The 461373-nt window shown below is 40.9% G+C and carries 472 protein-coding genes, 1 other RNA gene, 1 pseudogene, 2 riboswitches and 2 other annotated features (2 of these 478 cut by a window edge); of the genes and pseudogenes, 257 read left to right on the top strand and 217 right to left on the bottom strand.

Features of this window, described 5'->3' with window-relative positions; all coding sequences use genetic code 11:
• From buk to P6709_RS03165, 11 genes are all read left to right on the top strand, one after another.
• Positions 1–1082, top strand: the 3' portion of a protein-coding gene (gene buk, locus P6709_RS03215; RefSeq protein WP_278239438.1) for a butyrate kinase. Its footprint begins 22 nt before the window's first position; 1082 of the gene's 1104 nt are visible here — the last part of the coding sequence; its start codon lies off the left edge, out of view; it ends in the stop codon at positions 1080–1082.
• Between the two features lie 15 nt (positions 1083–1097).
• Positions 1098–2522 carry a dihydrolipoyl dehydrogenase gene (gene lpdA, locus P6709_RS03210; RefSeq protein WP_278239437.1) on the top strand — a complete coding sequence of 475 codons (1425 nt, stop codon included), beginning with the start codon at positions 1098–1100 and terminating at the stop codon, positions 2520–2522.
• Positions 2523–2554: 32 nt separating this feature from the next.
• Positions 2555–3553 (top strand): thiamine pyrophosphate-dependent dehydrogenase E1 component subunit alpha, encoded by a 999-nt coding sequence (locus P6709_RS03205; RefSeq protein ID WP_278239436.1) that lies wholly within the window; start codon positions 2555–2557, stop codon positions 3551–3553.
• 15 nt (positions 3554–3568) lie between these two features.
• Positions 3569–4552: an alpha-ketoacid dehydrogenase subunit beta gene (locus tag P6709_RS03200; RefSeq protein WP_278239435.1), complete on the top strand. Its 984-nt coding sequence runs from the start codon at positions 3569–3571 to the stop codon at positions 4550–4552.
• A gap of 24 nt (positions 4553–4576) precedes the next feature.
• Positions 4577–5890, top strand: a complete 1314-nt coding sequence (locus tag P6709_RS03195; RefSeq protein ID WP_278239434.1) for a dihydrolipoamide acetyltransferase family protein — start codon at positions 4577–4579, stop codon at positions 5888–5890.
• Between the two features lie 203 nt (positions 5891–6093).
• Entirely contained in the window at positions 6094–7860 is a 1767-nt protein-coding gene (locus P6709_RS03190; RefSeq protein ID WP_278239433.1) for a methylmalonyl-CoA mutase family protein, read from the top strand.
• The gene (scpA, locus tag P6709_RS03185) at positions 7844–10003 is read left to right on the top strand and encodes a methylmalonyl-CoA mutase (protein ID WP_278239432.1); all 2160 of its coding nucleotides are present in this window, start codon (positions 7844–7846) and stop codon (positions 10001–10003) included. The genes P6709_RS03190 and scpA overlap by 17 nt, the downstream gene beginning before the upstream one ends.
• On the top strand, positions 9996–11033 hold the full coding sequence (meaB, locus tag P6709_RS03180) for a methylmalonyl Co-A mutase-associated GTPase MeaB (protein WP_278239431.1): 1038 nt from the start codon (positions 9996–9998) through the stop codon (positions 11031–11033). The genes scpA and meaB overlap by 8 nt, the downstream gene beginning before the upstream one ends.
• Before the next feature lie 193 nt (positions 11034–11226).
• Entirely contained in the window at positions 11227–11664 is a 438-nt protein-coding gene (locus tag P6709_RS03175) for a BrxA/BrxB family bacilliredoxin (RefSeq protein ID WP_278239430.1), read from the top strand.
• A gap of 106 nt (positions 11665–11770) precedes the next feature.
• Positions 11771–12493, top strand: coding sequence for an amino acid ABC transporter ATP-binding protein (locus tag P6709_RS03170; RefSeq protein WP_278239429.1), 723 nt, complete (start codon positions 11771–11773; stop codon positions 12491–12493).
• 59 nt (positions 12494–12552) lie between these two features.
• Complete coding sequence (locus P6709_RS03165; protein ID WP_278239428.1) at positions 12553–13530, top strand: aromatic acid exporter family protein; 978 nt, start codon at positions 12553–12555, stop codon at positions 13528–13530.
• A gap of 194 nt (positions 13531–13724) precedes the next feature.
• Here the strand turns inward: P6709_RS03165 and P6709_RS03160 are convergent, their stop codons facing one another.
• The gene (locus P6709_RS03160; protein ID WP_278239427.1) at positions 13725–14414 is read right to left on the bottom strand and encodes a GntR family transcriptional regulator; all 690 of its coding nucleotides are present in this window, start codon (positions 14412–14414) and stop codon (positions 13725–13727) included.
• Between the two features lie 177 nt (positions 14415–14591).
• Here P6709_RS03160 and P6709_RS03155 point away from each other — a divergent pair, with 177 nt between their 5' ends.
• Both P6709_RS03155 and P6709_RS03150 read left to right on the top strand, forming a co-directional pair.
• Positions 14592–16241 (top strand): SLC13 family permease, encoded by a 1650-nt coding sequence (locus tag P6709_RS03155; RefSeq protein WP_278239426.1) that lies wholly within the window; start codon positions 14592–14594, stop codon positions 16239–16241.
• A gap of 14 nt (positions 16242–16255) precedes the next feature.
• Positions 16256–17344, top strand: a complete 1089-nt coding sequence (locus P6709_RS03150; RefSeq protein WP_278239425.1) for a tartrate dehydrogenase — start codon at positions 16256–16258, stop codon at positions 17342–17344.
• Positions 17345–17626: 282 nt separating this feature from the next.
• Here P6709_RS03150 and prli42 read toward each other — a convergent pair whose 3' ends face one another.
• Positions 17627–17722, bottom strand: a complete 96-nt coding sequence (gene prli42, locus P6709_RS03145) for a stressosome-associated protein Prli42 (protein WP_278239424.1) — start codon at positions 17720–17722, stop codon at positions 17627–17629.
• A gap of 132 nt (positions 17723–17854) precedes the next feature.
• Here prli42 and mce point away from each other — a divergent pair, with 132 nt between their 5' ends.
• The 7 genes from mce to P6709_RS03110 all read left to right on the top strand — a co-directional run bounded on the left by mce (position 17855) and on the right by P6709_RS03110 (position 25069).
• Positions 17855–18280, top strand: a complete 426-nt coding sequence (gene mce / locus P6709_RS03140) for a methylmalonyl-CoA epimerase (protein ID WP_278239423.1) — start codon at positions 17855–17857, stop codon at positions 18278–18280.
• Positions 18273–19823, top strand: coding sequence for an acyl-CoA carboxylase subunit beta (locus P6709_RS03135; RefSeq protein ID WP_278239422.1), 1551 nt, complete (start codon positions 18273–18275; stop codon positions 19821–19823). The genes mce and P6709_RS03135 overlap by 8 nt, the downstream gene beginning before the upstream one ends.
• 72 nt (positions 19824–19895) lie before the next feature.
• Complete coding sequence (locus P6709_RS03130; RefSeq protein ID WP_278239421.1) at positions 19896–21017, top strand: M20/M25/M40 family metallo-hydrolase; 1122 nt, start codon at positions 19896–19898, stop codon at positions 21015–21017.
• An 81-nt stretch (positions 21018–21098) separates the two neighbouring features.
• Entirely contained in the window at positions 21099–21587 is a 489-nt protein-coding gene (locus tag P6709_RS03125) for a chemotaxis protein CheW (protein WP_278239420.1), read from the top strand.
• Positions 21588–21896: 309 nt separating this feature from the next.
• On the top strand, positions 21897–23135 hold the full coding sequence (locus P6709_RS03120) for a DNA polymerase IV (RefSeq protein WP_278239419.1): 1239 nt from the start codon (positions 21897–21899) through the stop codon (positions 23133–23135).
• Positions 23136–23236: 101 nt separating this feature from the next.
• On the top strand, positions 23237–24646 hold the full coding sequence (gndA, locus tag P6709_RS03115; protein ID WP_278239418.1) for an NADP-dependent phosphogluconate dehydrogenase: 1410 nt from the start codon (positions 23237–23239) through the stop codon (positions 24644–24646).
• 60 nt (positions 24647–24706) lie between these two features.
• On the top strand, positions 24707–25069 hold the full coding sequence (locus P6709_RS03110) for a DoxX family protein (RefSeq protein WP_278239417.1): 363 nt from the start codon (positions 24707–24709) through the stop codon (positions 25067–25069).
• 183 nt (positions 25070–25252) lie between these two features.
• Here the strand turns inward: P6709_RS03110 and zwf are convergent, their stop codons facing one another.
• Positions 25253–26716, bottom strand: a complete 1464-nt coding sequence (gene zwf, locus P6709_RS03105) for a glucose-6-phosphate dehydrogenase (RefSeq protein ID WP_442905297.1) — start codon at positions 26714–26716, stop codon at positions 25253–25255.
• 274 nt (positions 26717–26990) lie between these two features.
• On the opposite strand from zwf, the gene rnz reads away from it, so the two are divergent.
• Positions 26991–27920 (top strand): ribonuclease Z, encoded by a 930-nt coding sequence (rnz, locus tag P6709_RS03100; RefSeq protein ID WP_278239415.1) that lies wholly within the window; start codon positions 26991–26993, stop codon positions 27918–27920.
• A 31-nt stretch (positions 27921–27951) separates the two neighbouring features.
• On the opposite strand, the gene namA is transcribed toward rnz, so the two are convergent.
• The 3 genes from namA to proC (P6709_RS03085) form a co-directional block, all read right to left on the bottom strand.
• On the bottom strand, positions 27952–28974 hold the full coding sequence (gene namA / locus P6709_RS03095) for an NADPH dehydrogenase NamA (protein WP_278239414.1): 1023 nt from the start codon (positions 28972–28974) through the stop codon (positions 27952–27954).
• A gap of 68 nt (positions 28975–29042) precedes the next feature.
• Positions 29043–30188 carry a glycosyltransferase gene (locus P6709_RS03090; RefSeq protein ID WP_278239413.1) on the bottom strand — a complete coding sequence of 382 codons (1146 nt, stop codon included), beginning with the start codon at positions 30186–30188 and terminating at the stop codon, positions 29043–29045.
• A 63-nt stretch (positions 30189–30251) separates the two neighbouring features.
• Positions 30252–31073, bottom strand: a complete 822-nt coding sequence (proC, locus tag P6709_RS03085) for a pyrroline-5-carboxylate reductase (protein ID WP_278239412.1) — start codon at positions 31071–31073, stop codon at positions 30252–30254.
• Positions 31074–31603: 530 nt separating this feature from the next.
• Between proC (P6709_RS03085) and P6709_RS03080 the strand changes: the two genes are divergently transcribed.
• Positions 31604–32587 (top strand): MBL fold metallo-hydrolase, encoded by a 984-nt coding sequence (locus P6709_RS03080; RefSeq protein WP_278239411.1) that lies wholly within the window; start codon positions 31604–31606, stop codon positions 32585–32587.
• Positions 32588–33382 carry an SDR family NAD(P)-dependent oxidoreductase gene (locus tag P6709_RS03075; RefSeq protein ID WP_278239410.1) on the top strand — a complete coding sequence of 265 codons (795 nt, stop codon included), beginning with the start codon at positions 32588–32590 and terminating at the stop codon, positions 33380–33382.
• 9 nt (positions 33383–33391) lie between these two features.
• Here the strand turns inward: P6709_RS03075 and P6709_RS03070 are convergent, their stop codons facing one another.
• Positions 33392–33604, bottom strand: a complete 213-nt coding sequence (locus P6709_RS03070; RefSeq protein WP_278239409.1) for a CDGSH iron-sulfur domain-containing protein — start codon at positions 33602–33604, stop codon at positions 33392–33394.
• A 123-nt stretch (positions 33605–33727) separates the two neighbouring features.
• Between P6709_RS03070 and P6709_RS03065 the strand changes: the two genes are divergently transcribed.
• Positions 33728–34060 (top strand): iron-sulfur cluster biosynthesis family protein, encoded by a 333-nt coding sequence (locus P6709_RS03065; protein WP_278239408.1) that lies wholly within the window; start codon positions 33728–33730, stop codon positions 34058–34060.
• A 424-nt stretch (positions 34061–34484) separates the two neighbouring features.
• Here the strand turns inward: P6709_RS03065 and P6709_RS03060 are convergent, their stop codons facing one another.
• Both P6709_RS03060 and P6709_RS03055 read right to left on the bottom strand, forming a co-directional pair.
• Positions 34485–35411 carry an alpha/beta hydrolase gene (locus tag P6709_RS03060; RefSeq protein WP_278239407.1) on the bottom strand — a complete coding sequence of 309 codons (927 nt, stop codon included), beginning with the start codon at positions 35409–35411 and terminating at the stop codon, positions 34485–34487.
• Between the two features lie 55 nt (positions 35412–35466).
• Positions 35467–36369: a hydroxymethylglutaryl-CoA lyase gene (locus P6709_RS03055; RefSeq protein WP_278239406.1), complete on the bottom strand. Its 903-nt coding sequence runs from the start codon at positions 36367–36369 to the stop codon at positions 35467–35469.
• Positions 36370–36495: 126 nt separating this feature from the next.
• On the opposite strand from P6709_RS03055, the gene P6709_RS03050 reads away from it, so the two are divergent.
• Genes P6709_RS03050 through P6709_RS03035 form a run of 4 tightly spaced genes read left to right on the top strand, consistent with a single transcriptional unit; the run spans position 36496 to position 39356 of the window.
• Positions 36496–37701, top strand: coding sequence for an acetyl-CoA C-acetyltransferase (locus P6709_RS03050; RefSeq protein WP_278239405.1), 1206 nt, complete (start codon positions 36496–36498; stop codon positions 37699–37701).
• The gene (locus tag P6709_RS03045; RefSeq protein WP_278239404.1) at positions 37698–38390 is read left to right on the top strand and encodes a CoA transferase subunit A; all 693 of its coding nucleotides are present in this window, start codon (positions 37698–37700) and stop codon (positions 38388–38390) included. The genes P6709_RS03050 and P6709_RS03045 overlap by 4 nt, the downstream gene beginning before the upstream one ends.
• A 29-nt stretch (positions 38391–38419) precedes the next feature.
• Positions 38420–39082 (top strand): 3-oxoacid CoA-transferase subunit B, encoded by a 663-nt coding sequence (locus P6709_RS03040; protein ID WP_278239403.1) that lies wholly within the window; start codon positions 38420–38422, stop codon positions 39080–39082.
• 31 nt (positions 39083–39113) lie between these two features.
• Positions 39114–39356 carry a YqkE family protein gene (locus P6709_RS03035; protein WP_278239402.1) on the top strand — a complete coding sequence of 81 codons (243 nt, stop codon included), beginning with the start codon at positions 39114–39116 and terminating at the stop codon, positions 39354–39356.
• A 106-nt stretch (positions 39357–39462) separates the two neighbouring features.
• On the opposite strand, the gene P6709_RS03030 is transcribed toward P6709_RS03035, so the two are convergent.
• Entirely contained in the window at positions 39463–40389 is a 927-nt protein-coding gene (locus tag P6709_RS03030; protein WP_278239401.1) for an aldo/keto reductase, read from the bottom strand.
• A gap of 193 nt (positions 40390–40582) precedes the next feature.
• On the opposite strand from P6709_RS03030, the gene P6709_RS03025 reads away from it, so the two are divergent.
• The 15 genes from P6709_RS03025 (at position 40583) to P6709_RS02955 (ending at position 53904) form a co-directional block, all read left to right on the top strand.
• Entirely contained in the window at positions 40583–41146 is a 564-nt protein-coding gene (locus tag P6709_RS03025) for an NUDIX hydrolase (protein ID WP_278239400.1), read from the top strand.
• A gap of 80 nt (positions 41147–41226) precedes the next feature.
• Positions 41227–41865: a stage II sporulation protein M gene (gene spoIIM, locus P6709_RS03020; protein ID WP_278239399.1), complete on the top strand. Its 639-nt coding sequence runs from the start codon at positions 41227–41229 to the stop codon at positions 41863–41865.
• A 112-nt stretch (positions 41866–41977) separates the two neighbouring features.
• Positions 41978–42448, top strand: a complete 471-nt coding sequence (fur, locus tag P6709_RS03015) for a ferric iron uptake transcriptional regulator (RefSeq protein WP_278239398.1) — start codon at positions 41978–41980, stop codon at positions 42446–42448.
• A gap of 122 nt (positions 42449–42570) precedes the next feature.
• Positions 42571–43458 carry a site-specific tyrosine recombinase XerD gene (gene xerD / locus P6709_RS03010; protein ID WP_278239397.1) on the top strand — a complete coding sequence of 296 codons (888 nt, stop codon included), beginning with the start codon at positions 42571–42573 and terminating at the stop codon, positions 43456–43458.
• Between the two features lie 102 nt (positions 43459–43560).
• Complete coding sequence (gene deoB / locus P6709_RS03005; RefSeq protein ID WP_278239396.1) at positions 43561–44745, top strand: phosphopentomutase; 1185 nt, start codon at positions 43561–43563, stop codon at positions 44743–44745.
• 28 nt (positions 44746–44773) lie between these two features.
• Positions 44774–46087, top strand: a complete 1314-nt coding sequence (locus tag P6709_RS03000; protein ID WP_278239395.1) for a pyrimidine-nucleoside phosphorylase — start codon at positions 44774–44776, stop codon at positions 46085–46087.
• Positions 46088–46548: 461 nt separating this feature from the next.
• Entirely contained in the window at positions 46549–47709 is a 1161-nt protein-coding gene (locus P6709_RS02995; RefSeq protein WP_278239394.1) for a D-alanyl-D-alanine carboxypeptidase family protein, read from the top strand.
• A gap of 108 nt (positions 47710–47817) precedes the next feature.
• On the top strand, positions 47818–48168 hold the full coding sequence (gene spoIIAA / locus P6709_RS02990) for an anti-sigma F factor antagonist (RefSeq protein WP_278239393.1): 351 nt from the start codon (positions 47818–47820) through the stop codon (positions 48166–48168).
• Entirely contained in the window at positions 48168–48608 is a 441-nt protein-coding gene (gene spoIIAB, locus P6709_RS02985; RefSeq protein WP_278239392.1) for an anti-sigma F factor, read from the top strand. Before spoIIAA ends, spoIIAB begins: the two co-directional genes overlap by 1 nt.
• Positions 48609–48616: 8 nt before the next feature.
• Entirely contained in the window at positions 48617–49366 is a 750-nt protein-coding gene (gene sigF, locus P6709_RS02980; RefSeq protein WP_278239391.1) for an RNA polymerase sporulation sigma factor SigF, read from the top strand.
• 25 nt (positions 49367–49391) lie between these two features.
• Positions 49392–50009, top strand: coding sequence for a stage V sporulation protein AA (locus P6709_RS02975; RefSeq protein ID WP_278239390.1), 618 nt, complete (start codon positions 49392–49394; stop codon positions 50007–50009).
• Positions 49999–50430, top strand: coding sequence for a stage V sporulation protein AB (locus P6709_RS02970; protein WP_278239389.1), 432 nt, complete (start codon positions 49999–50001; stop codon positions 50428–50430). The genes P6709_RS02975 and P6709_RS02970 overlap by 11 nt, the downstream gene beginning before the upstream one ends.
• Before the next feature lie 2 nt (positions 50431–50432).
• Complete coding sequence (locus P6709_RS02965) at positions 50433–51896, top strand: spore germination protein (protein ID WP_278239388.1); 1464 nt, start codon at positions 50433–50435, stop codon at positions 51894–51896.
• A gap of 81 nt (positions 51897–51977) precedes the next feature.
• A complete protein-coding gene (gene lysA / locus P6709_RS02960) occupies positions 51978–53291 on the top strand; it encodes a diaminopimelate decarboxylase (protein WP_278239387.1) in 1314 nt (437 codons plus the stop codon).
• A gap of 259 nt (positions 53292–53550) precedes the next feature.
• On the top strand, positions 53551–53904 hold the full coding sequence (locus P6709_RS02955; protein WP_278239386.1) for a GNAT family N-acetyltransferase: 354 nt from the start codon (positions 53551–53553) through the stop codon (positions 53902–53904).
• Between the two features lie 257 nt (positions 53905–54161).
• Here P6709_RS02955 and P6709_RS02950 read toward each other — a convergent pair whose 3' ends face one another.
• The 6 genes from P6709_RS02950 to P6709_RS02925 all read right to left on the bottom strand — a co-directional run bounded on the left by P6709_RS02950 (position 54162) and on the right by P6709_RS02925 (position 58603).
• Positions 54162–54701, bottom strand: a complete 540-nt coding sequence (locus P6709_RS02950; protein ID WP_278239385.1) for a DUF309 domain-containing protein — start codon at positions 54699–54701, stop codon at positions 54162–54164.
• Between the two features lie 57 nt (positions 54702–54758).
• Positions 54759–55289: a spore maturation protein gene (locus tag P6709_RS02945; RefSeq protein ID WP_278239384.1), complete on the bottom strand. Its 531-nt coding sequence runs from the start codon at positions 55287–55289 to the stop codon at positions 54759–54761.
• Positions 55289–55888: a nucleoside recognition domain-containing protein gene (locus P6709_RS02940; RefSeq protein ID WP_278239383.1), complete on the bottom strand. Its 600-nt coding sequence runs from the start codon at positions 55886–55888 to the stop codon at positions 55289–55291. Before P6709_RS02940 ends, P6709_RS02945 begins: the two co-directional genes overlap by 1 nt.
• Positions 55889–55894: 6 nt before the next feature.
• Positions 55895–56983 carry a D-alanyl-D-alanine carboxypeptidase family protein gene (locus tag P6709_RS02935; RefSeq protein ID WP_442905287.1) on the bottom strand — a complete coding sequence of 363 codons (1089 nt, stop codon included), beginning with the start codon at positions 56981–56983 and terminating at the stop codon, positions 55895–55897.
• A 260-nt stretch (positions 56984–57243) separates the two neighbouring features.
• Positions 57244–57852, bottom strand: a complete 609-nt coding sequence (gene scpB, locus P6709_RS02930) for an SMC-Scp complex subunit ScpB (protein ID WP_278239382.1) — start codon at positions 57850–57852, stop codon at positions 57244–57246.
• Positions 57839–58603, bottom strand: a complete 765-nt coding sequence (locus P6709_RS02925; RefSeq protein ID WP_278239792.1) for a segregation/condensation protein A — start codon at positions 58601–58603, stop codon at positions 57839–57841. The genes scpB and P6709_RS02925 overlap by 14 nt, the downstream gene beginning before the upstream one ends.
• 171 nt (positions 58604–58774) lie before the next feature.
• Here P6709_RS02925 and P6709_RS02920 point away from each other — a divergent pair, with 171 nt between their 5' ends.
• The 8 genes from P6709_RS02920 to P6709_RS02885 all read left to right on the top strand — a co-directional run bounded on the left by P6709_RS02920 (position 58775) and on the right by P6709_RS02885 (position 67799).
• The gene (locus P6709_RS02920) at positions 58775–59503 is read left to right on the top strand and encodes a pseudouridine synthase (protein WP_278239381.1); all 729 of its coding nucleotides are present in this window, start codon (positions 58775–58777) and stop codon (positions 59501–59503) included.
• A 194-nt stretch (positions 59504–59697) separates the two neighbouring features.
• A complete protein-coding gene (gene resA / locus P6709_RS02915; RefSeq protein WP_278239380.1) occupies positions 59698–60231 on the top strand; it encodes a thiol-disulfide oxidoreductase ResA in 534 nt (177 codons plus the stop codon).
• Between the two features lie 17 nt (positions 60232–60248).
• The gene (resB, locus tag P6709_RS02910) at positions 60249–61925 is read left to right on the top strand and encodes a cytochrome c biogenesis protein ResB (RefSeq protein WP_278239379.1); all 1677 of its coding nucleotides are present in this window, start codon (positions 60249–60251) and stop codon (positions 61923–61925) included.
• Positions 61909–63096: a c-type cytochrome biogenesis protein CcsB gene (gene ccsB / locus P6709_RS02905; RefSeq protein WP_278239378.1), complete on the top strand. Its 1188-nt coding sequence runs from the start codon at positions 61909–61911 to the stop codon at positions 63094–63096. The genes resB and ccsB overlap by 17 nt, the downstream gene beginning before the upstream one ends.
• A gap of 69 nt (positions 63097–63165) precedes the next feature.
• The gene (locus P6709_RS02900) at positions 63166–63882 is read left to right on the top strand and encodes a response regulator transcription factor (protein ID WP_278239377.1); all 717 of its coding nucleotides are present in this window, start codon (positions 63166–63168) and stop codon (positions 63880–63882) included.
• Entirely contained in the window at positions 63879–65657 is a 1779-nt protein-coding gene (locus P6709_RS02895; RefSeq protein WP_278239376.1) for an ATP-binding protein, read from the top strand. Before P6709_RS02900 ends, P6709_RS02895 begins: the two co-directional genes overlap by 4 nt.
• A 266-nt stretch (positions 65658–65923) precedes the next feature.
• Positions 65924–66487 carry an RNA polymerase sigma factor SigX gene (sigX, locus tag P6709_RS02890; RefSeq protein ID WP_278239375.1) on the top strand — a complete coding sequence of 188 codons (564 nt, stop codon included), beginning with the start codon at positions 65924–65926 and terminating at the stop codon, positions 66485–66487.
• Complete coding sequence (locus P6709_RS02885) at positions 66465–67799, top strand: hypothetical protein (RefSeq protein ID WP_278239374.1); 1335 nt, start codon at positions 66465–66467, stop codon at positions 67797–67799. The genes sigX and P6709_RS02885 overlap by 23 nt, the downstream gene beginning before the upstream one ends.
• 40 nt (positions 67800–67839) lie before the next feature.
• Here the strand turns inward: P6709_RS02885 and P6709_RS02880 are convergent, their stop codons facing one another.
• On the bottom strand, positions 67840–68088 hold the full coding sequence (locus tag P6709_RS02880) for a ferredoxin (RefSeq protein ID WP_041058062.1): 249 nt from the start codon (positions 68086–68088) through the stop codon (positions 67840–67842).
• Between the two features lie 220 nt (positions 68089–68308).
• Here P6709_RS02880 and P6709_RS02875 point away from each other — a divergent pair, with 220 nt between their 5' ends.
• The 8 genes from P6709_RS02875 to P6709_RS02840 all read left to right on the top strand — a co-directional run bounded on the left by P6709_RS02875 (position 68309) and on the right by P6709_RS02840 (position 76189).
• Positions 68309–69430, top strand: coding sequence for a helix-turn-helix domain-containing protein (locus P6709_RS02875; RefSeq protein ID WP_278239373.1), 1122 nt, complete (start codon positions 68309–68311; stop codon positions 69428–69430).
• Positions 69367–70839 (top strand): RecQ family ATP-dependent DNA helicase, encoded by a 1473-nt coding sequence (locus tag P6709_RS02870; protein ID WP_278239372.1) that lies wholly within the window; start codon positions 69367–69369, stop codon positions 70837–70839. Before P6709_RS02875 ends, P6709_RS02870 begins: the two co-directional genes overlap by 64 nt.
• Complete coding sequence (locus tag P6709_RS02865) at positions 70814–71431, top strand: CPBP family intramembrane glutamic endopeptidase (protein ID WP_278239371.1); 618 nt, start codon at positions 70814–70816, stop codon at positions 71429–71431. The genes P6709_RS02870 and P6709_RS02865 overlap by 26 nt, the downstream gene beginning before the upstream one ends.
• Positions 71409–72143, top strand: coding sequence for a LysM peptidoglycan-binding domain-containing protein (locus P6709_RS02860; RefSeq protein WP_278239370.1), 735 nt, complete (start codon positions 71409–71411; stop codon positions 72141–72143). Before P6709_RS02865 ends, P6709_RS02860 begins: the two co-directional genes overlap by 23 nt.
• 85 nt (positions 72144–72228) lie before the next feature.
• Entirely contained in the window at positions 72229–72861 is a 633-nt protein-coding gene (locus tag P6709_RS02855; protein WP_278239369.1) for a CBS domain-containing protein, read from the top strand.
• Between the two features lie 481 nt (positions 72862–73342).
• The gene (locus tag P6709_RS02850) at positions 73343–74110 is read left to right on the top strand and encodes a metallophosphoesterase (RefSeq protein ID WP_278239791.1); all 768 of its coding nucleotides are present in this window, start codon (positions 73343–73345) and stop codon (positions 74108–74110) included.
• 79 nt (positions 74111–74189) lie between these two features.
• Positions 74190–75098, top strand: coding sequence for a MerR family transcriptional regulator (locus P6709_RS02845; RefSeq protein ID WP_278239368.1), 909 nt, complete (start codon positions 74190–74192; stop codon positions 75096–75098).
• Positions 75099–75226: 128 nt separating this feature from the next.
• Positions 75227–76189, top strand: coding sequence for a YpdA family putative bacillithiol disulfide reductase (locus P6709_RS02840; RefSeq protein ID WP_278239367.1), 963 nt, complete (start codon positions 75227–75229; stop codon positions 76187–76189).
• A gap of 232 nt (positions 76190–76421) precedes the next feature.
• Here the strand turns inward: P6709_RS02840 and P6709_RS02835 are convergent, their stop codons facing one another.
• Positions 76422–77393 carry an asparaginase gene (locus P6709_RS02835; RefSeq protein WP_278239366.1) on the bottom strand — a complete coding sequence of 324 codons (972 nt, stop codon included), beginning with the start codon at positions 77391–77393 and terminating at the stop codon, positions 76422–76424.
• A gap of 87 nt (positions 77394–77480) precedes the next feature.
• On the opposite strand from P6709_RS02835, the gene prsW reads away from it, so the two are divergent.
• The 36 genes from prsW to P6709_RS02655 all read left to right on the top strand — a co-directional run bounded on the left by prsW (position 77481) and on the right by P6709_RS02655 (position 110312).
• On the top strand, positions 77481–78152 hold the full coding sequence (gene prsW, locus P6709_RS02830) for a glutamic-type intramembrane protease PrsW (protein ID WP_278239365.1): 672 nt from the start codon (positions 77481–77483) through the stop codon (positions 78150–78152).
• A 110-nt stretch (positions 78153–78262) separates the two neighbouring features.
• Positions 78263–79042, top strand: a complete 780-nt coding sequence (sleB, locus tag P6709_RS02825; RefSeq protein WP_278239364.1) for a spore cortex-lytic enzyme — start codon at positions 78263–78265, stop codon at positions 79040–79042.
• 18 nt (positions 79043–79060) lie between these two features.
• Complete coding sequence (gene ypeB, locus P6709_RS02820; RefSeq protein ID WP_278239363.1) at positions 79061–80386, top strand: germination protein YpeB; 1326 nt, start codon at positions 79061–79063, stop codon at positions 80384–80386.
• A gap of 95 nt (positions 80387–80481) precedes the next feature.
• A complete protein-coding gene (locus P6709_RS02815) occupies positions 80482–81129 on the top strand; it encodes a flagellar brake protein (RefSeq protein ID WP_278239362.1) in 648 nt (215 codons plus the stop codon).
• A 371-nt stretch (positions 81130–81500) separates the two neighbouring features.
• Entirely contained in the window at positions 81501–82190 is a 690-nt protein-coding gene (gene cmk, locus P6709_RS02810; RefSeq protein WP_278239361.1) for a (d)CMP kinase, read from the top strand.
• A complete protein-coding gene (locus P6709_RS02805) occupies positions 82187–82768 on the top strand; it encodes a lysophospholipid acyltransferase family protein (RefSeq protein ID WP_278239360.1) in 582 nt (193 codons plus the stop codon). Before cmk ends, P6709_RS02805 begins: the two co-directional genes overlap by 4 nt.
• Before the next feature lie 125 nt (positions 82769–82893).
• A complete protein-coding gene (rpsA, locus tag P6709_RS02800; RefSeq protein WP_278239359.1) occupies positions 82894–84045 on the top strand; it encodes a 30S ribosomal protein S1 in 1152 nt (383 codons plus the stop codon).
• A gap of 14 nt (positions 84046–84059) precedes the next feature.
• A complete protein-coding gene (fni, locus tag P6709_RS02795) occupies positions 84060–85103 on the top strand; it encodes a type 2 isopentenyl-diphosphate Delta-isomerase (RefSeq protein WP_278239358.1) in 1044 nt (347 codons plus the stop codon).
• Between the two features lie 408 nt (positions 85104–85511).
• Positions 85512–86822, top strand: a complete 1311-nt coding sequence (gene der / locus P6709_RS02790; RefSeq protein WP_278239357.1) for a ribosome biogenesis GTPase Der — start codon at positions 85512–85514, stop codon at positions 86820–86822.
• Between the two features lie 31 nt (positions 86823–86853).
• On the top strand, positions 86854–87912 hold the full coding sequence (locus tag P6709_RS02785; RefSeq protein WP_278239356.1) for an NAD(P)H-dependent glycerol-3-phosphate dehydrogenase: 1059 nt from the start codon (positions 86854–86856) through the stop codon (positions 87910–87912).
• 139 nt (positions 87913–88051) lie between these two features.
• Positions 88052–88249, top strand: a complete 198-nt coding sequence (locus tag P6709_RS02780) for a DUF2768 domain-containing protein (protein ID WP_278239355.1) — start codon at positions 88052–88054, stop codon at positions 88247–88249.
• 24 nt (positions 88250–88273) lie between these two features.
• Positions 88274–88984 carry a hypothetical protein gene (locus P6709_RS02775; protein ID WP_278239354.1) on the top strand — a complete coding sequence of 237 codons (711 nt, stop codon included), beginning with the start codon at positions 88274–88276 and terminating at the stop codon, positions 88982–88984.
• A gap of 124 nt (positions 88985–89108) precedes the next feature.
• The gene (spoIVA, locus tag P6709_RS02770; RefSeq protein WP_278239353.1) at positions 89109–90587 is read left to right on the top strand and encodes a stage IV sporulation protein A; all 1479 of its coding nucleotides are present in this window, start codon (positions 89109–89111) and stop codon (positions 90585–90587) included.
• Between the two features lie 359 nt (positions 90588–90946).
• Entirely contained in the window at positions 90947–91219 is a 273-nt protein-coding gene (locus tag P6709_RS02765) for an HU family DNA-binding protein (RefSeq protein ID WP_278239352.1), read from the top strand.
• 419 nt (positions 91220–91638) lie between these two features.
• Positions 91639–92256, top strand: coding sequence for a GTP cyclohydrolase I FolE (gene folE, locus P6709_RS02760; RefSeq protein WP_442905286.1), 618 nt, complete (start codon positions 91639–91641; stop codon positions 92254–92256).
• Between the two features lie 30 nt (positions 92257–92286).
• Complete coding sequence (gene mtrB / locus P6709_RS02755; RefSeq protein WP_278239351.1) at positions 92287–92511, top strand: trp RNA-binding attenuation protein MtrB; 225 nt, start codon at positions 92287–92289, stop codon at positions 92509–92511.
• Between the two features lie 266 nt (positions 92512–92777).
• Positions 92778–93578: a heptaprenyl diphosphate synthase component 1 gene (locus tag P6709_RS02750; RefSeq protein ID WP_278239350.1), complete on the top strand. Its 801-nt coding sequence runs from the start codon at positions 92778–92780 to the stop codon at positions 93576–93578.
• On the top strand, positions 93578–94279 hold the full coding sequence (locus tag P6709_RS02745) for a demethylmenaquinone methyltransferase (RefSeq protein ID WP_278239349.1): 702 nt from the start codon (positions 93578–93580) through the stop codon (positions 94277–94279). The genes P6709_RS02750 and P6709_RS02745 overlap by 1 nt, the downstream gene beginning before the upstream one ends.
• A 33-nt stretch (positions 94280–94312) precedes the next feature.
• Positions 94313–95275, top strand: coding sequence for a heptaprenyl diphosphate synthase component II (hepT, locus tag P6709_RS02740; RefSeq protein WP_278239348.1), 963 nt, complete (start codon positions 94313–94315; stop codon positions 95273–95275).
• A gap of 92 nt (positions 95276–95367) precedes the next feature.
• A complete protein-coding gene (gene ndk, locus P6709_RS02735; RefSeq protein ID WP_278239347.1) occupies positions 95368–95814 on the top strand; it encodes a nucleoside-diphosphate kinase in 447 nt (148 codons plus the stop codon).
• Between the two features lie 148 nt (positions 95815–95962).
• Positions 95963–96739 carry a CheR family methyltransferase gene (locus tag P6709_RS02730; protein ID WP_278239346.1) on the top strand — a complete coding sequence of 259 codons (777 nt, stop codon included), beginning with the start codon at positions 95963–95965 and terminating at the stop codon, positions 96737–96739.
• A gap of 274 nt (positions 96740–97013) precedes the next feature.
• Positions 97014–98186, top strand: a complete 1173-nt coding sequence (aroC, locus tag P6709_RS02725) for a chorismate synthase (protein ID WP_278239345.1) — start codon at positions 97014–97016, stop codon at positions 98184–98186.
• A complete protein-coding gene (gene aroB / locus P6709_RS02720; RefSeq protein ID WP_278239344.1) occupies positions 98187–99284 on the top strand; it encodes a 3-dehydroquinate synthase in 1098 nt (365 codons plus the stop codon).
• Positions 99281–99655 (top strand): chorismate mutase, encoded by a 375-nt coding sequence (aroH, locus tag P6709_RS02715; protein WP_278239343.1) that lies wholly within the window; start codon positions 99281–99283, stop codon positions 99653–99655. The genes aroB and aroH overlap by 4 nt, the downstream gene beginning before the upstream one ends.
• A 52-nt stretch (positions 99656–99707) precedes the next feature.
• Positions 99708–100793, top strand: a complete 1086-nt coding sequence (hisC, locus tag P6709_RS02710; RefSeq protein ID WP_278239342.1) for a histidinol-phosphate transaminase — start codon at positions 99708–99710, stop codon at positions 100791–100793.
• A gap of 90 nt (positions 100794–100883) precedes the next feature.
• A complete protein-coding gene (locus P6709_RS02705) occupies positions 100884–101987 on the top strand; it encodes a prephenate dehydrogenase (protein ID WP_278239341.1) in 1104 nt (367 codons plus the stop codon).
• 16 nt (positions 101988–102003) lie between these two features.
• Entirely contained in the window at positions 102004–103293 is a 1290-nt protein-coding gene (gene aroA / locus P6709_RS02700) for a 3-phosphoshikimate 1-carboxyvinyltransferase (protein ID WP_278239340.1), read from the top strand.
• A gap of 167 nt (positions 103294–103460) precedes the next feature.
• Positions 103461–104723 carry a tetratricopeptide repeat protein gene (locus P6709_RS02695; protein ID WP_278239339.1) on the top strand — a complete coding sequence of 421 codons (1263 nt, stop codon included), beginning with the start codon at positions 103461–103463 and terminating at the stop codon, positions 104721–104723.
• Between the two features lie 43 nt (positions 104724–104766).
• Positions 104767–105312 carry a ReoY family proteolytic degradation factor gene (locus P6709_RS02690; protein WP_278239338.1) on the top strand — a complete coding sequence of 182 codons (546 nt, stop codon included), beginning with the start codon at positions 104767–104769 and terminating at the stop codon, positions 105310–105312.
• Positions 105313–105561: 249 nt separating this feature from the next.
• Entirely contained in the window at positions 105562–106020 is a 459-nt protein-coding gene (locus P6709_RS02685; RefSeq protein ID WP_278239337.1) for a YpiF family protein, read from the top strand.
• 150 nt (positions 106021–106170) lie between these two features.
• Entirely contained in the window at positions 106171–106680 is a 510-nt protein-coding gene (locus P6709_RS02680; RefSeq protein ID WP_278239336.1) for a ubiquinol-cytochrome c reductase iron-sulfur subunit, read from the top strand.
• Between the two features lie 17 nt (positions 106681–106697).
• The gene (gene qcrB / locus P6709_RS02675) at positions 106698–107372 is read left to right on the top strand and encodes a menaquinol-cytochrome c reductase cytochrome b subunit (RefSeq protein WP_041057998.1); all 675 of its coding nucleotides are present in this window, start codon (positions 106698–106700) and stop codon (positions 107370–107372) included.
• A 45-nt stretch (positions 107373–107417) separates the two neighbouring features.
• Positions 107418–108185 (top strand): menaquinol-cytochrome c reductase cytochrome b/c subunit, encoded by a 768-nt coding sequence (locus tag P6709_RS02670; RefSeq protein WP_278239335.1) that lies wholly within the window; start codon positions 107418–107420, stop codon positions 108183–108185.
• Between the two features lie 63 nt (positions 108186–108248).
• On the top strand, positions 108249–108857 hold the full coding sequence (locus tag P6709_RS02665) for a DUF1405 domain-containing protein (protein ID WP_278239334.1): 609 nt from the start codon (positions 108249–108251) through the stop codon (positions 108855–108857).
• A gap of 40 nt (positions 108858–108897) precedes the next feature.
• Positions 108898–109578: a sporulation protein YpjB gene (locus P6709_RS02660; RefSeq protein ID WP_278239333.1), complete on the top strand. Its 681-nt coding sequence runs from the start codon at positions 108898–108900 to the stop codon at positions 109576–109578.
• Between the two features lie 56 nt (positions 109579–109634).
• Positions 109635–110312, top strand: a complete 678-nt coding sequence (locus P6709_RS02655; protein WP_278239332.1) for a zinc metallopeptidase — start codon at positions 109635–109637, stop codon at positions 110310–110312.
• A 228-nt stretch (positions 110313–110540) separates the two neighbouring features.
• Here P6709_RS02655 and P6709_RS02650 read toward each other — a convergent pair whose 3' ends face one another.
• Positions 110541–111410, bottom strand: a complete 870-nt coding sequence (locus P6709_RS02650) for a YitT family protein (protein WP_278239331.1) — start codon at positions 111408–111410, stop codon at positions 110541–110543.
• A gap of 81 nt (positions 111411–111491) precedes the next feature.
• On the opposite strand from P6709_RS02650, the gene P6709_RS02645 reads away from it, so the two are divergent.
• From P6709_RS02645 to P6709_RS02560, 18 genes are all read left to right on the top strand, one after another.
• A complete protein-coding gene (locus P6709_RS02645; protein ID WP_278239330.1) occupies positions 111492–111833 on the top strand; it encodes a nucleotide pyrophosphohydrolase in 342 nt (113 codons plus the stop codon).
• The gene (dapB, locus tag P6709_RS02640) at positions 111833–112642 is read left to right on the top strand and encodes a 4-hydroxy-tetrahydrodipicolinate reductase (RefSeq protein WP_278239329.1); all 810 of its coding nucleotides are present in this window, start codon (positions 111833–111835) and stop codon (positions 112640–112642) included. Before P6709_RS02645 ends, dapB begins: the two co-directional genes overlap by 1 nt.
• 21 nt (positions 112643–112663) lie before the next feature.
• Positions 112664–113038 (top strand): methylglyoxal synthase, encoded by a 375-nt coding sequence (gene mgsA / locus P6709_RS02635; protein ID WP_278239328.1) that lies wholly within the window; start codon positions 112664–112666, stop codon positions 113036–113038.
• A 17-nt stretch (positions 113039–113055) separates the two neighbouring features.
• A complete protein-coding gene (bshB1, locus tag P6709_RS02630) occupies positions 113056–113754 on the top strand; it encodes a bacillithiol biosynthesis deacetylase BshB1 (protein WP_278239789.1) in 699 nt (232 codons plus the stop codon).
• On the top strand, positions 113755–114894 hold the full coding sequence (bshA, locus tag P6709_RS02625; RefSeq protein WP_278239327.1) for an N-acetyl-alpha-D-glucosaminyl L-malate synthase BshA: 1140 nt from the start codon (positions 113755–113757) through the stop codon (positions 114892–114894).
• Positions 114891–116084, top strand: a complete 1194-nt coding sequence (locus P6709_RS02620; protein ID WP_278239326.1) for a CCA tRNA nucleotidyltransferase — start codon at positions 114891–114893, stop codon at positions 116082–116084. The genes bshA and P6709_RS02620 overlap by 4 nt, the downstream gene beginning before the upstream one ends.
• Complete coding sequence (locus tag P6709_RS02615; RefSeq protein ID WP_278239325.1) at positions 116069–117067, top strand: biotin--[acetyl-CoA-carboxylase] ligase; 999 nt, start codon at positions 116069–116071, stop codon at positions 117065–117067. The genes P6709_RS02620 and P6709_RS02615 overlap by 16 nt, the downstream gene beginning before the upstream one ends.
• A gap of 219 nt (positions 117068–117286) precedes the next feature.
• On the top strand, positions 117287–118126 hold the full coding sequence (gene panB, locus P6709_RS02610; RefSeq protein WP_278239324.1) for a 3-methyl-2-oxobutanoate hydroxymethyltransferase: 840 nt from the start codon (positions 117287–117289) through the stop codon (positions 118124–118126).
• Positions 118123–118971, top strand: a complete 849-nt coding sequence (gene panC / locus P6709_RS02605) for a pantoate--beta-alanine ligase (RefSeq protein ID WP_278239323.1) — start codon at positions 118123–118125, stop codon at positions 118969–118971. The genes panB and panC overlap by 4 nt, the downstream gene beginning before the upstream one ends.
• 2 nt (positions 118972–118973) lie before the next feature.
• The gene (panD, locus tag P6709_RS02600) at positions 118974–119360 is read left to right on the top strand and encodes an aspartate 1-decarboxylase (RefSeq protein ID WP_278239322.1); all 387 of its coding nucleotides are present in this window, start codon (positions 118974–118976) and stop codon (positions 119358–119360) included.
• 35 nt (positions 119361–119395) lie between these two features.
• Positions 119396–122179 (top strand): ATP-dependent DNA helicase DinG, encoded by a 2784-nt coding sequence (dinG, locus tag P6709_RS02595; RefSeq protein WP_278239321.1) that lies wholly within the window; start codon positions 119396–119398, stop codon positions 122177–122179.
• Between the two features lie 69 nt (positions 122180–122248).
• Entirely contained in the window at positions 122249–122419 is a 171-nt protein-coding gene (locus P6709_RS02590) for a YpmA family protein (RefSeq protein ID WP_278239320.1), read from the top strand.
• 12 nt (positions 122420–122431) lie between these two features.
• A complete protein-coding gene (locus tag P6709_RS02585; protein ID WP_278239319.1) occupies positions 122432–122911 on the top strand; it encodes a cell wall elongation regulator TseB-like domain-containing protein in 480 nt (159 codons plus the stop codon).
• Between the two features lie 14 nt (positions 122912–122925).
• Entirely contained in the window at positions 122926–124125 is a 1200-nt protein-coding gene (locus P6709_RS02580) for a pyridoxal phosphate-dependent aminotransferase (protein ID WP_278239318.1), read from the top strand.
• An 87-nt stretch (positions 124126–124212) separates the two neighbouring features.
• Positions 124213–125505 (top strand): asparagine--tRNA ligase, encoded by a 1293-nt coding sequence (gene asnS, locus P6709_RS02575; protein WP_278239317.1) that lies wholly within the window; start codon positions 124213–124215, stop codon positions 125503–125505.
• Between the two features lie 69 nt (positions 125506–125574).
• Positions 125575–126273: a DnaD domain-containing protein gene (locus P6709_RS02570; protein WP_278239316.1), complete on the top strand. Its 699-nt coding sequence runs from the start codon at positions 125575–125577 to the stop codon at positions 126271–126273.
• 15 nt (positions 126274–126288) lie between these two features.
• Complete coding sequence (nth, locus tag P6709_RS02565; protein ID WP_278239315.1) at positions 126289–126951, top strand: endonuclease III; 663 nt, start codon at positions 126289–126291, stop codon at positions 126949–126951.
• Positions 126941–127456, top strand: coding sequence for a YpoC family protein (locus tag P6709_RS02560; RefSeq protein WP_278239314.1), 516 nt, complete (start codon positions 126941–126943; stop codon positions 127454–127456). The genes nth and P6709_RS02560 overlap by 11 nt, the downstream gene beginning before the upstream one ends.
• 68 nt (positions 127457–127524) lie before the next feature.
• Here the strand turns inward: P6709_RS02560 and P6709_RS02555 are convergent, their stop codons facing one another.
• Both P6709_RS02555 and recU read right to left on the bottom strand, forming a co-directional pair.
• Complete coding sequence (locus P6709_RS02555) at positions 127525–130236, bottom strand: PBP1A family penicillin-binding protein (protein ID WP_278239313.1); 2712 nt, start codon at positions 130234–130236, stop codon at positions 127525–127527.
• Between the two features lie 17 nt (positions 130237–130253).
• On the bottom strand, positions 130254–130889 hold the full coding sequence (gene recU / locus P6709_RS02550) for a Holliday junction resolvase RecU (protein WP_278239312.1): 636 nt from the start codon (positions 130887–130889) through the stop codon (positions 130254–130256).
• Between the two features lie 206 nt (positions 130890–131095).
• Between recU and P6709_RS02545 the strand changes: the two genes are divergently transcribed.
• The 12 genes from P6709_RS02545 (at position 131096) to P6709_RS02490 (ending at position 143755) form a co-directional block, all read left to right on the top strand.
• Positions 131096–131470: a DUF1798 family protein gene (locus tag P6709_RS02545; protein ID WP_278239311.1), complete on the top strand. Its 375-nt coding sequence runs from the start codon at positions 131096–131098 to the stop codon at positions 131468–131470.
• A 37-nt stretch (positions 131471–131507) separates the two neighbouring features.
• Positions 131508–131930: a YppG family protein gene (locus P6709_RS02540; RefSeq protein ID WP_278239310.1), complete on the top strand. Its 423-nt coding sequence runs from the start codon at positions 131508–131510 to the stop codon at positions 131928–131930.
• A gap of 114 nt (positions 131931–132044) precedes the next feature.
• The gene (locus tag P6709_RS02535; RefSeq protein WP_278239309.1) at positions 132045–134342 is read left to right on the top strand and encodes a DEAD/DEAH box helicase; all 2298 of its coding nucleotides are present in this window, start codon (positions 132045–132047) and stop codon (positions 134340–134342) included.
• A complete protein-coding gene (locus P6709_RS02530) occupies positions 134326–135576 on the top strand; it encodes a ribonuclease H-like domain-containing protein (protein WP_278239308.1) in 1251 nt (416 codons plus the stop codon). The genes P6709_RS02535 and P6709_RS02530 overlap by 17 nt, the downstream gene beginning before the upstream one ends.
• A gap of 442 nt (positions 135577–136018) precedes the next feature.
• Positions 136019–136234 carry a CotD family spore coat protein gene (locus P6709_RS02525; RefSeq protein ID WP_278239307.1) on the top strand — a complete coding sequence of 72 codons (216 nt, stop codon included), beginning with the start codon at positions 136019–136021 and terminating at the stop codon, positions 136232–136234.
• Positions 136235–136324: 90 nt separating this feature from the next.
• Complete coding sequence (locus P6709_RS02520; protein WP_336618978.1) at positions 136325–136891, top strand: DUF1273 domain-containing protein; 567 nt, start codon at positions 136325–136327, stop codon at positions 136889–136891.
• 61 nt (positions 136892–136952) lie between these two features.
• Positions 136953–137270: a cell division regulator GpsB gene (gene gpsB, locus P6709_RS02515; RefSeq protein ID WP_278239305.1), complete on the top strand. Its 318-nt coding sequence runs from the start codon at positions 136953–136955 to the stop codon at positions 137268–137270.
• Positions 137271–137363: 93 nt separating this feature from the next.
• Positions 137364–137751: RNase P RNA component class B (gene rnpB, locus P6709_RS02510), an RNA gene on the top strand.
• Positions 137752–137928: 177 nt separating this feature from the next.
• Positions 137929–139071 carry a THUMP domain-containing class I SAM-dependent RNA methyltransferase gene (locus P6709_RS02505; RefSeq protein WP_278239304.1) on the top strand — a complete coding sequence of 381 codons (1143 nt, stop codon included), beginning with the start codon at positions 137929–137931 and terminating at the stop codon, positions 139069–139071.
• Between the two features lie 92 nt (positions 139072–139163).
• Entirely contained in the window at positions 139164–141092 is a 1929-nt protein-coding gene (locus tag P6709_RS02500; RefSeq protein WP_278239303.1) for an ATP-dependent DNA helicase, read from the top strand.
• A gap of 366 nt (positions 141093–141458) precedes the next feature.
• Positions 141459–142964, top strand: coding sequence for a carboxypeptidase M32 (locus P6709_RS02495; RefSeq protein ID WP_278239302.1), 1506 nt, complete (start codon positions 141459–141461; stop codon positions 142962–142964).
• A 17-nt stretch (positions 142965–142981) separates the two neighbouring features.
• Positions 142982–143755, top strand: a complete 774-nt coding sequence (locus tag P6709_RS02490) for an SDR family NAD(P)-dependent oxidoreductase (RefSeq protein WP_278239301.1) — start codon at positions 142982–142984, stop codon at positions 143753–143755.
• A gap of 86 nt (positions 143756–143841) precedes the next feature.
• Here the strand turns inward: P6709_RS02490 and P6709_RS02485 are convergent, their stop codons facing one another.
• Positions 143842–144297, bottom strand: a complete 456-nt coding sequence (locus P6709_RS02485) for a chemotaxis protein CheX (protein WP_278239300.1) — start codon at positions 144295–144297, stop codon at positions 143842–143844.
• 220 nt (positions 144298–144517) lie between these two features.
• Between P6709_RS02485 and P6709_RS02480 the strand changes: the two genes are divergently transcribed.
• The 4 genes from P6709_RS02480 to P6709_RS02465 all read left to right on the top strand — a co-directional run bounded on the left by P6709_RS02480 (position 144518) and on the right by P6709_RS02465 (position 150310).
• Entirely contained in the window at positions 144518–148108 is a 3591-nt protein-coding gene (locus tag P6709_RS02480) for a dynamin family protein (protein WP_278239299.1), read from the top strand.
• Positions 148109–148286: 178 nt separating this feature from the next.
• Positions 148287–149135: a sulfurtransferase gene (locus P6709_RS02475; protein ID WP_278239298.1), complete on the top strand. Its 849-nt coding sequence runs from the start codon at positions 148287–148289 to the stop codon at positions 149133–149135.
• Positions 149136–149153: 18 nt separating this feature from the next.
• On the top strand, positions 149154–150047 hold the full coding sequence (locus P6709_RS02470; protein ID WP_278239297.1) for a 5'-3' exonuclease: 894 nt from the start codon (positions 149154–149156) through the stop codon (positions 150045–150047).
• Positions 150044–150310 carry a DUF6123 family protein gene (locus P6709_RS02465; protein WP_278239296.1) on the top strand — a complete coding sequence of 89 codons (267 nt, stop codon included), beginning with the start codon at positions 150044–150046 and terminating at the stop codon, positions 150308–150310. Before P6709_RS02470 ends, P6709_RS02465 begins: the two co-directional genes overlap by 4 nt.
• Before the next feature lie 37 nt (positions 150311–150347).
• Here the strand turns inward: P6709_RS02465 and P6709_RS02460 are convergent, their stop codons facing one another.
• Positions 150348–150737 (bottom strand): reverse transcriptase-like protein, encoded by a 390-nt coding sequence (locus P6709_RS02460; RefSeq protein ID WP_278239295.1) that lies wholly within the window; start codon positions 150735–150737, stop codon positions 150348–150350.
• A 100-nt stretch (positions 150738–150837) separates the two neighbouring features.
• Here P6709_RS02460 and P6709_RS02455 point away from each other — a divergent pair, with 100 nt between their 5' ends.
• Both P6709_RS02455 and P6709_RS02450 read left to right on the top strand, forming a co-directional pair.
• Positions 150838–151491, top strand: a complete 654-nt coding sequence (locus tag P6709_RS02455; protein WP_278239294.1) for a reverse transcriptase-like protein — start codon at positions 150838–150840, stop codon at positions 151489–151491.
• A 23-nt stretch (positions 151492–151514) separates the two neighbouring features.
• Positions 151515–151691: a zinc-finger domain-containing protein gene (locus tag P6709_RS02450; RefSeq protein WP_278239293.1), complete on the top strand. Its 177-nt coding sequence runs from the start codon at positions 151515–151517 to the stop codon at positions 151689–151691.
• A 117-nt stretch (positions 151692–151808) separates the two neighbouring features.
• Here the strand turns inward: P6709_RS02450 and cspD are convergent, their stop codons facing one another.
• Positions 151809–152009, bottom strand: coding sequence for a cold-shock protein CspD (cspD, locus tag P6709_RS02445; RefSeq protein WP_278239292.1), 201 nt, complete (start codon positions 152007–152009; stop codon positions 151809–151811).
• Positions 152010–152292: 283 nt separating this feature from the next.
• Between cspD and P6709_RS02440 the strand changes: the two genes are divergently transcribed.
• The 16 genes from P6709_RS02440 (at position 152293) to P6709_RS02365 (ending at position 166970) form a co-directional block, all read left to right on the top strand.
• On the top strand, positions 152293–153228 hold the full coding sequence (locus P6709_RS02440) for a metal ABC transporter solute-binding protein, Zn/Mn family (RefSeq protein WP_278239291.1): 936 nt from the start codon (positions 152293–152295) through the stop codon (positions 153226–153228).
• A 1-nt stretch (position 153229) separates the two neighbouring features.
• Positions 153230–153976: a metal ABC transporter ATP-binding protein gene (locus tag P6709_RS02435; RefSeq protein ID WP_278239290.1), complete on the top strand. Its 747-nt coding sequence runs from the start codon at positions 153230–153232 to the stop codon at positions 153974–153976.
• Entirely contained in the window at positions 153960–154862 is a 903-nt protein-coding gene (locus tag P6709_RS02430; protein ID WP_278239289.1) for a metal ABC transporter permease, read from the top strand. The genes P6709_RS02435 and P6709_RS02430 overlap by 17 nt, the downstream gene beginning before the upstream one ends.
• Complete coding sequence (locus tag P6709_RS02425; protein ID WP_278239288.1) at positions 154859–155731, top strand: metal ABC transporter permease; 873 nt, start codon at positions 154859–154861, stop codon at positions 155729–155731. The genes P6709_RS02430 and P6709_RS02425 overlap by 4 nt, the downstream gene beginning before the upstream one ends.
• Before the next feature lie 89 nt (positions 155732–155820).
• Positions 155821–156240: a transcriptional regulator MntR gene (gene mntR, locus P6709_RS02420; protein ID WP_278239287.1), complete on the top strand. Its 420-nt coding sequence runs from the start codon at positions 155821–155823 to the stop codon at positions 156238–156240.
• A gap of 56 nt (positions 156241–156296) precedes the next feature.
• Positions 156297–156971 (top strand): class I SAM-dependent methyltransferase, encoded by a 675-nt coding sequence (locus tag P6709_RS02415; protein WP_278239286.1) that lies wholly within the window; start codon positions 156297–156299, stop codon positions 156969–156971.
• A gap of 148 nt (positions 156972–157119) precedes the next feature.
• Positions 157120–158805, top strand: coding sequence for a formate--tetrahydrofolate ligase (locus tag P6709_RS02410; RefSeq protein ID WP_278239285.1), 1686 nt, complete (start codon positions 157120–157122; stop codon positions 158803–158805).
• Between the two features lie 71 nt (positions 158806–158876).
• Complete coding sequence (locus P6709_RS02405; RefSeq protein WP_278239284.1) at positions 158877–159389, top strand: hypothetical protein; 513 nt, start codon at positions 158877–158879, stop codon at positions 159387–159389.
• A complete protein-coding gene (locus tag P6709_RS02400) occupies positions 159386–160063 on the top strand; it encodes an HD domain-containing protein (protein ID WP_278239283.1) in 678 nt (225 codons plus the stop codon). Before P6709_RS02405 ends, P6709_RS02400 begins: the two co-directional genes overlap by 4 nt.
• Positions 160035–161903 (top strand): ABC-F family ATP-binding cassette domain-containing protein, encoded by a 1869-nt coding sequence (locus tag P6709_RS02395; RefSeq protein WP_278239282.1) that lies wholly within the window; start codon positions 160035–160037, stop codon positions 161901–161903. The genes P6709_RS02400 and P6709_RS02395 overlap by 29 nt, the downstream gene beginning before the upstream one ends.
• Before the next feature lie 70 nt (positions 161904–161973).
• Entirely contained in the window at positions 161974–163107 is a 1134-nt protein-coding gene (locus P6709_RS02390; protein WP_278239281.1) for a conserved virulence factor C family protein, read from the top strand.
• A gap of 13 nt (positions 163108–163120) precedes the next feature.
• Entirely contained in the window at positions 163121–163555 is a 435-nt protein-coding gene (locus P6709_RS02385) for a BrxA/BrxB family bacilliredoxin (RefSeq protein ID WP_278239280.1), read from the top strand.
• A 103-nt stretch (positions 163556–163658) separates the two neighbouring features.
• Entirely contained in the window at positions 163659–164462 is an 804-nt protein-coding gene (locus P6709_RS02380) for a class I SAM-dependent methyltransferase (RefSeq protein WP_278239279.1), read from the top strand.
• Between the two features lie 309 nt (positions 164463–164771).
• Positions 164772–165365 (top strand): YpjP family protein, encoded by a 594-nt coding sequence (locus P6709_RS02375; RefSeq protein ID WP_278239278.1) that lies wholly within the window; start codon positions 164772–164774, stop codon positions 165363–165365.
• 148 nt (positions 165366–165513) lie between these two features.
• Positions 165514–166455 (top strand): thymidylate synthase, encoded by a 942-nt coding sequence (locus tag P6709_RS02370; RefSeq protein WP_278239277.1) that lies wholly within the window; start codon positions 165514–165516, stop codon positions 166453–166455.
• Positions 166456–166469: 14 nt separating this feature from the next.
• Positions 166470–166970 carry a dihydrofolate reductase gene (locus P6709_RS02365; protein WP_278239276.1) on the top strand — a complete coding sequence of 167 codons (501 nt, stop codon included), beginning with the start codon at positions 166470–166472 and terminating at the stop codon, positions 166968–166970.
• 17 nt (positions 166971–166987) lie between these two features.
• On the opposite strand, the gene trhA is transcribed toward P6709_RS02365, so the two are convergent.
• Entirely contained in the window at positions 166988–167623 is a 636-nt protein-coding gene (gene trhA / locus P6709_RS02360; protein WP_278239275.1) for a PAQR family membrane homeostasis protein TrhA, read from the bottom strand.
• A 281-nt stretch (positions 167624–167904) separates the two neighbouring features.
• Here trhA and P6709_RS02355 point away from each other — a divergent pair, with 281 nt between their 5' ends.
• The 13 genes from P6709_RS02355 to P6709_RS02295 all read left to right on the top strand — a co-directional run bounded on the left by P6709_RS02355 (position 167905) and on the right by P6709_RS02295 (position 178184).
• Positions 167905–168747, top strand: coding sequence for a DegV family protein (locus P6709_RS02355; protein WP_278239274.1), 843 nt, complete (start codon positions 167905–167907; stop codon positions 168745–168747).
• A gap of 156 nt (positions 168748–168903) precedes the next feature.
• Positions 168904–169701 carry an SGNH/GDSL hydrolase family protein gene (locus P6709_RS02350; RefSeq protein ID WP_278239273.1) on the top strand — a complete coding sequence of 266 codons (798 nt, stop codon included), beginning with the start codon at positions 168904–168906 and terminating at the stop codon, positions 169699–169701.
• Positions 169702–169714: 13 nt separating this feature from the next.
• The gene (locus tag P6709_RS02345; protein WP_278239272.1) at positions 169715–170293 is read left to right on the top strand and encodes a YpmS family protein; all 579 of its coding nucleotides are present in this window, start codon (positions 169715–169717) and stop codon (positions 170291–170293) included.
• A gap of 14 nt (positions 170294–170307) precedes the next feature.
• Positions 170308–170856 (top strand): peptide-methionine (S)-S-oxide reductase MsrA, encoded by a 549-nt coding sequence (gene msrA, locus P6709_RS02340; RefSeq protein ID WP_278239271.1) that lies wholly within the window; start codon positions 170308–170310, stop codon positions 170854–170856.
• The gene (gene msrB, locus P6709_RS02335; RefSeq protein WP_278239270.1) at positions 170849–171274 is read left to right on the top strand and encodes a peptide-methionine (R)-S-oxide reductase MsrB; all 426 of its coding nucleotides are present in this window, start codon (positions 170849–170851) and stop codon (positions 171272–171274) included. The genes msrA (P6709_RS02340) and msrB overlap by 8 nt, the downstream gene beginning before the upstream one ends.
• Before the next feature lie 83 nt (positions 171275–171357).
• Positions 171358–171861, top strand: a complete 504-nt coding sequence (locus P6709_RS02330; RefSeq protein ID WP_278239269.1) for a PTS sugar transporter subunit IIA — start codon at positions 171358–171360, stop codon at positions 171859–171861.
• A 309-nt stretch (positions 171862–172170) separates the two neighbouring features.
• Positions 172171–172404 (top strand): YozE family protein, encoded by a 234-nt coding sequence (locus P6709_RS02325; RefSeq protein WP_278239268.1) that lies wholly within the window; start codon positions 172171–172173, stop codon positions 172402–172404.
• A 52-nt stretch (positions 172405–172456) separates the two neighbouring features.
• Positions 172457–173227 carry a sporulation protein gene (locus P6709_RS02320; protein WP_278239267.1) on the top strand — a complete coding sequence of 257 codons (771 nt, stop codon included), beginning with the start codon at positions 172457–172459 and terminating at the stop codon, positions 173225–173227.
• A 69-nt stretch (positions 173228–173296) separates the two neighbouring features.
• Positions 173297–174001: a purine-nucleoside phosphorylase gene (deoD, locus tag P6709_RS02315; RefSeq protein WP_278239266.1), complete on the top strand. Its 705-nt coding sequence runs from the start codon at positions 173297–173299 to the stop codon at positions 173999–174001.
• A gap of 169 nt (positions 174002–174170) precedes the next feature.
• Entirely contained in the window at positions 174171–175712 is a 1542-nt protein-coding gene (locus P6709_RS02310) for a S41 family peptidase (RefSeq protein WP_278239265.1), read from the top strand.
• 102 nt (positions 175713–175814) lie between these two features.
• Positions 175815–176735, top strand: a complete 921-nt coding sequence (locus P6709_RS02305) for a CobW family GTP-binding protein (RefSeq protein ID WP_278239264.1) — start codon at positions 175815–175817, stop codon at positions 176733–176735.
• A 16-nt stretch (positions 176736–176751) separates the two neighbouring features.
• Positions 176752–177021 carry a hypothetical protein gene (locus tag P6709_RS02300; RefSeq protein WP_278239263.1) on the top strand — a complete coding sequence of 90 codons (270 nt, stop codon included), beginning with the start codon at positions 176752–176754 and terminating at the stop codon, positions 177019–177021.
• Between the two features lie 311 nt (positions 177022–177332).
• Positions 177333–178184: a CAP domain-containing protein gene (locus tag P6709_RS02295; protein WP_278239262.1), complete on the top strand. Its 852-nt coding sequence runs from the start codon at positions 177333–177335 to the stop codon at positions 178182–178184.
• 53 nt (positions 178185–178237) lie between these two features.
• On the opposite strand, the gene P6709_RS02290 is transcribed toward P6709_RS02295, so the two are convergent.
• Positions 178238–178864, bottom strand: coding sequence for a glycerol-3-phosphate acyltransferase (locus P6709_RS02290; protein ID WP_278239261.1), 627 nt, complete (start codon positions 178862–178864; stop codon positions 178238–178240).
• Between the two features lie 116 nt (positions 178865–178980).
• Between P6709_RS02290 and P6709_RS02285 the strand changes: the two genes are divergently transcribed.
• The 3 genes from P6709_RS02285 to P6709_RS02275 are packed head-to-tail and all read left to right on the top strand — an operon-like array spanning position 178981 to position 182667.
• Positions 178981–180489 carry a spore germination protein gene (locus P6709_RS02285; protein WP_278239260.1) on the top strand — a complete coding sequence of 503 codons (1509 nt, stop codon included), beginning with the start codon at positions 178981–178983 and terminating at the stop codon, positions 180487–180489.
• Positions 180473–181567, top strand: a complete 1095-nt coding sequence (locus P6709_RS02280) for a GerAB/ArcD/ProY family transporter (RefSeq protein WP_278239259.1) — start codon at positions 180473–180475, stop codon at positions 181565–181567. Before P6709_RS02285 ends, P6709_RS02280 begins: the two co-directional genes overlap by 17 nt.
• Positions 181564–182667, top strand: coding sequence for a Ger(x)C family spore germination protein (locus P6709_RS02275; RefSeq protein ID WP_278239258.1), 1104 nt, complete (start codon positions 181564–181566; stop codon positions 182665–182667). The genes P6709_RS02280 and P6709_RS02275 overlap by 4 nt, the downstream gene beginning before the upstream one ends.
• 48 nt (positions 182668–182715) lie before the next feature.
• On the opposite strand, the gene P6709_RS02270 is transcribed toward P6709_RS02275, so the two are convergent.
• Positions 182716–184071 (bottom strand): MATE family efflux transporter, encoded by a 1356-nt coding sequence (locus P6709_RS02270; RefSeq protein ID WP_278239257.1) that lies wholly within the window; start codon positions 184069–184071, stop codon positions 182716–182718.
• 111 nt (positions 184072–184182) lie between these two features.
• Here P6709_RS02270 and P6709_RS02265 point away from each other — a divergent pair, with 111 nt between their 5' ends.
• From P6709_RS02265 to P6709_RS02240, 6 genes are all read left to right on the top strand, one after another.
• Positions 184183–184950: a carotenoid biosynthesis protein gene (locus P6709_RS02265; RefSeq protein ID WP_278239256.1), complete on the top strand. Its 768-nt coding sequence runs from the start codon at positions 184183–184185 to the stop codon at positions 184948–184950.
• Positions 184943–185677, top strand: a complete 735-nt coding sequence (locus P6709_RS02260; RefSeq protein WP_278239255.1) for a lysophospholipid acyltransferase family protein — start codon at positions 184943–184945, stop codon at positions 185675–185677. The genes P6709_RS02265 and P6709_RS02260 overlap by 8 nt, the downstream gene beginning before the upstream one ends.
• Entirely contained in the window at positions 185674–186774 is a 1101-nt protein-coding gene (locus P6709_RS02255; RefSeq protein WP_278239254.1) for a glycosyltransferase, read from the top strand. Before P6709_RS02260 ends, P6709_RS02255 begins: the two co-directional genes overlap by 4 nt.
• A complete protein-coding gene (locus tag P6709_RS02250; RefSeq protein ID WP_278239253.1) occupies positions 186771–188282 on the top strand; it encodes a phytoene desaturase family protein in 1512 nt (503 codons plus the stop codon). Before P6709_RS02255 ends, P6709_RS02250 begins: the two co-directional genes overlap by 4 nt.
• 51 nt (positions 188283–188333) lie before the next feature.
• Complete coding sequence (locus tag P6709_RS02245; RefSeq protein WP_278239252.1) at positions 188334–189413, top strand: undecaprenyldiphospho-muramoylpentapeptide beta-N-acetylglucosaminyltransferase; 1080 nt, start codon at positions 188334–188336, stop codon at positions 189411–189413.
• Positions 189414–189601: 188 nt separating this feature from the next.
• Positions 189602–190261 (top strand): SDR family oxidoreductase, encoded by a 660-nt coding sequence (locus tag P6709_RS02240; protein WP_278239251.1) that lies wholly within the window; start codon positions 189602–189604, stop codon positions 190259–190261.
• Positions 190262–190299: 38 nt separating this feature from the next.
• On the opposite strand, the gene P6709_RS02235 is transcribed toward P6709_RS02240, so the two are convergent.
• Together P6709_RS02235 and P6709_RS02230 are read right to left on the bottom strand one after the other, a co-directional pair.
• A complete protein-coding gene (locus P6709_RS02235) occupies positions 190300–190857 on the bottom strand; it encodes a GNAT family N-acetyltransferase (protein ID WP_278239250.1) in 558 nt (185 codons plus the stop codon).
• Between the two features lie 300 nt (positions 190858–191157).
• Positions 191158–192285 (bottom strand): amidohydrolase, encoded by a 1128-nt coding sequence (locus P6709_RS02230; RefSeq protein ID WP_278239249.1) that lies wholly within the window; start codon positions 192283–192285, stop codon positions 191158–191160.
• Positions 192286–192448: 163 nt separating this feature from the next.
• Between P6709_RS02230 and P6709_RS02225 the strand changes: the two genes are divergently transcribed.
• Complete coding sequence (locus tag P6709_RS02225; RefSeq protein WP_278239248.1) at positions 192449–193012, top strand: YitT family protein; 564 nt, start codon at positions 192449–192451, stop codon at positions 193010–193012.
• A gap of 232 nt (positions 193013–193244) precedes the next feature.
• On the opposite strand, the gene P6709_RS02220 is transcribed toward P6709_RS02225, so the two are convergent.
• A complete protein-coding gene (locus P6709_RS02220; RefSeq protein WP_278239247.1) occupies positions 193245–193949 on the bottom strand; it encodes a DUF459 domain-containing protein in 705 nt (234 codons plus the stop codon).
• A gap of 50 nt (positions 193950–193999) precedes the next feature.
• Positions 194000–194191, bottom strand: coding sequence for a hypothetical protein (locus P6709_RS02215; protein WP_278239246.1), 192 nt, complete (start codon positions 194189–194191; stop codon positions 194000–194002).
• A gap of 296 nt (positions 194192–194487) precedes the next feature.
• Between P6709_RS02215 and P6709_RS02210 the strand changes: the two genes are divergently transcribed.
• Together P6709_RS02210 and P6709_RS02205 are read left to right on the top strand one after the other, a co-directional pair.
• Positions 194488–194838 (top strand): YolD-like family protein, encoded by a 351-nt coding sequence (locus P6709_RS02210; protein ID WP_278239245.1) that lies wholly within the window; start codon positions 194488–194490, stop codon positions 194836–194838.
• Positions 194839–194853: 15 nt separating this feature from the next.
• Complete coding sequence (locus P6709_RS02205; RefSeq protein ID WP_278239244.1) at positions 194854–196128, top strand: Y-family DNA polymerase; 1275 nt, start codon at positions 194854–194856, stop codon at positions 196126–196128.
• A gap of 75 nt (positions 196129–196203) precedes the next feature.
• Here P6709_RS02205 and P6709_RS02200 read toward each other — a convergent pair whose 3' ends face one another.
• Positions 196204–197205, bottom strand: coding sequence for a LacI family DNA-binding transcriptional regulator (locus P6709_RS02200; protein ID WP_278239243.1), 1002 nt, complete (start codon positions 197203–197205; stop codon positions 196204–196206).
• Positions 197206–197592: 387 nt separating this feature from the next.
• Here P6709_RS02200 and P6709_RS02195 point away from each other — a divergent pair, with 387 nt between their 5' ends.
• The 5 genes from P6709_RS02195 to P6709_RS02175 all read left to right on the top strand — a co-directional run bounded on the left by P6709_RS02195 (position 197593) and on the right by P6709_RS02175 (position 201699).
• Positions 197593–197871, top strand: coding sequence for a holin (locus P6709_RS02195; protein ID WP_278239242.1), 279 nt, complete (start codon positions 197593–197595; stop codon positions 197869–197871).
• A gap of 446 nt (positions 197872–198317) precedes the next feature.
• Positions 198318–199337: a phosphotransferase enzyme family protein gene (locus tag P6709_RS02190; protein ID WP_278239241.1), complete on the top strand. Its 1020-nt coding sequence runs from the start codon at positions 198318–198320 to the stop codon at positions 199335–199337.
• Between the two features lie 88 nt (positions 199338–199425).
• Positions 199426–199758, top strand: coding sequence for a hypothetical protein (locus P6709_RS02185; RefSeq protein WP_278239240.1), 333 nt, complete (start codon positions 199426–199428; stop codon positions 199756–199758).
• 64 nt (positions 199759–199822) lie between these two features.
• The gene (locus P6709_RS02180) at positions 199823–200914 is read left to right on the top strand and encodes a Gfo/Idh/MocA family protein (RefSeq protein ID WP_278239239.1); all 1092 of its coding nucleotides are present in this window, start codon (positions 199823–199825) and stop codon (positions 200912–200914) included.
• A 38-nt stretch (positions 200915–200952) separates the two neighbouring features.
• A complete protein-coding gene (locus tag P6709_RS02175; protein WP_278239238.1) occupies positions 200953–201699 on the top strand; it encodes a hypothetical protein in 747 nt (248 codons plus the stop codon).
• Between the two features lie 217 nt (positions 201700–201916).
• Here P6709_RS02175 and P6709_RS02170 read toward each other — a convergent pair whose 3' ends face one another.
• A complete protein-coding gene (locus P6709_RS02170; RefSeq protein ID WP_278239237.1) occupies positions 201917–202408 on the bottom strand; it encodes a ferritin in 492 nt (163 codons plus the stop codon).
• Between the two features lie 263 nt (positions 202409–202671).
• Entirely contained in the window at positions 202672–203475 is an 804-nt protein-coding gene (locus tag P6709_RS02165) for a cupin domain-containing protein (RefSeq protein WP_442905285.1), read from the bottom strand.
• A 209-nt stretch (positions 203476–203684) separates the two neighbouring features.
• Here P6709_RS02165 and P6709_RS02160 point away from each other — a divergent pair, with 209 nt between their 5' ends.
• From P6709_RS02160 to P6709_RS02070, 20 genes and pseudogenes are all read left to right on the top strand, one after another.
• Complete coding sequence (locus P6709_RS02160) at positions 203685–204101, top strand: RusA family crossover junction endodeoxyribonuclease (protein ID WP_278239236.1); 417 nt, start codon at positions 203685–203687, stop codon at positions 204099–204101.
• A 355-nt stretch (positions 204102–204456) separates the two neighbouring features.
• Positions 204457–204651 (top strand): XtrA/YqaO family protein, encoded by a 195-nt coding sequence (locus P6709_RS02155; protein ID WP_278239235.1) that lies wholly within the window; start codon positions 204457–204459, stop codon positions 204649–204651.
• A complete protein-coding gene (locus P6709_RS02150; RefSeq protein WP_278239234.1) occupies positions 204651–205163 on the top strand; it encodes a DUF1643 domain-containing protein in 513 nt (170 codons plus the stop codon). Before P6709_RS02155 ends, P6709_RS02150 begins: the two co-directional genes overlap by 1 nt.
• 118 nt (positions 205164–205281) lie before the next feature.
• Complete coding sequence (locus P6709_RS02145) at positions 205282–205587, top strand: MrcB family domain-containing protein (protein WP_278239787.1); 306 nt, start codon at positions 205282–205284, stop codon at positions 205585–205587.
• Positions 205588–205751: 164 nt separating this feature from the next.
• Positions 205752–206297: an HNH endonuclease gene (locus P6709_RS02140; protein ID WP_278239233.1), complete on the top strand. Its 546-nt coding sequence runs from the start codon at positions 205752–205754 to the stop codon at positions 206295–206297.
• A gap of 84 nt (positions 206298–206381) precedes the next feature.
• Positions 206382–206975 (top strand): hypothetical protein, encoded by a 594-nt coding sequence (locus P6709_RS02135; protein WP_278239232.1) that lies wholly within the window; start codon positions 206382–206384, stop codon positions 206973–206975.
• A 25-nt stretch (positions 206976–207000) separates the two neighbouring features.
• The gene (locus P6709_RS02130; RefSeq protein ID WP_278239231.1) at positions 207001–208137 is read left to right on the top strand and encodes a PIN-like domain-containing protein; all 1137 of its coding nucleotides are present in this window, start codon (positions 207001–207003) and stop codon (positions 208135–208137) included.
• Between the two features lie 91 nt (positions 208138–208228).
• Entirely contained in the window at positions 208229–208714 is a 486-nt protein-coding gene (locus P6709_RS02125) for a sigma-70 family RNA polymerase sigma factor (RefSeq protein WP_278239230.1), read from the top strand.
• Between the two features lie 57 nt (positions 208715–208771).
• Positions 208772–208975, top strand: coding sequence for a hypothetical protein (locus P6709_RS02120; RefSeq protein WP_278239229.1), 204 nt, complete (start codon positions 208772–208774; stop codon positions 208973–208975).
• 121 nt (positions 208976–209096) lie between these two features.
• Complete coding sequence (locus P6709_RS20465) at positions 209097–209420, top strand: ParB N-terminal domain-containing protein (protein ID WP_336618977.1); 324 nt, start codon at positions 209097–209099, stop codon at positions 209418–209420.
• A 246-nt stretch (positions 209421–209666) separates the two neighbouring features.
• Positions 209667–210377, top strand: coding sequence for a DNA-methyltransferase (locus P6709_RS20460; protein WP_336618976.1), 711 nt, complete (start codon positions 209667–209669; stop codon positions 210375–210377).
• 134 nt (positions 210378–210511) lie between these two features.
• Complete coding sequence (locus tag P6709_RS02110) at positions 210512–210736, top strand: hypothetical protein (RefSeq protein ID WP_278239228.1); 225 nt, start codon at positions 210512–210514, stop codon at positions 210734–210736.
• Between the two features lie 46 nt (positions 210737–210782).
• The gene (terS, locus tag P6709_RS02105) at positions 210783–211688 is read left to right on the top strand and encodes a phage terminase small subunit (RefSeq protein WP_278239227.1); all 906 of its coding nucleotides are present in this window, start codon (positions 210783–210785) and stop codon (positions 211686–211688) included.
• Positions 211678–213095 (top strand): annotated as a pseudogene (locus P6709_RS02100) (phage terminase large subunit). Before terS ends, P6709_RS02100 begins: the two are co-directional and overlap by 11 nt.
• Before the next feature lie 14 nt (positions 213096–213109).
• Positions 213110–214627, top strand: a complete 1518-nt coding sequence (locus P6709_RS02095) for a phage portal protein (RefSeq protein WP_278239226.1) — start codon at positions 213110–213112, stop codon at positions 214625–214627.
• Positions 214624–215664 carry a phage minor capsid protein gene (locus tag P6709_RS02090; RefSeq protein ID WP_278239225.1) on the top strand — a complete coding sequence of 347 codons (1041 nt, stop codon included), beginning with the start codon at positions 214624–214626 and terminating at the stop codon, positions 215662–215664. Before P6709_RS02095 ends, P6709_RS02090 begins: the two co-directional genes overlap by 4 nt.
• Before the next feature lie 129 nt (positions 215665–215793).
• On the top strand, positions 215794–216564 hold the full coding sequence (locus P6709_RS02085; RefSeq protein WP_278239224.1) for an endonuclease/exonuclease/phosphatase family protein: 771 nt from the start codon (positions 215794–215796) through the stop codon (positions 216562–216564).
• Positions 216565–216938: 374 nt separating this feature from the next.
• Positions 216939–217661 (top strand): scaffolding protein, encoded by a 723-nt coding sequence (locus P6709_RS02080; RefSeq protein WP_278239223.1) that lies wholly within the window; start codon positions 216939–216941, stop codon positions 217659–217661.
• 26 nt (positions 217662–217687) lie between these two features.
• Complete coding sequence (locus tag P6709_RS02075; RefSeq protein WP_278239222.1) at positions 217688–218059, top strand: head decoration protein; 372 nt, start codon at positions 217688–217690, stop codon at positions 218057–218059.
• A 34-nt stretch (positions 218060–218093) separates the two neighbouring features.
• Complete coding sequence (locus P6709_RS02070) at positions 218094–218474, top strand: hypothetical protein (RefSeq protein ID WP_278239221.1); 381 nt, start codon at positions 218094–218096, stop codon at positions 218472–218474.
• 579 nt (positions 218475–219053) lie between these two features.
• Here the strand turns inward: P6709_RS02070 and P6709_RS02065 are convergent.
• Genes P6709_RS02065 through P6709_RS02055 form a run of 3 tightly spaced genes read right to left on the bottom strand, consistent with a single transcriptional unit; the run spans position 219054 to position 221843 of the window.
• Positions 219054–220088, bottom strand: a complete 1035-nt coding sequence (locus P6709_RS02065; protein WP_278239220.1) for a hypothetical protein — start codon at positions 220086–220088, stop codon at positions 219054–219056.
• Entirely contained in the window at positions 220075–220614 is a 540-nt protein-coding gene (locus P6709_RS02060) for a hypothetical protein (protein WP_278239219.1), read from the bottom strand. Before P6709_RS02060 ends, P6709_RS02065 begins: the two co-directional genes overlap by 14 nt.
• Positions 220615–220637: 23 nt before the next feature.
• Positions 220638–221843 carry a hypothetical protein gene (locus P6709_RS02055; RefSeq protein WP_278239218.1) on the bottom strand — a complete coding sequence of 402 codons (1206 nt, stop codon included), beginning with the start codon at positions 221841–221843 and terminating at the stop codon, positions 220638–220640.
• Between the two features lie 374 nt (positions 221844–222217).
• A riboswitch (FMN riboswitch) is annotated at positions 222218–222357 on the top strand.
• A 106-nt stretch (positions 222358–222463) separates the two neighbouring features.
• Here P6709_RS02055 and ribD point away from each other — a divergent pair.
• The 6 genes from ribD (at position 222464) to P6709_RS02025 (ending at position 229191) form a co-directional block, all read left to right on the top strand.
• On the top strand, positions 222464–223549 hold the full coding sequence (gene ribD, locus P6709_RS02050) for a bifunctional diaminohydroxyphosphoribosylaminopyrimidine deaminase/5-amino-6-(5-phosphoribosylamino)uracil reductase RibD (RefSeq protein WP_278239217.1): 1086 nt from the start codon (positions 222464–222466) through the stop codon (positions 223547–223549).
• A 16-nt stretch (positions 223550–223565) separates the two neighbouring features.
• Positions 223566–224216, top strand: coding sequence for a riboflavin synthase (ribE, locus tag P6709_RS02045; RefSeq protein WP_278239216.1), 651 nt, complete (start codon positions 223566–223568; stop codon positions 224214–224216).
• 13 nt (positions 224217–224229) lie between these two features.
• Positions 224230–225423, top strand: a complete 1194-nt coding sequence (locus P6709_RS02040) for a bifunctional 3,4-dihydroxy-2-butanone-4-phosphate synthase/GTP cyclohydrolase II (RefSeq protein ID WP_278239215.1) — start codon at positions 224230–224232, stop codon at positions 225421–225423.
• A 12-nt stretch (positions 225424–225435) separates the two neighbouring features.
• Entirely contained in the window at positions 225436–225906 is a 471-nt protein-coding gene (gene ribH, locus P6709_RS02035) for a 6,7-dimethyl-8-ribityllumazine synthase (protein WP_278239214.1), read from the top strand.
• A gap of 441 nt (positions 225907–226347) precedes the next feature.
• A complete protein-coding gene (locus P6709_RS02030) occupies positions 226348–227565 on the top strand; it encodes an IS110 family transposase (protein WP_278239213.1) in 1218 nt (405 codons plus the stop codon).
• Positions 227566–227901: 336 nt separating this feature from the next.
• Positions 227902–229191, top strand: a complete 1290-nt coding sequence (locus tag P6709_RS02025; RefSeq protein WP_278239212.1) for an NCS2 family permease — start codon at positions 227902–227904, stop codon at positions 229189–229191.
• Between the two features lie 88 nt (positions 229192–229279).
• Here the strand turns inward: P6709_RS02025 and P6709_RS02020 are convergent, their stop codons facing one another.
• Positions 229280–229555, bottom strand: a complete 276-nt coding sequence (locus tag P6709_RS02020; RefSeq protein ID WP_278239211.1) for a hypothetical protein — start codon at positions 229553–229555, stop codon at positions 229280–229282.
• A gap of 110 nt (positions 229556–229665) precedes the next feature.
• Between P6709_RS02020 and dapF the strand changes: the two genes are divergently transcribed.
• The 12 genes from dapF to P6709_RS01960 all read left to right on the top strand — a co-directional run bounded on the left by dapF (position 229666) and on the right by P6709_RS01960 (position 241020).
• A complete protein-coding gene (dapF, locus tag P6709_RS02015) occupies positions 229666–230658 on the top strand; it encodes a diaminopimelate epimerase (RefSeq protein ID WP_278239210.1) in 993 nt (330 codons plus the stop codon).
• 23 nt (positions 230659–230681) lie between these two features.
• Positions 230682–231410, top strand: a complete 729-nt coding sequence (locus tag P6709_RS02010; protein ID WP_278239209.1) for a YwaF family protein — start codon at positions 230682–230684, stop codon at positions 231408–231410.
• Between the two features lie 63 nt (positions 231411–231473).
• Positions 231474–231717 (top strand) — a binding site (T-box leader).
• A 38-nt stretch (positions 231718–231755) separates the two neighbouring features.
• Positions 231756–231970: a binding site (T-box leader), on the top strand.
• 54 nt (positions 231971–232024) lie between these two features.
• Entirely contained in the window at positions 232025–233428 is a 1404-nt protein-coding gene (gene trpE / locus P6709_RS02005; protein WP_442905284.1) for an anthranilate synthase component I, read from the top strand.
• Positions 233425–233994 carry an anthranilate synthase component II gene (locus P6709_RS02000; RefSeq protein ID WP_278239208.1) on the top strand — a complete coding sequence of 190 codons (570 nt, stop codon included), beginning with the start codon at positions 233425–233427 and terminating at the stop codon, positions 233992–233994. Before trpE ends, P6709_RS02000 begins: the two co-directional genes overlap by 4 nt.
• Before the next feature lie 45 nt (positions 233995–234039).
• Positions 234040–235062, top strand: coding sequence for an anthranilate phosphoribosyltransferase (gene trpD / locus P6709_RS01995; RefSeq protein WP_278239207.1), 1023 nt, complete (start codon positions 234040–234042; stop codon positions 235060–235062).
• Positions 235059–235859 carry an indole-3-glycerol phosphate synthase TrpC gene (gene trpC, locus P6709_RS01990; RefSeq protein WP_278239206.1) on the top strand — a complete coding sequence of 267 codons (801 nt, stop codon included), beginning with the start codon at positions 235059–235061 and terminating at the stop codon, positions 235857–235859. Before trpD ends, trpC begins: the two co-directional genes overlap by 4 nt.
• On the top strand, positions 235856–236467 hold the full coding sequence (locus P6709_RS01985) for a phosphoribosylanthranilate isomerase (protein ID WP_278239205.1): 612 nt from the start codon (positions 235856–235858) through the stop codon (positions 236465–236467). The genes trpC and P6709_RS01985 overlap by 4 nt, the downstream gene beginning before the upstream one ends.
• The gene (gene trpB / locus P6709_RS01980; RefSeq protein WP_278239204.1) at positions 236464–237669 is read left to right on the top strand and encodes a tryptophan synthase subunit beta; all 1206 of its coding nucleotides are present in this window, start codon (positions 236464–236466) and stop codon (positions 237667–237669) included. The genes P6709_RS01985 and trpB overlap by 4 nt, the downstream gene beginning before the upstream one ends.
• Positions 237662–238453: a tryptophan synthase subunit alpha gene (gene trpA, locus P6709_RS01975; RefSeq protein ID WP_278239203.1), complete on the top strand. Its 792-nt coding sequence runs from the start codon at positions 237662–237664 to the stop codon at positions 238451–238453. Before trpB ends, trpA begins: the two co-directional genes overlap by 8 nt.
• A gap of 172 nt (positions 238454–238625) precedes the next feature.
• The gene (locus P6709_RS01970; protein WP_278239202.1) at positions 238626–238922 is read left to right on the top strand and encodes a 4a-hydroxytetrahydrobiopterin dehydratase; all 297 of its coding nucleotides are present in this window, start codon (positions 238626–238628) and stop codon (positions 238920–238922) included.
• Between the two features lie 14 nt (positions 238923–238936).
• Positions 238937–239620 (top strand): response regulator transcription factor, encoded by a 684-nt coding sequence (locus P6709_RS01965; protein WP_278239201.1) that lies wholly within the window; start codon positions 238937–238939, stop codon positions 239618–239620.
• The gene (locus P6709_RS01960; protein WP_278239200.1) at positions 239617–241020 is read left to right on the top strand and encodes a sensor histidine kinase; all 1404 of its coding nucleotides are present in this window, start codon (positions 239617–239619) and stop codon (positions 241018–241020) included. Before P6709_RS01965 ends, P6709_RS01960 begins: the two co-directional genes overlap by 4 nt.
• Here P6709_RS01960 and P6709_RS01955 read toward each other — a convergent pair.
• Positions 241017–241421 carry an Hsp20/alpha crystallin family protein gene (locus P6709_RS01955; RefSeq protein ID WP_278239199.1) on the bottom strand — a complete coding sequence of 135 codons (405 nt, stop codon included), beginning with the start codon at positions 241419–241421 and terminating at the stop codon, positions 241017–241019. The two genes, P6709_RS01960 and P6709_RS01955, sit on opposite strands and share 4 nt — an antisense overlap.
• 298 nt (positions 241422–241719) lie before the next feature.
• On the opposite strand from P6709_RS01955, the gene P6709_RS01950 reads away from it, so the two are divergent.
• Together P6709_RS01950 and odhB are read left to right on the top strand one after the other, a co-directional pair.
• Entirely contained in the window at positions 241720–244536 is a 2817-nt protein-coding gene (locus tag P6709_RS01950) for a 2-oxoglutarate dehydrogenase E1 component (RefSeq protein ID WP_278239198.1), read from the top strand.
• A 27-nt stretch (positions 244537–244563) separates the two neighbouring features.
• Positions 244564–245868, top strand: a complete 1305-nt coding sequence (gene odhB, locus P6709_RS01945) for a 2-oxoglutarate dehydrogenase complex dihydrolipoyllysine-residue succinyltransferase (protein WP_278239197.1) — start codon at positions 244564–244566, stop codon at positions 245866–245868.
• A gap of 116 nt (positions 245869–245984) precedes the next feature.
• Here odhB and P6709_RS01940 read toward each other — a convergent pair whose 3' ends face one another.
• Positions 245985–246119 carry a sporulation histidine kinase inhibitor Sda gene (locus P6709_RS01940; protein WP_156969499.1) on the bottom strand — a complete coding sequence of 45 codons (135 nt, stop codon included), beginning with the start codon at positions 246117–246119 and terminating at the stop codon, positions 245985–245987.
• Positions 246120–246332: 213 nt separating this feature from the next.
• On the opposite strand from P6709_RS01940, the gene P6709_RS01935 reads away from it, so the two are divergent.
• From P6709_RS01935 to P6709_RS01920, 4 genes are all read left to right on the top strand, one after another.
• Entirely contained in the window at positions 246333–246950 is a 618-nt protein-coding gene (locus tag P6709_RS01935) for a DedA family protein (RefSeq protein WP_278239196.1), read from the top strand.
• Between the two features lie 4 nt (positions 246951–246954).
• Positions 246955–247995 (top strand): C45 family autoproteolytic acyltransferase/hydolase, encoded by a 1041-nt coding sequence (locus P6709_RS01930; protein ID WP_278239195.1) that lies wholly within the window; start codon positions 246955–246957, stop codon positions 247993–247995.
• Positions 247996–248061: 66 nt separating this feature from the next.
• Positions 248062–248265, top strand: coding sequence for a DUF6501 family protein (locus P6709_RS01925; protein WP_278239194.1), 204 nt, complete (start codon positions 248062–248064; stop codon positions 248263–248265).
• A 142-nt stretch (positions 248266–248407) separates the two neighbouring features.
• Positions 248408–248869 carry a Rok-like winged helix domain-containing protein gene (locus tag P6709_RS01920; RefSeq protein WP_278239193.1) on the top strand — a complete coding sequence of 154 codons (462 nt, stop codon included), beginning with the start codon at positions 248408–248410 and terminating at the stop codon, positions 248867–248869.
• 52 nt (positions 248870–248921) lie between these two features.
• Here the strand turns inward: P6709_RS01920 and P6709_RS01915 are convergent, their stop codons facing one another.
• The gene (locus tag P6709_RS01915; protein ID WP_278239192.1) at positions 248922–249719 is read right to left on the bottom strand and encodes an ion transporter; all 798 of its coding nucleotides are present in this window, start codon (positions 249717–249719) and stop codon (positions 248922–248924) included.
• A gap of 199 nt (positions 249720–249918) precedes the next feature.
• On the opposite strand from P6709_RS01915, the gene P6709_RS01910 reads away from it, so the two are divergent.
• Together P6709_RS01910 and P6709_RS01905 are read left to right on the top strand one after the other, a co-directional pair.
• Positions 249919–250782 carry an AAA family ATPase gene (locus tag P6709_RS01910; RefSeq protein ID WP_442905296.1) on the top strand — a complete coding sequence of 288 codons (864 nt, stop codon included), beginning with the start codon at positions 249919–249921 and terminating at the stop codon, positions 250780–250782.
• Between the two features lie 11 nt (positions 250783–250793).
• A complete protein-coding gene (locus tag P6709_RS01905; protein ID WP_278239190.1) occupies positions 250794–252704 on the top strand; it encodes a vWA domain-containing protein in 1911 nt (636 codons plus the stop codon).
• A gap of 286 nt (positions 252705–252990) precedes the next feature.
• Here P6709_RS01905 and P6709_RS01900 read toward each other — a convergent pair whose 3' ends face one another.
• The gene (locus P6709_RS01900; RefSeq protein WP_278239189.1) at positions 252991–254178 is read right to left on the bottom strand and encodes a toxic anion resistance protein; all 1188 of its coding nucleotides are present in this window, start codon (positions 254176–254178) and stop codon (positions 252991–252993) included.
• Positions 254178–254819 (bottom strand): 5-bromo-4-chloroindolyl phosphate hydrolysis family protein, encoded by a 642-nt coding sequence (locus tag P6709_RS01895; RefSeq protein WP_278239188.1) that lies wholly within the window; start codon positions 254817–254819, stop codon positions 254178–254180. Before P6709_RS01895 ends, P6709_RS01900 begins: the two co-directional genes overlap by 1 nt.
• Positions 254820–255104: 285 nt before the next feature.
• Here P6709_RS01895 and P6709_RS01890 point away from each other — a divergent pair, with 285 nt between their 5' ends.
• Positions 255105–255419 (top strand): ArsR/SmtB family transcription factor, encoded by a 315-nt coding sequence (locus P6709_RS01890; protein WP_278239187.1) that lies wholly within the window; start codon positions 255105–255107, stop codon positions 255417–255419.
• 159 nt (positions 255420–255578) lie between these two features.
• Positions 255579–255926 carry a DUF1033 family protein gene (locus tag P6709_RS01885; protein ID WP_278239186.1) on the top strand — a complete coding sequence of 116 codons (348 nt, stop codon included), beginning with the start codon at positions 255579–255581 and terminating at the stop codon, positions 255924–255926.
• A gap of 36 nt (positions 255927–255962) precedes the next feature.
• Here the strand turns inward: P6709_RS01885 and P6709_RS01880 are convergent, their stop codons facing one another.
• A complete protein-coding gene (locus P6709_RS01880; RefSeq protein ID WP_278239185.1) occupies positions 255963–257084 on the bottom strand; it encodes an AI-2E family transporter in 1122 nt (373 codons plus the stop codon).
• Positions 257085–257217: 133 nt separating this feature from the next.
• On the opposite strand from P6709_RS01880, the gene P6709_RS01875 reads away from it, so the two are divergent.
• The 3 genes from P6709_RS01875 (at position 257218) to P6709_RS01865 (ending at position 258238) form a co-directional block, all read left to right on the top strand.
• Positions 257218–257502 carry a YkvA family protein gene (locus tag P6709_RS01875; RefSeq protein WP_278239184.1) on the top strand — a complete coding sequence of 95 codons (285 nt, stop codon included), beginning with the start codon at positions 257218–257220 and terminating at the stop codon, positions 257500–257502.
• 215 nt (positions 257503–257717) lie between these two features.
• Positions 257718–257918 (top strand): cold-shock protein, encoded by a 201-nt coding sequence (locus P6709_RS01870; RefSeq protein ID WP_039809180.1) that lies wholly within the window; start codon positions 257718–257720, stop codon positions 257916–257918.
• A 149-nt stretch (positions 257919–258067) separates the two neighbouring features.
• Positions 258068–258238 (top strand): hypothetical protein, encoded by a 171-nt coding sequence (locus P6709_RS01865; protein ID WP_278239183.1) that lies wholly within the window; start codon positions 258068–258070, stop codon positions 258236–258238.
• A 61-nt stretch (positions 258239–258299) separates the two neighbouring features.
• Here P6709_RS01865 and P6709_RS01860 read toward each other — a convergent pair whose 3' ends face one another.
• Positions 258300–258605 carry a DUF3817 domain-containing protein gene (locus P6709_RS01860; protein WP_278239182.1) on the bottom strand — a complete coding sequence of 102 codons (306 nt, stop codon included), beginning with the start codon at positions 258603–258605 and terminating at the stop codon, positions 258300–258302.
• Positions 258606–258800: 195 nt separating this feature from the next.
• On the opposite strand from P6709_RS01860, the gene P6709_RS01855 reads away from it, so the two are divergent.
• Positions 258801–259259: a YkvA family protein gene (locus P6709_RS01855; RefSeq protein WP_278239181.1), complete on the top strand. Its 459-nt coding sequence runs from the start codon at positions 258801–258803 to the stop codon at positions 259257–259259.
• A 49-nt stretch (positions 259260–259308) separates the two neighbouring features.
• On the opposite strand, the gene P6709_RS01850 is transcribed toward P6709_RS01855, so the two are convergent.
• On the bottom strand, positions 259309–260910 hold the full coding sequence (locus P6709_RS01850; RefSeq protein WP_278239180.1) for an ABC-F family ATP-binding cassette domain-containing protein: 1602 nt from the start codon (positions 260908–260910) through the stop codon (positions 259309–259311).
• A gap of 196 nt (positions 260911–261106) precedes the next feature.
• On the opposite strand from P6709_RS01850, the gene P6709_RS01845 reads away from it, so the two are divergent.
• Positions 261107–261712 (top strand): alpha/beta hydrolase, encoded by a 606-nt coding sequence (locus P6709_RS01845; RefSeq protein ID WP_278239179.1) that lies wholly within the window; start codon positions 261107–261109, stop codon positions 261710–261712.
• Positions 261713–261844: 132 nt separating this feature from the next.
• On the opposite strand, the gene pepF is transcribed toward P6709_RS01845, so the two are convergent.
• Positions 261845–263668 carry an oligoendopeptidase F gene (gene pepF, locus P6709_RS01840; RefSeq protein ID WP_278239178.1) on the bottom strand — a complete coding sequence of 608 codons (1824 nt, stop codon included), beginning with the start codon at positions 263666–263668 and terminating at the stop codon, positions 261845–261847.
• A gap of 187 nt (positions 263669–263855) precedes the next feature.
• On the opposite strand from pepF, the gene P6709_RS01835 reads away from it, so the two are divergent.
• The gene (locus P6709_RS01835; protein WP_278239177.1) at positions 263856–264233 is read left to right on the top strand and encodes a PadR family transcriptional regulator; all 378 of its coding nucleotides are present in this window, start codon (positions 263856–263858) and stop codon (positions 264231–264233) included.
• Between the two features lie 43 nt (positions 264234–264276).
• On the opposite strand, the gene P6709_RS01830 is transcribed toward P6709_RS01835, so the two are convergent.
• Complete coding sequence (locus P6709_RS01830) at positions 264277–265461, bottom strand: LL-diaminopimelate aminotransferase (RefSeq protein ID WP_278239176.1); 1185 nt, start codon at positions 265459–265461, stop codon at positions 264277–264279.
• A 113-nt stretch (positions 265462–265574) separates the two neighbouring features.
• On the opposite strand from P6709_RS01830, the gene P6709_RS01825 reads away from it, so the two are divergent.
• The 7 genes from P6709_RS01825 to ssuD all read left to right on the top strand — a co-directional run bounded on the left by P6709_RS01825 (position 265575) and on the right by ssuD (position 271597).
• Entirely contained in the window at positions 265575–266852 is a 1278-nt protein-coding gene (locus P6709_RS01825) for a DUF4139 domain-containing protein (RefSeq protein ID WP_278239175.1), read from the top strand.
• 85 nt (positions 266853–266937) lie between these two features.
• On the top strand, positions 266938–267804 hold the full coding sequence (locus tag P6709_RS01820) for a CvfB family protein (protein WP_278239174.1): 867 nt from the start codon (positions 266938–266940) through the stop codon (positions 267802–267804).
• An 86-nt stretch (positions 267805–267890) separates the two neighbouring features.
• Positions 267891–268319: a hypothetical protein gene (locus tag P6709_RS01815; protein WP_278239173.1), complete on the top strand. Its 429-nt coding sequence runs from the start codon at positions 267891–267893 to the stop codon at positions 268317–268319.
• 13 nt (positions 268320–268332) lie between these two features.
• A complete protein-coding gene (locus P6709_RS01810) occupies positions 268333–268527 on the top strand; it encodes a hypothetical protein (RefSeq protein WP_278239172.1) in 195 nt (64 codons plus the stop codon).
• Between the two features lie 271 nt (positions 268528–268798).
• Positions 268799–269275, top strand: a complete 477-nt coding sequence (locus P6709_RS01805) for a cell wall hydrolase (RefSeq protein WP_278239171.1) — start codon at positions 268799–268801, stop codon at positions 269273–269275.
• 24 nt (positions 269276–269299) lie between these two features.
• Positions 269300–269737 carry a spore coat protein GerQ gene (gene gerQ, locus P6709_RS01800; RefSeq protein WP_442905283.1) on the top strand — a complete coding sequence of 146 codons (438 nt, stop codon included), beginning with the start codon at positions 269300–269302 and terminating at the stop codon, positions 269735–269737.
• Between the two features lie 804 nt (positions 269738–270541).
• Complete coding sequence (ssuD, locus tag P6709_RS01795; protein ID WP_278239170.1) at positions 270542–271597, top strand: FMNH2-dependent alkanesulfonate monooxygenase; 1056 nt, start codon at positions 270542–270544, stop codon at positions 271595–271597.
• 49 nt (positions 271598–271646) lie between these two features.
• Here ssuD and P6709_RS01790 read toward each other — a convergent pair whose 3' ends face one another.
• The 7 genes from P6709_RS01790 to P6709_RS01760 all read right to left on the bottom strand — a co-directional run bounded on the left by P6709_RS01790 (position 271647) and on the right by P6709_RS01760 (position 277782).
• Positions 271647–272744, bottom strand: coding sequence for a metallophosphoesterase (locus P6709_RS01790; protein WP_278239169.1), 1098 nt, complete (start codon positions 272742–272744; stop codon positions 271647–271649).
• Between the two features lie 31 nt (positions 272745–272775).
• Positions 272776–273387: a DUF6241 domain-containing protein gene (locus P6709_RS01785; RefSeq protein ID WP_278239168.1), complete on the bottom strand. Its 612-nt coding sequence runs from the start codon at positions 273385–273387 to the stop codon at positions 272776–272778.
• Positions 273388–273892: 505 nt separating this feature from the next.
• On the bottom strand, positions 273893–274855 hold the full coding sequence (locus P6709_RS01780; RefSeq protein WP_278239167.1) for a hypothetical protein: 963 nt from the start codon (positions 274853–274855) through the stop codon (positions 273893–273895).
• An 89-nt stretch (positions 274856–274944) separates the two neighbouring features.
• Positions 274945–275208 carry a DUF2524 family protein gene (locus tag P6709_RS01775; RefSeq protein WP_278239166.1) on the bottom strand — a complete coding sequence of 88 codons (264 nt, stop codon included), beginning with the start codon at positions 275206–275208 and terminating at the stop codon, positions 274945–274947.
• Positions 275209–275259: 51 nt separating this feature from the next.
• Positions 275260–276546, bottom strand: a complete 1287-nt coding sequence (locus tag P6709_RS01770) for a DUF4153 domain-containing protein (RefSeq protein ID WP_336618984.1) — start codon at positions 276544–276546, stop codon at positions 275260–275262.
• 263 nt (positions 276547–276809) lie between these two features.
• The gene (locus P6709_RS01765; RefSeq protein WP_278239164.1) at positions 276810–277454 is read right to left on the bottom strand and encodes an HAAS signaling domain-containing protein; all 645 of its coding nucleotides are present in this window, start codon (positions 277452–277454) and stop codon (positions 276810–276812) included.
• The gene (locus P6709_RS01760) at positions 277435–277782 is read right to left on the bottom strand and encodes a PadR family transcriptional regulator (RefSeq protein ID WP_278239163.1); all 348 of its coding nucleotides are present in this window, start codon (positions 277780–277782) and stop codon (positions 277435–277437) included. The genes P6709_RS01765 and P6709_RS01760 overlap by 20 nt, the downstream gene beginning before the upstream one ends.
• A gap of 141 nt (positions 277783–277923) precedes the next feature.
• Between P6709_RS01760 and P6709_RS01755 the strand changes: the two genes are divergently transcribed.
• Positions 277924–278049: a small acid-soluble spore protein P gene (locus P6709_RS01755; RefSeq protein WP_278239162.1), complete on the top strand. Its 126-nt coding sequence runs from the start codon at positions 277924–277926 to the stop codon at positions 278047–278049.
• Between the two features lie 38 nt (positions 278050–278087).
• Here P6709_RS01755 and speD read toward each other — a convergent pair whose 3' ends face one another.
• From speD to P6709_RS01730, 5 genes are all read right to left on the bottom strand, one after another.
• Complete coding sequence (gene speD / locus P6709_RS01750; protein ID WP_278239161.1) at positions 278088–278909, bottom strand: adenosylmethionine decarboxylase; 822 nt, start codon at positions 278907–278909, stop codon at positions 278088–278090.
• A gap of 584 nt (positions 278910–279493) precedes the next feature.
• Entirely contained in the window at positions 279494–281119 is a 1626-nt protein-coding gene (locus P6709_RS01745) for a thiamine pyrophosphate-binding protein (RefSeq protein WP_278239160.1), read from the bottom strand.
• Complete coding sequence (locus P6709_RS01740; RefSeq protein ID WP_278239159.1) at positions 281116–283926, bottom strand: sensor domain-containing phosphodiesterase; 2811 nt, start codon at positions 283924–283926, stop codon at positions 281116–281118. The genes P6709_RS01745 and P6709_RS01740 overlap by 4 nt, the downstream gene beginning before the upstream one ends.
• Positions 283927–284189: 263 nt before the next feature.
• Entirely contained in the window at positions 284190–284819 is a 630-nt protein-coding gene (locus P6709_RS01735; RefSeq protein WP_278239158.1) for a metal-dependent hydrolase, read from the bottom strand.
• Positions 284820–284916: 97 nt separating this feature from the next.
• Complete coding sequence (locus P6709_RS01730) at positions 284917–285324, bottom strand: sporulation protein (protein WP_278239157.1); 408 nt, start codon at positions 285322–285324, stop codon at positions 284917–284919.
• Positions 285325–285650: 326 nt separating this feature from the next.
• On the opposite strand from P6709_RS01730, the gene P6709_RS01725 reads away from it, so the two are divergent.
• On the top strand, positions 285651–285806 hold the full coding sequence (locus P6709_RS01725) for a lmo0937 family membrane protein (protein WP_278239156.1): 156 nt from the start codon (positions 285651–285653) through the stop codon (positions 285804–285806).
• A gap of 42 nt (positions 285807–285848) precedes the next feature.
• Here P6709_RS01725 and P6709_RS01720 read toward each other — a convergent pair whose 3' ends face one another.
• Positions 285849–286781 carry an LCP family protein gene (locus P6709_RS01720; protein ID WP_278239155.1) on the bottom strand — a complete coding sequence of 311 codons (933 nt, stop codon included), beginning with the start codon at positions 286779–286781 and terminating at the stop codon, positions 285849–285851.
• Positions 286782–286973: 192 nt separating this feature from the next.
• Between P6709_RS01720 and msrA (P6709_RS01715) the strand changes: the two genes are divergently transcribed.
• Positions 286974–287501: a peptide-methionine (S)-S-oxide reductase MsrA gene (msrA, locus tag P6709_RS01715; protein WP_278239154.1), complete on the top strand. Its 528-nt coding sequence runs from the start codon at positions 286974–286976 to the stop codon at positions 287499–287501.
• A gap of 39 nt (positions 287502–287540) precedes the next feature.
• Here msrA (P6709_RS01715) and P6709_RS01710 read toward each other — a convergent pair whose 3' ends face one another.
• From P6709_RS01710 to P6709_RS01685, 6 genes are all read right to left on the bottom strand, one after another.
• Entirely contained in the window at positions 287541–287714 is a 174-nt protein-coding gene (locus tag P6709_RS01710; RefSeq protein ID WP_278239153.1) for a hypothetical protein, read from the bottom strand.
• 32 nt (positions 287715–287746) lie between these two features.
• Complete coding sequence (queE, locus tag P6709_RS01705; protein WP_278239152.1) at positions 287747–288487, bottom strand: 7-carboxy-7-deazaguanine synthase QueE; 741 nt, start codon at positions 288485–288487, stop codon at positions 287747–287749.
• A gap of 1 nt (position 288488) precedes the next feature.
• Positions 288489–288923 (bottom strand): 6-pyruvoyl trahydropterin synthase family protein, encoded by a 435-nt coding sequence (locus tag P6709_RS01700; RefSeq protein ID WP_278239151.1) that lies wholly within the window; start codon positions 288921–288923, stop codon positions 288489–288491.
• Positions 288920–289585 carry a 7-cyano-7-deazaguanine synthase QueC gene (gene queC, locus P6709_RS01695; RefSeq protein WP_278239150.1) on the bottom strand — a complete coding sequence of 222 codons (666 nt, stop codon included), beginning with the start codon at positions 289583–289585 and terminating at the stop codon, positions 288920–288922. The genes P6709_RS01700 and queC overlap by 4 nt, the downstream gene beginning before the upstream one ends.
• A gap of 71 nt (positions 289586–289656) precedes the next feature.
• Positions 289657–289701, bottom strand: a riboswitch (PreQ1 riboswitch).
• 111 nt (positions 289702–289812) lie between these two features.
• On the bottom strand, positions 289813–290013 hold the full coding sequence (locus P6709_RS01690; RefSeq protein ID WP_278239149.1) for a cold-inducible protein YdjO-related protein: 201 nt from the start codon (positions 290011–290013) through the stop codon (positions 289813–289815).
• 245 nt (positions 290014–290258) lie between these two features.
• A complete protein-coding gene (locus P6709_RS01685) occupies positions 290259–290552 on the bottom strand; it encodes a hypothetical protein (RefSeq protein ID WP_278239148.1) in 294 nt (97 codons plus the stop codon).
• Between the two features lie 149 nt (positions 290553–290701).
• Between P6709_RS01685 and P6709_RS01680 the strand changes: the two genes are divergently transcribed.
• Positions 290702–290908: a hypothetical protein gene (locus P6709_RS01680; protein WP_278239147.1), complete on the top strand. Its 207-nt coding sequence runs from the start codon at positions 290702–290704 to the stop codon at positions 290906–290908.
• A gap of 83 nt (positions 290909–290991) precedes the next feature.
• Positions 290992–291150, top strand: coding sequence for a hypothetical protein (locus P6709_RS01675; protein WP_278239146.1), 159 nt, complete (start codon positions 290992–290994; stop codon positions 291148–291150).
• 81 nt (positions 291151–291231) lie between these two features.
• On the opposite strand, the gene P6709_RS01670 is transcribed toward P6709_RS01675, so the two are convergent.
• The 5 genes from P6709_RS01670 to P6709_RS01650 form a co-directional block, all read right to left on the bottom strand.
• A complete protein-coding gene (locus P6709_RS01670) occupies positions 291232–292101 on the bottom strand; it encodes an SDR family oxidoreductase (protein ID WP_278239145.1) in 870 nt (289 codons plus the stop codon).
• Between the two features lie 168 nt (positions 292102–292269).
• The gene (gene thrB / locus P6709_RS01665; RefSeq protein ID WP_278239144.1) at positions 292270–293187 is read right to left on the bottom strand and encodes a homoserine kinase; all 918 of its coding nucleotides are present in this window, start codon (positions 293185–293187) and stop codon (positions 292270–292272) included.
• Positions 293184–294245, bottom strand: coding sequence for a threonine synthase (thrC, locus tag P6709_RS01660; RefSeq protein ID WP_278239143.1), 1062 nt, complete (start codon positions 294243–294245; stop codon positions 293184–293186). Before thrC ends, thrB begins: the two co-directional genes overlap by 4 nt.
• Positions 294242–295543, bottom strand: a complete 1302-nt coding sequence (locus P6709_RS01655; protein WP_278239142.1) for a homoserine dehydrogenase — start codon at positions 295541–295543, stop codon at positions 294242–294244. The genes thrC and P6709_RS01655 overlap by 4 nt, the downstream gene beginning before the upstream one ends.
• Positions 295544–295726: 183 nt before the next feature.
• On the bottom strand, positions 295727–296251 hold the full coding sequence (locus P6709_RS01650; RefSeq protein ID WP_278239141.1) for a C39 family peptidase: 525 nt from the start codon (positions 296249–296251) through the stop codon (positions 295727–295729).
• Between the two features lie 92 nt (positions 296252–296343).
• Between P6709_RS01650 and P6709_RS01645 the strand changes: the two genes are divergently transcribed.
• The 3 genes from P6709_RS01645 (at position 296344) to P6709_RS01635 (ending at position 298891) form a co-directional block, all read left to right on the top strand.
• Complete coding sequence (locus P6709_RS01645; protein ID WP_278239140.1) at positions 296344–296667, top strand: hypothetical protein; 324 nt, start codon at positions 296344–296346, stop codon at positions 296665–296667.
• A 360-nt stretch (positions 296668–297027) separates the two neighbouring features.
• Positions 297028–297408, top strand: coding sequence for a DUF1499 domain-containing protein (locus tag P6709_RS01640; RefSeq protein WP_278239139.1), 381 nt, complete (start codon positions 297028–297030; stop codon positions 297406–297408).
• Position 297409: 1 nt separating this feature from the next.
• Positions 297410–298891, top strand: coding sequence for a dihydrolipoyl dehydrogenase family protein (locus tag P6709_RS01635; protein ID WP_278239138.1), 1482 nt, complete (start codon positions 297410–297412; stop codon positions 298889–298891).
• A gap of 80 nt (positions 298892–298971) precedes the next feature.
• Here the strand turns inward: P6709_RS01635 and P6709_RS01630 are convergent, their stop codons facing one another.
• The 4 genes from P6709_RS01630 to P6709_RS01615 form a co-directional block, all read right to left on the bottom strand.
• A complete protein-coding gene (locus P6709_RS01630; RefSeq protein ID WP_278239137.1) occupies positions 298972–300234 on the bottom strand; it encodes a glutamate-5-semialdehyde dehydrogenase in 1263 nt (420 codons plus the stop codon).
• Between the two features lie 40 nt (positions 300235–300274).
• Positions 300275–301402, bottom strand: a complete 1128-nt coding sequence (gene proB, locus P6709_RS01625; RefSeq protein ID WP_278239136.1) for a glutamate 5-kinase — start codon at positions 301400–301402, stop codon at positions 300275–300277.
• Positions 301403–301464: 62 nt separating this feature from the next.
• On the bottom strand, positions 301465–302307 hold the full coding sequence (gene proC / locus P6709_RS01620) for a pyrroline-5-carboxylate reductase (protein WP_278239135.1): 843 nt from the start codon (positions 302305–302307) through the stop codon (positions 301465–301467).
• Between the two features lie 479 nt (positions 302308–302786).
• Entirely contained in the window at positions 302787–303668 is an 882-nt protein-coding gene (locus P6709_RS01615; RefSeq protein ID WP_278239134.1) for a gamma-glutamylcyclotransferase, read from the bottom strand.
• Positions 303669–303783: 115 nt separating this feature from the next.
• Here P6709_RS01615 and P6709_RS01610 point away from each other — a divergent pair, with 115 nt between their 5' ends.
• Positions 303784–304017 (top strand): hypothetical protein, encoded by a 234-nt coding sequence (locus tag P6709_RS01610; RefSeq protein ID WP_278239133.1) that lies wholly within the window; start codon positions 303784–303786, stop codon positions 304015–304017.
• Between the two features lie 91 nt (positions 304018–304108).
• Positions 304109–305146 (top strand): SGNH/GDSL hydrolase family protein, encoded by a 1038-nt coding sequence (locus P6709_RS01605; RefSeq protein WP_278239132.1) that lies wholly within the window; start codon positions 304109–304111, stop codon positions 305144–305146.
• 45 nt (positions 305147–305191) lie between these two features.
• Here the strand turns inward: P6709_RS01605 and P6709_RS01600 are convergent, their stop codons facing one another.
• The 8 genes from P6709_RS01600 to P6709_RS01565 all read right to left on the bottom strand — a co-directional run bounded on the left by P6709_RS01600 (position 305192) and on the right by P6709_RS01565 (position 316072).
• Positions 305192–306619, bottom strand: a complete 1428-nt coding sequence (locus P6709_RS01600; RefSeq protein WP_278239784.1) for an alanine/glycine:cation symporter family protein — start codon at positions 306617–306619, stop codon at positions 305192–305194.
• A 98-nt stretch (positions 306620–306717) separates the two neighbouring features.
• A complete protein-coding gene (gene parC / locus P6709_RS01595; protein ID WP_278239131.1) occupies positions 306718–309147 on the bottom strand; it encodes a DNA topoisomerase IV subunit A in 2430 nt (809 codons plus the stop codon).
• 6 nt (positions 309148–309153) lie between these two features.
• Positions 309154–311121, bottom strand: a complete 1968-nt coding sequence (gene parE, locus P6709_RS01590) for a DNA topoisomerase IV subunit B (RefSeq protein ID WP_278239130.1) — start codon at positions 311119–311121, stop codon at positions 309154–309156.
• 566 nt (positions 311122–311687) lie between these two features.
• Entirely contained in the window at positions 311688–312095 is a 408-nt protein-coding gene (locus P6709_RS01585; protein WP_278239783.1) for a CoA-binding protein, read from the bottom strand.
• A gap of 25 nt (positions 312096–312120) precedes the next feature.
• Entirely contained in the window at positions 312121–313035 is a 915-nt protein-coding gene (locus tag P6709_RS01580) for an ABC transporter substrate-binding protein (RefSeq protein ID WP_278239129.1), read from the bottom strand.
• A gap of 37 nt (positions 313036–313072) precedes the next feature.
• Positions 313073–313723, bottom strand: coding sequence for an ABC transporter permease (locus P6709_RS01575; RefSeq protein WP_442905282.1), 651 nt, complete (start codon positions 313721–313723; stop codon positions 313073–313075).
• 1 nt (position 313724) lies between these two features.
• Entirely contained in the window at positions 313725–314693 is a 969-nt protein-coding gene (locus P6709_RS01570; protein ID WP_278239128.1) for an ABC transporter ATP-binding protein, read from the bottom strand.
• Between the two features lie 83 nt (positions 314694–314776).
• Positions 314777–316072 (bottom strand): purine/pyrimidine permease, encoded by a 1296-nt coding sequence (locus P6709_RS01565; protein WP_278239127.1) that lies wholly within the window; start codon positions 316070–316072, stop codon positions 314777–314779.
• A gap of 139 nt (positions 316073–316211) precedes the next feature.
• Here P6709_RS01565 and plsY point away from each other — a divergent pair, with 139 nt between their 5' ends.
• On the top strand, positions 316212–316805 hold the full coding sequence (plsY, locus tag P6709_RS01560; RefSeq protein ID WP_278239126.1) for a glycerol-3-phosphate 1-O-acyltransferase PlsY: 594 nt from the start codon (positions 316212–316214) through the stop codon (positions 316803–316805).
• 87 nt (positions 316806–316892) lie between these two features.
• On the opposite strand, the gene P6709_RS01555 is transcribed toward plsY, so the two are convergent.
• On the bottom strand, positions 316893–317144 hold the full coding sequence (locus P6709_RS01555) for a hypothetical protein (RefSeq protein ID WP_278239125.1): 252 nt from the start codon (positions 317142–317144) through the stop codon (positions 316893–316895).
• Positions 317145–317235: 91 nt separating this feature from the next.
• On the opposite strand from P6709_RS01555, the gene P6709_RS01550 reads away from it, so the two are divergent.
• The gene (locus P6709_RS01550; RefSeq protein WP_278239124.1) at positions 317236–317529 is read left to right on the top strand and encodes a HesB/YadR/YfhF family protein; all 294 of its coding nucleotides are present in this window, start codon (positions 317236–317238) and stop codon (positions 317527–317529) included.
• Positions 317530–317557: 28 nt separating this feature from the next.
• On the opposite strand, the gene P6709_RS01545 is transcribed toward P6709_RS01550, so the two are convergent.
• The 13 genes from P6709_RS01545 to P6709_RS01485 all read right to left on the bottom strand — a co-directional run bounded on the left by P6709_RS01545 (position 317558) and on the right by P6709_RS01485 (position 333530).
• On the bottom strand, positions 317558–317869 hold the full coding sequence (locus P6709_RS01545; protein WP_278239123.1) for a hypothetical protein: 312 nt from the start codon (positions 317867–317869) through the stop codon (positions 317558–317560).
• Positions 317870–317880: 11 nt separating this feature from the next.
• A complete protein-coding gene (locus P6709_RS01540) occupies positions 317881–318321 on the bottom strand; it encodes an acyl-CoA thioesterase (protein ID WP_278239122.1) in 441 nt (146 codons plus the stop codon).
• 105 nt (positions 318322–318426) lie between these two features.
• Positions 318427–318561, bottom strand: coding sequence for an FbpB family small basic protein (locus tag P6709_RS01535; protein WP_278239121.1), 135 nt, complete (start codon positions 318559–318561; stop codon positions 318427–318429).
• A gap of 451 nt (positions 318562–319012) precedes the next feature.
• Positions 319013–321724, bottom strand: coding sequence for an aconitate hydratase AcnA (gene acnA / locus P6709_RS01530; RefSeq protein WP_278239120.1), 2712 nt, complete (start codon positions 321722–321724; stop codon positions 319013–319015).
• A 224-nt stretch (positions 321725–321948) separates the two neighbouring features.
• On the bottom strand, positions 321949–323412 hold the full coding sequence (locus P6709_RS01525; protein WP_278239119.1) for an amidase: 1464 nt from the start codon (positions 323410–323412) through the stop codon (positions 321949–321951).
• A gap of 24 nt (positions 323413–323436) precedes the next feature.
• Positions 323437–324126 carry a thermonuclease family protein gene (locus P6709_RS01520; protein ID WP_278239118.1) on the bottom strand — a complete coding sequence of 230 codons (690 nt, stop codon included), beginning with the start codon at positions 324124–324126 and terminating at the stop codon, positions 323437–323439.
• 19 nt (positions 324127–324145) lie between these two features.
• Positions 324146–324793 (bottom strand): lytic transglycosylase domain-containing protein, encoded by a 648-nt coding sequence (locus P6709_RS01515; RefSeq protein ID WP_278239117.1) that lies wholly within the window; start codon positions 324791–324793, stop codon positions 324146–324148.
• A 118-nt stretch (positions 324794–324911) separates the two neighbouring features.
• On the bottom strand, positions 324912–326438 hold the full coding sequence (locus tag P6709_RS01510; RefSeq protein WP_278239116.1) for a glycine betaine uptake BCCT transporter: 1527 nt from the start codon (positions 326436–326438) through the stop codon (positions 324912–324914).
• 169 nt (positions 326439–326607) lie between these two features.
• Positions 326608–327033: a hypothetical protein gene (locus P6709_RS01505; RefSeq protein ID WP_278239115.1), complete on the bottom strand. Its 426-nt coding sequence runs from the start codon at positions 327031–327033 to the stop codon at positions 326608–326610.
• Between the two features lie 15 nt (positions 327034–327048).
• Complete coding sequence (locus P6709_RS01500; RefSeq protein WP_278239114.1) at positions 327049–328488, bottom strand: phospholipase D family protein; 1440 nt, start codon at positions 328486–328488, stop codon at positions 327049–327051.
• 78 nt (positions 328489–328566) lie between these two features.
• Positions 328567–329157, bottom strand: coding sequence for an SCO family protein (locus tag P6709_RS01495; RefSeq protein WP_442905281.1), 591 nt, complete (start codon positions 329155–329157; stop codon positions 328567–328569).
• Positions 329158–329259: 102 nt separating this feature from the next.
• Entirely contained in the window at positions 329260–332391 is a 3132-nt protein-coding gene (locus P6709_RS01490) for an SbcC/MukB-like Walker B domain-containing protein (RefSeq protein WP_278239112.1), read from the bottom strand.
• On the bottom strand, positions 332388–333530 hold the full coding sequence (locus P6709_RS01485; RefSeq protein WP_278239111.1) for an exonuclease SbcCD subunit D: 1143 nt from the start codon (positions 333528–333530) through the stop codon (positions 332388–332390). Before P6709_RS01485 ends, P6709_RS01490 begins: the two co-directional genes overlap by 4 nt.
• Positions 333531–333760: 230 nt before the next feature.
• Here P6709_RS01485 and P6709_RS01480 point away from each other — a divergent pair, with 230 nt between their 5' ends.
• Together P6709_RS01480 and P6709_RS01475 are read left to right on the top strand one after the other, a co-directional pair.
• On the top strand, positions 333761–333910 hold the full coding sequence (locus tag P6709_RS01480) for a hypothetical protein (protein ID WP_278239110.1): 150 nt from the start codon (positions 333761–333763) through the stop codon (positions 333908–333910).
• Between the two features lie 154 nt (positions 333911–334064).
• A complete protein-coding gene (locus P6709_RS01475; protein WP_278239109.1) occupies positions 334065–334493 on the top strand; it encodes a DUF2621 domain-containing protein in 429 nt (142 codons plus the stop codon).
• Positions 334494–334544: 51 nt separating this feature from the next.
• On the opposite strand, the gene P6709_RS01470 is transcribed toward P6709_RS01475, so the two are convergent.
• The 3 genes from P6709_RS01470 to P6709_RS01460 all read right to left on the bottom strand — a co-directional run bounded on the left by P6709_RS01470 (position 334545) and on the right by P6709_RS01460 (position 336319).
• Complete coding sequence (locus P6709_RS01470) at positions 334545–335027, bottom strand: CcdC family protein (RefSeq protein WP_278239108.1); 483 nt, start codon at positions 335025–335027, stop codon at positions 334545–334547.
• 136 nt (positions 335028–335163) lie between these two features.
• A complete protein-coding gene (locus P6709_RS01465) occupies positions 335164–335529 on the bottom strand; it encodes a response regulator (RefSeq protein WP_278239107.1) in 366 nt (121 codons plus the stop codon).
• 82 nt (positions 335530–335611) lie between these two features.
• A complete protein-coding gene (locus P6709_RS01460; RefSeq protein WP_278239106.1) occupies positions 335612–336319 on the bottom strand; it encodes a cytochrome c biogenesis CcdA family protein in 708 nt (235 codons plus the stop codon).
• Between the two features lie 320 nt (positions 336320–336639).
• Here P6709_RS01460 and P6709_RS01455 point away from each other — a divergent pair, with 320 nt between their 5' ends.
• Positions 336640–336834, top strand: a complete 195-nt coding sequence (locus tag P6709_RS01455; RefSeq protein WP_278239105.1) for an aspartyl-phosphate phosphatase Spo0E family protein — start codon at positions 336640–336642, stop codon at positions 336832–336834.
• A 129-nt stretch (positions 336835–336963) separates the two neighbouring features.
• Here the strand turns inward: P6709_RS01455 and P6709_RS01450 are convergent, their stop codons facing one another.
• The 5 genes from P6709_RS01450 to yneA all read right to left on the bottom strand — a co-directional run bounded on the left by P6709_RS01450 (position 336964) and on the right by yneA (position 340959).
• Positions 336964–337185 (bottom strand): YneF family protein, encoded by a 222-nt coding sequence (locus tag P6709_RS01450; protein ID WP_041057670.1) that lies wholly within the window; start codon positions 337183–337185, stop codon positions 336964–336966.
• Positions 337186–337355: 170 nt separating this feature from the next.
• Positions 337356–339362 carry a transketolase gene (gene tkt, locus P6709_RS01445; RefSeq protein WP_278239104.1) on the bottom strand — a complete coding sequence of 669 codons (2007 nt, stop codon included), beginning with the start codon at positions 339360–339362 and terminating at the stop codon, positions 337356–337358.
• Positions 339363–339637: 275 nt separating this feature from the next.
• Positions 339638–339871 carry a DUF896 domain-containing protein gene (locus P6709_RS01440; RefSeq protein WP_278239103.1) on the bottom strand — a complete coding sequence of 78 codons (234 nt, stop codon included), beginning with the start codon at positions 339869–339871 and terminating at the stop codon, positions 339638–339640.
• A 77-nt stretch (positions 339872–339948) separates the two neighbouring features.
• Positions 339949–340602 carry a YneB family resolvase-like protein gene (locus P6709_RS01435; RefSeq protein ID WP_278239102.1) on the bottom strand — a complete coding sequence of 218 codons (654 nt, stop codon included), beginning with the start codon at positions 340600–340602 and terminating at the stop codon, positions 339949–339951.
• A 30-nt stretch (positions 340603–340632) separates the two neighbouring features.
• On the bottom strand, positions 340633–340959 hold the full coding sequence (yneA, locus tag P6709_RS01430; protein WP_278239101.1) for a cell division suppressor protein YneA: 327 nt from the start codon (positions 340957–340959) through the stop codon (positions 340633–340635).
• A gap of 162 nt (positions 340960–341121) precedes the next feature.
• On the opposite strand from yneA, the gene lexA reads away from it, so the two are divergent.
• From lexA to P6709_RS01415, 3 genes are all read left to right on the top strand, one after another.
• Positions 341122–341742 carry a transcriptional repressor LexA gene (gene lexA / locus P6709_RS01425; RefSeq protein ID WP_278239100.1) on the top strand — a complete coding sequence of 207 codons (621 nt, stop codon included), beginning with the start codon at positions 341122–341124 and terminating at the stop codon, positions 341740–341742.
• A gap of 110 nt (positions 341743–341852) precedes the next feature.
• Complete coding sequence (locus P6709_RS01420) at positions 341853–342473, top strand: 3'-5' exonuclease (protein WP_278239099.1); 621 nt, start codon at positions 341853–341855, stop codon at positions 342471–342473.
• A gap of 80 nt (positions 342474–342553) precedes the next feature.
• Complete coding sequence (locus tag P6709_RS01415) at positions 342554–342676, top strand: hypothetical protein (RefSeq protein ID WP_278239098.1); 123 nt, start codon at positions 342554–342556, stop codon at positions 342674–342676.
• A 154-nt stretch (positions 342677–342830) separates the two neighbouring features.
• Here P6709_RS01415 and glnA read toward each other — a convergent pair whose 3' ends face one another.
• From glnA to hflX, 4 genes are all read right to left on the bottom strand, one after another.
• Positions 342831–344165 carry a type I glutamate--ammonia ligase gene (gene glnA, locus P6709_RS01410; RefSeq protein ID WP_278239097.1) on the bottom strand — a complete coding sequence of 445 codons (1335 nt, stop codon included), beginning with the start codon at positions 344163–344165 and terminating at the stop codon, positions 342831–342833.
• Between the two features lie 36 nt (positions 344166–344201).
• Positions 344202–344597 (bottom strand): MerR family transcriptional regulator, encoded by a 396-nt coding sequence (locus P6709_RS01405; RefSeq protein ID WP_278239096.1) that lies wholly within the window; start codon positions 344595–344597, stop codon positions 344202–344204.
• 580 nt (positions 344598–345177) lie between these two features.
• Complete coding sequence (locus P6709_RS01400) at positions 345178–346437, bottom strand: methionine gamma-lyase family protein (protein WP_442905295.1); 1260 nt, start codon at positions 346435–346437, stop codon at positions 345178–345180.
• A gap of 51 nt (positions 346438–346488) precedes the next feature.
• Entirely contained in the window at positions 346489–347757 is a 1269-nt protein-coding gene (gene hflX / locus P6709_RS01395; protein ID WP_278239094.1) for a GTPase HflX, read from the bottom strand.
• Between the two features lie 220 nt (positions 347758–347977).
• Here hflX and P6709_RS01390 point away from each other — a divergent pair, with 220 nt between their 5' ends.
• Positions 347978–348592 carry a trimeric intracellular cation channel family protein gene (locus tag P6709_RS01390; protein ID WP_278239093.1) on the top strand — a complete coding sequence of 205 codons (615 nt, stop codon included), beginning with the start codon at positions 347978–347980 and terminating at the stop codon, positions 348590–348592.
• Positions 348593–348665: 73 nt separating this feature from the next.
• Here the strand turns inward: P6709_RS01390 and P6709_RS01385 are convergent, their stop codons facing one another.
• The 107 genes from P6709_RS01385 to sucC form a co-directional block, all read right to left on the bottom strand.
• On the bottom strand, positions 348666–349595 hold the full coding sequence (locus P6709_RS01385; protein ID WP_278239092.1) for an AAA family ATPase: 930 nt from the start codon (positions 349593–349595) through the stop codon (positions 348666–348668).
• A gap of 92 nt (positions 349596–349687) precedes the next feature.
• Positions 349688–349924, bottom strand: a complete 237-nt coding sequence (hfq, locus tag P6709_RS01380; protein WP_278239091.1) for an RNA chaperone Hfq — start codon at positions 349922–349924, stop codon at positions 349688–349690.
• A 49-nt stretch (positions 349925–349973) separates the two neighbouring features.
• Complete coding sequence (miaA, locus tag P6709_RS01375; protein WP_278239090.1) at positions 349974–350900, bottom strand: tRNA (adenosine(37)-N6)-dimethylallyltransferase MiaA; 927 nt, start codon at positions 350898–350900, stop codon at positions 349974–349976.
• 61 nt (positions 350901–350961) lie between these two features.
• Complete coding sequence (locus P6709_RS01370) at positions 350962–351882, bottom strand: alpha/beta fold hydrolase (RefSeq protein WP_278239089.1); 921 nt, start codon at positions 351880–351882, stop codon at positions 350962–350964.
• A gap of 16 nt (positions 351883–351898) precedes the next feature.
• On the bottom strand, positions 351899–353578 hold the full coding sequence (locus P6709_RS01365; protein WP_278239088.1) for a glycerol-3-phosphate dehydrogenase/oxidase: 1680 nt from the start codon (positions 353576–353578) through the stop codon (positions 351899–351901).
• A gap of 163 nt (positions 353579–353741) precedes the next feature.
• Positions 353742–355232, bottom strand: coding sequence for a glycerol kinase GlpK (glpK, locus tag P6709_RS01360; RefSeq protein WP_278239087.1), 1491 nt, complete (start codon positions 355230–355232; stop codon positions 353742–353744).
• Positions 355192–356070: an MIP/aquaporin family protein gene (locus tag P6709_RS01355; RefSeq protein WP_278239086.1), complete on the bottom strand. Its 879-nt coding sequence runs from the start codon at positions 356068–356070 to the stop codon at positions 355192–355194. The genes glpK and P6709_RS01355 overlap by 41 nt, the downstream gene beginning before the upstream one ends.
• Before the next feature lie 168 nt (positions 356071–356238).
• Positions 356239–356796, bottom strand: coding sequence for a glycerol-3-phosphate responsive antiterminator (locus P6709_RS01350; protein WP_278239085.1), 558 nt, complete (start codon positions 356794–356796; stop codon positions 356239–356241).
• 121 nt (positions 356797–356917) lie between these two features.
• The gene (locus P6709_RS01345) at positions 356918–357136 is read right to left on the bottom strand and encodes a hypothetical protein (protein ID WP_278239084.1); all 219 of its coding nucleotides are present in this window, start codon (positions 357134–357136) and stop codon (positions 356918–356920) included.
• 193 nt (positions 357137–357329) lie between these two features.
• A complete protein-coding gene (gene mutL / locus P6709_RS01340) occupies positions 357330–359195 on the bottom strand; it encodes a DNA mismatch repair endonuclease MutL (RefSeq protein ID WP_278239083.1) in 1866 nt (621 codons plus the stop codon).
• Positions 359196–359222: 27 nt separating this feature from the next.
• The gene (mutS, locus tag P6709_RS01335; protein WP_278239082.1) at positions 359223–361805 is read right to left on the bottom strand and encodes a DNA mismatch repair protein MutS; all 2583 of its coding nucleotides are present in this window, start codon (positions 361803–361805) and stop codon (positions 359223–359225) included.
• A gap of 102 nt (positions 361806–361907) precedes the next feature.
• Entirely contained in the window at positions 361908–362183 is a 276-nt protein-coding gene (locus P6709_RS01330; RefSeq protein WP_278239081.1) for a hypothetical protein, read from the bottom strand.
• 331 nt (positions 362184–362514) lie between these two features.
• Complete coding sequence (cotE, locus tag P6709_RS01325; protein WP_278239080.1) at positions 362515–363057, bottom strand: outer spore coat protein CotE; 543 nt, start codon at positions 363055–363057, stop codon at positions 362515–362517.
• 71 nt (positions 363058–363128) lie between these two features.
• Positions 363129–364394 (bottom strand): MFS transporter, encoded by a 1266-nt coding sequence (locus P6709_RS01320; protein WP_278239079.1) that lies wholly within the window; start codon positions 364392–364394, stop codon positions 363129–363131.
• A 290-nt stretch (positions 364395–364684) separates the two neighbouring features.
• Positions 364685–365035, bottom strand: coding sequence for a hypothetical protein (locus P6709_RS01315; RefSeq protein WP_278239078.1), 351 nt, complete (start codon positions 365033–365035; stop codon positions 364685–364687).
• A gap of 154 nt (positions 365036–365189) precedes the next feature.
• The gene (gene adh, locus P6709_RS01310; RefSeq protein ID WP_278239077.1) at positions 365190–366710 is read right to left on the bottom strand and encodes an aldehyde dehydrogenase; all 1521 of its coding nucleotides are present in this window, start codon (positions 366708–366710) and stop codon (positions 365190–365192) included.
• Positions 366711–366970: 260 nt separating this feature from the next.
• The gene (locus tag P6709_RS01305; protein ID WP_278239076.1) at positions 366971–367402 is read right to left on the bottom strand and encodes a RicAFT regulatory complex protein RicA family protein; all 432 of its coding nucleotides are present in this window, start codon (positions 367400–367402) and stop codon (positions 366971–366973) included.
• Positions 367402–368946, bottom strand: a complete 1545-nt coding sequence (gene miaB / locus P6709_RS01300) for a tRNA (N6-isopentenyl adenosine(37)-C2)-methylthiotransferase MiaB (protein ID WP_278239075.1) — start codon at positions 368944–368946, stop codon at positions 367402–367404. The genes P6709_RS01305 and miaB overlap by 1 nt, the downstream gene beginning before the upstream one ends.
• A 395-nt stretch (positions 368947–369341) precedes the next feature.
• Positions 369342–369602 carry a stage V sporulation protein S gene (locus P6709_RS01295; protein ID WP_278239074.1) on the bottom strand — a complete coding sequence of 87 codons (261 nt, stop codon included), beginning with the start codon at positions 369600–369602 and terminating at the stop codon, positions 369342–369344.
• Between the two features lie 111 nt (positions 369603–369713).
• Complete coding sequence (locus P6709_RS01290) at positions 369714–370508, bottom strand: TIGR00282 family metallophosphoesterase (RefSeq protein WP_278239073.1); 795 nt, start codon at positions 370506–370508, stop codon at positions 369714–369716.
• Between the two features lie 96 nt (positions 370509–370604).
• Positions 370605–372164 (bottom strand): ribonuclease Y, encoded by a 1560-nt coding sequence (gene rny / locus P6709_RS01285; RefSeq protein WP_278239072.1) that lies wholly within the window; start codon positions 372162–372164, stop codon positions 370605–370607.
• A 240-nt stretch (positions 372165–372404) separates the two neighbouring features.
• On the bottom strand, positions 372405–373454 hold the full coding sequence (gene recA / locus P6709_RS01280; RefSeq protein ID WP_278239071.1) for a recombinase RecA: 1050 nt from the start codon (positions 373452–373454) through the stop codon (positions 372405–372407).
• 331 nt (positions 373455–373785) lie between these two features.
• Positions 373786–375042, bottom strand: coding sequence for a competence/damage-inducible protein A (locus P6709_RS01275; RefSeq protein ID WP_278239070.1), 1257 nt, complete (start codon positions 375040–375042; stop codon positions 373786–373788).
• Between the two features lie 14 nt (positions 375043–375056).
• On the bottom strand, positions 375057–375635 hold the full coding sequence (pgsA, locus tag P6709_RS01270) for a CDP-diacylglycerol--glycerol-3-phosphate 3-phosphatidyltransferase (protein ID WP_278239069.1): 579 nt from the start codon (positions 375633–375635) through the stop codon (positions 375057–375059).
• 104 nt (positions 375636–375739) lie between these two features.
• Positions 375740–376630, bottom strand: a complete 891-nt coding sequence (locus P6709_RS01265) for a helix-turn-helix domain-containing protein (protein ID WP_278239068.1) — start codon at positions 376628–376630, stop codon at positions 375740–375742.
• 19 nt (positions 376631–376649) lie between these two features.
• Positions 376650–377441 (bottom strand): YmfK family protein, encoded by a 792-nt coding sequence (locus P6709_RS01260; RefSeq protein WP_278239067.1) that lies wholly within the window; start codon positions 377439–377441, stop codon positions 376650–376652.
• Positions 377442–377767: 326 nt separating this feature from the next.
• Positions 377768–378025 (bottom strand): DUF3243 domain-containing protein, encoded by a 258-nt coding sequence (locus P6709_RS01255; protein WP_278239066.1) that lies wholly within the window; start codon positions 378023–378025, stop codon positions 377768–377770.
• A 107-nt stretch (positions 378026–378132) separates the two neighbouring features.
• Positions 378133–378849: an elongation factor P 5-aminopentanone reductase gene (gene ymfI, locus P6709_RS01250; RefSeq protein WP_278239065.1), complete on the bottom strand. Its 717-nt coding sequence runs from the start codon at positions 378847–378849 to the stop codon at positions 378133–378135.
• Positions 378842–380146: an EF-P 5-aminopentanol modification-associated protein YfmH gene (gene yfmH / locus P6709_RS01245; RefSeq protein ID WP_278239064.1), complete on the bottom strand. Its 1305-nt coding sequence runs from the start codon at positions 380144–380146 to the stop codon at positions 378842–378844. Before yfmH ends, ymfI begins: the two co-directional genes overlap by 8 nt.
• Positions 380147–381421 carry an EF-P 5-aminopentanol modification-associated protein YfmF gene (yfmF, locus tag P6709_RS01240; RefSeq protein ID WP_278239063.1) on the bottom strand — a complete coding sequence of 425 codons (1275 nt, stop codon included), beginning with the start codon at positions 381419–381421 and terminating at the stop codon, positions 380147–380149.
• A gap of 285 nt (positions 381422–381706) precedes the next feature.
• Positions 381707–382663: an ABC transporter permease gene (locus P6709_RS01235; protein WP_278239062.1), complete on the bottom strand. Its 957-nt coding sequence runs from the start codon at positions 382661–382663 to the stop codon at positions 381707–381709.
• Positions 382663–383706 (bottom strand): ABC transporter permease, encoded by a 1044-nt coding sequence (locus tag P6709_RS01230; protein ID WP_278239061.1) that lies wholly within the window; start codon positions 383704–383706, stop codon positions 382663–382665. The genes P6709_RS01235 and P6709_RS01230 overlap by 1 nt, the downstream gene beginning before the upstream one ends.
• Positions 383699–385234: an ABC transporter ATP-binding protein gene (locus tag P6709_RS01225; RefSeq protein WP_278239060.1), complete on the bottom strand. Its 1536-nt coding sequence runs from the start codon at positions 385232–385234 to the stop codon at positions 383699–383701. Before P6709_RS01225 ends, P6709_RS01230 begins: the two co-directional genes overlap by 8 nt.
• Positions 385235–385445: 211 nt before the next feature.
• On the bottom strand, positions 385446–386531 hold the full coding sequence (locus tag P6709_RS01220) for a BMP family lipoprotein (RefSeq protein WP_278239059.1): 1086 nt from the start codon (positions 386529–386531) through the stop codon (positions 385446–385448).
• Positions 386532–386584: 53 nt separating this feature from the next.
• Complete coding sequence (locus tag P6709_RS01215) at positions 386585–387310, bottom strand: GntR family transcriptional regulator (RefSeq protein WP_278239058.1); 726 nt, start codon at positions 387308–387310, stop codon at positions 386585–386587.
• A 698-nt stretch (positions 387311–388008) separates the two neighbouring features.
• Positions 388009–390384, bottom strand: a complete 2376-nt coding sequence (locus P6709_RS01210) for a DNA translocase FtsK (RefSeq protein WP_278239057.1) — start codon at positions 390382–390384, stop codon at positions 388009–388011.
• A 97-nt stretch (positions 390385–390481) separates the two neighbouring features.
• Positions 390482–392149, bottom strand: coding sequence for a ribonuclease J (locus P6709_RS01205; protein WP_278239056.1), 1668 nt, complete (start codon positions 392147–392149; stop codon positions 390482–390484).
• A 178-nt stretch (positions 392150–392327) separates the two neighbouring features.
• Positions 392328–393221 carry a 4-hydroxy-tetrahydrodipicolinate synthase gene (dapA, locus tag P6709_RS01200; RefSeq protein WP_278239055.1) on the bottom strand — a complete coding sequence of 298 codons (894 nt, stop codon included), beginning with the start codon at positions 393219–393221 and terminating at the stop codon, positions 392328–392330.
• Positions 393222–393226: 5 nt separating this feature from the next.
• The gene (locus tag P6709_RS01195; RefSeq protein ID WP_278239054.1) at positions 393227–394447 is read right to left on the bottom strand and encodes an aspartate kinase; all 1221 of its coding nucleotides are present in this window, start codon (positions 394445–394447) and stop codon (positions 393227–393229) included.
• A 42-nt stretch (positions 394448–394489) separates the two neighbouring features.
• Entirely contained in the window at positions 394490–395473 is a 984-nt protein-coding gene (gene asd / locus P6709_RS01190) for an aspartate-semialdehyde dehydrogenase (RefSeq protein ID WP_442905294.1), read from the bottom strand.
• A gap of 169 nt (positions 395474–395642) precedes the next feature.
• Positions 395643–396236, bottom strand: coding sequence for a dipicolinate synthase subunit B (locus tag P6709_RS01185; RefSeq protein ID WP_278239052.1), 594 nt, complete (start codon positions 396234–396236; stop codon positions 395643–395645).
• A gap of 24 nt (positions 396237–396260) precedes the next feature.
• Positions 396261–397142 (bottom strand): dipicolinate synthase subunit DpsA, encoded by an 882-nt coding sequence (gene dpsA, locus P6709_RS01180; RefSeq protein ID WP_278239051.1) that lies wholly within the window; start codon positions 397140–397142, stop codon positions 396261–396263.
• Positions 397143–397156: 14 nt separating this feature from the next.
• The gene (locus P6709_RS01175; RefSeq protein WP_278239050.1) at positions 397157–397453 is read right to left on the bottom strand and encodes a YlmC/YmxH family sporulation protein; all 297 of its coding nucleotides are present in this window, start codon (positions 397451–397453) and stop codon (positions 397157–397159) included.
• A 93-nt stretch (positions 397454–397546) separates the two neighbouring features.
• Positions 397547–398788 (bottom strand): M16 family metallopeptidase, encoded by a 1242-nt coding sequence (locus P6709_RS01170; protein WP_278239049.1) that lies wholly within the window; start codon positions 398786–398788, stop codon positions 397547–397549.
• 186 nt (positions 398789–398974) lie between these two features.
• Positions 398975–401101: a polyribonucleotide nucleotidyltransferase gene (gene pnp, locus P6709_RS01165; protein ID WP_278239048.1), complete on the bottom strand. Its 2127-nt coding sequence runs from the start codon at positions 401099–401101 to the stop codon at positions 398975–398977.
• A gap of 199 nt (positions 401102–401300) precedes the next feature.
• On the bottom strand, positions 401301–401570 hold the full coding sequence (gene rpsO, locus P6709_RS01160) for a 30S ribosomal protein S15 (RefSeq protein ID WP_278239047.1): 270 nt from the start codon (positions 401568–401570) through the stop codon (positions 401301–401303).
• 133 nt (positions 401571–401703) lie between these two features.
• A complete protein-coding gene (ribF, locus tag P6709_RS01155) occupies positions 401704–402648 on the bottom strand; it encodes a bifunctional riboflavin kinase/FAD synthetase (RefSeq protein WP_278239046.1) in 945 nt (314 codons plus the stop codon).
• 14 nt (positions 402649–402662) lie between these two features.
• A complete protein-coding gene (gene truB, locus P6709_RS01150) occupies positions 402663–403580 on the bottom strand; it encodes a tRNA pseudouridine(55) synthase TruB (protein WP_278239045.1) in 918 nt (305 codons plus the stop codon).
• 113 nt (positions 403581–403693) lie between these two features.
• On the bottom strand, positions 403694–404041 hold the full coding sequence (rbfA, locus tag P6709_RS01145; RefSeq protein WP_278239044.1) for a 30S ribosome-binding factor RbfA: 348 nt from the start codon (positions 404039–404041) through the stop codon (positions 403694–403696).
• 37 nt (positions 404042–404078) lie between these two features.
• Positions 404079–404357, bottom strand: coding sequence for a DUF503 domain-containing protein (locus P6709_RS01140; RefSeq protein ID WP_278239043.1), 279 nt, complete (start codon positions 404355–404357; stop codon positions 404079–404081).
• Positions 404357–406555 (bottom strand): translation initiation factor IF-2, encoded by a 2199-nt coding sequence (gene infB, locus P6709_RS01135; RefSeq protein WP_278239042.1) that lies wholly within the window; start codon positions 406553–406555, stop codon positions 404357–404359. The genes P6709_RS01140 and infB overlap by 1 nt, the downstream gene beginning before the upstream one ends.
• 13 nt (positions 406556–406568) lie before the next feature.
• Positions 406569–406877 (bottom strand): YlxQ family RNA-binding protein, encoded by a 309-nt coding sequence (locus tag P6709_RS01130; RefSeq protein WP_278239041.1) that lies wholly within the window; start codon positions 406875–406877, stop codon positions 406569–406571.
• Positions 406874–407152: an RNase P modulator RnpM gene (rnpM, locus tag P6709_RS01125; protein ID WP_278239040.1), complete on the bottom strand. Its 279-nt coding sequence runs from the start codon at positions 407150–407152 to the stop codon at positions 406874–406876. Before rnpM ends, P6709_RS01130 begins: the two co-directional genes overlap by 4 nt.
• A gap of 15 nt (positions 407153–407167) precedes the next feature.
• Entirely contained in the window at positions 407168–408292 is a 1125-nt protein-coding gene (gene nusA / locus P6709_RS01120) for a transcription termination factor NusA (RefSeq protein WP_278239039.1), read from the bottom strand.
• 41 nt (positions 408293–408333) lie between these two features.
• The gene (gene rimP / locus P6709_RS01115; RefSeq protein ID WP_278239038.1) at positions 408334–408804 is read right to left on the bottom strand and encodes a ribosome maturation factor RimP; all 471 of its coding nucleotides are present in this window, start codon (positions 408802–408804) and stop codon (positions 408334–408336) included.
• A gap of 136 nt (positions 408805–408940) precedes the next feature.
• On the bottom strand, positions 408941–413257 hold the full coding sequence (locus tag P6709_RS01110) for a PolC-type DNA polymerase III (protein WP_278239037.1): 4317 nt from the start codon (positions 413255–413257) through the stop codon (positions 408941–408943).
• A gap of 64 nt (positions 413258–413321) precedes the next feature.
• The gene (locus tag P6709_RS01105; protein WP_278239036.1) at positions 413322–415037 is read right to left on the bottom strand and encodes a proline--tRNA ligase; all 1716 of its coding nucleotides are present in this window, start codon (positions 415035–415037) and stop codon (positions 413322–413324) included.
• A gap of 19 nt (positions 415038–415056) precedes the next feature.
• Positions 415057–416325 (bottom strand): RIP metalloprotease RseP, encoded by a 1269-nt coding sequence (gene rseP / locus P6709_RS01100; protein WP_278239035.1) that lies wholly within the window; start codon positions 416323–416325, stop codon positions 415057–415059.
• Between the two features lie 82 nt (positions 416326–416407).
• On the bottom strand, positions 416408–417550 hold the full coding sequence (locus P6709_RS01095) for a 1-deoxy-D-xylulose-5-phosphate reductoisomerase (RefSeq protein ID WP_278239034.1): 1143 nt from the start codon (positions 417548–417550) through the stop codon (positions 416408–416410).
• 15 nt (positions 417551–417565) lie between these two features.
• On the bottom strand, positions 417566–418354 hold the full coding sequence (locus P6709_RS01090; protein ID WP_278239033.1) for a phosphatidate cytidylyltransferase: 789 nt from the start codon (positions 418352–418354) through the stop codon (positions 417566–417568).
• Positions 418355–419146, bottom strand: coding sequence for an isoprenyl transferase (locus P6709_RS01085; RefSeq protein ID WP_278239032.1), 792 nt, complete (start codon positions 419144–419146; stop codon positions 418355–418357). It lies immediately after the preceding gene.
• 219 nt (positions 419147–419365) lie between these two features.
• Positions 419366–419923, bottom strand: a complete 558-nt coding sequence (gene frr, locus P6709_RS01080) for a ribosome recycling factor (RefSeq protein ID WP_278239031.1) — start codon at positions 419921–419923, stop codon at positions 419366–419368.
• Positions 419923–420648 carry a UMP kinase gene (gene pyrH, locus P6709_RS01075; protein WP_278239030.1) on the bottom strand — a complete coding sequence of 242 codons (726 nt, stop codon included), beginning with the start codon at positions 420646–420648 and terminating at the stop codon, positions 419923–419925. Before pyrH ends, frr begins: the two co-directional genes overlap by 1 nt.
• An 85-nt stretch (positions 420649–420733) precedes the next feature.
• Positions 420734–421615 (bottom strand): translation elongation factor Ts, encoded by an 882-nt coding sequence (tsf, locus tag P6709_RS01070; RefSeq protein WP_278239029.1) that lies wholly within the window; start codon positions 421613–421615, stop codon positions 420734–420736.
• Positions 421616–421706: 91 nt separating this feature from the next.
• Positions 421707–422423: a 30S ribosomal protein S2 gene (gene rpsB / locus P6709_RS01065; protein ID WP_041057537.1), complete on the bottom strand. Its 717-nt coding sequence runs from the start codon at positions 422421–422423 to the stop codon at positions 421707–421709.
• 152 nt (positions 422424–422575) lie between these two features.
• Complete coding sequence (locus tag P6709_RS01060; RefSeq protein ID WP_278239028.1) at positions 422576–423094, bottom strand: DUF6115 domain-containing protein; 519 nt, start codon at positions 423092–423094, stop codon at positions 422576–422578.
• Between the two features lie 284 nt (positions 423095–423378).
• Positions 423379–424152 carry a FliA/WhiG family RNA polymerase sigma factor gene (locus P6709_RS01055; protein ID WP_278239027.1) on the bottom strand — a complete coding sequence of 258 codons (774 nt, stop codon included), beginning with the start codon at positions 424150–424152 and terminating at the stop codon, positions 423379–423381.
• Positions 424153–424288: 136 nt separating this feature from the next.
• On the bottom strand, positions 424289–424780 hold the full coding sequence (locus P6709_RS01050) for a chemotaxis protein CheD (RefSeq protein ID WP_278239026.1): 492 nt from the start codon (positions 424778–424780) through the stop codon (positions 424289–424291).
• A complete protein-coding gene (locus P6709_RS01045; protein WP_278239025.1) occupies positions 424773–425414 on the bottom strand; it encodes a chemotaxis protein CheC in 642 nt (213 codons plus the stop codon). Before P6709_RS01045 ends, P6709_RS01050 begins: the two co-directional genes overlap by 8 nt.
• Entirely contained in the window at positions 425411–425857 is a 447-nt protein-coding gene (locus P6709_RS01040) for a chemotaxis protein CheW (protein WP_278239024.1), read from the bottom strand. Before P6709_RS01040 ends, P6709_RS01045 begins: the two co-directional genes overlap by 4 nt.
• 40 nt (positions 425858–425897) lie before the next feature.
• Positions 425898–427931 (bottom strand): chemotaxis protein CheA, encoded by a 2034-nt coding sequence (locus tag P6709_RS01035; protein WP_278239023.1) that lies wholly within the window; start codon positions 427929–427931, stop codon positions 425898–425900.
• Positions 427932–427938: 7 nt separating this feature from the next.
• On the bottom strand, positions 427939–429072 hold the full coding sequence (locus P6709_RS01030; protein WP_278239022.1) for a protein-glutamate methylesterase/protein-glutamine glutaminase: 1134 nt from the start codon (positions 429070–429072) through the stop codon (positions 427939–427941).
• Between the two features lies 1 nt (position 429073).
• Positions 429074–429928 carry a MinD/ParA family protein gene (locus P6709_RS01025; RefSeq protein ID WP_278239021.1) on the bottom strand — a complete coding sequence of 285 codons (855 nt, stop codon included), beginning with the start codon at positions 429926–429928 and terminating at the stop codon, positions 429074–429076.
• Positions 429928–431016, bottom strand: a complete 1089-nt coding sequence (locus P6709_RS01020; protein ID WP_278239020.1) for a flagellar biosynthesis protein FlhF — start codon at positions 431014–431016, stop codon at positions 429928–429930. Before P6709_RS01020 ends, P6709_RS01025 begins: the two co-directional genes overlap by 1 nt.
• A complete protein-coding gene (flhA, locus tag P6709_RS01015; protein WP_278239019.1) occupies positions 431013–433046 on the bottom strand; it encodes a flagellar biosynthesis protein FlhA in 2034 nt (677 codons plus the stop codon). The genes P6709_RS01020 and flhA overlap by 4 nt, the downstream gene beginning before the upstream one ends.
• Positions 433047–433068: 22 nt before the next feature.
• Positions 433069–434151 carry a flagellar biosynthesis protein FlhB gene (gene flhB, locus P6709_RS01010; protein WP_278239018.1) on the bottom strand — a complete coding sequence of 361 codons (1083 nt, stop codon included), beginning with the start codon at positions 434149–434151 and terminating at the stop codon, positions 433069–433071.
• Positions 434152–434934 carry a flagellar biosynthetic protein FliR gene (fliR, locus tag P6709_RS01005; protein WP_278239017.1) on the bottom strand — a complete coding sequence of 261 codons (783 nt, stop codon included), beginning with the start codon at positions 434932–434934 and terminating at the stop codon, positions 434152–434154.
• Positions 434935–435204 (bottom strand): flagellar biosynthesis protein FliQ, encoded by a 270-nt coding sequence (gene fliQ / locus P6709_RS01000; RefSeq protein WP_278239016.1) that lies wholly within the window; start codon positions 435202–435204, stop codon positions 434935–434937.
• Positions 435205–435221: 17 nt separating this feature from the next.
• On the bottom strand, positions 435222–435887 hold the full coding sequence (gene fliP / locus P6709_RS00995) for a flagellar type III secretion system pore protein FliP (protein ID WP_278239015.1): 666 nt from the start codon (positions 435885–435887) through the stop codon (positions 435222–435224).
• On the bottom strand, positions 435880–436530 hold the full coding sequence (locus tag P6709_RS00990; protein WP_278239014.1) for a flagellar biosynthetic protein FliO: 651 nt from the start codon (positions 436528–436530) through the stop codon (positions 435880–435882). The genes fliP and P6709_RS00990 overlap by 8 nt, the downstream gene beginning before the upstream one ends.
• Positions 436531–436535: 5 nt before the next feature.
• Positions 436536–436898: a response regulator gene (locus tag P6709_RS00985; RefSeq protein ID WP_278239013.1), complete on the bottom strand. Its 363-nt coding sequence runs from the start codon at positions 436896–436898 to the stop codon at positions 436536–436538.
• 18 nt (positions 436899–436916) lie between these two features.
• Positions 436917–438110, bottom strand: coding sequence for a flagellar motor switch phosphatase FliY (gene fliY, locus P6709_RS00980; RefSeq protein ID WP_278239012.1), 1194 nt, complete (start codon positions 438108–438110; stop codon positions 436917–436919).
• Positions 438100–439098: a flagellar motor switch protein FliM gene (gene fliM / locus P6709_RS00975; RefSeq protein ID WP_278239011.1), complete on the bottom strand. Its 999-nt coding sequence runs from the start codon at positions 439096–439098 to the stop codon at positions 438100–438102. Before fliM ends, fliY begins: the two co-directional genes overlap by 11 nt.
• A 31-nt stretch (positions 439099–439129) precedes the next feature.
• Entirely contained in the window at positions 439130–439567 is a 438-nt protein-coding gene (gene fliL / locus P6709_RS00970) for a flagellar basal body-associated protein FliL (protein ID WP_278239010.1), read from the bottom strand.
• Positions 439554–439781 carry a flagellar FlbD family protein gene (locus tag P6709_RS00965; protein ID WP_278239009.1) on the bottom strand — a complete coding sequence of 76 codons (228 nt, stop codon included), beginning with the start codon at positions 439779–439781 and terminating at the stop codon, positions 439554–439556. The genes fliL and P6709_RS00965 overlap by 14 nt, the downstream gene beginning before the upstream one ends.
• Positions 439782–439833: 52 nt before the next feature.
• On the bottom strand, positions 439834–441054 hold the full coding sequence (locus P6709_RS00960; protein WP_278239008.1) for a flagellar hook protein FlgE: 1221 nt from the start codon (positions 441052–441054) through the stop codon (positions 439834–439836).
• Between the two features lie 70 nt (positions 441055–441124).
• The gene (locus P6709_RS00955; protein ID WP_278239007.1) at positions 441125–441505 is read right to left on the bottom strand and encodes a TIGR02530 family flagellar biosynthesis protein; all 381 of its coding nucleotides are present in this window, start codon (positions 441503–441505) and stop codon (positions 441125–441127) included.
• Positions 441506–441518: 13 nt separating this feature from the next.
• Positions 441519–442151 carry a flagellar hook assembly protein FlgD gene (gene flgD / locus P6709_RS00950; protein WP_278239006.1) on the bottom strand — a complete coding sequence of 211 codons (633 nt, stop codon included), beginning with the start codon at positions 442149–442151 and terminating at the stop codon, positions 441519–441521.
• Between the two features lie 4 nt (positions 442152–442155).
• A complete protein-coding gene (locus P6709_RS00945; RefSeq protein WP_278239005.1) occupies positions 442156–443418 on the bottom strand; it encodes a flagellar hook-length control protein FliK in 1263 nt (420 codons plus the stop codon).
• A 32-nt stretch (positions 443419–443450) separates the two neighbouring features.
• Positions 443451–444050 carry a MotE family protein gene (locus tag P6709_RS00940; protein WP_278239004.1) on the bottom strand — a complete coding sequence of 200 codons (600 nt, stop codon included), beginning with the start codon at positions 444048–444050 and terminating at the stop codon, positions 443451–443453.
• A 5-nt stretch (positions 444051–444055) separates the two neighbouring features.
• Positions 444056–444502 carry a flagellar export protein FliJ gene (gene fliJ, locus P6709_RS00935; protein ID WP_278239003.1) on the bottom strand — a complete coding sequence of 149 codons (447 nt, stop codon included), beginning with the start codon at positions 444500–444502 and terminating at the stop codon, positions 444056–444058.
• A 3-nt stretch (positions 444503–444505) separates the two neighbouring features.
• Complete coding sequence (fliI, locus tag P6709_RS00930; protein WP_278239002.1) at positions 444506–445834, bottom strand: flagellar protein export ATPase FliI; 1329 nt, start codon at positions 445832–445834, stop codon at positions 444506–444508.
• Positions 445831–446598 carry a flagellar assembly protein FliH gene (gene fliH, locus P6709_RS00925; protein WP_278239781.1) on the bottom strand — a complete coding sequence of 256 codons (768 nt, stop codon included), beginning with the start codon at positions 446596–446598 and terminating at the stop codon, positions 445831–445833. The genes fliI and fliH overlap by 4 nt, the downstream gene beginning before the upstream one ends.
• A gap of 1 nt (position 446599) precedes the next feature.
• Positions 446600–447613 carry a flagellar motor switch protein FliG gene (gene fliG, locus P6709_RS00920; RefSeq protein ID WP_278239001.1) on the bottom strand — a complete coding sequence of 338 codons (1014 nt, stop codon included), beginning with the start codon at positions 447611–447613 and terminating at the stop codon, positions 446600–446602.
• A gap of 13 nt (positions 447614–447626) precedes the next feature.
• The gene (fliF, locus tag P6709_RS00915; RefSeq protein WP_278239000.1) at positions 447627–449231 is read right to left on the bottom strand and encodes a flagellar basal-body MS-ring/collar protein FliF; all 1605 of its coding nucleotides are present in this window, start codon (positions 449229–449231) and stop codon (positions 447627–447629) included.
• Positions 449232–449284: 53 nt separating this feature from the next.
• The gene (fliE, locus tag P6709_RS00910; RefSeq protein WP_278239780.1) at positions 449285–449569 is read right to left on the bottom strand and encodes a flagellar hook-basal body complex protein FliE; all 285 of its coding nucleotides are present in this window, start codon (positions 449567–449569) and stop codon (positions 449285–449287) included.
• A 45-nt stretch (positions 449570–449614) separates the two neighbouring features.
• On the bottom strand, positions 449615–450064 hold the full coding sequence (flgC, locus tag P6709_RS00905; protein ID WP_278238999.1) for a flagellar basal body rod protein FlgC: 450 nt from the start codon (positions 450062–450064) through the stop codon (positions 449615–449617).
• A 3-nt stretch (positions 450065–450067) separates the two neighbouring features.
• Positions 450068–450460: a flagellar basal body rod protein FlgB gene (gene flgB / locus P6709_RS00900; RefSeq protein WP_278238998.1), complete on the bottom strand. Its 393-nt coding sequence runs from the start codon at positions 450458–450460 to the stop codon at positions 450068–450070.
• A 723-nt stretch (positions 450461–451183) separates the two neighbouring features.
• Positions 451184–451963 carry a GTP-sensing pleiotropic transcriptional regulator CodY gene (codY, locus tag P6709_RS00895; protein WP_278238997.1) on the bottom strand — a complete coding sequence of 260 codons (780 nt, stop codon included), beginning with the start codon at positions 451961–451963 and terminating at the stop codon, positions 451184–451186.
• Between the two features lie 75 nt (positions 451964–452038).
• Complete coding sequence (hslU, locus tag P6709_RS00890; protein ID WP_278238996.1) at positions 452039–453454, bottom strand: HslU--HslV peptidase ATPase subunit; 1416 nt, start codon at positions 453452–453454, stop codon at positions 452039–452041.
• 12 nt (positions 453455–453466) lie between these two features.
• Complete coding sequence (gene hslV / locus P6709_RS00885) at positions 453467–454009, bottom strand: ATP-dependent protease subunit HslV (protein WP_278238995.1); 543 nt, start codon at positions 454007–454009, stop codon at positions 453467–453469.
• A 34-nt stretch (positions 454010–454043) separates the two neighbouring features.
• Positions 454044–454943 (bottom strand): tyrosine recombinase XerC, encoded by a 900-nt coding sequence (xerC, locus tag P6709_RS00880; protein WP_278238994.1) that lies wholly within the window; start codon positions 454941–454943, stop codon positions 454044–454046.
• A 61-nt stretch (positions 454944–455004) separates the two neighbouring features.
• Positions 455005–456315, bottom strand: coding sequence for an FADH(2)-oxidizing methylenetetrahydrofolate--tRNA-(uracil(54)-C(5))-methyltransferase TrmFO (gene trmFO / locus P6709_RS00875; protein WP_278238993.1), 1311 nt, complete (start codon positions 456313–456315; stop codon positions 455005–455007).
• A gap of 95 nt (positions 456316–456410) precedes the next feature.
• On the bottom strand, positions 456411–458492 hold the full coding sequence (gene topA / locus P6709_RS00870) for a type I DNA topoisomerase (RefSeq protein WP_278238992.1): 2082 nt from the start codon (positions 458490–458492) through the stop codon (positions 456411–456413).
• Positions 458493–458749: 257 nt separating this feature from the next.
• The gene (gene dprA, locus P6709_RS00865) at positions 458750–459619 is read right to left on the bottom strand and encodes a DNA-processing protein DprA (RefSeq protein WP_278238991.1); all 870 of its coding nucleotides are present in this window, start codon (positions 459617–459619) and stop codon (positions 458750–458752) included.
• Between the two features lie 116 nt (positions 459620–459735).
• A complete protein-coding gene (gene sucD, locus P6709_RS00860; RefSeq protein ID WP_278238990.1) occupies positions 459736–460638 on the bottom strand; it encodes a succinate--CoA ligase subunit alpha in 903 nt (300 codons plus the stop codon).
• An 18-nt stretch (positions 460639–460656) separates the two neighbouring features.
• Positions 460657–461373, bottom strand: partial view of an ADP-forming succinate--CoA ligase subunit beta gene (gene sucC / locus P6709_RS00855; RefSeq protein WP_278238989.1) — the 3' portion only. Its footprint extends 444 nt past the window's final position; 717 of the gene's 1161 nt are visible here — the last part of the coding sequence; the start codon falls outside the window, past its right edge; it ends in the stop codon at positions 460657–460659.

Here is a 461373-nt window from a genome sequence, read left to right as displayed (position 1 = left end):
TTTTAGTCATTAACCCTGGCTCTACTTCTACAAAAATAGGGGTATTTGATGGAGAAACCGCTGTGCTTGAAAAAACAATTCGACATGAAACTGTTCAAATCGAAGCATACTCAAAAATTATCGATCAATATGAATTCAGAAAGATGACGATATTAGAAGCGCTGGATGAGGAAGGCATCAACATTTCGAAATTAAATGCAGTATGTGGAAGAGGCGGTCTGCTTCGCCCGATTGAAGGGGGCACATACGCAGTTAACGATGAAATGCTGAAGGATCTGCGAGCAGGATATTCAGGACAGCATGCTTCAAATTTAGGCGGAATTATTGCCTACGAAATTGCTTCAGGCCTTAATGTTCCAGCTTATATTGTGGATCCTGTAGTCGTGGATGAGCTTGAAGATATTGCCCGTGTTTCAGGATTTTCACTGATCGAGAGAAAGAGTATTTTTCATGCACTGAATCAAAAAGCGGTGGCACGTCGTGTAGCAAAAGAGCTTGGCAGGAAATATGAGCAATCAACATTTCTTGTGACACATATGGGTGGCGGAATCACAGTAGGCGTTCATAAAAACGGGCGTGTGATTGATGTAAATAACGGACTGCACGGGGATGGGCCTTTCAGTCCTGAGAGAGCAGGAACAGTTCCGGCTGGCGACCTGGTTGAGCTGTGCTTCTCAGGAGACTACTATCGTGAAGAAATAATGAAAAAGCTGGTAGGTCAAGGTGGACTAGTAGGCTATCTTGGTACGAACGATGCTGTTCAAGTTGAAAAAATGATCAGCAAAGGCAATGAAGAAGCCAAAAAAGTTTATCATGCGATGGCCTATCAGGTAGCAAAAGAAATTGGCGGAGCAGGTGCAGTCGTTGCAGGAAAAGTGGATGCCATTATTCTTACAGGCGGGCTGGCTTACGGCAAAGACTTTGTAAATGCGATAAGGGAAAAAATTGACTGGATTGCGGATGTAATTGTTCAGCCTGGTGAAAATGAACTTCAGGCTCTTGCTGAAGGTGCGTTAAGAGTTCTTAGAGAAGAGGAAGAAGCAAAAGAATATCCAAATGCTTTGCGGAAGGTACGTAATTAATTAGGAGGTTCATATATGTCCAGAGAATATGATCTTGTCATTTTAGGCGGTGGAACCGGTGGATACGTTGCAGCAATCCGCGCTTCCCAGCTGGGTCTGACTACTGCAATCGTTGAAAAAGGGAAAATAGGCGGCACCTGTCTCCATAGAGGCTGTATTCCAAGTAAAGCTTTGCTTAGAAGCGCAGAAGTATTTGCAACTGCAAAGCATGCAGATCAGTTTGGAGTACTGACAGGGGAGGTGTCACTGGATTTTAATAAAGTTCAGGAACGTAAACAGGGAATCGTAGACCAGCTTCATAAGGGTGTACAGCATCTGATGAAACAAGGGAAAATTGATGTTTATGATGGGTTTGGCCGCATTTTAGGCCCTTCCATTTTTTCTCCTATGCCGGGTACCGTTTCAGTTGAAATGACGGACGGAACGGAAAACGAAATGCTTATCCCAAAAAATGTCATCATCGCTACGGGGTCAAGACCCAAATCACTTCCCGGTCTTGAGCTTGACGGCAATCAGATCCTGAGCTCTGATCAGACTCTCGAGCTTGAACAGCTGCCTTCGTCCATCATAATTGTCGGCGGCGGAGTTATTGGCATAGAGTGGGCTTCTATGATGAATGATTTCGGGGTAGAGGTAACCGTACTGGAATATGCTGACCGCATCATTCCTACAGAAGATCGGGACGTCTCATCTGAAATGCTGAAGCTTTTAAAGAAAAAAGGCATCAAAATTATAACAGGTGCTAAGGTCGATGCTGAAAGTGCATTGACGAAATCTGGCGAAGTATCGATTCAGGCAGAAGTGAATGGAAAAGTTGAATCCTATACAGCGGAAAAAATGCTGGTCTCGGTTGGCCGGCAGGCAAATGTTGAAGGAATCGGCTTGGAAAATACGGATATTCAGCTTGAAAATGGCTTTATAGCTGTAAATAAAGCGCTTCAAACCAAAGAGTCCCATATTTATGGCATTGGTGACGTAATCGGCGGTCTTCAGCTTGCTCATGTTGCTTCTCATGAAGGAATTCATGCAGTGGAGCATATCGCGAATATGGAGGTTTCACCAATTGATTATTCACTGGTGTCTAAATGTATTTATTCAAGCCCTGAGGCTGCAAGTGTCGGTCTGACTGAACAGGAAGCAAAAGATCAGGGATTTGATGTGAAAATCGGAAAATTTCCTTTTAAAGCGATTGGAAAAGCACTGGTATTCGGTGAATCAGACGGATTTGTTAAGATGATTGCAGACTCTAAAACCAACGATTTGCTCGGCGTACATATGATTGGTCCTCACGTAACAGATATGATATCAGAGGCAGGACTTGCCCGTGTGCTCGATGCAACACCGTGGGAAGTGGGGCAGACTATCCACCCTCATCCTACGCTGAGCGAAGCTATAGGTGAAGCAGCGCTGGCAGTTGATGGAAAAGCAATCCATTCTTAAACAGCTAAGGATATAAAGGGAGGTTTTAAACGATGAGTAAAAATCGACATGAAGAGCTGGGTCTTTCAAATGAAGAGGTAATAAAGATATATGAAACCATGCTGATGGCCAGAAGAATAGATGAGCGGATGTGGCTTTTAAACCGTTCGGGTAAAATTCCATTTGTTATTTCGTGCCAGGGTCAGGAAGCTGCACAGGTTGGCGCTTCTTTTGCCTTGGATACGGAAAAGGATTATGCCCTGCCTTACTATCGTGATATGGGGGTAGTTCTGCACTTTGGCATGACAGCCCGTGAGTTGATGCTCTCTGGTTTTGCAAAAGCAGAGGATCCAAACTCAGGCGGACGACAAATGCCGGGACATTTTGGCCAAAAGAAAAACCGGATCGTAACAGGTTCCTCTCCTGTCACAACGCAAGTGCCTCATGCAGTCGGCCTTGCTTTAGCCGGGAAGATGGAAAAGAAAGATCTGGTAACCTTTGTAACCTTCGGTGAGGGCTCTTCCAACCAGGGGGATTTTCATGAGGGAGCAAACTTTGCAGGGGTACATAAACTGCCGGTTATTTTTATGTGCGAAAACAATAAATACGCGATCTCTGTTCCAATAGAAAAGCAGCTGGCATGTGAAAATGTATCTGACCGGGCGATTGGCTATGGCATGCCGGGTGTTACTGTAGATGGCAATGACCCGCTTGAAGTGTACCGAGTGGTAAAAGAAGCAGCAGAACGAGCGCGCCGCGGAGAAGGTCCTACACTTGTTGAAACGGTATCCTATCGTTTAACCGCTCATTCCTCTGATGATGATGACAGAGCATACCGTTCACCTGATGAAGTAGCAAAAGCTAAATCACTGGATCCTATCATCACATTTGGCGCGTATTTAAAAGAAGCCGGAGTAATGGATGATCAAAAGGAAAAAGAGATTAATGACCGGATCATGAAAGAAGTGAATGAAGCAACAGACTATGCAGAAAAGGCACCGTATGCAGAACCTGAGTCAGCTTTGAAATACGTGTATGCGGAAGAAAACTAAGGGAGGAACAAACCGATGCCGGTAATGTCTTATATTGACGCTGTTACATTAGCAATGAAAGAGGAAATGGAACGCGATGAGCGAGTGTTTGTTCTTGGAGAGGACGTTGGAAAAAAAGGCGGCGTATTCAAGGCAACACATGGTCTTTATGATCAATTTGGGGAAGACAGGGTGATCGATACGCCTCTTGCTGAATCAGCTATAGCTGGTGTTGGAATCGGTGCTGCTATGTATGGAATGAGGCCGATAGCAGAAATGCAGTTCGCAGACTTCATTATGCCGGCTATTAACCAGATCATTTCAGAAGCAGCAAAAATCAGATACCGCTCTAATAATGACTGGAGCTGTCCAATGGTAATTCGTGCACCTTATGGGGGAGGCGTTCACGGCGCGCTGTACCACTCACAGTCTGTCGAAGCTATTTTTGCCAACCAGCCGGGTCTGAAAATTGTTATGCCATCCACACCCTACGATGTAAAAGGGCTGTTAAAAGCGGCGATCCGGGATGAGGATCCTGTGCTGTTTTTCGAACATAAGCGTGCTTACCGCCTGATTAAAGGAGAAGTTCCTGAAGAGGATTATACGCTTGAAATTGGAAAAGCAGATGTAAAAAGAAAGGGAGAAGACATCACTGTTATTACGTACGGGTTATGTGTTCACTTTGCCCTTCAGGCAGCTGAACGATTGGCTCAGGACGGCTATGATGCTCATATTCTTGATCTTAGAACCGTGTATCCTCTGGATAAGGAAGCGATTATTGAAGCAGCTTCTAAAACAGGAAAAGTACTGCTCTTAACCGAGGATACAAAAGAAGGCAGTATCATGGGTGAGGTTGCGGCTATTATTGCTGAAAACTGTTTGTTTGACCTTGATGCTCCGATTATGAGACTTTCCGGTCCTGATGTTCCGGCTATGCCTTATGCACCTACAATGGAAAAATATTTTATGGTGAATCCTGACAAAGTTGAAAAAGCAATGAAGGAATTAGCAGAATATTAATGAAGAATTAAGGAGGGCGTACGCGTGGCAGTTGAAAAAATGACGATGCCTCAGCTTGGAGAATCGGTTACAGAGGGCACAATTGAAAAATGGCTGGTTTCTCCGGGGGATCATGTAAATAAATACGATCCAATTGCAGAGGTTAATACTGATAAAGTAAATGCTGAAGTACCTTCATCTTATACAGGAATAATGAAAGAGCTTCTTGCAGAGGAAGGTCAGACACTTGAAGTAGGGGAAGAAATCTGCACAATTGATGTAGAGGGAGAAGAGGGTTCAGAAAAACCGGCTGCAGACGAAGAAGAAGCGGCTAAAGAAACATCTTCACCTGATTCAGGGAATTCAAAACCAACTCAATCAAAGAATTCCTCTTCATCTGTTCGTTACTCTCCTGCTGTTTTGCGTTTATCTCAAGAGCATAATATAGATCTAACCCAAGTAACGGGTTCAGGCAAAGAAGGCCGAATAACGCGAAAAGACCTGCAAAAGCTGATTGACAGCGGAGACATTCCTCAGCCGAACGGAGCTCAAGACAGTGAGAAAAAAGAAAATAAACCTGCCCAAACGGTAGAAAAATCTCCTGAGCCTGCTGCAGCGCCAAAGAAAAACGCTCAGCCAGCGATTGCTTCTTCCGCTGGGGACATTGAAATCCCTGTAACTGGAGTACGCAAAGCGATTGCAGCCAATATGCTCAAAAGCAAGCATGAAGCTCCTCACGCCTGGACCATGATGGAAGTGGATGTTACTAACTTAGTTGCATACCGGGATGCAATGAAAGCTGAATTTAAAAGTAAAGAAGGATTTAATTTAACGTATTTCGCCTTCTTTGTGAAAGCTATTGCACAAGCTTTAAAGGAATTCCCGCAAATGAACAGTATGTGGGCAGGAGACAAAATTATTCAGAAGAAGGACATCAATATATCAATTGCCGTGGCAACAGACGATGCCCTATTCGTTCCTGTGATTAAGCATGCTGATGAGAAAACGATAAAAGGGATCGGCAGAGAGATTAATGAACTCGCTCAAAAAGTCCGCGCAGGCAAATTAAAATCGGAAGAAATGCAAGGCGGTACTTTTACCGTAAATAATACAGGTTCCTTTGGGTCTGTTCAGTCTATGGGCATCATCAATCACCCGCAGGCAGCTATTTTACAAGTAGAATCTATTGTAAAAAGACCAGTGGTAATGGACCATGGTATGATTGGAGTACGCGATATGGTAAATCTGTGCTTATCTCTCGATCACCGTGTGCTGGATGGACTGGTTTGCGGACGATTCCTGCAAAGGGTAAAAGAAATACTCGAAACTATTTCTAAAGACAATACGTCAGTATACTAAAAACATGATGAACACTTAAGTGTTCTAAAAGCCGGCTATCATATTAGATGCCGGTTTTTTCTATTATTTTGATACGCAGTGCAGAGTTGCGCCTATCGATAATTATTCTTTCAAACCGCGCCGCTTTATACTAGAATGAGTATATACCAATCTGAAAACGATTACATATATATAAAGGAGGGAAGCTGCTGGGCAGCGCTACGATGCGAGAACATGTGCAGTTTGAAAAATATTCCGTTTCACAATGGCAGCAACTCGTGGAATCAACGTTAAAGGGACGCTCGCTTAAGGATTTGCAGACAGAAACATATGAAGGCTTGACCCTTGAACCCCTTTACACTGAACGTCCGGAAAGTAATGGGTTTCATCCTTCACGCGGCTGGAAATTAAACAGCACATGGTATACCGCCCAACAAGTCTGGGCTAAAACACCGGAAGAAGCCTATAAAGCCGTTCAAAACGAGCTGAGGAATGGTTCTGAAGTGATCGCTTTAAAAGAAGATGAGGAAGGGGAATGGTCCACAAAACAACTTAAGGAGTTATTTTCTCTTCAGGAAAAACCTCATCTTTTTATTCTGGATAGCGCGCTTAGAAAAAAATGGCTGCCTTCGTTAATAGCATTAAAAGATTCATGTCCTGTAAAAGGAGTATTCGGCAATGATTTTATTTCCGGTGAAGCTCAATTGGGACGTCTGGTAAATGAGCAGTTTTTAACTCAGTGGGTTGACGAGATTAACGAGCTTTCCCATGCCCAGCCTTCTTTGAAATCGATCGTGGTTTCAACTGTACCTTATCACCATTCCGGCGCCTCAGCTGTTCAGGAATTGGCTGCAGCCCTGTCTGAATCATCCTGGATTATTAATCATTTGGCTCAGGAAGGCTGGAAAGTGGAAGACATTGTTGGAAAAATGCATATACAATTTGCAGCGGGATCTACATTTTTTCTGGAAATAGCTAAAATTAGAGCGTTTCGTGCCCTTTGGAGCCATTTTGCAGAGTGCTATCAGGTTGGCGATCTGCCCGTTTCGGTTGGAAGTCAAAGCTCTCCTTTAACTAAGACTATTCAGGATCCCCAGGTCAATATTCTGCGGGCAGGCAATGAAGCATTCGCTGCTGCACTTGGCGGAGTAAATTACCAGCACGTTGAACCCTATGACTCGTTAAATGGCATTCCCTCATCACTGGCAGTAAGAGTTGCCAGAAATATTCAGCTGCTCCTGAAGGAAGAAACATTTTTAACTGGGATCACTGACCCTGGCGGCGGCTCCTATTACATTGAAAGCATGACCAAACAGCTGGCTGAAAAAGCCTGGACGTTTTTTCTTGAAATTGAGGAATTAGGCGGTGTGCAGGATGCCTTAAGTGAAGGCTTTATTCAAAACAAAATCAACGAAGTGTGGGAACAAAGAGTGACGGATACAGCAGTCAGAAAAGCCACAATCGTTGGAACAAACAGATACGCTCCTGTAAACAAATTAAGTACAGAGCCGCAAAATAAAACAGAGCAAGGAGGAGAAGCAATCAAACCCCTCCAAAAACATAGATTAAGTGAGCAGTGGGAGACACTGTTATTCAGTCTGCAGAGCGAAACATTAGCAGAGAGCATAAGGCCCGTCGAGATCGTCTGCTTAGGTGAAGTGAAAGAGCATAAAGAAAGAATGGATTTTGTTACAGGCATTCTTAATACAGTTGGCTTGCCCTATCAAATGACAACCGATTTAAAGGGGTCTCCTGTTCAGATTATCTGCGGTACAGACGAAGCCTACACACTCGAAGTTGACCGGCTTCTGTCTGAAAAAAAATTAAATCAATCCATTTATATTGCCGGAAAATTGCTGCCTGAACAAATAGACAAGTGGAAAAATTCAGGACTAACAGACTCGATATGTGAGGGCAAAAACATCATTTCATTTTTAAAGAAGGTTGTAAAACAGCTTAAAGAGGTGAGTTCAGATGAAACCAATCTTTAGCCAGCATCCATTCCAGTGGGAATCTTTAAAAGAAACTTCTATTCCTAAAGGGACTCCAGTAGAAACGAATGAAGAAATCCCTTTAAAAAATGTCTATAATCAAAATGACTTAGCATCCTTGCAACATCTTAATGATTTACCCGGACTTGCCCCATTTACCCGCGGCCCCTATCCGAGTATGTACGTAAACCGGCCATGGACTGTAAGGCAATATGCAGGCTTTTCAACTGCAGAAGAAAGCAACAGCTTTTACAGAAGAAACCTTGAGATGGGTCAAAAAGGCCTTTCTGTCGCTTTTGATCTCGCTACGCACAGAGGCTATGACTCTGATCACTCACGGGTGGCAGGGGACGTGGGAAAAGCAGGGGTGGCGATTGACTCTGTAGAAGACATGAAGATTTTATTTGATGGGATCCCGCTCGATAAGATGTCTGTGTCTATGACGATGAATGGCGCAGTATTGCCCATTCTTGCTTTTTATATTGTAGCTGCCGAAGAACAGGGAGTTTCACCTGAAAAGCTCTCAGGTACCATTCAAAATGACATATTAAAAGAATATATGGTAAGAAATACATATATCTATCCCCCTGAAGTATCCATGAAGATTATAGCTGATATATTTTCATTTACCGCTTCCCGCATGCCAAGATTCAACTCGATTTCCATTTCAGGCTATCATATGCAGGAAGCAGGTGCACCAGCTGATTTAGAGCTTGCTTACACACTTGCTGATGGACTGGAGTATGTTAAAACCGGATTAAAAGCCGGCATCAGCATAGATGAGTTTGCACCCCGTCTTTCTTTTTTCTGGGGAATAGGAATGAATTATTTTATGGAAGTAGCAAAAATGAGAGCAGCCAGAAGAATGTGGGCAGTGCTGATGAAAGAATTTCAACCGCAGAATAAGAAATCACTGGCGCTGAGAACCCATTCCCAAACCTCCGGCTGGTCGCTGACTGAACAGGACCCTTATAACAATGTAATGCGAACGCTTATAGAAGCCCATGCAGCTGTTATGGGGCATACTCAATCACTTCATACCAATGCACTTGATGAAGCGATTGCACTGCCAACTGATTTTTCAGCGAGAATTGCTAGGAATACACAGCTATTTTTACAGGAAGAAGCAGGATTGACTCCTGTTATAGATCCATGGGGCGGTTCCTATTATGTTGAAAAGCTGACAGATCAGCTAATGGAAAAGGCATGGAAGCATATTGATGAGATAGAAGAACTAGGAGGCATGACAAAGGCAATTGAAACCGGTCTGCCCAAAATGAAAATCGAAGAGGCGGCAGCTAAGCGGCAGGCAAAAATCGATTCAGGCAAAGAGTCTATTATCGGTGTGAACAAATACCGTCTAAAACAGGAAGATCAAATTGACATTTTATCAATCGATAATGAATCTGTTCGAAATAACCAGATTAAGCGCCTGAATGAATTAAAAAGTACAAGGAACAACCAGGAAGTACAAAATAGATTAGATCATTTAGCAAAAGCGGCTGAAAGCGGCAAGGAAAATCTTTTGGAAATCGCGGTTCATGCAGCAAGAGCGAGAGCCACCCTTGGAGAAATTTCAAAAGCGGTTGAACATGTAAAAGGTCGGCATCGTGCAGTCATTCGTTCAATTAGCGGAGTATACAGCCAGACGTATTCTGAAGGAGGGAATAACATTCAGCACGTAAAGGACATGGCAGATGAATTTCTGGAAGCAGAAGGAAGACGCCCACGGATCTTAATCGCAAAAATGGGACAGGACGGACATGACAGGGGAGCAAAAGTAATTGCTACTGCTTTTGCAGATCTTGGATTTGATGTGGATATTGGGCCGCTGTTTCAAACGCCTGAAGAAACGGCCGCCCAGGCGGTGGAAAATGATGTCCATGTTATAGGAGTCAGTTCACTTGCGGCAGGTCATAAAACATTATTGCCGCAACTAATGAAAGCGCTTAAAAAATGGGGTAAAGAAGATATTATTGTCGTCCTCGGCGGTGTCATTCCTTCTCAGGACTATCCATTTCTGCTGCAAAATGGAGCAACAGCTATTTTTGGGCCGGGAACGGTTATACCTGTTGCGGCAGAAAAAGTGATAGAAGAAATTTACAAGCGTCTTGGCTATGAGGAAGTGGAACAACATGAGTGATGCACAGGATCAGGAGACGACGTCAGGAAAGAAAAAACGTGTGTTCAGAAAAAAAAAGTCATCCCGGATGCAGGTGGATGATCTTATAGAAAAGCTCCGTAGTAGAGATCGAAAAGCGCTGGCACAGAGCATCACATTGGTTGAAAGCCGTTCGCCTGATCATCGCAGTCAGGCTGCAGAACTCATTCAGCGGGTTCTGCCATTTACTGGTGAAAGTATCCGGATTGGCATTACGGGTGTACCCGGCGCAGGAAAAAGCACATGGATTGAAGCGCTGGGAAAAAAACTCATTAATAAAGACTTTGCGATTGCCATACTTGCCGTTGATCCGAGCTCCACTTTATCAGGCGGAAGCATCCTGGGAGATAAAACGAGAATGGAACAGCTTGCTCATGAACCGGATGTATTCATTAGACCGTCTCCAGCAGCAGGTACACTCGGCGGCGTTCATAGAATGACTCGTGAAACGATTCTATTATGTGAAGCAGCAGGGTATGATGTGATTATTATAGAAACAGTAGGGGTCGGTCAAAGTGAAAGTACAGTCAGGGGAATGGTGGACTTTTTTATGCTGCTTGCTTTGACCGGAGGCGGAGACGAACTGCAGGGCATGAAAAAAGGGATTTTGGAACTGGTCGATGCCATTGTCATCAATAAAGCAGATGGTGATAATGTAATAAAAGCCGAGCAGGCAAAAGGGGACTACCGTCAACTCCTTCATTTTCTGCAGCCAGCGACTGAAGGTTGGAAAACGCCGTCTTTTACATCTTCAGCGATCACTGGAGCAGGAATTGATGATATATGGAAGGCCATTGTGCAATTTAAAAAAGAAACGCAGGAAAACGGAATGTTTGAAAGACGGAGGTCTTCACAGGCAATTGAGTGGATGAACCAAATGATGGTCGACAGGCTAATGAATGAGTTTATGGAAAAAGAGGGAAGAAAAGAGCAGCTTGAACAGTTAAAACAGCAGGTGCGTTCAAAAAGAATCTCTCCTGCAGATGCAATAGAGCAGCTTTTTTCCAAATAAAAAAGGGATGACCTCTAAAAGAAGCCATCCAATCATCTAGGGAGTTTTGGGGTTAAAGCTAGATTCTTTTTAAGTTTACCCAGGTTTTTGACTCACAAACCTTTTTTAAATGAAAAATTCAATTAGTTGCTTCAGTCTTAAATTTCTACTATTATAAATAGGCAGATACCTTTTTAAAAGGAGAGAACGTATTATGAGCATGGATTTTAATATTTTTATGAATGACGTTGTACGTCAGGCGCGGGAAGAAATTGAATCGGCAGGGTACACGCAGCTGACAACTCCTGAAGAAGTGGAAGCAGCTATCGAAGAAAAAGGAACAACACTTGTGATGGTAAATTCAGTTTGTGGCTGTGCCGGGGGTATTGCAAGACCGGCAGCTGCACATTCTATTCATTATGATAAACGTCCAGACAGACTCGTTACCGTTTTTGCAGGACAGGATAAAGAAGCAACTGCAAAGGCACGGAGTTATTTTGAAGGATACCCGCCATCTTCACCATCATTTGCACTCTTAAAAGATGGAAAAATCTTATCAATGGTAGAGCGTCACGAAATTGAAGGACATGATCCTATGTCCGTTATTACACATCTTCAGGGATTATTTGAAGTACACTGTGAGGAAATTTAAATAAGCGTAAAAAACGTATGCAAACGCATACGTTTTTTATATTGAATTATATAATCACATTTAAAAACTAGCAGCTATACATGTTTGACCGGAAAGGAATACGTATATGATTAAAGTAGAGGGATTAAATAAACAGTTTGGCGATCACCATGTATTATCGAGTATACATACTGCTGTAAACGCAGGAGAGGCTGCAGTTGTGATTGGCCCTTCAGGCTCAGGTAAATCAACGCTCCTAAGGTGTATGAATCTGCTTGAAACGCCTTCTTCCGGATCCATCCTAATTAACGGAAACGATATAACCGCCAAAGGGTTTAATCCACTGAAACTCAGAGCAGAGGCAGGCATGGTTTTTCAGCACTTTCACTTATTTCCTCATATGACTGCACTGGAAAATGTTGCGTATGGACCAAGAAAGGTGAAAAAAATAAAAAAACCGGAAGCTGAGCGAAAAGCGCTGGAGCTATTAAAAAAAGTAGGATTAAGTGAAAAAGCAAAAGAGTATCCAAACCGGCTGTCAGGCGGCCAGAAGCAGCGTGTTGCCATAGCCAGAGCCCTTGCAATGGAGCCTTCCCTGCTGCTTTTTGATGAACCTACATCTGCCCTTGATCCTGAAATGGTAAAGGAAGTTCTGGATGTAATTAAAGCACTCTCCGTCACGGGTATAACCATGGTGATCGTGACACATGAGATGGGATTTGCGAAAGAAGTAGGGGACAGGATACTTTTTATGGATGAAGGGAAATTGATTGAAGAAGGAAAACCTGCTGACTTTTTTTCTGCTCCATCAAGTGACAGGGCAAGAACTTTCCTGCAAAAAGTACTTTAATGTCCTTCTTGCAAGGAAGCTAAATTACGGCGATAGGGCTGAATGAAGGGAGGAAGGAAATGCTTAAAATCGGTTACCGCACATTAAAGACCGCAATTGGAACAGCTATTGCCATCATGATTGCACAGTTTTTAGATTTGAATAATTTTGCTTCAGCCGGTATTATAGCCATCCTGTGTATTCAAAGCACAAAAAGAAAATCAGTAGATGCTTCATGGAGCCGGTTTGCCGCCTGCATGCTGGCAATGGTTTTTTCAGCTGTTTTTTTTGAAGCACTAGGCTACCACCCCATCGTGATTGGTCTAATGCTGCTGCTTTTCATACCGGTTACAGTGTCGCTGAATATAAAAGAGGGAATCGTAACAAGCAGTGTAATCATCCTGCATATTTTTATGGACGGCCGGGTGACACTTGCTTCTCTCCTAAATGAGTTTCTCTTAATCATTATAGGGATTGGCATTGCCTTGATTATGAATTTATATATGCCAAGTGTTGATGCGAAGCTGGTAAAATTTCAGCAGAAAATAGAAGCCAACTTTCACACAATATTTTTGCAAATGGCGGCCTATTTAAAAGATGAAAATTCGGAATGGAGCGGGAGGGAGATTACCTCTACAGACCAGATGATTAAAGAAGCAAAAACACTGGCTTTCCAGGATGTAGAAAATCATTTTTTACGAAATGAAAATCATTATTATCTTTATTTCTCAATGAGACAAAAGCAATTTGAACTGATTGAGAGAATGCTCCCGCTCATCTCTTCGCTCTCCTCCTCGGTGGAACAGCGTGAAATGATTGGGGATTTTGTAGAGGACTTGAGTGAACATATTCACCCGGGGAATACAGCGATTTTATATTTGAAGAAATTATATGATATGAAAATTCGCTTTGAGGATATGGAGATGCCTAAAAATCGTGAGGAGTTTGAAACGAGAGCTGCTCTGTATCAATTTATTCGTGAAATGGAAGAATATTTGCAATTAAAGCAGTCTTTTAGAGGAATCCCGTCTAAAAAGATGAATAAACAGTTTGTATGAGTTACTCACACAAACTGTTTTTATTTTGAGCTTTGAAAGAAGATAAATTTTGACTTTTTCACTGTGATTCAGGCGGAATTTTCAATATGAAGCGTGCTGAGACTTTCGATGGCTTTGTCGTGTAATCTTCCGATCAACCGTCCCATCCTTCTTTATTCACCACCCTGCGTTTGATGCTTTTTTATACTTTTTCGTTAGATCCCATCGTCGTTTTTAATTTGCTCTTTAAACATAGTCATTAAGAAGTGTTTATCCCGGGCTATGTGATTCTTCATCATCAGAGAAGCCTGCTCCGAATCCCTGTCTATCAAAACTTCAGCTATATTAATATGCTGATCGGCAATTTCTTTTCTCCGTTGAAAATGATTCATATTCATTCTCCTGTAGACAAAGGTCAGCGTTCTTAAATCATCAAGCTGTTTTACAAGCCTTTTATTTTGACTTGAGCGAATAATTAAATCGTGGAACAAACTATTCAGTTCAATTAATCGATTCATGTCTTCCTCACGGCTTGAAGCGACATACTGCAGAGAAATGACGGCTGTATCGAGAATTTCTTTCAGCTCTTTTTTTTCAGCTTTTTCTGCACAAAGAGAGACAGCAAGTGATTCCAGAACTTCTCTGCATTGATAGATTTGTTCCACATCTTCGATACTCGGGGAGTAAACAAAGAGCATGGATTGTTCATTCTGAGTAATCAGACCTTCCTGTTCAAGTATCCGTATCGCTTCTCTTACGGGACTTCTGCTCACAGAGAATTCCCTTGCCAATTGTGCTTCAAAAAGACGTTGATTTGGATTATATTCTCCTTTAATAATCCGTTCTTTTAAGAGAGAATAGACTTGTTCATGGATCGTTTTATATTTTTTAATTGGATTATCCATTGTAACTCCACCTTTATACATGCTGTAAAGGAAAACAATGAGAATATTGTCGGGATTTTAAAATTATTATTGACGTACTTGTTTTGACTTTGTATTCTTTAACATATACCTGTCGACAGTCGACAGTATTTATTTCATTATATATGTAAGCGCTTTAAAAATAAAGGGGGTAATCTTTTGTCCTATCAGACTTTATCAGATTCACTTTGGCGTGCACACAGAAAAACGAAGAATCTATTATTTTTTTCATTAAGCGGAGAGGGAAATGTAAATGAAGATCCTTCAGAATCAAAAATAAAAAATGGGAACAAACAGCCTTCACAAAATGAACCCAGTTATACAACTCCTCAGCGGACAGGGTTAATTTTGGGGCCGCTTTTATTTTTACTCACCGTCCTGTTTTTTCAACCTGAAACGCTCTCCCATGGAGGAGTAATGGTGCTTGCCACCACATTATGGGTAGCGACGTGGTGGATTACAGAAGCCATCCCCATACCGGCAGCTTCATTACTTCCTATTGTTCTTCTGCCAGTGACGGGGGCTCTTGAAGGTTCTGCTGTTACAGCAAGCTATGGAGATCCGATCGTATTTTTATTTCTGGGCGGCTTTATGATTGCTTTAGCAATGGAAAGATGGGATCTGCATAAGAGAATTGCTTTAAATATTATCTCAGTAGTAGGCACATCCACCTCCAATATTATCCTTGGATTCATGATTGCAACAGGTTTCTTGTCCATGTGGGTTTCAAACACAGCTGCAGTCATGATGATGGTGCCTATTGCAACTGCGATTACCTATCAGGTCTCGCAAAGCTTAAAAAATTCTGATAGGGATTATTCAGGTGAAGAGGAGAAATTCTCAAAAGCACTGCTGTTCGCTGTCGGATACGCAGGGACAATTGGGGGGCTCGGCACCCTTATCGGAACACCGCCCAATCTTCTGCTTGCGGGCATCGTAAGTGAACTGTATGATATCCAGATATCTTTTGCCATGTGGCTGTTATTTGCTGCTCCGGTCGTGATCATTCTGCTGTTCTGTTCATGGCTATACTTAACGAGAGTGGCGCACCCGATAAAACTGAAGCAATTGCCGGGAGGAAAAGAGCTGATCCAATCGGAAAAAAAGAAACTTGGCCACACATCGTACGAGGAAAAAATGGTAGCAGCCGTTTTTGTTTTTGCTGCTTTTATGTGGATTACCCGTTCATTTCTATGGGAAAATGAAAACTTTTTTGTTATTCCTGGCATCAACGATACCATGATCGCTATAACAGCGGGGATTCTCCTGTTTTTAATTCCTGCAAAATCAGGGAGCGGAAAGCTGCTTGACTGGTCTGTAGCGAAAGACATACCATGGGGAATTTTACTTTTGTTTGGAGGCGGCTTGGCAATTGCAGCAGGTTTCAGGGAAACAGGGCTGGCAAGCTGGATTGGTGAACAGCTGACTGTTCTTGAAGGTGTAAGCTTTATTTTGATGATTGTTATTACTGCAGCGCTGGTTCTTTTCCTTACTGAAATCACATCAAATACAGCAACAGCGACGATGATACTTCCTGTTTTAGCATCATTGGCGGTCGCAATTAATGTGCATCCTTACGCGTTAATGGTGCCAGCAGCAATGGCTGCAAATTGTGCGTTTATGCTTCCGGTCGGGACACCTCCTAATGCCATTATTTTTGCTACAGGGAAGCTCAAAATCATTGAAATGGTTAAAAATGGATTTTGGGTCAATATAGCGTGTGTCATTTTTATTACAACTGCGGTGTATTTTTATCTGCCAATTATCTTTGATATCGATCTTACAGTATTTCCGGACAGCTTTAGATAAACGGGGGGATTCAAATGTCTACTATAACCATCGCTTGCCTGCCTGGAGATGGAATCGGGCTTGAAGTAATGGCTTCTGCAAAAGAAGTTATACAAACATGGGCCCAAACTCAGAATGAGTGTAAGATTGAAATGCAGGATTTTTATTGGGGATCTGATCATTATGTTAAAACCGGCAGGATGATGCCTGAAGATGCGATCAGCAAGCTGAAAGCCTTTGATGCGGTATTTTTAGGAGCAGTAGGAAATCCGGCGCTTGTACCCGACCATATATCATTATGGGGAATGTTAATTAAAATTAGACGTGAATTAGAGCTTTCACTGAACATCCGGCCTGCACGGGTGATCGACGGAATTCAATCTCCTTTACGATCTCCTGGAAACTTTGATTTTGTTGTCGTGCGGGAAAACAGCGAGGGAGAATACAGTGAATCCGGTGGAGTGATCCATAATGGCAAGGATGAAATTGCCGTACAGAATGCAATCTTTACAAGAAAGGCAACTGAACGGACCATCCGCTATGCTTTTGAACTTGCCAAAAAAAGAAATTCAAAGGTGACGAGCGCCACCAAATCAAATGGCATTGTTCATTCCATGCCCTTCTGGGATCGGGTGTTTCAGGAGATTGCAGCTGATTATCCCGATGTTGAAACAGAATCTGTGCATATAGATGCCCTGGCTGCATTTTTAGTTACAAAACCCCAAACCTTTGATGTCATTGTCGCTTCTAATTTGTTTGGAGATATTTTGACAGATATCGGAGGAGCAGTGATGGGGAGCATCGGCATTGCACCTTCGGCTAATTTAAATACTGAAGGCAGATTTCCATCAATGTTTGAACCGGTTCATGGTTCAGCTCCTGATATAGCAGGACAGGAAAAAGCGAACCCAATTGGGCAAGTATGGACAGCAGCCATGATGCTTGATCATTTGGGCTATCCAAAAGGGGCGGAATCAATCATTCAGGCAATTAATGAAGTGACACGACAGGAAATTAAAACTGCTGACGTCGGGGGCTCCTATTCAACAAAAGAAGTGACTCAGGCAATCTGTCATCATCTTCAATCTTTTCACTTGAAAAATAGAGAGGGAAAAACAAGATAAAAAAGAGAGCCTGGGACAAAAGTGTCTCAAGCTCTACGTCCGGTTCACTTCGCTTCAGGAGGACGCTTTCCGCAGGGACGGCGCTGAGCCCTCCTCAAGGCTTTGCCTTGAGGGGTCTCAGCTTGCCGTCATGTCCTGCAGGAGTCGCCACCTTCCGCTCCGCTCACCTAATACTCTTAATAATTAAATCCTCATTTTTAAAACTTTTTTGAGTTTCGTGCCTGCATCTCTTTAAACCAGTTTACTGCATTTTATCCTTAACAAGTGGTTAACAATTGAGTCTTATAATACCATTGATAATCCTATCGCCAGAGTGGATGCCAGCATGGCAAAGATCATTAAATAAACAACAATTTTTCTAAATGTACGATTACGCAAGAAGCTCTCCCCTTATTTGTAGGCATTGTACTTCTATTCTATCTTCACTTCAGAAAAACTGCAAGCAGGTAGTCAATAGATAAAGATATCGGTACAATAAGTGGAGAGCAGAAAAACGCAGGAGGGAAAGACATGAAAAAAGTAGATCATCTCGGGATTGCTGTGCAGTCAATTAAAGAATCGCTTCCTTTTTACACCGAAATGTTAGCGCTTACTTTTATAAGGGAAGAAATAATCACAAATCAGGGAGTAAAAGTGGCATTTATTGATGCAGGCAACGTCAAGCTAGAACTTCTTGAGCCGCTGACGGGGGAGTCGCCTATTGCAAAATTTTTATCGAAAAAAGGAGAGGGCATTCATCATATCGCTTTTGAAGTGGAGGGAATTGAAAATAGAATAGATGAGCTTAAGGAAAAAGGGCTGACCTTTATCTCAGATAAGCCCAAAAAGGGAGCTGGAGGAGCTGATGTAGCTTTTCTGCATCCAAAGCAAGCGCATGGCGTTCTTTTTGAAGTATGCGAGCACACAAGAGAAAAGGGAGAGTCGAATCATGAGTGATATGTTTGAAAAAATAAATGAGCTTTACGACAGAAGAAGAGAGATTGAATTAGGAGGAGGAGATGAACGGATTGCCCGCCAGCATGACAAAGGAAAATTGACAGCGAGAGAGCGAATTGACCTTCTAGTGGATGAAGGAACGTTCATGGAACTGAATCCGTTCATTGAGCACCGGTCAGCTGATTTCGGCATGGCAGGAATTAAAGGCCACGGAGATGGTGTTGTCACCGGTTATGGAAAAGTAAACGGACGACCGATTTATTTGTTTTCACAGGATTTCACCGTGTTTGGCGGGGCGCTTGGTGAAATGCATGCTGAAAAAATTGCAAATGTGATGGATCTTGCTGCAAAAAATGGTGCACCTTTTATTGGGTTAAATGATTCCGGCGGTGCCCGTATTCAGGAGGGCGTCGTTTCTTTGGACGGCTACGGCCATATCTTTTACCGGAACGCAGTTTATTCAGGCGTGGTGCCGCAAATTTCTGTAATTATGGGACCTTGTGCGGGCGGTGCCGTTTATTCACCGGCAATCACTGATTTTGTTTTTATGGTCGACAAAACGAGCCAAATGTTTATTACAGGTCCTAAAGTAATTGAAACTGTAACGGGTGAAAAGATTTCCTCTGAAGACCTTGGAGGTTCCAAAATACATAATACGATCAGCGGAAATGCTCATTTCAGAGCTCAAACTGAAAAAGAAACACTCGAACAGGTAAGAAAACTGCTAAGCTATCTTCCACAATCAAATGAAGAAAAGCCGCCGAGAGAGGCTGCTGCATCCACGTCAGATGACAGACCGGATCTTGCTGATTCTATTCCATTCGATCCGGTCCGTCCTTATGATGTACGGACGGTCATTGAACAAGTAGCAGATGAAGATTCATTTATGGAAATTCAAAAAGAGTTTGCACGAAACATTGTGATTGGGCTTGCGCGTATTAAAGGGGAAGTAGTCGGCCTCGTCTGTAATCAGCCAAAGGTAATGGCAGGCGGGCTGGATATAGACTCGAGCGACAAAGCATCAAGATTTATCCGATTTTGCGATTCCTTTAATATTCCCATTATCACCTTTGAAGATGTAACCGGCTTTTTCCCTGGCATCAAGCAGGAGCATGGCGGCATCATCAGGCACGGCGCTAAAATCCTTTACGCCTACTCAGAAGCAACCGTGCCAAAATTGACTGTGATTCTGCGAAAAGCTTACGGAGGAGCTTACGTTGCGTTAAACAGTAAATCAATTGGAGCGGATTTGGTTTTTGCCTGGCCCAATGCTGAAATCGCCGTAATGGGTCCGCAGGGCGCAGCAAATATTATATTCGCAAAAGAAATAGCACAAAGTGAAAATCCTGAGGAGACAAGAGCGAAGAAAATTGAAGAATACAGGGAAAAATTCGCAAATCCATTTGTCGCGGCAGCCAGGGGGATGGTTGATGATGTAATTGATCCCCGTGAAACGAGAATCAAATTAATTCAATCGCTTGAAATGCTCAGAAATAAAAAGGAAGATCGCCCTAAAAAGAAGCACGGAAATATTCCTCTTTGAGAGCAAGGCTTTGTGAAACACCGCATTTCACGGTATACTAGGCACCGTGAATACATAATTGGAGGGAATAGTATGATTAATGAGAAAAGATTGCTGGATGAATTTTTAGAGCTTGTTCAAGTGGATTCAGAAACAAAGTATGAAGCGGAAATTGCAGAGGTTTTAAAAAAGAAATTCAGTGACCTAGGAGTACATGTGGCGGAAGACAGCAGCATGAGTGAAACCGGCCACGGAGCTAATAATTTGATTTGCACACTGGAAGGAACGAAACAAGGAGCAGATCCGATCTATTTTACTTCCCATATGGATACTGTGACTCCAGGAAAAGGAATTAAGCCGGTTGTAAAAGACGGATATGTTCATTCTGACGGAACCACGATTCTGGGTGCTGACGATAAAGCCGGCATCGCAGCAATGATTGAGCTGGTTCATCAGCTTAAAGAAAACCAGGTTTCCCACGGCACGATCCAATTTATTATTACAGCAGGAGAGGAATCGGGCCTTGTGGGAGCTAAAGCCCTTGATCCTTCTTATGTAAAAGCGAAATACGGATTTGCTGTAGACAGTGACGGAGATGTTGGAGGCATCATTGTGGCAGCCCCAACGCAAGCGAAAGTAAGAGCTGTGATTCACGGTAAAACAGCGCATGCGGGAGTTGCCCCTGAAAAAGGAGTATCTGCTATTACGATTGCCTCTAAAGCAATTGCCTCCATGCCGCTTGGACGCATTGATGAAGAAACAACAGCGAATATTGGACGCTTTGAGGGAGGCAGTGCAACAAATATCGTTTGCGACAGAGTTGATATTTTGGCAGAAGCACGGTCTTTAGTTCCAGAGAAAATGGAAGCTCAGGCAGATAAAATGAAAGAGGCGTTTGAAAACGCAGCAAGTGAAATGGGCGGCAAGGCAGAAGTTGAAATCGAAATCATGTATCCAGGCTTTAAATTTGAAGAACAGGACGAAGTGGTTCAAATTGCTTTAGCAGCAGTCGAGGCAATTGGCAGAACCTCATCTTTATTGACCAGCGGAGGCGGCAGTGATGCCAATGTAATCGCCGGTATGGGTGTGCCGACAGTAAACTTAGCTGTCGGATATGAAGAGATTCACACGAAAAATGAAAAAATGCCGATTAAAGAGTTGAATAAATTAACTGAACTCCTGGTTTCAATTGTAAAAGAAGTTTCAAATCGCTAATTTGCAAAAAAAGTAATCCTTCTCTTCACAAGAATATGGTACATTAGACTTATCTATTTTAAGGTGAAGGGAAGTTTACACATGAATGACAGTCAAAAATATGTAGTATTTGCAAGTGGCAATGAAGAATATGCGATTAAAATTGAATCCATACTTTCCATTGAGAAAGACGAAAATCGCACCCCTCTTCCGCATCTGCCATCGTATATGATCGGAATTACAAGTGTGCGGGGGGATCTCCTTCCGGTTCTAGACTTTGAAAAAATTCTGGGCCAGCCTGAAGGAAATGAATCACCTCAAGCAAAAATTCTTGTATTAAAAACGGATAATCTGCTGCTGGCATTACGAGTGAAAGAAGCGAGCGAGATTCTCGATCTGCCTGCTGCTTCTATAAAAGAATTGGGTCTTATCGCCTATTCCGAAGCTAACTATTTTACAGGAATCGCACAAGCCGGGGATCGTCTAATCACGGTTGTGGATCCGGGGGCTATGGCTCACAGTTTGGAAGGCATTAAAGAAATATTCGATTATATGGTTGAGTATAAAGACCAAATGAGCACACGCCAATAAATGTAATTGGATTGCGGTAGATCCCTGAGTGAGCATGGAACCGGTTAAAGAGCCAGAGACGTTTTTTTGTCTCAGGCTCTTTTTATTCATGATAACGATTCATTATGGATCCTATTTTATACCTATATATTGTTCTGCTTTGATAAATTAAGATCCATTTCTGCAGCTTTATTAAAGAATGGCGAGAACGCCCCAACTTAACGCGACCGGTCTTGGGTAGGAAGGGTTGCTAAGTGTATTTTATATCCGGTTCTTCTTCATTTAAGATTAAAAAAGATTGTTGTACAATAAGGTGAAGGGGGTGCCGGTATGAAAAAAAGGGGAAAAATCATTTTGCATGTTGATATGAACAGTTTTTATGCATCTGTTGAAGCAGCGCATGATCCTTCTTTAAAAGGAAAACCCCTTGCCATTGCAGGCAACCCGGAAGAAAGAAAAGGAATTGTAGTGACATGCAGCTATGAAGCAAGGTCGTATGGCGTGAAAACGACAATGCCGCTCTGGGAAGCAAAAAAGCTTTGCCCTTCTTTAATTGTAATGAGACCTAACTTTGATCGTTACAGAGAAGCTTCTAAGGCGATGTTTGCCATCCTTCGTTCTTACACAGAACTCGTGGAGCCTGTATCTATCGATGAAGGGTATATGGATATGTCTGAACTGATTGATCACGACCCGATCGAGATCATACAAACCATTCAGGATCGAATACTGCGGGAACTGGATCTGCCATGCAGCATTGGTGTTGCGCCAAGTAAGTTTTTAGCTAAGATGGCTTCTGATATGAAAAAACCGCTCGGTATTACTGTCCTCCGAAAAAGAGATGTGCCCCTCATTATGTGGCCAATGGACGTCCGTGCCATGCATGGAATTGGTGAAAAAACAGCCCAAAAGCTATACGGCATCGGAGTGAAGACCATTGGAGATCTTGCGAATGGAGAAGAACTTCAGCTGAAAGCGCTGCTTGGTATAAACGGTAAAAGATTAAAAGACAGGGCAAATGGATTGGATGAAAGAAAAGTAGATCCGGAAAGCGTATATGATTTTAAAAGCGTAGGCAATTCTACGACACTGCCAACGGATGTATCAAATCAATCTGAACTGATTTCGGTCTTATTTAAACTTTCCCAAAAGGTGAGTCAGCGGCTTAAAGCGAAAGGAATGCTCTGCTACAGTCTGTCTGTTATGATCCGCTTTAAAGATCGCAAAACCATTACCCGAAGCTGCACGCTGAATAGTCCGATCGATCATGAGGATGATCTGCTTGCTGCTGTTAAATCCCTGTTTTTGTCTCACTGGGATGGAACATCGATCAGGCTGCTTGGTGTAACAGGTCAGGAACTTGTGGAGAGAAGACAGGCTGTCAAGCAGCTGGATCTGTTTTCATATGAAGAAGATGCAAGGCATGAACCTGTAGATAAAGTATTGGAAGAAATTAAAAAAAGGTATGGCACTGGTAAATTAAGCCGGGGGATTATACTTAAAAAAAATAATTACTTTCCTGCTGCAGAAACGAGCTTCAGTAAAGATTTTTTAAAGGATCATGAATAAAGGCATTTTTTTCGCCTTTAGCTGAAATAGTGTTACAATAGTGATTGATTATTTGGATGCTTGTAAAAGCAATACATCTTGCAATAGAAAGGACGTTAAACATGTCAAAACAACAAATTGGTGTAGTGGGTCTTGCAGTTATGGGGAAAAACCTTGCCTGGAATATTGAAAGCAGAGGATTTTCAGTAGCTGTGTATAACCGTTCATCCTCCAAAGTGGATGATATGATTTCAGAATCTCAAGGAAAACAGATATACGGTACATACAGCCTTGAGGATTTTGTTGAATCACTTGAGTCACCAAGAAAAATTTTATTGATGGTAAAAGCGGGTGCTGCTACGGACGCTACAATCAACAGCTTGCTGCCTTTGCTTGATAAAGGTGATATTTTAATAGATGGAGGAAACACGTTCTATAAAGATACGATCCGCCGCAACCAGGAATTAAGCGAACATGGTGTTCATTTTATTGGAACTGGCGTTTCCGGTGGAGAAGAGGGTGCGTTGACCGGTCCTTCTATTATGCCTGGAGGTCAAAAAGAGGCATACGATTTAGTGGCTCCTATTTTTGAACAGATTTCAGCTAAAGTAAATGGTGAAGCCTGCAGCACATATATAGGACCAGACGGCGCGGGTCATTACGTGAAAATGGTTCATAACGGCATAGAATACGCTGATATGCAGCTGATTGCTGAATCTTATTTCCTTATGAAAAATGTTCTGGGTCTTTCCGCGGAAGATCTGCACGAAGTTTTTGCAGATTGGAATAAAGGAGAACTGGACAGTTATTTAATCGAGATTACTGCCGACATTTTCAGGAAAAAGGATGAAGAAACCGGAAAGCCAATGGTCGATGTAATTTTGGATAAAGCAGGTCAGAAAGGAACAGGCAAATGGACAAGCCAAAGCGCTCTTGACCTTGGAACGCCGCTGCCTATTATTACTGAATCTGTTTTTGCCCGTTTTATTTCAGCCATAAAAGAAGAGAGGGTTCATGCAAGCAAAGTGCTTAGCGGCCCTGCAGCAGTTGCTCCGCAAAAAGATAAAAAAGAAGTAATTGAAGCCATCCGCCGTGCGCTTTATATGTCTAAAATTGCTTCCTATGCCCAAGGCTTCGCTCAAATGAAAGCCGCATCAGAGGAGTACAACTGGGATCTTAAATTTGGAGATATTGCCATGATTTTCAGAGGGGGCTGCATTATTCGTGCTCAATTCCTTCAAAAAATCAAAGAGGCCTATGACCGTGAACCGGGATTAACGAACTTAATGCTGGATGAATATTTTAAAGAGATTGTTGAATCTTATCAGTCTGCTTTGCGTGAAGTTATTTCCCTTGCCGTTCAAAACGGAGTTCCTGTCCCAGGATTCTCTACGGCATTGGCATACTATGACAGCTACCGCACTGAAACTCTGCCTGCGAACCTGATTCAGGCTCAGCGTGACTACTTTGGTGCCCACACGTATCAGCGTGTAGATAAAGAAGGTACTTTCCACACAGAGTGGATGGAATAATAAGCTCAGGATCAGACCTCTTCCACAGGAAAGAGGTCTTTTTCCCAAGGAGATGATGATATGACATTTTTGTCAAGAGTGTACGGTGCCTTTATGGGTTTTGCGGGAATTATGCATTTTAAAAAACCAAAGATGTTTATGAGAATCGTTCCGCCCTTTCTGCCATTTAAAAAAATGCTTGTAATCGTTTCAGGCATTGCAGAAGTTTTGATCGGCTTTTTACTCGTTATAAACAAAGGGTCTAGGATAGCTGGCAAAATGCTGACCTGGCTTTTATTGGCTGTATGGCCGGCCAACGTCTATATGGCTATTCAAAACAAACCATTGAAAAAGGGACAAAAGCCCATGCCTGTGCTGCTTTGGTTAAGAGTACTGCTTCAGTGGCCAATGATTCAATGGGCAAGAAAAATAGGTAATAAATAGTATTTTTATAGTATGTGATTTAAAAATGAGCCTGAGACATATATATGTCTCAGGCTCACTTTTTTTCTGCGCTCGGGCGGGAAGCATACTGCAGCGAAGGCGCTGAGACTTTCCAGGAACTAGCCTGTAAAGTCTCAAGCAACCGTTTCAGTTGTGTCCCAACTTCTTTTTTTCACTCCAAAGCTATTTGTTGTCGAGTTCTCCAACAGACCACCATTCGTATCCATCATCTTCCAGCAATTTAAAGCTTTTATCCGGTCCCATTGAACCAGGTGCGTAATTAGGGAATGATTCTTCTTTTGTAGACTCCCAATGATCTGAAATCTTGTCTACAAAACTCCACGATCTCCGCACTTCATCCCAGTGAGTGAAGTTTGTGGCATCTCCCATAATACAGTCATAAAGAAGCTTTTCATAAGCTTCAGGTGTATTGATGCCGTCCACGCTGCTGGCTGAATAACTAAGCTTAACAGGCTTAGTATTCACGCCCTCACTTGTTTTCTTAGCATTTAAATGCAGCGTTACGCCTTCATCAGGCTGAATGTGAATTACCAGCAGATTAGGGTCGAGCGAGTGTTCCTTATTGTAGTATAGGTTCATTGGAATATCCTTAAATTGAACGACGATTTTCGTGGATTTAACTGCCATTCTTTTTCCTGTGCGAATAAAAAATGGAACGCCTGCCCATCTGAAATTGTCAATTAATACTTTGCCTGCAACAAAGGTTTCTGTATTGGATGATGAATCCACGTTTTCTCCATCACGGTACCCATCTACCGGTTCATGATCTACTTTGCCTCTGCCGTACTGCCCCCGTACAAAATAATCATCAACTTCTTTGCCTTCTACCGGACGCATTGCACGAAGCACACGGACTTTTTCACTTCTGATCTCATCGGTGCTCAGGCTGATTGGCGGCTCCATGGCAAGGAGGGCAACCATTTGAAGCATATGATTTTGCACCATATCCCTTAAAGCACCGCTGGTCTCGTAATATCTGCCCCGCTCTTCCACGCCGAGTGTTTCGGATGAAGTAATCTGGATATTTGATATAAACCGGTTATTCCATAACGGCTCAAAAATAGCATTTGCAAAACGGATGACTTCAATATTTTGCACCATTTCCTTGCCAAGATAGTGGTCAATCCGGTAAATCTGCTCTTCAGAAAATGACTGACGGATTTGTTTATTCAAAGCTGATGCTGACGGCAGGTCATGACCAAATGGCTTTTCGATGACCAGGCGGCAGAATCCGTTCGTATCTGTCAGCCCATCCTGCTTCAGATGATCTGTTATGGTGCCAAAAAATTCCGGTGCCATAGCAAGATAAAAAATCCGGTTTCCGTCCAGTGCAAAGGTCTCATCAAGCTGATCTGCGAGCGTTTTTAATTGTATGTAAGAGTCGGAGTCAGAAACATCATGAGATTGATAAAAACTGTGCTCAATAAACGTTTCGATATGCTCTTTTGAGTGGGAAGAGGCTTCAAGCGATTCCCGCACATGCTCTTTAAAGCGGTCATGCGACCATTCTCTTCTGCCGACGCCAAGCAATGCGAACCTGTTTGACAAGCTTCCTTTTAAATACAGCTGATAAAGAGATGGAAACAGTTTTCGTTTGGCAAGGTCGCCTGTTGCACCAAAAATCATAATTAATGTAGGTTGTGTTTTTTCTTGTGTCACGTTCAGGACCTCACTTTTATAGTTATCATACTTAATTCAGCTAATCAAACTGCAAAAATTACAATATCTAAATTGTATAGATGGAGGCTTGGATATGCAACCGTTTTGCAATGAGCGTGATCAATTAATCGTCATTTACCAATAAATAACTAAATAAATTATAATTTTATTATGTAAACTTATAAACGCTTCACAGAAAAATCAAACTTATGGTATGATATTGCTCGAACGGAGGTGCAGCATGCAATTATTATTTTTAGGAACTGGAGCAGGGGTTCCTGCGAAGCATCGAAATGTGTCTGCCATTGCATTAAAACGGTTAAATAAAAAAGGAGCCATATGGCTTTTTGATTGCGGAGAAGCGACCCAGCATCAAATTTTACATACAGTGATAAAACCAAGGCGGATTGAAAAAATTTTTATTACACATCTGCATGGTGATCACCTTTTCGGTTTGCCCGGATTTCTGTCCAGCCGGTCCTTTCAGGGTGGAGAAGACCCGCTGACAGTTTACGGTCCTAAAGGAATCAAGTCATTTATTGAAACATCTCTGCAAGTCAGTTCAACTCATTTGAAGTACCAGATAGATATTGTTGAAGTGCATGATGGCATGATTATTGAGGATGATGAGACTCAAATAGAAGTGGGGGAACTTGATCATGCAATTCAATCATTCGGCTACCGCATTTCAGAAAAAGACCGTCCCGGGGAATTGCAGGCTGATCGATTGATCGATCTTGGCATACACCCAGGTCCGATTTATAAAAAACTGAAAGAAAAACAGGTTGTCGAATGGAACGGAATGAAACTCAATGGATCCGATTTTCTTGGTGAGGATAAAAAGGGGCTTATTGTAACCATTCTTGGGGACACCCGATTGTGCAGACGTTCGATAGAGCTGGCAAAAGATGCGAATCTTTTAGTGCACGAAGCAACGTTTGAACGCTCAAGTGAGAAGATGGCCCAAGATTATTATCATTCAACAACGGCACAAGCAGCCTTAGTTGCACAAGAAGCTGGTGCTGATGAATTGTGGATTACCCACATCAGTTCCCGCTATGCTGAAGAGGACTGTGAAAGACTGGCAGAAGAGGCAAAAGCCATTTTTCCAAACAGCCATCTTGCTCATGATTTTAGTGAAACCTCCATCATTACACGTAAAAACACCTGAAGCCGCATTAAAGGCAGCTCCAGGTGTTTTATTAGTTATTCCAGCCTCGTTCATATTGTACCGGCGAATTGATTTCAGTTTTTAACTCTTTTGCGGCAGTTCTCGGCCAATAGGGGTCACGGAGCAGTTCACGTGCAAGAAAAATAAGGTCGGCTCTCTCGTTTTGAAGAATTTCTTCTGCTTGAATTCCGCTTGTAATCAGGCCGACAGCCCCAACGGGAATCCCGGCACCATGACGAATGGTTTCTGCCATTTTTACCTGGTAACCAGGGTACACCTGAATTCTCGCGGGTACCACAGCACCTGAACTGACATCGATTAAATCCACACCCTGTTCTTTCATCCACTCTGCATAGGGAATATAGTCTTCAGCAGATAAACCCCGTTCATCCCAGTCACTGGCTGATACACGGACAAGTAATGGACCAGTCCACACCTCTTTAACTGCATGAATAATCTCTTTTAAAAAGCGATATTGATTTTCCTTAGATCCACCATACTGATCCTTTCTATGGTTGGATAACGGTGATAAAAATTCATTAATCAAATAGCCATGTGCAGCATGAATTTCGATGATGTCAAATCCAGCTTCAGCCGCTCTTCTTGCGCCTTGCTTAAAAGCTTCCACCGTCTCCTGAATATCCTCAATCGACATTTCAACAGGCGTTTTCATTTGATCATTAAAAGGAAGGCTGCTTGGTGCGATACTGTCGCCGTCAGCCATGGATTTTCTCCCGGCGTGAGCAATTTGAATCGCGGTTTTTGAACCAAGCTCCTTGATAAGAGAAACTAGCTCCTTCAGACCCTCAACATGATCATCGCTCCATATGCCAAGATCTTCATTGGAGATTCTTCCCTGTGGGGTAACTGCTGAAGCTTCGAGCATAATCAGTCCGACCTGCCCTGCTGCCCGGCTGCTGTAATGTATTTTATGCCAGTTTTCAACTTTTCCATCCTGATTATGGCTCGAATACATACACATCGGCGCCATGACGATTCGATTTTTTAATGTTACATCTTTGATTGTATAAGGTGAAAATAGAGCGGTTGTCATTTTTCTGCCTCCTGCACTGTTTAGAGTTCCTAAATAGTATACCAATCAGGAATAGCAGAACCAAAAGATTAGCTTTTTTTCAGCTGTTTTTTGATTTCCTTAAGCGGATAAGTAGTGCCTCTCCATTTAATACCGCCTCTAATCATGGTAAGAAAAACTGCTCTGCTTATCGCATAGATAAACAGGAGAACGGAAAGTGGAAACAACGCCACTGTCCAGGGTGAGAATAAAGTGAGTTTTTTTATAATCGCCAGGCTTATCGCTGCCAGTAAAAGGATCGTTAAAATGCTCATCATTCGAACAGGAAGCGCACTGTGAAATAAAGTGATGAACGGAAGAAATTGTGATACAAACACACCTGTGACTGCCGCAGCAGCAAGCAGGTAGCTGTAATGAAGACCAGCAAAAGTATTTTTCTCCAATCCGCGGATCGCTTCTTTAAGGGAAGGGTACCATTCAACATGGAGGAGGGACAGACCCGTCACCAGCCGCTGTTTGAGCCCATGTTTTTTTACAAGCATCCCCAGCTGTAAATCATCATCCGGGCGCATCCGGATTTTCTGATGGCCGTCTATTTCCTGATACGCTTTCCGGCTAAGCATATTAAAGGCCCCGATTCCCATACCTGTTTTTTTATGATCCTGATTTGCAGACCATGGACGCTTAAAATAGGAAAAACCAAATAGGAAAAAAGAAATAAATCCTTGTAATACAAAAGTTTTTGCCACCAAGTTTGGTGAAATAGTTAAATGATGAAGTGCATTCCTTGAAAAAAATGCAACTGCTTTCGCAAGCAGATCCGGCTCATATCGGACATCAGCATCGGTAAAAACCAGCAGATTCCCTGCAGACTTTCTGGCTCCTGTGTGAAGAGCGTGATTTTTGCCAAGCCAGCCTTCAGGTAGCTTTTTAATATGCACAACATGAATCCTTGAATCATGCCGTGCAAGCTTTTCCATTATTTTTCCGGTTCCATCTGTTGAACGGTCATTCACCAGAATCCATTCCACAGGCTGATACGTTTGTTCTAACTGGGAGCGGATGCTTTTTTCAATTGTATGTTCTTCATTTCTTGCGGCTATAATGAAGCTCACCATTCCTGCTGAAACCGTTGGTGATTCATTTGAGAGGTCCTGCAGCTGAGAAAGCCCCTTAAATGTATCAATCGCAACAAAAAGCCAGAAAAGCGTAATAAGACTTAGTAAGATAAACATCGCGATTTCTTCCTTTTTAATTAATGGTACCGGAATAAAAGACCGGCTTGCAAATGTAAGTGCTTAATCAGCCTGTTCGAATAAAGTGCGCAGCCTTCCTGAATGTTCTGTGGCTTCTTTGATACAGGCTTTAAATGCTTCTTTTACATGATGTTTTTCAAGCTCCCTGATTCCAGCTTCTGTAGTTCCACCTTCACTGGTTATAGCTTTTCTGAGATGTGAAGGGGACTGATTTGTCATTGTCAGCATTTTAGAAGCCCCTTGAAGTGTCTGAAGAATAAACGGTTTAGCTTCTTCCTGCGTAAGTCCCAATTCAACTGCAGCCTGTTCCATTGCTTCGACTACATAATAAATGTAAGCAGGCCCGCTTCCGGATAAGCCCGTCACAAGATCAAGCCTGCTTTCTTCCACGATGGTAACGGTGCCGACAGCAGAAAAAACAGACATAGCCAGCCCCTGCTGTCTTGGAGATACATGAGTATTAAAAGCCAGACCGGTGGCTGATTGTTGAATGGAAGCGGAAGTGTTAGGCATAGCTCTTGCAATTGGAACGGAATAGGTAAGCCGTTCTGAAATAAACTCAATCGATAATCCTGCAAGAACCGAAATAATCAGCTGATCCTGGGTGACGTAAGAGCGAATACTTTCTAGAGCTGCTTTGGCATCTTTCGGTTTCATTGCCAGTATGATGACTTCTGCGCCTTTCATTATTTCACCCAGATCATAGCTGATATTAACCCGGTACAAATCTTTTATTTTTTGAAGACGTGCAAAGTCAGAGCGGTTTGTTACCCAAAGATTAATATCTTTTAAATTTGGTGCTTGAATCATCCCCTGAATCAGTGATTCTGCCATTGAACCAGCTCCTAGAAAAACAACTTTCATGTTCATTCCTCCCTGTATTTTACTTTCCAATCTACAATTTAAGGCAGCTCCAAATGATTTGTTACCCCCATTTAAAGCAATGTACGTTAGTACAAAAAAGTAATAAAGCTAATAATTTTTTTAGATAAGTAATTATCACGCTTTTCGAAATACAAAAAAGCCCATTCATCCCCTATGAAAGGACGAAAGAGCTGCTTCCGTGGTACCACCTTAGTTTGCCGGATCTAAAAAATCCGGCACTCTCCAATTCCCGTAACGAGGGAGAACGGACAGGTTTTCCTGTCACTCAAAGGCAGGTTCGATAATGTGATAAACGTCGAAGTTTTTCAGCCTGTGAACTTCGGTCTCTTTCGTTTCAGCACGATCTACTAGTCCTTGTCATTGCATTGGCAGATGAATTGATTATATGTGATTATGCGCACCTTCGATCTCTCTGTCAAGCATTTTTACGAAGAAGATGACTTTTTATAAAATAAGGGATAAACTAGAGAGGAAGTGAATGACTATTCATTAATTTAGGGAGGCACCAGATGACCATTTTTAACCATGAGATTGCTCAGTTAACCATCCCTACTCCGTTTGCTGTAGGAGATGTTCATGTATATGTAGTAAAAGGGGAGTGCATAACTTTAGTGGATACAGGACCCAAGACAAAGGCGGCCTGGGAAGAAGTCCAAAGACAGCTCTCGGGAATTGGTCTTGTGGCTGATGATATTGAGCAGATTGTCCTGACGCATCATCACCCCGATCACGCGGGTTTAATTGAGAAGTTTCCGCAGGCAGAGATTATTGGATCCAAGCAGGGAGAGCGGTTTTTAGTTCGTGATGAAAACTTTCTTACCCTTCATGATTCTTTTTACAATGATTTTTTCCGGTCGATGGGGCTCCCCGACTCCTATTTAGTACTGATTGAAAAAATGAAGGAACCGCTGCTCACACTGGGAAACAGAGGACTGGATAGCGCAGTATCAGAAGGGGACGTGCTGAAGGGTTTACCTGATTGGACCATTATTGAGACACCTGGTCATTCTCAGGGGCACATCTCTTTATATAGAGAAAATGATGGATTGTTAATCGGAGGGGATGTATTGCTTGCTAAAGTCTCATCCAACCCCTTAATCGAACCTCCGTTTGCTCCTTTTGAAAAAAGGCCATTCCCTCAGCTGCAATATAATGAATCGCTAAAACGACTTCAAATGATGAAACTTTCTGCCGTGCTTCCGGGTCATGGTCCACTGGTGACAGATGCTGCTTCGCTGATTTCTCACAGACTGAAAAAACAGCATGAACGCGCTATGTATGTGAAAGGGCTCCTGCTGCTTAAAGAGCTGACAGCATTTGAAATCTGCAGCCAATTGTTTCCTTCAGTTTACCGCATGCAACTGGGGTTAACACTCTCTGAAACGATGGGGCAAATTGATTACTTAATGGCAATTGGGGAAATAGAAACAGTAGATCGCCGGGGGGATGCGTTTCTTTACCGGGCGTTGACGAAAATTAAGGAGCCAGTCTAAATGAACAGCAAATTGGAAGGTAAAAAGATCGTAATCACGGGTGCATCGAGCGGACTTGGAGGTGAAATTGCCAAAAAATGCGCTGAGCAGGGAGCCATCCTTTTTTTGGTGGGAAGAAATAAAGAAAGGCTCGAAGAGATTGTACAGGAAACATCTTTGCTCGGAGCCCCTGAAGTTCAGGCTTTCGAATTAGATCTGAAGGAAACAGAAAACATACAAAATCTTGTTGAAGCAATGGATCAGCAAGCTGGAGAAATCGATGTATTAATCAATAACGCAGGGTTTGGCCTTTTTGAGAAGCTTGAGCAAACCGCAAATGAAACCGTACGGGACATGTTTAATGTCAACGTTCTTTCCTTAATTGTACTGACTAAATCCATTCTTCCATTAATGAAGCGGGGGGGCGAGGGGCATATTATTAATATCGCTTCTCAGGCAGGTAAACTTGCCACACCTAAATCAAGCATTTATTCTGCCACCAAGTTTGCTGTAATCGGTTTTTCAAACAGCCTCCGAATGGAATTGGCAGATGAGAATATAAAAGTAACCGTCATAAATCCCGGGCCAATCAATACTTCCTTTTTTGATCAGGCAGATTCGTCAGGTACATATGCCCAAAGTGTCAAGCGCTGGATGCTTGACCCTGAAAAAGTTGCAGCTAAAACCGTCAGCTGTATTTATACAAATAAGAGGGAAATTAATATGCCGGTATGGATGAATGTCTTGTCTGTCATCCATACCTTATTTCCTTCTATAGTGGAAACAGTCGGCAAAAAAGGTTTTCATTCTAAGTAAAGATGCAAACTACTCGTCGAGAATTTTTTCAGCACGAACACAGGATTCAAACTTCCCTTTGTGAGACGCATCGCAAAACGGCATATTACGGGATAAACCACATCTGCAAAGCGAAAACACTTTTTTTGTTTGATACAGATTTCCTTCTGCATCGATGAGTTCAACATCTCCGGTCACTTTTAATGATCCATTATCCATCACTTTTATTTGGGCTTTTTCCATTCATCAAACCTCCCTATTATTTATGCGTTTTCATTTAAATCATGAAGCAAAATAGCTTGAAAAGCAAGTTGCTCTTAAAGTGGCCGCACAGGTGATATACTAAAAAAACAGGAGGGATCAACGATGAAAATTGAAATAACAGAAAGAGCTGCTGAAAAGATTCGTGAAAAGATGATAAATAAAAATGGTTTTGTAAAATTAAAATATGATACGGAAGGAACCGGATGTGTGATGAATGGGGTGCCGGTGCTTTGGTATGTGGATGAGCCGGAAGAAGGGGATGTTTCGATTGAAACGAATTTCTTTCCAATCCTTGTGGAAAAACCCAAGATGGTTTTTTACGATAAAGAATTAAAGATTGACTATTCGGAAGGCTCAAAAATGTTCCAGCTCAAGAGTCCCGGGCAGACCATTAACGGGCGAATGGGCTTTAAAAATCAATCATCCTTAACTTGAAAGCTTGTTTAAAGCTTGAAATAAAAAACGTAAATGAAGAGCTTGGGACAAAAGTGTCTCAAGCTCTTTGACCGGTTCGGCTGCGCTTCAGGCGGACGCTTTCCGCAGGGACGGCGCTGAGCCTTTTCAGGGCCTTGCCCTGTAAAGTCTCAGCTTGTCGTCATATCCTGCAGGAGTCGCCACCTTCCGCTCCGCTCACCTATTACTAGTAAAAAATATATCCTCTTTTTTAAAACTTTTTTGGGTTTTGTCCCAAGCTCTTTTTTCCGGTTCGCTGCATGTAAGCTGACACTTCTTGCAGAGACATAAGCTTGACCCTCCCAAAAACCCGGCTAATACTCATTCTCCCCATCCACCCCTCAAGAGAAGCTGTTTCCCTATCTCCTTAAACACGTTCAATTTTTATACTATCTCAGAGATATTCCTACAAACCATTTTCGGTCAGAAAATCATCTATGCACCTGCTGTATTCTTCTTCATTAGCTACATAGGACTGAGCGTGGTCCCCATTTTCAGCAATAAAAAGCTTTTTAGGACCTCTTTTCATTTCATACAGCTGTTCTGTCATATGAGAGGGAATAAATCCATCATTTTTACTGTGAATAAACAGGACCGGTTTTTTTATGTTGGCAGCGGCATCTTTAGGAGAAACAGATTGGATGCTGTAGCCGTCTCTGAGTCTGATGAAAAAAGCGGCCAGCGAAATAGCAAGCCTGGGTGAGCCAATCACTTCTCTATCTTTTTGAATCATATAAGCCAGCTGTTCTCTGAAATCGGAGAATGGGCAGTCCGCAATATAAAAATCGGCACGGTCTTCTACAGATCCTGCATAAAGCAGCGCGGTAGCTGCTCCCATGGACTCGCCATGAATGCCGAAAATAACATCTTCCCCTTCCCGTTGGATTAATGTATCTACGACGGCTTTTAAATCAAGCTTTTCATAAAATCCGAAGCTTGTCGTTCTTCCCCCGGACTCTCCATGCCGCCTGTGATCAAAAATGACAGCATTAAATCCTTTTGACAAAAAAAGGTTCATGTATTTAATAGAATTAACTTTATTTTCAGTTACGCCATGGCAAAAAATAACATATCTTTTTGAAGGGTGAGGATGGACGACAATGGTTTTAATTTGATAGCCGTGAGGAGATTGAATCCAAATTTCTTCTTTAGGGAGAGAATCATATTCCTTTAGAATAAGGCGCTTAGCAGAGACCTCCCGCTCAAAAATGACAGTATCTTCTTTTATCGCCATATACATAATGCGGTTTGATAAATAGAAGCCAAGCCCTGCAGTTAATGCTCCGGCTGCTCCGGCAACTGCACTGCCAATCAATAGTGCCCTCTTTTTCATCCGATCACCTCAAACGCTGTATTTTCATAAATGCTGAGAAGGCCGCCTTACATATTCAACTTCCTTTTTCAATCGTACTGCTAATATAATACCCGCTCTGAAAGGGCCTTGATACATAAGGCTTTATGATTGAGATCGCTTCTACAAGGATGTCGGGATTAATGCCGGTTTGAATCCCCATGTTCTGCAGCATGTAGACTACGTCTTCTGTAGCTACGTTGCCGCTTGCTCCCGGTGCAAATGGACAGCCTCCCAGGCCCCCGGTTGAACTGTCAAAACGATCAACCCCTGCAAGCAGTGCTGCATAGATATTGGCCAGTGCCATTTTTTTTGTGTCGTGAAAATGAGCAGTCAATAGAATTTCAGGAAGCCCGCTTTTCAACAGGGAAAAAAGTTCAAAGGCTTCTTTCGGTGTTGCCCTTCCGATTGTATCAGCTACACTTAGCTCATCTACTCCCGCTTCAGCGAATTTACGGCACAAATCCAGTGTGCTCGCTGGTTCAATTTGTCCTTCATATGGACAGTAGAAAGAGGTGGAGATACAAGCTCTGACAAAGATTCCTTTCGTTTTCAAGTTTTTTATTTGAGGGATAAGGTCTTCCATCGCCTCTTTTGTCGATTTATTTATATTCTTCTGATTGAAGGTAGAACTGACTCCGAGAAAAACGGCAATTGATTTTGCTCCGGAAGACAGTGCAGCCTCAATTCCTTTTTTATTTGGTGCGAGAACAATGGTCCCTTTTTGATTTCCCGTTTTATTCATTATTTCCTTTGAATCCATCATTTGAGGAACCCACTTAGGTGATACAAAAGAAGTTACCTCCATTTCTTTAAAACCTGCAGACCATAAATGCCGGATAAATGCCAACTTCGTGTCCGTCGGCACAAATTGCGCTTCATTTTGCAGACCATCACGTGGGCCCACTTCAATTAAAGTAACAGACTCAGGCAGCTTCATTTTATGTCCCCCTTGGTTAATCGGTACTAAATTTATCGTAACAGAAAGTTTTATAGCGAAAAAGAAGGAATTAAAGCGTTTTCATAGAAACCTTTATAAGGAGATTCTATTTAAGGAGGGTGCTGCATGTCAAGAGAAGCAGTGATTGTAAGTGCAACAAGAACCGCAATAGGAACCTTTAACGGAGCGCTTAAAGATGTGAGTGCTGTAACACTTGGAGCAATTGTGATAAAAGAAGCAATATCAAGAGCGGGAATTCAGCCTGAACAAGTAAACGAAGTGATCATGGGCAATGTTTTGCAGGCCGGACTGGGCCAAAATCCTGCACGACAGGCAGCGATTGAGGGGGGACTGCCGGACCATGTTTCTGCCATGACCATCAACAAAGTATGCGGATCCGGTTTGAAATCAGTGCATCTGGCTGCTCAAGCTATTTTTTCGGGGGATGCGGATATTATTGTGGCAGGTGGCATGGAAAATATGAGCAGAGCCCCCTACTTGATTGAGAATGGAAGAGAAGGCTTTAAAATGGGAGATCAAACAATCAAAGACAGCATGATTAAAGACGGCCTTTGGTGTGCTTTTAATGATTATCATATGGGTCAAACAGCTGAAAATTTATGCGACCGTTACTCAGTAAGCAGAGACGAACAAGATGAATTTGCTGCAGCAAGCCAGCAGAAAGCAGCAGATGCGATTCAGAGCGGAAGGTTTGAAGATGAGATTACAGCTGTCAGTATTCCTCAGAAAAAAGGAGATCCGATTCTTTTTAACGTGGATGAGTATCCCCGTAAAGGAACGACAAAAGAATCACTTGGCAAGCTTCGTCCGGCATTTAAAAAAGATGGAACTGTAACAGCTGGCAATTCATCGGGTATCAATGACGGGGCAGCAGCTGTTGTGGTAATGGCAAAAGAAACAGCAGAAAGGCTCGGACTCGCTCCGCTTGTAAGCATTGTAGCGAATGCAAGTTCTGGAGTAGATCCTGCAGTTATGGGTCTTGGTCCGGTTGAAGCAGTAAACAAAGCTCTTCAAAAAGCTTCACTTTCATTGCAGGATATTGAACTGATCGAAGCAAATGAAGCGTTTGCCGCTCAGTCATTGGCGGTCGATCGGGAACTTTCATTTAATAAAGAAATTTTAAATGTAAATGGCGGTGCCATCGCTCTCGGACATCCAATCGGAGCAAGCGGCGCAAGGGTTTTAGTTACATTGATTCACGAAATGATCAAACGTGATGCGAAATCAGGTCTTGCTGCTTTATGCATAGGCGGGGGACAGGGAGTGGCGACTGTTGTATCGAGACCCCAGTCAAAGGAGGAATTTCATTGAAAACGATCTATGAAACTGCAAACGAAGCAGCACTGCACGTAAAAGACGGGGACACCATCATGGTTGGGGGATTTGGTTTGTGCGGAATCCCTGAAAATTTAATTCTCGCTTTGCGCGACAGCGGAGTGAAGGATTTGACAGTAATTTCAAATAACTGTGGGGTGGATGACTGGGGTTTAGGACTCCTGCTTCACAACAAGCAAATCAAAAAAATGATCGGCTCCTATGTAGGTGAAAATAAAGAATTTGAACGTCAGGTTCTTTCAGGGGAGCTTGAGGTTGAACTGGTTCCACAGGGAACGCTTGCTGAAAAAATCCGGGCAGGCGGCGCTGGAATTCCAGCTTTTTATACACCAGCTGGCGTCGGAACACCTGTTGCAGAAGGGAAAGAAACAAGAATATTTAATGGGAAAGAGTATGTGCTTGAAGAGGCGCTAGCGGCGGATGTGAGCTTTGTCAGGGCATGGAAAGGTGATCGCATGGGTAATTTAATTTACCGGAAAACCGCGAGAAACTTCAATCCAATGATGGCTGCTGCAGGGAAAATCACAGTAGCTGAAGTAGAGGAGCTTTTGGATAAAGGAGTATTTGATCCAAATGAAGTACATACCCCAAGTATTTATATCCAATATCTATTCCAGGGAAATCAGGAAAAGAGAATAGAAAGAAGAACGATTACTAACAAATGAAATGAATACAATACGAGGGGGCAGCATGTATGGATAAAGCAAAAATCCGGGAGACGATAGCAAAAAGAGCTCAAAAGGAGATTAATGACGGGGACTATGTGAATTTAGGAATCGGGATGCCTACGCTGGTCGCAAATCATTTATCTCCCCAAAAAGAAGTTGTACTGCAATCGGAAAACGGGCTGCTCGGCATCGGTCGTTATCCTACGGAAGAAGAGGTGGATGCCGATCTTATCAATGCTGGAAAAGAAACAGTGACAGCGGTTAGCGGAGCATCTTATTTTGACAGTGCCGAATCCTTTGGAATGATCCGGGGAGGGCATGTAGATATTGCCATATTAGGGGGAATGGAAGTATCAGAAAAAGGAGATCTGGCAAACTGGATGATTCCGGGCAAAATGATTAAAGGAATGGGCGGTGCTATGGATCTTGTGCACGGCGCCAGAAAAATAATTGTCATAATGGATCATGTTAACCGTGAAGGACAGTCGAAAATTTTAAGAACCTGTTCTCTTCCTTTAACAGGGAAGAATGTGGTGGATCGAATTATTACTGAGCGCGCGGTTATAGATGTTACAGACAATGGATTACGATTGACTGAAGTTGCTAAGGGTTATACGATTGAAGAAGTTGTGCAAACCACTGAGCCTGAACTGGATGTTTCAGGTGAAATTAAATTAGATGCATTTTAACTTAAACAGCTCAAAGTAAAGGGGGAGCGGAATGAAGCGAAAAGGGAAAGCAAGTGAGCGTGAAGACCGTACTCCAACACTGAAAGACTCCTTAAACGTGGAAATGCTCTCAAAGCTGAAAGAGACAAAGAAAAATCTGGTCAATCTTGAAGCAGAGAGAGAACAGGAAAAAAAGAGGGAACAAGAAAAAGCACGTCTTCTCAGGGAACAAAGCAAGTCATTTGAAGAATTACTCGAAGAAAGTCCACAAAATTGGCAGGATTACAAAAAGTAGAAAAAGAGGCTCAGCGCCGTCCCTGCGGAAAGCGTCCGTCTAAAACGTAGCGAACCGGAAAATGAGCTTGAGACACTTTTGTCCCAAGCTCATTTTTTATTTCTTTTTACAAACGATGTTCCGTATAGCCCTTATTGTTTGTTATTTCTTTGAGCAGTTCATATTCAGCTTCTGTAAGCGGATCTGCAGCTATGGCTTCAATATTGGATCTGACCTGATCTGGAGAACTGGCACCTGCAATGATAGATGCCACTAGAGGATTAGCAGCATTAAATTTTAATGCGACTTCGTTCATTGACCGGCTGTCTCTAAATTTTTGATGCAGCGTGTCAAGAGTGTACTCCAATGCTTCATATGTATAATGAAGATATCCATCCTCTTTTATTTTTTCACTGGCTTTTGACAGCATTTTTTCACTCAGCAACCCCTTTGCCAGAGGTCCTCTTGTAATGGCTGACACAGAATGCTCATTTAAAATCGGAAAAGCCTGTTCTTCAGGACGGCGGTCAAGCAAACTGTATTGCATCATATTTGAAACCATTCCTGATTTTTCAGCATATTCTTTTATTACATTCGGCCGAATAGAGGAAATGCCGTATTCTTTTATATAGCCTTGAGATTTTAACTGTTCAAATGCTTCAATGGTTTCATCTATTGGATCTTCCAATGTACCGCCATGCAGCTGGTATAGGTCGATATAGTCCACCTCAAGCCTCTTTAAACTGTTTTTCACCTGTTCGGTTATATATTTTTTGGAAGGATCCCATGTCCAGTCATCGCTTCCTTCCTCCCAGCGATTTCCAACTTTTGAGGCAATCACAACCTCGTCTCTAACGTTTTTTAACGCTTTCCCTACCAGTTTTTCATTTACCCCGAAATCATAGAGATCAGCGGTGTCAAAGTATGTAATCCCGCCGTCAAGGGCTGCTTCTATGATAGACTGGGCTTTATAATCATCCTGGCCAATCGACATGCAGCCAAGCCCTAAAATGGAACTTTCAAGCTGTGATGAACCGATTTTTCTTTTCTCCACTTTAACCAACTCCTCATTTTGTCTTACTATAGTATATACTCCTTCTCATACGTCTCTAAACAAGATTGAAACAGCCGAATAAGGGTAATTAAGCAAAAGCAAACTGTTATTGAGTTGATACTGCTTATGCTGTACATTACCAGGTCTAAATGGTTTCATTAAAAAGGATAGTTCATTTACTAGGAGGGAAATAATGAAAAAATTTGAAGAAAAAACGATCGAAAAACAAGTGATGTACGAAGGGAAAATTATAAATCTGCAAGTAGAAAAAGTTGAATTGCCTAATGGCAAGGAGTCTTCGAGAGAAATTATAAAACATCCTGGTGCAGTCTGTGTGATTGCCGTTACGGATGAAGGAAAGCTGGTAATGGTCGAACAGTACAGAAAAGCACTTGAACGCTCTATATTAGAAATTCCCGCAGGCAAGCTTGAGCAGGGTGAGGAGCCGATCATTACTGCAGCTAGAGAGCTTGAAGAAGAAACAGGCTATGGCAGTGAGCAGCTGGTTCACTTGATTTCTTTTTATACTTCACCAGGATTTGCAGATGAACTAGTTCATGTATTTGTTGCGAAAAATCTTTATAAAATTGAGAATGCAAGAGGTGCAGATGAAGATGAATTTGTGGAACTCGAGGAAATTACACTCGAAGAGGCAGAGCGCTATGTGAATGAGCAAAGAATTTTTGATGCAAAAACAGCCTATGCCGTTCAATATCTTCGATTACAGCAGACGCTTGAGGAGGCAAAGCGAGTTTAAAATATGTACGAAAATGTTATTCATGTTCCGTGAGACCCCATCATACAATGAGGAGAATTTATCCTTTTGGGGGGCATAACATGAAAAAATCCATTGCACGTTCCATACTGAACCATATCCAGCAGCATGCATCCCTTTATATTTTTGTCATGGCACTTTTAGGAGGAGGCGTCGTTACAGGCGCACTGCTCGTCAACCGGCTGCCTGAAGAACAGCTTCAAAGTCTGCTTCTCCCATTTCTTTCTTTTGAATCTGATGGCAAACTTGAGGCACTTTCTTTGTTAAGTGAGCAGGTTCGAGGATATATGTTAATCGATATCGCTTTAATAACGATTATTTGGTGTACGGGTTTTATGCTCATTGGCATCCCGGCAGCATGGCTAATCGTATTTTTAAAAGGAATGATGTTTGGATTCACTACAGGGTTGTTTATATCAGAGTTCGGGTGGGAAGGGCTGTGGATTTCTGTCGGCGTGGTGCTGCCTCATAATCTGCTGCTGATCCCGGTATATGTGATCATTTGTGTTCATGCAATTAAAATCACTCTCCACTTATGGAGGCGTGTTTTGACCAGACAGTCGTTCTCACCTGCTTTCCGCACAGCAAGCTTAAACTATACGGTTTTGTTTGGCTGCCTGCTTGTGTTTGTTTGCATTGGAGGCCTGATAGAAGCCTTTGTGCCGCCGTATTGGATGAAATGGTTTCATCCTGTAAGTTAAATGAAATTATTATTATATGATAATGTTTACAATTACTTTATTGGAATGATTATTGTTTGCAATCATCCCTCCTTTTGATATAATGTTGTTGACAGGCGAGGGAGGGCAAAAAATGGAAAGCAGAATTGACCGAATCAAAAAACAACTGCATTCAGCCAGCTACAAATTGACTCCTCAGCGTGAAGCCACTGTAAGAGTACTTCTTGAAAATGAGGCTGATCACTTAAGTGCTGAAGATGTTTACCTCCTCGTAAAGGAAAAAGCACCTGAAATAGGCCTTGCTACCGTTTATCGTACACTTGAATTGCTGACTGAACTCAAAGTAGTCGATAAAATAAATTTTGGAGACGGCGTATCACGTTACGATCTTAGAAAAGAAGGGGCAACTCACTTTCATCACCACCTTATTTGTATAGAATGCGGTTCTGTTGATGAAATTCAGGAAGACTTGCTTGAGGATGTAGAAGACATAGTTGAAAGAGACTGGAAGTTTAAAATAAAAGATCACCGCCTTACCTTTCATGGGATTTGTTACAGGTGTCAGGAATTGTCGGACGATGACAGCTCATCGAATAAAAGCTAAAACCATGCAGAATAGCATGGTTTTTTGCATGTGAATTTTTCTTTTACTTTCATTTAAAACAGATGACTTTAAAATGAAAGCGTACTACAATAGATTCATAGGAATGAACAGGGGTGGCAGGGATGAAGGATCAGCTTCTTGACTTTATACAGTTTATGATCGTAGAAAAGGGCCTGTCTGAAAATACAGTCCAGTCGTATGAGAGAGATTTAAAAAACTACCTGAATTACATTGAAAAAGTGGAACAAATCGAGTCAATATGTGATGTGAAAAGAACACATATACTTCAATTTTTTTCTCATCTAAAGTCTCAAGGGAAGTCTGCCAAAACGATTGCCAGGCATACTTCTTCTATTCGTTCCTTTCATCATTTTCTCATAAGAAATAGAAGATGTGATGGGGATCCAACTGAACATCTCGACACACCTAAATCAGAAAAAACGCTGCCAAAAGTTCTGAACATTGAAGAAGTGGAACAGCTTTTGCAGGCTGCGGATTTATCAAAAGCCAGCGGGTACCGGGATCGTGCCATGATGGAGGTCTTATACGCCACTGGAATGCGCGTAAGTGAACTGACAGGATTACAGCTTGATGATGTCAATCTTGATATGGGATTTATTCGCTGTATAGGAAAAGGCAATAAAGAACGAATCATTCCCGTGGGCAAAACAGCCACAGAAATACTCGAAGTGTATATAAGACAATCCAGAGGCAAGTTTGTCCGTACTTCAACGACCGCTTTATTTCTTAACCAAAAAGGGAATTCTTTAACGAGACAGGGGTTCTGGAAAATTTTAAAGGCTCTTGCAATGAAAGCGAATATTCAAAAAGAATTAACTCCGCATACGTTAAGGCACTCGTTTGCAACTCATTTAATTGAAAATGGTGCGGATCTCAGAGCAGTACAGGAAATGCTTGGCCACGCGGATATTTCCACCACGCAAATCTACACCCACGTTTCCACTAAAAGAATAAGGGAGGTCTACGCTAAGTTTCACCCGAGAGCTTAAATCTCGGTGTAATTTAAGTTGTCAGACTTCAGACCATTCTCTTGTTTAAAATGATCAATTAAAGGTAGAATAAGGACGTATAAATGAGGAGGATAAGGAATAATGACAAATAATAGATATAAAAGAATCCATTTAGTTGTAATGGATTCAGTCGGAATCGGAGAAGCACCTGATGCTAAGGAATATCATGATGAAGGCTCAAACACCTTGGGTCATATCGCTGAACATATGAATGGATTACAAATGCCGAATATGGCAAAGCTCGGTCTTTCAAACATCGAAGAAATTCAAGGGATTGAAAAAGCGGCAGCTCCAAAAGCCTTTTATACAAAAATGGCAGAAGCCTCTGTCGGAAAAGATACCATGACTGGCCATTGGGAGCTTATGGGGCTGAATATTAAAACACCATTTAAAGTCTATCCTGAAGGGTTCCCGGATGAATTGATTGCACTGCTTGAAGAAAAAACAGGCAGAAAAGTAATTGGAAATAAGCCGGCAAGCGGTACTGCCATTTTGGATGAGCTGGGAGAAGAACATATGCGTAGCGGAGCACTCATTGTGTATACATCTGCAGATCCAGTTCTTCAAATTGCTGCTCACGAAGACATCATTCCCATTGATGAACTCTACCGCATTTGTGAAATAGCAAGAGAGCTTACGCTGGATGAGAAATATTTAGTTGGACGTATTATCGCGCGTCCTTTTATAGGGGAACCTGGACAATTTAAAAGGACCTCCAACCGTCATGATTATGCTCTCAAGCCATTTGAGCGAACCGTAATGAATGAATTAAAAGATGAGAATCTTGACGTGATTGCTATTGGTAAAATATCCGATATTTTCAACGGTGAAGGGGTAACAGAATCTATCAGAACCACTGATAATATGGATGGAATGGATAAGTTTATTGACACGTTTGATAAAGAATTTACCGGCCTCAGCTTTTTAAATCTTGTAGACTTTGATGCACTTTATGGTCATAGACGGGATCCTGCAGGGTATGGAAAAGCACTTGAAGACTTTGATGCGCGGCTGCCAGAGGTTTTTGAAAAAATGACAGAGGACGATCTTCTTATTTTAACTGCAGACCATGGGAACGATCCTGTTCATGAAGGCACAGACCATACACGTGAATTTGTTCCTTTGCTTGTCTACACGACAAGAAAAGAACACGGAAAAAATCTTGAGCTCCTTGATACCTTTGCAGATGTGGGAGCCACTATTGCTGACAATTTCAATGTGAAAAAACCTGTCTATGGAAAAAGCTTTTTAACGGACCTAAACTAAAACAAGCGATGAAAAGAGGTACAGGAAAATGAGAATGGTAGATCTAATTGAAAAAAAGAGGGACGGCAAGCCGTTAAGCACGGAAGAAATTCAGTTTGTAGTAAATGGCTACACGACAGGAGAAATCCCTGATTATCAGGTAAGTGCGCTGCTAATGGCAATTTACTTCCAGGGTATGACTGAACAGGAACGTGCAGATTTAACCCTGTCAATGGTCGAATCCGGTGACCAGATTGATCTATCCGCTATTGAGGGAATAAAAGTAGACAAGCACTCCACAGGCGGTGTAGGCGACACAACTACTTTGATACTTGGTCCTCTTGTGGCAGCTGCAGATGTTCCTGTAGCGAAGATGAGCGGCAGAGGTCTTGGTCATACGGGAGGAACAATCGATAAACTTGAGGCAGTTCCCGGATTCAACGTGGAATTAACAAGTGAAGAGTTTACGAAGCTTGTCAATGAAATCAAGGTCGCTGTAATGGGACAAAGCGGTAATCTAACTCCTGCCGATAAAAAACTGTATTCGTTGCGGGATGTGACCGCAACTGTCAACAGCATTCCGCTCATTGCTTCTTCCATTATGAGTAAAAAAATTGCGGCAGGAGCAGATGCAATCGTTTTAGATGTAAAAACAGGAGCAGGGGCATTTATGAAGGATGAAGAACAGGCTCGTGAGCTTGCTCAAGCGATGGTCCGCATCGGAAATAATGTAGGGCGTAAAACGATGGCCGTCATTTCAGATATGAGCCAGCCTCTTGGTCTTGCTATCGGAAATGCATTGGAAATTAAAGAAGCAATAGATACATTAAAAGGGGAAGGACCTGAGGATCTGACTGAGCTTTGTTTAGTGCTCGGCAGTTATATGGTCTACCTGGCAGAAAAAGCATCGTCTTTGCAGGAAGCGCGTGAAAAGTTAGAAGAAGCGATTGCGAACGGCAAAGCACTGGAACGCTTCAAGGAATTTTTAGCAGGTCAAGGCGGGGATGCAAGTGTTGTAGACGATCCTTCAAAATTGCCGCAGGCTGAACATAAAATCGAGCTTTCTTCAAAAGAGAGCGGAACAGTGTATGAAATCGTAGCAGACGACGTGGGTACTGCAGCCATGTGGCTTGGAGCAGGTAGAGCCACGAAGGATTCACAGATTGACCTGGCTGTAGGCTTAATGCTCAATAAAAAGGTCGGGGATGATGTTCAAGCTGGTGAAACGCTGGTGACCATTTATGCGAATGATCTTTCACAGCTGGAAAAAGTGAAAGAAAAGCTTTTGGAAAGTATAAAGGTATCCAAAGATAAAGTGGATGCTCCCACTTTAATTGTTGGTCAAATTACTGGAGAAGAATAAGAAGCAAGATTAAATTAAAATTAGATAAAACATATTTTGATCATTCGACTTTTCAAGTAAAGTAAAAATATAAGGTAAAACATAGTTATTAGTATAAGGTGAGCGGAGCAGAAAGCGACGACTCCTTGCAGGATATGACGGCAAGCTGAGACTTTCAGGGCAACGCTCTGAAAAAGGCTTAAGCACCTGTCCCTGAAGGAAGCGTTCGCCTGAAGCGCAGTGAACCGATTGCAGAGCTTGAGACACTTTGTCTCAGGCTTTTTTTGTGCAGTTAAGACTAGGGCACACTTTTGCACAACAAAAAAACTAAATGCAGAAGGAATAATTCCAGCTCTTACTCCCCCACATGCACTCAACGAATAAAGATCTAAATGTTTTTTACATTAAGTTACATCCATTGCGTATAAAAACGGCTCACAAGGAAAAAATAAACAAAAAGAATTTGAAAGGTGTGAGCCATCGTGAAAAACCTGATTCAAACAACCTTAAGCATATTGTTAGTGTTTTCAATCTTTCCGTCTATGAGCACACAGGCGAACGAAGAAACAAAATTACCTTTGGACGAAGTGAAATCAGCGATTTTAATTGACCAGCATACAGGCATGATCGTACTGGATAAAAACAGCAACGAATCACTTTCTCCTGCGTCCATGACAAAAATTGCAACGATGCTGTTAATCATGGAAGCCATTGACGAGAAAAAAATAACGTGGGAAGACAAAGTTAAAACAAGCGAGCATGCAGCTTCCATGGGTGGATCTCAAATTTTCCTGAAGGCTGGAGAAGAAATGACCGTAAGAGATATGGTAAAGGGAATAGCAGTGGCATCAGCTAATGATGCTTCCGTAGCCATGGCTGAACATCTGGCAGGTTCTGAGAAAGATTTTGTCCGGTTAATGAATGACAAGGTTAAAGAGCTTGGCTTAAAAAATACGGTTTTTCACAATCCAACCGGATTGCCGGCTGATGGCCACGTCAGTTCAGCTTATGATATGGCTCAACTTGCAAAAGAGCTGCTTAAACATGAAGAAATTATCGAATTTACCGGTACCTATGAAGATTACTTGAGAAAAGACAGCGAAGATCCATTTTGGCTGGTGAATACAAATAAACTGGTGCGTTTTTATGAAGGGGCAGATGGCTTAAAAACAGGTTTTACTAAAGAAGCGATGTACTGTTTAACAGCTACAGCACAAAAGAAAGACATGCGTTTTATAGCGGTTGTTTTTGGTGCACCAACCTCAAAAGCGCGAAATGAGGTTGTGAGCTCGATGCTGGACTTTGGTTTTTCTCAGTACAAAAGCAAAACTCTCTCTAAACAAGGAGACAAAGTCGTGAAAATACGAGTGGAGAAAGGTTCTCCATTTATGATGTCGGGTGTATTGAGCGAACCGTTAAAATGGCTGTCTCCACTCCAGGGTTCAGAACAGCAGGTGAAAAAAAATATAAAGATTGAAAGTGAATTAACTGCTCCAGTTAAAAAAGGAGAGAAAATTGGGGAAATGTCCTTAATTGTGGATGGAAAAGAGCTCTCTTCAGTACCGATAGTGGCAGAAAGCGACAGTGTGAAAGCTTCATGGGGAGAATTGCTTGTCAGATCCATGAATGAAATGGCCAGATAAGGAAAAGCAGTCGAATAAACACTAGTTTCTTCTTTTATTGTCATCATGCAGGAATAAAGAAAAACGATCATGAATACTCCCTTTGTATGAAAAAAAGGAGGGAGTCAGATGGCTTTTACTGTTCAGGCTGAGATAAAAAAGAATGTGCTTTTGCTTCGTATGCAGGGAGAGCTTGATCATCACGCAACTGAAAAAATCAGAGAAGAATTGCTGAATCTAATGGAAGAGCACGACATAACTCATCTTGTACTGAACCTTGAAGAGCTGGAGTTTATGGATAGTTCTGGACTCGGTCTTATGCTCGGAAGATATAAGCATCTTCAAAAAAAGAACGGAAGCATGATTATCTGTGCTATATCAGAACCGGTTAAGCGGCTTTTTGAAATGTCGGGATTATTTCGCATCATGATTATTGAGTCCTCTGAAGATCAGGCATTAATGAGATTGGGGGTGGCGTAATGAATAATGAAGCGGTGTTTAAATTCCGGTCTATTAGTGAAAATGAAGCGTTTGCGCGCATGGTGGTCGCCTCTTTTATTGCACCATATGATCCAACTATAGGGGAATTAACAGATTTAAAAACGGTTGTGTCTGAAGCCGTGACGAATGCCATTATTCACGGCTATGACGGGAAAAATGATCAGTGGGTGTATATGACACTGTTGATGGAAGAGAATGTCTTAACCATAGAAGTAAGGGATGAAGGCATTGGAATGAGTGATATAGAAGAAGCCATGCAGCCTCTTTACACGACAAAGCCTGAAATGGAACGGTCCGGTATGGGATTTACGATTATGGAGCATTTTATGGATGCGGTTGAAGTGACGTCTGTTTCCACACAAGGAACGACGATTCGAATGAGCAAACATTTAGCCTCTGTCCAGGCTGAGTGTCATTAGGTGCTCATATGAGTGCGAAAACGACGACGAGCCATGAAACGGTCAGGGAATGGATCCGGTTAAGCCAGGCGGGTGATCAGGAAGCAAGAAGCCGTATGGTCGAAACAAATGTCCGGTTAGTCTGGTCGGTGGTCCAGCGCTTTTTAAACCGTGGGCATGACCCTGATGACTTGTTTCAGATAGGATCAATTGGGTTGCTGAAGGCAGTGGATAAATTTGACCTTAGCTACAGCGTAAAGTTTTCGACCTATGCAGTTCCGATGATTATCGGGGAGATACAACGGTTTTTACGAGATGACGGGGCGATTAAAGTCAGCCGGTCTGTAAAAGAGCTGGCGATCAAAGTGAGGCGGGCCAGAGAAAAACTGAGCAGTCAGTACGGCAGACTTCCCACGTTGTCAGAGATTGCAGAGGAGCTTGAAGTAACAGTAGATGATATCGTGTTGTCGCAGGAAGCATCCAAATCCCCTGCTTCTATCCATGAAACGGTTTATGAAAATGAGGGGGACCCGATAACGCTTCTCGATCAGATGGCCTCTAAAGATGAAGAGCAGTGGTTTCAGCAGCTCGCGTTAAAAGAAGCGCTGCTGACGCTTGAAAAACGTGACAGAGTGATTATTTTCCTTCGGTATTACAAAGACTATACCCAGTCAGAAGTAGCCGATAAGCTTGGAATTTCGCAAGTGCAGGTATCAAGAATCGAAAAAAGGGTTTTGCAGTCCATCAGAGAATGGATGGATGACGTAAAAGAAGCATGAGTACAAGAGAAAGGAGGAAGAGAGCATGACTCAAACTGTGTATATAAGGCTGAGGCGAAAAATTAACATTCAAAAAGGAAAACCGATTTTTGTTAAAGATGTAGCAGACATTCAGGCACCTCATATTAAAATGGATCGTTTTTTAAAATTGAAAGTAGTGGAAACAGATGTGAGTTCATCTGAAACTTACGTACTGATCGATCAGTTGGATATGATTGAGCTGATCCGAAAACATATGCCGAGTGCAGAAATTGAACTTCTCGGCGCATCTGCAACGCTTGTAGAATTAAGGAATGTTGAAAAAAAGGGTTCTCTTCCTCTTTTTCTTTTTGTTTGGAGTCTATTATTTGTTGGAGCAGGACTGACGATTATGTACTTTCATGAAGACGTCAGCATGAAGGAAACACAGATCACGATGGTCCAGATGATGACCGGCCAAAGACTCGAGCACCCTTTTTGGTTCCAGATACCTTATTCGTTCGGTCTTGGCATCGGGATGATTTTATTTTTTAATCATATTTTCCAGAAAAAATTTAATGAAGAACCAAGTCCTCTTGATGTCGAAGTGTATAACTATGAGCAATCACTGGAAGATTATATTGTAGACCAGGAAAGAAAGAAAGCAGCGCAATATGACCATTAATCTTTTGGTTATTTTTGTCGGCCTTGCTTCTGGGCTCGCTGTAGGCGGTGGATTTGTCGCTTTTTTAAGTGTTCTTGGAATTGTTCCGCGGCTTATCCAATTGACAAAAAATAAAAATAACTTAAGGTCCCTCGAATGGGCAGTCATATTAGGCGCGCTGACAGGACTTGCAGGCAGCTTGTATGAAGTGAAAACTCTTTACGGGTTTATATTTGTCCCATACGTAGGTTTGCTGGCAGGGGCTTTTATTGGAATGCTGGCAGCGGCTCTAACAGAAGTGCTCGATGTTATTCCTTTAGTAACAAGAAGGCTTGGCATGACAGCAAAGCTGCAGTCCATCATGTTTGCGATTGTGTTAGGAAAGGTTTCAGGTTCATTATTTTACTGGCTGTTTTTTATTCCATATCATAAAGGAGATTAGCTATGCAGTCCCTACCTTTAAAAGCAGGACAATTAGATGAAATATTAACTTCACGAGCCGGATTAGGTGAGAGCTTCGACTTTATGGTAAGAAAGTTTGTCGTTTCAGGCACTCCTGTTCATCTTTATGCGGTCAATGGACTATGTGATACATTATTTATCATGCAGCTTCTTGAGGAAGTTGTGGAAATTGACGTTCCGAAAAATGAGCGCTCCCATATTTCTTCGCTTGTACATAATCGTTTAATTCATCAATCAGTTGAAACTGTTGATACCGTGGACGATTTAATCCGCCAGGTTTTTTCAGGTCTGATTGCAATTAAGGTTGAAGGGGACAGGCATGCCTATGTTGTGGATGTACGGAGTTATCCGGGCAGACAGCCAGAAGAGCCTGATACAGAAAAAGTCGTCAGGGGATCCCGTGATGGATTTGTTGAAAATATCATTGTGAATACAGCACTGACGAGAAGACGCATACGTGATGAGAGAATACGCTTTGATATGATGGAAGTTGGACAAAGGTCCAAAGCGGATGTGGCGGTAGGATACATTAAGGACTTGGCGAATCAGGACTTAGTCGATGCAATAAAAAAAGAACTGAAAGCCATCGATGTAGACGGACTGACCATGACAGATAAATCACTGGAAGAATATATCGTTAAACAGGGATTCAACCCATATCCACTAGTCAGGTTTACTGAAAGGGCCGATATTGCATCCACTCATCTGCTTGAGGGGCATGTTTGTATTTATGTCGATACATCACCAAGCGTCATGATAACGCCGACTACTTATTTTCACCATGTGCAGCATGCGGAAGAATTCCGCCAGTCCCCAGCTGTAGGTACATTTATAAGATGGATTCGTCTCATGGGAATTATATCGTCCCTGATCCTTTTGCCTTTGTGGTATTTGCTTGCAATTGACCCTGATCTCAGACCGGAATCGCTGGCCTTTCTTGGCATGAAAGAAGATACGAATGTACCGCTGATTCTTCAGCTTCTAATAGCGGATATAGGAATTGAATTTTTACGAATAGCTGCTATTCATACTCCTACACCGCTGTCAACGGCCATGGGTTTAATTGCTGCCGTTCTGATCGGGCAAATTGCAATTGATGTGGGATTGTTTGTACCAGAGGTCATTTTATACGTAGCGATTGCCGCTATTGGTACATTCGCTACCCCGAGCTATGAGCTGAGTGTCGCAAATAAGATGGTAAGGGTTTCTCTGCTGCTTCTTGTCTGGATCTTTCACATAGACGGTCTGGTTATTGGGCTGACAATTTATATTTTATATTTAATGAATACTAAATCTTTTTCTACACCTTATCTCTGGCCTCTTGCCCCATTCAGACCCAAGGCCATGCTTAGAATAATCATGAGGCTTCCAATGACCAGCGCCATGCTGAGACCTATGATTGTCAAAACGAAAGACCGTGTAAGACAAAAGCCTACAGGAGAATGAAATTGATTTATAATGCATGGTTATGGTACAGTTCAACTAATTAGTAAAGGATATTTTGTCCAGAAAGAAAGGAACTGTATTATGCATTATTACGGCACATCCAGCACAAATGAAAAAGACCATTTAACAATTGGAGGGGTAGACGCCATCGAACTTGCTAAGGAGTATGGCACCCCTCTTTATGTGTATGATATTGCGCTTATTCGTGAGCGCGCTAGAGGATTCAAACAAACCTTTGACGATTTAGGGGTAACATCTCAGGTGGCTTATGCAAGCAAGGCTTTTTCATCTATTGCAATGATTCAAATTATTGAAGAAGAAGGTCTAAGTTTAGATGTAGTTTCAGGAGGAGAGCTTTTCACAGCCATCCAGGCAGGCTTTAATCCGGACCAAATTCATTTTCATGGCAATAATAAAAGTAAAGATGAAATAGAAATGGCCATTGAGTACGGTGTTGGTTGTTTTGTTGTGGATAATTTTCTTGAACTGGAAATGCTAGCTGAAGTTTGCCGATCCAAGAAAACTCAAGCTTCCATTCTGCTAAGAGTAACTCCAGGTATCGAAGCGCATACCCATGATTATATTTTGACAGGGCAGGAGGATTCGAAATTTGGATTTGATCTTCAAAATGGTCAGGCAGAAGAAGCGTTAAAGCAGGCTTTGGAAAAAAGTGAACTAAAGGTTCTCGGGCTGCACTGCCATATTGGATCGCAGATTTTTGAAACAACAGGATTTAAAAAAGCTGCGCAGAAGATGATTGAAAAACTTGCTTCCTGGAAAGACAAATACAATTATGCATCTCAGGTGCTGAATTTGGGCGGCGGGTTTGGAATCCGTTATACGAAAGAAGATACTCCGATCGCTCCATCTGATTATGTTCAGGATATAATAACTGAAGTAAAAGGATTGATGAAAAGTGCGTCTCTTTCCATGCCTGAGATTTGGATTGAGCCTGGCCGTTCTCTCGTAGGTGATGCAGGTACAACACTATACACAGTAGGTTCATCCAAAGTTGTACCGGACATCAGAAAATATCTGGCGGTTGATGGCGGTATGAGTGATAACATAAGACCTGCATTATACGATGCAAGGTACGAAGCTGTAATTGCAAACCGTCCTGAAGCCGACTTTGAAGAAACCGTAGCTGTTGCAGGGAAATGCTGTGAATCAGGAGATATGCTGATCTGGGATCTTCCGATTGCCAAGGCACAGCCCGGTGATGTTTTAGCTGTTTTCTGCACAGGAGCATATGGATACGCGATGGCAAATAATTACAACAGAATCCCTAGACCGGCAGTAGTGTTTGTAGAGAATGGAAAGGCTTCACTCGTTATAAAAAGAGAATCTTACGCTGATTTAGTCCGGCAGGATCTGCCACTCTATGCACATAAATAAGCGTCTACTATTAATCTATGGACGCTTATGATGTAAGGGAGTGATGAAGTTGAAATCAAAAAATGGCTTGCTGTTTGGATTATTAGTAGCGGGTGGAATTGTTTGGGGGATTATTTATTGGGCGTTTATCGTTTAGAGGATTCGTGTCTATAGTTGAATTACCTCTCTTTTTTTAGTATGATTAAGTACGGTTGCAGAGGAAGTGCGGATCCCTGCTTGTAATGAATGAACACTATCACGACCACAATGAGGGGTAACTATGCTAATCAGATACAAAAAATCCTTTGAAAAGATTGCCATGGGCTTAATGTCCTTTATGCCAACGGAAAAGGATATTAAACAATTGCAGTTATCGATGAAAATGTATGAAGAAGATAAGGCGAATCGGCTTTTTTTATGGAAAGAAGAAGATATAATAGGCTTAGTCGGCATAAAAGCGGATGAGGAAAAAATTCTTGTTCAGCATATATCAGTCAGTCCTTCCCACCGAAATGAAGGGATTGGCAAAAAGATGATTTCAACACTGCGTGAAATGCACCCGGACAAGCGATTTGAGAGTACTGACTACACAGAGCGGTTTCTATCAAAGTGTATGGGTGAAGAAACTGAATAGATGGCCATAGCAATAGAAGTGACTGTTTAAACACAAAACGGGGCTGGAACAAAACTCATATAAGCTTAAATAATGAGTAAGAATATATCTATAGTATGAGGTCAGCGGAGTTGAAGGGTTGCTTGAGACTTAACAGGGTAAAGTCCTTAAAGGGATCAAGCCTCCGTTCTTGAGGAAAACGTACGATTGAAGAGCAGCGAACCGGGCAAAGAGCTTAAGACACTTTTTTCCCCTCAGGCTCATAAAAGGTCAGCATCTTATTCAGATGCTGACCTTTTTTTTCGTTTTATTAGTTCCCTTTCTCTTAAAAGGATTACATCCTGCCGATCTCTAAGTCTGTGTCGATCGGTTATCATTTGATTGCTTAGATCACTTTCTTTCCCCCACTGAAATCCTTTTTCACTACTTCTGAGCAGACACATTTGATTTAATTTTTGATCTGTTATAGGCAGCTGCAAGCTTGTATAGGGAGTGTGAGCTTGAATAGCAGCTTTTAGTTCCTGCAATTGCTCCATAAAAAAGCGGCTGTCGACTCCAAACGTCTTGAGGTCTTCACTATGAAGCCTGAATTTCTCAAGTGCTTTATTAATCATTCTCCCGGCTCCAGAAAAATTACTTCTTCTCTGATGGTATAGGGCAACAGCCAGCTGAATCCAGCCAACCCAAATCGAATCTCTTTCCATAGGTGTATTTTCTTTCCAATACTCTTCAAGTATTTCATGGCATTCAAAATAGTCCCGATCACCATGGAAATGCACCAGATAGTCAATATAGGATTGAGGATATTGATGAATCATCCTTACACCTCCAATCTTCCTACCATAGTAGCACATAAGATCAAGAATCAAAAAGATTTAAGCAAAATACCAAATAGTGATCAGGATCGCTACAGTCATCCCCGCGAGATCTGCGAGTAAACCGATGGTAAGCGCTCGTCCCATCTTTTTAATGCCCACCGCGCCAAAATATACGGTTAATACATAAAGAGTTGTATCTGTGCTTCCCTGAATGATAGCTGCCGCTCTTGAAATAAAATGTTCCGTCCCGTATGTAGCGGTTAAGTCTGCAACCATGCCAAGAGATGCTGATCCTGAAATGGGTCTTATAAACAAAAGAGGCAGTAAATCAGGCGGAATCGAAAGCCAGATCAAAACGGGTGAAAGCGCCTGATTCATCGCATCCAGAAAGCCCGAAGCCCTTAATATATTAATCGCTACAAGCATCCCTAGTAAAAATGGAAGAAGTGAAACGGATAACCGGATGCCTTCTTTGCCTCCTTCAGTGAAGGCTCCGTAAGCATCTGTTTTTTTTATAAGAGCATAAAGAAGGATTACACCTACCAAAACCGGGAGAAAAAAGGTGGATATTGCTGCTATGGTATTCATTATCTCCTCCTACGGCTGCGTTTCACTGTGAAAATATAAAATAACCGGTCTAATGTTATCGCAATGACACAGGAAAAGCAGGTTGCTAAAAAAGCGGGTACAACGATGTCCATTGGATCAGGTGCTCCATGCGTCATTCGCAAAGAAATAACAGTGGTGGGGAATAAAGTAAGAGCAGCGGTATTCAGACATAAAAATGTAATCATTGATCTTGTTGGCACTGCAGGATCAGGGTTATTTGCCTGCAGAGCGGTCATGGCTTTTAACCCGAAAGGTGTAGCTGCATTGCCAAGACCAAAAAAATTAGCTGTCATATTTGACATAATGAATCCGAGTGCAGGATCTTTAGGAGAAAGTTCAGGGAACAGTTTTAATAGAATGGGTCTTGAAAAGGCAGTCAGCTTATCCAATAGTCCGGACTGTTTAGCAATTTCCATCATGCCCAGCCAGAAAGTAAAGACCGCAATAAACCCAATCACCAGCTGAACAGCTTGAGTTGAAGCATCAAACATGGCTGTATTGACTTTTGATGTAGTGCCATTCACTACACTATAAATAAGACCGACCACAATCATTCCTATCCAAATTAAATTAACCATCTGTGATCACTGCCAAAAAATCACCTTCTCGAGAAATTTGTCCCAATTTGAAAAAAAGGAGGCACGTGTTTCCCTTATCAGCTCCTGTTCATGAATTACCTCATCTTTCAGTTTTACAGTTACAACCGGGGGAGACGTTCTGCTGTATGGAATTTTCCCTTCGATTGTTACGAGCGGTTTTTCTTTTTCTGTCAAAGGATATTCAAAGGGTTCTACAAGTGAATAAAATTCATTTTTATTTTGACCGGGAAAAGGGGGGAGGGTGTCAGGGTGAAGAATGGCCGTTTTTTTATAGTTCGCAAATCCGTATTCAAACAGATTCATGTGATCATTCCAATCATTTGATGCCCGGATCGTGACGACAATCAGCGTCATGCCATCTCTTTTTGCTGTGGTTACAAGGGTACGTCCAGCTTGTTTAGTAAAACCGGTTTTCCCTCCTGTGGCGTGCGGATACATTCCTGTAATAAGCCGATGTTTATTATTCCAGACAGGTGAAGGATCAAGGGATTCAGCTTTATGGCTTTTCGTTCCAAAGATTTCGGCAAATAAGTCATCTTTCATTGCTTCCTTTGTCAGCAAAGCCATATCGTAGGATGAGGAATAGTGTTCGTTGTCAAGATCTAATCCGTGCGGGTTTGTAAAATGAGAGTTCTTCATCCCGATTTTTTTTGCTTCTTCATTCATCAGCTTTGAAAAGTCTTCAACACTTCCGCTGATATGTTCTGCAATTGCGACTGCCGAATCATTCCCTGAGCGAAGCAGCAGTCCATAGACAAGGTCAGAAAGAGAGACCTTTTGCCCTGCTTTTAGATACAGGCTTGATCCTTCCGTAACCGAAGCTTCGGGACTGATTTTTACTAAGGATGACGGGTCGCCATGCTTTATAGCTAAATGTGCAGTCATGATTTTAGTTATGCTTGCGATCTTTTGCTCCCTGTGTGCATTTTTCTCAAATAGAACACGTCCGCTTTCTGCTTCTATCAGGATGGCCTGATCCGCTGAAGCAGAAGGTGCGGGTGCAGCCTTAGCACTGAATGCGATGGACGGATAACAAAAAACAAAAATCAGGAGTAATTTGCCAATAAGCTTCACTTTTTTCACCATCCAACATTAATGTATAGAATAGCGTATGTGGAAACTTGTCCTTCATGACAAAAAAGAGACTGCGGCAAGATCAACTGAAAGATAAGGTGATTTTTCATACATCCAGGAATAAGAAACTTCAAGCTGTTTAAATAGAACGCACACTCGATAAACTGAATAAAAAAAGAATGTTTTCAGAACAATGAATCAAGATTCATTCATTCCGAAAAACATTCTTTTATGAAGTGTCTTACAGTATACCGATTTACTTATTCTTTATCCTCTAATGCCTCTTCTCCTAAGCTGTTTTGCAGAGACCTGAAAAATAAATCAGTTTCTTCATCACCATCTGCTCCATCTAAATCCTCTGTCAGTGGAGGGAGCTGTGACAGATCATTTAAGCCGAAATAATCTAAAAATTCATGTGTAGTACCATAAAGAATCGCTCGTCCCGCACCCTCAGCACGGCCGGCATCTTTAATCAGCCCTTTTGAAACGAGTGTCTGCAGAGGTCTGTCCGTTTTTACCCCCCTGATTTCCTCAATGCTCATTCTGGTAATAGGCTGTCTGTAAGCTACAATGGCTAGTGTTTCAAGAGCTGCTTGTGACAGTGTGGAGGTTGCCGGACTTTCAACGAGTTTTTTTATGTAGGGTGTCATCTCTCTTTTGGTAGCCAATTGATAAGTGCCCGCTAATTCTACAAGATGAATGCCCCGGTTATGTTGCTCAGAATAAGACTCTTTTAATGTATTGATCTCGATTTCCGCTTCCTGCATGGAAATATCCAGGACAGCGGACAATTGGGAGATGCTTAACCCTTCATCGCCGGCAGCGAAAAGAAGACTTTCAATGACAGCGTCAAATTTACGGTTGTGCAACTAAGTTCACTCCTTCAAATGCTTCCACTAAAATATCTGAAAAATTACCTTCCTGTTTAATCGTAATTTCATTCCGTTTCATAAGCTCCAGCACCGCTAAAAAAGAAACAACCATATGCGGTTTCTCGGTGACAGGAAACATTTCATGAAACAATGAGGGTGCTCTGCGGCTTCTTAAATCTGATAAAATTTCTTCCATTCTTTTTTCAATCGAAACCTCCTGTCTGGAGATTCTCGCTGACATGGGCTTCTTTAATTTTTTTCTTCTTAATAATTTATTAAAGGCACCCAGCAAATCATGAAGATCAATCTGCATATCCTCAAGCGAATCTTGTTTTTGTGCTTCAAATTGAGAAAGATCAACCGGAGCTTTCGTGTAAAAGCTTCCGCGTTCCTGTTCTTTTTCCTTTAATTCAGCGGCTGCTTGCTTGTATTTTCTGTATTCAATTAATCTTTCCACTAGTTCATCACGTGGATCCTCTTCTTCAAAGGCTTCTTCATCTTGTTCCCATGATTCCTCATGTTTAGGAAGAAGCATCCTGCTTTTAATAGCCAGCAGTGTGGAAGCCATCACAAGATATTCACTCGCAAGATTTAATTCAAGCACCTTCATGGCACGAATATAGAGCATGTATTGTTCAGAAATGTCCGCCATCGGGATATCATAAATATCAATTTCAAGCCCTTGAATAAGATGAAGCAATAAGTCCAGCGGACCTTCAAAAGCATCTACTTTTACGCTGTATTCCATTTTAACCACCATTTCCTTTAATCTTCTTCACTTTAGTATAAAACATCCCAGAGGAGGTTCCAATAGGAGAAAACCGTCAATTACCCTGTTTAAATAGACAGAGAGTTTGCTTTTAAGACGTTATGTGCCATAATGCACTAAGGACGACAACAAGTAAAATGAGGTGCACGAATGGAACGTTTACAAAAAGTAATTGCTCACGCGGGAATCGCGTCACGCAGAAAAGCAGAAGACATGATTTCATCTGGAAAAGTTAAAGTTAACGGCAAAGTCATTACTGAACTTGGCACAAGGGTTACTCCTTCAGATGTGATAGAAGTTGAAGGAATAAAAATTGAACGTGAAAATAAAGTTTATTTTCTCTTATATAAACCAACAGGTGTCATTTCGGCTGTAAGTGATGATAAGAATCGGAAAGTAGTTACAGATTTTCTTCCTTATGTAGATGAGCGCATTTATCCTGTTGGAAGACTTGACTATGACACATCGGGTCTTTTGCTTCTGACGAATGATGGAGAGTTTGCTAATTTGCTGACTCACCCAAAGTACGAAGTGCATAAAACGTATATTGCACGAGTAAAAGGTCTTGTGTCAAGAGAATCCCTTCGAAAGCTTGAAAAGGGTGTAAAGCTTGAAGATGGAATGACAGCACCTGCTAAGGCCAAGGTGGTTTCAGCAGACAAAGCTAAAAACAAGACCATTGTGGAACTAACCATCCATGAAGGGAGAAATCGTCAGGTGAGAAGAATGTTTGACGCAATCGGCCACCCGGTTCAAAAGCTGAAACGGGAACGTTATGCTTTTCTCCATCTAGGCGGATTAAGCACGGGGGATTCCAGAGAATTAACTCCGCACGAAGTTAAACAGCTGCGGGCTCTGGCAGAAAGCGGCACTAAATAATGACCGGCTGAAACTGCAATCCTTCATTAGGATTGTGGTTTTATCTTGTATTTAGGGTCAATACTGACTATATAAGACTAGTTTTCACAGTTCATTCAAATACTGATCCCTTAAGCTCCTTAAACAAGTGCTATAATGGCAAGGAATCTATCCGAGCTTTTAAAATGAACTAAGCTGTATCAGGAGGTCTAACATTGAGCAAACGCAAAAAAAAACGCCTGCTTATCAGGGTGTCCATTTTGTCAGTATTAATCGCAGCAGTTGTTTATACCCTGTACTCTACTTTAACAGATGATGAAAGAATGCTGGTAAAGGCAGGAGACGCCGCGCCGGACTTTGAACTGACAGATCTTAACGGGGAAACTCATCGTCTCTCTGATTATAAAGGTCAGGGAGTATTTCTGAATTTTTGGGGCACGTGGTGTAAACCGTGTGAAAAAGAGATGCCATATATGGAAAATCAGTATCAGGAGTATAAAGATGAAGGCGTTCAGATTCTTGCCGTTAATGTGGGTGAATCAGAATTTCAGGTTGCCAATTTTGCAAATGAGTATAACTTATCTTTTCCTGTAGTCCGCGATGCCCAAAAAGATGTCATGTACGCCTATTCAATCGGACCGCTGCCGACAACCCTGCTAGTGAACCCGGAGGGCGAGGTAGTGAAGGTAATCAAGGGTGAAATGACAGAAGAAATGGTAGCTGATTACATGGAAATGATTAAGCCATAAGGTAAGGGGTCTTACGCATGAATGAAATAACCTGCAAGTGCGGTCACGTGAATCCGGAAGGAACAGAGCTATGCTTATCATGTGGGCGCGCTTTATCAGAAAGTGCAGAAAACAGAAAAACAGCAGATGTAATGCGATATGAAGGCATGGCAAGAAGGTCTCAGACGTACAACCTTTCTATAATAGATAAAATATGGAATTTTTTCTCCTCAGTTAAGGTAGGAGTATGGCTGATTGTCATTACATTAATTGCATCTTCGCTGGGAACGATTTTCCCTCAAGCATTGTTTATTCCGAATGGAACAGAAAATGTTTACTACGAGGAACGATATGGAATAGCCGGAAAAATCTATTACGTGCTCGGTTTCCACGATTTGTACAGTTCGTGGTGGTATCTTCTATTGATAGGGGCTATTGGTACATCTATTATTATCGCAAGTCTTGACCGAGTTATTCCTCTTTATAAAGCATTGAAGCATCAGCGTATTAACCGTCATGAATCGTTTATGAAAAGACAGAGGGTTTTTTCCAGCTACTCAATAGAGTCGCCTGAAAAATCGATCGCACAAATAAAAGAACGGCTTTTAAAAAAGCGCTATCGCATTCGTGAAGAAGAAGGTCACCTGCTGGCTGAAAAAGGAAGATTTGCACGATGGGGTCCTTATATTAATCACATTGGTCTGATCATCTTTTTAATCGGCGGAATGCTGCGTTTTGTTCCCGGGATGTATGTGGATGAAAATATGTGGATCCGCGAAGGTGAAACGATGGCTATTCCCGGAACAGGACAGGAATACTTTCTGAAAAGCGATGGGTTTACAGTCGAGACATACCAGCAGGGAGAAGATTCCGAAGTATTTAATAATACGATAGAGCGTGAAGGTGCGATTGCAAAAAACTATCAGACCGATGCTCATCTATTTAAAAGAGAAGAAGGCAGTATTGCCGGACAGCAGGGAGAACTGGTTGAAATTCAGCAGGGGGCAATTCAAGTTAATCAGCCTTTTAAATTTGATCAGTTTGCTCTTTATCAAGTTGACTTCCGGCAGGACGAGTACTCTTCCATGAGTTTTAATCTGACAGAGAAAGCTTCAGAGGAATCGGTCGGATCCTTTACGATACAATTTGACAACCCGGAAAAAGTGTATGAACTGGATAATGGCTACAGTGTTGAGCTTACTGAGTATTATCCTGACTTCTCCGGATTTGAAGATGGTGAACCACAGTCTGTTTCACCGATTCCAAATAACCCTGCATTTTTGGTCAGATTGTTTTCACCTGAAAATCCCGATGGTGAAGTAGCTTTTATCGGCATCCAGCGTAACCTGGAACCACTTGGTGAAAATGATTATGCTTTGGAATTTGCGGGAGTTGAGACAAGAGATGTCTCCGGCTTAACCGTTCGGAAAGACTTGACGCTTTGGATCTTAGGTCTTGGCGGAGCAGTCTTTATGATTGGGGTTGTGCAGGGGGCTTATTGGAATCATAGAAGATTGTGGCTGAAAAAGACGGCGGATGGAAGACTTTTGGCTGCTGGCCACACTAACAAAAACTGGTTTGGGTTCCGGAAAGATCTCGAGTATGCATTCGAAACGACCGGTTTGGATAAGCCGAAAGACCACCAGGAAGAGAACCTGAATAAAAAGGAATCCGCTGACGCAAAGGAGGAAAATAACCGTGACTCAACTAGTTAGTATTAGCAGTACCTTGCTTTACGCAGCGTTCGTGCTGTATTTAATCGCTACTGTTTTTTTCGCAGGCTCGATTAAATCAAAAAAGCATACCAATCAGACAGGGAAAAATAAATGGGCAACCATTGCCATTATCATAACGATTGCCGGATTCGTTTCACAGCTCGGCTATTTTATTACAAGATGGATTGCAGCCGGACATGCCCCGTTAAGTAATTTATTTGAATTTATCACCTTTTTTGGCATGATGCTTGTTGCAGCCTTCATCATCATTTATTTCATTTACCGCACGCATGTTTTAGGGGTTTTCGCACTGCCAATTGCGCTTCTCGTTATAGCGTATTCAAGCATGTTTCCCCGGGATGTATCTCCTTTAATTCCGGCACTGCAGAGTGACTGGCTGGCTATACATGTTTCTACAGTTGCTGCGGGTGAAGCGATTCTTGCAGTAAGCTTTGTTGCAGGGTTAATCTATCTATTAAAAGATGTGGATTTAACCAAGAGAGGGAAACAGAGATTTTGGCTGGAGGCCGTTTTATTTACTTTAGTGATCGTTGTTGGATTTATTGTGTCAACGACTGCAGGATCCATTGCAGGTTATGAAACAGAATTCTCCTATGTAAATCCTGAAGAGCAAACAGAAACCGCACAGTTTGCATTGCCTGCTCTTGTTGTTCCGCATCAGGCGGAGCTGCTGACAGAGGGACAGTTTGCCACCTCATTGGAAATGCCGTCTATTGTCAATGCAAGCAGACTGAATACAGTGTTATGGTCCATTCTTACAGGTACAGCACTTTACTTAATACTGCGGTTGGTAACAAGAAAAAGTATTTCCGCTTTGCTTCAGCCGCTCGTTAAACGTGTAAACTTAAATCTAATGGACGAAATAGGCTACCGTTCAATTCTTATTGGATTTCCCGTATTTACTTTAGGCGGTCTTGTTTTCGCTATGATTTGGGCACAAATCGCCTGGACGCGATTCTGGGGCTGGGACCCTAAAGAGGTATGGGCCTTAATTACCTGGCTTTTTTATGCCGCATTCCTTCATCTGAGATTATCAAAAGGCTGGGAAGGAAACCGTTCTGCTTGGCTTGCTGTTATAGGTTTTGCTATTATTATGTTTAATCTGGTTGCAGTTAATTTAATCATTGCCGGTTTGCATTCCTACGCGTAAAACATATGCCCTCACTTGATGTGAGGGCTCTATTTAAATAACCGGACAACGTCATAAGGAGGCAACAAAATGAGTGAAATGGGCCATATTCTAGTTGTGGATGATGAAGAGAGAATCAGACGTCTTTTAAAAATGTATCTTGAGCGCGAAGGCTATTCAATCGTTGAAGCAGAGGACGGGGACCAGGCACTTTCTCTTGCCCTTGAAGAAAACTTTGATTGCATTTTACTTGATTTAATGATGCCGGGCAAAGACGGCATCCAGGTATGCAGCGAACTAAGAGAAGTGAAAGCGACACCGGTGATTATGCTGACAGCCAAGGGAGAAGAGGGAAACCGTGTACAGGGTTTTGAGGTTGGAACAGACGACTATATTGTTAAACCATTCAGCCCAAGGGAAGTAGTGCTCAGAGTGAAAGCATTGCTGCGCAGATCTTCTACTACAAACTATCTTCAAACGGATACAAAAGCGAAAGACATGATTGCCTACCCGCACCTCGTCATCGATAATGATGCGCATCGCGTCACGGCTGATGGACATGAAGTAACACTTACGCCTAAAGAGTATGAGTTGTTGCTGTTTCTTGCGAAGAGTCCCGACAAAGTATACGACAGAGAGCAATTATTAAAAGAAGTATGGCACTACGAATTTTTTGGCGATCTTAGAACAGTGGATACCCATGTTAAGCGTTTGCGTGAAAAATTAAACAGGGTGTCTGAACAGGCCGGAAAAATGATCGTTACTGTGTGGGGAGTAGGATATAAATTCGAGGTACTTGATGAATGAGAATATGGAGAAGTGTAGTTGGCAAGCTTTGGATGACAATTCTATTGCTTGTCTGCTTTGTCCTGTTCATTTTAACCATATTACTGCTGGAATTCTTTCAAAATTACCATGTGGAAGAAGTTGAGCAGTCTTTACAGTTTGAAGCCCAGAAAATATCCAGGATTTTAGAAGATCACAGTGATATGGATCTCAGCCTTCAAATTATTTCTGAGATTGTAGATGAGCCTGTTTATGCGCTGGTCACAATCGATAATGTCGGTACATTTGCTTCAGGGGGAAATACGGAATATCAGCAGGATGTTAGAAATCTCATTGAAGAAAACAGGGTTTTTACTGCTGTAACTGAGCAGCAGAAATCTGTTCAGCAGGAGCTTTCATTGCAGTCGGATACTTCCTCAAACCGGTATGACAATGTCATCATCACAGGTGTACCATTTACATTTACAGATGGAAGCACTGGTGCTGTTTACGTTTATCAATCGCTGGAAGCCATTCAGCAGACCACTGAGCAAACGACCAGAATCATTGTTCTTGCTGCAGGTATTGCTATTATTCTTACAACAATCTTTGCTTTTTTTCTTTCCACCAGAATCACCGCTCCCCTAAGAAGAATGAGAGAAGGAGCTTTTGAAGTAGCGAGAGGCAAGTTTGATACGAAGGTTCCCATTCTTACTCAGGATGAAATTGGAGAGCTCGCCACCGCTTTTAATCAAATGGGCAGACAGCTTAAGCACCATCTGGATGCATTGAGTCAGGAAAAAGAGCAGCTGTCGAGTATTTTAAGTTCTATGGCAGATGGAGTCATTACATTTAACAGGGATGGCACTATTTTAATTTCCAACCCGCCAGCGGACCGTTTTCTGCAATATTGGTATCAGGAGCAGGAATCAGGCAGAAATGAAGCGCTTCCTCCACAGCTCCAGGAACTTCTTGAGCGCGTGATGGAAACGGATGAAGAACAGGTGGGGGAAGTGTCCATTTTAGGAAGAACATTTGTGACGATTCTCAGTCCTCTCTACAGCGGGAATGCAGTTCGCGGTGCGGTAGCGGTTATACGGGATATGACAGAGGAAAGAGGACTTGAGAAACTGCGTAAAGATTTTATTGCCAATGTATCTCACGAACTCCGGACGCCAATTTCAATGCTCCAGGGTTACAGCGAAGCGATCGTGGACGATATTCCACAGTCAGATGAAGAGAAGAAGGAAATCGCCAGAATCATTTATGATGAATCTCTAAGAATGGGACGCCTCGTAAATGAACTTCTTGATCTTGCCAGGATCGAAGCAGGTCATATTACCCTGCGCTACGAAACACTTCCCGTACTTCCTTTTATGGAGCGAATTATAAATAAATTTAATGTAGGTTCAAAAGAAAAAGATATTAAGCTGACGATTGATTCTGAACTTTCCAAGGAAGAGGAATGGAGTTTTGATCCGGACCGAATGGAACAAGTACTAACCAATCTATTAGACAATGCTCTTCGTCATACTCATGACGGAGGACTCATTCAGCTTGCTTTAACCACAGATTCCCGCAGTTTAGTCATTGAAGTAAGCGACTCTGGGATCGGAATTCCGGAAGAGGATCTGCCTTATATTTTTGAACGCTTTTATAAAGCGGATAAGGCAAGGACGCGTGGACGTGCTGGTACAGGCCTTGGGCTGGCCATTGTAAAAAACCTGATTGAAGCACATAATGGATCAATCGAAGTAGAAAGCAACCTGAATCAGGGAACAACGTTCAGGTTTCGTTTACCTTACAAGCAGCTGTAAAAAAGATTAAGATTCACAGCAAGATAGCTAAGAGAAAAATCCTTTGCGTGGAAACAAAATGCAGAGGATTTTTTTTAGGTCACTTCTTCTTTCAGAGAACTCTTCAGGCAATATCAGGTCGGTATCTAGGGTGACTTGAAAACCATTTAACATATTTTAGAGCTTTCAATCACTGTCTGGCAGTCTATCCCAATTTATCTGTTTAATCGTTTGCACTTATAGTACACTAGATGTGAAACTTTTTACTTGTTTATACGACTAATGAATTGAACGGGGAGGAGACTGATATGGACTCCGTTTTTAAACGATTATATACGGATTATCAGCAGGATGTTTTTCAATTCTTAATCTATCTAGTGAAAAATAGAGATATAGCAGAAGATCTTATGCAGGAGGTCTTTATTCGCGTAATGAAATCCTACGAAGGCTTTCAGGGGAAGAGTTCTGAAAAAACCTGGCTGTTTTCCATTGCAAAAAACGTAGCCATTGATCATTTCAGAAAGCAGTCGACCATAAAAAAAAGAATCATGAGCAGCTTTGACTGGTCTAAAAAAGAGCAAGCTGCTGATTCCCTCTTACCATCTGAGATAGCTGAATTAAATGAAAGTATGAGAGAGTTGTATGCATGTCTTGATCAATGCACGACCGACCAGAGGATGGTGGTCATTATGCGGTACATTCAAGAGTTGAGTATAGCTGAAACGGCACAGATTTTAGGATGGACAGAAGGAAAAGTGAAGACTACACAGCATCGTGCTATTAAAAGCCTGAGAGATAAAATGTCAAAAAGAGAGGGGGAAGAAGGCAGTGAGCGGTTCAAAGTGGAATGACAAGGAAATTGAAAAGATGTTGAATAAAATGCCTGTTATTAAAAACAGGCAATCTGGCCAAGTAATGTATGAAAAAATTAAAGGAAATGAACGTAAGAAGGATAAAAAGCGGGCAGGCTGGATTCCTGTTGCAGCCAGTTTAGCTGCTTTACTGCTTCTACTTCTTTTAATCCCTCCGTTCTTTGCCACTAATGAGCAGTTTAATCTTTCTTCTGGCAATGAAGGGGCTGATTCTGCCGCTGATGGGTCCGCTGAGGAGCAGACAGAAAATTTTTCAGCGAACTCGATTGAAGAAGAACAAAAGGACTTCAGTCTTGATGAAAGAGCTGCAGAAGAACACGCCAGCTCTCCGGATCAGGACCGGGAAGAAGAATTTGCTGACGATGGTGCCACTGGGAGCGAAAATACTGAATCTGATTCTCACGTTAAGCCAGAGAGTGAGGAAGAGCAGTCAGATGAAAATCAAGATGCAGCGGTTCAAACTCCTGCTGACGAAGATCCTTCTCAAAAAACTTCATTATTTACTGCGGAAGCGGCCGGGCACACTTATTTAAAAACAGCTTTGGTAACTGAGGAAGGGTACGTCATTCCTTTCACCTTTCTCCTGCCGGATAAAGAAAATGAGGACAATGCTGTTAACTTGTATAACAGATGGGCAAATGAAATTGATGAAGAAGGAATGGGGTTTATTAACTACCATCCTGTAGCAAATCATTTATCAGTAACAGAGCAAAACGGCATCAATGGTGTGATTGATCAGAACAATGAATACACACAGGACTCTTTTTCTCCTGACTTAATGGAACTGGTGTTGAAGCAAACGTTTGGAAGCGGTAATTACACTGGATTTACTTTTGTTAATGAAGAAGGTGACAAGGTCAATTTAGATGAGGAAATGGAACTCGAAATTTCTTTGAGCAATGATAATAAAGGCTATTATTTATTCAGAAATGAGCGCAGTTCCCAAGTTTATTTTGCTCAGTCTGAAAAATCTTTTGCGACTATTGAAGATGCTTTTACAGAAATGCAGCAGGTTACTCCTAATGAAGATTATCTGACAGCTCTGCCTGAAGAACTGTCAATCCAAACGGTTCAGGAGAACGAGCTATTAACCGTAACACCAAGTGAACAGATTAATGCGTATTCTGTTGAAGAAAAGAAACGGTTTATTGAAGCAGTCCTTCTGACGGCTGAATCATTTGGCATACAAGAGGTAATGTTTGAAAATATAGAAGACTTTAATGAGCTTGGGTTTGATCTTGAAAAACCACTCACAGTTCCAGCTGGCCCCAATATGTATATGATGAAATAAAAAATGCGAAAACCATGGGTTTTCGCATTTTTTCTATGATCTATTCGAACTTAAGTGCATCTCCATTAAATGGCTCATCAGCAACTTTAATCGAATCAGTAGGACAGCCTTCAAAAGCGTCCAGCATGTCGTCAAACAAAACATCCGGCACTTCCACTGTACCCTCATTGTCATCGAGTGTGACAAAAGCGATCCCTTCGTCATCATAATCATAAATATCTGGAGCGGCAGCCCCACATGCGCCGCAAGCTATGCATGTATCTTTGTCAACAATTGTATATTTCGCCAATTAAATTCCCTCCTAATTCAGTAAATCCTCTGAAAACAAGAAAAAAGTATCATGTATCATTCTAAACATGTCATTGAAGTTTTTCAATAGAAAGATGTTTATTCTTAGCTCTGATTCACCATTATACTTAAATTTTACCCGATTCGACAAAAAGAAAACGGACAATGATCGACAAAAACATGGTAAAATGAAGCAATGACTTCTTGAAAGGAGAGCTTCTATGACATATCTGGATGCGATCTTATTAGTCTGTTTTCGATTGTTTAATGGAGATCGAAGCCGTTCTGCAATCTTTCATTTAGTATCCGGAAAAAAAACCTCTCAAACCATTCAAGACGGTCATTTGTATGGAGCCCAGGATTTTTTTCAAATCTTCCCGGACATAACCAGAGAAACGTTTGATCTAAGCTGTGCCCGGCTGGCACACAGTAATTACTTACTACAGCTGGATGAACAAAGATGGAATGTGTCAAAAGAAGGGGAAAACGCGCTCAAAGACTATTTTAATTCTCATCATTTTCCAAATCATTTAAAAGGCTGGCTGTACCATGATCGTGCAGCGGTTTTTTGGAAGAGACTGCTGCTGCTAACGCAGTCGCTGTCTAATTATGCTTACAGAGAAAATCGCTTTTACCCTGTTCAGCGCGATCCGGAAGTTCAGCATTGGGTCAAATCGGTGTTTTTAAAATGGGGAAATGATAGAAATAATTATACTAATAGATTATTTTTAGAACTTACTGACCTATGTTCGGAAGAAAAGTTTCCTGACCACCCTGATTTTATCATTCAGCAAATGACCGGTTATCAGCTTATTGGAATGACTGCGAACCAGTTAGCCGGCTATTTCTCCATCGATATTTGGGAAGTACATATTCGATTTTTAAACAGTCTTCATTTTATTTTCAATGAAATTCAGAATCAGAATAAGTATCCCATTCTCTACTCGATGCAGGAAGATCTTACACAAAAGGAATTTGTCCTGACCGTTTCCTCTGAAAAAACGCTGATTTACATTAATCAAGCGTACTCTGTTGAACAAATTGCTCGTATTCGTAATTTAAAGAAGAGCACGATTGAGGATCATATTATCGAAATTACCCTGATGATTCATTCTTTTTCAATAGACCGTTATGTGCATCATAGTATGCAGGAGGAAATCTGGCAGGCTGCTGCTCAATTAAATAATAAAAGGATAAAAGAAATAAAAGAAATGGTGCCCGATGCAAGCTTTTTCCAAATCAGGCTGGTTCTCGTATCAAAAGGAAGGATGGAAAGCAAATGGAAGATACCTTATTTAAACACTTTGGGTTCAGGTCTTTCAGAGATGGTCAAAAAGAAATAGTCGAGAGCATTATGGCAGGAAAGGATACAGTAGCTATGCTGCCTACAGGCTCAGGTAAATCTTTGTGCTATCAGTTTCCGTCTTATCTTACTCAATCACAGGTCCTTATCGTATCCCCTTTACTTTCCCTTATGCAGGATCAGGTTGAACAAATAAAATTCAGAGGGGAAAAGAAAGTAATAGCACTTAATTCCTTTTTAGCTTTTAAAGAAAGAAAACGGGCACTTAAAAATCTCCGTTACTACAGGTTTATTTTTATTTCACCCGAAATGCTGAATCTCCCGGAAATGAAAGAAGCGTTATCATCCTGCAGGATTAATCTGTTCGTAGTGGATGAAGCGCATTGCATTTCACAATGGGGACCTGATTTCAGGCCTGATTACCTTACTCTTGGAAAAATAAAAGAAGATTTAGGAAATCCGGTGACACTTGCATTAACTGCAACCGCTACAGTCAAAATCCGGGCGGACATCTGTCAAATTTTAAATATGGACAATCCTAATGAATGGATTTATTCAGTCAACCGTCCCAATATTGCTTTGAGGGTCGATCAGCTTTCCACTTTTAAAGAAAAAGTTCTGAAATTAAAGGGCTATATAGAATCGCTTGCATCACCAGGCATTGTCTACTTTTCAAGTAAAAAATTGGCTGATGAACTTGCAAGCGAGATGAATCAAACAACTTCCAAAAAAATTTCAAGCTATCATGCAGGGCTTGAGCAGGACCAGCGAATTCTTATTCAGCAGCAGTTTATTACAGACCAGCTTGACTGGATTTTTGCTACAAGTGCTTTTGGAATGGGTGTTAACAAAGAGAATATCCGGACTGTTATCCATTTTCATCTGCCCTCGAGCATGGAAGCATTTGTTCAGGAAATTGGCAGAGCCGGCCGTGACGGTAATAAAAGTTTGTCAATCCTGTTATACTTATCTAAGGATGAACAAATTACGACAAATTTACTGGAACTTGAAAGACCATCCATACGTCAAATAAGTGAGTTTGAAAAAATGTATAATACATCCTCTGATCTCAAGAAGATTGAAGAACAAATAGGATTATCAGAAGTTCAAAACAGAGTTTTACATTATTACGCTAAAAAAGACAGTTTGAAAAAAAATTGGGTTAACCATGTTGATCAACAGATTTCAACTCGAATTTTAGAAAAGAAAAGTAAAATGATTCAAATGACTGAATATGTGACTGCAGATGTCTGCAGGAGACAGAAAATTACTCAGTGTTTTGATGAAGATCAGCCGGTGCCCCAGCTGCTTTGCTGTGATCATTGCGGTTTTGCTCTTGATCCATTTAAAGACAATCAGGAATCTTTAAATACACATTTGACCTGGCAGGAGCGGCTGTCAACAATCTTTAAGGAGAGTGAAAATGTCCGGTCAACAAAAAACACTTGATCGTATTTCGCATAAGCAGCTGCTGGCTTCTGTTGTTGGAACTCAGCTTTTCTTTTTAACAGCTGCTTTTTTACTCGGAAGCTTCTTATTTAAAAATGATCCCATTTTGATTGGGATAGCAGACCTTTCACCTTCTATCATCCTGATTGGTCTTACAGCAGGGCTGCTTATCGTTTTAGCAGACATCTGGCTGATGAAAACCCTTCCCGGTCATTACTATGATGATGGCGGAATCAATGAGAAATTGTTTTCAAATGCAAGTACTGCTCAGCTTTTTTGGCTGGCAGTGATAGTGGCGCTGTCAGAGGAACTGTTGTTTAGAGGAATTATTCAAACAAACACAAATTGGTTTTTTGCCAGCTTACTTTTTGCCATTGTTCATTTTCGCTATTTAAATCATTGGTATCTTACCCTGAATATTGTGATTCTCAGTTTGATCATTGGGGGAATATATGAGTGGACGAATAATATTTGGTCAACCATCTGTCTTCATTTTATTGTTAATTTATTTTTAGGACTGTATATTCAGCAATCTGCAAAACATAAAAAAAGAAAAGAAGGGGAATTACATGAAACGAGATCCTTATCGTGATCAGGCAAATAAAACACGACAGGAAATTAGTGCAGTGGATCAACATAATCACTCGGAAATAGATGGCGGAGCTGAGACCTCAAGGCTGTCGCTGCACGGGAAGAAAAGAGAAGAGAAAGCTGCACAAAAAAAACCTTTTCCACTCATAAGGGTGCTGGTTGGCTTGTTCGTACTTCTTCCCGTTACCGTTGCCATCCTATCTTTAACATTTAATAGTTCGGAAAGTGGAGTTACAAACGCAACAATGGACCGGGATAACACAGTTCAAGTTGAGCGTGCACAGGGCACGCAGGAAAATCAGAATGCTCAGGCTGAAGACCCATCTCCATCATCTGTAACTGCGGCTGAGGAGGATGAAGAAGAGGAAGCAGCCGAAGAAACTCAGCCAAGTGCGGAAACCTCTCAGGCAGGCAATGAGAGCGAAAGCAGTGAAGCGCAGGAAGAGGATACAAGCGAAACGACAGAAACAGTTCAAGAGCCTAAGGATGAAACTGTAGAAGAACCTGTGGAAGAACAAGCGGAGCCTGCTGCTGAACCTGAAGAGGAAACAACCTCTTCTGCTACTCACACAGTTCAGTCAAGCGAAACGTTATACCGTATTTCCGTTAACTATTTTGGAAGCGGTGACTGGGTTGAAAAAATCAAAGAACTTAATGGTCTCAGCAGCAATGAAATTTCAGAAGGACAGGTTTTGAAAATTCCCGCTCAATAATTTATTGGTCGAGTTTATGATAAAAAGAAGGACTTAATTAGAATTAAAGCGAAGAAAGTACTATAAATTAAAAGAGGTGAAGTCAATGTTTGTTAAAAGTGCAATGGTACCTGAAAGTAAATGCTTTACAGTTCAATCAGCTGACACAATTGAAAAAGTAATCACACTTCTAGAAGAGCACGGGATTGACGGGGTTCCGGTTTTAAATGGATCTCAATACGAGGGAATAGCCACTAGGTATCATATTTATAAAGCTTTTTTTGAATCCGGAAGATCCCGGCAGGAATTTAACACTTCTTTTACTGCACTGGATGTGGCAACGCATCAGGATACATATTTAAAAGGGGACGAAATCTTTGAGACCACTCTATTTGAATTAAATGACTTTCCTTTATTATCTGTGGTAGACGAAGCAGGTGACTTTAAAGGCATTGTCACGCGATATGATGTTTTCAACCAGTTTCAGAGTGCTTTTGGAATGCATAGAAAAGGGATCAGGATTGCGTTTACTTCCGTTGAAACAGAGGGAAGAATCTCACGTCTGGCAGATATTATCCAGCAATTCCACGAATCCGTCATTTCTCTTGTAACGTTTGATGAAACGGATAAGCTGGTGAGAAGAATTGTATTAAAAATCGAAAAAAAGGATAATATAGATCGTTTTCTTAAAAAATTAGAGAAATCCGGCTTCAGAATTTTAGATATTAAAGAAGACTAAGGAACGTGAATTTGACTTGTAAATGCATGTTTTTATAGATCACGGAAGCTTGGTATTTTGATCGTGTAAGCCACTAAAAAGTCTTAATTCCCTGTCTTTGGAGGAAAGCGTATCCCTTTAAGCGCAGCGAAACGATCTGAGAGGCTGGGACAAAACTCAAAAAATTTTAAAAAAGAAGATATATTTATTAATAGTGATAGGTGAGCGGAGCGGAAGGTGGCGCTCCAGCAGGACATGACGGTTGCTTGAGACCCCGAAAAGCAAAGCCTGAGGAGGGCTCAGCGCCGTCCCTGCGGAACGCGTCCGCCTGAAGCGCAGTGAACCGGTCGTAGAGCTTGAGACACTTTTGTCTCAAGCTCCTATTATGTTTAGCTTTAGAAAGTTGATCACCAAGACAAAATGTTAGCAGCTGTTATCCAGGCCTCCTCATCTTAACGAGATGCAGGCTTTTTTAGAATGGAGGAATTTATTAGTGAAATATATGGCAGTGACCCTTTTGTCCTTCCTGCTAATGGCTGGCTGGATGGTGAAAAGAGCATTTGAAAATAATGTTAACTATACAAAAATTGAATTAGATCACTACAAGTCAGAAAGAGAATTTTCATTTTTTTTTATTTCCGATATTCATCGGAGAATCCTTGACCTTAATTGGATCAAGACAATACCATCAGCCGACGCAGTCATCATAGGCGGAGATTTAATTGAGAAAGGCGTTCCTTTTTCAAGAGTGGAGAAAAATATTCAACTACTATCAAAGCTCGGACCGGTTTATTTTGTTTACGGAAATAATGATGAAGAGGTTGATTTGAAAAAGCTGAATCAGTTATTGCGTGCAAATAATGTTACAATCCTTGAAAATAAAGCAATTAAGCTGCAAATTGAAAACGATCATGGCCTATGGATTGCGGGTGTTGGTGATATCAGTTATCAAAAAGACGATGTACAGAAAACACTCCAAATGGTTCATACATCAGATCCGATTGTTTTAGTAAGTCATGAACCAGTGGTTATCGATAAGCTGGCCCATGTGAATAAAAGAATTGATTTAGTTTTAAGCGGTCATACCCACGGAGGACAAATACGCCTATTTGGAGCAGGTCCATATGAAAACGGCTCCCTGAAGAAAGTAAATTCAACCTATCAGCTGATTAGTAATGGCTTTGGAACGACATTTATTCCTTTGCGGCTGGGTGCTAAATCTGAAACTCATCATATATCTCTAGCCCCAAAAAACGGAAGCGTTGTATAAAACCTATACAAAGTTTACACAAAATTAATTGAGAGATATAATTTGGAAGAACGATCATAGCCGCAGGAGGGCAAATGTAATGAATAATGAAGAAGGCAAGTACAATATTAAAGCTGTCTCCACAATGGTCGGTATACAGCCAGGCACAATGCGTGCGTGGGAAAGAAGATATAAAATCATCGAGCCTGTGCGAAATGATTCCGGTCACAGACTTTATACAGATGAACACGTGAAAAAGTTAAAGTGGCTGGTTCAAAAAATCAACTCAGGGTTCACCATCAGCCAGGCAGTTACACTGCTTGAAAAACAGGATGTTAAACAGCCTAAGGAAACATTGGAAGGTCCTAAAGACAGAATCATAAATTTCCAGGATGATTTGGTTGCAGCCCTGTTAAATTTTGAAGAAAATAAGGCTCATGATTTAATAAATCAGGCTTTTTCACTTTATACAATAGATAAAGTACTTATTGACATTTTAGGCACTGTTCTTATCAGAATTGGAGAGCAGTGGGAGACTGGACAGATCACTACGGCTCATGAGCATTTTGCCACTTCCATTCTCCGCTCCAGAATTGGAATTCTGATGCACTCATTTCCGCACAATGAGCTTCTGCCAAAGGTTGTAGCCGTGTGCGCACCGGGAGAATGGCATGAACTGGGGTTATTAATCTTTACCTTGTATGTCCGAAGAAAAGGGTTTGAAGTCATTTATCTTGGTGCAAGCATAAAAAAAGGCGATATTGAGGTTGTTCTTGATACAGTAAATCCTAAATTTCTGTTTCTTTCATGTACACTTCAGGAAAACCTTGAGGCTGCGTTTGAATTAATCAACAGACTTTCTGCTAATCGACCGGAATTATTTGTGGGTATTGGAGGCCATGCTGTTGATTTTCTGTCTCAAAAAGACCAGCTGACATACGAAAACCACCTCGTTGGCAGGTCAAAAGAAGAATGGGACAACTGGCTTTCTACAAAAATTCACTTGTAGCCATGGATTCATTCTTCCATTCATTCATTTAAATCAAGATCATTGAAATGCTTTTCAAAATCCCCTATCATAAATAAAGATATGGGGTTTTTTCTATAAGATCGTACCATGGGCAGGAGTGACGCATAATGGAGCATAGGGAAGTCATTATTGTTGGGGGAGGCCCGTGCGGCCTGGCCGCTTCAATTGCATTGCATAAAAAGGGCATTGATGCGCTTATCATTGAAAAGGGTAATATTGTGAATACCATTTATCATTACCCGACACATCAAACGTTTTTTTCATCCAGTGAAAAACTCGCAATCGGCGAAGTGCCTTTTATAATTGAGGATCATAAACCAAAAAGAAACCAGGCTCTCGTATATTACAGAGAAGTAGTGAAGCAAATGGATCTTCCGGTTAACCGTTTTGAAGAAGTAAAGTCGATTGAAAAAACGGACGGGAAATTCCTCGTAACTACTGCAAAGCAGTCCTACACGGCTGAACATATTGTGATTGCAACCGGTTATTATGATCACCCGAATGAGCTTAAGGTGCCTGGAGCAAAACTGTCTAAAGTTCACCACTATTTTAAAGAGGCGCATCCTTACTTCGATATGGACGTAGCTATTATCGGGGGAAAAAATTCGGCTGTTGATGCTGCCATCGAACTTGAAAAAGCGGGAGCGAGAGTTTCGGTATTTTATAGAGGGAGTGACTACTCTCCCAGCATAAAACCGTGGATATTGCCGCAGTTCGAAGGGTTGATCAAAAATCAATCTGTGGACATGCATTTTGATGCATCGGTCACCAGGATCAATGAAAAATCGATTGAATACTCGAAAAATGGAGAACTGTTCTCTGTTAAGAATGACTTTGTTTTTGCAATGATCGGATATCACCCGGATCATGCCTTTTTGAAAAACATAGGCGTACGGATAGATGAATGCTCCGGCAGGCCCATTTATCACCCGGAAACGATGGAAACAAACGTCGAGGGCATTTATATTGCCGGTGTAATTGCTGCTGGAAATAATGCAAATGAAATTTTTATTGAAAATGGCCGTTTTCATGGAGAACAAATAGCGGATGCGGTCACCGCAAAGAAATAATATTAAGAGGCCGGGGTTAAAACTAAAAATTGTTTTAAAAAAACGAGGCAGTATTTATAAATAATAAGAGGTGAACGCAGCAGAAGGCGGCGGCCCAATCAGGATTTGACGGCAAGCTGAGACATTATAGGGCGACGCCCTAAAAAGCTCGGTGCTGTCCCTGCAGAAAGTATCCACATGAAGCGCAGCGAACCGGTCAAAGAGCTTGAGACATTTTGTCCCAAGCTCTTCTTTATTTAAACATATTGGAGATAAACTGATGATCACTGGAATGTGCTAATCCAATCATTAATTTAATTCGTGCTTTTTGACCGTTTAAACCATTTGAAAAAATGACGCCCATTTCCTTTAAGTGTCTGCCGCCGCCTTCATATCCGTATACATCCTGAGCAATGCCGTTAAAACATCTGGAAACGAGCACGATAGGGATGTTTTTCTTGATCAAACTCTGGATTCCTTCTACCGTGCCAGGTGGTAAATTCCCTTGTCCCAGTGCTTCTATTACTACCCCGTCAAATCCCAAATCCGACAAACTTGTAAACAGCCGTGAATCCATTCCTGCATATGCTTTAATGATGACTACTTTTTTTGATGGCTCCTGTAAAGAATATTTAAGATCAAGTTTTGGAGTGTGGTGAAAAACGACACCTCCTTTTGTTACGATCCCTATAGGACCATATTGAGGACTTTGAAAGGTGGATACGTTGCTGGCATGTGTTTTCGTTACATTTACAGCCGTATGGATTTCATCATTTAACACGACCAGGACACCTTTTCCGTATGCCTCATCACAACAGGCTGTACGGATAGAACTGATCAAATTGTAAAGGCCGTCGGATCCGATTTCATTTGAAGATCTCATTGCACCTGTTAAAACTACAGGGATGGAAAGACGCAATGTCAAATCGAGGAAATAAGCAGTTTCTTCAAGTGTATCTGTGCCATGTGTGATAACCACTCCCTCAATCCCTGAATCAAGGTAGTATTTTTCAATAAGCTTCTTGATCTGAAGCATGTGCTCCGGTGTGATATGTGGAGAAGGAAGTGTAAAAGGCGACTCCACAATCAGATTTGCGTAGTCACTAACTTGTGCAGATTGTTCTGCTATTGGATTTTCTTTCCCTGGTATAACAGCTCCCGTCTGATCCTGCGCCATAGAAATGGTTCCGCCTGTGTGTATGAGTAAAATAAGTTTTTTTGCCATTTCCTGTCCCTCCAAGCCCTTTTCACTATGTAAAACACGTCTTCTACATGATACGATGAGTAAAACAGATTGAAAAGAGGCACTTTTATGTTTGCCATTATCTCAGCCGCGATTGCACCCGGTCTGGCTCTTTTAAGTTACTTTTATTTAAAAGACCAATATGACACAGAGCCTATACGAACTGTGTTCCGGGCCTTTATTTTGGGTATATCTATCACATTTCCGATTATGTTTGTTCAGTATGTTATTGAAACTGAGCAGATTTTTTCGTCGGCTTTGCTCAAATCCGTTATATCTTATGGTTTATTAGAAGAATTTTTTAAATGGTTTATTTTATATTTTTTTATTTTTCATCTTATTGAATTTGATGAGCCATATGATGGCATCGTCTACGGAGCAGCAGTTTCTTTAGGCTTTGCAACGCTTGAAAATGTCCTTTTTCTTGCTGTAAATGGACTTGAAACAGCGTTTGGCAGAGCGCTGCTCCCTGTATCGAGTCATGCATTATTTGGTGTAGTTATGGGGTTTTATATTGGTAAAGCTAAATTTTCTTCACCCCCTGCAAGGAAAAAAATATTGTGTTTATCAATCGTCATTCCAGTAGCCTTACATAGTTTTTATGATTTTATTTTATTAAGTTTCCACAACTGGATCTATTTCATTATCCCTTTCATGCTTTTTTTATGGTGGCTGGGTCTTTGGAAAGTAAAAAAAGCACACATCTTAACTCATCTTCACCATAAACAGTTTAAAATATAAAGCTGGCTCTTTTGATAAAAAAGGAGCCGGCTTTTTGTTTTATGTATAGCAGACAAATGAATCGCTAAAACTAACTTCGATCAATTACTCTTTTAGAACGGAGGCAGTGTATGAGAAGGTGTGGATTGTTAATCGTGTGTTTGTTATTTTTTCAGGGTATTTTCCAAAGTGCTGAGAGCAGCGCGTTCAGCGGGCAAACGATACAGCGGGGGGCTTTTGGAGATGATGTCATTGAACTTCAGGCAAGACTTCAATATATAGGCTACTATGAAGGGCAGATTGATGGTGATTTCGGCTGGGGCACTTATTGGGCCTTGAGAAACTTTCAGCAGGACTATGGGCTGGATATTGACGGGCTTGCAGGAGAAACCACTCGAACGAAACTTGTAAATAACACAGACTACGATGAAAACTTTGTTCGTTCAAATATTGAAAAAGGAAATCGCTTTACATACTACGGCGGTGTTCCTCTTGATCAGCAGGTGAAAAAGGAAGAATCAGCACCAAAAAAAGCTCCAAAATATCCATCCGGATACTCTGAAAATGATATTCAGCTCATGGCAAATGCTGTATACGGAGAAGCCAGAGGTGAGCCTTATATAGGCCAGGTGGCGGTAGCAGCTGTTATCTTAAACCGGATTGAAGACGAGGAATTTCCGAATACGGTATCCGGGGTAATTTTTGAACCACTCGCATTCACGGCAGTAGCAGATGGACAAATATGGCTTGAACCGAATGAGCAGGCTAAAGAAGCTGTTATAGATGCCATTAATGGATGGGATCCATCTGAGAATGCGCTCTATTATTTTAATCCTGATACAGCTACAAGCGGCTGGATCTGGACAAGACCGCAAATAAAAAAAATAGGTGAGCATATTTTCTGCCTATAACATGGGGAGTGAGTTCCAATGATGAAAAAAACATTACTCTTTTCACTGATCTTCATCGGTATCTTCTCTGCTGTCACATGGGGAGCGTATCAAAAGCAGGAGAAAGACGTGTTAAGAAGCCATATGGAAAATGAGTACCAGAGAGCATTTCATGAGATAAATTATCAGATGGATTTGCTGCATGACCAGATTGGTTCTGCACTGGCAATGAACGCGGGAAAGAATTTGACACCTGCGCTTACAGAAGTATGGAGATTAACCTCTTTAATACATGCAGATATCGGCCAGCTTCCACTAGGATTGCTTCCTTTTAATGAAATGGAGGGTTTCCTTACGAGCATCGGAAATTTCAGTTATCAAACGGCTGTCAGAGATCTGAATTCTTCTCCTATGACCGATGAAGAATATGAAAAACTTGAAACATTATACAGCCAGTCTGAACAACTGCAAAATGAGTTGAGAGGAATACAGGAAAAAGTACTTGCGGATAACCTGGAATGGCTGGAGCTCGAGAGCCTGCTTGCTTCAGGAGACGAAATAAAAAATAATTCAGTGATTGATGGGTTCAAAAAAGTGGATAAGTCAGTAAAGGGTTACGCGATTGAAACGTTTGTGATGACAGAGCAGGAAACTGCAGAGATCAGAAAAAAACAACTGACACATATTAAAGGTGAGGACCTGACAGAAGAAGAAGCTGTTAAAAAAGTAAAAGATTTCACTTCAGTCAAAAAAGATCAGGATATGCAAGTCTCAAAAAGTTTAGATGGGGCTGACTATCCATTTTACTCTGTATCCTGGGAAACGGAGAACGGAAATCAGTCGAATATGGACGTGACAGTTAAAGGCGGATATCCTTTATACTATCTGAATAATCGCAAGGTAGGAAAAGAAACCTTAAGTTTATATGATGCAGGAGAAAAAGCAGCAAAATTTTTAAAAGAACAAGGGTTTGAGGACGTAGTTCTCGAAAACAGCCGTCAGGATAATGGGATAGCCATGCTGACTTTCATCCGCCTGATTGAGCCGGAACAAGTGTATGTAATCTCAGATTCCATTCACATTAAAGTGGCTTTGGATAATGGGGACATTATCGGATTTTTAGGTATGGATTATCTTCAAAATGGGGAGGAACGTGATGTTGTAGAACCAAGCATCTCTGAAGAAGAAGCAATCGAACTCCTCCATTCAAAGTTCACTGTACAGGAATCAAGGCTTGCGATTATCAGAAACGAAATGGGTGAGGAAGTCCTCTGCAGAGAATTTATCGGAACTCTTGGAGAAGACACATATCGAATTTTTATTAATGGAGAAACGGGCCAGGAAGAAAAAGTCGAAAAACTGTAAATTCATTATTCAACAAAATAAAATATTGGAACTGCTTTCAAATCGTGGCATAATAGAAATCAGAAATGAAAGAATACGATTGGAAGTGCTTAGGGATGCTGACTATTGGAATGCCATTGACGCTTGAGCCTTTAAACAACCGGAACAACGACGAATATAGAAGCAAGGTTGTTGAAATGTCTGACACATTTATATATATCGATTATCCTGTGAATGCAGTTACTGATAAAACAACTTTTCTGGTTAACGGCACTCGTCTGAAAGTCACTTTTACTTTTGACAACCGTGATACGTTTACCTTTGAGACCGAGGTAAAAGGGAGAGTAAAAGGAGAAATTCCGATGATCTCATTGGTTTTTCCGGAAGCTGAGGCTGTTTTTAAAATTCAGCGCAGGCAATACGTTCGTGTTGAAGCAGCTGTCGACCTGGCAGTAAAAAAGAATGATCAGTATTATCATTTTATCAGCGTGGATTTAAGTGCAGGCGGGCTTTCATTTATTCTCCGGCAAAGAGCGGTTTTTGAGAAAGATGAAGAGATGGATCTTTTTCTTGTGCTGCCGATGAAGAGTGGAGAAAATCAATATGTAAAAGTAAGAGGTAAATTTATCAGGACGAAGGACAGACATGGAGCTCAGATTGCTTCTGTTAATTTTATTGATGCAACTGCCATGCAGCAGCAGCAGATTATGCGCTATACATTCGAGCGTCAGCTTTCAATGAAACAAAAGGATCATGTGATGTGAATTTCCTCTAAAGTTAAACAGTGAGGGGTTGGGAAAAACTCCTTTGTGTAAAAATCAGGTGAAACTTATCAATAGTATGAAGAGAGCGAGAGGCGGCATCGCCTATCAGGAGAAATGGATACCGTAGCCTTTGCGGGTCAATGCCCTGGGAGACTCAGGCAGCGTACCTGCGGCAAGCATCATCCCAAAAGCGCAGCGAAACGGTCAAAGAGCGTGAGACACCTTGTCTCAGGCTCTTTTTCAGTATTATAAATTAAATTAAATAGCTGATCATTGCTGGTACAAGAATAAGGTAGAATAAGGTCAAAACTCATTTTCGACACGAATTATGGTACAATATTTTTGAATAAGGAAATGAAGGAGAATGTTTGGTGAAAGAGAAAAGAAACAACATTAGGATTGCGCTCGACGGTCCTGCGGCAGCAGGGAAAAGCACCATCGCTAAAAGGTTGGCAGAAAAACTCGGCTTTATTTATATAGATACCGGTGCGATGTACAGAACGCTGACTTACAAAGCAATTCAGCAGAACATAGATGTGGAGAATGAGGAGGAATTAACTAAACTGCTATTGAATACACATATAGAACTCATTCCCGGCGAAACTGGACAAAGAGTGTTTCTTGATGGACAGGAAGTTACGGAAAAAATCCGCTCAAACGAAGTTACCAGCCAAGTATCAATGACAGCAAAGCATAAATCTGTTCGCGCAGAAATGGTTAGAAGGCAGCAAAAGCTTGTTGAAGACGGCGGAATCGTAATGGATGGCAGAGATATCGGAACACATGTTATTCCCGACGCAGAAGTAAAAGTTTTTATGGTTGCATCAGTTGAGGAACGTGCCCGCAGGAGGTTTGAGGATCATAAAAATCATGGGATCAAATCAAGTCTGGAAGGGTTGCAAAAAGAAATAGCAGAACGGGATCATCTGGATTCAACCAGAGCAGAATCGCCGTTGCGAAAAGCACAAGATGCAGTTGAACTCGATACTACTTCCATGAAAATTGACGAGGTAGTGGAAACAATTATGCATCTGGTTAATACACGCGGAGGTTTAGTATGAATTTATATCATTTTGCAAGATCATTGGTGAAAACGGTTTTAACACCCATTTACCGTTTTAAAGTAATTGGAAGAGAAAATTTCCCCAAAGAAGGTGGGGTGCTGTTGTGTGCCAACCACATCAAGCTTCTTGATCCTCCTGTTGTGGGTGTTACGGCACCAAGACCTGTTTCTTTTATGGCAAAGGAAGAATTGTTTCGAATGCCCGTATTAAAAAGGCTCCTGCCCAATTTAAGAGCGTTCCCGGTGAAGCGCGGTATGAGTGATCGGGAGGCATTACGAAAAGGTTTATCAATTTTAAAAGAAAATAATGTTATAGGACTGTTCCCAGAGGGTACACGTAGTATAGACGGGGAATTAAAAAAAGGACTCGCAGGCGCAGGATTTTTTGCTCTACGCTCCCAGGCGGCAGTGGTGCCATGTGCAATTATCGGCCCCTATAAGAGGTTTCGAAGATTAAAAGTCGTCTATGGCAAGCCGGTTCCGATGGAAGATTTAAGAAGTCGAAGAGCTTCAGCAGAAGAAGCAACTGAAGTAATTATGAGCCATATTCAGCAGCTCATAAATGATCATCGCTAAAAGTTCCCGCTTGACAAACTGATCAGTTTATTAGAAGTTAGTAGTATATTCTGAATTTTAATTATAATGTGATAACATTCACATTAAATACTATTTCAGTAGTCATGGATTAAGGAGGAGTACATATGGCAGAAGACATGAATCATATCGAAGTAAACTCTCTCGAGGTGGGAGACCGTGTGACCGGTACCGTAACGAAAGTGGAGGAAAAACAGGTTCTTGTTGATGTCAAGGACAGTAAAGTGGATGGGATTATCCCGATCAGTGAACTGTCGAGCCTCCATGTGGAAAAGGCTTCCGATGTAGTGAAAGAAGGAGACGACCTTGATCTGGTCGTCACTAAAGTAGAAGATGAACTGCTTGTTCTTTCGAAAAGAAAGGTAGAAGCCGAAAAAGCCTGGGATGAAATGAAGCGCCGCTATGAGGCTGAAGAAGTTTTTGATGCAGAAGTCAAAGATGTTGTCAAAGGCGGGCTTGTGGTTGACCTTGGCGTAAGAGGGTTTGTTCCCGCGTCTTTAGTTGAAGATTTTTATGTTGAGGATTTTGAGGATTACAGAGGCAGAAGCCTGGCATTTAAAATTGTTGAACTCGATGAAGAAAAAAATAGACTGATCCTTTCTCACCGTGCAGTCGTGGAGGGTGAAAAAGCCGAAAAGAAAAAAGCTTTGCTTGAAAATATTAAGTCAGGTGATGTTTTAGACGGCACGGTTCAGCGGATCACTGATTTTGGAGCATTCGTTGATATTGGCGGAGTAGATGGACTGGTTCATATTTCCCAGCTTTCCCATCAGCACGTAGAAAAGCCTTCTGATGTAGTGGAGGAAGGCCAGGAGGTTCAGGTGAAAGTTCTTTCTGTAGACCGTGACAATGAGAGAATTTCACTGTCAATTAAAGAAACGCTGCCAGGACCCTGGTCGGATATAGAAGAAAAAGCTCCAAAAGGTTCAACACTTGAAGGCAGAGTACGCCGGCTCGTATCGTACGGTGCCTTTGTAGAGGTTTTTCCAGGAGTGGAGGGCCTTGTCCATATTTCACAAATATCTCATCAGCATATCGGGACCCCGCATGAAGTTCTAGATGAAGGTCAGGATGTTAAAGTGAAAGTCCTGGATGTTAATGTGAGCGATCAGCGTCTTTCTCTTTCCATTAAAGAACTAGAAGAAAATAAAAATGAATATAAGAAAGAACAATCTTTTGATCTGCCGGAGGAATCTAAAGGATTTCAGCTCGGTGAAATGATCGGGGATAAATTAAAAAATTTAAAAAATAATTCATAATAAAGGTGAGAGTTTTGAGCAGAGCAGATAGAAAAATAGACCATATTAATTATGCGCTGTCTACAGCTGTTTTTAAGGGATCAGGCTTTGAAGATGTTAAATTTGTGCATCAAAGTCTTCCCGATAGTGCTGTAGATGATATCTCACTTCAAACCAAGATGGGCGAGCTTACTTTGAGTTCGCCTTTTTTTATTAATGCCATGACTGGTGGTGGCGGAGAGCAGACGAAAACCCTGAATGAACGTTTTGCTATTGCTGCGCGGGAGACTGGATTAATGCTGTCAGTTGGTTCTCAAATGGCAGCAGTTAAAGAGCCTGGTGAGAGAGATACGTATACGATCACAAGAAAAGTTAATCCCAACGGAATGATTGCAGGAAATCTTGGAAGCGAGGCGACACTTGAACAGGCCAAGTACGCAGTGGATATGATTGAAGCCAATGCTCTGCAAATCCATTTAAACGTTGTACAGGAGCTAGCAATGCCTGAAGGGGACAGATCTTTCACAGGAGCATTAAAGCGCATTGAAGCGATTGTGAGTGGGATTAATGTGCCGGTGATTGTGAAGGAAACGGGATTTGGCATGAGCAAAGAAACAGCCCGCAAATTAAAAGAAGCGGGTGTTTCTGTAATTGATGTAGGCGGTTATGGGGGCACAAACTTTTCAAAAATTGAAAATCACCGCCAAAACCGACAGTTGACGTTTTTTAACGATTGGGGCATCCCGACAGTTCCATCCATAGTGGAAGCAGGAGAAACATTTTCATCTGTCATTGCTTCAGGCGGAATAAGTCAGAGCATTGATGTTATTAAATCTTTAAGCCTCGGAGCTAGTGCTGCAGGTATGGCAGGAACATTTTTAAAGATTTTGACTGAGAATGGAACTGAAGGATTAATTGAAGAAATTAATGCCATGAAAATGGAGCAGAAAATTCTTATGACAGCACTGGGTGCAAAAAACGTGGAAGATTTACGAAAGCTGCCTCTTATAATAAGCGGTCAGTCCTATCATTGGCTTCACTTGCGGGAACTGCAGCCTGAAAGATTTGCCAGGAGATAGTATAATATAAACTTGGTGCAAAAAAGGTTAAAATGAGGCAGAATATATCATTTGTATGAAGTGGACGGAAAGGAAAGCGGCAGCTCCTGCAAGTTAGGGCTTGACCCTCTGCAGGGGGGATCCTGTAATGGCTCAATCCCGCTTCTGTACAAAACGTCTGCGTGAAGCACAGTGAACCGGTCATCGAGCCTGAGACAACCTTGTCCCAGGCTCTTTTTAAATGGCTTTCAATCTAATCAGGCAGGCATTCATGAAATCGGATTGTCTTTATGTTGATTTATTGGTACAATTATGCGAGTCATTTTAGAAAAGGCAGAACCAACTTGCTGTCTTTTTACGGTAGTGTTATGTGGAAACGAACGGTTTGATATACTATAGATAAGTTGGATATAAGAAAGGGTGAACGTCATGGCAAAGCCAGTCGTTGCAATAGTAGGTCGTCCGAATGTTGGGAAGTCCACTATTTTTAACAGGATTGTAGGAGAAAGAATTTCTATTGTAGAAGATATCCCCGGGATTACAAGGGATCGAATTTATAGCTCGGCAGAATGGTTGACGCATGATTTTAATATTATTGACACAGGCGGAATTGAAATTGGAGATGAACCATTTCTTGAACAAATCCGTCAACAGGCGGAAATTGCGATCGATGAAGCTGATGTAATTATATTTATGACAAATGGGCGAGAAGGAGTTACGTCGGCTGATGAGCAGGTGGCAAAAATTCTGTACCGTTCAAGCAAACCCGTTGTTCTAGCGGTAAATAAAGTGGATAACCCTGATATGAAAGGTCAGATTTATGACTTTTATTCCCTTGGCTTTGGGGAGCCATATCCTATATCCGGTTCTCATGGTCTGGGATTGGGCGACATGCTTGATGCTGTGGCTGCCAGCTTTAATCCTCAGGAAGAAACACAATATGGCGAGGAAGTTATTAAGTTCTCCCTTATTGGAAGACCAAATGTTGGTAAATCTTCACTTGTGAATTCCTTACTGGGTGAAGACCGAGTCATTGTATCCAACATAGCAGGAACGACAAGAGATGCAATTGATTCCCCTTATAAATACGATGGACAGGAATATGTCATTATTGACACAGCCGGTATGCGGAAAAAGGGTAAGGTATATGAAACAACTGAAAAATACAGCGTACTGAGAGCTCTTAGAGCAATAGAGCGTTCAGATGTTGTACTGGTGGTCCTCGATGCTGAAGAAGGCATTATTGAGCAGGATAAAAAAATTGCAGGCTATGCACATGATGCGGGACGTGCTGTCATTATTGTAGTAAACAAATGGGATGCAATAGAAAAAGATGAAAAAACAATGGATCGATTTGAAAAAAAGATACGGGATCATTTTCAATTTTTAGATTACGCACCGGTTGTTTTTCTTTCTGCTATAACTAAAAAACGGATCCATACACTTCTTCCAGTCATAAACATGGCAAGTGAAAATCATGCGATGCGTGTGCAGTCAAGTGTATTAAATGAAGTCGTGATGGATGCCGTTGCAATGAACCCGACACCAACGGACCATGGTAAACGTCTGAAAATCTTCTATGCGACTCAGGTAGCAGTAAAACCGCCTACATTTGTGGTCTTTGTAAATGAGCCTGAATTGATGCATTTTTCTTATGAACGATTCTTGGAAAACCGTATTCGGGAAGCCTTTGGGTTTGAAGGAACACCAATCCGTTTAATCGCCAGAGCGAGAAAGTAACGTTGCTTTTAAATAAGGGAGGAGCCCAATTATGGTGAAATCAAGGCGAGTTGCAGTACTAGGTGCGGGAAGCTGGGGAACAGCTTTAGCCCTTGTTCTGGGAGACAATGCTCATGAAGTAAGGCTGTGGACGCATAATCCGTCTCAGTCAGATTTGATCAACCAGACAAGAAAGAATGACCGGTATCTTCCGGATACGATTCTTCCAGATGCCATTACCGCTTATTCAGATCTGTCTGCGGCCATTAAGGGAACAGACTGTATTATTTTTGCTGTACCAACCAAAGCGATTCGAGAAGTTGCTCATAAAGTAGAAGAAGTGAATCAGGGTCCTAAGACAATCGTTCACGTTAGTAAAGGAATTGAACCGGATACACACCTGCGCATCTCTCAGATCCTCGATGAACTGTTATCTTCTGAAACCATGAAAGATCTCGTGGTTTTATCAGGACCGAGTCATGCTGAAGAAGTGGTGAAAAGACACCCGACAACCGTGACTTCTTCTTCACATAATTTAGATGCTGCTCAGTATGTTCAGGATTTATTTATGAATCAGCACTTTAGAGTGTATACAAATTCAGACGTCGTCGGTGTTGAAATTGGAGGAGCGCTTAAGAATATTATCGCGCTGGCAGCAGGGATAACAGATGGACTTGGATATGGAGATAATGCAAAGGCAGCTCTGATAACTAGAGGGCTTGCGGAAATAGCAAGATTAGGAACTACTCTTGGGGCCAATCCGTTAACTTTCTCAGGACTCACGGGGATTGGGGATTTAATTGTTACGTGTACAAGTGTTCACTCGAGAAACTGGCGGGCAGGAAATATGCTCGGAAGAGGCAAAAAACTTGATGAAGTGCTGGATGAAATGGGGATGGTTGTAGAAGGCGTCCGAACGACTAAAGCAGCCTACCAATTGGCGCATAAGCATGAAGTTTCAATGCCGATTACCCAGGCATTGCATCGCGTGTTATTTAATAATGTAGAGCCTAAAGAAGCAGTGGATCAGCTCATGTCCAGAATGAAAACGCATGAAATGGAAGACTTAGTTGATATATTGGGCGAACAGCAGGAAACTGAGGGGAAATGACTCTCAGTTTTTCTTTTGAAGATTATGAACGTTTTAAGAAAAATTGCCCTTCTCAGGCAGTTTACTGTTTTATCTATGCTATAATTCTGATCAAATGACTGTTTTATAGCTGTGTAGCACAGCTGAAGGAGTGAAATGAATGTCTGCCTTGACTAAAATGTGGATTTCTTTTGGATCCATGGGCTTTATGTTTTTTTCAATTATCACCATCTATTTCAGCCGGTATAAACTATCCAATAAGTTTTTAAAATTTTTTACGGCTCTTATTGCATATGTTCTGATGATTCTGGCTGGATTGATTATGATTTTTGTTGTTTTCAGCGGTCCTACTTTATAGAGCCATTAAGAAGGAGAGTGCTTCATGAAAAAGGGTGTACTAACAGCATCCATTTTTCTTGTCTTTTTGCTTCAGGGATGTATGTATCCTTCTCAGCAAAAGTCTGAGAATGAAATTCCATATGAAGATCAGATTCAGAATGTGCAAGAAGCTGTGGATAGGTTTCAAGAAGATTCTGGCGGATTGCTGCCTATAAAAACATTGGAAGAAGATACACCGATTTATCAAAAGTATTTAATTGATTTTTCCAAGATCAAACCAAGATATATGGATCAGCTGCCGGGCAATGCATATGAAAATGGAGGTGTCTTTCAATATCTTCTTTTAGATGTGGAGGAAGATCCTACTGTTCATATTTTTGATTTGCGTATTGCTGAAGAAATCAGATCCCTTCAAATCAAAATTCAAGCCAATCGCGGAATCCCATTTGAAGCTTCGCTTGGCGGGAAATATTATTCCATAAATTTTGAAAAACTCGGATACAAAGAGGATCCTATGGTTCTAAGTCCATTTACCAATAAGGAGCTTCCCATCATTGCGGATGGAGACGGAACGATCTATGTGGATTATCTGACCGATCTTTATCAGGTTGTTCAGGAAAACGAGCTTCAGCTTGATACAATGGAATTTGCCGATGTGAGAGAAATTCTTCATGAAGAATCCTCATTTGTGCCGGCCTATTCTCCTGAATATGAGGTTAACGAAGAAAACGAAATAACGTATTCCTCTTCTTAAAAAAAGAGCTGATTTTCATTCGAATGAAAAATCCGAATGAAAATCAGCTCTTTTTTGTTCTTAAATATGCATGTCCTAAATACACTAATTATGCGAAGAACGTTCGAAAAGAGGGGGCGCTTTAATGGAGAAACAAAATGTGTTCGAACATATAGCTGAACGTACTGGCGGAGATATCTATATAGGTGTAGTTGGAGCTGTGCGTACTGGTAAATCTACATTTATAAAGAAAATGATGGAATTGGCTGTAATCCCTCATATGACAAATGAGGCGGAAAGAAACAGGGCTCAGGATGAATTGCCTCAAAGTGCAGCAGGCAGAACCATTATGACAACTGAACCAAAGTTTGTTCCAAACCAGGCAGTGCGCATACAGGTTGTCGACGGTCTTGAAGTAAATATCAGGCTCGTCGATTGTGTAGGCTATACGATTCCGGGTGCGAAGGGCCATGAGGATGAGTACGGCCCTCGCATGGTACACACACCCTGGTATGAGGAACCTATTCCTTTTCACGAAGCAGCTGAGGTTGGAACCAGAAAGGTTATACAGGACCATTCAACCATTGGGGTGCTGATGACAACGGATGGCACTATAGGTGAAATCCCAAGAGAAAGCTATGTGGAAGCAGAGGAGAGAATTGTTGCTGAATTAAAAGAAGTAGGAAAACCTTTTATCATGGTACTGAACAGCGCTCGGCCGCACCAGTCAGAAACGGACCATCTGCGCAAAGAGCTTCAGGTAAAATATGATATACCTGTTATCGCACTCAGTGTGGAAAGTATGAGAGAATCTGATGTATTGATGATCTTAAGAGAAGCATTATATGAATTCCCTGTGCTTGAGGTGAATGTGAATCTGCCAAGCTGGGTCATGGTTCTGGATGAAAGGCACTGGCTTCGTGAACATTTTCAGGAAGCTGTGACAGAGGTCATACATGATATTAAACGTTTAAGGGATGTAGACCGGGTTGTCAGGCAGTTTGAGGAATTTGAACATGTTCAGGAGGCGAATTTAGCCGGAATGAATATGGGGCAGGGAGTTGCCAGTATAGATCTTCGTGCTGCAGATCATTTATTTGAAGACATACTGCATGAAATGATCGGTGAAAAGGTTTCAACAAAAGATCATTTTTTAGAATTAATTCAGGATTATTCACATGCTAAAAAAGAATATGATCAATTTGCCGATGCGCTAAAAATGGTAAGGCAGACCGGGTACGGCATCGCTGCACCTGTACTTTCAGATATGAGCCTTGATGAGCCGGAAATCATTCGTCAGGGAGCCAGATTTGGGGTAAGGCTGAAAGCAGTTGCTCCTTCTATCCACATGATTAAAGTAGATGTGGAATCTGAGTTCTCTCCGATAATTGGTACCGAAAAACAAAGTGAGGAGCTTGTACACTATTTAATGCAGGATTTTGAAGATGATCCTCTGTCCATTTGGAGCTCGGATATATTCGGCAGAAGCTTAAGCTCTATTGTTCGGGAAGGTATTCAGTCTAAGCTTGCGATCATGCCGGAAAATGCGCGTTACAAGCTGAAAGAAACGCTTGAAAGAGTCATAAACGAAGGCTCTGGCGGTATGATTGCAATAATTCTATAGCCAGATTTAACCTGTGTTTGTATTATTGGAGACTTTACTTAACCTATAATAAAGTGTATCAGTTTGCTAAATTTGATTTATAATCATCCTAAACCTGAAGACAGCCCCTAAAAAGGCTGTCTTTGCGCGTTTTTACACAGAATTCCTCCCGCCATGAAGAGATTCCCATTAAATATTCATTTATTCTTGCTTATGTTTTTTTTATATGATAATCTTTTAACAGAATTGATCTTAAAACATTGATTCTATGGGCTTTACCGGGATTCTTTTATAGAATTACGTATGTATTAGTTGAAAAATGTTAATAAATGCAATAAAACTTGCCCATGTACGATTTCCATTGGGAGGAGGTGATTGGTGTGAACAAGACAGAACTTATCAACGCAGTAGCAGAATCAGCTGAACTTTCTAAGAAAGATGCAACAAAAGCTGTAGATGCTGTATTCGATTCAGTTCAAGACGCTCTTTCAAAGGGAGACAAAGTACAATTAATCGGCTTTGGTAACTTTGAAGTACGTGAGCGTGCTGCTCGTAAAGGACGCAACCCTCAAACTGGTCAAGAAATCGAGATTGCAGCAAGTAAAGTTCCTGCATTCAAACCAGGTAAAGCGCTTAAGGATGCTGTAAAATAAGTACATACCTTTCGCGTAAGATGAAGCCGCACATTATGTGCGGCTTTTTTAGTAGAAAGAGAAAATTGAGAAACTATATGCATTCGGAATAAGGTGAGCGCGCGATAAAGCGCGGCTCCTGCAGAAACAAGTTCAGAGCCAAAAGGGCCCTCCTGCTGAAAGCCCCTAATTCAAAGCGAAGTGCACCGTATAAAGACGTTTAAAGTATGGGACGCAGTTTTGCTCCAGGAAAATTTAGCAGAAAGGCATAAACAAGATTCTTTCTGCTGAGGGGATTTCATTTGATGGCTGCACTACAGGTTAAACGCCGGTCTGAAGAGAATGGGAAATTAAGAGCTTCACTTTGCGCATTTTATCCCGGTTATGCTAATATGAAGAGTGTTCAGCATCATGTGCATCATAAGTAGGAGGATCTGAAGATGGATCAAAATAACAAAGATTATTCAGTTATGACAGTTAAGGAAAACAAAAATAGAGTGAATCGGCCTCAAATAGAAGCAGCGATTCGAATGCTTCTTGAAGCGGTTGGTGAAGACCCAAATAGAGAAGGCTTGATTGATACACCTAAAAGAGTAGCAAAAATGTATGAAGAATTATTTGAAGGTCTCCATAAAGATCCAAGAGAGTACTTTAAAACTGTTTTTAATGAAGATCATGAAGAACTCGTTTTTGTTAAGGATATCCCATTTTATTCAATGTGTGAGCATCATCTCATTCCTTTTTTCGGAAAGGCACACGTTGCTTATCTTCCCAAAGAAGGAAGAGTAACAGGTTTAAGTAAATTAGCCCGTGCAGTTGAAACGACCGCGCGTAAACCACAGCTACAGGAGCGCATAACCTCAACAGTAGCTGACTCAATCATGGAAATGCTCTCTCCGCACGGAGCAATGGTGATTGTAGAGGCAGAGCATATGTGCATGACCATGCGTGGAGTTAAAAAGCCGGGAGCTATGACCATTACTACAGCTGCCAGAGGCGTTTTTGAAGACGATGCAATCAGACGCAACGAGGTACTGGCTCTCATGAAAAATACTTAATCCTGTTTAAAGGATAAGGAGAGATTAACTATGTCATCTGAAAAAGATTTTATAACAATAAAAGCACTCGAGGATGGTGTGAATGTCATTGGCCTGACAAGAGGTACTGATACGAAGTTTCATCATTCAGAAAAACTTGATCAAGGAGAAGTAATGATCGCCCAATTTACGGAACATACTTCTGCCGTCAAAATCAGGGGCAAAGCTTCTATCCTGACCTCACATGGTGAAGTGCTCAGTGAGACAAAAAAATAACTGCGAATCTTTTATGAGAAATCAGGTCGGCACAGAGAACATTCTCTGGCTGACTTTTCCTGTTATTAAGGAGAAAATGCTCCTTTATTTTAATTGTTCAAGCAGCTTGGGCATTAGCACCCGTGAGAATGGTTGTGATATAATAAAAATATCGCCTAAATCGTTCTTGTTTAGAAAAAAATATAGAACAAATGCTTACATACATATCTTGAATCTAAATAATTGAAAGCAGTACAAGCAGGCAGAATGGAAGCGGGGAGAAAGAGATGAACACACAAATAAACAGCCGCTGGATGGAAGAAACCCTTCAGTATATCAATAAACAACTTCATCATTCGTACCTCCATAATGCTATAGGAGCTCCCGAGATAGACGAAAAAAGACTGTCGCTGCTCCTTCTACCTTTCCAACTAACGGGTTCGTACTCTGAGCTGGATAAATCCTATGTGTCTACTGCCATGCTGATTCAAACGGCGCTTGACACTCATGAAAAAGTTTCGATCAATGAGTCCGATTCATTAAAACAGCGCCAGCTTACCGTACTTGCCGGCGACTTTTACAGCGGATTGTATTATCGTATTCTGGCTCAGATTCCCGATATCCCTCTTATCAGAAGGATTGCTCATGCCATTCAGGAAATCAATGAGCATAAAATTGATATTACATCTAAAAAAATTAATAAAATTGAAGATATTCTAATCAGCTTAACGAAAATAGAAAGTGCCATTATTACTCAGGTTTTTGCGCACAGAGGATTTGAAAAATACATTACCCTTGCTGAAGACTTGCTTGTATTAAACAGGCTCACACGGGAAAAAGATCAATTCTTATCTGGTGAGCATTCTATTTTGTTTCATCAGTTAGCTAAATTTTCATCCACTGTTCCTCCTGTGTATCCAAAAAAAGACTTCGATACGCACGATCACCTTTTAACTCAGAAGAAAAACCTGATCGCTTCAAAAATAAATGAGCTGGGTATCCCTTTCGATTCACTAAAGGGAAGTGTGTTTATCCCTTTTTTTGAATCGGCAGTGCAGTCAAAAATTTACGTAGAGGAAGGGTATTAATGCAGCCTTCGAAAGAACAGAGAGTTCACAATGTTTTTGAAAAAATACATGGTCAATACGATAAAATGAATTCTGTCATCTCCTTTCAGCAGCATGTGAAATGGCGGAATTATACAATGAAAAAAATGAATGTCCAAAAGGGCTCAACAGCATTGGATGTATGCTGTGGAACCGCTGACTGGACCATTTCATTAGCTGAAGAAACGGGAATTGAAGGCAAAGTTACGGGTCTGGATTTCAGTAAAAATATGCTTAAGGTTGGTCACGAAAAGGTACAGCCTTATCCGCAAATTACTTTAGTGCATGGAAACGCAATGGAACTTCCATACGAAGATCATTCATTTGATTACGTAACGATCGGGTTTGGACTTAGAAATGTACCCGATTATCTTCAGGTGCTCAAAGAAATGAACCGTGTACTGAAGCCAGGTGGAATGGCTGTGTGCTTAGAAACCTCACAGCCGACAATGCCGGTTTTTAAACAGGGATACTATTTGTACTTCAGATTCATTATGCCGCTGTTTGGAAAAATTTTCGCTAAAAGCTTTCAGGAATACTCATGGCTTCAGGAATCCGCCAAAGATTTCCCGGGAATGCAGGAGCTTGCTCAATTGTTCCAGGAAGCAGGCTTTGGATCGATCGAATACAAAGGGTTTAGTGGTGGAGCGGCAGCCATGCATATAGGATACAAAAAAGCATAAGCCGTGAAAAAAAGACAGCTAGGGTGAAATTGTATGAAACTCAAAATGCTGTATTCGTTCTTGAAGACGGATATTGATGAAATAGAAAAAGAATTAAATTTAGCGATTGAATCCGATACAGCCCTGCTAAAGGATGCATCCCTGCATCTTCTTCAGGCTGGAGGAAAGCGGATCCGGCCTGTATTTGTCCTGCTGTCAGCTAAAACGGGTGAATATGATATACACGTAATTAAAAATGTGGCAGTAGCACTTGAACTTATACATATGGCGTCATTAGTTCATGACGATGTCATTGATGACGCTGAACTAAGAAGAGGAAGAACCACCATTAAAGCTCAGTGGGATAATCAGGTAGCCATGTACACGGGTGATTATATGTTTGCCCGGGCATTGGATTACATGACCATTATAGAAGAGCCTGTTGCCCATCGGATCCTCTCCCATGCAATTGTAGAGCTTTGCATTGGAGAAATTGCCCAAATAGAAGATAAATATCGATTTGATCAGAATTTACGCGACTACTTAAGAAGAATCAAAAGAAAAACAGCTTTATTAATTGCAGTCAGCTGTCAATTAGGAGCAGTTGCAGGAAAGGTGCCTGAAGAAGTTCATACCCGTCTGTATCGCTTTGGGTACTATGTGGGGATGGCGTATCAGATAACAGATGATATTCTAGATTTCACCTCATCAGAAGAAGAATTGGGTAAACCGGCTGGCGGCGACTTAATGCAGGGAAACATCACCCTGCCGGTCCTGTATGCACTTGACAACAAACAAGTGGCTCCAAAGATTATGAGCGTGCAGGAAAACACTCAGAAAGAAGAAATGACTCATTTAATTGATGAGATTCTGTCTACAGATGCGATTCAAAAATCTGCTCATCTCAGTCAGCTCTACCTTAAAAAGGCACTGAAAGAATTAGATGCACTGCCTCCGTCCAAAGCAAAAAAATCATTAAGGGATATTGCTCTGTTTATAGGAAAAAGAAAGTATTAAATTGGAATGAAAACGTTGCCAAAAAAGATGTGTAATGGTACTCTTTTAGAGGGTCACTTATGACTCACCATACATAATTGGGGGAATGGAACGTGGAGAAAACGTTTTTAATGGTTAAGCCGGACGGAGTACAAAGAGGGTTAATCGGAGAAATTGTAAATCGCTTTGAAAAAAAGGGGTTTAAACTATCAGCAGCAAAGCTAATGGTTATTTCTGAAGATCTTGCCAAAGAGCATTACGGAGAGCATTCAGAGCGTCCGTTTTTTGGAGAGCTTGTGGATTTTATTACTTCCGGACCTGTTTTTGCAATGATTTGGGAAGGCGAAGAGGTTGTTAAAACTGCTCGGCATATGATGGGCTCCACTAAGCCAAGTGAGGCTGCACCAGGTACCATTCGAGGAGATTTGGGCTTGACTGTAGGTAAAAATATCATTCACGGTTCTGATTCCCTTGAGAGTGCAGAACGGGAAATTGATTTATTTTTTGGGACCTCTACGGAAGTTTCCTATGAAAAACCAATCGAACAATGGATTTACTAAAAGCGCCTGTCAGGGTGCTTTTTTATTTTAGCTAATTCAGCTGGCAGTCATGAAGACAAATCCCATTTTTATAAAAGGATTGCCATAGTGCCGGTGTGTTTCTATAATTTAATTATGAGCTGCAGTAAATAAAGATGGGAGTTTACATATGTCAAAAGATTATTATGACTTTATTGAGGCAGTAGATAGAAAAACGGGTATAAATTTATCTCTCTATAAAGAAGCGCAAATGAAAAGAAGACTCACTTCTCTTTATGAAAAAAAAGGCTATACATCGTTTACGGAATTTTACAGCTCGCTCCACCAAAATGAAAACCTGCTCAAAGAATTTTTAGACAGAATAACCATTAATGTTTCTGAGTTTTATCGAAATGTAAAGAGATGGGAAGTACTGGAGCAAAAAATACTGCCGGATTTACTAAAAGAAAAACATAAGATTAAAATATGGAGTGCCGCCTGCTCAACAGGTGAAGAACCATATTCACTGGCCATGATGATGCTGAACCTTCTTCCAGCCTCCTCATTTACCATCATCGCTACTGATCTCGATGCGTCCGCAATTGAAAAGGCCCAGATTGGGCTTTATTCAGAACGATCACTAGCGGAAATTCCCAAGAATATGAAACGCAGGCATTTTATCCATCAGGGTGCTTATTACAAAATTTCTGATGATATTAAAAGCTGTGTAACGTTTAAACAGCAGAATTTACTCAAAGACCGGTTTGAATCTCAATTTGACTTAATTGTCTGCAGAAATGTTATGATCTATTTTACAGAGGATGCGAAAGATTTGCTGTATCATAAATTTAGCGGGGCGCTTGGAAAAAATGGCATATTATTTGTAGGCAGTACAGAGCAGATCTTCAACGCTTCCAAATATGGTTTAGTTTCAGCGGATACGTTTTTTTACAGGAAAACAATTTAACTAAAAGATCTTGAAACCTAAAACCGAAGGTAGTAAGACAGACGCTGCGTCATCCACAGCACTTTATATTCCGGACAGGCAGAACTTACGGCCTGTCTTTCAATTTATAGATTCTTGATTTTCTGCTGCTTATTCAGCCTTTGAAGGGGAGTATAGGGATGAATGGCCAGTTAAATGCAGAAATTCAAAAGATCCTGTTATTGACTACATATAGCTTAAAAAGTATGATATAGTGTATCAAAATTGCTTTAGCGAGTTGAAGGGAGAAAGTGAAATGAGATATTTAACCGCAGGAGAATCACATGGACCCCAATTAACAACAATTATTGAAGGGCTGCCGGCAGGCTTGCTGCTGGCTTCAGAAGATATAAATAAACATCTGGCAAGAAGGCAAAAGGGCTATGGACGCGGAAGGAGAATGCAGATTGAGACAGATCAGGCACAAATCCAAAGCGGTGTGCGGCATGGCAGGACACTGGGTTCTCCCATAGCACTAGTAGTAGAAAACAAAGACTGGAAACATTGGACAAAAATTATGGGCGCAGAATCATTGACTGAGCATGAAGAGGATGAAGTAAAAAGGAAAGTAACCCGACCGCGTCCAGGGCATGCCGATTTAAATGGCGGCATGAAATATGGCCACAGAGATATGCGAAATGTTTTGGAACGCTCCTCTGCAAGGGAAACCACAGTCAGGGTAGCAGCAGGCGCCGTTGCACAGAAGCTTCTTGAGGAACTGGACATCAAACTTTCATGTCATGTAAAGGAAATTGGCGGCATCTCCGCAAATACGGAAAATGTTCATTCAGTTGAAGAAATTCGTCAGCGCGCAGAAAGCAGTGAAGTCCGCTGTGTGGATCCCGATGCTTCAGAAAAAATGAAAGAAGCTATTGATCAGGCAAAGAAGAAGGGCGATACTATCGGTGGTGTTGTTGAAGTCGTGATAGAGGGAATGCCTGCCGGAGTAGGAAGCTATGTCCACTATGATCGAAAGCTTGATGCTAAAATAGCAGCTGCCATTATGAGCATTAACGCTTTTAAAGGAGTTGAATTTGGCATGGGATTTAAAATGGCAAAGCATTTTGGAAGCCAGGTTCATGATGAAATTGCGTGGTCTGAGGAAAATGGGTACACAAGAAAAACAAACAATCTCGGAGGTTTTGAAGGCGGAATGACAACAGGCATGCCAATTGTTGTTAGAGGCGTTATGAAGCCCATTCCGACGTTATATAAACCACTTGAAAGTGTGGACATAGAAACGAAGGAGCCCTTTACAGCGAGCATTGAACGATCAGATAGCTGTGCGGTCCCTGCAGCGGCGGTTGTTGCTGAAGCGGTTGTTGCGTGGGAAGTCGCATCAGCTTTAGTTGAACAGTTTGAAAGTGACCGTATGGATCACTTTAGTAAATCAGTCAGTCAGTACCGTGACTACACAAAGGGATTTTAAATGGAAACGTTAACGGTTAAAACGGATCATTCTTCCTATCCTGTTTTTTTGGGCAATGGTGCAATTAAGAAGCTAAGCGGCTATGTGTCTCAATTAAAGCCAGCCGTAACGTCAGTCCTGCTGATCGCAGATGAAGTTGTGTATACCCTGCATCAGAACTATATTACAGAACAATTGCCACCTCACGTTAAAGTATCAACGTTTATTACTCCCCCGGGAGAAAAGGCAAAATCGTTTGAAGTTTATCAGAATGCGATTGGCTTCGCTCTTCAAGAGGGACTGGATAGACATTCACTTATAATAGCCTGTGGAGGAGGAGCTACAGGAGATGTAGCGGGATTTACAGCGGCTACTTATATGCGGGGGATTCGCTTTATCCAGCTTCCTACCACTATCCTGGCTCACGATAGTGCCGTAGGGGGAAAGGTGGCCATAAACCATCCTTTAGGAAAGAATATGGCAGGCAGCTTTCACCAGCCAGCAGCTGTTATTTATGACAGTCACTTTTTGGAATCTCTGCCGGTCAGGGAAGTCAGATCAGGGTTTGCGGAAGTGATTAAGCATGCCATGATTGCTGACCCGCGCTGGCTTCAGGAATTAATGACTGAATTAAACACTCTGGATAATTTGGACCATCATCTGCTGATTGATTCGTTAAAAAAAGGAATTGAAATCAAATCATCGATCGTCGAAAAAGATGAAAAAGAGCTGGGAATCAGAGCATTTTTAAATTTCGGTCATACATATGGTCATGCATTAGAAGCTTGGGCCGGTTATGGGAAGTGGAGCCACGGGGAATCTATTATGGTGGGAATGATCTATTCCTTATATTTAAGCAGAAAATACAAAAATCTTGCCTTTGATATCCCTGAATTTATTCAATGGATTAAAAAATTAGGCTATGCAGCGGCACCCCCTGAAGAAGCTGAATTTGATTCCCTGCTTCAACTTATGTTAAAAGATAAAAAAACAATTGACAGTGAAATTCGATTTGTTTTACTTGAGGATATAGGAAAGCCGGTGTTGCAGAAAATAGAAATCCGTGAATTGGCAGAAGCGGATCGACTGATTCGAAGCACTAAAGGAGAGATAGAATGATTAGAGGAATACGAGGAGCAACAACGATAACAGCAGACCAGGAAGGATACGTTCTTGCTGCATCCCAAAAGCTGTTAGAAGAAATGATAGAGAAAAATAAGGTGGATCCGGAAACTGTGGCATCTGTCTTCATCTCTGTTACTCCGGATATTTCATCAGCTTTTCCGGCTAAAGCGATTCGGCAGTTTGAAAACTGGCGTCATGTTCCTGTTATGTGCATGCAGGAGATCCCTGTTAAAGATGCTTTACCTTTTTGTGTAAGAGTGATGATGCATGTAAACACAGCAAAACCGCAAAAGGAGATCCACCATATCTACCAGGAAAATGCCGTTAAATTAAGACCGGATCTGACAATGAATAATGGATCGTAAACAATAGCTCATTCATTATAAACCTACTATATAAATAGATTGGATGATGTACATGAATATTAAAGCGCAGATCACAAATTTAGTTCCTTACAAACCAGGAAAACCATCAGATGAGGTAAAAAAAGAATTCGGACTAAGTGAAATTGTAAAACTTGCTTCCAATGAAAATCCCTTTGGCTGTTCACCAAAGGTAAATGAATGGTTTAAGGAAAATGGAGTAAATCATGCTATTTACCCGGATGGCTACGCAACTAATTTACGTGATTCTCTTGCTAACAAATATTCCCTTTCTCCCGAACAATTCATTTTGGGGAATGGATCAGATGAAATTATTCAAATCATTTCCCGTGCGATGCTCGAGACCGGAAAAAATACCATTATGCCTGCACCGAGTTTTCCGCAGTATAAACACAACGCCATTATTGAAGGTGCTGAAGCCATCGAAATTCCACTAATAAACGGTGCGCATGATCTTCAAAAAATGGCAGAGGCAATTAACGAACAAACAGCCATTGTCTGGGTATGCAGCCCTAACAATCCCACCGGAAAATATATAAATAAACAGGAGTTAATTTCGTTTTTGGATCTTGTTCCAAAGCATGTACTAATTGTGCTTGATGAAGCCTATCATGAATATGCAGTCGCGGATGATTATTATGATGCCGTTTCACTGCTCGAGTCTTATCCGAATCTTTTAGTAACCAGAACGTTTTCCAAAGCATATGGGCTTGCAGGATTCAGGGTAGGATACGGAATGGCTTCTCCTGCCATCATCCGGGCAATTGAACCTGTACGAGAACCTTTTAACACAAATGTATTAGGACAGACCGCTGCTCAAATCGCTTTAGAAGATGAATCGTTTTTGAAAAACTGCCGGGAACAGAACCGTTTAGGTTTAGAGCAGTACTATCAATTTTGTGAAGAAGCGGGACTATCCTATTTTCCGTCGCAGGGCAATTTTATTTTAATTGATTTTAAACGTGATGGAGATCTTCTTTTTCAAGAGCTGATGAAAAAAGGCTACATAGTCCGCAGCGGCCAGGCTTTAGGATACCCGACAGCTCTAAGAATCACCATTGGTTCAAAGGAGCAAAACGAAAAAATTATAAGCGTCCTGAAAGAAATTCTTAAAAGCTGATCTACATGCCATATGAACAAATAAGCACGTAAGGTACATGATTATAATTATAGAAAAAAAGTTCATAGCGCTAAAGTAAGGTGTGGTTATATGGAAGGAACGGTTGTAATTATTGGCTTGGGTTTAATTGGAGGTTCTATTGGTTTATCAATTTTACAGGAGAACCCCCGTGCACATGTTATTGGCTACGATTTAAACCGAAAGGAAATCCGTCTTGCTAAAGCGATGAATGCCATATCAGAAAAAGGCTCAGATTTACAGCGGGATGTAGAAAAAGCAGATTTGGTTTTCTTATGCACACCGGTGTTTCAAACTGAAAAATTGATTGATGAAATTTCTTCTTGGCAGTTAAAGCAAAATGCAATCATAACGGATGTAGGCAGTACTAAAAATAGAATTATGCATAAGGCGGGTCTGCTTGCTGAAAAGGGGTACTCGTTTATTGGAGGACACCCCATGGCCGGTTCTCATAAAAGCGGAGTTGCAGCATCGAAGGTATTATTGTTTGAAAATGCATTTTATTTATTGACACCTGGCAGCTGTGCGACTGAGTACCAGGTGGAGCAATTAAAAAAATGGCTTGCTGGAACCAGAGCGAAGTTTTTGGTCGTAGATCCGATGGAGCATGATGAAATTACTGGAATCGTCAGCCACTTTCCTCATATAGTAGCCAGTTCTCTTGTTCATCAGGTAAAAAAAGTTCATACCAGGCAGCCGCTGGTTTCCAGACTTGCAGCAGGCGGATTTCGGGACTTGTCAAGAATCGCCTCCTCTGACCCTGTTATGTGGCGGGATATCACAATGCATAATACAGGCGTACTTAAGAGTCTTCTGGAGGGCTGGCAGAAAGAAATGCAAAAAGTAGTTGAACTTCTGGATGAGGAAGACTCTGAAGCCATGTACCTATATTTTAAAGAAGCTAAAAACTTCAGAGATGATATGCCCATTCTTCAAAAAGGAGCCATCCCTTCATTTTATGACCTTTTTGTAGATATCCCTGACTATCCAGGCATCATTCATGAAATAACCGGCCATTTGGCAAAAGAAGCAATCAGTATTGTCAATATTAGAATAATGGAAACAAGAGAAGACATATACGGTGTACTTGCTATCAGCTTTCAAACGGAAGAAGACCGTAAAAAAGGTGAAATATGCTTAAGGTCTGCTACACCTTATGAGGTTTTTATAGTGTAATGAAAGGAGCTTTCTGATGATCCATTCTCTTTTTTTTCAAAACCCTGTATTAAAAGGCTCCATCAAAGTACCGGGTGATAAATCTATTTCTCACCGCTCCATCATGTTCGGAGCATTAGCTCATGGAAAAACGACAGTCACAGGCTTTTTAAAAGGAGACGACTGTTTAAGCACAATCAAGTGCTTTCGAAGCATGGGAGTGCAGATTGATGAGAAGGATGATGAAATTGTTATACATGGTGTGGGGTTTCAAGGACTTGAAGAGCCGAAAGACGTGCTTGATGTTGGGAATTCAGGCACAACTACCCGACTCTTACTTGGAATTTTAGCAGGGCTTCCATTTCATTCTGTTGTCATAGGAGATGACTCCATCGCTACACGTCCTATGCGCCGTGTAACAGACCCTCTTAAGCAGATGGGTGCGAATATTGACGGGAGGGAAAATGGCCAGTATACTCCTATTTCAATTAGAGGAGGAAAGCTTTCCCCGATTGAATTTGTTATGCCGCTTGCAAGTGCGCAATTAAAATCAGCCATCATCTTTGCAGGGCTCCAGGCGGAGGGCGCCACAACAATTATCGAACCCGAAAAAACAAGAGATCATACTGAACGGATGATCAAGCATTTTGGCGGGTCCATAAAACGTGAGCATAATCGTTTAACGATCGAAGGCGGACAGCAGTTCAAAGGCCAGACGGTACAGGTTCCGGGGGATATTTCCTCAGCAGCTTTTTTTCTGGCAGCGGGTGCGGCAGTTAAAGGCAGTGAGCTGATGCTTACCGATGTAGGTGTCAATCCTACACGGGATGGAATGATTGATGTGCTGATTAAGATGGGAGCAGACTTGACGATCCACACTGAAGAAGAAAAAGCAGAGCCAGTAGCAAACCTTTTAATAAAAAGCAGCCAGCTAAAGGCGATTGATATAGGGGGATCGATCATACCTAAACTGATTGATGAAATCCCGATTATTGCTTTACTTGCTACCCAGGCAAATGGGACAACCACCATTAGAAACGCTGAAGAATTGAAAGTAAAAGAAACGAATCGCATCGATGCTGTCGTTCAGGAATTAAAAAAACTTGGGGCAGACATAGAGGCAACTGAAGATGGAATGAAAATTCATGGACCGGCACCTCTTCATGGAGGAAGAGTCAGTTCCAGAGGGGATCACCGTATTGGCATGATGCTTGCCGTAGCTTCTTTGCTGACAGGTGAAGAAGTTCAGATCGAAAACTTTGAAGCGATCAGTGTATCCTATCCTGACTTTTTATCTCATTTGGAGACCATTACAAATAATCAGTGAACGGTGTCGAGCGGCATCGTTTACTTTTTTTTATTTTTAAAAGGATATTCATTATGTTTTGACGAATTATCTTTTTAAGTGATTTCCAAAGGGTATAATTTGCTAATTGGCTGGATTTTTCTTAGGATATAAAATAGATTTAAGAGAAGGAAATGAGGGACCAAAGCGTGAATGCATCAAATCGAATGATCCAATCATTGCACGACGGCAAATTAGAACAGGGATTAAAAGAATTTTCGGAGGTAAAAAAAACAGGCACTGATGATGAAAAATTTGAGCTCGCTGAAGAACTTTTTCAACTTGGCTTTCTGGAACAGGCGAAGGAATTATTTGAGCTCCTTATTGAAAGTTATCCAGATGAAGCGGAGCTGAAAATTCTGCTCGCAGAAACATTAGTTGAAATGGATCAGGCTGAAGAAGCATTGCTGCAGCTTGATAATATAAATAGCAATGATGAGTTTTATCCAAGATCATTGCTCCTTGCTGCTGATCTTTATCAAATGCAGGGTCTGTTCGAGGTAAGTGAAAGAAAATTGAAGCAGGCTGTGCAAAAGCTGCCTGATGAACCGGTTATTCAGTTTGCACTCGCTGAACTATATAATGAGCAGGGACGCTTTTTAGAAGCAATCAGACATTACAAAGAAGTGCTCAATCACGACATTAAAGAAATAGCAGGAGTTCATATTCAGCAGCGGCTGGGCGAATGCTACAGCGCAGGCGGTGCTTTTGAGGAAGCACTTCCTTATTACGAAAAAGCTCTTGAAGACAGCAGAGAAATCAATACACTCTTTGGATATGGGTTTACAGCTTTTCAGGCTTCACATCATAGAACCTCCATAGAAATTTTATCTGAGGTTATTGAAATTGACCCTGAGTACCATTCAGCCTATCTTCTTCTTGCCAAAGCCTATGAGCATGAGGAACAGCTTGAAGAAGCGTTGGAGTCAGCTGAAAATGGATTAAAGGCCGATCCTTTTAACAAAGAACTTTATTTATATACTGGAAAATTATACTTGAAAGAAGGAAATGAACGTAACGCTGAGTCCAATCTCCGACAGGCGATCGCCCTTGATCCCAACTTTTTAGAAGCCGCTCTTTTATTAAACAGGCTACTTATAAAACAGGAAAAAGCAGAAGACATTCTGGAAGTGATCAATGTTGTTGAAAGCGCCGGGGAAAGCGACCCTCAATTTCACTGGGATGCTGCAAAGGCATTTGAGTGGCTTGAAGAATTTGAGAAAGCATCTGATGAATATACCCAAGCATATGTGGTATATAATGATCATATAGATTTTCTTGAGGATTATGGATTGTTTCTTTTAGAAGAAAGCAGGCTGTCAGAAGCCAGGGAAATCTTTCTGAAGCTTGCTAAAAAGGATCCTACAAATGAAGATTGGCAGCAAACACTTGAGCGTCTGGAGCAGATGTAAATACCTGTCGTCATACTGATTAAAGGGTAAAGGGGGGGATCGCATGGCCGCACCAGTTTCAGTACACGAAAAAAAAGATTTTATAAGATGGTTCTTAAATCATTACCAGCTTAAAAGAAGAGAGTCTGTGTGGATATTAAATTACCTAATGAGTCACGATGAATTAATGGAAAATCTGCATTTTGTCGAGGAAGCCCAATATTGCCCGAGAGGAATCGTTATGTCAACTCAATGTGTAGATGACGTAGCATTCCGGTTTTATAAAGGCAATATCATGACTACGGATGCTGAAAAATCGTTTCATGATATACGCCTTCATCGGGAAGAAGATATTTTTATCCAGCTTAATTTCCATGCTTCCCATGCTACTCATCAGTATGCGGCAGTCATGGAGGAGAATCCTTTTATGCCGAAATATTTGCGTATTACGGAAAAAGACAGAATTGTCGCCGAACAGTTCTTAAAGGAAAGCATTGTCACATTTAAAAGACAAAAGCTGCTCGATGAGATAGACCGCGCATTGGATGCTCAGGACCATGAAACATTTACAAAACTGACTGAAGAATTAAAGAATGTTACACTTTTATAAATAACTTTTTAGTGGTTGGGCAAAACTCAAAAAAGTTTTAATAATGAGTACTTTTTTATCAATTGTATGAGTTTAGCTGAGCTGAAGGCGGCGACTCTTTGAGGGATATGAACGGCACAAGCCGCCGTCCCTGTGGAAAGAGTCCGCTTGAAGTGCAGCTGACAGGTCAGAGAGCTTGAGACACTTTTGTCCCAGGCTCTTTTTTTTATGGTAAACTACAAAAGATAAAGAAATGGGGGTAAATTTGCAATGTTATGGAATGCTAAAGAAATCGGTTTATATTTAAAAGAAAAAGCCTATATTGATACTGTTATTGTTCCAATACTTCCAATCAGTTTTACGGACCGGACCAAACAGGAAGCTGAACAGGCAGAGTTTATTACACTGCTGACAAATCTCCTGGAAAAACAGTTTAAAGGAAGAATGCTTCTGGTTCCTCCTTTTACTTATATAAGCGGAAAAGGTAAAGGGGAGACCGAAAAACTTCAGGAATGGATTGAAGAATTCAAGGAGAATCAATTTGAACATGTATTTTGCCTGACTTCAGATATAGAGTGGAAAGAATTTGAACAAGATCTCGGCGGGAATTTGATTTGGATGCCTTCTATTCCGCTTGAACATATGGAGGAGAAATACAAAAGAAAAATCATTGATGATCAAGTAAATCAATTGGTAAAATTAATTGTGCAAAAGTGGCAAACAAATTAACGTTCAAAAAAACTTCACATTGTCCAATTGAAAAGGGTCAACGCAATATTGACCTTGATAATATATTGATATATCATGAATATGTCCTAGTTATATATTTGTGCGAAATATGTCCGGACGGACTGACCTGAAGATAGAGGGGGGAAAATAATGAGTAACCAACGTGTTTCACGTCGTCAATTTTTAAATTATACACTTACGGGTGTAGGCGGTTTCATGGCGGCAGGAATGCTCATGCCGATGGTGCGGTTTGCTATCGATCCAGTTCTTACTGCTGAAGCAGGAGGGGACTTTATTACAACCGGCACGTCTGAAGATGAATTATCAGAGACGCCGATTCGTGTTGATTTCACTTTTGAACAAGTTGATGCATGGTATACTTCTGATGTTACACAAACAGCTTGGGTGTACCTTGATGAAGCGGGAGAAATTGTGGCACTTAGCCCTACATGCAAGCATTTGGGATGTACGGTAAGCTGGGAAGGAAGAGAGAGCGATCCAAATCGTTTCTTCTGTCCATGCCATAACGGTTTATATGAAAAAAATGGTAAGAATGTACCGGGAACGCCGCCAACGGCTCCTCTGGATCAGTTTGAAGCCAGAGTAGGCGATGATGGGATTTTACAGCTCGGACAGGTTGTACCAAACAAGATTGTATAGTAAAGGGGGCGTAATTGGTGCTTAATAAGATTTATGATTGGGTCGACGAACGATTGGATATTACACCAATGTGGCGTGATATCGCGGACCATGAAGTGCCTGAGCACGTAAACCCTGCTCATCACTTTTCTGCGTTTGTGTACTGTTTCGGCGGTCTTACATTCTTTGTAACTGTCATCCAAATCCTGTCCGGTATGTTTTTAACAATGTACTATGTTCCGGATATTGAAAATGCATGGAGATCCGTTTATTATCTTCAAAATGAAGTAGCCTTTGGTGTTATTGTGCGTGGTATGCATCACTGGGGAGCCAGTTTGGTAATCGTTATGCTATTTCTTCATACCTTACGGGTATTTTTTACCGGGGCATATAAAAAGCCTCGTGAATTGAATTGGGTTGTTGGTGTACTTATTTTCTTCGTTATGCTTGGACTTGGTTTCACTGGATACCTGCTTCCATGGGATATGAAAGCATTATTCGCTACAAAAGTAGGAATCGAGATTGCAGCAGCTACTCCATTCATTGGAGAACAGATCAGAACGCTTCTTGCTGGTGATCCAACCATTTTAGGTGCTCAAACCTTAACACGTTTCTTCGCGATTCATGTGTTTTTCTTGCCTGGAGCTCTTCTTGGACTCATGGCAGCTCACTTTATCATGATTCGTAAACAAGGTATTTCGGGACCACTTTAAATTTGAGTTGCTCATCCATTTAGAGAAATAAAGGAGGGAAAAGCTATGCATCGCGGAAAAGGGATGAAATTTGTAGGTGATTCACGAGTACCTGCAAATCGTAAACCGAATATTCCGAAGGACTATTCGGAATTCCCGGGTAAAACGGAAGCTTTCTGGCCAAACTTTTTACTTAAGGAATGGCTGGTAGGTGCAGTATTTTTAATTGGATACCTTTCTTTAACAGTGGCGCATGAGCCGCCTTTAGAGAAAATTGCAGATCCGACGGATGCTGGATATACGCCGTTGCCTGACTGGTACTTCTTATTTTTATATCAATTACTTAAGTATGATTTTGCATCTGGTCCTTACAATGTGATCGGAGCATTTGTTATTCCGGGTATTGCATTTGGAGCACTGCTGCTGGCGCCATTTATCGATAGAGGACCTGAACGCCGTCCGGGTAAACGCCCGCTGGCGACCAGCTTTATGCTGCTTGGTGTGGCTGCAACCATTTTCCTTACATGGGAATCTGTTGCTTACCATGACTGGGAAAAGCAGCGTTCACAAGGTGAAATTGTTGCCGAGGTGGAAGTAGATACTGAAGCTGCAGGTTATGCAATCTATGAGGAACAGGGATGTATAAGCTGTCATGGTGATAATTTAGAGGGCGGTTCTGCTGCTCCTTCACTTGCAGGGGCAGGATTAGAAGCTGAGGAAATTGCAGATATTGCTGTAAATGGAATTGGTAATATGCCTGCAGATCTTTTCCAGGGAACTGATGAAGAATTGGAAGAACTTGCAGCATTTGTTGAAGAAGTTTCAGCTGAATAATCAAGATTAAAAAAGAGCCGGTGCTGACTGGCTCTTTTTTTTGAAAGTGAGGATGTGAGGTCCATGAAAGAACTTCTTTATGCATGGTTGACGAACAGGACTTTTTTAATCATATTATTTACCGTGAATTTACTGGGGACTCTCTATGGCTATTACTGGTACGAGTATCAGTTAATGAACACAGAACCGATCTTTTTGCTTTTTGTTCCTGATAGTCCTACGGCGAGCTTATTTTTTACGGTTGTTATTGGTTTTTTTCTTTTAGGTAAAAGGTGTAAAATAATGGAGGCTCTAGCTCTGGTTACCCTATTTAAATATGGGATCTGGGCTGTTGTCATGAATATCTTAACGGGACAGGTAACAGGAACCATTTCTCTGCAGGCCTGGATGCTCATTTTTTCTCATGGGGCTATGGCTTTGCAAGGAATCCTATATGCGCCATTTTATCGTTTTTCGTGGTGGCATTTGGCTTTAGCAGCTATTTGGACTTTACATAATGATGTTATAGATTATGTTTTTGGTCAGTATCCCGTTTATTCGAGCTTGGATCAATTTGTTATGGAGATTGGCTACTTCACTTTTTGGCTCAGTATTGCCTCAATTGGACTGGCTTATTGGCTGGTGATTTATAAAAAAAGTGCAAAGCGTAACTTGATGAATTACTCTTCTTAAAGACTTTCCTTCTGCATAGTTTAATGCAGGGGGGATGGTCATGAAGAGAGGTTGGGCTATATGTATACTAATTATTTTGTTTGCTGGAGTTCCCTTACAAACCACTTATGCTGAAACAGAATTTAATGAAATTTTTCAATATATATCGAGCAAAGATTACGAAGAGGGTGTATTACGTTTAAATGACTGGTATCTTACCCTTTCAAATGAACAAAGAGAACCTCTTGAAGAGCATTATTCAAAGTTGATTTCTGTGCTTTCTTCGAATAATTTGATGCATAAGGATAAATTAATTCAGTTATGGTCATTCCTCTCTGCTGCTGAATATATTACCGAAGACAGGGTTTACTATTTAAGATACTTGAATGGGTATTTTCATACTCTGGCTGATAACGGAGGTAATACCGGAACGGTTGAGGACATGAATAAAGTGTATGATGCGATGCTTCCAGTTTTGCACATGATGGCTGAAAATAATGACATGGAAGCGATAAAAGAGGCTTCGGTTTCTGAAGAAGATCTGGTCATGGCTGCTGCGATTCAGCCAGGGAATTCTGTACCACCCTTTCAAATATGGTATGAAGATCATTTAGCAGGGTCAAACTTAGTACTGGTATCTACGGTTACAGGCGGAGTACTGATTTCTGCTTTAACGTACGCTTCATGGCGAAAATATGTCGGAGAAAAAAGAAGAAAACGAATACGGAATCATTCTGATTGACAATAAATCTATGGGAAAGGTAAAATTTAATCAAACATACTTCTTGGAGGGACCCTATGGATTTTCTAATTTATTTTGCCGTTATTTTGCTTGTGCCTTTATGGGCAAATAGACGCGTTAAAACAACGTATAAAAAATATTCAAAAATTGCGACGACTGCCAATATGACAGGGGCAGAAGTAGCCAGAAGGATTCTTGAAGACAATAACATTTACGATGTGACTGTCAAACCCGGCAGAGGATTTTTAAGCGACCATTACAACCCAAGTTCAAAAGAAATTGTATTATCACCTGATAATTATCACAAAATGTCAGTTGCAGGGGCTGCTGTAGCAGCGCATGAAGTAGGACATGCCATACAGCATGCTGAAGGGTACGCTTTCCTGAAGTTCCGCTCTGCTTTAGCTCCGGTTGCAAGTTTGGGTTCTAACTTGTCGATCTTTTTAATCATTGGCGGGGCAATTTTACAGCTGACAGGACTTTATCTCGTAGGTATTCTGTTTTTTACAGCAGCAGTTCTGTTTCAATTTGTTACTCTTCCGGTAGAGTTTGATGCCTCTTCCCGCGCGATGAACCAGATGGTAAGCAGCGGGATTATCCGAAATGAGGAAGAGCCTCACGCGAAAAAAGTATTAAATGCTGCCGCGTTGACGTATGTAGCTGCGGCATTAATTGCATTGCTTGAATTAATGCGGTTTATTTTCATGTTTTTGGGAATGAATGGCGAAGAATAACACCCTGGCCCTATCTATGAGCCAGTATAGCTTATGTATGTTAGGTGCTGAGCGGAAGGTTATGCAGGAGATATCGGTATCCAAAGATCTAAACAAGGTCCCCGAAGGCTTCTGCCCCCCTCTTTTAAAAAGCATCTGACTGAAGTAAAGTAAACCGGTCAAGAGCCTGAGACATCATTGTCTCAGGCTCTTGCTTGTTATCGGCTCCAATTGATTTTGCCTTCATTGCTACTCCAACGGACGTTTATTTTCATCTAAGGTAAAACCTTCCCCTAAAACATCGTGCACGTCTGTTACAGAAACAAATGCATGTGGATCGATGGACGTAATGATGTTTTTTAAGCGCACAATTTCATTTCTGCCCACAACGCAATAAAGTACAGACCTGGACTCTTTCGAATAATGGCCGGTTCCTGTCAGCACGGTAACGCCTCTGTCCATTTCCAGTGTAATACGATCTGCTATTTCGTTTTGAGCTGGGGAGATGATCATAGCTCCTTTTGCTGCATAAGCACCCTCCTGCATAAAGTCAATGACTCTGGCGCCAACAAATACGGCTACTAAAGTGTACATGGCCTCCCGGTAATTTAAATACGTGACAAGTGAGAGAAGGATGACGACTGCATCAAATAAGAACATGGTCCTTCCCATACTCCATCCGCTGTACTTATTAGCAAGCCGTGCAATAATATCAACTCCGCCTGTCGTTCCGCCATATCGAAAAATAATGCCAAGTCCGACACCTATAAACGCTCCTGCAAATAAGGCCGCTAAAAACAAATCATCTGATAAAGGAATGGAGAACTGAAATCTGTAGAATACTTCCAGGAACACTGATACACTTATTGTGCCAAGGATGGTGTACAAAAAAGCTTTTCTGCCAAGGAGCCGCCATCCAATAATAAATATGGGAATATTAAGGAGTAAATTCGTTATAGAAGGTTTTATATCGAAAATAAAGTATAATAAAAGCGTAATTCCAGTAAAACCACCTTCAGCCAGGTTGTTTTGAATGTTAAAATGAACGATACCGAAGCTGAAAATGGATGAACCAAGTAAAATAAACAAACAATTTTTCATTCTTAACCCAAATGGCATAAACATCTCCCCTTTGCTGTACATACGAAGCAATTATAGTCAAAACAATGAGGGAAAGCAATCTGATATTGGAGGGAAATCATGCAAAAAGATAAGACACTTAAAGATATCCAGCAGGAAGTGGATCAATACATAGGTCAATTTAAAGAAGGATACTTCAGTCCTTTATCAATGATGGCAAGAATGACAGAGGAGCTTGGGGAGTTAGCAAGAGAAGTCAATCATCATTACGGTGAAAAACTTAAAAAAACAACTGAAGATGAAAGCACCATTGAAGAAGAGCTTGGTGATCTCCTTTTTGTCATTACGTGTTTTGCAAACCAGCAAAATATCAGCCTGGAAAAAGCACATACCCGGGTAATGACTAAGTTTAAAACAAGAGATAAAGACCGCTGGACGCGTATTGAAGGGAAGGGACAATAATGGCAGCTAAAATAAAGGTTGTAATAGCAGGACCCAGAGGAAGAATGGGTCGGGAAGCAGTAAAAATGGTTTCAGAACAAGACGGAATGCAGCTTGTTTCGGTTATTGATTACAAGAATACCGGCAAAAGCCTGAACGAGCTTGAAGGGTTTACCTATCTTCACGATACTGTTTCTGTCTACAGTGATCTGAACCAGTGTTTTGACGAGAAGTCCCCTGATGTTTTAATTGACCTTACAACACCTGAAACCGGATATGCTCATACAAAAACCGCATTGATGCATAATGTGCGCCCTGTAGTCGGTACCACCGGGTTTACGAGCGGACAATTGGATGAGCTGACAGATCTTGCAGAGGAAAGAAACATTGGTGTTATTATTGCCCCAAACTTTGCTATTGGAGCAGTATTAATGATGAAGTTTTCTCAAATGGCAGCTAAATATTTTGAAGATGTAGAAATCATCGAAATGCATCACGATCAAAAACTGGATGCACCATCCGGGACCGGAATTAAAACGGCACAAATGATCAAGGAAAATCGTGAACCTAAAAAGCAGGGCCATCCATCTGAGGAAGAAACCATTCCAGGTGCCAGGGGAGCGGATATTGATGGAATGAAAATTCACAGTGTACGCCTTCCTGGTCTCATTGCACATCAGCAGGTTCTGTTTGGCAGTGAGGGGCAGCTTTTGACCATTCGCCATGATTCCCATGATCGTGCTTCTTTCATGTCCGGTGTCCGTATTTGCGTAGAAACGGTTATGAATTTAGGCACACTTGTCTATGGTTTGGAAAATATCTTAGATTAATAAGAAAATGGAGGGGTATCTGTGAAAATTGCTCTAATTGCACATGATAAGAAAAAAGAAGAGCTGCTGGACTTTGTCAGCAGACACAAAGATGTTTTCAGTCAGCACGATCTATTTGCAACCGGAACCACCGGGTTAAAAGTCAACGAGAGGACAGGACTTTCGATTCATTGTTTTAAGTCAGGGCCGCTTGGAGGGGATCAGGAGATTGGAGCTAAGATTGCCAATCAGCAGCTTGATGCAGTGTTTTTCTTTCGCGACCCTCTTACTGCCCAGCCGCATGAACCCGATGTATCTGCTTTAATCAGACTTGGAGATGTGTATCGCATTCCGATGGCAACAAATATCGGCATGGCTCAGATTCTCGTTAAGGCGATAAAGGAAAACGAATTTTAAAAGGTGGTTTAAACATGATAGAGCCAGTAGATATTCTGGCAATCGGTGCTCATGCCGATGACATTGAAATAGGGATGGGCGGGACGATTGCCAAATGGGCTTCACGCAAAAAGAAAATTGTTTTATGTGACTTAACTGCCGGAGAACTTTCCTCAAATGGAAGTGTTGGTATCCGCAAAAAGGAGGCGGAAGAAGCAGCAGGTGTTTTGGGTGTCATGGAGAGAATAAATCTCGGAATTCCTGATCGCGGCATACAAAATTCTCAAGAGCAAATAAAAGCCGTGGTAGATGTGATAAGGAAATATCAGCCTAAAATAATCTTCGCACCTTATTTTGAAGACAGGCATCCCGATCACGGAAATGCTTCGTCTCTTGTAAAAGAAGCCGCGTTTTCAGCAGGGATCCGAAAATTCAATCCGGACGCTGCGCCAATATGTAAAGCACCGGTTTATTATTATATGATTAATGGCATACATACCCCTGATTTTGCTGCTGATATATCGGCAGAAATTGAAAAGAAGAAAACGGCACTTGCTGCATATAAAAGCCAATTTCAACCCGCAGGAGGAGTCAGTACGCCTTTAACAGAAGGCTATGTAGACTCTGTAATAGCGAGAGATCTATTGACGGGAAAGCAGGCCGGATGTTTATACGCAGAGGGTTTCATGACGGACCATCTAATCTTACTGGATCATGACTTATTAGGAGAATTTTAAATGAAGTTAAAAATAGGGATTACTTGTTACCCGACTGTTGGAGGGTCGGGAATTGTCGCGACTGAACTTGGGAAGCTCCTAGCTGAAAAAGGGCATGAAATACACTTTATTACATCGAGCATTCCATTCAGGTTAAATAAAATGTACTCAAATATATTCTTTCATCAGGTAGAGGTAAATCATTATTCCGTTTTTCAATATCCGCCTTATGATATTGCACTTGCTAATAAAATGTCTGAAATTATAAAAAGAGAAGGGCTGGACATTCTCCATGTCCACTATGCAATCCCACATGCAGTGTGTGCCATCTTAGGGAAGCAAATGGCAAAGTCATCGGTTGGAATCGTGACGACTCTCCATGGCACTGATATAACGGTTTTAGGGTTTGATCCGTCTCTAACCGATGCGATCCGTTTTGGGATTGAAGAATCAGACCGGGTGACTACTGTGTCACATGCTTTAGCAAAGCAGACCCATGAACTCATATCTCCTGACAAAAAACTGGATGTTATTCATAATTTTATTGATGAGAGAGTCTATCGTAAAGTTCCTGCCCAGGAATTGAGGAAGGAATATGGTATTTCGCCAGATGAGAAAGTGATTATTCATGTTTCAAACTTCAGAGCCGTTAAACGGGTTGAAGATGTTATTCAGTCATTTGCTCAAATCAGAAAAAGAAGACCTGCAAAATTATTGCTTGTGGGGGATGGACCGGAAATGTCTGTGATTTGCAAAAAAGTGAATCAGCTTGAAATAAAAGAACATGTACTCTTTTTAGGAAAAAAAGAAAATGTAGAAGAATTATATTCATTAAGTGATCTTATGCTTCTTTTGTCTGAAAAAGAAAGTTTTGGTTTAGTGGCATTAGAGGCGATGGCATGTGGTGTTCCTTGTATAGGTACCAATGTAGGCGGTATTCCGGAAGTTATCAGCGACGGTGTCAACGGCTTTATATGCGAAGTAGGCGACATAGAAAATATTGTAGCGAAAGCAGAAGAATTACTCGGGGATGATGAAAAATATCAAAAATTCTCGATATCCTGTATGAATACAGTAAATGAGCAATTTCACTCCACAAAAATTGTGAAGGAGTACGAAGAAATATATGCAAAAGTTCTTCAGGAAAAGGTGACCTTATGAGTCATTCAGATCCTTTTAAAGAAGCCGCTCCTGTGTTGGAGAAAATCCAAAGAGGAGGGTATGAAGCTTATTTTGTAGGGGGCTGTGTCAGGGATTATTTACTGAAAAGGCCGGTTGCAGATGTTGACATCGCTACTTCTGCGACACCGCAGGAAATAAAAGCTCTTTTCAAAAATACCGTGGATGTAGGCATTGAACATGGAACTGTCATGATCATTGAACATGGTAAAGGATACGAGATTACAACGTACCGTTCAGAAACCTTGTACTCTGATTTCAGGAGACCTGATGGCGTGCAGTTTGTCCGCTCATTAAAAGAAGACTTGAAAAGAAGAGACTTTACGATAAACGCCATGGCCATGACAGTAGACTATGAAGTAACGGATTTATACGGAGGCAGGCACGACCTTGAAAACGGATTAATAAGGACGGTAGGAGCATCAGAAGAGCGTTTTAGTGAAGACGCCTTGAGGATGCTAAGAGGGGCGCGTTTTGCTTCTCAATTATCCTTTGTAATAGAAGAAAAGACACTGGGCTCAATGAATGAGCTTTCTCCGCTGCTTCAGCATATTGCCGTTGAAAGAAAAAGAATGGAAATGGACAAGCTTCTCATGGGAAAGAATTGGACAACAGGGCTCGAATATATGGTAAAGGCTCAATTTCTACCTTATTTGCCTCATTTTCCGGTAACAGAAGAAGAAATCAACGATTTTAGACAAATGGCCGTACAGCATTTGTCTGCCAATCAGAGATGGGCATTAATTATGCTGAAACTCGAACAAAGCGAATGTGAATCAGCATTGAAAAACTGGCGGCTTTCAAAAAAGCGAATGAATTATATAAAAGACATGATTGAGCTCTATTACCAAAGAATGAATCATTATTGGTCTTTTATGGAGGTTTATGCTTGGGGAAAAGAACGCGTCATTCAGGCAGACCGGTTATATGCAGCTGTAAATCAATTACAGAGTGATGAACAGAACATCGGGAAGCTTTGGGAAGCTTTGCCTATTTACAGCCAAAAGGATCTTGTGGTTAATGGCAAAGACCTGATTGCCTGGTCAGACCGCACTGCGGGACCATGGATGGGCAGCTTGTTTTCAGACATAGAAAAAGCAATTTTGGAAGGCCGTCTGGATAACAGTAAGTCTGAAATTAAAAAGTGGGTGAAAGAATGGCATCAAAAATAAGAGAGTCACTGCTTGCTTCTTTATCTGCCCATCAGGACGAATATCTTTCGGGAGAAAGGCTGGCTAAAGAAGCTGGATGCTCAAGAACAGCCATATGGAAGCATATAGAAGAATTAAGGAAAGACGGGATCACAATTGATTCTAAAAGAAAAAAGGGCTATAAATTGATTCAATCCAATCAACAGGATACTGTTACTGAAACCGATATCCTGCTCGGCCTTCAAACGAAGAGATTGGGAAGAAGCATTTATTATTATGAATCGGTTGACTCGACTCAGAAAATAGCTCACAAACTTGCTCAGGAACAGGCGCCAGAGGGTACACTGGTCATTGCTGAAGAGCAGACATCCGGAAGAGGAAGAATGTCACGCTCCTGGCACTCTCCAAAAGGGACCGGCATTTGGATGAGTCTGTTATTAAGACCTGTGCTGCCTCCTCAAAAAGCTCCTCAATTCACCCTGCTGACTGCAGTAGCGGTTGTGCAGGCGATTGAAGATGTGTGTGATGTCAATGTGGAAATTAAATGGCCAAATGATCTTTTAGTCAATAACCGCAAGATCACAGGAATCTTAACGGAACTGCAGGCCGACAGTGAACAAATTCATTCCCTTATTATTGGAATTGGAATGAATATTAATCAGCAGCAGGAAGATTTTCCGAAAGAATTACATGAATTAGCTACCTCCCTTGCTATGGAAACAGGCAGCGAGGTATCAAGGTCAGCAATTGTTCAGCGGATCATGCACCATTTGGAAAAATATTATTTGTTATATATGGACAAAGGGTTTGCTCCAATTAAACTTTTATGGGAAAGCTATGCTATCTCAATCGGCAGGCACATTACTGCAAGAACAATTAACGGCGTTCTAACAGGTATTGCCTGTGGAATTACGGAAGAGGGAATTCTTTTGCTTGAGGATGATCAGGGAGTGACACATTCTATATATTCCGCTGACATTGAGATAAACGCTAAAAATCGCTAAAATGCTTGAAAATCTGCTATACTAAATATGGGCAGTATCTGATGAACTGCACCTTTAACGGCAATCTAAAATCCAATAATAATTCTGCCTTGATCCAGTAGTGACAGGGACAGAGGATTGAAACCATGAATTGTTCTTACATCCTTCTGTCTATTCAGAAGGATTTTTTTCGGACCATTATTCATGTTTCTGTACCTCTGAATAAGAGGAGGAAAGATAATGAAAACCACGACTGATTTTATGAAAATGAAAGAAAAGAACGAGAAGGTGACGATGGTCACAGCGTATGATTACCCTGCCGCTAAGGCTGCCGAGCAGGCAGGAATTGACATGATCCTGGTCGGCGACTCACTGGGGATGGTTGTTTTAGGATATGATTCAACAGTTCCGGTAACGCTTGAGGACATGATTCATCACACAAAAGCAGTCAAAAGAGGGGCGCCCAACACATTTATTGTAGTGGACATGCCTTTTATGACCTACCATTTGTCAACCCAGGAGACGTTGAAGAATGCTGCCCGGCTGCTTCAGGAAACTGGAGCTGATGCTGTGAAAGTTGAAGGCGCAAATAATGTGATTCCGATGATCCGCTCGTTAACCGAAGCGGGAGTGCCGGTAATGGCACATCTCGGTTTAACGCCTCAAAGTGCCGGGGTATTAGGAGGATTTAAAGTTCAAGCGAAAACGGCTGAACAGGGCCTTAAATTAACTCAGGATGCAATTGAGTGCGAGCAGGCAGGAGCGTTTGCTGTTGTGCTTGAATGCATCCCCCAGCAGATAACAGAGCAGGTTACCGGCCGGCTTTCCATTCCGACCATCGGCATCGGAGCAGGAGTGCAGGCGGATGGACAGGTACTTGTATACCATGATTTAATTGGGTATGGAGATTATAAATTAGCTAAGTTTGTAAAACAATATACGAATGTGTACGCTTCAATTGAAGAAGCGTTGAGCCAATATAATAACGAAGTGAAAAGAGGAGAATTCCCTGCACAGGAACACTCTTTTAACATGAAAGAAGAGGAACGGACAGCACTTTATGGAGGCAGGAACCAGTGATTATCTTAACTTCCGCAAAGCAAATGATTGAATTCGCCCGAAATGAATGTAAACTGGATAAAACGATTGGATTTGTTCCAACCATGGGCTTTTTACACGAAGGTCATCTTTCTTTAGTTAAAAGATCCCTTTCTGAATGTGATACAACAGTTATGAGTATTTTTGTTAACCCGCTCCAGTTTGGTCCAAACGAGGATTTTGATAAATATCCACGTGACCTTGAAAGGGACACAATATTAGCCCGTCAAAGCGGGGTGGATGTATTATTCATTCCGGAAGCAAAAGAAATATATCCTTCTTCACTTTCCATTTCCATGAAGGCGAAGCAAAGGACAGACGTTATGTGCGGTGCATCCAGGCCGGGACATTTTGATGGCGTAATTACCGTGCTTACGATTCTTTTTCATCTGGTGCAGCCTGACCGGGCATATTTCGGTCAAAAAGATGCTCAGCAGGCAGCGGTCGTTCAAGGTTTGGCAGATTCACTGATGTTTCCATTAGAAATAGTTCCTGTGGAAACGGTCAGAGAAGAGGATGGACTGGCAAAAAGTTCACGAAATGTTTATTTAACTGACGATGAGAGAAATGAAGCATCCATCCTCTACCAGGCATTAATGAAAGGCAAAATACAGCTGCCTGCTCTTGGTATTGAGGGAACAGTTAAAGAAATGACAGAGATGATCAATTCCTCTTCAAGCGGGCAAATTGATTATATAGAAATTCTTCAATTCCCTGATTTAACGCCGGTAGAGAAACTAAGAGGAAAAATCATTATTGCACTTGCCGTTCAATTCGAGAAAGCAAGGCTGATTGATAACGTTATTTTTACATTGGAGGAGGAGTAATCATGTTTCGTACAATGATGAGCGGTAAAATTCATCGTGCACGCGTCACAGAAGCGAATTTAAACTATGTAGGCAGCATTACGATAGATGAAGACATCATGGATGCTGTCGGCATACTGCCAAATGAGAAAGTACAGATCGTGAATAATAACAATGGGGCACGCTTTGAAACCTATACGATTAAAGGAAAAAGAGGAAGCGGAGTTATGTGCGTGAACGGCGCTGCAGCCAGGCTCGTACAGGAAGGCGATGTCATAATCGTGATTTCATACAAACTTGTACCCGATGAACAAGCTGTAAATCACAATCCTAAAGTGGCAATTATGAATGAGCATAATGATATTGTGGACATGATTGCCCATGAACCGGAAGCGACAATCATGTCTTGAATCTGATTTTTTAATTTGCAAAGGTTGTGACGGCAATGTGGAAAAACAAAATGGCTGTTGTGGACATAGAAACAACAGGAAATGCTCCAAAAAAAGGTGATCGCATTATGCAAATTGCGATCGTACTGATTGAGGATAATAAGATTGTTGATGAGTATTCATCCTATGTTAATCCTCAGCAGCCCATTCCGCCGTTTATCGTTGAGTTGACAGGGATTACGGATAAGCAGGTAAAAGATGCGCCGCTTTTTGCTCAAATAGCGCCTGAAATTCTCAAAAGGATGGAAGGCGCCGTATTTGTGGCGCATAACGTTCAGTTTGACCTCCCTTTTCTACAGGCTGAACTTGAATCTGCGGGCTTTAGCGGCAGCTGGCATGGTTCACTATTAGATACGGTAGAACTGGCAAGAATACTTCTTCCGACAACGGACAGCTTTAAACTTTCCGATTTAACCGGCCAGTTTCAGCTATCACATGACAGGCCGCATCAGGCAGACAGCGATGCTCTGGCCACAGCACATATATTGCTGTATTTTATCCGAAAACTGCATTCTCTTCCACTGGTAACACTAGAAAGACTCGAACTGTTAAGTGTGTATTTAAAGAGCCATATCGCAGAATTGTTTAAAAGTGTCACAGAAGATAAAAGAAAAAATATTCAGGACCTCCCTGCTGATATAGAAGTTTTCAGGGGAATTGCCATCAGAAAAAAAACAAAAGAACAAACAGATGACCTTCATCCTCTTTCTCTAGAAGAACCTGAAAAAGTTCTGCAGAATTATGTAGACTTTTATGAAAAACGCGAGTCGCAGCTGTCTATGATTGAAAAGGTTGCTGAAGCTATGGAAAACCGTTCAAAAATAGCGATTGAAGCCGGGACAGGTGTAGGCAAGACAATGGGGTATTTGCTTCCCGCAGCAGCCTATGCTTTAAAAGGCATGAAAACGGTTATTAGCACTCAAACTGTTCAGCTGCAGGAGCAAATATTATTAAAAGATGCCAACATATTTAAAAAAATCACCGGCGGCCGTTTACATTTCGCTTTATTGAAAGGGAGAAGCCACTATCTCCATTTGTTGAAATTCGAGCAGGCTTTAGCAGAAGAAGAGTCTCAATATGATGTAGTTCTGACAAAAATGCAAATACTCACCTGGCTTACGGAAACAGTCAATGGAGATGTGGATGAGCTGAATCTAACGAGTGGAGGCAGGCTTTTCTGGAACAGGATCCGCCACGCAGGATGGTTTTTAGGCGAAGACAAGGACCCATGGAAAGAAAAAGATTTCTATTTAAATGCGCTGCAAAAAGCAAATGACGCACAGATTATTATCACAAACCATTCAATGCTTGTTCAGGATACCCAGCGGACCAGGCCATTAATTCCTTCTTATCAGAATCTTATTATTGACGAGGCTCATCATTTTGAGGATGCCTGCAGAAGACAGTGGGGGAAGCAGCTGGATTATATTCAATTAAAATACACGATCGGTCAGCTTGGTCATGATACTCAAGACCTTTTAGCCGGCAGATTGGGGGCTATTCTTAAGATCAGCTCGGAGCAAAAAGCCAGTCCGCTAACAGAAGACATGGTCTCTGAAATAAGCACAGAGGCTGACGCGGCTTTTTATCAGCTGGGGGCTTTGCTGAAATCTTCCATACAGAAGAAAAAAGGCCAGCAAAAATATTTGCTTTCATTAGAAGACGGAATCAGGGAAAATGAAGGATGGAGACAGGTTCAATATGCCTTCGAGCGGCTTCTGTCGAACATGAAAAAAGTCGATCGTGTCATCCAGCATAACTTGGAGATTGTGAAAAAAAGCAAAACAAATATATCGGATTCAAAAAAAGCAGTTATTGAAGAAATACACTCTTTTTTATTGGAATGGAATGATTGGATCCAGTCTATTCGGCTCTTTTTTATCACGAATGACTCTTCTTCAATCAGCTGGCTGGAGGGGGATTTACGCTCTCTTCCCGGAAGCCTTTCACTTGTTTCAAGAAAAGTGCAGGTGCAAAAAGAAATCAGCCAGCATTTCTTTTCAGGCGATCAAGCTATCATTTTAACAAGCGCAACTCTCACGATCGATGGAAAATTCGATTACTTTTTAAAGGGTCTAAGAGGAGATCAGTTAAATGTAGAATGCAGTATTTATCCATCGCCATTTGATTACAATAAAGCAGTAAGGCTGATGGTGCCGAAAGATCTTCCGGATATTAAAATGGTTACCCATGATGAATATGTGGAGATGGTAACGGATCATTTAATAGCCATAGGTCAGGCAACAAAAGGAAGAATGCTGGTTCTTTTTACTTCTCATGAAATGCTCAGGCATACATATGAACTTATAAAAGACAGTGGTCTAATGGAAGATTTCATCTTAATGGCCCAAGGAATTACAAGCGGCAGCAGAACGAAATTGACAAGGAATTTTCAGCGTTTTGACAAGGCGATTTTATTTGGCACCAGCAGTTTTTGGGAAGGGATTGATATTCCAGGGGAAGATCTATCCTGCCTGGTCATGGTAAGACTGCCGTTTTCTCCTCCAGACGAGCCGTTGACAAAAGCATTGTGGAACGATGCAAAAGAAAAAGGGGGAAATCCATTTAAAGAAGTTTCTTTGCCAAAAGCAATTATCCGATTCCGACAGGGATTTGGCAGATTGATTCGTCACGAACATGACCGTGGCCTTATTGTTGTATTTGACCGCCGGCTGATTACAACTTCGTACGGAAAGTACTTTTTATCTTCCATTCCGTCGCTGCCAGTAGAAGAACGAGGGCTGGATTCAATTGTGAAAGAAATTGAAGAGTGGCTGTAAAAGATAAAAATTCGTCGAAAACTGTTATACTAAGTACAGAAATCCAACCTTTGAAAGTGAGCGATTCATATGGAAAGTAAAATTGAAGTACTGTCCACTGTTACGATTCAAAAAACCCCTGATCTATACAAGGTTGTTGATTCATTAAACCGTACGTTGAAAGACAGAGACTTAATGTTTGGTTTAGCATTAGACAAAGAAAATGAAGAAAAAGCTGTTTTTACAATTTATCGTACATAAAAGAGGGATTAGATGAAAAAATGGATGGTTTTGGTCCCTGCAGGGCTGATCCTGATCATTCTTGCGTTTTCTATTACGGTCTATAGTGTTGCCAGAGGGCCGCTGAAAGATTCAATCGATCAAGCAGAGGCAAGGGCGGGTGACGGGCTGCAGCTCAGTTCAATTGAAGAGTCCTATCAGTACAACAGCACGAAGACATATACTGTTTTTGTGGGTACAAATGAAAACCAGGAAAAAACGATCGTATTCGTACCTGAAGATAATGAAGAAGAAATTGTAACAAGGCAGATGAACGAAGGAATTTCTGAGGATGAAGCAATCGCCATGCTCAATGAAGAAGATGCTCCTTCAAAAATTTTGTCGTCAAAACTCGGACTTGAATCAGAAGGACCCGTATGGGAAATTATTTATCAGGATGAAGAAGAAACGTTAAATTACTACTATGTACTGTTTGACAGCGGTGAATGGTGGAGGACGATACGGAACCTTTAAGGAGTGAAACGGATATGAAAAATATACTGGCAGACAGAGTAAAAGCCTTAACGCCATCCACAACCCTGGCGATTACGGCAAAAGCAAAGGAATTAAAAGCTGAAGGCAAAGATGTAATTGGCTTAGGTGCAGGTGAGCCTGATTACAATACTCCTGATCATATTATTGAAGCAGCTTATGAGTCGATGAAAGCCGGTCAAACGAAATATACACCCGCTGCAGGGATGGCAGAATTAAAAAAAGCAATTATTGATAAATTTACACGTGATCAGCACATCACTTATTCTCCTGCTGAAGTTTTTGTAGGAAGCGGAGCTAAACATGTACTTTACTGCCTTCTTCAGGCTATTTTAAACCCGGATGATGAAGTCATCATTCCGACGCCTTACTGGGTAAGCTATCCTGAACAAGTTAAACTTGCAGATGGCAGACCAGTGTATATCGAAGGAAAAGAAGAGAACCAGTACAAAATCACACCAGATCAGCTTAGTTCAGCAATTTCTGATAAAACGAAAGCGATTATTATTAATTCTCCAAGCAACCCAACCGGTATGATTTATTCTAAATCAGAGCTAGAAGCAATTGCTGAGGTTTGCGCAGATCAAAATATTTTAATAATCTCAGATGAAATTTATGAAAAGTTAACGTATGAAGGACAGAGACACGTTTCGGTCGCTTCGATCTCAGAAACATTCAAACAGCAATCCATCATTGTTAACGGTGTCTCAAAATCCCACTCTATGACGGGGTGGAGAATAGGGTATGCGGCCGGAGAAGAATCCATAATAAAAGCTATGACCAATTTAGCCAGTCATTCCACTTCAAATCCAACAACTACTGCCCAATTTGGAGCGCTTGCTGCTTATCAGGGGACGCAGGAACCAGTGGAAGAAATGAGGAAAGCATTTGAAAACCGGTTAAATAAAGTTTTTTCTTCATTGCAGGATATTCCAGGTTTCAGATGCATTAAGCCGCAGGGGGCTTTCTACCTTTTTCCTAATGTTAAAGAGGCAGCCCTTGCATGCGGATTTGAAACAGTGGATGAATTTGTGGCTGATCTTCTTGAGAAAGCCAATGTTGCTGTAATTCCGGGTTCAGGCTTTGGAGCAGACGATAATATCCGATTGTCATATGCCACTGATCTTTCTTCTCTAGAAGAAGCAATAAGACGGATTCATGTTTATGTGAACGAGCAATCTCAGTCGGGGAATTGAATCTCAACTAAATCAACGGTATAATTATGTGCGTATCAATTTATGGTAACGAAAAATGAATGCAGCGGTTTTTTTGGAGGGAAAATAGTGAAAACAACTATCAGTCAGGTAGGTCAGCACGTTGGACAGCAAGTGACCATCGGAGCATGGCTTGGAAATAAACGTTCAAGTGGTAAAATTGCTTTCCTGCAATTGCGGGACGGTTCAGGATTTATTCAAGGTGTTGTTGTAAAAAGTGAAGTTGGCGAAGAAATTTTTCAAAAAGCAAAAGGGATGACTCAGGAATCATCCGTTTATGTAACAGGAGTAGTAAAGGAAGATGAACGTTCGCCGTTCGGTTTTGAACTAGAAGTACAGGACCTGTCAGTTATAAGCGAATCGGTGGATTACCCGATCACTCCTAAAGAACATGGCACGGAATTTCTGATGGATCACCGCCATTTATGGCTCCGATCAAACCGGCAGCATGCCGTTATGAAAATCAGAAACGAGATTATTAGAGCCACCTATGAGTTTTTTAATACGAATGGCTTTGTAAAAGTCGATCCGCCTATTTTGACCGGAAGCGCTCCGGAAGGAACATCTGAATTGTTTCATACAAAATATTTTGACGAAGATGCCTATCTTTCTCAAAGCGGACAGCTGTACATGGAAGCAGCTGCGATGGCCCTTGGAAAAGTGTTTTCGTTCGGCCCGACATTTAGAGCTGAAAAGTCAAAAACACGCCGTCATTTAATTGAATTCTGGATGATTGAGCCTGAGATGGCCTTCTACGAATTTGATGATAATCTTGTTGTTCAGGAAGAATACGTTTCTTTTATCATTCAATCTGTGCTTAAAAACTGCAAATTGGAACTGACTCGGCTGGGAAGAGATACAAGCAAGCTTGAAGCAATTCAGGCGCCTTTCCCTAGAGTGCATTATGATGATGCAATTAAGTTTCTTCATGAAAAAGGTTTCACGGATATTGCATGGGGCGATGATCTGGGAGCACCGCATGAAACGGCAATAGCAGAAAGCTACGAAAAACCGGTTTTCATTACACATTATCCTACTGCGATTAAGCCATTTTACATGCAGCCTGATCCACAGAGAGAAGATGTAGTCCTGTGCGCTGACTTGATTGCACCAGAAGGCTACGGAGAAATTATTGGAGGATCTGAGCGTATACATGATCTTGAACTGCTTAAAACGCGTCTTGATGAGCACCAGCTCGATCCTGAGGCCTATAAATGGTACACAGAGCTAAGACAATATGGTTCAGTTCCTCATTCAGGGTTTGGATTAGGACTGGAACGAACTGTTGCATGGATCAGCGGAGTGGAGCATGTAAGAGAATCAATCCCATTCCCTAGACTGCTAAACCGTCTTTATCCATAAAAGCAAGGTAGACCGAACGCGCTTTTACATAGCGGTTCGGTCATTTTTTACCAGAAAGGAGGGCTTGCTGTGAGCCATTTAAGTTCTTGGCAGCAATGGATACAGGATGGAAATATTTCAATTCCTTCCATTCTTTTAAAGCAATACAGCTCACTTGGAATTAATGAAGAAGAATGCATGCTTTTGCTCCACATTCATTCTTTTATTGAAAAAGGGCAATCCTTTCCCACTCCTGACGAGCTTGCAGAGCGTATGACCCTGTCTTCACCCGAGTGTTTTTTTACAATCCAGGGTCTCCTCAAAAAAGGACTTCTTGAAATCAGTGAATCGTCTGTTCAGGATGTGAGAGAAGAAAGTTATTCATTAATGCCTTTATGGAATACACTAATGAATAAGCTTGAAAAGGAAAATCAAAGAGAAAAAATAGAAACGACAATGCAATCACAAACGGATCTATATACTTTGTTTGAACAGGAGTTTGGCAGACCGCTGTCTCCGCTTGAATGTGAAACACTTGCTATGTGGATTGATAAAGATCATCAATCAACAAGTCTTATAAAAGCAGCTCTTCGGGAAGCGGTTATTTCAAATAAGTTAAATTTCCGTTATATTGACCGGATCTTATTTGAATGGAAGAAACAGGGGATTGAAACGGTTGAGCAAGCCAGAAAACAAAGTGAAAAATTTCGCCAGCCTAAAAAACATGAGCCTGTTCATGAGGGAGAACCAACAAAAAAAGTACCGTTTTATAATTGGCTCGAAAAGTAATGATGGAGGTAGGATATGCTCACGAAGGCTAGCATAAGCTATTGTCTGAATGAAATGGAGAAGTTGTTTCCGGATGCTCATTGTGAACTCAGACACGAAAATGCGTTTGAATTAACTATTGCTGTATTATTGTCGGCACAGTGTACAGATGCTCTGGTAAACAAAGTAACGCTTAATTTATTTAAAAAATACAAAACGCCTGAGGACTATCTGGCTGTTCCACTGGAAGAACTGGAGCAGGATATTCGCTCAATAGGACTTTACAGAAACAAGGCGAAACATATTCGAAACTTATGTCAACGGCTTCTTGAACATTATAATGGACAAATTCCATCTGATCATGCTGAACTGGTTACGCTTCCTGGAGTAGGAAGAAAAACAGCGAATGTGGTAGTTTCTGTTGCCTTCGGCAAACCGGCTATTGCAGTGGATACCCATGTGGAAAGAGTGTCTAAAAGGCTCGGAATTTGCAGATGGAAAGACTCTGTGACGGAAGTTGAAAATACATTGATGAGAAAAATTCCTGAAAATGAGTGGTCTGCCACACACCACCGTCTGATCTTTTTTGGCAGATATCACTGCAAAGCGCAATCTCCCAAATGCGATCAATGTCCGCTTTTATCCCTCTGCAGAGAAGGGAAAAAGCGTATGAAGGGGAAAATAACAAGTGAACAATAGATTTAAATTGCCTGAGAGATATAAAAATGATTTATTTTTTAAGGAAGATGAGATAGAGCTGCCTGATTTAATGCCGAAGGGAGAACTGTTTACGCCTTATTTCCAGCCGGAATTCAGGTCTCAGCAGCAAAATCAGAGGCCTCCCTGGGAGGAAATTGATTACTGGCTTCCGATATTGAAGGCTGAGTGGGACGTATTAAACGATAGTCTCATAGCTGGATATGAGACGAAATCCTCTGCTGTCCTTCAGGATATGATCAAAGGCTTTTCCCTTTTCTTTATGATGCTTTACTGGTCAAACGGGAAGCCGGTAGAGGTAAGCAGCTGGAAAACATCCAGTCAGCAGCTTGACATTACATGCTTAAATTTAATCGAACGCTTAAATTTCGTAATTAATAATGCAGATTCTTATTTTGCCAGGATTCAATTAAATGAGTTAATCTTAGAAATCTACAAGAAAAGCATGAAACATTCAGCGATAAACGCTCTTAAGAAAAAGAAGTAAGAGAATAATAAGACCATGCATTTTAAATAAAAGCACGCAGCCAGGAACCCGGCTGCGTGCTTTTTTCTTTATTCAGGTGTATTTTCAGTGTTATTTTGATTAGATTGATCTTCTTCGTCCTGGGCTGAATCATCAGGTGTTTGCTCATCTGGCGGAGTATCTTCATCCGTTTCTCCAGGTTCTTCTTCGGTTACACCATCTTCTTCATTTTCTTGACCATCTTCCTGTTCAGTTCCTTCATCTTGATTTTCTTCGTTGTTTTCTTCATCGCCTGAGTCTTCAGGCTGTTCTTCTTCTGTTTCCTCTGGAGGAGTTTCCTGATCCTCTGGTTCTTCTTCAATTTCTTCTTCAGGCTCTTCTTCATCTTCTTCACGCTGGCCAATATCGATGCTGACGGTTGCTTCACCGCTTCTCTGGGAGTCTGCAATTGCTATTACACTAAAGGTATAGCTCGAACCAGGCTCTACTTGCTGGACTGTGAGAGCTGTGTCTCCAGTCGTTGTAAGTATTTGTGATTCCCCGCCATTAATACTGTAGCTTACTTCGAATTCCACTGCACGGTCATCGTCTTCATCTTGTGAGTGATTCCAGCTCAGCTGAATTGTCCCAGCTTCTTCATCATAGTCTGCCTGGAGGTTTGCAGGTGATTCCAGGTCGGGAACAACGAATTCTTCTGATACAGCAGTAGGTTCAGTACCGCGTATAAACAACTCTGTTGTCTTTTGGTTGTTAGGAGTGTATTCACTCGCCAGCTGAGGCGGATTTGTTCCTTTTTCAATTTCTACTTCTACAACTGTATCCGGCTTTGGAAAATCAGGTGTGTCCACGCCTTCGTGAACCGACTGCATAACAGCCTTAAAAATTTCCTGTGATGCCTGACGCTCCTGAGGCAGCAGATAATTCGTGTTTGTAGGATATCCCAGCCAAACAGCAGTTGTATACTGAGTTGAATATCCAGCAAACCATGAATCCGGTGATCCCTCAGGGGGGATATTATATTCATTACGGGTATTTTCAGGGTAGTTTGTTGTCCCTGATTTACCTGCAAGAGGAAGACCGGGTACTTTTGCTAACGGCCCGGTTCCATAAGGCTCTAAAACGTCTTTAAGCATATCTGTAATCATATAAGCCGTAGAATCCTTCATAACAACATCCGATTCAGGTTCAAGATCAATCGATGATCCGTCCCTAAATTCTATTGAAGTGACTAAATGAGGCTCATTGTATACGCCATTGTTGCCAAAAGCAGCGTATGCGCCAGCCATATTCAAAGTATTGGTTCCGGTACCTGAGCCAATTGCGGCGCTCTCGCATAACACGTCTCCACAATTTGGATCAAAGCTGAATCCCATACTACTTAAAAAGTCAGTAGCAAATTTCGGGCCAGCTTCGTTATAAGCTTTAATTGCGGTGATGTTTCTTGAGTCATATAAAGCTTCTCTCATTGTGATAGGTCCGGAAAATTGACCATCGTAATTGCCGGGCTCATAACCTTCACTAAATGTAGTTGGTTCGTCTACAATGATCTGAGCTGTGGACCATTCCAGCTGCTCAATAGCAGGCGCATAGTCAAGAAGAGGTTTAATTGTCGATCCTACTTCCTGAACGTTGTCCACAGCATAGTTGTAGCCCCGCTGAACTTCCTGGCCGAAGTTTCTTCCTCCTCCAATGGCACGCACTGCTCCGGTTTTTGTATCAAGGACCGTTATACCAGCCTGTGAACGTTCACCATTCATATCATCAGGAAAATTGATAACATCGTTGTTTAATACATTTTCCACCTGACTTTGTGCTTCAGGGTCAAGGGTAGTATAAATTTTCAGCCCATCCTCAAATGGATTAAAATCCCCTTCAGCTTCCACTTCGTCAATCACTGCGTCTATAAACGCATCATTGCCGGAGTCAGTTCCAGCTAATTTTTTTCTTTCATCTTCTGTGCGTTCAACAATTCCATCCATAATATCTTCATTTAAAGCCTGCTGCATATCTTCTTCAGAGATTTTACCGTGGTTATGCATTTGACGTAAAACAATATCGCGTCTTTCTTTTGCAAGATCCGGGTTCGTATAGGGATTATAAGCATTCGGCCGCTGAGGGATGCCTGCGAGCAATGCTGCCTGATGAAGCTCCAGTTCATCCAGCTCGGCGTTATAATAATAATCAGAAGCCGTTCTTATCCCGTAAACAAGATCAGAGTAATAGATTTTATTTACGTACATCTCAAAAATTTCTTCTTTGCTGTATTTCTGCTCCAGCTGAAATGCGAGCCAGGCTTCCTGTGCTTTTCTTTCAAGAGACTTTTCTGGTGTAAGAACAGACTGTTTAATTACCTGCTGGGTAAGTGTACTGGCTCCTTCAGCACCAAAGCCTTCCGTAATATTTGCTAGTACGGCTCCTGCCAGACGAATGGCATCCACACCCATATGATCATAAAATCGAACATCCTCAATGGAAAGGACTGCATTTTCCACGAGAGGAGGAATGTCATCATAAGCGACAAGTTCACGATTCTCAGCACCAATCCTGCCGATTACATTCTTGTCCATATCCAGAATTTCTGTAGTAACCGGATCAATAAAATCTTCTTCGTTCAACTCAGGTGCTGTAGCAGCGTAGTAGGCGAATAAAGCTCCTCCGCCAATCAAGCCCGCCAGACCAATAAGGAAAACAGTCAATAAAATCCTCTTAAAGATCGACTTCTTGCCCTTTTTTGTCTTTTTATTTTTAGCAGAGGCTTTTTGAGCCTTTCTTTTTTCTTCTCTTGATGAGTAATCTGCCATTTTGCCGTTCCTCTCTTTCAACAATTCCTGTCATCTGTTTTATCGCACAGATGATCAATAATTTTAAGGTAATCAATTCTTGGTTGCAAGCTTAATGCTATTTTATGCCCGTCCTCCATGATTTCATTTTTAGTCATGGATTTACGGCCCCCTTTTTTCATCCGGTCCCAATATTTTTGAAGGGCGGAGTAGGGGAGTAAAAAAATTTCCTCGGAAGATGAAAATCGAATGATAACAAAAGCAATCCCATTATGCTGTACAACCTGGTGCATATGAGCAAGCTGGTGCTCGTGAAAATTTTGTAACGGAAAAGAATTTTTGTTCCGTGTTTCCTTTGCTTCAAAATCAATGTAATGCCCTTTGTAAACGCCATTGTAATCGGTAGTGGATGCCTGCTTAAAATAAGCCTCTTTGATCACTGCAGCACTTCGTTTAGGATAGTCTACCTGAACAATTTGCACCGGAGTGGGCTTTTTATGAATGACAGCTTTACCTGCAGCAAGATAAAACTGATTTGTTTCATTTATATCCTCCTCTAGAGTCATTCCCCTTTTTCCATAGGATATAGCCTGCTGATTCATTTTTTTAAAACCGGGCTTTGTCTTTTCCTTAGGAGAAGTAAATTTTTTGCCGTTTGGATAATGAAAAGTCATTTTTAACACCTCTCCTGACCATCATAACAGAAACAAATAAACCGGGCATGTCCTAATCCATGCAGCCTGACGGAAAACCCGCTTGAAACCAGCTTCTTCTTGAAACTCCATATAGTAGACGTATCCAGAAACAAAAGGTTTCATTTCCCATTAAAAAGTTGTCTGATACAATAAGAAATAATCACTGTTGCAGAGGAGGTCTTCATATGAAATACGATGATTTACAACATAAAACTCTTGAGCTGCTTGAAATTGTTGATTCAGCTCAGAAGGAGTATGACAATAGAAGAAATACAGATCTCAAAGGAGATTTTTATACCGAAGTAAAGCCGTTCGCAGACCGGGCTCATTCTTTGTCTAAAGAGTGGGGGACGGATGCGGATCAATTTTTGCGCAGTCATCCTCAAAAAAATCTTCATCCAAATCAAATTAAAGCGACTGTTGAAAATGTTGAGCTGTTATCGGTGCAGTGTTTTTTCCCTGCAACAAGCTATAATCGATTCAAAAGTTACATCCAATCGAGCTTTTATGTCATTGAGCAGGTTAATGATATTTTAAAAGATTTTGAATCACCCAAATAGCAGGCGGAGAATAAGCTATGGAAAAGGGTGGTTAGCCATGTATAGAGCCTATTATCAGCGGTATCCTGTTCATCCTCCCATTCCAGGAAGCTTCCCGGTGCCATACGGAAGGCCGGTAATGCCTTCATCAGGTCAGCTGTATCCTGCTCACCCAAGCTGGGGATACAGCCAGCAGCCTTTGCCGATACAAAGACCGGTCAGTATGCCATTGCAGCCTCAACAGACCGCTGTCCCTGTGCCTCAACAGCCATTCCAGCCTGAAGCTTATCTACAGGATCCTTATAACCCATATGCACAGCAGCAGCAAAAAACGCAGTCATCCTGGTTTGAAATCTTTAAAACTGAAAAGGGTCATGTTGACGTTAATAAAGTTATGTCAACTGCAGGACAGATGATGAGTACGGCGCAGCAGTTTGGCTCGCTGGTGAAAGGGATCGGATCTATTTTTCCCAAAGTTTAAAAGCCCGCCAGTTGAAATTCAGCTGGCGGTTATCTAGTTTAAAAAGAAAGGGATACCCGTTTCCGTTGCGGGAAAGAATGTATGTTCGATATAATAGACAAATGAGGTGATGGAATGAGGAAAAAATCTTTAACGGACCTGGTTGATTATTTTAAAACAGACCAGGACATTCAGCAGCAGGTTGTTAAATGGCATACAATTGAGCCCGTTGAGGCAGTGTATACCAAAATTCCGCAGTCAGTGCATCCAAAATTGGTACAGGCTCTGCAGTCTAGAGGGATAGGGGAATTGTACAGTCATCAGGAAGAGGCTTATAGAAATGTAATGGAAGGACATTCCGTTACAGCGATCACACCTACCGCGTCCGGAAAAACCTTATGCTACAATCTTCCGGTCGTGCAAACCATTATAGAAAACCCTTCTGCTAGAGCCCTTTACCTATTTCCAACCAAAGCACTTGCCCAGGATCAGAAAACCGAATTAAATGAGTGGCTCGACTTAGCTGATGCTTCGATTAATTGCTATACGTATGACGGAGATACGCCTGCCTCTATCCGGCAGAAAGTCAGAAAAGCAGGCCAAATTGTGATAACGAATCCCGATATGCTGCACTCAGCCATTCTTCCTCACCATACCAAATGGGTTTCCCTGTTTGAGAACCTGCATTATATCGTACTCGATGAACTTCATATATACCGGGGTGTTTTTGGCAGCCATGTGGCCAATGTAATTCGCCGGCTTAAAAGAATTTGTGAATTTTACGGCAGCTCTCCTCAATTTATCTGTACTTCTGCAACCATTGCCAACCCAAAAGAATTAGCTGAGAGACTGACAGGGCAACAGATGAAATTAATCAGCAAAAATGGTGCTCCTTCAGCCAGAAAGCATTTTGTTTTTTATAATCCTCCAATCGTGAACCAGCAGCTGAATATAAGAAGAAGCGCTACATTGGAAGTGAGGAAGCTGGCAGGCATCCTGCTGAAGCAAAAGATTCAAACGATTATCTTTGCTAAAAGTCGTGTCAGAGTGGAAATCATTCTTTCCTATCTGCAGGAACTGGTCATCAATGAACTGGGTCCCAAGTCGATTCAGGGATATCGCGGAGGGTATTTGCCGACGCAAAGAAGAGAAATTGAGAAAGGCTTAAGAAATGGAGATATCTATGGGGTGGTCAGTACAAACGCGCTGGAACTCGGGGTGGACATTGGCCAGCTGCAGGCCTGCATCATGACCGGCTACCCTGGAACCATCGCGAGTGCCTGGCAGCAGTCCGGCCGAGCGGGAAGAAGGCAGGGAGAAGCTCTCATAGTAATGGTTGCGAGTTCAAGTCCGCTTGATCAATATGTCATTAAACATCCTGAATACTTTTTGGAAACCTCTCCTGAAACAGCCCGGATTAATCCTGATAATCTGGTGATTCTCCTTGATCATTTAAAATGTGCGGCATTTGAACTGCCATTTACATCAGAAGAATCTTTTGGTGAGCATGATCTGGAGGAGCTGCTTGATTATCTGGTTGAAGAGAGAGTGCTGCATCGGTCCGGAAGCAAGTGGTACTGGATGAATGATGCGTTCCCTGCCCACAATATCAGCCTTCGCTCAGCTTCTCAGGAAAACGTGATTATAATTGATCAGTCTGAACGGGCACACTCAAAAGTTATTGGAGAGATGGACCGGTTCAGCGCTATGACCCTCCTGCATGATGAAGCCATTTATCTTCACCAGGGCATTCAGTTCCAGGTCGAATTCCTCGATTGGGAAGAAAAAAAAGCGTATGTGCGTGAAGTCGATATCGATTATTTTACAGATGCTAATCTGGCTGTTACATTATCTGTATTGGAAGAGGACAAGTCTAAGAACACAGAGCATGCTATTGTATCGTACGGAGATGTTTCGGTAAGAGCAATGGCAACGATCTTCAAAAAAATTAAGTTCGACACTCACGAAAATATTGGATCAGGACCGATTCATCTTCCTGAAGAAGAGCTCCATACAAGTTCAACATGGTTCACTTTAAAAGCCGAATTGCATGAATTATCAGAAGACCGCATTGAACAGGGATTAATAGGCGCGGCACATGCTATGCAGGCAATCATACCGCTGCACGTTATGTGTGATCCTCAGGACATTCAGATTGTTCCTCAGGTGAAGGCCACTCATAATCAACTGCCTACTTTGTTTGTTTATGACCGGTATCCCGGCGGCATTGGATTAAGTGAAAAAGTATTTGATATTGGCTCATCCATTTTAAAAGAAGCTTCTCAAATGATACAGCAATGCCACTGCCCAGCCGGATGTCCATCATGCATCGGAACGGATCCGCAGGGCATTGCAGCAAAAGAAGATACGATCAAGCTCATTAACTTGTTTTTTAATGCTATAGAAGGTGAAACTCATGAGTCTCAAGAATAAGCTGAAACGGATGAAAACCCATCTTTCCGACAAAGAGAAAGAGCCGGAAAAACATTTGAAAAATGCTGTGAGTGAAGTGGATGATGAGGCAATTCCCTATAAGGAAATATGGGAAGAAAATGACGTAAGTCCATTTTGGGCAGATCAGGAATACTGTCTTATTCGGGAAGTGCGTTATCCCTTAACTTTCAAGCAGGGCAGATATGAACTTGGGGAGTGCTTCAAAGCTGTAGAAGCCTGGAATAACAGTGACTATAAACACCCTCTTTCAGCAAAAAGGCATTCACTGAAGGATCTGTTTTTCTTTGATACAGAAACAACAGGTCTGCGTGGAGTAGGCAGCACGATTTTTATGCTGGGCTATGCACAATTCACAGATTCTGAAGTAATTCTTAAACAGCATGTTTTAACTCATCCGGGCTATGAAGTGCCGCTTTATTTGAGTTTTTTGGAGAATGTGGATTATTCAACACTCGTAACGTATAACGGAAAATCCTTTGACTGGCCGCAGGTTAAAAGCCGCCATACTCTCATACGGGATCATGTGCCGAAACTGCCTGAAACCGGCCATTTTGATTTATACCATGCTTCCCGCCGTTTATGGAAGCATAAAATGGAATCGGTCAAGCTTACAGATGTGGAAAAGCACATCTTAAAATTTGAGAGGCAGGATGATTTGCCCGGTTATTTAGCTCCTGCAATTTATTTTGATTTTGTGGAGAGAAAACACCCTGAAGGAATCATTAAAGTACTCGATCACAACGAAAAAGATATATTATCATTGATTTCCCTTTACACTCACATTACCTTTCAGTTGCTAGGGCAGGATCAAGAACAGACAAGTTATGAAAAAGTGGAAGCAGGCAAATGGTATAAAGCTGCAGGTGATCATGCAGCATCCCGATTACTTCTCGAACAGGCTTATTCCGAGGATTTGCAAAATTATGCTGCAGCACATTCACTGGCTTTCTCCTTAAAGAAAAAAGGGGAGATCCATGAGGCCGCAGTGCTCTGGATGAAAGTATGTGAAAATGGAAGTCCAAGAGAAAAAAGAGAATCAGCCATTGAGCTTGCAAAATATTATGAACACCATGAAAAGAATACTGATTATGCTATTCAATATACACAAAAAGCGAGAGAGTCATTAATTGATGATGAAACGATAAAGTCGTCTGTAATGAAAAATGAAATGACAAAAATCCATCATAGACTGCAGCGATTAAACAGGAAATAAGCGAAAGCAGAGGAGGAAATATTAAATATTTCCTTCTAATCATTTCCCGGGGAAGCGCATGATTCCCATAGTTTCGCTAAAATCCTCTTTATACAGGACGACAAATTAGTCAATCTTTTTTCCCTGCTCGACATATTTATAGTCTGTTTTCAGGAAAAGTTCACAAAACGTTCAATTTAATTTGAATCATATCCGGTTGAGTCAACGTCTAAACAATTGTAATATAAATGTATAGAACTTAATGGGGTTGAAATTATGAGAAGATTCATTTTAGTTTTGTTTTTCTTGCTTATTGGAGTCACAGCTTTTGTATTTTCTACAATTGGGGATCAGCTGACAACTTTACAATAAATGAGCGTTTCGCATAGGTCAAACCCTCCTTTCCTTCATACTCTATAGAAACGAAGGTTATTTAACGATAACCAGGGAAGGGGGAGCAAACGTGCATTGTAGAAGAAGAATTTGTCCGCCGATCGTACACCCAACTATGTGCTGTACGAATCATTCGACGGAAATCATTGAAGTTCCACATATCCACCCGATTCAAATTACAAATGTAAATCATCAGATCTATCAGCATAAGCACTATTTCCCGCAGACAATGAATGCAGAACAAACCGTAGCTAATCAGCAATTTATGTGCAACAGACCTTTCTAAAGGGATATAAGATTTTTGAACCATTGGCGGCTGGCTTTTAAACCAGTCGCTTTTACCGTTCATCATTTTATGCTAAGGGTGTGAACAGTGATGAAAATCTTAACAGTATCAGGATACAAATCGCATGAGATCGGAATTTATAAACAATCGGATCCTGCTGTGAAAATTATAAAAAAAGCCATCAGACAGCATATTGAAGCGAAAGTGGATGAAGGACTCGAATGGGTGCTGGTGTCTGGGCAGCTTGGGGTCGAAATGTGGGCTGCAGAAGTTGTCATTGAGCTTAGAGACCATTTCCCTGAATTAAAGCTCGCCATCCTTACTGCTTTTGAAAAGCATGAGGATAAATGGAATGAAAATAATCAGGAGATGTATCAGCAGATTGTGCTTGAAGCAGACTTTGTAGATGCAATATCTAAAAAGCCCTATGAAAATCCACAGCAGCTAAAAAACAAAAATCTGTTTCATCTTTCCAAGTCGGATGGCCTGCTGATAATCTATGATGAAGAGAAAGAAGGATCCCCTAAATTTTTATGGGAAATGGCTCGTGATTGGAGTGAAAACAACGAATATAATGTGACTCAAATTAATTTTCAGGACCTCCAATGGCTGGTGGAGGAAGATCAATTGGATAAAGATTCATCGATTGTCGATTGACATTTGCGTTTCTTTTTGAAAAAATGAATAAAGTGGAATAGATAGCAGAGGTGAGAGATAAATGAAAGAAAACATTGCTCAGCTTACAGCAAAGGAAATACTTGAGCGTGAATTTAAAACAGCTATGAGAGGCTATAAACCTGAAGAAGTGGATGCTTTTCTGGATCAGATTATTAAAGACTACGAAGCTTTTCATGAAAGAATTGAAGCGCTCGAAAACGAAAATAATCGTCTAAAGCAGCAAAGCTCAGAAACACCTAAGCGTTCAGCTGTCCAGCATCAGGCACCGAACACGGGAACCACCAATTTCGATATATTAAAAAGGCTTTCGAACCTTGAAAAAGAAGTATTCGGCAGAAAGCTTTACGAAGACCAATAAGATACATAAATAACGGATGCACGTGTATTTGCCAAAACAGCTTGCAGTCCGTTTTTTTTTCGTGTATAATTAAATCTTGGCGAATCGATCATGATGTTCGGGCAATTGCTGTAGCGCAAGCTATAGAGGAAAGTCCATGCTCACACGGTGCTGAGATGCCCGTAGTGTTCGTGCCTCGCGAAAAAATAAGCGGGGGCATTCCGGTCAGACCGGTTTGACGGCAGAGAGGATACCTAAGTTCTATTGAATATGGTATGCATCTCTTGAAAGTGCCACAGTGACGTAGTTTCATTAGAAATGATGAAAGTGGAACGAGGTAAACCCCACGAGTGAGAAACTCAAACTATGGTAGGGGCACTTTCCCTGAGGAAATGAACAAAGGGAAGGATCAGCTTATTTGCTGATAGATAGATGATTGCCACCTGTGTACGAGCGCTTTTGCGTGCTTGAAGTACAAGGCAACAAAACATGGCTTACAGATCATCATGATTGGTTGCACCAAATTAAGGCGAGTAACCTAAGAACGTTCAAGGGCATGACCATTCATTTACAGGATGCGGGTCTGTCCTTTTTTTATTGATATGCAATCCTCCGCACACTGCTTGCGGACCTGATAAATTAAGCTCGTAATGGAAGTATATAAATAGAGGGTGACAATATGACCACGTATAAATTAATCGCTACAGCAGCTATGGGTCTTGAGGCTGTAGTAGCTAAAGAAGTACAGAAACTGGGATACAAAACTACAGTAGAAAACGGCAAGATTATGTATGAAGGGGACGAAGAAGCCATCGTCCGTTCAAATCTGTGGCTGAGGACAGCGGACAGAGTAAAAATTGTGATGGGAGAATTTAAGGTTTATTCATTTGATCAGCTGTTTGAACAAACTAAAGCTCTTCCGTGGGATAAACTTCTGCCGGTTGATGCTGCATTTCCCGTATCTGGAAAATCAATTAAATCACAGTTGTACAGTGTACCGGATTGCCAGGCCATTGTTAAAAAAGCGATTGTTGAAAAATTAAAATCTTCCTATAAGCGTATGAGTTTTTTGGATGAATCTGGACCTACCTTTAAAATAGAGGTTGCGATTCGCAATGATACAGCTACATTAACCATTGATACAAGCGGAGCAGGTCTTCATAAACGGGGGTACCGGGTCGGACAGGGAGAAGCGCCGCTAAAGGAAACAATGGCTGCAGCCCTTGTTCAGCTGACCAATTGGAGGCCTGACCGTCCTTTTCATGATCCTTTTTGCGGCTCCGGCACCATTGCAATAGAAGCCGCATTAATCGGGCAGAATATTGCACCTGGATTTAACCGGGATTTTATCTCTGAAGAATGGCCTATCATTCCAAAGGATTTATGGGATAAAGTACGTCTTGAAGCTGAATCACAAGCAAATTATGATCAGCAGCTGGAAATTTACGCGACAGACATTGACCACAGCATGGTGGAAATTGCAAAAGAAAATGCAATTGAAGCAGGTCTTGGAGACCTTATTCAATTTAAACAAATGCAGGTGAGAGATTTTACTGCTTCTAAGGATTACGGTGTAATTGTTGGGAATCCTCCTTATGGTGAACGAATCGGTGAGGAAGAAGCGGTTGAAACGATGTACAGAGAAATGGGAGAAGCATTTGAAAAATACCCGACATGGTCCAAGTACATCATTACCTCACACCCTTCTTTTGAACACCTGTACGGAAAGCCTGCAACCAAAAAACGAAAACTGTTCAACGGTTTTATCCGGACAGATTACTATCAGTACTGGGGCACAAGACCACCAAGAAAAGAGTCGTAATTAATAGAATTACCGGGACTGACATGCTGAAGAATTGCATGTCTTTCTTGCTGTTTTAATGATGTGAACGGAACAGAAAGGGGACCGCGAAGTTGAAGACAAAATCATTGCCTTTTCCACTGACTAGTGATCAATCTTTTTATGAGGCCTTAGGAGACTGGATTGGGGACGTATTTTACGATATTTTGCCCGAAAAAGGTCTTGAGTTAAGGGACGAACAAATCTTTATGGCTTTTCAGCTCGAGCAGGCATTTAAAAAGAAATCAATCATGTTTGCAGAAGCAGGTGTTGGCACAGGAAAAACATTAGCGTACCTGCTTTATGCCATCCCTTATGCAAGATACACCGGCAAGCCGGCGATCATTGCGTGCTCTGATGAAACATTGATAGAGCAGCTGGTAAAAAAAACAGGGGATATCCACAAGCTGGAGGAACTTCTCGGGCTAACAGTAGATGTCAGACTTGCCAAGTCAAGAGAGCAGTATTTGTGTTTGAAAAAATTAGATAAAACGACTTCAAAAAGCGACGATGAAGAACTTGATGAAGTGTATGAGCAAATACCAGACTTCGTTTACGGCAAAGGCTCTATGAACTCTTTTTACCCTTATGGTGATCGTAAGGAATTTCCATACCTGGATGACGATCAATGGAAGCAGATCAACTGGGATTCCCTGCAGGATTGTTTATCCTGTGATGTACGCCACCGATGCGGTCAGACCTTAAATCGTGAGCATTACCGTTCAGCAGGTGATTTAATTATTTGTTCCCATGACTTTTATATGGAACATATCTGGACGAAGGATGCCAGAAAAAGAGAAGGCCAATTGCCTCTTCTTCCTGAAGCAAGCGCTGTGGTGTTTGATGAAGGACATCTGTTGGAATTTGCCGCTCAAAAAGCATTAACTTACCGGACTTCTCTTTCCAATTTATCTATCATTCTGGATAAACTGACAAGCAATGATATCCGGGAAAAAACGTTGTATTTAATTGATCGCATCGTAGAGCAGCATGACGAGTGGTTTGCATCCATCAGCAAGCACGCAGATCATGAAAGTTTATCAGAACGCCGTGCTATACACAGACATGAAGAAGTATTAACCAACTCCAGAAAGCTTAAAGGAAGTATAGATCAGCTTCTTGAAGAGCTTGTTTTTGAATCTGAACTGTATGTGATTGATGAGTATGATTTGAAGATCGTAGAAGAATATTTAGAGCTGGTTTTATTTTCACTTAAATTATTACTGGATGATGATGGTGCCATTATATGGCTTGAAGAAGCGGCAGATGATGAAACGCTCGTCATTATGCCGAGGCTGGTCGAGGATATATTGCGTGAAGAAGTATTTACAAAGAAAATTCCTACCATTTTTTCATCTGCAACCCTTTCAGTCAAAGAGAATTTTTCCTATCTTGCAAATAGTCTGGGTATTGATCAATATGACTCTTTCAGTGTATCGTCGCCCTTCGATTACTCAAATACAATGAATGTAAATATTCATCTTGTTGATGAATTTGAAAAAGGCGAAAAGCAAACAAAGCTGCTTGAAAGTCATCCGCACGGGAGTTTACTCCTATTTAACACGAAAGAGGATCAGGAGCTTTACCGCTACGGTTACGCGCATGATTTAGGAGAGGAACCCTCCCTGTATTATGAAGGTGATGAAGAGATCAGCACTCTGGTAGAAAAATTTCAACATGACCATTCGAGTATTCTGTCTTCTTATCATCTTTGGGAAGGGCTTGATATTCCCGGCGACAGCCTTAGTCAAGTGATTATAGATTCGCTTCCATTTCCTCCGCAGGATCCGGTATTCGAAGCGAAAAGAAATCATTCATCAGACCCTGTTAACGAAGTGGATCTTCCGTATATGCTGCTCAGACTGCAGCAGGGCATCGGCCGGTTAATCAGAACGTCATCAGATGCAGGGGAGGTTCACTTGTTCCTCAGTGATGAAGATCAAAAATGGCTGCATGAAATTGAACAAATACTTCCGGTTAAGCCGCTAATCATTAAAGGTTAATGAAGCAGCGTGCGTTTAAAATTAAAAGATGATCATCACTTGAGGCTGGGAAAACTCAAAAATTTTAAAAATTATTGATAGTAATAGGTGAGCGGAGCGGAAGGTGGCGACTCCTGCAGGATATGACGGCAAGCTGAGACTTTATAGGGCAATGCCCTGAATTGGCTCAGCGACGTCCCTGCGGGAAAGCGTCCGCCTGAAGCAAAGTGAACCGATCGTAGAGCTTGAGACACTTTTGTCCCAGGCTCTTTTTTGTTTTAAGTTGCACATGGTCATTGATCGCCATTCGGACTTGAGCAAATGTTTCCCTTCAATTCTGAAAAATGTGATAAAATGATCCGGTACGAAAGAAAAAGGGGGAAGACGATGGAAACGAAAAAGATGGAAAAAGAGTTTCTTACATATGTAAATAAAATGCAGGCTTACGAAGAAGCCTTGGGATTGATTTTCTGGGATCTGAGGACAGGTGCTCCAAAAAAAGCTGTAGATCAGCGCTCGCAGGTTATAGGCACCTTATCCGGAGAATTATTTGATTTAACCACTTCAGATGAAATGGCTTCTTTTGTAGCAGGTCTCTCTTCACATAAGGATCAGTTAAGTGAAATTACAGTGAAAACCTTAGAGGAATGCCAGCAGGAATATGAACGTAATAAAAAGATTCCTGGGGACGAATTTAGAGAATATGTGATTCTTCAATCGAAAGCGGAAAGTGTGTGGGAAGAAGCCAGGGAAAAATCTGATTTTTCGTTATTCAAGCCTTATTTAGAAAAACTGGTTAAAGCGAACAGAAGGTTTGTACAGTACTGGGGATATGAAGGAAATCCGTATAATACGCTTTTGGACCGGTTTGAACCCGGAGTAACAGTCGATATTCTCGATCGTGTTTTCGCACAGGTCAGAGAGGCAGTGGTGCCTCTTGTAAAGAAAATTCAGGATTCACCAAATAAGCCGGAGACCGCTTTTATTTTTAATCATTTTCCAAAGCATGATCAAAAGCAATTCAGTTTAAAAATGCTTGAAGAACTTGGCTATGATTTTGAGGCAGGCCGGCTTGATGAAGCGGTGCATCCTTTTGCCACAGGGTTAAATCCGGGGGATGTCAGAGTGACAACCAGATACGATGAAGGTGATTTCAGGAGCGCCATTTTTGGAACGATACACGAATGCGGTCACGCCTTATACGAGCAGAACATCAGCGAAGAGTTAATTGGCACTCCTTTATGCAGCGGCACATCGATGGGCATTCATGAATCTCAATCATTGTTTTTTGAAAACTTTATAGGGAGACAAGAGGCATTTTGGAGCCGTTATTATGATTTACTAAAAGAATATTCCAATGGACAGTTTGAACAGATTCCCCTACATGAATTTGTCCGGTCCATTAATGAATCAAAGCCTTCTCTCATTCGTGTGGATGCAGATGAATTAACCTATACATTACATATTATGATCAGATATGAAATTGAAAAAGGACTGATCAACGGTGACATAGAAGTGGAAAACCTTCCGGAAATATGGAATGCAAAGTATAAGGAATATTTGGGCGTGGTACCTCAAAATGATGCAGAAGGAGTTCTTCAGGATGTACACTGGTCAGGCGGAGCGTTCGGATACTTTCCATCCTACGCACTGGGATATATGTATGCAGCTCAGTTTAAGCAAGCGATGCAAAAAGATCTCCCGGAGTTTGACGAACTGCTTTCTCAAGGAAATATAAAACCGATTAAAGAATGGATGACCACGCATGTTCACCGCTACGGCAAGATGAAAAAACCTTTGGAAATTATTAACGAGACAACCGGTGAGGGACTTAACGCGCAATATTTAATTGATTATCTTACTGATAAATACTCCAGAATTTATTCTTTATAAATGAAAGGAGATTCACGATGGAACTACCTTCTTTTGCTTTGACCGGTAACACTGCAATAGTGACCGGAGCCGGGAGAGGAATCGGCAAAGCCCTGGCAGTAGGACTGGCTGAAGCTGGTGCAGAAGTAATTCTGCTTTCCCGTACTGAAGAAGAATTAAAAGAAACAGCCCGCCGGATCAATGATAGGGGCGGCGAAGCGTATTATCTTACTGTAGACGTAACAGATCGCGAACAAATTCGTGAAGCAATAGAGCAAATTAAGAAAAAAAGCGGAAAAATTGATATTCTCATTAACAATGCGGGGATGAATATCCGTTCAAAAGCGGAGGATGTTACAGATTCTGAATGGGAAACGATAATGGACACGAATCTTAAATCTGCTTTTATGATGTCTCAGGAAGTGGGAAAAGTGATGAAAGAACAGGGGACCGGAGGAAGTATTTTATCGGTCTCTTCTGTTGCGGGACAAACAGCATTGCGAACCGGAGTTGCATATGGCGCATCCAAAGCTGCTTTGATTCAAATGACGAAAATTTTAGCATTTGAATGGGGAAAAGATGGAATACGGGTCAATTCCATTGGTCCTTGGTATTTTGATACACCCTTAACAGAAAAGCTATTATCTGATGAGGAATATTTGAGAGATATTCTTGCTGTAACACCCTTAAACAGAGTAGGACAGCTGAAAGAATTGATTGGTCCGGCTGTCTTTTTTGTCTCCGAAGCGGGAAGTTATGTGACCGGTCAAACCCTGTTCGTTGATGGCGGAATGACCATACACGGCTTTTAAGAACTGTCGTACATGATTGCTGTTTTCATTAACTAAATATGAGCAAAAGCCAACCTTCATCGATTGGCTTTTGCTCATGTTGATTTTTATTCATCTTGTATAGCTACTAATATAGAAAACTCACCTACTGTATCAATAGAAAAGGGGAGAAGGATTGCTTTAGTAAAGCCATATAGTTTTGTTTTTCCGCTCATGACAGTAGGAGGGGTAATGTCGAGTTCAGCTCCAGTGCTTGAAATCGATGTGGCAAGAGTGCCCGCAATCATATTACCGAATTCACCTATAAAAGAAAGCAGCATGTCGCCTTCAAGCATCATTCCAAACATTCGGCTTCCTAATGCACTAAAATCTTCTTCTTCACCATCAATCAGAATGCGCCCCCGTACTTCACCGGTCATACCGATCATAACTCCGACTTTTTGCTGCTCGTATGGGTGATCAATCATAATTGGCTTTTTTATGACCACGGGAAGAGGAATGACGGATTTTAAAGAATGAATCGTTTCATTCAATGTATTTGTGACTGCTTTGGTCGCGATCATGTAGCACCTCCGGATGTTATATGGTTATATTATACCATGACAATTGATCTACTTGTCTATAAAATTTTTTGATTTTATTTTTTCTTGTTTAATTTAAAAGCCGATAAAGTAGAGGTTATTCTTAAAGAAATAAACACGGATTTACTGTACATAGGATTTGATGCAGAAATTTAGTACACTATAAACAAATAGTATAAAGAGAAGAATGGAAGCGGTATAAATGGAAGAAAAAAATGATATTTTAAATCAGTTAGCCCAATTCTGGTTACTATGTACGAATCATCAGGATGATATTACTGCTCAAAAGACGAAACGTTTAGCTCACAAGCTATATAATAATGAATTGGTTGTGGGGTTTTGTGGTCATTTTTCTGCAGGAAAATCGGCGATGATCAATTCACTTATGGGAGAAAACCTTCTTCCATCAAGTCCTATTCCTACAAGCGCGAATCTGGTGGCGATTCATACAGGAGAATCAAAAAATGTAATCCTGACTTTGCTTGATGAAAAGAAAATTCAGCTCATGCCCCCTTTAGATGAGTCATCTATTCTGAAGCTTGGCAGGAACGGGCAGGATATTAAAAGGATTGATATCTATAGAGAGCATTCATCCGTTCCTCAGGGTGTGACAGTTTTAGATACTCCTGGAATAGATTCAGTGGATGATCTTCATAAACAAGCGACCGATTCAGCTATACATATTGCTGATCTGATCTTTTACGTTATGGATTATAACCATGTTCAATCACAGCTGAATTTTGACTGGATCCGGAGTATGTCTGCCTATCGACCGGTTCATGCCATCGTGAATCAAATCGACAAACATAATGAAGAAGAGCTTTCATTTGAAACCTATAAAAAACTAAATGAAGAGGCGTTTAGAGCAGGAGGGGCTTATCCTCATGCATTTTATTACACCTCTTTAAAAGAACACAGCCACCCCTTTAATCAGTTAAGCAATATACGAACAGAAATTGATAAAATAATCGAAAACAAAGACAAAATGATGATCCGCACTGCAGCATCCTCACTCGAATTGCTAAAGAGGGAGCATGAGTCATTTTTAACAGATCAGCTTGATCAAATGATGGATACATATGAGGATTTTTTATCGTTAAAAAAACCGGGAAGCCGGGAAGAAATACTGGAAGCTGAAAAAGAATTTAAAAATAAAGATCAGGTATTTACGATTGATGACTGGGAACACAAATTTAATAAAAAGAGAGATCAGGTAATTCAATCAGCTTATTTAATGCCCTCTGATGTCAGAGAAAAAGCAGGGCGGTATTTAGAAGCCAACGAACAGTCATTTAAAATGGGGCTTTTCTTTTCATCGAAGAAAACAGCAGAAGAAAAAGCGAGACGGGAAAAAGATTTTGTCCATCTTTTAAACAAGACGGTCGTTCAACAGCTTGACTGGCATTTAAAAAACATCTGCCATTCATTTTTAAAAGATGCAGGCATAAAAGACCGGGAGATTGAGGAAGATATCGAGCTGCTAAGTTTTAAAATAGATGCCTCGTTTGTTCACAGCAGAATAAAACCGGGTGCAGAAATAAATGGTGAAGCACTTCTGAATTATTGCAGCGATTTATCTGATCATATTCAAAAACAGGCGAAACAGAGGATTGAGGAAATAAAGAAAAAGATTCTTCAAAGACATTCTGATGAGATAGAGAATAATTTAGGTGGATCCGAATCGAAATCGACGGTTATTCTTCAAAAGGCAAATGCTCTTAGAACGATTATAAAAATAGAAGATCAGCTTAAACGCCTTAAGACACTTCAACCGTCTCAGGAGAGCGGGAAGATTGCATCATGGATAAATGAATGGGAAATGGAAAGGAACAACATGACTCAGGTTTCTGACTTAAATACGTTTCAGGAGACTTCAGATGAAAAATCGACTATCAATCAATCATCCGAAGAAAAGCGTACAGATGAGGCACCTGACGAGGCTCGTGTTCTCCACAATCTTGAGGTTACAGCAAAAGAAATTGCAGATCTAAAAGGGTTCAACAGACAGCATGAGCATCTTTTAACCAGTATGGATAAGATCCAAAACAAAGATTTTACAATTGCTCTTTTTGGAGCATTCAGTGCGGGTAAATCATCATTTGCCAACGCTTTGCTTGGAAGTAAAGCACTTCCTGTCTCACCTAATCCAACGACGGCGTCTATTAATCGAATTAAACCTGCATCAGCGTCTTTTCCAAATGGGACGGTTAAAGTCTATTTTAAAAAGGAAAGGGATTTGCTTGAAGATCTGCAGCTTATCTTCCGCGAACTTGAAATGAATCCGCAAAGCCTTGAGCAAGCATATGAAAAAGTACCGGAAGCATGTGAGAAAAAAGAAACCAGTATGGATGCGAAAATAAACTTTCTTAAAGCTTTTCATTCGGGCTGGCCGCATTTAAAAAATCATCTTAATTCAGAACTTCAGGTTGATCAATCTCAATTTGAAGACTATGTAGCCAAGGAAGAACAATCCTGCTTTGTCGAAGCAATCGATTATTATCTGGAATCCGCCATTTCTGATAAAGGAGTCACGATTGTTGATACACCAGGAGCTGATTCTATAAACGCACGGCATACCGATGTTTCTTTTGAATATATCCGCCGTGCAGACGCAGTGCTGTTCGTCACGTATTATAATCATGCTTTTGCCAGAGCAGACAGAGAATTTCTTATTCAGCTTGGAAGAGTTAAAGATAGCTTTGAGCTTGATAAGATGTTTTTCATTGTTAATGCCGTCGATCTTGCGGAAACAGAGGAAGAAAAAGATCAGGTCATAACGTATATGAAAAATCAGCTGATAAATTTCGGCATACGGCATCCACGTATTTTTGGCGTTTCCAGTCAGCAGGCAATCAGCAGCAGACCATCCGAAACAAAGAAGTCAGGAATTGATGCATTTAATCAATCATTTCACTCTTTTTTAGAGGATGATTTATTAGGGATGGCTGTAAAAACCGCTCAGGTAAACACAGGGAAAACGGTTCTTCAACTTGAAAAACTAATTGAAAATGCTGAACAGGACTCGATTCAAAAGGAGCTTAAAATAGATCAGCTTAAACAGGCAAAAGAAAAAATTGCAGAACAATTTGGCCAGCCTGAATTAAATGGCGTTCATTCCCGCATTAATCAGGAGCTGGATGAATTATTTATCTACATGGAGCAGCGTGTGTTTTTTCGATTTACTGATTTTTTCAAGGAATCTTTTCATCCGACTTTATTTGTTGATTATGCGGCTTCAAAGGCGCTGAACAAAGCAATGAGTTCACTTTTAAATAGCCTGGGCTATGATTTTTCTCAGGAATTAAAGGTAGTGAATCACAGGATAGCTCAATATATTCAAAGACAATTAAAAGAACAGCTGGAACTGGAGTGGAGCACAGTTGAGACCATTTTGCCAGATGAGTTAAAGCCTTCTTTGAAGATAGAGGATATGGAGCTTCTATCATTTTCTCCGATGTTTACCGAATTTGAACCATCAGATTTTAAAAAAGAACTCTCAGCATTTAAAAACACGAAACTGTTCTTTGAAAAAAATCAAAAGCAAATCATCAGAGAGCTTTTAGAAGAACGATTAAAAAGAGAAGGGAAAAAGCTCTTATCTGATCAAAAAGCAAGAATAGAGAATTGGATAGACCTTCATCTTTCCGCCGCCGGAAAAGAACTGTATACTAGATGGAGAGAAGATCTTTTCGAGCAAATAGAAGGTCAGCTGAGCGGGTATCAATCTCAGGAAGTGATGGAGGAATGGAAAAAGTCATTAGAGGCTATCCATAAAAGGAGTTTCGTTATATGAGCAGGGATTTTCATGCTTGTGCCACCTGTGTGCATTTTGAAGCTTTAAAATTAGAAAGTGGAATGAGCTACCGCTGCAGCCGGCTCGGTTTTGAAACAAGGCCGGATTATAAGTTTAACTGCTGGGAACCAAAATCCCATATAAAAAAATTAATAGATAAACAAGGGGGGTAACGATCATGGCTTTTACTGTGACAGCAGCATGGCTGATGGACAATTTGGAGGACAATATAGTGCTAGCAGATTGCAGATTTTCTTTGTCAGAACCAGATTCCGGATGGGAACAATACCGCGAAGGTCATCTTCCTGGTGCGGTTTACTTTCATTTGAACAATGATTTATCCGGTCTTCCTCAAAAACATGGGGGGCGCCACCCTCTCCCTTCAAAAGAAGCATTTTTAAAAACGGCGGAGCGTGCCGGTATCTCTAATCACTCCACCGTTGTCGTCTACGATGGAGGAGAAGGCGCTTTTGCAGCCCGGCTATGGTGGCTTTTGCGCTATTATGGTCTGGAAAATGTCTTTATTTTAAATGGAGGCTTTAAAGAATGGATGGCGCAGGGACTCCCTCTGTCCACTGAGGTCCCGTCTCCTGCAGCCGGAACATTTTCTTTAAATGTAAAAGAAGAATGGCAGACAGATATAGAGGAAATTAAACAAATCGTAAAAGGTCAGTCCACTTCCATCTTAATCGATTCGCGTTCCTATGACCGGTATATTGGTCAAAATGAACCAATTGACAGAGTTGCAGGCCATATTCCCGGAGCGATACACAGAGATTGGATGGATAGTCTTCATGAAGGTTTTTTTCTGAAGGATACTGAACAGGCAAACCGCTTTTCAGATTGGGAAAAAGACCGGCCGATTGTTGTCTATTGCGGAAGCGGAGTAACAGCTGTCCCCAATTTTATTGCCCTGAAGCAGGCGGGCTTTGAAAACGTAAAACTATACCCTGGAAGTTATAGTGACTGGGTTTCCTACGACGACAATGAAATTGAATTGGGAGATTCAACTCATTTTAAAAAGTAAGTGTGAAAGGAGCAAGGCATGCATCAAAAACATATTCTTTTAATCGATGGAATGGCATTACTGTTTCGATCTTTTTTTGCTACGGCAATTTCCAATCAATTTATGATCAACCGTCATGGCAATCCGACAAATGCAATTCAAGGGTTTTTAAGGCATTCACTGACAGCAATCGAGCAGGTTCAGCCCACTCATGTAACCGTCTGCTGGGACATGGGGCAGCAAACCTTCCGAAACGAGGTCTATGAACAATATAAAGCTAATCGGCAGGCTGCTCCAATTGAATTGATTCCACAATTCGATTTGGTTAAAGAAATTGCAGCCCACTTTTCATTTGCAAATATCGGCGTGTCCGGTTATGAAGCAGATGACTGCATTGGGACCATTGCACAACAGGCTGATGAAGAAACAAAAATCAGCATTGTCAGCGGGGATAAAGACCTTCTCCAGCTATTAAATGATCATGTCGAAGTGTGGCTGGTCAAAAAAGGGTACGGAGAATACAGCCGTTTTACGCATTCAAGATTCACAGATGAATACGGCATTACACCCTCTCAGTTTATTGACGTTAAAGGACTCATGGGAGATTCGAGCGACGGATACCCTGGTGTGAAAGGGATTGGAGAGAAAACGGCTTTTAAATTAATTCGGGATCATCAATCCATTGACGGCATCATTGAAAATCTTCATTTGCTCACTCCATCTCAACAGAAAAAAATCGAGATGGATATGGACATGCTCCATCTTTCCAGAAAACTTGCAGCGATTCACTGCGAGGTTCCTCTCCCTGACATCATTTACAATAAATGGACGGGCGTTCCTGGTGCTGTTCATGAAGTAATTGATTTACATGAGCTGAAAACGGTCCGGCGCTTTTTGGACAGCTACAGCTCTTTTGCAGGAAGTCAGGCATGACCTCACTGGAGAACTTTCTGGCTGACTTGCATACGAAAGGATTTAAATTGGATGATGATGCAATAAAATTTATTTACTTCGGGAAAAAATACACAGATGCCGCTGATTCAAACGTGCAGGCTGCGATTGAAGTAACATTGAAACTGCAGCACCGTTTTGATTCAGGATTTTATATGTCGGTGCTGGAGGAAATTACGCAATCGAATCTTACTTCCCGCAATAAAATAGAGGATCATTTCAGAAAAAAAGGAATTTCAATTTAAGTAAAATCCCTCCGCGGCTAAAAAGAGCGGAGGGATTTTATTCGTTGAGAAAGATGGCTTTTCTTGCTAGCTCATCTGCTACTTTATTTTCTTTGCTTGGGATCCACTTTATAAAAAATAAAGGGAATTGATCTGTAAGATCCGTGATTTTTTTTAGATAATGAGCATACTGTTTGTTTCGTATAAACTGCTTTTCAACGGCACCGATGACAGCCTGTGAATCTGATTTACATGAAATAATATGATCTTTCAGGGGAAGGCATAAGGTCAGGCCATGAATTAAGGCTTCAAACTCTGCTTCATGATTGGATAATTCACCAAGGGGAATCGAGTGCCTTTGAGAGTTTTGGCCATTTTTTATAAAAACGCCTGCACCGCTTTTACCCGGGCTGCCGGCACTTGCCCCGTCTATAAATAACTCAATCAAGTGGAACCCTCCTTTATTTACTTATTATAGCCTTACTTGCATAGGGGAACAATATCGGAGTAGAATGAAGGAATAGCGAGTGTCAGGAAAGGAGACGATTATGGAGATCAAGCTTCATTTTGACTACAAGCACCCGACCCTTCCTTCCGTTGCTTTTTCATCTGACTGGATTCATGAAGATGTCTCACTTAAAATGATCCAGGATTTAGAAAAAACAGGGAGAATGAAAGAACTGAAAATTGAAGACGACATGGGTCAGACGTGGACCCTGAAAGAGTATAAAAAACTTCTGACTAAAGAAGAGGATCAAATCAAAGATGTTCAGCTTTATTTTGATGGAAGTTTTAATCCTGTCAGTCAAATGGCGGGTACTGGAATCGTTCTTACTTACACAGAAGGCAAAAAGAAATTCAGAATGCGTGAGAACCTGCTTCTGAGCCATTTACATTCCAATAACGAATCAGAATATGCTGCCCTATACAGAGGCATTCAGCTGTGCGCTGAGCTTGGAGTTACTCATCAGAGAATTAAGCTTTTTGGTGATTCCCTGGTGGTGATCAATCAGCTTAACGGCGAGTGGCCGTGCTATGAAAAAGAATTAAACAAATGGATGGATAAAATAGAGGCTTTAATGGCAAAGTTAGCCGTTCAGCCAGATTTTACTGCGATCAGAAGAAACGATAATAAAGAAGCGGACAAATTGGCTGCCCAGGCTCTCGAGGGATCCGTCATCAAAAGCAAAACCGAGATATAATCTTTTGAAAGGAGCTGAATGGATTGGAAAGAAAAAAGGTAATTGATGAAGTGGATGAGCTGTTTGTAACCTACTGCAAGGACTGTTTAGTAAAAAAACAGCTCCGAATAGAAAGAGGCAAAACAAGGGCACACCGCTTTTGTATACAGGAGTGCACCATAGGTGAGAAAATTATGCGTTATGGCAAGCACCTTTCCTGAAAGTGCGGGTCAAAGCTGTACTGCCGTCAGATCAATATACGTTTATTACAAAATTCATATATGCCTGAAAAAAAAGCTGACGAACGATTCGTCAGCTTTTTAACATATAAGATGGAATTATAGCTTAACCACATTAGCTGCTTGAGGACCCCGGTTGCCTTCTACTATGTCGAATGATACTTCCTGACCTTCTTCAAGTGACTTGTAGCCATCACCCTGGACAGCTGTAAAGTGCACAAAAACATCTTCCCCGCCTTCAATTTCAAGAAAACCGTATCCCTTTTCGTTATTGAACCACTTTACTTTGCCATTCTGCATGTAACATCCTCCTAATACTAAGAAGCACAGCACCGTGCCCAAGCCCTTTTTTTATCATGTTCCCGCTGAGCCTAAATCGCCCGACTATACATGATACGTATACTATACATCAAAAGGAAAAGCAGCGTCAAGAAACGATTGAATTTTCAATTAATTAATTCGGTTGACAATAGCTGATAAATAAATTAAAGTTGCCTTAAGGAAACATTTATAACTAAGGTGAATACTTTGGTGTATGAACAATATAATCTTATTAACTTTATCAGCAGGAGGAGTTTTCAAAATGAAAAAACAAAGTGCGGCTATGGGTTTGATGCTTATTGGGGGATTACTGACAGCCTGTGGTGATCAAGAACAACAAGCGGATGAAAGTCCGGTTAAGGTAGTGGCCACAACCTCTCAAATTGGTGACTCTGTTTCCGAAATAGGAGGGGATCTTGTGGAAGTGACGTCATTAATGGGGCCTGGAGTTGACCCTCATTCCTACCAGGCCACTCAAAATGACATCAATGCACTGCAGGAAGCAGACATCGTTTTTTACAACGGGCTTCATTTAGAGGGGAAAATGGATGAAATTTTTGAGCAGATATCAGGTTCAAAGCCTGTTCTTGCACTGGGTGAAGCTGTAGAAGAAGAAAACCTGCTGACTGATGCGGATAATCCCGAAGTAGTGGATCCACATATTTGGTTTGATGTTCCTTTATGGAAAGAAGCATTAGAAAGTGCCACATCAGAGCTTATTGAACTGCTGCCTGAAGATGAAGAAGTGCTGGAGGATCAAAAAAATGCCTACTTTGAGGAGTTGGACAGTCTGATTGAAGAGTCAGAGAATCTAATGGGAAGCATTGACGAAGAAAAAAGAGTGCTGGTAACGGCTCATGATGCTTTCGGGTACTTTGGAAGGATGCATGACCTGGAAGTCATCGGTTTGCAAGGCTTAAGCACCGAAGACGAAGTTGGAATAAATGAAATTCAGCAAACGGTTAATCTTCTTACAGAACGTGAAATCCCATCTGTTTTTGTGGAAAGCAGCATTAGTGACCGCTCTATTCAAGCTGTTATTCAAGGGGCTGAGCAGTCAGGACATAAAGTGAGCCTTGGTGGAGAATTGTATTCAGATGCAATGGGTGAAGAAGAAACAGAAGAAGGCACCTATATTGGAATGTATCTTCATAACGCAAAAACAATTTCAAAAGCTTTGCAAGAGGATGGTGAATAAAGTGACTGCCCTTTCTGTTAAAAATTTATCATCTGCTTATCAAAAGAAAGTTGTTTTGGACTCACTTACCTTTTCGATAGAAGAAGGAACACTTACCGGGGTTGTGGGACCCAATGGTGCAGGCAAGTCTACTATGATTAAAGCGATTCTTGGACTTCAGCCCCGTATGACAGGCTCTATCGAATTTTTTAATGGCAAAGAAAAAAAATTAACAAATCGACTTGGATATGTTCCGCAGCGCGGAGCAGTAGACTGGGATTTCCCTACAAATGTTCTAGACGTTGTAACCATGGGTTTGTACGGACAGATCGGTTGGTTTCACTATCCAGGAAAAAAACATCGAAAGCTTGCGATTGAAGCGCTTGAAAAAGTGAACATGGCTGAGTATGCCAACAGGCAGATCAGTCAGCTGTCAGGCGGTCAGCAGCAAAGAGTATTTTTAGCAAGAGCGCTTGTTCAGGATGCAGATCTGTATTTCATGGATGAACCTTTTGCGGGCGTCGATGCAAAGACCGAAAAAACCATCATTTCTGTTTTAAAGGAACTCAAAAGCAAAGGAAAAACCGTGCTGGTTGTTCATCATGACCTCCAGACTGTCCCTGCTTATTTTGATCATGTTCTCCTGTTAAATAAACAGTTGATTGCCTATGGTCCGACTGAAGAGACTTTTACAAAAACATCTTTGAAAAAAACATATGGAGGAGAAATCCATTGGATGGGAAGTGATCAGATTGCTGAGTCTCTTTGAAAGCAGTAATTTTCAATGGGTTTTTATTTCCACCATTCTTCTTGGGATGGCGGCGGGTATGGTTGGAGTCATGTCCAACTTACGGCAGCAGGGGCTGATGAGTGATGCGATTTCCCATGCAGCTCTTCCTGGTGTCATTCTGGCTTTTTTGCTTACGGGCGAAAAACAGCTGCCTGTGCTGATTATTGGGGCAGGAATAAGCGGATTGATTGCTGCTTTTTTTATATACGGGATTGAACAAAGCACACGAATCAAACGAGACGCTGCAATGGGGATTATCCTGTCCGTATTCTTTGGGGGAGGGATTATGCTTCTCTCCATTGCCAACCGGTCAGGCGGGGGCCAAAGCGGACTTGACAGCTTTATTTTCGGGCAGGCTGCATCAATGGTCAGGTCTGACACCTATGTGATGGGCGGGCTTGCACTTCTAGTCATGCTGTTAATTTTTGTATTTTTTAAGCAGTGGAAAGTCGTCTTATTTGATCCTCAGCATGCCAATATGATGGGGATTAATGCTCACCTGTTTTCAAGCTTATATACATTTTTACTTGTTCTTGTTATTGTAATCGTCATCCAGGCTGTGGGAGTTATCCTTATGGCTGCTCTTTTAATCATCCCCGCTTTAAGTGCAAGGTACTGGACGCATTCATTGCTTATCCTGTTTTTACTTTCAGGTTTTTTCGGTGGATTTGCGGGAGCTGCTGGAACGCTTATCAGCTCTTCGGAAAGCAATCTGCCTACAGGACCTTTTATTGTGGTTACATCATCAGGGATCTTTATTCTCTCGCTGTTTTTTGGAGCAGAAAAAGGGTTGTTCCATTTAAAGCGGTATATTAATAAAACTGCACTGCAGTCTGACGGAACGAGTGGAGGGGATGAAAAATGAGTTATACAGCATGGATCCTCCTTACAGGCTCTCTAGTGGGAATCAGCTGCGGTCTTGTTGGGGTATTACTAATTTTAAGAAAGATGGCAATGATGGCAGATGCAATCAGCCACACGGTTTTATTAGGGATTGTATCCGCTTATTTAATTTCTTCCTCACTCGATGGGGGAAGCATGCTGATTGGGGCAATGCTCGCAGGATTACTGACGGCGTGGCTGGTTCAATGGTTTGAGTCAACCGGCATACACAGTGATGCAGCAATTGGAGTTGTCTTTACCACCCTCTTTGCAATTGGCGTGATTTTAATTTCGACCTCGGTAGGGAATGTTCACTTGGATGTTAATCATGCCTTAATGGGTGAAATCTCTTTTATCCCATGGAATACGGTTCATCTTCCTGTAATCGGTCAAATCCCTCAGGCGACTCTATTGTTAATGATCATAACAATTATCGTCATTGCAGTGATTGCATTATTTTATAAAGAGTGGAAAGTGACAACCTTTGATCCTGCTCTTGCAGCCAGTCTGGGAATTCCTGTGCTGCTGATGCACTACGTATTTATGACACTTGTTTCTGTCACAACCGTTGCGGCTTTTGATGCAGTTGGGGCAATAATGGTTGTTGCCATGCTTATTACCCCTGCAGCTGCGGCGAATTTATGGACGGATAAGCTGCTGACGATGTTGATCATCAGTGCTGTAATTGGAGCAGCATCAAGCTGTGCGGGATATGGAATTGCCATTTGGCTGAATACATCGATATCAGGTTCAATGGCTTTTGCTACTGGAATCCTGTTTGTTTTCAGTTATTTATTTAGTCCGCGTCACGGTCAATTAGCGAAATGGTTTCACAAACCTGGCGAAATTTAATGGAACGAGTTGTGTCCACACCTCCCTTATAGTAAACTTTTTAATGATCACGTCTTTTTTTGCTGGAGATGAATGAGGAGGAACCCCACATGCCAACGCCAAGCATGGAGGATTATATTGAACAAATCTATTTATTAATTGATAACAAGGGATACGCCCGTGTTTCAGATATAGCTGATGCATTATCTGTCCATCCTTCCTCGGTCACCAAAATGGTACAAAAACTGGATAAAGATGAATATTTAGTTTATGAAAAGTACAGAGGACTGGTATTGACTAAAAAAGGAACGAAAATTGGCAAGCGCCTTGTCTACAGACACGAGCTTCTTGAACAATTCTTACAGATCATCGGAGTTAAGGATGAAAATATCTATATTGACGTAGAAGGAATTGAGCATCACCTCAGCTGGAATTCAATTGACAGAATCGGTGATTTAGTGCAAATGTTTGAAAACCGCCCTGAGCTGATTGAAGAATTAAGAAGTCTTCAGGAAAAAGAAGAACTTTAACAGAGCCTCCCAGACCCGGGAGGTTTTTTAACATTTTCTTAAAAGGAGTGATAGATATGAATGAACGCTGGAAAGAGCAGTCACGGATTCAATGGGATGAAAAAGCGGAGGAGTGGCACAAAAAATCCTTCACGATGTGGACGCAGGGCAGCAGAAAATCTGTTCTTCCTGCAGTTCAAGAATTTTTGTCTCAAGGATCATCCATACTGGATATCGGGTGCGGTGATGGCGTTGGTTCCAGGCTGCTGGGAGATAGCGGATATGAGGTGACCGGCATTGATCCTTCGAAAGAAATGATTCAATATGCAAACCATCAAAATTCACATACGAAGGTTCGATATCTGGAAGGCAGGGTTGAAGATATTAAGTTTAAACATGGGTCTTTTGACGGCGCCATGTGTATCAATTCATTGGAGTGGATGGAAAACCCGTATGAAGCGTTAAAAACCATTCATTCGCTTCTTTCTGAAAAAGGCAAAATTTTTATCGCCATTTTAGGGCCGACAGCTGCACCCCGCGCAAACAGTTTTAATCGGCTGATTGATGGTCATTCTATATGTAACACGATGATGCCGTGGGAATTTCAAGGGATTGCTGCTCAATTGAATTGGACTTATCTTGATGAAGTTCACGTATACAAAAATGAAGCCATTCATGTAAATAAAGAGGGTTTGAGCAAGCAATTAAAGCAGAGTTTAACGTTTTTCACTCTTTTTATTTATGAAAAGTAAAAATAGAATGAAAGCTGCCGTTGCGTACGGTTTTAAAAAAGCATAGCTTAAATAGACAGAAGTAATCCAATGTTTAGCAGCTACTTAAAACAGTGCCATTTCTATTCGTGATATGATGATAAAAGTACATATATGATGGAGGGTTACCATGACAATAAACAAAACAGTTCCGTCTGATATTGAAATTGCCCAGCGTTCAAAGATGCAGCCGATTATCCAAGTTGCAAATCAAATTGGCTTAAACGATGAAGATCTTGAGTTATATGGAAAATTCAAGGCTAAAATCGGTTTTGATGCGATACGGCGTGTCCAAACAGCTAAAGAGGGAAAGTTAATCCTGGTTACTTCGATTAACCCGACCCCTGCCGGAGAAGGAAAATCTACGGTGACAGTCGGACTGGGAGATGCGTTGAAAAAACTTGGCAAAAACACAATGATAGCAATGCGGGAGCCCTCATTAGGCCCGGTTATGGGAGTCAAAGGAGGAGCTACCGGCGGAGGCTATGCCCAGGTTCTTCCGATGGAGGATATTAATCTTCATTTTACCGGCGACATTCATGCCATTACCTCTGCCAATAATGCGCTTGCTGCGTTTATAGACAACCATATTCACCAGGGAAATGAGTTGAATATCGATCCGAGAAGAATTATCTGGAAACGTGTTATGGATATTAATGACCGTGCTTTAAGAAATATCATAGTGGGTCTCGGGGGCGCCGTACAGGGTGTGCCAAGAGAAGATGGCTTTGATATCACGGTTGCTTCAGAAATTATGGCCATCCTCTGTTTAGCAGCTGACCTGGAAGATCTTAAGAAAAGACTTTCCTTAATTGTCGTGGGCTACACCTATGACAAAGAGCCTGTAACCGTCGGGAATCTTCGTGTGGAAGGTGCATTGACACTTCTGTTAAAGGATGCGTTAAAACCGAATCTTGTACAAACAATAGAGCAGACACCTGCACTTGTTCATGGTGGGCCGTTTGCAAATATCGCTCATGGCTGCAACTCTGTGATGGCAACAAAAACTGCACTTAAGCTCGCGGATTATGTGGTAACTGAGGCAGGTTTTGGAGCGGATTTAGGAGCAGAAAAATTTCTTAACATAAAAACAAAAGCAATCGAAAAAACCCCGGATGCGGTTGTCATTGTCGCCACAATTCGAGCTTTGAAAATGCATGGAGGCATGGAAAAAAAGAATTTGACGGTCGAAAATACGCAAGCTCTTGAAGATGGGCTGGCTAACTTAAAAAAACATATTGAAACCATCCAATCATTTAATTTGCCTTTTGTAGTCGCGATCAACCGCTTTCACACAGACACAGCAGAGGAAATTGAACTTCTTTCAAACTGGTGCAATATGCATCAGGTCCCATACGGATTAACTGAAGTGTGGGGGAAAGGAAGCGAAGGAGGAAAAGAGCTTGCTGGAGAAGTATTAAAAGCGATGGAATCCAGCCAATCCTTTACCCCTATTTATTCTTTAAGTGATTCCCTAAAAGAAAAAATGAATACAATTGCCGTCAATGTTTACGGGGCAAAAGGAGTTGTTTTTTCTTCAAAAGCAGAAAAGCAAATCCAGCAATTTGAGAAATTCGGCTGGGGATCACTCCCGGTATGTATGGCTAAAACCCAATATTCACTTTCAGACGATGCGGCATTGCTCGGCAGACCAGAAGATTTCACCATAACGATCAGGGATCTTATCCCCAAAATTGGTGCAGGTTTTATTGTTGCTCTTACAGGCAATGTCATGACGATGCCCGGTCTTCCGAAAGAACCCGCCGCACTTAAGATGGATGTTGACAAAGACGGCAGGGCAGAAGGACTCTTTTAAACACACAAAAAAGTGCGGGTAACCATTCGTATGGTAAGATGGAACAAATCGATTAAAAGAAGGTGTTCCGGTTGTTTGATCCGACCGCATTTGATAATTTGAAAACAGTATTGGAAGGCACGATTTATGACCGTGATCTTGATGGCACTATTACGATCACAAATCGTGCTGACTTAATTGATATAGCTTCACTTAACAGGGCTTATGCAATCACATTTTATTCTGTTGAAAATTCGATAGAGGCTGAAATGAGCTTAAAAGCAGATTTAAAAAAACTGGCTGTTGAGCTGCTTCCTGGTGATCATGGAGATCATGAAAAATTTGCAGGGGCGGTGATCTCCATTACCTATCGCAAAAAGGGAACATCCTGGAGTTCGCAGGAGCTGGAGATATTCAAGGGGCAGTGGGGGCAGGAAAGATGCTGCGAGCTTAGGACAATTTCGTCTAATCGAATGGACCCAATATGTGAAATGACAATAGAGTTCGACAGGACGATTACAGAGGATATGCTGAGAGATGTAGAGGAAATGGTGTATTATACCATTGAGACAACAGACTTGCTCAGCACAGGGAAAAAACGATGAAACTATTGCCTGAACATATAGCTGCGGCAGAAAACTGCATCCGGCCCTTTTTTGAGCGCGATCACTCCGGACATGACTGGGATCATATCCAGCGTGTCAGGAGGACGGCTCTTTTTCTATGTAAAGAGGAAGGATGCTCAGATGAACTGACAGTAGACTTAATTGCTCTTTTACATGACGTGGGGGATGACAAGCTTTATTCTTCACAAGAAGAGGCTCAATCAGCACTTCAGTCTGTTTTGCAGCAAATACAATTAGATGACGAATATTTAAAATTTATTTTAGAGGCTGTTCAATGCATTTCGTATAGCGGAGGGTGTACTCAGAAACAGATTCCCATAGAAGCCGCTATTGTTCGCGACGCTGACCGTCTTGATGCGATGGGAGCAATCGGAATTGCAAGGGCGTTTACGTATGGTGGTGCGATCGGTTCAAGGTTTCATGACGAGAAAATCCAGGTAAGACATGAGATGACCAAAGAAGCGTATCGAACAGAAAAATCGACGGTCATCAATCATTTTCACGAAAAATTACTGAAATTAAAAGATCTGATGCTGACAGATTCCGGTAAAAAAGCAGCCAATCATCGACATAAGTATATGGAAGAGTTCGTTAAACAGTTTTTAAAGGAATGGGGGGATCCGCATGAAACAGCTGACAGCGGAAAACATTGAAAAAACATATGGAGAGAAAACGTTATTTCGTGATCTGTCATTTGTAGTGTCAGAGAATGAAAAGATCGGTCTTATAGGTATTAATGGTACAGGTAAATCCAGTCTAATGCGTTTAATCGCAGGAATCGACGGGGCTGACAGCGGATCATTTAAGCACCCAAATGACTACCGCATCCAGTATTTACCCCAGGAACCGGATTTAGCAGAAGGGCTCACCGTGTTGAATGCTGTTTTCGAAAGTAATGCTCCTGTCATTCAGCAAATGAGAGAATACGAAGAAATTATGGACGAGTATGAAAAGAATCCTCAATCAGATGAGCTGCAGCGGCGTGTTTTAAAGGCACAGGAGGGAATGGATAAAGCAGATGCATGGGATGCAAATTCACAGGCAAAAATTATCCTTTCAAAATTAGGTGTCCACGATATAGGTGCAGTTGTAGGTACTTTATCAGGTGGCCAGAAAAAAAGAGTGGCACTTGCTAAAGTTCTGATTGAGACACCTGATCTGCTGCTTCTGGATGAACCGACCAACCATCTTGACTATGAGGCCATCCTTTGGCTGGAGGAATTCTTACGAAAATACTCGGGTTCTGTCATTATCGTTTCTCATGACCGGTATTTCTTGGATCAGGTCTCCACAAGAATGATTGAAATAGATCAGGGAAGAGCTTTTTCGTATAAAGGAAATTACCAGTCCTTTATCGAAGCCAAGGCGCAAAGAGAAGAAGAAGAACAGCAGTCTATGCAGAAAATGAAGAGCTTATACCGCAATGAATTGGCTTGGATGAGAAAAGGCGCTAAAGCAAGGACGACAAAGCAAAAAGCCAGAATCCAGCGATTTGAAACCATCGAGCAGGAAGTTGGGACCAGCTCAAATAACGATCAATTATCCATGGGGATGACTTCAAGCAGGTTAGGGAAGAGTGTCATAGAACTGCAGAACATTTCAAAAGGATTTAATGAAAGAACGTTATTTCAAGACGTAAATCTGCTCGTTCAAAGAACCTCAAGAATCGGAATTATCGGGAAGAACGGCACGGGAAAATCTACATTGCTGAACATTATTGCTAAAAGACTTGAGCCTGACCAGGGAACGGTGGATATTGGACAAACGGTCAAGCTGGCTTATTTCTCACAGGAAATCGCTGGTATGGATGGCAGCCAAAGAATGATTGAGTATATACGGGAAGGCGCAGAAGTCATTCAAACAGAAGAAGGCAGTGCGTCGGCTGCTCAAATGCTGGAGCGCTTTTTGTTTCCTCTTTCCACTCACGGAACTCCGATCTACAAACTGTCAGGCGGTGAAAAAAGAAGATTGTATCTTCTGCGTTTGTTAATGGAAAGGCCAAATGTGCTGCTGCTCGATGAACCAACAAACGATCTGGATACAGAGACTCTAACCGTTTTGGAACAATTTATTGAGGAGTTCCAGGGGGCAGTTATCACAGTATCCCATGATCGGTACTTTCTGGACAAAGTAGCTGAACATTTACTGGTGCTTAAGCCAGAGGGTAAAGTGGAACTTATACAGATGGATTATTCTTCTTATCTTAAACGGGAAATGGAAAACGTGAAAGCAAAAGCAGAACCCATAAAAATAGAAGGTAAAGAGCCTAAAAAAAAGAAAAAGCTGTCTTACCTTGAAAAAAAAGAATGGGAAGAAATAGATAGTAAAATCGCTCAGGCAGAAGAGAAGATTGAATCGCTTGATCAGGAGATGCAGACAATAGGCAGTGATTTTGACAAAGCGGAACGCATTATGGCAGAACAGCAAAAAACCAATGAGGAACTTGAACAGCTGATCGAACGCTGGGACTACTTGTCTGAGTTTGCAGAATGAGGCGATCTTTTCGAAAGAAAGAAATGAGTATGTTACACTATCAAAAAAGACTTATGGAAGGAGCGGTTGTATGAAAATCGTTTCAATAGAGCCTACTCCCAGTCCAAATACAATGAAAGTTATTGTAGATGAGGCATTGGCTGGAGGAAAAAGCAATAATTACAAGAAAGACGAAGCAGAAAGTGCTCCTGAAAAAATTAAAAACCTGCTGTTGATTGATGGGGTGAAAGGAATTTATCATGTAGCTGATTTTCTTGCGGTAGAACGCCACCCGAAAATGGACTGGCAGGAAATTCTCCCGAAAGTACGTGAAGTTTTTGGTGAAGTACGTGAGGAACAGGAAAATGAGACAAAAGTCAATGAGCATTTTGGAGAAGTGCAGGTTCAGGTATTGCAGTTCAAAGGAATCCCTATTCAAATTAAGCTAACGGATGGCAATGAAGAAAAAAGGTATGCAATGCCGGACTATTTTACAACAGCTATGGCAGATGCTCAGCTAGATGGGGACAACGTGGTCCTTCTCAGAAAATGGAAGGATTACGGTGTAAGATACGGAGATTTTGATCAGATTGCAAAAGACATAATGGACGAATTATTAGCCTCTTATCCTTCAAGCAGAGTGCAGGGAATCGTAACGGCTGCAAAAGAAGCGGATATCAGGGAAGAGAGAGCTAAAAGAGAGTTAAAGCCTGTAACGGTTGACATGTACCTTGCTGCAGACACTTGGCAGGAAAGGTACCAGCTTCTTGAGCAGATGCCAGAGCCGACTCTTGACGACCTGCCGCTTCTTAACACGGCGCTTGATGATGAGAAGCCTTCTGTAAGAAGGCTGGCAGTTGTTTATTTGGGAATGATTGAAGACGAACGTGTCCTTCCTTCACTTTATAAAGCATTATCAGATCGGACTGTTACAGTAAGAAGAACTGCCGGTGACTGTTTATCGGATCTTGGCTTTCCTGCAGCTGAAGAAGCAATGATGGAAGCGCTGAGGGATAAAAACAAGCTTGTACGCTGGAGAGCTGCCATGTTTTTATATGAAGCCGGAACAATGAATTCACTCCCTGCGCTAAAAGAAGCAAAGGATGATCCTGAATTTGAAGTGAAACTTCAAGTACTCATGGCGATTGAACGGATCGAAGGTGGAGAAGAAGCAAAGGGATCTGTCTGGAAGCAAATGACAGCTGCAAGACAACAAGGATTATAGGAGGAATTATCACATGTCTATGGCTTACGAAGAATATATGAAACAGCTGGTAAAGCCTATGCGCCAGGAATTGACTCAGGCGGGCTTTAAAGAGCTTACAAATGAAGAAGAAGTCCAGTCTTTCATGCAGGACGTCTCAGGAACATCTCTTGTCGTGATTAACTCTGTATGCGGATGTGCAGCCGGTCTTGCGAGACCTGCTGTTACTCAGGCGCTCATCACCCATGAAAAGGAGCCTGATCATCTGGTTACGGTTTTTGCCGGCCAGGATAAAGAAGCGACTCAAAAGATGCGGAGCTACATGACTGATTTCGAGGCTTCTTCTCCATCAATCGCACTGCTTAAAGATCAAAAAGTGGTGCATTTTATTCCAAGAGAAGAAATTGAAGATCACGCAGTGGAAGATATCGTATCGAATTTAAAAGGCGCAATGGACCTTCATTGCTGAGTCTGCATCAATTTTGCAGCAGGTATAGAAAGCTGTCCATGTTTTATAGTTTTCTCTAAATGAAAATAGATGTAAAAAAGGTGCCTTATAAGGTGCCTTTTTTATGCAGATAGAAGAAGGTGTGCACAAAATGATTGTCACTGCTGCAGGAAAAGCAGGTCAAAGCCAAATTAAAATGGCTGAGGAAGCAGCAAAAGAGCTGGGCGCGGAGTACAAAGAACGAAATAAAAAATCAATATCTTTTTTAATTGAGACCTATGGCAAACCGGTACTTGTGATCGGGAGCAGCAGATACGAGTATTACGAACAGGGAAATGAACCATTTTTCTTTCATCCAAATTCAAGCGCTTTTCGTTTAAAGCGATTGATGAACGGTGAAAACGATCCGTTCATCAATGCTGCCGGACTGCAAAAAGGAAATTCATTTTTAGACTGTACACTTGGTCTTGGAGCGGACTCTATAGTGGCATCCTACATTACCGGAGAGGAAGGCAGTGTTACCGGAATTGAAAAAAATCCAATGATAGGTTATCTGGTGCGGCAAGGTCTCACACATTGGCATACACCGAATCCTCAGCTTGAAAAATCTATGAAAAGAATTAATGTGCATATTGCTGATCATCTAAGTTATTTAAAAACGCTTAAAGACCGGTCAGTGGATGTGATTTATTTTGATCCTATGTTCTCATCCTCCATTTCAGAGTCATCCGGAATAGAACCATTAAGGCGATATGCAGAATATGATGAGGAATCGTTACTCGAGTCTATTGAAGTAGCGAAAAGAGCAGCAAAAAAAAGAGTCGTGTTTAAAGACCATTATTCATCACCGCGATTTGAGACGTTTGGCTTTAAGGTTGACGTAAGACCCTCATCTAAACAGCAGTACGGAATTATAAATGTAGAATAACAGCAAACATAATGCAGTAAAAAGACCATTTGGGCACGCGAAATGCTCAAATGGTCTTAAACACGCTATAATGTTGAATTGATTGGGTTATTTAAACGTTACTCAGCAAATTGCAAATAAACAAAATATGCAAGCATTAACAAGAACCCAGTGCCAATCAATATACTTTCCATGGTGTTCCCTCCCTACCATTTAGCAATAAGTCAATTTCATAACGAAAATTAAGAATTAATGAAACCTTTAGCGGATCTCTTCGTAATCAAGTATAATGTATTTATGAGTAAAGAGACAAGAAGGGATTTGCTAATAATGCCGAACTGGTTAAAAAAATCACTCGTTGTACTTATTTCAATTCTTACTTTTGGCATGGTCACGCCACAGGATCTGCTTGCTGACCAGCCTAAAAATGACAGCCAGTCCCCAAAAACATTTTCTTCTATGGAATCTGACACGGTTGTTGCAGAAACCGTTATTACGGTTTCCTCAAAAGAAGAACTCATTGAAAATTTAATGGATGATGCTCAAAAAATAACAAGTGAAAAATTAGGTCAACGCGTTATGCCAAGGATTGAGAGAGAATTTCAGAGCCAGGTGCTTCCTGAAATGGAAAAAGTGATTTCTTCTTTAGTTCATGAATATACACCATCAGAATATCATCATTTAATTATTTCCCCCGCTATAGGAAAAGGGGATGGTGAGCGGATTTTCCATATAATGGATGAACAAACAAGGGAAGATGTTTTATGCTTTCATGTTAGAAGAGATCAGCCTCCTCTAGAAGGATTTACGTTTAATTTCCATTATCATACCCAGAAAGATCATTTTGAATCTCATAACATGCTTTCATCTATTTATTGGGGAAAAGATACTCCGCCCAAATTTGGATCAAAACTATTGCACTAAAGCTTGCCCAATAGGCTGCCCGAACGTAAATCGATTGATTTCGTTCGGGCTTTTCCTTTTATAAAAGTACACAGTTGCAATTTCTGCTTTGATATCTGTTTATTTTTTCTTTATACTTACGTTGATAAGAATGTCAGGAGGTCTTCAAATGCGTCAATATTTAGATTTATTACATAATGTTTTAGAAAACGGGACAGTAAAGGATGATCGAACAGGCACAGGCACCATCAGTTCATTTGGTCATCAGATGAAGTTTGACCTGTCTGAAGGCTTCCCGATGGTCACCACAAAAAAGGTCCCATTTGGTTTAATTAAAAGTGAGCTTCTTTGGTTTTTAAAAGGGGACACAAATATTCGTTATCTTCTAAAGCATAATAATCATATTTGGGATGAATGGGCATTTAAAAAATGGGTGGAGAGCAGTGAATACCGGGGACCTGATATGACGAATTTTGGTTTGCGGATTCATCAGGATGAGTCATTTAAACCCGTGTATGAAGAACAAATGAAGTTCTTTACGAACGCTATTTTGGAGGATGATGACTTCGCTGAAAAATACGGGGATCTTGGCAGTGTCTATGGTAAGCAGTGGAGAGAATGGAAAAAGTCAACAGGTGAAACAATCGATCAAATAAAGGAAGTCATCCACTCGATTAAACATAATCCGGATTCAAGAAGGCATATCGTGACTGCCTGGAATCCTGAAGATGTTCCTGCGATGGCGCTTCCGCCATGCCACACTCTTTTTCAGTTTTATGTAGCAGAAGGGAAGCTGTCATGCCAGCTTTATCAGCGAAGCGGTGATTTATTTTTAGGGATCCCCTTTAATGTTGCAAGCTATTCTTTATTGACGTGTCTTATTGCAAATGAATGCGGTTTGGAGCCTGGTACATTTGTTCACACAATTGGGGATGCCCATATTTACTCTAATCACATCTCACAGGTAAAAGAACAGTTAAGCAGAAATCCCAAGGATCTCCCGCAGCTTGAATTTGACCTGAATAAGAATCTATTTTCACTGGAGCCGGATGACATTAAATTAAAGGGGTACGAGCCGCACCCCGCCATTAAAGCTCCAGTGGCAGTATAAAGGAGAGACGCCGAATGATTTCTATCATCGCAGCACATGCAAACAACCGGATAATCGGTCACGAAATGGACATGCCCTGGCATCTCCCTAATGACCTGGCTTACTTTAAAAAACAGACGACAGGCAAAACGCTGTTAATGGGCAGAAAAACATTTGAATCCATGAATGGACCTTTAAAAAACAGAACGAATATTGTTATTACGGGAAATAAAGAGTGGTCACATGAAGGAGCCATTACGGTTCATTCCATTGAAGAAGGACTGGACCTGCTCCGCAAAACAGAGGAAGAAACCTTTATAATCGGAGGGGGCTTTGTTTATAAAAGCACAATTGATTTTGCCGACAGATTATATATTACAGTTATTGATCTTGAAACAGAAGGGGATACCACGTTTCCGGACTATTCGTCAAACGAGTGGGAAGAAGTTTCCTCGGTGCCTGGAGTAAAGGACGAAAAAAATCCCTATGATTATACGTTTAAAATTTATGACCGCATTCATAAAAAAAACAGCTGAAGATTTTTCAGCTGTTTTTATACGTATAAAATCACACAAAAATACATAAATGCGCTTCCCGCAATAACAAACAAATGCCAGATGGCGTGGTTGTAAGGAAGCTTTCTCCATATATAAAAGATGGCTCCGATCGAATAAAACAGTCCGCCCGCAAATAACAGGGCAAAGCCTGAGAATGTCAGCTGATGGTACAGTGGAACGATGGCAATCATAATCAGCCAGCCCATTAGAATATAAAATAATGTGGCAATGATCTGATATCTGTCTACAAAATAACATTTGAATACAATACCTGCTGCGGCCAGACCCCACACGATTCCAAATATTGTCCAGCCGAGAGGATCTCTTAAAGACACAAGCATAAATGGTGTATAAGTTCCAGCAATCAGGAGATACACTGCTGAATGATCCAGAATAGCGAAAAGTTTTTTTAGTTTTCCCTCTTTTACACTATGCAGCAACGTTGAAAACAGGAAAAGGATAATCATTGAAGCGCCAAATATGGAAAAGCTGACAATATGCCATGCCGTTCCTTTTTCTACAGCAAACAGAATTAAAAAAACGAGAGCGGGAATACTCAGCAGCAGCCCGATTCCATGTGTTATTGCATTAGCCAGTTCTTCTTTCGAGTCTTTATAGTCAAACGTATCCATATATTCAGCTCCCTGGTCTCAATCTTGCAAATTTATGATTCAAGTTACTCTTAATTTTATCGGGTCAAATAGCTTTATGCAATTTAATAAGATCACACCCTTTTGGTGAAACGCTTTCATTATGACCGGGAAGCTTCTTTAGCCGGTGGGGCTGTTCGGTTATATGATCCTTATATGACACTTGTCATAACTTTTTTACTCATAACTGTTCTTCCTGTAAATTGTCCTTTAAGTTATTGTATAATGGGGAACAGGAAATGGATGAATAGGATGTGTATAAAATGAACAAAGTGAAAATTGTTACAGATTCAACCGTTGATCTTAAAGAAGAAATAGTAGAAAAGTATAATATAACAATTGTTCCTTTAACACTGTCAATTGATGGCAGATCTTATGTGGACCGGGTAGAAATAACTCCCCAGGAATTTTTAGACAAGATGAGAGTGTCAAAGGAACTTCCTAAAAGTTCTCAGCCGTCCGCTGGCGCTTTTAAAGAAATGTATGATGAATTAGGTTCGGATGGCAGCAGTATTATTTCCATTCATATGACTGGGAATATGAGCGGAACGGTAAGATCAGCTCTTACAGCAAAAGATTTAACAGAAGCGGATGTATCCGTAGTAGATTCAAGGTTTATCTCAAAAGCACTTTCATTTCAGGTGGTCGAAGCTGCAATAATGGCCCAGGAAGGTGCATCAAAAAATGCAATATTGGACAGAGTGTCTCAAATTAGAGATTCCACCCATTTGTTTGTGGTGGTTGATACGCTTGAGAATCTGGTTAAAGGCGGCAGAATAGGAAAAGGACGAGCAATGATTGGTTCATTGTTGAATATTAAGCCGATTGCATCCCTGGCAAATGGAGAATATACACCGGTGTCCAAAGCCAGAAGCCATTCTCAGGTTGTCAAATACCTGGTCAATGAATTTAAAAAAGATGTTGAAGGCAAAACAATCAAAGCGGTGGGGATTGTTCATGCCAATGGATTAATGCTTGCCCAATCATTAAAAGAAAAAATCGTAACCGAGTGCAATTTTGAGAATGTCTCGATTGAAGAAACGACACCGGTAATTTCCACTCATACAGGTGAAGGCGCAATTGGATTTATGTACCAGGCTGAATAAATGATTCGCCTTCCGTTTCCGCGGAAGGCTTCTCTTTATTTTAGTCCCTGAAGTGTTTATTTTTAAGCTAAAGCACCCGGGCTTCGCTTTCATGTTTATCATGGACTGCAAGTGATATAATAAGGGTATAGGAAGTGAAAGAAGGTGGGAAATTTGATGAAAAAATCAGTCAGGTTTGGCGCCGTTGCGTTGTCATCTATTTTCCTGGCCTCCTGTATCGGCGGCAATTCAACTGAACAGGCGGAACGAAACTTCACCATGGAAAATAAACCATTGCCTGATTCGTCATTTATTCCTAAAGAGGTGAATGTAGTATCTGTCGGGGACTCCCTCACCGAAGGAGTTGGTGACAGTACAGGTCTTGGCGGCTACGTTCCCATATTGGAAAAAAACATGGAAATGCAAGATGAATTCAGCGATGTTGAAATTATAAATTTTGGTAAAAGAGGAAATCGGTCAGACCAATTGTTAAAACGGTTGAAAGAAGAAGAGCCTATTCGAACTTCTATTATGGAAGCAGACTCAGTGATCGTTACAATTGGGGGAAACGATGTGATGAAGGTATTCAGGTCTAATTTTCCTTCTTTATCCTATGGTGACTTCTCTGCGGCTCTAGTCCAATATGAGGATAGACTAACAAATATATTCAGTGAGGTAAGATCTGTAAATCCTGATGCCTCTATTGTTCTCATGGGAATATATAACCCTTTTTTCGTTCTTTCTGCAGATATACAGGAGATGGAACTGATTGTAGAGGAGTGGAACAACTCAGCTAAAGCGATTGCCGGTCAATGGGATAATACTTCCTTTGTGGAAGTTTCGGATCTGTTTGCCTCTTCTCAGGAGAACTTATTGCATACCGATTATTTTCATCCCAATGATATCGGTTACTCATTGATTGCTGAACGCATTGAAGAGGCATTGACAGGAATCTTATTACAAGCAGAAGAGTAGAAAGTGGGATGGTATGAAGAATAAATGGAAAGTATCTTTTTTACTTTTAGCAGCGGTTGTTTTACTTGGTTTAATTTATATACTTTATCTGTTATTTCAGCCGGTGGAACAAAGATTGCCGGCAGATGCAGCCCCGGCTCTTCCGCCGGAATCTCAGGCTGAGTTTAATGTAACAACTACGAAAGAAGATTTAACAATTGTTGCCAATCGATTTCTTGAAGAAGAGTTAAATGGGCAGATTGACTTCTCCGTCGCTCTGGATGATTTAGTGGCGCTGCAAGGGTCATTGCCGGTATTTAATTCCCAAATCGACTTTTTAATGACGTTTGATGCACAAGCGATGGAAAATGGCAATTTGCTGCTGACTCAGGAGAGCCTATCTCTGGGTGCGATCGATTTGCCTGTTTCGAATGTGCTGAAATTTATAGAAGACTCTTATGAGTTTCCTGAATGGGTAGACGTTCAGCCGAATGATCAGGAGATCATCATCCAGGTAACTGAAATTGATGTAGCGGCAGGTCTTAATGTAAAAACAAATCAATTTAACTTACGAGATAATGATATTTCATTTTCAATCTATGTTCCGCGCTAAGGGGGAGAAAGAAATTGGACAATCAACAGTATAAGAAAGCAACATTTGCAGGCGGATGCTTCTGGTGTATGGTTAAGCCTTTTGATGAACAACCGGGGATCATTCGTATCACGTCCGGCTATACAGGAGGTACGAAAGAAAACCCTACCTATCAGGAAGTTTGCAGTGAAACAACCGGTCACCGGGAAGCTGTTCAAATTATTTATGATCCTGCGCTTTTTCCATATGAAAAACTGGTAGATCTCTTCTGGACCCAAATCGATCCCACTGACGCAGGCGGTCAATTTTTTGACAGAGGTGAATCGTATAAAACCGCCATTTACTATCATGATGAAGAGCAGAAAAAAATCGCGCTGTCTTCAAGGCAGGAGCTTGAAGACAGTGCACGCTATAATGCACCTATTGTAACAGATATATTTGAAGCTAAGCCTTTTTATGAAGCGGAGAAAGAGCATCAGGACTATTATAAAAAACATCCCATCCGTTACAATGCCTATCATCAGGGGTCGGGCAGAGCGGGCTTTATAAAAAAATACAATCAAAGGAGTCTTGAAAATGACTAAGGACTTTGATAAATCTAAATTAACGAAAATGCAATATGACGTGACACAAAATAATGGGACGGAGCCTCCTTTTAGAAATGATTACTGGGATGAATTCAAGGACGGAATTTATGTTGATATCGTGTCCGGTAAGCCACTTTTCAGTTCCACTGATAAGTACGATGCAGGATGCGGCTGGCCAAGCTTTACAAAACCTATAACGGATGCAGAAGTTCTTGAAAAAAAAGATACAAGTCACTTTATGATTCGAACCGAGGTGCGAGGCAGTTCTTCAGATTCTCATCTGGGACACGTATTTAATGATGGTCCTGGACCTGATGGATTAAGATACTGCATAAATTCAGCTGCATTGCGTTTTATTCCAAAAGAAGATTTAGAAAAAGAAGGCTATGCCGTTTATACAAAATTGTTTGACTAAAATCATTTATTTAGGTAAGTTAACAGTTCTAATGTTTTGTATTACACTTAATTGTCTATATCAAGAGTAGGAGAGTGATTAGTATGTTAAAAAAATTATTTGGCAAAAAAGAAGAAGCACCATCTGAAATTTCTGTATATGCACCGATTAATGGGAAATTATTAACGCTTGATGAAGTTCCCGATCCTGTTTTTTCTCAAAAAATGATGGGTGACGGCATTGCGATCGAGCCTGCTGATGGTAAAGTAGTCTCCCCAATTGATGGAGAAGTGGTTCAGGTATTTCCAACGAAGCATGCAATAGGATTAAAAGCTAAAAATGGAGCGGAAATCTTAATCCATATCGGGCTTGAAACAGTTTCGATGGAAGGAAAAGGATTTGAAACTCATGTTGCTGAAGGATCTAAAGTAAATGTTGGCGACCCGCTCGTTACTTTTGATCTTGAATTGGTTGCTGAAAAAGCGAAAAGCACCATTACACCCATTATTCTCACAAATGGAGACGATCTTGGTTCTATATCCAAGAAAACGCTGCAGACTACAACAGCAGGAAAAGACGTTGTAATGGACATACCTACAAAATCATAATTGCTGCAAAAAGCTGGGACGCTTTACTTTGTCCCAGCTTTTTTAGTTTTTCTGCTGTTATGCAAAAAGGATATAGTTAAAAACCGCCGGCAAAGACAAAAGCGGTTCTATTTTCAAGTTGATTAATTCATCAAGCCTTTTGTTTTTTAAGCAGCTGAATTATACTAATGAATCAGATGACGTTTGAATTCAATGCCTGATCCAGCGCATTGACTCAGAATCAAAAGGTTATCATTCTGTCTTACAGGGTAGAAATCAATAAAAATACAATGAATCAAAAATACAAACTGACGGGAAGAGGAGAATAAAATGAACCGATCTTTTTACCATTTTGCTATGAAATACAGAGAGCCTCAGCCTATATCTGATCAAAGTAAATTGGCAAATGCAATGTATGATGATTTGGATTTCCCAAAAATGTCCGAAGACTATCACGAATTGAGCAATTATATCGAACTTACAGAAATTTACAACGATAAAATTTCGATTTTTGATCAAATGTGGGAAGAGTATAAAATTGAGATAAAGCTGGAATTGGGCTAGCTGCTTACTTAGTAGCAACTCCGAATACAGAAAAGAAAGGAGGAAAAGATCTTTGTCACTATTTAATAAGGCCTTGGCTTCTATCGGGATAGGTTCGGTAAAAATTGACAGCAGACTTTCTAAACCTTCTTTTCGTATTGGAGAAAGGGTTGATGGGAAGGTACTGATCAAAGGGGGATCTGTAGAACAGGAGATCGATGCAATTTACTTATGTCTGATGACTGACTATTTAAGAAACTCCAACAACAAGGCATATAAAGATCAGACGGTTATAAAAAGAGTAAAGGTTTCAGAACCTTTTACTGTACTTGAAAACGAAATTATTGAAATTCCTTTCAGTTTTGTTTTGCCGCTGCTGACACCGATCACTGCAAGTGGAACAAGCATCTGGGTTAAAACAGAAGCAGGGATTAAAAATGCTAAAGATCCCACTGACAGGGACCTAATCACCATTAAACCATCTCTATTGTTAACTGACATGATGCAGGCTGTACTCTCATTAGGCTTTACTCTCGATTATTCCAGATGCCATGAAGCCCCTGAGAGATATAAGAAAACACAGCAATATATTCAATGTTTTTACTTTAAGCCTCTTGAGGGAAAATGGAAGGATATAGAGAATATCGAAATTGTATTTTTTGCTGAATCAGAGGACACGTATGATCTTTTTATAGAAGTTAATAATAAAGTGAACGACAGTGTGAAGAAGGAACTTTATTTACATTCTGAGTCGATCTTTTATATAAAGATCAGACAAGAAAGAGTTCATGAAATTCCTAATAAAATCCTGCAGCTTATGAAGCAGTCGCATCAGCTTGATTAATAGTTGAAATCAATTTAAAAAAACGCTACAATTGGTTAGCTGGAAAAGGAATTTAAGGAGGAAACAAACATGAGCATCCATATTGGAGCTAAAAAAGGTGAGATAGCTGAAACGGTATTATTGCCGGGAGATCCACTACGTGCAAAATACATAGCTGAAACTTTTTTGGAAGATGTAACCTGCTATAATGAAGTGCGCAATATGTTCGGGTACACTGGAACATATAAAGGAAAACGAATCTCTGTACAAGGTACAGGAATGGGCGTTCCTTCCATTTCAATTTACGCTAATGAATTAATTGAGCAGTATGATGTGCAAAATTTAATCCGTGTAGGAACATGCGGAGCTATTCAAAAGGACGTAAAAGTTCGCGACGTCATTCTCGCTATGACTGCTTCAACAGATTCAAATATGAATCAGCGCACTTTCAACGGAGTTGATTATGCACCAGCTGCAAACTTTAACCTGTTGAAAAATGCGTATGATGCCGGTACTGAAAAGGGCTTGAATTTAAAAGTTGGAAATGTTTTCACCGCAGATATTTTTTACGATGATAATGCCGAGCATGAAAAATGGGCAAAGTATGGCATCTTAGCTGTTGAAATGGAAACATCTGCTCTTTATACGCTTGCTGCTAAGTATGACCGTAAAGCGTTGTCCGTATTAACCGTCAGCGACCACATTTTAACAGGGGAAGCAACTTCTTCAGAAGAACGTCAGCTAACCTTTAATGACATGATCGTTGTAGCTTTAGACGCGGCAATTGCTGAATAGGATTTTACCGTTCAGCCAGGTGAAAAGGTTGACTGCATTGGCAGTCAGCCTTTTATTTTCTATTAGAGAAGCAAGTAAGAGTCAATAGGCTTTTACTTACAGTTTGAAAACTGATAAGATATAAGAGATTATTGATAAAGGTATTGCTGAATGAGAAAGTGGTGATTCGATGGATAAAGATCCAAATGAGCAACAGCAAAGCAATGATAATAATGAAGTTCAGAAAGAACAGAAGGTTAATTCCTCTAAGTTTGTTAATATTAAAAAATTTAATTTTGTTATGCTGCTTTTTTTCACTGTATTAGCGACTGCAGGCATTTCAATCTTCGCTCTTTCATTCGGCGATGAAAAGGCTGTAACAGTGGGCGTTCCTGAGCGTCCTGAATTTACTAAGCTTTACGATGCATATGATTCTATTAATAATGAGTATTTTATGGATATTGAAGAGGACGCTCTGGTAAATGGAGCAATTAATGGGATGCTGGAAGCGCTTGATGATCCCTACTCTGATTATATGAATCAGCAGGAAGCAGCTCAGTTTAACGAAAATATTTCCTCCAGTTTTCAAGGAATTGGTGCAGAAATTCAATCATTAAACGACGTTATAACAGTTGTTTCTCCTATTAAAGGATCACCTGCAGAAGAAGCCGGGATTCTCCCTAACGATCAAATCCTGGCTGTTGATGGTGAAAGCATTCAGGGAATGAGCGCAAACGAAGCCGTCCTGCTGATCCGGGGTGAAAAGGGCACCGAAGTCACTCTTTCCATTCAGCGTCCTGGCATGCAGGAAACGATGGAGATCAGCATTACAAGAGATGACATTCCGATTGATACTGTTTACTACGAGATGGACGAAAATAATATTGGACTTATCCAATTAACGAGTTTTTCTGAGAATACGTATGAAGAGCTGACAGCAGCCATTGAGGACCTTGAAGGCCAAGGGATGGAAGCGATGGTGCTGGATATGCGTCAAAATCCGGGGGGATTACTCCCACAAGCTATATCCATTGCTAACCTATTTGTACCTGAAGGTGAAACCATTGTTCAGATCGAAGAGAAAAATGGAGAAAAGCAGGTCATTGAGGCACAGGCAGGAGAAAAGATTGATCTTCCTACTTCCGTTATCATTGATGAAGGAAGTGCGAGTGCTTCAGAGATCGTAGCAGCTGCTTTAAATGAAACTGCTGGAATTCCTTTATTTGGCCAGACTTCTTTTGGAAAAGGAACAGTTCAGACTGCTGAAGAGTTCAGCGATCAATCCAATATGAAGATTACAACAGCAAGATGGCTTACACCAGAAGGAAACTGGATTCATGAAGATGGGATTGAACCAACGACTGAAGTGAGTCTGCCAGACTATGCTTTTCTTCCATTTTTGGAAGTTGATATAGAACTGGAAGAGTCTATGCTTTCAGAGCAGGTTAAAACAGCAGAAGAGATGCTGCAGGCGGTAGGATATGATCCAGGTAATATTGATGGACTGTTTGACGAAGATACTGTATCAGCAGTTGAATCTTTCCAAGAAGAAAATGACCTGGAGGTAACGGGCACCATCAATAATGATACAGCCAACCTCTTAATTACAGCGTTACGTGAAGAACTTGAAGAAAACGATCCTCAAGTAGAAGAAGCCAGCGAGTATTTAATTGAAGAAGCTGATATCAATCCAGAAGAAGCTGAGGAAGAAACAGAAGAAGATGCTGCCTAATTCAACACAGCTGCTTGTTTTTTCTAAAACTTTTTGAATTTAAAACTAGCGCATCAAATGCGCTAGTTTTTTTACATCACTTTTTGAAAAGGAGCGAACACAATGTCTCATAATAAAAAGTCAGTTTATTTAATCTCTGGCTTTCTCGGAAGCGGCAAAACCAGTTTATTAAAGCAGTTGATTAAGATACATAAAGAAGATCAGCTTACACCTGCCATCCTCATGAACGAAATCGGAAGTGTTTCGATTGATTCAAATGAAGTGGACGACGAACTGCCTTTGGCAGAACTTCTTGACGGATGCATTTGCTGTACGATTCAAGATAAGCTCGAATCCCAGCTGCAGGAATTATTGTTCAACCAGAAATTTGATTCAATCATTATTGAAACAACTGGAGCTGCTCATCCCGTACAGGTTATTGATGCAGTTATGTCACCGCTATTTGCGAATGCTTTTGATTTCAAAGGAATCATTACGGTTGTAGATGCGCTGCAATGGACAAAGAAGGGAGAATATTCCCCGCAAGTTCGGCAGCTGATGCGAGAACAAATTAAACACGCTTCTTTACTTCTGCTAAATAAAATTGATCTTGTCAGTGAAATGAGTCAGGGGCTCATTGTAAATGAGCTGCAGTCAATTAATTCAACAAGCAAACTGCTCATGACAAAACAATCAAAAATCTCCCGCCAGGCACTCGACCATATGCTGCCTGTTTCGTTTGATGAGGTGAAGAAGGTTAGGGTGAAAAAGGAGTTATCTATTCAGGCCATCGTACATACCTTTAAAGGAGAAATTAATCAGGAGGATTTTGAAGAGTGGATTCGAACTGTTGAAGGCACAGTTTATCGAATGAAAGGATATGTGCCATTTTCACACCATAAATATCCTATGCTGTTTCAATATTCTTATGGCATGCCACTCTATTTCCCGGAAGACATGTCAATGCCCAAAAATCTCGTCATCATAGGGGAAGAGCTCGATGAACCTGAACTAACAGCACGGCTCAGAAGTATGGAGTCCTGAAGGAGAGGTGATTAAGATGAAGCCATCATCCGAACAACTGCTGGAAGCATACGAGTCTCTTTGGAATAACAGGATCTTAGATCGAAATTCACCTGCACGCGAAATCACTTCTGCAGCTATAATACGTGAACTGAAAGATGAACTTACCCACCCAAGAGTCAGAGTGAAACCTGAACAAAAGTTTTATCAGGCAATTGAAAGAATTGTTTATTCAGCACTAAGCAGAGATGAAAAAGTTGCTTTGATTCAATTATATGCAGTCATTTTAAACGACATCAAAGAGTAGTTGATGTTACATTACTGACATATTTGTTACGAATAATAGCTTTTTTAAAACCTGTCAATAGGTAATTTAAAGTAATATTTAGAGTGAATTCTAAAAAAAACCGTCTAACCCTAATTTCATCTTATTTTAGAATAAAAAGGTAAACTCTTATAAATCAAGGAGTTTATCTTTTTTGTTTTACATAATCTACTAATCTGCTGCAATCAAACTCCTATACAACTAAATTTCCGATTTTAACCACAAATATTACAAAAAAAGAATGATAGGATGAAATTGTCGAAAAGACAACAACGCTAAAGGAGGAAGTTCACATGAAAGGTAAATCACTTATTATTTCAGGAGCTGCAGCAATTGCACTTCTAGTATCACCGGCGGCTTCTCAGGCATCCAGTGCGGATGTTCAACAAACACCTCAAAAGCATCAAAATATAGAAGTTCTAACAAAGCTGGTTTCTCAAAACCTGCAATCTGGAAATCTTCGGGATTTTTCAAGTCAAATTGACTGGGAAAAAATTAATACTGAACTACAAAAATATAATATTTCGCTAAATGAATTTAATGGAGCTCCGGCTCAAGCGGATCAGCCCGCTAAAGAAGAGGCAGCCAAAAAAGAAGCTCCTGCTGCTCCTGCTCCAGAAAAGCAAACTGAAGCACCAAAAGCTCAGCAGCCTGCAGAGCAGGAAGCACCACAAGAGGCAGCTCCAGCACCAGCACAGCCAGCTGAAGAACAACCAGCTGCTGAAGTTCAGGATGATGGACAAGCTGACCAGCAGGAAGCCTCACCAGTTTCTGATTTTGAACAGCAGGTCGTTGATTTGACAAATGCTGAGCGCAGCAAAGAGGGTCTGCCTGCACTTGAGCTGGATACAGAACTAAGCAAAGTGGCAGACGATAAGTCACTGGATATGCAGCAAAACCAATATTTCTCTCACACAAGCCCAACACATGGTTCACCATTTGACATGATGAAAGCATACGGCATTGAATACAGCAGTGCCGGAGAAAATATTGCGATGGGTCAGCGTTCACCTGAAGAAGTCGTTCAAGCGTGGATGAATAGTGAAGGTCACCGTAAAAACATTATGAGTTCTTCTTTCACTCATATCGGAGTTGGCCATGTTGAAGAAGGCAACTACTGGACTCAAATGTTTATCAGCAAATAAGTAAGTTAACAGAGCATAACGGGGAGAGGCGGTCCATATTGGACCGCCTCTTTTTAACTTGCTTTTTTCTTGTTTATTAAGCTCGACAGCCGAGTCTCCTCGTGTTTTCTTAATCGTGAGTAATTCTCCATATGCTTGATTGTGCTGATCATCCATACAGCAAATACGCAGATTAGCGGAATCAGCGGATAGTCAAATAGTATTGTCAAAATAAAAAATGCTGCATACATAACCGTTACACCGATTACAAGATAATCAGTCGCAAACGTCACAATAAGAAGTAAAGAAATAGAAATAAGTGCAATTCGCCAGTCCAATACGAATAAAACCCCAACAATGGATGCTGTTCCTTTCCCGCCTTGAAATTTCATTTGGAAAGGGAAGATATGTCCGAGTACGACAAATACTGCATTAACAAATAATAAAGATAAGAAAATTTCGTAAGTTTCTACATTTGAATACAACTGCCGGATAAGTAAAACGGAACCAATTGCTTTTCCAATATCGATCAAAGCAACCAGTATCCCAAACTTCCAGCCTAAGACGATCGTGGCATTTGATGCACCGGAATTTTTTACTCCGCTTTCCTTTAAATCTGTTTTTTTCAAAAACCCAGCAACCTGTGATCCATGGAAACAACCGATTAAATAGCCCATGGATGCTGCAATAATCCAATCCATACGCAACCTCCTCCTTCCCATTATTTAGTAAGAGACCTAAATTTGCAACGCAATTTTGCATGAAATGGATAAATATTCTCCATACTATGGCTAACGAAGGTCAGGAGGTGTTGTGAGTGGATCAGGATAAAAATTATTTGAAAATACCGGAACAAAAAATTAATGAATATGAAAATACACAAAACTTATTTGAGGACTTATCTTTTTTCCTTGGCAACACTGAGGATTTTTCTAAACGGCCTCTTTCCTATGATGATGGGGAAGCGATCTGTATGTATATGAGCACACTCCTTGACGGGGAAAAGCTTGAGAAGTCAATTGAATGGTTTCAACGCTCTATATGGGAAGTGGGGGAGATTACCACTACACTAAACATACAAAGCATTTCACCCGATGAAACCATCAATCAGGTTGGTTTACGTCTTGTAAAAGGGCAGGCACTTATTTGGGTGAAGAAAGAAAATGGATGGGAAGGTGTCTCCATCGACAGTCCCATTGATCATTACCGTGCCATTCAGGAGCCGAAAAATGAACAGATCGTCCGAGGGTCTCATGCCGGTTTTAATGAGAGCCTGCTTACTAATATTCATCAAATACGGACAAAAATCCGTTCCCAGCACTTAGTTATCCGCTACCTTACAATCGGAAAGGAAGCCAATACCACCTGTGTTTTGATTTACTTAAACAATGTCGTAAATCACATGAACGTAGAAGAATACATTATGAGGCTACAGGCTGTGGATAGTGATATTGCGTTTAGTATCGGGTATCTTGAAGAATTCATTGAAGATGACAGCTGGTCGCCGTTTCCTCAGTTTTTGAATACAGAGAGGCCTGACCGTGTAGTTGCAAATATTAGTGAAGGCAGAATTGCCATGATGATCGAAGGTTCTCCCACTGCTTTAGTCGCGCCCATGAATTTCTTTGCTTTTTATCAGTCTCCTGATGATTATAATGGCCGTTTTCTAGTCGGGTCATTTTATCGTCTGTTGAGGTTGGGCAGTTTTTTGATCGCTCTATTGCTGCCGGCATTTTACATCGCCATTATCAGCTTTCATTTCGAAGTGATTCCGGATGAACTGGCGCTCCCTGCGAAAAGAGCGGTGGAGGGGATTCCTTATTCACCGCTGATCGAGGCGCTTATTTTAGAATTAACCATTGAACTGATCAGGGAAGCGGGGATAAGGCTTCCGAACCCCATCGGCCAGACTATTGGTATTGTTGGAGGACTTGTCATCGGAGATGCGGTAGTTAACGCAGGGCTTATCTCCAATTTAATGATCATCGTTGTTGCGCTAACAGCGATTTCTTCCTTTGTCGTTCCTTCTGTGGAGATGAATACTACTGTGAGGATTCTGCGCTTTCCTTTTATGATTCTTGCTTCTATGTTTGGATTTTTTGGCATTGCCATAATGGGAACAGTCCTGATTATTCATTTAATCAAACTTGAATCATTACGGTCGCCATATCTTTCTCCGATTGCTCCTTTTCATTTAAAGGGAGCTAAGGATATGTTTATCCGTCTGCCTTCTTATTTGCAGAATACCCGATCAGCAGATGCGAACCCGGTAAACAAAAGAAGACAGGGCTATAGCAGGTGGTGGAAAAATGAACGCGAAAAATGAAATCACAGGCTGGCAGCTCTTTTTTCTTATTGTGCAAACTCAAGTCGGCGTTGGCATTTTGTCAATGCCAAGTGATATTGGAAAGGTAGCGAAACAGGATGCCTGGATTTCAATGGTGCTGGCAGGAGTTTTAGTGCAAATTATTATATTATTGTACATTTTTCTGCTGTCCCGGTTTCCGGAAGATACGTACTTTGGAATCGTCAATTTTTGTTTTGGGTCTATACTTGGAAAGATCATCATGAGTACGTATTTACTCTATTTTATTGGTGTATTGGTGGCCTCTTTGACCAACTTTCACCATATCATCGCTACGTGGATATTCACCGATACACCTAAATGGGTAATTATGCTGCTATTCTCTATTCCGGCGGTTTATATGGCCAGAGAAAATATCGTCCTGATTGCCAGGTTTAAAATGCTGATTTCCTTTATGCTCCCCATTTTAATTTTTGTGCTGGGCTGGGTATATATTCAGCCTCAGTTCTTATACTTGCTGCCGATAGGAGGCTCAGGTTTGAATGCAATTATAGCTGGAATCAAGCCAGCCATTTTTGCATTAATGGGATTTGAAGCATTTTTGTTTTTTGCTTTTTATGTGAAAACAGACCGAAAAAAAGAGCTGAGAAAAGGGGCGCTTGCCACCGCATTTGTGACAACGTTTTACGTTTTCACCATTATCACCACACAAGTTTTCTTTTATATTAAAGAAATTATCGTTGTGCCTTATCCGGTTCTTTATATCATGAAAGCTTTAAAATTTACCATCCTTGAAAGAATTGATTTAGTCTTTATTACTGTATGGATGGTGATTGCGTTATCTTCGTTTATCAGCTTTTTATTTATTGCCGGGAATACAATGGAGCAATTATTGTCCAAACAAAAGCATACAAAAATGGTGTATTTTATTATGGTGATGGCATTTTTGGGGGCACTCATACCAACTTCGATGCTTGAAATGAAAGAATTTATGGAAGTACTGCTTCCCGGTTCTCTTATATTCACTGTCGCAATACCAATCCTCACCATGATCATTTCTCTATTTAAAAAATCATCTCAAAAGGAGAAATCAGCATGAAAAAAACATTCCTGATCCTTTTATGCAGTGCTTCCATTTTGCTTTCTTCCTGCTGGGATGAACGTCTTTTGAAGGATTTGCAGCTCGTTTATACAGTCGGATATGATGTTGGTGAAAACGGAGAGGTTGATGTTACTTCTGTGGTGCCGCCTATCGATCCTTCAAATAAAAATGGAACAGCTACTTTTAAAACGGGACATACCTTACGAGATGCAAGATACAATGCTGATTTAAACGTATCAGAGCATATTGACTACAGTAAGCTTCAAGTTATGCTACTGGGCGATGAATTAGCTAGACAGGACATTTACTCGTTTTTAGATGTTCTCTACCGAAATTCACGCAATAATTTAAATGGACGGGTGGGCGTTGTGGATGGGTCTGCTTCTGATTTACTCTTTCAGCCTGTTACCTCACAAAAAAGCACATCGGAATATTATTCAGGTATTATTGAAAGTGCTGAGTTAATCAGTGTTTTGCCGCCCGTCAGCCTTCAAACGGCCTGCACTCTCATTTTTGATCCGGGAGGAGATTTATATCTCCCTTATCTCACTTATAATGAAGAGCTTCAGCGGGCGGAGGTAGAAGGCCTGGCTTTATTTAATCAGAAAAAATTCACTGGAGAGATTTTAACCCCACAGCTAAGTACGCTTTTTACATTGCTAATAAACAGGCAGGGAGACATCGTCCGTTTTACAAGGAAATATACCGAAGATGAGACCCCGGAAATTGCTAACTATATGACCATAGAGCTTCATAATTCAGATGTATCCATTAAAGTAAAAGGGGACCAGCAGCTAACTACCCATATCTCAGCAAAAATTCTAATAAACATTGTTGAATATTCGCCAAATCATATTATGGCAGAAAATAAAATTCCGGATATTGAAAAATGGTGGGAAAAAGAACTGGAAAAAGATTCTGAAGAAATGATTCAGATAATGAAAAAGGCAAAATCTGATGCTTTGGGCATCGGCAGAAGAGTTTCCGCTTTCCACCCTGAACAATGGGATGAGAAAACATGGAAGGATACGTATGTGGAGATGCCTTTTGAAGTTGATTTTGAAGTGGAAGTTGTCGGAACAGGAATTATTGATTGATTCAAAAAAAAGCTCATGAAACCCTGGAAATTGGGTTTCATGAGCTTTTTACATTCCGGTGCGCAAACTTCTTTTCTGTATTAAAATGAGCCTGATGGTCAGTGTAATGGCACCTGCGGTCAGTCCCGCAATCAGGCCTACCCAGTAGCCGAAGTATTCCAGACTCGTAAAATTTGCCATCAGGTATCCACTTGGCAGACCAATTACCCAATAGGAAATCATGGTCATGATCAGTGAGACATTGACATCTTTATAGCCTCTCAGCACCCCTTGAACAGGAGCCTGGATGGCATCGGAAAGCTGAAATAAAACAGCGAAAAACAGGAATTGAACAGTTAAATCAATCACTTGAGGGTCTTTCACATACATGGAAGCGACAGGCTCTCTGAAAAAGAAAACAATAATGCCTAAAATGGAAGAAATCGTAACAGCAGTTCCGACTCCCATCCAGCCATATTGCTTTGCGTCCTTCATTCTGTTTGCCCCGACTTCAAAGCCCACGACAATGGTCAGCGCCATGGCAATACTGAGCGGGATCATATATAAAAAGGAAGAGAAATTAATGGCTGCCTGATGAGCGGCGATTACTTCTGTAGAGTAATTACTCATAAACAAAGTAACCGCAGAAAAAATACTTGTTTCAAAGAATATGGAAAAGCCAATTGGAACCCCTATGATCAGGATTTCTTTCCATTTTGAAAAATTTAAACGGTACAGCCTGCTGAATATTTCATACTTTTTAAAGGGCCGATTCCGATGAATGATGAAAATTGAAATCAGGGCAATCAGCCAATAGGTGAGGGCTGATGCAACGCCCGCTCCGATACCCCCAAGTGCAGGAAACCCAAGCTTCCCAAAAATCAGCACATAGTTAAACAGCACATTTAAAGGTAAAGAAAGCAAGGTAATAAACATTGAAACCCTCGTTAGGCCGAGTGCATCGATAAAGGATCGCAGCACATTATAAACAAACAAAGGAATAATGCCAAAAGCTAATGCTGTTAAGTAATAAAAGGCGATCCTTCGCACTTCAGGATCAATATTCATGGCGTTTAATATGGCCGGCAGGGCAAATATTCCGATCACCACGATCGCGGCAGCCATTAGTATCGCCACATAGATGCCCTGAATAACCGACATGGGAACGTCTTTTTCTTTTTTTGCACCTACAAGCTGTGCTACGATTGGAGTAACAGACAGCAATATGCCGGATAGGCCGGTGAAAACAGGCATCCATAAAGAAGAACCGATCGCCACTCCGGCTAAATCATTTGTGGAAAACTGTCCTGACATAATGGTATCGAAAAAATTCATCGCGAACAGCCCCAGCTGGGTGACGAGAATGGGAACCAGGATGATAGAAAGCTGCTTGACTTTCCCCCGGGTTGAAAATGTTTGTTCCATGTTATCACTGCTCTCTGTTAAAGTTGTCTCAAATTCTAAAACAGTAGCATTATATCACAAAAATGATTAAAAAGTTCAATTAGCGTATTAAAAGCTGGAGGTCGTTGGAGCATGGAATGGGTTTGGAGAATTTTTTTAGTTTGGTATGGTTTTGGCATTATTTTAGTCGGATTTGATCTGCTTCCGCCCTTTTTAGAATGGGCAAATGCTGTGTTTCTTTATTTAGCCGGCGGATTGGCCGTCATCTATGCAGTAAAAACGCTCGGGAAGGGACCCGGCTTGCTTTTTTCAGCTGCCATTATGGCCTTTACGATGTGGGCTGAATCTCTCGGTGTAAAATATGGCTGGGTGTTTGGTGCTTATCATTATGAGAAAGATTTTGGCATTCAGGTGTTTGGCGTGCCCTTAACCATTGGATTTGCATGGGTAATGGTCATCTTTACTTCAATGGCGATTGTGCGCCCATGGCTTGAGCACTCATTTTCGCTCGTACGAATGCTTCTGTATGCTGTGATCACTTCTTCACTTGCGGTTGGTATGGATTTAATTATCGATCCGGTTGCATTTGTAGTAAAAGAATACTGGGTATGGGAAAACACCGGTCCTTACTACGGAATTCCGAATCAAAACTTTATCGGATGGTTTTCCGTGTCGTTTGGAATTCAGATTTTATTATACATATGGCTGACCGTTAAAAAAGGCAAATCAGACTCCTTATGGAGCAATCGGATGAAATGGCTCTACGCCATGATGATTGCGATGTTTGTTGTAACCTCACTTGTGGCAGGGCTTTATTTGGCTGTCGGTGTAACGCTTGCTGCCATAGCAGTTACATTGAGTGCAGCGTATGCGGGAGGGAGGCTGGTTTTTCGTGAATAAACCTGCAAAGTCTCCCCGCTCTGAAAAGCTGCTGGTCAATTTTTTGCATTTTCAATTAAAGAAGCATTTTTATCGAATCTACCTTGACGACTGCCGCGGTGATCTTCCTGCTGGTCCAAAGCTTTATAGCATGAACCATTCAAGCTGGTGGGATGGCTTGCTCATTTTTTATTTAAATAAAGAGGTGTTGAAGGAAGATGCTTACGCTTTAATGAGCAAGAAAGGGCTGGAGGAATTCAAATTTTTTGGCAGAATCGGGGCTTTTGGAGTTGATCCTGCGTCACCTAAGGATTTACTCCGCTCTTTAACGGTCGCTTCGACCTTATTGAAGGAGAAAAAAAGCGTCTGGATTTTTCCTCAGGGAAAAGAAGAACATATTGAAAAAAGACCGTTTACGTACATGAATGGGCCGGCCTATTTGCATGATAAAGCTGATGATATCACGATTATTCCGGTCGCCTCTTATTACACATTCAGGCATGATCAGCGTCCGGAATTATTTATCCGCATTGGCAGCCCATTGAAAAATGAAGATTTAAAGTCCATGAACAGAAAGCAAAAAACTGAGTATATGCGCGTGATGCATGAAAAATTGGTGGACAGCGTCAAGAAAGACTTAATTGAAGATCGAACCGAGCCGTATCAATTGATTAAAAAAGGGAGCAGAACATCAAGCGAATGGCTGCAGTGGATGAAAAGCCCCTTAAACAAGAGGCGCCAGACATGATAATGCTGCTGATTATTTTGCTCATCCTGTTTGTGATCCTTACGCTGGTCAATGTTTTCACCATGCCGGTGTTTAAAAAAACCTCTCATACGAAGAGTGGCAAGGTGTCTATTTTAATTCCAATGAGAAACGAGGAAAAAAATGTAGAGGGTCTGATCACGTCTGTTAAAAAAATTCAGTATCCATCTATTGAAGTCGTCATTCTTAATGATCAATCAACCGACAGGACGCAGGAGCTGCTCAATCAGCATACAAAAGGAGATTCCCGTTTTACCGTGATCTCAGGAAGCTCCCTGCCAGAGGGCTGGGTTGGCAAGGTTCATGCCTGCGAGCAGTTAAGCAAAAAAGGACGTGGAGATTACTTGCTCTTCCTGGATGCAGATGTCAGAGTCAAACCCGACGTGATTCATCAATCCTTGCATATTATGGAAAAGAATGATGCCCGGTTGGTGACCGGTTTTCCAAGATTTCCGGTTACGCCGTTCCTTGGAAAACTGCTTGTACCTTTGCAGCATTTTTTTATTTTTTTTCATCTGCCCAATCTAGTCGCCAATAAAACGACTTATCCCGCTTTCACGGCAGCACATGGGGCTTTTATGTTTTTTGAGCGAAAGGCTTATGAGGCAATCGGCGGCCACCGTGCAGTAAAGAGCTCCCTTATTGAAGACATCCAGATTACACGGGAACTGAAAAAAAGCGGATATAAAGCGATTTTGGCAAACGTGGCGCCCTCTGTTACCTGTTTTATGTATGATACAAATAAAGAAGTGTGGAACGGATTTTTAAAGAATATTTATGTGGGCCTTGGCAGATCTCCGTTTACCGCAATGCTTGTGAGCTTATTTTATCTTGTCTTTTATTTTGCGCCCTTGCTGCTGGCTGTGGCTTTCTTGTGGACAAGAGATTGGACGTGGCTGCTCCCGCTTTTATTGGTTTTCATTCAAACAGCGATTATTGACAGGGTGACAAAGCAAACCGTACTGCATTTTCTTTTAATGCCGATATCCTCAGTGGCGCTTACCGTGCTGCTGTGGTCCTCTATGCTAAGATCGCTAACGCAAAAAGGCTATGAGTGGAAAGGAAGAACCTATAAATGAAGAAAGTCATTATTATTGGGGCAGGACTCGGTGGACTTGCCTGCGGAATTCAGCTCCAGCATGCCGGCTTTGATGTAACGATTATTGAAAAAAATGGACATGCCGGCGGGAAGATGATGCCGGTAAAAATAGGAGACTATTCCTTTGATTTTGGACCGAACACCATCACGATGCCTGGAGTGTTTAAGAGGGTATTTTCCAATGTTGGGGAATCAATGGAGGACTATCTGGAATTAATCCGCCTCGACCATCACACCAAAAATGTTTTTCGTTCAGGGGACTCATTTATTCAATCCATTGATCCTCATTTTGTCATCAGCCAGCTCGCAATGCTTGATCCATATGGAGCGAAAAATTATTGGGGCTACTTAAAGGAAGTGAACAGACTTTATGGGCAGGCGGAGTCCGGCTTTTTTCACCGTTCATTCCACAGCTGGCTAGATTATTTATCACCCGGATTAACCAAAGCGTTCTTTTCTGTGAGACCTCTTGAAACCATGGCTCATTTTCATAAACGGTTTTTTTCCAGCCCGGACATACTTCAGGTATTTAACCGCTACGCCACGTACATAGGGTCTTCTCCTTATAAAAGTCCGGCCACATTTTCTTTAATCGGACACTTGGAAATGAACGAAGGCGTATTTACCGTAAAAGGGGGAAACACCAAAATTGCGGATGCATTTTCACAGGTTTTTAAAAAGCTTGGAGGCACTTTGCATCTGAATGAAGAAGTAAGTCAGATTGTCATTGAAAAACAAAGGGCATCCGGGGTTCAGCTTAAAAATGGTACAAAAATTAAAGGAGAGACGGTCATTATTAATGGTGATTTTATTACCGCTACGAAACAGTTAATTAAAGAAAAAGACCGGCCATCCTTTTCAACTAAAAAGCTTGATGCCTATGAGCCTTCGATTTCCGCTTTTGTCATCCTTGCCGGATTAAAGACTTTTCAAAAAGACATTCATCACCATCATGTTTTCTTTCCGGAGGATTACCGCAAGGAATTTCAGGATATTTTCACCCATCAAAAACTGCCAGATGATCCAACCATATATATTTCCCATAGTGCATATACTGACCGTGGCATCTCCAAAGGCAGCAACCTATTTATCCTGGTGAATGCACCGGCTGTTCAAATGCAAAGTGAAGAGGCAGTCACTCACTATAAGGAAGCCATTTACAGCCGGCTCGAAGAACAGGGAATTCCGATCCGAAGCGAGATTGAAGCAGAAAAAATCTACACCCCCGATTCCATTGCTCATTTATTCCATGCTTATAAGGGGGCTTTGTACGGAGTTTCTTCTCATAAGAAAAAAGATGCTTTTTTAAGACCCCGCAACGCAAGCAAGGATACAGCCGGTCTATTTTATGTCGGGGGAACGACTCACCCAGGAGGCGGGTCTCCAATGGTAACGTTAAGTGGGCTGAATGTCGCAAAAGAAATCATAGATCAGCATAAGAAGAAAGATTCAGATCGGACAAAATCAAAGAAAAGCACGAATAGTTGAGTGAATATGTGTATAATAGTCTAGTAAACAATTCATGATTGGAGTAAGACTATGACAAAGCGAGTACTATTTACAGGCGGAGGTTCTGCAGGGCATGTTTCCGTTAATGTGGCCTTAATACCCCGTTTCAAAGAAAAGGGCTGGACGATCAGCTATATCGGTTCGCATAATGGGATTGAAAAAGATATGATTACGAGCCAGTTTCCGGATGTTCCGTACCACGGGATCGCCAGCGGAAAATTACGACGATATTTTTCCATTAAAAATTTCACAGATCCATTTCGTGTCCTGGCAGGAGTTATGCAGGCATACCGTGTATTGAAAAAAGAAAATCCAGACGTTATCTTCTCAAAAGGCGGATTTGTTTCTGTGCCGGTGCTGCTTGCAGCAAAAATGGCGAAAATTCCGGTAGCCATTCACGAATCAGATGTAACACCGGGACTAGCCAACAAATTAGCTGTTCCGTTTGCTACAAAAATCTATACCACCTTTAAAGAAACGCTTCAGTTTATGCCTGCTGACCGTACTGTATGTGCAGGCGCCATTATTCGTGAAGAATTATTCACCGGATCAAGAAAAATAGGGGAAGAGCTGACAAAGCTGCACGCTTCAAAGCCTGTTTTATTGATCATGGGCGGCAGCTTAGGCGCTCAGGGCATCAATAAAGTGGTCCGCGATTCACTGGATTCCTTGCTTGAACATTTTTCTGTTATTCATTTATGCGGAAAAGGAAATATTATACAAACGGATAAAGAAGGATACGTGCAATACGAGTTTGTTACGACAGAGCTGCCCCATCTTCTGGAAATAACAGATCTTGTGGTGTCCCGTGCAGGATCTAATTCTATTTTTGAATTTTTGGCTTTGAAAAAACCAATGCTGCTGATTCCTTTATCAAAAGAGTCCAGCAGGGGAGATCAGATTTTAAATGCCAACGCGTTCGTCCAGCAGGGATTTGCCTTGAAGCTTGAGGAACAGGATCTATCACAGGAGTGCTTTTTAACAACTGTGCGTCAGCTCCGGGACCAGCAGTGGACCATGGTCGAAAAAATGGAGGAAGCCCCGCCATCATACACAATTGATCAAATGACAGATGAAATTGCCCTGCTATCCAAAACAAATAAAGGCTGAGGCGCCATTCACATCTATAAAAAGGCTTAATGCCGGAAAACCTTCCATTCCTACGGAAGGTTTTCCGGCATTTTTTCTTGATCTGCACCACGATTCTTTTCCCCAGCTCAGAACATTGATGCGTTTTAGGGGGCAGAGAGAGGGGTAGACAGTTTAGTATTGCAATAAACAGAAGGGATTGAAGAAACATGAAAAATAAAAAAAACGTATTAGTAATCGGAGCAAACGGAACTACAGGTAAGATTGTGATTGATAAATTAGCCAGCAGCAGTGCTTACTACGCAAAAGGAATGGTGCGGAAGGAAGAGCAGAAGGAAACAATGGAAACCCTTGGGGCGCTTCCTGTCCTGGGCAACCTTGAAGAAGACTTCAGCGATGCATTTAAAGAGGTGGATATCGTCATCTTTGCAGCCGGATCCGGCGGAAATACAGGAGCGGATAAAACGAAGTCGATCGATGAGGAAGGGGCCATCAAGGCGGTTGATTTAGCCAAAGAGCATGGCGTTGAAAAATTCATTATGCTTTCTGCAATTGGTGCAGGCAAGCCGTCAGAACTTGATCTTGATGAAGCAATGGAAGTGTATTATGACGCTAAACATAATGCAGACGCACATCTGGAAAAAAGCGGACTGACATATACAATTATCAGACCCGGTCTGCTTACAGATGATGAAGCAACAGGGAAGATTCGTGCAAGCGAAAGACTGCAGAACCGAGAAGGCGAGATTACCCGTGCTGATGTGGCAGAAGTGCTCGTTCAGGCAATCGAACTGGATAATCTGAACAACAAAGCGATTGAAATTCTAAATGAACAAACAGAAATTAAAACCTCTCTGATACGATTGTAAAAGAAGAAATAATCCACGTGCGCAGCACGTGGATTTTGTTATGCTTCAAGAGCTTCTTCTTCCTGTATACTATCGTGCTGACGCATCATATGGAAGGTGTAAAGATCTTTCGATATTTCAAACAAATTATATACATCTTCAGCTGCATTTAGCTGATCGTAGATATGCTTTTTTGTCTCATTTGCCAGGACTACATAAGGGAGCTTTAAAGCAGCATTTTGGGATCTGAAGTTTACTTTTCTTATGCGCATATAAATGGTATCGATGCCCAGTTCATAGAAAAGCTCCTGAAAAAATGCTTCCTTTGCAGGCTGGTTATAGCCTTTTCCGTGATAGGGCTGGCCAAGCCATGTACCGAGAAAACCGGCACCGTCTTTTACATCAAATAAATTGATGGTTCCAATAGGGGAGCCCCATTCATCCACAATGGTTCTTGAAATCATTTCTCCCCGATCTTCCGCTTCAAGCGTCTGTTTGGTCAGGAAAAACAGTTCATCCGCTGATTGAGCTTTTTGACGCACAAAAGGGAAGACGTCTGGATGCACCATCAACTCGAAAAGCGCGTGGCTTTCGTGGATGTCTCGTTTTTTGATCATGGTTTACCCCTCCATAAAAGGGCAGTATCCTAGCAGGAACTGTGATACTCACCCTCGAAATTTTTCATAACGTTCATAAAAAATTTCGGGGTGGGAATCGAACCCACTAGAACCAGTCAAAAACCTGGTGGCGCACCATTTGCCTTCCCTCCATTAAAGACTCTCAAAACAGTCCCATGGCATCATTGTATTAAAACTACCAGTAGTTTGTTCTACATATTCGCATTTAAATCATACAAAAAAAATCTTGTTTTGAAAATAGTTTTTTATAACTTTTTTTGTATGGATTTTGTAAATAGTTTATTCGCTCTGATAGACCATCATTCCTTTAATCATTGTAAAGGACGGCTTTGCCATAAAGTGAAATGGATGGTGGCTCCAAAGCACTAAATCCGCTTCTTTTCCCGGCTCAATACTCCCCACTGTCTTATCGATGCCCAGGTTTCGTGCGGGTCCCATTGTGATGGCTTCAAGCGCTTTTTCAATCGACAATCCCTCTCTTACTGCGATAGCAGCACAGACATTTAAGTATTGAATAGGGGTGTATGGATGATCGGTCGTAATGGAGATATCGATGCCTTCATCTGCAAGCTGATGATAGGTTTTCCAGGATTTATTTTTAAGTTCCACTTTTGATTTGCGGGTAAATGTCGGCCCAATACATACTTTGCTGTTTGAACGCTTCAGCTCTTCAATAATCAGATGGCCTTCTGTGCAATGCTCGATTCGTAAATCAAGACCGAACTCTTCAGCAAAACGGATGGCTGAAACGATATCATCTGCACGGTGGGCATGAATACGCACCGGGATCTCCCGGTTTAACGCTTTTTTTATAGGAGAAAGACGTAAATCTTCAGGGGTGCTGCAATGCTTCGCATGATAAAATGCTTCCCGCAGCATGCCCATAATGCCCATCCGGGTAATCGAATCGTTGTTGCCGTTGGAGTGCATCCGTTTAGGATTTTCTCCCAGCGCAAGCTTTAGTCCGGATGCCTCGTTTACAATCATAGATTGAATGGTTTTCCCATATGTTTTAATAACTGCACTGACACCGCCGATTACATTGGCACTGCCCGGCAGAACATTCACCGTTGTAATGCCGTGTGCGATCGCATTGCGAAACCCTTCATCCAAAGGATAAATGCCGTCAATTGCTCGGATGTGAGGCGTCATAGGCTCAATGGATTCATTGGCATCATTGCCGGCCCAGCCGGTTCCTTCATCGTAAAGTCCCAAATGGGTATGCACGTCAATCATTCCTGGGATCAGATGCTGCCCGGAGCAGTCATAAATCGTGCAATTTTCCGGAGGATGAATCTTCTCACTTACCTCTTTAATGATTCCGTTCTCGATCAATACATCTCCATATTCAATCATAGGAGCTGTTATAGGATAAATTAAGGCGTTTTTCAACAGGATTGTGCTCATCGTACCCTCTCACTTTGTCTCATATTTTAAAACAGATTCTGGTCTATTGTCTTTGTTATAGCGTATGTAAAAAAAGCCCGGCCGCCTCAGCGTTTGTTCCACTTTCATTTCTCAAATTTACGTAGAAAACACGGGTGAAAATAAAGAGCAGAAGGGGAAAGATGTGGTTAAAAAAAGCGCAGCAGTTCTTATCGGAAGTCTTTTCCTCAGTTTTGGCGTAAATGCTTTTCTTGTCCCTTATCAGCTGCTTGATGGCGGAATGATTGGACTTGCTTTAATTCTACATTATTTTTGGGATATACAGGCGGGATTATCCATGATTTTTTTAAGTGCACCGTTATTTATTTATGCCTGGTTTAAAAAACGGACTTATTTTTACAACAGTCTGCATGGATTGCTGGTTTCGTCTCTGTTAATTGACTGGCTTTCTCCGCTCAGATACTGGTTTGATCTTTCGCTGCCGCTCAGTGCGATACTTGGCGGCCTGTTTATAGGGGCGGGGATTGGCATCATGCTGAGACATGAAACCAGTACAGGCGGAACCGATTTGCTTGCTCAGATGATTGCTGCGGTTGTGAAGCTTAACGTTGGGGTAGTAATCTTTATTGTGGATGGGTTCGTTGTACTGCTTGGGTACAGAATCGTGGGGATTGAAAGCTTTCTTTATTCCTGCCTTGTCATCTGCCTGGTGGGCCTGACGACGTCATGGATGGTACGGGATACATAATAAAGAGTCTGAGACAAAAGTGTCTCAGACTCCTTGACCGGTTCACTGCGCTTCAGGTGGACGCTTTCCGCAGGGACGGCGCTGAGCCTTCTTGGGCCCTGCCCTGCGAAGTCTCAAGCAACCGTCATATCCTGCAGTCGCCACCTTTCGCTCCGCTCACCTCATACTATTAATAGATACTACATCATTTTTATACTTCTTTTAGTTCTGTCCCAGCGCCTACAGATTGCCATTAAAAATTATATTCCTCTACAATTTTCTTAGTAATCAGCTTGTATCCTTTGTCATTCGGATGAAGCTTATCACTAAAATATTCAGTGGATTTTTCTTCAAATAATCCATTCGTTGAAATAAATTTTAATTGTTCTTCTTCAGAAGTCACCTTTACCGTCGTACGATTCCAATCCTTTACAATTTCATTAAGCTCCTCTATGTCCGGATAGGGATTATAAAGGCCGAGCATTAAAATAGGGACGTTTTGATTTTCGGACCGGATAATGCTCAAAATTTCTTTTATATTGGATTCATAATCCTTTTGACCACGCTCAATGGCAGACAGATTAAGTTCTGTTAAATCCCCGCCGTTGCTTTCAATCAGATCATTTGTGCCAATAAAGATGATCACGTATTCTGCTTTTTTTATTCTTTTACGAATACTTTCGTCCTTGATTTGCTCGAGAAGACCGTCAGACTGCTGCCCGGGAATACCATAATTATGAACGGTGACCGTATGATGCTGATCTTCGGTCAATAAATTCTCCAGGTTGTCTGCATACCCCTGTCCCTGATCACCTACGCCTCTCGTGAGTGAATCTCCCAAGGCAACCAGCTCCTGATGCTCAACCGGCTGCTTTTCACTCTTCAGCACTCCAGACAGAATGGATCCGGCAATAATTACAGCAAATAAAAGAAAACCAACTACAATTGCTTTTTTCATACAAACCTCCGCATGGATAAAGCCCCGCAATAAAAGCGGGGCTTTATTGTTCACTTTTTTGATCGTTGTTCATTTACCCACCAGTCAATATGATTCATATCAAATGAATACATGCCTTTAACCGGGTTTTGATGAGGAATTATTTTTTTATGGATTAGAGTGCGAATCTTCTCATCAGAAAGGGGGTAGTTTTTTGATGCAAGATACTCAATTAATTTCTCAATTCCATATAGTTTACTCATCTCATCACCTCCCACCCAGCTCTCCTTATTTAATAAAGAAAGCTAAGCGCCAGGTACAAGATGAATGGCATTCTTTTTTATACCCCGCTTTTCACATAAGTAGTCGTGGGTATTTTTTACAGATAAAAAGCGCCTTCTTCCTCAAGCAAAATATGGCAGGACTGGCTGAAAGATTTAAGGACAAAAAAAGATTATTTTTTATATAGTGGTTTATTTTACGAACATTTGTTCTATAATACAGTATAGGGAAAAGACAAAGAGTACAAAAAGGCAGAAAAAGAAAGGGGGAGCTTGAAATGAACCGTGACAGGGGAGATCTTAAATGGCAGTCTGCAATGATACTGCCTGAATTTGCTCAATTATTAAGCGAAGCAAAAGAAGAGTACAAACAGGTTCCAAAGCCGATTTTAGATGAACAGCAGGTCGAAGAAAACGAACAAAGCATCCTCGCAGCGATGGAATATAATTTTTTCTCTGAATTTAAAATTTTTCATAACAAAGCCATTACGCAAATAAGAGGGTATGTCCACTTCATTGACTACCACAACAGACATTACCGGATTTACGATGAGAAGCACAAGGAACACATTATTTCATTTAACAATCTTCTTAGTGTAATGAATCTGGATGAAATTATTCCTCTTTAAGAAAAGGTGAAGAAGATGGATTATTCAATATATCCCAAACGTGTTTATGCCTGTGTTGACATGAAATCATTTTATGCAAGCTGTGCAGCCGTGGAAATGAAGCTCGATCCTTTAACATGCTATCTGGCGGTTGTAGGAAACACCGAAGCATCCGGAAGCGTGGTGCTCGCGGCTTCTCCTATGCTGAAGAAGGACTTTAATATAAAAACGGGCTCGAGGCATTATGAAATTCCGCGCAATGCAGGGATTCATATTGTGAACCCAAACATGCGTCACTTTATGCAGATGTCTGTTGAAATCACAAAATTATACTGGCGGTACGTGCCGCCGGAATTCGTCCACACCTATTCCGTAGATGAATCTTTTTTGCGGCTGGATAAAGTGGAAAGCCTGTGGGGAAGCCCGGAAAAAATAGCTCACATGATTCAAAACGATATGATGAAGGAGTATGGGCTCTACTGTACGATCGGCATTGGACCAAATCCTTTAATGAGCAAACTCGCACTCGATTTGGAAAGTAAAAAAGCACCCAGCGGCATAGCGCGTTGGGAATACAGCGATGTTCAATCCAAGCTTTGGCCGGTGCGGCCGCTTTCCGAAATGTGGGGCATCGGCAGACGGGTTGAAAAACGGTTAAACCGCATGGGAATCTTTACAATTGGAGAACTGGCCAATCACCGCCTCGACGCTCTGGAAAAAGAATTTGGGATTTTGGGCAATCAGTTATATTATCATGCCTGGGGAGTCGACCTCAGTGACTTGTCGGGTGCATCCGTCACGCAAAAGCAAGTTCAGGTCAGCTATGGGAAAAGCCAGATTTTAATGAGGGATTATAAAGATCCAACAGAAGTGAAGCATGTCATATTAGAAATGTGCGAGGATGTGGCAAAGCGGGCGAGGGACGCCAAAAAAGCAGGAAGAACCATCTCACTCGGCATCGGCTACAGCAAGGATGAGGGCGGGGGAGGCTTTTCACGGGAAAAGAGTATAGAAGTTCCCACCAATATTACACAGGAAATTTACGCTGTGTGCCTGCTTTTATTCGACGAGTTTTATGAAAAGGACCGGACTGTCAGACAAATCAGCATTACGCTGTCTAAAATTGTGTCCGATTCGAACATGCAGCTGGACTTATTTAATGAGAAAAAAGCAAAACAGATTCAGCTCGGATACGTAATGGATTCCATCCGAAACAAATATGGATCAAAAGCGCTTCTGCGCGCTGTATCGTATACACCTGCCGGAACAGCCGTTCATCGATCCACCCTGATCGGCGGCCATAAAGCATAGCAGTAAAAAGAAAAAGCGGCATCTCGTTCGATTTGAACGAGATGCCGCTTTTTTTCGTATGAGTTCCTGTCATTTTTATCTTGTTTTGCCCGCATGTGACTGCCGTTCAAGCAGGTGCGGAAACAACAACCGGGTTTGCGATGGAAGATCCGGCTGTTTAAAACGATCCTTCAGCAGCTTCATTGCTTCTTTTGCCATCTCTGACAAATCGACCTGCATCGTTGTAATTGCTGGATCAAGCATCGTGCTGTATGCGGTATCGTCAAAGCCGACTACGGTCACTTGATCGGGTACGGCAATGTTGTGTTTAAGAAGGTAATTTGTAAGGATCATGGCTGTACGGTCATTTGAACAGACGAAGGCATCAGGCAGATGATTCAGATCAATAGTAACATCCTGTTCCCAATTCAGTTTAACGTGATCAATAGAAGAGGGAAGGAGATCAGCCTGATCCAGGCTGCTTAAAAAACCGAAGAAACGATCTTTCATACTGCGGGTTTCATTCGTATCAGTCACAAAGATAAGGTTGCGATGGTTTTGTTCGATCAACCAGGATGTCATCTGGTAGGATGCACGGTAGTTTTCGGTTTCAACAGAGTCAATAGACAGGGAGGAGACGGAGAAATCAATCAGCACAATGGCTGGAATATTTTTTTTAATCGCTTGAACATACGATACGGGCAGTTCACCAATAATGAAGCAGCCATCCCAATGCTGTGAATCAAAAGGGAGAGTAGTTGAATGAATCATGTCCGAAGTAACAAGATAAAGCTCATGCTGGTACTGATCAGTTAAATTAATTTTTTTCGTGATCTCTCCATATAAATTCGGATAGGAAAAATCTTTTTGGCCAAAAGAGTGCTCGTGCATCACGATCATTATTTTTTTATTTTCAAGCTCTTCCGGCACTGGAATATTTACGGAAAGGGGATAGCCTAATTTTTGAGCAAGCTGAGTGGCATTCTGACGCAATGTGTCACTCACACCACTTTTGCCGTTAAGTGCTTTTGATATGGCCACTTTCGAAACACCGAGTTCATTTGCCAGTGTTTGAAGGGTAATTTTTTCGTTCTTCATTTGTTTCACCGCGCAATCTGAATATATTATTTTAATTAACAATACCACTTTTTAGTTTATAAAGTAAATTAAAAAAGTTTACAAAAAACACGTTAGTTAACAAAAGGTTAACAGATTAATAGTTTTAACTAACGAGTTAACAAAATAAATCATATTAATTAATTTTAGTAAACCTTAGTTAATTATTAATCAGTTTAGATTTAAGGATGATTAACATTTAAGTTAAAGCGTAGAGATTCTCCGTATTCCTACTTGGGATAACTAAAACATCTGAAAGAGCGGAAAGGATAAAAATTTTCAAAGAAGCATGTAAAACCAGGAAGAGAGCATATAGATGAATAAGCCCTATTCATCACAAAATATTTAAAGGAAGAGAGAGGATTGTCAATGCCGACAGAAGTGCTGATGTTTGCTTCCATCCTGTCACCGGTCATCCTGGGATTAATTGAAGTAGTTAAACGGCTGGTACGCATACCGAAAAAGTACATACCGCTTCTTTCACTGGCAGTTGGGCTTTTGATCGGTTTATTGTCCGCTTCACTAACAGAACTCGATCTAACGCTGAGACTATGGGCTGGGGGAATAGCCGGCCTCAGTGCCACCGGTTTATTTGAAATGGGAAGTAAAAGCCCGGGTAAAACAAGAGGAAGGACTGCCAAAAAATAATACAATTTACCGGGTAAAAGAAGCAATGCAAAGAAACGGGTTCACAATTTGTGAATCCGTCTTTTTTTGTTAACTTATTCATTTTAAATACTGTCCGCCTGGAACTTTTTTGTATTATGATAGTAGAGGAAGGATAAATCGTGCAAGTAGACGAATAAAAGAGCCTCTGACGGGATTCGAACCCGCACTCCTTTCGTAAGCATAGACAAGGGGGAACACGCTTCCCTACGGAATTTCACCAACGGGAATTTCACCCGTCTCAGCTCATTTGCTTTTCTGTGCTTCTGAAACCCTTGCCTTGCGACCCGCGGCTACAATGTTTTACGGCGCTCTTCCCTTCTTGAGCTACAGAGGCGAGATGTACTTTATTATACAGATTAAATATGTACGTTGGGAAGCTGCTAAAAAGTATATTCTTTTAAGAAGTCGCTGTTAGGAGGCGTTACATGCGCAATGAGGAAAGTATGATTTGCACTGCACTTGAAGCATATGGAGAAGATTCGAAAAGGTTAAACGGGTATAAAAAACTGCCTGAAAATTTTCATGGAGATCACCATTATCAAATTCAGTTAGAAAATAAAACATTTTCTGCGAGATTCATAGGCTTGAAACGCTATGATCATGCCGCATTTGGGGAATTGACGGATAATGTTCTTACAGAACAGATGAGGTTTTGTGATTTTTTAAACGAAAACGAGATCCCCTTTATGCGCCGCAAACCACCAGTTGATGGAAATCCGTACATTCATGTGAACTGGAAAGATTCTGCTTACCGGTTTCTCCTTTTCGAATGGATGGAAGGGAGGCATATCACTCATTGTACCGAAGAAGTCGCTTATAAAATGGGGAAGATGGTACGCCGATATCATGAAATAACTTGTACATACAGTGCATCTTTGCCTAAGGTTTCCCACATCGATGGATATGAAAAATTTATTAAAATGATTAGAACGGCAATGACTGATTCCACCATTGATGTCCAGGAAAGATCTATGCTTCACACCTATTTACAAGCAGCTGAACATCATATAAAGCGGTCAGCTGCCACAAATTTTGATTTCATTATGCAGTCCGATCTAAATCCGCTCAATATTCTATGGGACGAAACAGATGCCCTAACCGGAATCATTGATTTTGAACATATTGGCTATACAGACAGAATAGAAGGGCTGGCGTGGCTTATAAAGTGGTACGCACGGCCGTATGGAATAGGAAGTAATGCGGAGTCTCCGAAACTTGCTCAAAGCCTATTAAAAGGCTATGGGGCTGAGGATTTTCTGAATAAAGAAAATTTAGTGCGGCTGCAGTCCCTGGTTTGGTTATCGGGTTGTATGAATTGGGGATTTACGGTAAAAACATTGGACCTATTAAAGGAACACGATGGAAGAGGTCAAATGGAATTGAACGGGCATTTGATCAAGTATCAAGAACGGGGAGAAAAACTAAAGTCTCTCGTTATACAGTAAAATATTTTGTTAGGGCATGGCTAACATATGCCGTTCCGGGTAAAAAATTTATCATAAAATATTAAATATTACGAGTGGAGGTGTTGGAATGTACTGGGAAACGCTGCCTGCTTGGTTTTGGACAATCTACTACTTGATCTTCTCATTGACTTTTATATTTGCTGCAATTTGTCTTTATAAAAAGAGAATGATCATACATTCGCTAATAGCTGTACTATTTATTATTACCATCCCTATCGTTGGATTTATAAATAGCAGCACTTCAGATAGACCTCTTGATATGAATGAACTTGAATTTTGGTTTGAACAATTACAACAGGGAGAAATTTGGGCGATCTATTCATTACTCGGTTATATATTTTTGGTTTTCTGGTGGATATTTTTATTAACTAGAAGATTTGATAAACCAGGAGTGAAATAATTTACTATAAACCTGTTGTTAACATATTAAAGTATTTAAATTATTTACCTAAGGAGACGTAAAAATGTCAAAACCTATTTCATTTAGCATTATTGGCGGTTCCAGTTTCAGGGCGGGCTATTACTTAAGAATCGCACGTGAGCTTCCTGAAAGATTTAAGGCGGCAGGCATGGTGGTGCGTGACGTACAAAAAGCAGCAGCCCTGGAGGAAAAATGGGGAGTTGCTGCTTATCCTAATGTAAACGAGCTTTTAAAAAAAGAGCAGCCGGATTTTATCGTGATTTCTGTAAGCGCTTCCGTATGCGCGGGGTATTTGCTTCAACTAGCAGACCTGGGCATACCGGTATTAACAGAAACTCCTCCCGGGTCGAGCTTGCCTGAATTACGGATGCTGTATAAAAAACTTAATGTAAAAAAAGCGAAAGTGCAGGTAGCCGAACAATATCATCTTCACCCAACAAATGTCGCACGACTTGCTGTTATCAATTCCGGAATGCTTGGAGAGGTAACCGAAGCAACTATTTCAATCTCACATTTGTATCATGGGGCAAGCCTGATGAGAAAAATGCTTGGTCTGCATTTTGAAAATGCTGAAATAAGAGCCATGCGCTTTCATTCTCCACTTACTGCAGGACCTAATCGCAGCGGGAAGCCGGAGGAAGAAAGAGTGATTTCTGCTGAACGTGATCTGGCCTGGGTGTCATTTGGCAGCAAGCTTGGCATTTATGACTTTACAAAAGATCAGCACCGCTCTTGGATCCGTTCAAACCATTTATCAGTTAGAGGTACGAAGGGAGAATTATTTGATGACCGGCTGGTATTTCTGCAGCATTTTGATTGTCCTATGTCTGTGGACTTGAAGCGAATCAATAAAGGAGAGCAGGAAAATGCAGAGGGTTATTTTTTGGAAGGGATCACAGCAGGAGAAAGATGGGTGTATCAAAATCCGTTTGCACCAGCCAGATTATATGATGATGAGATCGCCATCGCATCCTGCCTGGGAAAAATGGCAGACTACATTTCCGGCGGACAAGGCTTTTACAGCTTTGCTGAGGCAGCGCAGGATTTTTATCTGGGCTCAATGATTGAAAAAGCTATAGCAACGGGAGAAACCATCCAAACCGAACGGCAGCCTTGGGCAGAAGAAGAGCAATAAACCACCTCTCTGGCTGAGGCATCTAGAAGGAGAACCAGATGAAATTAAAAATCTTTTTAGTACTAACAGGGGTACTTTTTATCTATATTTCAATAAATAACGATCTAGTAAAAGAAACGATATATCAATATGAAATGGATAGGCGTTACGAGATTACAGAGTTAAATCTAATGATGAAAGGTATTTCTACAAAGTATAATTTTGAAAATATAGAAATCGATTTGTATTATGAGCTAATAGATCAACCTCCGGTAAAAGAGAGTATGAACGAAGTTGTTAGACTTGCTAATGTAGTTATAACAATAGATAACCGTGTGCAAAGTATTCTGGAAAGATCTGCAGTAAAAACTTTTGATATTAATGATAAGGAAGAAAATCTCAATCAGTATGACCCTTTTATAAGCTACTGGCTTATATATGATAAAGAAAAAAAAGACCGTTCGTTTGCGGTTGTTTTAAATACCACAAAAAACAACTATTATATGTTAGTGCCAAAAGAAGAGCAATCATTTCAAATGGTCACGATAAATAAAAATGGGAATGTAGAAACAGAAGATTACACCTGGGAATCGAGATCTAAATTACAAGGGATGCTGGTTCCTTTCTCAAGTTACTCAGGAACTACTGGTTACTATACAGATTCCCTGAATTCTTACCCATCTGGTTTTGACATCATCTCTACTTTGACCTTTCCCATCCTGTCATTTTTAATTGGATTAGTGTTCTTAATTTGCTTCGTTGCTCTGGTTGTAGATGATTATAAAGCAAAGAGGAGTGGTTCTTAATTCTTCTTCATAAATGATTTTGTTTTTACAAAACTCTACTAATTTCAAGTTTAAGTGCTAAATAGATCTGGTTGCTGCAGCTAAATGACAATAATTCAGGTGAGGATCTATTCAAAAAAGGATCGGAAAACTAGAAAGGATGGTTCAAATTACAAAATAAAAACCGGCTGGGAGGCCGGAAATGAATATTTTTATGGCTCAAGCATAGGCATAAGAACTAAACAACGGCTCGCTGGCCTAATTCCTGGTCAATGAGTATAAGAGCAGACGGATTGTTTTGTGCAAGATTTAAGCGGTCTACAATGGTTAAGGCTTGTGCTTCTTCATCAATTTGTTCAATTAAAAAGTCTTGAAGGAATGCAGCGGTTTGCTGGTCCAGTTGAGTGGAAAATTCTACTGCTTGCCGGTAGGCATTCGTGACATACCTTTCATGCTCCAGCACAGCGGTAAAGGTTTCAGAAGGGGATCCGAAGTTTGTCGGTTGAGCGGGAATGGTTTGAATTTCTACTGTTCCTCCGCGATCAGTTACGTATTTAATAAGTTTTAGTAAGTGAGTGCGTTCTTCTGCGGATTGAAAATTTAACCAGCTGGACATTCCTGTGAAATTTTTTGAAGCCATATAAGCAGACATTGCAAGGTACAAAGTGGTCGATAAATGTTCAATGCTAATAAGGTTATTTAGCAGTTTTTGAATTTGCTCATTTAACAAAATGCAAAACCTTTTAATTAATCATAATGCTAATTATATTGGTTAAAAAATCCTTTTATTCCGACCTGCAGATTAACTAAAACGACAATTGAAAGAAAGAGTTAGGGAACCGGCAGAGCTTTTCAGAACAGCAGATAGGTGTTTTCTTATTATCGTTAAAATGCATAAGTGAAAAAGAACTGAAAAGATATTGTTTGGACATAAAAATGGTAAAAAGAAACCTGTACATACAGAAAGCCCTGTCGATCTCTTTTAAGCTGCTTCTACATATTTTTGCTTTGTTGAAGAAGCTTGGATACACCAGTACGTTCCCAATCTTCTACAGTTTGATAAGCTTCCTCAGGTGAGTACCCTTTTCCAACAAGAACACCCATTAGGATGAATTCCTGAAGAATATGCGTAGCATTTATTCCTCTTTTAACATCCTCCAGCCCCTCGTTCACTAAAAACTGAGTATGCTGAACCCATTCATCCGGAGTTTTTCCAGATATAACCGTATTCTGTCCATGACTTTCCTCAGCGGCCTCGGCGTCCGCTTTTGTAGGATGAACCGTACCAAAAGGATGGTTGGGAGGAGCATAAATTGAATAAAGTTTTAAAGGTGTGCTGCCTGTATTTGTGAGATTATGCCAGGTGCCGGCAGGAATGAAAATAGCAAAATCGTCGGAAACATTTTGCCTAAATGTTAAGTTGTTTTTTTCATTGCCCATTTGCACCATTCCCTGCCCCTGTTCAAGACGCAGGAATTGATCAACATTCGGATGAATTTCTAAACCGATATCCTCTCCGGGGTTGAGACTCATTAACGTCACTTGTAAGTGCTGACCTGTCCACAATGCAGTACGGAACGTATTGTTCTGCTTTGTTGTCTCGTTAATATTTATAACAAATGGATTGGGCCCATAATCTTTTAATGCATTACGCCAATAATCGTTTGAAGAAGAATAAGAAGGATAGCTGTTTGCATAGTTCATTCCGTAAGGATTATTCCCGTAGCTGTAACGGACATCGTAGGTATAATTTGGTGTATCCGTGTATGAGTAATATGACTTCGGAACATTAGACATTGTATTCAATCCCTTCACAGTTAATAAAATTATCCTATGCACTGTTTGTGGGATATGTACGTAATGCGGTAATTATGCTGCAGCTTTTATTAATATTAGAAATTACTCACTCAGCACGAAGAAAGAGGCTGGAAGAAAGCGAGTGAAATTAAAGATTATTGACATGGATAAGGATGCTTGATGATCTGTCCAAGAAAAGAGGAAGATCAATGATTGAATATGAGATTCTAGGGGAACCGGTCGCACAAGGAAGACCGAGAGCTTCAACTGTAAATGGATATGTTCAGATGATCGATCCAACGAAATCAAGAAATTACAAAGAGTATGTAAGACTGGTAGCTTCTCAATATGCTCTTTCTGAGCCTTTAGAAGGTCCTTTGAAGATCAGGGTGAACGTTTATCGGCCATTGTTGAAAAACTTCAGTAAAAAGAAAGCTGCAGCTGCAGAAGCTGGTTTGCTCCGGCCGACGACAAAGCCCGATATCGATAATCTGGTTAAGGGAGTTAAAGACGCATGCAACAAAGTCTTATGGCGTGATGATAGTCAGGTAGTGGAGTTGAAGGCTTCTAAATTTTATAGTTCAAGGCCTAGAGTGGAGATCAGGGTAGAAATGCTTATAACTTAAACAAATGATTTGAGGATAAAATTATTCTCTTTCCCAGGCACCCCAGCGATGGTATTACTGAAGATTAAAATAGTAAGTGTAATGTTGATTACTTGGACTATTACCTGGAAGCCTTTAAGACTTGTAAACAGTTCTCTCATAATAACCACTCCCTTTTTTTCGATTTTCGCTGGGGTATCATCTCTGACTTCTGCCTGCGACACCTCCGGGAGCGGAGCCTGGGAAAAAGAATAATTACCTTGCTATACTCCAAATTCAATTAAATGTCAATAATAGCTACCACAAAAAGCCTAAGGAAAGTTCCCCGGCTCTTCTAAGAATTAGATACTTATATTATAGCATAGGGGGATTTCATATGAGAATGAAAGAATTAAAAATAGATGGAAATGGTTCCCTTAGTATTGATACAATGGAACTAGATGGACATGCGGTGATAATCGATTCAGGGAAAGCGAAATTAATCAAGTTACATGATCATGGTGAAGCGAAAATTATTACTCATCAAGGGAAAGTTAAGAGGGTGAGGTTTGAGGAAGGAGAGGAGTTTTAATGCCAAACAGACCTTGGAAAAATGATGAATTAGTTGAGGTGTTTTTCGATACAGAAGATACCAGTAAAAGAAAGTATAGATACTTATTAAAATGCACATGGAATGATCAGTCTAATCGGGTTACCTTCGTTATGCTTAATCCAAGTGTAGCTGATTTAGATACATGCGACCCTACTCTTGATAGATGCTCTATGTATGCTCGCAGCTGGGGTTATGGGGGTTTTTCAGTTGTTAATTTATTTGCATTAATAGCTAAAAACCCTGAGGATTTAAAGCTTGAAGCAGATCCAATTGGACCTGAAAATGATAGCTTTATCATTCAATCGATCGAGGAGTCTGATAAAGTAATTTTTGCTTGGGGTGAAAAAGACTGCAAAATTTTGAATCGGAATAAGCAGATTATCACTATGCTTAAGGACTACCAACCCTACTGTATTAAGAAAACAAAACATGGAAATCACCCGAGACACCCCCTGTATTTAAAAAGTGAATTAACTCCAATTATTTATTAACATCATAGTCTTGAAGAGGTGAAGTGTAATGAATCTATCTGAAATGATTGAATTTGTTTTAAATAATTATGACCGTAGTAACTAATCATTAAGAGAATTTTCAGAAGCAAAAAATTTTATAAATAATAAGATCCCAGCATTGATCACTGAAAAATTAGAGGCAAATCCTTTTAAATATCGTATATACGGTAGCACAGGAAATGGACAATTGACATTTACACCATGGGTTTCTATTATCGACAAATCTCTTTGTGATGGAGGTAGTACGCAAAAAGGAATATATCCGGTTTTCTTATTTAAAAAAGACATGACTGGCGTCTATTTATCATTGAATATGGGGAACACCTTTTTTAGTAATCCTAATCTCCTTAATAAAAAAGGTGTTACAAAAAACAAAAGATTAATATTGTTAGAAATAAATTAAGACAAAATTTAAAGATTAATCCCTTTGATTTTGATGAAGTTGAACATCTTGGCGAAGCATCTGATAAATACTGTACAGATGCAAGTATCGCAGCACTCTACTACAAAAAAGGTGCTGTTCCGAATGAAACCAAAATAATTGAAGATTTACAAATATTAATTGCTATGCAGGAGCCTTTAAAGACTCTAAAAGAAGATAATTCATTTGAAGTATTTATTAACAGAATAGCAACTGGATCGATTAATCTGCCTCCAGATGACTTAGATCCTGAATTTTTAGAAAGAGTTGATTTAGCACAACCGGCTAAAGAAGATGACGATCATCCTGCTCCAAAAGGGAATAGGGCTGCCTTGACAAGAGCAAGCAGATATTTAGGTAAGTCGAGCGTTACAAAAAGAGCATTAATTAAAGCAAATTATCTCTGTGAGTACGATTCCTCACATATCACCTTCATTAATGAAACTTCCGGGCAAAACTATGTTGAAGGTCATCACCTTATTCCATTGTCTTTCGAAGATAATTTTGAGCACTCGATAGATATATCACAAAATATCGTAGCTCTATGTCCAAACTGTCATAGAAAAATACATAATGCTAGTTTTACTGTAAAAAGTGAAATGATTGAGAAGTTTTTGTCGGATCGCATAGAGATTTTAAAGAAAAGGAGTGTCGTTGTTCTTCAAGAAGATTTAATAGGGTACTATAATTGATTAGAAAATTAGGAGTGAATAAAAATTTATAAAGTATTTACTTATATTGTGGTTAATGTCTATGTTCTACTTATCGGTATTGTAATGGCTGAAGAACGCGATTCTGGATATTTTGAATTAATAGCAGCAATAATCATAGTACTCATTGGATTAAATATATTTTTAATTTTTTTAGAGAAATTCTTAGATTATATAATGATAAAAAGTTCACGATATTTTGAAACGAAAAATAAGAAAAATACTAATTTACTTGAGTGGTCAGGACAAACAGATATTTGGATTAAAACTTTTAATGATATTTCTAAAATTAAAAATTTTGAGAAGAATGATATACACTTAAACTATATTGTAATCAAAAGAATTATAAAAAGAAGGTATCCTACAAAATTAGAACTCAACTCATTGAAAAATTATTTAAGTATCAAAGTGAAAAGCCCGCTATTAAGTGCACTTAATACTTCTACTCAAACAATATTTTTAGCACTTATTACCTCCTCTTTAATAGCATTCTTTACTACAATAAGTAATTCTAGTGAGTTTAAATATATCTATTTAATATTGTTTATTATATTCTGGTTTGCATTATTATCTGCTTTAAAATTCATAAGTATACAAATATCAAAATATGAATTATTGCTTTTATTAGTTAGTGAAACTATAGATGAGTATAATGATTAAAATTTTACAAAGGGGATGCTTTAATTTGGAAAATTGGGAAGCTTATTTTTATCAACCTAAACCAATAGAAGAGTTAATAGATTCAGCAGTGATAGTAATTGATACAAACGTTTTATTAGCAGCATATCAGTGGAGAGAACTAACAGTTAAAGAAGTGACTAGAGCTCTTGAAAATCTAGCTGAAGAAGGTAGACTTAAAGTTCCTGAACATGTTCTTTACGAATTTGCTAAAAATAGGCCTCGAGAAATTATGTATAGAATAAATGATGTAGAGGAAGCTATTTCCAGATTACAAAGTCCAAAGAAAATTAAAGAAATGGTACCGATATTAGAAGGAAAAGACTCCTTTAAAAAAACTGAAGAACTGAGTAAGAGTTATGTAAATTCATTAAACGAGTACAAAGAATCCCTTAAAGGATTAAGAGATGACTTAAAAGATTTATTTGAAAATGATCCATATTTAAATGCGGTAAAAAAAATTGTATCAAAATCCTATTTACCCAATAGTGAAAGCAAGTCAATAGAAGATCTCACGAAAATAGCAAATGAAAGATATAAACTAAAAGTACCTCCTGGATATAAAGATAGTTCTAAAGATGATAACAATGCAGGAGACTTTATTATTTGGCATTCTATTTTGTCTTTAAAGAACGATGTAATTTTTGTTAGTGGAGATAAAAAAGAAGATTGGGTTTATTATGATAAAAAAGGTAACCCGGTTAACGCTAGGAGAGAATTAATTGAAGAATTTGTGATTGCAAATCCTGGTCTAAACTTCACACATATATCACCAAAAGATTTTATTACACTAATGAATCCGAATATAAGTGATGAGATTAAATCAGATCTCTCGATTCAATCGAGTGATTCAAATTATTCTAGCATGATTGGTGTAAACGATATTGAAATATTTTATCAGAAAATATATAGCTTATTTAATAAGATTGAACAATCGATTAATCTTATGAATGAGAAATCTAATGGCTTTCCTGAGGAACTATTAAATGAATATCAGATATTAAGCAAAAATTTTAATATTTTATTAGAATATAAAGAAGTATTTGGAGAAGAAGATTATTTGAAAAAACTATGGGAAATCAAAAATAGTTTATCAGCTCTTATGATTAGAATTAATATTGTCTTGAGAAAAAATAATTATTAATGTGATTCTACCAGCCAACTGGAGGACGCAGATTGAGAGCTTAGAGCTCTTAGTTTGTGTCCTTTTTTTCTATTTTAGAGGAGGAATATAAATGGAGACCTGGAATGAAAAGCTTATAAATGAATACAACATTGGAAAAAGACAACTGAAACATTACCGTGATTCAATAGATATGAATAATCCTATTAATGAAAATGAACACCGGATTGTTTCAGAAATGATTTCAGATATGAATTTTTCTCTCGAATGGATGCGTAAGGGAAGGCGACCAGGGAACAGGAGAGGGATTGATCATCGATCTGTGTATCAACGAACGGCATTATTAGATATGGATTTGTTTCCTTCGATTGATTTGAAGCCAAAGCAAGTTTATTTAAAGGAAGAGCAGCGTCGGCAGCTGATCGATATTCTTTTGGATTTCTCTTATAGAGAAAGGGAGTGTTATTTGTTGCATATGGCTCAGGGTTTGAGTTACGCAGATATAGCGGATGAACTGAACTTAAAACGGCGAACCGTGCAACAGTATGTTGAAAGAGCTAAAGAGAAAGTGGACAAGAAGTTGGGCAGAACAGGTTAATATTCTATTCACCTCAGCCGATGTTAAATATGTAAATAAATCAGTTGAGGTGAAGTTATGGATTATAATTTTAGTGATTTGTCCCCCACGTTTAATGAGCTGGCAATAAACTTAGCTATTATTTTATTTATCCCTTTTATTCTCGTGATGATTTTGAAATTCGTATTGCTGAAAATGAGAATACCAAACAATATCGCTTCGACTCTCTCTTCTCTTTGCTTTTTAGTTGGGGCATATTACATGTTTGATATGGTATTTTAATGGAGCACTCAAATCGAGTGCTTTTAATTTTGTCGATTTATGACGTGCAAAAGACGTACTTTTCCCACCTAGTATAGAGAAGTCTTTTCTTGATCGTTATATTTTTCCGGGAGGGTATATCATGGAGATTAAGAGTATTAGTATTAACAGCATTTTCCCTGCAGCTTATAACCCCAGAGTAGAGTTAACTGCTAATGATAGTGAATACATAAAACTAAAACAATCTATTGAAACATTCGGCTATATAGACCCACTTATATGGAACCAACAAACAGGAAATCTAGTAGGTGGCCACCAGCGTTTTAAAATCCTAAAAGACGCCGGTTATACTGAAGTCGATGTTTCGGTTGTGAACCTGGATTTAGAGAATGAAAAGCTGCTTAATATTGCACTAAACAAAATAAGCGGTGATTGGGACGAAGAAAAACTGGTCCAGCTGCTTTAAGAATTAAGCGAAAGTGATTCAGGAATAGAACTAACAGGTTTTGATAGTGATGATCTGGCTGAACTGATTGAAGGATTACCCAATAACACTGAGATTGAAGCCAATGTTGAAGAAGATGACTTTGATGTTGAAAGTGCTATTAAAGATATTAAAGAACCTGAAACGAAGTACGGTGATGTTTGGTAGCTTGGTAAGCATATCTTAGTTTGTGGAGACGCTACGAAAAGAGAAGACTTACAAAAGCTGATGAGTGAGCAAAAAGCTGATTTAGTGATTACGGATACTCCTTACAATGTAGCTGTGAAAAGCACATCCAAGAAACTAACCGAAGATGGCCGAGAAAAGATCATGAATGATGATATGAGCGGAGAAGCGTTTGACGAATTTCTTGATAAGGTATTTGAGAATTATGCACGCTTAATGAATGAGGAATCAGCAATATACGTATTCCACGGTTCTTCTTATCAGCGCGAATTTGAAAATGCTATGAACGCTCATAACATCCTGGTCCGGTCCCAATGTATTTGGGTTAAGAATTTTGCTTCCTTTGGATGGTCACAATATCGCTGGCAACATGAACCGGTATTCTATGCGTACAAAAGAGGTAAAACACCTTGCTGGTATGGTGATCGAAAGCAATCAACCGTTTGGAGGGCTGGTTTACTTGAAGAGGTACCTGAACCTTCATCAGTGTGGGAGATCGGAAGAGGGAACGTGAATGATTACGTTCATCCTACCCAAAAGCCTTTAGAGCTTATCGCCATACCATTAAAAAACAGCAGTAAGAAAAATGATATTGTAGTTGATTTGTTCGGGGGTAGCGGTTCTACCTTAATGGCCTGTGAACAAACAACAAGAGAATGCCGGACCATGGAATTGGATCCGGTTTTTTGTGATGTCATTAAAAAACGTTACTATGAATTTACAGGCGTTGAGCCGGTATTGTTAACAAACTAAAAAAGAGAAAGGTGCGCTAACACCTTCCTCTCCCAGCGCCGATTACCCGACAGAGATAGCGAGCGACCGTGCACGGTTTTGTGAAAAGTCGCTATCTCACTTTCAATTATAGATGAGAGGTCGGGTGAAAGGTAATGAAAAAAGAGAATATATGTTCCCCTGATAATGAAAGCCTGCAGCACGAGATTGATTCAGTACTAAATGTGCTGCAGTCGAAGGAGCGTTATCGAAAGATTATAAATGCAGGAATTGCCCGTTGGGTAAAAGACTTTCAAGATGGACGCATTGAGATAAAGACGGTTGAGGATTTGAAGAAGCTGATTGAGATTGATTTAGCCCTTCAGAAAGAGGAAGACTGAAATCAAACTCAACACGAACAGTCTGTGGAGGTGGCGGTGAATGTAAATGGCTAGACCAAGGGATCCACGAAGAAGCGAAGCAAAGAATATGTGGCTTGAACATAATGGTGATCTAAAATTAGTAGATCTTGCTGAGAAGGTTGGAGTCACCAGTAGCACGATTCGTAAATGGAAAGCTACCGATAAATGGGATGATGAATTGAAAGGGAGCGCTCCTAAATCTAAAAGGAGCGCTCTTAATCGTTCGAACCATTTGAAAGGAAACCAACATGCTGCAGGTAATGCCGGGGGAGCACCGATTAAGAATCAAAATGCTAAGGGCAATCAAGGCGGTTCAGCTCCTGCCGGCAATAAGAATGCAGTGCGTTCTGGTGAGTATGAAACGATCATGTGGGATTACTTAGATGAAGATGAAAAAGAACTGTTTGAGATGATCCCTGTGGATCCGGTTGAACAGATCGATGCTACGATTCGAGAGCTCACTATCAGACAAAGAAGAATGATGAAGCGTATAAAGAAGGTTGAAGATGGTTTGACCGAGCGCCAGCGTCGTGTACTGCAGCAATTAAACAAAACGAAAGATGTACATGTGATTGAGCGTGATGGGGTCGAAGTAAGAGTACCTGTAAAAACAGATGCTCTAATTGTGGTTGAAATTGAAGAGACTGAGATGAGAGCCATTGATGATATCTTAAATATAGAAGAAGCTTTGACTCGTGTGACTGATAATTTGATTAAAGCAATTAAACAAAAACATGAAATGGAACTGAAGAATATCTATATACCTGGTAAGCATGAGCAGTTGCATCTTTCCAATGAGCGCTTGAAGCAAGAAATTGAAACGATTAAGAGAGAGAATGAAGGAACTGCAACGGATGATTGGGTCGGTGCTCTAAAAGAAGTAGCTGCAAGGCGTAAAAGCGTAAGAGTCGGTGACGGCAATTACAACTAAACCGTATAACGTCCTGATAGACCTGATAGAAGTATATTGGGATGATCCGGTGGCATTTGCTGAAGACATTCTTCAGTTTAATCCGGACGAGTGGCAGCGTAATGTCTTAAACGATTTGGCCAACAATCCTTTTGTAAGTGTCCGATCTGGCCAGGGAGTCGGGAAAACTGGACTAGAAGCGATGTCTGTTCTCTGGTACCTTTGTTGCAGACCGAACCCCAAAATCGTATGTACTGCACCTACCCGGCAGCAGTTGAATGATGTGCTTTGGGCAGAGATCGCCAAGTGGATGGAATCCTCTATGGTCAAGAACTTCCTTAAGTGGACGAAGACCAAAGTTTATATGATGGGTAATGAAGAGCGGTGGTTTGCTACAGCCAGGACCGCCACGAAGCCTGAGAACATGCAAGGCTTTCATGAAGAGTACATGCTCTTTGTGGTGGATGAAGCGTCTGGTGTAGCCGACAACATCATGGAAGCGATTCTCTGTACATTATCTGGAGCTGAAAACAAATTATTGATGTGTGGTAACCCTACTCGAACGAGTGGGGTTTTTTATGATTCTCATCATAAAGACAGGCAGGATTATAAAACACACAAGGTCAGTAGTTGGGATTCGCCGAGGGCAAGTAAGGAAAATATTGAACGTCTTATTAGGAAATATGGAAAGGACTCAGATGCCGTCAGGATTCGTGTATACGGCGAGTTTCCTAAATCGAACCTGATGTATTCATTCCTTTGGAAATGCCGGAGACCGCTGCAGAGACGAAGGTTGAGCTTCGTAGCAGAACCTTGCATCTAGGGGTGGATATCGCACGCTATGGAGATGATGAAACAGTCATAGCACCACGCATGGGAGGGAAGTTGTTTGAGCTCCAGGGCTACCATAAGCAGGACACTACTCAAACAACAGGCTATGTCATTCAGACGGCTAGAAATTATCACAGCCTCTATCCTTTCATCAATGAAGTTGTCGTGAAGTTAGATGATGATGGTGTGGGTGGCGGTGTTACGAATCAGCTTGAGGAATTATTAAGGACTGAAATGTTTCCGTTTGAACTTCGTATATTACCGATTGGAAACGGTCGGACTGCAATTTATGAAGAACATTATGAGAACCGCGGTACTGAAATATGGGCAAGTGTTCGGGACCAGCTGCAGGAGAATCTTTCACAATATGTGCAAGGCGCATCTCCAACCGTTGAGTTTCCGAATGATGAAAAGCTGATCTCTCAATTAACCACCCGTAAATATCGAATGTCGGGTAAGGGCCGTATCGTTCTCGAAAGAAAAGAGGACATGAAAAAACGGGGCCTTGCTTCTCCCGATAGAGCAGATGCTGTTGCATTAGCTTTTGCTACAGAAAAAGAAATGCACTGGTCAACGGATCGTCCGGCAGGCTGGTAGAAAGAGGTGAGACAATGACAATCATTTATGAAAACAATCCATTCCCACCAGAGCCATTTGGTTCTGAACTTGATTATATGGAGTTCTTCCGTGATCTATATGAAGGGAATCATGCTGAGATATTTCCCCGGGCGAAGACCATTGGGAATGAAACAAGTATCGATAAAGCGGCGATTAATCGTGCTAAATACCGTTACTTGCGAGACTTGAAGAAGAAGCATGCAGAAAAAAATGCAGTGAATCACTATGTCGTGATCAATTTCGCCTCAGCAATTGCAGAATTGCCGGCCGATCTGATTAACCGGTCACTAGGAAATATCTCAGCTGATGAAGAAGACAGCAAAGAGTATTTGGAGTTTATCTCCCAGATCGCTAAGACATCTAAAGTCAAAAGCAATTTATGGTCCGCCATTGTCCAACAACAAGTAGATGGAGCAATAGCTTATCGCATTCGGAGAAATAAGCGAAGAGGTACCTGGTTTGAATGGCTGCTTGCTGACCTCTACTTTGAACATGATGATGAATTCGGAGCTGATATTGCCTGGACGGAAGATCGTGAAGATGAAACGTTCTTACGGGTTGAGAGACAGCGGTTGGTTGACGGTGGTCTTGAATTAACACAACACGTATTTGAGATGAAAGGGAGTAGCATAAAGTACGAGAAAGATTTTAGGGAATATGCCTCCCTATATGGGATTTTAGAAGAACCTTCTCTACTCGTTTCTGATCTAGATGAGCTGATGTGTGGAATTGTAACCAATGATGAAACACTTCGGCACACTCGCGGCCGTTCAGGTCTGAGAAATATTGTAGAGATGCAGGAAGAAATCAACTGGACCATTACTCGTGATTCCGTGGTATTTGAAAAGCATGGGAAGCCTAAGCTGGCGATTCCTCGTCAGTTGTGGGACAGTGTGGCGAATAAAAATAATCAAAATTACGGTGGTCGCTTTGTTCGTAACGCGGACCTGGAGGTAGTCAGCTATGACGAGAGCAAAGGAGCTATTCCCATGTACATTACCTGGAACGCACAGACCGAACAATCATTCAAACATGTGGCCAGGTTGATAGATTACATTATGGCCACTTCCAAAACTGCTGCGACTGCAGTGGGCTTAGGTTCAGCAGGAGGCACACTTTCTGCTAAAGCAATTCTTTATGAGTGGATTCAATCTGTTATAAAAGCAGAAGCCATTCGAGATAAGTTTGATGAAACGTTGAAAGATGCTTTGAGGAAATGTGTTCTTTTAGAAAATGCCATTAGTGCATCAGATTACGAAGCAAAAGACCCGGTGATTGAATGGAAAGACATGCTACCTAAAGCAGAAGCGGAAACCGGTGAGGAAGAATCGAAGAAGTACGCCGACGGTGTTCAATCCCTAGAAACTACTGTAAGAAATATTCATCCTGATTGGTCAGAGAAAGCCATTGCTGAAGAAGTAGAAAAGATTCAAAACGAAAAAGCTGTTGATACACTTAATCCTACATTTACTCAACCACCTCGAACAACGATTGGTGATGATGAGCAATGAATGAGGATATTGAAAAACTTGTAGCCATGTACGAGCAGTCCAGCATGGACATAATTGGTGTGATTCAATCAATTAGTGGAGGACTAACAAAGCGCCGGCAGTTGGAGCTCCTTAAGCAAATCGGTGTGATCATCTCCATAACTCAAGGTGATGCAACTGGGATCATCTTGGAGATTATAGAAGCTGCTTATAAAGAAGGTTCCAATGAGGCGACTGAAGAACTTCGTGCTCAAGGGGTTAAAAACATTGAAGCTTCTTTTAAAGCTGGCATTCATCGAGAAGCCGTTCAGAATATCGCAGACGATATGTTCTACACGGTTTTAGAGGCTTCAGATAATATGAGTCAAGATGCTAAGGATCGTCTTGAAATGATCACTACAAAAGCCAATCAACGTTCATTAATTGAAGGGCAGACCAGACGAGAAGCAACTAAGAAAGCAGTGGCTGAAGCGACTGCTAAGGGGATCACAGGTGCCATTTATAAGAACGGTGCTAAGGTGCCAGTAGAAAAGTATCTGGCCAACACTATTCAGTATTATCAACGCAGGGCTCATGTAGATGGCTCGATCAACCGCATGACTGAAAACAATAAGGATCTCCTTTACGTGAACAGTGTCGGCATTACTTGTTCATTATGTGCCCAGTACCAGGGCAGGGTCTATTCCATTAGTGGAAAGGATTCGAGGTTCCCGCCTTTGACGAACCGTCCTCCTTATCATGGTCACTGTGTGCACAGCGCTTATCTATGGAGTGAAGAATTTCAAGATCCCAAAGACATTGCTGACATGCTGCAAACTTCTAACCGACCATTTGAAGACAATCGATCGGAAGCAAAAATACGAAAATATGATGAGATGCAGCGAAAAGCATCGAGGAAAAATGAAACTCGCAAGCAATGGATTCGTTATAAATCTCGTATGCCTGATCTACCAGATTTAAAAACTTTTGGGAGCCAGAAGGCAAGGAACACCAAGAAATATAAAAAATGGCAGCAAAATTTTCAATTGTTTGGTTTAATTATAAAGGAAGGAGGTTGAAGGTTAAGCCGTAACGTATCTAGTCTTTACTTATTGTGCTAAATGAAAAGGAGAATTATTACCATCTCATAGATATATCTGAGTGATGATTCATTAAACATAACAATTAATTATTGAAAGGAGCATGAAATGAAAATTATTTCATGGAATATAAAGTGGGAAAATAAGTGCGAAAATAAAAATTCAAATAGAATTGAAGAAAATGAAAAAAGAGTAAAAGTAGCTAATAATATTATAGAAGATTTTAGGCCAGATATACTTTCATTGCTAGAAGCAGGTCTTTCAGAATGTCCTGAAATTAGAGGGTATCATAAAGTAATGCTTGATAGAAAACATATGTTTAGAACCTATAGAAATGGTATTGTCTTATACATTAATAATGAATATAAATATGAAATATGTAAGGAGGTTTTAAAAGAATTTATAGATAACAAAATGGCGTGTTTTTTACCAGTAAAAATACAAAAAGGTAAAGAATCTTTTAATAGCTTTTTTGTATGGACCACAACTAGAAACGGAAAAGAAGCAAATGAACCTTATGGATATAATAGATTTAATGAAATACTAACTTCAGGTAAGTTCAAAAAAACTTTGGAATTTATAGATGGCAATAAAAATGATGTAATCATAATAGGTGATTTCAATTTGGTGTCTAATCATAGAGATGAAAACAAACAGAAAAAATGGTTAGAAATTAAAAGTGGTTTTGAAACAATAGGCTTACAATGGGTAGAAAATAATATAAGTACATATTATAAGGTAATAAATGACCACTGTTTTATCAGTGATCGACTAAGAAAAAAACTTATCTTGGAAGTTGGAGATAATAAGATTGGTAATATTATTTCTGATCATAATATTATTAACGTACAAATACAAAATAAAATACTTCAACCATAGTTTGTATAAGTAAACAATAAAACTAACTCGTTTGGAGGTATAACAGAGAACCTTCCCAAAACTTCTTGAGTTACTAGGTTAACTAATGAGGATTTTTAAATAGATGAATTATACTTACACAAAAATGGATCTTTAGATTGTTCTTCTTCAACTAAGAGTGTCTTTAATCCACTGAGAACATGAAATTTAATAAAAGCTTGGGGTTATCTTGGGCTTTCTCGAGCACTCAATATGAGTGCTTTTTATTATGCCCCAAAATGGTGTGATCTACTATCTCGCAACTATGCGCTAAATAGCAGCCCAGAACTTGCTTATGGCTTTAAAAGCTGAGAAGGAAACTATGGTCATACTGACGACCTAAAACAGGAGGAACAATGAAACTTTATCTTTTAATCTCATCATTTATCAAATCTATATTTACCAAGCAGCAAACGAAAGAGAACAAATCAAAACGCTATTTGCCTTTGGATATTCAATTCTTTGCTGACACACCTGGAGATCCACCAGCGGATCCTCCGGCTGATCCACCTATTGAAGATAAGCCGTTTGCTACGTTTCACAGTAAGGATGATCTTGATAAGCGTATTAATCGTGCTGAAAAAGCTGGAAAGAAAGCTCTTGCTCAGGAGTTTGGTTTTAATTCCATTGAAGCAATGCAAGCCGCATTAAAGAAGAATGACAAAAGCACTGACAAGAAGCCTGGCGAAGATCCAAAGAACGTTGATATCGATGCGCTTGTGGAAGAGAAGTTAAAAGGGGATCGTGAGAAGACATTCAAACGATTGTTAAATGCTGAGGTAAAACTAGCCGCAAAGGAACTCGACTTTGCTGATTATGAAGATGCTCTGGCTCTGGCAGATTTAACCGAAGTAAAAGAGAACGACAAGGGTGATCTTGAAGGTGTTGAGGAAGCATTGAAAGCTCTTGCTGAAAAGAAACCTCATCTGTTGAAGACAAAGGGTGGATCCGGAAGCTTCGGGGCTGATGCTGGCGGTAATCGTAAGCAAACAGACAAAGAACGCCTGGAGCAAATCAAGAAAGAGGCACAAGCTCGAAGTGCTTCAGTAACAGTTGCGAATGATCCCTGGAAACGATAAATCAATTTGAATAGGAGGAATGAAACATGAATTTACAACCACGACAAACATTTGTTGTAGAAGGTGATGCAGAAATCCTAGCAAGCTATGAAGTGGTTCGGGAAGTAGTGAATGGAATTACGATTGATTCAGCTGCTGTCATTTCCGTAAACGGAAAGAAAATCATTCTGAAAGGAATGCCTTTGGCCAAGCTAACAAATGGCAAATATGTACCCTATGATCCTGCAGGTGAAAATGGTTCACAGAATCCTACAGTTTTACTAAAAAGAACGGTAGATGTGACAGATGGTGACCATGTTGTAGGTGGCTATGAAGTGGCGAAAGTTATTTCAGAGCGTATTCCAATTACGGTTGATGATGCTCTCCGTGAGAAAATGCCTAACATTACATTTGCTTAAAAATACAAACTTGAAAACAGAAAGGATGGTTTAAATGCCACCAGAATTATTGAATCTTGAACAGGCTCTTTCAGCACCCGAGCTACTAACTTATTCTAACAATCTAGTAACACCAAACAACTACCTTGCCGAGTTATTTTCCCCACCGCAGGAAACATCTGAGCTAACAGTTGATGTGATCCGAGAGGGTTCACGTCTGCCGGTAATGGCGCAAATTGCGGAGCTTGGAACACAAGTGGCATATGGAAGCAGAGAAGGAATGACAGGGCAGCGAATTTCGATTCCGAAAATTCAGCGCGGCCGTTCCATGGACGAAAAATACGTCCGTCTCCTACTTCAAAATGGCCTACGCTCAAATGAGTTTGCTGAAATTCGTCGTACTCAATTAGATGATGCTGCTTATGCTGTCTCATAGAGCTTGTGCATACATAAAGTGGAGTTCAGCAATAATATTGCCTGAGTACTAGAAGTTATTAAAAGAGAAGTTCGTGATGAGTTTGAAAAAAATAGAAACCGGAATTAGACGATCAAAACTTGTTAGAGATCCAACATACAATTAAATGGCAAATGATTTTGATTCATTGTTGGAAATCGAATGCTTTTATGAAGGGCGTACGAGGACGGTTAGGGTCAAATATTGTTTATTGAAAATCATAAAAAGAATTATCGATTTGAAAGTTAGAGGGTGAGACGTATGTATTTAAATTATATGATCTTGTGGAAGTAAAAGTGCTATAGAACTAAATACTATTTTGAAGCTTTAAAGACCAAATTCAGATAGTAAGGTTATATATATAATATAACCTTACCGCAATGGTCTTCCCACACTACTTAATAGTTAAATGTAAATAAATTAGTATAACTGAATCAATTTTTCTTCTTTTATCGAACTTTAAATAACTACAAAAAAATATAAAAAATAATGTATAAATAGTGTTCTTATGAAGACATAACTTTATTATAATATTGCCTACTTAGGTAAAGACTTAATTAATTACTTTAGAAAATATTCATATTGCTGTCCTGCAATTTTAGAACTAATACTTGACTCATTATTATTCAACGCTCTAGAAACCGGTAATGGAACAGACATATTTTCAAATTCCTTCATCTCTAAAATTATTTTAGAATTAGTTACAATTTCAATATTAATACTATAGGCAAAAAAACAAGTTTGTTCATTATTTATTATATAGCCTTTACTTTTTATGCTTTTGCACATTTTAATTTTGTCGAATAATCCTTTAGTTGCCTGATTGCTAGGTACGTCTAAGATAAAAGATTCCTTAATAAATTGATTTTTTTTTGGTCTTATATGGATGAGGTGGCTATCCTGTTCGTGCTTTAAGGTAAATATTATATTAATGTCGAGTAATCTAATTTCTTGATGAACAATAAAATTAATGTTGTTGTCTTTCAATTCCAATGTTAGATAAGGGTTAACAAGCTTAATAAGATTTTGGCTTGTCGGAAAAGAGCTGTTCTCTTTGATGTAATTGACCATTGAATCTAAATTAAAGAAGTTTATATCAGTTTTGTTTAAATCGTTAAACCTTTCAAATAGTTTAGGAAGGTAAACAAAAACCACTAATAATAAACATAATGAAATGAATATAATTATCTTATCAAAGTTGTTATTAGTATTTAAAACAAACATCAAACCCGAAAGGATCCAGGGGATACTGAGTATAAAGAGAGCAGATTTAAAAAAATGCATTGAATGATTATATAGCTTTTGATTTTGCATTAGTTTTTGTATGTTGTTTAAATTTGATGCAATTTTCAAAGGTTTGTTGAGAGGGTTCTCATTTAAGAGAGTAACCGTTTCTTGAAATAATCGATCTATTGTTTGAAAGACTTTCTCATTATAAAATGTGAAAATTATTGTGATTAATGTTATTAATGTAACAATTATGGACGAAGTCCAAGATAAAAATTCAACAATGTCGTTATCTATATTTTTTATTGAATTAACCACTGTATCGTATAGGTTAAATATACTTTCTTGGAAATTTTTAATATTTTTCATTAAAGACCTCGATAACTTTAATTATGGTTTTAAACATATTAAGGGCTTGTTTTGGACTAAGATTTATTAACATCGAATAGGTTATAAGGCCGTTTGTGTATATTTTTATTAAAAAATCTTCGTTTTGATTATTTAATATTAGGGTAAGACCGAAGGCTTCATTTGTCTCAACAAGCCTTACGTTTGGTATTGAAACTAACTTTTTTGTAACAGGTAAAGGGAGTTTAAATAATTGGGCATTCGCATCATGCCCCAGGATGTGTTTAACAATTTTTTTGAAGTGTAAATAATTTTGTACAGTAGATGTAAAAAAAATAAATATATTTTCTATTTGTATAAAACTAACAATGTTAATCTTTCCATTCATAAAAGATTCAGCCCAATGTATTTCACCGAACCCATGATTTACATTACGTTTTATTGATAAGGAGTAGAATTTATTTTCATCTTCAAAAGACGTATTTTTTATTAAATCAATACACTTGGTATCAATTGAAACAATTATAGCGCTATTTGAAAATAACATATAAATCCCAACTCCTTTTATTATTATTTTATGTCATATTTATCGTCAAAATACCGAGTAATAATACCCAGTGTATCGGCATCCTCGATTAATGCATTCAAATCCTCTTTTACTGTACTTAAAAACTTAGTCAGAAGAACGCCAGAAGTTGTAACATTTTGCAAATTCTCCTTCAATAAAATTTCAGCTTCGTTAATTGTGTTAATATTCGTTATAGAAGCATTAATTGCTTGGTAAATATCAACAGCTACTTGTAGAAGAAGAGACTCATCCATATCGTTGTCAGCAAAAGTTAACTTTAGTATACTTTTGAAATCAACGGTTAAATTAACTACAATAGCGTTATCTGCGTTTTCAACTTGTTTATTTAGTTTATAAAGAGAAACACTAAATTTTGTTATTTTATCTCCTCGATAAATTCTTTCTATTACATCTCCATCTTTAAATAAATTGCTACCACCAAGTTTGGCATTTTTAACAAAAGGAGCCTTCTCGTTATTAAACGTTATAGAGCTCACGCTTTGAACCTTAAAACCAATTTCAGAAAATTTTTTGTAAATTAAATGTAATGCAAGCAATGTCAGTTTCGAAAATTCACTGTCTTTAAAGCTTTTAGCTTTATTTTGAATGTAGACGTGTTTACTGTTTAAACCTTCAATATTTTCTTCTATAAATTCTACTAATTTGGAATATAATTTATTATAACCGGATTTTGAAGAGATACATATTTTTTCTTTCAAAAGATAGCTCATTTCGATGGTTCCTGAACTAAGTTCTCTTTCTCTTTCCTGTGTAAAATTATTGATATACCAATCTGTATATCTAATTCTAATTTTTACATTTTGGCCTATTTCATCGGCAACAGGTGTTTCTAATATTTCAAAATCAAAAGAATCGTAACTTTTTGTACCATTAAAAACTTCTGTCAATAATTCATGTAATTCACTGACGGTTAGATCTGTAGTTAGTTGAGTGAATAAATATGGTTCTCCTAGTGAATATCTATCATTCAAAATCAAAAGAATATCACTAATGATTTCTTCCCCATTTTCAGGATTATCATTTATTAACTGAATGATTTGGAGTAAATATTGTTGGCTTGTAAGGTTACCTGTAATGTCCAAGTCGTGTTGAGAACTTAAGTATTCATCAATAGCATTTAATCTTTTTGAATGATTTCTTTCTTTCATTTTCTGGGTGTAAAGCTGTTGAAGTTGTTCAATTTGCATAAAATCTACCCCTTTGTATGTGTTATTTGAGGAAATTTATCCTTTGCTTTAATATACCATAATAGTCATTTTATTGTTTTAAGATCATGAGAATATAAATTATAACTCTGTAGTGATACTGCCAATGTTATAAAGTTTAATTGACGAAATTCTAACTTGCCGATAAGAGCTAAAGGAATTATCTATAGGAAAGGCTATCTTGTAGAATTATACTGATACTTTGTATTAAATAATTTGTTGAAGTAGTTGTTGACGGATTGTTGACGAAACTTACAATTGTTGACGAGAACAGATAATACTCCACAGGTAAGACAGAGACAAAAACCTTTACAAGACAACGTTTCATAGGACATAATGAGAGTACAATTGAATCAGTGTTCCTTCGGGGCAGGGTGTAATTCCCTACCGGCGGTGATGGACAGCTGTTGTGTCCTTAGTCCGTGACCCGGCGATGCCGGTGGATTTGGTGAAACTCCAAAGCCGACAGTGATAGTCTGGATGAGAGAAGGAAATATACTCGGGCCGTTTACATATTCGGCGCCCGTTTATTTAGCGATGTTTTAAAAGCCCCTTTTGTAAAAAAGGGGCTTTTTTGGCTTAATTCTTCCGATGAGGATGATTTGATGGATGAAAAATGGATGAAATTAGCGATTGAAATGGCAAGAAGTACGATGGGCCAAACCTCTCCAAATCCTGCTGTGGGGGCTGTTGTAGTCAATCATGGCCGTGCTGTTGGCATGGGGGCTCATTTAAAACCTGGGGAAGGTCATGCAGAGGTGCATGCATTGAAGCAGGCAGGCGATCAGGCAGCAGGCGGTACCATTTACGTGACGCTTGAGCCGTGCTCACACTATGGCAAAACCCCGCCTTGTGCGGATTTGATTATTGAAAAGAAACTGGCGAGGGTGGTTGTGGCATCTGTTGATCCGAACCCTCTTGTCGCAGGCAAGGGACTCAAAAAGCTGGAAGAAGCCGGACTCGAAGTGACTGTCGGTGTCCTAAAAGAAGAAGCGCTTCAATTAAATGAATTCTTCTTTCATCACACTACCGCTCAACGACCGTTTGTGACGCTGAAAGCTGCGATGACTCTTGATGGCAAGATTGCGACAAGCTCCGGCAGCAGTAAATGGATTACGTCTGAGGAAGCGCGTGAAGACGTTCATCTGGACCGTCATCTGCATGATGCGATTTTGGTGGGTGCAAATACGGTAAAACAGGATAATCCTTCATTAACTGCGAGGCTTCGCGGCGAGGCAATTTCCCCTGTACGTATTGTGCTGGATACTTTATTATCCATTCCGGAAGCTTCTGCTGTGTTAACAGATGAAGCTTCTCCAACCTGGGTCATATGCGGAAGTGATGCTTCTGAGGAAAAAGAACGACTTTTCGCAAAGGCCCCTCATGTCAGAGTAATCAGAATGAGCGGGGAAACGATCGAACTGCCTGAGCTATTAACAGTGCTGGGCAAAGAAAAAATCCTTTCGTTATATGTAGAAGGCGGCGCGAAGGTTCATGGTGCATTTTTGGATCAAAAAGCAGTCGATCGGATTGTCATGTATATTGCACCGAAAATTATCGGATCAAGCAGCGCTTTTTCTGTATTTAACGGAAAAGGTGTGGAGGCGATGAGTGAGGCTGTCGGTCTTACCATTAAAGATGTAAAGACAATTGGGCAGGATATAAAAATAACAGCTGCATTATCTTAAGAAAGGGTGAGAGGCATTGTTCACAGGGATTGTGGAAGAAGTTGGGGCAGTGGTCTCCATCAACAGAGGCCGAGAGTCCATGGTGCTTTCCATTGATGGACCGAAAGTGGTTAGCGATGTTCACCTGGGTGACAGCATTTCTGTAAACGGGGTTTGTTTAACGGTAACCGGTTTTTCCAAAAACACATTTACAGTGGATGTCATGCCGGAAACGGTCAAGGCATCGACGATTCATCAGTTAAAGGTCGGCTCGAAAGTGAATTTAGAGCGTGCGATGTCTGCGAACGGCAGATTTGGCGGACATTTTGTATCAGGTCATATTGACGGCACTGGGACCATTCGTTCCACTCAGCAGAAGGAAAATGCGATTTACATTTATATTGAAATGGACCCTTCTTTAATGCCCTACTTTATTATGAAGGGATCCGTTTCTGTGGATGGCACATCCTTAACCATTTTTGATGTGGAGGAATCGGCGATTATGATTTCCCTCATACCACAAACGGTAGAAGAATCGGTGCTCGGTAAAAAAAGAGTGGGAGACCTCGTGAATATTGAATGTGATATGATTGCGAAATATATTCACCGATTTGTTCAGCCTGCAGCGTCTGCTAAGAAAAAAGGGGTAGACGAAGCATTTTTGCAAAAATACGGATTTATGAATTAGGGAGGCTGTCTGTATGTTCGATCGTATTGAAGAAGCAATTGAGGATTTAAAAGCAGGTAAAGTGGTGATCGTGGTCGATGATGAAGACCGGGAAAATGAAGGTGACTTTATCGCGCTGTCTGAAAATGTGACGGCAGAAACTATAAATTTTATGATTACAGAAGGCCGCGGCCTGGTGTGTGTTCCAATTACTGAGGAGCGTGCAAAAGAGCTTCAGCTGAAGCCGATGACAGATACCAATACCGATTCTCACGGCACCGCTTTTACAGTGAGTGTGGATCATGTTAAAACGACTACCGGGATCAGTGCACCGGAACGCGCTTTAACTGTAAGAGAACTGATCAAGCCAGAAGCCAAAGCCGCTGATTTTAACCGCCCTGGTCATATTTTTCCTTTAGTAGCGAAGCCGGGTGGTGTACTGAAGCGTGCAGGCCATACAGAGGCAGCTGTTGATCTAGCCGTTTTATCAGGTGCAAAGCCTTCCGGTGTTATCTGTGAAATCATTAAAGAGGACGGTACTATGGCTCGTGTGCCGCAGCTTAAAGAAATCGCTGATAAATTTAATTTAAAGATGATTACGATTCAGGACCTGATTGCCTACCGCAGAAATAAAGAAAAGCTGATTCAGCGTGAAGTGGAAGTACAGATGCCTACTGAATACGGGGAGTTTAGAGCTGTCGCTTATACGGAAACATTAACAGGCCAGGAGCATGTCGCGCTTGTAAAGGGCGATATTTCATCAGTGGATCCCGTGCTCGTGCGTGTACATTCAGAGTGCCTGACGGGTGATGTGTTTGGTTCGAATCGCTGCGACTGCGGCCCTCAGCTTCATGCGGCACTTTCTCAAATTGAAAAAGAAGGAAATGGAATCCTGCTTTATATGAGGCAGGAAGGGCGAGGAATTGGTCTCATTAATAAGCTCAAAGCTTATAAGCTGCAGGAAGAAGGACTCGACACGGTCGAAGCAAATCAGAAGCTTGGGTTTGCGGCAGACCTGCGCGATTACGGGATTGGCGCACAAATCCTAAAGGATCTTGGAGTAACCAATATGAGAATCCTGACCAACAATCCAAGAAAAATTGCGGGTGTAAAAGGCTACGGCTTAAAGGTAGTGGAGCGTGTGGCGATTCAGATGCCGACAAAGGAACAGAATGCTAAATACATGGAAACAAAAAAATCAAAGCTTGGACACATGCTTAAATTCTAGGAGGAATCATTCATGAAAAACGTTTATGAAGGACATTTAATCGGAACAGATCTCAAAGTGGCAATCGTAGTAGGCCGCTTCAACGAATTTATCACAAGCAAATTGCTTGGAGGAGCAGAGGATGCGCTTCGCCGTCACGGAGTGAAAGAAGAAGACGTTTCAGTTGCATGGGTGCCGGGTGTTTTTGAAATTCCTGTTGCTGCTCAGAAATTAGCGAAGTCAGGCAAGTATGATGCAGTGATCACGCTTGGCACAGTTATTCGCGGCGCAACCCCTCATTTTGAATACGTCAGCGGAGAAGTGGCAAAAGGTGTAGCCAATATTGCCCTTAATGAAGGACTTCCGGTTATATTCGGCGTACTTACAACAGATACAATCGAGCAGGCGATTGAACGCGCAGGAACGAAGGCCGGGAATAAAGGCTGGGAAGCAGCAACTGCAGCAATTGAAATGGCGAGCCTCTTTAAAAGCATGGACGTTTAAATTTTTCACGTGATCATTTGGTCAATCATTTAGTTTTATACTAAAAAGAGGTCGATTCCCATACCTGAAAAAAGGTGAAAATGAGCATTATCTATTAACAGTATGAGGTGAGCGGAGCGGAAGGTGGCGACTCCTGCAGGATATGACGGCAAGCTGAGACTACCCAGGGCAAGGGCCTGGAGAGCTCAGCGCCGTCCCTGCGGAAACATACTAACATTAGTAGCACAAACCAAGGCCATGGTTTGTGCTACTATTTTTTTGTAGAAGTGAAGAGAAGTCGCGCGGACGCTTGGATCTTAGAATCCGAATGAGGAAACCGACTCCCTTCACACCCTTATGCGAATCAGCTTAGTATGTTGGATCCTCGAGACCGTGTAAAAGAAAGTGGAATCAATAAGGCACTGTGATGGGCTTCTATAGAAAAGAACGAGGAGGATCTACATGCAACACGTGATTGCTTTTGATGTCAGTATGGGAACAAGCGCAATGGTGATGTACGATCGGTTTCAACAATGTGTGTTTGAGGGGGAACTGAAACATACTCAAGGTGGTTTTGGTTGGTTAAAGAAAAAGATTGAGGAGGTAACGGAACACGATGGGCAGTTTCCGGAAATCGTATTTGAAGCGACAGGGGTTTATTCAAACGGACTGGAGGAATTCCTGAAGGCACAAGGGTACCCTTACTGTAAGCTCAATCCCTTAGAGGCTAAGCTTCAAATGGCTTCTATGCGAAGACATAAAACGGATATCAGTGACGCTCACGAACTGGCGAAGTCCCATTATAGAATGAACCGCCCAAAAACGTACGTTCAAGAAGACTATTATGCCCAAATGCGTTCTCTTGGGCGCTACTATGAAGAGATCGACAAAGAGATTACGCAGAACAGTAACCGCTTGCATGGCTCTCTGCAGTTAAGTTTTTCATTACTGGAACAATCATTCTCCAGAAGCTCTGACCTCTTTTTAAATCTCGTACAATTCTTTCCGCATCCTGACTGTTTAGACGGCCTATCCGAGGAGGAGCTTCGTCGTCGGGTAAGACAGGCCACACGGAAGAATATGTCGGTTCAGCAAGTAGATGAAAAGGTGATCACCCTCCTTAAAGCCAGTAAGGGCTCTTACCCGTCTATTACATCGGGAGATGTACGCTGTCAACACATCAAGAACTATGCCAGAAGGATCTTAGAACTGCAGGTTCAAAAGAAAGAAGTCATTCAGCAGATGGTCGAGCTGTCGAAAGATCGAGTAGAGTACCAGGTGTTCCTCTCCTTTCCGGGAGTAGGTGAAAACACGGCCGTTCGGATTATTGGTGAGTTGGGTGATATCAGCCGCTTTCAGAAAGCAAAACAAATCAATGCGTATGCAGGAATCGATATCCACCGCTCTCAGTCAGGTAAGCATGAGAAGCCGGATACCCTCAATAAGAGAGGGAATAGAAGGCTGCGAAAGATTCTCTATTTTATGGTGATGTCCATGATTTCCTTGCGGAAAAAAACACAAAATACACTGGTCGATCATTATGATCGATTAAAAAAGCAACCCAATGGAAAGGTCCATAAGGTTGCGGTCATTGCGTGTATGAATAAGTTTATAAGAGTTTCCTTCCACCTTATTCAACACGGACTCCTGTATCAATACGAACCGGCCAAAGTGTCGTAACAGGATAGTTCTTAGTATAGCACACCGGCCCCTGTCAAAAAAATGAAAGTGGCAGGTTTATTTGATGTATACATTTTTAAGCTAATCACTTTCACGATCACCGGTTTAGAATATATTTTTGAAAAAAGCTTGACTGGAGGTAAGAAAGCGTCCGCCTGAAGCGCAGCGAACCGGTCAAAGAGGTTGAGACAATTTTTTGTCCAGCCTCTTTATTTTGTTTCAGCTTAAAAAAGTAATGACAATTTCTTTTGCGGGCAGTATAATAACAGTTTGTGGCTGGCCTTGTAATGAGGTTGAGCGGGTAGGGAGAGGGCGCTTGCAAAGGCAGGCAATTATATGAAAGTGATAGGAGATTTTTTTGGTTTAACCACTCATCAGACTTCTTTTAAACAGGAAGTGATGGCTGGGGTAGTAGGATTTTTTACGATCGTGTACATTATCGCGGTCAATGCATTAATTTTATCGCAATCGGGAATGCCGTTTGAGGGTGCTGTCATAGCAACGATTATGACGTGTGCTTTAGGCTGTTTTTTAATGGCCTTTATCGGAAATGCTCCCATTATACTGGTTCCAGGCATGGGCATCAACGCTATGTTCACGTACACGCTGGTTCAGGCGATGGGCTTTACCTGGCAGGAAGCACTCGGCATTGTGGCGATGTCAGGAGTATTATTTATTATTGTGGCTTTTACAAGGCTGTCGGGCATTTTAAATGACGCCATTCCTCAATCGTTAAAAGATGCGATCACCGTTGGGTTGGGCTTTTTTCTTCTGCTGATCGGTCTCGAAAAAGGCGGTCTTGTGGTTCAGGGCGAAAATTCATTGATTGCCATAGGGGATTTTGCTCAGCCTGCAGCACTCGCGACCATTTTGACGCTGCTTGTGGCATTCATTCTTTTTGTGAAAAATGTTCCGGGTCATTTTTTATGGACTATTTTATTTGGTACAGTCCTTTCATTTATAATGGGAATCAAGCCATCGAATGCGAGTGGTTCCGTATCGTGGGATTCACTGATCTGGTTTGAATTATCATTTGAAAGATGGCTTGAAATTCCTTTTTGGGTCGGTATTTTTTCACTGACCATGGTGCTGGTTTTTGAAAACATCGGCTTGATACATGGCCACGCCAGTTTCATTAAAAGACCTGAGACGTACAGCCCGGCTTTGAAGGCAAATGCGTTATCCGCTTTTAGTTCAGGTTTCTTAGGCACCAGCCCGACGGTTTCCACTGTAGAGTCTACAGCTGCCATGGCAGCAGGAGGAAGAACCGGCCTGACTTCTTTAACGATCGGTGTATTATTTCTTGCCTCAACTTTGTTCATTCCTTATATGGGGTATATACCGGATCATGCTGTCGCACCGATCTTAATGATTATTGGCATCTTAATGATTCAGCATATGCGTCATATGAATATGGAGGACTTTACTGAATCTATCCCTGCAATTATGCTGATTGTCATGATTCCATTTACTTTCAGTATTGCAGACGGCATTGCCATTGGATTTATATTATATCCATTTATGAAATTCATCATGGGAAGAGCGAAGGAAGTATCCATTCCGCTATACAGTATTGCGGCATTATTCCTGCTTTATTTTGTTCTTCATTATCTTCCGTTTATATAAACGTTCGTTAAGAGCGAAAAGCCGCCGGCAGGTCCGTTTAAGGACTCGCCGGCGGCTTTTTAAATTTTTTATTCTGCTCTTAAAAGATTCAAGCCAGTTCATATAAAAATCTTTTTTGAGGCTTTATATACCGTTTTAATTCGGATCCTAATTTTCCTCTTAGATTTTTATGGGCTACCGCTGCTGCAATGTCTCCTGGCTTCGGATAAATGCCTATGTGATTCAGCTCCACCCGAATGACGCCTTCAAAATAATCCATCTTTTCGTGATCCAATATTCTGGTTTTTACGTATATTAAGTAACGGTCGCTTTCTATTTTTTCTACCTTGTGAATATCAAAATAAAATTTAAATTCTTCAAACATGTCCTCACCTCAATTTGTCATTGGCTTCTTTAGTAGCAGTATATCAATCTTGCGAAAAAAATGAGAATATGGCAACCTTATATCAAACTACGAAAGCGAGAGGAAACAGGATGAAAATTTCAGTGATCAAAAGTCATGGATCAAAAAATGATTTTATTATTATAGATGAACAGGAACGTCTAGTGTTAAATGATGATCAGCGTGCTTCTCTGGCGGTTCATTTATGCGACCGCAGCAATTCCATTGGAGGGGATGGGATCCTTTACATAACAGAAAGCGACACTGCACAGGCGAAAATGCGTGTATTTAACTCAGATGGCTCTGAAGCATCCATGTGCGGTAACGGACTGCGCTGCGCTGCGCGATATATCGCTGAACGGGACGGAGTGCAGAAGTTTAAAGTGGAAACGATGAAGGCTGACCTGACAGTGGAAAAGGTTGAATCTCTTTACGAGGATATCCCTACCTATGCGGTTGAGATCTCTCCTATCCTCATTCATCTTGATTCACTTCCCCTTCAGCTTGATCAGGAAACATTATTTAATCAAGTTGTACCCGAGTGGCATGAGACACTCCGTTTTTCGGCTTTAGCCGTACCAAACCCTCACTTGATTACGCAGGTTACAGAAGAAGAACTGCTCAGCGGGCTGCAGCAGGAGCTGGCTCAATCATTAAATTCTCCTAATCAGTGGTTTACAGACGGGGTTAATGTAAGCTTTGTAGTACCACTTGAACCCAATCAAATTTTTGTGCGCACCTATGAAAGAGGGGTTGGATTTACGAACGCCTGCGGAACAGCAATGTCTTCTTCAAGTTTGATTCAGGTTATGCTGGAACAGGGAGAAGCAGGTATTCCCATTGATGTCTACAATGATGGGGGCCGTGTAAAATGCGTCATTCATAAAAAAGAGGATCTGTTTCACCATATTGATTTAATTGGAAATGCGACGTTCACGGATGAATATACACTTGAGTTCAGTGATAACGAGATCATTCCTGCAGTTCAGCATGTAAAAAGCACTGGAGAGGAACTGATCTATCAAAGAATGGCAGAGGCTTCAAGGGAATTCGTAACAGGGCATTTGCCAGGCTTAAATAAATAAACCAAAAAAACGGAGGGGAAGGAGTGGGGATCGTGTTTTCACCAACGGATTATAATCCATTTACTCTTTTCTCTTTTAGTCATATTGCCATGCTTTTCATATTCGGGCTGATTTTTATTGCTTCGGTCCAGCTGTTCAGCAAAAACCTAACGCAGAAAAACCATAAAGTGATCGTTTGGAGCTTGACAGCCATCCTGCTTTTATCGGAATTAACCTATCAGATTTGGTCCCTTTCTGTCGGAATTTGGGATGCGAGATATTTTATTCCGATTCAGTTATGTTCCTTCAGTACGTTTTTTGGAATGTATTTATTATTCAGGAAAAGCACCTATATTTTTTATTTCTTCTTTTATGTTGCATTTTTCCCGCCGGTTTTTGCGTTATTAACACCGGACTTGGTATATGGGTTTCCACATTACTTCTATTGGAAATTTTTCTTCCAGCATATTGCGATTCCCGTTACGGCCATTTATCTGCTTTACAGAGATCATACAAAACTGCCTGTCCGGTCGATGTTTATCGCCTTTCTCGCTTTAAATGCGGTAGCGATTCCTATTGGTTTTGTAAACAGCCTGCTGGATGCAAATTATTTTTTTCTGGCTGGACCGCCTGTTTCGGATACGGCTCTTTCACTATTCGGTGAAGGATGGGTGTACATTTTACAGCTGGAAGCAGTCGCCCTGATCTTTTTCTTTCTAACTTTTTTGATAGGAAAAGGGCTGTTAAAAAAGAAAACAAACGCGTTACGTTAAAATGGCAGGTTGATGGTTGACATTTAATTTGGTTCGTACTAATATAATAAACAATCAAAATATTTTAACGCGATGAAGAAGAGAAGTACCATAATCCTCTTTTTTAAGAGAGCTGGTGGGTGGTGCAAACCAGTAAAAGAATTTATGGGAATGGACTTTGGAGTATCTGGCTGAAACCATTTGGAGGTAGGCACAGACGGTTCACAACCGATAGCAGTGGCAGGAGAGCGAAAGAGTTGCTTCCTGCAATGAGTGGGTTTCTATTGAAATCAACAAAGGTGGTATCACGGGTCTTCCCGTCCTTTTTTACAGGACGGGGAGGCCCGTTTTTTATTACAAGAATATGTGACTTCAGTGATTGGAAAAAGTAGCACAATAGTGGCTGACTAAGAGAGCCTGCGGCTGGTGGAAGCAGGAGAGCGGATTGTGTGAATGGGTCCAGGAGAGCTGTTTTGAAGAAAAGTAAAAACAGACGGTTCATCCCCGTTAAAAGGTGCTTAAGTGAGAGCGGATTTCTGCTCTAACGTGAGGTGGTACCGCGGGTAGTTCCCGTCCTCCGTGCAGACTTTTCTGCGCGGAGTTTTTTATTTATTCTAAGTTAAGAGGTGGAAAAGTTGAGAAAAGAAGAGATGAGCAGAGTCAGAAGAAAAGTAGTAAACGGGGATTCCTTAACCCCCATCACGATCTTTCAAAGTGTGAAAGGAAAGAAGAAATGCCTGCTCGAGAGTTCGTTAAAGCATGAAGAAACGGGCAGATATTCGTTTATAGCCGTTAATCCGTATGCTGAAATCATCGGAAAAGATAACCAAGCGGTCATTCACGATTATTTAGCAGACAGTATTGAAACGAAAACCGGAAAACCTCTTCAAATAATAGAGCAATATTTAAAAAATCAGCAAATTATTCCTCCAGACAATCATCCGTTTGCAGGCGGTGCGATTGGCTATATTGGCTACGATGCCATCAGGATGTATGAGGATATCGGCAGTATGCCAAGCGATGAATTGCAGATGCCGGATATTCATTTAATGTTGTATGACACCATGATTATGTATGATCATAAGCGCTATGAGGTAACGATTACGGTTTTAAATCCTCAGAATCACTTTACGGAAGAACAGCTTGATGACAAGCTTGATACGATTGCAGCACAGCTGACAGATTATCATAATGTCCAGACCGGACTCGATCCGCTCTCGATCCTGACGTATCAGTCTAATGTTGAGAAGCAGAAGTATATGGATGCGGTTCAAAGCGCAAAAGAGCATATTAAAGAAGGAGATATTTTCCAGATCGTCTTATCACAAAGGCTAAGTGCTGAATTTACCGGTTCTGCTTTTTCTTTTTATCGTAAACTGAGGCAGGATAATCCTTCTCCTTATATGTTTTTTATAGAGTTTGAAGATTATACAGTGCTAGGGGCTTCACCGGAAAGCTTAATAAAGGTAGCTGGCAGAGACGTTACAACCAACCCGATTGCCGGGACCCGGAAAAGAGGAAAATCAAAACAGGAAGATCAGCTTCTTGAAAAAGATCTGCTGAGTGATGAAAAAGAGCTGGCTGAGCACCGGATGCTGGTCGATCTTGGGCGTAATGATCTTGGCAAGGTATGCAAAATCGGAACCGTTCAACTGACAAAATATATGACGATTGAAAAATATCAGCATGTGATGCACATTGTGTCAGAGGTTAAAGGGCAATTGACCGAAAGCATGACCGGGCTTGAAGCGCTTGTTTCAACATTGCCTGCGGGGACTGTCTCGGGAGCCCCGAAAATCAGAGCCATGCAGCTGATAAATGAATATGAACCGGCTAAACGAGGTGTTTATGCAGGAGCTGTCGGGTATGTCGGGTTTGACGGCAATCTTGATTTTGCTCTTGCCATCCGGACTATGGTGATTAAAGAAAAGATCGCCTACGTACAGGCGGGAGCAGGTGTCGTGTATGATTCGGTTCCTGAAATGGAATATGAGGAAACCTTAAACAAAGCCCGCTCGCTACTGGAGGTTACATCATGATCCTTTTAATCGATAATTATGATTCGTTTACGTATAATTTGTATCAATATCTTGGTGAGATTGATGACGTGAAGGTGGTCAGAAATGATCAGATTACACTGGAAGACATCCGTGAGCTGCGCCCTTCGTTAATTGTAATTTCACCCGGTCCGGGTCACCCTGATAATGCAGGAATTTGCATCGAGATGATTCAGAAGATTGGGTCAATGACTCCGATATTGGGAGTATGCCTGGGTCATCAAGCGATTGGAACTGCATTTGGTGCGACAGTTGAAAAAACGCCGAATGTTATGCACGGAAAGGTATCGAGGATAGCCCATCAGGCACCGGAGCTATTTGGTCAAAGGAATGAGGTAGAAGTAATGCGTTATCACTCCTTGATTGTAAATCGTTCCACGCTGCCACAAGAGCTGGAAGAAATTGCGACTTCAACAGATGATAATGTCATTATGGCCTTAAGGCATCGGGAATTCCCTATACTTGGATTACAGTTTCATCCGGAATCCATCGGAACGGCTGACGGCATGAATCTCATAAAGCAGGCAGTCCATTCATTAGTTGAGTAGGAAAAAAGAGAGAACAGACGAGAAGAGACAGGAGAGTGGAGTAAAATGAAAAAAGCACTTTTAACCGTTCAGCAGGGACTTCATTTGACAGAAGAAGAGATGATCACAGCGAGCGAAGCCATGTTTGATGAGAAGACAGACAACGAGACGATTAAAGCGTTTCTGCTTGCATTGAAGGAAAAGGGAGAAACAGCAGATGAAATCGTAGGGCTTGTGAAGGTCGTCAGAAAACATGCGATGCAAATAGATTCACCGCTTCAAAATGTCATGGATAATTGCGGCACAGGAGGAGACGGTTCACAGAGCTTTAATATCTCAACCTGCTCGGCTTTCGTTATTGCAGGTGCTGATGTTCCGATTGCCAAACATGGAAACCGAAGCATATCGAGCAAAACAGGAAGTGCAGATGTACTGGAACATTTGGGTGTCAGACTCGATTTTACAGCTGACGAAGTAAGAGAGCTGCTTGAAAAAAATAAAATTGCCTTTTTGTTTGCCCCTCATGTACATCCGGGCATTCGAAAAGTAATGACTGCAAGAAAAGAGCTTGGGGTTCCAACCATCTTCAATTTAATTGGCCCGCTGACAAATCCGGTAGAGCTGGGTACTCAGCTGGTGGGAATTTACAGACGTGATATGCTTCATACAATGGCAGAAGCGCTTATCCGCCTTGGCAGAAGTAAAGGAGTTGTGATCAGCGGAGCCGGTCATATGGATGAAGCGTCGCTTGCAGGAGAAAACCATTTAGCTGTCGTAGAAAATGGCAGTATACGAAGCGTTGTTATAAGCCCGGAAGATGTAGGGCTGAAAGTTGTACCTAACGAAAAAATACGGGGAGGCGGACCTCTTGATAACGCCGTCATTCTACAATCGGTTTTATCGGGTGAGGAATCCGTTTACCGTGAGACGGTGCTGCTGAATGCAGGAATTGCGCTGTTTGCCCACGGTTCTGCTGCAACCATTGAAATGGGAATTGAACAAGCAAAAAAAAGCATCGATTCTCAATCTGCCTTAAATCGGTTGAAAGAATTAGTCTATTACAGCAATCAAAAGGAGCTGGCACAATGAGCAACACCATTTTGGATAAGATTCTCCTTTATAAAGCAAAAGAAGTCGAAGGCATTAAGAATGATCCAGCTTTAAAGCTGAACAAAAGACTGGATAAACCATCTGTTGTCAGACTCGAGGATGCGCTGAATCAGCGCAGTCACCTGGGTGTAATCGCTGAAATCAAACGTGCTTCCCCTTCTAAGGGGTTGATCAATGGCTCTATTGATCCTGTAAAACAGGCAAAGCTTTACGAATCTCATGGAGCCTCTGCGATTTCCGTATTGACGGATGAGGAATTTTTCCAGGGGTCAATGGAAGATCTGACAAATGTGGCAGCATCCGTTTCAATACCTGTATTGTGCAAGGATTTTATTATTGACGAAGTTCAGATCAGACGGGCGAAAGAAGCAGGAGCGTCCATCATATTGCTTATCGCAGCAGCACTAGACCAGAAAACACTGCTTGATTTATATCGCAAAGCGGTTCAAATGGAACTGGAAGTACTGGTGGAAGTTCATGATGAAGAAGAACTTGGCCGTGCACTTGAAGTGGGCGCTTCGTTAATTGGAGTAAATAACCGGAATCTTAAAACGTTTGAAGTAGATTTAGAGATCAGTAGAAAGTTAGCCGCGAAAATGCCTTTACAAGAGGTGCACTTTATCAGTGAGAGCGGTATTCTATCCCCGCATGAAGCCCAGCAGGCGGCAGACTTTGGCGCAAGCGGCGTTCTCGTTGGAGAGGTATTGATGAAGTCAAGTAATGCTGGAGACCTTCTAACATCGCTGCAGGTACCCTTAGCAGGTGAGAGAGAATGAAAGTCAAACTATGCGGGATACAAAAAACCAATCATTTAGAAGCGGCAGCAGAAGCCGGAGCCGATTACATTGGCTTGATGTTTGCAGAAAGCAAAAGAAAAATATCGGTTGAGAGAGCAGAGGAATTGGCTGCAGTTGGGCCGCCGCATATTAAACGGGTCGGTGTATTCGTTAATCCATCCCAAAACGAAATAGATGAAGCAGTTCAAAAAGCAAATCTTGATATTATCCAGCTTCACGGTGATGAGAGCCCGGAGTTTTGCAAAAATCAAAAGAAGCCCGTTATGAAGGCGTTCAGTATTACTTCTGCAGATGATTTTGAAAGAATGAAAGACTATGACGTCGACTATTACCTGGTTGATGCACCGGGAACGGAATATAGAGGGGGAAGCGGCAAGCGTTTTGACTGGTCCCTCATTCCTGAAGACAGTCTGCCCGGGAAGCTGGTGCTTGCGGGAGGACTGACGCCTGACAATGTGTATGAAGCTGTACAACAAGTGCAGCCTTATGCAGTGGATGTATCAAGCGGAGTGGAAATAAACGGAGAAAAAGACATAAATAAAATGATCGCTTTTATTAAAGAAGCAAAAAGGAGTGCGGCGCAATGACGACCTATATTCAACCAGATCAAAACGGACAATTCGGACAATTTGGGGGCCGGTTTGTTCCGGAAACCTTAATGCAGGCAGTACTGGAACTGCAGGAAGCCTATGAAGAAGCACAGAAGGATCCTGCATTTCACGAGCTGTTGGAGCACTATTTAAAAGATTATATTGGCAGAGAGAACCCCTTGTATTTTGCAGAAAACCTCACAAAGCATACAGGCGGGGCAAAAATATATTTAAAACGAGAAGATTTAAATCATACCGGCGCCCATAAAATTAACAACACCATCGGTCAGTCGCTTCTTGCAGTGAGGATGGGCAAGAAAAAAATTGTAGCAGAAACCGGTGCGGGACAACACGGTGTGGCAACAGCTACTGTTTGTGCCCTGCTGAATCTTGACTGTGTCATTTTTATGGGAGAAGAAGACATCAGAAGACAGCAGCTGAACGTATTTCGTATGGAGCTTCTTGGGGCAAAAGTCATTAGTGTGACACACGGAAGCGGTACATTAAAAGATGCGGTCAATGAGGCGATGAGATATTGGGTCAGCAACGTGGAAGATACGCATTATATTATTGGATCGGTCCTCGGCCCACATCCTTTTCCGCAAATGGTCCGGGATTTTCAAAGTGTAATAGGAAAAGAGACGAAACAGCAAATCCTGGACAAAGAGCAGCGTTTACCGGATACCATTGTTGCATGCATCGGTGGAGGAAGCAACGCAATGGGCATGTTCTATCCTTTTATAGAGGATGAAGAAGTAAAACTTGTGGGGGTTGAAGCTGCAGGAAGCGGGATTCAGACTGGCAAGCATGCAGCGACACTGACAGCAGGTGAAGTAGGCATCCTTCATGGATCCTTAATGTACTTGCTGCAAAATGAGGACGGTCAAATTCAGGAAGCGCACTCGATCTCTGCTGGCCTTGACTATCCAGGGGTAGGTCCTGAACACAGCTTTCTGCATGAAACAAAACGCGTTCAATATACCTCTGTTACAGATGATGAAGCACTTGATGCTCTTCAGCTGATGTGCAGAAAGGAAGGAATTATTCCAGCACTGGAAACGGCACATGCCATTCATCACGCGGTAGAACTGGCAAAAAATTCACCGAAAGAAGAAATCATTGTCATTTGTTTGTCCGGACGCGGAGACAAGGACGTTATGACGGTTAAAAGTGCATTGGAGGAACGCCAAAATGGGTAAAAAACAGCTGCAGCAAGCAATCGAAAAAGTTGTAGAAAGAGGAAACAAAGCGTTTATCCCGTATATAATGGCAGGGGACCCTGATCTGAGCCATTTAAAAGAACAGCTGCTATTTCTTGAAAAAGCCGGTGCAACGGCAGTGGAGCTTGGCATCCCATTTTCAGATCCAGTAGCAGATGGTCCGACTATTCAGGATGCAGGACAAAGGGCGCTTGAAGGGGGAGCAACCGTAAAGAAACTGATGGAAACTCTTGCATCATTCAGAGAAGAAGTTTCCATTCCAATCGTCTTAATGACCTATATTAATCCTCTATTTAAATACGGATTGTCCCATTTTTTCAAGGACTGTCAGACAGCCGGTGTAGATGGAATCATTATTCCGGATGTACCTTTAGAACAGCGGCCGTTAATTGAAGAACATATGAACCAAACCGACCTGGCTTTAATTCAGCTCGTGACACTAACGAGCCCGGACCACCGGATTGAGCGTCTTGCTAAAGCTTCAGAAGGATTCTTATACGCTGTAACGGTAACGGGCATCACTGGAGCCAGATCAGCCGTCAGCGAGAACCTGGAAAGCTTTATCTATTCCTTAAAAAAACATAGCAGCGTGCCGGTTATGGCAGGGTTTGGAATCTCCACTCCTGAGCAGGTCAAAGAAATTTCGTCACTGGGGGACGGCGTTATAGTCGGAAGCCGGATTGTCGACCTATTGCATCAGGGCAAAAGAGAAGAAATTACTCAGTTGATTGAAGCAGCTGTTGGAACCCCTGCTTCCCGTTAATAGATCACCAGGCTGTCTGTTTTTACAGACGGCCTGGTTTTCGTTTTGCATGCAGCAGGTAAAGAAAGGTATAGTCTGCATTATGAAAAAGAGTGTTCTATACTGATAAGTGAAAGTGAAAAACAAATCCCATTGTCATTTCTTACAAAAGAATGTTTAAGGAGTGGATAGTATGACATTAACCCCTACTCAAATTCAGGAGAGATTATCTACTTTACTAAATTGGGAAATGAATGATGAGGGAGAAATTCAAAAGACCTTCTCTTTTCAATCGTTTCAGGACGGTCTGCATTTTTTGAATGAAGCAGCGGGAGAAGTGGACCGCAGAGGGTACAGTCCCGCCCTGAGTATTTCAGGAGAAAAGGTGAGGGTGCAAATCAACAGCCAAGGGGAAGAAGGATGGACTGAAAATCATTTTGGGCTGGCGCATGCAATAGAACGCCTATATCCTGATATTTCTGATTTTTAAGGAGCCGACTGAATATGGAGAGAACCGTACTGGTAGTAGAAGATGAAAAAAATTTAGCCCGATTTATTGAATTGGAACTGAAGCATGAAGGTTATTCTGTTGACGTTTCTTTAGACGGGAGAGAAGGGCTGACTCTTGCTCTTGAGAAAACGTTTGATATTATTTTACTGGATTTAATGCTGCCTTCATTAAATGGAATGGAGGTCTGCAGGAGAATTCGGCAGGTGAAAAAAACTCCGGTCATCATGATTACAGCAAAAGACGGGGTGATGGACAGGGTCTCAGGTCTTGACAGCGGGGCGGATGACTATATTGTGAAACCATTCGCGATTGAAGAGCTTCTCGCAAGGATGAGGGCCCTTACCAGGAGAACCACAGAAACAGACTCAAGCGATTCAGCCACTATTTTGGAATTTCGTGAACTGAGAGTGGATGTGGATTCTTATCGTGTGACAAGAGACAACCACGAAATCACCCTGACCAAAAAGGAATTTGATTTGCTTCATATGCTGATTGAAAATAAAAATATCGTCTTAACCCGGGATCGGATTCTTGAACGGGTATGGGGGTACGATTCAGAAGTGGAAACAAATGTAGTGGATGTTTACATCCGTCATCTTAGGCATAAGATCGATTCCAAAGAAGGTCCGAGCTACATTCAAACGATTCGAGGAGCAGGGTATGTGATGAGAGAATGAGTAAGCTTAAAGCATTCTGGAACCGGTTATCCCTCCGCTGGAAATGGACGATAGCAGGGGCGGCAACCATTTTTGTCACCTTCAGCATCTTCAGCCTTATTTTAATTACTGCGATGAGTCAATGGATGCTGCAGGAAGAAGAAAACTCAGTGAATTCAATTTTAAATGACTTATCTCAATTTTATGAGAGCCGTGGTCCCAGAGTTACGACAGATGATGTGTATGAAAGCCGTGACTTGCTGGAGCAGATTTATGAAAAAGGCCAGACGATCCGCTTATACAATCAGGATGGCTTTGAACTGTTTGTGATTCAAAGCGAAGAACGCGTTTCAAGTGTACCATTTGAACCTGTTCAGACAAGAAGGATTGAAAAAGGAGATGCAGGTCAGCAGGAAGTCTTAATTGGAAGATCGCCCATTCGATCCCAGCAGTTTAATGGCTACGTGGAAGTTATTCATCCCCTAAGTCAGCTGCAATCCATGCAGGCCTACATGATTCTTTTATCGATCGTACTCGGATTAGGTTCCCTATTTATAAGCGGAATTGTTGCTTACCTCTTATCCGGGCGGTTAATTGCACCTGTGGTTTCCCTGGGGCGCGCGATGAAAAAAACGCAGAATGAGGGCTTCCAAAAACAAATGGAGCTTCCAGATGTGCAGGATGAAATTGGCGGGCTGGTTGAAATTTTTAATGGTATGATGGATGAACTGGAGTCCACCTTTACGAAGCAGCGTCAGTTTGTTGAAGATGCATCACATGAATTGCGAACACCCATTCAAATTATTGAGGGTCATCTTTCACTTATAAACCGCTGGGGAAAGCACGATCCTGAAGTTCTGGAAGAATCACTGGGCATTTCGATTCAGGAGCTGGACCGGATTAAAAGGCTGGTGAATGAATTGCTGCTGTTATCAAAGGCAGACAGAGAAGTTGGCTATATTCAGGACGCAAGAGCATTTCCAAATGAAGTCATTCAAAGTGTGGTTAAAAGAATTAATGGCATCTATTCTTCCAGACAGATTTTTATAGATCAGGCGGATATTAAGCACGCAGGTAAAATAGATCCGCTGCACCTTGAGCAAGTTTTAATTATCTTAATTGAAAATGCGATCAAATATTCTCCTGAGAACGAACCTGTCACAGTCCGGGCAACAACTGATAGAGGGTATTGCGTTATTTCTGTCGAAGATAATGGACCTGGTATAGCACCGGAGCATATACCAAATATTTTTGACCGGTTTTACCGTGTAGACAAAGCCCGGAGCAGAAATGAAGGGGGAAATGGGCTTGGTTTATCCATTGCCAAGAAACTTCTGGATCTATATCAGGGGGAGCTGACTGTAAAAAGCAAAGTGAATGAAGGGACCAGCATGATCATCAGGATCCCGTTTGCAGATTAATCAATGGAGTCAATAGGAAGCTCCATTTCAAATTGATGGGCGATTTTAGGCAGTTTGATTTCAAGCGTCCCATCCTTGGCTTCTGCTGTCGCTCCTTTTCTGGATATGGGTTCGGGGAGTGTGATTTTTATAACAGGCTCATCCGGGATGTGAACAAGGACCTGAGTAAGGCTGTGATGCACTTTTATTTCATTCAGTGAATGATTTTTAATAGAAATATGAATAAAAAGATAATGAAATGATTCAAATAGGGTATAGGATGATTGAGGGACCGATGGTTGAAAAGATGGATCAGTTGGCTTTTGCTGATTTTCAAAGGATTGCTGCATGTATTTTTGAAGCCATTCCTGCCAGTCATTTGGTGAGTTGGTTTTTGGGAATAATGATTGCCAAAAGTCCATTTTCTCACCCCCTTACATAGTGATATATGCTTTGTTCCTAAAAATGATACCCGGATTTCTTGTCACGGCATTTATTCTTAGCCAAAAAACGAGCAAAGATGAATACTGAATAGTTATTCAACACCCTCATTTCAGCTTTTATTTTTTGAAAAAAAAGTGGGAAAGGCTTTAACTCGTTCCTTTACAGTGATAAAATGTTTCTGTAAGCGTTTTAGAACCATGTAATTACTATTTTTACATAGCATTAGCATCGATCTAAATAGAAGTGCTGATGTCCAACATGTTGGAGGTTTTCATAATGAGAAAACAGTCGGAACAACAGGATTTAAATCATTTAAACTTTTCCGGTCCTAACCTGGGCTATATGATGGAGATGTATGATCTGTATCTGGAAGATCCAGCTCAGCTGGATGAAGAGCTGCAGGCCTATTTTAAAGAAAATGGATCTCCTGCTTCTTTAAAAGAGGGACACTCTTCCTCTACAGCTATCGAAGGAACAGACTACAGCAAGGTTATTGCAGCTGTACAGCTTGCCGATGCCATCAGAACGTATGGTCATCTGGCAGCAGATATCAATCCTTTGAATGACAGAGAAAAGGACACAAACAGAATTGAATTGGATTCGTATAATTTAACTAAAGAAGATCTTGAAAAGATCCCTGAAAACATTTTGATAACCAACTCAGTTCCAGAGGTAACAACCGGATATGAAGCGATTCAGTATTTAAAAAAGATGTATACCAAATCGATAGCGTTTGAATATGCCCATGTGCACAATAAAGAAGAAAAAGCATGGCTGAAAAACTACATTGAGTCAGGCAAACTCGATGAGACCATTAATAGTGAAAAGAAAGAAGCCCTTTTAAACAGGCTGATACAGGTAGAGGGTTTTGAAAACTTTGTTCACAAAACATTTGTAGGACAAAAGAGATTTTCAATCGAAGGACTCGATGCCATGGTTCCTCTGCTTGATGAAATCATTCAGGCGGCTGTTGAAAAAGGAGCCGAATCCATTAATATCGGCATGGCGCACAGGGGGCGTTTAAACGTTCTGGCGCATGTCCTTGAAAAACCATATGAAATGATATTTGCAGAATTCCAGCACTCACCAAGCAAGGATCTGATTCCTTCTGAAGGATCAATTGGCATTACATACGGGTGGACTGGAGATGTGAAATACCATTTAGGTGCAGATCGGAATGTGAAAAAAGAAAATTCGGTTAAAACACGCATTACATTAGCCAATAACCCAAGTCATTTGGAAGTAGTAAGTCCAATTGTTGCCGGCTACACACGTGCAGCTCAGGAGGACCGGAGCAATCCAGGGTACCCTGAACTAAAGAAGGAATCCTCACTCGCGATCATGATTCACGGAGATGCAGCGTTTCCCGGTCAGGGCATCGTAGCGGAAACGTTAAATATGAGTCAGCTGAGAGGATACCATACTGGCGGTTCTATACATGTTATTGCAAATAATATGATAGGATTCACAACTGAATCCTTTGACTCCCGTTCAACGCAATATGCATCTGATACAGCAAAAGGATTTGAAGTACCGATTGTCCATGTCAATGCGGATGACCCTGAAGCGTGTCTGGCAGCAGCCATGATGGCTTATGAATACCGCTCAAAATTCGGCAAGGATTTTGTGATTGACTTAATAGGCTACCGCCGTTTTGGCCACAACGAAATGGACGAGCCTATGGTTACAAATCCAAAAATGTACACGATTGTCAATAAGCATGATAATGTCAGGAAAATATATGAAAAGCAATTGATTGATGAAGGTTTATTAAATGCCGATCAGGCTTCAAACATGCGCGAATCGAATCAGGAACAGCTTCAAAAAGCGTATGATTCAGTTCCTAAAAGCGAAAAAGATCCGGACGCAGAAATGGACCCTCCGGAAAAAGTAGTAAGTCCACTCGATGAAATTACTACATCCGTCGGTATTGATCAATTGCGGAAATTAAATGAAGACCTTCTTAATTGGAAAGATTTCAACGTATTTAAAAAGCTTGAAAAAATTCTGAAGCGAAGACAGGATCCTTTCACTAAAGAAGGAAAAATAGACTGGGCGCATGCTGAAACACTTGCATTTGGTGCGATATTACAGGACGGCGTCCCGATCCGCTTAACCGGTCAGGATTCCCAGCGTGGAACGTTCGCTCACCGTCATCTTGTCCTGCATGATGAAAAGACAGGAGAGGAACTGACTCCGCTGCACCATATTGATGGAGCTAAAGCTTCATTTGTTGTGTATAACAGTCCGCTGACTGAAGCAGCAGTGGTGGGATACGAATATGGATACAATGTTTTATCTCCTGAAACATTGGTGCTGTGGGAAGCACAATATGGCGACTTTGCTAATATGGCACAGGTCATGTTCGATCAGTTTGTTTCTTCCAGCCGTGCAAAATGGGGTCAGAAATCAGGTTTGGTGATGCTGCTCCCTCATGGCTATGAAGGACAGGGGCCTGAGCATTCATCCGCGAGAATGGAACGGTTTTTAACACTGGCAGCTGAAAATAACTGGACGGTTGCGAACCTGACGAGTTCAGCCCAATATTTCCATATCCTGCGCAGGCAGGCAGCCATATTAAAACGTGAAGAAATAAGGCCGCTGGTGATTATGACACCGAAAAGTCTTCTTCGTCACCCGCAGGTTTCAAGAGAAGTAAATGAATTTACAGAAGGAACGTTCCAACCGCTTATTGAGCACGATCAATATGGACAGAACCATGACAAAGTGGAACGTCTTGTCTTTTCTGCAGGTAAAATCGGCATCGATTTAATTGAAAAAGCAGCGAAGGAAGAAAATAATGACTGGCTGCATTTAATCCGCATCGAAGAAATATATCCTTTCCCGATGGAAAATGTGAAAGAGATTATTTCCAGATATCCAAACCTTAAGGAGATTAAATGGGTCCAGGAAGAACCGAAAAACATGGGAGCATGGACATTTATTGAACCACGTTTGATAAAATCTGCCCCGGAACATATTTCTGTTGAATATATCGGCCGCAGAAGAAGAAGCAGCCCAGCTGAAGGGGATCCGACGGTTCATAAAAAAGAACAAAATCGAATTTTAACAAATGCTGTAACAAAGAACTAGATCGATCTAACAGAGGAGGAAGCCGCAGTGGCAGAAATTAAAGTACCGGAATTAGCAGAATCGATTACAGAAGGAACCATTGCCCAGTGGCTCAAGCAGCCGGGGGACCAAGTTGAAAAAGGCGAATACATTGTAGAATTGGAAACAGATAAGGTAAATGTTGAAGTTATTTCAGAAGAAGCAGGTGTCATTAAAGAACATAAAGCTGATGAAGGGGAGACTGTTGAAGTAGGTCAGGTCATTGCGATCGTAGAAGCGGGCGATGGATCATCTTCAGGTGACACTGAATCAGAAAAAGAAAAAGAAGAAGAATCAGAATCCAAATCCGAGGAGAAATCTTCTGAGCAGCCAAAAGAAGAAAAAGGTGAAGAAGTGCAGGAAGAAGCTTCTGATGAAATTGAAGAAGTTCCTCATAACCAAAAGAAAGAGCGCACCATTGCTTCGCCAGCAGCCAGAAAGCTTGCAAGAGAAAAAGGAATTGACCTATCCCAGGTTTCCACAGTAGACCCTATGGGACGCGTGAGAAAACAGGACGTGGAATCACATTCCTCCAAGCCGGCGGAAAGCAAAAAACCAGAGAAAAGCTCCGGTTCTGCCAAGCCTGCCCAGGAAACGAAAAAAGCAGACACAAAACCTGTCGTGCGTGAAAAAATGTCCAGACGCCGTCAAACGATTGCGAATCGTCTCGTTGAGGTACAGCAGACAGCCGCAATGCTTACCACTTTTAACGAAATTGATATGACTCATGTAATGGATCTGCGCAAACGCAAGAAAGATAAATTTTTTGATACACATGATGTACGTTTAGGCTTCATGTCCTTCTTCACTAAGGCAGTGGTTGCTGCACTGAAAAAGTATCCATATGTGAATGCAGAGATTGACGGCGATGAAGTCGTACTCAAAAAATATTATGATGTAGGCGTTGCAGTTTCTACTGACGACGGTCTGGTGGTTCCAATTGTGAGAGATTGCGACCGCAAGAACTTTGCAGAAATTGAAGGGGAGATTGTTGAGCTTGCAACAAAAGCAAAAAACAAAAAGCTTCAATTGAGCGACTTACAGGGTGGTTCATTTACTATTACAAATGGTGGTGTATTTGGTTCTCTATTATCAACGCCAATTTTAAATGGTCCTCAGGTTGGGATCCTTGGAATGCACACGATTCAGCTGCGTCCAGTGGCCATCGATGCTGAGAAAATGGAAAACCGTCCAATGATGTATATTGCCCTGTCATATGACCACAGAATTATTGATGGCAAAGAAGCCGTAAGCTTCCTTGCAATGGTTAAAAACTTATTAGAAAACCCTGAAGATTTATTGCTTGAAGGATAATGAATTAAATAAGCAGCGATGATAAAAAAAGCTGGCAGATGCCAGCTTTTTTATTATCCATTTTTACATTAAAAAAACACGAAGTCTTTTTCAGACTTCGTGTTATGTAGAATATTTTATCTTTTGCTGCGGCCAGCGTGAATCCCTCTTTTTTTAATTTCCTTGCGCAATATGTTCTGAGTATCTTGTTCTCCGTGTTTTTCAGCGTCTCGATAAGCGGCCATTAATTGTTCGTTACTTAGGATTTTCACTGCACATCGACCTCCTTCAAGTAATTATGGAATATTCTAATTATTCCATTAAAGACAGTATAGCAGGTTGAAAGAGAGCGGTCCAACAAAAAATCAGCTGTTACAAAAATGTATTATTGGCTGCCCCTATCGTAATGGTATGCGAAAAGAATATAATTAGATATAATGAAGCATATTCGACTGGCTAATTTGCTGCACAGAAAGGGAAAAAGAATGGATACAGTATTTTTTGATGAATTAACAGAGCGTTTTGGCTATTGGAGTATGTTTCTATTCAGCTGGCTATTATTTTTTGGCCTTCCACTGCCAAATGAACTTGCAGCTTCTTTTTCCGGCATGATCACCGTTCAGCAATCCTATAACCCGTTTATTGCCTTTATCTCAACTTATCTTGGATTGATATCAAGTGCGAGTGCTGCTTACGGAATTGGAAGATTATTTGGATCAAAAATTGAAAATAAGATACGCAGGTCAAGATTTGCATCCAGATGGGAGAAAAGTATAGAATTTTTAAGCCGGTACGGCAGCTGGGCAATTGCTTTTAGTTTTTTTATTCCAGGTGTCAGGTGGGGAATGCCTTACGCAGTTGGGATTTCAAAGCATCCTTTTTGGAAGTTTTGTTTATTTGCTTTTCCGGCAGCGTTTGTCTGGACCATGATCTACTTTCAAATCGGCAGGGCTTTTCCTCTCGTCTACCCGGATATTCTGAATAATCTACGCTATATCATTCCGATTCTTGCCATTGCATTAGTGGCGGCAGGCATCATATTGCAGCGCAGAAAAGGAAAGCAAAAGCAAAGAACCGCTAACAATCTGAAGAGACGGGGGTGAGAAAATGAGGTTTCATGTTGATGTAATTAAGGGAGCAGCATCTTATTATGAGCTTGGTGTGCTTGAGGCATCTAAATTCATCCAGACTCCATTATATCAATCTCATATGAAGCGCAGAACAACGTCCATTCGAAAATACGATACAAACCTCAAAGAAGCAAAAGAGTTCTACGAGACGTTTTCACCCGGTCTTTGGGAGGAACTTGAGGGAGTGGCCTCTGTTCTTAAATGGCCGCTGGAGGACGTTTTTCATGAATACAGCGGTTATCAGCAGGACTGGGACAAATCAGGCTGCACCGTATTAATGAAAAATGGTTTTTTTGCGCGGAATTACGACTACCATCCAAAAACCTATGAAGGAAGACTGCTGTTATGGGAGCCAAAAGAGGGGTATGCTTCTATTGGGACAAGCGGCAGAATGATCGGGCGCATAGACGGCATGAATGAAAAGGGGCTGGTCGTAGGCTATCATCTGGTTAATCGCAGAAATCCGGCAAAAGGGTTTATCTGTGCCACAATTGCGCGATTTATTCTTGATTCCTGTGCTTCCGTTCAGGAAGCTGTTCAAATGCTGCAGCAAATCCCCCACAGGCATGCCTTCAACTATTCTCTATATGATGCCGCTGGTCAATCCGCAGTGGTTGAAGCTTCCGGCAGAGGAACAGCCGTCAGAGAGTCTGTACATGCCTGCACCAATCATTTTCAAACAGAAGCGTTAACAGGAGAAAACCGGTATCAGATCACAGAATCAATGGACCGGCTTTCAATGACCGCAATGCATTCAGATAAGATTTCAACTCCTCTCAAAGCCTTTGATTTCTTTAACAAACCAGAGCATGGGATCTTTAAACGAAATTATGGGAGCTGGTCAGGAACGATTCACACGGCTGTTTACGTGCCTGAAACATTAACGATGCTGTTTGGGCTGGGAGAGAATGCAAAACCAGTTACGATCCCCTTCGGAGAATGGCTAAAGGATAAACGTTTTCCGGTAACCAAAATTTTTGGCAATATAAACACAAATGAACTGTTTGAGCATCAATAATTGCATGTGCAGTTGAATCTGTACAGCACTCACGCTATACTCAATACTAATAAAGGAGTGAGATACATGATACATAAGGATTGGAACACGACAAGCCCACAGGCAAAAGTGGAATGTGTGAGTGATCAGGCAGCAAAGTACGTGGTAAACAACGTATTAACAGTAGGGAAAACGTATCCTGTTCAAAATGAAACAGAGGAATTTTTATTTATTATCGATAACTCTGGAAAAGTGGGAGGATTTTACAAAGATTACTTTAAAAAAATTTAGTCTAACGAAACTCCAGTTTATTTAACGAAACTGGAGTTTTGCTTCTTTTCTTTTAAAATTTTAACTATTATAATTAATGAATAACTAGCTTTGATTATTTTAATAATAACAAAGCAAATCGAAGTAAAAAGGGGAGTGGCAAATGTTTAATGAAAGAATAGCGTTAAAGCTGAGATTGGAGCAAATGGCAGATTCTGAAGAACGAATTCTTCAGGAATTCAGAAAGGAAAGACAGGCGATCATGGAAAGACTTCGTGAACTTGACCTATCCCAAGGAGAGCCGCAAGAGTTTAATCTGCATGAAACATCTGATATTGAGCCTTACACTTCATCTGATGAATCAATATTTCTTCCTCACCCTACTACAAAAAGAATTCCTAAAACGAAAAAAATTGGAAAATCTAGACAAATGCACGAAGCTGCATTTAAAATTTTACGAGAGCGCCTGCAGCCTGTTAAAGGAACAGAAATTCAGGAATATATTTTAAGTGAAACGGGTTTTAAAGTAGCGAATATGACTACGTTTATGAAGACGATTCAGCGAAAAGACAAACAGGTCAGGAAACTCGACAGGGGGCTTTACATATTTGAGAAAGAATCTTAATAAGTAAAACCCCTAAATCTTTAAGAATTTAGGGGTTTTTTAGGTTCGAAGCTTATTTTGACTTTTTGTTTTGTTCCTGAAGCATTCTCTTTATTTCTTCTAATTCTTTTTGAACCTGAACTAACTTCACTTCCTCAGGGGACGGTTTTTCAGCCTGGTTTGCCTCTTCAACATTGGTTACCACCACGCCAACAAATAAGTTAAAGATCACAAATGTACCAATTAAAATAAACGTAACAAAAAACCACCAGGAAGTAGGATCTTCCGCTAAAATAGGCCTCATAACTCCGCTCGCCCAGGATTCAAGTGTAACAACCTGAAAAAGACTAAGCAGACTCGCATGTAGAGTCCCAAAGTATTCAGGTGAAATGGTTTGAAATAAAGTGGTTCCGATAATACCGTAAATATAAAAGAAAATACCGAGCAGCAGCATGATGGTTCCCATAGAAGGGATCGTCATCAACAGCGCATTCACCATTTTTCTCAGAGAAGGGATAATGGAAATGGCCCGCAGGACACGGAGAACTCTTAGTATTCGCAGTACGGTTACATAATGGCCGCCCACAAATAAATGGCCGCTTGCGACGATAATAAAGTCAAAAATATTCCACGGTTCTTTAAAGAAGGATTTCAGCGATGCACTTCCAATTAATCGAATGATAATTTCAAAAGTAAACAGCCATAGCAGCAGCTGGTCCAGGAATACAAACCAATCCATATGCCGGTTATAAATAGAAGGATAGGTTTCTAACCCAATTAAAATCGCATTAAAGATAATAAGTGTAATAATAACCATCGTAAATTTAGGGTGTTCAGCAAGCGCTGCACACCTCATCCTAAAAGCTGTCATTCTATCTTTCTCTCTCCTCTCAAGCCATTCAAATTCTATTTTACGTGAAAGAGCAGTACCTGTCACTCTTGAACACTAAAAGCAAACACTATGCAGAAAAACGGTTAGAGTTGCGAACTTCAAATGCGTCAAGTTAGAATGAAGAATATCTACATCAAACTAGTAAGCGAGGATGAATTTATTTATGAAAATTGACAATATGCCAGATTCTCTAAGACCAATTATTAAGTCCAGGATTCAAAAAACCTATTCGGCAGAAGATAGGCAAAGAATTGGGCAAGGGGGCTATTCGTCTGATGATTCTTCCATAATGGAGGATGCTGTGATCAGTCTTGCTTTAAATAAGAATGTTCTCTTGAAAGGACCTACGGGATCCGGTAAGACTAAACTGGCTGAATCGATAAGTGAACTTTTTCATCAGCCTATGTACAGCATTAACTGTTCAATTGATCTGGATGCTGAAGCGATGCTTGGCTATAAAACGATCGAACAAATAGATGGAAAATCTTCTATTTCTTTTGTTGAAGGGCCCGTTATTCAAGCGATGAAAAAAGGACAGCTATTATATATTGATGAAATTAATATGGCAAAACCTGAAACGCTTCCTATTTTAAATGGTGTACTGGATTACAGACGCACGATAACGAATCCATTTACAAATGAAATCATTAAGGCTGTAGAGGGTTTTGGGGTAATTGCTGCAATCAATGAAGGCTATATTGGAACAGTTCCCTTAAATGAAGCGTTAAAAAATCGCTTTATCGTGATTGATGTACCATATATTCAAGGGGAAACCCTATTTAACGTGATCCAAACACAGAGTGGATTAAAAGACAATTCCATGATTTCTCAGTTTGTTCAACTGTCTGAGGATTTACTTGCTCAAGTTCAAAATGGACAAGTAGCAGAAGAAGCTGCTTCGATTCGTGCGCTTTTGGATACATGCGATTTGTCAGTCTTTGTTCCCCCGCTGCGTGCGATTCAACGAGGGATAATAGATAAGGTGGAGGACGAGAGAGAGAAGGCAGCCATTAAAAACGCAGCAGAGACCATCTTTGAGTAAGGGAGATCAATATGCAGCGATTTATTCAATTTAATGATGAAAACATAAATTCATTCCAGTTAATGGAGTTAATTGATCTTGCTAAAACGTTAACTAAATCTCAGGATATGGAAGTTGAATATGGACCGTTAAATTATCTGGATATTCCTCATCAGAAAATTATTGTGAGCCATTTCTGGGATCATAGAAAGAAAGAAGAGGAATGGCTCGGTTTGACGTCTGATATTTACCTAAGAGCGGTTGGAACCAATCGCTTTTCAGATGTAAAAGCGATAAACGAGTACCTCTTCCGAGTAAAAAAAAGCCCCATCGTTTCTTTTGCTAAGCAGCTATTTATGATGATTGAAGACGCAAGAATTGAAGAAGAAGTAAAAAAAATAAGACCGGGCACTAAACGTTCTTTTGCAATGAGGAGGACCATCTACACCCGATATTTCCGCTCTCAGTTAAATGTTCATCTCGTAAAAGGTGTCTCTGCGGATGCACTGCTCAATTTTCTTTATATTCTTTTACATGCCCAATCTCCAATCGATGAGTGGCCCTCCATTCAGCCTGAGATATCTCTTGCCCAGCCCTTTATACAGCAGCAGATTCAACGCTCTTTTGAAGCAAAGTCCACCCAGCAATCGGCTGCCATCAGCTATGAGCTTTGCAGCCTTCTCGAGGAGATTCTTCCGAAAGATATGCTGAATGAATATTTCCATCTTCCTGAAAAAATCATGCAGGAATGGGAGCAGCTCACATATGATCATCTAAAACGGCGGGATCCCCTGATCAATGATGACCAGCAGGAAGAAGACGCAACAGGGGAAGAGGAAGTCATGGAAGAGGAATTTAAAACCTGGCACCGTGAATCGTCTGATAAAGGGGAGTCGTTTCTTCAATTTGATCTTGATCAGGGAACCAAAACGAATATTAAAGGAAATGAGGCCAGAGAAGGTGACGATGGGGACCAGGCACTTGGAATGGTGCAGGGAACCAGTAAAAAAGCAGCTAGGGAAGATTTTGAAGGCGAAGTGAACGAAGAAGCAAGATCAGAAGAAAAGGGAGGCGGAGATCCATATGGCAAAGAAAACCGGTATGCATTTGCTGTATTTGAAAATGCTTCACCCGTCCAATTAAATGACCAGCAGCTGTACGATCTTTACAAAAAAGAAGTATACCATCTTCACAAAAAACTTCAAAAAATTATAGAAAAAACTTTGGATCATAAAAGAAACCAGCCTCGGGGCAGCCTGGCATTTGGCCGGCTAAGCAAACAGCTTATTCCCTTTTTTATAGAAGAACAGCCAAAAGTATTTTATAAAAAAGATGAAGAGTCTCCAAAAATTGACGCAACCTTTACACTGCTCCTGGATTGTTCTGCTTCTATGCAGGACAAAATGGATGAAACAAAAAAAGGACTTGTACTGTTTCACGAAGTGTTAAAATCGGTCCGGGTGCCACACGAAATTGTCGGCTTTTGGGAAGATACCGATCGAACAAGTGAATTCAGTCAGCCAAACCATTTAAAGACCGTCATCTCGTATGACCAGTCCATTTGGACAAATGCCAGTGCATCCATTATGCAGCTTAAACCTGAAGAAGATAACCGGGATGGTTTTGCGATCCGGCATATGACGGAAAGATTAGTAAAACGAAATGAACAAAATCGCTTTTTACTTGTATTTTCAGATGGAGAGCCGGCAGCCATGGATTATGAGCAAAATGGAATTGTAGACACCCACGAAGCCGTCCTTAATGCTCGTAAGCAAGGCCTTGAGGTGATAAATGTATTTCTATCGAAAGAGGAGATACAGGAGTCACAAAAAGAGGTGATTCAAAACATGTACGGAAAATACAGTTTGTTTATATCAAACATTGATGAATTACCTGATATATTATTTCCTCTGTTAAAAAGACTCTTATACAAGAGTATATAGGACCGAAACAAATTCAGCCTGAAGGTGTAAGTTGAAATCCTGCCCCGGTGCCTTCCAAAGCCCTGTTGTTTTGTCTACAATAAAAAGACAAAACAATAGGAGCTGATTAAATGTTCGAATTAATGACCGTATACTGACAGGCAAGAAGAGAAGAATTGAATTGTTATAACTTGCACGTGAATCGAAGCTACTGGAAATCGTTAAAGAGACGGCTTTTATAATAAATTCTTTTAATGAAAGAGAAAGCACCCCGCCTTTAAAAGGAGAGGTGCTTTTTTAATGTTTGTTATCCGTTTTTCGTACCGCGCATTTGCAGCAGCTGCTGTTTTAGATCAGATTCCATTGCTTGAATCTCGGTTTCAGCAAGCCGTCGTTTTTCACGGCCTTCCTGCTGAATACGCAAGGTTTCTTCAAGTGTGGATACCAGGTTGGCTTGAGTGGTTTTCAATGTTTCAATGTCCACGATTCCCCGCTCATTTTCTTTAGCTGTCTCAATGCTGTTCGTTTTTAGCATCTCTGAATTCTTTAACAGCAAATCATTTGTCGTTTTTGTCACTTGCTTTTGCGCTTCAACCGCCCGTTGTTGACGGAAGAGGGTGAGGGCAATGGCAATTTGGTTTTTCCATAATGGTATTGCGGTTAAAATGGATGCTTGTATTTTCTCGGCTAATGCCTGGTTTATATTTTGGATCATTCTGATCTGAGGCGCACTTTGAATCGTAATTTGACGGCTCAGTTGCAAATCATGAAGTCTTTTCTCAAGGCGGTCCATAAATTGCATCATGTCATTGACTTCCTGATATGCCATCTGATCATCACTTTGTTCGGCTTTTTTGCGTAATTCCGGAATCGTTTTTTGCTCAAGTTCATCCCGTTTAATCTCAGCTGCAGCAATGTAGATGTTCAAGGCATGGAAATAATCCTTATTCTGCTGGTACAGCTGCTCAAGCATCTGTATGTCGTCGATTAGTGATTTTTTGGAATGGTCAAGCTTCACACTAATACGATCGACCTGTGCACCAAGTTTTTGGTATTTGGAAAGTACTTCATTTACAGACCGGCTGACACGATTAAAGAGTTTTGAAATCATTCCTTTTTTTTGATCTGACAGCTCGTCCGGATCTATTTGCTCTAATCGATCCATAAGCTCTTTTAAAATATCTCCAATCGGTCCAACATCTTTTCGCTGTACATGGTCAAGCATAGAATGTGAAAAATTTGACAGTTTGGATTGAGCGGCGGTTCCGTATTGCAGAATCGACTGGTGATCAGTTGGATCAATTTGCTGTGCTATTTGCCTTGCCTGCTCCTGATCACGCTCCGGTATGATATCCATAAGTTTTTTATTAGGAGCGTCTGCTTCTTTATCAGAAGACAGCTCCGTCAGCTCATTTTCTCCAAATGGATTTGCCAGAAGATCCTCCAATCCCTGATTTCTTTCTTCTACTTTTACTGATTGACGATTTTGTTCCATTATTCAATCCCCTCTCTGGATTGCTGACCGCGCTTAAGGCTAATCTGAGCAAGATCAAGCTCTACCCGTAATGTGTCTATATCATTTGTTAATACATTCATTAGATCTTCTTCCAATGAGGAATTCAGGTCCAGCAATGTTTTTCTTGTATCTTCAAGAGATGTCAACACTTCTTTATTTTTTATAGGCTGGACAGCAAGTGTTGTATATTTGTCTGTGAGCTCAACCGCTGAGTCCAGATGATAGAAGAAAAACCTTTCAGCTAAATAAAAACGCTTCGGATCCTTTTTCACAACGGCGAATATTTTACGGGACAATTTTGTTAAGTCATTAAACTGTCTCATTGCCGATAAGGAACGTATTTGAAACATTCTGCCCTGTAAACGGGATAGTTTCTTTTGAGCGTCTTTTAAATTCTGCTGAATATACTGATATTCCTGCGCACTTAGGTTGTATGAGCGTAAAATGGACCGGTGCTGAAACCATTTAATAAGATAAAACGGAATAACACCTCCTGCTATCGCAATCAAAATGGAATAAAAAAATTGTATATTAAAAATGTAATAAGCGGTAATCCATGTCAGTAAAAACAGGGGAAGGGCAATTCCGGCTCTAGCCAAGAAATATAAAAACTCTCTCATATTTATCTACTCCTTATGTTGGCTTATAGTTTATATACGAGCGGACAAACCATTTAGTTTCAAAAAAGATAAATCGAGTCATAACTTCTTTTATATATTGTCTCTGATTGCTGAAATGATAGCAAGTAAGGCACATTAAAATATCCTTTATAGACATAAAAGACTAGATAAAACGGAAAAATTGCCATTTATTATAGCTTTTTTGTACTACATAAGTATATAATAGGTACGAATAACCAAATTATAATAATTAAAGGTCAGTTTTATAGGAAGAGAGGCATATATATGACAGTGAAAAACCACTCGCCGGAAGCACTAGCAGAAATTTATCGACTATTTGGAGACAAAACAAGGTTACTCATGGCAAAAAAATTATCTGAGGAAGAATGGACGGTTTCCCAATTTGTAGATTTATTTATGATCAGCCAGCCGCTTGTCAGTCAGCACATTAAAAAATTGAAAGATGCTGAACTGATTGCAGAACAGAGAGCTGGAAAGAGGATTTTATACCGCCTCGACCCCAAATCCGCCAGATATCCGTTGATCATCCGGTTAATAGAACCAATTACTGAAGAATCCACCGGCAAAAAAGAAGTTTGATCCAGTGATCGTAAACTTCTTGTTTACGGTCGGCTTATCCAACTTGCTAAATTCAACAGGTTAAACAACGCCTGGAACATAAGAAATTAAAGCAAATTCTTTTATTTTTAACGGGATCTCTTATACACTAATAGTAGCATTGATTAAGAGGTGATCGGCGTGTGGAATATCATACAAACGAAAAGTGACGCAGAACCCTGGTGGTTTTTAGAGGGCTGGGAAGAAGATATTTTGCAGCAATGGACATTTTCAGATAAAGAGGATGCATTTCATTTTTTTAAACAGAAGATCGTAGAAATGGTTGATTTATATCCTTATGTAAAAGTAAAAAGGGGAACCCAGATTGCTTTTTGGGATGAAAAAGAGCTTTTATTTTGTGATTCCTGCGACGATGATTTACAGCTTTATCATGGATTTTTAATCTTCTATGACAATGAACCATACATTTCCAATAGTATGACTTCAGCTGACAAGGTGTTTTTTGAACAGCTGATCCCTGAAAAGTAAAAGAGCTGAAGCGGCTAATCCGCTTCGGCTCTTTTGTTATACCATGTGATTTTTGTTCATCTTATTTTCATTATACCTCTTGCGAATCGTGATAAACCGGTACGCGTTTACGATAATCGTTTTCCCTACAGCATAGGTTGGAACTGCCATGATCAGTCCGAGCAGTCCGCCAAAGCTTCCGGCAACCAAAAGGATAAAGATAATGGTCAATGGGTGAATGGCGAGCTTTCTACCCATTACCTGAGGAGAAATTAAATTACTTTCAATTTGCTGAACAACGATAATCGCCACAACAACCAGCAGGGCTTTTAATGGAGAATCAAGGAACCCGACAATCACTGCTGGTATTGTGCCAATGAATGGACCGATAAAAGGAATAACATTTGTCAGCATGGCTACGATTGCAAGGACAAGTGAGTATTCAAGCCCTAAAATTAAATAGGCAATGTACAATAAAACCCCAATAAACATACTGACAATAATTTGTCCCTGAATATAAGAACTCAAAGCAATATCCATATCTTCAAGTACTTTTCTGCCTTCAGGACGAAACTCCTCGGGTGTAAAGCGCAAAAATTGATCGGGCAGCTTTTGTCCGTCCTTCAGCATATAAAATAATACAAAAGGGATCGTAACAATTACAATCGCTATGCTGGTTAAAATCCCTAGCAGAGATACAATATTTGATCCAATCGAATCAACGGCACCCTGCAAATAATCAGCCGCGCTACTGGCGATTTCCTGATATGAAATATCCTGGCTTTCCTGAAGGCTTTTAAACCATTCGGATTGCTGAAGATTAACAAGCATGGAAGTAAGTTCTTCAAAAATGGATGGTATATTATCTACCAATGAATTAAACTGCTCTGATAATGGAGGTCCAGCTATGAACACAAGCCCGGTAATAATTCCGATTCCGATTAAATAAATTAGCAGGATCGACAGCGCCCGTGGCAGGTACTTTGAAACCAGTGCTACAATCGGACGCAGCAGGTAGTAAAGGACGCCGGCAATAGCAATAGGAGCAAAAAGAGTTGTTACAATGATCGTAATTGGAGTAAATATAAAGCTGACTAAATCCATTAAATAGATGATAATAAGAATGGTAATGAGGCCGAAGCCTAATCGAAACCACTTTGACTTTGCTAACTCCGACAAAAATATCCCTCCGTATGTATGCATATGATTGATATTATCATACATGACTCACTCTATTTTTGCTATTTTTTTCTTATTACATTCTGAAACTATTAATTCAATCTGTCGTATTAAGAAGAGAGGAGTGAGATAATTGATTAAATTTTGGTCGAGATTACGCTTTATATTTACTTTAAGGAAGTCACTTCCATTTGCTAAAGAATACTTTACATCAAGGGATGTACCTGTTTTGAAAAAAATACTGCCGGTCTTTATTTTCTTAGTGTACGCAGTTATTCCTATTGATTTTGTTCCTGATTACCTGATTGTTTTAGGTATCCTGGACGATACGGCGGTCGCTGCTTACCTCTTTCAGCTTATGGTTAAAATGGCGCCTCCGCATTTGGCAGCAAAGTATCAATTGCTTAAAGAAAAATAGTAGTCAGATAATATGGAAAAATTCCTCACAATACATTTGACATTTAAAATGAACGATGTATAATAAGGATAACAAGTCAATAGCAAAAATACCTGCAAGTTACAGATTCACATATTACAAAAAGTGATCGGAACGCACGGTACTTTTCGTAATATGTGAATTTTCTTATGGGTAAGTTTGCATATTGTCAATTAATATTTTGGAGGTTTTTCATTATGAAAACTGGTACAGTAAAATGGTTTAACGCAGAAAAAGGTTTCGGCTTCATCGAAGTTGAAGGAGAAAACGACGTATTCGTACACTTCTCTGCAATCACAGGAGAAGGCTTCAAATCACTTGACGAAGGCCAACAGGTTGAGTTTGAAGTGGTTGAAGGTAACCGTGGACCACAAGCAGCTAACGTTGTAAAACTGTAATTGTTTATATAAAAAAGCCATCCGGGCAACCGGGTGGCTTTTTTCATGCCGTCTAACCGGACGCCTAAGTTGATAGAAGTGCAGGCAAGGCTTGTGCCCAAGCACCTTGATCCCAAATTGAATACAATACGTCAAAAGGGGTGAAGAGCATGTCCAATCAACCAAAAAAGAAAGCTGAAGAAGTCAAAGAAGAAGTTAAAGAAGAAAGAGTGCATCCATTCGACTCTTTTTGGAAATTTCATAAAGATAGAGAAGAAAATAAAGCAGAAGAAAAAGAGGCAGATGAGAACGAAGAAAAGAAGAGACCATTCTGGTGGTAAGATTGACTTTTTGCTTTTACGAGCAATTTAAAAATTCATCGTCGGCTGACGATGAATTTTTTTATCCGGTCTGAGACAGCTCATAATTTTTCAGCTTCGGGTCTAATGCGAAATTGCCAAATGGAATAAAAGCAACGATAAAAGAAAGGATGGGCCAGTACCATTTCCATCTTGTTTTCAGCGTTACATAGGCAATGACTAAACAATAAATTACGAACAAAAAGCCATGAATAGATCCCACCAGCGTGACCGCTTCAGGAAAGCCAAACCAGTATTTAAGCGGCATTGCGAGTCCAACTAAAATTAATAAAGAAACTCCTTCAAAGTATCCCATGAACCGCAGTCTTCCAATCGGTGTTTTTAACATATCAATTCCTCCTGATGCCTTACAATCGCTGCTATCAGTTTATCAGAAAGAGAGGGGAATCTGGATCAAATTCACGAGATTGACAAAAAATTGTCCAGTCCCAATCTTTAAGTTCGAACAATTCAGATTTAATGCGCAGGCGATAGGGTATGTGTATACATATAAAGGTGATCTAAGTGCAAAGGGGATGAGGAAATGACAAATGAAATACAAACAGAAAAACATGAAAACTTTTATTATTCACTTAGAGAAAAGATAAACAGGTGGCTCGAACAGAAAACAGGTAAAAATCATAAGTATGCCAAATATCTGCTTTTTGCTCCTGATATATTTTATCTACTAATACAGGTGGTGAAAGATCCGCGAGTGGCAAAAAAAGATAAAGCCCTGACGCTTGGGGCGATCGGCTATTTCATTTTGCCCATCGATGTCATTCCTGAAGGTGTAATCGGACCTGGAGGCTACATTGATGACATTATCGTGGCTTCGTTCGTGCTGCAGACGATTGTAAATCATCTTTCTCCTGACATTATCCGGGAGCACTGGGCTGGAGATGAGGACGGGCTCAATGTAGTAAATAAAATTGCCGGATTGTCACAAAAAGTGATGGGAAAGGGAGTCGTTCCAAAAATCATCAGCAAGTTCACCAAATAACACGATGCAAAAAGCCCCTGCTTCCAAGCAGGGGCTTTCGTCTTTGTAATTAAGATACACTTGTTTTATTCCACTCAAGAAACTCATCATAAGACAATTGCTTGTCAGTAATCTTGCCGTCTTTTATATCAATGATGCGATTTGCAATCGTTTGAACAAACTGGTGGTCATGAGAAGCAAAAATCATCGCACCTTTATAATTAATCAATCCGTTATTTAAAGCGGTAATGGACTCTAAATCAAGGTGATTGGTCGGTTCATCCAACAACAGTACATTTGCCTGCTTTAACATCATGCGTGACAACATGCAGCGAACTTTTTCTCCACCGGAAAGAACACTTGGTTTTTTTCGTACTTCTTCACCGGAGAAAAGCATTCTGCCAAGGAATCCACGCAGGAACGTTTCACTTTGATCATTAGGTGAATACTGACGAAGCCAATCAACAAGATCAGATTCATTCCCTGCAAAGTATTCGCCGTTGTCATGAGGGAAATAGGCTTGAGAGGTCGTAACACCCCATTTAAAGCTTCCACTGTCCGGCTCCATTTCGCCCATTAAAATTTTCATGAGCGTAGTCTTCGCAATTTCATCTGTTCCGACTAAAGCGATTTTGTCTTCTTTGTTCATAGTAAAAGAGATGTTATCTAATACTTTTACACCATCAATTGTTTTGGATAAATCTTTAACTTGCAGGACATCATTGCCTATTTCACGCTCAGTCTCAAAATTAACAAATGGATATTTACGGGATGATGGTTTAATATCATCCAGTGAAATTTTTTCAAGCGATTTTTTACGGGAAGTCGCCTGTTTGGATTTTGAGGCATTGGCGCTAAATCGAGCAACGAAAGCCTGAAGTTCTTTAATTTTTTCTTCTTTTTTCTTGTTTTGGTCATGCATCATCTTTTGAGCAAGCTGACTTGACTCATACCAGAAATCATAGTTTCCGACATAAACCTGAATTTTACTGAAATCAAGATCCGCTATATGCGTACAAACGGTATTTAAAAAGTGTCTGTCGTGGGATACGACAATAACGGTATTTTCAAAATTAATAAGGAAGTCTTCGAGCCATTGAATCGCTTGAATATCAAGTCCGTTTGTCGGCTCATCTAAAAGAAGGACATCCGGCTTTCCAAAAAGAGCTTGAGCAAGCAAAACTTTTACCTTTTCTGAGCCTGTCAATTCAGACATTTTTTTGGTAAACATGTCTTCACGGATTCCAAGGCCCTGTAAAAGGATCGCAGCTTCGGATTCTGCTTCCCAGCCGTTCATCTCTGCAAATTCGCCTTCAAGCTCTGCAGCCTTTATGCCGTCTTCATCAGAGAAATCCTCTTTCATGTAAATCGCATTTTTTTCCTGCATTACTTCAAACAGCCGTGCATGGCCCATCAAAACAACATTGAGCACTTCATGCTCCTCATACTCAAAGTGATTCTGCTTAAGAACCGCAAGCCGTTCATTGGCGCCCATTGATACATTACCGGTTTGCGCTTCAATTTCTCCTGATAAGATCTTCAGAAAAGTAGATTTTCCTGCACCATTTGCTCCGATCAAGCCGTAGCAATTACCCGGATTAAACTTAATATTTACATCTTCAAACAGCTTCCGGTCGCCAAACCGCAAGCTGACATCTGTTACTTGAATCATTTCAATTCCCTCCATAACACATACGTATCGTTGAATTATATCATTAATACTTGATTTTTGCTTAACATTTACATGAATTTTAAAGAGAAACGTGATATCTTGAAATAAAGTATTTTAAATTTGAAACAATAAATATTTATTCTTATACTTGTATAGGGAAGATGTAAAAATACTTAAAAGAAGGGAATGGAGAGGTATGAAGCATATATACAAAAAAGGAGCACCATCTAAACCAACGCTTCTAATGCTGCATGGTACAGGAGGAACAGAGCAGGACTTGCTTGGACTTGCTGATTTCATTGATCCTGAAGCAGGCATTTTAAGTGTCCGGGGGAATGTATCCGAAAATGGCATGCCAAGATTTTTCAAGCGCCTGGCAGAAGGTGTGTTTGATTTAGAGGATCTGGCAATACGAACAGAAGAATTAAAACAATTTTTAGATGATGCTGCAAAAGAACATGAATTTGACAGGGAAAATGTCATTGCGATCGGGTATTCAAACGGTGCAAATATTGCTGGAAGCCTGATTTTTCATTATCAAGATATTGTTAAAGCAGCCATTTTGCATCACCCAATGGTACCGATTCGGGATAAAAAGCTTCCAGATCTAAATGGATTAAATGTTTTGATTACAGCAGGTGATAATGATCCGATATGTCCACCCGAAGAAACCAACGATCTCAAGCAATTACTCGAAAATGCAGGGGCGCAGACAGAAGTATTCTGGCATCATAACGGACATCAGTTAACACAGGAAGAAGCGGCAAAAGCAAAGCAGTGGTATGAAGAATTAACGAAATAACAAGCAGGGGTCATTTTACAGACCCCTGTTTTTTTGCTGTTTTTTTATCATTAGTGTATGAGGTATGAGATCGCTTAATGGCTGCTCTAACAGCAATAAAAGCGTGGTTAACGGTCATACCAAAACACTTTATTAATCCTTATAGCTTTCTTCGAGTTCGTCCACGAGTTCTCCCACATATTGAATCGCTTCTTTGAGAGGCTTATCTGAAGTCATATCTACGCCTGCATACTTTAAAAGGTCAACCGGAGTTTTTGTTCCACCTGCTTTCAGGACTTCTATCCAGCGTTTCACCGCGGACTCTCCTTCTTCTTCAATGAGCTTTGAAACAGCTGTTGAAGCAGTCAGTCCGGCACTATAGGTGTATGGATAAAGCTCCATATAATAATGGGGCTGTCTCATCCACGTTAAAGCAGCATCATCGTCTATCTCTACCGCATCTCCCCAGAAAGAAGATAAAAGGTCCTTTTTTTCTCTCGAAAGAACGGATGCGTTTATCGGTTTTCCTTCATCAGCCAGTGCGTAAACCCGCCGCTGCAATTCTCCCTCCAGGAGGTGGGTGACAAAATTATGGTAGTAGGTGCCTAAAAATTGAAGTATCACCCACCGTTTCATACGCGGATCCTCAGTTGTTCTAAGTAAATGCTTTCCTAGAAGCAATTCATTCATCGTAGACGGAGCCTCGATAAAGTATCTGGAGGGACGGGTATTCATGTAGCTTTGATTGTGACCTGCCAGATAAAAGTGACCTGCGTGACCCAGCTCATGTGTTAAAACAAAAGCACCCCGCATGGTATCTGTCCAGGTCATCAGTATGTAGGGGTGGACATTATACGGGCTCGAGCAAAAAGCACCAGTTGATTTACCAATATTATCTGCAAGGTCAATCCATTGTTCCGTAAGTCCTTTATTCATGATCTTTAAATATTCAGGTCCCATGACCTCCAGAGATTCCATAATAATCTTTCCTGCATTTTCATAGGATGTAGGAGGCTCAAAGTCCGGATCCAGCGGCGCTTTTAAATCTGCAAACGTCATTTTGTCTAAACCAAGCACCCGCTTACGAAGTTTTGCCAGCTTTCTCATATGCGGAGCAAGCTCAGCTTGAATAATGGTCAGCTGATTTAAGTACATTTCTTTAGATACTTGCTGGGAATGCAGCAGCATGTCTGTCACGGATTCAAAGCCTCTAAGTTTAGCCAGGGTCGATTGCTTAGTTACTTCCGCTGCAAATGTGGAAGCAAACGTATGCTGGTAGCGCTTAAGGGTTTTTGAAAAGGATGCGTACGCTTTTCTTCTAATTTCAGGATGTTTAGAAAATTCATAGCGGTCTTCATAAAGAGCAAAAGAGAGAGGAAGTGCTTCTCCGCTATCAAGTAAAATATTTTCAAACGTCATATCTGATGTCTTACTTCGCTGGTAGATCGTATAAGGACTGCCAAGGACCTGACCTAACGCCGCAAGAGCTTCTTCCGTTTGAGGAGAGAGAAGGTACGGCTTCCACGAAAGAATATCCTCAATCATGGTTTTAAAACGGCTTATTGAACCTTCATCTGAAATAAGCTGCCTCAAATCATGTTCAGGCAGCTGGGATAGTTCAGTTGAGATAAAAGAGGTTTTTTTATTGATTTCTGCCATCTCAGTTCCTATCCTTGAGGCATTGATCTGGTTCTCTTCGCTCGTTCCATCAGCAGCATACAGTAGATTCGCCCATGTGGAAACGCGCACGAGCTGAATAATTAGGGTTTCATACTGTTCAAGACATTGTTCAATTTGAGTTTTTCCTTTATGTAACGTGCCTTTGAAGTCACTAAGCTTTTCAGTCTGCAGTCTAAGCGCCTCCAGGCTTTCTTCCCACTGCTCTTTTGAAGTAAACAAATCCGATAGGTTCCAGCTAAGTGCATCAGGAACCTCTTTTCTGGTCAAACGTCCTGGTACTGACTTTAAAGTCGTCACATCAACCATCCTTTCCTTTATTTAGGGTTACTAAATAGTATACAGAATAGTTAGACGATTGAATACTGCTTTACGAAAATGCCTATTTTATCACTTGCGAACATATGGTCGTTTTATTATCCTAAGGGAGGAAAACGTGGTAAAATAAAGGAAACAAAGAATCTTTTGGAGGGATGGAGGAAATAGAGTGAGTAAAAATAATCCGAAAAAGTTTGCATTAAATATGAGTGCTTCCCAGTTTACGAAATTTTACATACTTCATCTTTTGTCCATCCAGCATTCAGGCATGATCAGCGAGCACTTTAAAGCAGAATTCCGTAAAATAGGCGGGAATTGGGAGCCTGCGCCAAGTACGCTTCTTGATGCTTTGCATGATATGACAGATGAAGGACTGCTTCACCGCACGGATGACTATAAATCTCATGAGAAAAAACGGCAGAAAGTGTATTGGTACCGGTTGACGGATAAGGGCAAAGATGAATTCGGACTGATGAAAAAGCAGTTTTTACCGTTGTTTGAAGAACAGAAACGGATTATCGAAAATATCTTAAAAACGGTCTATTAACAAAGAGGCAAACGACCTGGTCGTTTGCCTCTTTGTTAAGATATTAAAGCAAGGAGTGGGAGGGGAAAAGAGCCAGCTCGCCGACTCTTTCAGCTGCTTCAATGAGCAAATCTGTGTCCTGTACTAAAGCAATTCTCACATACCCTTCTCCTGTTGGACCAAAAGCGTGCCCTGGGGTTACAACGACATGTGCTTCGTCCATAAGCGTTTGGCAAAACTCCATAGAAGTCATGTTTTGCGGGACCGGAGCCCAGACAAACATGCCGCCTTCAGGAGCAGGAATCTCCCAGCCGAATGAGCGGGTGGTGGCGAGGAACATGTCTCTTCGATGCTGATAAATGGCCCGGGCTTCTTCAGCGTACCAGTCACCTTCAGTCAGCGCTCTGGCTGCAGCAAGCTGTATAGGCTTGAAAACCCCGTAGTCGAGATTAGACTTCATTTGACAGATTGACTGAATGACAGACGGGTTTCCTGCAACATAGCCTACGCGGCACCCGGCCATATTAAAGCTTTTAGAAAGTGAATTTGTTTCCACCCCAACCTCTAAAGCCCCTGGAGTTGAAAGAAAACTCATAGGTTTTTTCCCATCGTAATAAAGCTCCCCATACGCAAAATCATGAACAATTAAAATTTGATGTTTTTTAGCAAATTGGACTGCTTTTTCATAAAAAGCAGACGTTGCCTGAACAGGAACTGGATTTCCCGGAAAGTTTAAAATCATTAATGACGTCTGATTTGCGATGTGGGCTGGAATAGCCTCTAAATCAGGAAGAAAATGATTTTCCTTTTTCAGCGGCATATAGTACGGTTTTGCTTCTGCCATTGAAATCCCTGTTTCATAGGCAGTGTATCCAGGATCCGGAACCAGTACATAATCATCCGGGTTGCAAAAAACCATTGGAATATGAACCAATGCATCTTGTGATCCCATTGACAGCATGACTTCCGTTTGAGGATCAAGCGTTACGCTGTGCTGTCTGCTGTAGTAGGCTGCGACCGCCTGATCGAATTCATTAATACCGGTTAAGGTATACCCGTATTGATCTACTGCTCTTGACATATCCGATATCGTTTCACGAATGAAATCGGGAGGAGCCAGGTCAGGGCTTCCGATGCTGAGGTCAATCATTTGTGCTCCTTCACTGATCTTTAGATGTTTATAGGCGGATAATTCACTGAAGATAAGTGTTTTAAATCCGTCCATTCTTTTTGCATGTGGAAACTCCATCCGTTCATTCCCTCTTTTCTATGTAAGTATGATCCTGCTTAAAATCAATCTTCAACATTGTACCAAAAAGTGAGACAATAGAAAATATTGAAGTCTTTATCCGCCTAAAGGAGATGATTACCATCAACTATTGGAACGAAAGCCAGCGCAAATCCATGAATCTGATTGTATATGAAAACAATTTCGCCCTTATTCAGGAAAAAAGAGAGCTGTCTGCCGGTACCCCGGAATGGATCATGCTTTCGAATCTGCCGTTGACGATGGACGAATCAAGTCTAAGAATAACAGGTATCCACGTGAAGGAATGGAGATTTCGACAGTCAGAAGGGATTACAAAAGAAACAATATTACGCGCATTAGAAGGAGGTCAAATCCTGTTTAAGCAAACAGATGAAAAGCAAAAAAGCTTCAAACTAATTGCATCTTCACCTGACTTTATAATAGAAGATCCTGTCACAAAAGAAGTCCTGGTGAATCCTTCAGGACAGCTCTCTGTAGAACGTGTGCCGGAAGAAGTTCGGGAAGATCCGGTGGTGACACTTCGGGTGGAGCCTTCATCTCATTCCACAGAGGTGGCGCTTGGCTACTTACTCGATCATTTATCATGGTCTGCTGTTTATATCGGGGTGTTGGAAAATGGAATCCTGCATATAAAAGGTACGCTTCAATTTATTAATCGGACCGGACAAAGCTTTACAGAGGTTTCACTGCAGGCAATGGCGGGCGAAACAAACCGCATTGTTTCAGACAACTCGACTGAACCTTCAGTCATGATGCTAAAGGAAAGCTCTGAGTACAGTCAGGTTACTGAAGAGGGAGAGGGCGATCTGCACCTTTATACGATCCCTTTTTTAGTGTCTCTTCCTGATCGTCAGTCCACGATGATTCCTTTTGTGCAAGCAGATGCGGCTTATCGGTTATTTTATGCCGTTACCTCTTCTGATGATCATCCATCCACAGTAGTTGAATGGACACATATGAGTGATACTCCTCTGTCAAAAGGGAAAATAACATTTTATTATGGATCTGGCGGGCGGGAGTACTTTGCAGGAGAAGATAGGATGTCTTTTACACCAAAAGGCAAAGAGGTCCAATCTGTTTTAGGCAGAGCTGTTGATATTGACAGTGAACATGAAGTTATAAGAAGCTATCTCAGCGGGGAAGATACAGTCGAAGATCATGTATATAGAATCACAAGCAGAAAAGATACACCGGCTGAAGTGATTATTTCACATGCAATCTACGGCAGGATGTGGGAATTAATTGATGCTTCCGCCGACATCCTTGCGAAAACAGCAAATGAACTTCAATTGCGCGTAACCGTTCAACCGGATGAGACCAAAATTGTTACCTTTTCCATAAAAATCATCAAGCAGAAAAGAAGAAGTTAATATCAGACTTTTATCAGGAGATGTACATTTAGCAGTGTTCATGGTAGATTAAACAACAATGAATCGTAACAGGAGGAACTAGTTTATGTATGATCAAGAAGAATCACTAGCTGGCACTGTCCAGCGTTTAACTGTAGATCGTGAAGCACCTTTTGGGTTTTATTTGATTAGAGGGGAAGATGAGTATCCGTTAAATGAGTCAGAAGTCACAGGAGAGCTGACTATTGGGGAGGCGTACGATTTCTTTTTGTATGCAGACCGAAGAGGACGGGTTGTTGCTTCGATGAACATTCCTGAAATTCGTAAAGGGTCCTATGGATGGGCAAAAGTGATAAAAGTGAATGACAGGGACGGCGCTGCACTTGATATTGGCATTTCCCGTGAAGTGACGGCCGTAGCCATGGATCTTCCTGCAGCGAAACATGTCTGGCCAAAAGCGGGAGATTATTTATATGTTACGCTTCGCACAGATCGTGCCGGAAATATGTTTGCGCGCCTTGCAACAGAAGAAGTTGTCCAGGTTCTTTCCAACCGGGCTGACCCTGAACTTCATAATAAGGAGTTAAAAGCACGCCCTTACCGGTTACTGCGCGTCGGTACATTCCTTCTTACAGAGGAAGGATATCTTTGCTTTGTTCATGAGAGTGAACGATATGAAGAGCCGCGTTTAGGAGAAGACGTGTCAGTGCGTATTATTGGCGTCAAAGAAGACGGTACACTCAATGGCTCTCTTATCCCAAGAAAACAGGACAAGATGCTTGATGATGCTGAGATTGTCTACGAATATCTTCAAGAACATGGCGGGACTATGTCATTTGGCGACAAAAGCGAGCCTGAACTTATATATGAAACATTTGGAATGAGTAAAGGCGCGTTTAAAAGAGCACTGGGCCGGCTTTACAAGGAAAAGAAGATCATACAGCAGGATGGAAGCACGTCTCTTACAGAATAGCAGACAGAAAAGGCGGGCAGCAGCTTGCTTTTTTTGCATGTAAATTTATAAACTCTAGAATACATAAATAGGAAGGAGAAACCATCATGAATATTGAATTGAATAGTCAGCAGTATAAAAAATTGATTCAGGCCCTCTATTTGGGTGATCTCGTCCTTCATTCCATGAAAGAAACAGAAGAGGGTCAGGATGAGGAGTTTATGAAGACAGAACAATACATGCTTTCATTTGCAAAAGAAGCGGGAATGGGAGAGTACGTGGAATACGATGAAAGCCTTCAGCAATATTTCCCGACCCCCGCAATGGAACAGGAATTCGATCAGGGAATGAGAACCTATGAACAGGAAATCCTTCCGGATCAGCTTGCTGCTGTACTAGCCAGAAATGAACTGGAAGAAAAAATAGCAAAAAATGAGCTGAATCAAGACGAAGCGATTGAATTACTGTTCACGCTTGAAGAAAAATATCTGGACGAAATTAATCAAAAAGGCTTTAAAAACTTACATCTTAAATAACAGGAGGCAGGATATGCGTTTTCAACCGGCGATGATTGCAGTAAATGTTATTTTTGCTCTATTAACCGGATTTTGGGCAATTCAAAACGTGGTTAGAGAGGAATACGCCATGGCTGCATTGCTGGGAATTATTTGTTTAATCAATGCATTTATATCTGTCAGGCGTTATCAGATCGCAAAGCTGTACGATAAGGAACAGCAAAAATAACAACCCACTCCCGAGGATGGGATATGATGTTAAAGATTAGAAATTGATTCAGTATTCACTTTAAATTATGAGCTGAGAGGAATTGAAGGTTGAGACTCCCTGCAGGATATGGAAGCACGAGTCCGCTTAAAGCGAATGAACCGGTAAGCGAGCATGAGACACTTTTGTCTTATGCTCGCTTTTTCTTTTTAAAGGTTGGGCTGCTGGACAAGTTCCCATTTAGGCTATGGGTCAATATCTTAACTGTAAAGGTTTAAAGAGGGTGATTTAATTGGGAAGACCTATCAAACACACAGATAGAGATGTGGATTATTTAGCCAGACTGATGCTGTCAGAAGCCATAGGAGAAGGTCCACAGGGAATGAATATGGTTGGAACAGTAGTAGCCAATCGTGTTGAAGCAGACTGTGCACCAGACTTTAAAAATCTGCGGAATATCAGACACGCGATTTATCAAACGATACCAGGCACTGGGATTCCTCATTTTGAACCAGTCCTGAACGGAACCTTGTATACGCAGCGTCCCGACGAAAGTGACCTGCAACGGGCAAGAGACTTGCTTCAAGGGTACAGAGATCCCCGTGCAAGGGAAAGTTTATGGTTTTTTAATCCAAGTCCCGGCAGTAAATTCCGGGCGCCATGCACCGAAACCATGCCGCGATCACCCATGACACAGTTTGAATTTGCTTACAGGAATCATTGTTTCTATGTTGGCGTGCCAGGCTATTGTCCAGAATTTTACCGATAAAATGAAAAGGGAGCTGATTTAGATATGAATTATGGGAATTATAATTATCCTCAGGGATCGATGATGGGAACTCAAGGCATGCAAAATACAGGAGGATTTCCATTAAATACGCCCTCAGGACCATCTTATTCGGTACCCGTAATGCCTATAGGTACAGGTCAGCAATTTCCAACAGGAGTAATAGAAGAATCATTTATCGAGAATATTCTGCGTTTTAATAAAGGTAAGATCGGCACGTTTTATTATACGTATCAGGGAAACAGCAAATGGAACGCGATGATTTACCGCGGGCGTGTAGAAACAGCTGGGCGGGACCATATCATTATTAGTGATCCGGAAAGCGGAAAAAGGTATTTGCTGCTAATGGCAAATCTTGACTGGGTGGAATTTGAAGAACGCATTAATTATCCACATATGGAAATTACGCCGGCACAGCAGGCATCACTGGACACTTCAGAGTAAACAAATAAAGGATAACCAAAAAATTTATCTTGTAGGCGAAAGAAAAGTTTGCTTGAGTCTGCAAGGTATTTACATAAGCAAAGTGGCTTGCAAAGAATTTATTCGCTTTAAATTGCCATGAAATTTAATACCTTAAAAGCGAAACACACAAAAGTTTAATTTTTATTAAAATAGAGTCTAATGTAGAAATGAGTATGGATTACTATAATTTTAAATCTTTCATCTCAATATTATAAGTATTCTAAGGTTATGAGACAGAAATAATGAAATTTAATTAACTTCCTATAATATATATTATGTAAACTAAAAAATAAAAACGATTTAATACTCATTTTTAAACTCCCCTTGTCACCTTACTATACGTTCCAATACATTTGAAGTTACATTTCTTTAATTTATTTTAAATCCCACACTCTTAGTTTGCCGTTAAATTTAAACAGCCATTTAGATCATTTGAAAATAACTAATCTTTTGGTTGAAATTAACCACTAGTTTAGACTTCATAAATCTTAGAAGCTGAAGTTGCTGGATGAGTTTTCAACCTGAAGAATTATCTTTATATAATTAGTTTTCTATTGTTGACATATTCTGAATTATCATTTAAGTTTAGTACAATCATACATAGCAAGAAATTTTTTATGTTGGACTTGCCCCATCAATTGGCAAACCAATCATAATTATTTTCAGTTCTTTATATATATAACTCATACAGCTTCTTCAAGGACGAAGCAAAGTGCGAGTTAATTTTTAGCTTTTAAAACCTATTATTCTAATCGGAATAATATATTATTTAGGAGGATTTTAATGAATATTTTTTGGTTTTTACCTACAGCCGGTGATAGCAGATATTTAGGCACAACTGTCGGGAAACGTGAAGTTACGATTGATTACCTTCAGCAGGTTGCGCAAGCGGTGGACCGGTTAGGATTTGATGGTGCACTGCTGCCTACTGGTAGAGAATGTGAAGATTCATGGGTGGTTGCATCAAGTTTGATTCCCCTTACCGAGCGTATGAAATTCTTAGTTGCGATTCGTCCAGGGCTAACGTCCCCTGCTATCTCTGCAAGGATGGCCGCAACGTTTGATCGCATTTCAGGTGGACGAGTTCTTTTAAATATTGTTCAGGGTGGAAATCCTGTAGAACTTGCTGGCGAGGGTCTGCATTTATCTCATAGTGACAGATATAAATTAACGAATGAATTTTTAACAGTCTGGAGAAAGCTTTATCTTGAAGAATCTGTACAATTTAAAGGGGATTACCTGGATATCAGGGATGGAAAATTAGGACACGAACCTGTTCAAAAACCGCACCCTCCCCTTTATCTTGGCGGCACTTCAGAGTCTGCCTATGAGGTGGCATCAGAGCATGTCGATTATTATTTAACTTGGGGAGAACCCGTTGAAATTGTAAAAGAACGAATTCAACGTGTAAGAAAGCTTGCAGAGGAAAAAGGCAGGAAAGTAAAATTCGGGATACGTTTTCACGTGATTGTAAGGGAAACGGAAGAAGAAGCCTGGAAAGCAGCAAATAATTTGATTAAGTATGTAGACGATGAAGTGATTGAAAAGACTCGTGAGAAATTTAAAGTGTTTGACTCATCTGCTCAAACGACGATGACTCAAACATCCCTTTCGAACAAAGACTCGCTTGAAATCCGCCCGGGCATATGGGCAGGCATCGGCCTGGCACGTGAAGGAGCTGGGACAGCGTTTGTTGGAGATCCCCATCAGGTTGCTGAAAACATGAGAAAATATGAAGAAATAGGAATTGATACGTTCATTCTTTCAGGCTACCCGCATCTTGAAGAGGCGTATAATGTAGCAGAACTATTGTTTCCTGTTTTAAACAAGCAAAAATAATCACAAAAATAGCTTGCAGCAATCATCTTTTGCCGCAAGCTTTTTTCCATCAATTAAATGAAATGTTAATTACCATAACCTCTGCTCTGCTTCCTATCCGAATCGGCGGTCCCCAAGTGCCAAAACCGGAAGATACAAAAGAATGGAGATTTCCCTTCTGCAGATAACCCCAATCATTTTCATAAAGCATATCTGTAATTAGATTAGCAGGAGCTGCCTGTCCTTTATGGGTGTGTCCGGAAAGAAGAACATCCACCCCTCCTTTCATCGCCTCTTCAATTTCTACAGGCTGATGATCAAGCATGATAATCGGAAGGGTTTCATCTAATCCATCCACTAATTCATCAACTGACAAACGTTCAGGATCTGTCAGATCTTTTCTCCCACTTAAATAAAAAGAATCTTCAATGAGCTCTGACTCATCAAGTAGCATTCTGATTTCAATATCTTCCATTTCCTCTATTATTTCATCCAGATCGTCCCCGTAATACTCATGATTGCCCAAAACAGCAAAAACGCCAAGCGGCGCGGTAAGTTTACCAAGTTCACTGCCCATTTCCTGCTTAACAAACGGAGCCAGATTATCATCAATAATATCACCGGGAATTAAAATAATATCAGGCTGAATGCTTTCAGAAAGCTTTGTAAGACGTTTCAGGTGATTGATCCCTACAATGGGTCCCAAATGCAGATCTGACACCATTAAAACCTGAAGCTCACGGTAAGGAGAAGGCTTTTGTATTTGAATCTCATATGTTCTAGTAATTGGACTCCATGCGTTATAGCTGCCATATAGAAAGATAAAGAGATATACTCCTATTACTGTGATTCCGGTCCAATAGATAAACATATCATTTTTCTGTTTTTTGAAGAACCAGACAACAAGATTGGCAGCGGGCAGAAGAAGCAGACTGTAGCCAATTACAATAAACCAATAGGCTCCTGCTAATTCAAAATAATATGATGAAGTGCCTCTGCCGATCAAATAAGAGAAAGTAAGTACTAGAATCAGCAGGCCGTACCATCTTTTTTTAATAGGAATCTTTGCTGCTTCAAGCCATTTCCACCCGTTATGAGCTATATAGTAAGAGAGCAGACCATATAAGAAAATAGAAAGTCCGATGGTTAAAAGTTGAGAAACGGTCATTTACTTTTCCCTTTCCTCAGTTGAAATGAGTTTAATTTGCCATGCTCTCAATATATTGCTGCTCTTCTTCAGTACTTAATATCCCCGTTGCTTCTCCTACAGTGCCGTCCTGCATTCTCCAAATTTTATTGTGTTCTTTATCAATTTTGGAGAAATCTCCTTCTTTCCAATTTGAAAGAATTTCCCGATAAACAGCTTTATTTTCCGTTGTAATTTTCGTAGACTTATCGAGTCCTTCTAAAAGCCACTCAATTCTCTTTGGATGTATTTCATAAAAGCCCCATTTTTTACTTGCTTTTATTTTCTGATGAGTCATGCCGTGGATGTATTCCTGGTAATGATAGTCATCCAACTCATCCTGACTTACCTTCTTTTTAAAAGGATTTAATCCCTCTTTTTCGTACTGCTCTAAGTCCTCATCCGTTATTGTTCCGGCAGCAGCTGCTCTGGATTCTTCAGTAAATTCCTCTTCTTTTTCATCAGAATCGCCAGCTGCAGCAGAAGGTGGATCTTCGGCTTCGCCCTGTTCATTCTCAGATTTTTGAAGTTGATCTCCTTTGTCAAGCCATTCATAGGAACTCCAAGCAATTAAACCTGCTGCAATCAGTCCGCTTAAAACAATTAAAACAACTTTTCTTGACAAAGATCAGCACCTCTTTCAACTATTCGCTCTTTATTCATCGTACATAAACTTCTATGTGTTATCAACCAGTATTTTCATGAAGTGGCATCGATACCCTTCCTGAGAGCAGAAGAAATGGATAGTAAAAAGGGAAGAAAAAATGGCGATTTAATCATAAAATTGATATAAAAGCGCGTTTTGCTGCTTCTTAATGTTGTTTAATAAAAGTTCTTTTTACAATGCGTACATTATCTGGCATATCTCCCTGAAAACAAACATACAATTTATTAATAAGCTGCGAATCATGACGATGCAGGAAACAGACAGAAACATATTGTAGAAACTTTTGTTGTTTCGTTCATGAATAATCAAGGTAAAGAACTAGTAATAATTATAACCAAAAGGAGGAAATAAAAATGAAAATAAAAGTGAAAAGCTGGAGAATGCTAAGTGCTCAGGACAAGCTGTTTATTTTGGAAGCTGTAAGTCACAGATCTCAAACAAAAAATCAATTAAAGACCGTTTCCTAATATAATTCCATCCCTTCAACCAGTGCATTGGTATCGTTCATTACTTCAGCGAGTTGGTCTTCCGCATTCGTTATTTGTACCTTTAGGTCTTCACACGTCTGCTCTGCCTGATGAAGGACGTTCTTTAAATTATCCATGGTTTTATTGATTCTTGAATGAACCGTCCATTCAGAAAAGAGATCATCAAAAAAGTAATCTGCGAACGTGAGGAACGATCCCCTATCAATTCTAAGGTCATCCGAAAATACATTATCTATATCCTGCAGCTCCGTTTCAAACCGTTGCAATTCCAACTGCGCTTTATGGATGGCGTCTTCTGAGTCGTCCAGTCTGCTGTGCTTCATGGCTGTAGCAATCAACCCTCCGCCAAGAAACGTATCCCAAGTCGACATATCCTTAGCAGATTGCATATGTTTGAAAGCATTTTCAAGTGCAAGCAAAGCTTTTTCTCCTGCTGTCAACGCTTCATTCATTTCAATAACCAGCGTATCTAAATCTCTTCTTAAAATCTGTAGAGAATCCAATTGCTGGCGCTGAGTTTGCGTGTGCGATCGAAGCCAGTTTTCTTTTTTCTCCATAAGAAGGTCCCACTCCTGGTCCAATCCCGTCCAAATAGGATTTTGAAGTTTCTTTACTACCGCCTCATAGTCCTTCTGCACATCACGAACCATTTTATCCCCTTCATTACACTTTAGTTCTGCCTCAGCAGCTTGAGCGAGTTCCCGTTTCCGCATTTGTTCTTTTTTCCCGGTCACTTCTCGAAATAAGTTGATAAACGAAAATTGGTCAAGATCATGGACATCCTGCTGTTCTTTCGTAAACAATTGATATGCTTGGTCTCTTTTTCTTTTCTGGTTATGTAATTCTTCTTCAAGGATATTTTTTCTTCTTATGAGTTTATTTCTGGCAGCTATTTCTCCTTGCAAAGCAATCTGTTCTTCCACTAACTGATTCCACATATCCATCCCTCCTACCCGTTTATACGTCTATAAAAGGTAAAAGTTTCAAAAAAGCCCAACACTCTCTTCGCTGAGTGTTGGGCTGGAATTTAATGACGCAGCAGCTGCATCTTATTTTGCATCTCCTGAATTTGAAGCCTTTTTCTTTGAAGTGTATCTTCCTGTTCTTCATTTGCTGATTTCATAAGCTTTTCAAGATCCATAAAAGCCTGCTCAAGCTGAAGCTGTGCCTGCGTGTACTCTTCATCATTCCAATGTTCCTGTAAAGATGCCTTATCATATTCCGTTTGTGCAGTTAAAATTGCTTCCTCACAATGATCCAGACAATGCTGTACAGAATCTCTTGTTGCCATGTATACTCTCTCCCTTATTTTAAGATGTTAAATAGTATGCTCAAAAGTATATTAATTAATAGTCAGCTCCTGTAATTTTCTGTCTAATTCCTGCTTTGTCAGATTATAGGCTTGCCACTTGTCAGATTGAGTTTGGAGCCTCTCTTCTTTTATTTCCTGCAATAAGTTCTCAAGTCCCTCAAGTTCCGAATTGAGCTCATGCAATTCAATCAGTCCTAATTTACCGGTGTCAGACATTTCGTTAAGATAATACAAGTCGATTTTTCCGGTTAATTTATATCGTTCCAAATTTCTATCAACCACGATGCTATCAATGTTAATGATATTTATACTACAATAGAAAATCAGGGAGGAAAGAAAATAAAAATGAAGCAAGGATAAACGCTGAAGCCATACTTTTATAATCGTGTAAATAATAATAACAAAGAGAAAAATGATAAAGGTGTGAACCAGAATTCTAGTGAAGGTAAAACCGTACGCCTGTTCATATAGATGCAACCGCATAAATGCAGAAATCAATATAAGTAAACTGCTCCCCAGCAGAATACTAAGCAGGATTTGAATGATTTTCTTATAGAATGTATGGTCCTGTTTTACAAAATGAAGGATGAAAACAGTAACAGTAAGATTGATCATGGTAATCGTTACAAGTTCAAAAAAACCACGTCGCGCATACTCTGCGTATGTGAAACCCTCTGCGAGATCACCATTAAAAAAGTACGCGAACTGAATTACCAGATAAAAAAGATAGACGAGGTTCAATAGAACGAGCAGCGTCATGACAATGATTTGATCAAATGCTTTTATTTGGTCCGGATTGTTTGAAGTCAAAGATTCTGTATAAACAAACGCAGCTTGGAAAACCCCATAAAATAAACATCCGAACAGCAGAATGAGCAAAATATCCTGTAAAGTATTTACTGAAAGCAGAGTAAACCACGAAGGGATTTGAGTCAGTATAGTTGTAAAGTAAAGATCTGATGACATTAACAACACAATCACAATGAAAAGAAGCGGAATGGACAACAACAGGCCATAGAAAACTTTTGACCATACCTTTCTTTTTTGCTCATCTATATTTCGACTGAATAAGCGGGTACAATACATGAATAAAAGCACGATTTGATTAACAGACACTCTCAATTTCTTTAGCCCGAACCGAATGATTGTATGCGGAATAAAAAAGCTGGAGGTGTTTTTAGGTTGTATGCTTAACAGGTAATGTAAAAACATAAAGGCAGGTATAACTAGAAAATTGAGCAAATAAAAAATCATTTGATCATATAAAAAATAGTTTAAGGACAGAACCAGGATACAAAGCAATAAGAAGTTCCCCATACGTCTGTTGTATAAAGGAATACTCCTGAGAATGATAAAGAAGATAGTATAAAACAAAATGATAAAAATAACATATGAAATGCCTGCTTTTGGGACGAAAATTAGTTTATCTAACACAAACCCTAAAAAAAGACTACAGATTAAGATCCACCATTGGTTTAAAGTAATGGTACTATTCAACATATTTCCCCCTTTTAAAATACATAGTAATTCTATGTATATAAGCATAGAAAATCTAGGTATAAAGATAAATAATAGGCCCCTTAGACAGAGGCTCTTCTTCCCCATTTATAGCTTAAATAACTAATTGGATACAGGATAATCGTAAAAGCAATGCAGCTTAAAATAAACTCATGAGACAATAAGGGAGCAAACCAATCCTGAGGGATAATTTCAAAGACAACCAGCAGCATCAACGTGATATTGGGAACCAATGAAAAGATAAACGTTTTTCTAAGAAGTGAATGGCCTTTATATCCAAACCCTTTCCCTATTTCATAACCAAGAAGAGCCCAGAAAAACAAGTAGATCACGCTGATAAAAACAGGTATGCTGGTTAAAATGATCCAGATATTTTGAACCCATGACCACTCATACATATTATAAAATAAGGTTAACAATCCTCCCCCCAGAAAAATTAAAATGTTGTAGCTGATAAACAGCCATTTCATATTATCCGGAGTAACAGATTTTTCCTCCAGCCATAACCGTGCGATTTCTTGTGGATCTCCTAATCGTTCTGTTATATCCCTATTACTGACTTCTTCAATTTCGTCTTTTGTAAATTGTAATTCTGCGATCATTTCTTCCAGATGGATTTCATACTCTTCAAGGATCGATTCTCTATTAGGATGACGCCGAAGCTCATTGTCCAGCTTGGTAAGATATTCAATCTTCAGCTGGTCCATTCTTAGCTCTCCCCATCACTTTATTAATGACACCTACGAACTTTACCCATTCATCTGTTTTTTCTTGAAGAAGTTTTTTACCTGGTTCTGTAATTCGATAATATTTACGGGCAGCACCTTTCGGTTGTTCCTGCCAATAAAATTCAATATACCCCTGCTTTTCTAATTTATGAAGAGCAGGATACATCGTCCCTTCCTTCATACTTATATCCTGGTCACTTCTTGCTTCCAATTCTTTAACTAATTCATATCCGTACATATCTCTCTCTATGAGCAGCTGAAGCATCAGCAATGACGTACTCCCTTTCACTAACTCCCGATTGAACATATAATCACCTACCTAGATATTTTATGTATATCGTTATTCTACTTATTTTAGAATGAAAAAGCAAACCTCTTTAAATTAAAATTTTCACATCAATGTTTAAAATGCATCAGTCTGATCAAACTAAACCAGGAGGTGAAGGACATGTCAAAAAAACAAGAAAATAATAAGCAGTCAGAAACCACACAGCCAAAACCGATGAGCGGTTCTCATAAAGTTAAAAACCAAAACCATTCAAGGCAAAATAAAAACAGCGGTCATGATATGTAAAAAAAAGCTCTGATCTCAAAGATCAGAGCTTTCAATGTTTATTTTTTCATGTTTGAAGGGAGATTTTTCCCATAAAAAATTTCATCCATTTCAATTTTTAAACGATGGGTAATGTCCTTAATTTCTTCATCCCCAAGTTTATCTTTTTTATAGCCGAAAAGATAATTATTAAGGTCAAAATCCTTCAGTTTGCATTTTGTATGGAAAATATTCTGTGGATACACATTTACATCGATCATATCATATTCTTCTTTAATTTCTTCAGGAATAAAATTTTGAATTGAGTTTATATCATGATCAATAAATAATTTATGACCATCTACGTCTCTTGTAAATCCTCTAACCCGGTAATCCATTGTCATTATATCCGTATCGAAAGAGTGAATCAGATAATTTAGTGCCTTTAAAGGAGAAATTTCTCCGCATGTGGAGACATCTATATCGGCCCGAAACGTGCTAATGCCCTCGTGCGGGTGATATTCGGGATAGGTGTGCACCGTAATATGGCTTTTATCGAGCTGTAAAGTTGCAATGGACGGCAGCGGTCCTGGAGATTCATCAAAATGATCTGTTGGCACTTCCACTATCGGTCCTTCTGATACTAAAATCGTTACACTTGCACCCTGCGGTACATAATCCTGCTTGGCAATATTTAAAACATGAGCACCAATTATGTCCGCTACATTAGTTAAAATTTTAGTCAAACGGTCAGCATTGTACTGCTCATCAATGTATTCAATATAAGCTTCTCTTTCCTCTTTGGATTTTGTATAACATATATCGTACATATTAAAACTTAATGACTTAGTTAAATTATTGAATTCGTGTAATTGAATTCTTTTTTCCTGCGAAAGTTTCATTGCCAAAACTCCTTCATGTATTACGGGTTTATAGTTTATCTTACCCTTTCAACTTATCACTAAACGATGCTTACTTATGATTTTATGCGTTCTATCATATCATTTATTTCACCTGTTGCCCAATTTATAAAAAAATTAAAGAGGCTGGGACAATTCCGTCCCAGCCTCTCGCAGACCGTTTTACTGTGAGTTAAACAGACTTAACTTTCCTGTGAACCTTTATACTATGAAGGCTAAAGCGAACGTGCTATCTTAATGGAGCTGCCAATTTTTTCGCCGGTCGTCCTTATAATAGTCGTCCGTTATGTTTCAGCTTTTATTTCATTATTACATTCAAGTTATTAATATTTTTTATTCGGAGTTACTACTAAGTAAAAGTTTAGTACCTCAAAAGATGTAATGCTACCCTGGGTTTTGTTTTTAAAAATGACACCACTTGATTTGATCTTAATAAATCAACTCCAGCAAGATTTACTGTTCAGTTATCACTGAAAATAGATAATTTTCAGTGATGTTATGAATGTATTTTTGCTCAACAGATCATTTTGTATTTGGAGTTGCTACTAAGTATAAAATGTTGATGTCTACTTCGCAAAGGATGAAAGAAATTTAACCCGGTCTCCCATTGGCGGAACCGCATCATCAATCAAGTTGATCTCGATCAATTTAGGTCCATCCAGCTTTACTAATTCATCTATCGCTGCAGAATCAATATCCTCCAGTGATGAAATGGTGTGAAATGGAATGTTTATTGCTTCTACGATCGCCGAAATTGAGGTGTATGATTGTGAAAATCGGTTATGAACACGTTTATATTGCAACGAATGACCGTGATGCACCATACCAAGACGCGAATTGTTAATAACGATAAACGTAATAGGCAAGTTGTATTCTTTAGCAGTCAGGATCTCCATCCCGTGCATGAAAAAGCAGCCATCCCCTGTGATACAGGCAACGGTCCGATCCCGTTCAGCAAACGCCATGCCGATACTAGACCCAATCCCGGTGCCCATTGAGCCATAGTGAACATTTATATCAAAGGATTTAGGACTTAGCACTTTCATATAGTGAATGACATAAGACATAAATTCCCCAATGTCTACTGCATACTTTGTATCACTTGGCATCATTGATTGGATTAAAGGCAAAACCGTTTTTGTATCATAATGCAGCTCTTCAGCTGATTGGATATCCTCTGTTAGATTAAATGAGACCGGTTGTGATTCCGGCTGCAATTGCAGCAGCTGTTTTACTGTTTTGCGGCAGTCTCCTGTAACAGGATGATCAATCACATATTTTCTGGTAAAAACGGAAGGATCCCGATCTATTTGTACAACCGTTCTTCCTTCTGTGAGTTGATCCTGATAATTGCTTGTTGCCGTTTCACCGAGGCTCGATCCAATAATAAATAAAATATCATGGTCGCCATGATGAACTAAATCCACAGCAGCTGAATGTCCTGCAAAGCCGTATACTCCTTTATGGAGCGGGTGATTCATTGGAATAAGACCTTTTGCCTGAGGAGTTGTTACAAATGGCCATTTCAAGGCTTCTGCAAGCTCAATTACTTCCTCGGTGCATTCTCTAGCGCCGTTGCCGATAAACAGAACTCCCTTTTTGTTTAAAATTAAGTCTGATAAGGATTTAATCTCTTCAAACGGTGCTTCATGAGGAACATATACAGGAAAATCAGGAAGGGTCACGTCATCCGCCGTTTGTAATTGAACATCTATCGGAAGAGCAAGATGAACGGGGCCCGGCACTCCTTCAAAAGCAATTGAAACCGCCTTATGTAATTCTTCAACCAAATTAGAACTCTCCGTTACCGTTGCACTGTATTTAGTCACTTGCTTGAATACTGGAGAGGCATTTAATTCCTGTGAAGCATTCCAACCGAGAGTTGAGAGCGGAACAGATCCTGTTAAAATAAGAAGAGGAATCTGCTCGCGTGCGGCATTAGCCGCTCCTGTGACCAAATTCATGGCACCTGGGCCGCTGCACCCGACTACTACGCCAAGCTTACCCGAATATTTTGCATAAGCAGCCGCCATAAAAGAAGCCGCTCCCTCATGCTTTGCAACTACCGGAGTAATCTGCGGCTTTTCGTAAAGCTCATCAAATATAGCATTCACCGACCCTGCCGGAATCCCGAAAAGATAGTCCACATTCCCTTTAATTAAAAAGTCAATAATATGTCCTGCAGTCTTCACTTTGTCATCCTCTTTTCCTGGTTTATTCCATTTAGTAAAAGATGTGAAATCTGATCTGAAGGAATCGGTCTGCTGAAATAATACCCCTGCATTAAATGACAGCCGCCTTCCATAAGCAGATTTACTTGTTCTTCCGTTTCGACTCCTTCAGCTATTACGTCATAGTTCAATTGCTGAGCTAAGTAAATAATTGTAGAATTCAAGGCAGCGATATGAGGCTCATGTGTCATATTTTCCACAAAGGAACGATCTATTTTTATTGCATCAATCGGAAAGTCTTTTAAATAGCGCAGGGAACAATAGCCTGTACCGAAATCGTCAAGAGAAAGCTTCAAACCAAGCTTTTTTAGATCCTGTAATTTGCTGACATGCTGAGATTGAATCAGTGTATGTTCCGTTAATTCAATTTCGAGACAGGCCGGATCCATCCCGGTTTCAGCCAAAATTGATTGAATGGTTTCCACTATTCGCGGATGCTGGATTTGTCTCATGGAAAAATTAACAGCCATGTTTAAGTTGTAGCCCTTATCGGTCCAAATTTTATGCTGGGCAGCTGCTTTTCTCAGAACCCATTCTCCCAATTTTAAAATCATTCCTGTTTCTTCTGCGATTGGAATAAACTTATCCGGTGCTATCATCCCCCATTCAGGATGATGCCATCTAAGCAGTGCTTCGACTCCAATAATCGTCTGATCTGCATAATCTATTTTGGGCTGATAATGAACATCAAGCTCATCCCGTTCAAGTGCAGCATGAAGCGCATTCAATAAATTGGACCGCTCAATATTTTGTTCCATCAGCAGCCGTGTAAAGTAGTGAAATGTCCCTCCCTGTTCTTTTGCTACATACATGGCTGTGTCGGCGTTGCGAATCAAATCGTCTTCGTCACTTGCGTCATCAGGAAAAATACTGATGCCTATACTGGCGTTGGTAAACAGCTCATGTCCGTTGATTCTGAATGGCTCGTCCAATGCCTTAATAAATTGAGAACCGATCATGCCCAGTTCATCCGTCCGGCTTACTTCTTCAACGAGAATAATGAACTCATCTCCTCCAAGCCTGGCGACGGTTACCCTCTGGTTAATGAGGGAGCGAAAACGTTCTGCCACCTCATATAAAACGAGGTCACCGATTTTGTGGCCTAGAGAATCATTGATTAACTTAAAGCGATCCAGGTCTAGAAAAAGCACTCCTATTTTTGAGCCGCTGTTTCTGCATTTAAGAATTGCTTTTTTCATTTTCTGCACCAGATAACTCCGGTTTGGAAGATGAGTAAGTAGGTCATAATAGGCCTGATGATGAATTTTTCTTTCCATTTCCCTGCGGTCGGTTACATCGCGAAAGGTAACAACTGCCCCGCTTTGCACCCCATTGTTTTGAATAGGCATGGACACATATTCCACGTCAATAATATCTCCACTTTTTCTGGCAAACTTTTCTTCAATCGAATGCGTTTTAATTCCATCTCTCAGAGACTGAAGGATAGGCGAGCTTTGATTTGTATACCGCTCATCTTCCTTGCTGAAATGGGAGATGACCTCATCCTGCAGGCGGCCAACCATCTCATTGACCTCCCAATCAAGGAGAGAGGCAGCGATCGGATTGCAAAATGTAATGACGCCAAATTCATTCAGACCATAAATTCCTTCACCAGCAGAGTTTAAAATGGATTCATTTTTTTTGCCGAGCAGGCGCAAATCATCATTCATTTGCTCCAGAATTTCGTTTTTTTCCTGAAGTTCATACGTTCTTTCGTCTATTATTTCTTCAAGCTGATCTAAGTGGAGCAGATTATCCAGTACACTCGCTGTTGCATCTGCAATGGATTCAGCAAGCTGCTGTTCTGAATTCGAGTAGGTTATTGGCCCTGAAAAATCAACAACGACAAGCGTTCCAAGAACCTCACCTCTTGAAATAATGGGGATCGCATACATCGCTTTAAAGCCAAACGTAGCCACGGCTGTCGGATCTGGTCTTGGATCTATTGTGACATCGGGAATTAAAACCGGTTTTTTAGTTTGAACTACCTCTTTAAATACAGGGTCAGTAATAAAATCCAATTTCATTTCTTCATGTGTTTTTTTCCAATCCTCTTCCTGCCAATGACTCTCAGAGCTTAATTTTTCAGGAAGAGGCGATTTAGATTTAAAGTCTCTTAAATGCGCCGCAACATTTTTGTTATTTAGTGCCCGTCCGATATAAATAAAACTCGTATCGAGGACTTCCTGAATTGTTGTACATCCTGCAAGCGATTTGGTGGCATCAAGAAGCAGCTGTTTATCCTGAACTAATTTCCGGGAGTTATCGAGCAGCTCTGCATTACGGATCGCAACCGCTGCCATAAGAACATAGGATTCAAGCGCTTCAATTTCTTCCTCAGTCAGGTGCAGGGGAGATTGATAATCAAAAAGAAAAACGAGCCCATACAGAGACTCCTCGAAGTAAATAGGCATCCCAAAAAGAGATTTTATTTTAAACAGCTCAATCGGTCTCGGGTCCGGCCGATTATCATTTGAAGTATCCGGTATATAGATCGCTTTTTTGGTATCTACTATTTCCTGTGCTAATCGGTCATGCTCAAGGTCAATAATCATTTTATCAAGCGTAATGCCGTTAAAGTGGTCCGGTTTTCCAACAAATCCTTGAAAACGGGATTTATCCAACGGTAAATAAATTCCAACTGAATCACACCGGACAATTTCCTCCGAAATGGCTTTTACCACCTGTTTGAGAACCGAGCGTTTATCTAATTCTGTATGGATCATTTTTGTAATTTCTGCTAAACGTGAATAACGGTCCGGATTCATCAGAATCACACCTTTCTGCTATAGCATTACTATCGGCATGAATATACAATTTATTAGTTTGTTTACACTATTTTTACATATAACACGGCAAATAAACTCAACTATATTATGATTCTATCGTACTATTCTATTCTTTTCGACAATTTCCCTTCTTTTTGAAACATATATTTAATAGACAACTCATAAGATTAAAATCTATATCGTTTTTTTCATAAAAAAGCCTTCATGAATCATTCATTCACGAAGGTTTTTCAGATCTTGTGTCAAAATTCTCTATTATACAGGGGAAGAAACCATTTTACTCCTTTTTTGTTAAAAGGAAGACATTTCATGTCCAGTATCAGATGACTGATGTATCCGACCGCACAGGCCATTGCAATGCCGCTGATTGCCATTCGGTTCTCAAGCTGATACGCAATAAAAATGAAGACGGCTGCCCCTGCCAGCGAATGGGTAGGTCCTCTATGCGGAACAAACGATGCCCCGGCTGTGAAAAGACCAAATAAGATTAACCAGTATTCATTCCCCAGCCATCCCGTTCCAATCAACGTAATGCCAGATAACAAAACCATAAAACGCTGATTGATCAAATACCTTGGAAGGAGAATAAGCAGGAGAGCAGCGCCGACTCCGAGTATACGGACTATGCCGGATAAAATAATCAAGCTGTATGTACCGAGTAAAACGCCTAAACAGGCAAGGGCAAACCACAGCCACTTTCTGTGAAGGGAAATCCGGTTTGAAAGTTTCCCATTTGTGTCCAGGTCAGGTGCGAGAGAAGAAACACTGCCAAGCAGTATCAACAGACCAGTAGCTGCAGGAGCTGCTTCCTGCCAGACTGCTACGCCCAATCCCGCTCCAGCGCCAACGATTGCATGCGAGGTCCCCTTCATGTATTCATCATCCTTTTCTATCTATTCCGCTAAGCACTCCACTCATTATACCGAACATACGATCGGATAGCCAGAAAAGTTGAGAAATACAGTAAGATTACTTAATCGTAATTACATCTTTATCTTCAGGGTCTACCCCGTTATGTACAAGCAGCTTTGTTTGAATATACGTTTGAATGACAGAAGAGGATCGCGGATGTTTGTCAGATAAAAGCATGGTAAACGGGATTTCCTTTTTCTCATTTGCTTTAATTTCCGTTACATCCTTTAATACAACTTGTTTTAGCTCTTCATCGTAATAAGAAAAATCACTGTCGCTTCTTACTTCATTATCGTGAAAGACGAAGAGAGTTAATTGAATCCCCGCTATTTGCTGGTCCCCCTGTCCACCCTTAACCGTTACCAATCCATTAACGGCATCGCCTGGTGAAAAAGTACTGGGATTAATGGTTGTTCGCACTTCCGCCCCTTCAAAACCAATTGAAGAAAAAAACTTTTCAAACATGTGAACACCTCCTTTTATTCATGATAACAATTTTTATAGCTCGATCCCATACAAAGCCGCCACTCTTAGCAAAAATACGCTTAATACTTTGGTTATTCCACTTTTATTGATAATTCACAACCGTTATTGCTTAGTGTATATCAATTTAACTAATCAATTCCGTATTCGATCATGTAATCAGTATAAATTTATTGAGTCATACTATACCCAGCGTTAAAATATTTTATAGTAAAATAATTTTTTCTTTTTTTATTTCTGTAGGATTAAATTTAATTCTGTAAGGGTAGATTACAATTAGGCGCTTTTAAAACAAAAAGGAGGTGTTCATGTTGAAAATACTTTGGTGGCTAATTGTTATATTAATTATCGTATGGTTAGCTGGATTTTTATTAGACATAGCAGGCGGTATTATTCATATCTTAATTGTAATTGCTATTATCCTGATTATATACAATCTAATTACAGGCAGGAAAAAATTATAGCAAAAAAGAGCGTGCCCTATATATCCGGGCGCGCTCTTTTACTTAATTGAGAAATTCCTGCAAGGCTTCGTTATTTTCTTCCCAGTACAGCTCTAACACGGAACCGACACCAGGATAGGAGGCATTTGAATATCCATTTTCAATGGGAATCGTCAGCCTGTCCAGATCGGCACCGCCGCTTAAAATAATTCTGCTCATTAATTCAATTTGCTTAGCATTGCTCATATTTGTTTGAATATACGGCTGAGCTACTCCTAAAAGCTTTGGTGTTTTCGTCACCCCGCTTAAACTCATTGCGTGGTCCTTAACAGCCTCAATAACCTGCTGCTGCCTGTTCACTCTTCCAAAATCCCCTTCTGCATCTGCTCGGAACCGGGCATAGCCTAGAAGTTCTTTCCCATTCAGCTTTTGCTGTCCTTCTTCAAGACTGACGCCGATTTTTTCAGACATTGCTTTTTCCACGTCGATTTCAATTCCATCCGGTGCCAGTGCATCCACCATATCCTCAAATGCAACAAAATCAATCATCATATAATGTTCAACGTCGATATTGAAGTTTTCTTTAATCGTTTGACGCAGAAGTTCCGGGCCTCCCAGATAAAAGGCTGTATTTAATTTATAGCTTTGATAACCAGGTATATCGACATAAATATCACGCATAAGAGACACAAGCTTCACTTGATCCGTTTCGCCGTCCCACTGAGCAATCATCATCGTGTCTGAGCGGGATTGTTCTTCACCTCTGCTGTCTACACCGATGAGAAGCACATTTACTTTGCCGCTATCTGATTTTACACCTTCAAATTCCTGTTCAAACTCCAGATCTAGTCCTTGTGCATCCTTTGACATCTGAGTGCCCAGCCAATATTGTGTAAGAGAGAAAATAAGGATAAAAATTGAAAATAGAATAATAAGAGCAAAAAATACTCTCCCTTTTTTCATCTTCTTTTTTCTTCGCTGCTGTCTTGTTTCCATAATGCCTCCTGAATAAATGTACGTCATGTAACCTAAGTTCTTCAATCATATGACGAATCAAGAACTTAATTTGTTACACTTTACAATCCTTTTTAAAAGTTTGCAAGCTTTTTTCGATCAGATTAGTAGTCTCCTCCGCCTTCACGGTGGTAGAATATGTAGTACGCTTTAAAGAATGAGGAGGCAAAATGCATGTCTAAAATAGAAAAAGCAACATTCGCCGGAGGATGCTTCTGGTGTATGGTTAAACCATTTGATCAATTTGAAGGAATCAACTCCATTCGCTCAGGATACACGGGTGGTACAGTCGATCATCCAACCTATGAACAAGTGAAAAGTGGAGATACCGGCCATATGGAAGCAGTGGAAATCACATTTAATCCGGCCGTTTTTCCTTATGAAAAGTTACTGGAAATATACTGGCAGCAAGTTGATCCGACTGATGATGAAGGACAATTTCAAGATCGGGGCCCCTCATACCGTGCAGCCATTTTTTATCATAACGAAGAACAAATGCAAATAGCCGATCGTTCAAAAGTGGCTCTTATTGATAGCGGCAAATATAAAAAACCGATTGTAACTCCAATCCTTCCTGCAGGTCCGTTTTGGGAAGCGGAAGACTATCATCAGGACTTTTATAAGAAAAACCCGGAAGAATACAAAGCTGACCGCGAGCAATCGGGAAGAGATGAATTTTTATCCAAACACTGGCCTGAATAACAAAAGGTTCGCACCACTCCCGGTGCGAACCTTTTTTCTTTACTGCCAAACCTGCATAATCAACCAGTCGAAAACGATCCACAAACCAAATAGGAAAAGCGTCAAAAAAATAAATAGAAGGATAACATTTCTTTTCTCATGTTCCCGCTTCAGCTGCCAGTATAAGAGGCAGACAGACAAAACGATAATCACGATCCCCGTATATAAAGCCATCCCAGCTCTCTCCATTCAGTCATTAGACGGGTTCAGACACCTCTTTTATTGCCCCATACGTATGTATGAAGCTGAGGCAGCACTCTAACCCGGTTTAACGTTTCTCTTTTCATAACACAATCAATCAGCCATTCATATTTTGATATCAAATCAGAAACAAGTCTCGTGTCGTTTGTCTCTGTTACTTGTTCATTTCCGGTTTGAATGTAAAAAGGAACCAAAGGGTAACGCTTATGAAGCATCTCAGCAAAGTCCAGGTCCTTTTCATCAAAAACCACTACCTTTAACGAATAAACAGAAGATGGACGGTCTTTCAAACGCTCCAAAATATCATCGAGAATTCCCAGATTAGGCTTCATCTTCGAGCTTGGCGGTTTCGGAGAAATCGTCAGGTCATCAATAGACAGAAACCAGTCCTGCCAGATGCTTCCCTGTGTCTCAAGCGCCACATCGATGCCTTTTTCCTGCAAAGCCTTTACTAAAACCCCCATATGTTTAATTAAAGCAGGGTTCCCCCCGGAAATGGTAACGTGAGAAAAGGCATTCCCTCCTGTTTTAAAAAGCTCTTCTAAAATAGAAGAAGGACTCATCTGCCTGATTTCATCTTTAGCAGAACCGTCCCACGTAAATGCTGAGTCACACCATGCACAGCTGTAGTCACAGCCGGCTGTACGAATAAACATCGTTTTTTGGCCGATCACCATGCCCTCTCCCTGAACCGTAGGGCCGAAAATCTCAAGTACAGGTATTTTTTTCTCTGTCGTTTGAAGCATGTTACACCCTCCCTGACTTAGGACGATAAATAACATAGCTCGTTGGTGTTTCACGCAGATAAATTTGCAGGCAAACAGGCTTGTTTGCTGTTTGATCAAGATGCTCCTGAATAATTTCATGCATGACTCTTGCTACGACCTCTGTTGTAGGAAAGGTATTTGCGCTTTCTGCCGGAAAGCGGTCATCTTCATTTAAAACTCCATGGTCAAACCGGTCATGCAGCAAGTTTTTTATCGTTTTAAAATTCACAAGAAATCCTGAATCATCCAGCTCATCTCCTGCTATGGTCACGTTGGCAAAGTAGGTGTGTCCGTGAACGTTTTGGCATTTGCCTGCTCCTTCATGCGGGATGGAATGAGCCGCAGCGAAATGAAGATCCTTGTTTAATTCATAGGAATATGAATGGTTTGGGGAGGGATATATTTGTTGTATCACGTCGTTTTCGCCTCCTTTTTCTCCAGGAATTCATTCATCCCCTTATTTCTTAGTCTGCAGGCAGGACACTCCCCGCAGCCGGTTCCCATCAGCCCGTTGTAGCAGGTTAGCGTATGCTCTTTAATGTAGTCAAATGCCTGCAATTCATCCGCAAGCTCCCACGTTTGTGCCTTGTCGAGCCACATAAGAGGAGTATGAAGAACAAAATCCTCTTCCATCGATAAATTGATGGTTACATTTAAAGACTTCATAAAAACATCACGACAATCAGGGTAGCCGCTAAAATCCGTTTCGCATACCCCTGTAATTAAATGCCGTGCCCCAATTTGCTTTGCCAGCACCGCAGCAAAAGACATAAAAAGAAGATTTCTTCCGGGCACGAAAGTAGAAGGCAGCTCCCCTTCTTTCTCTTCTATCGGCTGATCCGTCCGGGTTAAAGCAGAAGGAGCAAGCTGATTAAGGAGACTCATATCCAGAACATGATGACGGACATCCAATTCCTCTGTAATCTGTCTGGCTACTTCAATTTCCTTATGATGCCGCTGCCCATATTCAAAAGTAACCGCCTCGACATGGGCAAATTGTTTTAAAGCCCAAAATAAACAAGTTGTACTATCCTGACCTCCGCTGAAAACAACCAGCGCTTTTTGATTTTTATCCATAAAAAAACCTCCTCTTCTATTGATAGAAGAAAGAGTGCTCACGAAAAAGACAAGTACTGACCCTCAGCTCTTTGTCCCTAGTTTTTTATAGAGGGATGGTCGCGAACCTCTTTTTTATCCAATATCATTTTGTATTATAGCACAGGTACGTACCTATTTGAAATTGGGGATATGAAGATCATATAAAAACAGCCGCTCCTGAACAGGACAGGAACGGCTGCTTCAAATTAAAATTTACGCGGATTAGGAATCACTTCAAGCAGTCGTGAACCTTCTTCCATTTTGCTTCCGCAGATTGGACAAGTTGGAGAACCTTCCCCGTGACTTGAAAAATTAGATCTCATCCACCCTTTGCATTCATCAGATGAGCATTCCCAAACTGGAGTTTCTTCTTTAACCACTTCTTCTGTTGGCTTACGCTGAAACATAGTTTTGTCTCCCTTCAAGAACCATTGTCCATTAATCCAGATTGCTCAAAAAAATAAATCACTCAATGATAAAGCTGTGAATAATCTCAAGCTTCATATTAAGTGAAAGAAAATTTGATATACGAGTAGTACTTAACACTATTTTACTTTATCGATACTTTTTTGTCAACTGTGATAAAACTGATCTACGTCCACAGGAAATAAGGACAGATGATCCATCTGCCCCTTAATCTCAGGATGTTCGTTTAAAACTGATTAGTTTTATCAGAAGACTGCTCCTGCTTTTCATTAAAATACTGAACAGATGTCTGCGCACCCTCTTCCTGCATCTTTTCATCTTCAAGATCATAAGATCCGGTTGCTTTAGGCGCCTGACTTTCCTGATCATTCATAGACTGCTTCGCCTGATCAATCAGCTGGTTAATTTTTTCTTTAGTATCGTTAAAAGCAACGGTTGCTTTTTCACGATTATCCTTATTTTTAAAATAAGCGTAGCCTGCTGCGCCGAGGCCGAGTAATGCATAGCGTTTCATGCCCATTTAAAACCCTCCTATTTATTCATAGTATTTCTATTTCCTTAATTCTTATTAGATAAACCTTTTGTTGTAAACGATTTATTATTATCACGAATCATATATACGTTTAATGTGGGAATCATTGGGAATACATAAAAAAAGGAGGTTTTACGATGTCTAAAAATAAGCATAACCGCACTTCAAATAAATATGATCAACCTGATAGCCTGAACAGTGAAAAAGAAAGCATCCTGGATAAATTTGAGGATGAACAGATGACGGATCCCATTCCAATGGAGGATCAAAAACAAGATATGAAAGACGAGAAAAATAAACACCGCACGAAATCTTCTTCTTCAAGTGAAAAATCCCATCCCTGATCACGCTAAAAAGCGTCTGCATAAAAAACTCATTTTATGATAAAATAGGGATGAACGCACCAGACTTCATGGAGGTGGATAAGATGGCCCGATCTGATCATGAAGAGCTCGAAAAAACTGGCAGAAGCCATTCTCAAAAAATCAAGGCACATCAGCTTCTCGGATCAGGAATGAAAGAGGATGAAGTTCAAGAGCTTGCTGAACACCGTGAAGATGGATGGGAATATGTAGATGATCCTTAAAAATTATTGACTTTAATCACATAAGTCCCTGCATGATTGCAGGGACTTTTTTTGTTCTGTCTTTTTTTGATTATCTGAGGATTAACTTGTCACGAATGTTCCACCATTGATGTGGATGGTTTGACCAGTCATATAGCTCGAGTCGTCTGATGCGAGCAAAACATAAGCGGGTGCTAGTTCTGCCGGTTGACCCGGTCTCTCCATTGGGGCATCCACACCGAATTTTTCTACTTTGTCTGCTTCAAATGTGGAGGGGATCAGCGGCGTCCAAATAGGACCAGGCGCAACTGAGTTTACCCGTATTTTTCTGCTTACTAGTGATTTTGAAAGAGAGCGGGTAAATGTAGCAATAGCCCCTTTTGTTGCTGAGTAGTCAATTAGTGTTTCATTGCCTGCATAAGCAGTTACAGAACCCGTATTGATAATCGTGCTTCCTTCTTTTAAATGGGGCAGTGCAGCCTTCACTAAATGAAACATAGAAAAAATATTGGTTTTAAATGTTTTTTCAAGCTGCTCAGTTGAGATTTCCTCAATAGACTGCTGAGGATGCTGTTCTGCAGCATTATTCACCAGAATATGAAGGGAGCCTAATTCATTTACAGTGTTTTGCACAGCAAGCTTGCAGAATTCCTCATTTCCAACATCTCCTGAAAGCAAAAGACATTTGCCTCCGTATTGCAGGATTTCTTCTTTAGTCATTTTAGCATCTTCATGTTCTTCTAAATAGATAATGGCAACATCTGCCCCTTCTTTTGCATAGGCAATGGCCGCTGCTTTGCCGATTCCGCTGTCTCCTCCTGTAACAAGGGCTACTTTACCCTGTAATTTACCTGAACCTTTATAATCCGGATCATTGTGAATCGGCTCGGGATTCATTTGATTTGTTTCCCCGGGCTGCTGATTCTGATGCTGAGCCGGCTGGCCGCCTTTTTGCTGATTTGTAAACTCCATTACAATCTCTCCTTTGTATAAGATGATTTATTATTTCCGTGTTTGATAAAATAAATAACTCCATGCTGTTTATTCGAGTTCATTTTCGACATCTAATTGCCGATAAATGAAAGAATAGTTATTACTTCCCTTTATAGACAAACAAAAAACCACCTTGTTTTGAGGTGGTTACACATTTTCCTTTAAATAAACAGGAGCAATTGAACATCCTGTTTTAGAAATGGCTGAATTAATAAAGGAATAATCCCGGAAAGAGTCTTTAAGTTTGCTTGAGAGCGATTCTAAATCTTCTTTATTGCTGAATATTATGATTGCGGGTCCTGCTCCACTTACCGTTGTAGCATAGGCTCCAAGCATGCCCGCTTCTTTTCGAATCTGATGAAAGGAATCAATCGATTTTGCCCGATAAGGCTCATGATACTCATCTTTTTCCATCATTTTGCCTGCAGTCTTCCAATCCTTATTCATGATTGCAGCAATCATCAGGTTTGCAGCTGCACTTGTCCGGATTGCTGACGAATGTGAAATTTCATCTGGAATTATTTTACGGGAGTCAGCAGTGATCATTTCATGAGAAGGAACTAATAGGAGTACACTGACTTCAGAAGTATCCAGCTTTAGGGTTGAAAATTCATCTTTTGTATATCTGCTGACAGTTACTCCTCCAAGTACAGCTGCAGATACATTATCAGGGTGTCCTTCTATATCACAAGCCAGCTTTATTTTCTCAGAATCTGATAAAGATAAAGACATCAGAAAATCCCCGATCGCGATGGCTGTCACGATAGCTGCTGCACTGCTTCCCATCCCTTTGGATAATGGGATTTGAGATATGACAGAAAGAGAAGCAGGCGGTGCTTGCCTATTAAATTGCTTCTCCATTTTTCTGATTGTAGACAAGATTAAATTGCGCTCATCTGTAGGAAGACACCCGTGGCTCTCCTCCTCATATTGAATATTCCATTCTAAAGAGGGGGTCACCACCGTGTATTGATACAAGTTTAAGGCTGCTCCGATTGAATCAAATCCAGGTCCTAAATTGGCTGTAGTAGCTGGGACTCGAACCTGAAATGGAGTAAATGTCATACTTTTACTCCTCCCTTCAGCTCCGCCCGCAATTCATTTATATTGGCTCTAATTTTAACCGGCTCGAGATCAGAGGATTGTATAGCTGTCTCAGGATCTTTCAAGCCGTTTCCTGTCAATACAGCCACAACCGTACTGCCTTTCTCTATCAAACCAGCCTCTACCTTCTTTTTCAATCCGGCTATTGAAGCGCAGGATGCTGGTTCAGCAAAGATCCCTTCTTTTTTAGCTAGAAGCTGGTAGGCTTTAAGAATTTCTTCATCAGATACTGCTAAAATATCACCTGCAGATTCTTTTAATGCGTTCAAAGCCAGTTTCCAGCTGGCGGGATGCCCTATTCGAATAGCAGTAGCCACGGTTTCAGGCTGCTCCACGATACGGTTCAGGACAATAGGTGCTGCTCCCTCTGCCTGGACTCCTAATAATACAGGCCGGCTTCCCCCGTGTTTATCCTGGTATTCTGTGAACCCTTTCCAATAAGCAGAGATGTTTCCTGCATTCCCCACAGGAAGCGCCAGCAGGTCAGGGACTTTGCCAAGCTGGCTTAGAACCTCAAATGCTGCCGTTTTTTGTCCTTCGAGACGAAATGGATTCACGGAGTTTACTAGAGTAATATCTTCTTCCTCACTTATTCTTCTAACAAGTGTCAGAGCTTCATCAAAATTGCCGTCAATTGAAACAATATCCGCCCCGTACATCCGTGCTTGGGCAAGTTTTCCAAGAGCGATTCGTCCATCCGGTATGACGACAATTGTCCTCAGTCCCGCTCTTGCCCCGTATGCTGCTGCAGAAGCAGAAGTATTTCCAGTCGATGCGCATATGATTGCTTTGCTTCCTTCCTCCTTTGCTTTTGCAACGGCCATTACCATCCCACGGTCTTTAAAAGAACCTGTTGGATTCGCTCCTTCAAGTTTCACGTGAAGATCGATCCCCCACTCTTTGGATAAGTGAATCAGAGGCACTAGGGGTGTGTTGCCTTCTAAAAGGCTCACATTTGGCGTAGACGGAGTAACGGGAAGCCACTCTTCGAATTCTTTTATCAGTCCCTGCCACATCATCTTTCACCGCCTTCTACACGGTAATTGGATATAATTTGTTTCACTGATGATGTAGCGTTCAGTTCATTTATGATCTCTGTTTGATTCTTTCTCGATAACGAATGGGTAATCAGAATTACCTCAGCTTCCCCTTCTTTTTCACCCGGTCGTTGAATGATAGAGCCAAGACTCGCGTGATGCTTGCTGTAAATGGATGTTAATTCAGAAAAAACGCCAATCTCATCTTTGACAAGCAAGCGGTGAAAAAATTGGGCACTTTGCTGATCTTCTCCTTTTAAATGCCTCGAATTCATAGGGTTATGACTTCGTTTCCCTCCAACTCCAAGCAATAGATTTCTGCATGCAGCAAGGATATCTGATACGACCGAAGTGGCAGTAGGCATTGATCCTGCACCTGGTCCATAGAACATTGTTTCCCCGACAGCATCTCCATATATATAGACCGCATTGTATTCATTTCTGACAGACGACAAAGGATGAGAAGATGCCAAAAAGACCGGTTCAACTGAGACATCAATTCCATCCTGGTCTCTATGAGCAAACCCAAGCATTTTCACGCTGTATCCAAATTGTTCAGCAAGCTCGAGATCTTCCGTGCTGATAGCAGTCATGCCTTCAACTGAGACGTCTTCAAGATGAACTTCCATCGAAAAAGCAAGTGTTGCCAGGATCGCCATTTTTCTGGCAGCATCCAATCCTTCCACATCTGATGTTGGATCGCTTTCAGCAAAACCCAGTTCCTGTGCTTTTTTCAGCGCTTCATTATAGGACCATTTTTCTTCCTTCATTTTTGTGAGAATGTAATTGGTTGTTCCGTTCACAATTCCCATGATCCCTGAAATTCTGTCTGATGCCAGGCCGTCTTCAAGGGTACGGATAATCGGAATTCCTCCTGCTACGCTCGCTTCATAATACAAATCACAGCTGTTTTCATGAGCCAGACGCAAGAGCGAATGACCATGCAGAGCCATTAAGTCTTTATTGGCAGTGATGACGGGTTTGCCTGCTGTTAAAGCTTCTTCAATTGCCTCTCTTGCTTCCTCTATTCCTCCCATCACTTCTACCACTACATCGATAGAAGAATCCCGAATGACATCCGAAACATTTGAGCAAAGCACTCCTTCGTCTACATAAGTACCACGTTCTTTTTCCATATCCCGCACAACGATTTTTCCTATCTTAACCTTTACCCCAAGGCGTTGTGTCAGTTCCTTCTCATTGTCACGGATCATAGTAGCAACACCGCTGCCTACCGTACCAAATCCCAGCATACCAATTGTCAGATCTTTTTTCGTCATAAGGCACCTGCTTCCACCTACCGCATGTATTTATACGAAGGACATTTGTTTTTATTATACGGACAATTATATCGATTCAAAGAACGTGTGACAACCCAAAAAAGAGAACTTTTTTTAAAAATAACTCGTGCCAGTACTGTAATCGTTTACATTAAAAACTTAGTTGGTTAGTCTGCTATTGATTTACTGGTTGGGAGTGAATGCAACAAGTGTTAGAATAGGGGCATTTTGAACAAAAGAAATTCTGCGGATCGCTTTTTTGTTTTTCCCATGATCCAGTACCAGCAGAAAAAAATCATTACTCGTTTTTTCATACCCCACACCGGTAACCCAGTGATAGCGGTAGGTATATTTTTTAGACATCCATTTGAAAGAAGACCATTGATCAAATTTTATGGCTGCAGGACGATTATGATTTATTTCCTGCATATATAGGTCAACGAATTTTGTTTTTCTAGCTTTTTTGGTAAAACCAAACCCTCTCATTGTTTTCATCAACTTCCGGGCAGATAAGCCGAACCACCCCGCTTTAGAATGGATATACCATTTTTTCAGCCATTGATCATCTGATTCTGAATGAGGGTAATGGTAATTCAGTATTGTGGCCAATGAGGTGGGACCACAGGCTGAATTTTTACCTCTTTGAGACAAAGGAACATCATACTGTGAAAAACCTTTTACGTTCTGAATGATCTTTTTTGATTCCATGTTAAACCTGCTTTCTCTTTTGAATATTTTTATAGCGCCATTGATTTCATTGTGGGAAAATATAAGCATGAATGAAAGAAAGGTGTGTTTTCTTGACGAAGGCTGTAAATTTTTTTGGAACCCTCATCCTATTGCTTCTTGCGAATGGGGCTCTCGCTTTTGGACTAAAAACTGCATTTATTGATGTATCTGTAATGATAGGAATTGCTTCGATTGTATTTGTACGAATGTTTACTTCCCCAAGCAATTGGGCGAGAGCAAACCGCTCCGTCTTCTCAAGCAGTATGGAGACTGTTCAGCTTGATAAAAAAGAAAACCTTGTTGAACCCCGCATCATTCTTTACGCATGCTATGCTTTTACTTTCGTTTTTTTAATTGTGGTTATCGTAACATATTTTAACTACTTTATTTCCTGAATTATTTGTCTTTTTAAATCGAATCTAAGAAAGAGTTCGCACATAACTGAAAAAAAGTTTAATTTAATCAGTTTATGTTTGGAAGACAGCGTCTCAGATGCCAGCGGGCTGATTCTTGTCAGAGCTAAAACACAGAGAAGGCTTCAGTCCCTTTTCTGCGAAAAACATCCGCCTGAAACGCGGTGAACCGGTGAGAATATTATAAATATTTTTATACCTGACTCGTTTTGTTTAATCCGGCCAGACTAATGGGTAAAGAGTAGTTTAGCTGCAGGTTTACATGTAATCAATTTGTATTTTTATCCTTGAAAGTATTTGAACCGACCGCAGCAAAAACTACATATTTACTGGAGGCTGTTTATGACTAAAAGAAACCGCATTCGAAATGGCAAGCTACTTCCTTTATCAAAAAAGAAAAATGATGTATCCACACAAACAGATCAACCCCAAAAAAAGATGGACCCGCTTCCTTTTAAAGGCAGCATTGCAGAAAGCCATAATAAGATTAAGTCCATCATCGGTGCTCTAGATCGGACTGAAATAAAAACAGATGAAACCGATTATATACATGCTGTCGTAAAAAGCAGAGTATTTAAATTCAAAGACGACGTGGAATTTCTGTTTGATGACCAGACAAATTTGGTTCATTTCCGCTCTGCATCCCGCACAGGAGAGTATGACTTTGGTGTAAACCGAAAGAGAATGACAACTATTTCTGAGCAGTACAGGGAGGAGAATTAATATGGAAAGATATCAAGTAGCCGTTATTGGAGGAGGCTCTGCAGGCATGACAGCTGCTGCAGGAGCGGCGAGCATGGGAGCAAAAACAGCCCTGATCGAAAAAAAAGATTCTCTTGGAGGAGACTGCCTTCATTATGGCTGTGTTCCGTCAAAATCTCTGATTGATGCAGCAGCCCGAGTTGATACGATCAAATCTCAAAATTTCGGCTTTAGTGTATCAGGTGAACTGGACTTTAATCTTGTAAAAGAGCATGTTAAATCAGCTCAGAGCGTCATACAGGAAATTGATGGCACTGAGCGCTTCACAGACCTCGGAGTAGATGTTTATTTTGGAGGAGCGGCGTTTTTATCACCTCATGAAATTAAAATTGGACATACTGATGTGATTTACGCAGAAAAAATCATTATCGCAACGGGCTCCTCACCAGTCATTCCTCCTATTGAAGGAATCGGAGACATTTCTTATGTAACGAACGAAACCATTTTTGATTTAGAAAAGCTGCCACAACACCTGGGAATTATCGGCGGTGGTACAGTAGGTGTGGAAATGGCTCAGGCTTTCGCTAAATTAGGTTCAAAAGTCACTATCGTAGAAGGATCAGATCAGCTTTTTTCTAAAGAAGATCAGGATATATCTACTTTTATGTATAACGTATTGAAAGAAGAAATAGACATCGAACTGAATACAACGGTGGTAAAGACGGAATCCGATCGCGGCAGTATCAAACTTCATTTATCTCATCGCAGTGGAAAAGAAGATATAGTAACAGTAGACACGCTTCTTGTTGCAGCCGGAAGAAAACCGAGCTTAGCTTCACTCGATCTTGCTAAAGCAGGTGTAGCCGTGAAAAATGGTTTTGTTGAAGTAGACAAGGCGTTTACCTCTTCCCAGCCGCATATTTTTGCTGTTGGAGATGTGATCGAAACCCTTCCTTTTACACACGCTGCAGGTGAAGAAGCTAAAACGGTGATACCAAATGTATTGTTTGGCGTAAAGCGCGGTCTGGATCATGAACATACTCCATGGGTTACCTTTACTTCGCCAGAGGTATTTCATGTAGGAAAAACAGAACAGCAGCTTCAGTCCGAAAAAGCAGATTACCGCACGTACCGCGCTCATCTTGATGAAGTGGATCGTTTTATCACTTCCCATGAGACAAGGGGATTCGTGAAAATTCTTACGGATAAAAAAGGAAGGATCCTAGGTGCTCATGCAGCTGGAAAAGAAGCAGGTGAATGGATGCAGATTGCTGTGTTTGCGATGAAAAACAAACATAAAATCGGCAGTCTATCCAGAATGGTTTATTCGTATCCTACAAAAGCCGGCGCACTTCAAAAAACGGCTGATCTTTACTGGAGAGAGAAATTATTTGAAGGACCGCTTCCAAAACTGACAAAAAAATTTCTTGATCTTAAGTACAAAATCACTTCCAGAAACGATCACCAACCTAAACAGGAAGAACTTCCGGTGAAGAACACATAATGCATTAGAACTTAATGAAAGACACAAGAAAAAGGCAGCGTCTCCGCTGCCTTTTCGTATGCAAAATAAATCTGTGCTGATTACCTTACTTGTCCGTTGCCGCTCATTACATATTTAATTGTGGTTAACGCAGGAAGTCCCATAGGTCCTCTTGCGTGCAGCTTTTGAGTGGAGATGCCGATCTCGGCGCCAAAACCAAGTGCGCTTCCGTCTGTAAAGCGAGTAGAAGCATTATGATAAACGGCAGCTGCGTCCACTAACCCTTTAAAGCGGGCTGCAGTATCGTCATTTTCAGTAACAATCGCTTCGGAATGCTTTGTGCCATAGCGGTCTATATGTGCAATGGCATCATCTGCATCTTTAACAATTTTCACTGCAACGTCCAGACTTAAAAATTCATTTTCCCAGTGTTCTTCCTGAGCTGGCAATGCTCCAGGGATAAGTTGAACAGCTGCTTCATCGCCATACACACCTATACCGGCTTCTTTCAGAGCATGAATAATTTTATCCTGATGCCGCTCCATAAATTCTTCATGCAGAATCAGTGTTTCAGCGGCATTGCAAACTGCCGGGCGATCTGTTTTTGCATTTATAAAAATAGAAATCGCTTTTTCAACGTCTGCATCTTTGTCTAAATAAATATGACAATTTCCTACACCTGTTTCAAGCACAGGTACAGTGGCATTATTTACTACCGCCTGAATAAGTTTGCCGCCTCCTCTTGGAATCAGCACATCAATATGCTCTTTCATCGTAAACAGCTCCTGAGTGGCCGACCGGTCGGTGCTGTCAATAAACTGAACAGCATCAGGCGAAATTTTCGTTGAAACAAGCGCTTCTTTCATTACCTTTACAATCGCTCTATTGGAATGAATGGCAGTTGAACCGCCTTTGAGCACAATTGAATTGCCCGATTTAAGCGCGAGACCTGTGGCATCAGCTGTAACATTCGGACGAGCTTCGTAAATCATTCCGATAACGCCAAGCGGCACCCGAACTGTTTGTACATTCAGTCCATTTTCAAGCGTCCATTCAGATACTACTTCACCGGAAGGATCCTCAAGACCGGCTACCTGGCGCAGTCCTTCAGAAAAATCTTTCACCCGCTCTTCGGTTAAGGATAAGCGGTCCATATAAGCCGCATCAAAATTATTTTGACGGCCGTTCTCCAAATCTTTTTCATTGGCTTCTAAAATTTCCTCGGCATGTTCTTCTAAAGCCTTTGCTATCCAGAAAAGGGCCTCATTTTTATCCTGTGTAGAGAGCAGCCCCAATTCCTTTGAAGCTTTTTGAGCTAATGCTGCCTGTTCTTTCACATTTACTGGTTCCATTGCTGTTGTCATCAAACCCACTCCTTATGTGTTTTATGCAGTTCAGCTATGATTAGACTCCAATCGGGATGGCAACTTCAAGTTCGCAGACAAAGGAGTCACTATGCATAGCCGCTTCTTTTTTATCTGACGCTTCATCTTGTTCAAGCTGAAATGCTTCAAGATCCCGGGAAGAATAATTTACAACCCCTAAACCTAATTTGTTTTTATTTAAGTCAAGAATTCGTACGACAGATCCTTTTTTAAAATGACCGCTTATCTGATAAATTTGACTCGGAAGAAGACTTCCTTTTTCATTTACTATTGCTTCCTTTGCTTCTTCTTCGATCAGAATTTCTCCCTCAGGTCCGGAATTAAATGCGATCCATTGTCTGTAATGATCGAGATTTTGCTCAGGCTGAGCTACAGAAAAATACGTTCCTCTTGCATCTTCATTTACTGCATCCACTAAAATATTTTTCACTCCAGCTTTTCCTAGGAAAGAAGGGATACCGGATGCCATCGAAATTTTAAATGCATCAATTTTGGATCTCATTCCGCCAGTTCCTACTGCAGAACCAGGCTCTCCTGCCATGTCTTCTATTTCAGGAGTAATTTCCGAAACTTCCTTCAGCAGCGATGCAGAAGGTGTTTTTCTCGGATCAGCATCATAAAGCCCATCGATATCAGACAAAATAATTAACTGGTCGGATGCTACTAGGCCAGCTACTTTCGCGGAAAGCGTATCATTATCGCCAAATCGCAAACGATCTGTTGTAACTGTGTCATTCTCATTTACAATGGGTACAATTCCGCGCTCCAGCAAGACATTAATCGTATTTCGAACATTGTTATACCTTGTCTCATCGGAAAAATCACTGCGAGTAATTAATATTTGAGAAGCAGCATATCCGTGGGAAGAAAAAAGTTCAGAATACGTTTCAATGAGTCTGCCCTGCCCTACCGCAGCTGCAGCTTGCTTTTCAGGCAAAGAGTCAGGACGGTTTACAAATCCAAGAGTCCTGTAGCCTGCAGCTACTGCTCCAGAAGAAACCAACACAACCTCGTGTCCTTCATCCTTCAACTCCGCTACCTGATCAGTAATTCTTTCGATTTTTCGTCTGCTGATATCCCCGGATAAACTTGTTAATGAACTGCTTCCGATTTTAATGACTACTCTTTTTTGATTGTCCGATGTCATACTATCACTCCTTAAAAAATTTCAAATTACGTTTATATTTAAACAAAATTTATATTTTTAATTTAGACTGAAACAGGTGTTTTTTGAAGATCTTTTGAAATTTCTATCGAACGGTTCATCGCGCCTTCAATTGCAGCCTTTATCGCTGCTCCACCGCCTGAATCAGCAAGTGCATCAAGACCCGCAGCAGTTGTGCCATTTGGGGAAGTAACATTATGTCTTAATTCAGCTGGCGTTTCATCCCGTTCCATCACCATTTTTGCTGCGCCTAAAATAGTCTGAGCTCCAATTTTTCTGGCGAGCTCTACATCCATACCGTGTTCAAAAGCTGTTTTTTCAATATGCTCCATTAAATAGTAGAAATAAGCAGGACCGCTCCCTGCGATTCCAGTGAATAGATCCATTTCATCTTCTTCAATAAGGTAAACCTGACCGATGCAGGTTAATAGGCTTTGAGCCAATTTTATATTTTTCATTGTGACATGCTCACCAGGAGAAATAGCAGTTGCTGATTCCTGAAGCATGCTTGAGGTATTCGGCATCACCCTGATCACCTGCTGTCCGGCCTGCAGATGCTGCTGCATGAACTCAGTTGAGATTCCTGCAAGTACGCTCATGACAACTTGATCCGGTGTAATTTCATACTTTATACGATTCAATGAAGCTTCTGCATCTTTGGGTTTCATTGCTAAGAAAATAACATCAAAAGAAGATAGCTGCACTTTGTCCCGTTTAATTCCTTGTACACCATATCGGTTATGCAGCTCCAGAAGCCTTTCTTCATTTCCTCTGTTAGTTACTGTAATCTGGTGAGCCTCAAGCAATCCTGTTTGGACAATACCTGAAACCATTGCTTCTGCCATGTTTCCTGCTCCGATAAAAGCTACTCGTAAATTCGTTGACATCGCTTATCCATCTCCTTTAGCAAAAAAATGTTCTCTATTTGTTCGCTCAATTTTTATCACGCTAGTTATCGTAACATCTGGGTGATGGACATCAAGGGTAAAATGAAAAGTAGTGAGATAGAAAGGGATATGGGCAGTGAAAGCGCTATCCTGGGTGTTTATTTTAGGATAAAGCCAAAATATACCGTAATAGAGCCTGAGATTGGATTATATGACGAAATGATTATTGCATGGATTTCACAAATGTTGATATATCAAGGTTTCAAAGATTTAAAACATGGAAGACATGCTTGAATGTGAATCGCATCTTAAAAAAGGATATTTGAATTTGGTTGAATAGAAGAAAAGTATTTAGAGAACTGAGGCATTCTTACCTATAGTGTAGGGGTACAATTTCTTTTTGAATGAAAAAAGCACATGCCTTAAATACAGTAAAACGCAGAAAAGCCTGAGACACATTTGTCCCAGGCCCATTCCTATCACGATTCCGCCATTGATAAATTAAATTTCGTTTTTAAATCATCTATTAATTTAGAATGATACTCTGGGGATACAGTCCCCTTTGAACCACGAATGATTTCTGTTGCATAGTGGATAGGCGGAGCACATTCTTTTACAGGATCAAGAACGATAAAGGTCAGAGACTTTTCATAAAGTCTGCCATTTACCATGACATCAATAATAGCCGGACGGTACGTACCGTTATAAACCCCCTCTCTCATAAACAGGTATTCAACCGCTTCTTTGTTTACCTGATAAAGCACGCCTTCCCCCTGCTTACCCGTTTCGATCAGGTTGGCCCTGCCTCCGTCATGAACAGATAGCGAATAATTCATTTCAAGCCGGTCGGTTAATCCACCGCCAATCTTATTTGTAAACAGATGATCGACATCTGCGAGTTTAAATCGTTCATTATCCATACACGAACCATAGGCAAAATAGGTGTGATCATCTCTTTCTATTTCCAAATGTACAAGCCAGTCTCCATAGGTTAATGGAAATAATCCAACTGCCTGTTCTTCTGAATTAATAAATGTTACGCACTCAATTTCACCCAATATGTCTGTCATTACGGTCACAGTGGACTGCTGATAAAGTGTCTGGTCTTTTGAATCAGAATACTTGAGGTTTTTAATTTCATTAAGCTTTTCGTTTGATATTTTATATACTTCTCCATAAACTCTTTTTGGTCCTTTTTGAATGAAATATGGAAAGCCCTTTTCAGAGTCATATAAATTCCCTTTTGACCAGGCTTGAGAAGCAATTAATTCTTCATTTTTTATTAGTTGATGATTGCTGCCATGTTTTCTTAACGTTCCGTAAACAAATAGATACATAAGACGCTCCTTTGAATTTTTCATCAATCCTGAATCTTTCCAATGGCAGGATGCCTCAATATAAAATATATGCAGGCAATGTGCTGGCAAGTAAGACAACGTACAAACGTTCGTGTTATACTGATCACAGGTGATGAATATGAATTTAGTTCGATGGACTTTTGCAGGGAGAGGGAAAATTCGTGCCTATTTTGACGATTTTCCGGCCTCCACTGTTGTTCTCTCAAAAATAAGATCCTATTATTTTATCAGACATGTAAAGTGGGATGAAACAGATCCAATTGTTGATAAAAACGCTTTAACTCAAATGGAAATGATTATTAACAGGGAAATGGAGACCCTTGACGCCTATAATCAAAGGCGAAATAAATAAAGTACTCCCATATCTTTTCCGATATAGTTACAATATAGAAACACGAGCCGGAATACAAGCCGGATTTTATTACGATGGGGCAGGAGATAGTATGAGACCGAAAATAAATGTATCATTCAAAATTGGAGTATCCATTAGTATTTTGTCACTTGCTGTTTTTAGCTCACCAGCAAAAGCTGAGATTTCAACACCGCAAGTTTATGTAGCCCTTGGGGATTCTGTTGCTGCGGGAGCCACGCCATATGAATCACTGGACGCAGGCTATGCGGATATTATTGCGGATACACTTGCCCAAAACGGATTACTGGCTGCCTTTTCAAAAGATTTTGCAGTACCCGGCTTTGCGGTAAGCGATATTCACGAGCTCCTCGATGAAGAAGAAATCAGGCAGACAGTCAGCCAGGCCTCCCTCATTACACTTTCAGCAGGTGCTAATAATATCCTTGGTCTTGTCAGGCAGGATGCAGCCGGCCGTACAGTAATCTATGATCAGCTCACAGCAAATTATACGTTGAACCAGATGAGGATACAATACGGAGACCTTTTAGATGAAATTCAAGACATTAATCCGGAAGCCTCTATTTATGCTATGGGATATTATTTTCCATACCCTCATGTCCTTGAAGCGCAGCAGGAGGGAGTAAGAAAAATGCTCGACCTTGTTAATAGGATTATCGAAAATGAAGCATCTAAAAGAAATATTGAATTTGTGGATGCAGGAGCAGATTTTGACGAGTTTGGGATGGAGTATCTGCCTAATCCTGTAGACGTCCACCCTAACCAGCAGGGATATTTGTCCATGGCTAACTCTTTTTTTTCAGTCGCTGAACCAGCTCTGAAAGCTGCAAACGGGAATATTCCGCCAAATCCAGGCATGTCTCCCTTCCTGGAAAGCCTGATGCCGCCTGAACAGACTGAAGAAGAAACAGCCGGGGACCAGAGTGAAGAATCTATCCAGGATGGATCAGAAGAGGAAGAAGAAGTTCCTCAAAACGGAGCACCTGATCCTTCTGGAGATGGAACAGTAGATACTCCTACTACTACGGAAGAGCCGACTGTCCAAATCAATCAGCTCATTTCACCTGTTCTTGCCAGCACATTACAACACTTTTCTGTTCTAAAGAGCTGATAAAAGTAAAAAACCGCCAGGATCAAAATGTCCTGACGGTTTTTCTTATTTTTCGACCGGTCCATCGTCCCAGCATTCAGTATTTTTCAATCCTGATATACTGTTTTTATAAAACACTGGATCAATTCCCTGTTTCCTCTGTTTTTGATAATCAGATAAAACCTTAAAGGCGATTGGAGAAAGGAGACTAATGGCAATTAAGTTAATTAGAGCCATTGTCGCCATCGATACATCGGCTAAATTCCAAACAACACTAAATGATTGAACCGATCCGAAGTATACCATCCCCATGACGATAATTCGGTAGATATTTAAAAACAGCGGGCTGTTTTTAATAAATTCTATGTTAGTCTGACCGTAATAATAATTGCCTACAATGGAGGAGAAAGCGAACAAAAAGATTGCCACACTGACAAAGATCGAAGCCCAATCTCCTACATGAAATGCAAGTGCGTCCTGAGTTAACTGGATGCCGTCATTTCCATTTAAGTATTCACCTGACATAATGATAATTAATGCGGTTGCGGTACAAATGATTAAGGTGTCGACAAATACTCCAAGAGTCTGAATCAGACCCTGCTTGGCTGGATGTGTAACAGACGCTGTTGCAGCTGCATTTGGCGCACTACCCATACCAGCTTCATTGGAAAATAGACCCCGTTTAATCCCATTCATTATCGCTGCTCCAATCCCGCCAGATACAACTTCTGTGAAACCGAAAGCATTGCTGAAAATAATTCCAAACATTTCAGGAACCAAATTCAAATTAGTCACAAGAACGTACAAAGCAAGGAAAATATAGAGAACGGCCATAACTGGCACCACGGTACTTGTCACAGCTGCCACTCTATTTACACCGCCGAATATTACCAAACCGGTTAGAGCCACTAAAACTAGTCCGATAATCGTCCTGTTCCACCCAAATGAACCTTCTAATGCAAACGAGATCGTATTCGATTGAACGGAATTAAATACCAATCCAAAAGTAATTGAAATGATGACGGCAAAGATGATGCCCATCCATCTTGCGTTAAGTCCTTTTTCCATATAATAAGCAGGTCCGCCGCGGAACCCGTCCTTGTCCTTAATTTTATAAACCTGTGCTAATGTAGATTCTACAAAAGCAGAAGCTGCCCCTACCAAGGCAATCACCCACATCCAAAAAACGGCGCCCGGCCCACCGAGTGAAATGGCTGTTGCCACTCCAGCGAGGTTTCCTGTACCGACACGGGATGCGGTTGAGATGGTAAATGCCTTAAAAGAAGAAATTCCTCTTCTTCCTTCAGAAGAAATGGTGGATTTTTCAAATAACAGCTTTCCCATATCCCCCAGCCGTGTAAACTGTAAAAATCCGCTTTTAACTGTAAAATAAAGCCCGCAGCCTAATAAAACAATAATTAGTATGTAATCCCATAAAAATCCGTTCAACGCTGAAGCTGCATTGTTTAATCCGTCTACAAACTGTAAAGGCATTTGCTTCAAATAAATCACTCCTTATAAAATTTACCTGCATTTCTAAAATGAAAAATGGAAGAAAGCGGTTCCTTCTTCCATTCCCCAAGCTTTTAAGTTTAAACGCCGGTGCCCTGAATTTGTGCCCAGGCAGCTGTTATTTTCCCTACTTCTGACTCATCTAACACAAACGAACCGTTTGAATACCGGTCATTTACCCGGTAAGAAGAGCCTCTGACTACTGTCCTGTGTCCTTCTGCAGTCTCAATCACAAACTCCTCAGAATCTGAATCAATAGTGAAGATTTGGATGACACGGTGAGGATTTTTTTTCAATTCCTTCAGCATGAGTAAGCCTCGGTTTGCACGTGTGGCCATTTCAAATTCACTAAGCTTCATCTTTTTAACAGCCCCACGCTGCGTAACCATAAGAAGTTGATCCCTTTCGCTGACCTTCAGCCCTCTTACAACATGATCGTCCTCTTTGAGATTAATCGCCTTTACTCCTGCTGCCCGCTGGCCGACAGGCGTAACGTCCTTCTCATTAAATCTGAGACCATAACCGAGAGAAGTGGCAATAAACACTTCACTCGTGCCATCCGTATGCAGAACATCCAGCAGTTCATCATCTATTTTTACATTTAAGGCAACAAATGTTCTGGAAAAACGCTGCGCTTGATAAAGAGCGAAGCTGGATTTTTTAATCATTCCATTTTTCGTGATAAAGATAAGAAACTCATTATCATTCCATTCTTTAACATGCATCGCTTTAATGATTTGCTCATCTCTATCTAAATTTACAATACTTGCAATGTGCTGGCCGAGGTCTTTCCACCGTATATCCGGCAGCTGGTGAATAGGGGCATAAATATAATTTCCTTTGCTGGTAAACAGCAGCAGGGTTTCTTTTGTGTTTGCCTCTATTTTAGTCAGCAGACGGTCCGTATCCTTCATGGCAAAATCCAGTCCGTTCGATGCCGAATAAGACCTTTGAGATGTTCTTTTAATATAGCCGTCTTTCGTAACCGTTACAATTACATCCTCACTTGCAACCAGCACTTCCATATTGATCTTAATCTCAGCGATTTGATCTTCAATAACCGATCTTCGTTCATCAACATACTGCTTTTGAATCCCTTTGAGTTCTTTTTTAATCACTGCACTTAATTTTTTTTCGCTCGCTAAGATAGCTGTCAACTCTTCAATCAGCTTCTCAAGTTCAGCTGCTTCTTTTTGCAAGGCCGTAATATCCGTATTGGTCAAGCGGTAAAGCTGCAAGGAAACAATGGCTTCAGATTGAGGTTCAGTGAACTCAAATTGGGATTGAAGATTTATTTTTGCATCCTTTTTATCCTTTGAGCCGCGAATTGTTTTTATCACTTCATCTAGAATTGAAAGAGCTTTAATCAATCCTTCTACAATATGCTCTCTGCTTTTGGCCCGCTTTAAATCGAATTGGGTTCTTTTCGTTACAACTTCCTTCTGATGATCGATATAAGCGTCTAAAAGCTGAGCAAGCCCCATCAATACGGGACGTTTATTATGGATCGCAACCATATTAAAGTTATAATGAACCTGCAAATCAGTATTCTTATATAGAAAATTCAAGACTCCATCTGAATCTGCTTCTTTTTTAAGTTCAATCACAATCCGGAGGCCTGTGCGATCGGTTTCGTCTCTAACTTCTGAGATGCCTTCAACTTTTCTGTCTGCCCGGAATTCGTCCATTTTCTTCACAAGATTTGCTTTATTTACTTCAAACGGTATTTCAGTGATGACTAGCTGCTGGCGTCCTCCTCTGAGGTCTTCAACACTTACCTTTCCCCGAATGACAATTTTACCTTTTCCTTTTTCATACGCATTTTTTATACCGTCTACTCCCTGTATGATACCTCCGGTTGGAAAATCCGGACCTTTTAATACAGTCATCAGTTCATCTACAGTACATGCAGGCTTATCCATACGCATAATGGCAGCATCAATGACTTCACTTAAATGATGAGGCGGTATTTCTGTAGCGTAGCCTGCGGATATTCCCGTTGAGCCGTTAACAAGCAAATTAGGATAGCGGGAAGGCAGGACAGTGGGTTCTACTGAAGTATCGTCAAAATTCGATATATGTTCGACTGTCTCTTTTTCGATATCACGAAGAAGTTCTCCGGCAATCGCAGAAAGTCTGGCTTCTGTGTAACGCATCGCAGCAGCCGGGTCACCATCTACGCTTCCGTTATTCCCATGCATTTCAACCAGCATATTGCGGACCTTCCAGCTTTGACTCATCCTCACCATTGCTTCATAAACAGAAGAATCGCCGTGAGGATGATAATTTCCGATTACATTACCTACCGTCTTGGCAGACTTTCTGAAGCCTTTTTCCTGTGTGTTTCCTTCAAAATGCATCGCATAAAGGATACGTCTCTGAACAGGCTTCAACCCGTCTCTTGCATCCGGGAGAGCCCGTTCCTGAATAATGTATTTACTGTATCTTCCAAATCGATCTCCCAGTACTTCTTCAAGTGGAAGGTCCTGAAACCGTTCTGTTGCTGTCATAATGTTTTAGTCCTCCTCTGAAACCATGATCTGATCGTTCTCTAAGATGTTTTGTGTGTCCTCCATGCCAAACGCAACGTTTGACTCTATCCATTTACGCCTCGGCTCTACTTTGTCACCCATTAAAGTCGTTACTCGGCGTTCAGCTCGGGCACCATCATCAATTTTGACACGGATCAATGTACGGGTTTCAGGGTTCATCGTTGTTTCCCATAGCTGGGAGGCATTCATTTCTCCAAGACCTTTATAGCGCTGCAGAATGTACCCCTTCCCCACTTTCTTCACTGCATCTCCGAGTTCATTATCCGTCCAGGCATATTCAATCACTTCTTTTTTTCCAGTGCCCTTGCTTACTTTATACAAGGGTGGAAGTGCAATATACACTCTGCCTGCTTCAATCATCGGCTTCATGTAGCGATAAAAAAACGTTAAAAGCAGGACTTGAATATGAGCACCATCTGTATCAGCATCTGTCATAATTACGATTTTGTCGTATTGAATATCATCAACTTCAAAATCAGCGCCTACTCCGGCACCGATAGCATGAATAATTGTATTTATTTCTTCATTCTTAAAAATATCAGCAAGCTTCGCCTTTTCCGTATTAATAACCTTACCTCTTAAAGGCAGCACCGCCTGAAACTTTCTATCCCGTCCCTGCTTTGCTGATCCGCCGGCAGAATCCCCTTCGACTAAATAAAGCTCATTTCGCGCAGCATTCCTTGATTGGGCAGGAGTCAGTTTACCAGACAGAATGGTATCTGATTTTTTCCGTTTCTTTCCGTTTCGCGCATCTTCTCTTGCTCTTCTTGCTGCTTCTCTCGCCTGCTGAGCTCTGATCGCTTTTTTAATAAGCAGGGTGCTGATTTCGGGATTTTCTTCAAGAAAATAAAGAAGCTGGTTGGCTACAACGCTGTCAACAGAAGACCTTGCCTCTGTTGTACCCAGTTTACCTTTTGTTTGTCCCTCAAATTGAAGAATCCCCTCAGGAATTCGAACTGAAATAATAGCAGCAAATCCTTCTCTGATATCAGCACCTTCAAGATTTTTATCTTTTTCCTTTAATAAGCTGATTTTTTTTGCATATTCATTTATAACTCTCGTCATCGCTGCTTTTGCTCCAGCTTCATGAGTTCCGCCATCTTTCGTGCGAACATTATTCACAAAAGACAAAATGGTTTCAGAGTATCCATCATTAAATTGAAAAGCAAAATCAACCTCAATGCCTTCATTTTCACCTTCAAAGGAAACCACTGGGTGAAGAACATCTTTTTCTTCATTTAAGTAAGTTACAAATGCTTCAATACCGGTTTCGAATTGAAAAAGATCTTTTTTATCATTGCGCTCATCTATGATCTCTATTTTAAATCCTTTTAAAAGAAATGCGCTTTCCCGCAGTCTTTCACACAAGGTGTCATAATTAAAATGTGTGGCACTGAAAATAGATGTATCCGGTTTAAAATGAATCAGTGTTCCGGTTTGTTTTGTTTTGCCCTTTTTTTCGAGGGCGGTAACAGGTTTTCCACCATTTTCAAATCTCATTTCATGGATCATTCCATCACGATGAATCGTAACGGTCAGCCATTCGGACAAAGCATTTACAACTGAAGCACCTACTCCATGCAAGCCTCCGCTTGTTTTATAGCCGCCCTGGCCAAATTTGCCTCCCGCATGCAGGATCGTAAAAATAACCTCTGGCGTGGGTTTTCCTGAGCGGTGTATACCCGTTGGCATACCCCGTCCAAAATCCCTTACAGAAACGCTGTCATCTTTATGAAGAATGATTTGAATCGCATCGCCATATCCTCCAAGCGCTTCATCCACTGAATTATCTACTATTTCATAAACTAAATGATGAAGTCCACGCGAATCCGTAGATCCGATATACATCCCCGGCCGTTTTCTTACCGCCTCTAATCCCTCAAGTACCTGAATGGCATCTTCGTTGTATTCGATCGTTGCTTTCTTAGCCACGGACATTCCCCTTCCAAATTACACAAACACTTGTTCGTTTTTTTACATTGTATCATAACATTCATATTTCACCATCATATTCTATACCTAGATTATGATGGATTTCAATGGTACTTAAACAATTTCAAACAGATTAATTCCTCCAGCACCCGGACTCTACGTTACTAGATCATAGCATTTTATTGCCCGTACAGGGAATAAATCGTTCAATGATCGTTATTTATCTTAGTAGAAAAATTTTAAAAAAGAAAATTGCTGATGACTGAAATCCATTTCTAATGCGGAAGAATATGAAAAAATTATCCTCCAACTCATTATTTTTAAATAAAAAAAGAGCCTGGGACAATAGTGTCTCAAGCTCTACGACAGGTTCACTTCTTTTCAGGTGGACGCTTTCCTCAGGGACGGGGCTTGAGCCTTTTCAGGGCCTTACCCTGTAAAAGCTCAGATTGCCGTCATATCCTGCTGGAGTCGCCACCTTCCGCTCTGTTCTCCTCCTATTCTTACTAAATATTTCCTCATTCTATAAACTGTGTAAGTTTTGTCAGAATCAATTTTTCAATGCGCTATCTGGTCATGGCATGTTCAACTTTAATACATCTGTCCATAATGACTGTTCTGCCTTTTGAATCCAGTAAGTTAAAAATCGCTTCGTCTGCTACGCCAAGCTGCGACCAGAATACCGGAATATCTGTCTTCAGAAATTCATCTGCAATGTCTTTTAAGAATTCAGAACGTCTGAAGATATTTACGATATCCACCTTCCCTTCTATTTCGTCAAGGGAAGAAACAGCTTTTACACCAAGTGCCTCCTTAATGGTAGGATTTACAGGGATAATTTCGTATCCCGCCCGCTGCATCGCCTGGCTGACACTGTATGAGGTTCTCGCCGGATTATCACTGAGACCGATAACGGCGATTCTTTTAGCTCCGTTTAGTATTTCTCCAATTTCTTTTGTGGAGGGGTTTTTAATCATATGAACACGTCCTTTTTGAATTTTATTCTAAAAGACCTTTGGATTCTAAAAATTCCTGTGCAACATTAGCAGCAGTATCACCATCAATATCTACCTTTGCATTCATTTCCTGCATATCTTCTTCAGAAATCTGTCCTGCCAACTCACCCATAAGACCTTCTAATTCAGGGTAAGCTTCCAATACGTCCTGACGCACAACCGGTACAGCGTCGTATTTAGGGAAAAAGCCAAGATCGTCTTCTGTCGTCTGTAAATTGAATCTTTCAATACGCCCATCCGTTGTAAACGCTGGTATCACATCAACCTGACCATCTTGAACAGCCTGGTACATGAGATTTGCATCGAGGCTTTCAGTTGCAGAAAATTCAAAGCCGTATGCTTGTGATAAAGCCTCATACCCATCTCCCTGGCGCTCGTAAAAGGCATGAGGCGCACCAAAGGATAACTGATCAGAGATCTCAGCAAGGTCTGAATAGGTTGATGCTTCGAAATCTGCACCCTCTGCAAAAGCCATCGTATAGTCATTAGCAAAACCAAGCGACTCAAGCCAGGTAATATTATACTCTTCTTCATACCCTTCTCTGACTCGCTCTAGAATACTGTCGCTTGATTCGCCTTCTTCTGCCTGCATGCCAAGTACAGCTTCAAGGCCTGTCCCGGTGTATTCCACGTACATATCGATATCTCCGTTTTCAAGCGCCGGCTGAAGAACACTTACTTCGCCAAGTCCATCATTCACCGTTACTTCGTAGTCTGAATGATGCTCAATATACTGCTGCAGGATGCTTGGAAGAATGTATTGTTCAGTAAATGCCTTTCCTGATATGATAATCGGTTCGCTTGAATCTCTTTCTGAATTTCCTTCGTCAGAACCGCATGCCGCAAGAAGCAGGGATGCCGTTAAAGTCGTTACCAGTACTGAGTTTGCTCGTTTCATCATAATACCTCACTTTATTATTGGAATTTAACACAGGTTATTTCAGTTTAACTCCCTTTGGAGTTGTATACTTTTCAAGCAATTTTAAAATAAAATCAAACGACAGCGCAAGCAGTGCAACCGGTATGGCTCCTGCCAGTACAAGTTCATTGTTATAAGATTGAAGACCCCGCCATATTACATCGCCCAGTCCACCAGCGCCTACAAAAGTAGCCAGTGTAGCGATTCCCACTGTTAGTACCGTGGCCGTTCTGATTCCCGCCATTAAAAAAGGGAGTGAAAGCGGAAGCTCAATCTTAAAAAGGATCTGTGTGCCGGTCATTCCCATACCGTGACCTGCCTCTATTACAGCCTGATCCACACCGGTAATGCCGGTATATGTATTTCTTAGTATAGGCAGTAATGCATAAATAATAAGTGCTATAAGAGCAGTTTCAAAGCCTATCCCAAGGATGGGCACTAAAAATCCAAATAAAGCAAGACTTGGAATCGTTTGAAATACAGCCGTAATTCCAATGTAAAACTCCGCCACCCTCTGATGCCTCGATATAAAGATGCCGAGCGGCACAGAGATTAGAATGGCGATGACTATTGCTGAGAAAGATAAATATAAATGTTCAATCGCGCCTTCAATAATAATATCCTGTCTTTGAATCACAACATCCCAGAAATCCGAAATAAACTGCATATCAGGCTCCTCTCTCTATGCCGGCTAATTTGCTTAATAAACGATCTTTGTAAATTACACCAAGCATTGTTTCATCTTGGATGACCTGCAATGCCTGAGCGTTTTGATCAACCATCATCTCAGCAGCTTCTTTTAAATCAGCTTCTGCGTGAATAGCCGGCATCTCTGTTGAATCCTCCGGGGACTTATCCATGATCTCTGTCACCTTGGTTGTATAGGGGCTGAAAGTATTAAGAGCGGACTGAATCCTTTCTTCTCCAATAAATGAGCGGACAAAGTCATTTGCCGGCTGCCTGAGTAATTCATCAGGTGTGGCAATTTGCTCGATTGAACCGTCCTTCATCACGACGATCTCATCTGCCACTTTAAGCGCTTCATCCATATCGTGTGTTACAAAAACAATCGTTTTTCTTATGGATTTCTGTAAGTCTTTAAGTTCAGCCTGAAGCTGTTCGCGGCTGATCGGATCCAATGCACTGAATGGTTCATCCATTAAGATAATGGGAGGCTCCCCTGCAAGCGCTCTTACAACGCCAACCCTCTGCTGCTGTCCTCCGCTCAGTTCAAGTGGATATTTTTTCTTAAAAACGGACGGCTCAAGCCCGACTAGACTTAATAATTCATCAACCCGCTTAAGGTATTCCTGTTTTTTAATTCCTTTTAGTTTAGGAATCAGCGCGACATTATCCTCTATTGTCATATGAGGAAACAACCCGATGCGCTGGATAACATAGCCGATATCTCTTCTAAGATCCACATCTTTACGGTCAGCAATATTTTTACCGTTTATGGAAATGGTTCCTGAGGAAGGATGAATCAGCTTATTGATCATTTTCATCGTGGTGGTTTTGCCGCAGCCGCTTGGCCCAATGAGTGCAACGAGCTTGCCTTCCTCGATATGTAAATCTATTCCCTTAATGGCTTCTGTGCCATCAGCAAATGTTTTCTTAACGTTTTCAAACGTGATCATTTATTCACCATCCTTTTAAAGTTTTACTAATTATAAATTCCCTAAGGCTTATGGCTTAAACCTCTAAAAAAACATTTGGCAGCTTATTCTTCTGATGCGTTTTTAAACGTCCTCATATGCCATTGCTCTATTAGAACTGCAGTCACGGTACCCGTTATAAGTCCATTAGATAAAATAGAACTCATTGCAACAGGCAGATCCGTATAGGCTGAGGATGGAACGAACATTAGACCGACTCCGACGAGCCAGGAAATGCCTACAACGGAAAGTCCCTTTTCAACATTCTTTTCTTTTTGCCACTCAAGAAATGCAAGGCGAATCATATTCGTGAAGATAACAAATGTCACGGCAAATGCTACAGCAGCCGGTATTTGAGCCATAGCATTTGTAATCAAAGGAATAAAGCTCACTCCAGCCACAAGTAGACACCCTATCCAGAACGGGGTTCTTCCAGGTGTTTTTGTAGCCACTACATATCCCGCAGCACCCGCTATAGGAACTGGGCCAATTGCTGACGCCGCTCCGCTGAAAAGCGTGTTAAAACCAGCAGCATACCCTGCCTCTTTGTAGCGTGATGCAGGTTTTTCCTGAAAATGTTCTGCCAGAGCTGATTCCATCACTCTAATGGATGCCACCATATTTGCTGTGAGAAGGAATGTAATAAAGACTGCAGTAACAAAGACCCCACTCTCCAGTATGGGTGGTCCGAACGCAAAAAATTCAGGGAGTGCTATGATTGATTCATCGCGGGATGCAGTAAAGGATGCTTCACCAAGTAAAATAAAGAGCAGCCACCCTGCAGCAATCGAAAGAATAATTGAATAGCGCTGGATCCATCCGGCTTTGTGTTTATTCAGCCAAAAAGCGATCACGATGGTAATGACGGAACCAATCAAGACTAAACTGTTTATTTTTCCTTCTTCATTTGGCAGACCAACCATTCCGTTTAAAAACGAACCGCTTAATTGAAATATCAGCAGCATCAAATATGTAAAAGTAACAACCGGCGTAAACAGAGCGGTAATTTTATTAATAATTCCAGTTGCTGATAATAGGATAAACATAACCCCGCTGATAAGAAGGCCCGATTGCAAGACCTGAAGCGTTTCATAAGGTGTTGTGTAAATGACCCCGACAAAAGTGGCATATATTGAAAAAACACCCCACCATAATCCTGCTGGTCCTTCACTAATCGGAAGTCTATGTCCTAAAAACACCTGAATGACTCCTGCAGCACCAAGCACGAGTAGTGTTCTTTGAATAAATCCTGCAGTCTGTGCAGGATCCAGCTGAAACACAGCCGCAATTGCGATCGGCGCTGCTATCGAGGAAGCAATCATAAAAATAAACCATTGAAGAGAACTTATAGCCAATTTCATTATCCTGTACCCCTTTTATCTGCTAAGTCATATGTTTCTATGCATCTTTCAAATTCTAATACCATTGACGAATAAAAACCACCTTATTCACCGATTTCATGATAAAATAATTGTATCTACATAATAAAGGAGCAATTTTATGATTGCAGCAGCAATACTTTTACTTTCCTACATAATTGGCTCGATCCCCTCCGGACTTTGGATCGGCAAACTTTTTCATAATAAGGATATCAGGAACTACGGAAGCGGAAACTTAGGAGCTACAAATACGTTCCGCGTTCTTGGAATTAAAGCAGGAATCGTGGTTACCGTAATGGATATCTTGAAAGGAACAGCTGCAGTCCTGATCGCATACGCGCTTGGACATGAAAGCTTAATGCTTGTGGCAGGAGTTGTATCTGTCATTGGACATATGTTTCCTATATTCGCGAACTTCAGAGGCGGAAAAGCCGTAGCAACCTCCTCCGGCGTCATACTGGGCTACGAACCGCTATTATTCGTTCTGGTTGTGCTCTGCTTTCTCATTGTATTATATCTATCAAAATATGTATCTCTCTCATCAATGGCTGCAGGTGTTTTTGCAGTACTGTATTGTATATTTTTCGCTGATGATCCTGCTTTGCTCATCATTGTTACATTGATGGCTGGTTTTGTGATCATTCGTCACAAAAGCAATATTTCAAGAATTAAAAACAAAACAGAACCTAAGATCAACTGGATGTCCAGAAAATAACGCTATGTCAGGCATCGTCAGCTTAAATACAACAGGCAGCCTTTTATTCATTTTTGAATAGAAAGCTGCCTGTTTAATGTAATTCATTTAGTGCACAGGTAAAAAGAGCGGGCCCAGGAAGATAAGCAGCAGAGAAACGATGCCAAGCGTGCATGTCAGTCCTAGATAAAGACTGAATTTCTTTTTCTTAACGATTAAGAGGCTGAAGTAAACAGCCGCAGTGAATAAAATAAATAATGCCGCTTCCATTTGATACTTTGTCTCTAATTGAATAAATGTCTGTAAAAGAAGACCGCCAAAGATCGCGGCTCCAATCCATAGTAAAAGTTTCTTTTCCATAAGTTCTCCTCTCAAGTCTCATGTTTGTCTTTATTTCCTCATTTCTATTATAATAAAACCAGCTCAGTTAATAAAGGAGGACGAAAACGGCATGGATATCCAACTTTCAAAAGCAGCAGTTAAATGGTTTCAAGATGAAATGATGGTTAAAGAAGGGGATCACGTTCGTTTTTTCGTTCGGTACGGCGGATCAAGCCCGATTCAGGACGGATTTTCACTTGGCGTCAGCAAGGATGACCCGATCGAAGCTGTCGTGACAACAGAAGAAGAAGGCATTACATTTTATGTTGAAGAAAAAGATGTCTGGTACTTTGACGGACATAATCTTGAAGTAGAGTACAGTGAACAATCAGATGGTCCGGCATACGATTACAACAAAAATTAACTAAAAGAGTGACGGCTTGGATAAGCTGTCACTCTTTTATTAGCTTGAAACGGGACAGATGGTCGCTGAGTCCCTCGGATTTTAATATATGTATTTGAGTGCTCCCAAGCAGATCAAAATGAGAATATCCATCATTACGTACGTGAATCCACTCTTTTTTTAATTTATAGTTCTCCCCCCATAAAGCCAGCTGATCCAGGTTTTTGGCTCCTGCTTTTGTCACCGTGTGGTATTGTGGATATCTATCGTCAAGCCAATAATGTGTTAAAAAAGCGATTTCACCCCTATCGATTGCATTTTTCCAATCCTTTAATGCTTCTTTATCTATACCAAAAGCCATATGTATCACCCCTACCCATTAATTGAATGAGGTTCCTTTTTTTTATATTTTTCGCAGGCTTCATGCCAGGCAGGAAAAAGTTTTCTGACTGATACGGGCCTGAAATTCTCTTTTCGAACACATACATGTTTTGATAATCCCGTTGCAGCTATTTGCCCCACTTCATTCGTGATTTCATAGGCATAATGTGTACGCAAGCCATCGTAGTGCTCTATCCAGGTCTTAATAATTGCTTTGTTCCCATACCGGATTGGGATTTTATAAGAAACCTGTATATCCATAACAGGGGCAAGAATTCCTTCATCTTCCATTTCTGAATACCGAAAACCCATTGACTCAATTAGAGAGGTTCTTCCAATCTCCATCCAGATAAGATAATTTGCATGGTAGACGACCCCCATCTGATCTGTTTCGGCATATCGTACCTCGATTTCTTTATCAGCTATTTTCATTCTTTATTGCTCAGCCCCTTCATTTCTTTTTCTTAGTTTACCATACAACATCTGACCAGATAAAATGAAAAAGCACTCTATCCGGCTGGACAGAATGCAGCAACATTATCTTCTTTTTTCCCATGCCAGCCATCTTTTCTCAAGACGATCTTCAATCAAATCCATTTTTATTGGATCTTTTTGAATTTCAGAACGATTTTCAGCCATAAGCTCCTGCAGGGTTTTACCCTTTACTCTCATTCATCAACACCTCCTAATTGTAGTATCTCACAGACCTGAACATTTTAAACATAAAAAAGTAAAAATTTCGACAATTTTAAACAAGCATGCTGATCCCTGTAAGACCGGACTTAGGACGTCATCTGGAGGACGGGTTTTAAGACCTTCCATAAAACAGCAGAAACCTGGGACAAGAGTGTTAGACCGACATTTTTGCAAGGTTTGAGCAAAGCCTATTCAGTAACATGCCATGTAAAATTTCAGATTGGTTAAATCCTTGAGAGAGTTGGCATTTTCCTCTCCGCTCACTTCTTACTTGCACCAATAATGTGAACTTTCATGCACGGGAACCGAATTAAATAAAGAATGCCTCCATGAATAAATATTCATGGAGGCATTCCTTTTAGCTTAAACTAATTAGCCCAATTGATGCTAATCCTGCACTACTGATGTGCGGGATGAAACATCGGTATTAAACAGACAATTTATCGCGCAGTACCATTCTGAGGATACCGCCATGTCTGAAATAATCGACTTCAACATCAGAGTCAAATCGAACTAATACATCAAATTCTGTTACTTTTCCGTCTTCATTTTTAGCTGTGACAGTTAAAATATCACGAGGCTTTACCTGATCTGTAATGTTTACAGAAATTTCCTCACGGCCTGTCAGCCCTAGTGTTTCAGCGTTTTCGCCTTTTTTGAATTGCAAAGGTAAAACGCCCATAAATACAAGGTTGGAACGGTGAATTCGCTCGTAGCTTTCAGCAATAACCGTTTTAATTCCCAGCAGATTTGTTCCTTTTGCTGCCCAGTCACGGGATGATCCCATTCCATAATCTTTACCTGCAAGAACTGCAAGGCCTGTTCCGTCCTGTTGATATTTCATGCAGGCATCATATATTGCCATGGTTTCACCTGTCGGCCAATAGGTTGTATAACCGCCTTCTGTTCCAGGAGCTACCTGATTGCGTATACGGATATTAGCAAATGTACCGCGCATCATTACTTCGTGGTTGCCTCGTCTTGAACCATATGAATTAAAGTCCCGGATGGCTACACCATTTTCTCTCAAGTATAATCCTGCCGGAGTGTCCTTGCCAATTGCACCTGCCGGAGAAATATGATCCGTTGTAACGGAATCGCCGAATTTTCCTACCACACGCAGCCCATTTAATCCTTCAATGCTCGACGGTTTTTCAGTCAGTCCTTCAAAAAATGGAGGATTTTGAATATACGTAGAGTCATCTGAGAATGTATAAAGAGCATCTTCACTTGTTTGAATCTCATTCCAGCGCTCATTGTTGTCAAACACCCGCTTGTACTCCTCGCGGAAAAGCTCAGGTGTTACTGTTTGCTTAACAATTTCATTTACTTCTTCTGTCGTTGGCCAGATGTCTTTCAAGAAAACATCATTACCGTTCTGATCTTTTCCAATCGCATCTTTTTGAAGGTCAATATCAACCGTTCCAGCCAGAGCATACGCCACAACAAGAGGCGGGGAAGCAAGATAGTTTGCACGAACAAGCGGATGAATACGACCTTCAAAATTCCGGTTTCCGGATAAAACAGAAGAAACAAGCAGATCACTTTCTGAAATCGTTTTTTCGATTTCAGGCAGTAAAGGTCCGGAATTTCCGATACAGGTTGTACAGCCATAACCAACAAGATCAAATCCTAAATTTGCCAGAGGATCCAGCAGATTTGCATCACGCAGATAGCCTGACACAACTTTTGATCCTGGGGCTAAAGAAGTTTTTACATAGGCAGGCACCTGCATGCCAAGCTCTACAGCTTTTTGCGCAACTAATCCTGCACCAAGCATAACGTATGGGTTTGAAGTATTCGTACAGCTTGTAATGGCAGCAATTCCAATAGCACCTGTTTTCATCGGTACAACATCACCATTATCAAACTCCACTACCGCTTCTTTATCTACTTCCGCTTTATCCAGTCCAAATCCTTGAACTCCTTCAGGAGCGGTTAATGCTTTATGAAATTCTTTTTTCATAGCAGATAACGGAATTAAATCCTGTGGACGCTTAGGGCCAGACAGATTAGGTTCTATTTTCGACAGATCCAGCTCTACTACGTCTGTGTATGTCGGGTCTTCATTATCTGTAGTAAAGAACATATCGTTTTTCGTTAAATATTCTTCTACGAGTTTAATATCTGATTCTTCTCTGCCAGTCAGACGCATATATTCAAGTGATTCTTTGTCAACCGGGAAAAATCCGCAAGTTGCACCATACTCAGGAGCCATGTTTGCAATAGTAGCACGATCAGCAAGAGGAAGAACAGCAACCCCTTCACCAAAAAATTCAACAAATTTTCCGACGACTCCTTTTTTACGAAGCACTTGAGTCACTTTCAGCGCCAGGTCAGTAGCAGTAGCTCCCTGTGGAAGAGCTCCTGTCAAGCGGACACCAATAACTTGAGGGATTGGAAAATAGGATGGCTGGCCAAGCATTCCTGCTTCTGCCTCGATTCCTCCAACACCCCATCCAAGTACTCCGATGCCGTTGATCATTGTAGTATGTGAATCTGTTCCTACTAGTGTGTCAGGGAATGCTACTGTCTCGCCCTCAGCATTTGTAACATTCATCACAACATTTGCTAAATATTCAAGGTTCACCTGGTGAACAATACCAGTTGCAGGCGGAACGGCACGGTAATTATTAAACGCTTTTTGAGCCCAGCTCAGGAATTGGTAGCGCTCAGCATTCCGTTCAAATTCAAGATCCATATTCACCTGCAGGGAATCAGCTGTACCGTACTTATCTACCTGAACAGAGTGGTCAATTACCAGATCTACCGGAATTTCAGGATTAATTTTGTCAGGTGAACCGCCCATTTTAGACATAGCATCTCTTAATGAAGCCAGATCCACAACTGCCGGAACTCCTGTAAAATCCTGTAGAATAACACGTGAAGGCTTGAACGGCACTTCAGAATCTTTCACTTCTTTTGAACCCCAATTTGCAAGGTTTTTGATATGGTCTTCTTTAATCACTCTTCCATCATACTGTCTTAAAACAGACTCTAGCAAAACGCGAATGGAATATGGAAGTTTTGATATTTTCGTTAAACCCTTTTCTTCCAATGATTTAAGTTCGTAGTAATGGTAGCGTTTACCTTCAAGATCAAAGGATTTTTTTGATCCAAAAACGTCCTGGTTAGTCATTGAATTTCCCCCTCATATTAATAGTCATTTATCCTTGTATGTAAACTACAAGCGCACAATACTATCTTAATACACTGTTTGCGATAAGTAAATATCAATAAAGTTATGTGCAGTGATAAGCTCAGCTTATTGTATTTCCTGAAAACAATAATATGGACGATTTATCCCTTGATTAAGAATACTTCTCAATTAGACTGTTTATATTGCTTCCTTTTAATAGTATTTTAGAATAGCAAAAGATTCTGTTCCTCCAGTTCGGCGCCTATCTCAATCAGCAGGTCTTCATTTCCTTTCGATGCCATGATCTGAATGCCGATTGGTCGGTCATCATTCGTTTTACCTGTTGGCAGACTGATAGCAGGCTGACCAGTTAAATTCGCCAGCTGTGTAAAAGGAGAATAAGTTAACGCAGGTTCAAACATTTCATAGATTAACAGCTGCTGCTCTGCTGCCTTCATTTGGGAGACTTTTAACAATTCCTGAATTCTGGTGAATGTTGGAGTAAGTTCTCCTACTTCAGGCGCTCCAAAAGAAGTAGCAGGGGTCAAGTACAAATCGTATCGACGATGAAAGCTTTCCATTCTCTCTGCGGCAGAATCCCACGCCGAAAGACTTGCTGAGAACTCGCCTGCGCCTGTTTTAAGACCCGCTTCAGCCATAACCCAGGATTCAATTTCCATATCATCACTAGTAAGTGCACGCCCAAGTGATTTTTCAAGAGAAAATCTTAAAGCAGCCATTTCACCTGAATTCATTAAATAGTACTGCTGCATAAGTTCTTTTCCATTCAGATCTGGTGCCGCTTCTTCAACGTGATGCCCTTGCATCTCAAGCAATTTTGCCAACTCTTTGACTGCAGACACGGCTTCTTCACTAACGGGTGTTCCCACTGGAGAAACCGTATTAAAGGCGACTGTCAATTTTTTGCTTTTACGCTGTGTAAGAACATTCACATAGCCTTTTTCATATAGAGGCGTATGAAAGGCTGCTTCTTTTTGATACGTTTGCAGTGAATCCAGCAAGCCTGCAGTGTCTCTGATGGATTTTGTTACGGCAAAATCAATGGCTGCTCCCTGCCACTGTCTGCCGCTTCCTGGTCCTACTGCGATTCTCCCTCTCGTAGGCTTTAATCCAATTAAACCGCAAAATGAAGCCGGTATTCGTATGGATCCGCCTCCATCACTTGCTGCCGCAACAGGAACCATTCCTGAGGCAACACTCGCTGCCGCTCCGCCGCTTGAACCTCCCGGTGAATATTGAGGATTATGCGGATTTCGTGCAGCTCCATGCAATTGCGGTTCGGTAATATTTTTTAAACCGAATTCAGGTGCGTTCGTATGGCCGAGTATGATAAATCCTGCTTCTATCAGGGAGGAAACGAAATGGCTGGTTACTTGTGCCTTGTTAGCAGCAAGCAGACGGGACCCTGCAGTGACAGGTTCTCCTTTTAAGCTATGAGAAATATCTTTCAGCAATAGCGGCACACCCGAAAACGGCTTATTCCGGTCTGCGTGTTGAGCTTCTGATACAGCCTTCTCATATCTTTTATTAACTACAGCATTTAAGCGGCCATTTTCGGATTCGATCCTGTTAATAGACTCAGTTACTGCCTCAAGTGCAGAAATTTCTTTATTTTTAATTCGTCTGGCAATACCCGTCGCATCCCAATGATCATCTAAATATGACATTTCACGCTTCTCCCTTCTGCATTTTTAGTTTTTAGGTGCTCTGAATCCTGCTTTTTCTGCTTCAGCAGGCGTACAAAACCATTTCTCCGCTATAGTTTGAGTATAATACCTTGAGCTCTCGTCGTGGTATATTTTCCCTCCATTAGAATTTATATTCCCTTTAATCGTACATCCGGGTTTTGTTTGAGTTTCTTTTTCAGAAGTTTCAATTGAATGAGGATCAAATCCGTCATCTGCAGCATAATTTTCAATCGACCAAATTCCTGCCTCTTCTTCTCTCGCCTGAGACTGGACTTTCTTAAATCGGTCTGCATATTTAATATCAGGAGGATAAACTGCTACTCTTGCCAGACCTTGCCTAATTAATTCTTCATTAAATAAAGTGTCATCAATCCAAACATAAGCAAGCACTCTGCCATACCGGTCCCGGTCACTTATATCCATTTCCAGTTTAACAAATTTTCCTAATAGTGATTCTTCTGTATAAGCCGTTGCTGCTTTACCAAACGGCTGGACGCCAAGCTGAGGATGCTTCGTTTCGGGCGTGTCAATTAATAAAAGCCGGATTCGTTCTTCTGCTCCGCTGCTCATTCGCACATCAATGGTGTCTCCATCCACGATGTTTATAACCTGAGCATTTATATAAGGATCATCCTGATCAGCTGTACAACCAGCCAGAAGGAGTAAAAAACAGATTAGTATCATTTTTTTCATAGACAATGCCTTTCTGTTTTCAATTCAATTGATCCTCGTATTGATTAAAGTAATATAACACGTCTTCTACGTACTCATCACTTTGATTATAGGTGAAAATCGCACGTTCCAGATCACCATCTGCTGCCCCATTTTTTGAAAGATAATGAGCTGCACTGTAAACAGCATCTTCTATATCCCATGGGTCCGCTATGCCATCTCCGTTGCCATCCGTTCCATAGCCCCCATATTGTTCGATTACTGCAGGATCCTTCATTTCGTCAGCCGGAATATCTCCTTCCCCAAGGCCTTCACACGTTGGGTGGCTCCAGCCCACAAATGTACAAGGCATAAATTGCATATGGCCTTCAGCCCCTACTGGAGATACCATCGTTTCCATTGTAGAAAATCTTGTTTCCACCCGGTGATGAGCAGCAAGCAGCGTCCATGGTACACCGTACTCCTCTTCTGCACGCTGATAGATTTCAATATATTCCGGGGGCACCTCTAATTCAACAGGCGCACCAGCCTTTTCAAGCCAATCAGCCGTCTTTCCTATGATTCCATCATTTTGGGCAACCATATATACAGAGATGGCAAGCAGCGTGATGAAAATGGCAATAACAGCACCTGCAACTTTAATTACTTTTCTCAGATTAGTATAGTTTGATTTTTTCTTCTTTTTCATGAATAAACTCCTTTAAACAGTAACTAAGCTTAATTGTAGCTTATATCCATCAATCTAAACAGATTAATGATTGAACAAATAAAAAAATCCATCCTGTTTTGCAGGATGGATTTAATGTTTATTTCGATTGAGTTGATTTTGGTTTTTTCTTAGGTGTAATCATTAATCCTAAGTCTTTTCTTTCCTGATTTAATGATTTATAGGTTGACATCATCATCAAAATCATAACGAAGGAAAATGGAAAGGCAGCTATTATTAACGCATTCTGAAGCGCCTGTAAACCATTAGCTGACAATAAAATGACCGCTACAGTCGACTGTGCGAGACCCCATGTTAATTTGACACTGTTTGAAGGAGTCAAGGATCCATAAGTAGTCTGCATACCAAGAACAAATGTTGCAGAGTCGGCTGAAGTAATAAAGAATGTGCTGATTAATACAATTGCGATTACTGAAAGCAAGGTGCCAAGCTGGTACTCATTAAATACAGCAAATAACAGTTCTTCAGGTGCAAGATTTGTTAAATCAATTCCCATGCGCTGTACATTAATCGAACTTGCACCAAACACCGCAAACCAGAAAAAGCTGACGAGTGATGGCAGAAGGAGCACTCCGGCCATGAATTCACGAATGGTCCGGCCTCTTGATACACGGGCGATGAAGATTCCAACAAATGGTGACCATGAAATCCACCATGCCCAGTAAAAGATCGTCCAGCCATTGATCCATTCTCGATTTCCTGCGTCAAGCGGCGCAATTCTAAAGCTCATTTCAAGCAGATTTTGTGCATATGAACCTAATGAATTCGTAAATAAGTTCAAAATCAACATCGTTGGTCCAATGATAAGCATAATAACAAGCAGAGTAACCGCAAGAATCATATTTGTATTTGATAAATACCGGATCCCTTTAGAGATCCCTGTCCAGGCGGAAATCATAAATAAGACCGTTACAACGGCAATAATGCCTGTCTGTACCCAAAAGTCAATTTGAAGTCCAAACAAATAATTAAGACCGCCATTAATCTGAATGGCCCCAAATCCAAGTGTAGTGGCAACCCCGACTACTGTTGCGAATACTGCCAGGACATCTACCAGCGTACCTAGTCCGCCTCTCATTTTTTCTCCGAATAGCGGCACCAGCGTTGCTGAAATCAGACCAGGCTCACCTTTTCTGAATTTAAAATAAGCCAGGGATAATGCAACAACTGCGTAAATTGCCCAAGCATGCAGACCCCAATGGAAAAATGTATACTGCATCGAGTCTTTTAAAGCCTCATCACTTCCTGCTTCTGCAAGCGGCGGGCTTGAAGCAAAGTGCAGCAATGGCTCACTTGCCCCCCAAAAGACTAAACCGATTCCCATACCGGCACTGAACAGCATCGCAAACCATGACCCTGTAGAGTATTCAGGTCTTTCATCCGGCTTACCCAAGCGGATTTGCCCTATAGGTGTAATCGCAAGGATAAAGCAGAAAATCACCATCACCGTTACTAAAATTAGATAATACCAGCCAAAGCTGGAAGATATGAAGCCTTGAACATTAGCAGTTACCTGTTCAAAACTGGACGGTGCTGCGATGGCATATATCGTAGCAGCCAGTACAATAGATATCGTAATCCAAAATACTTTCGAAACGCTTTTCATCTTGTTCCCCTCTCTAAACTTTTTTTATTGGCAATCATTATCATTGCCTTTAATTAAGAATAAAAAACACGAGGATAACCGTACCATGATTAAAGTTTTAATTCAAACATGAAATGTACATAGAAAAAGCTAATTTAGATAAAAAGACGTGTGGAAAATCCGTTAAAGATTACTCGGAATTTCCATTTTTCTTTATTGCCGGTACATTTGGGACTTCAGGAACAATTGGTATATCTACTTTACTGCTTTGCTTTTCCTCCATGGCATCCTCAATTGTTTGTTCTCCGCTTACATTCTCTTGAAACGTACGTTCTTCCACAACTTCAGATTCCGGCTTTTTCTCATTCTCAGCTCTAAGATCATTGGAAGGAATCTTGTTTACATCCTCATTCAAATCTGGTTTTTCTTCATTAATTTCCATCTGATTGTTTTTATTTTCAGCAGGCAGGTCCTCATTGTACTCCTCTGTAACATTTTTTTCTTCATTATTATTGTTTGAAGGATTGGAAAACAATATAAGGACCACTACCCCGATCAAACTCGACATAATGACTAAGGACATACCGGAAAGTAAAAACCATTCTTTTTTTTTCATGCTTCTCCTTACTTTTTAATAAGTAGTCAAACCCAGCACCTTTTGAATAAAATAAATGCCTCTTTGCCAAAACGATAATGTAGTCTGATACTCTTCTATACCCACCGTATATTGGCCCTCTTCATTATTCCACATACCTCTAAAGTAGCGGGAAACTTCCTCCATGACGGCAGTATCATTGGGTCCTTCAATCACAATATTATTTTCAAGATTGTAATCAACGAGATTTCTTTTAGTGAAATTTGTAGAACCGCTGATAATAGAAGATCGTTCAGACGATTTCACCATCATCATTTTCGGATGAAATTGTTCTTCTTTCACGTCATACCATTTAATCTGGATAAATCCATTTGAATCTTCAACGAGTTCATTTACTACAGGCCGATTGGGAAGTCCTGTTTTTTTATTGCCAAAAGCTGTTTCATTAGGATCAAGAATTAAGTATACCTGAGCTCCCCTTTCAGAAGCTGCAATAAGCTCGTTCAGGACTTCTCTTTCAGATAAATAAAACATCGCCATCCATATCTGATCTCCATCCTTCGCTTTCTTAAGCTTAGACAGTATTTCATGCCATGTTTTGCCTTCAGTGGTGTATTTAACTTCAAGATCCCCTTTTTCCTGTTCTGACCCATCAAATTCGGGGAGGGTCACATTTGAGTTCCCAAGATCAATCACTGCCTGTTCTGCAAGAAGCATATCCTGAATTATGGGTCCATTTACTTCAAAGGCTACATTGCTGTGAAATCCGGATTCGTTATGCGCATTGGCAGATAAAATCATGGCACCCTGGTCGGTGATGACGGCTTTTCTGTGATTGGCTTTTACATTTGCCATCATTAAGTAGGACCTGGCCGTCATTTTAGGACCATCTTCTACAAAACCGTTTGGGAGCCAGCCTGTTCCCTTTTGCCCGAACCATTGAATGCCCATACGCCAAAATGCTGAATACAATGGAGTAGGGTCCCTTAAAGGATCTAAATTCGTTGTGACAACATCAATACCCGCTTCCTCAAGAGGCTTAAGCCATTCATTTTCATAGGAATAATAGCCGGTATTCACCGGGTCTGTAATCACAACCATCGGCATATCAGGGTTTTGTTCTCTTTTTTCAAGCAGCTGATTTGTCAGATTTCCGCTAAGATCAGGATAGCCCTTGTCTTTACTCACTTTACCATCAAATAAAAACATATCGATTACAACAAAGTCCTGAGCTGCATTAATAAGCTGGCCTACACGTTCAAAAATTTCCTGATCATGTACGGTCTCCCCGTTCTGTGTAAACGTTAAATCGCGGTAAAAAGCAACTTCATCCGTCTTATATGTCTCGCTTTCATATGAAACACCTTCCGGCAGAGGCTTATACTGGTGGTAGCTTAAAATGACAAAAAATAACGCAATAAATATCCCGGCATAAATTCTTTTTTTCTTGCTCCAATGTCGCTTCTTCTTTGCCAAAAAGACTCCTCCAGGACTTCTATATTCTATTTAAAATCATTGTAGCCTTTTCGACAAAAAATGACAAGGACGAATGTCCTACTCATTTGCGACGGCTTTTAAATCTGACACAATTTCATCGATGGGCACATCACTTATACCATCATAGTTTTTCACGACAGTTCCTTCTTTATCCACTAAATAAAAGCTGGTGCCATGAATCACCTGGTCTGATTCAGGATCATCAGCAACAATGGCTTGAAAGGATTCCATAGCAAATTCTGTGATTTCTTCCTGGGTATACCCTGTAAGAAAATCCCACTTATTCTCATTTAAAGAATAGGAAGACATAAATTCCTGAAGCGCTTCCGGCGAGTCATTTTCAGGGTCCACACTGAAAGAAAGAATGCGATAGTCCTCTATCCCTTCGGCTTCTATGGCCTGCTGAATCTCCGTCATGTTAAAAGTCATAGGGGGACATACTGTTTCGCAATTCGTAAAAATAAAATTCACAAGGGCGGGAGTTCCCTTAATATCGCTTAATTCAACAGTTTCATTTTGCTGATTTTGATAGGAAAACGCACCTAAATCTCTTTCCATATTTCCTTCAAATCCTCCTGAACATGCGCTCAAGAGGATACTCATTACTAATGTTCCAATGATCCAACTCTTATTTTTCACTAAAACCATCCTTCCATAAAGTCAGCCGTTTATGCCTTATTTAATCCTACAGAAATAATATAAGCGGCACAACGACTGACCACTAAGAGCAGTGGTAGATTTTGTGACAGATCAGGAAGTGAAAATAAAGCGGGTAGTACTCCCGGTCTTTGTCTGTTCTACTTCAAGTCTCGCTTCTATTCTCTCTTTTAGTTCCGGAACATGAGAAATAATCCCCACCAGCCTGCCGCTGCTTTGAATATCCATTAAAGATTCAATCGCCTGGTCAAGTGACTCAGGGTCCAGTGTGCCAAACCCTTCGTCTATAAACATGGTTTCAAGCGATACCCCTCCAGCATGAGCCTGCACGACGTCTGCAAGACCTAAGGCAAGCGAAAGTGATGCTTTAAACGCTTCCCCTCCTGAAAGTGTTTTGACATGCCTATGCTGGCCTGTATATTGATCAAAAACCAGCAATTCAAGCCCGCCCTGCGCGTTGCCTTTTGACCTGTCTTCTTTTCGCAGCAGCTGATACCTTCCTGAAGTCATTCGGCTGAGTCTCTCATTGGCGACCGATAAAATGTCTTCTAAGTAAAAAGCCAGCACGTAGCGTTCAAAGGTTATGCGCAAATGATTTTTTCCATTCGCCATATCAGATAAATGTCCAACCAGCTCATACTCTTTTTCCATCTGAGCGGTCTCTTTTTTATTTTCATTGATCTGCTTTAAAATCTTTTCATGACGTTCAATAAAAAATGACTTTTCTTTTTGTTCTTTTTCCGCCATCTCTATTTCCTGATCCACTTGATGTATTTTATCATCAAGTCTGGCTACAGCTGGTTTTTCCTTATTTTCCAGTTCCTTTTTACGCATACTTAGCTGCTGCTCTGTAAAATACAGGTCTTTTTCAAACGTATTGAGCGTGTTTTCCAAATCGATCATAGAGTGATTGTCCATCAGACAATTTTCTGCTTCTTTTTCGTTGCTGAAAGTCGTCTCTGCTAATCGCATTTCCCATTTTTTTCTGGCTGCTTGCATTCTTTCCGTTTCCATTTGAAGTTCTTCTTCTGATTGTTTTTTTCGATTTATATACGTCTGACATTCTTCTTTTAATTCAGTTACAGTGGTTTCCGCTTGAACCAGGCTTTGCTCGAACAAAGTAATTGAAGTGCTAAGATGCTCTATATTCTTTAAATAGCGGGACTCATCCAGATATTCTTCAGGAATATCCTGATTCAGCCGTTTAAAGTCACCCTGCATTTCACTCCATTTATCCCGTTTCTCCTGGATACTTTCGTTCAATGCCGTAACCTTATTATTGATATGTTCAAGATCCACAATTAATTTTGCTTTTTCTTCTTCAAGCGACCGCTCAGAATTTTGTTTTAATTTTAGTTCCTGTATTCGGTTTTCTGACGTCCGAATGCTGTTATTCAGCCAGGTGGAAAGTTCAAGCAGCGAAGACCATTCAAAGTCAATTTTTTGCTCTTTAAGCTCTGAAAGCAGCTCTTTTTTTTCGTCGTTTACTTCAGCCATTCTTTTTTTTATTTGTGCGATTTCAATTTCATTGCGTTCTTTTTGCGTCAGGATTTTCTGTAACTCTTCTTCCCAGTAGGTGAGATTGTTTTCTGATACATTTTCTTTCTCTTCTTTTACAGGGTCCGGGTGATGCTCTGATCCGCAGACAGGACAAGGAGTTCCGTTTTCCAGATGCTTTGCTAAATGGAAAGCCTGAGAAGAATAAAATAATTCGCTGATCTCTTTCTTTTTTTGAACTGTGATTTCCGTTTGCTGTATTACTTTTTCCTGAGCACTTTGCAGCTCGTGACCCTTTTTTTCAAGCTGATTAAAGAGGTCACTCAGCTTTAAGGCTCTTTTTGTATTTTGAAGGGAGTATTGCAGCTGTTGAAGAAGCTGCTTTTCCTCAGATGTTTTTACTCTTTCCCGGCTTAACACCTGCAGACGCTCATCCGTTCTTGTTTTCTTTGCTTCAAATTCTTCAGCTGATTGAATAAGACTTTCCAGGACTGTTTTTTGTTTGACCCCTTCCTCTTTCAGCGTGTTCAAAGAGGCTTTTATCAAGGAACGTTCTTTAATTTTCTCTCCAAGCTCCTTTATTTTACGAAGCTGCTGCTTTTCATGATCATTTTCATCTTTTTTTGACTGAATCTCTTCAAGCTTCATTAATTGCTTTTTTAATTTCTCTTCAGAAAGGGATAAAGATTCCTTATAAGAAGAGATGCTTTGCTCGCGCAGTTCAATTGCGTTTCTTTTTTCTTTCAAATCGAGAAACAGCGGCCAGATTGTTTCAGCTTTCTTTGCGTTTTCAAGCTTCTCCCTTTTACCATTCATATCTTTCTTCTGCTCAATGAGAGTTGTTTGTTTAAGCTGCATTTCTTCATATTGATTAAAGGCATCCAGCAGATAAATAGCAACTTGTTTTTCCTGTAAAAGAGCATCTCTATTTTTTTTATAACTGATTATTGATTTTTCCAGAATTTCTTTTTCTTTATTCTGAGTTGCTACTAAGTTCTTGGCTAGTTCAATAATCTGTTGCTCAGGGATTGGTTCATTTAAAAGAAGCTGTTTTAATTCGGCACTATCAAGCGGATCGAGTTCGCCAAAGTATTTTAATCTCTCATGAACCGACTGGCTGACTTTTATGCGCAATTCTCCCGCTTCCGCTTTTAGTTTTTCCTGGAATGCCGTATAAATCTCAGTATGAAACAGCCTTTGCAAAATCCTTTCTTTATCTTTGCTGTCTGATACAAGGAGTTTCCTGAACTCCCCTTGGGGAATCATAAGAATCTGTTTAAATTGACCAAAATCAAGCTGCATAATTTCTTTGATTTTTTCATCTGCTTCCCTGACATTTCCCGCAAGAAGTTTTTCTGCATTATTTTCATACACATATAATTCTGCTTTGCTGTTAATGGTTGTGAAACCATCCCCTCTGGCTTTTTTTCGATCCTGCTGAGGTGAACGGATCATTTTATACATTTTATTTTTTAATTCGAACCAAAGCGTAACCTCTGTTAAAAGAGAGTCTTCAGCAAATTGACTGCGTAAATCTGTTCCGCTTCTTTCTTCGCCGCTTGTTTTGCCATATATCGCAAAAGCAATGCCATCAAATATAGTGGTTTTACCTGATCCTGTTTTTCCCGAAATCAAAAACATCGTTCTGTTTTCCAGCTCATTGAAGTCAACTGTTTCTACTTTTGCATAAGGACCAAACGCCTGCATGGACAGTTTAACCGGCTTCATTGGGAGACCTCCTTACTCTTAACTTCATCCATGATGGACGCTGCTTTTTCCTGTTTATCAATAGACCATTGAGACGAAGTCATATCGTCATAAAAACGTTTAAACAGCTCAATTCCCTCTTCCTTCCTTGATTGAATCATGGAAATGTTTTTTACATTGGATTTGTCTCTTATCGCAGCTTTGCGCTCAAGGTGAAGAATATTTGGATAAACCTGTTTAAGCTGATTCATCGGGTCGATTAAACCACCTTCGTCGTGCAGCGTAACTTTTAAATAATCATCACGATTTTGAGTTTCATAGAATTCCGCATCCAACAAATAGGATAAATAGCCTTCGATCTCTCTCATATCTCTTTTCGGTTTCAATATTTCCTCTTTTACAGATACATCGCTATCATTTATCTCGACTATTTTCACTACTTTTCTTTGCCTGGCTTCAGAAAATGAGTACTTCATCAATGAGCCTGCATAGTGTATAGAGTCGTGCCGGATTGCATCAGGACTGTGCAGATGGCCAAGCGCAGTATAATGAAATGATTCGAAAAGCTCACTTCCCACGCATCCTGAACCCCCTACCGATAAAGTTCTTTCCGAATCGGTTGTCTTTCCCCCCAGTACGAAAGCATGTCCGACGAAAACATTTGGAACAGTTGAATCTATGTTTTTATTAATATGTTCCACTATGACTTTCATAGCCTCGTGATGAGATGTAATCGAAGGATTTTTATACATTTCACGAATGGGGCCCGGCTCTGTAAATGGAACCAGATGGAAATGAACCCCTTTTATATTTATTGTCTGAGAAGCTTTTTCCCATTTTCCTTTGACAAATAGTCCAGAGTGCCGGTACCAGCTGGATCCAAATGACAGTCTGTCACCGCTGTCGTGATTTCCTGAAATTGCAACAATTGGTACACCAAGCTCTACATTTATCGTATAAAGAGTATTATTTAGCAATTTAACGGCTTCAGTCGGTGGAACGGATCGATCATATAAATCTCCCGCAATTACTAAAGCATCAGGCTTTTCTTTCTGTATAAGCTGTATGAGATCTTTCAAAACATATTCTTGATCCTCTGTCATGTAAACGCCATGAACGAGTTTGCCTAAATGCCAATCAGCTGTATGAATAAATTTCATTTATGAACGCCTCATTTCTTAGTCATAACTTCCATTATACCAAATTCAATTCTTTACTTCTAATCACTCTTTTTATGGAAGATGTGTTAACATCGAAAATAAATTAAACTTTCCGCTTTAGTAGATAGATTTTTTATAAGCTTGTCCGCATAAAAATTCATACTTTAGGCGGATGTATTATTTATAATATTCTGATAATATTACATTACACTTGAAAGGAGGGACGCTGCATGCGTAAAGTTGAAAATGATTTTATTAAAGAAATGGAACAAAAGGTGGATGATTATGTCACGGTGACGGCGGACGACCAAAACTTTTATAACATTCGTCGCGAGAATTTACATCAGCTCGTTTCCCTCGGTTACAGACAAATTAAATAAATCCTGCCGTAAATGGTAAGTCAGCTGCAGATTAAAGAGGACTCAGACAAAGAATCTGAGTCCTTCCTTATTTTCCTCAGCGAATCAATCTTGATGTCAGCCTCATTGTCCCTTATAATAAGGTATAATGGATCTTATATTGAGGTGAAGCATGATGCTTGACGGATGGTTTTTATGGTTTATATTGTTCTGGATCGTTGTTCTCATCAGTTTATTTGCGATAGGTGGATTTTTTATGTTTAGAAAGTTCCTTAAGAGAATGCCTAAACAGGATGGTAAATCCGATTTGGACTGGGAAGAGCATTATGTAAAACAAACCATTCATTTGTGGGGCAGAAATGAACTCGCCCTGCTTGAGGATTTAGTAAGCCCTGTACCGGAATTATTCAGGGACGTAGCTAAGCAAAAAATAGCAGGTAAAATAGGTGAACTTGCTTTAAAAGAAAAAGCAAAAAAAATCGATCTTGACCTTGTGATACGAGGCTATATTATCGCTACTCCTAAACGTGATCATAAGTTTCTGCGCAAAAAAATGTCTGATTTAAATATTGATTTACATTCTTATGAAGATTTATTTGCCTAAAATGAATTATTCGCATAAAAAAAAACAATCTCATTTTGAGATTGTTTTTTTTTATGCGAATTGAGAAGCTTCTTTTGCTGCTGACCCTGTCAGCTTTCGATACTGAAAATACATCGCAACTCTCCAGGGTACGATCATTCCAAAAGCCAATACCCAAAACATTCCGCTTAAAGCGCCAAGATCGATCGTTGAACTAAGCAGCACTTTCAAAATTACTCTCAGAACCAACAGGCCTATAAGTATAAAGGGAAAGGCTTTAGAAGGCTTTAAGAAAATCCCCTTTTCCTGTACCTCAAACTTAGATGTTTTAATCAGTACAATAGAAAAAATCATCCCGACAAGTAATGCCTCAATAAATTCAATGGGTGTCAAGCGAAAAAAAGGAAACAGAAACATCAGTGCACCAGTACTCATAAATAATGGAGGCAAAATGATCTTTTTAGCTGACACAGGACGTTTCGCTGCTTTCATACGTACCATCAGGACAAGTGAGCCCATTAGGACGGCGACAACGGTTGACCAAAATACAGGCATGCAGACTCCACCTTTTAACCTTAATACACTTATTATATAAGAGATAATGGCTTTTGTAAAAATCATTTAAAAATAAAACCGATTCATAAAGAATCGGTTCGCTTTCATCCGTTCATTTCTCAGCTGTTTAAAGTATTCAGGATGATTTCATCACTCTGTTTAAAGAATCAATTACTCTGCTGCCATCAAAAGGTTTAACAATAAAATCTTTAGCTCCGGCTTCAATGGCCTCAATGACCATCTTTTGCTGGCCCATCGCTGAACACATAACCACCTTAGCTTCCGGAAACTCTGATAAAATCTTCTTTGCTGCTGTTAAACCATCCATTACCGGCATGGTTATATCCATTGTAACAAGATCCGGACGCAGCAAACGGTATTGAGCAATTGCTTCTTCACCGTTTTCCGCTTCCCCTATTACGTTATAATTTGATTGGCTGAGCATATTACTTAACGTCATTCTCATGAATTTAGCGTCATCAACAATTAATACATTTCCCATCTGCCTCACCCTTATATATGGAGTATACTCATACTATACTCCTGATACTAAAGTCCTGCAACTAAAAAGAGTGTAAATTTTACTAGAAACCTTGAAAATCACCAAAAAATGGAGACAGCAGTTTAATTATATATGTCAGACCGTCAAAGAACAAAACGATTCCCATTATAATCATAATCCATCCACCAGCAATTGTAATTTTTCTGCTATTCTGCTTAATCCATTGCATTTTCCCCAGAAAGAAAGAAAGGATGAAAAAAGGAAGGGCAAATCCTAAAAAGTAAGCCAGCATATACAGCATAGCTGATTCAGGATTTGTAGCCGCCAAAGCAGCTACTGCCGCTAAGATAGGTCCCATACAGGGCGTCCATCCTGCTGCAAAAGCCAAACCGATTAAAGAAGAACCTAAATATCCAGCCGGCCTGTTTTTAAATTCAAATCTTCTTTCTTTCATCATGAATTGCGGAGTTATCAATCCGACAATCATCAATCCAAAAAAGACAATTAATATAGAGCCTATTTGCCGGATTGGATTTTGATAAATGACAAAAAATTCATAAAACCAGGATGAGGTAAATCCGATTGCTATAAACACAAGAGAAAACCCTAAAAGGAAAAATAAAGTATGCAGCATGCTGCGTTTTTGCATCATCCCATTTTCCTCTGATAACTCCCGAACAGACATTCCGGTTATGTAAGATAAAAATGCTGGATATAAAGGCAGCACGCAAGGTGAAATGAAACTTAGAAATCCTGCTGCAAATGCAATGAATATATTTAAATCAGTCAATTTAAAACCCCCTGCTGCTTTTTCATAAGTACTGCGTCTCAATAAGTTTATCACTCCTACCTCTTCATTAGTACAAAGGGAGTTCCAAACTTTTTGTGACATCTCACATAAAGCCTTACGATCTTTCACCAACTAACCATAATAAATGGGGTGAACAAATAAAAAACCATCATTTTCATCTGAATTACATATAAAATAAAGCTTTACAGTATATTTGCTTTGAAATCTGGCTATAACTTTTGTATAATAGACTACAAGTTACAGCAATTACAAAAAATGTATGGGTTAGAATCAGGAAACTCATCGAAAGGACAACCTATATGGCTGACCAGTACAGACTGCTCAATCAAATTGAAAAGAAAAGACAAGTACTGATCAATGCAGTGGCCAAAGAAGGTCTTAACTCCTCATTAGCAGTTCAATATTCTCAGGAACTCGATGATTTACTTAACCATTACGATCGCTTGTTTACGCAAAACGTTCACCATTCTCCTGGATCACTTGCTCAGGCCTGAAGTTAAATTCAATTGAAAAAGCAATCAGCGAAACGTTTACGCTGATTGTTTTTTAATTTTGTTTCCATATTTTTATTATGTAAAGAAATATCCTATAAAAAAGCACTTCCCTATTGGAAGTGCTTCCTCTTATTTAGACTGCTGCTTATTCATCGCACTCATCATTTGGTTAATTTTCTTTTGCGATGGTTTTTGTCCCATCTGCATCATCATCATTCGAAGCATTTGCTCATTAATTGGCGGATTTTTCTTAAGATACGTCATCATATACTTACGTGCGATGAAGAATCCAAGCGCAACACCTGCTAGCAAAGCCACGACAATTAAAACAATCGCAAGCCATAATTCCATCTTTCATTTCCTCCTATCAGTTCTCTCTATAAAAGTGTACAAGATCATAGTCGATTATACAATGATTTCTTTCTACTTCCTAGATATATTGAACCTATTTTCTTTTCCATCCCTCTTTGTTTTACAAGTAGATAGAAAAAGCTGAAGACATTTGTCTCCAGCTCTTGTTCTTAGGATTCAAGCAGTGACTTGACTCTTGTAACCACGTTTTCAACGCTGAAACCATACTCTTTTAAAACGGTTGCTCCAGGTGCAGATGCGCCAAATGTAGAGATTCCTAATACATCTCCTTCATCCCCGGTGTATCGTTCCCAGCCCAGTGGTGCAGCCATTTCAATTCCAAGACGTTTTTTCACGTTTTTCGGAAGAACAGATTCTTTATACTCTTTAGATTGCTTTTCAAATCGATCCCACGAAGGCATCGAAACGACAGCTACATCAATGTTTTCTTTTTGAAGAGCTTGCTGCGCTTCATAAGCTAGCGTTACTTCAGAACCTGAAGCCAATAACAGCGCATCAGCTGTTTCTTTCTGAGCTGCAGATACTACATAGGCACCTTTTTTCACGCCTTCGTATGCTTTATCTGCTGTGGCAGGCAAGGTCTTTAGATTTTGACGAGTTAATACAAGAACAGTTGGGTGGTCAGTCGCTTCAATTGACAACCTCCAAGCTGCTGCGGTTTCATTTCCATCTGCCGGGCGCACCACCGATAGATTCGGCATTGCACGAAGCGATGGCAGCTGTTCTACCGGTTCATGAGTCGGACCATCTTCACCGACTGCAATGCTGTCATGAGTGAATACGTACGTTACTGGCACACCCATCAAAGCAGACAAGCGAATTGCCGGTCTTACATAATCACTGAATACGAAGAACGTTCCTCCATAAACATGCAAACCGCCGTGCAGAGCCATGCCATTTAAAGCTGCCCCCATAGCAAATTCCCGAACACCAAACCAGATATTACGTCCATCAGGTGTTTCAGCTGTAAAATCTTTCTCTTCTTTCATCATCGTATTATTAGAACCTGCAAGGTCTGCTGATCCTCCAAACAATGTCGGAAGAGATTTAGCAAGAGCATTTACTGTTTCACCTGATGAAGCACGGCTGGCTATACTCTTACCTTCTTCAAAAACAGGCAGCGAATCCTCCCAGCCCTCAGGAAGCTTCCCGTCTAATGCGTCACTTAATTCTGTAGCAAGTTCAGGATATGCCTGTTTGTATGCAGCAAACCGATCATTCCATTTTTTTTCTGCTTTTTCCCCATTTTGACCAACCAACTCGTCAAAGCGCTCATACACTTCATTTGGCACATGGAATGCTTCTTCATATAACCATTCATACGCTTTTTTAACCAGTGCTGTCTCGTCCGTTCCAAGTGGAGCACCGTGAACTTTCGATGACCCGGCTCTGTTTGGAGATCCGAAACCAATTACAGTCTTAATCTCAATCATCGTCGGACGGGAAGAATCAGCTTTCCCTTGTTCAATCGCATCAGCTACATTGCCGACATCATTTCCATCGTCTACCCGGATATACTGCCAATTGTAAGATTCAAAGCGTTTTTTAACACTCTCAGAGAAAGAACGGTCAAGATCTCCATCAAGTGAAATATCATTTGAATCATAAAGTACAATAAGCTTATCAAGTTTAAGATGACCTGCTAAAGAAGCAGACTCAGATGAGATGCCTTCCATCAAATCTCCATCACCACATAAAGCATATGTATAATGGTCGACAACATTATGGTCCTCTTTGTTAAATTTCCCGGCAAGATGTTTTTCAGCCATTGCCATACCTACTGCCATTCCCAAACCTTGCCCCAGAGGTCCTGTTGTTGCCTCTACCCCTTTGGTATGTTTATATTCAGGATGGCCTGGAGTTTTAGATCCCCACTGGCGGAAGTTTTTAATTTCTTCCATTGGAAGATCATAGCCTGAAAGGTGAAGAAGACTGTATAAAAGCATAGAACCATGACCAGCAGAAAGAACAAAGCGGTCTCTGTTGAACCAGTCAGGGTTTTTTGGATTATGATTCATAAATCGAGTCCATAGAGTGTATGCAAAAGGGGCAGCTCCCATAGGCAGACCGGGGTGTCCGGAATTTGCCTGATCAATTGCATCAATAGAAATTGTTCGAATTGTGTTAATAGCTAAATCATCCATTTTGGTAAACATCAACAACATCCCTTTCATATCTTCATATATGATCTCTATTGTACGCAAAATTTTCGAGATGTACAAACATCTTACTATGCATTTTCAAAAAAAGGAGAAAACTTTGCTCTGAATCGTACCTCCTGCGATTTAAACAGTATAGCCGTAAGGTATAATTTGAAGACTAACCGAAAATTCTATACAAAAAAACTTACAGCCGGTTTTTGCCTGCTGTAAGTCTTTTAATTTAGTCAATACCTTCATAAATTTGGCGGCATTAAATTAGAAATTCATATTTAATGCAATCTTTTTTTATTCTTCAAGTCCTTTACTTTCTGAGGGGTTACATCTTTGCCTTCAGGATCGATAACCTTTACGTTCTCAATGGTATCCTTCATTGTTCCTCTGAAAGCTTTAAGGTACTCTTGACGTAATTCCTTTTGCTCAGCTAATTCTTTTTCGGACAAAGAATCCTTTTTTGCTTTGTTCGATAAAAAATTAATACGGTCCAACTTTTCTTTAGGTAACATTACTGCCATCCTTTCGCTCTGTAGATCAAATTATTTCAATCTTACATAAAAGTGAAAGGATTATCAAGAATCCTGTTTTATTCTTCCGCTTCCTTTAATGAAATCAGCTCTCTGTACCTTCGATGCACAGTCGCTTTTGAAACATCATGCCCAAGTCCCCTCAAAGTAGCAGCTATATCATGAAAAGTAAGCCCGTTTTTTCTTAATCGGACAATTTCTTCTACAGGAACAGGTATTTTATCCCGGCCATCTTTGTTACCACGATTTTTAAGGTTTTTTTCCGGACGAAATCCTTTTTCAACTGCCCGCTTCATCCCCCTTTTAATCTTAAGATTGTGAAGCTTTCTCTGGTGTTCCTCGACCATACTGACAATCTGCAAAATCATCGTATCAGACTCAGATAGCTGAAGCTCTCCATCATGACTGACAGAATAAATGGTAACTCCTTCTTTTATTAAGGTGTGGATAAGAGCAATTTTCGCATTCCCTCTCCCTATCCGGGTTTCATCCTGTATAAGAAGACCAGTAATATCCTGCTGTTTGATTAACTCAAGTAAATAAAATACTCCATCTCTTTCAAGATCGTAGCCGCTGGCTTGTTCCTTAATGGTCTCAATTATCTCAAAACCGTTTCTTTGAGCAAGCGATGCAAGCTCTTCTTCCTGACGGTTCAATGAGGTCTCCTGTGATTCTTTTTCAGTGCTCACACGGCAGTACACAATGACTTTCATTTCGTAAATCCCCTTTAATACAACGAATTATTAGTCCTCTGATGCGAGTTGAATACCATCTTCAGTGTAATAATCTTCAGATTGTACAGGAAGCACAAGTGTGTCCCCTTCTTTTATAAGATGTGAAGAAAGTTTATTTTCTGAAGTCACCCATTCAATAAATTCCTTTTCTGATAATGAAAGGCTGTTACCGTATTCCTGTGAAAGCCCCCATAATGTATCTCCCTGCTGTACTTTTATTTCAACCAGGCTGCTGTCCTGATTATCCTCAGCTGAAAATGTTAAGTAAAGACCAAAAATAAAGGATAAAACAATAAATAAAATAACGAAAGAATATTTTTCTATCAGTTTCGACATTGTTCTGCCTCCCAGACCGAATATTTGTTCGTATTTGTTGTTTTTAGTATAAACCGAACATTTGTACGGGTCAAGTTAAAAATTCGAACTTATGTTTGTATTTTTATAAAAATCATGATATAATATAGGTAAGAATTGGATAATGAAAAGAGGGACGGCTGTATGAAAAAACTATCAAAAAGACAATTGGACATACTCGACTTTATAAAAAGAGAAGTTAAAGACAAGGGATATCCACCCTCCGTCCGTGAAATCGGACTGGCAGTTGGACTTGCATCAAGTTCAACCGTCCATGGCCATCTTGCCCGACTGGAAAATAAAGGTCTGATAAGAAGAGATCCTACTAAACCAAGAGCAATTGAAGTAATGAATTTAGATGAAGATACGATTCCAACGCAGCGCGTGGTAAACGTTCCTCTCGTCGGTAAAGTTACTGCCGGTTCGCCGATTACAGCAATCGAAAATGTCGAAGAATATTTCCCGCTGCCCGAGCGGCTTGCTGCAAATGAAGAAGCAGTTTTTATGCTTGAAATCATGGGGGACTCTATGATTGAAGCAGGTATCTTGAACGGTGATTACGTTATCGTTAAACAGCAGCAATCCGCAAACAATGGCGAAATAGTCGTTGCAATGACCGATGAAGAAGAAGCTACAGTGAAACGGTTTTTTAAAGAGCAGAATCATGTCCGTCTTCAGCCGGAAAATTCATCAATGGCTCCGATTATACTAAATTCAGTCAGCATTTTAGGAAAAGTAATCGGGGTATACAGACAGGTTCACTGATATTCTAAAACCGGGTAAATTTCCGGTTTTTTTCTTTTTCAAGCTTATGAAGCTTGTCCTTTATCTATGCATTTAATTCTACATATACTTATCTATGGAGGTTATTAAAGGTGAATTTCACAGCGCTGGATTTTGAAACTGCCAATCGAAGCCGCAGCAGTGTATGTTCTGTAGGGGTTGTAGAGGTTACGAATGGCATTATTACAAATGAATATTATTCTTTGATAAATCCTGTACAGAGGTTTGATTCAATCAATTGCAGCATACACGGTATATATGAAAAAGATGTTCAATCTGCTCCTACTTTCTCAGAATATTGGCCAGCTTTAAAGGAGCAGCTTGAAAACAAAGTGGTTATTGCGCACAATGCCAGCTTTGATATGGGTGTCCTTCGGGCAAGCCTGGACGCTATGTATGGCAGCTACCCAACAATTGACTATGGATGTTCTTATATACTCGCTAAAAAAGCATTTCCTTCCCTTCATAGCTACAGGCTGTCTTCCATTGCAGACATGCTTAACATTCCACTGAAGCATCACCAGGCACTCGATGATGCACGTGCTTCAGCAAAAATAGTTTTAGAAATAGGCAGCCGTGAGGAAGTTACAACCATTGAAGAACTCCACAATAAAATGGGCGTAACATCAGGCAGGATTTATCCAGGGGGTTACAGAGCAGCATCCGGAGCCAGAAAGAGAGTATCAACTAAACGCTCGTCATTTTACAGATAAACATTTTTTTATATTATAAGTTTATTTCATCGGATTTACGTGTAAACAATTACCATAGGGTGATACGAGGAGGATTTCTTATGCGTACGCTTTTCGCAGAAGCAAGACGTAAGTTTGCACAGGATGCTGTCAGTCAGGAGCGCAATAAAGATCTGAAAAGCAAAGCCAAAACTTCCCGCCCAAAATTCAGGAGTAAAGCCTAATTCACAGAATTAATTTAATGAACCACCCTATGGAATCCTCTTTGTGACCTCAGTGTCGGAAAGGGGATTTTTATGGATTAATAATCAATTTTTAAAAAAGTCTGAATGTACAAAAACCCCCTTAAGCCTGAGCTTAAGGGGGTTTTTTGTGAAATTAGTACATTTCTAAATACTGCTCCCGCTCCCATGGGTGCACTTGCGTACGGAACATATCCCATTCGATCTCTTTCGCTTCAACGAAGTGCTCGAAAATGTGTCCGCCAAGAGCGTTGATGATGACTTCATCTTTTTTAAGTTCTTCCAGAGCAGCGAATAATGTACCTGGAAGGTCTTTGATTCCTGCTTCTTCTCTCTCATCTTTGTCCATCACATAGATGTTGCGGTCAATCGCATTTGGTGGTGTAAGCTGATTTTTGATGCCATCAAGGCCGGCACTTAATAAAACAGCCATAGCAAGATAAGGGTTTGCTGCAGGGTCAACTGAACGTACTTCAACACGTGTGCTTAATCCGCGGGATGCAGGGATCCGGATCAAAGGGCTGCGGTTACGTGCAGACCATGCAATATAGCAAGGGGCTTCGTAGCCTGGTACTAGACGCTTGTATGAGTTAACTGTAGGATTTGTTACTGCTGTAAATGCGGATGCGTGTTTTAGCGTTCCAGCCATAAATTGACGGGCTGTATCACTAAGCTGCAGCGCTCCATTTTCGTCAAAGAAAGAATTCACACCTTCTTTAAACAATGACATGTTACAGTGCATTCCTGATCCGTTTACTCCAAACAATGGTTTTGGCATAAACGTTGCATGCAGACCGTGCTTTCTGGCAATCGTCTTAACAACCAATTTAAACGTCTGAATATCGTCGCAGGCAGAGATGGCATCTGCATATTTAAAATCAATTTCATGCTGCCCAGGAGCTACTTCATGGTGAGAAGCTTCAATTTCGTAGCCCATTGCCTCAAGCTCGATTACGATATCACGGCGGCAGTTTTCGCCAAGGTCAGTTGGTGCAAGGTCAAAATATCCACCTTTATCATTCAGTTCCAATGTAGGATTTCCGTTTACATCAAGCTTAAAAAGGAAGAATTCAGGCTCAGGCCCCAGGTTGAAATCAGTGAATCCAAGCTCTTCCATTTCCTTAAGGACGCGCTTCAGGTTATTACGCGGGTCTCCTTCAAATGGGGTTCCATCTGGATTATATATATCACAAATCAGACGGGCAACTTTTCCGTCACCAGCTGTCCATGGAAATACTACCCATGTATCAAGGTCTGGATAAAGATTCATATCAGACTCTTCAATACGAACAAATCCTTCAATTGATGAACCATCAAACATCATTTTATTGTCTAACGCTTTTTCGAGCTGGCTTACAGGAATTTCAACATTTTTAATTGTACCGAGGATGTCAGTAAATTGAAGGCGGATAAAATTTACGTTTTGTTCTTTCGCTAATCGAAGAATGTCTTCACGTGAAAATTTACTCATTGGTTAAATTCCTCCTGTTTTATGTAATTGATATGGCTATCGGAAAAAGCGTGACAGATCGCCTGCGCGAAGACTTGATCGGCTGATTTTTCCTGGACTGAGCATTTCTTTTTTAAGTAATGTTCTCAATTCATCATCAGTCAATTCCGGTTTTTTCGCTACGGTATCCCTTTCAGCTGGTTCCTTTTGACTTACAGCAAGAATTTTTTTTATTCCTGCCATATTGATGCCTTGTTCTAATAGATCTTTTATTTCTAAAAGTCTATCAATGTCGTTTAGCGAAAATAATCGGCGATTCCCTTCTGTTCGAGCGGGCGCAATGAGCTCGTGCTCTTCATAGTAACGAATCTGGCGAGCTGATAAGTCCGCTAACTGCATCACAATGCCAATTGGAAATAATGGCATCGTCCGTCGAATTTCACTGCCTCCCATTAGTTAATCCCCTTTCGTTTCCCTATCGACAAGTCAATCTTATCGCATGGAATAAAAGGTGTCAATAACATGTTAGGTTTTCTTACATCAAAATCTCCTTTTTTTAAGAACACTTCTTACATTCCCCACTTTTCTTTTTTTATGCATTAAAATGATTAATTATTATTTTTAATTTAAATGAGCCTGGGACAAAAGTGTCTCAAGCCCTACGACCGGTTCACTGCGCTTCAGGCGGACGCTTTCCGCAGGGACGGCGCTGAGCCCTCCTCAAGGCTTTGCCTTGCGGGGTCTCAGCTTGCCGTCATATCCTGCAGGAGTCGCCACCTTCCGCTCCGCTCACCTACTACTAGTAATAAATAGATCCTCATTTTTTAAACTTCTTGAGTTTTGTCCCAGCCTCTTCAAGAGCTACTTTTACCTGCTATCATTTCTAAGTAATGTTTTTGCCCCCCCCATCTTATTGAAAATGGGGATCCGGGAGCCACTCCTCTTATTATTTCTAAATAAATTCAATCATAGATTTGTCTTTAGATTGCTTTCTTTTAAACAACCGTCGGCTAAAAGCATGAATGAATGATTATTAACCGAGTTTAATCGACCCTTTTTCATAAATTTCATCTAAAGCAGAAGTTATGGCAATTTTGACATGTTCATAGGTTAGACCGCCTTGAATATACGCAGCATAAGGAGGTCTTAGGGGCCCATCTGCAGATAATTCGATACTTGCGCCCTGGATGAATGTCCCTGCAGCCATAATGACATCGTCTGCATAGCCGGGCATATAGCTTGGGTAGGGGGTGAAATGTGCATTGACCGGTGAAGCTGCTTGAATAGCTTGACAAAATGCAATCATCCGGTCCCTGTCCCCAAATTCCACTGCCTGAATTAAATCAGTTCTTGGCTCTGACCAGTGAGGGACCGTTTTCATTCCTGCCTCTTCCAGTAAAGCTGAAGTGAAGACAGCACCTTTGAGGGCTTGAGAAACGACGTGCGGCGCCATAAAAAAGCCCTGATACATCTCCTGGAGGGAATACAAACTGGCTCCAGCTTCCGCCCCAATTCCCGGTGAGGTCATCCGGTAGGAGCATTTCGTAACAAGATCCTCCCGCCCAACGATGTAGCCCCCTGTTTTGGCTATTCCTCCACCAGGATTTTTGATTAACGATCCTGCCATAAGATCAGCACCGACGTGAGCAGGTTCACGCTCTTCCACAAATTCTCCATAACAATTATCAACGAAAGCGATAATAGAAGGGTAATGGCTCTTTATTTGTTCAATCATTGATTTGATCTCTTCTATACGGAAGGAAGGCCGCATTGCATAGCCTTTTGAACGCTGAATACCAATCATTTTCGTCGCAGGATTAATCGCTTCAAGGATCTTATCCAAATTTATGGAGCCGTCTTCTTGCAGATCTACATGATTATACCCTATATTAAATTCTATTAGTGACCCGTTCCCGCTGCCTCTTAACCCCACAATTTCTTCAAGAGTGTCGTAAGGCTTTCCTGTAATATAAAGCAATTCATCACCAGGCCGCAAAACACCGAAGAGGGCAATAGAAATAGCGTGTGTACCTGATATAATTTGGGGTCTTACCAAACCTGCCTCAGCTCCAAACACCTTCGCATAAACCTGTTCAAGACGCTCTCTTCCCTGATCATCATATCCATACCCGGTTGAAGGGGTAAAATGACTGTCGCTTATTTGATACTCCTTGAAGGCAGACAGTACTCGATATTGATTTTCTTCTGCTGTGCTTTCAAACTGCCTGTGAATCGCTGCAATCTTTTGTACTGCTCTATTAATAAGAGGGGTTAGTTCCTCTTGATTTTTCAGATAAGATGTCATTTCATACTCCTCTAAGTTAATAACTGTTGGCTCGCTTACTCAACGATCTCTCAAATTGTGCTCTTTTAATAGACCTTCAATAGGTGAATGCTTTGGAATAAACCCTGACAGTTTGTATTCTTCTTTATCTTCTTCAAAGGTCAGTTCTTTAATAACCGCTTCCCTTTTGAACTTCGCAAGGAGGCCGCCTTCATTTGATGAAAGATTCATTTCAAAAGGGATCATTAATTCGATCATCGCCTCTTCAATTTTCTCTTTCAGCTTTTCTATATCGTTCAAATCCAAAGCTGAAATCAGCATCCAGTTTTGATTTGGAGAAGCCGTGAATTGATTCCAAACTTCATCTTTTTTATTGTAAACCGTCATTGTTGGAATATGATCCATCTTCAGTTCTTTAAAGAGCTTATGAACTGTTTTTTCATGTTCAACATAGTCCGGATGGGAAGCATCCACTATATGAAGCAGCATATCTGCTTCATTTACTTCCTCAAGTGTAGATCGAAAAGAAGCAATCAGTGTAGTCGGCAGATCCTGAATGAAACCAACCGTGTCAGTCATGAGAACGGAATAGCCGCTTGGCAGCAGCAGCTTTCGCGTCATCGGATCAAGCGTTGCAAAAAGCTGATTTTCTTCAAAAGAATCCGCTTCAGCAAGACGGTTGAATAAGGTGGATTTGCCGGCATTGGTGTACCCCACCAGAGCAATTTGAAATACGTTATTTTTTCTCCTGCGTTCCCTGTACTGTTCGCGGTGTTTAACCACTTGATTTAATTGTCTTTTCACTTCCGCAATTTCATTTCTTATATGTCTGCGGTCCGTTTCCAGTTTTGTTTCTCCGGGTCCTCTGGTACCAATTCCTCCCCCGAGTCTGGAGAGTTCAATGCCTTGGCCTCCCAGCCTTGGCAGCATATATTCAAGCTGAGCCAGCTGCACCTGAAGCTTTCCTTCTCTTGATCTTGCTCTTTGGGCAAAAATATCTAAAATAAGCTGAGTTCTATCGATAATTCTGGCACTTAGCACTTTTGACAAGTTTCGATTTTGGCTGGGGGAAAGTTCACTATTAAATATTATGACATCAGGCTCAAACTCTTCTTCTAACGCCTGAAGTTCTTCCACCTTTCCCTTGCCTATATAAGTACCAGAATGAATCCGGTCCCTGTTCTGTGTCAGAATGGAAATCACTTCGCCCTTCGCTGTTTCAGTCAGTGCTTGTAATTCCTGCAGGGACTGTTGAATATGTCTGTCACTTTGGTTAAGCTGCACCCCTACTAATATTGCTCTTTCTTTACTATAGTTTTGATCTGTCAATTACATCCCCGCTTTCATCTCAATCTTATTTATCTTACCATAAGTACGGCTGTCTGCTCTTTTTTTCAATCGATTGGGTAAGAGCCTTTTAGCGTATTCCCTAAACTAATCCCATCCATTTATAATTCCCAAATAAATAAAAGAAAAAACGTTTAATTTCAGCTTGAACATGGTACAATCGTGAAGGTTTTATTTGTATTAGAAAGGCCGGGTGAAAACGATGACCTGGGAAGTATTAAGTATAATAGGCACTGTGGCATTTGCTATTTCAGGTGCGATCATTGCTATGGAAGAAGAGTATGATATTTTAGGGGTTTATATATTAGGAATTGTAACTGCTTTTGGAGGAGGAGCTATTCGGAATTTGCTGATTGGAGTGCCTGTCTCTGCTTTATGGGAGCAGGGGGTGTTTTTTCAAATTGCCTTGCTGTCCATCACTGCTGTATTCCTATTTCCAAATAACTTGCTGAAACATTGGAGACGATGGGGGAATTTCTTTGATGCGATGGGTCTTTCTGCTTTTGCGATTCAGGGAGCCCTTTATGCTGTTGAGATGGGACATCCACTTAGCGCTGTGATCGTTGCCGCTGTTTTAACCGGAAGCGGAGGCGGCATAGTCAGGGACCTGCTGGCGGGAAGAAAACCGCTTGTCCTAAGATCTGAAATTTATGCCGTATGGGCAATTTTGGCTGGGGGAGTTGTAGGACTCGGCATCGCAACTGATCCCTGGCATTTATATGCTCTTTTCACTGCTACAACTTCGTTAAGAGTGTTCTCCTATCTTTACAACTGGAGACTACCCTTTAGAAAACTTCACGCTATAAGTGATCACTAACTTCTTTTTACGGATTGAAGCTGCAATATAAGGCAACGAGCTGAAACCTGCACATGCTGATGTGCAGGTTTTTCTATTCTTTCTCTTTTAATGCGACCATGACATCCTTTTCTGTCACCATCATTAAGTCCTGTCTGGTAAAGCTTTGATTTTTTAGAAGCCTAACTGCTTGTGCCCTTATAATGGATTCAATGGTGTTTCTAATAAATCTCCCATTGTCTTTAACAGTAGACTGCTGACTTGATGATGTTTTTTTTATATACATTCCCACTCGGTCTGCTGCTGCTCCGGTTAAAACAAATTCTTTTTCTCTGCAAAATTTTTTCGCGATCTCCATTAGTTCATCTACTGTATAGTCCGGGAACGTAACTACATGTGGAAATCTTCCACGCAAACCGGGATTTAATCTGAGAAAATTGTCCATTTCTGCACCGTAACCGGCTAGAATGAGGATAAAATCATCTTTTTTATCTTCCATATGCTTAACGAGTGTATCTATAGCTTCCCGTCCAAAATCTTTTTCCCCTCCTCTTGCCAATGAATAAGCTTCATCAACAAAAAGAATGCCCCCCATTGATTTCTTTACTAATTCCCTCGTTTTATTCGCGGTGTGGCCGATGTATTCACCTACAAGATCCGCTCGTTCTACTTCAATCAAGTGACCTTTTGATAAAATATTCAGTTCACATAGCTGCTTAGCCATGATCCTGGCAACGGTGGTTTTCCCGGTTCCCGGATTTCCCCTGAATAGCATATGAAGAGCATGATGGTCAGATTTCAGTCCCAGTTCTTTTCTTTTCTGGTTCACAATGCTCCACGCTACGATATGCTTAATCATTTCCTTTACTTCCTCCAAACCGACAAGCTGGGAAAATTCTTTTTCTATGTTTGCCCAGATAGGATGAAGCGGAGGATCAATCGGTTTTTCGGTCGTCCTTTCAGCTTCTGACTGAATAATCAATTTTATTTGATTTTTTCTCTCACTGCTGATCTGGCGGGTCACTCTGTTCACCCCACTCTTTAACCCATTCTTCTTCACTATATGTTTGTACTCTTTAAAAAAGAGCAAAGAAAAAAGTGCTCCTTTAGGAACACTTACTTTTCTGTTTCTGCAGTTTGGATTTTTACTGACTTGGAAGGAACAAATGTAGAAATTGCATGCTTATAAACGAGCTGCTGTTTTCCATCGGATTCTAGCAGAACAGTAAAATTGTCAAACGCTTTTACCTGGCCGCGAATTTGAAATCCGTTTAAAAGAAATACCGTTACAAAAGCAGCGTCTTTTCGAAGCTGATTAAGGATTTGATCCTGAATATTTATGGCCTGTTTCATCAAAAGCCTCCTCCACTGGTCTCTAGTATCTAGTATTCTCTATGTACGCCTATTTTCCTGCTAAAAACCGCATAATCTTCTCTTTTTTTTCATCAGCCTGTTCCGTAAGATCAAACCAGTCAATGTCCATTTTGTTACGAAACCATGTGAGCTGCCTTTTGGCGTACCTTCTTGAATTCTGCTTTAAAAGGTCAACTGCCTGATCTAAGTTAATTTCTCCATCCAGGTAGCTGTATAATTCTTTATAACCGATCGCCTGAACGGATTGGACGCCGCGTATTCCAGCCTGGTGTAATTCTTTTACTTCTTCGATCAGCCCGGCTTTCAGCATCTTATCAACCCGGTCATTGATCCGCTCATATAACCGTTCTCTTTCCATCGTCAAACCAATAATTGAGTGATTGTAAAGCGGCTGCACTTTTTGATCTGCTTTCCATTCCGCAGGCGTTTTCCCTGTCGTATAAATAATCTCGAGCGCTCTAATGACTCTGCGCTCATTATTTGGATGAATATCTTCAGCAGATGCAGGGTCCAGCTTCTTTAACTTTTCATATAAAGATAAAATTCCATTTATAGATGCATCTTTTTCAAGGTTGTTTCTAATTTCTATGTTTTTGCCTTCACTTGAAAATTGATAATCAAACAAAACAGACTGAATATACAGTCCGGTTCCCCCTACGATAACAGGGCGTTTGCCTCTTGAAGAAATCTCTTCAATTTTTTGTCTGACCAGCCGCTGAAATTCAGCAGCTGAAAAAGATTCGTCAGGCTCTTTGAAATCCAATAAGTGATGTGGAATGCCTTGCATTTCCTCCCTGGTGATTTTAGCAGTACCGATCGATAGTTTTTTATAGATCTGCATTGAGTCACCATTGATGATTTCCCCGTCGAATTCTTTAGCTGCTGCTATACTCAGCTCTGTTTTCCCCACTGCGGTAGGTCCAACGATTGCAATTACATTGAGATTCTTATCCATCTGCTACCCATCTTTCACTTATAAATGCTGTATTGTCATAAGCATGATTCAATGAACCATTTTAGTTTCCCCAGCTCTCTACTTTGGTTAAGATATCTTGAAATATCACCATGCGATTTGTTTCTTTCAATAATTCATGTCTTCCTTCATCGTACAACTTTACCTCAACGTCTTCAACACCTGCTTTTTGAAGCTGCCTGGCAACTGAAAAAACTCCTTTGCCATCATTCCCCACCGGATCTACTGCACCGCTGATTAAGAAAACCCGAACAGAAGGTGACATCTTTTTAAGCTCACTTTTCCGGTGAATCAAGGTTAATCCGTTAAATAAGTCGACGTAAAATTTATGAGAGCAGGTAAATCCGCACAGCGGGTCTTCCTGATAGCGCTCCACTTCCGTATGATCCCTGCTCAGCCAATCAAGATCTGTTTTACAGGGACTAAAACGGTTATTATATGAACCAAATGTTAACTTCGTCAATATATTTCCAGGAGATGCTGGAGAAGTCAGGAAAGAAGCAGCCGCTGCAATCCCCTTACCCACTTCTCCCATTACCCCGCTTGGGCCTGCAGTTCCAATCAAAACAACGCCTTTGGTTAAAGATGGAAAGATCTGAATACTTCTTCTTACAACAAATGACCCCATACTGTGCCCAATTATAAACACCGGGAGAGAGAATTCCTGATTGATCCATGCATTCACATCTTTTACATCATGAACGAGCCGTAAAAATCCATCGCCGTCACCAAGATACCCCAATTTTCCGTTTCGGGAAGCCGTTTTTCCATGGCCCCTTTGATCATGACCGATTACATGATAGCCGTTTTGGTTCAGAAACCGGGCGAATTCATCATATCGTGAAATATGTTCCACCATACCGTGGACCAGCTGAACAACACCCTTAATCTGTTCTGAATCAGTCATCCACTTTTTCAAATACACTTCAATACCATCAGATGTTCGAAAGTAAGACCCTTCCAACCAAAAGCACCCCCGTCTAGGATTTTGCAGATAGATTAAACGGAATGATCGCATCATGAATGTCTTTTTCAAGCTCAGCCTGATAAGCATGATACGTTTCATCATCCCATTTTAATAAGTTTTTCATAAGCTGCATAACAGGTTCCTGATACATTTTCACCCAATCTATATCAAAATACAACCTGCCAGTTCTTCTGATAAAGAAATCCACCGGTTTAACGGTCATCTCTTCTTGAATAGCATAGACCACTTCAGCATAAACTGCCGGTGTCATCGGTGCATCAAAATTCATTCCGCTTGCAGCATGAGCAAGAGAAAATAACTTATCAACATTTGTGCCGTAAAAAGCTGCAAGCTGTTTTCCTTCTTCTCTAGTTAATCCGTATTGAACTGCTTCTTCTGCTTTATTTTTAACAAAGGCGGTATAATTTTTTGAGCCTCCAAAATCAGCACCTGATAATGGAAGATTAACGGTTATACATTTTCCGAACTGTTTTCCAGTTTCTTTGTGCAGCCTTTTTGAAACAAGATCTACTACATGCTCTGACATTTTGCGGTATCCGGTTAATTTACCTCCTGCAATTGAAATAAGGCCGCTGTCATGCTCCCATACTTCATCTTTTCTGGATATTTCAGAAGGGTCTTTCCCTTCAACATAAATGAGCGGCCGTACTCCAGCCCAGCTGCTTTCCACGTCTTCTGCAGAAACATTTACTTCAGGAAACATGTAATGAATGGCGTCCAGTATATATGAACGGTCTTCTTCTGTCATCTTAGGATTCGCAGTATCTTTGGAATTATCATAAAATGTATCAGTTGTTCCTACATAAGCTTTGCCATTTCGGGGAATCGCAAACATCATTCTGCCATCCGGCGTGTCAAAATAAATCGCTTGCTTTAAAGGAAACACCGATTGGTCCAGTACAAGATGGACTCCTTTTGTTAATTTCAGCTGTTTCGCATTTTTGGAATAATCTTTATCCCGCACATCATCTACCCAAGGCCCTGCTGCATTTACTGTTTTTCTCCCTTTAATGGTAAAGGCTTTTCCAGAAACTTGATCAATTGCTTCAATGCCGGTAATTTTTTTATTATCGTAAATAAATCGGTCTGCTTTCACATAATTGATGAAATCCACGCCATATTCAGCAGCTTTTTTAATAATTTCGAGCGTAAGCCTTGCATCATCCGTACGATATTCTACGTAATATCCGCCGCCTTTAAGACCGTCTTTTCTAATCAGCGGCTCTTTTTTTGTGGTTTCATTCGCACTCAGCATCTTTCTGCGTTCCTGCTTTTTTACTCCAGCAAGATAATCATAAACCCGAAGGCCAACAGATGTACTGAATTTCCCGAAGGTCCCCCCTTTATGAATTGGCAGAAGCATCCATTCAGGCGTTGTAACGTGAGCTGCGTTTTCATACACAATCTCACGCTCTTTCCCAACCTCTGCAACTAATTTAACTTCAAACTGTTTTAGGTAACGAAGGCCGCCGTGCACAAGCTTTGTAGATCTGCTTGAAGTTCCTCCAGCGAAATCTTGCATTTCAATTACAGCTACTTTCATTCCCCTTGAAGCAGCATCTAAAGCTATTCCTGCACCCGTGATTCCTCCGCCAATAACGATCACATCATACAAATCCCTGCTTAATTTTACTAATTGATCTTCTCTATTTACACTTGAAAAATTTGTCATTATATATATCCTCCTTAAATTTCCTGATTGCAGTATGAATTACCCAGTGAATAGAAAAAGAGAGACCCAAAATCATTATGAACAGTTTTATTCATAATGAATTCAGGCCTCTCTACATCTCTACCCAATTATTAACTTGTTTACACTATACCATAAGCAGTTTTTATTTAAAAGCCATAGCTGCTTTAACTGCTTTTTGCCAGCCGGCGTAAAGCTCTTCACTCTGCTCATTTTCAAGATCGGGATCAAAATCCTTTTCGATTTTCCACATATCATCGATTTCTTTTCTGCTTCCCCAATAGCCTACTGCCAGTCCGGCAAGATAAGCTGCTCCAAGCGCTGTCGTTTCACTAATTACAGGACGCTCAACCGGAACGCGAAGCATGTCGCTTTGGAACTGCATCAGGAAGTCATTTTTAACCATTCCGCCATCGACACGGAGCCTGTTAAGTTTAATGCCGGAATCTTTCTCCATTGCATCAAGTACATCTTTAGTCTGATAAGCAAGAGATTCAAGAGTGGCACGAATAAAATGTTCTTTGGAAGTTCCTCTTGTTAAACCAAATACTGCTCCTCTTACATCACTGTCCCAATAAGGTGTACCCAGCCCAACAAAGGCAGGAACGACATACACTCCTTCTGTTGATTCTACACGACTTGCGTAATCCTCACTCGCAGGGGCTGTTTTCAACATCCTCATTCCATCTCGCAGCCATTGAACCGCGGACCCCGCTACAAAAATACTGCCTTCGAGGGCGTACTCTACTTTGCCGTCTATTCCCCAAGCAAGCGTCGTCAATAATCCATGTTCAGAAACAACCGCTTTTTCACCCGTGTTCATCAGCATAAAGCATCCTGTGCCGTAAGTGTTTTTTGCCATACCTTCTTCATAACAGGCCTGTCCAAAAAGTGCTGCCTGCTGATCTCCTGCTGCTCCGGCAATCGGGATTTCTTCTCCAAAAAAGTGATAGCCGACTGTCTTTCCATAAACTTCTGATGAAGGTTTTACTTCAGGCAGCATAGATGCTGGCACTCCAAGAATTTCTAAAAGTTCATCGTCCCATTTTAAATCATAAATATTATACATAAGTGTTCGTGAAGCATTGGAGTAATCGGTTACATGGGCCTCTCCTCCGGAAAGTTTCCAGATCAGCCATGTGTCAATCGTTCCAAACATCAGCTGTCCATTTTCCGCCTTTTCTCTTGCCCCATCTACATGATCGAGAATCCATTTAACTTTAGTTCCTGAAAAATATGGATCAATCAGCAATCCGGTCTTATCTCTGAATGTATCATTCAACCCTTTTTGCTTTAGTTCTTCACAGATTTCTGCGGTCTGACGGGATTGCCATACGATTGCATTATGTACTGGTACACCAGTATCCTTATCCCACACTACCGCCGTTTCACGCTGATTTGTAATACCGATCGCTTCAATTTGTTTAGCAGAAACGCCAGATTCTGACAATACAGATGCTATTACCGATAGCACTGAACCCCAGATTTCATTGGCATTGTGCTCTACCCAGCCCGGTTTAGGAAAAATCTGCTGAAATTCCTTTTGCGCGATTTTAACTATTTCACCTTTTTTGTTGAATAAAATGGCTCTTGAGCTAGTCGTTCCTTGATCCAGCGATAAAATGTACGTCTCCATTTTCTGAGTCCCCCTTAGCAGATAACTGCTCATTTTTTTCACTTTGCGTTTCTTTCTTATCAACTAGCAAAGCTAGCAACAAACAACCAATGGTAACAAGTAAAACAATCCATAGCCAAATTGTGTGTTCACCTGTAAAAATGGTTTTATAAAACACACCGGCCAAAGAGCCTCCTAAAACCGGGCCTAATACAGGCACCCATGAATACCCCCAGTTGGAATTTCCTTTTCCTGAAATCGGAAGGAAAAAGTGAGCAATTCTTGGCCCCAAATCTCTCGCCGGGTTGATTGCATATCCGGTGGTTCCACCTAATGAAAGGCCTATTGCTACAATCAGCATTCCGACGATAAAAGGGTTTAGTCCTTCTGTGAACTCATTTGCTCCAATTGATAGAATCCCAAGAACAAGAATAAATGTCCCAATGACTTCACTAAGCAAATTAGAGAAAAAATGCGGAATGGCAGGACCGGTAGAAAAAACACCAAGCTTTGTTTCCGGCTCTTCTGTGACCTTCCAGTGAGGAAGAAAATGAAGCCATATGATCACAGCACCGATGATTGCTCCAATCATTTGAGCAATAATATAAGCCGGGACGCCAGACCATTCAAAATCCCCGTTAAATGCAAGACCAAGCGTCACCGCTGGATTTAAATGCCCTCCGCTAAACTGTCCTACTGCATAAACAGCCATAGCCACTCCAAGACCCCAGCCGAATGCAACCACAATCCAACCGCCGTCAAATGCAAGAGATTTTTTCAGGTTTACATTGGCCACAACCCCTGCTCCAAAAACGATGAGTATTGCAGTACCTATCATTTCAGCAATAAATGTACTCATATTATTCCTCCAGTTGATAGATTTGAAACGGGAAAAATAAAGAGACTCACAGACTTTTTCCTTTGCAGGTGTAAAAGTACATGTGAGTCTCTTCGTCTCTTCACGCATCATTAACTTGTCTACACCTTAACAAGTTTTGAAAACGCTGTCAACAACTTTTATAGTAAACTACTTAGAAAAATAGTCCCATAATTGCTGAGAAGAAGTGGTTATGGCACATGCTCCAGCAGATATTGCCTGTTCAACTTCAAGAGGTGTATCGATCAGACCTCCCGCAATGATAGGCTTTCCGGTTTTCTCTCTTATTCTCTCAATTACTTTCGGCACCACCCCTGGAAGAAGTTCAATATAATCAGGATCTGTTTTTTGAATCAGCTGAACACTTCTTAAAAGAGCATTGGAATCGATTACAAATGTTCGCTGAATGGCCTTTACATTTAACTGGCGCGCTTTTTTAATTACATTGCTCCTTGTTGAAATAATGCCATAAGGTTTGATTGTCTGGCAGATAAATTCGCAGGCATACTCATCATTTGCCAGACCTTGTATTAAATCCATATGTAAAAACATTTCTTTTCCCTCTGAACGGGCATAATCAAATACACTTTTCAACATATTGACATGCAAATCCAAAAACACTCCATAGCGGAAGGAAAATTTGAGCATTTTATCAAAGTCCTTCATAGACCGGATAGCCGGTAAAATCTGCTGCCCCTCAAAAGGCATAATTTTTCCTCCTCCAGGATCACTTTTTTCATTGCAAAAGTGATCAGTTAAGCAATTTTAAAAGTGGGTTAATTTACAGAAATATCGTCCTTCAGTTAAAAAGCGGCTTTAGAGAACCGCATCATAAATATTCATTTTTGTGATCCGGCTTTATGGAGCGGACAATTGAAGATATTCCCAGTATTATTAATACAAAGAATGAAACGATGGATAAAATTAAAAACGCTGAAGTAAAACGATTAACATGACTGGAGGCAGCATAATAAACAGCAGTAGAAGAAACGGCCAGAAAAATGAACAAAACAGTTAGCTTTCTAATCATTCCTGCAGTGAATAGCATGAACTGCCCCCTCTATTAATATTCAGTTTGTATATTATTTACCCAATATATGAATAGTATAAGCATGTCATTACTTGTTTTATTGTAAAGAAGCCGCCTCTTTTACCAGGAAAACGCAAAGAAAACAAAGGCATCTCAGCCTTTTGCATCCGGAACTGTCTACTGTCCCATACATTGAGTGATTTCCCGCCTTTTACATAACCCGCTTAAACATTTTTTCCATTTCATAGGTGGAATAATGAATGATAATGGGCCTTCCGTGCGGACAAGTAAAAGGATCTTCTGTTTTTCTTAAATCCGTCAGCAGCTGCTGCATATCTTCTCTCCGCAAGTAATGGTTGGCTTTGATAGACCCTTTGCAGCTCATAAGTATGGCCGCTTCTTCTCTCAGTTTCCCGACATCAACTTTTTTCATTTGAAGGAGCTCATCTATCATTTCTTCAATAATGTTCTTCTCATCTCCAGTCGGAAACCATGTAGGATATCCTCTGACAATAAAGCCGTTGCCGCCGAATTCTTCAAGAAACACTCCGACAGCTTCCAAATCTTGTTTGTATTCCTGTATTTTTATGCGCTCATCTGTTGAAAACTCCAAAACTAAAGGAACTAACAAATCCTGAAGCTCTGATTGTACAATACCAACTTTCTTCTTAAAATATTCATATTTGATTCTTTCCTGTGCAGCGTGTTGATCAATGATAAACAAACCTTCTTCATTCTGTGCCAAAATATATGTTCCGTGCATTTGGCCGATCGGGTCAAGATGCGGAACCCTCGGTTTCATTTGTTGATCTTTTTGCGGTAACTCATTTAAATGTGTTGCGGGTATCTCTTTTTCAGCTGTATCCTGTTTAATGTCATGTTCAGGAGCAACTGATTCAGCACTTGAAATTACGGGCTGTGATTCCCTGATTCGGTCTTCTGTCATCGTATCCCGCTGACTGCTTTCATCAGGCAAAGGACGCTCATAACTCCTGTCTGGCAGCTGCTGGGAAGGTTCGTGAAAGGAAAAAGCCGTTTGCTCAGAAGATGGGATCTTTTTCTTTGGTTTATCAGATTCACCACTTGGAATAAGTGACTTCGTTTGAAAAAGTTTTTTTAATGTGTCCGTTATAAGCTGAATCAGTTCAGCTTCTTTGCTGAATCGCACTTCCTGCTTGGAGGGATGAACATTTACATCCACAAGCAGTGGATCCATTTTAATTGAAAGCAAAACAATTGGAAAACGGCCGATCGGCAAAAGGGTATGATAGCCTGCTTGAATGGCGCGAGTTATCGCATAATTACGGATAAAACGTCCATTAACAAGAATGGAAATGTAATTTCTGGAAGCACGTGTGATTTCAGGTAGAGCGGCATACCCGCTTACCTGGAAATCAAGAGATTCACTTTCAAAAGTAAGCATTTTTTTGGCTATATTCATTCCATATATTGCGGCAATAACCTGCCTGACATCGCCTTTGCCGTTCGTTTGAAGTAGCGTTTTACCGTTATGGCGCAATCTGAAGGAAATTTCGGGATGTGATAACGCGATTCGATTCACTATATCTGTCACATTACCGAGTTCTGTGTGTACGGTTTTTAAATATTTTAATCTTGCCGGTGTATTATAAAACAGTTCTGAGACCAAAATATCCGTACCCTGTCTGGAAGAAGCCGGCATTTGTTCAATTACTTCTCCGCCTTGCATTTTAATGAACGTCCCCATGCCTCCTGTAGACGTATTGATTTCAATTTTAGAGACAGATGAAATACTTGGCAGAGCTTCTCCTCTAAAACCAAGCGTACGAATTCGAAATAAGTCATGTTCATTTTTAATCTTACTCGTGGCATGCCGGGAAAAAGCAAGGAGCACTTCGTCATTATCGATGCCCGCTCCATTATCCCTAATGCGGATCGAAGACAAACCAGCTTCTTCAAGATCCAGTTCAATTATTGTTGCTTTTGCATCCACAGCATTTTCAACGAGTTCTTTTACTACTGATGCCGGACGTTCCACTACTTCTCCAGCTGCTATTTTATTGGCAAGTGCTTCATCCAGCTGACGTATGTTCCCCATTAGCTTTCAGCCTCCTTTACAGCCGATCTATTTTTCCACTAAGTTTTTAGCAACTTTTTGCACACGATAAAGTTCATTCAAGGCCTCAAGCGGCGTCATTTCGAGTACGTTTAACTTTAAAATCTCGTGCTGCACACTATTTATTTTTTTGCCTTTTTTGTTTTTTGGCTCTTTGAATAATGACAGCTGTCCTATTTCCTGCTCTTCCTTGATTACCGTTTCCTTTTTTGGATTAGGGACGGCTTCAAACCCTGCAAGCAGTTCATTCGCCCGGTTTATGAGTGTATCCGGAAGATCAGCTAATTGAGCTACATGAATACCGTAACTTTTATCTGCTGGACCTTGTTTTATTTTATGCAAAAAGACAACATGTCCATCTTGTTCTGCAGCTGCAACATGAACATTCGTCAGGCTGTGCAGTTGATGGGATAAATCCACCAGTTCATGATAATGGGTGGAAAACAGCGTTTTGGCACCTATATGATTATGGACATGTTCAATAATGGCCTGAGCCAGCGCCATGCCATCATACGTCGAAGTCCCGCGTCCGATTTCATCGAACAATATTAAGCTGTCCTGTGTTGCGTTGGCAATGGCATGCTGCGCTTCAAGCATCTCTACCATAAAAGTACTTTGTCCTGAAACAAGATCATCTGCTGCACCAATCCTGGTAAAGATCCGGTCAAAAATAGGCAGATTTGCTTGAGCAGCAGGTACATAGCAGCCAATCTGAGCAAGTATTGCTGTCAGTGCAACCTGACGCATGTATGTGCTCTTACCTGACATATTAGGTCCCGTGATTAACAGCATTTCACAATCCGGATTCATTTCGCAGTCATTTGGAACATATTCCTGGGCATCCATTACTTTTTCCACAACGGGATGTCTGCCGTCAATAATGTCAATTTTTCTTTCAGTATTAAAAGATGGCCTCACATAGTGTCTATTTTCACTGATTGTAGCAAAGCATTGCAATACATCAAGACGGCTAATTTCAAGTGCAAGCTTCTGAAGTCTTGGAATCTCTTTTTTTACAGTCTCTCTAATTTCGAGAAACAACCTATATTCCAGCTCTATCGAACGCTCCTGCGCCTGAAGAATAAGCTCTTCTTTTTCTTTTAATTCTGGTGTAATGAATCTCTCTGCATTCGTTAACGTTTGTCTTCGTTCATACATACCGTCCTGCAAAGCTCCCAAATTAGCTTTTGTAATTTCAATATAGTAGCCAAAAATCCGGTTATAGCCGATTTTCAATGAACGTATACCAGTTTTTTTCCGTTCTTTCTGCTCCAATTCAGCAATCCAGGTCTTACCGTTTCTGCTTGCATCACGAAATTGATCCAGATCGTCATTAAAACCGTCTTTAATAAAGTTGCCTTCTTTTATCGTAAGCGGCGGCTGTTCCATAATGGAAGACTCCAGGATCGCTAAAAGCTCTGTACAAGGATCCAGTGTCTGAGCTAACTCTACACTTTCTGCATGATCCATTTCGCGGAGCGTTTCTTTAATTACCGGAACCTGCTGCAGGGATTTCTTTAACTGCACAAGGTCTCTGGGACTTACATTGCCAAAAGCTACTCTTCCTGCAAGACGTTCAAGATCATACACTTCTTTTAAAGATTCTCTCAGCGATTCTCTTTCAAAATAGGAATCCATCAGTCCCTGAACGATCGATAACCGTTCATTTATCTGTTTAGTTTTTACCAGCGGCCGGTCAATCCATCGCCTTAGCATCCTTGCCCCCATAGCTGTCATGGTTTCATCAAGCAGCCATACAAGGGAACCTTTTTTGCCGTTGCCCCTGATCGTCTCCGAAAGCTCGAGATTTCGTTTTGAATTTGGATCCATTCTTAAATATGAATCAATCTGGTACGAGGAGGCAGCCTGCAGATGATCAAGTGAACGCTTTTGCGTTGATGATACATAATGAAGCAGGCGGCACATACTTATAACCAGCTTTTCCTGTTTTAGTTCTTTTAGAACGGAATCAAAAGAAGCTTCTCTATGACAGCTTTCCATACTAGATAATGAATGGATATTTCTCTCTTTGAGGCCTTTTTCTATTAAGGGATCTTCGTCAGGAGCTAAAACCACTTCTCTCGGTTTAATATTAACTAACTCATTAACCGCTTCTATTGCCGTTTCAATCATCGTAACTTTTGATTCACCCGTTGTAAGATCAAGATAGGCAATGCTGAACGACCCATCTTTAAACCCGGTTATTGCAGCAAGATAGTGATTTTCCTTTTCAAGCAAACTCTTTGATTCCATAACGGTACCCGGCGTAATCATCTGGACGATTTCCCTCTTGACCACTCCTTTGGTTAGTTTTGGATCTTCGGTCTGCTCACAAATCGCTACTTTAAACCCTTTTTCAATTAACTGTTCTATGTACCCTGAAGCTGAATGATGGGGTACTCCGCACATTGGAATCTTTTCTTCAACTCCACCATCACGGGCTGTCAGCGTAATTTCAAGTTCTCTCGCCGCACGCAGGGCATCATCAAAGAACATCTCGTAAAAATCTCCAAGACGAAAAAATAAAAAGGCATCCGGTACTTCTGCCTTTATTTTAAGATATTGCTGAATCATTGGTGTGTAAGTTTTCATATGTGAATGGTCTCTCCGATCTCTTCAAATATCATGCTATCAGTATAGCATATCCAGCCATTTAAACTCATCCCGCCAATTTATGAAAGGGTAATCTGCAAATTAAACAGGAGGAGATTTAATGACTGCTTTGGCGAACCAAAACGAAAAAAAAGATATTCCTATGCCAATAAGCAATATAATAACGGCAAATAAACCGAAGTCGAGAGAAAATAATGTGATTACCATAAAGCCTGATAAAAGACCAAGCAATACCGTTAACAATGGCTGCAGCATGGGAGCAATTTTAAATTGAACCGAATAATGAATCAGCACCAGCACTGCAAATGAAATAATAAAGAATGCTGCAATAAAAAGGAACATACTGCTTTTTAACATAATAATTTCTCCTTCCATATACGTTATATGTATCACTTAAACGCCAGGTGAAAACCTGAAGAAAAGAACGCCATTAGGAATTTAAAAGAGCTGGGAACAAAACTTTAGCCAGTTTAGCTGGACTATAGCGGACTCTTTGGTCAGTAAAGGAGCTGAACCTTTTTTGACAAACCTCTGTAAAGCTTCAGCCTTCCGTTACCTCCTGCACGGAGTTACCAACTTCTCCTCCTCTCACCTCATACGATTAATGATTAATGAATACTACCTCATTTTGAATTTTGTCCCATTCTTCTTTACAAAATAAAAAAAATCAGGTGATAGCTCACCTGATTTAGTGCCTTTTTGAATCTTCAAAACCTAAGAAATCTGTTTTGATTTCATCGATCTCGTCATCGTCAATATCATGGTCCCAATCATCTTCCATGCCGTCACGGTGGAAAATGACACACATTTTTGTTTCCCCTACGCATTCAACCACTATTTCCCGTTCAACTTGTACGATAACCTTACTTCCACAATCCGAGATAGAGGCTTCAAGGCAATTCGGCTGTTGCAGAACTCGTGCGATAATTTCATTGTCGTCATAATAATCCGGATCTCTGTATTTCAGCTTGATCGTATCTTTATACGAGACGTTCTCAATGACTACTGAGGTTTTGGTGTTGTCGTGATGCGAATACCAGACGTTAACATCAAATGTGCCGTAGACCTCAACCTTTTTCCCCACTTTTTTGGCTTCATATTTATGGTTGATGATCCAACAGCCTAAAATACTTGTTGGACGATGGGGCGGGTGAATGGTGTGATGGGATTGCGTGAATTTTCGGCCCTTGGCCACGACGGACTTTGTAATAATTTCTCTGTACTCCGACATTCATGCGGCCTCCTTTCATTTCCTTTTATCCTATGCTGAAAGTTGAGGAGATGTGCGAAAACCTATAATTTTTAGAAAAAACTTGTTTGCTTTCGTTTGGAGAGCATGGTAAAAGTAATTAAAAAATATAGAGAAGAAATGAGATACAGCACGCATGTAAGGGTAAATACCCACGCATATCCCCAATAGCTGCCATAAATAAGAATGATGCCAGTGGATACAGGCCCCATTGTCGCCCACCCGAGATTAAAGACCATTTGATTAATGGAATTTGCCAATCCTCTAAATTCATCCCCGACCATTTCCATCATTAAAGAAGTCTGAATCGGATTTCCTGCATTCATCAAAGCCTGCCTGAATAAAAAGCCGAGTGAAGCCACTACCAGTGATTCTGTAAAAGCCGTAAGCAATAAAAAGGGAAGTGACAGCAGCTGCAGGATTACCAGCGCTTTAATTTCCCCAATTTTTTTTACCACCAATGGTCCAATTAAAATGGCAATGGCAGTCATTGCCTGTCCGCCCGAAATAATTAATCCTATGTAAGAAGGAGACGCAAGAAAACGATCTGCAAAATACAAATTTAAATACGGGATAACCAGACCTGATCCAAATCCGATTAAAAGCTGGGCAACGGCAAATAAAGCAATGAGCTTAAAATTATCTCGTTTCGCTTTTTTCCTTATTGATAATTCACCTGCTGAATGGATGACCATTTGTTTTTCAGCAGGAAGCTCAATCATTTTTAATAATGGAAAAATAGCTGCTGTGAAAAATACTCCCCCTGCAAACAGCGACCATCTCACACTGCTTAGAGAGCTCCAATTTAGCACAAGATGAAAAAGATCAGTTAATCCACCTCCAATCAAACTGCCTGCTACTTGTGAAGCCGTCATGATTGAAAAGTGAATACTGAACAAATGCACCCGCTCACTTTTAGTGGAATTTTCAGCCAGCCAGGGGATACCTGACACCTGTATAAAAGCCGTGAAAAGCCCTGTAGCAAAAGCGCCCCATACCAGAAAATCCTCCACTTGCGCAAAACTTCTGAAAAACAATGTTCCAGCCGTGATAAATGTTCCGGCTATCATGATGTTTTTCCTGCCAATCCGGTCACTTAATAGTCCTGCAGGGAGTAATACCAGAGCAGTAGCAAGGGACATCGCGGAAATAATTTTCCCATTTACTGCATCATCATAACCCAATTCCCTTATGTAAAAATTATAAATTACCATAAACATGCCTAAACCAATTTGCAAAAAAACCGTTGCGAGTAAAAACATTTTAACATTTGAATGATAGCTGCGTACTTTTAATGCTTCATTTTTTATCCAATTCATATCTGCTGCTCCAGCCTTATTTATTTCGCACCCCTAAATAGTTTACCTTATTTTTCAGCTTAGTCAGCCCTTTTTTCTCGATTTTTTAAAATTTACATTTAATCACTGTTTATTGATTATAAACACCTTAGTTTGAGCGCAGCTTTTGAGGGACACACAGCATTCGCTTGGATTACCTTCTGAACTTTGCCCCTAATAAATCAACTTATAAATGAACATAAATAAAGAGTGTCTTATGAAAAATATTCATTAAGACACTCTTTATATTTTTTCTTCGTTTCTATTTCTATTTACTCATTAAAACCCTGAACAGCTTTTTCATCAACATGAGCATCAGTCGTACCCAAAACCTTCAATGCTTCCTGCGTTTCTTCGGCTGCGACTTTAAATTCAAGAATATGTGTAAAGCCTTGTGAGGACTGATTATCATCATTCTGATGATTCCTCGACACCATGCCTGCGTTTGCAGCGTTTCCTCCTGCTGACGATAGGTTAAATGCAGGTACGATGAATAAGCGGTCATTATCATCGTCAGGGATTGCATCTACTCTTGAATCACTGATGTTCAATCTTTGAAGTTTCATCAGTGCCGTTTCAGCGTCATTTTCACTTTTAAAATAAGCTTGTAAATGATTTAGCATCTCTTCATCTTCCTTCCAGCTTTTATTTCTATATTAAATACCCTATACAAGCTTTTTAAAACGCTTACTAAGTTGATTAGCTTTATTTAATTTGCAGCTGCAAACACATTTGATCAGCGGACCTCCAGCAGCACACCATGTCTTATAGGTTATTTTAAAAGAATCCCAGCTTCTTCGGGCTGTAGCTCACGAGCATATTTTTCGTTTGCTGATAATGATCGAGCATCATCTTGTGATTTTCTCTGCCGATCCCTGACATTTTATATCCTCCAAACGCAGCGTGAGCAGGATACTGGTGATAGCAGTTCGTCCAGACCCGACCTGCTTGAATCCCTCTGCCGAATCGGTAGGCTGTATTAATATTGCGTGTCCAGATGCCGGATCCAAGGCCATAGAGAGTATCATTTGCTATTTCCATCGCCTCTTCCTCTGTTTTAAAGGTAGTTACGGATAAAACCGGGCCAAATATTTCTTCTTGGAAGACTCTCATTTTGTTATTCCCTTTAAAAATAGTCGGCTGAATATAATACCCCTCAGCATTTTCACCTTCCTGCCTGTTTATGTCACCGCCAACAAGCACCTCTGCGCCTTCATCCTTTCCAATTTGCAGATACGACTGTATCTTCTCCATTTGTTCCCTGGAGGCCTGAGCGCCCATCATTGAATTGGGATCGAGAGGACTTCCCGTATTAATCTGTTTAACACGCTCAATTACTTTTTCCATAAAACGATCAAATATATCCTCATGAATCAAGGCTCTTGATGGACATGTACATACTTCACCCTGGTTCAAGGCAAACATCAACAGACCTTCTACAGCTTTATCAGCAAATTCATCATCTTCTTCTAGAATATCCTTAAAGAAAATATTTGGAGACTTGCCTCCAAGTTCTAGTGTAACGGGTATAAGATTTTCTGAAGCATACTCCATAATCATTTTTCCGGTAGTTGTTTCACCAGTAAACGCAATTTTAGCAATTCGTTTACTCGATGCCAGCGGTTTTCCCGCTTCTAAACCGAATCCATTTACAATATTGACTACTCCCGGAGGCAGTAAATCACCGACCAGTTCCATCAGCAATAGGATGGAAGCAGGAGTTTGTTCTGCGGGCTTCAGCACCACACAGTTTCCTGCAGCCAGCGCCGGCGCTAGTTTCCACACTGCCATTAAGATCGGAAAATTCCATGGAATAATTTGTCCTACTACTCCAAGCGGCTCATGGAAATGATAAGCAACCGTATCCTCATCAATCTCCCCAATGCTTCCCTCCTGCGCACGAATTACACCGGCAAAATAGCGAAAATGATCAATAGCCAACGGAATATCAGCATTTAGCGTTTCCCTCACTGCTTTTCCATTCTCCCAGGTTTCAGCCACAGCAAGCATCTCTAGGTTTTCTTCCATTCTGTCAGCGATTTTGTTTAAAATAACTGAGCGTTCTGTTACCGATGTTTTCCCCCATGAATGCTTCGCAGCATGAGCAGCATCTAATGCTTTTTCAATATCTTCTTCTGTGGATCTTGCTACTTGAGTAAACGCTCTACCGTTTACAGGAGATGGGTTTTCAAAGTATTCGCCTTTGACCGGCGCCACCCATTCCCCGCCTATGTAATTATCATACTTCTCTTTAAATTGAACGATTGAACCTTCAGTATTTGGATTTGCATAAGTCATTTTGCCATCTCCTTTTTATTTTTAATAACTATCTTGAACTCCTTTCATTTTTGTAAACGTTTTCATTTAGAGGTAAATTGTATAATCTGTTCTATTCCATTTGTATCAAACTATCAAATCATTGTCAATTTTCAGAAAATTAAATTCCTATCTTACTAGCATTTATGATATTTTTAGAAACGCAGAAGTATAAATACATAGTAAAAAGGCTGAGACATACGCGTCTCAGCCTTTTATAGCGGTCTGAAAGTCAATTCAGATTATGAACAGCTGGTTCCCCCGCGGCGCACTTGAGCACCTGTTTCACCTTTTAAGATATCTCCGCCTGTTTGACGTATAATTTCATCAGTTACAGAGTTGGATACCGTGTTTGCAACCATTTGCAAGAGCTCATTTACTTCGATTTGAGACTGCTTAAATTCCTGAACGATCGGAATCTCATCAATTTCTGTTTCGATTTTATCAATTTTGGCCTCAATCATTTTTAAAGCTTCGTGCTTGCCATAGTGCTGAAAGTTCACTGCCTGCTTTTGAAGACTTTTCAAACTTGCAATTTTTTCTCTTATTTTTTGATTTTCCTGAATTTGCGCTTCAGCCCGTTTAAAGAAATCAACTTCTTCAGTGGCGGTAATCATTTTTGCAAGATCTTTTGCTTTTGCGATAATTTCTTTTTTTGAGTAATGCTGTTCCATTATACATTCACCTCAGCCGGCTTAACCATTTCTACCAATTCACCATTAAGGCTCCAGGTTTTGGCATCCGTTATTTTTACTTTTACTAATTGTCCAACTACCTCTTTTGGTGCAACGAAGTTCACAAGTTTGCTTGTTCGTGTATATCCTGAAAGCACATCAGGATTTTTTCTGCTTTCCCCTTCAACCAATACTTCCATTACTTGTCCTTCAAGCTTCTTAAGTGCCGCGTTGGACATTTCATTTACCAGATTGTTTAGGCGCTGAAGACGCTCCTTTTTCACTTCCATTGGAACATTGTCTTCCATTTTAGCAGCGGGTGTTCCCTCCCTAGGAGAATAGATATAAGTGAAGGCTGTTTCAAATCCAACTTCCTTATACAACGTAAGGGTTTCCTCAAACTGCTCTTCTGTTTCATTTGGAAATCCTACAATGATATCGGTCGTTAGTACAGCATTGGGAATCGCTGCACGAATCTTACCGACAAGGTTAATAAAATGCTCCCGTGTATATTTTCTGGCCATTAGCTTTAAGATCTGGGAAGAACCGTGCTGCACCGGCAAATGAATATGTTCAACTAAATTGCCGCCCTTAGCTAATACTTCAATCAGATAATCATCAAAATCACGGGGATGGCTCGTTGTAAAACGGATTCTTGGAATATCAATTTTTCTTAGTTCATCCATTAACTGGCCGAGGCCATATGTCATATCTTCGAAATCTTTCCCGTAAGCATTTACGTTTTGACCAAGCAGTGTAATTTCCTGATACCCCTGTGAGGCTAAATGGCGCACTTCCTGAATGATATCCTCCGGACGTCTGCTGCGCTCTTTCCCGCGGGTGTAAGGCACGATACAATACGTACAAAATTTATCACAGCCATACATAATGTTGACCCAGCCTTTGATGGCGCCTTTGCGCACTCGTGGAAGGTTCTCAATAACGTCCCCCTCTTTAGACCAGACTTCAACAACCATTTCTTTACTCATATATGCTTCGTTTAAAATGTTAGGCAGACGATGAATATTATGTGTCCCGAAGATGATGTCTATATGCTGATGTGTTTTTAAAATTTTGTTAACTACTGACTCTTCCTGAGACATACATCCGCATACGCCGATGATCAAGTCGGGACGTTCGAGCTTTAACGGTTTTAAATGTCCAATTTCTCCGAAAACCTTATTTTCAGCATTTTCCCTGATAGCACATGTGTTCAGTAAGATTACATCTGCATCAGCAGTTGAATCGGTAAGTTCGTAGCCTAATTGCTCAAAGATGCCTGCCATAACTTCCGTATCATGTTCGTTCATCTGACATCCATATGTGCGGATATAAAATTTGCGTCCTTTTCCCATTCCCTGGAATTCAGGATCGATTTTAAAATCTTTATGATAACTTACTTCTTCTTTTCCACGTTTTTTTGCATCCTTCAAAGATGGCGGGCTGTAGACTGTTTGAAAATATTGACTATAGTCTTTTTCTTGCTTGCCCTTGGCAGGTGTTACGGAGGCCTGTTGCCCTGCAAGACGCTGCTCTTCGTTCATGAGAAAATCCCCTTTCTATCAAAACCACATACAAATCATCACGCGCTGCTTAATTGTGATGAAAATGCTGTAAATCACACGTCCCTTTAGTATAAAGGGTCTTTACATCAGATACAATAGAGACGGTGCTTTTGTCGAAATTTCGTCTTTTCTTTTCGCTCTATTGACTAAAAGAGAATAGCTTAAAATAATATTTTAACAAGGCCGTGCAATTTTATTAGTATGAGATGGATGGAGCTGAAGGGGGAGGTCATTGGAGAAGATGACACTCGCATTTAACCAAAAAGAACAGTCAAAGAACCTGAGACATAATTTGTCTCAGGCTCTTTTCCTAACCATTCATATCAAGGCACCGCCAGCTCAATTATCGGCCAGATAAAACGGATTTCCCCTTTTTACCTTGGCTCGATGATAAGTTTCATGGCGGTCCGGTCTTCCCCATCAATTTTAATGTCTGTAAAAGCCGGAATACAAATTAAATCCACTCCACCTGGAGCAACGAATCCTCTGGCAATGGCGACTGCTTTTACTGCTTGATTCAGCGCACCTGCTCCTATTGCTTGTACCTCCACCACACCCCGTTCACGCAGCACACCAGCCAGTGCTCCTGCGACGGAGTTTGGGTTCGATCGTGATGACACCTTCAGGACGTCCATTGTGTACCTCCTCATTAACATCAACTACCACACCATGGATGTGATGATTTCCATTAACTATATTCACAAAGTGTCATCACTATGCTCTTTGAGTAAGGACTTCTCTAATTCTTACTCAAATGGATGATCGTCATTAATCAGGATTCGGTCGATGGAATTCGCTTTTCCACTTTTTCGATCCAGAGTGATTAGACACCCGCTCAGTATCGTCCGCCCGGTCTTCGGAACTTCAAAGCGGGTAGGGAGGGTCGTGAGGAAGCGTTTAAGGACCGCTTCTTTTTCCATTCCAAGCACAGCATCATACGGGCCAGTCATGCCCACATCTGAAAGATAAGCAGTACCTGAAGGCAATACACGGTTATCTGCTGTCTGAACATGTGTATGAGTACCTACCACAGCAGAAACCTTTCCATCCAAAAACCAGCCCATGGCCTGTTTCTCACTGGTGGCTTCAGCATGAAAGTCCACAAAAATGTAAGGAGTGTGTCGTCTCGCTTCATCCACCAGTCTTTTAACTGCAGGAAAAGGATCATCTACAGGATTCATGAATGTGCGGCCAAGCAGATTAATTACAGCAACTTCGGCGCTTCCAGCTGAAATCATCTGCATGCCTTTACCAGGAGCCCCTGAAGGATAATTTGCAGGTCTGATAAGATTTTGGGTCTGGTCAATAAATTGAAAAATTTCGCGATTATCCCAGGTATGATTGCCCATTGTAATCGCGTCTCCTCCTGCTGCTTCAAGCTGCCTGTATATTTTTTCAGTGATTCCTCTTCCCGATGCTGCATTTTCTCCATTTACAATGGTGCAATCCGGCTGGTATTTTTCTTTTAGTTTTGGTAAAAACTCCTCCACCATTTCCCTTCCAGGCGAACCCATGACATCCCCAATAAATAAAATTTTCATATATAATACCTCTTCCTGATGCTTTTTATAGTGAATTAATTAACTCTTATAAACAAATAGAAAGGCAATGTGAGCGAATCACATTGCCTTTTTTAGCTATTTTGCGTATTCTACTGCCCGTGTTTCGCGAATTACTGTAACTTTTATGTGGCCTGGATAATTTAACTCTTCTTCGATTCTCTTTCGAATATCTCGAGCGAGTCGATGAGCAGTAAGATCATCAATTTGTTCAGGCTTCACCATAATCCGGATTTCACGGCCGGCCTGGATTGCAAAGGATTTTTCAACTCCATCATAGGATTCTGAAATTTCCTCCAAACGCTCAAGGCGGCGAATGTAATTTTCCAGCGTTTCGCTTCTGGCTCCCGGCCGAGCAGCGGATAACGCATCTGCAGCAGCTACCAGCACTGCTATAACAGAAGTGGCTTCATGGTCACCGTGGTGAGAAGCAATACTGTTGATGACAACTGGATGCTCTTTGTATTTAGTGGCAAGTTCAACACCGATTTCCACGTGGCTGCCTTCAACCTCATGGTCAATCGCTTTACCAATATCGTGCAGAAGTCCGGCACGTCTGGCAAGTGTTTCATCTTCTCCCAATTCAGCAGCCAGCAAGCCTGAAAGGTAGGCGACTTCTGTAGAGTGCTTTAATACATTTTGTCCATAACTTGTACGGTAACGAAGTCTGCCCAGAATTTTAATTAAATCCGGATGCAGCCCATGAGCACCTACATCGAAAGTTGTCTGCTCACCAATTTCCCTGATATGCTCATCTACTTCTCTTCTTGCTTTGTCCACCATCTCTTCAATTCTGGCAGGGTGAATACGTCCATCCTGCACAAGCTTTTCAAGAGCGATTCTTGCAGTTTCCCGTCTGATAGGATCAAAGCCGGAAAGAATGACTGCTTCAGGTGTGTCGTCAATAATTAAGTCAATTCCGGTTAATGTTTCTAGCGTGCGAATATTTCTTCCTTCTCTACCAATGATTCGACCTTTCATCTCATCATTCGGCAAATTCACGACAGAAACGGTTGTCTCTGCAACGTGATCAGCTGCACAGCGCTGAATGGCTAATGATAGAAGCTCCCGGGCCTTTTTCTCTGATTCTTCTTTGGCACGGTTTTCCTGTTCTTTAACCATAATTGCAATGTCCTGAGCCAGTTCTTTTTCCACCTGGTCAAGAATGATGCTTTTCGCTTCTTCACGCGTTAAGCTTGAAATCCGCTCAAGCTCATGCTCCTGCTTTTGAACCATCTCATCCACTTTGCTTTCCATTTCTTCAATATGTTGTTGTCGTTCGTGCAAGGATTGATCCTTGCGCTCGAGTAATGATTCGCGTTTGTTCAGCGAATCATCTTTACGGTCGAGATTTTCTTCTCTCTGCATCAAACGATTTTCCTGCTTTTGCAATTCGTTTCTTCGCTCACGAAGTTCTGCTTCAATCTCAGAACGAAGCTGATGATTTTCATCTTTCGCTTCAAGCAGTGCTTCTTTCTTTAATGCTTCTGCTTCACGTCTTCCATTTTCAATAATTTGTTCTACAGAGCCTTTAGCACCACCGATTTTCGCATCCATCATGAATTTGTGAATCAAATAACCAACAATCACACCGACGATAATGCTAAGCAAAATGGAGATGATAGTAAATAATTCCATCGTGTTCACCTCCCCTTGCTATTCAAATGTTTCTGATCCTGCCTTTTGTCGGCTAGTATAAAGTACTATACAAGGCCAGGCAATTTACGTATCAATCGAAAAAATTTGTAAGATATACAATGTTAATTTTAAGTCTGTGAATTTTTCTTGTCAAGGGGATGAGCCAATTATACACATCCCATTCCAATATATTGATAAAAAAAGACAAAGAGATTATTCTCTTTGCCCTTAATTATACTCTTATTCTGTATCATCAAGCAGGTTAAAATCTGCCTCTTCCTCAGCAGGAGGAGCATTGCGATCTACGTCCATACCGTGATGCCCTCGGATCTTGAGCATGATTTCCTGACGCAGTTCTGGATTCTCTTTTAAGAATTGCTTTGAATTTTCGCGGCCTTGACCAAGTCGGTCTCCATTATACGAATACCATGAACCGCTTTTTTGGATAATATCAACATCCGACCCGAGATCCACAATTTCTCCTTCGCGGGAAATTCCCTCTCCATACATAATATCAACTTCCGCTATGCGGAAAGGCGGCGCGACTTTATTCTTAACAATCTTAATCCGGGTTTTATTCCCCACCATTTCATTACCCTGCTTAAGAGTTTCAGCTCTTCGAACATCAAGGCGAATGGAAGAATAGAATTTTAACGCACGGCCCCCTGGTGTTGTCTCAGGGCTGCCAAACATAACGCCTACCTTTTCACGAATCTGATTGATGAAAATGGCAATCGTGTTTGATTTGCTGATGGCGCCAGACAGCTTTCGAAGAGCCTGAGACATAAGTCTTGCCTGAAGACCAACATGGGAATCTCCCATCTCTCCTTCAATTTCCGCTTTAGGGACAAGGGCAGCAACAGAGTCGACTACTACGATTTCGACTGCACCGCTTCGTACAAGGGCTTCAGCAATTTCAAGAGCCTGCTCGCCCGTATCCGGCTGCGATAATAGCAGCTCATCTATGTTAACTCCAAGCTTGCTTGCATAAACAGGATCAAGCGCATGCTCGGCATCAATAAACGCAGCCTGGCCGCCTTTAGACTGCACCTCTGCAATCGCATGAAGGGCAACAGTCGTCTTACCTGAGCTTTCAGGGCCATAAATTTCAATAACACGGCCTCTGGGATAACCGCCCACTCCAAGCGCTGCGTCGAGCGCAATGGAGCCGCTGGAGACTGTGGATAAATTTCTGTCTGTCTTTTCACCCAGTTTCATTATAGAGCCTTTTCCAAACTGCTTTTCTATTTGTTTCAGTGCCATATCGAGCGCTGCCTGACGATCACTCACAAAAATTCCTCCTTTTATCTAAGATGTCTTTATGTTTTAAATGACATCTCATAACCTAACTCTACTATACTCTTTTTCAATCTATATAACAAGCAAAAAGCGAACATTTATTCGCTTTTTTTAAAGAGGAATATTAAGATATTTTCTTAATTTCCAACAGGTATTGTCTTGATTTGAGGAAAAAAAAGCTGGATACTTTGCTATTTTATTTTTTTAAATCTTAAAGATTAGATCAAGCTGCTGACATTTAAAAACGGAGTGGTTTTGTGCAGTGCCGGTAAGTTAGATCAATAATGCAGAGTTATTTTCCCCTTTGGATTAGGCAAAAAACTTATAATAGTTCTTCAGCATTTTGTTGCTCAAGCAGCTGGATAATGTAGAACAGTCCATACTTTACTGCCCGCAGCCGAATATAGTTTCTATCTCCCTGAAGCTTCAATTGCACCGCCTGCACCGGTTGATCTTTAAAAGCAATACCGATCCATACTGTACCGGGCGGGCTGCCTTCAAGTGAATCCGGTCCGGCAGAGCCGGTAAAAGAAATGCCTATATCTGCATTCAGCTGGCGTTTGGCACCTTCAGCCATTTCAATGGCGCATGCTTCACTAACAGCACCTTCTTCTGACAGCGTCTTTTCGGAAACTCGGGCTAAATTTACTTTCACATCATTTGAGTAGCTGACAATTCCGCCTTTTAGTATAGAGCTTGCGCCAGGCTGACTACCTACTTGCGAGGAAAACAGTCCTGCTGTCAGACTCTCTGCAGAGGCTATGGTGAGCTTGAAAGAAGATAAAAGCTGGCAGGCTTTCTGAAGAAGCGTCTCGTTATTTCTGCCATACATAAATTGGCCGACGATCGAGTTTATTTCTGCCTCTGCTTCATCAAGCATCTTTTCCGCTTCTGTAATTTGTGAATGCTTTGCAGTGATCCTTAGCGTTACTTCCCCGTCAGAAGCAAGGGGAGCAATGGTTGGGTTAATCTGTTTGTTAATCAGATGATCAATCTTTGTCTCCAATTCAGCCTCTCCAATCCCAAAATATCTGAGAACACGGGATTTCATAGGCTTTACTTCCCCAAGCTTTAAAAGTTCAGGGATAACAGACGATTGAAACATGGGTTTCATTTCACGGGGAGGTCCAGGCAATAAAACAAAGACTGACCGCTCAGAATGAATCATCATGCCAGGCGCCATTCCATGATGATTCATTAATACATTGCTTCCTTCAACTACAAGTGCCTGCTTTTGATTGTTTTCTGTCATTTCCCTGTTGGCATTTTTAAAATAGCTTTCAATATAAAAAAGTGACTCCTCGTGCATGACCAGTTTTCTGCCCAGATGAAGAGCAACGGTTTCTTTAGTCAGATCGTCTTTTGTCGGCCCCAGTCCGCCGGTGAGAATAATTAAATCTGCGCGGTCTTCAGCAGCAGAAATCTCTTCAAGGAGCCGCGATTGATTATCGCCGATCACACTATGCCTGTAAACATCCACTCCTGCTTCAGCAAGCTGGTTAGAGATAAACTGTGCATTTGTATTGGCTATTTGTCCAAGAAGCAATTCAGAGCCTACTGCAATAATTTCAGCGTTCATATCGTGAACTCTCCTTATTTGGAATGTCGGAAAGCATCCCAGTTTTTAACAAAATAATCCACTCCAGACCAAACAGTAAAAACAGCTGCAATATAAAGAGAAATTATATCAAATGGAATGTTTACAAGTTCGAATACGATGTTGTGTAGAAGAAGTGATGAAACTGCAATGATTTGCATCCACATTTTAATCTTCCCAAGCATCGCAGCCGCATGAACTTCCCCGCTGCCTGCAAGAACGAGCCTTAAACCGGTAATGGCAAACTCTCGGCTTATTATAATAATAACGATCCAGGATGGTGCCAGCTGCAATTCAACAAGAATAACTAAAGCAGCAGACACTAAAAGCTTGTCCGCCAAAGGATCTAAAAATTTCCCCAGATTAGTAACCATATTATATTTCCGTGCATAGTAGCCGTCGACCCAGTCCGTGGAAGCAGCAAAAATAAAAATCATTCCTCCGATAAAGTGATGAACCGGTATTTCAGCACCGAGCAGTTGAAGCGTTCCCCAATTGAAATCAACCAGCATAATGATCATAAATAAAGGAATTAATAAAATTCTTGAAATCGTAATCTTATTGGGTATATTCATTTTCTTTCCTCCCTGAAACAAATTGATTCTTTTATTAGCAAAAAAATAGCCATCAATTCTGATGACTATTTTCCTTTCGCTTAAAATGAGCAAGATTACCGCTTTTAGTTTTCCACTTCAATAGCTATATTTTGAGGATTTACATCAGTAGAAAGTCCAAATTCAACAAGCTCTCCATTGATTTTTACTTCTGTACCCGATGTGCTGCCAACACGAATGCGGAACCAGTCGTATTCAGAAGCATCAAAAGACAATTCATTGTCCGTTTGAGTCATCTGCTTGCTGATCAATTCATTCTGATCTTCATCTGTAATACCCACCCAGGAGGAAGAAGAAGACTCAATTGTTACCTCTATTTCTTCGGTTCCGGAAACTTGATAGGTTGTGGTTTGAGCATCTGTTCCCCCACTTTCTATCGACAGTTCATCAGCAGGTTCTGCAGGTTCTTCTGCAGATTCTTCCTCTGATGCAGATTCCTCAGCTTCTTCAGCAGGCTGCTCTTCATCGCCTTCTTCTTCTGCTGCAGGAGAAACTTCCTCCTGCTGTTCTATACCCACACTTTCTTCTGTTCCATTGCCTGCATCTGGATCATTATCTTCAGACATTAGTTGAACCGCGAGAAAATAAACAACCGCTAAAATGCCTACAATAAAAATGACAGTAATAAATGTGGGCAGAAAACTGAACATTCTGGATGAACCGGATGTTCCTTTACGAGTCTGCGCCCTTGATAAATGAGAGGGAATCTGATCTTCATGGTTAGAGGGGATCTCATTTGCGAATTCCTCAAAAAGCTCATCAGGCTGCAAGTCTACTGCTTCAGCATATTGTTTAATAAATGCCCGAACATAAAAAGAGCCCGGCATCATTGTATAATTGCCTTCCTCAATGCCCTGTAGATATCTTTTTTGAATCTTTGTTAACGATTGCACTTCATCTAAGCTTAAGCCTTTTCCTTCGCGGGCTTCTTTTAATCGATTTCCTAATTCAGTCAATGTTTACACCTGCCAATACTTAAAAATCAAAATCACCAAAATCAGAACCGCCGAACATATTATTTTTAGGCACCATTTCATATGTAATTTCTTCATCCGGATGATGACGGAGTTCAATGATATAATCAAAGTCATCCAGGGAATACTCTGTGTTCTCTACAAATACATCAGGGTGTTCAATCACTTTCACAGCCGGCATTCTCATAATTTCACGGACAAGCTGCCAATGTTTTTCACTGGCTTGTCTTGTGGAAACAACGCCATCGAGAATAAACAAGTTATTTTCATTATATTCGTCTTGAATAAGTTGATTACGGATCGTCTGCTTCAGCAGCGTCGAGGAAACAAACAGCCATTTTTTGTTGGCACACACACTTGCCGCTACTATGGATTCTGTTTTTCCTACTCTGGGCATACCTCTTATACCAATTAATTTATGACCTTCCTGCTTATAGAGCTCTGCCATAAAATCCACCAGTAAACCAAGCTCATCCCGTATAAAGCGAAACGTTTTTTTATCATCAGCATCCCGTTGAATATAGCGTCCATGTCGTACTGCTAAACGGTCACGCAGTTTCGGCTCACGCAGTTTTGTCATTTGAATTGTATCCATAGTACTTAGAATGGATTCAAGTCTTGCTATCTGCTCATCACTTCGCGCTAAAAGAAGCATACCACGTCTTCCTTCATCCACGCCATTAATTGTAATAATATTTATCTCCAGCATACCGAGAAGGGAAGAAATGTCACCAAGCAAGCCGGGCCTGTTTTTTTGGATCTCGTATTCAAGATACCATTCTTTTCTCTGCATGTGATCATCCCCTTCTAAAAAACGACTTTTTTCGATCTTTCAATATAACTTTAATAATAAAGCATTTAACAGCAATAGAAAAGAGAAACAAAAGGAACTATTGAAAAAAGTATCATGAATAGAAGACCAGGCAGGCACAGTTATGCTGTAAGATTAGATAACCAAACTTATTTATATAAAGATGATACCAATATCGTCAACGCCAATAAGCTTGAGACCTATTCGTCCCAGGCTATTTAAACGGCTCCTTCCGCTACGCTGATCGCAGCCGCCCTCATTTAAATAAAAAAAGAGAGGATTTCCTCTCTTTTTCAATCAAAGCATTCTTAATGAGTTTCACTTTGGCTTGTTAAACGGACCATTAAATTAGCAATAACGTGTTGTTCCTCTGTATTTGCTACAGACCACAAATCTGCAAGAACACGTTCCTGCTCATTTTTAGGATCCACGTTCTTTGCTAAGTAATCACCAATTTGAAATGCAACTTCCGACATTTTGCCCTTTTCCATACCGCCTTGCTGGGCATGAACAACTTTGTCGCCCAAAAATGATTTCCATTGCTGCCAGTTTTCAAGAACAGACATGATATTTCCTCCTTTTTTTATCATCCTCAAATTGCATGGAGACCCAGTAGAATATATCTCCATACCCTTCTTAGTATGCTAAAGAAAGCAGGGCTTATACATTTTCATTAGGCGTGCCAGCCGCCATTAACCGAAAGCACCTGAGAAGTAATGTAGGATGAATCCTTTCCAAGCAGAAAAGATACAGCTCCTGCAACTTCTTCGGGAGCAGCCATTCTTCCGGCAGGAATGCTATCTGTGATCGCGTTCCTGTCAAATTCATCATAGTGGCGGGTCATTGAGGTTTCGACTGCTCCAGGGGCGACAGCATTTACGCTGATCTGTGAAAGTGCCAGTTCTTTTCCCAGCGCCTTTACAAATGCAATCTGCGCGCCTTTAACAGCAGAATAGATGACTTCGTTTGAAGCACCGGTCTGCCCCCAGATAGAGGAAATAAACACGATGCTCCCACTATGACCTTTTCGCATGGATGGCAAAAATGACCTGATGATGCGGGCAGGCTGAAAAACATGACTGGACCAGAGTTCATCCATCACATTATCCGGAGTATTTTCAAGAAGTCCTTCATACCCGCCTCCTCCTGCATGAACAATGGCATCTAATGTCTTTATTGAATCAATAAGAGAATTTGTGCTATCTGTAGTACAAAGATCAGCCTGAACTGGAATGATGGAGGAGCTGCTCATGCTTTTCTTTAAAGAAAGAACGGCATCTTTATTTTTATTATAATGAGCGTAAACCAGCCAGCCCTCTTCAACCAGTCTTTTTGCTACCGCTGAACCAATTCCGCCGCTTGCCCCCAGTACGAGTACTTTCTTACTCAACCGCCTCTTCTTCTTTCGGCAGAATATAAAAGCTTGTAATATGTTCAGGCTGTGCCAAGTCTGACAGTGCCAATGCGATATCTTCTTTTGTCAGGGTTTCAAGCGTAGGAACGGCATCAAATAAATCCATCTCATTAAACGTATAGCGTGTAAATTGATTTGCAATAAATTCAGGGGAATTTAACGACCGTAAAAACCCGCCAATATTTTTCTTTTTTACTGATTCAATTTGTTCTTCTGTTATAGACGATTGCTCTGCCTCTTCTATTAATATGGCCTTCACCGTCTCAGAAAGCTTATCTGGATCTCTCGTGCTGCCTCCCAGCAAAGCAAAACCGTAGCCGAGCTCCTGGGAAAAATCAAATGTAAAACTGTCATCAATCAGACCTTCTTCATACAGCTTTGTATAATGTTTGGACGTTTTGCCAAACAAAACATCAAGTGCCGTATTTACTGCCAGTTCCCTGCGCAATAGTTCATTGCCTTTCAGGTTCACATTTGAAGCTTTGAGTCCAATCATACATTTAGGCACTTGAACATCCATATTTAATTGATGATGTTTTTTTGCAACACTTGACGGTTCATCCTCAAAATGTCTTTTGATCGGTGCCTGAGGTTCAAACTCTCTTCTTTTTTGAGAATTTTTGACCTGCTCAATAATTTCTTCGGGGTTCACTGAGCCGACAATAAAGAGAACCATATTCGAAGGGTGGTAAAAGGTGTTATAGCATTGATACAAATGATCTTTTGTAATATCTGTAATGGAGTCAATCGTTCCTGCAATATCCACCCGGACAGGATGAACATGATACATATTTTGAATGGTTCCAAAATAAAGACGCCAGTCAGCGTTATCATCATACATAGTAATTTCCTGCCCAATAATACCTTTTTCCTTCTCTACAGTTTCTTCAGTAAAATACGGAGACTGTACAAAGTCAATCAGTGTATCGAGATTTTCGCTTACGTTAGACGTGCTTGAAAACAAATAAGCAGTCCGCGTAAAGGATGTGAAGGCATTCGCAGAAGCTCCATTTTCACTAAATTTCTGGAAGACGTCTCCATCTTCTTTTTCGAACATCTTATGCTCAAGAAAATGCGCAATTCCATCAGGTACTTTTGTAAACTCCTTTTCCCCAAGTGGAATAAACTGGTCATCAATCGAACCGTACTTTGTTGTAAACGTTGCGTACGTTTTACTGAATTCGGGTTTAGGAAGAATATAAACAGAAAGACCGTTTTCAAGTTCTTCAAAAAACAACTCCTCCTGAAGCTGGTCAAAAATCTTTTTTTGCATTTACGCCTCCTCCTTTCCCGTTAAAATATATGTGGTATCGAGTTTTACTTTTTGAGATACAGCGACGATGTCATCTTTTGTAACTTTGTCTACTTTTTCAAACCACTCGTTAATGGTAAAAATACTGCCTGAAACGTCACCCTGATAAAGAACCTCTATAATTCCTCGGGCTGAATCAAGCGTTTCGAGCATCTGATTTTTCATTACGGCCCGGGTTTGGTTCAGTTCTTTAGAAGAAATATCCCCCTTTTGAATGGCCTTGAGCTGCTCCAGAATAATTTCAGCTGCTCTGTCTATTTTGCCGGGATCAACACCTGACATGATTAAAATTAAACCTTTATGACTTTCCATTCGGCTTGCTGCATAATAAGCAAGGCTTTCTTTTTCCCGAACATTAATAAACAACTTTGAATGAGGGAAACCACCGAGGATTCCGTTCATCATAACCAGTGGGATATACTCTTTTTCTCCATAATGGGTTTCTGTTCGGAAGCCCATATTTAGTTTACCTTGCTTAATGGATTGCTTTTCCACTATTCTCTTTGGTTTTTCTTTTGGGCTGAAGTTTGCCGCTTCTCCAGCAATGGAATCTCTTTGGGCAAAAGACAGATATTTTTCACATAGATCTTCGATTTCTTTTTCATTTATATCTCCAACTATATAGAAATCAACAGTGTCTTCATTCATCATTTTCTTATATACACTGAAAAGCTTTTCAGAGGTAATAGCATCCACCTCTTCTACCGATCCATGTGGATGCAGCGCAAAGGGCTCCCCTTTACACATTTCTTCGATTAACCGCTGTGAGGCATACCTCATTTTATCGTCTCTTGCAGCTTCTAAACGCTGTTTTAAGGATCGTTTCTCCTGATCCACGATTTTGGCACTAAACGCACCATTCTCGATTAGTGGATTAAAAAGCATTTCTGCCAAAACGTTGAAAGCTTCCTCTGTTAAAGGAGAAGAATCCTTTAAAAACTGTTCATTGGCAATATCGACTGAAAAACTGATAATGTGCGATTCGCCTTTTTTACTCACATCGACTTGTGCATTGGCTCCATATAAATTGTCAAGATATGTTCTAAAGGAAGCTGTTGTCGGCCATTTTTGTGTGCCGCTTTGTAAAATATAAGGCAGCAGCGCTCTTGCAGTAACATCGTTCTTTTGCAGCGGTGCCCGAAACTTAATGACCAATTGATTGGTTTTAAATTGTTTGGTCTTGATAGTGTGAATGGAAATGCCTTGTTTTTTTATTGTTTTAGGTTCAATTCTCATAATTTCGCTCCTTTTAGCAGATATCCTTTCCTGCCGCCATATCTTAGTATTTATATTCTATTGTAACACTATACATTCTAATGAATGTCATGGACAAGCTGGAAGAATTTAAAACATTTAATTTTTTTCTATTATCAGAAAAATCATCTGTTTATTCAATTATTTAAAGAGGAAATATAATCCGTCAGCATAGTAATACAAGCAAAAAAAAGAGGCGGGACAAGTGCGTCACGCCTCTTCAAAAAATTTGAGATTACTTTTTATACGACCTTATAAATCAAGCGGTTATCTTTTTCCTTTGATATAAGAAGTACCAATTGCTTTTGGTGCGTCAGCCCGTCCGATAAAACCTGCCAGCGCAAGAATGGTCAGAACGTATGGAGCCGACAGCAGGATCCAGTTAGGTACATCTGCAAGCAGAGGAAAACTAGACCCGATGATCGCAAGACTTTGGGCCAGTCCAAAGAAAAGAGCTGCGCCCATAGCACCTACCGGATGCCACTTACCAAAAATAACAGCAGCAAGGGCGATAAATCCTTGTCCTGTAATCGTTGATGCGCTGAAGTCCTGCGTAATCGTCTGGGCATAGACCCCTCCGCCTAAACCGCCTAACACACCGGATATAACAACAGCCAGATAACGCATTTTATATACATTTATCCCCATCGTATCCGCAGCTAATGGATGCTCCCCAACAGAGCGCAGCCGCAGTCCGAAAGGAGTTTTAAATAGTACATACCAGGCAATAAAAGCCACAATAATCGCTAAATACGACGTTACATAGTTATTGAACAAGATTGGACCAATGACTGGAATATCATAAAGCAGAGGGATTTTTTGATAGTATAAAGGTTCAGGAATTTTGTCGGTCTGACCTGCCCCATACCAGGCTTTTACTAAATACACGCCAAGTCCCAATGCTAAAAAGTTTATGGCTACCCCGCTCACAACATGATCCGCCCGGAATGTGATGGAGGCTACTGCATGAATCAGTGAAAACAATCCGCCAATTCCCATTGCAACGAGCAGCGCAACCCATGGTGTGGATGCTCCAAACGCAGAAGCAAACGTGATGTTAAAGACAACCGCTGAAAAAGCACCGATGACCATTAAGCCTTCTAGTCCGATGTTTACTACTCCCGAACGCTCTGAAAACACACCGCCAAGCGCTGTAAATATTAGCGGGGCTGAAGCAAACAGCATGGATTTTACCAATATTTCAATAGCTGAGAGGATATCCATTATTGAGCCCCTTTCTTAAAGCGCTGCAGCAAGTATGCAATAATATAGCTTGAAGCAACGAAGAAAATAATAATCGCGATAACAATCTCTACAAGTTCAGTCGGAACTCCGGATTCAAGCGGCATAATGAGAGCTCCCTGTTTTAAAATTCCAAATAAAGCAGCTGCCAGTACAACTCCAATTGCAATATTGCCTCCTAAAAGCGCTACTGCAATTCCGTCAAACCCTACACCAGAGAACGCTCCGTGAATAAATCCGTACCCGAATGTTCCAAGGCCTTCCATTGCTCCACCCAGGCCTGCAAAAGCCCCGGAAATAACCATGGAAAGAACAATATTGCGATTTACATTCATGCCGGCATATTCTGAAGCATTTTGATTAAAACCAACTGAACGTAATTCAAATCCTGTGGATGTTTTTTCTAAAATGATAAAATAAATAATAGCTCCCGCAAGTGCAATGAATATTCCGTAATGCATTGTAGAAAATTCAGTAAGCGCTTCAAAGAACGGTGATTTTAATGAAGCTGACTCCGGAACACGATCTGTTGTATTCTGTTCATCTGAAATAACGTAACGTACAAGATAGTTTACTAGATGAAGAGCGATGTAGTTCATCATAATGGTAACAATAACTTCATGCACACGAAGACGCGCTTTCAGGATACCCGGTACAAATGCCCACAAAGCTCCTGCTATTGCTCCAGCAGCTACCGCCAATGGCAGATGGATAATTTTCGGCAGATCAAACGCCAATCCTACCCACACAGAAGCAATCCATCCTACCAGAAGCTGGCCTTCAACACCTATATTAAATAAACCGGTTCTGAAAGCAAAGGCTACTGCTAATCCAGCAAAAATATATGGGGTAATTTGCCTGATCGTTTCCCCGATGTAAAAAGCATCACCCAATGAGCCTTTTAAAAGTGCTGCATAGCCCTCAATCGGATTGTAACCGGATGCTATCATGACAACAGCGCCAATTAACAGTCCCAGCGCCACTGAAATGACCGGAATTAAAATTGTTTGGGCACGACTAAACATCCTTGTTCTCACCTGCTTCCTTTTTCTTAGAGCCCGCCATCAATAAGCCAAGTTCCTGCTCAGATGTTTCTTTTGGATCGACGGTTGCAATAATATTCCCTTCATAAATGACAGCAATTTTATCACTTACATTCATAATTTCTTCGAGTTCAAATGATAATAATAGGACGGCTTTTCCTTTGTCCCTCTGGTCAATTAGGCGTTGGTGAATAAATTCAATTGCGCCCACATCCAGTCCTCTAGTCGGCTGGGCTGCAATCAGCAGGTCCGGATTTCGGTCTATTTCGCGGCCGATAATTGCTTTTTGCTGGTTGCCCCCAGATAAAGCTCTCGCCTGAGTGTATTCAGAAGGAGTTCTAACATCAAATTCCTTAATCAGTTTTTTTGCCTGTTTATTAATCTCTTTATTATTGAGCATACTCATTTTAGAGTAAGGCTGCTGGTAGTACGTCTGCAGAACCATGTTATCTCCAATTGGAAAATCAAGCACCAGACCATGTTTATGTCTATCCTGAGGAATATGACCTACTCCTGCTTCAGTGATTTTTCTTGTTTTAAGTGATGATAGTTCTTTGCCGTTTAATTTGATGGAACCTGAAGCAATTTTTCTTAAACCAGTGATCGCTTCAATGAGTTCAGACTGCCCGTTTCCATCTACTCCTGCAATCCCGACGATCTCACCGGACCGAACAGATAGATCAAGATCTTTAACTGCTTTAACTCCTCGTAAGTCTTTTACATTCAACCCTTTAATGTCAAGAACCACATCTTTTGGCACCGCTGTCGTTTTTTCTGTAGTGAAAACGACTTCCCTGCCTACCATTAAACTGGCAAGCTGAGTCGGCGTAGACCCTTCAACATCCAATGTGTCGATGCCAACTCCCTTACGGATGACTGTCACCCTGTCACAAACTGCAATAATTTCCTTCAGCTTATGGGTAATTAAAATAATTGACTTTCCTTCTGCAATCAGAGTTTTAAAAATTTGCATCAACTCTTTTATTTCCTGTGGAGTTAAGACAGCAGTCGGTTCATCAAATATAAGAATTTCAGCACCGCGATAGAGTGTTTTTAATATTTCAGCTCTTTGCTGCATACCTACTGAAATGTCTGCAATTTTTGCTTTTGGATCAACACTCAGACCATATCGGTCAGAAATTTCCTGAACCTCTTTTTCAGCTTTTTTCATGTCTATGGTCAGGCCTTTTTTAGGTTCAGAACCAAGCACGATATTTTCGGTAACTGTAAAGGTGTCAACTAGCATAAAATGCTGATGCACCATTCCAATTCCTAAATCATTCGCTATATTCGGGCTTGTTATATTAACTTTTTCACCTTTCACTTTGATCTCGCCTTTTTCAGGCTGATAAAGGCCAAAAAGCACATTCATTAATGTAGATTTACCGGCTCCATTTTCCCCAAGCAACGCATGTATTTCCCCTTTTCTTAATTGAAGCGTGATATTATCGTTCGCAACAATTCCCGGGAACTCTTTGCGGATGTTCAGCATTTCAATAACATAATCCACCCGTACCCACTCCTTTTTATACCTTTACACTCAGTTGTCAGTTGATTGATGTCTGACATCCCGAGGCAAAAGACGCTATAAAAATACTAAATGAAAACAAGATATCCCATCCGGTTTTCAGTTAAAATTTTTACCTTTTTTAGATTTCATTCGAAAAAAAAAGGAATTTCAGACCGGAAAACCGGTCTTCCATTCCTATATTATTTTCACATTACTGAAGAGTAGATGGCACTTCAATTTCACCATCAAGAATTTGCTGCTGATAGCTCTCAATTTCATCTAAAATCTCTTGAGATAAGTTATCTTGAGTTTCAGCAATAGAGATTCCATCTTCTTCTATTCCATATTCAATAACTTCTCCGCCAGGGAAATCCCCGTCCATTGCGCGCTTAGAAATATCCTGCACGGCAATATCAACGCGTTTTACCATTGATGTTAGCGTGACGTTTAGTTCTTCACCATCAGCAGTAAGTACTCCTTCTGCGGACTGGTCACGGTCAACACCGATTACCCATACCTGACGATCAGGATCCTGTTGTTTCAGGTTTTTCGCTTCTGTAAATACGCCATTTCCAGTTCCGCCTGCAGCATGATAAATCACGTCTGCTCCTGCACCATACATCGCTGCAGCCATCTGCTGGCCGCGTGAAGCATTATTAAAATCTCCAGCGAACTGGATATCTACTTCAGCGTCAGGATTAACTGCTTCTACACCAGCTTGGAATCCTGCAGCAAATTTATTAATAAGGTCAGATTCCACGCCGCCCACAAATCCGATTTTATCAGATTCTGTTGTAAGACCGGCCGCTACTCCAACCAGGAATGATCCTTCATGTTCTTTAAACGTAATGGAAGCAACGTTGTCGCCTTCAGCTACTGAATCTACTATTGCAAAGTTTGTGTCTGACTGCTGAGCTGCTACTTGTTCGATGGCTTCTGTTAGCAGAAAACCGATTCCAAAAACGACATCAAAGTCATTACGGGCAGCAGTATTAATATTCGTTACGTAATCAGCGTCATTATTCGATTGGAAGTAATTGTATCCGTCCGTGCCTTCTTCAAGACCATTTTCTTCACCAAATGCCTGCAAACCTTCCCAGGCTGACTGGTTAAATGATTTGTCATCAACTCCGCCAGTATCCGTTACCATTGACACTGTAAAATCGCCTGCTGCCTCTGTACCGCCTGCATTTGATTCGCCTGAAGTATCTTCGCTGTCATCTGCACCGCATGCCCCAAGAACCGTACCTGCTGCTAGAACCATTGATAGTGCCAAACCAAATTTACGCTTTTTCACTTACCGTTACCCCCTAGATGATTTTTCGTGTATTAGTAGGAATGCTGAATGCATTATACACGCTTACGAACGACGTGAAAGTTGAACCTGTCTGCTCTAAAATAATTTAAAGAATACAGGATCGGTTCATCCTTATCGTCAAAGTGAAGCTGTTTTAAAACGAGAAGTGCTGTTTCAGGCTCACATTCGAGAATTGGAGATATTTTTTCATGATATCCCACAGGCTCAATGTGAGTAACAGCGTGCGAAATAAAATGATCTCCGTTTTCCTCTAACAAAGAAAACATCGAACCGTCTTTGTGGGTAAAGGACGAAGGCATTAAAGCTGCCGGCACTTTATCCACGCAGTAAACGACCGGATCACCATTCGCAGTTCTTACTCGTTCGATTACAGTCATCTCTTCTTCAGCCGTTTTTAAAAAACGGGACCGGTCTTCATCTGTCGGACTCTGATTGGTCGAGCTTAAGAAAATTGTACCGGGTTCCATTCCTGCCATTTTAATCATATCCGTCACACTGTATAACTGCTCAATACCGGAAGTGAAAAGCGGCTTGGCATTCACAAATGTGCCTACTCCGTGGCGGCGTATGATTCGGTTCTCTTCTTCCAGGATGCGCAGTGCTTCTCTTAACGTCGCACGGCTGATTCCCAGCTTCCGAGAAAGTTCAAATTCAGAAGGAAGACGTTCTTTTTCTTTATACACTCCCTTATCGATGTCTCTTTTCAGACGATCGATCACCTGGAGATAAAGGTGCCTATTATCTGTTTTAATCGTCATAAATGGAACCACCACCAAACTCTTTTAAGACATCAGACATCTGATGTATTTCATTCCTACTAATCGAAAATACTATAACACTTTTCGAAATGAAAAGGAATAGCTTTGTAGATTTTTGTCGTTAAATATTTCGATTTAATTACAGTAATATTAATAAATCATCAATTTATGTCATTTTTTAAGCAATTAAGCCCTTTCAAAATCCATTTTATTCAAATTTAATGATGAATTGACTTTACATATAATTCATAATTCAAAATAGTAAGCGATACCAATAGTATAACTCATTTGTTGATAACTCCTTTAAAGGTCAGACATCAAATGTCATTATTCAAAAAAAAAGCTTAAGACAAGGTGTCTTAAGCTCTTTGACCGGTTCACTGCGCTTCAGGCGGACGCTTTCCGCAGGGACGGCGCTGAGCCTTTCCAGGGCCTTGCCCTGTAAAGGCTCAGCTTGCCGTCTAATCCTGCTGGAGTCGCCACCTTCCGCTCAGCTCACCTCATACTAATAATACTAATCTGCCTTATTCTGCACCATACAAGTTGTGTTTGATCATGATCTGTTTTAATATGTGATCTACCTTTGCTAAACTGAACTATTTTATTAACGTATATGATTAATTAAAAGGCTGTTTAAATTCATTTTCTATTCTTTTTCATACCTAATAGCTAATAGCTAATAGCTAATAATGAGTATGTTATACCTGACTGCTGTCTTCAGTATGTTTTGAAACCAGAACGGTCCGGGGCTTACTGCCTTCATATGGACCAACGATTCCACGCTGTTCCATGGCATCTATCAGTCTTGCTGCTCTAGTGTAGCCGACGCGAAACCTTCTTTGAAGCATGGAAACGGAAGCTGTCTGCATGTCTACAATGAGCGCTACTGCTTCATCAAACAACTCATCTTCTACGTCGTTTACTGCAGTTTCAGGAACATCATCCGGAATCATCTCATCCTGGTACTGTGCTTTTTGCTGTTCAATGACAAAATTCACAACATCCTCAACCTCCTGATCACTCAAGAAAGCTCCCTGAACGCGTACAGGCTTATTTGCACCAATCGGCATAAAGAGCATGTCACCACGACCAAGCAGTTTTTCAGCACCACCGGAATCTAATATTGTTCGAGAATCAATTTGAGAAGAAACGGCAAATGCAATTCTTGATGGGATGTTGGCTTTGATGACGCCTGTTATAACATCTACAGAAGGCCGCTGCGTGGCAATAATCAAATGGATACCTGCAGCACGTGCCATCTGTGCCAGTCTTGTGATTGCATCTTCCACGTCATTTGATGCAACCATCATCAAATCTGCAAGCTCATCTACAATAACAACAATATAAGGCAGCTGTGGCTGCTTTTCTTCATTGTTGTCATTAAACTTTCGCACATGTTCGTTGTATCCTTCTATATTTCTCGTTCCAGTATGAGAAAATAAATCATATCTTCTTTCCATCTCACTAACGACTTTTTTCAAAGCCTGAGAAGCTTTTTTAGGATCTGTTACAACAGGTGCGAGTAAATGCGGAACTCCATTGTATACATTGAGCTCTACCATTTTCGGATCAATCATCATCAGTTTTACTTCATGTGGTTTGGTTCTCATTAAAATAGAAATGATGATCCCATTAATGCAAACACTTTTTCCGCTTCCTGTCGCACCTGCTACAAGAAGATGAGGCATTTTATTGAGTTCAGCCACTACAGCCTCCCCGGTAATATCCCTTCCGAGTCCAATCAACAGTTTTGCAGCATCACGATCTTTTCCCTGTGCTTCTAATACTTCACGTAAAGAAACCATTGCCACTTCAGAATTCGGTACTTCAATCCCTATGGCTGACTTCCCGGGAATCGGCGCCTCTATACGTATATCTTTTGCTGCTAAAGCAAGAGCCAAATCATCATTTAAGTTAACAATTTTACTTACCTTCACACCTACATCAGGATGAACCTCATATTTAGTTACTGCCGGTCCAAGGTGAACCTGTGTAACCTTAGCCCTTACACCAAAGCTCTGAAACGTTTTTTCAAGCTTGGAGGCGTTCCGCTGAATAGCTTTGTACTCATTGCTTTGATCTGCATGAGGCGGGACGGAAAGCAAGTCCATACTTGGAAGAATATAATCTTTATTTTCAATTTCAGCAACGCCTGCTGCGGCGGTGGCTAATTTTTCAATATCAATTTCCTCATCTGTTTGTTCAGGCTCCGGTTCAGCTTTGACTTGCTGATTCTTGGTTTGTTCAGGCAGTGCAACTTTTTCAGAAAAGCTTGAAATTAAAGGTTCAAATGAATCTTCATCTCTAGGAAGAATAACTTGTTCCTCATGATCTGTTTCAAGGGGATCCTCTTTTCTTTTTTCAGGTGTTTTCCCGCTTCTCCTGGCAATTTGTTCCGCCTTTTTTTGTTCCTTCTTCTGGTTTCTTTTTTCAGTAAGATCCGTTTGAATCGACTGCCACATTTCTTTGCCCCAGTTGAAAAGGAACCCGCCAGCCGATTTAATAACAGCCCCGAGCGATCGGTTTGACATCATAATAAGGCCTGCGATTAAAATAGCTATTGCCGCAATTTTTGCTCCTGTGGATGCAAACAGATAATGGAAAACTGCATAAAGCAGAGCCCCTGTCATTCCTGCACCGACATTGGTCGTTTCGCTTTTAATCAATTCCTCATGTGTTTCTTTAAACGCACTGAAGGACTGCAATAACCCCTCCTCAGCGAGCTGATCAAAAAACAGTACATGGGCAAAAAGAAAAATGCTCGCGAGCACCAGTAAGATCCCGGTAGTAATTCTGTGCGTCAAATCCGGCACTGTACGATAAATCATTAAATAAAAAGAAAAAGCTATTATGGAAACCGGCAGCAGAAGCTGAAAATTACCCAGTAGATAAGTAGATGCAGCAGTTAGCAATCTGCCTACAGGTCCAAGTTGAAAAATAGTAATTAATGAGAGCGCAATCAACCCGACCCCCATCAATTCATAGGCCAGAGGGGTCGTTTTCTTTTTGTTTTTCTGCCCTTTAGAAGATGTCCGTTTTTGCTTAGTGGACGGTTTCGGCTTTGTGGCCGCCATATTATCACCTGCTGTCTATAAATTGAAAAAGAAAGCAGACAATGATGCCTGCCTGCTTTTCTTGGTCTTTGAAGATGTTTACGTCTGTCTTCACGTATTAAACTTCCATGATAATCGGAAGAATCATTGGTCTTCTTTTTGTTTTCGTATACAAAAGATGATTTAATGAATCGCGGATTTCCTGCTTGATGCTAGACCAGTCAAAGGTGCGGTTCTCAACATTTTTCTCAACGATGTTTCGCACGAGCGAAGTAGATTCATCCATTAGTTTTTCAGATTCTCGCACATAAACAAATCCTCGGGAGATTACCTCAGGACCTGCAGCAATGGATTTGGTTTTCCTGTTGAGTGTGACTACTACAAGCAAAACCCCGTCTTGTGACAGCAATCTGCGGTCACGAAGTACAATATTGCCTACATCGCCGACTCCTTTGCCGTCAATCAGCACATTGCCAGTTTGGACCCTGCCGCTCATTTTCATTTTGCCGCCAGTGTATTCTACAATATCACCCTTGTCAGCAATAAAAATGTTCGATCTTGGGACGCTTGTTTCCTCAGCAATTCTTGCATGCGTAATCAAATGTCTGTATTCACCCTGAATCGGCACAAAATATCTTGGTTTCATTAAATTAATCATCATTTTCAAATCTTCCTGGCTGCCATGCCCGGAAACATGTACATTTTTGCTTGCTGTTAAAACATTGGCGCCCGCTCGTGCCAATTCATTAACAGAACGATACAAAAAGACTTCCATGCCTGGAGAAGGTGTAAATGTAATTAAGACAGTATCGCCTTCCTGTATGTTTACCACTTCATGTGTCTGATTCGCCATGCTTTGCATGACTTTAAACGGCTCATCATGGGTGCCTGAAAGAATGATAACAATTTCATCATCCTGATACTCGTTAATCTGGTTTGGTTCAATTCGGGTTTCATCATCATATGTCAGGAACTCGAGACGGGAAGCTACGTTTACTACTTTTTCAACTGCTTCGCCAATCACAGCCACTTTTCTTCCGGCTTTTTTGGCAACATCAAAAACCTGCTGAATACGAATCAGGTTAGACGCATAACATGTAACAATAATTCTTCCTTTTGCTTTGTTAAAGCTGGACGAAACATGATTTTCCACGACTGATTCAGAAATCGTATGTCCCGGTCTTTCAGCTTCTGTACTGTCGGATAAAAGAGCAAACACTCCCTTTTCACCAAGCTTAGCCATTTTCCCAATATTTGAAGCATATCCGCCTTTTGCAGACTGATCAAATTTAAATTCACCTGTGTGAACGATTGCTCCTTCAGATGTATGAATGGCAATTCCCAGGGAATCAGGGATACTGTGTGTAGTTTGAAAGAAAGTAACATTTACCGTGTCAAACTTCATATTACTTTTTTCATGCACAACAAAAAACTTGACTCTTTCTTTAAATCCATATTCATTGAGCCCTGCTTTTGCAAGTGCAACAGTGAGTTTTGATCCATATACCGGCGCCTTTACTTTTTCAAGCAGGTAGGGCAGAGAACCGATCGCATCGTCATGCCCGTGCGTTAGAAAGATCGCTTTTACTCTTTCTTTGTTGGATTCAAGATAATTAAAATCCGGAATCACGATATCAATGCCGTACATCTCTTCTTCAGGGAACATCAGTCCTGAATCTATAATGAACAGGTCATCATCTACTTCAATTACATACATATTTTTACCGATTTCGCCTACTCCACCCAGTGGAATAATTCTTATCTTTTCATTTATTACTTTAGACAATCCCATTTCCTCCTAAATCTCTTTTTCCCGTTCTTTCAACAGTTGTGTTCATTATACTCGATCCTTACCAAACTGTACACGTTATTTGTCAGTGTTTACGTTCCGCTGTCTTTTTAATCTCCTGCTATGTATAAAGAAAAACATCTGAGGGGATTTGACCACCCTCAGATGAGTTGGATTATTTTAATAAATTTACTTGATTATGAAATTTTTCTACCGCAGTTCTCAATTGTTCTTTTTCGCTTGAAGAAAGAGGAACTAAAGGAAGCCTTAAGCCTCCGCAGGATATACCTTTATCCTCTAAAGCCACTTTAACCGGTGCAGGGTTGGGCTGGGCAAAAAGAGATCGTATCAGCGGAAGAAGCTGCTGATGAAGAATGGCTGCTTCCTGCAAACGGCCTTCAGTAAACGCCTTTACCATTTTTTGCATTTCATTTCCTGCAATATGAGAAGCGACTGAAACTACCCCGTGCCCTCCGACAGCAAGAAGCGGAAGAGTTAACCCGTCATCCCCGCTGTATACGAGAAAGTCTTTTTCAGTTTTTGATAAAATTTCTGTCATTTGATCGATATCACCGCTCGCTTCTTTTACCGATGTGATATTCTCGATTTTAGATAATCGAACGATTGTCTCAGGCAGGATATTCACAGCTGATCTTCCTGGAATATTATAAATCATAACAGGAACGTCTACAGCGTTTGCAACAGCTGCAAAGTGCTGATAAAGTCCTTCCTGGCTTGGCTTGCTGTAATAAGGCGCTACAAGCATAATCGCATCTGCTCCTGCCCGCACCGCTTTTATCGACAGATCAATCGAACCTTGTGTATTATTGCTGCCGGTTCCGGCAATAACCGGAACTCTTCCATCTGCTATAGCGGCGGTGTATTCAAATAAACTGATTTTTTCATCATTTGATAAAGTAGGTGACTCCCCCGTTGTTCCTCCAACGACCAATGATTCAGAGCCGTTTTCTATAAGGTAGTTGATTAATGCAGCTGTTCGTTCAAAATCAATAGTTCCATCCTTTCCAAAAGGGGTAACCATTGCGGTGGAAACACGACCGAAATCCATTTTTTTCACTCCTGTAAGCTTTTAGTACGTGCTGGTTTTGAGTTTGTATTAAATATAAACTGCTCATGTAATTTTTTTTGGGCATGATCTGCGTATTTTTCGTCAACTAGTACCCAGAATGTCATGTGACTGTCTGCCGTTTGAAGGATTCTGATTTTTTCTTTTGCAAGCGTTGTGACGATTGTAGAAGTGATGCCGGGTTTTCCTTTCATCCCTTCACCAATTAACGCAATTTTAGCTACGTGATCAATCACCTCAGGATGAAATCCCTCGTTCTCCAGAAGCGCTTGAACATATTGAACATTCTGAGATTCAATGGTAAACCGGACTTCATGGGGGTGGATGGAGATTAAATCCACACTGATCTCCTGTTGTGCAACGAGCTGAAAGATCCGATCGTAGTCGAATGCAGAGACCCTGATTTGAGCTAAGTTTTTTATGGCGGATATAGATTGTATATCCCGGCTCATATGGTGAACGGATTGTTTTCCAACCCATGTGCCGTTTTCCCCTATAAGCGGACCTACCCACATTGGAATTTTGTAGCGTTTTGCCCATTCCACTGCATTTGGATGGATGACTTTTGCTCCCTGATAAGCGATATGACTGGCTTCGTCATAGGAAATATACTGAAGAGTGGAAGGATCATCCACAACTGTAGGATCTCCGCTCATCACTCCTTCAACATCCGTATAAATATAAACTGCATCTGCTTTCACACTGCATGCAAGAGCTGAAGCCGTGGTGTCGCTTCCGCCTCTTCCAAGTGTGGAAATACGGCCGTTTTGGGTAATGCCCTGAAATCCTGTGACAACCACCACATCGACGTCTTTAAATGCATGATAAAAAGGATCTCCGCTTACTTTATTTATTGTAGCATGCCTGTAATTATTGTCGGTAATAATTTGAGCTTCTCTGCCTGTCATGATTTGCGACGGGATTCCTTTAGAGGCCAAATCATGCGAAAATACAGCAGCAGATATAACCTCACCGCATGATAAAAGCAATGATTGCTGCTCTGGAGGAATTAGTATCTTCTTATTCTCAGAGATTAGCGAAAGCAGCGTGTCAGTTGAATAGGGATCTCCCATACGGCCTTGCGCCGAGACGACTACAATTGATTTGAGACCCTTTTCGACGGCTTTTTCAACATGACTTACAGCTGCTGCTCTTAACCCTTTGGAAGTTAATGAACTTCCTCCAAATTTCTGAACGACAATATTCAATGCAGAACTCCTCGCTTTCCTGCAGCGTGAGGAGATTTTAGGTTAAACGAGTTTTAGCTTAACTAAGCTTTCAGCAATTTGTACGGAATTCCACGCTGCGCCTTTAAGTAAATTATCTGATACGATCCACATATGAAAGCCGTTATCTTCATCCAGATCTTTCCGCACGCGCCCTACAAACACTTCGAGCTTGCCTGCTGCCGTACTTGGCATTGGGTAGAGCTGTTCATCAGGAGAATCCTGAAGGACTATGCCTGGCGCCTGCTTTAAAAGCTGCTGAATATCCGCTGCCGTTTTGCCGCTTTCATCAACTTCAATGTAAACTGATTCAGAGTGTCCTGTTTCAACCGGCAGACGCACACATGTAGCAGAAACTTTAAGACTAGGCATATGCATGATTTTTTTTGTTTCATTAATCATTTTCATTTCCTCAAATGTAAAGCCGTTCTCCTCAAAGTTATCTATTTGGGGAACTGCATTAAATGCTATCGGATAATGACGGTCTGCTCCTTTAACAGGGAGGATTCTGGCTTCTGGTTCACCGCCGTCTAAAATGGTTCGTGATTGTTCCTTCATTTCATCAATTGCATTAATTCCAGCTCCTGAAACCGCCTGGTAAGTGGAAACGACAACCTTTTTCAAACCCAGGGCCTGCCGAATCGGTTCTAAAGCAGCGACCATCTGGATTGTTGAACAATTAGGATTAGCTATAATCCCTTTATGCTGAGCAAGATCGGCTTCATTTACTTCAGGTACAACAAGCGGCACTCCTTCTTCCATTCGAAATGCACTGGTATTGTCGATAACAATAGCACCATGTTTTACTGCAGCAGGCGCAAGATCTTTAGATACGCTTCCTCCTGCAGAAAACAATGCGATATCCACTCCGCTGAATTTTTCGGGAGCTGCTTCCTGTATTATAATTTCCTCACCTTTGAATGTAAGTGACTGACCTGCTGACCTGGCAGAGGATAGTAATGTTAATTTTTCTATTGGAAATTGGCGCTGCTCTAAAATAGCCAGCATCTGTGTGCCAACTGCTCCTGTTGCTCCGACGACTGCTACATGATATCCCTGTACTTTCACGTTGAATCCCTCCTGCTTACATCCATTGACGCATTAGACAGATAAAGCGTAAATGTGTAATTTCGTAGAATACATTGTATCACTTTCTGTCTAATATTCTCAATCTCTTTTATTCGGCAGATCTCACTTTTAACACCGGCTGCATCTGTTTTCCCTCTATAGCAGCTAAAATAGTTTCAGATATATCCTCCATATGAGCAACTAATGAATTAGGTTTATTAACCGGATCGTCCTGGCCGTAGGGCACAAAATAAATATTTTTCGTTGCCATCAATTTCATAATATTAACCCCGTTTAGCCCTAAACCATCATTTGTTGATATCCCTATAACAACAGGCTTTCCATTACGCAATGTAGCTTTTGCAGCCATCAAAACCGGAGAATCTGTTAATGCATTTGCAAGCTTGCTCAGTGAATTTCCTGTTAAAGGGGCAATCACCATGCAGTCTACCGGAATTTTGGGTCCCATAGGCTCTGCATCTACAATAGTCCGGATGCTTTTACACTGGGTCACTTCTTCAATTCTTTTAATCCATTCTTCCCCTTCACCAAATCGGGTATTTGTCTGCTGCATGGTCATACTTACCACAGGCTGAACTTCAGCACCCAGTGCCACAAGCTTCTCTATTTGGGGGAAAACCTCATGATACGTACAATGCGAACCAGTTAAACCAAATCCAATTCTTTTTCCTTTAAAGGTCATGATTGTCCTCCTAATGTAAGACTTTTATTTGGAACTTATCCGTTCAATAATAGAGGAAGCCAGAATGAGACCTGCTGTTTTTGGTGCGATAATTCCTGGTAGACTTGGCGCATCGATATATCGCAAGCCCAGTGATTCTGCTGTTTTGGAACTGATTGCTTTTGGTCCTGATGCTAATTCTATGACGAGGCAGTGATGGGAAACCTGATTTAAAACATCCTCGGAAAATACAGTATCTGACGGTATGGTATTGATCCATGCATCGAGTGTGCCCATTCTGCTGTGAATCATATCCAAATCAACGGGCTCAATACTCATTTCACTCATTCTTGCTTTTTCAGAACTGCTGGTCGTTCCTCCAAGAACAGAAGCGCCAAGCGATTTTAAACGACTCGCTATGGTCATGCCAATCCGCCCAAATCCTGTCACAAGAATGGTTGAACCATGGATGGTGTGATCGGTGTGCTGTAGAAGCAGCCATAGAACTCCTTCTGCAGTTGGGATGGAATTTAAAATGGCAATCTGGTCTTCGTCCATTAAGTAAACAACCGGCTTTTCAAGCTGCTCAAGCCAAACTGTGGGAATGCCTGAAAACAGCAGGCATGAAGTTTTCAGCCTTTTAAAACATTCAATGTCTAAGGTAACGGGTTTACTTGAAAACGAAGAGCGGACAGCACCTTCTTCTCCCACACCACTTACGGGAAAAACAATGGCATCCAGCTCTTCATACGGTAATTCATGACTATCCATTTTGGTAAATCCGGGTTCTGTTAATGCCAGTTGATCAAAGCCGACTACATACAGGTTCGCCCCACACAACTGACAATGGTGAGCGATCTCCTTTTGTCTTGCATCTCCACCAACAATAGCTATATTGCAGCCATATAAGCTTGACGTATTTGTCATCCAGCTCACTCATTTCACTGTTCTTCTTTCTGTTCTATTGTATGTAACACTCCTTTCGACTGTGACGACCCATCTGTTTCCTCCTGATCAATCAAAATCATTTCTTCACCAATAGTTTTAATGTACTTCCACGGAATCGCCAGTTCTTTAGGTGATTTAGAAAATGCTGTCCATCTTCCAACAGGTACAACTACAGCTTCAACCGCACCTGTCACAGGATTAAATTCCACATCTGTTTCCCCTAGAATGCCCATTCTCTCGGCCCGCTGAATATGAATGATTTCCTTGCCGCTAAGTTCGCTTAGTTTCATTTTTTCCACACTCCTTTATCGTCATTGTATGAAAAAAAAACCCTAAGATGAGCAATCATCTCAGGGTCATTATTTGACTTATTAAATTTTACATCATGCAAAGGATTTAGGCTTGATTTCATTAGGTGAAACAAGCGACACTGCAAAGTTATCAGTTAAAACTTTTTCTGCAATGGTTTTAACAGAATCTAATGTTACTCCGTCAATCCGTTCAATGACTTCATCCATTGTTCGGTGATAGCCGAGCATTAATTCATTTTTACCGTTTCTGCTCATTCTTGCATTCGTACTTTCAAGTCCAAGCATTAAATTACCTTTAAGCTGCTCTTTAGCATAAAGCAATTCCTTTGGGGTCATTCCTTTATCTTTAAAAGTGGCTAAAGCAGACTGAATCGTTTCGTAAAGTGAATCCAGCTGCTCCGCTCCGGTTCCTGCATAAACCGTCAGCATTCCGCTGTCTTTATGAGCAGAATGGTAGGAAAAAACGGAATAAGCCAGACCCCGCTCTTCTCTTACTTCCTGAAACAACCGCGAAGACATGCTTCCGCCAAGAACATTATTCATCACGATAAGACTGTAGCTGTCTTTGTGTCCAAGCGGCAGCCCGTTAAAACCAAAGCATAGATGAGCCTGCTCTGTATCCTTTTTCTTCATTAATTGCTGATCGTAAAAAACAGGAACTTCAAGGTCTTCTTTTCCTGAAGAAACGTTCTTATAGTTGCCAAACAAATCTTCAACTTCTTTAATGAAAGATTCGTCCACGTTTCCTGCAACAGAAACAACTACCTGATCTGGAGAATACATCTTATCTACGTACTGGTTCAGCTTTTCTCTGTCAAACGACCGGATTGTATTCTCCGTACCCAGAATCGGATAGCCTAAAGGATGTTTTTGATACACCGCTTCCCCTAATAAATCGTGAACAATGTCATCAGGAGTATCTTCATACATCTTAATTTCTTCAAGCACTACATTTTTTTCTTTTTCAAGCTCTGTTTCGTCAAAAGCAGAATTAAAGAACATATCTCCTAAAACGTTTAATGCATGTGATGCGTGGTTATCCATGACTTTAGCGTAATAGCATGTATACTCCTTGGACGTAAACGCATTGACTTGTCCACCTATACTATCAAATGCCTCAGCAATTTGCCTGGCAGTCCGTTCTTTCGTTCCTTTAAAAAGCATATGCTCTAAGAAATGAGAGATTCCATTGTTCTCTTCATTTTCATATCGGGACCCGGCTCCTATCCAGACTCCAACTGCAACTGAGCGTACAGTAGGAATTTGTTCCAGCACAATGCGCAGGCCGTTTGGGCACGTATGGCGAGTAATCATAAAAACATCTCCTATTGTAAAATACGGTGCCGCTTTAATAGAGCGGCGACGTTAAAAAACCTACCTTCCATATTACTATGTTTGGATTGGAATTTCATTGTTTTTGTATTATAATCAGCAATTTTATCGGATTTATGGTAAAAAAACCGATTAAAGGTTCATCCCTTAATCGGTTATAAAGAGTATTTAATTACTTTCTTTCGCTTTTTCTTCTTTTTCACGCTTTTCCTTGATAACCGCTTTGTGGGATAGGTTTACACGGCCCTGGTTATCGATTTCAGTTACTTTAACTTCTAATTGATCGCCGAGTGAAATCACATCTTCAACTTTGTTTGTACGTGCTTCCTGCAGTTCAGAAATATGCACAAGTCCATCTTTTCCGCTGAAAATTTCAACGAACGCACCGAATTTTTCAATCCGCTTTACTTTTCCAAGATAAACTTGACCAACTACAGCTTCCCGTACCATATTCTCGATAATTTCTTTCGCTTTCGCGTTTTTCGATGAATCAGTAGAAGAAATAAAGACGGTTCCGTCTTGTTCAATATCAATTTTAACGCCGGTCTCTTCAATTATTTTGTTAATATGCTTGCCGCTAGGTCCTATGACATCACGGATTTTATCCGGATTAATCGTAAGCTGAATAATTTTAGGAGCGTAGTCAGAAAGCTCAGATCTCGGTTCCTTGATGGTCGCAACCATCGATTCTAAAATATGAAGTCTTCCTTCTTTTGCCTGCAAAAGGGCTTCCTCCAAAATCTCACGGGTCAGTCCGTCGATTTTAATATCCATTTGAAGGGCAGTTACACCTTTTGCTGTTCCTGCAACTTTGAAGTCCATATCTCCAAGATGATCTTCCATTCCCTGAATATCTGTCAGGATGGTGTAGTCTTCACCTGATTTAACGAGTCCCATCGCAATACCTGCTACTGGTGCTTTTAAAGGAACACCGGCATCCATCATGGCAAGCGTACTTGCACAAATACTCGCTTGTGAAGTAGATCCATTTGACTCAAGCACTTCGGATACAAGACGGATAGTATAAGGGAAATCTTTTTCGTCCGGCAGAACTTTTTCGAGTGCGCGCTCGCCCAGTGCACCGTGACCAATTTCCCGGCGTCCTGGTCCTCTGATTGGTCCGGTTTCACCCACGCTGAATAATGGGAAATTATAATGATGCATAAAACGCTTGGATTCTTCTATTCCCAAGCCGTCTATAATCTGAACATCTCCAAGAGCTCCCAGAGTCGCAATGCTCAGAGCCTGCGTCTGGCCTCGTGTAAATAATCCGGAACCATGTGTTCTAGGCAAAACGCCTACTTCTGAAGACAGGGCACGTATCTGTTCCGGATTTCTTCCGTCCGGCCGGATTTTATCCTGTGTAATCTGACGGCGCACTTCTTCTTTTACCATCTTATCCAAAGCTTTTTTCACTTCTTTGATTACAGCTTCGTCCGCTTCTTCTTCCTCATAAAGAGCAAGAATTTCGTTTTTAACTGCTGAGATGGCTTCATCGCGAGCCTGTTTTTCCTGCGTTTGAACGGCTTCAGCCATTTTACTTGCTGCTTCCTGTTCTACACGTGAAACAACTTCTTCATCAAGGCTTGCTAAAACGATTTCCCGTTTTTCTTTTCCAGCCGCTGCTACAATTTCTTCCTGGAACTTAATCAGACGCTTAATTTCTTCGTGGCCGAACATAATCGCTTCAAGCATCGTTTCTTCTGGAATTTCATAGGCTCCAGCTTCTACCATATTAATCGCATCTTTTGTTCCTGCAACAATAAGCTCCATTAAGCTTTCGTTTTGCTGTTCGATCGTTGGATTGATGATAAACTCATCATCAATTAACCCAACCATTACACCTGCAATCGGTCCGCCAAAAGGAATATCTGAAACACATAAAGCCAGTGATGATCCAAACATGGCAGCCATTTCCGAAGAACAATTCTGCTCTACACTCATGACCATGCTCATAATTTGAACATCATTGCGGAAGCCATCCGGGAAAAGCGGGCGGATCGGACGGTCAATTAAACGGCTTGTAAGAACAGCACGTTCACTTGGACGGCCTTCCCGTTTAATAAAACCTCCCGGAATTTTACCCACGGAATACATCCGCTCTTCATAATTTACTGTTAAAGGAAAGAAGTCTAATGGTTTAGGTTCTTTTGATCCTGTTGCTGTACTTAAAACGACCGTATCGCCATATCTTATAAGTGCTGCTCCACTTGCCTGTTTTGCCAATTGCCCAACTTCAACTGTCAGCTGACGGCCGGCCCAGTCCATGGAGAATACTTGTTTTTCTTGTTCCATTATTTAACCCCTTTCTTTTATCACATAGAAACTTGCCTTATAAAAGCCTTCATGTTCAATACTTCCGGCATGCAGAAGCGAACAACAGCATTACCACTATGTAGAATTTAAATGATCATATGATCTTATTCAAGATTTTAAATACCATTTTTTTTGCTAATAAAAAAGCGGGACAAGTCCCGCTTTTCTGCATTCATTCTTATCGGCGCAGTCCAAGCTTGTTAATTAGTTCACGGTAACGAGAAACCTCGTTAGTACGCAAATAAGTTAAAAGATTACGACGGCGTCCTACCATTTTCAACAGTCCACGACGTGAGTGGTGGTCTTTTTTGTGAGTACGAAGATGTTCATTTAGGTTGTTGATTTCTTCAGTCAGGATCGCGATTTGAACATCAGCTGAACCTGTATCTCCTTCATGTGTACGGTACTCTTGAATCAATTCATTCTTGCGTTCTTGTGTAATAGCCATTTTTATAGCCTCCTGTAAAATAGTTTAATCCCCAATTACCGAGCAATCGTTGGAGTGATCGAGTTGCCAAGCAACGGTTCATGTTCATGCCTGTTAAATATACCATAAAAGACATGTACCTGCAAGTTTCGCGTTAAGGGGATTTAAAATAGGCAACGGCATCCTGTTTATCTTTTTCAATTTGAAAAACAAGCTCTTCAATCCCGTTGAATTTCCGCTCACTTCTTATTCTTACATGCCATTCAACCATAACTTTTTCACCGTAGATGCTTTCATTATAGTTAAATAAATGAACTTCAACCGAAAGTGCTTTGTGGTCGGGATCATTAAATGTAGGCTTATACCCAACATTGCATACACCTTCAAACCATTCATCATGAACAAAAAGGCGTACTGCATAGACACCTGTTGCCGGAATGAGCCCCTGATGACTGACTTGGATATTGGCAGTAGGAAAACCGATTTTTCTTCCTCTTTTATCCCCGTGAACCACAACGCCTTCTACAGTGTAAAAATAGCCCAGCAGCTGCCTGGCTTCATCTACTTTTCCTTCATGCAGGGTTTTGCGGATGCGTGTTGAACTGACTTTTTCTTCGCGGTCTTTCATTTCACCTACTGTAGTGGAGGTGAATGTCTGACGGGAATGAAAAGGCAGAGTTTCCATCGTTCCTCTTCCGAATTTGCCATATGTATAATCAAATCCTGCCGTTACATGGGTTACATTAAGGTCAATCAGGTACCTGTCAACAAACTGCTGAGGCTCAAGGTTTGCAAAGTTTGATGTGAAGCGGACGATAAATGCGTAGTCAAGCCCCATTTGTTTAAAGAGAGCAATCTTTCTGTCCAGAGAAGTTAAGTAGTCAATTTCTTTTTTTTCTGTACTCAGAACTACTGACGGGTGAGGATCAAACGTCATAACGCCGCTTTTCAGCCCGTTCTTCTTCGCGTAATCTATCGCTGTTTGAATGACTTTCTGGTGACCTAAATGCACACCGTCAAAAAAGCCGAGAGCAAGAGAAAGTCCCGGGAGATCCTCTTTTTTTATCGAATGGGGATGATGCAGAGTAATTACTTCCATTGTCGATTCCTTTCTCAATCGATCCAAAGCACTTTTACAGGTTTAATAAGTCCTTCTTTGGATGGATGAAGATGATAAATAGCGACTGCCTTATCTTCAGCATATAATACGACCGGTTCATCCTGTGATCCGCTCCAGTCAGGCGGTGTTGGCAGTACAGATCCATTTTTAACTCTACTTGCAACTTTATCACTAATAAAGTATTTCTTCAATTGACAAAGACCTGTCTCCAGCGGGTGCAATACTGCTTTCATTGAAACAGGATCAGAAGCAAGCTGTTCTAATTGAGATAGGGTAACACAATCATCCGGTGCAAACGATGCGGACCTGGTGCGTGTCAATGCTGACATATGAGCAGGGTAGCCGAGTAATTCTCCAATCATGACAGCAAGTGTCCGAATATAAGTTCCTTTCCCGCAATCAATATCTATAGTAAAGGTGAATCTTCCGTTTTGATGAGTCAGGGAATTTTTATCAAGTCTAATATCATAAATGCTGACGATTCTAGAGGGTCTCTCCACTTCAATTCCCTTTCTTGCATATTCATATAGCCGCTTCCCATTTACCTTCACTGCTGAGTACATAGGAGGGGTTTGCCGAACTTCTCCTGTGAGCTGACTGAGTACCTCTTCTAGTGTTTCTTCGCTTATTTCATCTTCTACCGTTTTGGTTTCTACCGCTTCCCCCTGTGCATCTTCCGTTGTCGTCGATAAACCGAGAACGACTTGAGCACGATAGGATTTACCTGAATCCGTTATATATTCAGCAATCTTCGTTGCTCTCCCTAAACATATCGGAAGGACTCCATCTACTTCAGGATCAAGGGTTCCTGTATGACCGACCTTTTTCATACGGAGAATTTTTCTCACTTTAAACACACAATCATGTGAAGTCATTCCAGACTCTTTCCAAATTGCCAGTATACCGTCCATAGTTCCATTCCTTTCATCGTCATACAAACCTAGTATGAAATACAAAAAGAGCAGCAGACCATGTTGAAGCGAATAAAACGCCTCTCCTTTAAAGGATAGTCTGCTGCTTCTTATTATTGTTCTCTTTCTTTTAAATCACGGATCAATGATTCGATACGGTTTCCTGTATCAATGGACTCGTCAAATTCAAACAGGAGCTCAGGGGTTTTACGCAAACGGATACGCTGCCCGATTTCAGACCGTATAAACCCTTTTGCTTTCGCAAGTCCTCTTAAGGTGTTTTCACGCTGCTCTTCATCTCCAAGTACAGTTATATAAACTGTTGCCTGCTGAAGATCACCTGTGACCTCAACATCTGTTACCGTAACGAAACCAATTCTGGGATCCTTCATTTTTCGGCCAATAATATCGCCGAGTTCTTTTTTCATTTGTTCACCGACGCGATTCGATCGTAAAGACATTGGTGCATCACCTCTCATTTAAATGGTCGGTATCCATTTACATGAAGTCGATAGCAATCGAGACAGCCTCCCATTCAGGAAAAGATTCCATCAATTTTAAAGCTCGATGAATTTCTCTTTCCGCTGCATCTTTTGAGGAGGCTACTGCAACTAACTCAATCGTTGTTCTTTGCCACACATCTTGATGGTCGACTTCAGCAATAGATATATTGTACTGCCTTTTTACTCTGGAAAGCACACGCTGCAGTACGGCTCTTTTTTCTTTTAAAGAATGGGAATGATCAATTTTAAACTCGCATTCCGCATAAGCGATCATTAGCGTTTGATTTCCTGCATGATAAACGCTTCAAAAATGTCGCCTTCTTTAACGTCATTGAACCCTTTTACTGTAATTCCGCATTCATAGCCTTTTGCGACTTCTTTTGCGTCGTCTTTGAAGCGCTTCAAGGTATCTAATTCACCCTCGAATACAACAACGCCATCACGAAGAAGACGTACGCCGCTGTCTCTGGTGATCTTCCCATCAATAACGTAGCTGCCTGCTATCGTTCCGACTTTGGACACTTTAAATGTCTGACGGACTTCAGCCTGGCCAATTACTTTTTCTTCGAATTCAGGATCAAGCAATCCTTCCATCGCTGACTCAATTTCTTCAATTACTTTATAAATAATACGGTGCAGGCGCACATCCACCTGCTCGGCATCTGCAGCACGCTTGGCATTTGCATCAGGCCGAACGTTGAAGCCGATCACAATGGCGTTTGAAGCGGCAGCAAGAGTAATATCAGATTCTGTAATTGCTCCAACTGCAGTGTGGATGATTTTAATATTAACACCTTCAACACTGATCTTAAGAAGTGATGCTGCTACGGCTTCTACTGAACCCTGAACATCGCCTTTAACAATTACATTAAGATCTTTCATTTCTCCCTGTTTCATCTGTTCAAATAGATTGTCAAGACTTACTCTTGTTTTTTCGCCGCGCTGTGCCTGAAGTGCTTGCTGAGCACGCGTTTCACCGATTGAACGAGCTGTTTTTTCATCCTCGAATACAACAAACCGGTCGCCCGCTTGAGGTACATCGTTTAATCCCGTGATCTCTACAGGAGTCGATGGACCTGCTGATTTTACACGGCGCCCTAAGTCGTTAACCATTGCACGTACACGTCCAAATGTATAGCCTACAACAATCGGGTCGCCTACATTTAATGTACCATCCTGAACAAGTAAAGTGGCTACAGATCCACGTCCTTTATCCAGCTCTGCTTCAATAACAGTTCCTAAAGCACGGCGTTTAGGATTTGCTTTATATTCTTCAACCTCGCCTACAAGGAGAATCATCTCTAATAGGTTGTCTATTCCGTCTCCGTTTAATGCAGAAACCGGAACAAAAATGGTATCGCCTCCCCAAGCTTCTGGAACAAGTCCATGTTCTGTCAGCTCCTGCATAACGCGATCTGGATTAGCTGAAGGTTTATCCATTTTGTTTACAGCAATGATAATTGGAACTTCGGCTGCTTTGGCGTGATTAATTGCTTCCACTGTCTGAGGCATCACACCATCATCCGCAGCTACAACAAGGATTGTGATATCTGTTACTTTAGCTCCACGCGCCCGCATAGTAGTGAATGCGGCGTGTCCAGGTGTATCAAGAAAAGTAATTTTCTTGTCATTCACTTCTACCTGATAGGCTCCGATATGCTGAGTAATACCGCCTGCTTCGCCTTCAGTTACTTTTGTTTTGCGGATTGAATCAAGAAGAGTTGTTTTTCCGTGGTCAACGTGACCCATGATCGTAACAACAGATGGACGCTCAATTTGATCAGCTTCGTTTTGTTCTTCTTCAAAATACGTTTCAAGATCTGTAGAGTCGATCAGAATTTCTTCTTCGACCTCAACACCATAGTCAGCACAAATTAATTCAATGCCGTCTTTGTCAAGCTCCTGATTTACCGTTGCCATCGTTCCAAGCATAAACAGTTTTTTAACGATTTCAGATGGTTCGCGGTGAAGTTTCTTTGCCAGCTCAGCAACTGTCAAAGATTCAACGAATGTAATTTTTTCAGGAAGTTCTTTTTGTTTAACCGGCGCAGGCTGGAAAGGCGTCTTCGACTTTTGATTGCGGTTTTTCCCGCCGCGTCCGCCTTGGTTAATTCCGCGCTGGTTTGAATTGCGGCCTTTTCCACCCTGGTTTTGTCCGCCTCTATTTCCCTGAGCTCCCTGATTTTGAGGGCCTCTGTTTGCGTTATTTCCCTGAGCGGGTTTACCGCCCTGGCTTTGCCCTGACTGAGGACGGCTTTGGGACTTGCCTTCCTGTTTTACTGATTTTGTTTCCTGTTTGGGTGCAGTTGAATTTCCTTTATTATAAGAAGCATCCAATTTCGTGATCGCCTCTCCTTCTAATGTCGCCATATGATTTTTTACTTCAATATTCATGGTCTTTAATAGGTCAATGACTTCTTTACTGGTGACATTTTGTTTTTTTGCATATTCATATACACGTATTTTACTCATTCGTTCACCCCCGTTAAGATTCATCGAGCAGTGTGATCAGCTTTTTGGCAAATCCGGGATCAAGTACCGCAATTGTTACCCTGGCTTCTTTGCCAATTAAGTGACCAAGCGTGTAACGGTCGTTTACCCTTCTTAAAGGGATTCCATAATGCAGGCTTTTATCCGTAATTTTTTTCGCTGTATTTTCAGAAGCATCTTCTGCAAGTAAAACAAGCTTTGCTTTGCCATTCCTGACTTCTTTTATGACAAGTTCTTCTCCTGATATCACTTTTCCTGCCCGAGTTGCAAGACCGAGCAGAGACATCCATTTAGGCTGGCTCATTTTGGCTGGTCCGCTTCCACTTGTGCAAGCAGTTCATCATATATAGAATCATCTACTTTTGCCTGTAAGTGGCTTGCTAGTATATTTTTCTTGCGTGCTTTTAAAATCGCATCCTTATCTTTGGAAAGATAAGCACCACGACCTGATTTTTTTCCTGTTAAATCAATGGAGACATCGCCTTCTTTTGTTCTGACGATCCTGACCATTTCCTTTTTCTGCTTCATCTCATTTGTAGCGATACATTTCCGTAATGGAATCTTTCTTTTGGGCTGCATGTTTTTTCGCTCCCTTTATTCGATATCATCATCCGAATAAGTATAGGATTGATCCATCTCTTCTTCGGTAAACAAAGGCTGGTCGTCACGTGGGTATATACCCAGTTCACGCGCATCTGTTTCACTTTTAATATCGATCTTCCAGCCCGTCAGTTTTGCTGCTAACCGCGCGTTTTGCCCACGCTTCCCAATTGCAAGTGACAATTGGTAATCAGGAACAACAACTGTGGTGGCCTTGTCTTCCTCTTTAACCTGAACATCCACTACTTTAGACGGGCTCAATGCATTCGCCACAAAAATTGTAGGATCTTCAGACCACTCAACGATATCAATTTTTTCACCTTTCAGCTCATTCACGATAGCCTGTACACGGGTTCCTTTTGAACCTACACAGGCACCTACTGCGTCCACTTCCTCGTTGTCAGAGTGAACTGAAATTTTGGAACGGTCTCCTGCTTCACGGGAAACAGATTTAATTTCTACTGTTCCATCAAAAATTTCAGGCACTTCAACCTCGAAAAGTCTTTTGAGCAGACCCGGATGTGTTCGTGAAACAAAAATCTGAGGACCCTTTGTTGTCCGTTCGACTTTTGTAATATAAACCTTTATCCGGTCGTGAGGCTTATAGGATTCGTTTGGCATTTGCTCATTTAAAGGCAGAAGCGCCTCTATTTTGCCAAGAGCCACATAAATAAAGCGGTGATCCTGACGCTGAACAATCCCGGTCATAATGTCATCTTCCCGGTCAACAAATTCTGTGTAAATAATTCCGCGTTCTGCTTCCCTTACCCGCTGAGTAACTACCTGCTTTGCTGTTTGAGCCGCAATACGCCCAAAATTACGCGGTGTTACCTCAAGTTCAACAATATCGCCAACTTCAAACGCGGGATCTTTTTCGTGGGCATCTTCCAGAGATATTTCAAGACGTGAATCAAATACCTCATCCACTACTTCTTTTCTGGCAAAAACCCTCATAGACCCGTTGTCGAGATTGAGATCCACACGCACATTTTGTGCCTGATTAAAATTCCGCTTATACGCTGAAACCAAAGCAGCTTCAATCGCATCAATCAATACTTCTCGATCGATTCCTTTTTCTTTTTCGAGAAAAATCAAAGCATCCAATAATTCCGTACTCATTAATTTGTCATCTCCCTTCAAGCCCCGTGCACCATGTTCAATTAAGAAAAAGAGACTGCCAGTCTGGCTTTAGCCACTTTTTCTTTTGGAATTGTCATCGTTTTTTTTCTTGTTTTGATTGTAACTGCGATTTCAAGTGTGATCCCATCATATGAGGTTAAAACGCCTTCGATTTCCTTCATGCCATCAACCGGTTCATATGTTTTAACAAACACATTTTTGCCGACTGCTTTTTGAAAATCTTTTTCCTTTTTTAAAGGTCGTTCTGCTCCCGGAGAAGAAACTTCCAAAAAATAGTTCTGCTGAATTGGATCCAGCTCATCTAATTTTTCACTCAGGCGCTCACTAACTTGCCCGCATTCTTCAATATCCACACCATTTTCTTTGTCAATATAAACCCTTAAAAACCAATTAGAACCTTCTTTAACAAACTCAACATCAACAAGTTCTAGGTTCATATCATTTAGAATTGGGGTGGTTAATTGCTCTACGAGTTCAATAATTTTACTCATCCGTTTCCTCCATTATTCTTTGAAAAATGTCTGAAACAACACAAAAGAGCGGGCGGCACCCACTCTTTCGACGTCAGAGTTATCAGTAGTATTTCCAACAGTATAATACCATATATTGCGTTATGATGCAAATGGATCAGAAAAGAGAAAGCTGGTTCTGATCCGGCAATCCTTCAAGACATCCCTGTGAATCCAGAAACTCAATAATCGTTTTTGAGACCTTACCTCTTTTTTGCAGATCTTCTTTTGATAAAAATTCTCCATTTTTTCTTGCCTGGACAATGTTTATTGCAGCATTTGTTCCAAGGCCCGGTATCGCATTAAAAGGAGGGATCAGTGAATCCCCTTCTATAATAAAATCCTTCGCATCTGATTTGTATAAATCAACCTGCTTAAATGAGTATCCTCTTTCACACATTTCGAGGCTCAGTTCAAGGACGGTCAGCAGGTTCTTTTCTTTAGTAGATGCATCAAGTCCTTTAGCATTAATTTCTTCCATTCTTGACTTGATGATCTGCGAGCCTGCCGCCATAGCTTCTAAATCAAAATCTTCTGCCCGCACTGTAAAATATGCAGCGTAGTACAGAATTGGATGATGAACTTTAAAGTAGGCTATTCTTACTGCCATTAATACGTACGCAGCAGCGTGGGCTTTTGGGAACATATATTTGATTTTTTTACAGGAGTCAATATACCACTCAGGTACATTGTTTTTTTTCATTTCTTCTTCCCACTCCGGAGTCAGTCCTTTTCCTTTTCTCACAAATTCCATGATTTTAAAGGCAAGTGACGGTTCCAGCCCCTTATAGATTAAATAAACCATAATATCATCCCGGCACCCTATTACATCCGAAAGCTCACAAATGCCGTTATGAATCAGTTCCTGAGCGTTCCCCAGCCATACATCGGTTCCATGGGAAAGACCTGATATCTGAACCAGCTCTGAAAACGTAGTCGGCTTTGTATCCTCAAGCATTTGACGGACAAAACGGGTTCCAAACTCGGGTATGCCATAAGTTCCGGTTTTACACATGATCTGATCCTGCGTCACGCCTAATGATTCAGTTCCGCTGAAGATTTTCATTACTTCCGGGTCATCTGTCGGTATGGTTTTTGGATCAATGCCGGATAAGTCCTGCAGCATCCGGATAACCGTCGGGTCATCATGACCCAGAATGTCAAGCTTAAGCAAATTATCATGTATGGAATGAAAATCAAAGTGAGTTGTTTTCCACTCTGAAGTGCTGTCATTAGCCGGGAACTGAATAGGAGTGAAATCGTAAATATCCATATAGTCCGGTACGACGATGATACCGCCGGGATGCTGGCCGGTGGTTCGTTTTACTCCTGTACACCCTTGAGCCAGCCGCTCCACTTCAGCTCCCCTGTAGTGCAGATTACGATCACCTGCATAGCCTTTCACATAACCAAAAGCGGTCTTATCTGCAACTGTGCCGATTGTTCCGGCACGATATACATAGTCTTCTCCAAAAAGATCCTTGGTGTAATTATGCGCTACAGGCTGATATTCGCCGCTGAAGTTTAAATCAATATCCGGTACTTTATCGCCTTTAAAGCCAAGAAATGTTTCAAACGGGATATCCTGGCCATCTTTAGTAAATGGAATCTCACAATCCGGACAATTTTTATCTTCAAGGTCAAAACCTGAGCTGACAGACCCATCATCGAAGAACTCAGATTTTTTGCAGGAAGGACAGACATAATGCGGCGGCAGTGGATTTACTTCAGTTATTTCCGTCATCGTTGCGACAAAAGAAGATCCGACAGAGCCCCTGGAACCTACAAGATATCCATCAATTAATGATTTTTTAACGAGTTTATGTGAGATAAGATAAATAACGGCGAATCCATGCCCGATAATACTCTTAAGTTCTTTTTCAAGCCGGGCTTCCACAATCTCCGGAAGTACTTCACCGTAGATGCTGTGAGCCATAGAATAACTCATACTTCTCATTTCATCATCGGCGCCGTCAATCTTTGGAGTAAATAAATCATCTTTAATCGGCTTAAGATCCTCAATCATATCTGCTATTTTATTTGAATTTGTGACAACAAGCTCTTTTGCTTTTTCTTCACCAAGGAATTTAAATTCTTCGAGCATTTCATTTGTCGTTCTAAAATGAACATCCGGCAGTTCATGTCTGTTTAAAGGATTCGCACCTCCCATGGAGGAAATCAGAATCTTCCTGTATACCTTATCGTCCGGATCTAAATAGTGAACATTTCCGGTGGCCACTGCAGGAATATTCAGCTTATCTGCCATAGCGGCTATTTTTTTTATAATCTCTTCCAGATTATTCTCATCTCTGATTAATTCCATCTCAATTAAGTGCGCGTACGCTGGCTTGGGATGCAGTTCAATATAATCGTAAAACGCAGCCATATCTTCAACTTCTTCGGAAGATTTCTGCATCATTCCTTCAAAAACCTCGCCTTTGTCGCAGCCGGAACCAATAAGTAATCCTTCCCGGTGCTTTTGCAAAACGGAGCGCGGGATTCTTGGCACCCGGTAAAAGTAGTTTAAATGAGATATAGAGATAAGTTTGAACAGATTTTTAAGACCTGCCTGCGAGGTGGCTAAAAGCGTTACGTGGTTGGGTCTTGCACGTTTAAACGCTTCACCAACGCCCATATAGTCATTTAATTGATTATGATTGTAAATCTCTTTTTCCTGTGCCTTCTTAAGCATCTTTATTAATATATATCCGGTTGCTTCAGCATCATAAATCGCTCTATGGTGCTGAGTTAGATCTACCTCAAACTTTTTTGCCAATGTGTTGAGGCGGTGATTCTTCATTTCAGGGTGCAGAAATCGAGCCAGTTCAAGCGTATCAATAACGGGGTTTGGCGCTTTTCCAAGACCAATTCTGCGGTAGCCCACATTTAGAAACCCCATATCAAATGACGCATTATGTGCGACAAGGATATCGTTTTCTGCCCACTCATGAAAATCCTTCAGTACATCCTCAATTTCGGGAGCGTTTCGAACCATATCATCTGTAATCCCTGTTAAATTAATCGTAGTTGCTGAAAGAGGGTGATGAGGGTTAGCGAATCGTTCAAATTTATCGATGATTTCTCCGCCTTTTATTTTTACAGCTGCAAGCTCGATTATTTTATCGTACACTGCAGATAAACCTGTCGTCTCAACGTCAAACACAATGTAGCTCGCATCCTCTAGTTGACGGTCTGAGACGTTATAGGCGATCGGCACGCCATCATCCACCAGGTTTGCTTCTACTCCATATAAAATCTTTATGTCATTTTTCTGACCTGCAGCATACGCTTCAGGAAATGATTGTGCAACAGCATGATCCGTTATCGCAACGGCTTTATGCCCCCACTTCTTGGCTTGGGCAACGAGCGATGACACAGAGGATACAGCATCCATCTGGCTCATTGGAGTATGAAGATGAAGCTCCACTCTCTTTTCATTTTCAGGGGCTGAATCTTTGCGAAGATCCGGCTGAATCTCCATAACGTCCTGTGCAATCATGACGAGGTCCCGAACAAATGTGTCATTTTGTATCGAGCCTTTCGCTCTGACCCACATTCCTTTTTTCACAGAATTCATGATTGCTGCATCTTCTTTATCCCGGGAAAACATTTTTACCAGGATAGAATCTGTGTAGTCTGTAACTTTAAATGTCAGCAGAGATCTGCCGCTTCTCAGTTCTTTAACTTCAGCATCAAAGATTAATCCCTGAATCGCTATTTTCCGTTCCTCATCCTGTATGGTTTGTATTTCCACCGGTTCGTCAGGCTTAATGGAATAGCCAATCGAAACAGGACCGCTTGGTGCATCGCTTTGTTTTGAATCCTCCATCTTCTGCATTTCCACTATCGCTTGCTTTGCCCATTCTTCCTCTTCTTTTTTCTTTGATTCGACAAAAGCGTCATACTCAGCTGTTGACTGATTTTCACTTACTTCCGTCTGTAATGTGAGAGCTGGAAAACCCCATTTTGAAAAAGCAGAACATAGCAATTCAGCGTATTTATTTTTAATCTGCATGCCTTCGGTTTCATTCGATACTTTTACAAGCAGGCGATTCCCATTGATGACTGGCAGCTGATTGTTTAATAGAGAAAGCAAAGGAGGTGCAATTCCTTGAAGTTCTTTTAAGCAAGTACTCCAGTAATCCGTTATTTTTTCTTCAGAAAAGGTATTTGAAACAGTCATCACCGTAAAATCCACCTGGGCAATGTGCTGGAAGGACTGTGAGAGTCTCATTGAAAATTCATTCATAACCCCGCATGGAACAATATCATTAAACTGAAAATGAAAATGCCATTTTTTACTGTTCTTATGGACAGACAAGCGGGTAATTTCTCCATCTTCAAGGAATTTCATATACTCATCGCCGGTCATGTTAAGCTGTGTTAAAAGCAGCCTGAATTTTTCTTTTTTGGTTAGTTCTGCAGATTGATTCATATTTCCCCCTAATCAGACATAAAGGCTGGCACATTCGCGCCAGCCTTCCGTCATCTTTCCAACCTTAAATATTAGACAGCTGTCGGAAAATATCTTGTAATTTGTCAGTCAGTTCTTCTTTTTGAACTTCGTAGGTTTCTCCGGACCTCCGGATTTTCACTTCCACAATTCCTTCAGAAGCTCTTTTTCCTACTGTAATCCTTACAGGAAGGCCGATCAAGTCAGAATCCGTAAACTTAACACCTGCCCGTTCAACACGGTCATCAAGCAATACCTGATATCGGTAATCAGTAAGCAATTTGTAAAGCTCGTCTGCTACTTGTGATTGAACTTCATCCTTCATATTAATAGCAATAACATGAAGATCATACGGTGCGATATTTACTGGCCAAGTTAAACCGTTCTCATCATTAAATTGTTCAGCGATTGCTGCAAGTGTTCTTGAGACACCTATGCCGTAGCAGCCCATGATCATCGGTTTGGAACGTCCGTTCTCATCCAGGATATTAGCGCCCATTGACTCGCTGTATACAGTCCCAAGCTTAAAGACATGTCCCACTTCTATTCCTTTTGCAAATTGAATACTGCCTTTTCCATCAGGAGAAGGATCACCTTTAAGAATAAATCGCAGGTCTTCAAACAAACTGACTTCAAAATCCCGGCCCAGTTGAGCAAACTTAAAGTGAACGCCTTCTTCGTTAGCTCCAATGATCAGGTCTCCCATTGACTTCACGGCGTTGTCTGCAAGAATCTTCACATGCCCAGATACTCCTGCCGGACCTATTGAACCTGAATTGGCATTAAGATGTTTTACTGTTTCTTCACGAGTGGCCATTTCCACTACACGGGCCCCTAGAGCTCTTTTAACTTTAATATCGTTTACCTCATGATCGCCTCGCACCAGGACAAGAACTGGTTCTTCATCCGCTATAAAGAGGACGGACTTCACGATATCTTCAGCCTGAACCTGAAGGTAATCTGCAACATCAGCAATTGTCTTCTGATCCGGCGTTTCAACGCGCTCCATCTTATTGCCGCTGTGGCGACGCTCTTCATATTGAGTCGCAACTGCAGCCATTTCAAGGTTCGCTGCATATTCTGAGGAGTCGGAAAATGCGATTGTATCTTCTCCGATATCAGATAACACCATGAACTCATGATTATCTTTTCCGCCAATGGCACCTGAATCAGCTTGTACAGCTCTGAAATTAAGTCCGCAGCGTCTGAAAATATTTGAATAAGCCCGCATCAGGTCTTCATAGGACTCATCTAGACTCTCCTGGCTGCTGTGAAAAGAATAAGCATCTTTCATCAGAAATTCTCTTCCGCGCAGCAGTCCAAATCTTGGTCGTTTTTCATCTCTGAATTTTGATTGGATCTGGTAGAGCGTAAGCGGAAGCTTTTTATAGGAGCTGATTTCATCGCGCAGCAAGCTTGTAATAATTTCTTCGTGCGTTGCACCCAGTGCAAAAGCACGGTTGTGACGGTCCGTCATCCTCATCAATTCAGGGCCATAGGTTCCCCATCTTCCGGACATTTCCCAAAGTTCAGCAGGCTGAAGGGCGGGCATTAAAATTTCAACGCCGCCCACTGCATTCATTTCATCTCTGACGATTGCTTCAACTTTTTGAAGCACTTTTTTTCCAAGGGGCAAAAAAGAATAAATGCCGCTTGCATTTTGACGGATAAACCCCGCTCGTAAAAGCAGCTGATGGCTTTTAATATCCGCATCAGCCGGAACTTCACGGAGCGTTGGAATTAGTGTTTGACTTTGCTTCATTTTTTCACACCTCTATTTTCTACTGTAAAAAGAATCGTTGAATATCATTCCAAGTTACGACAATCATTAATAGCATAAGTAATGCAAAGCCGACAAAATGAACCATACCTTCTTTATGGCGGTCAACCGGCTTTCCTCGAAGGGCCTCTACTCCGAAAAACAGGAGTCGCCCTCCATCAAGAGCAGGCAGGGGCAGAAGATTCATGATTCCCAAGTTGATGCTTAAGATCGCACCCCAATGCATTAAATTATAAATGCCGGTTTGAGCGACAATCTCGGTGGATTTATAAATTCCAACCGGTCCGGAGAGAGCATCAATTGTGAATTGGCCCGTAATCAATTTTCCAAGGGCATCAAAGATCATAACAGTAAAAAAGTACGTTTGTTCTCCTCCGAAAACGACTGCCTGAACCAGTGAAGGTGAGCTTTCGATCGGACCATAAACACCTATTCTGCCGATATCGCTTCCCTCAGCGACTTCAACCGCGTCTGGTGTAACCTGAAAGGACATGGCATCTCCATCGCGCAGAATGTCCATCGTCACTTCTGTATTTGGATTTTTTTCGATTATTGCTGTTAAATCAGACCACTCAGCAACAGACTGCCCGTTGATCCCCTCAATCCGGTCACCTTCCTGCAAGCCTGCTTCAGCAGCGGCTCCATCCTCAACCAATTCGCCAAGAAGCGGCTCCTGTGTAGGAACACCCTGAAGAAAACCGATGATCATGAAAACGATAAATGCAAGTACAAAGTTCATTAAAGGACCGGCAAAAATTGTGATCGCACGGTTTCCAAGAGATTTGGAATTAAACTGTCTGTTCCACGGGGCAATTTGAGACTCTGCACCGTCTTCTACAAAAACAGCATCTTTCGCTATTGTAAATGTTTGAAGGGTTTCTTCCCCTTCCTCATACCCTTTAATAAAAAGCTCGCGTTCAATATCGGCTTCAGCTACCTCTACAACACGCAGATTAGGATAGCGGTCTTTATTGTTAATGACCATTTTTTGGACAGTTTCATCTTGGTTTAATAGAAGTCCGACACGAAAACCAGGCTTAAGATCAACCATTTCAGGATCTTCTCCTGCCATTCTGACGTACCCTCCTATTGGGAGAAGGCGAATGGTGTACTGAGTTTCATTACGTTTAAAAGCCAGCACTTTCGGCCCCATGCCGATGGCGAACTCCCGGCACAGTATGCCTGCCCGCTTTGCAAAAACAAAATGGCCGAGTTCATGGAAAAATACCAGTGCGCCAAATATAATAATAAATGCGATGACCGTATTCATCGTCACAACCACCTTTTTTTATAATTACTGCCTCAAATCCTTATCTTATTGTAGCACGTTCAAAATCAGCGGGGTAGCTTTCCTAGCGGTAATTAGAAAGAATTCGTGAACGTATCTCCCTGTCTATATCAAGAATAGTTTCAAGATCTGGAGAGAGAATCACTTCGTGACCGTTCATTGCCTTCTCGATTACTTCTTCAATTTGCAGAAAGCTGATTTTCCCATTGATAAAAAGTGAAACAGCCGCTTCGTTTGCCGCATTCATCACCGCTGGAAGCGATCCGCCTGATTTTCCTGCTTCATACGCCAGAGCCAGACAGCGGTATCGTTCAAAATTCATTTTTTCAAAATGAAGTTTTCCTGCATCCTCAAGTCTCAAGCGCTGAGGGTTCTTCATCTCCAGCCGGTCTGGATAGGTTAAGGCGTATTGGATAGGAACTCTCATGTCGGGAGATCCAAGCTGAGCCATTACAGAACTGTCCTGAAATTCAACCATGGAATGAATAATGCTTTCCCTGTGCAGAAGAACATCAATTTTGTCATAGGGCAGATCAAAAAGCCAATGTGCTTCTATTACTTCAAGACCTTTATTCATCATGGTAGCTGAATCGATCGTGATTTTTGCACCCATAGACCAGTTGGGATGATGTAACGCATCCTCCAGGGAAACTTCTTTTAATTGCTCTCTGGTTTTATCTCTGAAGCTGCCTCCGGATGCGGTAATAATCAGCCGGTCAATATTTTTTCTGCTTTCCCCCTGAAGTGCTTGAAAGATTGCAGAGTGCTCACTGTCAACAGGAAGCATCATGACATCATGTTTCTTTACTGCATTCATTACAATTCCACCTGCAGTAACCAGTGTTTCTTTATTTGCTATGGCAATTGTTTTTTTTGCTTCAATTGCTTTTAGTGTCGGCTCCAGGCCCACACTTCCCAGTACAGCGTTGACCAGTATGTCCGTTTGCTGATGAGTGGCAGTTTCAATTAAACCATCCATTCCCCACAGCACTTTCGCAGATACATCTGTTTGTAAAGATACAGCATCTTCTTTATGCTGAACCGAAATTAAATCCGGACTAAACTCTTTTGCCAGCTTGCGTGCCATATCAATATTTTTACCGACTGAAAAAGCTGTGAGCTTAAAGCTGTCGGGATGCTCACGGATAACATCAATTGTCTGCGTTCCAATTGACCCTGAGGCGCCCATTAAACTTATTTTTTTCAAAAAAGATCCCCCTGACTAAATTAGTTGCAGAATTTTCATGAGTGGCAGAACAAATAGCAGGCTGTCAAAACGGTCCAGCAGGCCGCCGTGGCCAGGCAGTATCCGTCCTGAGTCTTTTACACCGTAGTGCCTTTTTAAGGCGGATTCTACCAGGTCCCCGATTTGTCCCATTGCAGATAAAATGACAGTAGCAAACATCAAATACCATATGTTAACTTCCAATGGAGCAAGAATTAAAAAGATCCAGGCTGCTGCGATTGCAGACAGGATTCCGCCGATGAAACCCTCTACTGTTTTATTTGGACTAATATCCGGCCACAGCTTTCTTTTTCCTATAGCCTTCCCTATAAAATACGCGCCTGAATCAGTCGTCCAGATGATGAGTAGAGCAAAAATCACCCATAATATATCTGCTTCTCTTGCCACCAGGAAATAGTAAAAACCAATTCCAACATACAGCATTGCAAATATAGAAAAAGCAGCATCATCGAATGTGAATCTGTTTTTCTTCATCACCGTGTAAACCAAAAGCAGGAGCACCGATAATAGAGCTGACTCTATTTTAGTGTAGTCGAGCTGGTTTAAAATATCATAATAATCATTAGGCAGAAGAAAAATCCATAATGTAGCTGTTGAGATGACACCCGGAATAGACAGGACATCAATGGATCTCATTTTTAATATCTCATAAAGAGCAATCGACGCAATAACATATGTACCTAGTGTAAAAATTAAACCGCCTGCCCAAACAATCGGAATAAAAAGCGCCGCCGCAATTATCCCGGTAATTAACCTTTGCTTCATTTAAGATTCCTCGCTTTTTAATCCACCATATCTTCTTGAACGCTTTTGAAAGCCTTCGATCGCTTCAATTAAGTGTGCGTCGCTGAAATCCGGCCACAAAACATCTGTAAACCAAAACTCTGCATAAGCTAACTGCCATAGCATAAAGTTGCTTAATCGAATTTCCCCGCTTGTACGAATCAGGAGATCCGGATCATTTAAATGGCTTGTCATTAAGTGCGATGAAAAAATGGCATCATCAATTTCGTGTACATGAAGTTTACCTTCCTGCACTTGTTCAGCTAATGATTTAACGGCATTGAGTATTTCTGATCGGCTCCCATAATTTAGAGCAAAATTAAGAACCATGCCATTATTCTGTTCTGTTGCCTTCACTGCTTTTTCAACAGCTTTAAGGGTATGGGCGGGGATTTGAGACCGTTCTCCCATCATCCTTACCTGTACATTTTCCTCTATCAATTCAGGCAGGAAAGTCCCCAGGAACTCTTCCGGCAGCTTCATTAAATAATCCACCTCTAATTTAGGGCGAATCCAGTTTTCTGTTGAAAATGCATAAAGGGTTAATGCCTGAACTCCCATTCTGCTCGCAAGCCGGGTGATGGGTCGGACTGCCTTCATGCCTTCATGATGACCGGCAACTCTTGGCATCGCGCGTTTATTTGCCCACCTTCCGTTTCCATCCATGATAATAGCAATATGATTCGGCATCTGATATTTCATACATTCAATAATGCGATCATCAAGGGTGTCCGGCTCTTTCGTGGACTTCCATAATTTCATTTTATCGAGCATTGTACATCCCCCATACCGTGATTGAATTACAACATGCTTTTCCTATCATATCAAATTTTCCTGCAGAAATGTCCACTCTGCCAAAAAACATGAGAAGGATTCCTTACTATTTTACTACCAGCCAGGTTTCAGTGCAAAAATGAAGAAAACCCCCTAACAGGTAGAGGGTCTTTCTGTGTATTACACTATTAATCTACAGCCAATGTTGGCTATAAAAAATTATACATCCATAATCTCTTTTTCTTTCGCTTTAGCCAGTTCATCGATTTTCTCAATATGCTGATTTGTCATATCTTGAACATCTTCACTGTAGCCGCGCAGATCATCCTCTGTAATATCGCCGGTTTTCTCACTTTTCTTAAGATCGTCGTTTGCATCGCGGCGGATGTTGCGGATGGCAACTTTAGCATCCTCTGCTTCACGTTTTACCTGTTTTGCCAGGTCTCGGCGGCGCTCTTCTGTTAAGGCAGGAATTGTAATTCGAATTAAGGATCCATCATTTGAAGGATTTAATCCTAAATCAGATTTTTGAATCGCTTTTTCGATTTCACCTAATGAAGTTTTATCATATGGAGTAATCTGCAAAAGACGTGCTTCAGGTACGGTAATAGAAGCCAGCTGGTTTACAGGCGTAGGAGCTCCATAATAATCTACTGTGATTTTGTCTAATAAAGATGCGCTCGCGCGGCCTGCACGAATGGATGCCAATTCGCGGGAAAAGGCTTGTACAGCTTTTTCCATTTTTTCTTTTGTCTGCGAAATCGTTTGTGTAGTCATTAGTTTTTCCCCCTTACGATAGTACCGATTGGTTCTCCCAATGCAGCTCGTTTAATATTTCCATTCTCCATTATTGAGAATACTATGAGTGGGATATCATTGTCCATACATAATGATGATGCCGTTGAATCCATAACTGCCAAACCATCTTTTAAAACATCAAGGAATGAAAGCTCTTGATATTTCACAGCAGCAGCATCCAGTTTAGGATCAGCCGAGTATACTCCGTCCACATTGTTCTTCGCCATTAGAATCACTTCAGCTTCGATTTCTGCCGCCCGCAATGCTGCGGTGGTATCGGTAGAGAAATAGGGATTTCCTGTACCCGCCGCAAAGATCACAACGCGTTTTTTTTCAAGATGTCGAATGGCTTTCCTTCTAATATAGGGTTCAGCTACCTGCCGCATTTCAATAGATGATTGAACTCGTGTTTGAATTCCTAAATTCTCAAGACTGTCCTGCAGAGCAAGAGAATTCATGACAGTTGCCAACATGCCCATGTAATCAGCTGAAGCACGGTCCATGCCCATTTCACTGCCGATTTTGCCTCTCCAGATGTTTCCCCCGCCTACTACAACGGCTACTTCCACCCCGAGATCAGCCAATTCCTTCACTTGTTCAGCGACTGATTTAATGATTGGAGGATGAATTCCAAAACCTGTGTCACCGGCTAAGGCTTCACCGCTTAATTTCAATACCACCCGATTGTATCTTGATTTACTCATAGGATCCTCCCTCATAGTTCATTTTCTCCAAAAAAGAGGGAACACAAAGTGTCCCCCATTGCTGCACCTATTAAAGATGCATCTATTATTTTTTAACCTGGCTCATTACTTCGTCAGCAAAGTTGTCTTGACGCTTCTCAATGCCTTCGCCAACTTCATAACGAACGAAATCAGTTAAAGTTGCATTTTTTGTTTCAAGGAACTGGCGTACTTTTTGATCAGGATCTTTTACGAAAGGCTGATCCAGAATGCAGATTTCCTCAAAATATTTACCTAGACGTCCTTCAACCATTTTCGCTACGATATTTTCAGGCTTACCTTCTTCAAGAGCCTGCTTTGTAAGAACTTCACGTTCTCTATCAGCTTCTTCTTGTGAAACCTGATCGCGTGAAACGTATTTAGGATTTAGGGCAGCGGCATGCATAGCTACATCTTTAGCAGCCTGGGCATCTGTTGTTCCTTCAAGAACAGCAAGAACACCAATTCTTCCGCCCATGTGCAGATACTCGCCAAATGATGCGTTATCGTCTTTAGTACGGATAGCAAAACGGCGAAGAGTGATCTTTTCCCCGATTTTACCCATTGCGCCTGTAATATGATCGTTGACTGTTGAACCATTATCCATTGATGATGCAAGAGCATCTTCAAGGGTTGCAGGCTCAGTTGCAAGAAGGTGGTGTGCAAGTTCTTTAACAAGCACCTGGAATCCTTCATTTTTAGCTACAAAGTCTGTTTCAGCGTTTACTTCGATAATTACCGCTTTGTTGCCTTCGCTCATAATGAATGTTGAGCCTTCAGCTGCAATACGATCCGCTTTCTTCGCCGCTTTGGCAATTCCTTTTTCACGAAGAAAATCAATTGCCTGGTCCATGTCACCGTTTGTTTCCTGTAATGCTTTTTTGCAGTCCATCATGCCTGCTCCAGTTTTTTCACGAAGTTCTTTTACCATTTGTGCTGTAATTGCCACAGAAATTCCTCCTTATATACAATGCAAATTTATTATTGCTTTAAAAAAGGTGATAAGGGACGATCCCGCTTATCACCTTTTAATTTATGCATTACTCAGCAGCTACTGCTTCTTCTTCCTCTTCTTCTACCTGTTTTGATTCAAGAATCGCATCAGCCATTTTTGAAGTAAGAAGCTTAACAGCGCGAATTGCATCATCATTTGCCGGAATTACATAATCAATTTCGTCCGGATCACAGTTTGTATCAACGATTCCAACGATTGGAATATTCAACTTGCGTGCTTCTGCAACTGCAATACGTTCTTTGCGTGGATCAATAATGAATAATGCATCAGGAAGCTTTTGCATATCTCTGATTCCACCTAAGAATTTCACAAGACGATCATATTCTTTTTTAAGCTGAACAACTTCTTTTTTAGGAAGAACTTCAAATGTACCGTCTTCTTCCATTTTTTCGATTTTCTTCAACCGGTTAATACGAAGTTGAATGGTACCAAAGTTTGTTAGCGTTCCGCCCAACCAGCGCTGGTTGATGTAGTGCATTCCCGCACGGCCGGCTTCATCGCGCACAGACTCCTGTGCTTGTTTTTTAGTTCCTACAAATAGAACTGTTCCGCCATCAGCTGAAACTTCTTTCACGAATCTGTAAGCTTCTTCTACTTTTTTAACCGTCTTTTGAAGGTCAATAATGTAGATGCCGTTACGCTCCGTGAAAATATATTTTTTCATTTTTGGGTTCCAACGGCGAGTTTGGTGGCCGAAGTGAACACCTGCTTCAAGCAGTTGTTTCATTGAAATTACTGACATAGTGTTTTTTCCTCCTTGTGGTTTGTTCTCCTCCGCCCCGATCCTTTTTAGTACGAAAACTATCATTTCTGACAGCACCAATCGCTAAATCACGAAGCGTGTGTAATAACACCGTTAATTACTATAACACATTGACGAACCTGCTTCAACATTTAATTCGATTTTTTACGGAACTTCAGCAGCAATTCTATTTCGGTTTGTCCCTTATGCAGCTTTTTAGCAATTTGGGCAGGTGAAAGACCTTCTTTAGAGAGCCTGAATACTTTCTGCTCAAACGACTCCTCAATTGCATCCCTCTGTTCGTTTCGTTCGGGCTTTTTCTTGTACTGGTTAGCTGCAAGGGATCTCGATGCTTTCCTGATGGGATCAGGCAGAGAATCTATTGCTTGATTATCATCTATCAAGGGTTCCTGAGAAATGAAAGGTGGATTTTTTTCCGTTTTTTTCAGCTGCGGCGATTTTTGTATCTGCTCAAAACTTGAAAGAAACTGTGCATTGTCTTCCTTCAGTTCCTGCAAATAGCTTGTGAATGTTTCTTCAAATTCATTTAACGTCTTTTTATGTTTTTCTTCCTGATACATTAATTTATTTTGTCTCATGAATAATAAATAAATTGATAAAAATGCAATCAAGTTAAATAGTATTGATAAGATCAGCAGAAAAATGATCATTTAAACTCCTTTTTTCACCTTAATAGTACAGAGCCTGGGACAACATTGTCTTAGATAGTTTGAACGGTTCATTTCACTTCAGGTGGACATTTTCCAAAAGGACGGTGCTTAAACCTTTTTCCAGCCCTTGAGTTGTAAAGGCCCAGCTCGCCATCACCTTCTGCTCTACTCACCTTATACTACAGCTGGGTCTGTGTCATTTTTATTAATTTAAGTTTTCTCCCAGCCTTAATGCAGCCTTTACCGCTGCTTGTTTCATCCAGTGCAGATAGTTCGCTTTGGAATCAGAATGAAGTAAATTCGGAAGAAAGCAGTTTTCTCAGCTTAAATAAACACTTTGAATGAATCTGTGAAATTCTTGAAGTAGAAAGGCTCATGACTTCACCAATCTCTGTCAAAGTCAGTTCTTCTGTGTAAAACAGGCTGAGCACCATCTGTTCCTTGGGGTTTAACTGACCGATCAAGGAAGAAAGATCATCTATTAACTCGTTTTTTACAATTTGCTCTTCCGGCATAAGCCCTTTTGAGTCTTTTATTGCAAACCTTGGAGATTCAGAATCCTCAAAATCTGTGGATTGTTCATCCATAGAAAGTACGTTGGCGAAAAGATGCTCCTGAGTTATCTGATAGATTTCTGTTACATCCATCCCAAGTGCCTCTGCAATTTCTTCCGGCTCAGCGTTCCTCAAATTCTTTTGTTCTAATTCTTCAATCTTAGCTTCCACTTTTTTCGCTTTTTCTCTAACAGACCTTGGAAGCCAGTCTTCTTTTCGCAGGCCGTCAATAATTGCACCCCTGATTCGAAACGAAGCATACGTGTCGAATTTAAGCTCTCTCCCAGGATCAAATTTTTGAAGTGCATCGAGCAGTCCCATTAATCCTAGACTCTTTATATCGTCCTTTGAGACATTTTTAGGCAGACCGCTGCTGATTCGCTGAACGTGATACTGTACAAGGGGCATATACTTTTGAACAAGCATGTCTCCAGCATGAGCATCTCTGGAAGAAGCCCATAATTTCCAATAGTGCTTTTCTTGATTCACAGTTGAATGACTCATGGCACTCCTCTTTTAAACGTGTATTTATATTCAAAATTAATTATATCAAAAAATGGTCTTTTTGTGGTGGTTATAGATGGAAAACAAGAAAAAAACATGAAAAAAGAACAACCAGCTTTTCCGTTCTTTTTTCATGTCATATAATACAGTTTCCCAGCTTCATGTTGCGAATGTGCAACTCGCAGGTGGAGGGGTCAAATTCAATGGTTCTTCCGCTGCTTCCGCCCACATCTTCACCGGTAATAGGAATCTGAAACATCTCGAGGTGCTGCCGAACTGCTTCGATATTTCTGGGTCCAATCCGCATCGTATCTTCCGTACTTTCATATTGAAACATTTGGGAACCGCCGGCGATTTTAGCTCTCAAGCGGGCGGGGGGATATCCAAGAAGCCTAATCAGTTCTATGATTCCAGTGTCTGCAAATTTACCGGGATTGTAAATTGGCGACCTGGAAAGAGAAGAGTCAGGAAGCATAATGTGCAGCAGGCCCGCGGACTTTTGATACGGGTGGTATAATACGACTGCCACACAGGATCCCAGACCGGCGGTTTTAATTTTATCCGGTGCAGCTGCGACCTTTACATCACCAATGCCCACTTTTATGACCTGATGCTTTGCACTAATCATGGTATTCAGCTTTCTGATTTAAAAAGAGTCGTTCAAAGGAATCCGGGTCCGGTAAAACAAAAAATTGCGCCTGAAGGGAAAATGCTCCTTCAATACCGGGGGATGAAAGAACCGTATCAATCACAACGGCACGGTCACCTGACTGCGAAACACTGAGCAGCCCCTGGCTTATGATAGCTCCGGCCATGTCGATGCATAATGAAGGGACGGTAGGGAATAAATGGATGCCTGTGAACTCTGACAACGCGGACAAATAAGAACCTGAAAGAATGTTCCCCAGCTCCCGGAGCGCTGAAAGTTTCATGTCTGTAAGAGGAAGCGTGTTGATGCAAAAAGAGGGATCGTTCGTCATTACTTTTGCATACGCCTCTGCCTGAGAAAGTGAAAGAATCAAAAACATACTGCCTTTCATCTCTCCTTCAATTCTAAGAAAAATTCCTGCCACTTCTTTTTCCGGGCCCCCTGCAAGGTCTATCATTTCATCAAAGGAAACCATTTTTACTGAAGGTATTTTCATTTCTATGGCTTCCCCGACTATCTTAGACAGCGCCGTAGCAGCATTTCCCGCTCCTATATTTCCCGCCTCTTTTAATAGATCAATTTGATAGGAAGTCATATTCTGCTCAAAATTCATTGGTTATTATCTAATACAACTTCCATCTTCAACATAATCAGAAGTCTGCGGTCAAGTTTTGCTACCCCGTTGATGAAATCAGCTTCAACACTGCCCGTGACAGCTGGCTGTGGTTCAATTGAACTCAAAGGTACATCTAATACATCGTTTGCAGAGTCAACGATTAACCCTACTTCTTTTTGATCCAGCTTAACAATAATTATACGCGTATGAACATCATACTTGCTTTCCGCTAGTGAAAAGCGTTCCCGCAGATCAATAATAGGCGTGACAACCCCCCGCAGGTTTATAACTCCTTTAATATATGAAGAAACCTTTGGGACTCTGGTAATATGCAATACTTTTTCAATAGATCTTACATTTTCTACTGGAATAGCATATTCCTTATCCATTAATTTAAAGACGATCACTTTGATATCCAGCATAGCTGCTTCTGTCACCATTTAAAACTCCCTCCTTTAACAGGATTCAATTCAATTTACATCATTTAATTAAAGAATTGCAGTCAATAATCAAGGCAACCTGACCATCACCGAGTATCGTTGCGCCTGAAATTGCGAATACTTCTCCCATGTAATTCCCGAGCGATTTTAAAACGACTTCCTGCTGCCCGATAAATGAATCAACTACTAAGCCGGCCATTTTATCCCCTTTACGAACAATAATGACTGAATGCACACGATCTTCACGGCCGTGTCCCGGGACGTTGAATACTTCATTTAAAAATACGAGAGGGACGACTTTTCCCCTAAAGTCTATTACTCTCTGATTATGGGCATGTAATATATCTTCATCCTTAATAATTGCCGTTTCGATAATCGATGACAAAGGAACAGCGTATTTTTCACTTTCCATTTCAACGAGCATAACGGAAATAATGGAAAGTGTCAGAGGCAGCTGAACAGAAAACAGAGATCCATGTCCTGGGTTTGAATTAATTGTAATGGTGCCGCCGAGAGACTCAATGGTTGTTTTCACTACGTCGAGTCCAACTCCACGCCCTGATATATCAGAGATGGTGTCGGCAGTAGAAAACCCAGATGCCATTAGTAATTCATATACTTGCTGATCAGACAATGTTTTTGAATGTTCTTCTGTTATAATGCCATTTGATATGGCTTTTTGCAGAACTTTTTCCTTACTGATGCCCGCACCGTCATCTTCAATTTCAATAAAGACATGATTTCCGCTGTGATAAGCTCTTAGTTCAATTGTGCCCTCTTCAGGCTTGCCATATTTCAATCGGACATCTGGCGTCTCAATGCCATGATCCATCGCATTACGCAAAAGATGTACAAGAGGGTCTCCAATTTCATCTATAACAGTACGGTCAAGTTCGGTATCTTCACCTTTAACATTTAGGGAAATTTTCTTATTTAAGTCTCTCGCAAGCTGTCGGACCATTCGTGGAAACCTGTTAAAGACTGTTTCCACAGGCACCATTCGCATAGTAAGAATAATGGATTGAAGATCACCGGATATTCTCGACATCCGTTCGACCGTTTCATTTAATTCCCCATGGTTTAGTTCTTTTGAAATTTGCTCTAATCTCCCTCTGTCAATAACCAGTTCCTCAAATAAATTCATTAAAATATCCAGACGTTCAATGTTGACCCTGATTGTTTTACCCGAGACAGGTTTTTTTACAGATTCATTTTCCTGAACAATTGTGTTTTTTTCCGTTTTAGTGATTGGCTTTTCAATCACCTCGACTGCTGCAGCTGTTTCCTGTACTGCACTAAGGGAGGAATGCAAAGTGAGCGGAGCTGCCTCGCTGAATTCAATTTCTGAGACTTTGCACACACTTTCTCTTATGTAGTCCATTGATTCTCTAGTTAATAGGGTGACGAAAAATTCCTGATCAAAACGCTCTTCTTCCAGCTGATCAACTGATGGAGAGGATTTTACAATATCCCCTATTTTTTCGAGCACTTCAAAAACCATGTATACTCTTGCAGCTTTTAATAAACAATCTTCTCTTAGTCTTACCTTAATTTCATAAGCAATAAAGCCCTGTTCCATCGATTCTTCAATGACCGTTCTTTCATATTCATCATATTGAAGGTGCGAAGGGCTGGCTTCTTTTTCAATCGCATTGTTTACGTCGTCGGTTAATACAGGGTTATCTGCAAATTCTTTTCCATGCTCAATCATTTCTAATTTTTGAATGACATGAGAGACATCTCTTTTTCCATTTCCGCCTCCTGCAATGGATGTGATCATTTCTTCCAGATCATCAATAGCCAAAAACACAACATCCAGAATGGCGGCAGAAACAGATAAATTGCCATTGCGTATTAGATCAAGTACATTTTCCATGTTATGAGTCAGATTGGCTAAGTCTTCGTAGCCCATTGTTGCTGACATTCCTTTTAATGTATGAGCGGAACGGAAAATTTCATTTACTATTTTTAAATCGTGAGGGTTTTTTTCCAATTCAAGTAATTGCGTATTACAATTTTGAAGATGGTCTTTGCTTTCTTCTATAAAAACTTCGAGGTATTGATTTAATTCCATCCTGCACTCACCCTTCATCGTTAACATATTCAACAATTTTTTTTGCAATCATTGGCAATGGACATACTGCGTTGACAAGTCCCGTAGCAACAGCGGCTTTTGGCATTCCGTGAACGATACACGTTTCTTGGGATTCAGCGATGACACCAGCCAGCCCTTTATGAGTTAATTGTACCAGACCTTTAGACCCATCTGTACCCATTCCTGTCATAATTACAACTATTTTTTTTACTTTTTTTAATTCAGCCGCTGTTTCAAGCATGACATCCACAGATGGGCGATGTCCTGCCCTCGGATGCTCTTGGGTAAGAACAATTTTAATCGTGGAGTATGACTGGTCAAACGTAAGATGATATCCGCCTGGCGCTAAATAGACAGTGTCATTTTGCAATGTATCCCCCTGTTCAGCTTCTTTTACATGCAAGGGGGAGATAGTATTTAACCTGCTCGCGAGAGATCTTGTAAAGCCTGCAGGCATATGCTGCACAATAACTACAGGGGCACCGAGGTCCTTTGGAAGATGAGAAACTACTTTTTGAAGGGCTCTGGGACCTCCGGTTGATGTGCCGATTAAAACAACCTTTTGACACCCTGCAACAGGAAGTTCCGCTTCCGGCTCCATGTTTGCTTTATTGTTTGTTTTGATTTCATTTTCAATCGTTGGATAGAAGGAGGTATGTTCAATACTGTTCTCTGTTCCAGCTGAATCTTGTTTTCTGGGAACAGACCCAGCTGCTGCATAAACTTTTTCAATCAGTTCGCTCTTTACTTTATGAAGATCCAGTGAAATAGTCCCGGAAGGTTTTGAAATAAAATCTACTGCTCCGTAGTCCATCGCTGAAAGAGTATCTTCTGCTCCGTCTTTAGTTGAGCTCGACAGCATGATGACGGGGAGCGGACGATCTTCCATTATTTTCTTTAATGCTTCCAATCCATTTAACACCGGCATTTGAACATCCATTGTTATCACATCAGGCTGCAGCAGTTTAACTTTGATCAGCGCATCTTCACCGTTTCGGGCAGTGCCCACTACGGTTATATTTTTTTCTTCCCGAAGAAATTCCTGAATTAGTTTTCTCATAAACGCTGAATCATCAACTACCAGAACTTTAATCATGTCCGTTAATCTCAAATTATTCACCTCACCGCTTTGAAAATAGTTTTGCAAGTCGCTGTACAAAGCGATTCGGTGCAGCTTGAACTTCTTGACCCTCATCCATATATAGACTAACGATCTTTTTCATTTGTTTACTCGCTGCAGTTGCTGGATATTCAGTTACAAATGGCACCTGGTTTGTTACAGATTTTCTTACGTTCGGATCTTCAGGTATACTTCCAAGAAATTTAACTTCCTTATGCAGAAATCTTTCCATAGCCAATTTAAGCCTGTCCATTGCAAGTTTACCTTCTTTTGAATCCATAACACGATTGCATAGAATAGAGAAATTTTTTTCAGCATTTTTCATGTAAATAAATTTCATCATTGAATATGCATCCATAATGGAGGTCGGTTCGGGGGTGGTAACCACAATGACATCATCTGCTGCCATAATCATTTCCAAGCCGTTAACACTTGCACCGGCACCCATATCAAAAAGCAGGTAGTCATAATTTTTTTGAAGAAGCTCAAACCCATCTAAAAATCGTTGAATTTCAATATCGTGCCATTCCACAAGCTGGTTTAACCCAGATCCTCCGGAAATAAATGAGAGATTGCCAGGACCTTTTTGAACAATATCCAGAATACTGCCGCTTCCCTGCAGGTAATGCAGGATGGATTGATCCGGCTGCTGGCCCAATAGAATATGAACATTCCCCATGCCTATATCCATGTCCATCAAAAGAACCCGGTTTCCAAGAGAAGAAAGTTCCATGGAAAAATTCAGGGAAAAGTTGGACTTTCCAACCCCGCCCTTTCCACTGACAACAGCGATTGTTTTTGCTGTAGGCTCATTCCTTATCATCATTTGGTTTCGCAATGTTTGTGCCTGATCCATTAGTGCTTCCCGCTTTCTTCGAGAAGATTTAGAAAATGCTCAGTGGATGCTTCCTTTATATCTTCAGGAACAGCCTGCCCTGTTGTAATAAAAGCTGCCCCTTTCTTATTTTGGGTCATAATCTGAATCACAGCGCCCGGAGCAGTACTTTCATCTTGCTTAGTAAAGATAAAATGACTAATATCCACGTCTTTAAACTGCTCGATGACCGCCTGCATATCTTTTCTTCTTGCAGTCATTGAAAGAACTAAAAAGGATTGCATATTAACACTGAAATTCAGCACATTTTTTAAATCCTCCACATAGTGTTTCTCTCTGTAGTTTCTTCCTGCAGTGTCAATAAAAATATGATCAAACTGTTCAAATTTTACAACAGCCTGTTCAAAATCACTGCGATTATACACGACTTCTATCGGAACATTCAGCAGTTGTGCATAGGTTTTAAGCTGCTCGATAGCTCCGATCCGGTAGGTATCTGTCGTGATAAAGGCAATTTTTCTTTTTTGTTCAACTACGAGTTTGGCAGCCATTTTAGCAATAGTGGTCGTTTTTCCAACCCCTGTCGGACCCACTACATTGATGAATTTTCGGTCTGTGTCTATTCCTTTATGTACAAGACCTTTCATTTTTTTCTTAAAAAAAGCAAGACTGTGAGAATGAACGTCTTCAGCTTTTCCATCCTCTTTCCATTTTTCAAAGACAAACTGACCAAGCTCTAAAAGCCAATGTTCATCAAAGTCAAGTTCTTTGTAACGTTTCAGTTCTTCCTGAATCACTGGAGGGAAATGATGAAAGGCAGTCTGTGTCTGCGGCTGAAAACGGGATAGAATTTCTTTGATTTCGTTAAAATCAGCTTTGTAATTTTCTTCAGATTCCTTTAAATGGTTCATTGCAGGAAGAAGAGCTGGCGGCTCTGTCAGATCGTCGGTCCCAGCCGTTACCTCTATTCTTTTCTTCTTAAACAGCCCTAAAAACCCGCCTGTATAAACTGCTTTTGAATTCAAGATTACCGCATCATCGCCAAACTCTGATCTTACTTTTTTCATGGCTTCCTGCATGGAATCAGCCATAATTTTCTTCACTTTCATTCCACATTCACCACCCCTACACTTTGAACTTCAACATTCGACTCCAATTCGTTATAGGACAAGATTGGTATTTGAGGAAAATACCTCTCTGTTAGCTGTCTGATATACATTCGCACAGCGGGTGAAGAAAGTATAATCGGCGTTTGCTCAGACATGGAAACATGTTCAATCTGACTGGCCATCGCTTCAAGAACCCGCTGGGATTCACCAGGATCAAGAGAAAGATAATTCCCATGCTCGGCTTGCTGGATGCTGTCAGCCACCAGTTTTTCCACCCTGCCTGATAGTGTAATAACTTTCAGACTTTCCCCGGGAATTGAGAACTGGTTTGTAATTTGCCTTGCAAGCGCCTGTCTTGTATACTCTGTCAAAACATCTGTATCTGTTGTCAGTTTTGCATAGTCTGCGAGAGTTTCAAAAATAATAGGAAGATTTCTAATTGAGACATTTTCCTTTAAAAGCTTCGCAAGAACTTTTTGCACTTCCCCAATGGTTAATGGAGAAGGAGTAACTTCCTCCACCAAAATAGGATACGTTTCTTTTAAATGGTCAATCAGCTGTTTAGTTTCCTGACGGCCAAGTAAATCATACGCATTTCCTTTTATAACTTCTGTTACATGGGTAGAAACGACTGATGGCGGATCTACAACTGTGTACCCAAGCATTTCAGCCTGATCTTTAACCGTTTCGTCGATCCATTTTGCCGGCAGCCCAAATGACGGTTCAATCGTATCGATGCCTTCTATTGAATCATCATCCCCTGGACTCATTGCCAAATAATGATCCAGCAGGAGTTCGCCTTTTGCCACTTCATTGCCTTTTATTTTCAAGCGGTACTCATTGGGTTGAAGCTGAATATTATCGCGAATTCGAACGACTGGTATGACAAGACCCAGCTCAAGTGCAAGCTGTCTTCTGATCATGACGATTCTGTCAAGCAAATCTCCACCCTGTCCTGTATCGGCTAAAGGAATAAGACCATATCCAAATTCAAACTCAATTTGATCCACATTCAGCAGGCTCACAACGCTCTCTGGACTCTTTAATTCGTCTGAGGCCACTTCTTCTTCTGCTGAGTGAATCACATTTTCTTCTTTTTTTGCAGCTTTCGACAGTATAAAGCCTCCGCCGATCAGTACGGCTGCAATCGGTAACGTAAGGATATCGTTAATTGGGGTAAACAGACCCAGAAGAGCAATGGTTATGCCAGCTACATACATAATCGGACCAAATGCAAATAATTGATTGGTAATATCCTGACCTAAATTCCCATCAGAAGCTGCACGCGTTACGACAATACCTGTTGCTGTTGATATCAAAAGTGCAGGAATCTGACTTACAATTCCATCGCCAACAGTCAGCAATGTGAATTGACCGGCTGAATCTCCCAGGGACATGCCCATTTGAACAATCCCAATGATCATTCCAAAAAGAATATTGATCATAACAATGATAATTCCGGCTATTGCATCTCCTTTTACGAACTTTGTCGCTCCGTCCATCGCACCATAAAAGTCCGCTTCACGCCCGACTTTCTCTCTTCTTTCCCGGGCGTCCGTTTCAGAAATCATCCCGGCGTTTAAATCCGCATCTATGCTCATTTGTTTCCCGGGCATCGCATCAAGGGTAAAACGGGCAGCTACTTCAGATACCCGTTCCGCCCCTTTAGTTATCACGACAAACTGAATAATAATTAAGATAATGAACACCACAAGACCAACTAAAATATTTCCGCCTGTTACAAATGTTCCAAATGTTTCAACTACCCCGCCTGCTTCTCCTCTGCTTAAAATGGCACGGGTCGTTGAAATATTTAACCCGAGACGAAAAAGAGTCAGTAATAGAATCAGTGATGGAAATATAGAGAATTCAAGCGGTTCTTTCATGTTCATCGATGTTAAAAGTACAATAAGGCCTAATGCTATATTAATAATAATCAGTACACTTAACATCCATGATGGCAGCGGAATCACGAGCATAGCAATAATCATGATGACACTTGCAAGAACCGTTAAATCTTTACCTGACATGCCTTGAACCCCTAACTGTGCATTACACTTTATTTTTTATGCGGTATACATAAGCAAGAATCTCAGCCACTGCTTTAAAAAATTCTTCAGGAATTGGATCACCAATTTCCGCCTGATCAAACAGCGCTCGGGCAAGCGGCCGGTTTTCCACTGCCAGTACGTCGTTTTCTTTCGCAACAAGCTTGATTTTCTGTGCGATAAAATCGACTCCTTTTGCTACTACTACCGGTGCATCAGAGACGCCGTCTTTATATGTCAACACAATGGCATAGTGAGTGGGATTTGTAATGACCACGTCTGCGTTTGGAATCTCAGACATCATTCTTTTCATCGCCATTTCCCGCTGTCTTTGTTTAATTTTCGATTTAATAAGCGGGTCACCTTCCGTGTTTTTATATTCATCTTTAAGATCCTGCTTGGACATTCGTATGTTTTTCTCGAAATCATATTTTTGGTACATATAGTCAAGTACTGCCAGCAGCAGTAAAAGTACTGAAGCGTACAGGCCCATTTGCACCGTCAATTTGCCTGCTGTTAATAATGTGGTTTCCACAGACTTCAGGGATAACGCAAGTACGTGCTCGATTGAAAACCATATAACTAAAAAAGTAGTCATTCCAATTAAAGAAATTTTCAAAATTGATTTTGCTAACTCCACAAGTGCTCTTGCTGAAAAAATTCGTTTCAGGCCCTTGATAGGATCAAGTTTGGACAATTGAGGTTTAAGAGGATCAGTGGCAATTAAAAAACCAACCTGAACATAATTTCCGATAATTCCTGCCAGAGCTGCCACGCCCATGATCGGCAAAACGATCCAGGCTACTTCCGTGAGCATTTCTGTGTATACGATCATTGCTGTATCCATCGTAACCGGCCTTAAAATATAGTCCCTCAAAGGCATAGTTACTAATGATAAAATACGGTCCCAGAACATGCCTCCTGCAAAATACAAAAAAAGAAACACGCCAACTAATATGACCGCGGTGGTTACATCCTGACTTTTTGCCACCTGACCTTTTTTTCTTGAATCCATCCTTTTTTTAGGTGAAGCTTTTTCTGTTTTTTCACCGGCAAAAAATTGAAGGTCCAAAGGGATCCACTTCATTTAAACAAATCCCCCTCCTATAATCGTCATAATATCGCGCATCACAACAAACAATAAATCAAATAATCGCTGAATAACCTGAAATGTTACACCCATTGTGACGATAAGAATAATAAAGGCAACTGTAATTTTTATAGGAAAACCAATCACAAAGATATTAAATTGCGGTGACGTTCTCGCCACAATGCCGAGTGCCACATCAACAAGAAAGAGTGTTGCGACAACGGGAGAAGCAATTTGAAACGCGATAATAAAAGCTGCTGCGAAAGCCTTAATAATAAACTCAGGGGCAGCCGGATTTTCAAAACCAAGACCCATCTGGTCAATTGGGATAAATTGATAACTGTAAAAAATACCATCAAGAATTAAATGATGACCATCCAAATAAAGAAGAAGAAGCAAGGCAATCGTATATAAATACTGACCCATTAAAGGGCTTTGTGCACCTGTTTGAGGATCAATGACATTTGCCATAGCAAATCCCATTTGAAAATCGATGAAACCTCCCGCAATTTGAATGGCTGATAAAACGATATAAGCGATTAAACCAATAAATAATCCTACCACCGCTTCTTTCAGTATAAGCAGAATATATTCACCGTTAATTTCAAATGGCTCAACATCAATTGTGTAGTACATCATCCAGGATAAAATCAGCGCAAATCCCAGACGGTGCATCGGAGGAATAGTCCGATGTGAAAATAAAGGCATAACAACAAAAAAAGCAGATACCCGCACAAGCAGCAAAAGCAGGATGGTTAGTCTGGGATATAACTCTTCCATTTACCCGATATACCTTGTAAGATTAGAAAAAATATCAGCTGCATACGTGACAATCTGCGTAAGCATCCATGGACCAAAAAAAATCAACGCGACCATCACCGCAATAATTTTCGGAATAAATGCCAATGTCTGCTCCTGGATCTGCGTAGTTGCCTGAAAAATACTCACCAGCAATCCTACTACCAGTGCAACAAGCATTAAAGGAAGACTGATCATCAGCGTCATGTATACGCCTCTTTCAGCGATTGAAATTACCATTTCACCATTCATAGATAAAGCTCACCTGCCTAAAAGCTCTGCAGCAACGACTGCATTACAAGATACCAACCATCCACTAAAATAAATAACAGAATTTTAAAAGGCAAAGAAATCATAACCGGAGGCAGCATCATCATTCCCATCGACATCAGGACGGAAGCTACAACCATATCAATTACCAGAAAAGGAATAAAAATCATAAAGCCCATTTGAAATGCCGTTTTAATTTCACTTAAAGCAAACGCAGGAACCATCACAGTCAGAGGGATCTCCTGAATGGTTTCAGGCCGCTCGGCTTCTGTATAACTTAAAAACAACTCTAAATCTTTTTGTCTTGTATGCTTGCTCATAAATTCTTTAAACGGAACTGATGCTTCTTCATATGCTGTATCCAGATCAATTTCTTCATTAAATAATGGGGTTAATGCCCGTTCGTTTACCTCACTCAGTACCGGTGCCATAATAAAAAAAGTTAAGAAGAGAGCCAGGCCGATTATTACCTGATTAGGCGGCATTTGCTGTGTTGCCAGAGATGTCCTGACAAATGACAGCACAATCACGATTCTTGTGAAAGCCGTCATTAAAATTAAAATACCCGGTGCTAGAGACAGCACTGTTAATAAAAGAAGCAGCCGTACCGAAGTTGCCACGTCATCCGGAGGACTATCGTTAAAAATCTGAACAAATTCATCCATCTTTATGATCCTCCTTGCCGTTAACGCGGTTAAACACCTTTTTACGATCTTCTTTCTGCTGATTCAACTGCTTTGATAAAAGAGATTGAAAACTATGAGTTCCTTCATTGTAAGGATTATTTTTATTCTTTAATGAGCGTAGAATCAGTTTTGCCAAAGGACTGCGCTCTTCTTTTTGTTCTTCTTGTGAGGAGTAGTAATGTTCCAGCCGGCTGACTTCTTCTGGATCAGTAACTTCTTTAATAAGATTTACCTCTTCTCCCACACCGAGAACGTAATAGTTTCCGGCTATTTTCACAATTTGAACAGATCGGTTCCCTCCAAGACCTGTCCCGCCCATGTTTTGAATCAGCATGGACTGCTGAAAGTTCCTCGTTTTACTATTCACGAACTTCAGCAGTGCATAGAGCAAAACCAGGACAAAAGCAAGCGCTGCGATTAATTTCACATAGGTAAGCCAGGTGACCGGATCACCGCCAGATGGTTCTTCTGCTGCAGGTGGCGGCTGATTTTGACTGTCTTCACTATTGCCACCTGGAAAATAGTCATCGACCATCGTTCCGCCATAAACGGTTCCTTCTTCCCATCCAGCGAAAAATGTCAGAATAAGAGAAAGAGTAATTAAGATTTTTTTTACATGCATGTTCATCAACCTATCGCTTTTTGAATAGCCTCTATAACCCGATCTGCCTGAAATGGTTTAACGATAAAATCCTTTGCCCCGGCCTGAATCGCGTCGATTACCATCGCCTGCTGACCCATCGCAGAGCACATAATTACTTTTGCCGAACCATCAATTTTTTTAATTTCTTTTAAGGCTGTGATACCGTCCATCTCTGGCATGGTGATATCCATCGTAACAAGATCTGGTGATGTCTCTTTAAATTTTTCTATCGCCTGTGCTCCATCAGCCGCTTCTCCTACCACTTCAAAGCCATTTTTAGACAAAATATCCTTAATCATCATTCTCATAAATGCTGCATCATCCACAATTAAAATTCTTTTTCCCATCATTCCAACCTCCAAGTGTTATTTCAATTTAGTTAAGCGATCTTTTTGACTGACAATATCAGTCAGACGGACACCGAAATTCTCATCAATGACAACAACTTCACCCTGTGCAATAAGCCGGTTGTTGACGAGTATATCTACAGGCTCACCGGCAAGCTTATCCAGTTCGATAATAGACCCGGATGTTAAATCCAAGATGTCTCTGACAGACCTTTTTGTTCTGCCGAGTTCGACTGTAACTTGAAGGGGGATATCCATCAGTAAATTTAAATTTCTTGATTCTCCAGAGCTTAGACCCGGTGAGTCAAAAGATGAAAATTCTGCGGGCTGAACATTTACAGGCTGGCTGATAGCTCTGTCCCGGTTTAACTGGATTCCCTCATTTTCACTATCAGGCACATCTGAAGGTGTTGAATAAGCTGGAACACTGGAAAGCTGCGGGCGCTCCATTCTATCCTGATCAGCCTGCTGTGGTGCTTCTGCCAGTGCAGAGACAGCCGTTTCAGCCGCTGCTTCTGAACCTGACATTAAACGCTCAATAAGCGATTGGCCAAACTCGAGAGGAACAAGCTGCATAATGCTGGAATCTATCAGCGAACCTACTTTCAAGTGAAAAGAGATCTGGATAAGAAGCTCTGCGTTAGGCAGATTATCCATTCCCTTGTTTGCTGTTAAATCCATTAAATCGATGCTTGGCGGAGAAATATCCACTTTATTGTTAAAGATGGTAGACATCGATGTAGCTGCTGAACCCATCATTTGGTTCATCGCTTCCTGAACAGCACTGAGTTGTATTTCGTCTAACTCTTGAGAAGCTGTGATGCCATTTCCTCCAAGCATGAGATCTGCGATGACTGCTGCATCACTTTGCTTGATGACCAGCAGATTGGTTCCTTTCAATCCTTCTGTATATTGAACATTAATGGCAACAGAAGGGTGGGGGAACGACTGGGAAATTTCAGAAGCTTTAACAACCTTTACAGTAGGAGTTGTGATATCAACTTTTTGATTTAATAATGCAGAAAGGGCCGTTGCTGAACTTCCAAATGAAATATTTCCAATCTCACCTAAAGCATCTATTGCCATTTCATCTAAATAATCTTCGGTTACTATATGTGAACCAGGTGTTCCCCGGTGCTCTTCATTGTCATCAGATGTGCCTCTTAAAAGCGCATCAATTTCATCTTGGGAGAGCATATCATCACTCATCATCGTCCTCTCCTCCTTTCAATTCATCTATAATTTGAATGGCCAGTTTCTTGCCTACTTTTCCAGGCTGTCCAGTGAATTTAGGCTTGCCTCCAATGCTCACTTCAACCGGCTCATCAAACCTGTGATTCAGTTCCAGAACATCTCCTACTTCCAGCATCAGGAATTCTTCCACTGCCACCATTGATGAGCCAAGCGCTGCTGAAATGATGAGATCAGCTTTTTTGATCCTTTTTTCAAGCTGATCCATTTCTTCTGGTTTGCTTTCCTTTTTATTGGATTGCATCCAATGCTTTACTGAAAGATTTGGCATAATCGGCTCCAGAACAACGTGGGGAAGACAGATATTGATCATTCCGCTCGTCTCTCCAACGATGGTATTTAAGGAAATAACAACGACGGTTTCGTTTGGTGAAATCACCTGCAGAAATTGCGGGTTAACTTCAAAATCAGTTAAAATTGGATCAATTTCAGCTATTGTCGCCCATGCTTCTCTTAAGCTGTCAAACGCTTTTTCAAACATATTCGACATAATCTTTGTTTCGATTTCTGTAAGATTTTCAACCTTGCTCATGCTTGAACCATGACCGCCCATAATACGGTCCATCATGGCATATGCAATATTCGGGTTGATTTCCATTAAGATTTTTCCGTCCAGCGGGGGGACTTCATACACGTTCAAGATCGTCATCTTAGGAACCGAACGGATAAATTCTTCATATGGAATCTGATCAACGGAAGCCACATTAATTTGCACAAATGTTCTTAGCTGTGCAGAAAAAAATGTTGTCAGCAGTCTGGCAAAATTATCATGTATCCGGGTAAGACTGCGAATTTGATCTTTGGAAAATCGCAGCGCCCTTTTAAAATCATAAACTTTAATTTTCTTTTCCTGTTCTTCCTTGCGAATCTCCTCAGCTGACATTTCACCAGTTGAAATAGCTGATAATAAAGCATCAATTTCATTTTGCGAGAGTATATCTCCAGCCACTTAATCTCACCTCAACTCTCAGACTAGCTCTCTACTGAACAACGATCGACGTTGTGTAGATCTGTACGATTTCTCCTTCTTGCATCAAGGCATCTACGCGTTCTTTAACCGTTTTTTCAAAAGCTTCTTTCCCGGCTCTTCCTTCCAGGTTTGCACGGGTCATTTCTGATAACTCATCAATAATAATGTCCTTTACCATAAAGTCTCTTTGCTCGAGTTCTTCAGCAGCCTCAGGGCTGTCCGTTTGCATGGTCATGGAAATTCTGGCAAAGTTATTATTTGCAATACTGGTCGTCACTTCCGGAATTTCTACAGATGCACTGACAATTTCTTCAATGGTAGGTTCCGGCTCTTCAGCCTGTGCATTTCCAGCAGACAGCTGTTTGGAAACCACATAGACAATGACTCCTGCAAGTGAAATGGAAACCATGATGATCAACATGGTAAGAAGAAGTTTATTTTTCATCATTTTCATCTTCTCCTTTTAAATGAACCAGGTTAAGTGCATGTATCGACTGATAAAACGAACGCACTTCTTCTTTTACATAGACCATGGAATCTTTCACAATGAATTTTTTACCGTTTGTCAGGGTGATGGTCGTGTCAGGAAAAGACTCAATTGTCTCAATATAAATAGCATTTATCATAAATGATTTGCCATTCAGCCGTGTTACATTAATCATATGTTCAGGACTGAAGAATCCCTTCCTCAGCCCTCTCACCTCCTAGTGCCCATTATCTTTTCAGATTTACAAGCTCCTCTAAAATCTGATCAGACGTAGTAATAATTCTGGTGTTCGCCTGAAAGCCTCTTTGCGCTGAAATCATTTCGGTGAATTCTTCTGACAGGTCCACGTTGGACATTTCAAGCGTACCTGATGAAATGGTGCTTCCTACTGTTTCTACATCTCCAATATTGGCAACGCCTGAGTTAACAGATTCCTGAAACAAATTATTTCCTACTTTTACAAGACCGGATGGATTATTGAAGTTTGCGAGGCTCAGTTCAGCCATCGGTGTTACGACACCATTTGAATAGACGCCGCTGATCAGACCCGCATTACTGACGCTGAAGCTTTCTAGAGATCCTGATAGATTTCCATTTGCCAGAACCTGTGTAGTAATTTCTCCAGGATTGTTTGTAAGCCCTTCAATCACAGGAGGAGCAGCTAAAGCAAAATCCACTGCTTCAGGCGGTGTTCCTCTTTCTACACGGAGATTCTGAGGCGCAGTTTCCCATTCCGGGATTCCTTGCGCATTAAATTGAATGACTCCAGTGGTTTCTTTAATATCTGATTCCATGGAATTGTTTCTGAATGCAACATTCCATCTGTCAGTATTAGGTGCATTTGCAGGAGTCATTTCAACTTCAAGCACATGCTCAAGCCCCTGATCATCGACCACCTTCATTTGCTGGGAGAAGCTGAAATCCGGGTCAGCTACATTATTAGGAAGGTTTCCAGATAAAGATATTTCATTAGTGGTTTGTGCAGGTAGTACCGCGCCACTGTTGATGCTGATATCACTCAGCACGCCATCTTGAAATTGCTGCACCCGGTAGCCATCGCCTGTCACCATGGTTCCGCTTTGATCAAGGTAAAAGTTTCCTCCGCGTGTAAACAGATTTTGTCCGCCGGGCCCCTGAACAACAAAGAATCCGTCGCCGTTTACAGCAAGGTCGAGTGCTCTCCCGGTTGATTGAAGGGAGGCCTGCGTCTGTACGCTGTCAATTGTTGCGGTTACTGAGCCAAGTCCGACTTGAAGTGAGTTTTTACCCCCTCGTCCGTCTCCTGCTCCAGAAGCTCCCTGAATCGTTTGATTCATCGCTTCCTGAAAAGTTACACGGCCTTTTTTAAACCCATAGGTATTAACGTTTGCTATATTGTTACCAATTACATCGAGCTTGGTTTGAAAGTTTTTAAGTCCGGCAATACCTGAATACATTGAACGTATCATGATTTTCTCCCTTCGATTAAAAACTGCATCTATCAGTCAGCAGCTTTTTTAGGCTCCTTATCAGGTCCGCCTAGTCATTTAATATAATAGTTCCGTCAATATCGGTGAAAATATGTTCTTTGATATCCTGTGCTCCCATTGCTGTGATAACTGTCCCATTTTTGATGCTCACAATCAGTGCGGCTTGATCCAGTAAAACTAAAGAGTCTTTTATTCCTTTAGATTTAGCCTCAGTCACCTTTTCTTCGACTTTCTTCCACTGAGAATCTGTGATGGTGATCCTTCTTTCTGAGAGTCTGTCATTCGCATGTTTACTAATCTTAAGACTGTTAGTCTGTGTAATCGCACCATTAAGTTCCTCAGAAAAGCTCTTGCCGTTTGAGTTGACTGGTTTTTTATCTTTAACGGTTATCGGTGGCAATGGAATAGGATTAAATCGTATCTTTTCCATCAGCAACAAATCCTTATTGGCTTATTTGAGTGAGTTGGTCAGCCTTTATTTTTTTTTCGTTCTCTGTGTGCAGCCAAATAGCTCCATCTTTAACGGACACAGATAAAACCTTGCTTGCCGCTTCTTTTTCATTTTCATCAATCCACGTTACATTTTTCCCAATGAACATGCTTGCCTGTTGGAGAGTGTTGTTCTCGCCAGCTTGTTTCACTTCTGAAATATTCCCCGGATTTAATAGGGTTCCGTCTGTCAGCTCAAATTCAACTGCTCCCCCTTTAAATCGAACCGTTTCAACTGTCCCTCTGCCTGTTGTAGAAATCTGCTCATCATTTTCTTCAGTGAGTTTGTCCCATTTTACTTCTTTTCCTACAAATTCATTGTATTGAATCAGCTGAGTCTGCTCCTGCATTGAAGCAAATTTCTCAAATGATTCACTCATGTTTGTCATTTGTTCCAGGGTTGAAAAACTGGCCATCTGAGCAATGAATTCCTTGTCCTCCATAGGCTGTGTTGGATCCTGATTGGAGAGCTGGGCAATCAGCAGTTTTAAAAACTGGTCCTTTCCCATGGAATCCTGTTTTGTTTCCGTGGTCTTTTGATTCAGTGAAGATAAAAATAAATCTTTATTAACTGAATTTACGTTCAATATTTTACACCTCGATATTCATAAAAATTTGATGAAAGTCCTGCTTATCTTCTCCATCATCCTCTTCACTCTCAGAGTTCTGCTTGTGATCAGAACCTGGGTGCTGTTTTGAAGAGCTGTCTGTTTCACGGTCGGTACGCTGATCACTCTGTGTAAGGATAATTTCAATTTTGTCTATTTGAATATTTTGATTCGTTAATGCCTGTCTCAGCTGCTGTATTTGCGAGTCCATCATATCCTTAGCCAGATTGGTAGAGGTCATGACCCTCGCAGCAAGTACACCGGACTTTTGAATTAATTCAATTCTAAGTGTGCCTAAATGTTCCGGTTGAAGACGGATTAATAGTTTTTCTGTTCCGTTTGTTTTACCGAACTTTGCTTTGTCCATAACTTCAGCAAATTGTTTTATTAAGGATTCCGCCGGCTGGGACGCTTTAATTTCGAGTGGAGCATTCCATTTAGCAAGTCCTGATTCAGTCTGAAGCTGCTGAATAGATACTGCTGATGCTTCCGGTTTTTCGGCTATATCTGCAGGATCACTCTGCTGCATTTGGACTTTATTCGAGATTGTACTGGCTGCGAAGGCAATTGCTGCTCCATATTCCACTTTGCTGACAGGTATCTTTATCTCTCTCTTTTCAGATTGCAGGGTTCTTAGCATCCCCTCAATCTTTTCTAATGTCTGAAAGAGTTCATCAGCTATCGGACTCGCAGCTGCCGGGCTGTCTGACTGCTTCGCAGCATGCGTCAGCTGTTTAATTGCATGCAGCATCTGAGCAGATGAAGGATCTGGCACTTTCAGCTGAATACTTTTTTCTAGCTTTTCTAGTTGATTTTGCAAGAAAAAAAGTGATTCCGCAGAACTTGCTTTTCCTTTAGGAAGAGCAGTTTCTTTTAATAGTTCATTCAGTTTCTGCTCATTGCCGTTAAAGAAATGCAGAAGAGCGTCTTTTAATGGGAGATCCATCCATTCCTCAGGGGAAAGTGTGGTTTTATTAACGATTAAAGATCCATCTTCTGTAACTGGCTTTCCATTTTCAAAGACCGGCTCTTGCTGCTGAATGATTGAAAATAGCTCCTGTAATAAAAATTCATTATTTTCTCCTGCGGTTTCGTTCCGATTATTCATATGAAGATCAGGACTCTGACCGGCCGGAGAAGATAACAGAGCGAGAATCGATCCAAACCCGCTCGAAGCAGATAAAGCTTTCTCTGGCTGCTTGTTTTCTTCACTTAATGAAATTTTCATCAGCGGATTAATCATCATGCGTTTAGTTCACCCCCTTTCAGGGTAAAATTTTATGGTGAGTCGATGCCCAGCAGGCCTGCATACTTTGCAGCTTCTTCAGGAGGCATTTCTTCAAAGATTGAAGCCACTGCATCTGCAGGCAGCTGAGAAAGAATGACGACAGCTTCCCCTTCATCCATGTTCAGCAAAACAGGAGCTGCGGTTTTTCCCTTCATTTCTTCAAAAACAGAAACCATCTCATTGCTTTCACTTTGTTTAGCTCCCTGTTCACTGCGAAGACTTTCCATTTCCTGAAGTAGTACATCCTGCTCTTCAGCAAGTTTTTCATTTTCACTGGTTTGTGTTTCCAGCTTGTTTTCAAGTTCAGCAATACTTCCTTCTTTTTCTTTTAATTGAGATTCCAAGGAAGCTATCTGTTGGCTATCTTCAATAGTACCGCTCTCCTGTTCAGCCTTTTTATCAGTCAGGAAAGGGATTTCAATACCCGCTTCCTCCGCTTCTTTAATCGGATTTATGTCCAGTAAGGTTAATACGATTACACTTGCAAAGACCAGAAATACTGCCGGTACTAAAAAAATTAACAGGAAAACCTGAAATTTACCCGGCGATTTTGCTTCTTCTGAATCTTTCTTCCCTGCTTTTTTACTCACTTGCATCACCTGCTTCTTTGCTTCATGAACTGAATCATCGAAAGCTCATTCATAAGTTGATTATCCAGTTCACTTTGTTTAGCCATGAAGAGCTGCCGATCTTTGTCTTTTATTTTTTCATATTTACGAACTTCGATATTTCGATCTGCTACACGCTGCTCGTGCCATTGCATGGTCGATCTGGCTTCCACCACAAGCTTCTGCTGATAACGAATGCTTTTTTCAATATTCGTCAGAAATTGCTGGCCGTGCCGCAAAGACTGAACAGCAATCCCGTTTTGAATTTTACTTGTTTGATCTTCTATCATTCTTTCTTTCTTCTTAAGCAAAAGATAGAGCTGCTGAGCAACCCCTTCAAAGGATTCAACCGATTCACGATAACGGTCTTCTGCTTCCTTTTTTTCTCTCTCTCTTACAGTTAGAACACGGTCGAAGCGAAACTGATGCACCACTTACTACCACTCACCTTTTTGGGATAGATTAACCAGTTGTTTTACGCTGGTGCTGAATTCAACTTTTTCATCATAGGCCTGCTTTAAAAGTTTTTTTATGGAAGGAATGGCTTGAATAGCATCGTCTATTTCTTTTGACGATCCTTTCTTGTATGCGCCTATATTGATTAAATCTTCCGCTTCCTCATAGGTGCTCATTAAATGCCTTATTTGTTCAGCTGCAAGTAAATGAGGTTTATCTGCCAAATGATTCATCAGCCTGCTCACACTTTTTAAAACATTAATAGCAGGATACTGACCCCGGTTTGCTATTGCCCTGTCCAGCACAATATGTCCATCTAAAATTCCTCTGACCGTATCCGAAATGGGTTCATTCAAATCATCACCATCTACCAATACGGTATAAAAAGCAGTAATACTTCCATATTCATTCGTTCCCGTACGTTCCAGGAGCTTTGGCAGCAAACCAAATACAGATGGCGTGTATCCTTTGGTTGCAGGAGGTTCTCCAATTGCAAGACCGATTTCTCTCTGAGCCATAGCCACTCTTGTCACAGAGTCCATCATCAGCATAACGTTTAAGCCTTTATCACGAAAAAACTCTGCAATGGCTGTAGCTGTAAAAGCTCCCTTTATTCTCATGAGGGCGGGCTGATCACTGGTCGCAGCTACAATAATGCTTTTTTTAGCTCCTTCAGGTCCAAGATCCCGTTCAATAAACTCTCTTACTTCACGTCCGCGCTCACCTATTAGCGCAATGATATTAATATCAGCTTCTGTGTTCCTGGCTACCATTCCAAGAAGTGTGCTTTTTCCAACACCGCTTCCTGCAAAAATACCGATTCTCTGCCCTTTTCCAACAGTGAGCATCCCGTCAATTGCCCTTACCCCCACCTGCATTACTTCATCAATCGGAGGTCTTGTTAAAGGATTAGGCGGATCTTTTTCAGTTGTGACGGTCTTCATTCCGTAGGGCAGCGGACTGTGATCAATAGGGTGGCCCATCGGATCAATTACCTTCCCTATAAGTGCATCTCCAACTTTAATTTCAAGGGGGCGTCCAGTTGCCTCTACTATGCTTCCGGGTGCGATGTCATGCACATGCGTAAAAGGCATCAGCACAACAATCCCTTCCCTGAAACCCACTACCTCAGCTTTTATTTTAATTTTTTTTCTTTTACTGCTCGATTGCACGTGGATGTAGCATACCTCTCCGATTGAGCTCTCAGGTCCTTGTGATTCAATCATTAACCCAATAACCTGTTTTACTTTTCCATAATGTCGTAAAGTTGGAATAGAGGCGACGTGTTGGATCAGATCTCCAGCTTTCATAACTCTTCCTCACTCAGTAGCTGGGATAATTTAAGCTTTAATTGAGTCAGCTGTGAATCAATACTTAAATCAATTCTGCCCTGGGTTGTTTCTATAAAGCACTGATTTGGTTCAAGCTCATCTTCTGGATAAATGGATAATTGAACGTCAATTGGAAATACGGCAATTAATTCTTCTCGATTTTTATGAAGCAAAGCATATTGAGGCACCGCCGTATAAATCTTCACTTCTTTCATTTCCCTGACTTCTTTTATAGCTTTTTTAACAATTTGGAGAAATCGTTCTGGCTCTTGCTCAAGCGTCTGAGCTAAAATTTTCTCCGCAGTCCCAATAGCCAATTGCAGGATAACTTGTTCATTCCGTTCTGCCTGCTCATGAAGTGCTTCTTTTGCGGAAGAGACGATTTCCTTCGCTTCTTCAAGAGAGTGAAAAAGGTCTGTGTACCCTTTTTCCCTGCCTTCCTCATACCCCTGTCCAAAAGCTTTTTCATAAGCTTCCTGCTGAATGGATCTTTTTTCTTCTTCCCAGTTGTTTTTTTCATTCATTACATCTGTGAGAAGTGAATCTGCTTTCTGTTTAGCATTGCTTTTAAGATCAAATGCGTATTGTTTGGCTTTTTCCACAATTCTGACCGATTCCAATTGAGCCTGCTCCACTGTCCAGGCAAGTGTATTCTGCTGGTCTGAATTTCCATTAATGACCGGTCTAAAAGGAATGGCTCTGGCGTTATCGGAAGACGAATGGACAATTTGCGACTTGATCACTCTAGACAATAACGTCATCTCCTCCACCGCGTGCTACGATAATCTCTCCTGCTTCTTCAAGACGTCTTATAATGGCAACAATTCTTGATTGAGCTTCTTCTACATCACGAAGTCTGACAGGTCCCATGAACTCCATTTCTTCTTTGAAGTTCTCAGCCATCCGCTGTGACATATTTTTAAACAATACTTCTTTAACCTCATCTGTTGAAACTTTCATAGAAAGTAGAAGATCCTCATTTTCACAATCACGAATGACCCTCTGAATAGAACGGTTATCAAGCGTGACAATGTCTTCGAAAACAAACATTCGTTTCTTAATTTCTTCTGCCAGTTCAGGGTCCTGGATCTCGAGAGAATCCAGAATAGTCTTTTCAGTTGCTCGATCTACGCCATTCAGCACCTCAACCACAGATTCTATACCGCCGGTTTCTGTATGATCCTGCTGAACAGTTGATGAAAGCTTTCTTTCGAGCACTGATTCAATTTCACTTATAATTTCCGGGCTGGTGCTGTCCATCACAGCAATTCTTTTTGCAATATCAGCCTGGACATCCTGAGGAAGAGCTGACAGAATCTGCCCTGCCTGCTGAGGGTTCAGATAAGACAGGATCAGCGCGATCGTCTGAGGATGTTCATTTTGAATAAAATTGAATATCTGCATAGGATCAGCTCTTTTAGCAAAATCAAACGGTCTTACCTGAAGCGAAGATGTCAGACGGTTTATGACTGCGTTTGCCTGATCAGGTCCCAGTGCTTTTTCCAAAATTGTTTTTGCATAGCCAATTCCGCCTTGCGAAATATAATCCTGAGCTAATGCGATATTATGGAATTCTTCAAGCACCTCGTCCTTTGCTTCTGATTCCACTTTTTTTACTCCGGAGATCTCCAGTGTCAGCCTTTCAATTTCTTCCTCATTTAAATGTTTATAAACAGATGATGCGACATCAGGTCCAAGAGAAATAAGCAAAATTGCAGCTTTCTGTTTTCCTGATAATCCTTTTTCTTTTCTGGCCATAAACGGCTCACTCCTAATCCTCAGCGATCCAGGACCTTAACAGTTTTGCAAAGTCTTCTGGCTTTTCCCGCGCCATTTTTTCTAGTTGTTTACGCCGGAGCGTACCTTCTGTTTCTTTTTCATTATTCACATCAGGCACGTCCAGTTTCTCTTTTTGTTCAACAATAATTTCTTCTTCAGCTTCTTCGGCTGCTTCTGATTTTCTTCTCGCTCTGATCATCGCGATAACCAGAATTCCTATAACCAGGATCAACAGCCCTGCAACAAGATACCCCCACCATGGAATGACTGGCGTGTTAACCGGCTCTTCGGCTGTCATTATGCCGTTAAATGGTTGTACAGAAACCAGAACTTTTTCTGCTATATCCGCATCTGTTAGGTCCGCTGAGAATTCATTGTCTATAGAAGTTCTTATAATGGTCTCAAGCATTGTTTCAATGTCGTCTACCCTTTCCTGAGGCAGGGAGGCGGGATCATCCGGATCGGGCGGTTCTACCATAACCTGAAAACCAATATCTCTGACTTTATAAGGGCTTTCAACAATATTTCGGCGAATGCGGTTTACTTCGTTATTTATCGTTTCTTCCACTCTTTCAAAGTCCCCGCTGCCGTTCGCTCCTTCTACAAAACCGGTTAGATTATCCCCGGGATCTCCGCCTTCTGTAACCCCGCCAGCTTCCCCGGCAGTGCCTTCAAAGGTTTCAGAAATTCTTTGTGCGCTGATTTCAATTCCTTCCATATTTTCTTCATCGACCGGCGTCACCAAATTTTCTTCCCGGTTTTCCTGATCAAAATCAATATCAGTGGAAATGGAAACCACTACTTTGTTCTGACCCATTAATGTGCCGAGCATCATCTGAACCTGACGTTGCAAATCGCGTTCGATCGTTTGTTTAATTGACATCTGATCCGACACATTTACGCCTGCAAAAGAAGAGTCTGAATTTTTTTGATCATAATACTCAAAAAACTGGTTCATGATGACGATATTTTCAGTAGGAAGACTTGGAACACTTTTTGATACAAGCAGGTACAATGAATTAATTTGCCCTTCATCAAATTGATAACCCGGTTTTGTGTTCAATACAATTGATGCTGATGCCGATTCAGCTGTATCATCCAAAAATACACCTTTTTCAGGCATCGTGATCATTACCTGAGCGTTTTGAACTCCTTCAATCCCCTTCATTAACTCAGCAAGCTCCGTTTGCATCGCATCTAGCTTCAAAACATTAAATTCGTTATCGGTCATGCCGAAACCCGCGTTTTCACTGAAAAATGAATAATCGATGTTCCCGCTTTGAGGGATCCCCTCCGCAGCGAGTTCAACCATTAAGGTTTCCACCTGTTCTTCGGGCACTAAGATTGCCGTACCGCCTTCAGTAATTTCAGATGGAATACCTCTTCCATCCAAATTTTCCTTGATCATGCCAGTCTCTGATGGCGTCAGGTTGCTGTATAGGGGTACGAGAACATTTCTTGCAGATAGTAATGAAATAATAAGGATGGAGATAATTAAAATTGCAGCGATTACAGCCCCTATAATTAATTGTTTCTTGGGCCGATCAGCAAAAAATGCTTTCGTTTTCATTGTCATTTGTTGAAATGATTCGTTCATCACAATCCTCCGGTCTTTCGGTTAAATGCAAAGCCATAAGAATTGAGGCACTCCTAAACAGGCATTCTCATAATTTCTTGATAAGCTTCAACCGCTTTGTTTCGAACTTGCATTGTCAGAGATAATGAAATGGATGCTTTTTGTGAAGCAATCATCACATCATGCAATTCTACTTTCTCTCCTTTAATTAATTTATTTGTCATATCGTCGCTGTTAATTTGCGCATTGTTTACTTCATTAATGGAATCTTTCAGCATACCCGCAAAGTTTTGCTGGGCGTCATATGGTGAGATTCTTTGTGTGGTCCTTGGCTGGGAAATTGGAGAAATGGTCTCCATCCCTGCTGGAGAAATTGATTGAAGAGGCAATTTATTCATCCTTTCTTATGATTTGCCTATTTGCAAGGCTCTCATCATCATAGCTTTATTGGCATTAAACACCGTAACATTTCCTTCATAAGAGCGTGTAGCCGACATTAAATCAACCATTTCACGTAGCGGATCAACATTCGACATTTCCACATACCCTTCTTCATCAGCGTCAGGGTGTTCAGGGTCATACAGGAGCTCTCCCTGTGAATTGTCTTCTCTAATAGCAGATACTGTTACTCCATTGCCTGGGGAGCTTTCTGTTCCCATAGCTTTAGAGAGGTGGGAAGAAAATCCTCCGCTCTTTGGTTCAAGCATTACCGTCTTTCTTTTATATGGCTGCCATTCCCCGTTCTCAAAAGTTGCCCGTGTCGTGTCCACATTTGCCATATTGGATGAGATAACATCCATCCGAAGCCGTTGTGCTGTAAGAGCTGAAGCCGTGATATTCATGGATTGAAACATTGATTACTGACCTCCTCTGATTACAGTATTCAGGCTGCCAAATTTCCCGCTGATTCTCTCAATTAACGCATCATGATAGATTTGGTTTGTTGCAAGGTCTGCCATTTCTTTGTCCATGTCGACACCGTTCCCGTTTTGTCTATAAGAGTAATTCCTTAATTGAATATTTACAGATCCTTTCGACGGTACAAGATCGAAATGGCGGGGATCGTCTGTTTTACTTTTCGAAGATGACAAATTTATTTCATTTTGTAACATCGTTTTAAAATTCACGTCTTTAGACTTATAACCTGGGGTATCAACATTTGCGACGTTTTCTGCAATGACTTTTTGCTTAACAGATGAGTAAGCTAGTCCATGTTCTAATTGGTTGATTGTTCCTGAAAATAAATTCAACTTTTACCCTCATTTCCTATTATGACAAAGATCGACGGAATATCTTACAACATAATTAAACACTTATACATCATTTTACTGATTAGTGATCTGTCCGTCTATAGAATATGGGAAAGTAATTATAGTCTAAAAGAACCAATTTTTAAAAAAGTTACTTTTAGGCTAGTTTAGATTCAATATCGTTGTTTTATTAAAAAATCATTGAAATATTCCTTTGATCATAGGTTATTTTGTTATTTACGACATATTATCGTAATTTTTTTGCCAGAAATAACCTTACCATATGCTTCCCAGGGATTCCATATACTCTAATGAATCTTCACAAATTTATTACAATCACGTTAACTAGTTTTAAAGGATTGTTTTTTACGTATACCAAATACCTTTTAAAAATTATTGTTTTTGTTTTAAGTGGGACAGGAACACCTGTTTAACATAAATACTCTACTCAAACGCGAGTACATATAGTTTTATCTCAGGTCAGGTCGAAAACAGAAGCTGGGAAATTACTATTTAGTAAATGAGGCAGTGTGTTTCATTAGCGTGAGGTGAAAGGGATGAGGTGAAAGCTGAGGCTTGGGTGTGGCTACACTACTTTTCTATCCTTCTTTTCCTAAAGAGGACGCTTTAAAAGCAGAAAAGCGGCCAAAGAACCTGAGACGTATTTGCCCGCGTATATGAAAAAAACTTAGCCGCATAGCAGCTAAGTTAATTAAAATTTTTTTAGTTATTTTTAATATTATCAAGCTCAAGAAGGAATTTATCGTTTAGAACTTTAATATACGTTCCTTTCATACCTAGAGAACGTGATTCAATTACTCCAGCACTTTCCAGCTTGCGCAGTGCATTTACAATGACGGATCTTGTAATACCGACACGATCCGCTATTTTAGAAGCGACCAATAAGCCTTCGTTGCCATCTAGTTCTTCAAAAATATGCTCAATTGCTTCAAGTTCACTGTAAGACAGGGAACTGATCGCCATTTGAACAACAGCTTTACTCCGCGCTTCAACTTCAATTTCGTCCGCTTTTTCACGAAGAATTTCCATACCAACTACAGTTGCGCCGTATTCACCCAGGATTAAATCATCGTCTTCAAACGCCTGTTCTACACGGGCAAGAATTAATGTACCCAGTCTTTCTCCTCCGCCTATAAATGGCACGATCGTTGTCAAACCATTTTGAAAAAGATCTTTGTTTTCGACTGGAAATGCCGTATATTCACTGTTCACGTCAAGATTTGGGGAAGTTTCTGTTATATTGAATAAGTTTTTCGTGTACTCTTCCGGAAATTGACGGTCTTCAAGCATTTGTTTCATACGCTCATTTTCAATTTGCTGATTGATTGCAAATCCGAGTAATTTTCCTTTTCTGCTTAAAATAAACACATTTGCTTCAATTACGTCTGATAATGTTTCTGCCATCTCTTTAAAATTAACAGGTTTACCTGCCGATTTTTGCAGCATAGCATTAATCTGTCTTGTTTTGCCTAGTAAATTCATTTGTATCAATTCCTCCTGTATTCTAATAAATCAAATAATTATTCTCATCTTTCCCTAATAGGGTTAATTCAAACCCTACAAAATAAACTGGCTTAGGTCTTTATCCTTTGCAATCGTATCAAGTTTATCATCGACATACCCTGGAGTGATTGTAACAGTACCGATAGAAATATCCGACGCTTCAAAAGATAAATCTTCCAGAAGCTTCTCCATAATGGTGTGAAGACGTCTCGCGCCAATATTATCTGTATCCTGGTTAACCTGATAAGCGATCTCCGCCAGCCTTACTGTAGCTTCATGTGTAAATTCAACTTCTATGCCTTCAGTTGCGAGCAATGCAACGTATTGTTTAATAAGAGCATGATCAGGTTCTACAAGTATGCGGACAAAATCCTCTACTGTCAGCTTTTGTAATTCTACACGAATTGGAAAGCGCCCCTGTAGTTCAGGGATAAGATCAGAAGGCTTTGCCGTATGAAAAGCGCCTGCCGCAATAAATAATACGTGGTCTGTTTTCACTGGACCGTATTTTGTATTGACTGTGGACCCTTCGACTATCGGAAGAATATCTCTCTGCACACCTTCTCTCGATACATCTGCAGAGCTTGTACCTGATGATTTAGAAGCAATTTTATCAATTTCATCAACAAAAATAATCCCCATCTGCTCAGCCCGGTACAACGCATCCTGCGTAACTTCGTCCATATCAATCAATTTTGCCGCTTCATCGTGCGTCAGAACTTTTCTGGCATCTCTTACTTTTAATTTTCGCTTTTTCTTTTTCTTAGGCATTAAATTGCTTAGAGCATCCTGCATATTCATGCCCATCTGCTCCATGCCTGACCCTTGAAGCATATCAAACATTGAAGACATTTGCTGTTCATCCACTTCAATGGTGACTGTTTCTTCTTCAAGTTCACCAGCCTTTAACTGGCGTGCTATCTCTTTTCGGCGGTCTTTTATAGTTGATTCTTCTTCTTTTTGTTCATCTGCTGATTCGTTAGCCCCATCCCCATTTCCGCCAAACATCATTTCAAATGGATTTTTAAAGGATTGCGACTTTTTAGCAGATGGTACAAGCAATTTTACTAAACGCTGGTTTGCCTGCTCTTCAGCTTTTCCCTGAACAGAAACAATTTTTTCTTCTTTTACAATCCGTACGGAGGTTTCCATAAGATCACGAACCATCGATTCTACATCACGCCCGACATATCCTACTTCTGTAAACTTTGTCGCTTCAATTTTAATAAAAGGCGCACCGACCAGCTTTGCGATCCGCCTCGCGATTTCTGTTTTCCCTACACCAGTCGGACCCATCATCAGAATGTTTTTAGGGATAATTTCCTCACGCAGTGAATCGTCAAGCAGATTTCTTCTGTATCGGTTTCTTAAAGCTACTGCCACAGCACGCTTTGCATCTTTTTGCCCTACAATATACTGGTCAAGTCGTTCCACTATTTGTTTTGGAGTCAATTCAGTTTTTTTTGTCATCATATCGCTCCTTTACAATTCTTCAACAACAATATTTGTATTTGTATACACGCAAATATCCGCTGCGACATGCAGTGCAGCATCGGCTATCTCCTTCGCAGTCAAATGATCGCCTGCGTGGAGTTTAAGCGCTCTTCCTGCCGATAGTGCATAATTGCCTCCGGAGCCAATTGCAAGCACGCCATCATCAGGTTCAATCACTTCTCCTGTACCTGATACCAGCAGCAGTCCTTCTTGATCCATCACAATCAGCATTGCTTCCAATCTTCTGAGAACTTTATCACTTCTCCATTGTTTGGCAACTTCCACCGCTGCTCTTTGGAGGTTCCCGTTGTATTCCTGCAGCTTTCCTTCAAACATCTCAAACAATGTAAATGCATCTGCTACTGAACCTGCAAACCCGGCAATCACCTGGCCATTAAATAGCTTCCTTACTTTTCTTGCAGTGTGCTTCATCACGACTGCATTTCCAAAAGTCACCTGACCATCACCTGCCATTGCAGACTGTCCCTTATGCTGAACAGCAAAAATCGTTGTCGCATGAAATTGGTCCATTATCGTCGGCCTCCTAATCATCGCTTATATGTAATCAAGCCCGTGGATGAAATGATTGATACGTTTTTCTTAAGTGTTCTTTTGTAACATGAGTATAAAGCTGGGTTGATGAAAGATGGGCATGCCCCAAAAGTTCCTGAACTGTTCTAAGATCTGCACCGTTATTCAGTAAATGAGTTGCAAAGGTATGTCTCAGCATATGAGGGTGAATGGACGCTGTGAGCGTCGTTTTATTCATCAGCGCCGTGAGAACGTAGCGTATCCCCCTGGCTGTTAAAGGAGCTCCCCGGTGATTAATAAACAGGGAAGAAGATGTGCCATTATTTAATAATTGGGATCTGCCTTCTTCAATATAGCGTTTAATCGCATTTCCGGCAAAATCACCAAAAGGCACATACCGCTCTTTTCTGCCCTTCCCTTTTACAAGGAGGGTCCCCATCGTTAAATCCAAATCCTGCAGGAGAATTGATGTGCATTCACTTACCCGTATTCCTGTAGCATACAGCAGTTCAAGAATCGCTTTGTTTCTTAAATCCAGCGGTTTCTCCCCGTCACAGGCTGAAAAAAGCTGCTCCATTTCATTTTCATAAAAAAAATGAGGCAGCCTCCCCTCTTTTTTGGGGTGCAGTACATAGGACATTGGGTTAATTTTCTGTTTTTCTTCGCGCTGCAGATAAGAGAAAAAACTGCGCAGACTTGATATTTTTCTGGATACAGACGCTCTTGAGTACTTTTCCTTGTGCAGCTGCATTAGAAAAAGCTTGGAATGAATTTCGTCCACTTCTTCCAGTGCATCCACACCTTCTTTTGCAAGAAAGAGAAAAAAGCTGTCTAAATCGTGAATATAGTGTTCAATTGTTAGAGAAGAATAATTTTTTTCAGTTTGTAAATACTGAATAAATTGCTGTTTGGGTTCCAAAAATGCAGAATTCAATTAGATCACCTCGCAAAAGCCTCTAAATTCTAACACGAATCAGAGGCAGTAGCAATAAATTTTACACTTTTTTCACAAAGTTCTGAATTGTTTCTAATGCTCGTTCAGCATGCTTTTCAGCACGTTCTTTCTTGCTTTTTACCTTTTCTTCCAAATCAGGAAACAGTCCGAAATTAGCATTCATCGGCTGAAAGTTCTTCGTATTCGCCTGCGTAATATAGCGCGCCATGCTTCCCATTGCAGTTTGTGCCGGAAACAAGACCGGTTCTTCCCCCAATGCAAGTTTAGCTGCGTTAATGCCTGCGATTAAACCGCTGGCAGCGGATTCAACATATCCTTCCACACCGGTCATCTGACCCGCAAAAAACAGATCTTTGCGCTCTTTAAATTGGTAAGTGGACTCAAGAACCTTCGGAGAATTTATGAAAGTATTGCGATGCATAACTCCGTACCTTACAATTTCTGCATTTTCCAAACCCGGAATTAACCGAATTACTTCCTTCTGAGGGCCCCATTTTAAATGTGTCTGAAAACCAACAATATTATATAAAGTGCCTGCTGCATCGTCCTGTCTTAATTGAACGACAGCGTAAGGTCTTTTCCCTGTTTTTGGATCCTCAAGGCCTACAGGTTTCATTGGTCCGAATAATAGTGTTTTCCGGCCTCTTTCTGCCATCACTTCCACCGGCATACAGCCTTCAAAATAGATTTCTTTTTCAAACTCTTTAAGTGGCACTACTTCTGCTGCGATAAGTGCATCGTAGAATCTATTGAATTCTTCTTCAGTCATCGGGCAGTTTAAGTAAGCTGCCTCCCCTTTATCATACCTCGATTTTAAATACACCTTGTCCATATCAATGCTGTCTTTTTCAAGGATTGGTGCAGCTGCATCGTAAAAATACAGATATTCTTCTCCAGTCAGCGCCTTCAGTTGCCCTGCGAGACCTTCAGTTGTAAGCGGGCCCGTTGCAATTATAGTGATTCCTTGAGGTATCTCTGTAATTTCCTCTGAAAAGACTTTAACATTAGGATGCTCTTTTACCTTTGATGTAACATGACTGGCAAATTCATGCCTGTCTACAGCGAGAGCTCCGCCTGCAGGAACTGCACATGCATCGGCTGATCCGATAATAACGGAATTAAAAGCTCTCATTTCCTCTTTCAGCACCCCTACGGCATTTGTCAGGTTGTTTGCTCTCAAAGAGTTGCTGCATACGAGTTCAGCGAATTTATCTGTATGGTGAGCCGCGGTTTGTCTTACAGGCCTCATCTCATATAAATTCACCTGAATACCGCGCTCTGCGATCTGCCAGGCTGCTTCACTTCCTGCAAGTCCTGCGCCGACTACGTTTACTGCTGTTGCTGCTGTCATTTACTACGTCCTCCCTATTGGTTATCCAGTTATCATTATTCTACCATAAGAATGAAACAAGAGCCTGACAGCCGAAGCCGTCAAGACCCTTTTTCTTATTGCTGGTGTTCTTCCTTGTAGTCGCAATTTGAACACTGTATTTGGTTGCCTTTTTTCAGTTTTTTCTCAATCAGCATTTCATTGCATTTTGGACAGGACCGGTCGATCGGCTTATCCCACGATAAAAATTCGCAGGATGGATAACGGTCGCAGCCATAAAATATTCTTTTCTTCTTGCTTTTGCGTTCAATGACATTTCCTTCTTTACAGACCGGACATTTTACACCGATTTCTTTAACGATTGGTTTTGTGTTGCGGCAATCAGGGAAATTGCTGCACGCCATAAATTTTCCATAACGGCCCATCTTAATAACCATTGGGTTATTGCATTCTTCACAATCTTCCCCTGCATACTCATCTTTTATTTCAATTTTCTCCATCTCTTTTTCAGCTTTATCAAGATGAACTTCAAAATCCTTGTAAAAATCGTCTATAATTTTAACCCAGCGAATCTGGCCGTCTTCTACGCTGTCCAGATCTTTCTCCATTTTTGCTGTAAACTCAACGTCAATGATTTCAGGGAAAAACTCAACAATTAATTCAAGTACGATTTCTCCAAGTTCTGTCGGAATAAATCGTTTGTTATCAAGCGAAACATATCCGCGTTTTTGAATCGTATCCAGAGTCGGGGCATAGGTTGAAGGCCTTCCTATTCCCAATTCTTCAAGCATTTTAACAAGTCTTGCTTCAGTGTAGCGGGGTGGAGGCTGTGTAAAATGCTGTTTCGGGTCGATGTTTTCAGACTTGGCTGTTTCCCCTTCTTTTAAATCTGGAAGAAAATTTTCTTTTTCATCGCTTTGGTCGTCATTTCCTTCAATATAAACTTTCATAAAACCGGGAAACTTAACTTTTGAGCCGGTGGCGCGAAATTGAACTTCTCCATTCATTAAGTCCACACTCATTGTATCCATTACAGCAGAAGCCATTTGGCTTGCTATAAAACGTTCCCAGATTAGTCTGTACAGTCTGTGCTGGTCTCTGCTTAAAAATGGTTTAACAGATGAAGGTGTGCGCATCGCGCTTGTAGGACGGATCGCTTCATGCGCATCCTGAGTTTTGCCCGATTTGGCTTTTTCCTTCTGCGGCGACTGCTGTACAAATTTTTCGCCATATTCAGATTGAATGACTTCAATCGCCTCCTGCTTTGCAACATCAGAAATTCGCACGGAATCTGTTCTCATGTAGGTAATTAAACCGACAGTACCTTCTTTTTTCCCTAATTCTATTCCTTCATAAAGCTGCTGAGCAAGCATCATCGTTTTTCTGGCGCGGAAATTAAGCTTCCGGGCGGCTTCCTGCTGCAATGAAGATGTGATAAAGGAAGGAGAGGGATTTCGCTTGCGCTCTTTTTTTGTCACGTTGGATATTGAAAAATCCTCTTCTTTTATCTGATCGATAATCTGCTTAACGTCTTCTTCTGTTTCAAGCTTTTTTTTCTTCCCGTTTAATCCGTAAAAGCTGGCCTGAAATGTTTCTTTACCTTTAGTAAAGGCAGCATCAATGGTCCAGTATTCTTCCGGTTGGAAATTTTTGATTTCGTTCTCTCTGTCTATAATTAGCCGGACAGCAACGGACTGCACTCTTCCTGCACTCAGGCCTTTTTTAACCTTTTTCCAAAGGATCGGGCTGATGTTATAACCAACCAGACGGTCAAGAATACGTCGTGCCTGCTGAGCATCCACACGGTCCATATCTATTTTCCTTGGATGCTTAAATGACTCTTTTATTGCATCTTTCGTTATTTCATTGAAGACCACACGGCACTCTGAGTCCAGGTCCAGATCCAGACTGTGTGCCAAATGCCAGGCAATTGCTTCACCTTCGCGATCCGGATCGGCTGCGAGATAAACTTTTTTTGCTTTCTTGGCTGCGCTTTTCAATTCTTTTAAAACGGGTCCTTTTCCTCGTATCGTTATATATTTGGGCTCAAAGCTGTCTTTAACATCCACGCCCATCTGACTTTTTGGCAAGTCTCTCACATGCCCCATAGATGCGCGCACCTTATATTTCTTTCCTAAATACCGCTCGATTGTTTTTGCTTTAGCGGGTGATTCCACAATTACTAAAAAATCTGCCATTCATAATCCTCCCCAGAGGTTTTCTCTTCATTATTATTTATGTGTAACTATATGTGCTGTACTCATTTTTTGTCAATATAATTCGATTTTCAATCTCATTTCTGAATCTTTAGCAAAGCCTGTAATAACCTACCTGTAACCGTTTTCTCCAGAAATAATCTGCACCACTTTCTTCTTATGTGAAAGAAAGCGTCTGAAGCACAATGTAAACTAAATTTTTTTAAAAAGCAACTATTTTCATACAATTGAACAGGAAATTACGTTATTTGCCACCCGTTTAAAATATCTGCCGCTTCCGTGACAGGTGCAGCTCCCTGTTTAATCAAGTGATTTGTTCCAATTGATAATTCATGAAAAATAGGACCTGGTACAGCAAAAACATCTCTGCCTTCTTCCAGTGCTCTGTCAACCGTGATTAATGAACCGCTTTTCAATGCAGCTTGTGTAACTAATATACCTTTTGAGAGTCCTGAAATGATTCTGTTTCTCATTGGAAAAAAATGCTTTTGAGGTTTGAGGTAAGGAGGATACTCAGTGATAAGGAGCTGCTTGGAGATCATTTGAGAGTATAAAAACATATGTGAAGGAGGATAAATGTGATCAAAACCACATCCTAAGACGCCAATTGAGTGACCTTCAAGACTGAGCGTATGAGCAGCACCGTCAGCACCCAAGGCCATTCCGCTTATAATACAAAAATTTCGGTCAATGAGCGGCGGGAGAATCTTTTTCAAGCAGAGGTGAGTATAGCTGTCTGCTTTCCTTGATCCTACTATCCCAATTGTTTCGGTTAATGTTAATTTTTCTGCGTTCCCTTTAAGATACAACACAGCTGGAGGATCATATATTTCTTTTAATCGTTCAGGATAGTCATCATCCAGAATGGTTAAGATCTTTAGGTTTTTTTCCATACATAATTGATGTTCGTCAAAAATGATTTGTTTTGATAAATAGGACTGAAAGCTGTTTTTTTGTTTTGGAGTCAGGTTTAAGGATAGGGGGTAAGAGTGCAAATTATCCGTTTTTAAAGAAATAAGGGAGTCTTCTCTAAGCCATTTTAAAAGCTGGCGGTTTGAGAGGATGTGGCTGTAGTGAAGATAAATGAGTCTGCTTCTTGTGAGATTCACCAATATTCCTCCATGCTCTATTTATTTTAAACTGATCCATAAACAAATAGCCCCTGATGAGAGACAGGGACTATTTGATTTGTCATGGATTATGGACTGCTATTTAACTGATTCGATCAGTGGGTTTTACACTGATCAAACAAATTCTGTTCTTTTAAGACATTAATTAATGTTTCTCCCATTACAGAAGGAGTAGCAGCAACTTGAATGCCGCATTCATTCATTACTTTAATTTTTTCTTCTGCTGTGCCTTTACCGCCGGAAATAATCGCGCCGGCATGACCCATCCGTTTGCCTGGAGGTGCAGTTGCTCCACCAATGAAACCGACAACCGGTTTTTTCATATTCGCTTTAACCCATTCAGCAGCTTCTTCTTCAGCTGTACCGCCGATTTCACCGATCATGATGACAGCATATGTATCATCGTCCTGATTAAAGGCTTCAAGAGCGTCAATAAAGTTTGTGCCGTTGACAGGGTCTCCGCCGATTCCTACAGCTGTTGATTGACCAATTCCAGCTTGTGAAAGCTGATGAACTGCTTCATAAGTCAGTGTTCCAGATCGTGAAACAACCCCGACATGTCCCTTGGTATGGATGTATCCAGGCATAATTCCGATCTTACATTCGTCAGGCGTAATAACACCAGGACAGTTAGGACCGACTAAACGGGTCTTTTTCCCTTCCATATACCTTTTCACTTTTACCATGTCAATGACCGGTATATGTTCAGTAATGCAAATTGCCATATCAAGTTCAGCGTCAACTGCTTCTAAAATCGCATCCGCAGCAAAAGGAGCGGGTACGTAGATTACTGAAACGTTGGCGCCTGTTGCTTTAACAGCTGCTTCAACTGTATCAAATACCGGTACACCTTCTGCTTCTGTACCGCCTTTTCCCGGCGTTACACCTGCAACAATTTTCGTGCCGTACTCAAGCATCTGCTTGGTGTGGAAAAGGGCAGTTGAACCCGTGATTCCTTGAACTAAGACTTTTGTATTCTTATCAATAAAAACACTCATTTATGCTCCCTGCCTTTCTTAGCCTACTAATTCCACGATTTTTTGTGCGCCATCAGCCATTGTCTCAGCTGCTACAATATCCAACCCTGATTCATTCAGGATTTTTTTGCCTAATTCCACGTTGGTACCCTCTAAACGTACGACAAGCGGAACTTTGAGCTCAACCTGCTTTGCAGCTTCAACCACACCTTCAGCAATGATGTCGCATTTCATAATTCCGCCAAAGATGTTAACAAAGATTCCTTTTACAGCGGTATCAGAAAGAATGATTTTAAATGCTTCTGTCACTTTTTCCGCTGTAGCACCGCCCCCAACATCAAGGAAGTTTGCCGGGTCTCCCCCGTAATGCTTAATAATGTCCATTGTCGCCATCGCAAGGCCCGCACCATTAACCATACAGCCAATATCGCCATCAAGTGAAATATAGCTCAGGTCGTATTTAGATGCTTCAATTTCCTTTGGATCTTCTTCATCAAGATCGCGGAACTCCATAACATCTTTTTGACGGTATAAAGCGTTTGCATCGAAATTCAGTTTTGCATCCAGCGCCATTACATTACCGTCACCAGTCGTAACAAGCGGGTTGATTTCAGCAATCGAACAATCTTTTTCCACGAACATTTTATAAAGGCCGAGCATGAATTTAACTGTTTTGTTGACTAATTCTTTTGGAATATTAATATTAAATGCTACGCGGCGAGCCTGAAAAGCGGTTAATCCAATAACAGGATCGAT

The sequence above is a fragment of the Jeotgalibacillus sp. ET6 genome (assembly GCF_029667115.1).
Classification (GTDB): domain Bacteria; phylum Bacillota; class Bacilli; order Bacillales; family Jeotgalibacillaceae; genus Jeotgalibacillus.
Note: the sequence above shows the minus strand (reverse complement) of the source record. Positions and strands in the feature narration are given on the sequence as shown.

Coding starts and splice junctions, on each gene's coding strand:
- lpdA (WP_278239437.1), top strand. CDS start 1,098: ATGTCCAGAGAATATGATCTTGTCATTTTAGGCGGTGGAACCGGTGGA.
- P6709_RS03205 (WP_278239436.1), top strand. CDS start 2,555: ATGAGTAAAAATCGACATGAAGAGCTGGGTCTTTCAAATGAAGAGGTA.
- P6709_RS03200 (WP_278239435.1), top strand. CDS start 3,569: ATGCCGGTAATGTCTTATATTGACGCTGTTACATTAGCAATGAAAGAG.
- P6709_RS03190 (WP_278239433.1), top strand. CDS start 6,094: ATGCGAGAACATGTGCAGTTTGAAAAATATTCCGTTTCACAATGGCAG.
- scpA (WP_278239432.1), top strand. CDS start 7,844: ATGAAACCAATCTTTAGCCAGCATCCATTCCAGTGGGAATCTTTAAAA.
- meaB (WP_278239431.1), top strand. CDS start 9,996: ATGAGTGATGCACAGGATCAGGAGACGACGTCAGGAAAGAAAAAACGT.
- P6709_RS03175 (WP_278239430.1), top strand. CDS start 11,227: ATGAGCATGGATTTTAATATTTTTATGAATGACGTTGTACGTCAGGCG.
- P6709_RS03170 (WP_278239429.1), top strand. CDS start 11,771: ATGATTAAAGTAGAGGGATTAAATAAACAGTTTGGCGATCACCATGTA.
- P6709_RS03165 (WP_278239428.1), top strand. CDS start 12,553: ATGCTTAAAATCGGTTACCGCACATTAAAGACCGCAATTGGAACAGCT.
- P6709_RS03160 (WP_278239427.1), bottom strand. CDS start 14,414: ATGGATAATCCAATTAAAAAATATAAAACGATCCATGAACAAGTCTAT.
- P6709_RS03150 (WP_278239425.1), top strand. CDS start 16,256: ATGTCTACTATAACCATCGCTTGCCTGCCTGGAGATGGAATCGGGCTT.
- mce (WP_278239423.1), top strand. CDS start 17,855: ATGAAAAAAGTAGATCATCTCGGGATTGCTGTGCAGTCAATTAAAGAA.
- P6709_RS03135 (WP_278239422.1), top strand. CDS start 18,273: ATGAGTGATATGTTTGAAAAAATAAATGAGCTTTACGACAGAAGAAGA.
- P6709_RS03130 (WP_278239421.1), top strand. CDS start 19,896: ATGATTAATGAGAAAAGATTGCTGGATGAATTTTTAGAGCTTGTTCAA.
- P6709_RS03125 (WP_278239420.1), top strand. CDS start 21,099: ATGAATGACAGTCAAAAATATGTAGTATTTGCAAGTGGCAATGAAGAA.
- P6709_RS03120 (WP_278239419.1), top strand. CDS start 21,897: ATGAAAAAAAGGGGAAAAATCATTTTGCATGTTGATATGAACAGTTTT.
- gndA (WP_278239418.1), top strand. CDS start 23,237: ATGTCAAAACAACAAATTGGTGTAGTGGGTCTTGCAGTTATGGGGAAA.
- P6709_RS03110 (WP_278239417.1), top strand. CDS start 24,707: ATGACATTTTTGTCAAGAGTGTACGGTGCCTTTATGGGTTTTGCGGGA.
- zwf (WP_442905297.1), bottom strand. CDS start 26,716: ATGATTTTTGGTGCAACAGGCGACCTTGCCAAACGAAAACTGTTTCCA.
- rnz (WP_278239415.1), top strand. CDS start 26,991: ATGCAATTATTATTTTTAGGAACTGGAGCAGGGGTTCCTGCGAAGCAT.
- namA (WP_278239414.1), bottom strand. CDS start 28,974: ATGACAACCGCTCTATTTTCACCTTATACAATCAAAGATGTAACATTA.
- P6709_RS03090 (WP_278239413.1), bottom strand. CDS start 30,188: ATGTTTATCTTACTAAGTCTTATTACGCTTTTCTGGCTTTTTGTTGCG.
- proC (WP_278239412.1), bottom strand. CDS start 31,073: ATGAAAGTTGTTTTTCTAGGAGCTGGTTCAATGGCAGAATCACTGATT.
- P6709_RS03080 (WP_278239411.1), top strand. CDS start 31,604: ATGACCATTTTTAACCATGAGATTGCTCAGTTAACCATCCCTACTCCG.
- P6709_RS03075 (WP_278239410.1), top strand. CDS start 32,588: ATGAACAGCAAATTGGAAGGTAAAAAGATCGTAATCACGGGTGCATCG.
- P6709_RS03070 (WP_278239409.1), bottom strand. CDS start 33,604: ATGGAAAAAGCCCAAATAAAAGTGATGGATAATGGATCATTAAAAGTG.
- P6709_RS03065 (WP_278239408.1), top strand. CDS start 33,728: ATGAAAATTGAAATAACAGAAAGAGCTGCTGAAAAGATTCGTGAAAAG.
- P6709_RS03060 (WP_278239407.1), bottom strand. CDS start 35,411: ATGAAAAAGAGGGCACTATTGATTGGCAGTGCAGTTGCCGGAGCAGCC.
- P6709_RS03055 (WP_278239406.1), bottom strand. CDS start 36,369: ATGAAGCTGCCTGAGTCTGTTACTTTAATTGAAGTGGGCCCACGTGAT.
- P6709_RS03050 (WP_278239405.1), top strand. CDS start 36,496: ATGTCAAGAGAAGCAGTGATTGTAAGTGCAACAAGAACCGCAATAGGA.
- P6709_RS03040 (WP_278239403.1), top strand. CDS start 38,420: ATGGATAAAGCAAAAATCCGGGAGACGATAGCAAAAAGAGCTCAAAAG.
- P6709_RS03035 (WP_278239402.1), top strand. CDS start 39,114: ATGAAGCGAAAAGGGAAAGCAAGTGAGCGTGAAGACCGTACTCCAACA.
- P6709_RS03025 (WP_278239400.1), top strand. CDS start 40,583: ATGAAAAAATTTGAAGAAAAAACGATCGAAAAACAAGTGATGTACGAA.
- spoIIM (WP_278239399.1), top strand. CDS start 41,227: ATGAAAAAATCCATTGCACGTTCCATACTGAACCATATCCAGCAGCAT.
- fur (WP_278239398.1), top strand. CDS start 41,978: ATGGAAAGCAGAATTGACCGAATCAAAAAACAACTGCATTCAGCCAGC.
- xerD (WP_278239397.1), top strand. CDS start 42,571: ATGAAGGATCAGCTTCTTGACTTTATACAGTTTATGATCGTAGAAAAG.
- deoB (WP_278239396.1), top strand. CDS start 43,561: ATGACAAATAATAGATATAAAAGAATCCATTTAGTTGTAATGGATTCA.
- P6709_RS03000 (WP_278239395.1), top strand. CDS start 44,774: ATGAGAATGGTAGATCTAATTGAAAAAAAGAGGGACGGCAAGCCGTTA.
- spoIIAA (WP_278239393.1), top strand. CDS start 47,818: ATGGCTTTTACTGTTCAGGCTGAGATAAAAAAGAATGTGCTTTTGCTT.
- spoIIAB (WP_278239392.1), top strand. CDS start 48,168: ATGAATAATGAAGCGGTGTTTAAATTCCGGTCTATTAGTGAAAATGAA.
- sigF (WP_278239391.1), top strand. CDS start 48,617: ATGAGTGCGAAAACGACGACGAGCCATGAAACGGTCAGGGAATGGATC.
- P6709_RS02975 (WP_278239390.1), top strand. CDS start 49,392: ATGACTCAAACTGTGTATATAAGGCTGAGGCGAAAAATTAACATTCAA.
- P6709_RS02970 (WP_278239389.1), top strand. CDS start 49,999: ATGACCATTAATCTTTTGGTTATTTTTGTCGGCCTTGCTTCTGGGCTC.
- P6709_RS02965 (WP_278239388.1), top strand. CDS start 50,433: ATGCAGTCCCTACCTTTAAAAGCAGGACAATTAGATGAAATATTAACT.
- lysA (WP_278239387.1), top strand. CDS start 51,978: ATGCATTATTACGGCACATCCAGCACAAATGAAAAAGACCATTTAACA.
- P6709_RS02955 (WP_278239386.1), top strand. CDS start 53,551: ATGCTAATCAGATACAAAAAATCCTTTGAAAAGATTGCCATGGGCTTA.
- P6709_RS02950 (WP_278239385.1), bottom strand. CDS start 54,701: ATGATTCATCAATATCCTCAATCCTATATTGACTATCTGGTGCATTTC.
- P6709_RS02945 (WP_278239384.1), bottom strand. CDS start 55,289: ATGAATACCATAGCAGCAATATCCACCTTTTTTCTCCCGGTTTTGGTA.
- P6709_RS02940 (WP_278239383.1), bottom strand. CDS start 55,888: ATGGTTAATTTAATTTGGATAGGAATGATTGTGGTCGGTCTTATTTAT.
- P6709_RS02925 (WP_278239792.1), bottom strand. CDS start 58,603: ATGGAATACAGCGTAAAAGTAGATGCTTTTGAAGGTCCGCTGGACTTA.
- P6709_RS02920 (WP_278239381.1), top strand. CDS start 58,775: ATGGAACGTTTACAAAAAGTAATTGCTCACGCGGGAATCGCGTCACGC.
- resB (WP_278239379.1), top strand. CDS start 60,249: ATGAATGAAATAACCTGCAAGTGCGGTCACGTGAATCCGGAAGGAACA.
- P6709_RS02900 (WP_278239377.1), top strand. CDS start 63,166: ATGAGTGAAATGGGCCATATTCTAGTTGTGGATGATGAAGAGAGAATC.
- P6709_RS02895 (WP_278239376.1), top strand. CDS start 63,879: ATGAGAATATGGAGAAGTGTAGTTGGCAAGCTTTGGATGACAATTCTA.
- P6709_RS02875 (WP_278239373.1), top strand. CDS start 68,309: ATGACATATCTGGATGCGATCTTATTAGTCTGTTTTCGATTGTTTAAT.
- P6709_RS02870 (WP_278239372.1), top strand. CDS start 69,367: ATGGAAGATACCTTATTTAAACACTTTGGGTTCAGGTCTTTCAGAGAT.
- P6709_RS02865 (WP_278239371.1), top strand. CDS start 70,814: ATGTCCGGTCAACAAAAAACACTTGATCGTATTTCGCATAAGCAGCTG.
- P6709_RS02860 (WP_278239370.1), top strand. CDS start 71,409: ATGAAACGAGATCCTTATCGTGATCAGGCAAATAAAACACGACAGGAA.
- P6709_RS02855 (WP_278239369.1), top strand. CDS start 72,229: ATGTTTGTTAAAAGTGCAATGGTACCTGAAAGTAAATGCTTTACAGTT.
- P6709_RS02850 (WP_278239791.1), top strand. CDS start 73,343: ATGGCAGTGACCCTTTTGTCCTTCCTGCTAATGGCTGGCTGGATGGTG.
- P6709_RS02845 (WP_278239368.1), top strand. CDS start 74,190: ATGAATAATGAAGAAGGCAAGTACAATATTAAAGCTGTCTCCACAATG.
- P6709_RS02840 (WP_278239367.1), top strand. CDS start 75,227: ATGGAGCATAGGGAAGTCATTATTGTTGGGGGAGGCCCGTGCGGCCTG.
- P6709_RS02835 (WP_278239366.1), bottom strand. CDS start 77,393: ATGGCAAAAAAACTTATTTTACTCATACACACAGGCGGAACCATTTCT.
- prsW (WP_278239365.1), top strand. CDS start 77,481: ATGTTTGCCATTATCTCAGCCGCGATTGCACCCGGTCTGGCTCTTTTA.
- sleB (WP_278239364.1), top strand. CDS start 78,263: ATGAGAAGGTGTGGATTGTTAATCGTGTGTTTGTTATTTTTTCAGGGT.
- ypeB (WP_278239363.1), top strand. CDS start 79,061: ATGATGAAAAAAACATTACTCTTTTCACTGATCTTCATCGGTATCTTC.
- P6709_RS02815 (WP_278239362.1), top strand. CDS start 80,482: ATGCTGACTATTGGAATGCCATTGACGCTTGAGCCTTTAAACAACCGG.
- P6709_RS02805 (WP_278239360.1), top strand. CDS start 82,187: ATGAATTTATATCATTTTGCAAGATCATTGGTGAAAACGGTTTTAACA.
- rpsA (WP_278239359.1), top strand. CDS start 82,894: ATGGCAGAAGACATGAATCATATCGAAGTAAACTCTCTCGAGGTGGGA.
- der (WP_278239357.1), top strand. CDS start 85,512: ATGGCAAAGCCAGTCGTTGCAATAGTAGGTCGTCCGAATGTTGGGAAG.
- P6709_RS02785 (WP_278239356.1), top strand. CDS start 86,854: ATGGTGAAATCAAGGCGAGTTGCAGTACTAGGTGCGGGAAGCTGGGGA.
- P6709_RS02780 (WP_278239355.1), top strand. CDS start 88,052: ATGTCTGCCTTGACTAAAATGTGGATTTCTTTTGGATCCATGGGCTTT.
- P6709_RS02775 (WP_278239354.1), top strand. CDS start 88,274: ATGAAAAAGGGTGTACTAACAGCATCCATTTTTCTTGTCTTTTTGCTT.
- spoIVA (WP_278239353.1), top strand. CDS start 89,109: ATGGAGAAACAAAATGTGTTCGAACATATAGCTGAACGTACTGGCGGA.
- folE (WP_442905286.1), top strand. CDS start 91,639: ATGGATCAAAATAACAAAGATTATTCAGTTATGACAGTTAAGGAAAAC.
- mtrB (WP_278239351.1), top strand. CDS start 92,287: ATGTCATCTGAAAAAGATTTTATAACAATAAAAGCACTCGAGGATGGT.
- P6709_RS02750 (WP_278239350.1), top strand. CDS start 92,778: ATGAACACACAAATAAACAGCCGCTGGATGGAAGAAACCCTTCAGTAT.
- P6709_RS02745 (WP_278239349.1), top strand. CDS start 93,578: ATGCAGCCTTCGAAAGAACAGAGAGTTCACAATGTTTTTGAAAAAATA.
- hepT (WP_278239348.1), top strand. CDS start 94,313: ATGAAACTCAAAATGCTGTATTCGTTCTTGAAGACGGATATTGATGAA.
- P6709_RS02730 (WP_278239346.1), top strand. CDS start 95,963: ATGTCAAAAGATTATTATGACTTTATTGAGGCAGTAGATAGAAAAACG.
- aroC (WP_278239345.1), top strand. CDS start 97,014: ATGAGATATTTAACCGCAGGAGAATCACATGGACCCCAATTAACAACA.
- aroB (WP_278239344.1), top strand. CDS start 98,187: ATGGAAACGTTAACGGTTAAAACGGATCATTCTTCCTATCCTGTTTTT.
- aroH (WP_278239343.1), top strand. CDS start 99,281: ATGATTAGAGGAATACGAGGAGCAACAACGATAACAGCAGACCAGGAA.
- hisC (WP_278239342.1), top strand. CDS start 99,708: ATGAATATTAAAGCGCAGATCACAAATTTAGTTCCTTACAAACCAGGA.
- P6709_RS02705 (WP_278239341.1), top strand. CDS start 100,884: ATGGAAGGAACGGTTGTAATTATTGGCTTGGGTTTAATTGGAGGTTCT.
- aroA (WP_278239340.1), top strand. CDS start 102,004: ATGATCCATTCTCTTTTTTTTCAAAACCCTGTATTAAAAGGCTCCATC.
- P6709_RS02690 (WP_278239338.1), top strand. CDS start 104,767: ATGGCCGCACCAGTTTCAGTACACGAAAAAAAAGATTTTATAAGATGG.
- P6709_RS02685 (WP_278239337.1), top strand. CDS start 105,562: ATGTTATGGAATGCTAAAGAAATCGGTTTATATTTAAAAGAAAAAGCC.
- P6709_RS02680 (WP_278239336.1), top strand. CDS start 106,171: ATGAGTAACCAACGTGTTTCACGTCGTCAATTTTTAAATTATACACTT.
- P6709_RS02670 (WP_278239335.1), top strand. CDS start 107,418: ATGCATCGCGGAAAAGGGATGAAATTTGTAGGTGATTCACGAGTACCT.
- P6709_RS02665 (WP_278239334.1), top strand. CDS start 108,249: ATGAAAGAACTTCTTTATGCATGGTTGACGAACAGGACTTTTTTAATC.
- P6709_RS02660 (WP_278239333.1), top strand. CDS start 108,898: ATGAAGAGAGGTTGGGCTATATGTATACTAATTATTTTGTTTGCTGGA.
- P6709_RS02655 (WP_278239332.1), top strand. CDS start 109,635: ATGGATTTTCTAATTTATTTTGCCGTTATTTTGCTTGTGCCTTTATGG.
- P6709_RS02650 (WP_278239331.1), bottom strand. CDS start 111,410: ATGCCATTTGGGTTAAGAATGAAAAATTGTTTGTTTATTTTACTTGGT.
- P6709_RS02645 (WP_278239330.1), top strand. CDS start 111,492: ATGCAAAAAGATAAGACACTTAAAGATATCCAGCAGGAAGTGGATCAA.
- dapB (WP_278239329.1), top strand. CDS start 111,833: ATGGCAGCTAAAATAAAGGTTGTAATAGCAGGACCCAGAGGAAGAATG.
- bshA (WP_278239327.1), top strand. CDS start 113,755: ATGAAGTTAAAAATAGGGATTACTTGTTACCCGACTGTTGGAGGGTCG.
- P6709_RS02620 (WP_278239326.1), top strand. CDS start 114,891: ATGAGTCATTCAGATCCTTTTAAAGAAGCCGCTCCTGTGTTGGAGAAA.
- P6709_RS02615 (WP_278239325.1), top strand. CDS start 116,069: ATGGCATCAAAAATAAGAGAGTCACTGCTTGCTTCTTTATCTGCCCAT.
- panB (WP_278239324.1), top strand. CDS start 117,287: ATGAAAACCACGACTGATTTTATGAAAATGAAAGAAAAGAACGAGAAG.
- panD (WP_278239322.1), top strand. CDS start 118,974: ATGTTTCGTACAATGATGAGCGGTAAAATTCATCGTGCACGCGTCACA.
- dinG (WP_278239321.1), top strand. CDS start 119,396: ATGTGGAAAAACAAAATGGCTGTTGTGGACATAGAAACAACAGGAAAT.
- P6709_RS02590 (WP_278239320.1), top strand. CDS start 122,249: ATGGAAAGTAAAATTGAAGTACTGTCCACTGTTACGATTCAAAAAACC.
- P6709_RS02585 (WP_278239319.1), top strand. CDS start 122,432: ATGAAAAAATGGATGGTTTTGGTCCCTGCAGGGCTGATCCTGATCATT.
- P6709_RS02580 (WP_278239318.1), top strand. CDS start 122,926: ATGAAAAATATACTGGCAGACAGAGTAAAAGCCTTAACGCCATCCACA.
- nth (WP_278239315.1), top strand. CDS start 126,289: ATGCTCACGAAGGCTAGCATAAGCTATTGTCTGAATGAAATGGAGAAG.
- P6709_RS02555 (WP_278239313.1), bottom strand. CDS start 130,236: ATGGCAGATTACTCATCAAGAGAAGAAAAAAGAAAGGCTCAAAAAGCC.
- recU (WP_278239312.1), bottom strand. CDS start 130,889: ATGACTTTTCATTATCCAAACGGCAAAAAATTTACTTCTCCTAAGGAA.
- P6709_RS02545 (WP_278239311.1), top strand. CDS start 131,096: ATGAAATACGATGATTTACAACATAAAACTCTTGAGCTGCTTGAAATT.
- P6709_RS02540 (WP_278239310.1), top strand. CDS start 131,508: ATGTATAGAGCCTATTATCAGCGGTATCCTGTTCATCCTCCCATTCCA.
- P6709_RS02535 (WP_278239309.1), top strand. CDS start 132,045: ATGAGGAAAAAATCTTTAACGGACCTGGTTGATTATTTTAAAACAGAC.
- P6709_RS02530 (WP_278239308.1), top strand. CDS start 134,326: ATGAGTCTCAAGAATAAGCTGAAACGGATGAAAACCCATCTTTCCGAC.
- P6709_RS02520 (WP_336618978.1), top strand. CDS start 136,325: ATGAAAATCTTAACAGTATCAGGATACAAATCGCATGAGATCGGAATT.
- gpsB (WP_278239305.1), top strand. CDS start 136,953: ATGAAAGAAAACATTGCTCAGCTTACAGCAAAGGAAATACTTGAGCGT.
- P6709_RS02505 (WP_278239304.1), top strand. CDS start 137,929: ATGACCACGTATAAATTAATCGCTACAGCAGCTATGGGTCTTGAGGCT.
- P6709_RS02495 (WP_278239302.1), top strand. CDS start 141,459: ATGGAAACGAAAAAGATGGAAAAAGAGTTTCTTACATATGTAAATAAA.
- P6709_RS02490 (WP_278239301.1), top strand. CDS start 142,982: ATGGAACTACCTTCTTTTGCTTTGACCGGTAACACTGCAATAGTGACC.
- P6709_RS02485 (WP_278239300.1), bottom strand. CDS start 144,297: ATGATCGCGACCAAAGCAGTCACAAATACATTGAATGAAACGATTCAT.
- P6709_RS02480 (WP_278239299.1), top strand. CDS start 144,518: ATGGAAGAAAAAAATGATATTTTAAATCAGTTAGCCCAATTCTGGTTA.
- P6709_RS02475 (WP_278239298.1), top strand. CDS start 148,287: ATGGCTTTTACTGTGACAGCAGCATGGCTGATGGACAATTTGGAGGAC.
- P6709_RS02470 (WP_278239297.1), top strand. CDS start 149,154: ATGCATCAAAAACATATTCTTTTAATCGATGGAATGGCATTACTGTTT.
- P6709_RS02465 (WP_278239296.1), top strand. CDS start 150,044: ATGACCTCACTGGAGAACTTTCTGGCTGACTTGCATACGAAAGGATTT.
- P6709_RS02455 (WP_278239294.1), top strand. CDS start 150,838: ATGGAGATCAAGCTTCATTTTGACTACAAGCACCCGACCCTTCCTTCC.
- cspD (WP_278239292.1), bottom strand. CDS start 152,009: ATGCAGAATGGCAAAGTAAAGTGGTTCAATAACGAAAAGGGATACGGT.
- P6709_RS02440 (WP_278239291.1), top strand. CDS start 152,293: ATGAAAAAACAAAGTGCGGCTATGGGTTTGATGCTTATTGGGGGATTA.
- P6709_RS02425 (WP_278239288.1), top strand. CDS start 154,859: ATGAGTTATACAGCATGGATCCTCCTTACAGGCTCTCTAGTGGGAATC.
- mntR (WP_278239287.1), top strand. CDS start 155,821: ATGCCAACGCCAAGCATGGAGGATTATATTGAACAAATCTATTTATTA.
- P6709_RS02415 (WP_278239286.1), top strand. CDS start 156,297: ATGAATGAACGCTGGAAAGAGCAGTCACGGATTCAATGGGATGAAAAA.
- P6709_RS02410 (WP_278239285.1), top strand. CDS start 157,120: ATGACAATAAACAAAACAGTTCCGTCTGATATTGAAATTGCCCAGCGT.
- P6709_RS02400 (WP_278239283.1), top strand. CDS start 159,386: ATGAAACTATTGCCTGAACATATAGCTGCGGCAGAAAACTGCATCCGG.
- P6709_RS02395 (WP_278239282.1), top strand. CDS start 160,035: ATGAAACAGCTGACAGCGGAAAACATTGAAAAAACATATGGAGAGAAA.
- P6709_RS02390 (WP_278239281.1), top strand. CDS start 161,974: ATGAAAATCGTTTCAATAGAGCCTACTCCCAGTCCAAATACAATGAAA.
- P6709_RS02385 (WP_278239280.1), top strand. CDS start 163,121: ATGTCTATGGCTTACGAAGAATATATGAAACAGCTGGTAAAGCCTATG.
- P6709_RS02380 (WP_278239279.1), top strand. CDS start 163,659: ATGCAGATAGAAGAAGGTGTGCACAAAATGATTGTCACTGCTGCAGGA.
- P6709_RS02375 (WP_278239278.1), top strand. CDS start 164,772: ATGCCGAACTGGTTAAAAAAATCACTCGTTGTACTTATTTCAATTCTT.
- P6709_RS02370 (WP_278239277.1), top strand. CDS start 165,514: ATGCGTCAATATTTAGATTTATTACATAATGTTTTAGAAAACGGGACA.
- P6709_RS02365 (WP_278239276.1), top strand. CDS start 166,470: ATGATTTCTATCATCGCAGCACATGCAAACAACCGGATAATCGGTCAC.
- trhA (WP_278239275.1), bottom strand. CDS start 167,623: ATGGATACGTTTGACTATAAAGACTCGAAAGAAGAACTGGCTAATGCA.
- P6709_RS02355 (WP_278239274.1), top strand. CDS start 167,905: ATGAACAAAGTGAAAATTGTTACAGATTCAACCGTTGATCTTAAAGAA.
- P6709_RS02350 (WP_278239273.1), top strand. CDS start 168,904: ATGAAAAAATCAGTCAGGTTTGGCGCCGTTGCGTTGTCATCTATTTTC.
- P6709_RS02345 (WP_278239272.1), top strand. CDS start 169,715: ATGAAGAATAAATGGAAAGTATCTTTTTTACTTTTAGCAGCGGTTGTT.
- msrB (WP_278239270.1), top strand. CDS start 170,849: ATGACTAAGGACTTTGATAAATCTAAATTAACGAAAATGCAATATGAC.
- P6709_RS02330 (WP_278239269.1), top strand. CDS start 171,358: ATGTTAAAAAAATTATTTGGCAAAAAAGAAGAAGCACCATCTGAAATT.
- P6709_RS02325 (WP_278239268.1), top strand. CDS start 172,171: ATGAACCGATCTTTTTACCATTTTGCTATGAAATACAGAGAGCCTCAG.
- deoD (WP_278239266.1), top strand. CDS start 173,297: ATGAGCATCCATATTGGAGCTAAAAAAGGTGAGATAGCTGAAACGGTA.
- P6709_RS02310 (WP_278239265.1), top strand. CDS start 174,171: ATGGATAAAGATCCAAATGAGCAACAGCAAAGCAATGATAATAATGAA.
- P6709_RS02305 (WP_278239264.1), top strand. CDS start 175,815: ATGTCTCATAATAAAAAGTCAGTTTATTTAATCTCTGGCTTTCTCGGA.
- P6709_RS02300 (WP_278239263.1), top strand. CDS start 176,752: ATGAAGCCATCATCCGAACAACTGCTGGAAGCATACGAGTCTCTTTGG.
- P6709_RS02295 (WP_278239262.1), top strand. CDS start 177,333: ATGAAAGGTAAATCACTTATTATTTCAGGAGCTGCAGCAATTGCACTT.
- P6709_RS02290 (WP_278239261.1), bottom strand. CDS start 178,864: ATGGATTGGATTATTGCAGCATCCATGGGCTATTTAATCGGTTGTTTC.
- P6709_RS02280 (WP_278239259.1), top strand. CDS start 180,473: ATGAACGCGAAAAATGAAATCACAGGCTGGCAGCTCTTTTTTCTTATT.
- P6709_RS02275 (WP_278239258.1), top strand. CDS start 181,564: ATGAAAAAAACATTCCTGATCCTTTTATGCAGTGCTTCCATTTTGCTT.
- P6709_RS02270 (WP_278239257.1), bottom strand. CDS start 184,071: ATGGAACAAACATTTTCAACCCGGGGGAAAGTCAAGCAGCTTTCTATC.
- P6709_RS02265 (WP_278239256.1), top strand. CDS start 184,183: ATGGAATGGGTTTGGAGAATTTTTTTAGTTTGGTATGGTTTTGGCATT.
- P6709_RS02255 (WP_278239254.1), top strand. CDS start 185,674: ATGATAATGCTGCTGATTATTTTGCTCATCCTGTTTGTGATCCTTACG.
- P6709_RS02250 (WP_278239253.1), top strand. CDS start 186,771: ATGAAGAAAGTCATTATTATTGGGGCAGGACTCGGTGGACTTGCCTGC.
- P6709_RS02245 (WP_278239252.1), top strand. CDS start 188,334: ATGACAAAGCGAGTACTATTTACAGGCGGAGGTTCTGCAGGGCATGTT.
- P6709_RS02240 (WP_278239251.1), top strand. CDS start 189,602: ATGAAAAATAAAAAAAACGTATTAGTAATCGGAGCAAACGGAACTACA.
- P6709_RS02235 (WP_278239250.1), bottom strand. CDS start 190,857: ATGATCAAAAAACGAGACATCCACGAAAGCCACGCGCTTTTCGAGTTG.
- P6709_RS02230 (WP_278239249.1), bottom strand. CDS start 192,285: ATGAGCACAATCCTGTTGAAAAACGCCTTAATTTATCCTATAACAGCT.
- P6709_RS02220 (WP_278239247.1), bottom strand. CDS start 193,949: ATGAAAAAAGCAATTGTAGTTGGTTTTCTTTTATTTGCTGTAATTATT.
- P6709_RS02215 (WP_278239246.1), bottom strand. CDS start 194,191: ATGAGTAAACTATATGGAATTGAGAAATTAATTGAGTATCTTGCATCA.
- P6709_RS02210 (WP_278239245.1), top strand. CDS start 194,488: ATGAACCGTGACAGGGGAGATCTTAAATGGCAGTCTGCAATGATACTG.
- P6709_RS02205 (WP_278239244.1), top strand. CDS start 194,854: ATGGATTATTCAATATATCCCAAACGTGTTTATGCCTGTGTTGACATG.
- P6709_RS02200 (WP_278239243.1), bottom strand. CDS start 197,205: ATGAAGAACGAAAAAATTACCCTTCAAACACTGGCAAATGAACTCGGT.
- P6709_RS02195 (WP_278239242.1), top strand. CDS start 197,593: ATGCCGACAGAAGTGCTGATGTTTGCTTCCATCCTGTCACCGGTCATC.
- P6709_RS02190 (WP_278239241.1), top strand. CDS start 198,318: ATGCGCAATGAGGAAAGTATGATTTGCACTGCACTTGAAGCATATGGA.
- P6709_RS02185 (WP_278239240.1), top strand. CDS start 199,426: ATGTACTGGGAAACGCTGCCTGCTTGGTTTTGGACAATCTACTACTTG.
- P6709_RS02180 (WP_278239239.1), top strand. CDS start 199,823: ATGTCAAAACCTATTTCATTTAGCATTATTGGCGGTTCCAGTTTCAGG.
- P6709_RS02175 (WP_278239238.1), top strand. CDS start 200,953: ATGAAATTAAAAATCTTTTTAGTACTAACAGGGGTACTTTTTATCTAT.
- P6709_RS02165 (WP_442905285.1), bottom strand. CDS start 203,475: ATGTCTAATGTTCCGAAGTCATATTACTCATACACGGATACACCAAAT.
- P6709_RS02160 (WP_278239236.1), top strand. CDS start 203,685: ATGATTGAATATGAGATTCTAGGGGAACCGGTCGCACAAGGAAGACCG.
- P6709_RS02155 (WP_278239235.1), top strand. CDS start 204,457: ATGAGAATGAAAGAATTAAAAATAGATGGAAATGGTTCCCTTAGTATT.
- P6709_RS02150 (WP_278239234.1), top strand. CDS start 204,651: ATGCCAAACAGACCTTGGAAAAATGATGAATTAGTTGAGGTGTTTTTC.
- P6709_RS02140 (WP_278239233.1), top strand. CDS start 205,752: ATGCAGGAGCCTTTAAAGACTCTAAAAGAAGATAATTCATTTGAAGTA.
- P6709_RS02135 (WP_278239232.1), top strand. CDS start 206,382: ATGGCTGAAGAACGCGATTCTGGATATTTTGAATTAATAGCAGCAATA.
- P6709_RS02125 (WP_278239230.1), top strand. CDS start 208,229: ATGGAGACCTGGAATGAAAAGCTTATAAATGAATACAACATTGGAAAA.
- P6709_RS02120 (WP_278239229.1), top strand. CDS start 208,772: ATGGATTATAATTTTAGTGATTTGTCCCCCACGTTTAATGAGCTGGCA.
- P6709_RS20465 (WP_336618977.1), top strand. CDS start 209,097: ATGGAGATTAAGAGTATTAGTATTAACAGCATTTTCCCTGCAGCTTAT.
- P6709_RS20460 (WP_336618976.1), top strand. CDS start 209,667: ATGAGTGAGCAAAAAGCTGATTTAGTGATTACGGATACTCCTTACAAT.
- P6709_RS02110 (WP_278239228.1), top strand. CDS start 210,512: ATGAAAAAAGAGAATATATGTTCCCCTGATAATGAAAGCCTGCAGCAC.
- terS (WP_278239227.1), top strand. CDS start 210,783: ATGGCTAGACCAAGGGATCCACGAAGAAGCGAAGCAAAGAATATGTGG.
- P6709_RS02095 (WP_278239226.1), top strand. CDS start 213,110: ATGACAATCATTTATGAAAACAATCCATTCCCACCAGAGCCATTTGGT.
- P6709_RS02090 (WP_278239225.1), top strand. CDS start 214,624: ATGAATGAGGATATTGAAAAACTTGTAGCCATGTACGAGCAGTCCAGC.
- P6709_RS02085 (WP_278239224.1), top strand. CDS start 215,794: ATGAAAATTATTTCATGGAATATAAAGTGGGAAAATAAGTGCGAAAAT.
- P6709_RS02080 (WP_278239223.1), top strand. CDS start 216,939: ATGAAACTTTATCTTTTAATCTCATCATTTATCAAATCTATATTTACC.
- P6709_RS02075 (WP_278239222.1), top strand. CDS start 217,688: ATGAATTTACAACCACGACAAACATTTGTTGTAGAAGGTGATGCAGAA.
- P6709_RS02070 (WP_278239221.1), top strand. CDS start 218,094: ATGCCACCAGAATTATTGAATCTTGAACAGGCTCTTTCAGCACCCGAG.
- P6709_RS02065 (WP_278239220.1), bottom strand. CDS start 220,088: ATGAAAAATATTAAAAATTTCCAAGAAAGTATATTTAACCTATACGAT.
- P6709_RS02060 (WP_278239219.1), bottom strand. CDS start 220,614: ATGTTATTTTCAAATAGCGCTATAATTGTTTCAATTGATACCAAGTGT.
- P6709_RS02055 (WP_278239218.1), bottom strand. CDS start 221,843: ATGCAAATTGAACAACTTCAACAGCTTTACACCCAGAAAATGAAAGAA.
- P6709_RS02040 (WP_278239215.1), top strand. CDS start 224,230: ATGTTCGATCGTATTGAAGAAGCAATTGAGGATTTAAAAGCAGGTAAA.
- ribH (WP_278239214.1), top strand. CDS start 225,436: ATGAAAAACGTTTATGAAGGACATTTAATCGGAACAGATCTCAAAGTG.
- P6709_RS02030 (WP_278239213.1), top strand. CDS start 226,348: ATGCAACACGTGATTGCTTTTGATGTCAGTATGGGAACAAGCGCAATG.
- P6709_RS02025 (WP_278239212.1), top strand. CDS start 227,902: ATGAAAGTGATAGGAGATTTTTTTGGTTTAACCACTCATCAGACTTCT.
- P6709_RS02020 (WP_278239211.1), bottom strand. CDS start 229,555: ATGTTTGAAGAATTTAAATTTTATTTTGATATTCACAAGGTAGAAAAA.
- dapF (WP_278239210.1), top strand. CDS start 229,666: ATGAAAATTTCAGTGATCAAAAGTCATGGATCAAAAAATGATTTTATT.
- P6709_RS02000 (WP_278239208.1), top strand. CDS start 233,425: ATGATCCTTTTAATCGATAATTATGATTCGTTTACGTATAATTTGTAT.
- trpD (WP_278239207.1), top strand. CDS start 234,040: ATGAAAAAAGCACTTTTAACCGTTCAGCAGGGACTTCATTTGACAGAA.
- trpC (WP_278239206.1), top strand. CDS start 235,059: ATGAGCAACACCATTTTGGATAAGATTCTCCTTTATAAAGCAAAAGAA.
- P6709_RS01985 (WP_278239205.1), top strand. CDS start 235,856: ATGAAAGTCAAACTATGCGGGATACAAAAAACCAATCATTTAGAAGCG.
- trpB (WP_278239204.1), top strand. CDS start 236,464: ATGACGACCTATATTCAACCAGATCAAAACGGACAATTCGGACAATTT.
- trpA (WP_278239203.1), top strand. CDS start 237,662: ATGGGTAAAAAACAGCTGCAGCAAGCAATCGAAAAAGTTGTAGAAAGA.
- P6709_RS01970 (WP_278239202.1), top strand. CDS start 238,626: ATGACATTAACCCCTACTCAAATTCAGGAGAGATTATCTACTTTACTA.
- P6709_RS01965 (WP_278239201.1), top strand. CDS start 238,937: ATGGAGAGAACCGTACTGGTAGTAGAAGATGAAAAAAATTTAGCCCGA.
- P6709_RS01960 (WP_278239200.1), top strand. CDS start 239,617: ATGAGTAAGCTTAAAGCATTCTGGAACCGGTTATCCCTCCGCTGGAAA.
- P6709_RS01955 (WP_278239199.1), bottom strand. CDS start 241,421: ATGGACTTTTGGCAATCATTATTCCCAAAAACCAACTCACCAAATGAC.
- P6709_RS01950 (WP_278239198.1), top strand. CDS start 241,720: ATGAGAAAACAGTCGGAACAACAGGATTTAAATCATTTAAACTTTTCC.
- P6709_RS01935 (WP_278239196.1), top strand. CDS start 246,333: ATGGATACAGTATTTTTTGATGAATTAACAGAGCGTTTTGGCTATTGG.
- P6709_RS01930 (WP_278239195.1), top strand. CDS start 246,955: ATGAGGTTTCATGTTGATGTAATTAAGGGAGCAGCATCTTATTATGAG.
- P6709_RS01925 (WP_278239194.1), top strand. CDS start 248,062: ATGATACATAAGGATTGGAACACGACAAGCCCACAGGCAAAAGTGGAA.
- P6709_RS01920 (WP_278239193.1), top strand. CDS start 248,408: ATGTTTAATGAAAGAATAGCGTTAAAGCTGAGATTGGAGCAAATGGCA.
- P6709_RS01915 (WP_278239192.1), bottom strand. CDS start 249,719: ATGACAGCTTTTAGGATGAGGTGTGCAGCGCTTGCTGAACACCCTAAA.
- P6709_RS01910 (WP_442905296.1), top strand. CDS start 249,919: ATGCCAGATTCTCTAAGACCAATTATTAAGTCCAGGATTCAAAAAACC.
- P6709_RS01905 (WP_278239190.1), top strand. CDS start 250,794: ATGCAGCGATTTATTCAATTTAATGATGAAAACATAAATTCATTCCAG.
- P6709_RS01900 (WP_278239189.1), bottom strand. CDS start 254,178: ATGGAACAAAATCGTCAATCAGTAAAAGTAGAAGAAAGAAATCAGGGA.
- P6709_RS01895 (WP_278239188.1), bottom strand. CDS start 254,819: ATGAGAGAGTTTTTATATTTCTTGGCTAGAGCCGGAATTGCCCTTCCC.
- P6709_RS01890 (WP_278239187.1), top strand. CDS start 255,105: ATGACAGTGAAAAACCACTCGCCGGAAGCACTAGCAGAAATTTATCGA.
- P6709_RS01870 (WP_039809180.1), top strand. CDS start 257,718: ATGAAAACTGGTACAGTAAAATGGTTTAACGCAGAAAAAGGTTTCGGC.
- P6709_RS01865 (WP_278239183.1), top strand. CDS start 258,068: ATGTCCAATCAACCAAAAAAGAAAGCTGAAGAAGTCAAAGAAGAAGTT.
- P6709_RS01860 (WP_278239182.1), bottom strand. CDS start 258,605: ATGTTAAAAACACCGATTGGAAGACTGCGGTTCATGGGATACTTTGAA.
- P6709_RS01855 (WP_278239181.1), top strand. CDS start 258,801: ATGACAAATGAAATACAAACAGAAAAACATGAAAACTTTTATTATTCA.
- P6709_RS01850 (WP_278239180.1), bottom strand. CDS start 260,910: ATGATTCAAGTAACAGATGTCAGCTTGCGGTTTGGCGACCGGAAGCTG.
- P6709_RS01845 (WP_278239179.1), top strand. CDS start 261,107: ATGAAGCATATATACAAAAAAGGAGCACCATCTAAACCAACGCTTCTA.
- P6709_RS01830 (WP_278239176.1), bottom strand. CDS start 265,461: ATGGAGTTTCCACATGCAAAAAGAATGGACGGATTTAAAACACTTATC.
- P6709_RS01825 (WP_278239175.1), top strand. CDS start 265,575: ATGATTACCATCAACTATTGGAACGAAAGCCAGCGCAAATCCATGAAT.
- P6709_RS01820 (WP_278239174.1), top strand. CDS start 266,938: ATGTATGATCAAGAAGAATCACTAGCTGGCACTGTCCAGCGTTTAACT.
- P6709_RS01815 (WP_278239173.1), top strand. CDS start 267,891: ATGAATATTGAATTGAATAGTCAGCAGTATAAAAAATTGATTCAGGCC.
- P6709_RS01810 (WP_278239172.1), top strand. CDS start 268,333: ATGCGTTTTCAACCGGCGATGATTGCAGTAAATGTTATTTTTGCTCTA.
- gerQ (WP_442905283.1), top strand. CDS start 269,300: ATGAATTATGGGAATTATAATTATCCTCAGGGATCGATGATGGGAACT.
- ssuD (WP_278239170.1), top strand. CDS start 270,542: ATGAATATTTTTTGGTTTTTACCTACAGCCGGTGATAGCAGATATTTA.
- P6709_RS01790 (WP_278239169.1), bottom strand. CDS start 272,744: ATGACCGTTTCTCAACTTTTAACCATCGGACTTTCTATTTTCTTATAT.
- P6709_RS01780 (WP_278239167.1), bottom strand. CDS start 274,855: ATGTGGAATCAGTTAGTGGAAGAACAGATTGCTTTGCAAGGAGAAATA.
- P6709_RS01775 (WP_278239166.1), bottom strand. CDS start 275,208: ATGGCAACAAGAGATTCTGTACAGCATTGTCTGGATCATTGTGAGGAA.
- P6709_RS01770 (WP_336618984.1), bottom strand. CDS start 276,546: ATGGGGAACTTCTTATTGCTTTGTATCCTGGTTCTGTCCTTAAACTAT.
- P6709_RS01765 (WP_278239164.1), bottom strand. CDS start 277,454: ATGGACCAGCTGAAGATTGAATATCTTACCAAGCTGGACAATGAGCTT.
- P6709_RS01760 (WP_278239163.1), bottom strand. CDS start 277,782: ATGTTCAATCGGGAGTTAGTGAAAGGGAGTACGTCATTGCTGATGCTT.
- P6709_RS01755 (WP_278239162.1), top strand. CDS start 277,924: ATGTCAAAAAAACAAGAAAATAATAAGCAGTCAGAAACCACACAGCCA.
- speD (WP_278239161.1), bottom strand. CDS start 278,909: ATGAAACTTTCGCAGGAAAAAAGAATTCAATTACACGAATTCAATAAT.
- P6709_RS01740 (WP_278239159.1), bottom strand. CDS start 283,926: ATGAATCCGGACCGTTATTCACGTTTAGCAGAAATTACAAAAATGATC.
- P6709_RS01735 (WP_278239158.1), bottom strand. CDS start 284,819: ATGAAGGGGACCTCGCATGCAATCGTTGGCGCTGGAGCGGGATTGGGC.
- P6709_RS01730 (WP_278239157.1), bottom strand. CDS start 285,324: ATGTTTGAAAAGTTTTTTTCTTCAATTGGTTTTGAAGGGGCGGAAGTG.
- P6709_RS01725 (WP_278239156.1), top strand. CDS start 285,651: ATGTTGAAAATACTTTGGTGGCTAATTGTTATATTAATTATCGTATGG.
- P6709_RS01720 (WP_278239155.1), bottom strand. CDS start 286,781: ATGGAAACAAGACAGCAGCGAAGAAAAAAGAAGATGAAAAAAGGGAGA.
- msrA (WP_278239154.1), top strand. CDS start 286,974: ATGTCTAAAATAGAAAAAGCAACATTCGCCGGAGGATGCTTCTGGTGT.
- P6709_RS01710 (WP_278239153.1), bottom strand. CDS start 287,714: ATGGCTTTATATACGGGGATCGTGATTATCGTTTTGTCTGTCTGCCTC.
- queE (WP_278239152.1), bottom strand. CDS start 288,487: ATGCTTCAAACGACAGAGAAAAAAATACCTGTACTTGAGATTTTCGGC.
- queC (WP_278239150.1), bottom strand. CDS start 289,585: ATGGATAAAAATCAAAAAGCGCTGGTTGTTTTCAGCGGAGGTCAGGAT.
- P6709_RS01690 (WP_278239149.1), bottom strand. CDS start 290,013: ATGTTTCAGCGTAAGCCAACAGAAGAAGTGGTTAAAGAAGAAACTCCA.
- P6709_RS01685 (WP_278239148.1), bottom strand. CDS start 290,552: ATGGGCATGAAACGCTATGCATTACTCGGCCTCGGCGCAGCAGGCTAC.
- P6709_RS01680 (WP_278239147.1), top strand. CDS start 290,702: ATGTCTAAAAATAAGCATAACCGCACTTCAAATAAATATGATCAACCT.
- P6709_RS01675 (WP_278239146.1), top strand. CDS start 290,992: ATGGCCCGATCTGATCATGAAGAGCTCGAAAAAACTGGCAGAAGCCAT.
- P6709_RS01670 (WP_278239145.1), bottom strand. CDS start 292,101: ATGGAGTTTACAAATCAGCAAAAAGGCGGCCAGCCGGCTCAGCATCAG.
- thrB (WP_278239144.1), bottom strand. CDS start 293,187: ATGACATTTACTCCATTTCAGGTTCGAGTCCCAGCTACTACAGCCAAT.
- thrC (WP_278239143.1), bottom strand. CDS start 294,245: ATGATGTGGCAGGGACTGATAAAAGAATTCGAAGAGTGGCTTCCCGTT.
- P6709_RS01655 (WP_278239142.1), bottom strand. CDS start 295,543: ATGACGAAAAAAGATCTGACAATTGGTATGCTGGGATTTGGTACGGTA.
- P6709_RS01650 (WP_278239141.1), bottom strand. CDS start 296,251: ATGGAATCAAAAAAGATCATTCAGAACGTAAAAGGTTTTTCACAGTAT.
- P6709_RS01640 (WP_278239139.1), top strand. CDS start 297,028: ATGACTAAAAGAAACCGCATTCGAAATGGCAAGCTACTTCCTTTATCA.
- P6709_RS01635 (WP_278239138.1), top strand. CDS start 297,410: ATGGAAAGATATCAAGTAGCCGTTATTGGAGGAGGCTCTGCAGGCATG.
- P6709_RS01630 (WP_278239137.1), bottom strand. CDS start 300,234: ATGACAACAGCAATGGAACCAGTAAATGTGAAAGAACAGGCAGCATTA.
- proB (WP_278239136.1), bottom strand. CDS start 301,402: ATGACATCGGACAATCAAAAAAGAGTAGTCATTAAAATCGGAAGCAGT.
- proC (WP_278239135.1), bottom strand. CDS start 302,307: ATGTCAACGAATTTACGAGTAGCTTTTATCGGAGCAGGAAACATGGCA.
- P6709_RS01615 (WP_278239134.1), bottom strand. CDS start 303,668: ATGAAAAATTCAAAGGAGCGTCTTATGTATCTATTTGTTTACGGAACG.
- P6709_RS01610 (WP_278239133.1), top strand. CDS start 303,784: ATGAATTTAGTTCGATGGACTTTTGCAGGGAGAGGGAAAATTCGTGCC.
- P6709_RS01605 (WP_278239132.1), top strand. CDS start 304,109: ATGAGACCGAAAATAAATGTATCATTCAAAATTGGAGTATCCATTAGT.
- P6709_RS01600 (WP_278239784.1), bottom strand. CDS start 306,619: ATGCCTTTACAGTTTGTAGACGGATTAAACAATGCAGCTTCAGCGTTG.
- parC (WP_278239131.1), bottom strand. CDS start 309,147: ATGACAGCAACAGAACGGTTTCAGGACCTTCCACTTGAAGAAGTACTG.
- P6709_RS01580 (WP_278239129.1), bottom strand. CDS start 313,035: ATGAAACGAGCAAACTCAGTACTGGTAACGACTTTAACGGCATCCCTG.
- P6709_RS01575 (WP_442905282.1), bottom strand. CDS start 313,723: ATGCAGTTTATTTCGGATTTCTGGGATGTTGTGATTCAAAGACAGGAT.
- P6709_RS01570 (WP_278239128.1), bottom strand. CDS start 314,693: ATGATCACGTTTGAAAACGTTAAGAAAACATTTGCTGATGGCACAGAA.
- P6709_RS01565 (WP_278239127.1), bottom strand. CDS start 316,072: ATGAAATTGGCTATAAGTTCTCTTCAATGGTTTATTTTTATGATTGCT.
- plsY (WP_278239126.1), top strand. CDS start 316,212: ATGATTGCAGCAGCAATACTTTTACTTTCCTACATAATTGGCTCGATC.
- P6709_RS01555 (WP_278239125.1), bottom strand. CDS start 317,144: ATGGAAAAGAAACTTTTACTATGGATTGGAGCCGCGATCTTTGGCGGT.
- P6709_RS01550 (WP_278239124.1), top strand. CDS start 317,236: ATGGATATCCAACTTTCAAAAGCAGCAGTTAAATGGTTTCAAGATGAA.
- P6709_RS01545 (WP_278239123.1), bottom strand. CDS start 317,869: ATGGCTTTTGGTATAGATAAAGAAGCATTAAAGGATTGGAAAAATGCA.
- P6709_RS01540 (WP_278239122.1), bottom strand. CDS start 318,321: ATGAAAATAGCTGATAAAGAAATCGAGGTACGATATGCCGAAACAGAT.
- P6709_RS01535 (WP_278239121.1), bottom strand. CDS start 318,561: ATGAGAGTAAAGGGTAAAACCCTGCAGGAGCTTATGGCTGAAAATCGT.
- acnA (WP_278239120.1), bottom strand. CDS start 321,724: ATGACTAACCAGGACGTTTTTGGATCAAAAAAATCCTTTGATCTTGAA.
- P6709_RS01525 (WP_278239119.1), bottom strand. CDS start 323,412: ATGTCATATTTAGATGATCATTGGGATGCGACGGGTATTGCCAGACGA.
- P6709_RS01520 (WP_278239118.1), bottom strand. CDS start 324,126: ATGAAAAAAATGATACTAATCTGTTTTTTACTCCTTCTGGCTGGTTGT.
- P6709_RS01515 (WP_278239117.1), bottom strand. CDS start 324,793: ATGAAAAAGAAGAAAAAATCAAACTATACTAATCTGAGAAAAGTAATT.
- P6709_RS01510 (WP_278239116.1), bottom strand. CDS start 326,438: ATGAAAAGCGTTTCGAAAGTATTTTGGATTACGATATCTATTGTACTG.
- P6709_RS01505 (WP_278239115.1), bottom strand. CDS start 327,033: ATGAAAAAAAAAGAATGGTTTTTACTTTCCGGTATGTCCTTAGTCATT.
- P6709_RS01495 (WP_442905281.1), bottom strand. CDS start 329,157: ATGGTTTTAGTGAAAAATAAGAGTTGGATCATTGGAACATTAGTAATG.
- P6709_RS01490 (WP_278239112.1), bottom strand. CDS start 332,391: ATGAAGCCGGTTAAACTGTCCATGCAGGCGTTTGGTCCTTATGCAAAA.
- P6709_RS01485 (WP_278239111.1), bottom strand. CDS start 333,530: ATGAAATTTATTCATACAGCTGATTGGCATTTAGGCAAACTCGTTCAT.
- P6709_RS01480 (WP_278239110.1), top strand. CDS start 333,761: ATGCGTAAAGTTGAAAATGATTTTATTAAAGAAATGGAACAAAAGGTG.
- P6709_RS01475 (WP_278239109.1), top strand. CDS start 334,065: ATGCTTGACGGATGGTTTTTATGGTTTATATTGTTCTGGATCGTTGTT.
- P6709_RS01470 (WP_278239108.1), bottom strand. CDS start 335,027: ATGCCTGTATTTTGGTCAACCGTTGTCGCCGTCCTAATGGGCTCACTT.
- P6709_RS01465 (WP_278239107.1), bottom strand. CDS start 335,529: ATGGGAAATGTATTAATTGTTGATGACGCTAAATTCATGAGAATGACG.
- P6709_RS01455 (WP_278239105.1), top strand. CDS start 336,640: ATGGCTGACCAGTACAGACTGCTCAATCAAATTGAAAAGAAAAGACAA.
- P6709_RS01450 (WP_041057670.1), bottom strand. CDS start 337,185: ATGGAATTATGGCTTGCGATTGTTTTAATTGTCGTGGCTTTGCTAGCA.
- tkt (WP_278239104.1), bottom strand. CDS start 339,362: ATGTTTACCAAAATGGATGATTTAGCTATTAACACAATTCGAACAATT.
- P6709_RS01440 (WP_278239103.1), bottom strand. CDS start 339,871: ATGTTACCTAAAGAAAAGTTGGACCGTATTAATTTTTTATCGAACAAA.
- P6709_RS01435 (WP_278239102.1), bottom strand. CDS start 340,602: ATGAAAGTCATTGTGTACTGCCGTGTGAGCACTGAAAAAGAATCACAG.
- yneA (WP_278239101.1), bottom strand. CDS start 340,959: ATGTCGAAACTGATAGAAAAATATTCTTTCGTTATTTTATTTATTGTT.
- lexA (WP_278239100.1), top strand. CDS start 341,122: ATGAAAAAACTATCAAAAAGACAATTGGACATACTCGACTTTATAAAA.
- P6709_RS01415 (WP_278239098.1), top strand. CDS start 342,554: ATGCGTACGCTTTTCGCAGAAGCAAGACGTAAGTTTGCACAGGATGCT.
- glnA (WP_278239097.1), bottom strand. CDS start 344,165: ATGAGTAAATTTTCACGTGAAGACATTCTTCGATTAGCGAAAGAACAA.
- P6709_RS01405 (WP_278239096.1), bottom strand. CDS start 344,597: ATGGGAGGCAGTGAAATTCGACGGACGATGCCATTATTTCCAATTGGC.
- P6709_RS01390 (WP_278239093.1), top strand. CDS start 347,978: ATGACCTGGGAAGTATTAAGTATAATAGGCACTGTGGCATTTGCTATT.
- hfq (WP_278239091.1), bottom strand. CDS start 349,924: ATGAAACAGGCCATAAATATTCAGGATCAAATCCTTAATCAGCTTCGA.
- miaA (WP_278239090.1), bottom strand. CDS start 350,900: ATGGATAAGAATCTCAATGTAATTGCAATCGTTGGACCTACCGCAGTG.
- P6709_RS01365 (WP_278239088.1), bottom strand. CDS start 353,578: ATGACAAATTTTTCAAGTGTAAATAGAGAAGATCAATTAGTAAAATTA.
- glpK (WP_278239087.1), bottom strand. CDS start 355,232: ATGGAGACGTACATTTTATCGCTGGATCAAGGAACGACTAGCTCAAGA.
- P6709_RS01355 (WP_278239086.1), bottom strand. CDS start 356,070: ATGAGTACATTTATTGCTGAAATGATAGGTACTGCAATACTCATCGTT.
- P6709_RS01350 (WP_278239085.1), bottom strand. CDS start 356,796: ATGCCTTTTGAGGGGCAGCAGATTTTACCGGCTATCCGGTCTATGAAG.
- P6709_RS01345 (WP_278239084.1), bottom strand. CDS start 357,136: ATGCTATTCACTGCAGGAATGATTAGAAAGCTAACTGTTTTGTTCATT.
- mutL (WP_278239083.1), bottom strand. CDS start 359,195: ATGGGGAACATACGTCAGCTGGATGAAGCACTTGCCAATAAAATAGCA.
- mutS (WP_278239082.1), bottom strand. CDS start 361,805: ATGAAAACTTACACACCAATGATTCAGCAATATCTTAAAATAAAGGCA.
- P6709_RS01330 (WP_278239081.1), bottom strand. CDS start 362,183: ATGTTAAAAAGCAGTATGTTCCTTTTTATTGCAGCATTCTTTATTATT.
- cotE (WP_278239080.1), bottom strand. CDS start 363,057: ATGTCGGAGTACAGAGAAATTATTACAAAGTCCGTCGTGGCCAAGGGC.
- P6709_RS01320 (WP_278239079.1), bottom strand. CDS start 364,394: ATGAATTGGATAAAAAATGAAGCATTAAAAGTACGCAGCTATCATTCA.
- P6709_RS01315 (WP_278239078.1), bottom strand. CDS start 365,035: ATGCTAAATCATTTACAAGCTTATTTTAAAAGTGAAAATGACGCTGAA.
- adh (WP_278239077.1), bottom strand. CDS start 366,710: ATGACTTATGCAAATCCAAATACTGAAGGTTCAATCGTTCAATTTAAA.
- P6709_RS01305 (WP_278239076.1), bottom strand. CDS start 367,402: ATGGAACAGCATTACTCAAAAAAAGAAATTATCGCAAAAGCAAAAGAT.
- miaB (WP_278239075.1), bottom strand. CDS start 368,946: ATGAACGAAGAGCAGCGTCTTGCAGGGCAACAGGCCTCCGTAACACCT.
- P6709_RS01295 (WP_278239074.1), bottom strand. CDS start 369,602: ATGGACGTCCTGAAGGTGTCATCACGATCGAACCCAAACTCCGTCGCA.
- P6709_RS01290 (WP_278239073.1), bottom strand. CDS start 370,508: ATGAAAATTTTATTTATTGGGGATGTCATGGGTTCGCCTGGAAGGGAA.
- rny (WP_278239072.1), bottom strand. CDS start 372,164: ATGGAATTATTTACTATCATCTCCATTTTGCTTAGCATTATCGTCGGT.
- P6709_RS01275 (WP_278239070.1), bottom strand. CDS start 375,042: ATGAACGCTGAAATTATTGCAGTAGGCTCTGAATTGCTTCTTGGACAA.
- pgsA (WP_278239069.1), bottom strand. CDS start 375,635: ATGAATATACCCAATAAGATTACGATTTCAAGAATTTTATTAATTCCT.
- P6709_RS01260 (WP_278239067.1), bottom strand. CDS start 377,441: ATGCAGAGAAAAGAATGGTATCTTGAATACGAGATCCAAAAAAACAGG.
- P6709_RS01255 (WP_278239066.1), bottom strand. CDS start 378,025: ATGTCTGTTCTTGAAAACTGGCAGCAATGGAAATCATTTTTGGGCGAC.
- yfmH (WP_278239064.1), bottom strand. CDS start 380,146: ATGCAAAAAAAGATTTTTGACCAGCTTCAGGAGGAGTTGTTTTTTGAA.
- yfmF (WP_278239063.1), bottom strand. CDS start 381,421: ATGAGAATTGAACCTAAAACAATAAAAAAACAAGGCATTTCCATTCAC.
- P6709_RS01235 (WP_278239062.1), bottom strand. CDS start 382,663: ATGGATATCCTCTCAGCTATTGAAATATTGGTAAAATCCATGCTGTTT.
- P6709_RS01230 (WP_278239061.1), bottom strand. CDS start 383,706: ATGTTTAGTCGTGCCCAAACAATTTTAATTCCGGTCATTTCAGTGGCG.
- P6709_RS01215 (WP_278239058.1), bottom strand. CDS start 387,310: ATGACGATTAAAACAGATAATAGGCACCTTTATCTCCAGGTGATCGAT.
- P6709_RS01210 (WP_278239057.1), bottom strand. CDS start 390,384: ATGGCGGCCACAAAGCCGAAACCGTCCACTAAGCAAAAACGGACATCT.
- dapA (WP_278239055.1), bottom strand. CDS start 393,221: ATGGATTTCGGTCGTGTTTCCACCGCAATGGTTACCCCTTTTGGAAAG.
- asd (WP_442905294.1), bottom strand. CDS start 395,473: ATGCTGGCTATTTTAGAGCAGCGCCAATTTCCAATAGAAAAATTAACA.
- P6709_RS01185 (WP_278239052.1), bottom strand. CDS start 396,236: ATGACCTTTAAAGGAAAAAGAATTGGATTTGGTTTAACTGGTTCGCAT.
- dpsA (WP_278239051.1), bottom strand. CDS start 397,142: ATGACAAATACGTCAAGCTTATATGGCTGCAATATAGCTATTGTTGGT.
- P6709_RS01175 (WP_278239050.1), bottom strand. CDS start 397,453: ATGAAACTAAGCGAACTTAGCGGCAAGGAAATCATTCATATTCAGCGG.
- P6709_RS01170 (WP_278239049.1), bottom strand. CDS start 398,788: ATGATTACTCGCCATACGTGCCCAAACGGCCTGCGCATTGTGCTGGAA.
- pnp (WP_278239048.1), bottom strand. CDS start 401,101: ATGGAACAAGAAAAACAAGTATTCTCCATGGACTGGGCCGGCCGTCAG.
- rpsO (WP_278239047.1), bottom strand. CDS start 401,570: ATGGCTATTACACAAGAACGCAAGAATGAATTGATTCAAGAGTACCGT.
- ribF (WP_278239046.1), bottom strand. CDS start 402,648: ATGGAAGTAATTACTCTGCATCATCCCCATTCGATAAAAAAAGAGGAT.
- truB (WP_278239045.1), bottom strand. CDS start 403,580: ATGGACGGTATACTGGCAATTTGGAAAGAGTCTGGAATGACTTCACAT.
- rbfA (WP_278239044.1), bottom strand. CDS start 404,041: ATGTCTTTACGATCGAATCGCGTCGGTGAACAAATGAAAAAAGAACTC.
- P6709_RS01140 (WP_278239043.1), bottom strand. CDS start 404,357: ATGATCGCTTATGCGGAATGCGAGTTTAAAATTGATCATTCCCATTCT.
- infB (WP_278239042.1), bottom strand. CDS start 406,555: ATGAGTAAAATACGTGTATATGAATATGCAAAAAAACAAAATGTCACC.
- P6709_RS01130 (WP_278239041.1), bottom strand. CDS start 406,877: ATGAGCCAGCCTAAATGGATGTCTCTGCTCGGTCTTGCAACTCGGGCA.
- rnpM (WP_278239040.1), bottom strand. CDS start 407,152: ATGCAGCCCAAAAGAAAGATTCCATTACGGAAATGTATCGCTACAAAT.
- nusA (WP_278239039.1), bottom strand. CDS start 408,292: ATGAGTACGGAATTATTGGATGCTTTGATTTTTCTCGAAAAAGAAAAA.
- rimP (WP_278239038.1), bottom strand. CDS start 408,804: ATGAGTAAAATTATTGAACTCGTAGAGCAATTAACCACCCCAATTCTA.
- P6709_RS01110 (WP_278239037.1), bottom strand. CDS start 413,257: ATGAATCAATCTGCAGAACTAACCAAAAAAGAAAAATTCAGGCTGCTT.
- P6709_RS01105 (WP_278239036.1), bottom strand. CDS start 415,037: ATGAAGCAAAGTCAAACACTAATTCCAACGCTCCGTGAAGTTCCGGCT.
- rseP (WP_278239035.1), bottom strand. CDS start 416,325: ATGAATACGGTCATCGCATTTATTATTATATTTGGCGCACTGGTATTT.
- P6709_RS01090 (WP_278239033.1), bottom strand. CDS start 418,354: ATGAAGCAAAGGTTAATTACCGGGATAATTGCGGCGGCGCTTTTTATT.
- P6709_RS01085 (WP_278239032.1), bottom strand. CDS start 419,146: ATGCTCGATAAAATGAAATTATGGAAGTCCACGAAAGAGCCGGACACC.
- frr (WP_278239031.1), bottom strand. CDS start 419,923: ATGACTACACAAACGATTTCGCAGACAAAAGAAAAAATGGAAAAAGCT.
- pyrH (WP_278239030.1), bottom strand. CDS start 420,648: ATGAGTAAATCAAGATACAATCGGGTGGTATTGAAATTAAGCGGTGAA.
- rpsB (WP_041057537.1), bottom strand. CDS start 422,423: ATGTCAGTAATTTCAATGAAACAACTGCTTGAAGCAGGTGTTCACTTC.
- P6709_RS01060 (WP_278239028.1), bottom strand. CDS start 423,094: ATGATCATTTTTCTGCTGATCTTATCAATACTATTTAACTTGATTGCA.
- P6709_RS01055 (WP_278239027.1), bottom strand. CDS start 424,152: ATGAGTCATTCAACTGTGAATCAAGAAAAGCACTATTGGAAATTATGG.
- P6709_RS01050 (WP_278239026.1), bottom strand. CDS start 424,780: ATGATTAGTGCAAAGCATCAGGTCATAAAAGTGGGCATTGGTGATGTA.
- P6709_RS01045 (WP_278239025.1), bottom strand. CDS start 425,414: ATGAATTTTGAGCAGAATATGACTTCCTATCAAATTGATCTATTAAAA.
- P6709_RS01040 (WP_278239024.1), bottom strand. CDS start 425,857: ATGGTGACAGAAGCAGCTATGCTGGATATCAAAGTGATCGTCTTTAAA.
- P6709_RS01035 (WP_278239023.1), bottom strand. CDS start 427,931: ATGGAATTAAATCAATACCTCGAAGTTTTTATAGAAGAAAGCAAAGAC.
- P6709_RS01025 (WP_278239021.1), bottom strand. CDS start 429,928: ATGGATCAGGCACAAACATTGCGAAACCAAATGATGATAAGGAATGAG.
- P6709_RS01020 (WP_278239020.1), bottom strand. CDS start 431,016: ATGAAAGTGAAGAAAATTATGGCTGATTCCATGCAGGAAGCCATGAAA.
- flhA (WP_278239019.1), bottom strand. CDS start 433,046: ATGTCAGGTAAAGATTTAACGGTTCTTGCAAGTGTCATCATGATTATT.
- flhB (WP_278239018.1), bottom strand. CDS start 434,151: ATGAAGTGGATCCCTTTGGACCTTCAATTTTTTGCCGGTGAAAAAACA.
- fliR (WP_278239017.1), bottom strand. CDS start 434,934: ATGGAAGAGTTATATCCCAGACTAACCATCCTGCTTTTGCTGCTTGTG.
- fliQ (WP_278239016.1), bottom strand. CDS start 435,204: ATGAATGGTGAAATGGTAATTTCAATCGCTGAAAGAGGCGTATACATG.
- fliP (WP_278239015.1), bottom strand. CDS start 435,887: ATGGATGAATTTGTTCAGATTTTTAACGATAGTCCTCCGGATGACGTG.
- P6709_RS00990 (WP_278239014.1), bottom strand. CDS start 436,530: ATGCATGTAAAAAAAATCTTAATTACTCTTTCTCTTATTCTGACATTT.
- P6709_RS00985 (WP_278239013.1), bottom strand. CDS start 436,898: ATGGGAAAAAGAATTTTAATTGTGGATGATGCAGCATTTATGAGAATG.
- fliY (WP_278239012.1), bottom strand. CDS start 438,110: ATGATGAGTGATGATATGCTCTCCCAAGATGAAATTGATGCGCTTTTA.
- fliL (WP_278239010.1), bottom strand. CDS start 439,567: ATGATGAAAAATAAACTTCTTCTTACCATGTTGATCATCATGGTTTCC.
- P6709_RS00965 (WP_278239009.1), bottom strand. CDS start 439,781: ATGATTAATGTAACACGGCTGAATGGCAAATCATTTATGATAAATGCT.
- P6709_RS00960 (WP_278239008.1), bottom strand. CDS start 441,054: ATGATACGTTCAATGTATTCAGGTATTGCCGGACTTAAAAACTTTCAA.
- P6709_RS00955 (WP_278239007.1), bottom strand. CDS start 441,505: ATGGAAAAGATACGATTTAATCCTATTCCATTGCCACCGATAACCGTT.
- P6709_RS00945 (WP_278239005.1), bottom strand. CDS start 443,418: ATGATGATTAATCCGCTGATGAAAATTTCATTAAGTGAAGAAAACAAG.
- fliI (WP_278239002.1), bottom strand. CDS start 445,834: ATGAAAGCTGGAGATCTGATCCAACACGTCGCCTCTATTCCAACTTTA.
- fliG (WP_278239001.1), bottom strand. CDS start 447,613: ATGGCCAGAAAAGAAAAAGGATTATCAGGAAAACAGAAAGCTGCAATT.
- fliF (WP_278239000.1), bottom strand. CDS start 449,231: ATGAACGAATCATTTCAACAAATGACAATGAAAACGAAAGCATTTTTT.
- fliE (WP_278239780.1), bottom strand. CDS start 449,569: ATGGAGACCATTTCTCCAATTTCCCAGCCAAGGACCACACAAAGAATC.
- flgC (WP_278238999.1), bottom strand. CDS start 450,064: ATGTTTCAATCCATGAATATCACGGCTTCAGCTCTTACAGCACAACGG.
- codY (WP_278238997.1), bottom strand. CDS start 451,963: ATGAATTTACTAGGCAAAACAAGACAGATTAATGCTATGCTGCAAAAA.
- hslU (WP_278238996.1), bottom strand. CDS start 453,454: ATGACAAAAAAAACTGAATTGACTCCAAAACAAATAGTGGAACGACTT.
- hslV (WP_278238995.1), bottom strand. CDS start 454,009: ATGGACCAATTTCATGCGACAACGATTTTTGCTGTTCAGCATAAGGGA.
- trmFO (WP_278238993.1), bottom strand. CDS start 456,315: ATGACAGCAGCAACAGCAGTAAACGTAGTCGGCGCAGGACTTGCAGGA.
- topA (WP_278238992.1), bottom strand. CDS start 458,492: ATGGCAGATTTTTTAGTAATTGTGGAATCACCCGCTAAAGCAAAAACA.
- sucD (WP_278238990.1), bottom strand. CDS start 460,638: ATGAGTGTTTTTATTGATAAGAATACAAAAGTCTTAGTTCAAGGAATC.